General features: G+C 66.9%; 372 protein-coding genes, 13 tRNA genes, 1 other RNA gene and 3 pseudogenes. 156 read left to right on the top strand and 233 right to left on the bottom strand.

Annotated features, from left to right (window positions below):
- The 4 genes from ACTJI2_RS01945 to ACTJI2_RS01930 form a co-directional block, all read left to right on the top strand.
- Positions 1-2,416, top strand: a 2,416-nt coding sequence (locus ACTJI2_RS01945; protein ID WP_440840909.1) for a sensor domain-containing protein, incomplete at its 5' end; no start/stop codon positions are given.
- A 69-nt stretch (positions 2,417-2,485) separates the two neighbouring features.
- Complete coding sequence (locus ACTJI2_RS01940) at positions 2,486-3,256, top strand: SDR family NAD(P)-dependent oxidoreductase (RefSeq protein WP_440840908.1); 771 nt, start codon at positions 2,486-2,488, stop codon at positions 3,254-3,256.
- Between the two features lie 96 nt (positions 3,257-3,352).
- On the top strand, positions 3,353-3,919 hold the full coding sequence (gene yeiP / locus ACTJI2_RS01935) for an elongation factor P-like protein YeiP (protein ID WP_183637177.1): 567 nt from the start codon (positions 3,353-3,355) through the stop codon (positions 3,917-3,919).
- Positions 3,920-3,994: 75 nt separating this feature from the next.
- Positions 3,995-4,456 (top strand): N-acetyltransferase family protein, encoded by a 462-nt coding sequence (locus tag ACTJI2_RS01930; protein WP_440840907.1) that lies wholly within the window; start codon positions 3,995-3,997, stop codon positions 4,454-4,456.
- 2 nt (positions 4,457-4,458) lie between these two features.
- Here the strand turns inward: ACTJI2_RS01930 and ACTJI2_RS01925 are convergent, their stop codons facing one another.
- The 3 genes from ACTJI2_RS01925 to ACTJI2_RS01915 all read right to left on the bottom strand — a co-directional run bounded on the left by ACTJI2_RS01925 (position 4,459) and on the right by ACTJI2_RS01915 (position 8,274).
- Positions 4,459-6,351, bottom strand: a complete 1,893-nt coding sequence (locus ACTJI2_RS01925; protein ID WP_440840906.1) for a DUF7844 domain-containing protein — start codon at positions 6,349-6,351, stop codon at positions 4,459-4,461.
- Complete coding sequence (locus ACTJI2_RS01920) at positions 6,348-6,647, bottom strand: DUF2388 domain-containing protein (protein WP_183637183.1); 300 nt, start codon at positions 6,645-6,647, stop codon at positions 6,348-6,350. The genes ACTJI2_RS01925 and ACTJI2_RS01920 overlap by 4 nt, the downstream gene beginning before the upstream one ends.
- Positions 6,648-6,882: 235 nt before the next feature.
- A complete protein-coding gene (locus ACTJI2_RS01915; protein ID WP_440840905.1) occupies positions 6,883-8,274 on the bottom strand; it encodes an FAD-binding oxidoreductase in 1,392 nt (463 codons plus the stop codon).
- A 190-nt stretch (positions 8,275-8,464) separates the two neighbouring features.
- On the opposite strand from ACTJI2_RS01915, the gene serA reads away from it, so the two are divergent.
- Together serA and ACTJI2_RS01905 are read left to right on the top strand one after the other, a co-directional pair.
- The gene (serA, locus tag ACTJI2_RS01910) at positions 8,465-9,706 is read left to right on the top strand and encodes a phosphoglycerate dehydrogenase (RefSeq protein WP_183637189.1); all 1,242 of its coding nucleotides are present in this window, start codon (positions 8,465-8,467) and stop codon (positions 9,704-9,706) included.
- Between the two features lie 85 nt (positions 9,707-9,791).
- Positions 9,792-10,475, top strand: coding sequence for an HAD family hydrolase (locus tag ACTJI2_RS01905; protein ID WP_192198935.1), 684 nt, complete (start codon positions 9,792-9,794; stop codon positions 10,473-10,475).
- A gap of 89 nt (positions 10,476-10,564) precedes the next feature.
- Here ACTJI2_RS01905 and ACTJI2_RS01900 read toward each other — a convergent pair whose 3' ends face one another.
- A complete protein-coding gene (locus ACTJI2_RS01900; RefSeq protein ID WP_440840963.1) occupies positions 10,565-11,101 on the bottom strand; it encodes an NUDIX hydrolase in 537 nt (178 codons plus the stop codon).
- Between the two features lie 209 nt (positions 11,102-11,310).
- Between ACTJI2_RS01900 and ACTJI2_RS01895 the strand changes: the two genes are divergently transcribed.
- From ACTJI2_RS01895 to mtnC, 5 genes are all read left to right on the top strand, one after another.
- Entirely contained in the window at positions 11,311-12,783 is a 1,473-nt protein-coding gene (locus tag ACTJI2_RS01895; RefSeq protein WP_183637199.1) for an amino acid permease, read from the top strand.
- Positions 12,784-12,899: 116 nt separating this feature from the next.
- The gene (locus tag ACTJI2_RS01890) at positions 12,900-14,324 is read left to right on the top strand and encodes an amino acid permease (protein ID WP_192198933.1); all 1,425 of its coding nucleotides are present in this window, start codon (positions 12,900-12,902) and stop codon (positions 14,322-14,324) included.
- A 79-nt stretch (positions 14,325-14,403) separates the two neighbouring features.
- Positions 14,404-15,048, top strand: coding sequence for a methylthioribulose 1-phosphate dehydratase (locus ACTJI2_RS01885; RefSeq protein WP_141452472.1), 645 nt, complete (start codon positions 14,404-14,406; stop codon positions 15,046-15,048).
- Positions 15,049-15,149: 101 nt separating this feature from the next.
- On the top strand, positions 15,150-15,710 hold the full coding sequence (locus ACTJI2_RS01880; protein ID WP_183637206.1) for a 1,2-dihydroxy-3-keto-5-methylthiopentene dioxygenase: 561 nt from the start codon (positions 15,150-15,152) through the stop codon (positions 15,708-15,710).
- Positions 15,711-15,801: 91 nt separating this feature from the next.
- Positions 15,802-16,500 (top strand): acireductone synthase, encoded by a 699-nt coding sequence (gene mtnC, locus ACTJI2_RS01875; RefSeq protein WP_440840904.1) that lies wholly within the window; start codon positions 15,802-15,804, stop codon positions 16,498-16,500.
- Between the two features lie 164 nt (positions 16,501-16,664).
- Here the strand turns inward: mtnC and ACTJI2_RS01870 are convergent, their stop codons facing one another.
- The 11 genes from ACTJI2_RS01870 to ACTJI2_RS01820 all read right to left on the bottom strand — a co-directional run bounded on the left by ACTJI2_RS01870 (position 16,665) and on the right by ACTJI2_RS01820 (position 26,481).
- A complete protein-coding gene (locus tag ACTJI2_RS01870) occupies positions 16,665-17,249 on the bottom strand; it encodes a YdeI/OmpD-associated family protein (RefSeq protein WP_440840903.1) in 585 nt (194 codons plus the stop codon).
- 41 nt (positions 17,250-17,290) lie between these two features.
- Positions 17,291-18,952, bottom strand: coding sequence for a calcineurin-like phosphoesterase C-terminal domain-containing protein (locus ACTJI2_RS01865; protein ID WP_440840902.1), 1,662 nt, complete (start codon positions 18,950-18,952; stop codon positions 17,291-17,293).
- Positions 18,953-19,034: 82 nt separating this feature from the next.
- Positions 19,035-19,637 (bottom strand): bifunctional phosphoribosyl-AMP cyclohydrolase/phosphoribosyl-ATP diphosphatase HisIE, encoded by a 603-nt coding sequence (gene hisIE, locus ACTJI2_RS01860; RefSeq protein ID WP_440840901.1) that lies wholly within the window; start codon positions 19,635-19,637, stop codon positions 19,035-19,037.
- The gene (hisF, locus tag ACTJI2_RS01855; protein ID WP_440840900.1) at positions 19,627-20,403 is read right to left on the bottom strand and encodes an imidazole glycerol phosphate synthase subunit HisF; all 777 of its coding nucleotides are present in this window, start codon (positions 20,401-20,403) and stop codon (positions 19,627-19,629) included. Before hisF ends, hisIE begins: the two co-directional genes overlap by 11 nt.
- Positions 20,397-21,164 carry a 1-(5-phosphoribosyl)-5-[(5-phosphoribosylamino)methylideneamino]imidazole-4-carboxamide isomerase gene (gene hisA, locus ACTJI2_RS01850; RefSeq protein ID WP_440840899.1) on the bottom strand — a complete coding sequence of 256 codons (768 nt, stop codon included), beginning with the start codon at positions 21,162-21,164 and terminating at the stop codon, positions 20,397-20,399. The genes hisF and hisA overlap by 7 nt, the downstream gene beginning before the upstream one ends.
- Complete coding sequence (gene hisH, locus ACTJI2_RS01845) at positions 21,164-21,763, bottom strand: imidazole glycerol phosphate synthase subunit HisH (RefSeq protein ID WP_440840898.1); 600 nt, start codon at positions 21,761-21,763, stop codon at positions 21,164-21,166. Before hisH ends, hisA begins: the two co-directional genes overlap by 1 nt.
- A complete protein-coding gene (gene hisB, locus ACTJI2_RS01840) occupies positions 21,760-22,833 on the bottom strand; it encodes a bifunctional histidinol-phosphatase/imidazoleglycerol-phosphate dehydratase HisB (RefSeq protein WP_440840897.1) in 1,074 nt (357 codons plus the stop codon). Before hisB ends, hisH begins: the two co-directional genes overlap by 4 nt.
- On the bottom strand, positions 22,830-23,939 hold the full coding sequence (gene hisC, locus ACTJI2_RS01835) for a histidinol-phosphate transaminase (RefSeq protein WP_440840896.1): 1,110 nt from the start codon (positions 23,937-23,939) through the stop codon (positions 22,830-22,832). The genes hisB and hisC overlap by 4 nt, the downstream gene beginning before the upstream one ends.
- Complete coding sequence (gene hisD, locus ACTJI2_RS01830; RefSeq protein WP_440840895.1) at positions 23,936-25,228, bottom strand: histidinol dehydrogenase; 1,293 nt, start codon at positions 25,226-25,228, stop codon at positions 23,936-23,938. Before hisD ends, hisC begins: the two co-directional genes overlap by 4 nt.
- On the bottom strand, positions 25,225-26,139 hold the full coding sequence (gene hisG, locus ACTJI2_RS01825) for an ATP phosphoribosyltransferase (RefSeq protein ID WP_318289292.1): 915 nt from the start codon (positions 26,137-26,139) through the stop codon (positions 25,225-25,227). Before hisG ends, hisD begins: the two co-directional genes overlap by 4 nt.
- 9 nt (positions 26,140-26,148) lie before the next feature.
- Positions 26,149-26,481: a YerC/YecD family TrpR-related protein gene (locus tag ACTJI2_RS01820; protein WP_183637261.1), complete on the bottom strand. Its 333-nt coding sequence runs from the start codon at positions 26,479-26,481 to the stop codon at positions 26,149-26,151.
- Between the two features lie 185 nt (positions 26,482-26,666).
- Between ACTJI2_RS01820 and ACTJI2_RS01815 the strand changes: the two genes are divergently transcribed.
- On the top strand, positions 26,667-28,472 hold the full coding sequence (locus tag ACTJI2_RS01815) for a sensor domain-containing diguanylate cyclase (protein ID WP_440840894.1): 1,806 nt from the start codon (positions 26,667-26,669) through the stop codon (positions 28,470-28,472).
- Positions 28,473-28,928: 456 nt separating this feature from the next.
- Here the strand turns inward: ACTJI2_RS01815 and hisS are convergent, their stop codons facing one another.
- Positions 28,929-30,323, bottom strand: coding sequence for a histidine--tRNA ligase (gene hisS / locus ACTJI2_RS01810; RefSeq protein ID WP_440840893.1), 1,395 nt, complete (start codon positions 30,321-30,323; stop codon positions 28,929-28,931).
- Positions 30,324-30,449: 126 nt separating this feature from the next.
- On the opposite strand from hisS, the gene ACTJI2_RS01805 reads away from it, so the two are divergent.
- Positions 30,450-30,526, top strand: a tRNA-Pro gene (locus ACTJI2_RS01805).
- A gap of 133 nt (positions 30,527-30,659) precedes the next feature.
- Here ACTJI2_RS01805 and ACTJI2_RS01800 read toward each other — a convergent pair.
- Together ACTJI2_RS01800 and ACTJI2_RS01795 are read right to left on the bottom strand one after the other, a co-directional pair.
- Positions 30,660-31,592, bottom strand: a complete 933-nt coding sequence (locus ACTJI2_RS01800) for a hypothetical protein (RefSeq protein WP_183637270.1) — start codon at positions 31,590-31,592, stop codon at positions 30,660-30,662.
- The gene (locus ACTJI2_RS01795; protein ID WP_440840892.1) at positions 31,589-32,938 is read right to left on the bottom strand and encodes a glycosyltransferase family 2 protein; all 1,350 of its coding nucleotides are present in this window, start codon (positions 32,936-32,938) and stop codon (positions 31,589-31,591) included. The genes ACTJI2_RS01800 and ACTJI2_RS01795 overlap by 4 nt, the downstream gene beginning before the upstream one ends.
- Positions 32,939-33,563: 625 nt before the next feature.
- On the opposite strand from ACTJI2_RS01795, the gene pgaA reads away from it, so the two are divergent.
- The 5 genes from pgaA (at position 33,564) to ACTJI2_RS01770 (ending at position 40,554) form a co-directional block, all read left to right on the top strand.
- Positions 33,564-35,600: a poly-beta-1,6 N-acetyl-D-glucosamine export porin PgaA gene (gene pgaA, locus ACTJI2_RS01790; protein ID WP_440840890.1), complete on the top strand. Its 2,037-nt coding sequence runs from the start codon at positions 33,564-33,566 to the stop codon at positions 35,598-35,600.
- The gene (gene pgaB / locus ACTJI2_RS01785) at positions 35,600-37,471 is read left to right on the top strand and encodes a poly-beta-1,6-N-acetyl-D-glucosamine N-deacetylase PgaB (RefSeq protein WP_440840889.1); all 1,872 of its coding nucleotides are present in this window, start codon (positions 35,600-35,602) and stop codon (positions 37,469-37,471) included. Before pgaA ends, pgaB begins: the two co-directional genes overlap by 1 nt.
- Positions 37,472-37,473: 2 nt before the next feature.
- Positions 37,474-38,721: a poly-beta-1,6-N-acetyl-D-glucosamine synthase gene (pgaC, locus tag ACTJI2_RS01780; RefSeq protein WP_440840888.1), complete on the top strand. Its 1,248-nt coding sequence runs from the start codon at positions 37,474-37,476 to the stop codon at positions 38,719-38,721.
- Complete coding sequence (gene pgaD, locus ACTJI2_RS01775) at positions 38,718-39,185, top strand: poly-beta-1,6-N-acetyl-D-glucosamine biosynthesis protein PgaD (RefSeq protein WP_440840887.1); 468 nt, start codon at positions 38,718-38,720, stop codon at positions 39,183-39,185. Before pgaC ends, pgaD begins: the two co-directional genes overlap by 4 nt.
- An 85-nt stretch (positions 39,186-39,270) precedes the next feature.
- Positions 39,271-40,554, top strand: coding sequence for a CynX/NimT family MFS transporter (locus ACTJI2_RS01770; protein ID WP_440840886.1), 1,284 nt, complete (start codon positions 39,271-39,273; stop codon positions 40,552-40,554).
- A gap of 387 nt (positions 40,555-40,941) precedes the next feature.
- Here the strand turns inward: ACTJI2_RS01770 and ACTJI2_RS01765 are convergent, their stop codons facing one another.
- From ACTJI2_RS01765 to ACTJI2_RS01710, 12 genes and pseudogenes are all read right to left on the bottom strand, one after another.
- The gene (locus tag ACTJI2_RS01765; protein ID WP_440840885.1) at positions 40,942-42,201 is read right to left on the bottom strand and encodes a glutamate-5-semialdehyde dehydrogenase; all 1,260 of its coding nucleotides are present in this window, start codon (positions 42,199-42,201) and stop codon (positions 40,942-40,944) included.
- Positions 42,202-42,238: 37 nt separating this feature from the next.
- Complete coding sequence (gene proB, locus ACTJI2_RS01760; RefSeq protein ID WP_192198915.1) at positions 42,239-43,381, bottom strand: glutamate 5-kinase; 1,143 nt, start codon at positions 43,379-43,381, stop codon at positions 42,239-42,241.
- A gap of 22 nt (positions 43,382-43,403) precedes the next feature.
- Positions 43,404-43,656, bottom strand: a pseudogene (locus ACTJI2_RS01755) (YciI family protein).
- Positions 43,653-44,009 carry a cupin domain-containing protein gene (locus ACTJI2_RS01750; protein WP_440840884.1) on the bottom strand — a complete coding sequence of 119 codons (357 nt, stop codon included), beginning with the start codon at positions 44,007-44,009 and terminating at the stop codon, positions 43,653-43,655. Before ACTJI2_RS01750 ends, ACTJI2_RS01755 begins: the two are co-directional and overlap by 4 nt.
- 3 nt (positions 44,010-44,012) lie before the next feature.
- On the bottom strand, positions 44,013-45,311 hold the full coding sequence (gene argH, locus ACTJI2_RS01745) for an argininosuccinate lyase (RefSeq protein ID WP_440840883.1): 1,299 nt from the start codon (positions 45,309-45,311) through the stop codon (positions 44,013-44,015).
- Positions 45,308-46,279, bottom strand: a complete 972-nt coding sequence (gene argC / locus ACTJI2_RS01740; RefSeq protein ID WP_440840882.1) for an N-acetyl-gamma-glutamyl-phosphate reductase — start codon at positions 46,277-46,279, stop codon at positions 45,308-45,310. The genes argH and argC overlap by 4 nt, the downstream gene beginning before the upstream one ends.
- The gene (locus tag ACTJI2_RS01735; protein WP_440840881.1) at positions 46,276-46,893 is read right to left on the bottom strand and encodes a GNAT family N-acetyltransferase; all 618 of its coding nucleotides are present in this window, start codon (positions 46,891-46,893) and stop codon (positions 46,276-46,278) included. The genes argC and ACTJI2_RS01735 overlap by 4 nt, the downstream gene beginning before the upstream one ends.
- 1 nt (position 46,894) lies before the next feature.
- Positions 46,895-48,211 carry an acetylglutamate kinase gene (locus tag ACTJI2_RS01730; RefSeq protein ID WP_440840880.1) on the bottom strand — a complete coding sequence of 439 codons (1,317 nt, stop codon included), beginning with the start codon at positions 48,209-48,211 and terminating at the stop codon, positions 46,895-46,897.
- A gap of 18 nt (positions 48,212-48,229) precedes the next feature.
- Positions 48,230-49,315, bottom strand: coding sequence for an acetylornithine deacetylase (locus ACTJI2_RS01725; protein WP_440840878.1), 1,086 nt, complete (start codon positions 49,313-49,315; stop codon positions 48,230-48,232).
- 221 nt (positions 49,316-49,536) lie between these two features.
- The gene (locus tag ACTJI2_RS01720; protein WP_440840877.1) at positions 49,537-50,739 is read right to left on the bottom strand and encodes an argininosuccinate synthase; all 1,203 of its coding nucleotides are present in this window, start codon (positions 50,737-50,739) and stop codon (positions 49,537-49,539) included.
- Positions 50,740-50,869: 130 nt separating this feature from the next.
- Positions 50,870-51,871, bottom strand: a complete 1,002-nt coding sequence (locus ACTJI2_RS01715; protein ID WP_440840876.1) for an N-acetylornithine carbamoyltransferase — start codon at positions 51,869-51,871, stop codon at positions 50,870-50,872.
- 243 nt (positions 51,872-52,114) lie between these two features.
- Positions 52,115-52,603 (bottom strand): hypothetical protein, encoded by a 489-nt coding sequence (locus tag ACTJI2_RS01710; protein ID WP_440840962.1) that lies wholly within the window; start codon positions 52,601-52,603, stop codon positions 52,115-52,117.
- 180 nt (positions 52,604-52,783) lie between these two features.
- Here ACTJI2_RS01710 and cysS point away from each other — a divergent pair, with 180 nt between their 5' ends.
- The 3 genes from cysS (at position 52,784) to ACTJI2_RS01695 (ending at position 55,937) form a co-directional block, all read left to right on the top strand.
- The gene (gene cysS, locus ACTJI2_RS01705; RefSeq protein WP_440840875.1) at positions 52,784-54,163 is read left to right on the top strand and encodes a cysteine--tRNA ligase; all 1,380 of its coding nucleotides are present in this window, start codon (positions 52,784-52,786) and stop codon (positions 54,161-54,163) included.
- A 95-nt stretch (positions 54,164-54,258) separates the two neighbouring features.
- Positions 54,259-54,696, top strand: a complete 438-nt coding sequence (locus ACTJI2_RS01700; protein ID WP_440840874.1) for a SufE family protein — start codon at positions 54,259-54,261, stop codon at positions 54,694-54,696.
- A complete protein-coding gene (locus tag ACTJI2_RS01695) occupies positions 54,693-55,937 on the top strand; it encodes an MFS transporter (protein WP_440840873.1) in 1,245 nt (414 codons plus the stop codon). Before ACTJI2_RS01700 ends, ACTJI2_RS01695 begins: the two co-directional genes overlap by 4 nt.
- Positions 55,938-55,959: 22 nt before the next feature.
- Here the strand turns inward: ACTJI2_RS01695 and ACTJI2_RS01690 are convergent, their stop codons facing one another.
- From ACTJI2_RS01690 to dksA, 9 genes are all read right to left on the bottom strand, one after another.
- Entirely contained in the window at positions 55,960-56,916 is a 957-nt protein-coding gene (locus ACTJI2_RS01690) for a hypothetical protein (protein WP_440840871.1), read from the bottom strand.
- 50 nt (positions 56,917-56,966) lie between these two features.
- Positions 56,967-57,908 carry a hypothetical protein gene (locus ACTJI2_RS01685; RefSeq protein WP_440840870.1) on the bottom strand — a complete coding sequence of 314 codons (942 nt, stop codon included), beginning with the start codon at positions 57,906-57,908 and terminating at the stop codon, positions 56,967-56,969.
- 103 nt (positions 57,909-58,011) lie between these two features.
- Complete coding sequence (locus ACTJI2_RS01680) at positions 58,012-58,923, bottom strand: hypothetical protein (protein WP_440840868.1); 912 nt, start codon at positions 58,921-58,923, stop codon at positions 58,012-58,014.
- A gap of 159 nt (positions 58,924-59,082) precedes the next feature.
- Positions 59,083-59,661: a hypothetical protein gene (locus tag ACTJI2_RS01675; RefSeq protein ID WP_440840867.1), complete on the bottom strand. Its 579-nt coding sequence runs from the start codon at positions 59,659-59,661 to the stop codon at positions 59,083-59,085.
- A gap of 178 nt (positions 59,662-59,839) precedes the next feature.
- Positions 59,840-63,238 (bottom strand): TonB-dependent receptor domain-containing protein, encoded by a 3,399-nt coding sequence (locus tag ACTJI2_RS01670; protein WP_440840866.1) that lies wholly within the window; start codon positions 63,236-63,238, stop codon positions 59,840-59,842.
- 260 nt (positions 63,239-63,498) lie between these two features.
- Positions 63,499-64,566: a FecR family protein gene (locus tag ACTJI2_RS01665; RefSeq protein WP_440840864.1), complete on the bottom strand. Its 1,068-nt coding sequence runs from the start codon at positions 64,564-64,566 to the stop codon at positions 63,499-63,501.
- 43 nt (positions 64,567-64,609) lie between these two features.
- Complete coding sequence (locus ACTJI2_RS01660) at positions 64,610-65,269, bottom strand: RNA polymerase sigma factor (protein ID WP_440840862.1); 660 nt, start codon at positions 65,267-65,269, stop codon at positions 64,610-64,612.
- Positions 65,270-65,425: 156 nt separating this feature from the next.
- Positions 65,426-65,875, bottom strand: a complete 450-nt coding sequence (locus tag ACTJI2_RS01655; RefSeq protein ID WP_440840860.1) for a nucleoside deaminase — start codon at positions 65,873-65,875, stop codon at positions 65,426-65,428.
- Positions 65,876-65,955: 80 nt separating this feature from the next.
- Positions 65,956-66,996 (bottom strand): RNA polymerase-binding protein DksA, encoded by a 1,041-nt coding sequence (dksA, locus tag ACTJI2_RS01650; protein ID WP_440840859.1) that lies wholly within the window; start codon positions 66,994-66,996, stop codon positions 65,956-65,958.
- Positions 66,997-67,092: 96 nt separating this feature from the next.
- Between dksA and yidD the strand changes: the two genes are divergently transcribed.
- The 3 genes from yidD to ACTJI2_RS01635 all read left to right on the top strand — a co-directional run bounded on the left by yidD (position 67,093) and on the right by ACTJI2_RS01635 (position 69,584).
- Complete coding sequence (yidD, locus tag ACTJI2_RS01645) at positions 67,093-67,344, top strand: membrane protein insertion efficiency factor YidD (protein WP_141452428.1); 252 nt, start codon at positions 67,093-67,095, stop codon at positions 67,342-67,344.
- Positions 67,345-68,691: a dihydroorotase gene (locus ACTJI2_RS01640; RefSeq protein ID WP_192198899.1), complete on the top strand. Its 1,347-nt coding sequence runs from the start codon at positions 67,345-67,347 to the stop codon at positions 68,689-68,691.
- 65 nt (positions 68,692-68,756) lie between these two features.
- Positions 68,757-69,584: a M23 family metallopeptidase gene (locus tag ACTJI2_RS01635; protein ID WP_440840961.1), complete on the top strand. Its 828-nt coding sequence runs from the start codon at positions 68,757-68,759 to the stop codon at positions 69,582-69,584.
- Positions 69,585-69,832: 248 nt separating this feature from the next.
- Here the strand turns inward: ACTJI2_RS01635 and folE2 are convergent, their stop codons facing one another.
- The 6 genes from folE2 to efp form a co-directional block, all read right to left on the bottom strand.
- Positions 69,833-70,765, bottom strand: coding sequence for a GTP cyclohydrolase FolE2 (folE2, locus tag ACTJI2_RS01630; protein ID WP_183637352.1), 933 nt, complete (start codon positions 70,763-70,765; stop codon positions 69,833-69,835).
- A gap of 128 nt (positions 70,766-70,893) precedes the next feature.
- A complete protein-coding gene (locus ACTJI2_RS01625; protein WP_440840858.1) occupies positions 70,894-71,598 on the bottom strand; it encodes a phytoene/squalene synthase family protein in 705 nt (234 codons plus the stop codon).
- Positions 71,599-71,637: 39 nt separating this feature from the next.
- The gene (locus ACTJI2_RS01620; RefSeq protein ID WP_440840960.1) at positions 71,638-72,339 is read right to left on the bottom strand and encodes a phosphoglycolate phosphatase; all 702 of its coding nucleotides are present in this window, start codon (positions 72,337-72,339) and stop codon (positions 71,638-71,640) included.
- 5 nt (positions 72,340-72,344) lie between these two features.
- Positions 72,345-73,073, bottom strand: a complete 729-nt coding sequence (gene ubiG, locus ACTJI2_RS01615; protein ID WP_440840857.1) for a bifunctional 2-polyprenyl-6-hydroxyphenol methylase/3-demethylubiquinol 3-O-methyltransferase UbiG — start codon at positions 73,071-73,073, stop codon at positions 72,345-72,347.
- A gap of 75 nt (positions 73,074-73,148) precedes the next feature.
- Complete coding sequence (locus ACTJI2_RS01610; protein WP_440840856.1) at positions 73,149-74,492, bottom strand: TRZ/ATZ family hydrolase; 1,344 nt, start codon at positions 74,490-74,492, stop codon at positions 73,149-73,151.
- Between the two features lie 273 nt (positions 74,493-74,765).
- The gene (efp, locus tag ACTJI2_RS01605; protein WP_183637364.1) at positions 74,766-75,332 is read right to left on the bottom strand and encodes an elongation factor P; all 567 of its coding nucleotides are present in this window, start codon (positions 75,330-75,332) and stop codon (positions 74,766-74,768) included.
- A 103-nt stretch (positions 75,333-75,435) separates the two neighbouring features.
- Here efp and epmB point away from each other — a divergent pair, with 103 nt between their 5' ends.
- Both epmB and ACTJI2_RS01595 read left to right on the top strand, forming a co-directional pair.
- Entirely contained in the window at positions 75,436-76,455 is a 1,020-nt protein-coding gene (epmB, locus tag ACTJI2_RS01600) for an EF-P beta-lysylation protein EpmB (RefSeq protein WP_440840855.1), read from the top strand.
- A gap of 102 nt (positions 76,456-76,557) precedes the next feature.
- Positions 76,558-78,630, top strand: a complete 2,073-nt coding sequence (locus tag ACTJI2_RS01595) for an EAL domain-containing protein (RefSeq protein ID WP_440840854.1) — start codon at positions 76,558-76,560, stop codon at positions 78,628-78,630.
- Between the two features lie 206 nt (positions 78,631-78,836).
- Here ACTJI2_RS01595 and htpX read toward each other — a convergent pair whose 3' ends face one another.
- Positions 78,837-79,718: a protease HtpX gene (gene htpX, locus ACTJI2_RS01590; protein ID WP_183637370.1), complete on the bottom strand. Its 882-nt coding sequence runs from the start codon at positions 79,716-79,718 to the stop codon at positions 78,837-78,839.
- A gap of 112 nt (positions 79,719-79,830) precedes the next feature.
- Between htpX and gluQRS the strand changes: the two genes are divergently transcribed.
- The 5 genes from gluQRS (at position 79,831) to ACTJI2_RS01565 (ending at position 83,258) form a co-directional block, all read left to right on the top strand.
- Positions 79,831-80,754: a tRNA glutamyl-Q(34) synthetase GluQRS gene (gluQRS, locus tag ACTJI2_RS01585; protein ID WP_440840853.1), complete on the top strand. Its 924-nt coding sequence runs from the start codon at positions 79,831-79,833 to the stop codon at positions 80,752-80,754.
- Between the two features lie 50 nt (positions 80,755-80,804).
- Complete coding sequence (locus tag ACTJI2_RS01580; RefSeq protein ID WP_192198890.1) at positions 80,805-81,545, top strand: beta-ketoacyl-ACP reductase; 741 nt, start codon at positions 80,805-80,807, stop codon at positions 81,543-81,545.
- A 165-nt stretch (positions 81,546-81,710) separates the two neighbouring features.
- On the top strand, positions 81,711-82,217 hold the full coding sequence (phaR, locus tag ACTJI2_RS01575) for a polyhydroxyalkanoate synthesis repressor PhaR (RefSeq protein ID WP_141452414.1): 507 nt from the start codon (positions 81,711-81,713) through the stop codon (positions 82,215-82,217).
- Positions 82,218-82,293: 76 nt separating this feature from the next.
- Positions 82,294-83,034 (top strand): acetoacetyl-CoA reductase, encoded by a 741-nt coding sequence (gene phbB, locus ACTJI2_RS01570; protein ID WP_440840852.1) that lies wholly within the window; start codon positions 82,294-82,296, stop codon positions 83,032-83,034.
- A 53-nt stretch (positions 83,035-83,087) separates the two neighbouring features.
- Positions 83,088-83,258, top strand: coding sequence for a hypothetical protein (locus tag ACTJI2_RS01565; RefSeq protein WP_183637378.1), 171 nt, complete (start codon positions 83,088-83,090; stop codon positions 83,256-83,258).
- Between the two features lie 176 nt (positions 83,259-83,434).
- Here the strand turns inward: ACTJI2_RS01565 and ACTJI2_RS01560 are convergent, their stop codons facing one another.
- Genes ACTJI2_RS01560 through ACTJI2_RS01550 form a run of 3 tightly spaced genes read right to left on the bottom strand, consistent with a single transcriptional unit; the run spans position 83,435 to position 86,732 of the window.
- A complete protein-coding gene (locus ACTJI2_RS01560) occupies positions 83,435-83,959 on the bottom strand; it encodes an SRPBCC family protein (RefSeq protein WP_440840851.1) in 525 nt (174 codons plus the stop codon).
- Positions 83,956-84,870, bottom strand: coding sequence for a M48 family metallopeptidase (locus tag ACTJI2_RS01555; RefSeq protein ID WP_183637384.1), 915 nt, complete (start codon positions 84,868-84,870; stop codon positions 83,956-83,958). The genes ACTJI2_RS01560 and ACTJI2_RS01555 overlap by 4 nt, the downstream gene beginning before the upstream one ends.
- Positions 84,871-84,890: 20 nt before the next feature.
- Positions 84,891-86,732, bottom strand: a complete 1,842-nt coding sequence (locus ACTJI2_RS01550) for a formylglycine-generating enzyme family protein (RefSeq protein ID WP_440840850.1) — start codon at positions 86,730-86,732, stop codon at positions 84,891-84,893.
- Positions 86,733-86,819: 87 nt separating this feature from the next.
- On the opposite strand from ACTJI2_RS01550, the gene rnd reads away from it, so the two are divergent.
- A complete protein-coding gene (gene rnd / locus ACTJI2_RS01545) occupies positions 86,820-87,911 on the top strand; it encodes a ribonuclease D (RefSeq protein WP_440840849.1) in 1,092 nt (363 codons plus the stop codon).
- 125 nt (positions 87,912-88,036) lie between these two features.
- Positions 88,037-88,112, top strand: a tRNA-Ala gene (locus ACTJI2_RS01540).
- Between the two features lie 313 nt (positions 88,113-88,425).
- Here the strand turns inward: ACTJI2_RS01540 and ACTJI2_RS01535 are convergent.
- Together ACTJI2_RS01535 and ACTJI2_RS01530 are read right to left on the bottom strand one after the other, a co-directional pair.
- Positions 88,426-91,170 (bottom strand): TonB-dependent receptor, encoded by a 2,745-nt coding sequence (locus ACTJI2_RS01535; RefSeq protein ID WP_440840848.1) that lies wholly within the window; start codon positions 91,168-91,170, stop codon positions 88,426-88,428.
- Between the two features lie 277 nt (positions 91,171-91,447).
- Entirely contained in the window at positions 91,448-93,064 is a 1,617-nt protein-coding gene (locus tag ACTJI2_RS01530; protein WP_440840847.1) for an alpha-glucosidase family protein, read from the bottom strand.
- Positions 93,065-93,439: 375 nt separating this feature from the next.
- Between ACTJI2_RS01530 and ACTJI2_RS01525 the strand changes: the two genes are divergently transcribed.
- The gene (locus ACTJI2_RS01525) at positions 93,440-94,831 is read left to right on the top strand and encodes an MFS transporter (RefSeq protein ID WP_440840846.1); all 1,392 of its coding nucleotides are present in this window, start codon (positions 93,440-93,442) and stop codon (positions 94,829-94,831) included.
- Positions 94,831-96,504 (top strand): alpha-amylase family glycosyl hydrolase, encoded by a 1,674-nt coding sequence (locus ACTJI2_RS01520; RefSeq protein WP_440840845.1) that lies wholly within the window; start codon positions 94,831-94,833, stop codon positions 96,502-96,504. Before ACTJI2_RS01525 ends, ACTJI2_RS01520 begins: the two co-directional genes overlap by 1 nt.
- A 32-nt stretch (positions 96,505-96,536) precedes the next feature.
- On the opposite strand, the gene ACTJI2_RS01515 is transcribed toward ACTJI2_RS01520, so the two are convergent.
- The 8 genes from ACTJI2_RS01515 to ACTJI2_RS01480 form a co-directional block, all read right to left on the bottom strand.
- Complete coding sequence (locus ACTJI2_RS01515) at positions 96,537-97,604, bottom strand: LacI family DNA-binding transcriptional regulator (protein ID WP_183641097.1); 1,068 nt, start codon at positions 97,602-97,604, stop codon at positions 96,537-96,539.
- An 82-nt stretch (positions 97,605-97,686) separates the two neighbouring features.
- A complete protein-coding gene (locus ACTJI2_RS01510; protein WP_440840844.1) occupies positions 97,687-98,163 on the bottom strand; it encodes an OsmC family protein in 477 nt (158 codons plus the stop codon).
- A gap of 21 nt (positions 98,164-98,184) precedes the next feature.
- Entirely contained in the window at positions 98,185-98,898 is a 714-nt protein-coding gene (locus ACTJI2_RS01505) for a murein L,D-transpeptidase catalytic domain family protein (protein WP_183637407.1), read from the bottom strand.
- Between the two features lie 56 nt (positions 98,899-98,954).
- Positions 98,955-99,974, bottom strand: a complete 1,020-nt coding sequence (locus ACTJI2_RS01500; RefSeq protein ID WP_440840843.1) for a L,D-transpeptidase — start codon at positions 99,972-99,974, stop codon at positions 98,955-98,957.
- 5 nt (positions 99,975-99,979) lie between these two features.
- Positions 99,980-101,275: a threonine synthase gene (thrC, locus tag ACTJI2_RS01495; RefSeq protein ID WP_440840842.1), complete on the bottom strand. Its 1,296-nt coding sequence runs from the start codon at positions 101,273-101,275 to the stop codon at positions 99,980-99,982.
- A 116-nt stretch (positions 101,276-101,391) separates the two neighbouring features.
- Complete coding sequence (locus tag ACTJI2_RS01490) at positions 101,392-102,312, bottom strand: homoserine kinase (protein WP_183637416.1); 921 nt, start codon at positions 102,310-102,312, stop codon at positions 101,392-101,394.
- A 26-nt stretch (positions 102,313-102,338) separates the two neighbouring features.
- Positions 102,339-104,846 carry a bifunctional aspartate kinase/homoserine dehydrogenase I gene (gene thrA / locus ACTJI2_RS01485; RefSeq protein WP_440840841.1) on the bottom strand — a complete coding sequence of 836 codons (2,508 nt, stop codon included), beginning with the start codon at positions 104,844-104,846 and terminating at the stop codon, positions 102,339-102,341.
- Positions 104,847-105,196: 350 nt separating this feature from the next.
- The gene (locus tag ACTJI2_RS01480) at positions 105,197-107,323 is read right to left on the bottom strand and encodes a TonB-dependent receptor (protein ID WP_440840840.1); all 2,127 of its coding nucleotides are present in this window, start codon (positions 107,321-107,323) and stop codon (positions 105,197-105,199) included.
- A gap of 506 nt (positions 107,324-107,829) precedes the next feature.
- Between ACTJI2_RS01480 and ACTJI2_RS01475 the strand changes: the two genes are divergently transcribed.
- The 7 genes from ACTJI2_RS01475 (at position 107,830) to ACTJI2_RS01445 (ending at position 114,138) form a co-directional block, all read left to right on the top strand.
- Positions 107,830-107,906, top strand: a tRNA-Arg gene (locus ACTJI2_RS01475).
- Positions 107,907-108,319: 413 nt separating this feature from the next.
- Positions 108,320-109,852 (top strand): L-piperidine-6-carboxylate dehydrogenase, encoded by a 1,533-nt coding sequence (gene amaB, locus ACTJI2_RS01470; protein WP_192198880.1) that lies wholly within the window; start codon positions 108,320-108,322, stop codon positions 109,850-109,852.
- A 25-nt stretch (positions 109,853-109,877) separates the two neighbouring features.
- Positions 109,878-110,162 carry a DUF4190 domain-containing protein gene (locus ACTJI2_RS01465; RefSeq protein WP_141452397.1) on the top strand — a complete coding sequence of 95 codons (285 nt, stop codon included), beginning with the start codon at positions 109,878-109,880 and terminating at the stop codon, positions 110,160-110,162.
- 10 nt (positions 110,163-110,172) lie between these two features.
- Positions 110,173-110,943, top strand: a complete 771-nt coding sequence (locus tag ACTJI2_RS01460; protein ID WP_318287333.1) for a class I SAM-dependent methyltransferase — start codon at positions 110,173-110,175, stop codon at positions 110,941-110,943.
- A 3-nt stretch (positions 110,944-110,946) separates the two neighbouring features.
- Positions 110,947-112,002, top strand: a complete 1,056-nt coding sequence (locus tag ACTJI2_RS01455) for a quinone-dependent dihydroorotate dehydrogenase (RefSeq protein ID WP_183637429.1) — start codon at positions 110,947-110,949, stop codon at positions 112,000-112,002.
- Positions 111,999-113,039: a UDP-N-acetylmuramate dehydrogenase gene (gene murB / locus ACTJI2_RS01450; RefSeq protein WP_440840839.1), complete on the top strand. Its 1,041-nt coding sequence runs from the start codon at positions 111,999-112,001 to the stop codon at positions 113,037-113,039. Before ACTJI2_RS01455 ends, murB begins: the two co-directional genes overlap by 4 nt.
- Positions 113,040-113,229: 190 nt before the next feature.
- Positions 113,230-114,138: a DMT family transporter gene (locus ACTJI2_RS01445; RefSeq protein ID WP_183637433.1), complete on the top strand. Its 909-nt coding sequence runs from the start codon at positions 113,230-113,232 to the stop codon at positions 114,136-114,138.
- Between the two features lie 39 nt (positions 114,139-114,177).
- Here ACTJI2_RS01445 and ACTJI2_RS01440 read toward each other — a convergent pair whose 3' ends face one another.
- A complete protein-coding gene (locus tag ACTJI2_RS01440) occupies positions 114,178-116,880 on the bottom strand; it encodes a protein kinase domain-containing protein (protein ID WP_440840838.1) in 2,703 nt (900 codons plus the stop codon).
- 97 nt (positions 116,881-116,977) lie between these two features.
- Here ACTJI2_RS01440 and ACTJI2_RS01435 point away from each other — a divergent pair, with 97 nt between their 5' ends.
- The gene (locus tag ACTJI2_RS01435) at positions 116,978-117,865 is read left to right on the top strand and encodes a GGDEF domain-containing protein (protein WP_440840837.1); all 888 of its coding nucleotides are present in this window, start codon (positions 116,978-116,980) and stop codon (positions 117,863-117,865) included.
- A gap of 77 nt (positions 117,866-117,942) precedes the next feature.
- Here ACTJI2_RS01435 and ACTJI2_RS01430 read toward each other — a convergent pair whose 3' ends face one another.
- Positions 117,943-118,929 carry a DedA family protein/thiosulfate sulfurtransferase GlpE gene (locus tag ACTJI2_RS01430; protein ID WP_440840959.1) on the bottom strand — a complete coding sequence of 329 codons (987 nt, stop codon included), beginning with the start codon at positions 118,927-118,929 and terminating at the stop codon, positions 117,943-117,945.
- Between the two features lie 173 nt (positions 118,930-119,102).
- Here ACTJI2_RS01430 and ACTJI2_RS01425 point away from each other — a divergent pair, with 173 nt between their 5' ends.
- A complete protein-coding gene (locus ACTJI2_RS01425; RefSeq protein ID WP_440840836.1) occupies positions 119,103-119,453 on the top strand; it encodes a hypothetical protein in 351 nt (116 codons plus the stop codon).
- On the opposite strand, the gene ACTJI2_RS01420 is transcribed toward ACTJI2_RS01425, so the two are convergent.
- Complete coding sequence (locus ACTJI2_RS01420) at positions 119,438-120,121, bottom strand: phosphatase PAP2 family protein (RefSeq protein WP_328805150.1); 684 nt, start codon at positions 120,119-120,121, stop codon at positions 119,438-119,440. The two genes, ACTJI2_RS01425 and ACTJI2_RS01420, sit on opposite strands and share 16 nt — an antisense overlap.
- Positions 120,122-120,125: 4 nt before the next feature.
- A complete protein-coding gene (gene ispG / locus ACTJI2_RS01415) occupies positions 120,126-121,391 on the bottom strand; it encodes a flavodoxin-dependent (E)-4-hydroxy-3-methylbut-2-enyl-diphosphate synthase (protein WP_318287336.1) in 1,266 nt (421 codons plus the stop codon).
- Between the two features lie 124 nt (positions 121,392-121,515).
- On the opposite strand from ispG, the gene ACTJI2_RS01410 reads away from it, so the two are divergent.
- The 4 genes from ACTJI2_RS01410 to ACTJI2_RS01395 all read left to right on the top strand — a co-directional run bounded on the left by ACTJI2_RS01410 (position 121,516) and on the right by ACTJI2_RS01395 (position 126,734).
- The gene (locus tag ACTJI2_RS01410; RefSeq protein WP_440840835.1) at positions 121,516-122,739 is read left to right on the top strand and encodes an ATP-binding protein; all 1,224 of its coding nucleotides are present in this window, start codon (positions 121,516-121,518) and stop codon (positions 122,737-122,739) included.
- Positions 122,736-123,278 (top strand): response regulator transcription factor, encoded by a 543-nt coding sequence (locus ACTJI2_RS01405; RefSeq protein WP_141452386.1) that lies wholly within the window; start codon positions 122,736-122,738, stop codon positions 123,276-123,278. The genes ACTJI2_RS01410 and ACTJI2_RS01405 overlap by 4 nt, the downstream gene beginning before the upstream one ends.
- 187 nt (positions 123,279-123,465) lie before the next feature.
- Positions 123,466-124,791 carry an exodeoxyribonuclease VII large subunit gene (gene xseA / locus ACTJI2_RS01400; RefSeq protein ID WP_440840834.1) on the top strand — a complete coding sequence of 442 codons (1,326 nt, stop codon included), beginning with the start codon at positions 123,466-123,468 and terminating at the stop codon, positions 124,789-124,791.
- A 137-nt stretch (positions 124,792-124,928) separates the two neighbouring features.
- Positions 124,929-126,734 (top strand): vWA domain-containing protein, encoded by a 1,806-nt coding sequence (locus ACTJI2_RS01395; protein WP_440840833.1) that lies wholly within the window; start codon positions 124,929-124,931, stop codon positions 126,732-126,734.
- 64 nt (positions 126,735-126,798) lie between these two features.
- On the opposite strand, the gene ACTJI2_RS01390 is transcribed toward ACTJI2_RS01395, so the two are convergent.
- Positions 126,799-129,639: a bifunctional diguanylate cyclase/phosphodiesterase gene (locus ACTJI2_RS01390; protein WP_440840958.1), complete on the bottom strand. Its 2,841-nt coding sequence runs from the start codon at positions 129,637-129,639 to the stop codon at positions 126,799-126,801.
- A gap of 348 nt (positions 129,640-129,987) precedes the next feature.
- Here ACTJI2_RS01390 and ACTJI2_RS01385 point away from each other — a divergent pair, with 348 nt between their 5' ends.
- The 6 genes from ACTJI2_RS01385 (at position 129,988) to ACTJI2_RS01360 (ending at position 135,073) form a co-directional block, all read left to right on the top strand.
- Positions 129,988-130,506: an RNA polymerase sigma factor gene (locus tag ACTJI2_RS01385; protein WP_235996748.1), complete on the top strand. Its 519-nt coding sequence runs from the start codon at positions 129,988-129,990 to the stop codon at positions 130,504-130,506.
- A complete protein-coding gene (locus tag ACTJI2_RS01380; RefSeq protein ID WP_440840832.1) occupies positions 130,503-131,618 on the top strand; it encodes a hypothetical protein in 1,116 nt (371 codons plus the stop codon). The genes ACTJI2_RS01385 and ACTJI2_RS01380 overlap by 4 nt, the downstream gene beginning before the upstream one ends.
- Positions 131,615-132,211 carry an IMPACT family protein gene (locus ACTJI2_RS01375; protein WP_183637455.1) on the top strand — a complete coding sequence of 199 codons (597 nt, stop codon included), beginning with the start codon at positions 131,615-131,617 and terminating at the stop codon, positions 132,209-132,211. Before ACTJI2_RS01380 ends, ACTJI2_RS01375 begins: the two co-directional genes overlap by 4 nt.
- A 109-nt stretch (positions 132,212-132,320) precedes the next feature.
- A complete protein-coding gene (locus tag ACTJI2_RS01370; RefSeq protein ID WP_440840831.1) occupies positions 132,321-134,117 on the top strand; it encodes an ABC transporter transmembrane domain-containing protein in 1,797 nt (598 codons plus the stop codon).
- 67 nt (positions 134,118-134,184) lie between these two features.
- Positions 134,185-134,418: a hypothetical protein gene (locus ACTJI2_RS01365; RefSeq protein WP_183637461.1), complete on the top strand. Its 234-nt coding sequence runs from the start codon at positions 134,185-134,187 to the stop codon at positions 134,416-134,418.
- Positions 134,419-134,473: 55 nt separating this feature from the next.
- The gene (locus ACTJI2_RS01360; RefSeq protein WP_440840829.1) at positions 134,474-135,073 is read left to right on the top strand and encodes an HAD family hydrolase; all 600 of its coding nucleotides are present in this window, start codon (positions 134,474-134,476) and stop codon (positions 135,071-135,073) included.
- 64 nt (positions 135,074-135,137) lie between these two features.
- On the opposite strand, the gene ACTJI2_RS01355 is transcribed toward ACTJI2_RS01360, so the two are convergent.
- Positions 135,138-136,304 carry a fatty acid desaturase family protein gene (locus ACTJI2_RS01355; protein WP_440840828.1) on the bottom strand — a complete coding sequence of 389 codons (1,167 nt, stop codon included), beginning with the start codon at positions 136,302-136,304 and terminating at the stop codon, positions 135,138-135,140.
- Positions 136,304-137,410: a ferredoxin reductase gene (locus ACTJI2_RS01350; protein WP_440840827.1), complete on the bottom strand. Its 1,107-nt coding sequence runs from the start codon at positions 137,408-137,410 to the stop codon at positions 136,304-136,306. The genes ACTJI2_RS01355 and ACTJI2_RS01350 overlap by 1 nt, the downstream gene beginning before the upstream one ends.
- A gap of 108 nt (positions 137,411-137,518) precedes the next feature.
- Here ACTJI2_RS01350 and fabR point away from each other — a divergent pair, with 108 nt between their 5' ends.
- The gene (gene fabR, locus ACTJI2_RS01345; protein ID WP_183637473.1) at positions 137,519-138,163 is read left to right on the top strand and encodes an HTH-type transcriptional repressor FabR; all 645 of its coding nucleotides are present in this window, start codon (positions 137,519-137,521) and stop codon (positions 138,161-138,163) included.
- Between the two features lie 476 nt (positions 138,164-138,639).
- Here the strand turns inward: fabR and ACTJI2_RS01340 are convergent, their stop codons facing one another.
- From ACTJI2_RS01340 to ACTJI2_RS01290, 11 genes are all read right to left on the bottom strand, one after another.
- Positions 138,640-139,095 (bottom strand): REP-associated tyrosine transposase, encoded by a 456-nt coding sequence (locus ACTJI2_RS01340; RefSeq protein WP_440840825.1) that lies wholly within the window; start codon positions 139,093-139,095, stop codon positions 138,640-138,642.
- Between the two features lie 304 nt (positions 139,096-139,399).
- Positions 139,400-141,028, bottom strand: coding sequence for an acyl-CoA dehydrogenase family protein (locus ACTJI2_RS01335; RefSeq protein WP_440840824.1), 1,629 nt, complete (start codon positions 141,026-141,028; stop codon positions 139,400-139,402).
- A gap of 76 nt (positions 141,029-141,104) precedes the next feature.
- Complete coding sequence (locus ACTJI2_RS01330; RefSeq protein ID WP_440840822.1) at positions 141,105-142,331, bottom strand: FAD-dependent oxidoreductase; 1,227 nt, start codon at positions 142,329-142,331, stop codon at positions 141,105-141,107.
- A gap of 70 nt (positions 142,332-142,401) precedes the next feature.
- A complete protein-coding gene (locus tag ACTJI2_RS01325) occupies positions 142,402-142,608 on the bottom strand; it encodes a cold-shock protein (protein WP_141456387.1) in 207 nt (68 codons plus the stop codon).
- A 91-nt stretch (positions 142,609-142,699) separates the two neighbouring features.
- On the bottom strand, positions 142,700-143,446 hold the full coding sequence (locus ACTJI2_RS01320) for an S-methyl-5'-thioinosine phosphorylase (RefSeq protein WP_318287347.1): 747 nt from the start codon (positions 143,444-143,446) through the stop codon (positions 142,700-142,702).
- Complete coding sequence (locus ACTJI2_RS01315; protein WP_183637487.1) at positions 143,443-144,018, bottom strand: hypoxanthine-guanine phosphoribosyltransferase; 576 nt, start codon at positions 144,016-144,018, stop codon at positions 143,443-143,445. The genes ACTJI2_RS01320 and ACTJI2_RS01315 overlap by 4 nt, the downstream gene beginning before the upstream one ends.
- Entirely contained in the window at positions 144,018-145,022 is a 1,005-nt protein-coding gene (nagZ, locus tag ACTJI2_RS01310; protein ID WP_440840820.1) for a beta-N-acetylhexosaminidase, read from the bottom strand. The genes ACTJI2_RS01315 and nagZ overlap by 1 nt, the downstream gene beginning before the upstream one ends.
- Positions 145,023-145,032: 10 nt before the next feature.
- Positions 145,033-145,551: a CYTH domain-containing protein gene (locus tag ACTJI2_RS01305; protein WP_440840819.1), complete on the bottom strand. Its 519-nt coding sequence runs from the start codon at positions 145,549-145,551 to the stop codon at positions 145,033-145,035.
- A gap of 96 nt (positions 145,552-145,647) precedes the next feature.
- On the bottom strand, positions 145,648-147,012 hold the full coding sequence (gene rlmD / locus ACTJI2_RS01300) for a 23S rRNA (uracil(1939)-C(5))-methyltransferase RlmD (protein ID WP_440840818.1): 1,365 nt from the start codon (positions 147,010-147,012) through the stop codon (positions 145,648-145,650).
- A 268-nt stretch (positions 147,013-147,280) separates the two neighbouring features.
- Positions 147,281-147,913, bottom strand: coding sequence for a YdbL family protein (locus tag ACTJI2_RS01295; RefSeq protein ID WP_440840817.1), 633 nt, complete (start codon positions 147,911-147,913; stop codon positions 147,281-147,283).
- 19 nt (positions 147,914-147,932) lie between these two features.
- Entirely contained in the window at positions 147,933-149,942 is a 2,010-nt protein-coding gene (locus tag ACTJI2_RS01290; RefSeq protein WP_440840816.1) for a hypothetical protein, read from the bottom strand.
- A 27-nt stretch (positions 149,943-149,969) separates the two neighbouring features.
- On the opposite strand from ACTJI2_RS01290, the gene ACTJI2_RS01285 reads away from it, so the two are divergent.
- Positions 149,970-150,650, top strand: coding sequence for an Hpt domain-containing response regulator (locus ACTJI2_RS01285; protein WP_440840815.1), 681 nt, complete (start codon positions 149,970-149,972; stop codon positions 150,648-150,650).
- 18 nt (positions 150,651-150,668) lie between these two features.
- On the opposite strand, the gene recO is transcribed toward ACTJI2_RS01285, so the two are convergent.
- The 9 genes from recO to rpoE form a co-directional block, all read right to left on the bottom strand.
- Positions 150,669-151,400, bottom strand: coding sequence for a DNA repair protein RecO (gene recO / locus ACTJI2_RS01280; RefSeq protein WP_318287353.1), 732 nt, complete (start codon positions 151,398-151,400; stop codon positions 150,669-150,671).
- Between the two features lie 142 nt (positions 151,401-151,542).
- On the bottom strand, positions 151,543-152,466 hold the full coding sequence (gene era / locus ACTJI2_RS01275) for a GTPase Era (RefSeq protein ID WP_440840814.1): 924 nt from the start codon (positions 152,464-152,466) through the stop codon (positions 151,543-151,545).
- Complete coding sequence (rnc, locus tag ACTJI2_RS01270) at positions 152,463-153,140, bottom strand: ribonuclease III (protein WP_141456377.1); 678 nt, start codon at positions 153,138-153,140, stop codon at positions 152,463-152,465. The genes era and rnc overlap by 4 nt, the downstream gene beginning before the upstream one ends.
- 3 nt (positions 153,141-153,143) lie before the next feature.
- Positions 153,144-153,527 carry a DUF4845 domain-containing protein gene (locus ACTJI2_RS01265; RefSeq protein ID WP_141456376.1) on the bottom strand — a complete coding sequence of 128 codons (384 nt, stop codon included), beginning with the start codon at positions 153,525-153,527 and terminating at the stop codon, positions 153,144-153,146.
- 40 nt (positions 153,528-153,567) lie between these two features.
- A complete protein-coding gene (gene lepB / locus ACTJI2_RS01260) occupies positions 153,568-154,362 on the bottom strand; it encodes a signal peptidase I (protein ID WP_183637513.1) in 795 nt (264 codons plus the stop codon).
- A gap of 118 nt (positions 154,363-154,480) precedes the next feature.
- Positions 154,481-156,289 carry a translation elongation factor 4 gene (gene lepA / locus ACTJI2_RS01255; protein ID WP_183637515.1) on the bottom strand — a complete coding sequence of 603 codons (1,809 nt, stop codon included), beginning with the start codon at positions 156,287-156,289 and terminating at the stop codon, positions 154,481-154,483.
- Between the two features lie 139 nt (positions 156,290-156,428).
- Positions 156,429-157,955, bottom strand: coding sequence for a DegQ family serine endoprotease (locus ACTJI2_RS01250; protein ID WP_183637517.1), 1,527 nt, complete (start codon positions 157,953-157,955; stop codon positions 156,429-156,431).
- Positions 157,956-158,043: 88 nt separating this feature from the next.
- Entirely contained in the window at positions 158,044-158,982 is a 939-nt protein-coding gene (locus ACTJI2_RS01245) for an RseA family anti-sigma factor (protein WP_440840813.1), read from the bottom strand.
- Positions 158,979-159,599, bottom strand: coding sequence for an RNA polymerase sigma factor RpoE (gene rpoE / locus ACTJI2_RS01240; RefSeq protein ID WP_141456371.1), 621 nt, complete (start codon positions 159,597-159,599; stop codon positions 158,979-158,981). The genes ACTJI2_RS01245 and rpoE overlap by 4 nt, the downstream gene beginning before the upstream one ends.
- A gap of 331 nt (positions 159,600-159,930) precedes the next feature.
- Here rpoE and ACTJI2_RS01235 point away from each other — a divergent pair, with 331 nt between their 5' ends.
- From ACTJI2_RS01235 to ACTJI2_RS01225, 3 genes are all read left to right on the top strand, one after another.
- Positions 159,931-161,994: a 3-hydroxyacyl-CoA dehydrogenase NAD-binding domain-containing protein gene (locus ACTJI2_RS01235; protein ID WP_183637521.1), complete on the top strand. Its 2,064-nt coding sequence runs from the start codon at positions 159,931-159,933 to the stop codon at positions 161,992-161,994.
- 162 nt (positions 161,995-162,156) lie between these two features.
- Positions 162,157-162,975 carry an aminoglycoside phosphotransferase family protein gene (locus ACTJI2_RS01230; protein WP_440840812.1) on the top strand — a complete coding sequence of 273 codons (819 nt, stop codon included), beginning with the start codon at positions 162,157-162,159 and terminating at the stop codon, positions 162,973-162,975.
- Positions 162,976-163,286: 311 nt separating this feature from the next.
- Positions 163,287-163,958 (top strand): hypothetical protein, encoded by a 672-nt coding sequence (locus ACTJI2_RS01225; protein ID WP_440840811.1) that lies wholly within the window; start codon positions 163,287-163,289, stop codon positions 163,956-163,958.
- Between the two features lie 13 nt (positions 163,959-163,971).
- Here ACTJI2_RS01225 and ACTJI2_RS01220 read toward each other — a convergent pair whose 3' ends face one another.
- From ACTJI2_RS01220 to ACTJI2_RS01205, 4 genes are all read right to left on the bottom strand, one after another.
- On the bottom strand, positions 163,972-164,250 hold the full coding sequence (locus ACTJI2_RS01220; RefSeq protein ID WP_318287360.1) for a DUF6959 family protein: 279 nt from the start codon (positions 164,248-164,250) through the stop codon (positions 163,972-163,974).
- 46 nt (positions 164,251-164,296) lie between these two features.
- Entirely contained in the window at positions 164,297-164,932 is a 636-nt protein-coding gene (locus tag ACTJI2_RS01215; protein ID WP_440840810.1) for a hypothetical protein, read from the bottom strand.
- Positions 164,933-165,036: 104 nt separating this feature from the next.
- Positions 165,037-165,378, bottom strand: coding sequence for a hypothetical protein (locus tag ACTJI2_RS01210; protein ID WP_183637536.1), 342 nt, complete (start codon positions 165,376-165,378; stop codon positions 165,037-165,039).
- 8 nt (positions 165,379-165,386) lie between these two features.
- On the bottom strand, positions 165,387-165,656 hold the full coding sequence (locus ACTJI2_RS01205; protein ID WP_183637538.1) for a hypothetical protein: 270 nt from the start codon (positions 165,654-165,656) through the stop codon (positions 165,387-165,389).
- A gap of 204 nt (positions 165,657-165,860) precedes the next feature.
- On the opposite strand from ACTJI2_RS01205, the gene ACTJI2_RS01200 reads away from it, so the two are divergent.
- Both ACTJI2_RS01200 and ACTJI2_RS01195 read left to right on the top strand, forming a co-directional pair.
- Positions 165,861-167,039: a two-component system sensor histidine kinase NtrB gene (locus ACTJI2_RS01200; RefSeq protein ID WP_440840808.1), complete on the top strand. Its 1,179-nt coding sequence runs from the start codon at positions 165,861-165,863 to the stop codon at positions 167,037-167,039.
- Positions 167,008-167,358: a response regulator gene (locus tag ACTJI2_RS01195; protein ID WP_440840806.1), complete on the top strand. Its 351-nt coding sequence runs from the start codon at positions 167,008-167,010 to the stop codon at positions 167,356-167,358. The genes ACTJI2_RS01200 and ACTJI2_RS01195 overlap by 32 nt, the downstream gene beginning before the upstream one ends.
- Positions 167,359-167,453: 95 nt before the next feature.
- Here the strand turns inward: ACTJI2_RS01195 and ACTJI2_RS01190 are convergent, their stop codons facing one another.
- The 4 genes from ACTJI2_RS01190 to ACTJI2_RS01175 all read right to left on the bottom strand — a co-directional run bounded on the left by ACTJI2_RS01190 (position 167,454) and on the right by ACTJI2_RS01175 (position 170,843).
- Complete coding sequence (locus ACTJI2_RS01190; protein ID WP_440840805.1) at positions 167,454-167,990, bottom strand: hypothetical protein; 537 nt, start codon at positions 167,988-167,990, stop codon at positions 167,454-167,456.
- Position 167,991: 1 nt separating this feature from the next.
- Positions 167,992-168,618, bottom strand: coding sequence for a hypothetical protein (locus ACTJI2_RS01185; protein WP_440840804.1), 627 nt, complete (start codon positions 168,616-168,618; stop codon positions 167,992-167,994).
- Between the two features lie 92 nt (positions 168,619-168,710).
- Entirely contained in the window at positions 168,711-169,661 is a 951-nt protein-coding gene (locus ACTJI2_RS01180) for a transglutaminase family protein (protein WP_440840803.1), read from the bottom strand.
- Between the two features lie 243 nt (positions 169,662-169,904).
- The gene (locus tag ACTJI2_RS01175; RefSeq protein WP_440840802.1) at positions 169,905-170,843 is read right to left on the bottom strand and encodes a LysR substrate-binding domain-containing protein; all 939 of its coding nucleotides are present in this window, start codon (positions 170,841-170,843) and stop codon (positions 169,905-169,907) included.
- 129 nt (positions 170,844-170,972) lie between these two features.
- Here ACTJI2_RS01175 and ACTJI2_RS01170 point away from each other — a divergent pair, with 129 nt between their 5' ends.
- Both ACTJI2_RS01170 and ACTJI2_RS01165 read left to right on the top strand, forming a co-directional pair.
- Positions 170,973-171,365: a RidA family protein gene (locus ACTJI2_RS01170; RefSeq protein WP_192198846.1), complete on the top strand. Its 393-nt coding sequence runs from the start codon at positions 170,973-170,975 to the stop codon at positions 171,363-171,365.
- A 176-nt stretch (positions 171,366-171,541) separates the two neighbouring features.
- Positions 171,542-173,020, top strand: coding sequence for an FG-GAP repeat domain-containing protein (locus ACTJI2_RS01165; protein ID WP_440840801.1), 1,479 nt, complete (start codon positions 171,542-171,544; stop codon positions 173,018-173,020).
- A 202-nt stretch (positions 173,021-173,222) separates the two neighbouring features.
- On the opposite strand, the gene ACTJI2_RS01160 is transcribed toward ACTJI2_RS01165, so the two are convergent.
- The 6 genes from ACTJI2_RS01160 to ACTJI2_RS01135 form a co-directional block, all read right to left on the bottom strand.
- Positions 173,223-173,735: an HIT family protein gene (locus ACTJI2_RS01160; RefSeq protein WP_318287368.1), complete on the bottom strand. Its 513-nt coding sequence runs from the start codon at positions 173,733-173,735 to the stop codon at positions 173,223-173,225.
- 85 nt (positions 173,736-173,820) lie between these two features.
- On the bottom strand, positions 173,821-174,168 hold the full coding sequence (locus ACTJI2_RS01155; RefSeq protein WP_440840800.1) for a hypothetical protein: 348 nt from the start codon (positions 174,166-174,168) through the stop codon (positions 173,821-173,823).
- 107 nt (positions 174,169-174,275) lie between these two features.
- Positions 174,276-174,695: a hypothetical protein gene (locus tag ACTJI2_RS01150; RefSeq protein WP_183637565.1), complete on the bottom strand. Its 420-nt coding sequence runs from the start codon at positions 174,693-174,695 to the stop codon at positions 174,276-174,278.
- Between the two features lie 157 nt (positions 174,696-174,852).
- Positions 174,853-175,734 (bottom strand): nuclease-related domain-containing protein, encoded by an 882-nt coding sequence (locus ACTJI2_RS01145; RefSeq protein WP_440840799.1) that lies wholly within the window; start codon positions 175,732-175,734, stop codon positions 174,853-174,855.
- A 177-nt stretch (positions 175,735-175,911) separates the two neighbouring features.
- Positions 175,912-176,355, bottom strand: coding sequence for a fimbrial protein (locus ACTJI2_RS01140; RefSeq protein WP_440840798.1), 444 nt, complete (start codon positions 176,353-176,355; stop codon positions 175,912-175,914).
- Complete coding sequence (locus tag ACTJI2_RS01135) at positions 176,352-176,981, bottom strand: hypothetical protein (protein WP_440840797.1); 630 nt, start codon at positions 176,979-176,981, stop codon at positions 176,352-176,354. The genes ACTJI2_RS01140 and ACTJI2_RS01135 overlap by 4 nt, the downstream gene beginning before the upstream one ends.
- Positions 176,982-177,564: 583 nt before the next feature.
- On the opposite strand from ACTJI2_RS01135, the gene ACTJI2_RS01130 reads away from it, so the two are divergent.
- On the top strand, positions 177,565-177,756 hold the full coding sequence (locus tag ACTJI2_RS01130; protein WP_440840796.1) for a zinc-binding dehydrogenase: 192 nt from the start codon (positions 177,565-177,567) through the stop codon (positions 177,754-177,756).
- A 156-nt stretch (positions 177,757-177,912) separates the two neighbouring features.
- Here the strand turns inward: ACTJI2_RS01130 and ACTJI2_RS01125 are convergent, their stop codons facing one another.
- The 6 genes from ACTJI2_RS01125 to ACTJI2_RS01100 form a co-directional block, all read right to left on the bottom strand.
- Entirely contained in the window at positions 177,913-178,593 is a 681-nt protein-coding gene (locus ACTJI2_RS01125) for a hypothetical protein (protein WP_440840956.1), read from the bottom strand.
- A gap of 156 nt (positions 178,594-178,749) precedes the next feature.
- Positions 178,750-179,016, bottom strand: coding sequence for a hypothetical protein (locus ACTJI2_RS01120; protein ID WP_183637577.1), 267 nt, complete (start codon positions 179,014-179,016; stop codon positions 178,750-178,752).
- A gap of 361 nt (positions 179,017-179,377) precedes the next feature.
- The gene (locus ACTJI2_RS01115; RefSeq protein WP_440840795.1) at positions 179,378-180,271 is read right to left on the bottom strand and encodes an NAD(P)/FAD-dependent oxidoreductase; all 894 of its coding nucleotides are present in this window, start codon (positions 180,269-180,271) and stop codon (positions 179,378-179,380) included.
- A gap of 229 nt (positions 180,272-180,500) precedes the next feature.
- A complete protein-coding gene (locus tag ACTJI2_RS01110; protein WP_440840794.1) occupies positions 180,501-183,599 on the bottom strand; it encodes an efflux RND transporter permease subunit in 3,099 nt (1,032 codons plus the stop codon).
- Entirely contained in the window at positions 183,596-184,699 is a 1,104-nt protein-coding gene (locus tag ACTJI2_RS01105) for an efflux RND transporter periplasmic adaptor subunit (protein WP_440840793.1), read from the bottom strand. Before ACTJI2_RS01105 ends, ACTJI2_RS01110 begins: the two co-directional genes overlap by 4 nt.
- A 76-nt stretch (positions 184,700-184,775) precedes the next feature.
- A complete protein-coding gene (locus ACTJI2_RS01100; protein ID WP_183637589.1) occupies positions 184,776-185,393 on the bottom strand; it encodes a TetR/AcrR family transcriptional regulator in 618 nt (205 codons plus the stop codon).
- A 349-nt stretch (positions 185,394-185,742) separates the two neighbouring features.
- Between ACTJI2_RS01100 and ACTJI2_RS01095 the strand changes: the two genes are divergently transcribed.
- Complete coding sequence (locus tag ACTJI2_RS01095; protein WP_440840792.1) at positions 185,743-186,861, top strand: serine hydrolase domain-containing protein; 1,119 nt, start codon at positions 185,743-185,745, stop codon at positions 186,859-186,861.
- Positions 186,862-186,939: 78 nt separating this feature from the next.
- Here the strand turns inward: ACTJI2_RS01095 and ACTJI2_RS01090 are convergent, their stop codons facing one another.
- From ACTJI2_RS01090 to ACTJI2_RS01070, 5 genes are all read right to left on the bottom strand, one after another.
- The gene (locus ACTJI2_RS01090) at positions 186,940-187,113 is read right to left on the bottom strand and encodes a hypothetical protein (protein ID WP_440840791.1); all 174 of its coding nucleotides are present in this window, start codon (positions 187,111-187,113) and stop codon (positions 186,940-186,942) included.
- 50 nt (positions 187,114-187,163) lie between these two features.
- On the bottom strand, positions 187,164-187,805 hold the full coding sequence (locus ACTJI2_RS01085; protein WP_440840789.1) for a hypothetical protein: 642 nt from the start codon (positions 187,803-187,805) through the stop codon (positions 187,164-187,166).
- 260 nt (positions 187,806-188,065) lie between these two features.
- A complete protein-coding gene (locus ACTJI2_RS01080; RefSeq protein WP_440840788.1) occupies positions 188,066-188,782 on the bottom strand; it encodes a hypothetical protein in 717 nt (238 codons plus the stop codon).
- 146 nt (positions 188,783-188,928) lie between these two features.
- Positions 188,929-189,846 (bottom strand): hypothetical protein, encoded by a 918-nt coding sequence (locus ACTJI2_RS01075; protein ID WP_440840786.1) that lies wholly within the window; start codon positions 189,844-189,846, stop codon positions 188,929-188,931.
- Positions 189,847-190,415: 569 nt separating this feature from the next.
- Positions 190,416-190,595: a hypothetical protein gene (locus ACTJI2_RS01070; RefSeq protein ID WP_318287377.1), complete on the bottom strand. Its 180-nt coding sequence runs from the start codon at positions 190,593-190,595 to the stop codon at positions 190,416-190,418.
- A gap of 423 nt (positions 190,596-191,018) precedes the next feature.
- On the opposite strand from ACTJI2_RS01070, the gene ACTJI2_RS01065 reads away from it, so the two are divergent.
- From ACTJI2_RS01065 to ACTJI2_RS01055, 3 genes are all read left to right on the top strand, one after another.
- Entirely contained in the window at positions 191,019-192,752 is a 1,734-nt protein-coding gene (locus ACTJI2_RS01065) for a hypothetical protein (RefSeq protein ID WP_440840785.1), read from the top strand.
- A gap of 29 nt (positions 192,753-192,781) precedes the next feature.
- Entirely contained in the window at positions 192,782-193,510 is a 729-nt protein-coding gene (locus ACTJI2_RS01060) for a hypothetical protein (protein WP_318287379.1), read from the top strand.
- 95 nt (positions 193,511-193,605) lie between these two features.
- On the top strand, positions 193,606-193,875 hold the full coding sequence (locus ACTJI2_RS01055) for a hypothetical protein (protein ID WP_440840784.1): 270 nt from the start codon (positions 193,606-193,608) through the stop codon (positions 193,873-193,875).
- 135 nt (positions 193,876-194,010) lie between these two features.
- Here ACTJI2_RS01055 and ACTJI2_RS01050 read toward each other — a convergent pair whose 3' ends face one another.
- From ACTJI2_RS01050 to ACTJI2_RS00970, 17 genes are all read right to left on the bottom strand, one after another.
- Positions 194,011-194,445, bottom strand: coding sequence for a hypothetical protein (locus tag ACTJI2_RS01050; protein WP_440840783.1), 435 nt, complete (start codon positions 194,443-194,445; stop codon positions 194,011-194,013).
- A 579-nt stretch (positions 194,446-195,024) separates the two neighbouring features.
- The gene (locus ACTJI2_RS01045; RefSeq protein WP_440840782.1) at positions 195,025-195,705 is read right to left on the bottom strand and encodes an RHS repeat-associated core domain-containing protein; all 681 of its coding nucleotides are present in this window, start codon (positions 195,703-195,705) and stop codon (positions 195,025-195,027) included.
- A 350-nt stretch (positions 195,706-196,055) separates the two neighbouring features.
- The gene (locus ACTJI2_RS01040) at positions 196,056-196,712 is read right to left on the bottom strand and encodes a hypothetical protein (protein ID WP_440840781.1); all 657 of its coding nucleotides are present in this window, start codon (positions 196,710-196,712) and stop codon (positions 196,056-196,058) included.
- A 110-nt stretch (positions 196,713-196,822) separates the two neighbouring features.
- Positions 196,823-197,083: an XAC0095 family protein gene (locus tag ACTJI2_RS01035; protein ID WP_141456316.1), complete on the bottom strand. Its 261-nt coding sequence runs from the start codon at positions 197,081-197,083 to the stop codon at positions 196,823-196,825.
- Positions 197,084-197,371: 288 nt separating this feature from the next.
- Positions 197,372-199,885 (bottom strand): hypothetical protein, encoded by a 2,514-nt coding sequence (locus tag ACTJI2_RS01030; protein ID WP_440840780.1) that lies wholly within the window; start codon positions 199,883-199,885, stop codon positions 197,372-197,374.
- A gap of 33 nt (positions 199,886-199,918) precedes the next feature.
- Entirely contained in the window at positions 199,919-200,278 is a 360-nt protein-coding gene (locus ACTJI2_RS01025) for a PilZ domain-containing protein (protein WP_141456310.1), read from the bottom strand.
- Between the two features lie 25 nt (positions 200,279-200,303).
- Positions 200,304-201,266 (bottom strand): DNA polymerase III subunit delta', encoded by a 963-nt coding sequence (locus ACTJI2_RS01020; RefSeq protein WP_141456309.1) that lies wholly within the window; start codon positions 201,264-201,266, stop codon positions 200,304-200,306.
- An 18-nt stretch (positions 201,267-201,284) separates the two neighbouring features.
- On the bottom strand, positions 201,285-201,941 hold the full coding sequence (tmk, locus tag ACTJI2_RS01015) for a dTMP kinase (protein ID WP_440840778.1): 657 nt from the start codon (positions 201,939-201,941) through the stop codon (positions 201,285-201,287).
- Complete coding sequence (gene mltG / locus ACTJI2_RS01010; RefSeq protein WP_328805195.1) at positions 201,938-203,005, bottom strand: endolytic transglycosylase MltG; 1,068 nt, start codon at positions 203,003-203,005, stop codon at positions 201,938-201,940. Before mltG ends, tmk begins: the two co-directional genes overlap by 4 nt.
- Before the next feature lie 159 nt (positions 203,006-203,164).
- Positions 203,165-204,529, bottom strand: a complete 1,365-nt coding sequence (locus tag ACTJI2_RS01005; protein WP_440840777.1) for an aminodeoxychorismate synthase component I — start codon at positions 204,527-204,529, stop codon at positions 203,165-203,167.
- A 279-nt stretch (positions 204,530-204,808) separates the two neighbouring features.
- Positions 204,809-206,047 (bottom strand): beta-ketoacyl-ACP synthase II, encoded by a 1,239-nt coding sequence (gene fabF / locus ACTJI2_RS01000; RefSeq protein ID WP_183637631.1) that lies wholly within the window; start codon positions 206,045-206,047, stop codon positions 204,809-204,811.
- Positions 206,048-206,157: 110 nt separating this feature from the next.
- Positions 206,158-206,397 carry an acyl carrier protein gene (acpP, locus tag ACTJI2_RS00995; RefSeq protein WP_093297108.1) on the bottom strand — a complete coding sequence of 80 codons (240 nt, stop codon included), beginning with the start codon at positions 206,395-206,397 and terminating at the stop codon, positions 206,158-206,160.
- A gap of 147 nt (positions 206,398-206,544) precedes the next feature.
- Positions 206,545-207,288, bottom strand: a complete 744-nt coding sequence (gene fabG, locus ACTJI2_RS00990) for a 3-oxoacyl-ACP reductase FabG (protein ID WP_183637634.1) — start codon at positions 207,286-207,288, stop codon at positions 206,545-206,547.
- A 63-nt stretch (positions 207,289-207,351) separates the two neighbouring features.
- Positions 207,352-208,296: an ACP S-malonyltransferase gene (gene fabD, locus ACTJI2_RS00985; RefSeq protein WP_440840776.1), complete on the bottom strand. Its 945-nt coding sequence runs from the start codon at positions 208,294-208,296 to the stop codon at positions 207,352-207,354.
- Between the two features lie 361 nt (positions 208,297-208,657).
- A complete protein-coding gene (locus ACTJI2_RS00980; RefSeq protein WP_183637640.1) occupies positions 208,658-209,650 on the bottom strand; it encodes a beta-ketoacyl-ACP synthase III in 993 nt (330 codons plus the stop codon).
- A 93-nt stretch (positions 209,651-209,743) separates the two neighbouring features.
- Positions 209,744-209,938 carry a 50S ribosomal protein L32 gene (gene rpmF, locus ACTJI2_RS00975; RefSeq protein WP_097119893.1) on the bottom strand — a complete coding sequence of 65 codons (195 nt, stop codon included), beginning with the start codon at positions 209,936-209,938 and terminating at the stop codon, positions 209,744-209,746.
- A gap of 65 nt (positions 209,939-210,003) precedes the next feature.
- On the bottom strand, positions 210,004-210,510 hold the full coding sequence (locus ACTJI2_RS00970) for a YceD family protein (protein WP_183637643.1): 507 nt from the start codon (positions 210,508-210,510) through the stop codon (positions 210,004-210,006).
- Positions 210,511-210,633: 123 nt separating this feature from the next.
- Between ACTJI2_RS00970 and ACTJI2_RS00965 the strand changes: the two genes are divergently transcribed.
- Entirely contained in the window at positions 210,634-211,203 is a 570-nt protein-coding gene (locus tag ACTJI2_RS00965) for a Maf family protein (RefSeq protein ID WP_440840775.1), read from the top strand.
- Positions 211,204-211,254: 51 nt separating this feature from the next.
- Here the strand turns inward: ACTJI2_RS00965 and ACTJI2_RS00960 are convergent, their stop codons facing one another.
- A complete protein-coding gene (locus tag ACTJI2_RS00960) occupies positions 211,255-213,096 on the bottom strand; it encodes an ArnT family glycosyltransferase (RefSeq protein WP_440840774.1) in 1,842 nt (613 codons plus the stop codon).
- Between the two features lie 47 nt (positions 213,097-213,143).
- Here ACTJI2_RS00960 and ACTJI2_RS00955 point away from each other — a divergent pair, with 47 nt between their 5' ends.
- Genes ACTJI2_RS00955 through ACTJI2_RS00940 form a run of 4 tightly spaced genes read left to right on the top strand, consistent with a single transcriptional unit; the run spans position 213,144 to position 217,542 of the window.
- Positions 213,144-214,094: an AAA family ATPase gene (locus ACTJI2_RS00955; RefSeq protein WP_141456294.1), complete on the top strand. Its 951-nt coding sequence runs from the start codon at positions 213,144-213,146 to the stop codon at positions 214,092-214,094.
- A 16-nt stretch (positions 214,095-214,110) separates the two neighbouring features.
- Positions 214,111-215,058 (top strand): DUF58 domain-containing protein, encoded by a 948-nt coding sequence (locus tag ACTJI2_RS00950; RefSeq protein WP_425504703.1) that lies wholly within the window; start codon positions 214,111-214,113, stop codon positions 215,056-215,058.
- Positions 215,051-217,009 carry a transglutaminase TgpA family protein gene (locus ACTJI2_RS00945; protein WP_440840773.1) on the top strand — a complete coding sequence of 653 codons (1,959 nt, stop codon included), beginning with the start codon at positions 215,051-215,053 and terminating at the stop codon, positions 217,007-217,009. Before ACTJI2_RS00950 ends, ACTJI2_RS00945 begins: the two co-directional genes overlap by 8 nt.
- 11 nt (positions 217,010-217,020) lie before the next feature.
- Positions 217,021-217,542, top strand: a complete 522-nt coding sequence (locus tag ACTJI2_RS00940) for a Slp family lipoprotein (RefSeq protein ID WP_183637658.1) — start codon at positions 217,021-217,023, stop codon at positions 217,540-217,542.
- A 229-nt stretch (positions 217,543-217,771) separates the two neighbouring features.
- Here the strand turns inward: ACTJI2_RS00940 and ACTJI2_RS00935 are convergent, their stop codons facing one another.
- From ACTJI2_RS00935 to dnaX, 4 genes are all read right to left on the bottom strand, one after another.
- Positions 217,772-218,134: a histidine triad nucleotide-binding protein gene (locus tag ACTJI2_RS00935; protein WP_183637660.1), complete on the bottom strand. Its 363-nt coding sequence runs from the start codon at positions 218,132-218,134 to the stop codon at positions 217,772-217,774.
- A gap of 157 nt (positions 218,135-218,291) precedes the next feature.
- On the bottom strand, positions 218,292-218,888 hold the full coding sequence (gene recR / locus ACTJI2_RS00930) for a recombination mediator RecR (protein WP_440840772.1): 597 nt from the start codon (positions 218,886-218,888) through the stop codon (positions 218,292-218,294).
- 121 nt (positions 218,889-219,009) lie between these two features.
- The gene (locus ACTJI2_RS00925; RefSeq protein ID WP_440840771.1) at positions 219,010-219,330 is read right to left on the bottom strand and encodes a YbaB/EbfC family nucleoid-associated protein; all 321 of its coding nucleotides are present in this window, start codon (positions 219,328-219,330) and stop codon (positions 219,010-219,012) included.
- 6 nt (positions 219,331-219,336) lie between these two features.
- Positions 219,337-221,187, bottom strand: a complete 1,851-nt coding sequence (gene dnaX, locus ACTJI2_RS00920) for a DNA polymerase III subunit gamma/tau (protein WP_440840770.1) — start codon at positions 221,185-221,187, stop codon at positions 219,337-219,339.
- 98 nt (positions 221,188-221,285) lie between these two features.
- Between dnaX and ACTJI2_RS00915 the strand changes: the two genes are divergently transcribed.
- The 5 genes from ACTJI2_RS00915 (at position 221,286) to ffs (ending at position 223,593) form a co-directional block, all read left to right on the top strand.
- Complete coding sequence (locus ACTJI2_RS00915; protein WP_440840769.1) at positions 221,286-222,137, top strand: hypothetical protein; 852 nt, start codon at positions 221,286-221,288, stop codon at positions 222,135-222,137.
- Between the two features lie 82 nt (positions 222,138-222,219).
- A tRNA-Ser gene (locus ACTJI2_RS00910) sits at positions 222,220-222,312 on the top strand.
- Positions 222,313-222,575: 263 nt separating this feature from the next.
- A complete protein-coding gene (locus ACTJI2_RS00905) occupies positions 222,576-222,755 on the top strand; it encodes a hypothetical protein (RefSeq protein ID WP_318287394.1) in 180 nt (59 codons plus the stop codon).
- A gap of 196 nt (positions 222,756-222,951) precedes the next feature.
- A complete protein-coding gene (locus ACTJI2_RS00900; RefSeq protein WP_440840768.1) occupies positions 222,952-223,320 on the top strand; it encodes a hypothetical protein in 369 nt (122 codons plus the stop codon).
- 176 nt (positions 223,321-223,496) lie between these two features.
- Positions 223,497-223,593: signal recognition particle sRNA small type (gene ffs, locus ACTJI2_RS00895), an RNA gene on the top strand.
- A 90-nt stretch (positions 223,594-223,683) separates the two neighbouring features.
- On the opposite strand, the gene ACTJI2_RS00890 is transcribed toward ffs, so the two are convergent.
- From ACTJI2_RS00890 to ACTJI2_RS00860, 7 genes are all read right to left on the bottom strand, one after another.
- On the bottom strand, positions 223,684-224,697 hold the full coding sequence (locus ACTJI2_RS00890; protein ID WP_440840767.1) for a YncE family protein: 1,014 nt from the start codon (positions 224,695-224,697) through the stop codon (positions 223,684-223,686).
- Positions 224,698-224,704: 7 nt separating this feature from the next.
- On the bottom strand, positions 224,705-225,133 hold the full coding sequence (locus tag ACTJI2_RS00885) for a molybdenum cofactor biosynthesis protein MoaE (RefSeq protein WP_192198819.1): 429 nt from the start codon (positions 225,131-225,133) through the stop codon (positions 224,705-224,707).
- Between the two features lie 3 nt (positions 225,134-225,136).
- The gene (locus ACTJI2_RS00880) at positions 225,137-225,382 is read right to left on the bottom strand and encodes a MoaD/ThiS family protein (protein WP_440840766.1); all 246 of its coding nucleotides are present in this window, start codon (positions 225,380-225,382) and stop codon (positions 225,137-225,139) included.
- Positions 225,379-225,870, bottom strand: coding sequence for a cyclic pyranopterin monophosphate synthase MoaC (gene moaC / locus ACTJI2_RS00875; protein WP_440840765.1), 492 nt, complete (start codon positions 225,868-225,870; stop codon positions 225,379-225,381). Before moaC ends, ACTJI2_RS00880 begins: the two co-directional genes overlap by 4 nt.
- 62 nt (positions 225,871-225,932) lie before the next feature.
- Complete coding sequence (moaA, locus tag ACTJI2_RS00870) at positions 225,933-226,949, bottom strand: GTP 3',8-cyclase MoaA (protein WP_440840764.1); 1,017 nt, start codon at positions 226,947-226,949, stop codon at positions 225,933-225,935.
- On the bottom strand, positions 226,946-227,701 hold the full coding sequence (locus tag ACTJI2_RS00865) for an MBL fold metallo-hydrolase (protein WP_440840763.1): 756 nt from the start codon (positions 227,699-227,701) through the stop codon (positions 226,946-226,948). Before ACTJI2_RS00865 ends, moaA begins: the two co-directional genes overlap by 4 nt.
- Before the next feature lies 1 nt (position 227,702).
- On the bottom strand, positions 227,703-228,446 hold the full coding sequence (locus ACTJI2_RS00860; RefSeq protein ID WP_440840762.1) for a 3-deoxy-D-manno-octulosonic acid kinase: 744 nt from the start codon (positions 228,444-228,446) through the stop codon (positions 227,703-227,705).
- A gap of 28 nt (positions 228,447-228,474) precedes the next feature.
- Between ACTJI2_RS00860 and ACTJI2_RS00855 the strand changes: the two genes are divergently transcribed.
- Genes ACTJI2_RS00855 through ACTJI2_RS00845 form a run of 3 tightly spaced genes read left to right on the top strand, consistent with a single transcriptional unit; the run spans position 228,475 to position 231,189 of the window.
- The gene (locus ACTJI2_RS00855) at positions 228,475-229,521 is read left to right on the top strand and encodes a glycosyltransferase family 9 protein (protein WP_440840955.1); all 1,047 of its coding nucleotides are present in this window, start codon (positions 228,475-228,477) and stop codon (positions 229,519-229,521) included.
- Positions 229,518-230,090 carry a hypothetical protein gene (locus ACTJI2_RS00850; protein ID WP_440840761.1) on the top strand — a complete coding sequence of 191 codons (573 nt, stop codon included), beginning with the start codon at positions 229,518-229,520 and terminating at the stop codon, positions 230,088-230,090. The genes ACTJI2_RS00855 and ACTJI2_RS00850 overlap by 4 nt, the downstream gene beginning before the upstream one ends.
- Positions 230,091-230,124: 34 nt before the next feature.
- The gene (locus ACTJI2_RS00845) at positions 230,125-231,189 is read left to right on the top strand and encodes an NAD(P)H-dependent flavin oxidoreductase (RefSeq protein WP_440840760.1); all 1,065 of its coding nucleotides are present in this window, start codon (positions 230,125-230,127) and stop codon (positions 231,187-231,189) included.
- Positions 231,190-231,204: 15 nt separating this feature from the next.
- Here ACTJI2_RS00845 and ACTJI2_RS00840 read toward each other — a convergent pair whose 3' ends face one another.
- Complete coding sequence (locus ACTJI2_RS00840) at positions 231,205-231,612, bottom strand: DUF6165 family protein (protein ID WP_440840759.1); 408 nt, start codon at positions 231,610-231,612, stop codon at positions 231,205-231,207.
- 102 nt (positions 231,613-231,714) lie between these two features.
- Between ACTJI2_RS00840 and ACTJI2_RS00835 the strand changes: the two genes are divergently transcribed.
- A complete protein-coding gene (locus ACTJI2_RS00835) occupies positions 231,715-232,404 on the top strand; it encodes an SDR family NAD(P)-dependent oxidoreductase (RefSeq protein ID WP_440840758.1) in 690 nt (229 codons plus the stop codon).
- Positions 232,405-232,767: 363 nt separating this feature from the next.
- Here ACTJI2_RS00835 and ACTJI2_RS00830 read toward each other — a convergent pair.
- Positions 232,768-232,858 (bottom strand) — tRNA-Ser (locus ACTJI2_RS00830).
- Positions 232,859-233,072: 214 nt separating this feature from the next.
- On the opposite strand from ACTJI2_RS00830, the gene ACTJI2_RS00825 reads away from it, so the two are divergent.
- On the top strand, positions 233,073-233,777 hold the full coding sequence (locus ACTJI2_RS00825; RefSeq protein WP_141456270.1) for a PP2C family protein-serine/threonine phosphatase: 705 nt from the start codon (positions 233,073-233,075) through the stop codon (positions 233,775-233,777).
- Positions 233,778-233,875: 98 nt separating this feature from the next.
- Here the strand turns inward: ACTJI2_RS00825 and dnaQ are convergent, their stop codons facing one another.
- From dnaQ to ACTJI2_RS00805, 4 genes are read right to left on the bottom strand one after another with little or no spacing between them, the layout of a single operon-like run.
- Positions 233,876-234,616, bottom strand: coding sequence for a DNA polymerase III subunit epsilon (dnaQ, locus tag ACTJI2_RS00820; protein ID WP_183637700.1), 741 nt, complete (start codon positions 234,614-234,616; stop codon positions 233,876-233,878).
- 13 nt (positions 234,617-234,629) lie between these two features.
- Positions 234,630-235,163 (bottom strand): GNAT family N-acetyltransferase, encoded by a 534-nt coding sequence (locus ACTJI2_RS00815; RefSeq protein ID WP_440840757.1) that lies wholly within the window; start codon positions 235,161-235,163, stop codon positions 234,630-234,632.
- Positions 235,164-235,168: 5 nt separating this feature from the next.
- On the bottom strand, positions 235,169-235,621 hold the full coding sequence (gene rnhA, locus ACTJI2_RS00810) for a ribonuclease HI (protein ID WP_183637704.1): 453 nt from the start codon (positions 235,619-235,621) through the stop codon (positions 235,169-235,171).
- Between the two features lie 21 nt (positions 235,622-235,642).
- Positions 235,643-236,302: a hypothetical protein gene (locus ACTJI2_RS00805; protein ID WP_440840756.1), complete on the bottom strand. Its 660-nt coding sequence runs from the start codon at positions 236,300-236,302 to the stop codon at positions 235,643-235,645.
- A gap of 54 nt (positions 236,303-236,356) precedes the next feature.
- On the opposite strand from ACTJI2_RS00805, the gene gloB reads away from it, so the two are divergent.
- Positions 236,357-237,133, top strand: coding sequence for a hydroxyacylglutathione hydrolase (gene gloB, locus ACTJI2_RS00800; protein ID WP_440840755.1), 777 nt, complete (start codon positions 236,357-236,359; stop codon positions 237,131-237,133).
- The gene (locus ACTJI2_RS00795) at positions 237,130-238,359 is read left to right on the top strand and encodes a transglycosylase SLT domain-containing protein (RefSeq protein ID WP_440840754.1); all 1,230 of its coding nucleotides are present in this window, start codon (positions 237,130-237,132) and stop codon (positions 238,357-238,359) included. The genes gloB and ACTJI2_RS00795 overlap by 4 nt, the downstream gene beginning before the upstream one ends.
- Positions 238,360-238,491: 132 nt before the next feature.
- Here ACTJI2_RS00795 and ACTJI2_RS00790 read toward each other — a convergent pair whose 3' ends face one another.
- Both ACTJI2_RS00790 and ACTJI2_RS00785 read right to left on the bottom strand, forming a co-directional pair.
- The gene (locus tag ACTJI2_RS00790; protein WP_203323341.1) at positions 238,492-240,468 is read right to left on the bottom strand and encodes a peptidyl-prolyl cis-trans isomerase; all 1,977 of its coding nucleotides are present in this window, start codon (positions 240,466-240,468) and stop codon (positions 238,492-238,494) included.
- A 156-nt stretch (positions 240,469-240,624) separates the two neighbouring features.
- Positions 240,625-240,701 (bottom strand) — tRNA-Asp (locus ACTJI2_RS00785).
- Positions 240,702-241,376: 675 nt separating this feature from the next.
- On the opposite strand from ACTJI2_RS00785, the gene ACTJI2_RS00780 reads away from it, so the two are divergent.
- Entirely contained in the window at positions 241,377-242,378 is a 1,002-nt protein-coding gene (locus ACTJI2_RS00780; RefSeq protein WP_440840753.1) for a WG repeat-containing protein, read from the top strand.
- Between the two features lie 162 nt (positions 242,379-242,540).
- Here the strand turns inward: ACTJI2_RS00780 and ACTJI2_RS00775 are convergent.
- The 12 genes from ACTJI2_RS00775 to ACTJI2_RS00720 form a co-directional block, all read right to left on the bottom strand.
- Positions 242,541-242,617: transfer RNA gene (locus ACTJI2_RS00775), tRNA-Asp, on the bottom strand.
- A 27-nt stretch (positions 242,618-242,644) separates the two neighbouring features.
- Positions 242,645-242,719, bottom strand: a tRNA-Val gene (locus tag ACTJI2_RS00770).
- 38 nt (positions 242,720-242,757) lie between these two features.
- Complete coding sequence (locus ACTJI2_RS00765; protein ID WP_141456262.1) at positions 242,758-243,030, bottom strand: HU family DNA-binding protein; 273 nt, start codon at positions 243,028-243,030, stop codon at positions 242,758-242,760.
- Between the two features lie 221 nt (positions 243,031-243,251).
- Entirely contained in the window at positions 243,252-245,696 is a 2,445-nt protein-coding gene (gene lon / locus ACTJI2_RS00760) for an endopeptidase La (protein ID WP_183637718.1), read from the bottom strand.
- 136 nt (positions 245,697-245,832) lie between these two features.
- A complete protein-coding gene (gene clpX, locus ACTJI2_RS00755; RefSeq protein WP_183637721.1) occupies positions 245,833-247,116 on the bottom strand; it encodes an ATP-dependent Clp protease ATP-binding subunit ClpX in 1,284 nt (427 codons plus the stop codon).
- A 126-nt stretch (positions 247,117-247,242) separates the two neighbouring features.
- Positions 247,243-247,869, bottom strand: coding sequence for an ATP-dependent Clp endopeptidase proteolytic subunit ClpP (gene clpP, locus ACTJI2_RS00750; RefSeq protein WP_183637724.1), 627 nt, complete (start codon positions 247,867-247,869; stop codon positions 247,243-247,245).
- Positions 247,870-247,963: 94 nt separating this feature from the next.
- Positions 247,964-249,256: a trigger factor gene (gene tig, locus ACTJI2_RS00745; RefSeq protein WP_183637727.1), complete on the bottom strand. Its 1,293-nt coding sequence runs from the start codon at positions 249,254-249,256 to the stop codon at positions 247,964-247,966.
- A gap of 222 nt (positions 249,257-249,478) precedes the next feature.
- Positions 249,479-249,564: transfer RNA gene (locus tag ACTJI2_RS00740), tRNA-Leu, on the bottom strand.
- Between the two features lie 87 nt (positions 249,565-249,651).
- Positions 249,652-249,727 (bottom strand) — tRNA-Lys (locus tag ACTJI2_RS00735).
- A gap of 74 nt (positions 249,728-249,801) precedes the next feature.
- A tRNA-His gene (locus ACTJI2_RS00730) sits at positions 249,802-249,878 on the bottom strand.
- Positions 249,879-249,922: 44 nt separating this feature from the next.
- Positions 249,923-249,999 (bottom strand) — tRNA-Arg (locus ACTJI2_RS00725).
- 43 nt (positions 250,000-250,042) lie between these two features.
- Positions 250,043-250,119 (bottom strand) — tRNA-Pro (locus ACTJI2_RS00720).
- Between the two features lie 150 nt (positions 250,120-250,269).
- Here ACTJI2_RS00720 and ACTJI2_RS00715 point away from each other — a divergent pair.
- Complete coding sequence (locus tag ACTJI2_RS00715; RefSeq protein ID WP_249888265.1) at positions 250,270-251,034, top strand: Bax inhibitor-1/YccA family protein; 765 nt, start codon at positions 250,270-250,272, stop codon at positions 251,032-251,034.
- A gap of 78 nt (positions 251,035-251,112) precedes the next feature.
- On the opposite strand, the gene ACTJI2_RS00710 is transcribed toward ACTJI2_RS00715, so the two are convergent.
- The 4 genes from ACTJI2_RS00710 to grxC all read right to left on the bottom strand — a co-directional run bounded on the left by ACTJI2_RS00710 (position 251,113) and on the right by grxC (position 254,458).
- Positions 251,113-252,432, bottom strand: a complete 1,320-nt coding sequence (locus ACTJI2_RS00710) for a Na+/H+ antiporter NhaC family protein (RefSeq protein ID WP_440840752.1) — start codon at positions 252,430-252,432, stop codon at positions 251,113-251,115.
- A 153-nt stretch (positions 252,433-252,585) separates the two neighbouring features.
- Positions 252,586-253,593 carry an isocitrate dehydrogenase gene (locus tag ACTJI2_RS00705; RefSeq protein WP_203323553.1) on the bottom strand — a complete coding sequence of 336 codons (1,008 nt, stop codon included), beginning with the start codon at positions 253,591-253,593 and terminating at the stop codon, positions 252,586-252,588.
- A 194-nt stretch (positions 253,594-253,787) separates the two neighbouring features.
- Positions 253,788-254,177 carry a carboxymuconolactone decarboxylase family protein gene (locus ACTJI2_RS00700; RefSeq protein WP_183637738.1) on the bottom strand — a complete coding sequence of 130 codons (390 nt, stop codon included), beginning with the start codon at positions 254,175-254,177 and terminating at the stop codon, positions 253,788-253,790.
- Positions 254,174-254,458: a glutaredoxin 3 gene (grxC, locus tag ACTJI2_RS00695; RefSeq protein WP_221188916.1), complete on the bottom strand. Its 285-nt coding sequence runs from the start codon at positions 254,456-254,458 to the stop codon at positions 254,174-254,176. The genes ACTJI2_RS00700 and grxC overlap by 4 nt, the downstream gene beginning before the upstream one ends.
- A 199-nt stretch (positions 254,459-254,657) precedes the next feature.
- Between grxC and ACTJI2_RS00690 the strand changes: the two genes are divergently transcribed.
- From ACTJI2_RS00690 to ACTJI2_RS00650, 9 genes are all read left to right on the top strand, one after another.
- Positions 254,658-256,301 carry a M48 family metalloprotease gene (locus ACTJI2_RS00690; RefSeq protein WP_225562447.1) on the top strand — a complete coding sequence of 548 codons (1,644 nt, stop codon included), beginning with the start codon at positions 254,658-254,660 and terminating at the stop codon, positions 256,299-256,301.
- Positions 256,302-256,429: 128 nt separating this feature from the next.
- On the top strand, positions 256,430-257,119 hold the full coding sequence (gene phoB / locus ACTJI2_RS00685) for a phosphate regulon transcriptional regulator PhoB (RefSeq protein WP_141456251.1): 690 nt from the start codon (positions 256,430-256,432) through the stop codon (positions 257,117-257,119).
- 89 nt (positions 257,120-257,208) lie between these two features.
- Entirely contained in the window at positions 257,209-258,549 is a 1,341-nt protein-coding gene (gene phoR, locus ACTJI2_RS00680) for a phosphate regulon sensor histidine kinase PhoR (protein WP_183637744.1), read from the top strand.
- Positions 258,546-260,636 carry a polyphosphate kinase 1 gene (gene ppk1 / locus ACTJI2_RS00675; protein WP_183637747.1) on the top strand — a complete coding sequence of 697 codons (2,091 nt, stop codon included), beginning with the start codon at positions 258,546-258,548 and terminating at the stop codon, positions 260,634-260,636. The genes phoR and ppk1 overlap by 4 nt, the downstream gene beginning before the upstream one ends.
- A 71-nt stretch (positions 260,637-260,707) precedes the next feature.
- Complete coding sequence (gene ppx / locus ACTJI2_RS00670) at positions 260,708-262,237, top strand: exopolyphosphatase (RefSeq protein ID WP_183637750.1); 1,530 nt, start codon at positions 260,708-260,710, stop codon at positions 262,235-262,237.
- A gap of 175 nt (positions 262,238-262,412) precedes the next feature.
- On the top strand, positions 262,413-263,660 hold the full coding sequence (locus tag ACTJI2_RS00665; protein ID WP_183637753.1) for a sensor domain-containing phosphodiesterase: 1,248 nt from the start codon (positions 262,413-262,415) through the stop codon (positions 263,658-263,660).
- 75 nt (positions 263,661-263,735) lie between these two features.
- Complete coding sequence (locus ACTJI2_RS00660) at positions 263,736-264,707, top strand: aldo/keto reductase (RefSeq protein WP_440840750.1); 972 nt, start codon at positions 263,736-263,738, stop codon at positions 264,705-264,707.
- 394 nt (positions 264,708-265,101) lie between these two features.
- Positions 265,102-266,244, top strand: a complete 1,143-nt coding sequence (locus ACTJI2_RS00655; RefSeq protein ID WP_440840749.1) for a glycosyltransferase family 4 protein — start codon at positions 265,102-265,104, stop codon at positions 266,242-266,244.
- A complete protein-coding gene (locus ACTJI2_RS00650; protein ID WP_183637761.1) occupies positions 266,222-266,773 on the top strand; it encodes a phosphatase PAP2 family protein in 552 nt (183 codons plus the stop codon). The genes ACTJI2_RS00655 and ACTJI2_RS00650 overlap by 23 nt, the downstream gene beginning before the upstream one ends.
- A 79-nt stretch (positions 266,774-266,852) precedes the next feature.
- On the opposite strand, the gene ACTJI2_RS00645 is transcribed toward ACTJI2_RS00650, so the two are convergent.
- The 9 genes from ACTJI2_RS00645 to ACTJI2_RS00605 all read right to left on the bottom strand — a co-directional run bounded on the left by ACTJI2_RS00645 (position 266,853) and on the right by ACTJI2_RS00605 (position 275,307).
- The gene (locus tag ACTJI2_RS00645; RefSeq protein WP_221188957.1) at positions 266,853-268,424 is read right to left on the bottom strand and encodes a M28 family metallopeptidase; all 1,572 of its coding nucleotides are present in this window, start codon (positions 268,422-268,424) and stop codon (positions 266,853-266,855) included.
- 138 nt (positions 268,425-268,562) lie between these two features.
- Positions 268,563-269,447, bottom strand: coding sequence for a carbon-nitrogen hydrolase family protein (locus ACTJI2_RS00640; protein WP_440840748.1), 885 nt, complete (start codon positions 269,445-269,447; stop codon positions 268,563-268,565).
- Positions 269,444-270,049 (bottom strand): GNAT family N-acetyltransferase, encoded by a 606-nt coding sequence (locus ACTJI2_RS00635; RefSeq protein ID WP_192198801.1) that lies wholly within the window; start codon positions 270,047-270,049, stop codon positions 269,444-269,446. The genes ACTJI2_RS00640 and ACTJI2_RS00635 overlap by 4 nt, the downstream gene beginning before the upstream one ends.
- Before the next feature lie 39 nt (positions 270,050-270,088).
- On the bottom strand, positions 270,089-270,406 hold the full coding sequence (locus tag ACTJI2_RS00630) for a hypothetical protein (protein ID WP_318287422.1): 318 nt from the start codon (positions 270,404-270,406) through the stop codon (positions 270,089-270,091).
- A complete protein-coding gene (locus ACTJI2_RS00625) occupies positions 270,406-270,858 on the bottom strand; it encodes a hypothetical protein (RefSeq protein ID WP_183637774.1) in 453 nt (150 codons plus the stop codon). The genes ACTJI2_RS00630 and ACTJI2_RS00625 overlap by 1 nt, the downstream gene beginning before the upstream one ends.
- 9 nt (positions 270,859-270,867) lie before the next feature.
- Positions 270,868-272,247 (bottom strand): cell envelope integrity protein CreD, encoded by a 1,380-nt coding sequence (creD, locus tag ACTJI2_RS00620; protein ID WP_440840747.1) that lies wholly within the window; start codon positions 272,245-272,247, stop codon positions 270,868-270,870.
- A gap of 188 nt (positions 272,248-272,435) precedes the next feature.
- Positions 272,436-273,857: a two-component system sensor histidine kinase CreC gene (gene creC, locus ACTJI2_RS00615; RefSeq protein WP_440840746.1), complete on the bottom strand. Its 1,422-nt coding sequence runs from the start codon at positions 273,855-273,857 to the stop codon at positions 272,436-272,438.
- A gap of 2 nt (positions 273,858-273,859) precedes the next feature.
- A complete protein-coding gene (gene creB / locus ACTJI2_RS00610) occupies positions 273,860-274,546 on the bottom strand; it encodes a two-component system response regulator CreB (protein WP_440840745.1) in 687 nt (228 codons plus the stop codon).
- Positions 274,547-274,593: 47 nt separating this feature from the next.
- A complete protein-coding gene (locus ACTJI2_RS00605; RefSeq protein WP_440840744.1) occupies positions 274,594-275,307 on the bottom strand; it encodes an FMN-dependent NADH-azoreductase in 714 nt (237 codons plus the stop codon).
- A 97-nt stretch (positions 275,308-275,404) separates the two neighbouring features.
- Between ACTJI2_RS00605 and ACTJI2_RS00600 the strand changes: the two genes are divergently transcribed.
- From ACTJI2_RS00600 to mfd, 7 genes are all read left to right on the top strand, one after another.
- Positions 275,405-276,346, top strand: a complete 942-nt coding sequence (locus ACTJI2_RS00600) for a LysR substrate-binding domain-containing protein (protein ID WP_440840743.1) — start codon at positions 275,405-275,407, stop codon at positions 276,344-276,346.
- Positions 276,347-276,365: 19 nt separating this feature from the next.
- The gene (locus ACTJI2_RS00595; protein ID WP_203323566.1) at positions 276,366-277,250 is read left to right on the top strand and encodes a 23S rRNA (adenine(2030)-N(6))-methyltransferase RlmJ; all 885 of its coding nucleotides are present in this window, start codon (positions 276,366-276,368) and stop codon (positions 277,248-277,250) included.
- A 68-nt stretch (positions 277,251-277,318) separates the two neighbouring features.
- Positions 277,319-278,272, top strand: coding sequence for a DUF808 domain-containing protein (locus ACTJI2_RS00590; RefSeq protein ID WP_440840742.1), 954 nt, complete (start codon positions 277,319-277,321; stop codon positions 278,270-278,272).
- Between the two features lie 53 nt (positions 278,273-278,325).
- Complete coding sequence (locus ACTJI2_RS00585; protein WP_183637798.1) at positions 278,326-278,877, top strand: GNAT family N-acetyltransferase; 552 nt, start codon at positions 278,326-278,328, stop codon at positions 278,875-278,877.
- Positions 278,878-279,015: 138 nt separating this feature from the next.
- Entirely contained in the window at positions 279,016-280,065 is a 1,050-nt protein-coding gene (locus tag ACTJI2_RS00580; RefSeq protein WP_440840741.1) for a class I SAM-dependent methyltransferase, read from the top strand.
- A 16-nt stretch (positions 280,066-280,081) separates the two neighbouring features.
- Complete coding sequence (locus ACTJI2_RS00575) at positions 280,082-280,354, top strand: DUF4242 domain-containing protein (protein WP_440840739.1); 273 nt, start codon at positions 280,082-280,084, stop codon at positions 280,352-280,354.
- 122 nt (positions 280,355-280,476) lie between these two features.
- The gene (gene mfd, locus ACTJI2_RS00570; protein ID WP_440840738.1) at positions 280,477-283,962 is read left to right on the top strand and encodes a transcription-repair coupling factor; all 3,486 of its coding nucleotides are present in this window, start codon (positions 280,477-280,479) and stop codon (positions 283,960-283,962) included.
- A gap of 111 nt (positions 283,963-284,073) precedes the next feature.
- Here mfd and ACTJI2_RS00565 read toward each other — a convergent pair whose 3' ends face one another.
- Positions 284,074-285,633 (bottom strand): phospholipase D family protein, encoded by a 1,560-nt coding sequence (locus ACTJI2_RS00565; RefSeq protein ID WP_440840737.1) that lies wholly within the window; start codon positions 285,631-285,633, stop codon positions 284,074-284,076.
- Between the two features lie 157 nt (positions 285,634-285,790).
- Here ACTJI2_RS00565 and ACTJI2_RS00560 point away from each other — a divergent pair, with 157 nt between their 5' ends.
- From ACTJI2_RS00560 to aqpZ, 4 genes are all read left to right on the top strand, one after another.
- Entirely contained in the window at positions 285,791-286,312 is a 522-nt protein-coding gene (locus tag ACTJI2_RS00560) for a SixA phosphatase family protein (protein WP_440840736.1), read from the top strand.
- A 53-nt stretch (positions 286,313-286,365) separates the two neighbouring features.
- Complete coding sequence (gene nfi / locus ACTJI2_RS00555; protein WP_440840735.1) at positions 286,366-287,064, top strand: deoxyribonuclease V; 699 nt, start codon at positions 286,366-286,368, stop codon at positions 287,062-287,064.
- Between the two features lie 255 nt (positions 287,065-287,319).
- Positions 287,320-288,180: a pirin family protein gene (locus ACTJI2_RS00550; protein WP_440840734.1), complete on the top strand. Its 861-nt coding sequence runs from the start codon at positions 287,320-287,322 to the stop codon at positions 288,178-288,180.
- 124 nt (positions 288,181-288,304) lie between these two features.
- Entirely contained in the window at positions 288,305-289,021 is a 717-nt protein-coding gene (gene aqpZ, locus ACTJI2_RS00545; RefSeq protein ID WP_183637822.1) for an aquaporin Z, read from the top strand.
- 202 nt (positions 289,022-289,223) lie between these two features.
- Here aqpZ and ACTJI2_RS00540 read toward each other — a convergent pair whose 3' ends face one another.
- The 10 genes from ACTJI2_RS00540 to ACTJI2_RS00495 form a co-directional block, all read right to left on the bottom strand.
- Positions 289,224-290,084 (bottom strand): pirin family protein, encoded by an 861-nt coding sequence (locus ACTJI2_RS00540; protein WP_440840733.1) that lies wholly within the window; start codon positions 290,082-290,084, stop codon positions 289,224-289,226.
- A 260-nt stretch (positions 290,085-290,344) separates the two neighbouring features.
- On the bottom strand, positions 290,345-291,706 hold the full coding sequence (locus ACTJI2_RS00535) for an NAD-dependent succinate-semialdehyde dehydrogenase (RefSeq protein WP_440840732.1): 1,362 nt from the start codon (positions 291,704-291,706) through the stop codon (positions 290,345-290,347).
- A gap of 68 nt (positions 291,707-291,774) precedes the next feature.
- Complete coding sequence (locus ACTJI2_RS00530) at positions 291,775-292,617, bottom strand: ABC transporter permease subunit (RefSeq protein ID WP_183637831.1); 843 nt, start codon at positions 292,615-292,617, stop codon at positions 291,775-291,777.
- A complete protein-coding gene (locus ACTJI2_RS00525; protein WP_183637834.1) occupies positions 292,614-293,528 on the bottom strand; it encodes an ABC transporter permease subunit in 915 nt (304 codons plus the stop codon). The genes ACTJI2_RS00530 and ACTJI2_RS00525 overlap by 4 nt, the downstream gene beginning before the upstream one ends.
- Positions 293,525-294,673, bottom strand: coding sequence for an ABC transporter ATP-binding protein (locus ACTJI2_RS00520; protein WP_183637837.1), 1,149 nt, complete (start codon positions 294,671-294,673; stop codon positions 293,525-293,527). The genes ACTJI2_RS00525 and ACTJI2_RS00520 overlap by 4 nt, the downstream gene beginning before the upstream one ends.
- 97 nt (positions 294,674-294,770) lie before the next feature.
- Positions 294,771-295,907, bottom strand: a complete 1,137-nt coding sequence (locus ACTJI2_RS00515) for a polyamine ABC transporter substrate-binding protein (RefSeq protein ID WP_192199431.1) — start codon at positions 295,905-295,907, stop codon at positions 294,771-294,773.
- 160 nt (positions 295,908-296,067) lie between these two features.
- Positions 296,068-297,195: a polyamine ABC transporter substrate-binding protein gene (locus ACTJI2_RS00510; protein WP_183637843.1), complete on the bottom strand. Its 1,128-nt coding sequence runs from the start codon at positions 297,193-297,195 to the stop codon at positions 296,068-296,070.
- A 91-nt stretch (positions 297,196-297,286) separates the two neighbouring features.
- Positions 297,287-298,651, bottom strand: a complete 1,365-nt coding sequence (locus ACTJI2_RS00505) for an aspartate aminotransferase family protein (protein ID WP_183637845.1) — start codon at positions 298,649-298,651, stop codon at positions 297,287-297,289.
- Positions 298,652-299,396: 745 nt separating this feature from the next.
- The gene (locus ACTJI2_RS00500; protein ID WP_192199428.1) at positions 299,397-300,788 is read right to left on the bottom strand and encodes a glutamine synthetase family protein; all 1,392 of its coding nucleotides are present in this window, start codon (positions 300,786-300,788) and stop codon (positions 299,397-299,399) included.
- A gap of 43 nt (positions 300,789-300,831) precedes the next feature.
- Positions 300,832-301,611, bottom strand: coding sequence for a gamma-glutamyl-gamma-aminobutyrate hydrolase family protein (locus ACTJI2_RS00495; RefSeq protein ID WP_440840731.1), 780 nt, complete (start codon positions 301,609-301,611; stop codon positions 300,832-300,834).
- 209 nt (positions 301,612-301,820) lie between these two features.
- On the opposite strand from ACTJI2_RS00495, the gene ACTJI2_RS00490 reads away from it, so the two are divergent.
- The 3 genes from ACTJI2_RS00490 to ACTJI2_RS00480 all read left to right on the top strand — a co-directional run bounded on the left by ACTJI2_RS00490 (position 301,821) and on the right by ACTJI2_RS00480 (position 305,061).
- Positions 301,821-303,215, top strand: a complete 1,395-nt coding sequence (locus ACTJI2_RS00490) for a glutamine synthetase family protein (RefSeq protein WP_192199427.1) — start codon at positions 301,821-301,823, stop codon at positions 303,213-303,215.
- A complete protein-coding gene (locus ACTJI2_RS00485; RefSeq protein ID WP_440840730.1) occupies positions 303,212-304,501 on the top strand; it encodes an NAD(P)/FAD-dependent oxidoreductase in 1,290 nt (429 codons plus the stop codon). Before ACTJI2_RS00490 ends, ACTJI2_RS00485 begins: the two co-directional genes overlap by 4 nt.
- 98 nt (positions 304,502-304,599) lie before the next feature.
- Entirely contained in the window at positions 304,600-305,061 is a 462-nt protein-coding gene (locus tag ACTJI2_RS00480) for a bacteriohemerythrin (RefSeq protein WP_141456210.1), read from the top strand.
- Positions 305,062-305,242: 181 nt separating this feature from the next.
- On the opposite strand, the gene ACTJI2_RS00475 is transcribed toward ACTJI2_RS00480, so the two are convergent.
- Positions 305,243-306,526 (bottom strand): MFS transporter, encoded by a 1,284-nt coding sequence (locus ACTJI2_RS00475; protein WP_440840729.1) that lies wholly within the window; start codon positions 306,524-306,526, stop codon positions 305,243-305,245.
- Positions 306,527-306,830: 304 nt separating this feature from the next.
- Between ACTJI2_RS00475 and ACTJI2_RS00470 the strand changes: the two genes are divergently transcribed.
- A complete protein-coding gene (locus ACTJI2_RS00470) occupies positions 306,831-307,115 on the top strand; it encodes a hypothetical protein (protein ID WP_440840727.1) in 285 nt (94 codons plus the stop codon).
- A 146-nt stretch (positions 307,116-307,261) separates the two neighbouring features.
- Here ACTJI2_RS00470 and ACTJI2_RS00465 read toward each other — a convergent pair whose 3' ends face one another.
- Positions 307,262-308,764, bottom strand: coding sequence for an aldehyde dehydrogenase (locus ACTJI2_RS00465; RefSeq protein WP_440840726.1), 1,503 nt, complete (start codon positions 308,762-308,764; stop codon positions 307,262-307,264).
- Between the two features lie 59 nt (positions 308,765-308,823).
- Positions 308,824-309,372, bottom strand: coding sequence for a cupin domain-containing protein (locus tag ACTJI2_RS00460; protein WP_183637868.1), 549 nt, complete (start codon positions 309,370-309,372; stop codon positions 308,824-308,826).
- A 443-nt stretch (positions 309,373-309,815) separates the two neighbouring features.
- On the opposite strand from ACTJI2_RS00460, the gene ACTJI2_RS00455 reads away from it, so the two are divergent.
- The 3 genes from ACTJI2_RS00455 to ACTJI2_RS00445 all read left to right on the top strand — a co-directional run bounded on the left by ACTJI2_RS00455 (position 309,816) and on the right by ACTJI2_RS00445 (position 313,910).
- Positions 309,816-311,192: an aspartate aminotransferase family protein gene (locus ACTJI2_RS00455; protein ID WP_192199422.1), complete on the top strand. Its 1,377-nt coding sequence runs from the start codon at positions 309,816-309,818 to the stop codon at positions 311,190-311,192.
- Positions 311,193-311,278: 86 nt separating this feature from the next.
- The gene (ald, locus tag ACTJI2_RS00450; RefSeq protein ID WP_183637874.1) at positions 311,279-312,394 is read left to right on the top strand and encodes an alanine dehydrogenase; all 1,116 of its coding nucleotides are present in this window, start codon (positions 311,279-311,281) and stop codon (positions 312,392-312,394) included.
- Positions 312,395-312,416: 22 nt separating this feature from the next.
- Positions 312,417-313,910 (top strand): CoA-acylating methylmalonate-semialdehyde dehydrogenase, encoded by a 1,494-nt coding sequence (locus tag ACTJI2_RS00445; protein ID WP_440840725.1) that lies wholly within the window; start codon positions 312,417-312,419, stop codon positions 313,908-313,910.
- A gap of 109 nt (positions 313,911-314,019) precedes the next feature.
- Here the strand turns inward: ACTJI2_RS00445 and ACTJI2_RS00440 are convergent, their stop codons facing one another.
- Both ACTJI2_RS00440 and ACTJI2_RS00435 read right to left on the bottom strand, forming a co-directional pair.
- Positions 314,020-315,141: an efflux RND transporter periplasmic adaptor subunit gene (locus ACTJI2_RS00440; protein WP_440840724.1), complete on the bottom strand. Its 1,122-nt coding sequence runs from the start codon at positions 315,139-315,141 to the stop codon at positions 314,020-314,022.
- Entirely contained in the window at positions 315,138-318,365 is a 3,228-nt protein-coding gene (locus tag ACTJI2_RS00435) for an efflux RND transporter permease subunit (protein WP_203322922.1), read from the bottom strand. The genes ACTJI2_RS00440 and ACTJI2_RS00435 overlap by 4 nt, the downstream gene beginning before the upstream one ends.
- Positions 318,366-318,614: 249 nt before the next feature.
- Here ACTJI2_RS00435 and ACTJI2_RS00430 point away from each other — a divergent pair, with 249 nt between their 5' ends.
- Positions 318,615-319,550: an AraC family transcriptional regulator gene (locus ACTJI2_RS00430; protein ID WP_183637886.1), complete on the top strand. Its 936-nt coding sequence runs from the start codon at positions 318,615-318,617 to the stop codon at positions 319,548-319,550.
- A 4-nt stretch (positions 319,551-319,554) separates the two neighbouring features.
- Here the strand turns inward: ACTJI2_RS00430 and xth are convergent, their stop codons facing one another.
- Together xth and ACTJI2_RS00420 are read right to left on the bottom strand one after the other, a co-directional pair.
- A complete protein-coding gene (gene xth, locus ACTJI2_RS00425) occupies positions 319,555-320,376 on the bottom strand; it encodes an exodeoxyribonuclease III (RefSeq protein WP_225562523.1) in 822 nt (273 codons plus the stop codon).
- A complete protein-coding gene (locus ACTJI2_RS00420) occupies positions 320,373-320,753 on the bottom strand; it encodes a VOC family protein (protein WP_203322924.1) in 381 nt (126 codons plus the stop codon). Before ACTJI2_RS00420 ends, xth begins: the two co-directional genes overlap by 4 nt.
- 132 nt (positions 320,754-320,885) lie before the next feature.
- Here ACTJI2_RS00420 and ACTJI2_RS00415 point away from each other — a divergent pair, with 132 nt between their 5' ends.
- Positions 320,886-321,452: a cysteine hydrolase family protein gene (locus ACTJI2_RS00415; protein ID WP_225562522.1), complete on the top strand. Its 567-nt coding sequence runs from the start codon at positions 320,886-320,888 to the stop codon at positions 321,450-321,452.
- Between the two features lie 12 nt (positions 321,453-321,464).
- Here ACTJI2_RS00415 and ACTJI2_RS00410 read toward each other — a convergent pair whose 3' ends face one another.
- Positions 321,465-322,211 carry a metallophosphoesterase family protein gene (locus tag ACTJI2_RS00410; protein ID WP_318287445.1) on the bottom strand — a complete coding sequence of 249 codons (747 nt, stop codon included), beginning with the start codon at positions 322,209-322,211 and terminating at the stop codon, positions 321,465-321,467.
- A gap of 143 nt (positions 322,212-322,354) precedes the next feature.
- On the opposite strand from ACTJI2_RS00410, the gene ACTJI2_RS00405 reads away from it, so the two are divergent.
- The 3 genes from ACTJI2_RS00405 (at position 322,355) to ACTJI2_RS00395 (ending at position 323,877) form a co-directional block, all read left to right on the top strand.
- A complete protein-coding gene (locus ACTJI2_RS00405; protein ID WP_318287446.1) occupies positions 322,355-322,759 on the top strand; it encodes a VOC family protein in 405 nt (134 codons plus the stop codon).
- A gap of 171 nt (positions 322,760-322,930) precedes the next feature.
- On the top strand, positions 322,931-323,332 hold the full coding sequence (locus ACTJI2_RS00400) for a VOC family protein (RefSeq protein WP_192199417.1): 402 nt from the start codon (positions 322,931-322,933) through the stop codon (positions 323,330-323,332).
- The gene (locus ACTJI2_RS00395; protein ID WP_318287447.1) at positions 323,332-323,877 is read left to right on the top strand and encodes a dihydrofolate reductase family protein; all 546 of its coding nucleotides are present in this window, start codon (positions 323,332-323,334) and stop codon (positions 323,875-323,877) included. Before ACTJI2_RS00400 ends, ACTJI2_RS00395 begins: the two co-directional genes overlap by 1 nt.
- Before the next feature lie 103 nt (positions 323,878-323,980).
- On the opposite strand, the gene ACTJI2_RS00390 is transcribed toward ACTJI2_RS00395, so the two are convergent.
- From ACTJI2_RS00390 to ACTJI2_RS00365, 6 genes are all read right to left on the bottom strand, one after another.
- Positions 323,981-325,591 carry a PepSY-associated TM helix domain-containing protein gene (locus tag ACTJI2_RS00390; protein WP_440840723.1) on the bottom strand — a complete coding sequence of 537 codons (1,611 nt, stop codon included), beginning with the start codon at positions 325,589-325,591 and terminating at the stop codon, positions 323,981-323,983.
- A gap of 21 nt (positions 325,592-325,612) precedes the next feature.
- Positions 325,613-325,915 (bottom strand): hypothetical protein, encoded by a 303-nt coding sequence (locus tag ACTJI2_RS00385; RefSeq protein ID WP_440840722.1) that lies wholly within the window; start codon positions 325,913-325,915, stop codon positions 325,613-325,615.
- Entirely contained in the window at positions 325,912-326,199 is a 288-nt protein-coding gene (locus tag ACTJI2_RS00380; protein WP_183637908.1) for a hypothetical protein, read from the bottom strand. Before ACTJI2_RS00380 ends, ACTJI2_RS00385 begins: the two co-directional genes overlap by 4 nt.
- Complete coding sequence (locus tag ACTJI2_RS00375; protein WP_440840721.1) at positions 326,196-327,182, bottom strand: alpha/beta hydrolase-fold protein; 987 nt, start codon at positions 327,180-327,182, stop codon at positions 326,196-326,198. The genes ACTJI2_RS00380 and ACTJI2_RS00375 overlap by 4 nt, the downstream gene beginning before the upstream one ends.
- A 68-nt stretch (positions 327,183-327,250) precedes the next feature.
- Positions 327,251-329,470, bottom strand: coding sequence for a TonB-dependent siderophore receptor (locus tag ACTJI2_RS00370; RefSeq protein ID WP_440840720.1), 2,220 nt, complete (start codon positions 329,468-329,470; stop codon positions 327,251-327,253).
- A gap of 268 nt (positions 329,471-329,738) precedes the next feature.
- Complete coding sequence (locus ACTJI2_RS00365) at positions 329,739-330,374, bottom strand: DUF6348 family protein (protein WP_440840719.1); 636 nt, start codon at positions 330,372-330,374, stop codon at positions 329,739-329,741.
- Positions 330,375-330,762: 388 nt separating this feature from the next.
- On the opposite strand from ACTJI2_RS00365, the gene ACTJI2_RS00360 reads away from it, so the two are divergent.
- Positions 330,763-331,968 carry an acyltransferase family protein gene (locus tag ACTJI2_RS00360; protein WP_440840718.1) on the top strand — a complete coding sequence of 402 codons (1,206 nt, stop codon included), beginning with the start codon at positions 330,763-330,765 and terminating at the stop codon, positions 331,966-331,968.
- 72 nt (positions 331,969-332,040) lie between these two features.
- On the opposite strand, the gene ACTJI2_RS00355 is transcribed toward ACTJI2_RS00360, so the two are convergent.
- Entirely contained in the window at positions 332,041-332,661 is a 621-nt protein-coding gene (locus ACTJI2_RS00355) for a glutathione S-transferase family protein (protein ID WP_440840717.1), read from the bottom strand.
- 101 nt (positions 332,662-332,762) lie between these two features.
- Entirely contained in the window at positions 332,763-333,659 is an 897-nt protein-coding gene (locus tag ACTJI2_RS00350; RefSeq protein ID WP_203322935.1) for a LysR family transcriptional regulator ArgP, read from the bottom strand.
- Positions 333,660-333,763: 104 nt separating this feature from the next.
- Here ACTJI2_RS00350 and ACTJI2_RS00345 point away from each other — a divergent pair, with 104 nt between their 5' ends.
- A complete protein-coding gene (locus ACTJI2_RS00345; protein ID WP_440840716.1) occupies positions 333,764-334,381 on the top strand; it encodes a LysE/ArgO family amino acid transporter in 618 nt (205 codons plus the stop codon).
- Positions 334,382-334,400: 19 nt separating this feature from the next.
- On the opposite strand, the gene ACTJI2_RS00340 is transcribed toward ACTJI2_RS00345, so the two are convergent.
- From ACTJI2_RS00340 to ACTJI2_RS00325, 4 genes are all read right to left on the bottom strand, one after another.
- Entirely contained in the window at positions 334,401-335,816 is a 1,416-nt protein-coding gene (locus ACTJI2_RS00340) for a diguanylate cyclase (protein ID WP_440840715.1), read from the bottom strand.
- A gap of 280 nt (positions 335,817-336,096) precedes the next feature.
- Positions 336,097-336,447: a hypothetical protein gene (locus tag ACTJI2_RS00335; protein ID WP_440840714.1), complete on the bottom strand. Its 351-nt coding sequence runs from the start codon at positions 336,445-336,447 to the stop codon at positions 336,097-336,099.
- A gap of 224 nt (positions 336,448-336,671) precedes the next feature.
- Entirely contained in the window at positions 336,672-338,126 is a 1,455-nt protein-coding gene (locus ACTJI2_RS00330) for a serine hydrolase domain-containing protein (RefSeq protein WP_440840713.1), read from the bottom strand.
- Between the two features lie 100 nt (positions 338,127-338,226).
- Positions 338,227-339,162 carry a hypothetical protein gene (locus ACTJI2_RS00325; protein ID WP_440840712.1) on the bottom strand — a complete coding sequence of 312 codons (936 nt, stop codon included), beginning with the start codon at positions 339,160-339,162 and terminating at the stop codon, positions 338,227-338,229.
- A 65-nt stretch (positions 339,163-339,227) separates the two neighbouring features.
- On the opposite strand from ACTJI2_RS00325, the gene ACTJI2_RS00320 reads away from it, so the two are divergent.
- Complete coding sequence (locus ACTJI2_RS00320) at positions 339,228-340,022, top strand: winged helix-turn-helix domain-containing protein (protein WP_440840711.1); 795 nt, start codon at positions 339,228-339,230, stop codon at positions 340,020-340,022.
- A gap of 101 nt (positions 340,023-340,123) precedes the next feature.
- Here the strand turns inward: ACTJI2_RS00320 and ACTJI2_RS00315 are convergent, their stop codons facing one another.
- Complete coding sequence (locus tag ACTJI2_RS00315) at positions 340,124-340,543, bottom strand: hypothetical protein (protein ID WP_440840710.1); 420 nt, start codon at positions 340,541-340,543, stop codon at positions 340,124-340,126.
- A 95-nt stretch (positions 340,544-340,638) separates the two neighbouring features.
- The gene (gene arr, locus ACTJI2_RS00310) at positions 340,639-341,040 is read right to left on the bottom strand and encodes an NAD(+)--rifampin ADP-ribosyltransferase (RefSeq protein WP_440840709.1); all 402 of its coding nucleotides are present in this window, start codon (positions 341,038-341,040) and stop codon (positions 340,639-340,641) included.
- 321 nt (positions 341,041-341,361) lie between these two features.
- On the opposite strand from arr, the gene ACTJI2_RS00305 reads away from it, so the two are divergent.
- A complete protein-coding gene (locus ACTJI2_RS00305; RefSeq protein ID WP_440840708.1) occupies positions 341,362-341,844 on the top strand; it encodes a LuxR family transcriptional regulator in 483 nt (160 codons plus the stop codon).
- A gap of 37 nt (positions 341,845-341,881) precedes the next feature.
- On the opposite strand, the gene ACTJI2_RS00300 is transcribed toward ACTJI2_RS00305, so the two are convergent.
- The 5 genes from ACTJI2_RS00300 to ACTJI2_RS00280 form a co-directional block, all read right to left on the bottom strand.
- Complete coding sequence (locus ACTJI2_RS00300; RefSeq protein WP_440840707.1) at positions 341,882-343,453, bottom strand: serine hydrolase domain-containing protein; 1,572 nt, start codon at positions 343,451-343,453, stop codon at positions 341,882-341,884.
- Positions 343,454-343,595: 142 nt separating this feature from the next.
- Complete coding sequence (locus ACTJI2_RS00295) at positions 343,596-345,128, bottom strand: M56 family metallopeptidase (RefSeq protein ID WP_440840706.1); 1,533 nt, start codon at positions 345,126-345,128, stop codon at positions 343,596-343,598.
- Positions 345,125-345,517, bottom strand: coding sequence for a BlaI/MecI/CopY family transcriptional regulator (locus ACTJI2_RS00290; RefSeq protein WP_440840705.1), 393 nt, complete (start codon positions 345,515-345,517; stop codon positions 345,125-345,127). Before ACTJI2_RS00290 ends, ACTJI2_RS00295 begins: the two co-directional genes overlap by 4 nt.
- A gap of 98 nt (positions 345,518-345,615) precedes the next feature.
- Positions 345,616-346,020 carry a VOC family protein gene (locus ACTJI2_RS00285; protein ID WP_440840704.1) on the bottom strand — a complete coding sequence of 135 codons (405 nt, stop codon included), beginning with the start codon at positions 346,018-346,020 and terminating at the stop codon, positions 345,616-345,618.
- Between the two features lie 126 nt (positions 346,021-346,146).
- Complete coding sequence (locus ACTJI2_RS00280; RefSeq protein WP_440840703.1) at positions 346,147-346,539, bottom strand: GFA family protein; 393 nt, start codon at positions 346,537-346,539, stop codon at positions 346,147-346,149.
- A gap of 180 nt (positions 346,540-346,719) precedes the next feature.
- Here ACTJI2_RS00280 and ACTJI2_RS00275 point away from each other — a divergent pair, with 180 nt between their 5' ends.
- From ACTJI2_RS00275 to ACTJI2_RS00265, 3 genes are all read left to right on the top strand, one after another.
- A complete protein-coding gene (locus ACTJI2_RS00275) occupies positions 346,720-347,811 on the top strand; it encodes an alpha/beta hydrolase family protein (protein WP_440840702.1) in 1,092 nt (363 codons plus the stop codon).
- 42 nt (positions 347,812-347,853) lie between these two features.
- Entirely contained in the window at positions 347,854-348,264 is a 411-nt protein-coding gene (locus ACTJI2_RS00270; protein ID WP_440840701.1) for a Na+:solute symporter, read from the top strand.
- Positions 348,265-348,392: 128 nt separating this feature from the next.
- A complete protein-coding gene (locus ACTJI2_RS00265) occupies positions 348,393-348,875 on the top strand; it encodes a hypothetical protein (RefSeq protein ID WP_440840699.1) in 483 nt (160 codons plus the stop codon).
- Positions 348,876-348,992: 117 nt separating this feature from the next.
- On the opposite strand, the gene ACTJI2_RS00260 is transcribed toward ACTJI2_RS00265, so the two are convergent.
- Positions 348,993-349,862 (bottom strand): type II toxin-antitoxin system RelE/ParE family toxin, encoded by an 870-nt coding sequence (locus ACTJI2_RS00260; protein ID WP_440840697.1) that lies wholly within the window; start codon positions 349,860-349,862, stop codon positions 348,993-348,995.
- A gap of 263 nt (positions 349,863-350,125) precedes the next feature.
- Between ACTJI2_RS00260 and ACTJI2_RS00255 the strand changes: the two genes are divergently transcribed.
- Together ACTJI2_RS00255 and ACTJI2_RS00250 are read left to right on the top strand one after the other, a co-directional pair.
- Entirely contained in the window at positions 350,126-350,752 is a 627-nt protein-coding gene (locus ACTJI2_RS00255) for a DUF1294 domain-containing protein (RefSeq protein ID WP_440840696.1), read from the top strand.
- Positions 350,753-350,861: 109 nt separating this feature from the next.
- Entirely contained in the window at positions 350,862-351,578 is a 717-nt protein-coding gene (locus tag ACTJI2_RS00250; RefSeq protein ID WP_440840695.1) for a hypothetical protein, read from the top strand.
- A 178-nt stretch (positions 351,579-351,756) separates the two neighbouring features.
- On the opposite strand, the gene ACTJI2_RS00245 is transcribed toward ACTJI2_RS00250, so the two are convergent.
- Together ACTJI2_RS00245 and ACTJI2_RS00240 are read right to left on the bottom strand one after the other, a co-directional pair.
- The gene (locus tag ACTJI2_RS00245; RefSeq protein WP_440840693.1) at positions 351,757-352,653 is read right to left on the bottom strand and encodes an SDR family oxidoreductase; all 897 of its coding nucleotides are present in this window, start codon (positions 352,651-352,653) and stop codon (positions 351,757-351,759) included.
- A 26-nt stretch (positions 352,654-352,679) separates the two neighbouring features.
- Complete coding sequence (locus ACTJI2_RS00240; protein WP_440840692.1) at positions 352,680-353,423, bottom strand: SDR family oxidoreductase; 744 nt, start codon at positions 353,421-353,423, stop codon at positions 352,680-352,682.
- Between the two features lie 106 nt (positions 353,424-353,529).
- Here ACTJI2_RS00240 and ACTJI2_RS00235 point away from each other — a divergent pair, with 106 nt between their 5' ends.
- The 5 genes from ACTJI2_RS00235 (at position 353,530) to ACTJI2_RS00215 (ending at position 356,223) form a co-directional block, all read left to right on the top strand.
- A complete protein-coding gene (locus ACTJI2_RS00235) occupies positions 353,530-354,423 on the top strand; it encodes a LysR family transcriptional regulator (RefSeq protein ID WP_440840690.1) in 894 nt (297 codons plus the stop codon).
- A 110-nt stretch (positions 354,424-354,533) separates the two neighbouring features.
- Positions 354,534-354,830, top strand: a complete 297-nt coding sequence (locus ACTJI2_RS00230) for an autorepressor SdpR family transcription factor (protein WP_183637996.1) — start codon at positions 354,534-354,536, stop codon at positions 354,828-354,830.
- The gene (locus ACTJI2_RS00225; RefSeq protein WP_183637998.1) at positions 354,827-355,201 is read left to right on the top strand and encodes an ammonium transporter; all 375 of its coding nucleotides are present in this window, start codon (positions 354,827-354,829) and stop codon (positions 355,199-355,201) included. Before ACTJI2_RS00230 ends, ACTJI2_RS00225 begins: the two co-directional genes overlap by 4 nt.
- 46 nt (positions 355,202-355,247) lie before the next feature.
- Positions 355,248-355,613, top strand: coding sequence for a cupin domain-containing protein (locus ACTJI2_RS00220; RefSeq protein ID WP_440840689.1), 366 nt, complete (start codon positions 355,248-355,250; stop codon positions 355,611-355,613).
- Between the two features lie 115 nt (positions 355,614-355,728).
- Positions 355,729-356,223, top strand: coding sequence for an SRPBCC family protein (locus ACTJI2_RS00215; protein WP_440840688.1), 495 nt, complete (start codon positions 355,729-355,731; stop codon positions 356,221-356,223).
- Positions 356,224-356,262: 39 nt separating this feature from the next.
- On the opposite strand, the gene ACTJI2_RS00210 is transcribed toward ACTJI2_RS00215, so the two are convergent.
- From ACTJI2_RS00210 to ACTJI2_RS00200, 3 genes are read right to left on the bottom strand one after another with little or no spacing between them, the layout of a single operon-like run.
- Entirely contained in the window at positions 356,263-356,829 is a 567-nt protein-coding gene (locus ACTJI2_RS00210; protein ID WP_183638008.1) for a gluconate 2-dehydrogenase subunit 3 family protein, read from the bottom strand.
- Complete coding sequence (locus tag ACTJI2_RS00205; protein WP_440840687.1) at positions 356,826-358,508, bottom strand: GMC oxidoreductase; 1,683 nt, start codon at positions 358,506-358,508, stop codon at positions 356,826-356,828. Before ACTJI2_RS00205 ends, ACTJI2_RS00210 begins: the two co-directional genes overlap by 4 nt.
- Positions 358,509-358,510: 2 nt before the next feature.
- Positions 358,511-359,458 (bottom strand): 3-keto-disaccharide hydrolase, encoded by a 948-nt coding sequence (locus ACTJI2_RS00200; protein ID WP_440840685.1) that lies wholly within the window; start codon positions 359,456-359,458, stop codon positions 358,511-358,513.
- A gap of 409 nt (positions 359,459-359,867) precedes the next feature.
- Between ACTJI2_RS00200 and ACTJI2_RS00195 the strand changes: the two genes are divergently transcribed.
- Positions 359,868-360,194, top strand: coding sequence for a YciI family protein (locus ACTJI2_RS00195; RefSeq protein WP_440840684.1), 327 nt, complete (start codon positions 359,868-359,870; stop codon positions 360,192-360,194).
- A gap of 423 nt (positions 360,195-360,617) precedes the next feature.
- Here the strand turns inward: ACTJI2_RS00195 and ACTJI2_RS00190 are convergent, their stop codons facing one another.
- Positions 360,618-361,433 carry a S1 family peptidase gene (locus tag ACTJI2_RS00190; protein WP_440840683.1) on the bottom strand — a complete coding sequence of 272 codons (816 nt, stop codon included), beginning with the start codon at positions 361,431-361,433 and terminating at the stop codon, positions 360,618-360,620.
- 280 nt (positions 361,434-361,713) lie between these two features.
- Between ACTJI2_RS00190 and ACTJI2_RS00185 the strand changes: the two genes are divergently transcribed.
- From ACTJI2_RS00185 to ACTJI2_RS00175, 3 genes are read left to right on the top strand one after another with little or no spacing between them, the layout of a single operon-like run.
- The gene (locus tag ACTJI2_RS00185) at positions 361,714-362,859 is read left to right on the top strand and encodes an SPFH domain-containing protein (protein ID WP_440840681.1); all 1,146 of its coding nucleotides are present in this window, start codon (positions 361,714-361,716) and stop codon (positions 362,857-362,859) included.
- 21 nt (positions 362,860-362,880) lie between these two features.
- Positions 362,881-364,197, top strand: coding sequence for a TFIIB-type zinc ribbon-containing protein (locus ACTJI2_RS00180; RefSeq protein ID WP_440840680.1), 1,317 nt, complete (start codon positions 362,881-362,883; stop codon positions 364,195-364,197).
- Entirely contained in the window at positions 364,194-364,445 is a 252-nt protein-coding gene (locus ACTJI2_RS00175; RefSeq protein WP_318287478.1) for a hypothetical protein, read from the top strand. The genes ACTJI2_RS00180 and ACTJI2_RS00175 overlap by 4 nt, the downstream gene beginning before the upstream one ends.
- A gap of 59 nt (positions 364,446-364,504) precedes the next feature.
- Here the strand turns inward: ACTJI2_RS00175 and ACTJI2_RS00170 are convergent, their stop codons facing one another.
- Both ACTJI2_RS00170 and ACTJI2_RS00165 read right to left on the bottom strand, forming a co-directional pair.
- On the bottom strand, positions 364,505-364,828 hold the full coding sequence (locus ACTJI2_RS00170) for a hypothetical protein (RefSeq protein ID WP_318287479.1): 324 nt from the start codon (positions 364,826-364,828) through the stop codon (positions 364,505-364,507).
- A 635-nt stretch (positions 364,829-365,463) separates the two neighbouring features.
- Positions 365,464-366,297, bottom strand: a complete 834-nt coding sequence (locus ACTJI2_RS00165) for an alpha/beta fold hydrolase (RefSeq protein WP_440840678.1) — start codon at positions 366,295-366,297, stop codon at positions 365,464-365,466.
- Positions 366,298-366,499: 202 nt separating this feature from the next.
- Between ACTJI2_RS00165 and ACTJI2_RS00160 the strand changes: the two genes are divergently transcribed.
- Together ACTJI2_RS00160 and ACTJI2_RS00155 are read left to right on the top strand one after the other, a co-directional pair.
- Positions 366,500-366,940 (top strand): MerR family transcriptional regulator, encoded by a 441-nt coding sequence (locus ACTJI2_RS00160; protein WP_318287480.1) that lies wholly within the window; start codon positions 366,500-366,502, stop codon positions 366,938-366,940.
- A gap of 150 nt (positions 366,941-367,090) precedes the next feature.
- Positions 367,091-367,774: a type 1 glutamine amidotransferase domain-containing protein gene (locus ACTJI2_RS00155; RefSeq protein ID WP_318287481.1), complete on the top strand. Its 684-nt coding sequence runs from the start codon at positions 367,091-367,093 to the stop codon at positions 367,772-367,774.
- A 31-nt stretch (positions 367,775-367,805) separates the two neighbouring features.
- Here ACTJI2_RS00155 and ACTJI2_RS00150 read toward each other — a convergent pair whose 3' ends face one another.
- Positions 367,806-368,102 carry a hypothetical protein gene (locus tag ACTJI2_RS00150; protein WP_440840677.1) on the bottom strand — a complete coding sequence of 99 codons (297 nt, stop codon included), beginning with the start codon at positions 368,100-368,102 and terminating at the stop codon, positions 367,806-367,808.
- A gap of 186 nt (positions 368,103-368,288) precedes the next feature.
- Between ACTJI2_RS00150 and ACTJI2_RS00145 the strand changes: the two genes are divergently transcribed.
- From ACTJI2_RS00145 to ACTJI2_RS00130, 4 genes are read left to right on the top strand one after another with little or no spacing between them, the layout of a single operon-like run.
- Positions 368,289-368,951 carry a class I SAM-dependent methyltransferase gene (locus ACTJI2_RS00145; RefSeq protein ID WP_183638041.1) on the top strand — a complete coding sequence of 221 codons (663 nt, stop codon included), beginning with the start codon at positions 368,289-368,291 and terminating at the stop codon, positions 368,949-368,951.
- Entirely contained in the window at positions 368,948-369,268 is a 321-nt protein-coding gene (locus ACTJI2_RS00140) for a YkgJ family cysteine cluster protein (RefSeq protein ID WP_440840676.1), read from the top strand. The genes ACTJI2_RS00145 and ACTJI2_RS00140 overlap by 4 nt, the downstream gene beginning before the upstream one ends.
- A gap of 9 nt (positions 369,269-369,277) precedes the next feature.
- Complete coding sequence (locus ACTJI2_RS00135) at positions 369,278-369,544, top strand: hypothetical protein (protein ID WP_440840675.1); 267 nt, start codon at positions 369,278-369,280, stop codon at positions 369,542-369,544.
- Positions 369,545-369,562: 18 nt separating this feature from the next.
- A complete protein-coding gene (locus ACTJI2_RS00130) occupies positions 369,563-369,793 on the top strand; it encodes a hypothetical protein (RefSeq protein ID WP_440840674.1) in 231 nt (76 codons plus the stop codon).
- Between the two features lie 83 nt (positions 369,794-369,876).
- Here the strand turns inward: ACTJI2_RS00130 and ACTJI2_RS00125 are convergent, their stop codons facing one another.
- Positions 369,877-370,461 carry a hypothetical protein gene (locus ACTJI2_RS00125; protein WP_440840673.1) on the bottom strand — a complete coding sequence of 195 codons (585 nt, stop codon included), beginning with the start codon at positions 370,459-370,461 and terminating at the stop codon, positions 369,877-369,879.
- 51 nt (positions 370,462-370,512) lie between these two features.
- Here ACTJI2_RS00125 and ACTJI2_RS00120 point away from each other — a divergent pair, with 51 nt between their 5' ends.
- The 4 genes from ACTJI2_RS00120 (at position 370,513) to ACTJI2_RS00105 (ending at position 374,309) form a co-directional block, all read left to right on the top strand.
- Positions 370,513-370,914, top strand: coding sequence for a winged helix-turn-helix transcriptional regulator (locus ACTJI2_RS00120; protein ID WP_183638050.1), 402 nt, complete (start codon positions 370,513-370,515; stop codon positions 370,912-370,914).
- A gap of 259 nt (positions 370,915-371,173) precedes the next feature.
- Positions 371,174-373,042 carry an alpha/beta hydrolase family protein gene (locus ACTJI2_RS00115; RefSeq protein WP_318287483.1) on the top strand — a complete coding sequence of 623 codons (1,869 nt, stop codon included), beginning with the start codon at positions 371,174-371,176 and terminating at the stop codon, positions 373,040-373,042.
- Positions 373,039-373,569 (top strand): hypothetical protein, encoded by a 531-nt coding sequence (locus ACTJI2_RS00110; RefSeq protein WP_318287484.1) that lies wholly within the window; start codon positions 373,039-373,041, stop codon positions 373,567-373,569. The genes ACTJI2_RS00115 and ACTJI2_RS00110 overlap by 4 nt, the downstream gene beginning before the upstream one ends.
- Positions 373,570-373,727: 158 nt before the next feature.
- A complete protein-coding gene (locus ACTJI2_RS00105) occupies positions 373,728-374,309 on the top strand; it encodes a hypothetical protein (RefSeq protein ID WP_318287485.1) in 582 nt (193 codons plus the stop codon).
- A 94-nt stretch (positions 374,310-374,403) separates the two neighbouring features.
- On the opposite strand, the gene ACTJI2_RS00100 is transcribed toward ACTJI2_RS00105, so the two are convergent.
- The 5 genes from ACTJI2_RS00100 to ACTJI2_RS00080 form a co-directional block, all read right to left on the bottom strand.
- Positions 374,404-374,718, bottom strand: coding sequence for a hypothetical protein (locus ACTJI2_RS00100; protein WP_318287486.1), 315 nt, complete (start codon positions 374,716-374,718; stop codon positions 374,404-374,406).
- 146 nt (positions 374,719-374,864) lie between these two features.
- On the bottom strand, positions 374,865-375,233 hold the full coding sequence (locus ACTJI2_RS00095; protein ID WP_440840672.1) for a hypothetical protein: 369 nt from the start codon (positions 375,231-375,233) through the stop codon (positions 374,865-374,867).
- 78 nt (positions 375,234-375,311) lie between these two features.
- A complete protein-coding gene (locus ACTJI2_RS00090) occupies positions 375,312-375,749 on the bottom strand; it encodes a hypothetical protein (protein ID WP_440840670.1) in 438 nt (145 codons plus the stop codon).
- A gap of 20 nt (positions 375,750-375,769) precedes the next feature.
- Entirely contained in the window at positions 375,770-376,240 is a 471-nt protein-coding gene (locus tag ACTJI2_RS00085; RefSeq protein ID WP_440840669.1) for a YybH family protein, read from the bottom strand.
- A 193-nt stretch (positions 376,241-376,433) separates the two neighbouring features.
- A complete protein-coding gene (locus ACTJI2_RS00080) occupies positions 376,434-377,606 on the bottom strand; it encodes a serine hydrolase domain-containing protein (protein WP_440840668.1) in 1,173 nt (390 codons plus the stop codon).
- A gap of 271 nt (positions 377,607-377,877) precedes the next feature.
- Here ACTJI2_RS00080 and ACTJI2_RS00075 point away from each other — a divergent pair, with 271 nt between their 5' ends.
- Positions 377,878-378,099, top strand: a complete 222-nt coding sequence (locus tag ACTJI2_RS00075; RefSeq protein WP_440840667.1) for a SymE family type I addiction module toxin — start codon at positions 377,878-377,880, stop codon at positions 378,097-378,099.
- Between the two features lie 44 nt (positions 378,100-378,143).
- Here ACTJI2_RS00075 and rlmKL read toward each other — a convergent pair whose 3' ends face one another.
- The 4 genes from rlmKL to ACTJI2_RS00055 form a co-directional block, all read right to left on the bottom strand.
- Positions 378,144-380,276: a bifunctional 23S rRNA (guanine(2069)-N(7))-methyltransferase RlmK/23S rRNA (guanine(2445)-N(2))-methyltransferase RlmL gene (rlmKL, locus tag ACTJI2_RS00070; protein ID WP_440840666.1), complete on the bottom strand. Its 2,133-nt coding sequence runs from the start codon at positions 380,274-380,276 to the stop codon at positions 378,144-378,146.
- A gap of 106 nt (positions 380,277-380,382) precedes the next feature.
- Entirely contained in the window at positions 380,383-381,996 is a 1,614-nt protein-coding gene (locus ACTJI2_RS00065) for an ABC-F family ATP-binding cassette domain-containing protein (protein WP_440840665.1), read from the bottom strand.
- Positions 381,997-382,178: 182 nt separating this feature from the next.
- Entirely contained in the window at positions 382,179-382,721 is a 543-nt protein-coding gene (locus tag ACTJI2_RS00060; protein ID WP_440840664.1) for a hypothetical protein, read from the bottom strand.
- Positions 382,718-383,209, bottom strand: coding sequence for an MOSC domain-containing protein (locus ACTJI2_RS00055; protein ID WP_440840663.1), 492 nt, complete (start codon positions 383,207-383,209; stop codon positions 382,718-382,720). Before ACTJI2_RS00055 ends, ACTJI2_RS00060 begins: the two co-directional genes overlap by 4 nt.
- Before the next feature lie 86 nt (positions 383,210-383,295).
- Between ACTJI2_RS00055 and ACTJI2_RS00050 the strand changes: the two genes are divergently transcribed.
- The 5 genes from ACTJI2_RS00050 (at position 383,296) to ACTJI2_RS00030 (ending at position 388,440) form a co-directional block, all read left to right on the top strand.
- Positions 383,296-383,862 (top strand): N-acetylmuramoyl-L-alanine amidase, encoded by a 567-nt coding sequence (locus ACTJI2_RS00050; protein ID WP_440840661.1) that lies wholly within the window; start codon positions 383,296-383,298, stop codon positions 383,860-383,862.
- 211 nt (positions 383,863-384,073) lie between these two features.
- Entirely contained in the window at positions 384,074-384,988 is a 915-nt protein-coding gene (gene tesB, locus ACTJI2_RS00045; protein ID WP_318287498.1) for an acyl-CoA thioesterase II, read from the top strand.
- A 6-nt stretch (positions 384,989-384,994) separates the two neighbouring features.
- Entirely contained in the window at positions 384,995-385,519 is a 525-nt protein-coding gene (locus ACTJI2_RS00040; protein ID WP_440840659.1) for a pathogenicity-like protein, read from the top strand.
- A gap of 68 nt (positions 385,520-385,587) precedes the next feature.
- Positions 385,588-386,826 (top strand): RNA polymerase sigma factor, encoded by a 1,239-nt coding sequence (locus ACTJI2_RS00035; protein WP_440840657.1) that lies wholly within the window; start codon positions 385,588-385,590, stop codon positions 386,824-386,826.
- Positions 386,827-387,294: 468 nt separating this feature from the next.
- Positions 387,295-388,440, top strand: a complete 1,146-nt coding sequence (locus ACTJI2_RS00030) for an RNA polymerase sigma factor (protein WP_440840656.1) — start codon at positions 387,295-387,297, stop codon at positions 388,438-388,440.
- Between the two features lie 361 nt (positions 388,441-388,801).
- Here ACTJI2_RS00030 and ACTJI2_RS00025 read toward each other — a convergent pair.
- Both ACTJI2_RS00025 and ACTJI2_RS00020 read right to left on the bottom strand, forming a co-directional pair.
- Positions 388,802-388,876, bottom strand: a pseudogene (locus ACTJI2_RS00025) (hypothetical protein); the annotation flags it as partial.
- A 27-nt stretch (positions 388,877-388,903) separates the two neighbouring features.
- Positions 388,904-389,518: pseudogene (locus ACTJI2_RS00020) on the bottom strand (EF-hand domain-containing protein); the annotation flags it as partial.
- 146 nt (positions 389,519-389,664) lie between these two features.
- Here ACTJI2_RS00020 and ACTJI2_RS00015 point away from each other — a divergent pair.
- The 3 genes from ACTJI2_RS00015 to ACTJI2_RS00005 are packed head-to-tail and all read left to right on the top strand — an operon-like array spanning position 389,665 to position 392,249.
- Entirely contained in the window at positions 389,665-390,252 is a 588-nt protein-coding gene (locus tag ACTJI2_RS00015) for a phosphatase PAP2 family protein (protein WP_440840655.1), read from the top strand.
- The gene (locus ACTJI2_RS00010; RefSeq protein ID WP_183638119.1) at positions 390,252-390,989 is read left to right on the top strand and encodes an arginyltransferase; all 738 of its coding nucleotides are present in this window, start codon (positions 390,252-390,254) and stop codon (positions 390,987-390,989) included. Before ACTJI2_RS00015 ends, ACTJI2_RS00010 begins: the two co-directional genes overlap by 1 nt.
- A gap of 45 nt (positions 390,990-391,034) precedes the next feature.
- Positions 391,035-392,249: an endonuclease/exonuclease/phosphatase family protein gene (locus ACTJI2_RS00005; protein WP_440840653.1), complete on the top strand. Its 1,215-nt coding sequence runs from the start codon at positions 391,035-391,037 to the stop codon at positions 392,247-392,249.
- Positions 392,250-392,401: the final 152 nt, after the last annotated feature.

The following is a 392,401-nucleotide window of genomic DNA, read 5'->3' as shown; positions in this document are numbered from 1 at the left end:
CGCGGAAGCCGAACGCCAGCGCTACCGCAATCTTTTCGACGCCGTGCCCGATCCGGTCAGCATCATCGCCGAGGACGGGACGGTGATGGATCTCAATCGCGCCGGCATGCGCGCCTACCGCCGGCCGCGCGAGGAGATCGTCGGCAAGAACATCAACGTGCTCAACCCGGATCTGCCGCGCGATCACCTGATGCCGGTCTGGGAGACGCTCAACCGTGGTGACACCTATGTCATCGAGGTCACCAACATGCGCGGCGACGGTAGCCGCTTCCCGGTCGAAGTGCATTCGGCCAATATCAATTTCGACGGGCGCAAGAGCATCGTCGCGGTGGCACGCGACATCAGTACGCGGCGGGAAGCGGAGATGCGCTACCGCGAACTGATGGAAACCATCGACAAGGGCATCGTGGTGCAGGACCACGATCTGGGCCTGCAGTACTGCAACGGCGCGGCCATGCGCATCTTCGGCATCCGCGAGGACCAGCGCACGGCCGACGAGCTGGGCATCGAACACTGGCGCATCGTCGGGGCGGATGGTCGCGAGTTGCGCCGCGACGAACTGCCGGCGCAGCGCGCGCTGGATACCGGCCATGTCGTCGAGAGCGCGCTGCTGGGTATGTACCACCGCCAGCGCCGGCAGATGATCTGGTTGACGGTCACCTCGGTGCCGCAGTTCCTGCCCGGCGGCAACCGGCCGGCACAGGTGACTTCGCTGTTCAGCGACGTGACCGAGCTCAAGCGCGACAGCGCGCTGTTCGATCGCGCGCAGTCGCTGGCGCACATCGGCGGCTGGGAATGGGACATCGCCCGCGACCGCCTGTACCTGACCGAGGAAGCCATCCGCATCCTCGGTGCCGCCCTGCCCCCCGATACCCTTGATGCGCTGCTGGCCTGCCTGCGCGAGCCGGATCGGCGGCGCCTGCGTTGCATGGTGGAACGGGTCGCCACCGGTGGCGCCGGTTTCGATCTCGAGTTGCAGGGACGCCGCCACGACGGCCAGCCGTTCTGGATCCGGGTGATCGGCGACGCCGAGCCCGGCGACCCCGGCAACTCGCGGATCACCGGCACCCTGCAGGACATCTCCACCGACAAGCAGGCGGAAGAGACCCTGCGCATCCAGGCCCGCACCGATCCGCTCACCGGCCTGATGAACCGCGACGCGGTGCTGACCGAAATCGCCGAGCGCCTGGCCGATCCCGTCCATCCGCAGGCTTCGGTGCTGTACATCGATCTCGACCGCTTCAAGATGATCAACGACGTGCTGGGCCACAACGCCGGCGACGAGCTGCTGGTGCAGGCGGCCAACCGCATCCGCGACGCGGTGGGCGAGCACGGCATGATCGCGCGCTTCGGCGGCGACGAGTTCCTGGTGGTCTGCGATGCCGGCGGCGACCGTGCCCTGCCCGAGCGCCTCGCCGACGCCATCCTGCGGGCGTTCGCCGAAGCCTTCCGCTTCGACCAGGACGAATTTTCGATCACCGCCAGCATCGGCATCGCGCGTGCGCCCGACGATGGCCTGCGCCCGCAGCAATTGATCCAGAACGCCGACATCGCGATGTACGACAGCAAGCACCGCGCCCGCAACGGCTGGCAGGTGTTCTCGCCCGAACTGGCGCAGCGCCAGCAGGATCGCCTGCAGATCGAGACCCAGCTGCGGCGCGCGGTGGACAACCAGGAATTCCGGCTGGTCTACCAGCCGCAGGTGGATCTGCGCCAGGGCCGGATCGTCGCCGCCGAGGCGCTGATCCGCTGGCAGAACCACCAGCTCGGCGAACTGCGCCCGGACCTGTTCATCAGTCACGCCGAAACCACCGGCGACATCGTCAACATCGGCAGCTGGGTGCTGCGCGAGGCCTGCCGGCAGGTCGCCGAATGGCGCGATCAGGGCCTGGGCATCGTGCGGGTGGCGGTCAATGTCTCCTATCGCCAGTTCGTCGGCGAGGATCTGGCCGACAAGGTGCGCCGCCTGCTCGACGAGTTCCAGCTGCCGGGTTCGGCGCTGGAACTGGAGTTCACCGAACGCGTGCTGATTGAGGACGCGCCGTCCACCCTGCGCACCTTCGCCGGGCTCAAGGCGCTGGGCGTGGTGCTGACCATCGACGATTTCGGCGAAGGCTACAGCGCGCTCAATTACCTGCGCCGGCTGCCCATCCACGGGCTCAAGCTCAGCCAGCTGTTCACCGAGGGCGTGCCGAACAACCGTTCCGACGTGGCGGTCTGCCAGGCGGTTTCCGCGATCGCCCGCAGCCTGGGCCTGGGACTGGTCGCCGAGGGCGTGGAATCGGAGGCACAGCGCCAGTTCCTGCTGCAACTGGGCGTGCCGGTCGGCCAGGGCTTCCTGTTCGCCCCGGGCCTGTCGCCGGACGAGTTCGCCCGCCGCCTGGACCTGCCGTTGGACCGCGCCTCCAACGGCTGAGGGCGCACCGCTGCCGGGGCGACCGGTCATTCGCGTAAAATACGGGTCTTTCCGTCCCAGGTTTCCCGCATGCAAGTGTCCGCTACCCGCGCCGTCATCACCGGCGGCGTCTCCGGCCTCGGCTTCGCCGTGGCCCAGCATCTGGTCGCGCAGGGCGGCAAGGTCGCGCTGTTCGACGTCAACGACGACAAGGGCGCGGCCGCGGTCGCCGCGCTGGGCGAGGCCAATGCCCGCTACTTCCGCACCGACGTCACCGACGAGGCCGGTGTGGCCGCGAACATCGCCGCCGCCAGCGAATTCCTCGGCGGACTGAACACCGCCGTCAACTGCGCCGGCATCCTGGGCGCCGGTCGCGTGCTGGGCAAGGAAGCGCCGATGCCGCTGTCGACCTTCCAGACCACGGTGCTGGTCAACCTGGTGGGCAGTTTCAACGTGGCCAAGGCCGCCGCCAACCTGATGCAGCACAACGAAGCCGGCACCGACGGCGAACGCGGCGTGATCATCAACACCGCCAGCGTGGCCGCGTACGAAGGCCAGATCGGCCAGGCCGCCTACTCGGCCTCCAAGGGCGGCGTGGTCGGCATGACCCTGCCGATGGCGCGCGAGCTGTCGCGCTTCGGCATCCGGGTGATGACCATCGCTCCGGGCATCTTCTGGACCCCGATGGTCGATGGAATGCCCGAGGCCGTGCAGCAATCGCTCAGCGCATCGATCCCGTTCCCCTCGCGCCTGGGCAAGCCCGACGAATTCGCCAACCTGGTCGCCTACATCCTCGGCAACACCTATCTCAACGGCGAGACGATCCGCCTCGACGGCGCCGTCCGGCTGGCACCCAAGTAAGCCGGGATTGGGGATTCGGGATTGGAGATTCGCAGAAGCACTCCGCCGAAACCCATCCCGCTTTTCCCGAATCCCCAATCCCGAATTCCCAATCCCATGAAAGCATTCGACATCAAGAAAGGAAACGTCGTCGAGCACAACGGCGGCGTGTACCAGATCCGCGACATCGACCGCAGCTCGCCGCAGGGGCGTGGCGGCAACGTGCGCTTCCGCTTCACCATGTACAGCGTGCCGGGCGGCAACAAGCTGGACGCCAGCTTCGACGCCGACGACAACCTGACCGAAGTGGAACTGCTGCGCCGCCAGGCCACGTTCTCGTACAAGGACGGCGACGCCTTCGTGTTCCTCGACGACGAGGACTACACGCCGTACACGCTGGATGCGGACGTGCTGGGCGATGACGCCGGCTACATCACCGACGGCCTGGCCGGTTGCTACGTGCAGGTCATCGATGAACTGCCGGTGGCCCTGCAGTTGCCGCAGCACGTGGCCCTGGAAGTGGTGGAAACCCCGCCGGAACTGAAGGGCGGCACGGCCACCAAGCGTCCGAAGCCGGCCAAGTTGAGCACCGGCATCGAAATCATGGTGCCCGAGTACATCACCAACGGCGAACGCATCCTGGTCAACACCACCACCGGCGAATTCGGCGGCCGCGCCGACTGACGCCGCCCGCGGTTCCGGGGCGGGTCCGCGAGGGCCCGCCCTTTTTGTTTTTCATTCTTCAACCTGGAACGCGTCATGTCCGAGTCCCGCTTCCGTCTCGCCACCGCCGATGACATTGACACGCTTGTTCCGATCGTCCGCGAGTTCTACGCCGACGAGGACATTCCGTGGGACGAGGCGATGCTGCGCGATGCGCTCGACGCCCTGCTGCGCGATCCCGCCAACGGTCGCCTGCTGCTGATCGAACGCGGCGGCACGCTGGCCGGCTACATCGTGGTCGGCTTCTGCTTCAGCCTGGAGTTCGGCGGGCGCTACGGCTTGCTGGACGAGTTGTACGTCCTGCCCACCCAGCGCGGCGGCGGCCTGGGCAAGCTGGCCCTGGCCGAGGTGGAAGCGCTGTGCCGGCGCGAAGGCCTGCGCGCGGTACGGCTGGAAGTCAGCGACGACAACGAGCACGCCCACGGCATCTACCAGCGCAGTGGCTACGACGCGCATCCGCGCCGGCTGATGACCCGCTGGCTGGACGAGAACGCCTGAGATCAGTTCAGCTGCAGTCCGCCGGCCTGGCGATGCAGTTCGCGCAGGTGCGCGCCCAGCCATGCGATGTTGGCATCGACGGCCTCGCGATCGCGGGCCTGGGCCGGACTGAGCAGCGACCGGGCCTGCTGGTCCAGTTGCCGCTCCAGTTCGCGCAGGCGTTCGCGCCGGGCCGCGCTGCCGGCCTGGAGCGCTGTCCGTTCCTCCGCCTGCGGCAAGCCATAGCCGGCGCCTTCGAGCAGATCCGCGGGGCGGCTCATCCAGGCGGTTTCCCGCAGCAATGTCCGCAAGGTCCCGGCCGCCGCGCCCAGCTCATCGCCACCTGATTGCAGGTAGCGGCGCTTGAACGCCTCGCGGAACCGCGATTTCTGCTGCCGTCGCGCCGCCTGTTCGAGCACCAGCAACGCGGCGGCCGCCTTCAGATCGGCACGTTCCAGCCACGGACGCCGCTGTTGCGGGGACGTGGCCAGCCACTCCTCGACTTCGCGTTGCGGCAGGTCCGTCCGCGCGCGGGCGACCTCGAACAGGCCCTGGAAACGCTCGCGCAGTGAATCGAAGCGGTAACCCTCGCGCAGCGCCCGCGCCGGATCCGCCAGCACCGTCCCGTCGGCGATGCCGGCGCGTTGCAGTCGCCGCCCCAGCCCGGTCGGGGTGATGCCGCCCAGATCCGCCTCGCCAAGCCGGGGCGCGCCGTCGCGCAGCAGCTTGTAGGTTTCCACCGCGCAATTGTTGCCGAGGAAGAAGTAGTGGCCGTCATAGCTCCAGTGAAGCTGCGCGGCACGCTCGACCAGCGTCGCGATTTCCGAGCGCTCCAGCCGCAGCGGCACGGATTGCAGGCCGCGCAGCTCGATCTTGGTGTACTCGTCGATCACCTGATCCAGCGGCAGCACGAACAGGCGCGAGGGATAGCGGCCGGTCAGCCCACGCCAGCTGGAAATCTGCAGATCGCCCACGAAGGCGCGGAACGACAGCACCCGGTGGTGTTCCAGGTCCAGCCGGCAATCCGGGCCGCGCGGCCGCCCTGGCGCGCAGATCACCAGCCGCAGCATGCTGTGCCCCCAGCGGCTCATCATCGCGTCGTTGCCTTCGGCCAGCAGGTAATCCACCTGGTAGATCCGTTCCGGATCCAGCGTGCCCAGCCGTCCGCCGGTCGCCGACGCCGCATCCGCACCTGCGCCCACGTCGCCCGCATCGACGTAGGCGAATCCATCCGCGCACGCCGCACTCGCGACCGCGGGTGCTCCCCAGCGCTGCGTGAAGTAGCGGTACTGCGCCGGTCTTCGGCAGGCGTAGTCGGCATCCAGCAGGAAATGCTCCAGGTTCACCGCGACATATTCGCGGGGACTGTGCAATTCGTAAGGATCCGGGCTGCGTTCGCGGAAATCGTTGCCGCGCCGGCGCCCCATCAACCGGGTCAGGCCCGGCGTTGCGCGGATCTGCCAGCCGGCCAGATCCAGCAGGCGCGGATCCCGCGACATCGCGCCGCTCGCGGAGCGATCGAGAAAATGTCCCAGTTCGTGCAGCAGCGCGGCCAGCGCCGGACGTCCGTCGCCCTCGCCCACTGCGGGCGAGGCCATGAGCCCAGCCAGCAGGTTCCGGTTGAGCAGCAGGCGATTATCGGTGGCGCGGCCATGCACCTGCGCGTCCAGGCGCGGGCTCCACTGCACGCGGATGTCACGATCCAGCGTCGCGCGCATCGCCGGTGTCAGTCGCGCGACCGCCTCGGCCAGCAGTCGTTCGCTGGCGGCGATTTCATCGGGTTGGAGACCGGCGGAATCCAGCCGCAGGCGCGGCGACGCCTGCGCGTGCCCGGCGACGCAGGCGAGCGCCGCCAGCAGGGCCAGGGCGCGGAAGCCCGCGCCGGCGCGGCGCGGGTTCCGGCCGCCCGGGTTCACAGCGCCAGGATGGCCTGCGCCAGGGCCATGTCGCTGGCCTCGCGCGCGTTCGTGTCGCGTTCGCGCAGGTGCCGCAGCGCGGCTTCCAGGCGCGCGCCGCGGATGCGGCCTTCGCTGGCCACGAAGCTGGCGGCGTCGTCGCGGGCCTGCAGCACCACCTTGTCGTCGCCGGAGGAACTGCCCGACGAGGCGGAGGAACCGGCCGAGGAGGCGCCGGCGGAGGAACCGGCGAAGCTGCCGGCGAAAGCGGGAATCGAAAGGACCAGCAGCGCGCTGGCGACAAGCAGGCGTTTCATGCGCGGAAAGACACTCGAATCAGGGGTTGGCAAAGACTACCGCAAATCTCCCGAATCGCCTGAATCCCTCCTTGTAGGAGCGACGTCAGTCGCGACCGTGCAAGGTCGGGGCAAGCGCGGTCGGCACTCAAGCGGGAAGGTTCCGGTCAAGGTCCATGTGGACCGACCCCGGCTTGGGGTGCCGGCCCGGGCGGCACGGTCGCGACTGACGTCGCTCCTACAAAAGCAGGTTCCGTCAGTCCGGGTCGAACAGCTTGCCGGGGTTCATCAGCCCGTTCGGATCCAGCACCCGCTTGATCCCGCGCATCACCGCGATTTCCGCGGCGCCGCGCGTGCTGTTCAGGTAGGGCTTCTTGACCAGGCCGATGCCGTGCTCGGCGGAAATGCTGCCGCCGTGCCGTTGCAGCGATGCCGCCAGCAGCTTGGTCACGTGTTCGCACTGGCGGACGAATTCGGCATCGTCCAGGCCATCGGGCTTGAGCACGTTGATGTGCAGGTTGCCGTCGCCGATGTGGCCGAACCAGACCACCTCGAAATCCGGGTAGGCGTCGCCCAGCAGCGCCTGGGTCTCGGCCAGGAACGCCGGCATCGCCGAAATCCGCACCGACACGTCGTTCTTGTACGGCTTGTAGCGCGCCAGCGCCTCGGTGATGCCCTCGCGCAGGCGCCACAGCTGGGCGGCCTGGGCGTCGCTCTGGCTGATCACCCCGTCGCTGACCCAGCCCTGCTCCAGGCAGGCTTCGAACGCGGCCATCGCCGCCGCTTCCTTCGCCTCGTCGCCGATCGCGAATTCGGTGACCACGTAATAGGGATGGACTTCCGCGAACGGCGGCTGCGCGCCGTGCGCCAGCACGTGCTCGAGCGCCCGATCGGTGAAGAACTCGAAGGCTTCCAGTTGCAGGCGCGCGCGGAACTCGGCGAACACCCGCATCAGCACCTCGAACGAGGGCAGCGCCAGCAGCATCACGTTGGTCGGCGGCGGCGGGTCGGTCAGCCGCAGGGTGGCCTCGACCACGAGGCCCAGGGTGCCCTCCGAGCCGATGACGAGCTGGCGCAAGTCGTAGCCGCTGGAGTTCTTGATCAGCCCGCGATTGAGATCCAGCAGTTCGCCGGTGCCGGTCACCAGCTTGAGGCCGGCGATCCATTCGCGGGTGTTGCCGTAACGGATGACCCGGATGCCGCCGGCGTTGGTGGCGATGTTGCCGCCGATCGAACAGGAACCGCGCGCGGCGAAATCGACCGGGTAGACCAGTCCGTGTTCGCGGGCAACGTTATGCACGGCCTCCAGCGCCATGCCCGGCTGCACCGTCAGGGTCCGATCGACCGCGTCGAAGGCCAGCACCTTGTTCATCCGCTCCAGGCTGAGCACCAGTTCGCCGTTGGCCGCCACCGCGCCGCCGGACAGGCCGGTGCGGCCGCCGGACGGCACCACCGCCACGCCGTTTTCGTTGGCCCAGCGCACGATGGCCTGCACTTCCTCCACCGTGGCCGGCAGCGCGATCGCCAGCGGCGCCGGCGTCCAGCGGCGGGTCCAGTCGCGGCCGTAATGTTCCAGCTCGGCGGCTTCGGTGGTCAGGCGCAACTCGGGCACGGCCTGCTGCAGCGCCTGCAAACGCGGATCGGTCATTGATTCGTACGGACGGACGGCATCGGGGGAACGCCAGCGTGCCAGCGATGCTGCGGCGCGTCCAGACGGCGCGCCGGTTGCAGCCGAAACCATTTGGGAACCAGCGTTCCGGGGCATGTGGCGATGCAGCAAAGGCGCGCCGCTTCTGGCATAGTGGAAAGCCCTTCCCCGCCACCTCGCGCCCGCCGCAATGTCGACCAAGAAGACCTCCTATCCGAAGCAGGACATCCGCGTGCTGTTGCTGGAGGGAGTGAGCCAGACCGCCGTGGAAACCTTCCGCGCCGCCGGATACACGCAGATCGATTTCCACGACAAGTCGCTGCCGGAGGACGAGCTCAAGCGGCGCATCGCCGAGGCCCACATCATCGGCATCCGTTCGCGCACCCACCTGACCGGGGACGTGCTGTCGCATGCGCGCCGGCTGATTGCGGTGGGCTGCTTCTGCATCGGCACCAACCAGGTGGATCTGGAAGCGGCCGAGCTGGCCGGCATCCCGGTGTTCAACGCGCCCTATTCCAATACCCGCAGCGTGGCCGAGCTGGTGATCGCGCAGGCGATCATGCTGATGCGCGGCATCCCGCAGAAGAACGCCGAATGCCACCGCGGCGGCTGGTCCAAGTCGGCCGCCGGCAGCCACGAGGCGCGCGGCAAGACGCTCGGCATCATCGGCTATGGCCATATCGGCACCCAGGTCGGCGTGCTGGCCGAGGCGATCGGCATGAACGTGATCTTCCACGACATCGAAACCAAGCTCTCGCTGGGCAACGCGCGCTCTGCCACCAGCCTGGACGATCTGCTTGCGCGCAGCGACGTGGTGACCCTGCACGTGCCGGAGACCGCCGCGACCCAGGGCATGTTCGGCGCCACGCAGATCGCGAAGATGAAACACGGCGCACACCTGATCAACGCCTCGCGCGGCACCGTGGTCGACATCGATGCGCTGACCGCGGCATTGAAGTCCGGCGCGGTCGGCGGCGCGGCGGTGGACGTCTTCCCGGTCGAACCCAAGGGCAATGCGGAGGCCTTTGAATCGCCGCTGCGCGGTATCGACAACGTGATCCTGACCCCGCACGTCGGCGGCAGCACGCTGGAAGCGCAGGACAATATCGGCGTGGAAGTGGCGGCCAAGCTGGTGCGCTACAGCGACAACGGATCGACCCTGTCGGCGGTCAACTTCCCCGAGGTCACGTTGCCCGGCCACGACGGCAGTCGCCGGATCCTGCACATCCACCGCAATGTGCCGGGCGTGCTGTCGCAGATCAACGAAATCTTCAGCAAGCACAACGTCAACATCGACGGCCAGTTCCTGCGCACCGATCCCAAGGTCGGCTACGTGGTGATCGACGTCACCGCGACCGAGGAGCAGAGCGCCGAGTTGAAGGATGCGCTGTCGGCGATTCCCGGCACCTTGCGGACACGCATCCTGTACTGAGTTCACCCCGCGGGCGGCCATTGGCCGCCCGCACCGTTTTGAAGCGGCCATTGGCCGCCCGTATCGTTCTCGTAGGAGATGGACCATGGCCCGCGCGGATACCGCATTCCTGTTCGATCTCGATGGCACGCTGGTGGACAGCGTCTACCAGCACGTGCTGGCCTGGAAGGAAGCCCTCGATCGCGAGGGCGTGGATCTGTCGGTGTGGCGGATTCATCGCAAGATCGGCATGAGCGGCGGCCTGTTCACCCACATCCTGCTGCGCGAGACCGGCCTGGACATCACCGAGGATCGGCTGGATCGCCTGCGCCGCTGGCACGCCGAGGCGTATTCGCGGCAGTCGGAACAGCGTGCCGTGCAGCCGCTGCCGGGGGCGCGCGAACTGCTGGCATTCCTGACCGAACAGGGCATCCCCTGGGGCATCGCCACCAGCGGCCGGATGGAGACCGCCGCGCACAACCTGCACGCACTGGGGGTGGATCCGGCGCAGGTGCCGGTGATCACCCGCGATCTGGTGCGCCATGCCAAACCGGATCCGGATCTGTTCATCGCCGCCGCCGATCGGCTGGGCGTGGACATCACCCGCTCGCTGGTGATCGGCGACAGCATCTGGGACATGCTGGCCGCCCAGCGCGCCCGCGCGCTTGGCGTGGGCCTGCTGTCCGGTGGCTACGGCCAGGAGGAACTGGAGCGCTCGGGCGCGTTCCGTGTCTACGAGGATCCGGCCGATCTGCTGCGGCATATCGACGAGGTGGTGGCGCGCAGCTGAGTGCGGGGCCTTCCGCCACCGATGTCTCCCGGCAAAACCATCGGCCGCGCGTCCAGGCCGCGACGCGCGGTTCAATCGTCAAAGGTCGATCAAGACCCAGCCTGCGCCTGGGCGGCGAGCCACTTGCGGGCCATCCGGCTTAGCGATTCGTCGGGCTCGTCGGCGATCGGCGCGATTTCGCGCCAGGCCAGGTCCAGCGATTCCTCGCTGACCACGTAGCGTTCGTCCGCGCCGGCGCGAATCACGTAGCGGACGTCGTAGTGCCAGTGTCCCGGCACGTCCTTGCGTTCCGGAATCCAGTGCCGGTCCAGATCGAAGATGGCGGTGTCGTCGAGCTGCAGGTCCGGCAAGCCGGATTCCTCCTCGGCTTCCTTCAGCGCGACCAGGCCCATGTCGGTGTCGCCGTCGGCATGGCCGCCCAGTTGCAGCCAGCGCGCCAGCTTGCGGTGGTGGGTCAGCAGGGTGCGCCGGCCGTCGGCGCTGACCAGCCAGGCGCCGCCGGTGAAATGCCCCTCCAGGCGTTCGCGCAGGAACGGATTGCGCGAATCCGCCAGCAGTTCGAGGAAGTCCTCCACGACCGCGGCCTCCTCGGGCCAGCGCGCCCGATAGACCTGCAATTGTTCCATCAACGGTGATTCAAACACGCGCCTGCCCTGTTCAGTTATGCGGAGAATGATGCTCGCCGCCATTATCCCTCCCCGTGCTGCATCCGCGCTTGTGATCCCCGGCTCGCTTTGGCAAGGTACGGCGCTTCCGTGCGGGTGACCCACACACCCGTGACCGCCAAATGACAGGCACCGGCCAAGACCGGTCGCCAACTCCGGGGAAGTCGCGAATGCTCAAATCTTTGTTCAGGGTCAAGCCGGTCGAACCGGCCGGCCATGTGGATGCCGGTGAACCCTTCGAAGGCAGCCTCGATGGCGAGGCCACCCTCAAACGGACCCTGACAGCGAAGCACCTGACCATGCTGGGCGTCGGTGCGGTCATCGGCGCGGGCATCTTCGTGCTCACCGGCCAGGCGGCGGCCAACCATGCCGGTCCGGCCATCATGCTGAGCTTCGTGCTGGCCGGTTTCGCCTGCGCCCTGGCCGGCCTGTGCTATGCCGAATTCGCCGCGCTGATGCCGGTGTCGGGCAGCGCCTATTCCTACTCCTATGCCACCCTGGGCGAATTCGTCGCCTGGTTCATCGGCTGGTGCCTGGTGCTGGAGTACCTGTTCGCCTCCTCCACCGTCGCGGTGGGCTGGTCGGGCTACCTGGTCAGCTTCATCACCACCACGCTGCACCTGCCTTTCCCGATGCAGCTCACCCAGGCGCCGATCGACTGGAACGGCACCGACTTCGTTTCCACCGGCAGCCTGTTCAACCTGCCGGCGATCCTGATCGTCGCCGCCATCAGCGGCCTGTGCTACGTCGGCATCACCCAGTCCGCGTTCGTCAATGCGATCGTGGTGGCGATCAAGGTCACCGTCATCTGCCTGTTCGTCGGGTTCGGCCTGCAGCACATCGATCCGGCCAACTGGACCCCGTTCATTCCGCCGAACGAAGGCCCGGGCAAGTTCGGCTTCGAGGGCGTGACCCGCGCCGCGGCGATCGTGTTCTTCGCCTACATCGGTTTCGACGCGGTCTCCACCGCCGCCGGCGAGGCCAAGAACCCGCAGCGCGACATGCCGATCGGCATTCTCGGCTCGCTGGCGATCTGCACGGTCATCTACATCGTGGTGTGCGCGGTGCTGACCGGCATGACCCACTACAGCCTGCTGGGCACGCCCAAGCCGGTGGCGACCGCGCTGGAAGCGTTCCCGGATCTGTCGTGGCTGAAGACCGCGGTGGAAATCGGCGCCATCGCCGGCCTGTCCTCGGTGATCCTGGTGATGCTGATGGCGCAGCCGCGCATCTTCTACAGCATGTCCAAGGACGGCCTGATGCCGAAGCTGTTCGGCAAGGTCCATCCCAAGTTCCGCACGCCCTACGTCGGCACGATCATCGTCGGCGTGCTCGCCGCCATCCTGGCCGGCCTGATGCCGCTCAACGTGCTGGGCGAGTTGGTGTCGATGGGCACCCTGCTGGCCTTTGCCACCGTCTGCATCGGCGTGCTGGTACTACGCTATACCCGCCCCGAACTGCCGCGCCCGTTCCGCGTGCCGCTGGCGAACATCATCTGCCCCGTGGGCGCGCTCGCCTGCCTGTATCTGTTCTGGCAGCCCTTCGTGGAGCACTGGCCGATCTTCGTCGGCTGGACCGTGTTCGGCCTGCTGATCTATTTCAGCTACGGCTACCACCACAGCAAACTGCGGCAGAAGGCCTGAGGGCCCGAACGGGCCGGCGCACGGCGCCGGCCTTTTTCATTGCATGCATCATGACGGTGGCCGGGATATCGCCCGTCCATACGTCTTGATGAAGAACGACGATTGGAAGTGGATTGATGTTCGGACAACTCTGGGCCACCAAGCACCCCCATGCCAGCCATAGCGACGCCGAAGGCCTGAGCCTGCGCCGCACCCTCGGACCGTGGGGCCTGACCGCGCTGGGCATCGGCGCGGTGATCGGCGGCGGCATCTTCGTCATCACCGGCCAGGCGGCGGCCAACCACGCCGGCCCGGCGATCATGCTGAGCTTCGTGCTGGCGGCGATTTGCTGCACCTTCTGCGCGCTGGCCTATGCCGAGTTCGCGGCGATGGTGCCGGTGTCCGGCAGCGCCTACACCTACACCTACGCCACCCTCGGCGAACTGGCGGCCTGGTTCATCGGCTGGATGCTGGTACTGGAATACGGCGTCTCGGCCTCGGCGGTCGCGGTCAGCTGGACCGGCTATTTCCTCAGCCTGCTGGAACACTTCGACATCCACCTGCCCGCGGCGCTGGTCAGCGCGCCGCTGGACGCCAAGCTGCAACCGACCGGCGCCATCGCCAACCTGCCCGCCGCCGCCATCGTGCTGCTGCTGACCTGGCTGTGCTACGTCGGCATCCGCAAGTCCTCGGCGATGAACATGGCGATGGTGCTGCTCAAGAGCGGCCTGATCGTGCTGGTCATCGTGGTTGGCTGGAAGTACGTGGATCCGGCCAACTGGCAGCCCTTCATCCCGGCCAATGAAGGCCCCGGCAAGTTCGGCTGGGAAGGCGTGCTGCGTGGCGCCTCGATGGTGTTCTTCGCCTACATCGGCTTCGAGGCGGTTTCGGTGGCGGCGCAGGAGTCGCATCGTCCGCAACGCGACATGCCGGTCGGCATGCTGCTGTCGCTGGCCATCTGCACGGTGCTGTACATCGCGATGGCCGCGGTCATGACCGGACTGGTGCCCTACACCCTGCTGGGCACCGACGAACCGGTGGTCACCGCGGTGGCCGCGCATCCGCAACTGGGCTGGCTGCGCGTGGTGGTGGAAATCGGCGCGCTGGTCGGCCTGTCCTCGGTGGTGCTGGTGATGATCATCGGCCAGCCGCGCATCTTCATGATCATGGCCCGCGACGGCCTGCTGCCGCCGGTGTTCACCAGGATCCATCCCGAGTACCGCACCCCACACATCAACACCGTCATCACCGGCATCGGCATCGCCCTGCTGGCGGCGCTGTTCCCGCTGGACGTGCTGGGCGAGCTGACCTCGATGGGTACGCTGATCGCCTTCGCCGCGGTCTGCCTGGGCGTGCTGATCCTGCGCCGGACCCAGCCCGACCTGCCGCGCCCGTTCCGGATTCCGGCCGCTTGGCTGATCTGCACCCTGGGCATCCTGTGCTGCCTGGCGCTGCTGTCGGCGATGACCGCGCACAACTGGTTCCTGATGGCGGTCTGGACGGCGGTCGGTTTCGCGATCTACTTCCTGTACGGTCACCGCCACAGCAAGCTGCGGCGCTGAACCACGCCACCGGGCCGCGCCTGCGGCCCGTCCTCGCGCCGTCCCGCCCAGCCGGGGCGGCAGGCGCTAAAATGGCGCCATGAACGCCCCCCTGCCCTATGACGCCGGACGCCTGAGCGAACTGGCGAAGCTGTTGATCAGCAACATCCGTGAGCTGTCGCAGGCCGGCTGGACGCCGGCCACCAGCAGCAACTTCTCGCACCGGCTGGACGATCGCCACGCCGCCATCACCGTGTCCGGGCGCGACAAGGGGCGGCTGGAGGAAGCCGACATCATGGTGGTGGACTTCGACGGCAAGGCGGTCGGCAGCGACCACCGTCCCTCCGCCGAGACCCTGCTGCACACCCAGTTGTATCGCCGCTTCCCCGAGATCGGCTGCGTGCTGCACACCCATTCGCCGGTGCAGACCATCGCCTCGCGGCTGTACGCCGGCGCCGGCCACATCCGGCTGGAAGGCTACGAGCTGCTCAAGGCGTTCCACGGCAATACCACCCACGAGACCGAAATCCAGGTGCCGGTGTTCAGCAACACCCAGGACATGCCGACCCTGGCCGCCCAGGTCGACGCGTTGCTGGACCGGCAGCCGCTGTGGGGCTACCTGATCGACGGCCACGGCCTGTACGCCTGGGGCCGCGACATGGCCGAGGCTCGCCGCCACCTGGAAGCCTTCGAGTTCCTGTTCCACTGCGAACTGGAGCTGCGCAAGCTGGGTTGCCGGCGCTGAGCCGCTGATAACCCCGTGCCACGCCGCGCGCCTGCGCGGTAACTGGACCGGAACCAGGTGCCTGCTACCCTTGTATTCCCCACGCGTCGAGCCATATCGCCATGAGCCGCCTCCGCATCTTCCATGAAAGCGACCCGGTCACCCCCGAGTTCGCCAGCTACGATCCCGATTTCATCGCCACCGAGCTGCAGAAGGTCGGCGTGACCTTCGAGCGCTGGAAAGCCAACAAGGCGATCCAGCCGGGCGCCGCGCCGGAGGACGTGATGGACGCCTACCGCGCCGACATCGACCGGCTGGTCAGCGAACGCGGGTTCAAGACGGTGGACGTGGTCAGCATCGCGCCGGACAACCCCAAGCGCGAGGAAATGCGCGCCAAGTTCCTCGACGAGCATTACCACAAGGAAGACGAAGTGCGCTTCTTCGTCGCCGGCTCGGGCCTGTTCACCCTGCACGTGGACGACAAGGTCTACGAGGTGGAGTGCGTCCAGGACGATCTGATCGCCGTGCCGGACAGCACCCTGCACTGGTTCGACATGGGGCCGGAACCGCATTTCGTCGCGATCCGTTTCTTCACCGAACCGGATGGCTGGGTCGGCCATTTCACCGGCACCACCATCGCCCAGCAGTTCCCGCGCTACAACGGCCCGACCCGGCCCGAGTAAGCCCGTCCCGCCTCCCGCGACGCGGTGGCATACCCGCCGCCGGGCGCCGCCGTTCCCAACTCATTCCCCATTCCCGAAATCCACCCGCCCCATGCTCCGCGCCATCCTCACCGATATCGAAGGCACCACCAGCAGCATCTCCTTCGTCAAGGACGTGCTGTTTCCCTACGCCCGCCGCGCCCTGCCCGGCTTCGTCCGCGAACACGGCCAGGAACCGGAGGTGCGCCGCTGGCTGGATGCGGTCGCCACCGAACACGGCGCGATCTGCAGTGACGATGTCATCGTCGAGACCCTGCAGGGCTGGATCGATCAGGATCGCAAGCACACCGCGCTGAAGGCGCTGCAGGGCATGATCTGGGACGCGGGCTACCGCGACGCCGACTTCACCGCGCACATCTACCCGGATGCGGCGCCGGCGCTCGCCCGGTGGTACGAGCAGGGCTATCCGCTGTACGTGTATTCCTCCGGCTCGGTGCCGGCGCAGAAGCTGTTCTTCGGCCATAGCGACGCCGGCGACCTGACCCCGATGATTTCGGGTTGGTTCGACACCGAAATCGGCGGCAAGCGCGAAGCGGACAGCTATCGCCGCATCGCCGAGCGGATTGGCGCGCCGGCCGGCGAAATCCTGTTCCTGTCCGACGTGGTCGAGGAATTGGACGCGGCCCGTGAAGCCGGCATGCGCACCCAGTTGATCGATCGCCTGCAGGACTATCCGCAGCCGCGCCTGGACGGCGCCGCGAACGGCCATCCGCGCGCGGTCGGCTTCGACGGTATCGAACTGCCGCACTGAATCTTGTTGCGAGCGATTCGCATTTCCTCATCCGGCGGCGACAACGGCTAGACTGCGTGCCGTTGCCAGCCAGCCCGCGCTCGCCAGCACGTCCCGCCAGCCAGCATTCGCCAGCCAGCCGGGAACCGAAAACGCCCCCGCCGGGGCGTTTTTCATTTGCGCCGCTATTTCGCGTGGATCTTCTCGCCGCGCGCCAGCATCGCGACCAGTTTTTCGATGCGGGCCGCCCGGGTTTCCGCCTTCTTCGCCGTGTGCACGCGCCAGCAGACCGCGTAGCGGTTGGTCCGGTCCAGGGTTTCGAAGAAGCGCGCGGCCTTCGGCGACTTCACCAGCGCCGCCGCCAGTTCCGCCGGCACCTCCATCACCGCCGCGCTTGCGTAGGCCGCAGCCCAGCGTCCGTCGGCGCGCGCCAGTTCGATTTCACGCAGGCCGCCCTCGCGCATCCGGCCCGAGGCGATCAGTGCCTCGGCCTTGCCGACGTTGATTTTCGACCACAGGCTGCGCGGGCGTCGCGGGGTGAACCGTTGCAGGAAACTCTGTTCGTCGAACGTGCGGCGCTGACCGTCGATCCAGCCATGGCACAGCGCCACCTCCAGGGCCTCGGCATAGCTCACGGAGACCACGCCCGCGTCCTTCTTGGCGATCCTCAGCCACAAGCCCGGAGTATCCGTATTCGCGGCGAGCCATTTTTCCCAGGCCGCGGCGTTGCGGAACAGCTTGATCGGAAGGTCGAGCGCATCGTTGGCCATCGGCATGCTCCTGTCGGGTTTTCGCCTGTCCCAGCGTGCCGCTATTCGGCCGCCTGCTGCAGCCGATAGGTGGTGGACGTGGCCTGCTCGCCCCGCCACCGATCGAATGCCCGCACGTCGATGCGATGCTCGCCCGCTGCCAGATCCGTCGGCAGCGCGCCGCGCCAGAGGTGGGTGGAGGTGTCGGCTTCCGGCGAACGATCGTAGCCACGCAACGCGATCGCGGTGTCGTCCGCGATGTTCTCCGCCAGCAGCGCCGGATCGGCCTGCAGTACACGCCGCATCGGTTTCCATTCACCGCCGTCGATGCGGTACTCGACCCGCGTATCGGCTTCACCCATGTAGACGTTGGCGTATACGCCGTAGGCCGGATAGGCGCCCTGTCGCAACACCTTCGGCGCATGCAGGCCGATCGCCGGATCACCGGCCGCGCGCGCCACGTGGTAGCGCAGCGCATAGTCGCCGTCCGGCTGGATCGTCAGCCACGCGTAGCCGTTGGGAGTGCCGTCGCTCATGGTCGTGTCGGGGATGCCCTGCGCATCCTTCACCCCCGACCAGAACGCGCCGCAGGTGGCGCCGACGTTGTACTCGTGCAGCGGCTGCGCGCCCTGCCAGCCGGTGTCCGCGCCATGACGGTAGTGGCGCTGGTTGTGGGTGTGCGCGCTGATCAGCAGCACCTGCGTATGTTCCCGCAGCAGGGTGAACAGGCGTTCGCGGTCGGCACGGCGGAAAGTCTCCACACCCGGGAGGGGATCGAAGAACGGGATGTGCGCGGCAATCACCACCCGGCGTTCCTTCGGCAGGGTCGCCAGATACTGCCGGAGGAAATCGAACTGCTCTTCGCGCAGCCCGCCAAAGTAGGCCGGTTTCTGGCCCGGGCGATAGACCACGTCGTCCAGCACGACGAAGCTGGCCTGCGGCTCCTCCCACGCATAGGTGTCCGGACCGTAGACGTTGCGGAAACTCAGCAGCGAGTCCTCGTCGGCCTGCGCGTCGAAATCCAGATCGTGGTTTCCGGCCACGTGCAGCCAGGGCACGCCCAGTTTCGCCGTCACCTGGTTCATGGCCGGATACAGGCTCAAATCATCATTGACGATATCGCCCACGCTCAGTCCCAGGCGGGCGCCGTGCCGGCCGACCAACGGCGCCACGATGTCGCGCGCGTAGTAATCCACGTCGGTCCGCGTCTTGGGTTGCGGGTCGCCGAACACCAGCATCTCCAGACTGGCGCCGCTCCCGCGCCGCACAGCGGGCAACAGGCCGAAATCCACCTGGGCCGGGACGGCGGCGGCCGGAATGCCGCCGTACTTCAGCGCGGGCGACCCCTGCGGGAACAGATGCTGCCAGAACCGGGGCAAGCCGTCGGCGCCGGTCGGCACGGCGTACGCCGGCGGCTTTATCACGAAGACGGTGGCGCGCTCGCGTCCGGGTAGCCGGTAGCCTCCCCGCGCGTCGCTGACGGCGACATCGCGGCCGTTGGAGACCTTCACTCCGGCCAGGCCCTGTTCGTGCGGATCGCGGCGGCCATTGCCGTTGGCATCCAGGTAGATCACCCCGGTCACTTCGGCCAACGCCTGTCCGGTGGCCGCGGCCGCCGCCTGCGTGGCCGCGGTGGCGTCCTCTGCCCGCGACGACGCGGACGCATCCGCAATGGCCAACAACGACAGGACGACGAGCGGCAGCCATACCACGCGCTGGGTCATATCCACGGATTCCGGCGACGCCCCTCGGGCAACCCGCCGATTATCGTGCGGCAGCGGCGTACCTCGCCACCGCGATGCAGGTTCAGGCGGAATGGCGGGCCGCGAGCAACGCCTCGACGTCGGCCAGACCCAGCCCGCGGCTGCGCAACAGCACCAGCAGGTGATACAGCAGGTCCGCGCTTTCGCCGAGCAGCGCCGCCTCGTCCTGCGCCACGGCAGCCAACGCCGTCTCCACGCCTTCCTCGCCGACCTTCTGCGCAATCCGGCGCACACCTTCCTCGAACAGCCGGGTGGTATAGCTGCCCGCCGGGCGCTCGCGCTCGCGGCGCGCCACCAGCGCGTCCAATTCGGCCAGGAACGAGCCCGGCGCCTCCGCGAAGCAACTGGCGCGCTGGAGGTGGCAAGTCGGCCCGTGCGGCACCGCCTGGACCAGCAGGGTGTCGTTGTCGCAATCGGCCTCGATGGCCCGTACTTCCAGCACGTGGCCGGAACTCTCCCCCTTGGTCCACAGGCGCTGCTTGCTGCGGCTGTAGAAGGTCACCCGGCCGCTGGCCAGGGTCGCCTCCAGGGCTTCGCGGTTCATGTAACCGAGCATCAACACGCGGCGGGTCGAGGCATCCTGCACGATCACCGGCAGCAGGCCGTCGCCCTTGTTCCAATCCAGTTGTTCCGGTTCAAGCGACATCACGCACCTCGATGCACTGCCCGCGCAGGTAGGTCTTCAGACCCGGAATGGCGATCCGGCCACTGTGGAACACGCTGGCAGCGAGCGCGCCATCGACATCGGCACGCTGGAATACCTCGGCAAAATGTTCGGGTTCCCCGGCACCGCCGGAAGCCACCAGCGGCACCGCGCACAGCGCGCGCACGGCGGTCAATTGCTCGATGTCGTAGCCGCGCCGCACGCCGTCGCTGTCCATGCAGTTGAGCACGATTTCGCCCGCGCCCAGCCGCTGCGCTTCGACCACCCAGTCCAGCGTACGCACCGGCAGCGCGCGGGTGCGTGCCGGATCGCCGGTGTACTGGCGCACCCGCCATTCGCCGTCGGCCTCGCGCACCGAATCAATACCGACCACCACGCATTGCACCCCGAAGGCCTTTGCCAGCTCGCCAATCAGCGCGGGACGTTCCAGCGCCGGCGTGTTGATCGAAATCTTGTCCGCGCCGGCGTGCAGCACACGCCGCGCGGTATCCACGTCGCGGATGCCGCCTGCCACGCAGAACGGAATGTCGAGCAGGCGCGAGACCCGCTCCACCCATGCGTAATCCACCGAGCGCCCTTCCGGACTGGCGCCGATGTCGTAGAACACCAGTTCGTCGGCGCCGGCATCTCGGTAGCGCAATGCCAGCTCGGTGATGTCGCCCATGTCGACGTGATCGCGGAAACGCACGCCCTTGACCACGCGGCCGTCGCGCACGTCCAGGCACGGGATGATGCGCCGGCTCAGCATGACAACGCCTCGGCCACGCTGAAGCGGCCTTCCAGCAGCGCGCGCCCCAGCACGATGCCGGCACAGCCCTGCGCGCGCGCGGCGGCGATATCGTCCAGCGCGCGCACGCCGCCGGACGCCTGCACGCGCAGACGCGGCGCAACCGCGCCCAGATGCCGGTACAGATCGAGGTTGGGGCCGGACAGCATGCCGTCGCGGGCGATATCGGTGCTCAGCGCGTGGACCAGTCCGCCGGCCTCGAAGCGGACCGCCAGTTCATCCAGGGTCACGCCGGCGTCCTCGGTCCAGCCGTGCACCGGCAATCGCCAGACGCCGGCGGCGTCCTGGCGCGTGTCCAGCGCCACGGTGATGCGCTCGGCGCCGAACTCGGCCAACCAGGCCAGCACCGCCTCCGGTTCGCGCACGGCCAGCGACCCGATCACCACCCGCGCCGCACCGGCATCGAGCAGACGCGCGACATCCTCGCGCGAGCGCACGCCGCCGCCGGTCTGGACCCGCAGCCCGGTGGTGGTGGCGATATCGCGCAGCAGCGGTGCCAGGGTGTAGCCGCCGGCGCGGGCGGCATCCAGATCCACCAGATGCAGCCAGCGCGCGCCCTGTTCCGCATAGCCGCGGATGATCGCCAGCGGGTCGTCGCCATAGCGGGTCTCGCGCGCATAGTCGCCCTGCGCCAGCCGCACGACCCGACCGTCGCGGATGTCGATGGCCGGATAGGCCTGGAAGTCCTGTTGCGCGCGCGCGCCTGCCGATACCGCGACCATCATTGCAATCCCGTTTCGATGAAGTTCCGGATCAGCCGCGCACCGACCTCGGCCGAGCGCTCCGGATGGAACTGCGCACCGGCCACGCGGCCACGCTGCACCACCGCCGCGAACAGCTGGCCATGCTCGGTGCTCATCAGGCAATCCGCACCGACCGGCGCGGCGTAGCTGTGCACGAAATAGGCATGGCCGCCCTCCAGGCCGGTGGTCAGACCGGACCCGCGCTGCGTACGCAGCGTGTTCCAGCCCATGTGCGGGACCCGGATGCCGGGACCCGGCGACAATCGCGCCACCCGCCCCGGCAACAGGCCCAGGCAGGGCGTGTCGTCTTCTTCCGAATGTTCGAACAACAGCTGCATTCCGACGCAGACCCCCAGCAACGGGCGTTCCAGTTGTCGCAGCACTTCGATCAGTCCCTGCTCGCGCAGCCGTGCCATCACCGTGGCCGCGGTGCTCACGCCAGGCAGGATGACCCGGTCCGCGGCGCGGATGACCGCCGCATCCGCGGTGAGCGTGGCGGCCACGCCCAGGCGCTCCAGCGCGTAGCGGACCGAACCGATGTTGGCGCCACCGGCATCCACCAACGCCACCTGCATCACAACGCTCCCTTGGTCGAGGGCAGTTCCGCGCCTTCGCGCCGGATCGCCTGGCGCAACGCGCGCGCCAGCGCCTTGAAGCAGGCTTCGATTTTGTGGTGGTCGTTGTCGCCGCGAACGCTCAGGTTGAGGTTGAGGCCGGAGGCGTCGCACAGCGAGCGGAAGAAATGCGGCACCAGTTCGGTGGGCAGATCGCCGACCCGCTCGCGGCGGAATTCACCGTCGAACACGAAGTACGGCCGGCCGCTGAAATCCAGCGCCGCGCTGGCCAGGGTTTCGTCCATCGGCAGGGTGAAGCCGTAGCGGCCGATGCCGCGCTTGTCGCCCAGCGCCTGCTTCAGCGCCTGTCCCAGCGCCAGGCCGGTGTCCTCCACCGTGTGGTGCTCGTCGATGTGCAGATCGCCCTCGGTGTCGATGCGCAGGGCGAAACCGCCGTGCTTGCCGATCTGTTCCAGCATGTGGTCGAAGAACGGCAGTCCCGTGCGGATGACCGGCTCGGCCACCCGATCCAGATCCACCTCCACGCGGATACGGGTTTCCTTCGTATTGCGCTGGACATCTGCCCGGCGCGGCGCATCGGCCAGTTCATGCGCGATCGACGGCCAGTCCCAGTCGCCACCGAACTGCGAGGTCTTCAGCTGGAAACCGCGGATGCGCAGGTTGTCGGCGAACTGGATATCGGTGGGCCGGTCGCCGACCATCGCCGAGCGCGCCCAGTCGATCTCGCGATCCTGGAGATAGTGCAGGACCAGCCCGATGCCGGGCTTGCGGGTCGGACGGTTCTCTTCCGGCCAGCTCGGGTCGACCAGCACTTCGCGGAAACGGATGCCCTGGCTTTCGAAGATCTGCAGCATGAGACCGTTCGGACCATCGAACGACGCCTGCGGATAGCCTTCGCTGCCCAATCCGTCCTGGTTGCTGACGATGACGAACTGGTAGCCGGCGTCGCGCAGCTTCAGCAACGCCGGAATGCAGTCGCGCACGAACCGGATCTTCTCGTAGGCGTCGATCTGGAAATCGGCCGGTTCCTCAATGAGGGTGCCATCGCGATCGATGAACAGGATCGGAGTCATGCCGCCGCCTCCCGCACGGCCAGTGCCGCCAGCACCCGTTCGTTCTGCTCCGGACTGCCGATGCTGATCCGCAGCGCGTCGCCCAGTTGCGGCGCGGTGCGCTGGTCGCGCACCACCACGCCGTTGGACAGCAGCGCGGTGAACGCGCGGTCGGCATCGTCGAACCGCACCAACAGGTAGTTGCCCTGCGAGGGGTAGACGCGACGCACGCCGGGAAGCGCCGCCAGCGCGCTCCGCATCCGCTCGCGTTCACGCCGCACCCGTTCCACCCGCTGCCGGGTCTGCGCCAGCGCCGCCGGCGCCAGGCCGGCGAGCGCGAGTTCCGCGCAGGGCGCAGGCACCGGATACGGCGCCTGGCAGGCACGCAGCACGGCGATCAGTTCCTCCGCGGCGATCGCCACGCCGATTCGCGCGGCCGCCAGCGCGTGCGCCTTGGACAGCGTGCGCAACACCACCAGATTGGGGAACCGCGCAATCAAGTTGCTGGCCGAGGGAACATCGGAGAACTCCACATAGGCCTCGTCGACCACCAGCAGCGCACGACCGGCCAGGCGCCCGGCCAGGTCCGCGATTTCCTCCCGCGTGCAGGCGCGTCCGGTGGGATTGGTCGGCGAGCACAGGAACACCAGCTTGGCGCCGTTCGCCAGCGCGGCGGCGGCCAGTCCATCCAAATCCGGCTCGAAGCCCTGCTCGGTATCGCGCAGCGGCACATCGATGAGCGGTGCGTTCTGCAATCGCGCGGACACCGCGTACATGCCGAAGACCGGCGAGCTGATCACCACCCCGTCGCGTTCCGGCACGCACAGCGCGCGCACCAGCAGATCGATGGCCTCGTCGCTGCCGCGGCCGATAAGCAACTGCTCCGGGGCACAGCCATACAGGTCAGCCAGCGCCGCGCGCAAGGCCGCTGGTTGCGGTTCCGGATAGCGCTGGCAAGTCGCACCCGCGTCGGCGGGGTTGGACCAGGCCGACTCGTTGGCGTTGAGCCAGACATCCCCGCGCAAGGCTTCGGTGCGGGCCGATTTGTAGCCACCGAAACCGCGCAGGTCGGGCCTGACCAGACTCAGCACTCCGGCATTTGCCGCCTTGTTGTCGGGCGTATTCATGCCGCCTCCAGCCGCAGCGCGACCGCGTTGGCATGCGCGTCAAGTCCCTCGGCGCGCGCCAGGGTCAATGCGCACGCGCCGATGCGGCTGATGCCCGCGCGGCTGGCCGCCTGCACGCTGACGAAATTCTGGAAGCTGGCCACGCTCACGCCGCTGTAGGCGCGCGCGGCGCCGCTGGTCGGCAGCACGTGGTTGGTACCGCTGCAATAGTCGCCCAGCGCTTCGGGCGTGTAATCGCCCAGGAACACCGATCCGGCCGCTTCCACCCGCTCCAGCCAGGCGCGCGGGTCGCGCAGGGCCAGGATCAGGTGCTCGGGCGCGTATTCGTTGCTGATCGAAAACGCATCGTCCAGCCGCTCCACTTCGATCAAGCGCGAGGCGGACAGCGCCTGGCGCGCGATCGCCGCGCGCGGCAACGCCGCGAGCTGGCGTTCCAGTTCCGCCGCGACGCGGTCGATGAGCGAAGGTGCGTCCGACAGCAGCAGCACCTGCGAATCCGGGCCATGCTCAGCCTGCGACAGCAGATCCGCCGCGACGAACGCGGGATCCGCACCGGCATCGGCGATCACCAGCACTTCCGACGGCCCGGCCGGCATGTCGATGGCAGCCATGCCGGCCTGCGCGACCTGTTGCTTGGCCTCGGTCACGTAACTGTTGCCCGGCCCGAACAGCTTGTCGCAGCGGGGCACGCTGGCGGTGCCGAACGCCATCGCCGCGATCGCCTGCGCGCCGCCCAACTTGAACACGCGGGTCACGCCGGTCATCCGCGCGGCCACCAGCACGGCGGGATCGGCGCTGCCGTCGGCGCGCGGCGGCGTGCACAGCACCACCTCGCGGCAACCGGCCAGGTGCGCCGGCACACCCAGCATCAATGCGGTGGAAGGCAACGGCGCACTGCCGGCTGGGACGTACAGTCCCACCCGCGCAATCGGCCGGATCATCCGTTCGCAAAGCACGCCGGGTGCGGTTTCGACCGCGTACGGCTGGGCCATGCCCGCGCGGTGGAAGGCTTCGATGCGGGCGACCGCCTCCTCCATCGCCTGCTTCAGCGCCGGCGCCACCGCCGCTTCGGCGGCGGCGAACTCCGCCGCGGGCACTTCGAAATCGTCCAGCGCCACACCGTCGAAACGGCTGGTGAATTCGCGCAGCGCCGGGTCGCCGAGCTGGCGCACTTCCGCCAGCACCGCGGCGACCGCGTCGCGGGTGCGCTGGGCCACCACCTGCACCGGACGGCGCAGGGCGGCGCGGCGTTGTTCGTCATCGAGGCAGGACCAGATCAAGCGATTCATGCCAGCGACCTCTCGACCGAAAGCACCATCAATCCCTGCGCGCCGGCGCGTTCCAGTTCTTCCAGCCGCTGCCAGGTGATGGCGCCGTGGCACATGGTCTGCAGCGACAGCGGACCTTCGCCGGAACCGGGCAGTTGGACCAGCGGTTCCGCATCCGGCAGCAGGCGCGAAAGTTCGGCGACGGTGTCGCGGTTGGCGCGGAACATCAGCAGCTTGCTGTCCTTGAGCTTGAGCACGCCGTCGACCCGGCGCAGCAGCATCGCCGCCAGTCCCGCGCGCTCGTCCTCGAACTCGCGGACCGGACCGGCCAACACGGCCTCGCTGTCCAGCAGGGTTTCCACCGGCTTGAGCTGGTTGGCCGCCAGGGTCGCGCCGCTGGAAACCAGATCGCAGATCAGGTCGGCGGTGCCCAGGCGCGGGGCGATTTCCACCGAACCCGACAACTCCACCACGCCCGCTTCCACGCCCTGGCGCCGCAGCCAGTCCGACAGGATCGCCGGATAGCTGGTGGCGATGCGCAGGCCCTGCAGTTGCGCCGCGCCCTGCCATTCCCAATTGTCCGGCACCGCCAGCATCAGCCGGCACTGGCCGAAGCCGAGCGGACGCAGTTCCCGGTAGGCCGCCGGCAGGCCGATGCGCGCGCGTTCGCCGGCCTGTTCATCCAGTTCGTTGCGACCGACCACGCCGAAGTCGCACACGCCGTCGGCAATCAGGCCCGGAATGTCGTCGTCGCGCACCAGCAGCAGGTCGATCGGCAGCGATTCGCCGTAGCAGAACAGCTTGTCGCGGCTTTCGCGCCAACTCAGTCCGCAGGCGGCGAGCAGCGCGCGCGCGGGTTCGGCCAGGCGGCCACTTTTCTGGATGGCGATGCGCAGGCGGTCGCGCGTCGCGGGTACAACCCTGGGACTCATGGGAGGAACTCAGTGGGAGGCGCCGTTGGCGCGCGGTTGCTGCTGCTGGAACGCGGTGGCGTAGCCGCCGGTGCCCCGTTCGAGGGTGCGGGCGACCCGCCCGATGGTGGTCACGCTGACCTGGGTCAGCTCGTGGATTTCCCGGTAAGGCACGCCCTTGAGCAGCAGCGGCACCACCCGCCAGCGGTCGGCCATGGCCTCCAACTCGGCCGGCGTGCACAGGTCTTCCAGGAACGCCCGCACCTGCCCGGCTTCGCCCAGGCTGGCCAGCGCCTGGGAAAGCGCCTGCAGGGAGGCGCTTTCGGCGCGGTCATCGTCGGGAATGGCGGGGCGGCGCTTCATGGGGAGTCAGTGGGGTCCAGGAAATCAGGGACCGGCGACCGGCCCAATCAATGTACTAATGCGTTAATACATTAGTTGAGCCTCCAGGCCCCGTCAAGTCCGCCCCCTCCCGGCGTCCCCCGGTCCCACGGTTAAACTGGCGGCCGGTCCGCCGGCCCGGCGGGTGCTCTGGATCGGGGACGGGAATGAGGGAAGCCATCCGCGGACTTCGCTGGCTGCTGGCCGCGCTGATGCTGTTCTGCGCGCCCGCACAGGCGCAGGCACCACTGGTGATGTCAGGCGATGCGGCCACCCATGCCCTGGCTCCCCATACGACCTATTTCCACGACAGCGATGGCCGGGCCGATATCCGGGCGATCGAGACCAGCCTGCGGGCGGGACGCTTCCGGCCATTGCCAGGCGACGATGCATCCTTCGGTTTCCAGCCCGGCGCCTACTGGTTCCACGTCAGCCTGCTCAATCGCAACCTGCAGGAACCGCGCTGGCTGCTGGTCCAGCAGTACGCGCTGAGCGATCGGCTGGACGTGTACGTGCGCTACCCCGACGGCCAGTTGTTCCACCAGGCCGGTGGCGATCACCTGCATTTCGAGCAGCGCAGCGTGCGCTACCGGCATCCGAACTTCCAGCTTGACCTGCCGCCCGGACAGCCGGCGGATCTGTTCGTCCGGGTGGAAAGCCAGAGCTCGATGCAGGTGCCGCTGGCCCTGTACACGCCAACCGCCTTCGCCGAACTCTCGCGCGACGCACAGTTCGCGATGGGCGTGTACTACGGCATCCTGCTGGCGCTGTTCACCTACAACCTGGTGTTGTGGCTGACCCTGCGCGACGCCAGCTACTTCTGGTACATGTTCCATATCAGCGCGTTCGGGCTGGTGCTGTTCACCTTGTACGGATTGGGCTTCGAGTACCTGTGGCCGCATTCACCGTGGCTGGCGGACAAGGCCGTACCGCTTTCGATCTGCTTGGCGCAGATCGGCATGCAACAGTTCGCACGCAATTTCCTAGGCCTGGCCCGGCGCTGGCCGCTGGGTGACCGCATCGGCCTGGGCATGATCGCGCTGTTCGTGGTGCTGGGCGTCGCCACCACCTGGATTCCCATCCGGCTATCCACCCAGTTGGCGGTGGTCGCGGTGATCCTGAGCGTGGCCTGGATCGCGGTCGAGGCGGTGGTTGCCATGCGCAGCGGCTACAAGCCGGCCAAGCTGTTCCTGCTGGCCTGGTCGATGTTCCTGGCGGGCATCGCGATGGTCGCGATGGTCGCCTTCGGCGCGCTGCCCAAGAACTTCGTCACCGAGTACAGCGTGCAGATCGGTTCGGCCCTGGAAATGCTGCTGCTGTCGGTCGCGCTGGGCTACCGCTACGCCTCGCTGCGCAACGAGAACGAGCGGATCGTGCGCGAATCGCGCGACCAGCTGGAAATCAAGGTCGAACAACGCACAGGCGAGTTGCGCAGCGCGCTGGAGCAACTGGAAGCCGCGCACCTGCGCCTGCGCGAGTTCAGCCAGTTGGATGGGCTGACCGAACTCTACAATCGCACCCACTTCCGCGAAGCCTTCGAACACCTGCTCTCGCAGGCGCGCAACAGCCAGCAGCCCATCTCGCTGCTGATGATCGATCTGGACCACTTCAAGCGCATCAACGATACCTACGGCCACCTGGTCGGCGACGACTGCCTGCGCTGGACTTCCAACACCATGGCCGAAACGCTGCGGCCTTACGGCGCGCTGGTCGCGCGCTTCGGTGGCGAGGAATTCATCGCCGCCCTGCCCGACATGGATCTGGACGAGGCCAGCAATGTGGCCGAGGAACTGCGCCAGCGCCTGCGCGATCGGCCCTGCCGCAGCGGGGATCTGGACATTCCCATCTCCGCCAGCATCGGCGTGCATTGCGTGGACATCGACAAGAACAGCATCGATTCCGCCCTGCAGGTCGCCGACCAGGCACTCTATACCGCCAAGGCCGAAGGCCGCGATTGCGTGCGCACGCTGTAGAGCCGGGCTTGCCCGGTCCCGCGGACTCAACCACGCGCGAAAAGCAGCGGAGCAAGCTCCGCTCTACCCACGTAGAGCCGAGCTCGCTCGGCTCCGCGGACTCAACCACGCGCGAAAAGCGGCGGAGCAAGCTCCGCTCTACCCACGTAGAGCCGAGCTCGCTCGGCTCCGCGGACTCAAACCAGGCGCGAAAAGCAGCGGAGCAAGCTCCGCTCTACCCACGTAGAGTCGAGCTCGCTCGGCTCCGCGGACTCAAACCATGTGCGAAAAGCAGCGGAGCAAGCTCCGCTCTACCCACGTAGAGCCGAGCTTGCTCGGCTGCGCAGACTCAAACGACGTGCGAAAAGCAGCGGAGCAAGCTCTGCTCTACCACGTAGAGCCGAGCTTGCTCGGCTCCGCGGACTCAAACCACGTGCGAAAAGCAGCGGAGCGAGCTCCGCTCTACCTCGCGTGCTTTCAGCGGCCCGCGAGCGCGCGGGCCTGCTCCAGTTCCACCTTCAGGCTGCTGGCCAGTTCCTCGCGCTTGACCTCGAACTGCTGTTCGCGGACCAGATCCTTCACCGTGACCATGCCGCGGGCGCGTTCGTCTTCGCCGGCCAGTACCACAAACCGGATGCCCGCGCGCGAGGCGTACTGGAACTGCTTGGCCAGCTTGCGCGCTTCCATCTGCACTTCGGTATTGATGCCGGCGGCACGCAGGCGGCGGGCGATGTCCAGCGAATCGGCCAGCGCGCCATCGTCCATCAGCGCCACCATCGCCTGCACGCTGCTCTCGTCGCTGCCGGCGATCAGGCCGGCCTCGCGCAACTGCCAGAACAGGCGGGTCAGGCCGATGGAGATGCCCACGCCGGGCAACTTCGACTTGGTGTAGTGGCTGGCCAGATCCTCGTAGCGGCCGCCCGAGCAGATCGAACCGATCTGGGCGTAGTCGTCCAACTGGGTCTCGTAGACGGTGCCGGTGTAGTAATCCAGGCCGCGTGCAATCGAGAAGTTGAGGCAATAGTCGCTCTCGGGAACGCCCAGCGCATGTACCAGTTCCAGCACTTCGCGCAGCTCGGCCACGCCCTGGGCCAGTGTCTCGTTGCCCTGCCCCAGCGCTTCCAGGCGGGCCAATGCGTCGGCATGGCTGGTCGAGCGCACGGCGACGAATTCGAGAATCCGCGCGACCGCTTCGGCCGGCACGTTGAAATCCGGACCTTGCAGGGTCTCGCGCACATAGTCGGCGCCGCGCTTGTCGAGCTTGTCGACCTCGCGCAGCACCAGTGCCTGGCGTTCGCCATCGGCGATGCCCTGGGCTTCGAAGAAGCCGCGCATCAGCTTGCGGTTGTTGAGCTGGATGGTGAACTTGCCGATGCCCAGATCACTGAAGACCGCGTGGATGACCGCCAGGATCTCGGCGTCGAAGCGGATGCTGAGCGCGTCCTTGCCGATGACGTCGATATCGCACTGGTAGAACTCGCGGAACCGGCCGCGCTGGGCGCGCTCGCCCCGGTACACCCGCTGGATCTGGTAGCGCCGGAACGGGAAGGTCAGTTCGTGCTCGTGCTCGGCCACGTAGCGGGCCAGCGGCACGGTCAGGTCGAAGCGCATCGCCAGTTCCGGCAGGCCCTCGGCGGAACCCGCCTCGGTCTTGGCCAGCGCGCCGGTGGACTGCACAAAATAGACCTGGCGCTCGGTCTCGCCGCCGGACTTGGTCAGCAGGGTCTCCGAGAGCTCGAACACCGGTGTTTCCACCGGCAGGAACCCGAAGCGCTCGTAGTTGCGGCGGATGGTGTCCAGCATGCGCTGGAACGCGATCTGCTCGCGCGGCAGCAGTTCCATCACTCCTGGCGGCGTGCGTGGCTTGATCAAGCGAAAACTCCGGGGGGACGAGCGTTATCGAGGGCCGTCATTCTAAGACTGAACGGCGCGCCGGGGGCAGGCATGCAAAAAACTGTTGCCGTCCGTCGACGTCCTGAATAGAATAGCCGGCTCACACGGGGTGTAGCTCAGTCTGGTAGAGCGCTACGTTCGGGACGTAGAGGTCGCAGGTTCGAATCCTGTCTCCCCGACCAATCGATAGGTCGCAATCAAGCCTGGAAAACGAATGTTTTTCGGGTTTTTTTGTGCCCGAAGACCCGAAGTCCCCCGTTCCACGGGGCCGAAGGCCGGCAGGCACCTCGCCGGCCGGCAAGACCTTCCCGGATCTCAGAACACCACGAACGCCTGCAATCGCACGTAGCGGTAGGCATAGCTGCCGGTGCCGGTGTCGGTCAGTACCGGGGTATCGGTGTAGCCGGCGTCCAGGCGCAGCCAGGCGTCCTTCCAGCGCGGGGTCTCCACGCCGAACTCGGCCAGGCGGGCGCGCTTCCAGCCCTCCTCGGAACTGCGCTGGCGGCCCCAGCCGGCGCGTGCGCTCCACTGGTAGCCGCCGATGTGGCGGCGCCAAGCCAGCACGCCGAGCGCTTCGCCGTACCAGGGCGGCGAATAGTAGTCGGCTTCGAAGGCTTCGCTGTTGCGGTAGTAGCGGGTGCGCAGTTGCGCGCTCAGGCCGTACTCCGGCGCGAACGCATAGACCAGATTGCCGCGCAGGTGGGTGCGCAGGTTGTCGCCGGTGCCGAAGTCCTGCACGCCGGCGACCAGGCTGGCGGACCAGCGATCGCTGAAGGGCATGTCGATGGCCGCGCCGGCGAAGGTCTGCACCCAGCCCTCGCGCACGCCGCGTCGGGTTTCCAGGACTTCGCGCTCGACGAAGATTTCCTTCCGCCAGGGATCGGTGCTGTGGATCGAGGCGCGGCCCAGCAGGTCGTCGCCGTTGCTGCCGATGTCGCCGTCCCAGCGCCAGTCCTTGCCCAGGCTGCCGGCGCCACTCAGGTAGGCGCGGTTCTCGGATTCGGACCAGTCGCGTCCGGAGAAGCGCGCGCGTTCGACCTTCACGCCCCACCAGTGCTCGATATCGCGGTGCTGGATGTCCCAGCCCAGTGCCAGCTTGCGGGTTTCGTTGTCGTCCGCATCGGAGCCCATCCAGAAGTCCGTCCGCAGCGCCGGGCGCGCGGCCGGCGCATCCTCGGCGGCATGGGCGGACAACACGGGAATCGCCAGCGCCCATCCCAGGGCGGCGGCGACGGCACACTTTCTCATTTGGTCCCCCAGGTCTTGCGCAGGCGCAGGATTTCGGCGGCATACCCCAGGACGCAGACCGGCTGCAGGATCATGGTGTAGGCCAGGGTGTAGAACAGGAATCCGCTGATGTTGCGGCGCACGCGCAGATCCTGGCTTTTGAACATCTTCGACTGCACGCGGAAGATGATCAGGTTCCACAGCGCCGCCAGCGGCAGTACCAGCAGCGTCATGATACCGGCGATCCAGTAATAGCCGAACAGCGCCAGGATCAAGCCGGGGATGAAGGCCAGCGTGTAGACCAGATCCAGCGGCAGGAACAGCAGGTTCCACCAGATGAACAAGGTGGTCATGCGCGGCTTGAACAGCAGGCTGCCGTGGCGAGCGAAAGCTTCCATCAGGCCACGTGACCAGCGCTGGCGCTGCTTGGAGAACTGGCCGAGCTTCTCCGGCACGCGGGTGAACAGGCAGGCTTCCTCGCAGTATCCGATGCGCGCGCCGGTCTTCAGCAGCGCCCACGACAGCACGATGTCCTCGCCCACGCACTCCGGCCAGCCGCCGGCCTGTTCGAGCGACTCGCGGGTGTACAGCGAGAACGCGCCCTGCGCGACCAGCGTGCCGTGATACATGCTCTGCATGCGCTTGACCGCGGCGATGCCGTGGAAGTAATCCCATTCCTGGCTGCGGGTCAGCCAGTTCTCGCGCGAGTTGCGCACCAGCACCGCGCCGGCCACCGCCACGGTGCCGGCCGGATCCGACAGGAACCGTTCCACCAGCTTGCGCAGCGCGTCCGGACGCAGATAGGAATCACCGTCGACGGTGACCACCAGCGCCTGCCGGGTTTCCGTCAGGCCGCGGTTGAGGGCCTTGGACTTGCCGCCGTTCTTCGGCTGGTTCAGCACGCGGATGCGCAGGCCGGGGCGCGCCTGGTCGGCCGCGGTCGCGCGGGCGATCGCGGCGCTGTCGTCGATGGAACCATCGTCGATCACGACCACTTCGATTTCACCCGGGTAATCCTGGCGCGACAGGCTGGTGAGGGTGTCGGCGATGTTCTCCGCCTCGTTGTAGCAGGCGACCAGTACGCAGACATCGGGCAGGCGTTCGAACCTGCGCAGGCGCGGACGGCGGTCGGCCAGGATGGAGCCGATCAGGAACGCGTTCATGAAGCCCGGCACGTAGGCGATGAACATGATCACGACCAGCGCCAGGGCGAAGCCCACATGGGCGGACAATTCATGCAGCCAGGGCTGGGACAGCTTGACGCTCAATCCGGCCCACGCCAGCGCGACGGCCAGCACCAGCACGTACTTGAGGCGGATCGGCACATAGAAGCGACGGAATTCCGGCACAGGAACCGGCGCGGGCACGGGCGGCTCCGGCGGCCGGGTACGGGCACCGTCCCACGGAGGGGCGTCTGAAGGCGAATGGGCGTCGTACATGGCGGCGTGGACACGGAGCGGATGTGCCTGTCATTGAGCAATTCGCGTGCCAACCCGGCGGGCCGGGCAATGTGACCTCTCATCGCCTCTCCGAGCCTTCGTTACAGTTTCGTGATTCAAATCACCGTTTTGTGACGCACAGGGTCACTTTTGGTCCTGCCCACCTGATGGCTCCGAAGGCCGCATTTCCGGTGCTCAGGCCCGCGCGCCCCGGGAGTTCCGCTTTTCGGGATGCTTTCGAGCCTCACGCGGAACCTGTCACGTATCGCTCACAAACCCCCACCCCGACTCGTGTTTTCGGCGGGAAACCGGGCAAGCAAGGCCGATTGATCGTGATTTTTAGTGATTTACATCACATAAATTTATGGATTATTAACAGAATCGTCCCGTTTGGGCGCCCTTTGGGTACCGCTTCCTAGACTTGGCAGGATTTGTGCGACTCATCACAAATCCAAGGACCACCAGCACGGTCTCCCCCGGGGGACCCAACTGTTAGCGACAGGGGCGGAACGTTTTGAAAAGAACCACATTGTCTTGGGCGCTTGCATGCGCCATGGGTGCGACCGGCCTGCCGGCTCTGGCAGCGGCACCCGCCACCACTCCCACCTTCCCGCCGGCCGGCGCCGGCAACAATCCGGGGCACGAGGCCTCGCTCGCGCAGGCCGCCCGCCTGCGCGACGAGTCGCGCTGGCTGGACGCCCTGGCGATATTCGAACGCCTGCAGGCCCAGCGCCCGGACGATCCTGAACTGTACCGCCTGCGTACCCTGACCCTGGGCGATGTCGGCAACAGCTACCAGGCCTGGGCGATGTACCGCGCCCGCCCCGAGCTGTTCGATGCCGCGCAGCGCGAGCAGTTCGAAGCCAACTACCTGGCCCGGTTGATCCTGTGGTCGCAGGCCTACCCGGAAAACGAGCGCAACCGCCTGGCCGAGGCGCGTGTGGCCGACAGCGCCATCGAGGAATATCTGCGACGGAGTCCGGCGAACGATCCAACCTTGCCGACGCGCATCCGTTATGACCGGCTGATCCTGCTGTCGAAGCTGGGACGCCACCAGCAGGTGGTCGACGAATACCAGGCCTTGAACGACACCGCCGGACTCGCGGTGCCCGCCTACGCGCTACCCGCGGTGGGCGATTCGTTCATGGCGCTCAAGCGTCCGTTCGAGGCCGCGCCGGTGCTGGAAGCCGCGCTCAAGGCCGATCCGGACAACAGCGACGTGCGCATGCAACTGGCCTACGCCTATCTGGAAAGCGAGCGGCCCACCACCGCCATCCGCGGCCTGGAAGCCTATCGCGAGACCCAGCCGGCCTGGCTGTACGCGCCGGGCGCGCGCCAGGGCAGCCAGAACTGGCGCCGCGCCGACACGGACAGCACGCTGGCGATGCTGCGCGCCTTCTCCGAGGACCTGCCCAGCGCCGAACGCGACATCACCGCCATGCTGGGCATCGCGCCCAACAACGCCGGCATGCAGACCTCGCTCGGCCAGGTCTACATGATGCGCGGCTGGCCGGAGCGGGCGCTGGAGCGCTTCCGCATGGCCTCCACGCTGGATGAACGCGACGTCAATGCGCGCGTCGGCCAGGTCGAGGCGCTGGTCACCCTGCGCCGCGACGACCAGGCCCGCGATCTGCACGATCTGCTGGTCAGGGAATACGGCGACCAGCCGAACGTGCAGCGCATGGACGAACTCTGGCGCAATCATCGCGGCTGGCAATGGCGCGCCTACGTGGCCGGCGCGCGCAGCAACGGCGGCAGCGGCAATACGCCGTTCGGCAACCGCGACGGCGAATATGGCGTGGAAGTGCAATCGCCGCTGTTCGATGACCGCTGGCGCCTGACCGCCGTGGCCGACGACCGCTGGGCGGACTTCGATCGGGATCGCATCCATCATCGCCGGCAGGGCGTCGGCGTGCGCTACGCCTACGATCGCCTGGACACCCACCTGGGCGTCTACCACGCCAGTGACCGCGTCGGCGGCACCGGCGTGTCGCTGGACGTGGGCTGGCGCTTCAGCGATACCCTCGACGGCCAGCTTTCGCTGCGCCGGAATGACGCCGACGCCTCGCTGCAGGCGCGTGACGCCGGCATCACCGCCGACAGCGCCGCGATCAACCTGGTGTACGAGCGCAACGAGCGCACCGAATTCCGTGGGGGGCTCACCCATTGGCGTTACGAGGACGGCAACCGCCGCACCGCGCTCAACCTCAATGCCGAACAGCGCCTGTGGACCCGTCCCTACTTCCTGCTCGACGGCCTAGCCGGTCTCTACGGCAGCCGCGGCAGCCGCCGGGACACGCCGTACTTCAATCCCTCGCGTGACGGCTCGCTGGAACTGGGCCTGCGCGCGGATCACCTGGTGTGGCGCGAATACGAGCGCCATTTCCGCCATCGCCTCACCGCCACCGCCGGCCGCTACTGGCAGGAAGGCTTCGGCACCAGCTGGGTGCCGGCGCTGCGCTACGAGCACGAATGGAAATTCGCGCTCGGCCGGGTGCTGACCTACGGGGTCAGCTGGTCGCGCCCGGTCTACGACGGGGTCCGTGAAGAACGCTTCGGCTTCGATGCCGAACTGCGGTGGGGAGAATGATGATGAAGTCCGTACGTCCAACCTGGTTGCTGCTGGCCCTGTGCGCACTGGCGCTGTTCGCGCCGATGCTCGCCGCGCGCGCCGCCGAGCCGCTGCTGGTGCTCAGCTATCACGACATCCGCGACGATGTCGCCAAGAAAGGCGACGCCGACGCCTACGCGGTCAGCACCCAGAACTTCGCCGCGCACCTGGACTGGCTGGCCGGGCACGGCTACCACCCGGTTTCGCTGTCGCAGGTGGTGGAAGCCTCCCGCGGCGGCAAGCCGCTGCCGGCCAAGCCGGTCCTGCTGACCTTCGATGACGGCCTGCGCAGCCTGTATACGCATGCCTTCCCGCTGCTGCGCGCCTACAACTACCCGGCGCTGGCGGCGGTGATCACCGGCTGGGTCGACATGCCCGCCGGCCAGGAGATCGACTACGGTCCGCGCATGTTCACCCGCGACGACTTCGTCACCTGGGATCAACTGCGGGAGATGCAAGCCAGCGGGCTGGTCGAAATCGCCAGCCACACCAACGCCCTGCACAAGGGCGTGCAGTCCAACCCGCAGGGCAACCAGACCCCGGCCGCGATCACCCGCATCTACGATCCGGCAGCCGGACGTTATGAAACCGAAGCCGCGTACCGCGAGCGCGTGCGCTCGGATCTGGCGACCAGCAGCGATCTGATCCGCCGGCACCTGGGCCAGGCGCCGCGCGCCATCGTGTGGCCCTACGCGGCCTACAGCAGCGTGAGCAACGATATCGCCGAATCGCTGGGCATGCCGGTGTCCTTCGATCTGGAAGGCCCCAGCACGCCGGTGACCGCGGATCTGCACGGCCTGGCGCGCCTGCTGGTGATGGACAACCCGACCGTCACCGAGCTGGCCTACGAGTTCCGCCACGATCCGGAGGCCGAAGGCATCCGCGCCCTGCAGATCGACCTGGACGCGGTCTACGACCCGGACCCGCAACAGCAGGCACGCAACCTGGACCTGCTGATCGAGCGCGTCAACCGCATCGGCCCCTCGCATGTGTTCCTGCAGGCCTTCGCCGACCCGGACGGCGACGGTGCCGCCGACGCGCTGTACTTCCCCAACCGCTTCATGCCGGTGCGCGCGGATCTGTACAACCGGGTCGCTTGGCAGCTGTACACCCGCGCCCACGTCAAGGTGTTTGCCTGGCTGCCGGTGATGGCCTACAAGCTGCCGCAGCAGGCGCCGGGCATGGCCATCGCCAGCCGCGAGGCCGACGGCATCCCGCGGCTGGACTTCACCCGGCCGGACGTGCGCCGGACCATCGCCGGCATCTACGAGGACCTGGCAGTCGCCTCGTACATGGAAGGACTCCTGTTCCATGACGACGCCTACCTGCGCGACACCGAACTGGCCACGCTCGCTCCCGGCAACACCGAGGCGCGCACGCAGGCGCTGATCGACTTCACCCTGGAACTGAGGAACGCCGCCGAGCGCTGGCGTCCCAAGCTCAAGACCGTGCGCAACATGTACGCGCGCCCCGTGCTGGAACCGCAGAGCCAGGCCTGGTTCGCGCAGCGGCTGGATCTGTTCAACCGCGCCTACGACCACACCGCGCTGATGGCGATGCCGTGGATGGAAGGCAGCCGGCGTCCGGAGAAGTGGCTGGACGAACTGGTGGCGGCGGTACGCAAGCAGGACCCGCAACTGTCGCAGACCCTGTTCGAACTGCAGACCGTCGACTGGAATACCCGCAAGCCGATTCCCGGCCCGCGCATCAATGCCCTCATCCGTCGCCTGCAGGCCCAGGGCGTTCGCCATCTGGGCTGGTATCCGGATGACTTCATCGCCGACCTGCCGCGCATGCCCGATGCCCGTGCCGGTATCTCCGCCCGTGGCTTCCCGTACGAGGAGCGCTGATCATGGACAAGATCCTCGCCGTCCTTTTTGAATTCGCCTTCCTGTATCCGATCATCATGTCGTTCTTCTGGATGTCGGGTGGGTTGTACTACTACTTCCGTCGCGAGCGCCACGCGCGCCAGCGCACCGATCCGCCGCCGCTGGCCGCCTTCCCGAAGGTTTCGATCCTCATCCCCTGCCACAACGAGGGTGACAACGCGGAGGAAACCATCGGCAGCGCGCTGCTGCAGAAGTATCCCGACTTCGAGGTCATCGCGATCAACGACGGCAGCCGCGACAACACCGCCGACGTACTCAATGCCATGGCCGAGCGCCACGACCGGCTGCGGGTGATCCACCTGGATCGCAACCTGGGCAAGGCCAACGCGCTGCGCATGGGCGCGCTCGCCGCGCAGTCCGAATACCTGGTCTGCATCGACGGCGACGCGCTGCTGGACGAATACGCCGCGCACTGGATGGTCTGGCACCTGACCTCCGGCCCGCGCGTGGGCGCGGTCACCGGCAACCCGCGCATCCGCAACCGCTCGACCCTGCTGGGCCGGCTGCAGGTCGGCGAGTTCTCCTCGATCATCGGCATGATCAAGCGCGCCCAGCGCGTGTATGGACGCATCTTCACCGTCTCCGGCGTGATCAGCGCGTTCCGCCGCACCGCCCTGCACCGTATCGGCTACTGGGCCGATGACATGGTGACCGAGGACATCGACATCAGCTGGCGCCTGCAACTGGATCACTGGGACATCCGCTACGAGCCGAACGCGCTGTGCTTCATCCTGATGCCGGAGACCCTGAAGGGCCTGTGGCGGCAGCGCCTGCGCTGGGCGCAGGGTGGCGTGGAAGTGCTGCTGCGCCACGGTCGCGACTTCCTCAGCTGGCGCAAGCGGCGGATGTGGGGCGTCCTGCTCGAGTACCTGCTCAGTGTGCTGTGGGCCTACACCATGCTGCTGATCATCGTGCTTTGGGCGCTGGGCAAGTTCATCGCCCTGCCGCCGGCACTGTACGTGCACACCATCCTGCCCTCGTGGCACGGCGTGATCCTGGCGATGGTGTGCATGGCGCAGTTCGCCAGCAGCATCATCATCGACCGCCGTTACGAAACCCAGGTCGGCCGCAATTACTTCTGGATGATCTGGTACCCGATGGCGTACTGGCTGCTGAGCCTGTTCACCACCGTGGTCGCGCTTCCCAAGACTTTGTTGAAACGGCGCGGCAAGCGCGCCACGTGGGTCAGTCCTGATCGAGGTATCCGATGAAATACGATTCCCGCCTCATCCGCAAACCGTATGCCCAGCCGCGCCTGAAGCGCGCGGCGTGGGGCTTTGTCACCGCCGCCTTCTGGGGGCTCTACATCTACCTATGGCTGCCACTGGTCACCCTGATCCTGTGGCTGCTGGGCGTGCGCACGGCGTTCTTCGAGCTGTACACGCGCCAGCACCAGGTGGAGCCGTTCCTGATCGTCGCCATCCCGGTGATGGCCGCGATCTGCGCGCTCGCGCTGATCGGCTGGGCCGAGTACAACCGCTGGCGCTTCGCCTCCCAGGATCGACGCAGCCCGCAGGAGGACGTGGGCGTGGATGAAGTGGCCGAACGCCTGGGCGCGAACCTGGCGCTGGCAAACCAGCTGGGCCAGTCCAAGATCACCCTGCTGCACATGAACGATCACGCGATCCCCGTATCGATGAGCCGACCGGCGCTGAGCGCCAACACCGGCGGCTGATCGCGAGCCTTGCACGGGATTGTCGGGACGGTGTGTCGCCTTGGCGGCACACCGTCGCCAGCGTGCATCGGCGATAATGCGGCCGATGAAATCCCCGCAACACGCCTCCCCCTCGACTTCCCCCTCCCCGCCGGGTTCCTCCGTTCCGCTATGGTCCGGACGCGGCCTGATCCTGGCCGGCATCGTGCTGTCCGCGTTCAACCTGCGCACGGCGGTGACCTCGCTGACGCCGCTGCTGGACCAGTTGGGCCACCTGTTCGGTTTCGGCGCCACCATGACTGGCGTATTCGGCATGTTGCCGACCGCCGCGTTCGCGCTGTTCGGCGTGCTCACGCCCGGCATCGCCCACCGCATCGGCCTGGAACGCACCGCGCTGCTGGCGATGGCGCTGGCCGCCGTCGGCCTGCTGCTGCGCAGCCTGGCCGGTGGCAGCGGCGCGCTGCTTGCCGCCTCGGCGGTGGCGCTGGCCGGCATGGGCATCGGCAATATCGTGCTGCCGCCGCTCGTGAAGCGCTACTTTGCCGACCGTGTGGGCACGGTCAGCACCCTCTACATCACCGTCCTGCAAGCCGGCACCATCCTGCCGGCCTTGCTGGCCGTGCCGGTGATGGCGGCCAGCAACTGGCAGATTTCGCTGGGTCTGTGGTCACTGTTCGCGGTGGCCGCGGCGCTGCCGTGGATCGGCGTGCTGTGGGTCGAACGGCGCCACGACACGCCGATGGCGCAAATGCATGACCAGGCCGTCACCGGCGGCGACGAGGCACCGGAACTGTCCGCGCCCGCCGCACGCGGCCGGGTCTGGCGATCGCCGGTCGCCTGGGGCATGGCGCTGATGTTCGGCATGACCTCGCTGGTGACGTATTCGATGTTCACCTGGTTGCCGAAGTTGCTGATCGAGGCCGGCGGCAGCGAAGCGCTGGGCGGCACCATGGTCGGCCTGTTTTCCGCGCTCGGCCTGGTCGCATCGTTGACGATGCCGGCGCTGGCGGTGCGGATGCGCAATCCCTATACAGTCGTGCTCGCGTGCGCGGCATTCTACGCGGTCGCCTTTTCCGGCCTGCTGTGGGCACCGATGGCCGCGCCGGCCCTGTGGGTGGCGCTGCTGGGCATGGGACCCAGCACCTTCCCGCTGGCACTGACGATGATCAACCTGCGCACGCGCACACCGGCCGGATCCGCGTCGCTGTCTGGCTTCATGCAGGGCGTGGGCTATTCGCTGTCCTGCTTGGGACCGCTGATGTTCGGCCTGCTGCACGAGCATACCCACGGCTGGTCGTGGCCGTTCGGTTTCCTGGTGCTGTGCATCGGCGTGCTGCTGGTGGGTGGCTACCTGGCCTGCAAGCCGCGGTTCCTGGAGGATACATGGTGAGGGGCGGAGTTGGGGAATCGGATTCGGGATTGGTAGAAGCGTAGAGCCGAGCTTGCTCGGCTGCTCTTCCGTCCGAAGCCCACGAAGCGGAGCAAGCTCCGCTCTACCCGGTGAGAGGCCGGGATGGTGAACGCGTAGAGCCGAGCTTGCTCGGCTGCTCTTTCCATCCGAAACCGACGGAGCGGAGCGAGCTCCGCTCTACCCGGTGAGAGGCCGGGATGGTGAACGCGTAGAGCCGAGCTTGCTCGGCTGCGCCTTCCATCCGAAACCGACGAAGCGGAGCGAGCTCCGCTCTACCCGGTGGAGGCCGGGATGGTGAACGCGTAGAGCCGAGCTTGCTCGGCTGCTCTTTCCATCCGAAACCGACGTAGCGGAGCGAGCTCCGCTCTACAGCAGGTCGGGGTGGCGGACCTGGCCTTCGCCGTGGACGACGAAGCGTTCGACCGTCAGCGACTCGGCGCCCATCGGGCCGTAAGCGTGCAGGCGGGTGGTCGAGATGCCGATTTCCGCGCCCAGTCCCAGTTCGCCACCGTCGCTGAAGCGTGACGAGGCGTTGACCATCACCACCGCCGAACGCAGCGCCTGCACGAACCGGTCCGCGTTGCCCGCGTCGTTGGTGGCGATCACCTCGGTGTGATCGGAACCGAACCGGCGGATATGCGCGATGGCCTGTTCCAAATCGTCCACCACCCGCACCGCGAGAATCAGATCGAGGAATTCGACCGCGTAGTCGTCCTCGGTCGCCGCCGCCGCTTCCGGCATCCAGTTCCGCGCCGTCTCATCTGCACGCAGTTGCACACCGCGGCCACGCAGCGCCTCCTCCGCCAGCGGCAGGAAGGTCTCCGCGATGTCACGATGCACCAGCAGGGTCTCCAGCGCATTGCACACGCCCGGCCGGGAAGCCTTGCCGTCGAGCAGCAGGCGCAGGGCCAGTTGCGGATCCGCGCTGGCGTCCACGAACAGATGGCAGACGCCCTTGTAATGCTTGATCACCGGCACCCGCGCGTGTTCGGCGACGAACCGGATCAGCCCTTCGCCACCGCGCGGGATCGCCAGATCGATGACGTCGTTGAGTTGCAGCAGTTCAACCATGGTCTCCCGCCGCAGATCCTCGACCAGGGTCAGCGCCGCCTCCGGCAGTCCCTGCGCACGCAGCGCGCGGCGCAGCGCCGCCGCGATGGCAGTGTTGGAATGGATCGCCTCCGAGCCACCGCGCAGGATCACCCCGTTGCCGGCCTTCAGGCACAACGCGGCCGCGTCCGCGGTGACGTTGGGGCGCGCTTCGTAGATCATCGCCACCACGCCGAGCGGCACGCGTACGCGCCGGATGCGGATCCCGTTGGGGCGGATTTCCTCGCGGGTCACCTGCCCGACCGGATCCGGCAGATCCGCCACTTCGCGCACGGCGGATGCGATCCCGGCCAGGCGCTTGTCGTCGAGCTTCAGCCGATCCAGCATCGCGCCGGTGATGCCCTTGGCGGCGGCGGCTTCCATGTCGCGCGCGTTGGCGGCCAGGATCGCCTCGCGGTCGGCCTCCAGCGCGTCGGCCATCGCCCGCAGCAGCGTGTTCTTGGCGTCGCTGGATAGCTGCGCGATGGACTGCGCGGCGTCGCGGCATTGCAGGGCCTGTTGCTGGATGGTGCTCATCGTGTTCGGTCCCGTTGCTGGTATTCGTATGGCCGGCTCAGAGCACGACCAGATCATCGCGGTGCACGACGTTCTCGCCGTAGCTGTAGCCGAGTATGGCCTCGATCTCGCGCGAGTGCCGGCGGGCGATGCGGCGGATGTCGATGGCCGAGTACTGGCTCACGCCGCGCGCGATGCACTGGTCACCGCCCTCGCGCAGGCGCACCTCGACCATGTCGCCGCGACGGAAATCGCCCTCGGCGCCGACCACGCCCCCCGGCAGCAGCGAAGCACCGCGCTCGCGCACCGCGCCGGCCGCGCCGGCATCGACCAGGATCGCGCCGGTTTCCACCGGTACGTTGCGCAGCCAGTACTTGCGCGCGGCAAGGCGGTTCTGGGCCGGTCGGAAGCGGGTGCCGTGCAGGCGCCCGGCCGCCAGCGCGGACAGGGTCTCGGCGCGGGTACCGTTGAACAGGAAGGTTTCGATGCCGGCCGCCGCCGCCTTGGCCGCGGCTTCGAGCTTGGTGTGCATGCCGCCGGTGCCGACCCCGCTGCCGGCGCCACCGGCCATGGCGAAGAATTCGGGCGTCAACGCTTCCACGTCGAGTATGGGCCTCGCATCCGCATGCGTGCGCGGGTTGGCCGAATAGAAACCGTCGATGTCGGTGGCGATGAACAGCGCATCCGCATCGACCAGCGCCGCCACCACCGCGGCCAGGTTGTCGTTGTCGCCCAGCTTCAGTTCGTCCACCGACACGGTGTCGTTCTCGTTGATGACCGGCAACGCGCCCAGCGCCAGCAGTTCCTGCAAGGTGGCGCGGGCGTTGAGATAGCGCCGGCGGTTGCGCAAATCGTCATGGGTGAGCAGCACCTGCGCGACCGGACGCTCGAAGAAGCGCTGCCACAGGCCAATCAGCTGCGCCTGCCCGAGCGCGGCCAGCGCCTGCCGTTCCGCCATCGCGACGCCCGCGGCCGGCTTGCGATGCAGCAGCCCGCGTCCGGCGGCGACCGCGCCGGAGGACACGATCACCATTTCGCGTCCGGCCAGCAAGCTGGAGGACACGAACTGCGCAAGATTGAGCGCATGCCTCGGGCTCAGCCCCTCGCCTTCGTTGGCCAGCAGGCTGCTGCCGACCTTCAACACCGCGCGCTTCCACGTCGGCAGGGTCTGCGCAGCGAACGGAATGGCGGCGTGGCTCATGTCGGACTCGGTGGCGGCTTCTTCAACGGGTGTTCCATTCGTACACGGTCAGCAGCGAACTGCCGGTGACCGCCAGCGGATCGCGCGCGGCGATGGCGCGTGCCTCATCGAGCGAACCGACGCCCGCCAGCAGATAGGCGCCGCCGCTGCGATCGCTGAAACCGCCGGTCATTTCCAGCAGGCCCGCCTCGCGCAGGCCATCCAGGAACGCATGGTGCGGCGNNNNCGCGGAAGTCCGGCGTGCGCATCGCCATCACCAGGTAGCGGGTCTTCATGCATGATTCTCCGGTGCGGGATGGCGGTCGCCGTGCGCACGCGGAGACGAAATCACCAGGAAGCGCGCATCCGTGCCGCCACGGTTGCGCATCCGGTGCGCCTGCCCCGGCGCGACGTGCAGCCCCTGCCCGGCCTGGAGCAGGGAAACGGCACCTTCCACTTCCAGTTCGGCCTGCCCATCCAGCACATAGAAGAACTGGCGCGCCTGGGCGTGGAAGTGCCTGACTTCCGCCGTACCCGGCGGCATCCGCTCCTCGATCACGCTCAGGCCCGCATCCTTGAGCAGATGCCAGCCATCGCAGCCCTGGCCCCACGCGTAGTGTTCGGCATTGGCGCGACTGACCGGCGACATGAGTCAACCCTCCAATGCGACCAGGCGCCGGCGCAGGGTATCCAGCCGCAGGTCGGCGGCGGCGCCCGGCGACACCCGTGCATCCAGGCTGCCTTCCGGGGTACGTCCCTGCCCGGCCGTGTCCGCCGCCGCGGCAGCGGCCTTGTAGGCCTCGCGGAAGGGTATGCCCGCCACCGCGGCTTCCACCGCCACGTCGGTCGCGTACATGCCCGAATCGATCGCCGCGCGCAGCCGGTCCTCGCGCCATTCCAGGTTGGCCAGCAACGCCGGCAACAGTTCCAGCGCCGGCAGCCCGCGGCCGAAGCCGTGGAAGATCGCGCCCTTGCTGGCCTGCAGATCGCGGTGGTAACCGGACGGCAGCGACAGCAACTGTTCGATCTCGGTGCGCGCCGCCGCCACGCTGGCGTGGGTGGCGCGCATCAGTTCGATCACGTCGGGATTGCGCTTGTTCGGCATGATCGAACTGCCGGTGGTGTACTGCGAGGGCAGCGCGACGAAACCGAATTCGGCGCTGGTGAACAGCGACAGATCCCAGGCGATGCGGCGCAGGTCCAGGGTCGCGGCGCCGAGCGCTTCCAGCGCGGCCATCTCGAACTTTCCGCGCGAGAGTTGCGCGTAGATGGGGCTGACCTGCATCCGCTCGAAGCCGAGCGCCGCGGTGGTGTGTTCGCGATCCAGCTTCAGGTTGACGCCGTAGCCGGCCGCGGTACCCAGCGGATTGGCATCGACCAGTTTGAGGGTATCGCCGGCACGGATGGCGTTGTCGATGAACGCCTCGGTCCAGCCGGCCCACCACATGCCCGCCGACGACACCACCGCCCGCTGGATATGGGTGTAGCCGGGCAGCGGCAGCGATTGCTCGGCCACCGCGCGGTCCAGGGCGACCTTGGCCACCTCGCGGCACAGCGCCGCCGTGCGCGCCAGCTTTTCCTTCAGCCACAGGCGGGTGGCGACCAGGATCTGGTCGTTGCGGCTGCGGCCGGTGTGGATCTTGCGGCCGGCGTCGCCCAGACGCTCGGTCAGCCTCGCCTCGATGGCGGAATGGCCGTCCTCGTAGCGCTCGTCCAGCACGAAGCGGCCTGTACTGAAATCCTCGGCCAGTGCAGCCAGCTCGCGCTTCAGCCCGGCCAGTTCATCCGCCGACAGGATGCCGATATGTTGCAGCCCCTCCGCATGCGCGGTACTGGCCTGGATGTCGTGCAGGAAGAATTCGCGATCCAGCAACACATCGTCGCCGGCCAGGAACCGCTGGATTTCCGCGTCGACCGTGACGCCGGGCTTCTGCCACAACAGGTCGCTCATGCCCTGCCCTCCTCGTGATGGAATGCGTCAACCGGAATGCTCTCCAGCTCGTCGAAGCCGAAGGCGCGGTTGAGGTTCTGCATTGCCTGGGTCGCCGCGCCCTTCAGCAGGTTGTCCAGGGTCGCCACCACCACCATGCGCTTGCCGCCCGGTGCCAAGGTGAATCCACCGATTTCCACACCATGCCGGCCGGCGATGCGACTCACCCACGGCGCGTCGTCGGTGACGCGGATCAGCGGTTCGCCGGCATAGCGCTGCCCGTACAGATCGCGCATATCATCCCGCTTGACCGCCTGTTGCAGATACAGGTTGACCGTCATGGTGATGCCGCGAAAATGCGGTGCCACGTGCGGCATGAACTCCACCGGCACGCCCAGGTGCCGGCTGACCTCGCGTTCGTGCATGTGATCGGTCAGCGCGTACGGCATCAGGTTGTCGCGCAGCAGCTCGACATTGTTCTTGTCCGACGGCGTGGTGCCGGCGCCGGAGTAGCCGGAAACGCCAAAGCACTGGGGGGGGCCTGCCAATTGGTCCAGCACCGGCGCGATCGCCAGTTGCATCGCGGTGGCATAGCAGCCGGGGTTGCTGATGCGTTTCTGCCCGGCATAGGCGTCGCGCGTCAGTTCCGGCAGGCCGTAGTACCAGTCGGAGTTGAAGCGATAATCGGCGGACAGGTCCACCACCACCGTCTCCGGCGCCTGCGTATCGATGGCGGCGACCAGTTCGGCCGCCTTGCCGTTGGGCAGCGCCAGGATCACGGCGTCGGCGCCCCTGCCGCCGACCTGTTCATGGTTGAGGTTTTCGTAGCGCAGTCCGCCGGCGAAATCGGCGATGTGGTCGCTGACTTTCTGTCCGTCCAGCTCGCGCGAGGACACGAACGCCAGTTCCAGTTGCGGATGGCGGGCAATCAGTTTGATCAGTTCGGCGCCGGTATGTCCGCGCGCGCCGACGATGCCGACGGTTTTCATCGGGAGGACTCATGCTGGGCCAGGCGCGAAAGCAGGTTGCGCTTCACCGCCGGCCATTCGTTGTCGAGGATGGAGAAAATGACGGTATCGCGCGGGCTGCCATCGGCATGACGCCGATGGTTGCGCAGCACGCCGTCCTGTTTCGCGCCCAGGCGGGCGATGGCCGCGCGCGAGCGCTGGTTGAACCAGCTGGTCTCGAACACCACGCTGATGCAGCCCAGCGTTTCGAACGCATGGGTCAAGAGCAGGAGTTTGGCTTCGGTATTGAGACCGGTACGCTGCACCCGCGGCGCGTACCAGGTGTAGCCGATGCTGACGCGCGGCACCGTGGGTTCCAGATCATAGAAGCGCGTGCTGCCGACGATGTCGCCGGCGGCATCCCGCACCACGAACGGCAGGATCCTGCCCTGCGCCTGGGTGGCGAACACGCCGTCCAGGTAGGTGTCGACCTCGGCCGCGCGCGGCACATTGGTGTACCAGAGCGCGGCCAGGGCATCGCCTTCCAGTGCCGCGCGCAGGCCGTCCGCGTGTGCGCGCTGCAGCGGCTCCAGGCGTGCGTGGCGTCCTTCCAGCCGGGGAACCTGCTGCCAGAGGCCAGTCGTGTCCGTCGTCATCTCAATCCACCAGGGTCGGCTGGCGCGTGCGGCAATGGGCTACGCAACGCTCGATGTCGTCGAAGCTGTCGATGCCGTACCAGAACACCTTCCACTTCTCCTGCTTGTAGCAGCCGTCGGACTCGGCGTAGTAGAAGATGTTGACCGGGTTGTTGTGGCGCGAACGCCAGAACAGCTGCGGGTTTTCCTCGCGCATCACGTGCCAGACCGCACGCCCGAGGCCTTCGCCCTGCGCGTCGTCGAGCACCGCGAACTTGTCCAGGTAGGCGAAGCCGTCATCGTGGGTCAGGATCAGCGCGGTGCGATAGTTCTCGCTGATGTAGACGCGATGCGGCGCGGTGCGCTCGAAATAGTCCGGCAGCAGGCGCCGCCCGAAACTCGATTCGATCAGTTCGCGTAGGCGCTGCCGATCCACGCCTTCCCAGGAATCGAAGCGCAGCACCCGTTCGCCGCGCCGCACCAGCGTGCCGGAGCCGCGATGGGTGAACAGTTCCTTGGCCAGTTCCGCCGGCTTGGTGATCGACACCGACGAGGTCAGCGGCAACTTGTCCAGCAGGTCCTTGATCTGCTCGATCTTCACCCGCATGCCGCCGTTGATCCACGGCTGCGCCATCAGCTCGTCGTACTCGGTGGACAGGTTGATCGAGTCGATGACCTTGCCGTCGGCGCCCAGCAGGCCACCGGTGCCGGTCAGGAAGATGATCTTGTAGGGTTGCAGCACCTGCACCAGTTCGTTGGCGGCGAAATCGGCGTTGATGTTGAGGATCTGCCCGCCGACGGTCTCGCCCATGCTGGCGATGACCGGAATCGACCCGGCGTGCAGGCTGGCCTCGATCGGCGCCAGGTTGATGCGGGTGACGTCGCCGACCAGGCCGTAGGTCGGCTGGTCCTTGTATTCGGCCTCGAACACGCCGGACACGATCGAGGTCGCCCGCGCGCCGCCTTGCTGCAGGGCCTCCACCAGCGCCAGGTTCTGCTGCAGGAACACCTTGCGCACGATCGCCAGCACTTCCGGCGTGGTCACGCGCAGGCCGTTGACGGTCTGCTTGACGATGCCGGCGGCGTTCATCTCCTCGTCCAGCTGCGGGCCGGCGCCGTGCACGACGATCGGGGTCAGGCCGACTTCCTGCAGGAAGGTCAGCGAGGAGGTCAGCGCCTCCAGGTCGTCGCGCAGCACCGCGCCACCGACCTTGACCACGGCGAAGCGCTTGGCGTCCAGCTGCGAGAAGCGCTTGACGTACTGCGAAATCTCCTTCGCGCTGGCCATGCTGGAGAGCAGCCGGATGATGGTCTGCCGGGTTTGCTTGTTCGATTCCATCGTTTCTGCGGGTCTCGGTTATGCGGTGAAAATCCGCTGCACGGTGGCGGCGTAGTGTTGAAGCTGGTCGAGCGCGACCCATTCGTCGGCGGTATGCGCCTGGGCGATGTCGCCCGGGCCATACACCAGCGCGGTCAGGCCGGCCTGCGAGAACAGCGAGGCCTCGGTCCAGAAGTCCACCGCGTTGCCGACCGGCAAGCCGAGTTCGTCGGCTAGATCGCGCGCGGCCAGGCGTCGCTCCTCGGCACGGGCGACGTCGCCTGAAGGCAGCGACGGACCGCGGAACGTCTCCTCGTACTCGGCCAGCGCGTCGAGGTTGGCGAACGCGCGGAACTGCGCGTGCAGCGCGTCCATGTCCTGCGACGGCAGCGGCCGGAAGCCGAACCGCACTTCGGCGCTGGGCGCGATCATATTGGCCTTGATGCCGCCCTCGACCCGGCCGATGTTGAAGCGCAGTCCGGTCAGTCCACCAAAGCGCAAGTGGTGCTGGGCCTGCACGTGATCCAGCGCGGTGGTGCCCCAACGCATCGCGTTGTGCAGCGCGCTCAGCGACAATGCGTTCTCGGCCGAAGCGTGCCCGGCCTGGCCCTTGAACGCCATCCGCACCGCGCTGATGCCGCGATGCGCCAGCACCGCGTGGCCCTGGGTGGGCTCGGCGATGATGGCTTCGCTGAAACCATGATCGCGGGCGAGGAACGCCGCGATGCAGCGCGGGTCGTTGGCTTCCTCGTCGCTGGAGAACAGGAACGCGGCGTCGCCCGAGGTGACCTGCGCGGCGGCGATCAGGCCGGCGGCGGCGCCCTTGATGTCGCAGGCACCCAGGCCGATGGCGCGGTCGCCCTCGACCCGCAGCTTCAGCGGATCGGCGGTCCACGCCGGCGACGAAGGCACCGTGTCCAGGTGCACGTTGAACACCCGCTTCGGCTGCCCGCGCACGGCGAACAGCGACACCGCGCCGGCACCATGGTCGATCACCTCGACATTGAAGTCCGGCAGCTGCGCGCGGATGTAGTCGAAGATGCCGCCGGTGGTGATGGCGCGCGGCGGATTGCGGGTGTCGTGGGACACCAGCTGTTCGAGATGCTGAAGAACCTGGTCAAGCATGGGGAATCGCTCTGCAACGGGTCATGGTTCTGGATTCGGAAGAGATGCCTCTTCCACTACGGCATCGGCCCCGGGCCGTCATCCCGGCGAAGTCCGGGATCCATCTTGCGGTTGCCTCTTCGCCTGGTGACGAGGAGCCAATGGATTCCAGCATGCGCTGGAATGACGGGACGGGTTTTCTTGGAGTGGACAGGATCGGGGGATTCCGGATGGTCAGCGGATCAGCGGTTGATTTCGGCCCACAGCGTGCTGCTCATGCCGAACAGCTTGATGAAGCCTTCCGCCTCCTCCACGCCCCAGTCGGCCGACTGGGCGTAGGTCGCGCCCTTTGCATTGAGCAGGTGCGGCGACTTCACCGCCACCGCATCGACGCGGGCGCCGCGGGTTTCCAGCACGACCTCGCCATTGACGGTTGCCTGCGAGGACGTCAGGAAGGCTTCCAGGTCGGTCTTGATCGGATCGTGGAAGAAGCCTTCGTACACCACCTCCACCCACTTGCGCGCCACTTCCGGCTTGAAGCGGTTCTGCTGCTTGGTCAGCACCGCCTCCTCCAGCGCGCGGTGCGCCGCGAGCAGGGCGATCAGGCCCGGTGCTTCGTACACGATGCGTCCCTTCAGGCCGATGGTGGTGTCGCCGGTGTACATGCCACGACCCACGCCATACGGGGCAAACAGCGCGTTCAACTTCGCCAGCAGTTGGGCGCCGTCCAGCGCCTGGCCGTCCAGGCTCACCGCTTCGCCCTGCTTGAAGCCGACGGTCACGCGCAGGACCTGCTCCGGCCACTCGCTGCGCGGCGCGCACCAGCCGCGCGCACCTTCGCCCGGGGCTTCCCACTTGTCGATCTCGCCGCCGGACAGGGTCACGCCCAGCAGGTTCTCGTTGATGGTGTAGCTCTTCTGCTTGGCGCGCACGCCGAACCCGCGCTCTTCCAGGTACTGCTGCTCGTAGGCGCGGGTCTGGGTGTGCTCTTTCTGGATTTCGCGGATCGGCGCGACGATGCGGTAGTCGCCCGACGCCTTGACCGCCAGGTCGAAGCGGACCTGATCGTTGCCCATGCCGGTGCAGCCGTGGGCAATCGCGTTGGTGCCAAGTTCGGCGGCGCGCTTGAGCGCGGCATCGACGATCAGGTAACGGTCGGAGACCAGCAGCGGATACTGGCCCTGGTAGCCCTCGCCCGCCCACACGAACGGCTTGACGAAGCCGTTCCAGATCGCCGGGCCGCCGTCGACGGTGACGTGGCTGGCCGCGCCCAGTTCGGCGGCACGCTGTTCGATATAGGCGCGTTCCTCGGCATCCACGCCGCCGGTGTCGGCGAACACGGTATGCACGGCCCAGCCGCGCTCCTGCAGATAGGGAATGCAGAAGCTGGTGTCGAGGCCGCCGGAGAAGGCGAGGACGATGTCTTTGCTGGTCGAAGCGGTCATTTCAGGTCTCTCGTGTTTTTTTACCCCCTCCCCGCTTGCGGGGGAGGGATGGGGTGGGGGCACGGGACGGGCGGTTCGCCCCCATCCCGGCCTTCCCCCGCAAGCGGGGGAAGGAGCGAATCTTCCGTCTTTACTTGATCAGCGCGGCCATGATCGCCTTCTGCACATGCAGGCGGTTCTCGGCCTCGTCGATGGCGATGCACTGCGGCGAATCCATCACCGCGTCGGTGGCCTTGACGTTGCGGCGCAGCGGCAGGCAATGCGAGAACACGCCGTTGTTGGTCAGCGCCATCTTGGCCTCGTCGACGATGAAGTGCTTGTACTGGTCGCGGATGGGTTTTTCCGGCTCCCAGTTGCCGAAGAACGGCAGCGCGCCCCAGCTCTTGGCGTAGACCACGTCGGCGCCGCGGTAGGCGCTTTCGATGTCGTGGCTGACGGCCAGCGAGCCGCCGCTCTCGGCCACGTTCTGCTCGGCCCAACCCATGTAGCGCTCGTCCAGGATGTAGTCCGGGGTCGGGCACAGCAGGGTCACGTCCATGCCCAGCCGGGTGGCGATGGTCAGCGCCGAGTTGGCCACCGCGGTGTTCAGCGGCTTGGGATGATAGGTCCAGGTCAGCACGTACTTCTTGCCGCGCAGATCGGTGGTGCCGAAGTGTTCCTGCAGTGCCAACGCGTGCGCCAGTTCCTGGCAGGGATGGGTGATCGTCTCCATGTTGATCACCGGTACCGGCGAATACTTGGCAAACGACTTCAGCACGATGTCCTCGCGGTCATGGGCCCAGTCGATGAACTTCGGGAACGCGCGCACGCCGATCAGGTCGACATAGCGGCCCAGCACCTTCGCCACCTCGGCGATGTGTTCCTCGGTGTCGCCGTCCATCACCGTGCCCAGGTTGAACTCGATCGGCCACGCGTCCTTGCCCGGCTGCAGGACCACGGCATGCCCGCCCAACTGGAAGGCGCCCAGCTCGAAACTGGTGCGGGTGCGCATGGACGGATTGAAGAACACCAGCGCGATCGATTTGCCTTTCAGCGCGTCGCCCAGCTTGTCCTGCTTGTATCGCGCCGCCTGCGCCAGCAAGGCGTCCAGCTCGGCGCGGCTCCAGTCCTGCGTGTTCAAGAAGTGCTTCATCAAGGCATCCTGGTTCGGGAATGTTGCGGAAATTCGGGGGCGGAAAACGAAAAAACCCAGCCTCTGGCTGGGTTCCGTCAAGACAGGCGAAAACGTCCGGGCGACCCAGCTAGGAGCAGGATTCCGGTCGACGCGCACGCGAGGTCATGCCCGAGGCCTGGCGGGCCGCGCTGTCAGCATGGGCGTGGGCGTTCATCTTCATAGGGGGCGAATCCTCGCACGTGCTGCGGCGCAGCGCAAGGCTCAGGGCGCGGGGGCCTCGACCGGGGGCACGGCCGGCACGTAGGGCATCACCGAAATCCGGATCCGGAGCCGGTTGCCCGGATCCTCGGCCAGGCGGGAACGGTATTTGGTGCCCTTGTAGACGTAGTCCACGTCGTAGGCGATGGGACGGCGGAACTCGCGCTCGACCGGCACGCTGCGGCAGCTGAGCCGGGCCGGTTCGGTGGACTGGCCGGCCTGCGCCTCGGCTTCCTGCGCCTTGGCCTCGTCGTCGCCGGAGAACACGCCCTTGATGGAGTCCAGGAACCGCGCCCAGCGGCTCTGTTCCCGGGTCGGATGGACCGTGGTGGTCGGCAGCGTGGGCAGCTCGTCGCAGACTTCCTCGGTCCGGCTGGCCCGCAGGGTCTGGTAGACCGGCTCGACGTTGAGCACCTGGGCGTAGTCCAGCCGCACGTTCTCCGCCTGGACCACGCGCTCCTGCGCCATCGCACCCATGGCGATCGGCAACATCAGCAGTGGCAGCAAGCAATGACGGAAACGACCCATGCGACCCGTTGGTGGAAATCCCTGCGCACTAGTGTAGGCGACCAGGCTGGAGAGGGGCTGAACCATCCCCTCCTGCGCCCGTCCGGCGGCCGGCCGGACCCCGCCAGGCTGTAGAATCACCGTGCTTCCCCACGCCGCAGCCTGATGAGCCTTCGCCTCCACAACAACCTCACCCGCCGGGTCGAGGACTTCGTCCCCCTCGATCCCGCCTGCCCCACCCTGTATGTGTGCGGGCCCACGGTCTACAACTACGTCCACATCGGCAACGCCCGCGGCCCGGTGGTGTTCGGGGTGCTGGCGGCGCTGCTGCGCCGACGCCATGGCGCGCTGCGCTACGCCCGCAACATCACCGACGTGGACGACAAGATCAACGCGGCGGCCTTGGAACAGGGCGTGCCGATCAGTGCCATCACCGACCGTTTCGCCGCCGCCTACCGCCAGGACATGGCGCGACTGGGCGTCGCCCCGCCGGACATCGAGCCCGAGGCGACCGCCCACATTCCGCAGATCATCGCGATGATCCAGGACCTGATCGCCGGCGGGCACGCTTACGCGGCCGAGGGCCACGTACTGTTCGCGGTGGCCTCGTTCCCGGACTACGGCAAGCTCTCGCGCCGGGATCCGGAGGAAATGCTGGCCGGCGCGCGCGTGGACGTGGCGCCGTACAAGCGTGATCCCGGCGATTTCGTGTTGTGGAAGCCCTCCAGCGACGAACTGCCGGGCTGGGAATCCCCCTGGGGCCGCGGCCGGCCCGGCTGGCACATCGAATGCTCGGCGATGGCGGCGGCCCATCTGGGCCAGACCATCGACATCCACGCCGGCGGCGTGGACCTGCAATTCCCGCACCACGAGAACGAAATCGCGCAGAGCGAATGCGCCCACGGCGGCAAGACCTTCGCCCGGTTCTGGCTGCACAACGGCATGCTCAACTTCGGCGGCGCCAAGATGAGCAAGTCGTTGGGCAACATCGAACGCGTGCACGACCTGCTGGAACAGCACCCGCCCGAGGCGCTGCGCTACGCCCTGCTGTCGGCGCATTACCGGCAACCGCTGGACTGGTCGGACGCGCTGATCGAGCAGTCGGTGCGAACCCTGGATCGCCTGTACGGCACGCTGCGGGATCTGCACGACGCCGATGCGCCGGCTTCCGCCGCCAACTCGATTCCCGCCGCCATCGAGGAAGCGCTGGACGACGACCTCAACACGCCGCTGGCGCTGGCCGAACTGGCCCGCATCGCCGCCGAGGCCCGCAAGGCCGCCACCGCCGACGACCGCGCGCGGCTGAAGGCGGAACTGCTGGGCGCCGGTTTCGCGCTGGGGCTGCTGCAGCAGGCGCCGGCCGGATGGTTCGCGCGCGGTGCCTCCAACGACGACGACGTGCGCATCCAGGGCCTGATCGAGGAACGCGCCGCCGCCAAGCAGGCGCGCGACTTCGCCCGCTCCGACGCCATCCGCGATCAGCTCGCCAGCGAAGGCATCCTGCTGGAAGATACCCCGCAGGGCGTCCGCTGGAAGCGGGCCTGAGCCCTCCCCTCCGCCCCGGCGCCGGATCGCGCCGGGACAGGCGGCCGATGAGCGCCGCCGCCTCCCTTCCCCGGAAGGGCGCATTCCGAATCGCCATGACCGACACCGTCTTCCCGCTCGAACCCACCGCCGCCGAGGCCCAGCACGCCATCAAGGACGAATTCGCGTTCTTCGGCGATTGGGCCGAGCGCTATCAGTACCTGATCGATCTGGGCCGCAAGCTGCCGCCGTTCCCGGAGGAGTGGAAGACCGAGGAACATCGCCTGCTCGGCTGCCAGTCGCTGGTCTGGATCGTGCCGCAGGGTGACGCCAGCCGGCTGGATTTCCGGGCCGTCAGCGATTCTGCGATCGTCTCCGGGCTGATCTTCCTGGCGTTGCGGGTCTACTCTGGCCGTCCGGCCAGCGAAATCCTCGCCACCGAAGCGGACTACATCGCCGACATCGGCCTGGCCAAGCATCTCTCGCCGACCCGCAGCAACGGACTGGCCTCGCTGCTGGCCTTCATCCGCGAGACCGCCGCGGCGGCCCGGTGAGCGCGGCCAATAGCTCCTCTCCGGTCAGGGCGCTGCTGCGCAACCGCGCGTTCACCACGGTCCTGGCCTACCGCATCCTGGCGCTGCTGTCCTACCAGACCGTCGCGGTGACGGTCGGCTGGCACATCTATGAACTCACCCGCAATCCGTTCTCGCTCGGCCTGATCGGCCTGGCCGAAGTACTGCCGTTCTTCTGCGTGGCGCCGTTCGCCGGCTATCTGGTCGACCACCTGCCGCGACGCAAGCTGGGCGTGGCGGCCTGCGCGGCGTTGACGCTGACCGCGGTGATCCTCGTGCTTGCGGCGGCGGGATGGTTGCCGACCACGCGGCTGTGGCCGATCTACGCCGCCATCGCGCTGACCGGGATGGCGCGTTCGTTCCTCAGTCCGATCTACAACGCGCTGTTCGCGAAGGTGCTGGCACGCGAGGACTTCGTCCGCGGCGCCGGCCTGGGCACGGTGATCTTCCAGGCGGCGATGGTGACCGGTCCGGCCATCGGCGGTCTTCTGGTGGGATTCGGCGGCAACGCGCTGTCCTATGCCGTGGCGGCGGTGCTGGCGGTGCTGGCCGGCGGCGTGCTGGCACGTCTGCGGGTGGAGGAACCCGGCCCGCCGGCAACCAGCCTGCCGATCTTCGCCAGCATCGCCCAGGGCGCGCGCTTCGTCTGGGGCAACCAGATCATGCTGGGCGCGATGGCGCTGGACATGTTCTCGGTACTGCTGGGTGGCGTGGTGGCGATGCTGCCGGCCTTCATCCACGACATTCTCCGCTACGGTCCCGAAGGCCTGGGCATCCTGCGCGCGGCGCCAGCGCTGGGTTCGGTGTGCGTGGGCGTGTGGCTGGCGCGGCATCCGTTGCAGCAGCACGCCGGCCGGGTACTGCTGTTCGCGGTGGCGGGCTTCGGCCTGTGCGTGATCGCGTTCGGGCTGTCCCGCAGTTTCTGGCTGTCGGCGCTGATCCTGCTGGCCTATGGCATGTGCGACGGCGTGTCGGTGGTGGTGCGTTCGACCATCCTGCAGCTGTCGACGCCGGACGAGATGCGCGGGCGGGTGTCTTCGATCAACGGCATCTTCATCAGTTCGTCCAACGAGTTGGGGGCGTTCTACGCCGGCACGATGGCGCGGCTGCTGGGATTGATTCCGGCGGTACTGCTGGGCGGCGGCGCGATCCTGGTGGTGGTCGCCGCCACCGCGTGGCGGGCACCGCGGCTGCGCCGGCTCGATTTGAACGATCTGCACTGAGCGCAGGGTTTCTCATCCGCGATCAGAAGCTGCACGCCTCCCAGCCTGGCGGCGTCGAAGTCGTCGAGCTGCCGCTGAACTTGTCTTCGAACGTGCCCTGCGCCCAGCGGTCGGCATCGTAGCGCTGTTCCGGCGACAGGCTGGCGGCAATCGCGGCGATCTGCCGATCGAGTTGGGCCACGCGATGAGGTTCCGCCCCCAGCCGGTACAGCTTGAGATAGCGATAGTGCTGCGCCGGATCGGGGCCGAGCATGCCGGCCAGCAGTCCTTCGGCACCCGGTTCATAGGCGCGTTGCAGGAGATCCACCACGCGCCAGTCGCCCGCCGCCAGACCGGCGTCGATCATCGCCGTGGCATCGCGGCGATAGCCCTGCAGCACGCCGGGATGCTCGATCAGGCCACGCACGTCGTAGAGCGGCCCCCGGCCTAGATAGCACGCGCGTGCGTCGGCATCGCCCAGCCGCGCCGCCTGGGCGATGTTGGGCACCAGGGTCGCGAGCATCTTGTCGTCCGCGCCGGCGCACATTTCCCGGTTCCTGCCCGCGGTCTGCTGGCGCATGTCCATCGCGTCCAGCAGCACCTGGTAGGTCCGCAGTTGCGCCGCGCTCATGCCATCGGTCTTGCGATCCAGCAGCGCCTGGGTGGTGCCCGCGTTGCGCCACTCGTTGGCACGCAGGCGACTGCAGCGGTCGAGGTCGCGGACCAGCCGGCGCGCGGCGTCGAGATCGCCGGCGTTCGCGCGTGCCTGCAAATCGCTGAAGGTCGCGCCGAGCGATGCGGAGACCGGCGGCAGGACGCCGCCCTTCGCAGGTGTTGCCGGTGCGGCGTCCGCGCCGCCGGCACCGTCTCCAGCCGAGCGCGTTTGCGCGGCGCGCGGCGCGGTTTCCGGCGTCGGCAAGGCGCTCCAGCGGCCGAGCGCGTAGACGCCCGCGACCGCCACCAGCGCGGTGCAGGCCATGATTGCGTGTTTCCACTTCATTGTCCGGATCGTCCCACGGTCAAATCCTCGTCGATGCACATCCGTTCCCCTCACTCATGCGGGAACACGCAGGGATCCCGGTCTAGTCCCGGTGCGCCGGCCGAAGGACGGCCGCCGAAGTCGCGCCGGAACGTGGTGTCGGCCCAGGTTTCGGCCTCGGCGCGCTGCTGCGGCGACAGCCGCGCGGCGGCCACTGCCAGTTGCTGGTCCAGCACCGCGATGTCGCCGGCTCCCGCGCCCAGCCGGTAGAGCTTGAGATAACGGAAGTGTTGCGCGGGATCGGCGTCCAGCGCGCCGCCCAGCAAGCCCTCCGCACCAGGCTGCAAGGCGGTTCGCAGGACATTCACCATCGCCCAGTCACCGGCGGCCAGGCCGGCCTCGACCATTCCCGGAACGCTGGCGCGATAGGTATCGATCCATTCGGGATGCCTGGCGAGCGCGCGCATGTCCAACCCGGGGCCCATCGCCAGGTAGCAAGCGCGCGCGTAGGGTTCTCCCAGTTGCGCGGCCTGGCGCAGGCTCGGTACCAGCGAGTCCAGGGTCGCCGCATCGGCGCCGTCGCAAAGCTCGCTCATCCGTCGCGCGTTCTGCCGGCGCGATTCGATTCCATCCAGTTGCGCCCGGTAATTCTCCAACTGCGCGGCGCTCATGCCGCGGGTCTGCGTGTCGAGCAACTCGCCGGCCAGCACGGCATTGCTCCAGGCCGCCGAGCGCAGGCGATGGCACAGGTCCAGGTTGCGATACAGGCGCGTCGACGCCGCCAGATCGCCGCCGTCGGCGGCGGTCTGCAGTTCGGCGAAATAACCCCGTGCGCGAGATTCGTTCCGCAGGCTCGCCTGCGCGGACCCGGCTCGACTCGCCGGTACGGCCGGCGCGGGAGATTCCGTGTCGCCGCGCGGTGCGGAGGGCTGCGACCGCCCCAGCCAGTACGCACCCGCGAGCGCGGCCATGACGACCACGATCAGCGGGATGACGAGACGGTTGCCGCGCATGGTTCAGCAGGATACGCGCAAGGCGGCCTTCCCTGGCCACCCCGCGCCGCCCGTCCCTGGCCCTGGCATCCTGCCCCGCCGTTTCACCTCGGCGTGCATCCGTCTATTGCTCGCTCCCCAGCACGAACGCCGACGCGGCAATGGCGGCGTCGCTGTTGAGCACTGCGGTGTTCTTGCCCGCGGCGGAAGGCAACCCGACCTTCAGGTTGACCGCACCCGTGACCAGCGATTGCAGGATGGGCGTGAGGATCGGCAGCCCCAGTGCGATGTTGCCGCAGCCGGTGGCCGCGGGCACCGCGAAACTGTTGTCGACGAAGGTGGCATCGGTCACCTGCAGGTAGCCGATGAAATTCTCCTCGTCGGTGATGATGGTCTCGACCGTGCCGGGATTGCCCGCGATCGGCTGGTTCGGCGGCGGCGGCTGGGTGGTACCGGTCTGCAGCTTGATGATGATCGGGTTCTGCGGCGAACCGATGTAGCAGTTGTTGCCCAGGAACGGATTCTGCAGGTGCACGCGCACCGCCAGCTGCGCCGCGGTGGGGTCGCTTCCGTCGGTCGGCGGGAACAGCGCGTTGCCGAAATTGGTCTGCGCCAACGCGACCGGCTCCATGGTGGCGGTGACGTCGTTGACCGTGGCCACGACCGCCCAGAACGCGGTCCACAACGGGCCGGGCCAGTCAGGCGCCGGGTTCATGATGCCCAGCAGGCCACCCGGCACCTTGGCCGGTGGCGCCGAAAGCGTCGGTGCGCCCACCGCCTGGTACAGCGGCGACGGCCCCAGGTTCTCCACCCCGCCCTGCAGCACGATGGGCTTGTCGATCGGCAAGGTGGTGTTGCCGATGACGAACACGCCCGAGTCGGTGGTGTTGATCACGCAGGAACCCACGCTGGGATTCGTGTACGGACAATACTTGAACATCGCATACGGACCGGATGGCGTACCCGCGATGGCCGCGGGCATGGCGGCCATCGCCGCCAATCCCGCGAGGACAACGGACAACGACGTCTTCAACATGACGGACTCCTGCATGTGCGTTCCGGACGCGCGTCCGGGTCGGTAACGGGATGGATGAAGTGCCCAGGGGGCTGCCTCGATGCGTGTGACCGTGGCGGGAGGGGCTCGCCACGGACGGCATCGCCCCTGGGCAGCCCCCTGGCTTTGAACAGGCTCAGATCACGGGATGACCCGTGCCACTGGCCAACCGGTGGTGCGCAGATGGGTGGGTGCCGTCGAAGCAACGGCGCAGCCACCGAGCGTTCCACTGAACTGGATGCTCGCGGGTGTGGTGGACGAACCGTTGGTCATCGCCACGTTGGGCAACGGCGCGCGTCCGGCGGCGCTCGGGCAGTTCGCGTTAAGCGGCGCGGGGATGAACACGTTCACGCCACCCACATTGGTCGTCGTGCTGGCGGTATCGCCGATGGTGAGGGTACCGCCGGTACCGCTGGTGGCGGTGATGCTGACCTTCCACGGCAGCCCACGCGGCACGATAGCCGCGCACGCGGCGCTGCCACCGAAGCTGACCGCGGTGATGCTGGCGACGCCGCCACTCACCACAACAGTGAAATCCGCGGACGAACACGGGAGCGAGTTGCCGAAATACGAGGCCGTCGTGGTTCCCACGAAATGGGTGGTGCCATCACCCCAACTGCTGCCGTTCCAGACCTGGAACGTGGCGGCGGATGCCGATGCGGCGCCGAACATCGCAACGGCGGACACGGCTGCAAGCAAGCTTACCTTGAACTTTGACATGGTGCCTTTCTCCGATGGAGGGTTGCTGGTGTATTTGAATGCGGATGCACCCAAATGGCTTTTTCGTGTTCGAAGCAGAGAGGTCATCCGAGGTGGACGCCATCCATGGCGTCCTCGGAAACATCGCTTGCTGTTGTCTGGTTTGTCTCGACCCGCTATCCGCGGACCGTTCGGTCGGTCAGAAGAATCCCTTGCGGATGGACAGCCCGATGATCCGGGGATCCTGGATGAAGACATTGGAAGTCAGGCCGGTGTCGTCGCTGTTGAGGAAGGTGCCGGTGATGGCCTCCTCATCCAGCGCGTTTTTCACGTACAGCTGCACGGTCAGATCGGTGGCCGGCTTGTACCAGGTCAGCGACAGGTTGACGTTGCCCCATTCCTTGAGCCGATCGATCCGGTCCTGGTAGATGCGCGCCCAGCTCTTGCCCTGGTAGTAGAGATCCGCGCGCAGGGTCAGCTCGCTGTCCGCCAGCAGGAAGGTGTACTGCGGGCTCAGGCTGACCGTAATGTGCGGTGCGTTCGGCAGTTCATTTCCACCGACGTTCTTGGCGAAGCCTGCGCCACCGTTGGGCGCGTCGGTTTCCGGGTTGTAATAGGCGCCATTCAACAGATAGGCGTACGGCCCGGGGCCGCCATTGAAACCGCGGTCCGCCGTGAACCCACCCATCGCCGTGTAGTAGTTGACGGTGCAGAAGCTGTTGAGGAAGCCAGCATTGCTGTACATCTGGTTGAACGGATCGGCGAAATAGTTCTCCAGCGCCATCGATACCAGCGCGGTCGGCGCGATGCAGTTCGACGCCAGTTGCATCCATGGACGCACGGTGGTCCATTCGGGATTTCCCGCGGTCCGATCCATCACGTCGATCGAGTACTGGTTGGCGCCGATACGGCTGCGCAGCAGGCCCACGTTGCCGCTGATCTGGAAGGCGTCGGTCGGCTTCCATACCAGTTCGAACTCCGCGCCCCAGGTGCGCGCATCGAAATTCTCGTTGAGGGTGGCGCGGTCCTGGATCTGCGAGACCTGGTAGTCCTTGTAGTCGTTGTAGAACGCAGTGGCGTTGAACATCAGCTGGCCGCCGGCCATCACGTTCTTGGTACCGATCTCGAACGCGTTGACGTACTCGGGCCGGAACTCGGGGTTGCGCTGTTCGAAGCTGAGCGCCTCCGGATTGGCTCCCACGCCTGGTGAATTGGTGCCGCCGGCCTTGTAGCCGCGCGATATCGATGCATAGACCAGCGTGCTGTCGGTGAAGGACAGGTCCGGCGACCAATCCAGCACCAGGCGTCCGGTCGGCTCGGTCCAGGTTTGCCGGATGTCCGGGCCGGCGGGATAGCCATATCCGGTGTACCCGCCGAACAGCGACGAGTTGCCGCCCACGGTGGAATCGCCCAGCAGCGTCTGGCTCGCGTACGGCGTGGTGATCTTGCGATCCCGGGTGAGCCGCACACCGGCGGTCAGTCGCAGCGTATCGGACAGCTGCCAGTAGCCTTCACCGAAGATCGCCGCCGACCGCGTCTTGGCGACGTTGCGGCTACGGAAGTAATTGTGTCCCTGCCCATTGATGGAGCGCAGCGGATTGGGGTCGATATACACGCAGGGCACGTCGATGCCCTGATTCGGATCGAACCGTGTCGCGGTTCCCGCGGGACAATTCCCTGGCGCCGTGCCGCTGCCGTTGCCGTTGAAGAACAGCTGCGCCAGCGCGCTGAACATGTTGCTGAATACGTAGTAGCTTTCGTCAACCTCGTATTCCAGGTAGTTGGCGCCCACGCTGAAATTGAACTTGCCGTCGAACGCCGATTGCAGGCGGAATTCCTGCGACCACTGCGTGCTGTAGGAATCGACCAGGTCGACGTTCAGCAGCCGGTTCGAGCAACCCAGCTGCGGGTCGCAAAAGATGCCGCCCGGCGTGGCCGGATAGGCCGGCCCCAGGGTGAAGTCCGGCAGGAACTGCAGGGCATCGTTGCTGTCGTTGAAGATCGGATTGGACTGGAATCTTCCGTAGTCCTGGGTGGAGTAGTAGCGGTCACGCGTGTACAGCGTCTGCGATACCAGATTCAGCTGATCGGTCAGGCCGAAATCGAGGTTGATCTGCACGACGTCGTTCTTCGCCTCGAAACGGGGGTCGTAGGTGGTGGCGATTTCGCGCAGGTCGGTCGATTGCCGCAGCCCGGCGTAAGGGTCCACGCCGAGCGGAAGCAGCGGCAATCCGCCGATCGGGAATCCGTTCTCGTCCACCAGCAGGCCCAGGATCACCGGCGACGCGCCCAGGATGTAGGGCAGGCTCGCGGCATTGGGCACACCGAACGCGTCGTTGCCGTAAAGCGAGCCGTCCTTGCAGGACTGGCTGAGATAGTTGCGGGCATTGCCGAAGACCGGCTCGTAGCCGCCGATCGTGGCGGGCCCTGGATCGTTGTGGCAGATCTGCTTGCCGGTGCGGGCGCGCATGTCGTCTTCCTGGAAATGCTCCCAGGCCACGCTGGCACTGAAGCGTTCGCTGGGCCGGAACGTCGCCGACAACCGCGTGGTCATCAGGTCACGGTCATTGACATCCCTGTCGGTGACCGTGTTGTGATCGTATCCATCGCGCTTGGTGTACTGCGCGGCCACGCGGAAAGCGAAGGTCTCGCTCAACGGGACGTTGATCATCGCGTTGACCCGGCGCGATTCGTAGTTGCCGAGCTCGGTCTTGACGCTGGCGTCGAAGGCTTCCGGATCGGCCAGGTTCGGGATCATGTTGACCACGCCGGCGGTGGCGTTGCGCCCGTACAGCGTCCCCTGCGGACCGCGCAGCACTTCCACCCGCTCCACGTCCAGGTATTCCTGCTCGAACAGGCGGTTGCGGATCATCGGCGTGCTGTTGAAGCTGACCGCGACCGCCGGGTCGGTGGTCACCGACAGCGCCTGCGTGCCGATGCCGCGGATCTGGAAGTTGTAGCTGGCGAAATTGGTCTTGGAGAAGGTGACGTTCGGCGTCGCCGTGACCAGATCGCCACCGGTCTCGATCTTGCGATCATTGAGATCGTCGCCACTGAAGGCGCTGATGGCGATGGGAACCTTCTGGATGTTCTCCACCTTCTTCTGCGCGGTGACCACCAGGGTATCCAGCGTGGTCTCGTTGCGCGCTTCAGCAGTTCTTGTCGCGGTTTCGCTTGCAGTCTGCTGGGCCACGGTCCCGGAGGTCGTCGCCGACTGCAGGGCGGCGACCTCCTGTCCGTTTCCCTGCGGCCCGCCCGGCTTGTCCTTCTTCGCCGCCGCTTCGCGGGCGGCCTGCGCGGGATCCCTGATCAGGATCGCCCCCGAAGGGCTGACGGTATAGGTCAGTCCGGTGCCTTCGAGCAATTCTTCCAGTGCCTGTGTCGGCGCCTTGCTGCCCACCACCGCGCGTCCGCTTCTTCCGACCGCAAGTTCGGGCGAATACAACAGTTGCTTGCCGCTCTGGCGCGCATAGTCGGACAAGGCCGCACTGAGGGTCTGCTGGGGTATCTCGAAACGCGCGGGCGGGTCGGTGCCGTCTCGCGCCTGCGCCGCGAGTATCGGCGACAGCGCCAGTACCAGGGCACAAGGCCTGAGCACGTGCTTTGCGAATCGAGACGAACGAACTCCCATGCTTCCTCCCCGAGTTTTTTTGTCACGCGGCCACGTCGTGATGGCGACGTACTTCCGTACAGACGCGCTCCCGCGCAAAACCCGAACCGTGATCGGAAAAAAAAGATCACGACTGGAATACTGGACCCGCGGGATCTGTTTTGCGACGCAACAAGAATCGCCGGGCGGAGGCCCGCGTCAGTCCGGGATCATTCCGCGCGCGCCATGGCGCGGGGATGTGCGCGCGCTCACCGGGAGCGCGATTCGAGCACCACGCGATCGTCTTCGCGCGGATCGCGCTGGATGGGGAAGTAATTCGTCAACGCCTCGACGAACGTATGCGTATCGCCGGCATTGAACGCGCCGCTGATCTTCAGCGAAGCGAGCTGTGGATCGCCCAGCACCACCTTTCTCCGCGAATAGCGGTTCACTTCGGCAATCGCGGCGTCCAATCGCTCGTTGTCGAATACGATCTGGCCGGTGCGCCAGCTGACCACGCGCCCCACGTCGGCCACCCGCACCACCGGCCGGGATCCGTCGGTGGCGACGAACTGCTGGCCCGGATGCAATTCCGCCAGCGTCGCCGCATTGGCCGGCGATGGTGCGACGCCCTGCGCCGGCGCGACACCCACGCGACCTTCCAGCAAGGTGACTTCGAACAGGCGCTCCCCGACCCGCACGTCGAACTCGGTGCCCAGCGCGGTCACCCGCTTTCCATCCGCGGTGACCACGAACGGGCGCGAACGATCCTTGGCGACCTTGAACAGGGCCTGCCCACGTTCAAGGGTCACCGCGCGGACGTCAGCGCGGTAATGCACCGACAGCCGGCTGTCGGTGTTGAGGGTGACCACCGAACCGTCGTCCATCGTCACCACGCTGCGCTGGCCCACGCCGGTCTGGTAGACATTGCCGGCCAGGGTGTCGCCCGCGCCGGAGAACAACCCGCGGGTGGCCTCCGGCCTCAGCGCGATGACACCCACGCCGGTCAGCAACAGCAGCGAGGCAGCAATCGACAGCCGCCGCCATCGCCGCGAGGAGCGCAACCTGCCTTCGGCCACGCGTGCCAGCGTCTCGCGGCGCAACGACTGCATTTCCGGTGAATCCGACAGCGTGCGTACCCAGTGATTCGCGGCCTGGATGCGCCGCCAGGCCGCCGCGTTCTCCGGCGACCGCGCATGCCAGGCATCGAAGCCCTCGCGCAGGCGCGGCTGGTCGGGTGCATCGCGCAGGATCTCGCTCCAGCGCGCGGCCGCCTCGTCGGCGCTGTCCGCCGCGAAGTCCATCGCCCAGGTCGTTGGAGGAGTCCGCGAGTTCATGGGTGCGTTTCGCCAGTCTCTGTCGTGTGCCTGTCCGGCGGGGTCATGCGCCCTCCGGCATCCCGCCCAGCGCGCCGCCCAACCGGGCCAGCGCCTTGGCCATGTGTTTCTCGGCGGCCCGGACGGAGATGCCCAGCATGACCGAGATTTCAGTGTATTTGCGCTTTTCCATGGTCCTCAGCACGAAAACGTCGCGGGTCCGTTCGGGCAGGCTCCGCAGGACGGCGGTCATCACCCGGACCGCCTCCTCCCCCAGTAAGACGCGCTCCGGCGAAATATCCGTAGCGGGCTGGTGAAGATCCTCGTCGAACGACTCCTGGACATCCATCGCCCGGACCTTGCGCCGACGTGCCCAGTCGCGCAGGACGTTGGCCGCCACCTGGAACACGTACTGCTCCACATGCTCGATGGCGCCGCCGCGGGCGCGCCGCAGCAGGTGCAGGAACACTTCCTGGGTCAGGTCGTCAACCTCGCTGGCATCCCGGACCCGCTTGGCGAAGAAACCGCGCAACGGCGCGCGATAGCGCAGCGAAATGGTGTTCAGCAGGTCGTCGCGCCCGTCGCTGCCCTCGTCGATGCGAGGGGAACCCTGGGCGAAAGGCGATGGTTCGGACACCGGCATCCCCTGTCTGGCGATCGTCCTGAGAAAAGGAAATCCGACCTCCATCCGGCGGGTGCCCGCGGGCGGGCCGGCACGGCGCATACGGTCGGGTACGTGCGCCAGACTAGGCACACGCCGGGGGCCGCGCACGTTGCAACGCAATATCCGGTCGGCTGGCAGGCCCCGCCGCGGCACCGCGATTTCCCATCCAGGAGCGGCCCAGTTGGAAGTTGGCGGCGGAGCCGAGCGAGCTCGGCTCTACGTGTGCCATTCCCGGTACAGGCCGTCCTCGCCGGCCGGCCGCAGCCGTGCCAGCCGCAAGGTGGCGTGCGCATCCGGCGGCAGCGCCATCTCGGCGTACACGGCGGCGGTGGACAGGCCGTACGGCGCGCCGTCTTCGTTCGAATAGGCGAACCACGCCTCGCCGATGCCACACAGGTGCATGGCGGCCAGGCACATCGGGCACGGGTGGCCGCTGGCGTAGATCACGCAGCCGTCCAGGCGCGGCGTGCCCAGGCGTGCGCCGGCCTGGCGGATGGCCAGCAGTTCGGCGTGCGCGGTGGGATCGTGGTCGCGATGGATGCCGTTGGCGGCGCGGGCGACGACTTCGCCGTCCCGCACCAGCACCGCGCCGAACGGACGGCCTCCGTCGGCGATGTTGGCCCTGGCGAGCGCGATTGCCTCGCGCATGAACTGCTCGTGATCCATGCCGCCTCCTGTCGCGGGTCGCGGAAAAAGCGAACCCCGCCTGAGCGGGGTTCACGGGGATGGCAACGAGGAGCGCGGAATCAGTCGCCCTGCTGCTTCTGCATGTGTTCCCAGCGCTCCTGCGCATCAATGGTGCGCTCGGCGGTCAGGCGCGCCTCCAGGCGCTCCAGGCCGATTTCCTCGCCGGTGTCGACGCAGTAGCCGTAGTCGCCGGCATCCACGCGCTTGAGCGTGCTGTCGATCTTGCCGATCAGCTTGCGGTAGCGATCGCGGGTACGCAGTTCCAGCGAGTTCTCGGTTTCGCGGGTGGCGCGCTCGGCTTCGTCGCCGATGTCGCGGACCTCGTCCTTCAGGTTCTCGATGGTCTGCTTGGATTCCTCGACCAGATCCGCACGCCACTGCAGCAGGCGCTGGCGGAAATATTCGAGCTGGAGCGGACTCATGTACTCCTCGTCCACGGCCGGCTTGTAGCCATGGGGAACGATCGGTCGACCGGTGGCGTCATCGGTCTTGTAGGGCACCACTTTGAATTTTTCCCGGACGACGGGAGCCTGCGGCTTGGCGGCCACGGCCACGGCCACCTTGCCGGTGGAACGGGGAGCGATGGCAGGCTTGCTGGTCACGGGGGCGGAATTGGTTGTCTTGCTGGTCGGTTTCGGTGCGGGCACTGGCTTTGCGGGGGATGGAGCCTTGGCCACCGGAGCCGGCGCGGGCTTGGCCTCCTGCCGAGGTGCGGCGGGAGCGGTCGAGCGCGGTGCGGGGGCCTTCGGGGGAGCAGTCTTGGCCGGAGCCGGCTTGGGGGCGGGCTTCGGTGCGGGTTTGGTCTTCGGTGCTGCGACGGGAGCGGTCTTCTTGGCCACAGCCTTCTTCGCCACCGGCTTGGCGGCCGGTTTTGCCTTGGCGGGCGCGGGCTTGGGCGCCGCCTTCCTGGCCGCCGGCTTTGCGGCCGGCTTCTTGGCCACGGCTTTCTTGGCGACGGGCTTGGGCGCCGCCTTCTTGGCCACCGGCTTGGCGGCCGGTTTCTTGGCGACAGCCTTCTTCACGACAGGCTTCTTGGCGACGGGCTTGGCGGTTTTCTTGGCGGCCTTGGCGGCCTTCTTTGCAGGTTTCTTAGCAGCCACGAACAGCGCTTCCTTGTTCTTCCCGAGCATCGGGAAAGCGCGACTTTATAGCCTACCCGGCGGGCAGCGGCAACCCAACACGGTTATCATCCGGACATGATCGGCCGGGTACTCATTGCTGTCCTGCGGGTGTACAAGCGCTTCATCAGCCCGCTGCTGGGTCCGCGCTGCCGTTTCGTGCCATCGTGTTCGGAATACGCGATGGAAGCGATCGCCCGGTTCGGTCCGATGAAAGGCAGCTGGCTCGCCGCCCGCCGCATCGGCCGCTGCCATCCCCTGCATCCCGGCGGCCACGACCCGGTGCCGCCCGCCGGTGAAACCTCCGCCCCCTGCACAGGAAAGCACTGAATGCCCTCCACCCTCATCGTCAATGCCCGGATGGCCAGCGAAGGCCGCGAATTCGAAGGCGACCTGCGCATCGAGAACGGTCGCATCGCCCGCATCGGCAGCGGCCTGTCCGCCGGGGCGGATGAAAAGGTCGTCGACGCCGCCGGCCGCTGGCTGCTGCCGGGCATGATCGACGACCAGGTCCACTTCCGCGAGCCTGGCATGCCGCACAAGGGCGATATCGCCACCGAATCGGCCGCCGCGGTGGCCGGTGGCCTGACCAGTTTCATGGACATGCCCAACACGGTGCCGCCGACCCTCGATTCGGCTGCGCTGGAAGCCAAGTACCAGCGGGCGGCGGGCCGGGCCTGGGGCAACTACGGCTTCTACCTGGGCGCCAGCAACGACAACCTGGAGGCCATCCGCGCGCTCGACCCGAAGACCGCGCCGGGCATCAAGGTGTTCATGGGCGCCTCGACCGGCAACATGCTGGTGGACAACCCGGAGACCCTGGACGCCATCTTCCGCGAGGCGCCGACCCCGATCATCACGCACTGCGAGGACACGCCGACCATCGATGCCAACATGGCCGCGTTCCAGGCCCGCTACGGCGATGCGCTGACCGCCGAGCACCACCCGGACATCCGCAGCCGCGAAGCCTGCATCAAGTCGACCCGGCTGGCGCTGGAACTGGCCCGCCGCCACGACACCCGCCTGCACGTGCTGCACATCTCCACCGCCGACGAACTGGCCCTGTTCACGCCCGGCCCCCTGATCGACGCGTCCGGCAAGCGCAAGCGGATCACCGCCGAGACCTGCATCCATTTCCTGCGCTTCGACCGCGCCGACTACGCGCGGCTGGGCAACTTCATCAAGTGCAACCCGGCGATCAAGGACGCCAGCGATCGCGAGGCGCTGATCAAGGCGCTGGCCGACGATGTCATCGACGTGCTGGCGACCGACCACGCCCCGCACACGCTGGAGGAGAAGTCCAAGCCCTACGCGCAGGCGCCGTCCGGCCTGCCGCTGGTCCAGTACGCGCTGGTGGCGGCGCTGGAACTGGTCCACGAGGGCCGCGCCACGATGACCGAGATCGTGCAGAAGGTGTCACACGCCCCGGCGCAGCTGTTCGACGTGCACGAGCGCGGCTTCCTGCGCGAAGGCTATTGGGCGGATCTGGTACTGGTGGACGACGCCGAGTTCACCGTGCGCCGCGAGGACGTGCTGTCCAAGTGCGGCTGGTCGCCGTTCGAGGGCACCACCTTCCGTTCGCGCATCGGCGCGACCTGGGTCAACGGCCGGCTGGTCTGGAACGGCGAGCATCTGGTCGGCACGCCCAACGGCCAGCGGCTGGAGTTCGATCGGTGACGCGCCTGGCCGGCGCGGCCTGCGCGCTGGGCCTGGTCTTGCTGTTCTCCCCCGCCCGTCCTGCGCTGGCGCAGGAGGTGCTGTCCGAGGGTACCTACGGCCCCGCGTCCGCCGGTGCGCAGGACGAGCGCGTGGTGTTTCCCCCGCAGGTCTCGCAGGGCGCGCTGGTGTTCGGCAAGGTGCCGCCCGGCAGCCAGGTGCGTTATGCCAACCGCGCGTTGCGCACCAGCGGCTATGGCACGGTGGTGTTCGGGGTCGGCCGCGATGAAGCGGGCCCGCTGGGTATCGAGGTGACGACGCCCTCCGGGCGCCGGGAAACCGCGCGCATCACGGTGACGCCGCGCGACTGGCCGGTGGAGCGGGTCAACGGCGTGCCGCCGAAGACGGTCAATCCGCCACCGGCGATCGCCGAGCGGATCCGGCGCGAGCAGGCGCAGGTCACCGCCGCGCGCGCGCGCGACGACGATCGCACCGATTTCGCCCAGTCCTTCATCTGGCCGGTGCAGGGCCGCATCAGCGGCCGCTTCGGCAACGCGCGCGTCTACAACGGACAACCCGGTTCCGGCCATTCGGGCATGGACATCGCCGCACCCAATGGCACGCCGGTCAAGGCGCCTGCGGCGGGCGTGGTGACCTTCGCCGGCCCGGATCTGTACCTGACCGGCGGCACCCTGTTGCTGGATCACGGCTACGGGGTCAGCTCCAATTTCCTGCACCTGTCACGCATCGACGTGAAGGTGGGCGATCGCGTCGAGCAGGGCCAGGTCATCGGCGCGGTCGGCGCCACCGGACGCGCCACCGGCCCGCACCTGCACTGGGGCATGAACTGGTTCGACGTGCGCATCGATCCGCTGCTGGTGCTGGAGCGCGCGCAGGCGGCTGCAACGAAGTGATTGTGGGTTCACCGGCTTTCGCGACTCACGTCGCTCCCACAAGAATTCCCCTTGTAGGAGCGACGTAAGTCGCGAGCTTTTCGGTCCGATTGCGATGGAGTAATGGCAAGCGAGGCAGGCAGGCGTCGCCGATGACAGGTACGGGCAACACGCAGGTTACGGTCGCGACTGACGTCGCTCCTACAGGGGAAGCTTTTTGTGGGAGCGACGTGAGTCGCGAGCTTTTCCCGATTTGCGCGAGAGACGGCTCAGCCGTTGCTGCCGCTGACGCGGGCGACCGCGTCGTGCGGGTGCAGGCTTTCGAAATGGGCGACGGTGGCGTCGTAGCGCGCCACGTGCGGATCCTGCGAGAGCGCGGCGGCCACGCGGCGCGCGGCATCCTCGCAGAACATCAGGTTCTCCGCGTTCAGGCGCGCGAAAGCCTGTTCGTCGACCCGCTTGACCGCGGTCTGCACCGGCGTGCCCAGGGCGGCCTCGATCGCGTCGATCAACGCCACCAGCGGCAGTTCCTCGAACTGCGGACGCAATTCGACGCGCACGCTGGCGCGGCTGCGCTGGGCGTGCGGCGTCGCCGCCAGTCCGCGCTCGGAAGACAGCCAGTCGCGGACCACGCCGACCGACAGCGGGTGCGCGGCGGCGAAGTCCTCGGCGAACCGCTCGGCGTTGGCCTGGCGCGACAGCGCCGCCGAGGCCGGGCAGGTGCTGGAGTATTCGACCGAGAACGACAGCGCCAGGTGCAGGTGACCGTCGACCAGGGTGGCGTCGATCTCGACCGGATAGCGCTTCCAGCCCGAGTACTCGCTTTCCAGCGCACGCCGGCGCAACAGCGCGTCATAGCGCAGGCGGATGCGGGCCTGGTTCGCCAGCCCCTGCTGCGAAGCCACGCCTTCCTGCAACAGGTGGCGCAACCCGGCCGGGGTGATGGCCTCGCGCGACAGGCCGTCCTGCAGGTGCAGGTACAGGCGCGACATGTGGATGCCGCGGGCGTCCGGATTGGTCAGGTTGACGAACACGTCGATGTTCGCCGGCACCTGCAATTGCCCACCCTCGCCATCGCCGATGCGCACCGGCAGGGCGATGCCTTCCATGCCCACCCAGTCCAGCGCGCGTGCCAACGGCACGCTCTGGTGGGCGACGTCGGGAAGATCGGCGCGTGGCGCCACGGGAGGGACGGAGGCCATGTCGGTACGGGGGGAGAAAACAGGCCCGCATTGTACCCCCAGCCCCGAATCGCCAGATGAAACAGTCCGTTACGGCGAATCCGCATGCCTATCGCAGCGATGGATCGCGTCCATCGCGGGCTTCCCGCTCAGCCGCGTGCGGCGTTCCAGGCGCCCAGCAGCAGGCGCAGGCGGGACGGCAGCGCGGTGGCCTCCCCTGCCCTGGCGAACCGGCGCAGGCGGGCGTGGGCGAAGGCGTCGACGATGCGCCGCTCCCGGCTTGCGCCGGATGCCGCCGGCCAGCGCCGGTCCAGCGTGCGCGCCCAGTCACGCAGCCGCGTGCGATCGTCGTTGCCCGCGGCCGACCGCGGCAGCGCCGCGGTCGCGGTGTCGGCCAAGCGGGTCGCCAGGGTCCGGGCAATCACCGCCGCTGCACCCGGTGTCCCGCCCAGGACCGCGGCTTCCGTCGCGGCCACCGCCGCGCCGTAAACCCGCAGTTGGGCGAAGGCGTCGTCGCCGTCGGCGGCGGCATCGCGCGCCGCGATCAGCGCGGGCAGCGCATCGGCCAGTTCCGCCCACGGCGCAGGCACCGGCTCCAGCCGCCGCCCCAACGGATGACGCGAGCGGCGATCCGCCCAACTACGCAATTCCTCGCCCCACCAGGCCAACTTGGCATCGGCCGGCAACGGATCGCCTGCGATATTGAGGATGTCGTCGAATTCCTGGAGCAGCGAGAACCACGCTTCGGCCAGCGCGCGTCGTTCCGGCGCGACGAAGATCTCGGCGACCTGCCATTCCGGCCAGCGCTGGCGCCATTTGTCGAGGAAGCTTTCGAGGGCGGAGGAATCGGACACGGGAACGGGAACGTGCTGGAAGTCGGTCGTGAAGATGGCTCAGGCGCCGACCGCGGTCGGCCAGGCGTCCGGTTCGAGCAGTTCGGCGGGCTGGTCGCACATCCGTTCGGCCTGCCAGCTTTCGGGATCGTCGCCATCGAGACGGTAGCCCCACAGCGCCGCGATCGACGGCATGCCTGCCGCGCGCGCCGCGACGATGTCGCGTTCGTCGTCTCCAACGTAGACACAGTCGCCGCAAGCCACGCCCAGCCGCTCGGCGGCCACCTGCAACGGCAGCGGATGCGGCTTGCGCTCGGCCAGGGTGTCGCCGCCGATCAGCACCGCGCAGCGTTCCTGCCAGCCTTCGGCCGGCAGCACGTCGCGGGCGAGGTACTCGGGCTTGTTGGTGACGATGCCCCAGCGCGTGCCGGCGGCTTCCAGCGCGGCCAGCATCGCTTCCACGCCTTCGAACGGATGGCTGTGGCGGCCCAGTTCCTCCTGGTAGATCACCAGGAATTCCGGCACCAGCGCGTCGCGCGCGGCGACGTCCATATCCGGGAACGCCGCGCCCACCATCGCCCGCGATCCCTTGGACACGTGTGGACGCAGGTCGGCCAGGGTTACCGGCGCGCGGCCGCGTGCGGCGAGCATGCGGTTGGCGGTGGCGACGAAATCCGGCGCGCTGTCCAGCAGCGTGCCGTCGAGATCGAACAGGGCCACCGCAGGGAATCCGGGGCCGGTCTTGGGGGCGTCGCCATCCATCCGGCTCATGCCGCCTTCACCGCGCAGGCCAGGTAATTGACGTCGGTGCGGCGCGCCAGCCGCGCGCGCTGCCGCCACGGCTCGTAGGCCAGGCCGCTGACGTCCTCCAGCTGCAGGCCGGACTGGCGCAGCCAGGCGGCCAGTTCGGACGGCTTGATGAAGTCCTGGTAGTGATGGGTGCCGGTGGGCAGCAGGCGGGCGACGTATTCGGCGCCCACGATGGCCAGGGCGAACGCGGCCGGGGTGCGGTTGAGGGTGGACAGGAACAGCCGGCCGCCGGGTTTCAGCAGGCGCGCGCACGCCTCGATGATCGCCGCCGGATCCGGCACGTGCTCCAGCATTTCCATGCAGGTGACCACGTCGAAGCTGCCGGGACGCTCCTCGGCCAGCGATTCGACCGGACGCAGCTGGTAGTCGACCTGCACGCCGGACTCGAGCTTGTGCAGGCGCGCCACCTTGATCAGTTCCGGCGCCAGGTCGATCGCGGTGACCTGCGCGCCGGCCTTGGCCAGCGCTTCGCTGAGCAGGCCACCGCCGCAGCCGACGTCCAGCGCCTGCGCGCCGGCCAGCGACGCGCGCTGGCGCACGTAGTCCAGGCGCACCGGATTGAGCGCGTGCAGTGCCTTCTGCGGCCCCTGCTCGTCCCACCAGCGATTGGCGAGCGCGCCGAACTTGTCCAGTTCGGCCTGATCGAAGTTGTCGCCGGAGGGCGCGGATGAAGCGGTGGAGGTCATGGGGTCACCTCGGCAGGAGCCGGTGGCCGCATCGGCGTGCGGACACCTGGCAGGGGAATCGGTAGGGAACGGACATCATCCGCCATGCAGCAGACGGATGCGCTCGCGCCATTGGCGCGCGTTGGCGATCAGGCCGGCCGTGTCCATGTCGACCAGTTCGCGCTGCACCAGCCGCGGCTGGCCGGCGATCCAGACGTCGCTGACCTGGTGGCGGCCGGTGGCGTAGATGAGCTGGGAAACGACGTGGTGCAGCGGCTGGGTGTCCAGCGCACCCAGATCCACGCAGATCAGGTCGGCCTGCTTGCCCGGCTCGATCGAACCGATGCGATCGCCATAGCCCAGCGCGCGCGCGCCGCCGAGAGTGGCCGCATGCAGCGCGGTCGCGGCGTCCAGGGCGGTGGCGTCGTTCGCGACCGCCTTGGCCAGCTGCGCCGCCGTGCGGGTCTCGCTGAACATGTCCAGATCGTTGTTGCTGGCGCAGCCGTCGGTGCCGATGGCCAGGTTGACGCCCGCGCGTTGCAACGCGCAGGCCGGGCAGAAACCGGAGGCCAGCTTGAGGTTGGATTCCGGGCAATGCACCACCGACACGCCACGCTCGGCGCACAGGTGGATCTCGGCCTCGGTCAGTTGGGTCATGTGCACCGCGATCAGGCGGTCGTTGACCAGGCCCAGGCGATCCAGGCGCGCCAGTGGACGCTGGCCATACTGCTTCAGCGAATCGGCGATTTCCTGCGCGGTCTCGTGGGTGTGCAGGTGCACCGGCACGTCGAGCTGGTCCGAGAGCATGCGCACGCGCTCGAAGTTGGCGTCGCTGACCGTATACGGTGCGTGCGGCGCGAACGCGGTGTCGACCAGCGAATCGCCGCGCCATTGATCATGGACCTCGCCCGCGCGGTCGAAATATTCGTCGCTGGTCTTGGCCCAGGCGGTCGGGAAATCGATCACCGGCAGGCCGACCCGCGCGCGGAAGCCGTGGCGCTTGTAGACCGCGGCCTGCACATCGGGGAAGAAGTAGTTTTCGTTGGCACAGGTGGTGCCGCCGCGCAGCATCTCGGCGATCGCCAGGGTGGTACCGTCGGCGACGAATTCCGGGCCGATCACCGCCGCTTCCACCGGCCAGATGTGCTTGTGCAGCCACTCCATGAGAGGCAGATCATCGGCGATGCCGCGCAGCAGCGTCATCGGATTGTGGGTATGCGCGTTGACCAGACCGGGCAGCAGCGCCGCATCCGGTCGCGACACCACCCGCTCCGGCACGAAGCGTTGGCGCGCATCGGCAATTGGCAGGATGGCGAGGATGTCGCCGCCCTTCACCGCCACCGCATGGTCTTCCAGCACCACCCCATGCGGCATCACCGGGATGACGAAACCGGCCTCAATGAGGAGATCGCAAGCTTCGGGGCGGGTGTCGTGGGTCATGCGTCCTCGTATCCGTGGTTCCGCGGGGAGCCGGAATCAGGCAAGCGATTCACGGCGTCGGTGCTTCCGGTCGGAGGAGGCTCGGCTCGCATCGGTGCGCTCACCTCGCCGCCACCGGGAATCTCTCGTCGTCCCGGCGGAAACCGGGATCCATCTTGATGTTGCCTGTGCTTCGGGCTTTCAAACGCAAAAGCAACCGCAAGCAAAATCGAGCCCGGCCTTCGCCGGAATGGCGCAACGGCAGGCGCGCCCGCGTGCGGGCGCGCCGTCGCGTCACTTCACGCGGCTGACGTAGTCGCCGGTGCGGGTGTCGACCTTGATGATTTCTTCCTGGCCGACGAACAGCGGCACGCGCACGACCGCGCCGGTCTCCAGGGTCGCCGGCTTGCCGCCGCCGCCGGAGGTGTCGCCACGGACGCCCGGGTCGGTCTCGACGATCTTCAGCTCGACGAAGTTCGGTGGGGTGACCTGGATCGGGGTGCCGTTGAACAGGGTCACCACGCACTCTTCCTCGCCCTTCAGCCACTTCTCGGCGCCGGCCATGCCTGCCTTGTCGGCCTGGACCTGCTCGAAGGTTTCCTGCTGCATGAAGTGCCAGTACTCCCCATCCGAATACAGGTACTGCATGTCGGTATCCACCACGTCGGCGGCCTCGACCGAGTCCGTGCTCTTCATGGTGATTTCCTGCACGCGGCCGGTGCGGATCTGGCGGTACTTCACGCGGGTGAAGGCCTGGCCCTTGCCCGGCTTGACGTATTCGGTGTCGGTGATGATGGACGGTTCGTTGTTGACCAGGATCTTCATCCCGTTCTTGACGTCGTTCATGCCGTAACTGGCCATGGGGTACTCCTTGGGGTAAGACAAACCCGCCGCGGGAGGCGGCTGGCCGGATAGAATGGGGAACCCGCCGGGACCGGCGGGCGTTTTGTTTTCAGACCCGCACATGATAACCGCAGCCCCCCTCCCCATGCAGCCCGCCCCCCTGCCCCGCGCCCGCTGGCAGGAAGCCTGGCGCGACGCCGTGCGCGACCCGCATGAGCTGCTGGCGATGCTGGGACTGGAAGACCTGGCCGGCCGCCTGTCGGAAGGCGCCGCCGCCCAGTTCCCGCTGCGGGTGCCGCGCGGCTTTGTCGCCCGCATGGTCCCGGGCGACGCGAACGACCCGCTACTGCGCCAGGTGCTGCCGCTGGACGAGGAAATGCGGCCGGTGCCGGGCTTCGGCCTGGACGCGGTCGGCGACGCGGCCGCCCGGACCGCCACCGGGGTCCTGCAGAAGTACCGGGGCCGCGCCCTGCTGGTCGCGACCGGCAGCTGCGCGGTGCATTGCCGCTACTGCTTCCGCCGGCATTTCCCCTATGCCGAGGAAACCGCCGCCCGCGACGGCTGGCGCGAGGCCGTGGACGCCATCCGCGCCGATGAGGGCATCGAGGAGGTCCTGCTCTCCGGTGGCGACCCGCTGTCGCTGGCCACGCCCAAGCTGGCCGAACTGACCGACGCGCTCGCCGGTATCCCGCATCTTCGCCGCCTGCGCATCCACAGCCGCCTGCCGGTGGTGCTGCCGGAACGGGTCGACGACGGCCTGGTCCGCTGGCTGGCGGGGCTGCCCTGGCCGGTCGCGTTCGTCATCCACGCCAACCACGCCAACGAGTTCGATGCCGGCGTCGACGCCGCCCTGGGCCGCCTGCGCGGGGCCGGCGCGCAACTGCTCAACCAGGCCGTGCTGTTGCGCGGGGTCAACGACAGCGTGGACGCGCTGGCCGCCCTGGGCGAGCGCAGTTTCGCCGCCGGCGTCCTGCCCTATTACCTGCACCAGTTGGACCGGGTCGCGGGCGTGGCCCATTTCGAGGTTCCCGACGAACAGGCCCTGGCCCTGCACGCCGGCCTGCGCGCCCGCCTGTCCGGCTACCTGGTGCCGCGGCTGGTCCGCGAGATCCCGGGCGACACCGGCAAGCGGCCGCTCTGAGCCGGCCGCGATGGAGCGACCGTCCCGCCTTTTTGCGACGCCGGCATTGGACGCTTCCGGCCCCTTCGTGTATTAAACGCGCTCCCAAGGCGGAACCGCTGCATGCAGATCGGCAAAGACTCCACCCTCCGTTTGATGATCGTCGATGACAGCGGCGAGGACGCCGAGGCGATTGTCAGTACGTTGCGGAATGGAGGCATCGCCGTGCGGCCGCTGCGCCCGCTGGACGCCGACGAACTGGCGCAGATGGTGGCCGCGCAACCCATGGATCTGGTGCTGGCCGCCCGTTCGGCCCGGGGAATTCCGCTGGCCGGGGTCCTGTCCACGGTAGATGCCAGCGGCAAGGACATCCCCGTCATCGTGCTGGCCGACGGCATCAGCGAAGCCGACTGGCTGAGCGATCAGTCCGGCGGAGCACGCGGCATGGTGCTGCGCGGCCGTCCCGAACACCTGCTGCACGTCCTGCGCAGCGAATGGTCGGATCTGGAGACGCGCCGCGCGGTCCGCCGGCTGGACGTGCAATTGCGCGAAATCGAGCGCCGCTGCGACGCGCTCATCTCCTCCTCGCGCGACCCGATCGCCTACATCCACGAAGGCATGCACATCCGCGCCAACGAGGCGTACCTGGAAATGCTCGGCTTCGAGTCCTTCGACGAGGTCGAGGGCCTGTCGCTGCTGGATCTGGTGGCGCCGCAGTACGTCAACGATTTCAAGCAACTGCTCAAGAACCTGAGCAAGGGCGAGCCGCCGCCGCCGCGCTTCGAGCTGGAGGCGCGCAGCCTGGACGGCGACCAGTTCCCCGCCACGCTCGAGTTCGCCACCGCCACCTACGAGGGCGAACCTTGCGTGCAGGTGGTGTTCCGCCGCCGCGAGGAATTCGATCCGGAGCTGGCGCGCGAGGTCGAGGATCTGCGCCAGCGCGACGTGGTCACCGGCCTGTTCAACCGCCCGACCTTCCTGCAGGCGCTGGAGGAAGCGGTCAGCCAGGTCGCGCGCGGCGAGCATTATTCGCTGCTGCTGCTGGAGCCCGACCACTACCAGCGCCTGCTGCAGGACATCGGCATCGACTCGGCCGACGCCCTGATCGCGGCGATGGCGCAACGCCTGGCCGAGAAGCTGGACAGCCGCACCACTGCCGCCCGCTTCGGCGAGCGCACCTTCGCGGTGCTGCTCAAGGGCAATCATGCGCAGACGTCGGCCTTGGCCGAGACCCTGCGCGCGGCCTTCGCCTCGCACGTGTTCAACGCCGGCGATCGCTCCACCGCGGTCACCGCCAGCATCGGCGGCGTCCAGATCGGCGAGAAGATCGCCAGCGTCGGCCTGGTGCTCACCCGCGCCACCGACAGCCTGCAGACCGCGACCAGCCTGGGGGGAAACCGTATCGAGATCTTCGATCCCGGCGCGGTCGACCGGGCCGAGGAAGAGCGGGTGCAGAACTGGATCGCGCGCCTGCAGGACGCGCTGGCCAACGATCATTTCCTGCTGTACTACCAGCCGGTGGTCAGCCTGCAGGGCGAGGCCGGCGAACTCTACGAAGCGCTGCTGCGCCTGGATTCCAACGGCGAAACGGTGATGCCGCCCGTGTTCATGGGAATCGCCGAGGAACACGGCCTGCTCGATGCGATCGACCGCTGGGTGGTCAACCGTGCCATCGAGGTGCTGGGCGAACGCCGCCGCAAGGGCTACCTGACCCGCCTGCTGGTCAAGGTCAGCCCCACCTCGTTCGGTGACGAACGCCTGCTGCAACTCATCGCCAAACAGCTGGCGGCGCACGACGTGCCCGGCGACTGCCTGTGGCTGGAAGCCTCCGAGGCCAAGGTGTTCACCCACCTGCGCCAGGCCCAGACGTTCCAGTCCGGCGCGTCGAAGCTGGGCTGCAAGGTCGGCCTGGAACATTTCGGCGCCGGCCTGGACTCGTTCCAGTTGCTGGCCCATTTCCAGCCGGCGTTCCTGAAGATCGATCGCGTGTTCAGCACCGACCTGGCGAAGACCCCGGAACACCAGTTGAAGATCCGCGAGATCGCCGAGCGCGCGCAGTCGCAGGGCATCCTGACCATTGCCGATCACGTCGCCGACGCGGCCACGATGAGCTTCCTGTTCACTTCGATGGTGGACTATGTCGAAGGTGAGTTCCTGGCGCCGCCAGGACCGCAGATGAGCTACGACTTCTCGTGATGCCTGCACGGGGCAGGCCTTCCAGCCTCCCCGTCACGCCCGACGTTCTGCCGTAGAGCGGAGCTTGCTCCGCTGCCCTTGCCTTGGTTTTCCGCTTCCCGNCAAAAGCAAAGGCCAGAGCGAAGGCAGCGGAGCAAGCTCCGCTCTACGGAACGGAAAAAAGAAACCCGCCTTGCGGCGGGTTTCGCGTGCTCCTGCGAGTCGTCTCAGGCAAAGGTGCCCTGTGCAGCCCGCAGCGCGGCAATGCGCTCCTCCAGCGGCGGATGGCTCAGGAACAGGCGCTTCAAGCCCTGGCCGATGCCGCCGGCGATGCCGAACGCCTCCACCTGCGCCGGCAGCGTGCTCTGCGCATGCTGCGCGTTCAGGCGCTCCAGCGCGGCGATCATCTTGTGGCGACCGGCCAGATTGGCGCCGCCGGCGTCAGCGCGGAACTCGCGTCGGCGCGAGAACCACATCGCGATCATCGTGGCGAACAGGCCGAACACCACTTCCAGCACCATCACGATGATGTAATAACCGAAACCACGGCCCTCGCCCTCGCGATTGCCCGACAGGAAACTGTCGACGATGCCGCCGACCACGCGCGCCAGCACGATCACGAAGGTGTTCAGCACGCCTTGCAGCAACGCCATCGTCACCATGTCGCCGTTGGCGACGTGGCTGACTTCGTGGCCGAGCACGGCTTCGGCTTCGTCGCGATTCATCGCCCGCAGCAGGCCGGTGGACACCGCCACCAGCGCGTTGTTGCGGTTGGCGCCGGTGGCGAAGGCGTTGATTTCCGGCGCGTCGTAGATCGCCACCTGCGGCATGCCGATGCCGGCGCCCTGGGCCTGGCGCTGCACGGTGGCCAGCAGCCACTGCTCGGCTTCGTTGCGCGGCTGCTCGATCACCTGCGCGCCGGTCGCGCGCAGGGCCATGGTCTTGGACAGCAGCAGCGAGATCAGCGATCCGCCGAAGCCGAAGATGGCGGCCATCACCAGCAGCCCAGACATCTGGTTCGGATTGACCCCGAGTATCGACATGACGACGCTCGCCAGGACGAGCACGGCCAGGTTGGTGGCGAGGAACAGGGCGATACGGCTGAACACGGGAGACTCCGCAGGCTTTCAGTGTGAAATGTTGAGCGAATCTGCGGCCGTGCGCGGTTGAATTCAAGCACGTTCCTGACCGACGATTCAGCTTTGGAAACGCACCGCACGCATGTCCGCACGCCCTGAATCCGCGCGCCCCTACCGGGGCCGCTTCGCGCCCTCGCCCACCGGCCCGCTGCACTTTGGCTCCCTGCTGGCCGCGCTGGGCAGTTGGCTGCTGGCACGCCATGCCGGCGGCGAATGGTGGGTGCGGGTGGAGGATCTGGATCCGCCTCGCGAAGTCGCCGGCGCCGCCGATCTCCAATTGGCCACGCTGGCCGCATTCGGCCTGGTTTCCGACGGCCCGGTGGTGCGGCAGAGCGAACGCGGCGTCCTGTACCAGGCCGCGCTGGACGAACTGCTGGAGCGGGGCCAGGCATTCTTCTGCCATTGCAGCCGCAGCGAGCTGGCCGCGGCCGGCGGCATCCACCATCGCTGCGTGGCGGCCGAAGCGCGCGCGCATCCGGCGGTCCGGCTGCGGGTCGGACCCGGCACCGTGACCGGGTTCGAGGACGGCCTGCAAGGCCACTTCGAACAGGATGTCCATGCCGAAGCCGGCGACGTGGTGCTGCGCCGGGCCGACGGCTACTGGGCCTATCAGTTGGCCGTGGTGGTGGACGATGCTGCCCAGGGCTTCACCGACATCGTGCGCGGCGCCGATCTGCTGGATTCCACGCCCCGGCAGATCCATCTGCAGCGTGCCCTTGGCTTGCCGACGCCACGCTACCTGCACTTGCCGCTGGTTGTGGACGGGGAAGGCCAGAAGCTGTCCAAATCGATGGCCGCGCTGCCGATCGACGCCACCGATCCCCTGCCCGCGCTGCGCGTCGCCTGGGCCGCGCTCGGACAGCCGGCGGATCGCCTGCCGGCCAGTGGCGGGGTGACCGGACTGCTGCGGACGGCGGCCGATGAGTTCGTTCCGGAACGCCTTCCCCGCCAGGCGTGCATCCCATTCGCTGCGCCGCACAACGCGCCTGACGCGCACGCTGTCTAGAATCCGGAGCAACCGCCTTTTGCGGGCGGTCCCCACAGGAGAAGCCCCACATGAGTTCTCGCGTCGCGCTGGTCACCGGCGGCACCGGCGGCATCGGAACCGCCATCTGCAAGAAGTTGGCCGGCATGGGCCATCGCGTAGCCACCAATTACCGCAACGAGGAAAAGGCCAAGGCCTGGCAGCAGCAGATGAAGGCCGACGGCTACGATGTCGCGCTGTTCCCCGGCGACGTCACTTCCGCCGAGGAAGCCGAATCCCTCGTGCGCAAGGTCGAGGCCGAACTCGGCCCGGTGGAAATCCTGATCAACAACGCCGGCATCACCCGCGACACCACCTTCCACCGCATGAGTTCACTGCAGTGGAACGAGGTCATCAACACCAACCTCAATTCGGTGTTCAACATGACCCGCCCGGTGATCGAGGGCATGCGCGATCGCAAGTGGGGCCGGATCATCCAGATCAGTTCCATCAACGGCCTCAAGGGCCAGTACGGACAGGCCAACTACGCCGCCGCCAAGGCCGGCATGCACGGCTTCACCATTTCGCTGGCCCGCGAGAACGCCAAGCTCGGCATCACCGTCAACACGGTGTCGCCGGGCTACGTCGCCACCGACATGGTGATGGCGGTGCCGGAGGAAGTGCGCGCCAAGATCGCCGCGGACATCCCGACCGGCCGCCTGGGCAACCCGGACGAGATCGCCTATGCGGTGGCGTTCCTGGTCGCCGACGAGGCCGGCTGGATCACCGGTTCCAACCTGGACATCAACGGCGGCCACCACATGGGTTGGTGACCGGTTCCGGCGCCCGCCACGATCCAAAAATGCTGCGGGTCCGGCCCGCAGCATTTTTTTTGCCCGGCGTTGTTCCTGAACAGGGCACCCCTGACCTGCGGCCTGTTGCAAGGGCTGCTGCGCTGCGTCATGCTGCCCGGCACTGCGTTTTAGAGTGATTGCTTCATGGCTGCGATCCGCATCATCAAGAAGTACCCGAACCGCCGTCTCTACGACACCGAGATTTCCAGTTACATCACCATCGAGGACGTCCGCCAGCTGATCGTCGATGGCGAGGACTTCGAGGTCCGCGACGCCAAGAGCGGCGAGGACCTGACCCGCACCGTCCTGCTGCAGATCATCAGCGAGCAGGAACAGGATGGCGAACCGGTGCTGTCCACCCAGCTGCTGAGCCAGATCATCCGCTTCTACGGCGATTCGCTGCAGGGCTTCATGGGCAACTACCTGGAGCGCAGCATGCAGATCTTCATGGAGCAGCAGCAGCAGTTCCGCAGCCAGATGGGCAACCTGCTGGGACAGACGCCCTGGACCATGATGAACCAGCTGACCGAGCGCAACCTGGAGCTGTGGCAGGAATTCCAGCGCAACCTCAGCGGCGGCGGCTTGGGCCGTCCGGCCACCGCCAAGCCGAAGGAAGCCCCGCGCGAGACGCCGAAGACCCGCGCCCGCTGAATCCCGTTTCCGTGAACGAGCCCGCGCCCCGTGGCGCGGGCTTTTTCATGCCATCCGATTTCCGAGGATCCCCTCCATGAGCAAACGCGTCGCGGTCGTCACCGGCGGCATCGGCGGTCTGGGCACCGCCATCTGCAAGCAATTGGCCGGCGCCGGCCATACCGTCATCGCTGCCGACCTGCCCGCCGACGATGCGCACCGGGCATCCTTCGCCGACGCCACCGTCGGACTGGACGTCCATTTCATGCCGTTGGACGTCAGCGACTTTTCCGCCTGCGGCGCGTTCGTGCGCGATGTGCAGGACGCGCACGGCGGGCTGGACATCCTGGTCAACAACGCCGGCATCACCCGCGACTCCACCCTGCGCAAGATGGACGAGTCGCAGTGGGAAGCGGTCATCGACGTCAACCTGGGCAGCGTGTTCAACCTCTCGCGCCACGCCATCGACGGCATGCAGGCGCGCGGCTTCGGCCGGGTCATCAACATCAGCTCGGTCAGCGGCCAGACCGGCAACTTCGGCCAGACCAACTACGCCGCCGCCAAGGCCGGCCTGCACGGGTTCACCATGTCGCTGGCGCGCGAAGTCGCGGCCAAGGGCATCACTGTCAACAGCGTGTCGCCCGGCTACATCGAAACGCCGATGACCCGCGCGATGCCGGAGGACGTGCGGTCGCGCACCATCGCCTCGGTCCCGGTCGGCCGGATCGGTGCGCCGGAGGACATCGCCCGCGCGGTGGCGTTCCTTGCCGACGATGCGTCCGGCTACATCACCGGCGCCAACCTGCCGGTCAACGGCGGCCTCTTCATGAGCTTCTGAGCCGCGGCTATGCTGCGCATTCCATTGCACGATCGCACAACCAAGGAAACCGGATGAAACTCACTCCTCCCACTTTCGGCGTCTGGCTCATCGCACTGCTGCTCGGCAGCGGCGGCATCGCCGCGCGTTTCGGCTACATCCCGGTGCTGGCGCCGCATGCGTTCTGGCTGGTGGTGGCGGGATTCGGGTTGCTGGTGGCGGCGACGGTTTTCAGCAAGCTCTGAGGTAGAGCGGAGCTTGCTCCGCTGCCTTGGTTTTGGTTTCTCATGCGTCATCGGTATCGGACGCTGAAGCACAAGCTGTCGAAGGCGGGAAACGAAGGCAGACAACGTTGCAACATCCCACAAAAGCAGCGGAGCAAGCTCCGCTCTACGCGCGGTTCCGATTCCTCGGCGAGCGTTTACCCGCCCTTGCGCAGGTACTCCGCCAATCCACCCAGTTGCTGTGCCTGCACCCGGTCCACCACCGGGGCCAGCGTGCGCAGGTCGTCCGGCGTGTAACCGCCGGCGCGATACCACAGCGTGATACGGGTGCCGCCGTTCTCCTCGGCCAGGCGCCATTCCATCGCCCCCGACAATCCCATTCCCTGCAGCGGTCCAAGACCGCCGGTCAGGCGCAGGAGCTTGCCTGGCTCGGCGAACACCACCGTCATGTGCCGGGCCTGGCGCAGGCCGTCGATTTCGCAGAAGCAGCCGCCGGCGCGCGGCTCCAGGCTCAGGCGTGAGGCGTCACCCCACCAGGTGTGATCCTTCGGCCACCACTGCCCGATCTCGGCCAATCCCTTCCATGCCGCTTTCGGCGTCACCGGCACCCATTGACTGTTCTCGACGGTGAAGCCATTGGCGGCCTGGTCCTTGACCGCCGCCTGCGCCGATACCGCCAGTCCGCCGGCCAGCAGCATCGCCGCCCACCGGCGCGCGATCATTGCGCCGCCGCCTCTTTGCAGTACCGGTTGCGGTATTCCATCGCCTTGGGCATCAGCGCGGTCAGGTTCTGGATGCGGGTGCCGGGGTTGGGATGGGTGGAGGAGAACTCGGGCGGCGCCTGTCCACCGCTGGCCTCGCTCATGCGCTCCCACAGCGGCACCGCTTCCTGCGGATTGAAGCAGGCCGCGGCGGCGAGCATCAGCCCGACTTCGTCGGCCTGGGTTTCATGCGTGCGCGCGTAAGGCAACAGGTAGCCGTAGCCCATCGCCGCCATCACCATCTGCTGCTGTTGCGGATCCATGCCGCTCATCGCGCCGGCCATCTGGCCGATCTGGGTCAGTTTCTGCTGGGACATGCGCTGGGCGCCATGACGCAACAGGGCATGCGCGATCTCGTGGCCCATCACCACCGCCACCGCATCGGCATTCTTGGCGACCGGGATCAGCCCGGTGTAGACGGCCATCTTGCCGCCGGGCAGGCAGAACGCATTGGCCTGGTCTGACTGGATGACGTTGACATCCCAGTCGAAGGTGCGCCAGTTGCCACTGGCCTGGGTGCCCCGCTCCTGGGCGATGGCCGCTTCGACTTCGGGGATCTTTTCGATCAGGCGCTGCGCGATGGCGCGCACCTGCTGGGCAATCTGCGAATCGGGATCGACCGGGCGTTCCTGCGAGAGGATTTCCTGGTAGGCCTGCAGGCCCAGCGCCTTTTCCTCCTCCACGCTGATCGAGCTGTCGATCAGCACCTTCTCGCCGGTGTAGGGGTCCACGACGCGGTTGGAGAACCAGTAGAACGCAGCATAGCCCGCGAACCCCAGCAGGATCAGCCAGCGCACGTTGCCGAACAGGCCGCGCCGCCGGGGCGCGCCACCCTGTTCGTACTGTCCCTGCCCGAACGGATCGTTCCTCATCGCCTTCTCCCAGTTGCCGGCTAGATGCCACGCACCACGCGGAAGCCCACCCGCGCATTAGTCATATCCGAATCCGAGGAGGAACGCCATGCCGCCCGTGCCTGCACCGGCGCGCTGGCCCAGGAGCCGCCCCGCACCACCCGCGAACGGCAACCGGGATTGAACCAGGCGGCGCCGTCGGCCGGCGCCCGCCGGTAGCTGGCGTGCCAGCAATCGGCCACCCACTCGCTGGTGTTGCCGCCCATGTCGTGCAGCCCCCAGGCATTGGGCCGGAAGCTGCCCACCGGCGCCGGTCCCCAGTAACCGTCGCCGTAGCCGACGAAGGCGTTGTTCCAATGGCGGCCGCTGGGCGAGGCGTCGTTGCCGCCGGTCAGGTTCTCCACCTTGGCCGGTGGCACCCCGTTGCCCCAGGGGTAGCGGCCCTGCACGCCCGCGCGCAGGGCGTACTCGAACTCCGCCTCGCTGGGCAGGCGATAGCCATGCCCGGTCTGGCGGGTCAACCAGTCGGCGTAGGCCTCGGCGTCGTAGACGCTGACGTGCAGCACCGGCATGTCCTCGCGCGCCGGCGCCCCGCTATGGTCGGATTGCCAGTCCACGCCGCTGCGGCGGACGAAGTTGCCGCTCCGCTCGTCGTAGACGATGGAATGCCCGCGCCGGGTCGCGCGCGGGCGATAGCTGGTCGCCTGCACGAAGCGACGGAATTCGCCGACCGTCACCGCATTGCGCGCCATCGCGAAACCGCGGTCGAAGCGGACATAGTGGGCCGGTTTTTCCGCATCGGCGGAGCCCAGTTCGTTGTCGTCCGCGCCCATGCGGAACGCACCGTGCGGCACGATCACCATTTCCGGCCCGCGGCCGCCGTTGCCGAGCGCGTCGGTGAAGGCCTGGCCGGGACGGAAGAGCCCGTAGTGGGTGGCCAGTTCGATCCGCTGGCGGAAATCGGCCGCGACCGGATCGCCGGGCGGTGCGATGCGCAGCACTTCCGCGAGCTTTTCGCGCGCGGCCTTCAGGCCCAGCGGCGACTGCAGATCCTGCACGCCCGATTCGCGCAGCCCGGCGATGCGCACCGTGCGGATCGCTTCGACCCGCTGGCGCGCGTCGGCGACCGTCACGGACTCGTCGCCGCCGCGAACCTTGCCCGCATGCGCCAGCCAGTTGCGCGCGCCGTCGAAATCGCCGGCCAGCGCCGCATCCTCTGCGCGCCGGATCAGCGCGCTCTCCACCGCCGCCACGCCCTGCAACGCACGTGCCTGGCCCGGTTTCCACTTCAGCACTTCGCGAAAGCCCGCCAGCGCGCCGCCACCCTGCTCGCCCAACCGCCCACCGTTGAGCGCGCGCTCGCTGGCCAGGTTGAGACGGGTCAACTGTTCGACTTCATCCACCCGCGACAGATAGGCCAGCACGGCCTCGTCGTCCGGATCGATGGCACGCGCCACGGCGGCGATCTGGGCCGCCTCGCGCGCGTCCTCGTCGCGGTCCTCGGCGGTTTTCAGCACCCGTTCGCCGCGTTCGAGCAGGCGATCCAGGGCCTGGTCCAGACCCTTGCGGGCCACGGCGTCCTCCGGGTCGAGCCGGCGGATGGCCAGGTAGAGCGGAATCGCATCGTCGGGACCGGCATACAGGCGTCCTTCTTCCAGCGCCCGCGCCGCGCGCCTGCGCGCATCGGCGACGCCCTCCTGCGCCAGCAGGACCACCGGAGGCTGCCAGTTGAGGGCGGCGTTGACGCTGTCGTCACCGGTGACGGTAATCCGGGGCATGCGCACATCGGCCGCATCGCCGCGTGCATTGCGCGACGCCGCGGGCTCGCGCGAGCAACCGCACAGCACCAGACCGGTCAGCACCAGCAGGCCAAACGCGCGCAAACCGCCCTCCACACTCACCGAAATCCGTCCCGCGACGGTAGGCTATTGTCTCCCGACTCGGCAACCAATGCATTCAGCGGAGATTTCGTGCCCCATTGGATTCAAACCCCGGACGCCCTCGCCGCGTTCTTCGCCACGCCCCCGGCCCGCATCGGCCTGGACACGGAGTTCGTCCGCGAGCGCACCTTCTGGCCCCAGCTGGCGCTGGTCCAGATGGCCGTGGGCGAGGAAATCCTCCTGATCGATCCGCTGCAACCCGGCATGCCGCAGGCGCTGGCGACGATCCTCGGCGATACCCGCATTCTCAAGGTCATGCACAGCGCCAGCGAGGACCTGGTCGCCCTGGGCTACACCTGCGGCGCCGTGCCGCAACCGCTGTTCGACACCCAGATCGCCGCCGCCCTGGCCGGCGTCGCCGCCGGCATCGGCTACCAGAAGCTGGTCGAACAGATCACCGGCGTCGCCCTGGCCAAGGGTGAAACTCGGTCGGACTGGCTGCGCCGTCCACTCAGCGAATCGCAACTCAAGTACGCCGCCGACGACGTGCATTACCTGTTCGCGCTGCACGACGATCTCGCCGCCCGGCTGCATGAAAGCGGACGCAGCGAATGGCTGGTCGAGGACAGCCGGCGCCTGCTGGAAAACGCGACCCAGGAAGAAGGCGATCGCTGGCCGCACCTGGCCATGCGCAGCGCGCAGTTCCTGGATGCGCCCGCCCAGCATCGCCTGCTGCGGTTGCTGCGCTGGCGCGATGCCGCCGCCCGTCGCAGCGACAAGCCACGCAGTTGGATTCTGGACAATGAAATGGCGGTGGCGCTGGCACGCACGCCGCCGGCCGATCGCGCCGCGCTGGGTCGCTGGCTGGACGCCCAGCCCAAGGCGCCACGCAAGCTGGCCGACGCACTCTGGGAGGGCTTGTCCACTCCGCTGGCGGACGAGGCCGAAGCACCGCTGGCCCGCGCCGCCACCGATCGCGACAAGGCCGCGCTGCGCAAGCTGCAGGACGCGGTGGCCCGCCGCAGCGCGGAACTGGGCCTGCCCGACGGCGTGCTGGCCTCGCGTCGCTACCTGGAAGTCCTGCTGGAATCCGGACAATGGCCCGGCGCCCTGTCCGGCTGGCGCCGGGCCGAGCTGGAACCGCTGCTTGAGCGCGACGAAGCCGCCACCACGGCCGGATGAGGCACCCGACGCGGCGCGGTTCCACAGCCTGATGCGGCTGCAGGCGGCAATCGCCCGCGACTTGGGCTGAATCCCCTCCCGGTTGGCAACCGGAGCGCGAGGCGCTAGACTTGTCTCACCCTCGTGGGGGGGTAGCTCAGCTGGGAGAGCGCGTCGTTCGCAATGACGAGGTCGTGGGTTCGATCCCCATCCTCTCCACCAAAATATCGGAAGGGCCAGGCGCGAGCCTGGCCCTTTCTTTTTGCGCCCTTCGTTCGCGCGTCGATGTTCGCGCCTGCCGCTTGCCAACCTGCCGCTCACGACGCGGCCGTTCCGCTTGTCCACAACCGGTGTGGATGAAATCTGCACAAAGATGTGGATAACCCGCGCGCGCCCAGTCCCCGCAAGGCTGTCAAGGTGGTTGGCGAAAATTTGACCACACCTGTCCCAATGAAACCGGGTCGTTTCGGCACCGCACAAAAAGAAACTGCCGGCTTGCGCCGGCAGTCTCCGTTTCCCTCGATGCGCGCCGGCATCAGAACCGGTAGTTCACACCGAACAGGTAGGTGCGGCCCCACTCGATGTATTCCAGCGGCCGGTCCTTGCTGCCGGCGTAGGTCTGGTACGGCGAGTTGGTCAGGTTGCTGACCTGGAACAGGATGCTCAGGCCGGACAGCGCGCTGCCGTCACCGAAGTTGTAGGCGACCTGCGCGTCGGTGATGTCCTCGCCCACCACGTAGCGCAGCGAGCGGTCACCATCGAAGTTGCCGATTTCGCCGATGAAGTCGGAACGGCGACGCTGGCTGACCCGCGCCTCGAAACCATTGCGCTCGTAGTACGCGGTCAGGTTGTACACGCGCTTGGACAGGCCCGGCAGCATGATGTTCTGGCTGCCCACGCTGCTCTGCGCGTTCGGCGGCGGCGGGATGGTGATGTCGCTGTCGTTGAAGCCGGCGCTGGCGATGATGCCGAAGCCCTGCAGCGCATCGCTGAACAGATCCAGCGGCAGCGAGGCGGTCAGCTCCAGGCCCTTCAGGGTGCCGCCCGTGCCGTTGTACGGCGCGGTGAAAGGGCCGGTGGTCAGGGTCGGCGGCTCGTTCGGGCCGGGCACGTAGTCCACCAGGAAATCGGTGAAGTCGTAGCCGTAGCGCTTCTCGGTGAAGATGTAGGTGCGCAGATCCTTGTAGAAGAACGCGGCCGAGACATACGCCTTGGTGCCGAAGTACTTCTCGTAGGACAGATCGAACGCGTAGGCGCGCCACGGATCCAGGTTCGGATTGCCGCCGCTCGCGCCCGGCTCGCCGGTGGCGGTGTTGACGCCGAACTCCAGCGAGGAGCGCAGCTCGTCCACGCGCGGACGCGCCACCTGCTTGGCCAGGCCCACGCGCAGGGTCTGCTCGTTCGGGAAGGAGAATGCCAGGTTCAGGCTGGGCAGCACGTCGGTATAGCTCTTGCCGCCGTCGAGCGGCTGGATGTTGCTGCCGGCCGGCTGGGTGCTGTCCCAGTAGCGCGCCTGCGAGGCCTGGTCGACGTGCTGGACCTGCACGCCGATGTTGCCGCGTACCGGCACCCCACCCCATTCGGTATCGATGTTGGCGCGGACGAACGCGGTGGAGATTTCCTCGTCCACGTCCCACGCCTTCGGAATCAGGTAGGACAGGTTGTCGACCGGGTTGAACACCATGTAGCGCGCGACCGCGGCCGGCACGTTCCAGGACGGGATGTAACCGACGCCGGCGAAGTTCAGATCCACCAGGCCGTACTGCAGATCCGAACCGATCGCGGTGACGCCCTGCGCACCGAGGTTGATGTTGCCTTCGGGCTGGCGCTTGAACTTGTGGCGATCGGCGTAGTTCACGCCCACGTCGAGATCGGAGAACCAGCCCCATGATTCGGGCAGCGGCAGCGATGCCGCCAGCTTGATGGCCTTCAGTTCATCCTCGACCTTCGGGGTCTTGCCGTAGCCGGAGCCATAGATGGTGTTGGTCAGGAACAGCGTTTCGGGATTGGAATAATCCAGGCCCGGGTTGAGCTGGGAGAAGTTGTTCTGGCGATAGGCCAGCGCGATCGAATCCAGTTGCGGCGCCGGCAGCAACTGGGTGTTGTTCTCGAGATTGATCTCGTCGCGCTTGGTCTTGGAATAGCTGATATCCGCGACCAGGCGAACCTGCCCCACGTTGAATTCGTTGTTCCAGCCGAACGCGTTGATCTCGTCCTCGCGGTAGTTGTACATGCCGCGGACCAGCGGGTACACGTTGTTGGCGGTGCCACCGGTGAAGGTATTGTTGCCGTTGATGACCGGGTTGGTGACGTTCAACCGCCCGTAGCCGCCGTTGTAATCCCCGATATGCACTTCGAACTGGTTCGCCGTGTTGACCTGTTCGGCCTCGGAGTGGAACAGGTCCAGCGTGCTGGTCCAGGCATTGGACGGGCGGAACTGCAGGGTCGCCATCACGCCATCGCGCTTGGTCTCGCCGGTACGGCGCAGCGCCTTGATGCCGTCCGAATAGAACGTGCCGGCCGGCACGCCCGGACGCCAGTTGTCTCCAATCGCCTGCCACGGCTCGTACAGGCCGACCTGATTTTCCTGGATCGGGGTCTTGGAGTGCGAATAGCCAATCGCGAAACCGAAGCGACGATCCTTGGACTGGGTGATGTAGCTGGCGTTGATGCGTTCGCCATAGGCCGACGCGTCCGCCGCCTTGCCCAGCGAGTTGCGCTGGCCACGGAAACCGATCGCACCGACCGGCTCGTCGAAACTCAGCGGGCGCACGGTCTGCATGTCCAGCGTGCCGGACAGGCCCTGCCCGACCAGCCCCGCGTCGGGTGTCTTGTAGACGGTGACGCCGCTCATCAACTCGGACGGATACTGGTCGAACTCGACGCTGCGGTTGTCGCCGGTGCTGACCATCTCGCGACCGTTGAGCAGCGTGGTGGAGAAGTCGGGCGACAGGCCGCGCACGCTGATCACCTGGGCACGGCCGGCGACACGCTGCGCGGCCAGACCGGGCAGGCGCGCCAGCGACTCGGCGATGCTGATGTCGGGCAGCTTGCCGATGTCCTCGGCGGAGATCGCCTCGACGATCGAGGTGGAATCGCGCTTGACCGAGATCGCTTCCTCGATGCCGCGGCGGATGCCGGTGACGGTGACCGTATCGAGCTCGGTGGCCTCGGCTTGCGGATCCTGGCCGGTGGTGGTCTGGGCCTGTACGCCGGTCGCGGCCAGTGCGATGGCGGAAGCCAGCGCCGCGCTCAGCAGATTGCGCTTGTGTTGCAACATGTTCCCCTCTCCAAGGACGTTGTATGCGATGAACCGGATGCGTCGCGGGCGATCGTCCGGGTCTGGCGCGCCGACGCGGTGATCGCACCGGAACGTGCGGCAATGGTAGTGGCCGGAAAGCCCGCACAAATCGGCCTGCATACGTATTCATCGCGTTTTCCGACGCGTGTAACCGGGGTTCCATGGAATGGCGCGGGAACGACGCATGCGTGCGCGAACGCCGCTCACCTGAATGAGCGGCGCCGTGGATCTCGCGGGGAAATCGGATTTGTCCTTGTCAGTCGATGCGCGCGTAGAACACGCCGCGCGCGGGCAGCGCGATCCGGCCCTGCGCCAGCTGGCCCGGGATCACGCCCGGTCCATCGATGGGCCGCACCGCAAGACCATCCGGCAAGGACCAGTGCACGGGCTGCGCGGACAGATTGAACACCGCCAGCAGCGACTGTCCTTCGCCGTCGCGACGGAAAGCGAGCACCGGTTCCGGTGCATCCAGGAAGGTGATGGAACCGGCCGTCAACGCCGGTTGCCCGCGGCGCCACGCCAGGAAGGCGCGCACCCGGTTGAGCACGGATGACGGATCGGCTTCCTGCGCGGCGACACTGATCGCGCGATGCCCGGCGGGAATCGGCAACCACGGCCGGCCATCGCTGAAACCGGCGCTTTCCTGCGTGGTCCAGGGCATCGGCGTGCGGCAGCCATCGCGCCCCTTGAAATTCGGCCAGAAGGTCTTGCCGTAGGGGTCCTGGAGATCCGCATAGGGCACATCGGCTTCCGGCAGTCCAAGTTCCTCGCCCTGGTACAGGCACACCGAACCGCGCAGCGAACACACCAGCGCCACCAGTTGGGCCGCCAGTCCTGGCGAGGCATCGCCCTGCCCCCAGCGCGTCACCGCCCGCTGCACGTCGTGGTTGGACACCGCCCAGCAGGGCCAGCCCTCGGTCATCGCCGCTTCCAGCCGCTCGACCGTTCCGCGGATGTAGCCGGCACTGTGGTCGTCGGTCAACAGTTCGAAGCTGTAGCCCATGTGGAGCCTGTGCTCGCTGACGTACTCGGCGGTTGTCGCCAGCGAATCCTCCGACGAAATCTCGCCCAGAGCGGCCACGTCCGGATAGCGGTCCATCAGCGCGCGCAGTTCCTCCAGGAACGCGACGTTCTCCGGCTGGGTATTGTTGTAGTAGTGATACTGGTAGGCGTAGGGATTGTCGGCGCTGAAACCACGCCCCACCCGCTTCTCCTTGGGCTTGGGTGGGTTGTCGCGCAGTTGACGATCGTGGAAGCAGAAATTGATCGCATCCAGGCGCAGGCCGTCCACGCCCTTGTCCAGCCAGAACTTCACGTTGTCCAGGGTCGCGGCGCGCACGTCGGGATTGTGGAAATTCAAATCCGGCTGCGCGGCCAGGAAGTTGTGCAGGTAGTACTGCTCGCGGCGCGGTTCCCAGCGCCAGGCCACGCCGCCGAACAGCGACATCCAGTTGTTGGGGGCGGTGCCGTCTTCCTTCGGGTCGGCCCAGACATACCAGTCGGCCTTGGGATTGTCGCGACTCTCGCGGCTTTCCTTGAACCAGGCGTGCTCGGCCGAGCAGTGGCTCAGCACCTGGTCGATCATCACCTTGATGCCGAGCGAGTGCGCCTTGTCCAGCAGGCGATCGAAGTCGGCCAGCGTGCCGAACAGCGGATCCACGTCGCGATAATCTGCGATGTCGTAGCCGAAATCGGCCATCGGCGACTTGAAGAACGGCGAAATCCAGATCGCGTCCACGCCCAGCCGGGCGATGTAGTCCAACCGATCGACGATGCCGGGCAGATCGCCCACGCCGTCGCCATCGGTGTCCAGGAAGCTGCGTGGATAGATCTGGTAGATCACCGCGCCACGCCACCAATGCTTGTTGTCCATCGCTTCCCCGGAACTCGTGGTTTCGGCGTGCCGGCCGGTCACGCAACGGGCGCCACTATTCCACGTCCGCGCATCGGCGTTGCGCCGGCACGCGCCGGGACCGGCATGAATACGTATGCATGGATGCACCGCGGCGGACCTCTACCGGGCGAGCCCGCTCGCGGAAAGACTGCTCTTTCATACGCACCAGGCCGCTGAAAACAAGCTGTTTCCTGCAACTTCCTAGCGCACGCGTCGCGCCATCCGGAAGTCTCCGCCAGCGCCATTTCCTGTTTGCAGTGCAGCATGGAACCGGCGGGCGATGCTGCAAGAATCGCCGCACCAGAAACGCACGCCGCCGGCGATGCGACCACCGTTGCCGCACAGGAATCCCGCATGACCCCGAAGCCGCGCCTGTCCTTCTGGCAGATCTGGAACATGTCGTTCGGCTTCCTCGGCATCCAGTTCGGATTTGCCCTGCAGGGCGGTTTCATGTCGCGCATCTTCCAGACCCTGGGCGCGGAGAAGGATTCGCTGCCGCTGCTCTGGATCGCCGCGCCGCTGACCGGCCTGCTGGTGCAGCCGGTGATCGGCTACTTCAGCGACCGCACCTGGCATCCGCGGCTGGGCCGGCGCCGGCCCTACTTCCTCGCCGGCGCGATCCTCAGTTCGATCGCGCTGGTGTTCATGCCGCACTCGCCTGCCCTGTGGGTGGCGGCGGGCCTGCTGTGGGTGCTGGATGCCTCGATCAACGTCAGCATGGAGCCGTTCCGCGCGCTGGTGGCCGACAAGCTGCCGGACAGCCAGCGCTCCTACGGCTTCGTCCTGCAGACCCTGATCATCGGCATCGGCACCTGGCTGGCCAGCAACCTGCCGTGGCTGGTGGCCCACCTGGGCGTTCCCAACGAGGCCGGTCCGGGCGTGGTGCCGCCATCGGTGAAGATCGCCTTCGCGATCGGCGCGTTCGTGTTCCTCGCCAGCATCCTGGTCACGGTACTGAGCACACGGGAATATCCGCCTGAGGACGAAGCAGGGTTCCGGGCCAATCGAAACGCCCAGGGAGGACTGGTCGCCGAAGTCGTGCACCACGTGATCCACATGCCGGCGCAGATGCGCCGCCTCGGCGCGGTCCAGTTCTTCAGCTGGCTGGCCTTCTTCGCGATGTGGAGCATGGCCACGCCCGGCCTGACCGAGCATGTGTTCAAGGCACCGGCACCGGATCCGGCCGCGTTCGACATGGCCGTCCCCGCGCAGGCCGCCGCCTTCCAGAGCGCCAACGCCGCGTTCCAGGACGCGGCCGACCTGGTCGGTTCCTACATGGGTTATTACGGCCTGTCGTCGATGCTGGTGGCGCTGCTGCTGTCGCTGTATGCCGCGCGCCTGCCGCTGAACCGCAGGGCGGTCCATGCCGGCTCGCTGGTCCTGGGCGGCCTGGGCTTCCTGTCGATGTGGTTCGTGCCGCAGCCGGGCTGGCTGATCCTGTCCTTCGCGCTGGTCGGCGTGGCCTGGGCCAGCATCCTGTCGATGCCCTATGCGCTGCTGTCCAGCCACGTGCCGGCGGACCGGATGGGCATCTACATGGGCATCTTCAACATGTTCATCGTGATCCCGCAGATCGTCGCGGCCACCCTGCTGGGTCCGGTGCTGCGTGCGTTCTTCGGCAACCAGCCGATCTTCGCGCTGGTGATCAGCGGCGCGAGCCTGCTGCTGGCGGCGCTGTCGCTGCTGCGCGTGCAGGAACACGCCGCTCCGGCGGACTCCGCCTCCTTTTCTCCCCAGGTGCATTGATGCGACATCCCGCATGCGCGCTGCTGGCGGCGCTGCTGCCCGCCCTGTCGTTTTCCGGCGCGGTCCGCGCGGACGATTTCCACGGCACCACCGAACCCTTCGCCCGCGAGGCGGTGTACTTCGTACTGACCGACCGGTTCGTCAACGGCGATCCCGGCAACGATCACCGCGACCAGGGCGGCGCCCATCGCAGCTTCGACCTGCCGACACCGGGCGCGCCGGCCGGCGAGTCCGACAACGTCGGCTACCTGGGTGGCGATTTCAAGGGCGTGCTGGACAACGCCGGCTACATCCGCGACCTCGGCTTCACTTCGGTGTGGGTCACGCCGATCGTCGACAATCCCGACGAGGCGTTCACCGGCGGCGATGCGGTGATCTGGAACGGCGCCTTCACCGATCGCGGCAAGACCGGCTATCACGGCTACTGGGGCATCAACTTCTATCGGCTGGATGAACATCTTCCGAGCCCGGGCCTGGATTTCGCCGGCTTTACCCGCGCGATGAAAGATCAGCAACTGGACGTGGTGCTGGACATCGTCGCCAACCACGGCTCGCCGTCCTACACCATGCCCACGCCGCAGGCGCAGTACGGCAGGCTGTGGGACCGCGACGGCCGGCTGGTCGCCGATCACCAGAACCTGCGACCGGAAGATCTGGATCCGGCCGGCAATCCGCTGCATGCCTTCTACAACACCGGTGGCGGCCTGGCCCAGTTGTCCGACTTCGACCAGGACAATCCCGCCGTGCTCGACTATCTGGTGGGCGCCTACGAACAGTGGATCGATCAGGGCGCGGCCGCATTCCGGGTCGACACCATCGCCTGGATGCCACACGGGTTCTGGAAACGGTTCGCCGACCGCATCCGCGCCAAACGGCCCGGGTTCTTCATGTTCGGCGAGAACTTCAACTACGACGCCGCCAGCATCGCCGGGCATACCTGGCGTCGCAACGGCGGCTACAGCGTGCTCGACTTCCCGCTGAAGGCGAAGCTGACGGAAGTGTTCGAAAAGCCTGGCAGCGATTTCGCCGAACTGGGCAAGGCGCTGTACCTGGAGGACGGTCCGTACGCCAACCCGTACGATCTGATGACCTTCTACGACAACCACGACATGGCGCGCATGAACGCCGCCGACAGCGGTTTCATCGATGCGCACAACTGGCTGTTCACCGCGCGCGGCATCCCGGTGATCTACTACGGCTCGGAAACCGGCTTCATGCGCGGGCGCGCTGAACACGCGGGCAACCGCAACTACTTCGGCCAGGAACGCATCGACGCCGCACCGGCACATGCCATCCATGCCGCGCTGAAACGCATCGCCACGCTGCGCCGCGATTCGATCGCCTTGCAACGCGGCCTGCAGTTGAACGTGACGCTCAAGGGCGATGAGGCCGTGTTCTACCGTGTCTACTATCACGGCGGCCAGCGCCAGACCGCGCTGGTGCTGCTGAACAAGGCGGACCGGCCGGCGACGATGAAGGTGGGCGACTACCTGCAACCCGGCGAATGGCGCGACGCGTTTACCGGCGCTCGCCAGCAGGTAGGGGAAGCACTGCGCGCCGAGGTGCCCGCCCACGGCGTCCGCGTGTTCTTCCACGATGGCGCCATCACCCGCGCCGACACCCGCCAGCGCCTGCGCGAACTGATGCAGCGCAAGACACCGAAAGCGGATTGACGGCCGCGTGGCGCGCGCGAAGCCGCTGGTGATCAGGCGCCGGTGGATCCGCGCAGGATCACCCGCGCGGGAATCGACTGGCTTTCCACCGCCTCGCCATTGATCAGCCGGAGCAGGCTGTCGACCAGGATCTGGCCCGCGCGCTTGGTGTCCTGCTGCACGGTCGACAGGCCCGGGGTGACGAAGGCGGCCAGCGGGATGTCGTCGAAACCGGCCACCGCCACGTCCTGCGGAATCCGTCGACCGTGTTCGTGAAGCGCCTTCATCGCGCCGATCGCGATCAGGTCGCTGGCGGCGAAGATGGCATCGAAACGGACCTTGCGCCTGAGCAGTTCCTGCACCGCCTCGTAGCCGGACTGCTCGCTGGTCACCGCGTCCACCTGCAATGACGGCTGCGAGGGACTGCCGGCGGCCTGCAGCGCCTGCGCGTAACCGCGATAGCGCTCGAAGAACTCCGGGTAGTGGTTGGAGGCATGGCCGAGGAAGGCGATGTCGTGCCGCCCCTGCCCGATCAAGTGCACGGTGATGTCGTGGCCGCCCTGGAAGTTGTCGCAGCCAATCGAGACGCCGGGCTGTCCGGGCAGCACCGCGCCCCAGCGCACGAAATGGGTGCCCTGCTGGACCAGTTGCTCCAGCCGCGACTGCGCTTCCAGGTAATCGCCATAGCCCAGCAGGATCAGGCCATCGGCCTTGTTGCTGTCCTCGTAGTCGGCCTGCCAGTTGGTCGACAGCTGCTGGAACGAGATCAGCAGGTCGTAGGACTGCAGCGCGCAGGCGCGGGTGATCGAGCCCAGCATCGACAGGAAGAACGGATTGATTTGGGAATCGTCGGGGGTCGGGTCCTCGAAGAACAGCAGCGCGATGGTGCCGGAGTGCTGGCGGCGCAGGTTGGAGGCGTTCTTGTCGACCTTGTAGTTCAGTTCCGCGGCGATCGCCTGGATGCGTTTGCGGGTTTCCTCGTTGACCATCGGGCTGCCGCGCAACGCGCGCGACACGGTCGGCTGCGACACGCCCGCCAAATGGGCGATGTCCAGCGACGTGGCCTTGCCTTTGATGGGAGCGATCACGAGGGACGGGGCATGTTCGGCATACCCCCGCATCATGCCACGTGGCCGCGCCGGCAGCAGCGCAGGCCGGCGGATAAGCGTTCGCGGCGGGTTCCGGCCGATGCGCCGGCGGTGTTCAGGCGCCGACCGGCACCTCGATGCCGTGCAACTGCACGCCATCGGCATCGCGGACGCTGACCGAAACCTCCACGCCCTGGCGGACGCTCTCGGTCACCGTGCAGAAGTTCTCGAACTGGGCCAGCAACCGTTCCAGCGACTGATACGCCTCGGCCGCCTCGGCCAACTGGATGTCCACCTGCACGTGGCCGACCCGCAACCGGCCCTGTTCATTGCGCGCCAGTTCGGTGGTCGCGGTGGTCACCAGCGGTCCCGGCTGGTTCTTGAACTTGCGCATCGCGAACAACAGGCTGGCCGACAGGCAGTTGGCAATCGCGGTGGTCAGCATCAGCGTCGGGCTGGGACCGGCGCCCTGGCCCAGCGGTTCGGCTTCATCGGTCAGCAATTCGGGAATGGCGGTGCCGTCGAAACGGACCCGGAACTGGAAATCCTGCTCCTGGTGCAGGGTGACGGTCAGGCGCGGGTTCTCGCTCATCGAAAGGGCTCCGGAAGGACATCAGGGTTGGGCGCGCGCGGCGGTGGTGCCGGCCGTGCCGCCTTCGCAGGCCGCGCCGAGCAACTGAGAATGACGCAGCCAGTCCTGGTCGGGATAGTAGGCAAATACGAACGAACCGTTGCGGATGGTGTCGATCAGCGGCCGCGCCACCGCCGTGCGCACCGCCGGGCAGCCCAGGCTGCGGCCCAGCCTCCCCTGCTGGCGGATCAGGGTTTCGCTGACATAGGGCGCGCCGTGGATGACGATGGCGCGTTCGCGCGCGCGGTCGTTGATGCCCGGTTCCAGCCCTTCCAGGCGCAGCGAATAGCCATTGCCGCCCACGTAGGCTTCCTGGGTGCGGAAGGCGCCCAGGCTGGACATGTAGCTGCCGTTTTCATTGGAGAAGCGACTGGCCAGGTTTTCGCCGGTGTTGCGGCCATGCGCCACCCACTCCTCGAACAGCAGGCGCTGCCGCGCCAGATCGAACACCCACAGGCGCGGCTGGGTGGACGGGCGCGAATAGTCGATCACGCTCAGGGTTGGCGGCAGCGCGGTGCCGCGCAGTGCGCAGGACATCGCCTGGGTGGCGAGCGAAAGCACCTTGCGATCCAGTTTCGGCGCGGTGCGCGCGAGCTGGTCGACCAGGCCCGTGGCGGGTGCGTTCTGCGCGTGCCCCGGCAAGGCGACGCTGGCGAGCAGGCTGGCGAGGGAAAGCAGGCGGAAACGGGGCGGCATACGGAACCACGGGGCAACGGAGGAAAGTAGCGAGCGCCGTTCCGCTGGCCATCGCGTCAGGGCTGGATGGGGCCGCCGGGATCCGATTCCAAGACGGGCTCGGCCGGCTGTTCGGCCGGCGTTGCGCGCACCCCGGGCAGATCCGAGACCAGCACGGTGGTACCGGGCTGCAGGATGCCATACAGGCGGCGCGAGAACGCCTCCGGTACCCAGAAGGATTGGCCCAGCGCCTGCAACGTGGGCATCGCCGCGCCATCCTCGCCCAGCACCCGGTGGGCGACCCAGCGGTGCTGGTGACGCTGCGGATCCAGCAGGCTGGGAATGTCTTCCATCTCCGTGGTCATCACGAACAGCACGGTGCCGTTCAGTTCCAGATCGCCGACCCGCTGCAGCGGCGCCGACCCGATCAGGACGCCGTCGCGCAGCACCGATACCCGCCGGTCGTACAGGCTGACCAGGATGCTGACCGGTCCCCGCGGCGCCGCCGCCTCGTCCCAATAGACCTCGAACTCGCCCAACGGCGCCGCCACCGCCTGGCCGCTGCGGGTGACCGGCGCCAGTACCGCCGGGTGCACCACGCTGGCCGGAGCGGCCTTGGCGTTGGCCACCACCACGGTGTCGCCGCGCTGGGTGATGCCGAACAGTTGTTCTGCGAACGCCTGCGGCAGGCGCACGCAGCCATGCGAGGCCGGATAACCGGGCAGATGCCCCCCATGCAGGGCGATGCCGTCCCAGGTCAGCCGCTGCATGTAAGGCATCGGCGCGTTGTTGTAGAGGTTGGAGCGGTGATCCTTGTTCTTCTGCAGGATGGTGAACACGCCGGTCGGCGTGTCCTTGCCTGGCTTGCCGGAGCTGATCGTGGACACGCCAATCGCGATGCCGTTGCGATACACGTAGGCGCGCTGCTCGTCCAGGCTGACCACCAGCACCACCGGGCCTTCCGGCGCGACCTGCGGCGCCCAGATGTATTCGCCCGGCTTCAGCCGGCTGGCATCCTGCGCGGTCTGGGCGCTGGCGGTGGTGGCCAGGCCGAGGGCGACGCCCAGGGCCAGGGAGATGACGAGGCTTTTCTTCATGCCGCTCAGGATAGGGCCGCCAACCGATCGCGCAAGGCGTCGTAATCCGCCGGCATCGGATCGGCGTGGGCCGGCCGCGCCAGCAGATTCGCCAACGCCGATGGGACTTCGACCGGTCGGCCGATCAACGGCTCGACGATGCTTTCGAACTTGGCCGGATGCGCGGTCGCGGCGACCGCCCAGTGCCCGCCCTCGCCCGCCGCGCGCAATTGCTCCAGCACGTTCACCGCGGTGGCGGTATGCGGGCAGAACACTTCGCCGAAATCGGCATGCCGGCGCGCGATGGTTTCGCGAATCGCGGCATCGCCCACGCTGCGCGCGGTGAATGCGGCGCGCAATGTGGCGTCATCGTCACGATAAAGCCAGCGCAACCGCTCGAAATTGCTTGGCGCGCCAACGTCCATCGCGTTGGCGATCGTCGCCACGCTTGCCTGCGGTGCGTAGTCGCCGCCGCCGAAGTAATCCGGCAATACCCGGTTGGCGTTGGTCGCCAGCACGATCCGGCCCAGCGGCACGCCCAGCGCGCGCGCCAGGATCGCGGCCAGCGCGTTGCCGAGGTTGCCGGTCGGAATCACCAGGTTGAGCGATTCGCCGGTTGACGCCTGATGGCGCAGCGCCGCGTCGGCGTAGTAGCTCATCTGCGGCAGCAGCCGGCCCAGGCTGATGCTGTTGGCCGAACTCAGCGGCACTCGCGCCTGCAACGCGCCGTCGTTGAGGGCGCGCTTCACCAACGCCTGGCAATCGTCGAACGCGCCGGCCACCCGCAGCGCGCTGACGTTGTCGCCGAAACATCCCAGTTGATGCGCCTGCCGTGGCGAGACCCGTCCGTCCGGATACAGCACCACCACCCGCAGGCCGGGCTGGCGATGGAACGAGGCGGCGACCGCGGCACCGGTGTCGCCCGAGGTCGCCACCAGGATGGTCAGCGGCTGCGCGCCGTCTTGCCGCAGCCGGACCAGGCAGGCGGCCAGGAAGCGCGCGCCGAAATCCTTGAACGCGGCGGTCGGGCCATGAAACAGCTCCAGCACGTGATCGCCCGGGGTGGCCAGCGGCTTCAGCGGCGCGGGGAAATCGAAAGCTTCGCGGCAGATCGCCGGCAGCTCCGGCTCCAGCGCATCGCCTTCGAAAAATGGCGCCAGCAACCCGGTCGCGGTATCGGCCAGGTTCGCACCGGCGCGCAGCGTGCGCGACGCCGGCAGTCGCATGGGCACATACAGGCCGCCATCGGGCGCCAGGCCCGCGGCAATCGCCGCGCTCAGGCTGGCAGGTTCGGAAGCATCGCGGGTGGAGATGAAATTCATCGTTTTTCCGTAGGGGAAGAGATTGCCGGTGGCCCAAGTGGCCGACCGCGTGTTGGCGGTGATCGCGGGCGGCGGCGGCTTAACACCGGCCGCGCCGTCAGCGAAAGATCCGCGCGCTACAGCAACCGCGCCGCCGGCGCCGCGATCGGCGACACCCAGGCCTGGCTGTCGAAACCCGCGGCCGCGAACGCCGCCTGGATGCCTGGCGCCGCCGCTTCGGCCCGGGCGCGGGACTCGAACCAGGCGAATACGCTGGGTCCGGCGCCGGAAATGCTGGCGCCCATCGCACCGGCCGCCAGCGCCGCCGCCTTGGCCGCGTCGAAACCGCCGATCAGCGGCGCGCGGCGCGGTTCGATCAGCACGTCGTTGAGCCCTTCGCGCACCAGCGTCGCATCGCCGCGCTGGCAGCCGGCCAGCAGCAGCGCCAGATGCGCGCTCTGGGCGACGAATTCCTTCAGTTCGTAGGCGCCGGCCAGTGCCGCACGCGCGCGCCGGGTTTCCAGCACCGCGTCCGGATGCACCAGCACGCAATGCCACGCCTCGGGCACCGGAATCGGCACCAGCCGATCCGCGGTCGACAGCACCAGACCACCCAGCAGCATCGGCCCGAGGTTGTCGCCATGACGCCCGCCGCTGGCGACGGCTTCGCCGACCAGCGCATGCGGATACAGCGCCTCGCGCGAGAGCGGCCGTGGCAGCAGCGCGTTGGCGGCCACCAACGCGGCCACGCACGATGCGGCCGAACCACCCATGCCGGATCCCAGCGGGATGCCCTTTTCGATCTCGATTTCGAAACCGAAGCCGGGATGTTCCGCCTCCAGCAGCGAAATCAGCGCCGCGCCGGCGGTATTGCCGGGCGCGTCGCGCGGCAGATCCACGGTGGCGCCGCGGATGTCGGCGATGCGCACTTCCGGCGCGGCGATGCGCCGTACGTGCACGGTATCGCCCGCGCCTTCGATCACGTGGCCCAGGATGTCGAATCCCACCCCCACGTTGCCCACCGAAGCCGGCGAGAACGCGCTCGCCGTGTCGGTCATTGCCGTTGCTCCCACCTGTTCCTCCTTCACAGCCTGGCTCCCTGTCCGGCGGCCACCCGCAGCAGATCGGCGAACACGCCGGCCGCGGTCACTTCCGGACCGGCGCCCGGCCCCTGCACGATAAGCGGATTGTCGCAGTAACGCCGGGTGGTGAACTGCACGATGTTGTCGGTCAGTCGCAGGTTGGCGAACGCGTGCGCCGCCGGCAACGCGACCAGCCCGACCCGCGCCCGGCCCTCGCCGTCCAGCCGGGCGACATAGCGCAGCACCTGCCCGGCGGCCTTCGCCTGCGCCAGGCGCTGGGCGAACGCGGCGTCCACTTCCGGCAGCCGGGCCATGAAATCCTCCACGCTGGCGTTGCGCAGCGCTTCCGGCACCAGGCTCTCGATCGCCACGTCCTCCAGCGCCAGCGAGCGCCCGGCCTCGCGCGCCAGGATCACCAGCTTGCGGCCGACGTCGGTGCCGGACAGGTCGTCGCGTGGATCCGGCTCGGTATAGCCCAGCCCGCGCGCCTCGGTGACCAGTTGCGAGAACGGCACGCTGCCGTCGTACTTGTTGAACAGCCACGCCAGGGTGCCGGAGAAGATGCCTTCGACCGACACCACCGCATCGCCGGTATCGAGCAGATCGCGCAGGGTGGAGATCACCGGCAGGCCGGCGCCGACCGTGGCTTCGTAGCGGAAGCGCGCGCCGCTGGCGGCGGTGGCTTCGCGGATGGCCTCGTAGCGGGCCAGCGGGCCGGCGCCGGCCTGCTTGTTCGGGGTGACCACGTGGATGCCGGCGGCCAGCCAGTTGGCGTAGCGTTCGGCCACTTCCGGGCTGGCGCTGCAATCCACGATCACCGCGTGCGGCAGGTGCGCCGACAGCAGATGGGCGGTGAAGCGATCCAGATCGGCCTCCTGCGTGCCGGCCTCGAAGCGTTCGCGCCAGTCGGCACCGATGCCGCGCTCGTCCAGCAGCATCTTGCGGCTGGAGGCAATCGCGCGCAGGCGCAGATCCAGGTTGGCCTTGCCCAGCAATTGCGGCTGGGCCGCGCGCAATTGTTCGATCAGGGTGGCGCCGACGTTGCCCGGGCCGATCACGCCGACCGAGAAGGTCTGCGGCGACAGCCAGAAGCCCGCGTGCGCGGCGCGCAAGGCCTTGGTCGCGTCGGCGCTGTCGATGGCCACCGAGATGTTGCGTTCCGACGAGCCCTGGGCGATCGCCAGGATGTTGACCCGCGCCCGTCCCAGCGCCTCGAACAGGCGCGCGGCCACGCCGGGCTGGCCGGCCATGCCGTCACCGACCGCGGCCAGCACGCTGACCCCGTCGGTGCGCTGCACGCGCTGGACCTGGCCGATGGTCAGTTCATGGGCGAACGCATTGAGCAGCGCGTTCTGCGCCCGTTGCGCCTCGGCGCTCCTGACCACGCAGCAGATCGAATGCTCCGAGGACCCCTGCGAAATCATCACCACCGACACCCGCGCGTCGCGCAATGCGGCGAACACGCGCTCGGCGGTGCCCGGCACGCCGATCAGGCCGGTGCCTTCCAGGTTCAGCACCGCCAGATCCGGGCTCAGGGTCAGGCCCTTCACCGGGCCGTGCGCGTCGCTGGCGGCGGTGATGCGGGTGCCCGGATGCTCGGGATGGAAGGTGTTGCGGATGACGATCGGCAGGCCACGCTCGATGGCCGGCGACATCGTCTGCGGATGCACGACCTTGGCGCCGAAATAGGCCAGTTCGCAGGCTTCGTCGTAGCTGAGCGCGCTGAGCTGCACGGCCTCCGGCACCACCCGCGGATCCGCCGACAACACGCCGTCCACGTCGGTCCAGATGTGCAGTTCGTCGGCGTTGAACAGGGCCGCGAAAATCGCACCGCTGTAGTCGCTGCCGTTGCGGCCCAGCGTGGTGATGCGGCCGGAGCGATCGCGGGCGACGAAACCGGTGACCACCAGCCGCCGCTGCGGGTGTCCGGCGCGCCAGTCCGACAATCGCTGCGCGCTCTGCAGCCAATCCACGTCCACGCCCAGATCGCCGCGGTCCACCACCAGCACGTCGCGCGCATCCAGCACCGCGCAATCCTCGCCGCGCCCCCGCAGGTACTCGCCCAGCAGATGCGCGGAAAACACTTCGCCCAGGCCCTGCACCCGATCCAGCACCTCGCGCGGCAACTCGCCGATCACCGCCAGCGCGCCGAGGATTTCGGCCAGTTCGTCGAAGCGCGCGTCCATCCATTCCAGGGTGGGACCCGCGTCCTCGGCCAGCAGCGCGACCGCCGCGCCGCGGTGGCGCGCGCGCAGTTCGTGCCAGCGATCGCGCCATTCGGCCAGATTGCCGGACGCCAGTTCGGCCAGGACGATGAGCGCATCGGTGACGCCCTTCATCGCCGAGACCACGGTGATCTGCTGGACCTCCTCGCGCGCCAGCAGCAACTGGGCGACATGGCGATAGCGTTCCGCGTCGGCCACGGAAGTGCCGCCGAACTTGTGCACGACCGTGGCGGACTGCGGCGTTTTGGACGGAAGCTGGGGTGGAGCGGCGACGCTGGACGACATGGACGGAACCTCGATAGGAGGCCCGGTACACGGATCAGGCTTTGGGCTCCCCCGCATCCTGATTCGGGTGCGGGGCCGTGATTTGCGAATTACGCGAACACAACCAGCCGCACCCTGCTAATCGGGGTGGTAATGGTGGTGGTAGTGGTGGCGGCCGAGGCAGCCCCGGTGCACGCGAAACGCCCCGCCGGCGACGGGGCCGGGCGTGCGGAATCGACGGTGGACGGGGCGTTCGGGCGCATGTCCGTAGAGGACACGAAGAGCGGGCGGGCTGTCAAGTGCTGCGTTGCATCAATGACGTCGACAGCCCTGCCCGTCCCCCTCCCGGCCCGGCCGGGAGGGGTGTTCCGTCAATAGTTGTAACGGAACTCGACGCCGAAGGTCCTCGGCCGCAGCCGGGTCGCCGCGCCGGTCATGCTGCGGGCGTCGGTGGCACCGTCCTCGTCGGTGAGGTTCTCGCCGAACAGGTAGGCGGACCAGCCACTGGGCGATTCCAGCCCGACCCGCGCGGCCAGCCGGGTGATCGCATCGCCGCCTTCGGTGCCGGCAGTGGCCGAGGTCTCGCGCCGCGAGTGGTACATCAGGTCGCTGCGGGCGATGCCCTTGAGCGAATCGCCGACCGGCCAGTTGTAGGCCACCCCGCCGCTGAACGTGGTCCTGGGCACGTTGAACACCGGGGTGCCCTTGTGGAACTGGGTGCCTTCCAGGTCCTCCTTGTAGACCGCGTCGATCACGCTGCCGCCGAAGTTGAACGCCCACGAACGGTTCGGCATCCAGGTGATCCCCAGTTCCACGCCTTTCTGGGTGGAGCCGGCGGAATTGAGGATGCCGCTGTACAGGCCGTCGGCCAGCGACATGTAGACCGGCACGTCCTTCCAGTCGCTGTAGAACACCGCGGTCTCCAGCAACAGCCGTCCCTCGTCGAACACGGCCTTGTAGCCCAGCTCGTAGCTCCAGATCGCATCCGGCTTGGTGCCGACCGGCAGATCGATTCCGGCCTGCTCGGCCAGTTCGATCGAGGTAATCGGCTGCAGTTGGCCGGACCGGTAACCACTGGCCGCGCTCGCGTAGAGGGTTGAATTTTCGTTCAGCGCGTAGGACAGGCTGAAGCGCGGACTGGTGTTGGTGAAGGTCTTCTGCAGCGTATTGCGCGTGGTGTCGCTGACATCCATCGAATCGACCTTGTCCTCGAAGTAGCGGACGCCGGCGGTCGCGGCCCATTTTTCGTTGATGTGCCAGGTAGCCTCACCGAACAGCGAGAACGAGTCATTGGTCTGCGAGGACCGGGTCGGCGACAGACCGGTCATGGCGGACGAATCCCGGCGTATCGCCTTGCGCAGGTAGTAGCCCATCGTCCAGTCCACCGCGCGGTCGCCGGTCGAGGACCAGCGCAGTTCATGGGTGCGCACGCCGATGTCGACCGTGCCCGCATAGGCCGTTGTCGGGTTGATCATGCCGCTCAGCCCGCGCCACAGGCTGCCGTTCGAGAACACGTACAGCAGTTGCGAATCGTCGAAGGCATAGCTGGCGGTCAGGCTGCCGGAATCCCATTCGTTGCGCACGTCGTAGTAGGAATCCACGCTCATGTCGTCGTAGGCCGCCTCGAATCCGCCCGGCGAATGCGCCTTGAACTTCCAGTACGAAAGATCGAGGTTGAAGCGCTCGTTCGGCGCGAAGCGCAGCTTGGCGCGGCCGGTCCTGATGCGCTGTTCGTTGATGTTCTCCTCGCCGGTCTGGCGGTTTCTCAGCCAGCCCGAAAGGGACTCGTCGGTGACGCCGAAGCGCATCGCCAGGGTGTCGTCCACCAGCGGCACGTTCACCATTGCCTTGACACCCCAGCCGTCGGTGCCGCCCTCGGTGTTGCTGTACGAGGTTTCCACGCCCGCGCGGAAGCTGTTGAACTCGGGCTTGCGGGTGATGACCCGCACCGTGCCGCCCATGGATCCCTCGCCGAACAGGGTGCCCTGCGGCCCCTTGAGGATCTCGATGCGCTCGATGTCGAACGAGCGGGTTTCCGGATACCAGGGCACGGTCACGCCGTTGAACGGCACTTCGTCGAGGTAGTAGCCGTTCTCGTTGCTGCCCTGGCGCGCGGACGCGCCGCGGATCTGGATGTAGGTGAACGCGCCGCCGGCATCGTACGCCGCCGCGCCGGGTGAGAACGAAATCGCGTCGCCGACGTTGTCGATGCCCATCGCATCGATCTGTTCGCCGGTGATCGCGGTCACCGCGATCGGCACGTCCAGGTTGCGTTCGTCGCGCTTGCGCGCGGTGACCGTCACGGAGCCGAGATCCACGGCCTGCTCGTCGGCGGCCCGGGCAACGCCCGCTTGCGCGTCAACAGGCGTGGGCGGGTTGTCGGCCGCCTGGGCCAGCGCCGATGGCGGCGCGATGGCGATCGCCAGTGCGACGGCGATGCGGGTAAGCGCCGGTCCATGGCGAAGCGTTCCTGATGGCGGATGGCAAAGGGATACCACGGCGACTCTCTCCTGGAATATCGAATGTAGAAACGGAACGCGTCCGGAGCCGCTCACGAATCCCGGGCTCCGTCGCATGGCGGGTGCGTTTCCTGCGCTGTCAGCGCTGCCCCGTCTTCAATATTCTTTTTGTCATGCATTCGACATCTAGTCGGCGATGACGGGATTGCGCACGGAATTCGGCACAATTCGATGTGGTCAATTTTTGTCCAGGCACGACTTCGCCTCGCAGCGAATTTTCGTTCGCTGCGAGGCGGAAAAGCCGCTCCCGCACTTCGCATTCGCGCGAGGAAACGTCGCGACACTGGATGAGGAAGAAATGACATCCGGACATCCACGACACGGATGGTCGTGCCCGGCGTGCGTCCCATCTCCTCCCGTCGGGGAGTCGCTCGGCATTGAGACGAAGCTGGGCGTCATTTCTGAAATGCCCGCCGGCGCGGCGCGGCCACGCCATGCCGGGGCCGGTCGCCCCATCCGCCCCTTCATGCGAGAATGCCGGCCATGGCCCCGTAGCTCAGCTGGATAGAGCGTCCCCCTCCTAAGGGGAAGGTCGTGCGTTCGAATCGCGCCGGGGCCGCCATCTTTCAAGCACTTAGCGGCGCCCTTCCGGCCCTGCCGGGGCGAGCCGCAGCGATGCCGGCAGTTCGCGCGGTCGCGGCGCCCACGGGCAGGAAACCCCTCCCGCCACCCCACTCGATGCCACCGCCGCGAAGACATCGATCCCGGCGGGTCATGCCCGGGTCCGGGGCGAGGTAGCCGCTCCGCCATGCGCCACCGGTCCGCATCGCGACACCATCGATGCGCCGTCACGCTCGGCGAATCGCCGAAATCCGGGTTGCCGGAAGCCCGCAGACTCGGCGAATCGAACAAGCCGCTCAGCACATCCACGGAAGGCCCGGATCCAGGCGGGCCGACGGGATCGCTCTGCTAAAATCGGCGGCCCGCCGGCGCAGGTCGCGCCGCGCCTTTTTCGAATCTTTTCTGGAGCGCTCCATGCCCGCAGACATCCTCAAGGCACTCGGCCTTGGCAAGACCAACTCCGGCACCTACCTGGGCCGCGGCGAGTGGTCGACGACCACCGACGCCGGCCTGTTGCAGTCGATCAATCCGACCACCAACGAGGTGATTGCCGAGGTCCATGCCAGCAGCCAGGCCGACTACGAAACCGTGGTCGCGCGGGCGCAGGAAGCCTTCAAGGTCTGGCGCACCACCCCGGCCCCGCGCCGCGGCGAAGCCGTGCGCCTGTGCGGCGAGGCGCTGCGCAAGCACAAGGACGCGCTGGGCTCGCTGGTCGCGCTGGAAATGGGCAAGAGCAAGCCCGAGGGCGATGGCGAAGTGCAGGAAATGATCGACATCGCCGACTTCGCGGTCGGCCAGAGCCGCATGCTGTACGGCTACACCATGCACTCCGAGCGTCCCGGCCACCGGATGTACGAGCAGTACCAGCCGCTGGGCCTGGTCGGCATCATCAGCGCGTTCAACTTCCCGGTCGCGGTGTGGTCGTGGAACTCGTTCCTGGCCGCGATCTGCGGCGACGTATGCATCTGGAAGCCGTCCAACAAGACCCCGCTGACCGCGATCGCGTCGATGAAGATCTGCAATGACGCGCTGAAGGCCGGCGGCTTCCCGGACATCTTCTTCCTGATCAACGACGCCGGCATCGAGCTGGCCCAGCAGTTCGTCGACGACAAGCGCATCCCGCTGATCAGCTTCACCGGTTCGACCCAGGTCGGCCGCACCGTCGGCGAGCGCGTGGCCCGCCGCATGGGCCGCAGCCTGCTGGAACTGGGCGGCAACAACGCGATCATCCTGGACGAAACCGCCGACCTGAAGCTGGCGATCCCGGGCATCGTGTTCGGCGCGGTCGGCACCGCCGGCCAGCGCTGCACCACCACCCGCCGCCTGATCGTGCACGAATCCATCTACGACACCGTGCTGTCCACCCTCATCAAGGCCTACAAGCAGGTCGAGGGCAAGATCGGCGATCCCACCGACCCGGCCAACCTGATGGGACCGCTCAACAGCCAGGGCGCGGTGCAGCAGTTCCTCGCTTCGGTCGAGAAGGCCAAGGCCAGCGGCGGCAAGGTCGAGACCGGCGGCACCGCGATCGATCGCCCCGGCAACTTCGTCCTGCCGACCATCGTCACCGGCCTGAAGAACTCCGACGAGGTGGTCCAGCACGAGACCTTCGCGCCGATCCTGTACGTGATGAAGTACAAGACCCTGGACGAGGCCATCGACATGCAGAACGGCGTGCCGCAGGGCCTGTCCTCGTCGATCTTCACCCAGAACCTGAAGGCGGCCGAGCAGTTCCTGTCGGCGGCCGGCTCGGACTGCGGCATCGCCAACGTCAACATCGGCACCAGCGGCGCCGAGATCGGCGGCGCGTTCGGCGGCGAGAAGGAAACCGGCGGCGGCCGCGAATCCGGTTCGGATGCGTGGAAGGTCTACATGCGCCGCCAGACCAACACCATCAACTATTCCGACTCGCTGCCGCTGGCGCAGGGTATAAAGTTCGACCTCTGAGCCCCGAGAAAGGAAAAGGACGCCGATGAACGCACCCGCCCGCCAGACCAGCACCCTGGCCATCATCAGCCTGATCGCCGGCATCCTCGGCTGGAGCCTGCTGCCCTTCCTGGGCAGCATCGGCGCGATCATCACCGGCCACATGGCGCGGGCCGAAATCCGTCGCGAGCCGCAGCGCCTGGACGGCGACGGGTTCGCGGTGGCCGGGCTGATCCTGGGCTGGCTGTCGGTCGTCCTGTGGATCATCGGCATCCTGGTGTTCGTGCTGTTCTTCGGCGGCCTGGTGTGGCTGGGCACGCTGAGCCAGTGAGCCGGGCCCGGTGACCGGCGCCGGCGACAGCGCACTACGCTTCAGCAACCGGGTCGCGGACTATGTCCGCTACCGGCCCGGCTACCCGGACGCCCTGTTCGACTGGCTGCACCGCGAACAGGGCGTGCCACCCGGCGCGCGGGTTGCAGACATCGGCGCCGGCACCGGTATCGCCACCCGCGCCTGGCTACGGCGCGGCCACCCGGTGATCGCGGTGGAACCCAATGCCGCCATGCGCGAGGCGCTGGTGGCGGATCTGGCCGGCGAGCCCGGCCTGGGCACGACCGACGGCAGCGCCGAGGCTACCGGACTGGAGCCGGCCAGCATCGATCTGGTATCCAGCGCCCAGGCCTTCCATTGGTTCGAACCGGATGCGACCCGCCGCGAATGGGCGCGCATCCTGCGCCCCGACGGCCTGGCCTGCGTGTTCTGGAACAGCCGCCTCCCCGACGCCTCGCCGTTCCTGCGCGACTACGAGGCCCTGCTGCACGCCCACGGCGAGGACTATGCGCGGGTTGCCGAACGCCACCCCGACGACGACGCCATGCAGGCCTGGTTCGGGCCGGGTTTCCGCGCGATGGCGCGCTTCCCGCATGCCCAGCCGCTGGATTTCGACGCCCTGTACGGCCGCCTGCGCTCCTCCTCCTCCACACCCCCGCCCGGGGATCCCCGGCACGAGCCGATGCGGGCGGAATTGCGCCGGGTATTCGATACGCACGCCGAACAGGGCATGATCCACTTCGACTACCTGACCCGTGTGTTCGTGGGCACCCTGCACTGATCCATGTACAAACTCGCTCGCCCCTTCCTGTTCGGCTTTGACGCCGAACGCGCCCACGGCCTCGGACTGAAGGCCATCGAGACGGCTTACCGGACCGGCACGATCCCGCTGCTGGCGCGGCCGCCGCAGCCGTTGCCGACCAAGCTGCTGGGGCTGACCTTCCCCAACCCGGTCGGCCTGGCCGCCGGCCTGGACAAGAACGGCGCCCACGTCGAGGCGCTGTTCGGGCTGGGCTTTGGCTTCGTAGAGGTGGGCACGGTCACGCCGCGCCCGCAGCCGGGCAACCCGAAACCGCGCATGTTCCGGCTGCCCGCGCATCAGGCGGTGATCAACCGGCTGGGTTTCAACAACGAAGGCGTCGACGCGCTGGTGCGCAATATCGAGCGGATCCGCCGCCGCAGCGGCGTGCTCGGCATCAATATCGGCAAGAACAAGGACACCTCCAACGAACGCGCCGCCTCGGACTACCTGTATTGCCTGGAACGGGTCTATCCGCTGGCCGACTACATCACCGTCAACATCTCATCGCCCAACACCGCCGGCCTGCGCGAACTGCAGGAGGAGCAGGCACTGCGCCAGTTGATCGGCAGCCTGCGCGAGGCGCAGGAGGATCTGGCCGCACAACACGGCCGGCGGGTGCCGATGCTGGTCAAGGTCGCGCCGGACCTGTCCGACGACGACATCGACGCGGTGGCACGCGTGCTCGGCGATCTGGGCGTGGACGGCGTCATCGCCACCAACACCACCGTCTCGCGCATCAGCGTGCAGGACGATCCGCTGGCCCACGAGACCGGCGGCCTGTCCGGCGCGCCGCTGATGGGACAGTCGACCCTGGTGCTGCGCCGGCTGCGCACCCGCCTGCCGGACCGGATTCCGCTGATTGGCGTGGGCGGCATCCTCTCGGGCGCCGATGCGGTGGCCAAGATGGCCGCGGGCGCTTCGCTGGTGCAGGTCTATTCCGGCATGGTCTATCGCGGGCCGGAACTCATCGGCGAGTGCGTCGATGCCATCCGCCGCCGCCGCGAGGCACCCAGCCGTGGCGCGGTGGCGCCGGAATGAGTCTTCCCTGGCGCCTGATCCGCGACGCCTCGCTGCGCAATCGCAACACCTTCGGGGTGGAAGCGCGCGCGCCCTGGCTGATCGAACTGGACGACACCGCCGCGCTGCCGGAACTGCTGGCGCGGCCGGAAATCGCCGAGACATCCCTGCTGGTGCTGGGCGGCGGCAGCAACCTGTTGTTCGCCGGCGACGCCGAGGGACCGGTGCTGGCGCTGACCGCCGCCGCGACCCGCGTGCTGTCCCAGGACGCCACCCACGCGCGCGTGCGCACCGAAGCGGGCGTGCCCTGGCACGCGCTGGTGATGTGGTCGCTGCAACAGGGGCTGTGCGGGCTGGAAAACCTCGCGCTGATTCCCGGCACCGCCGGCGCCGCGCCGATCCAGAACATCGGCGCCTATGGCGTGGAAGTCGGCGAATTCATCCACGCGGTGGAAGCCTGGGATCGCCACGAAGGCGTCCTGCGCCGGCTGGACCGCGGCGCCTGCGCGTTCGGTTATCGCGACAGCGTGTTCAAGCACCAGCCGGACCGCTACATCGTCACCGCGGTGGAGCTGGACCTGCTGCGCGCGCCCGCGCTGCGGCTGGACTACGCCGGCCTCGGCGAGGAACTGGCGACGATGGGCATCGCCCGGCCGGATGCGCGCGACGTCGCCGAAGCAGTGATCGCGATCCGCAGCCGCAAGCTGCCGGACCCGGTGGTGATCGGCAACGCCGGCAGCTTCTTCAAGAATCCGATCGTGCCGGCGGCATTGGCCGAAACCCTGCAGGCCGCGCATCCTGGCCTGCCGGTGTTCCGCGGCGACGCGCCGGACACCCGCAAGATTTCCGCCGCCTGGATGATCGACGCCTGCGGCTGGAAGGGCCACCGCGACGGCGATGCCGGCGTGGCCGCCTCGCACGCGCTGGTCCTGGTCAACCATGGCGGCGCCACCGGCGCCCAGTTGCTCGCCCTCGCCCGCCGCATCGCCGACTCGGTCGCCACGCGGTTCGGCGTCGCCATCGAACCCGAGCCCCGCATCATCGGAGCGCGCTGGTAGCCATGCGCGTCACCGCTCCCGCCCCGCGTCGTTCCCGCCCGCTCCCCCGGAGCGCGCGGAGCGGAGGGCGGGGCGGGATCCGCGCGTGGCGTCCAAACCGCGTCGCCGCGCGATGGCTGTGTTTCCTTCGTCGTTTTCTCCCGCGCATGCCGGCATTCGGCCCGGCGTGCCCCGCCTTCGTGGAAGCCTGATGCCCGCCATTCCCGTCCACTTCCGCGCCGCAGCGCTGATGCTGGCCAGCACGATGTTCTTCGCGATGATGGTGGTCGCGATCCGGCTGGCCTCGGCCAGCCTGCACACCTTCGAGATTGCGTTCTTCCGCAATTTCTTCGGCCTGCTGGCGGCGCTGCCGCTGCTGGTCAAGCACGGGCCGGGGCTGCTGAAGACCCAGCATTTCCCGCGCTACCTGTTCCGCTGCGTGATCGGTATCTGCTCGATGCTGGCCGGCTTCTGGGCCATCGGCCACCTGCCGTTGGCGCAGGCGGTGTCGCTGTCCTACTCCACCCCGCTGTTCGTCACCCTGGCCGCGGCGGCCATGCTCAACGAAAAGGTCCGCGCCCGCCGCTGGACCGCGGTGGTGCTGGGTTTCCTGGGCGTACTGATCATCGTGCGTCCCGGCACCGCCGAGTTCAGCATGGACGCCATGATCGCGGTGCTGGCAGCGGTGATGAGCGCGCTGGTGGCGATCCAGATCAAGCAGTTGTCGCAGACCGAGCCGGCCGATCGCATCGTCCTCTACACCACCCTGCTGTGGGTTCCGATGTCGCTGGTACCCGCGCTGAGCGTGTGGGAATGGCCGCAGGGCATCACCTGGCTGTGGGTGATCGCCGCCGGCGTGATGGGCACCGGCGGGCACATGCTGTGGACCCGTGCGCTGAAGCTGGGCGAGGTTTCCGCGCTCACGCCGATCAGCTTCATGCAGCTGCCGGTCGTGGCGGTGTTCGGCTGGTGGCTGTTCGACGAAAGCCTGGATCGCTGGACCCTGCTGGGCGCGGCGATCATTTTCGGCGCCAACGCCTACATCGCCCATCGCGAGGCGGTGCTGTCGCGCAAGGCCGCCTCCGAGGCGGCCAGTTCGGCGGCCAAGCCGGGCGAGTGAGGCGCGTCCGCGACGACGCGACGCGCATGCTCTCCCGCCTTACTTGAATCCTGTCGGCGGGCGCCCTTCGCGGATGGCATCGGCCAGCGCGGCCAGCGGTTCGCTCAGGGTATCGGGGCTGGCCGCCAGCAGCGGCTCCAGGTATTGCCGGCGCAGCGCCTGCGCCTGTTCGCGGTGGCCAAAGCCCGCTTCGGCGGTGGCCAGCGTCCAGATCGCATGCAGCGTTTCCGGGTGTTGTTCCCCGAGCAGGCGACTGCGGACCTCGACCACTTCGCGATAGGACGCCAGCGCCAGCGGCGCATCGCCCAGCGTGCGCGCCGCATCGCCACGGATCAGCAAGGCGCGCTGGGCCTGTGGGTGCTTCATTCCCAGCACATCGCGCGCCAGTGGCAGTCCGTCGCGCAGCAGCGCCAGGCTCTGCTGCGGATGGCCGTCGCGCAGCAGGGTGCCGGCATGGTTGATCAGGATCGACAGGGTGTCCGGATGATTGGCGCCCAACAAGCGGGTCCGTTGCTCCAGCACCTGCCGCTCCAGCGGCAGCGCGGCGGCGTAGTCGTCCAGCCGCGCGTAGGTCGTGGCCAGGTTCAGCCGCGCGCGGATGGTCTGCGGGTGCAGCGGCCCGAGCACGCGCTCGCGCCCGGCCAGCACCGCCTTCATCATCGGCAACGCTTCCTCGGCGGCGTTGGAGTCCGCCAGCATGCTGGCCAGCGTGCCGCGCGCATGCAGCGTCAGCGGATGATCGTTGCCGAGCCGGCGGGTCTGTATCGCCAGCAGTTCGCGCTGCAACTTGACCGCGCCTTCCTTCTCGCCGGTGATCATCCGCATCACCGCCAGGTTGCCGGTGGCCGCCAGGGTGTCCTTGTGTTCGGCGCCCTGCACCGCCACCCGCAACGGCAGCAGCTTTTCCATGTTCGCCCGCGCATCGGCCATCTCGCCGACCGCGCGTTGCATGTCGGCCAGCGCGTTGAGGGCATCCATCGCCGCGGGATCGCGATCGCCCGCCTGCTTCGCCAACCGCTCGTGCAGCGACTGCAGCAGGGTCTTGGCCCGTTCGCGCTCGCCGCGCGCGGACAGCAGGCTGGCCTGGGCGATCTCCAGTCCGGCGCGGGTGGGATCGTTCAACGGCAGCGGCCGCGCCAGCGGTTGCGCGCGTTCGATGATGGCCGCGGCGGCGTCCACCTCGGCCGCGCCGAGCAGCGCTTCTGCCTGCTCCAGGCGCGCGGCCAGCGTCGTCCGGTCGGCTTCGCCGGACTGGCCGGCGCGGTAGTCGGCGACCTTGCCGAATTCCCGCGCGGCCTGCGGACTCATGCCCAGGGCCGCATAGACGCGTGCGACCGATTCACGCAGGTTGGCGGCCAGCGCCGGCTGCCGGGCGAAGTCGCGATCAATGGCGGCCTCGGCGCTGGCCAGCAGATCACGATCGATCATGCCGCGTGCCAGATCGGCGGTGTTGATCCCGGCCAGCAGTTGTTCCAGCGAGGCGCGGACGGATGGATCGGCTGCGGCGATCTGGTCGCGCATGCCGCCGGCCAGGCCGCCCCCCATGGCCTCGATGTCGATGCCTTCCAGCATCGATTGCTGGAACGCGGCTACCTTCTCCAGTTCCGCGCTGCGCTGCTCGGCAATCGTCCGTTGCGCACGCGCCTGCATCAGGCCATACACCGACACCGCAAGACCACCCAGCAGCGCCAGCCCGACCACCGCCGCGGCCACCAGCGCGGTGCGGTGGCGGGCGAAGAAGCGCGACCAGCGGTAGCGGCGGGTCGGCGGCACCGCCGCCAGCGGCGCGCCCTCCAGGAACCGCTGCAGTTCCGCGGCCAGTTCGGCGACCGATGCATAGCGTGCATTGCGATCATGGGCCATCGCCTTGGCGACCACCCAGTCCAGTTCCTCGCGCAATGCGCGCCGCAGGCGGTGGATATCGCCCGCCGGCGTGGCCGCGGTCGACTGCGCGGCGAGTTGCTCGGACGGCAGGCGCAGGACGCCGCCATCGGCGGTGCCGCCGTCGCGCACGCCGGGTCGGCTGCCGGTCAGCAGTTCGTGCAGCAGCACGCCCAGCGAGTAGACGTCGCTGCGCGTATCGAGCGTGGCAAGGTCGCCCTCGGCCTGTTCCGGGCTCATGTAGTCCGGGGTGCCGGCGCGCTCCTGCATGCCGGCCAGCGCGCGCGAGGTGGCGGTGGCGATGCCGAAGTCGATGATCTTGGGCGCGGCGCGGCCGTCGATGCGGTCGACCAGGATATTGCCGGGTTTCAGATCCCGGTGGATCACGCCCTTGTGATGGGCGTGCTGGACGCCTTCGCAGATGCGGATGAACAATGCCAGCCGTTCGCGCAGATCCAGTCCCTCCTCCGCGCAGAACACGGTGACCGGCCGCCCCTCGCTGAACTCCATGGCGAAGAACGGCACGCCGTCGTCGGTGGCGCCGGCGTCGTAGATCTGGGCGATGGCCGGATGCCGCATCTGTGCCAGCAGTTGCCGTTCGATCTCGAAATAGGCCAGGTGGCGAGCTTCCACGCGATGGCCGCGCAACAGTTTCAGCGCCACGGTCCGGCGCACCGGTTCCAGTTGTTCCGCCCGGTACACCTCGCCCATGCCGCCACGTCCGAGCAGGCCCTCAAGCCGGTAGCGTCCCAGCCGCGCGCCCGGCGCGAAGGTCTGCCCGTCCGCGGGCATGTGCCCGGACAGGCGCGTCGCCAGAAGCTCGGTGGCTTCCGGGTCCGCCGATGGCGGTGCTGGATTCATGGCACATCCCCCTGGAGTGCCTCCATGGTAGCGGAAGCGCCGGCAGTCGCCACGCGGACCCGCTACACTCAACGCCTTCCCTCCCCGCGGCCGCAGCATGGCGCCCGATCACGAGACCACCCAGCGCACGATCCTGAGCGACGGACCGCGTCCGTCCGGCTCGCGCTCGGCCTGCGTGGTGGTGATCCAGGGCGAGGGCCTGGGCCGGCGCGCCGACATCGACGCGCAACCGGTGGTGGTCGGACGTTCGCGCGAGGCCGACCTGCACATCCCTCACCGCAGCGTGTCGCGCCTGCATTGCCGGATCTGGCGCGAAGGCGACGAATACCGCGTGTGCGATCTGGACGCGACCAATCCCACCCGCCTCAATGACCAGCCAATCCACGAGGCGACGCTGACCGATGGCGATCACCTGACCCTGGGCGAGTGCATCCTGAAGTTCATCAGCCACGCCAGCGTCGAGGCGCACTACCACGAGGAGATCTACCAGCTCGCCACCCACGACGCGCTGACCGATCTCTACAACCGCCGCCACTTCATCGAGGCGGTCGAGCGCGAAATCGCCCGCGCGATGCGCCACCAGCGTCCGCTGGCGATGTGCATCATCGACGTCGATCTGTTCAAGCCCATCAACGACCGCTACGGGCACATCTCCGGTGACAACGTGCTGCGCCAGATCGCCGGCATCCTGCGCAGGCACGTGCGCAACGACGATGCCGCCGCGCGCATCGGCGGCGAAGAGTTCGCGGTGCTGCTGCCCGAATGCGACGGCGACGCCGCGTTCGGTTTCGCCGAGCGCCTGCGCCAGGCGGTGGCCGAGGCGGTGTTCAAGCCCGGCGGCGACGAACAGTCGATCACCGTCAGCATCGGCATTGCCGCGCTCACCCCCAGCCGCGACACCTGCAGCCGGATGATGGCCGCGGCCGACGCCGCGCTGTACCGGGCCAAGAGCGAAGGCCGCAACCGGGTCTGCATCCAGTATTGAGTTTTCGGGGTATTGGTTTTTCGCGGGACGCTGAGGTCAAGAGCTCGCGCCGGGGACGGCGCTCCTACCCTGTCCCGTCATCCCGTCATCCCCAATCTCGAATCCCCAATCCCGAACGTCCCCTCGCCGCCGATCGGCGCGACCGGCAATCCCGCCGCACGCCAGGCGTCGATGCCACCGCGCAGCGGAACCGCGTCGAGATAACCACGCCGACGCAGTTGGCCGGCCAGCCAGGCCGCGGACACTTCGTCCGGGCAGGCGCAGTAGATGACAACCCTGCGATCACGCGGCACGGTCGCCATGATGTCATCCAGCCTGCGCTCATCGGCGAAGACCGCGCCGGGAATGATGAAGGGATCGACATCGCGGAAACCCGGCGCGCGGATGTCCAGGATTGCCGGTGCCTGCCCCGCGCGCACCAGCGCGTCCAGCGCGGCCGGTTCGATGCGCGCGGCTTCCAGCATCCGGAACAGCGCGCGCCGGCGCCACCAGCGATAGCCGACGTACAGGACCAGCCCCGCCGCCACCAGCGCCAGCGCGCCGACGCCCAGTTGCGACAGCGCCAGCAGCACGCCTTCCACCTGGCGGGAGAAGATCACGCCCAGCGCCAGGCCCACCGTCGCCCACAGCGCCGCGCCCAGCCCGTCATAGCGCAGGAACCGCGGCAGGCCCGCCTGCATCGCGCCGGCCAGCGGCACCGCGACCATCGACAGGCCGGGCACGAACTTGGCCACCGCCAGCACGCGGATGCCGAAGCGGCCGTAGACGCGTTCGGTCTGCTTCATGCAACTGTCGCGCGACAGCGACAGCCGGCACAGCGATTGCAGGGTGCGGCTGCCGTAGCGTCGGCCGGCAAAGAACCACGCGGCGTCGCCCAGCAGGCTGGCCGAGACGGAGACCGCCAGCACGCCGAGCAGCGCCGGCCATGCCGGATCCGCGTGCAGGGCGATGCCCGCCCCCACCACGATCAGGGTCGGCATCGCCGGCACCGGCAAGCCCAGCGACAGCGCCAGCACGTTGACGAACACCAGTCCGACGCCGAACCGCTCGACCAGCTCCTGCATATCGGTATCCATCCGCGCCACGCGGTATTTGCACAGGCCGCCATCCTCCCGCCGCGCGCGGACAACCACAAGCCGGGCGGATCGCAACAATCCGTTACGTTCTGCGCCCGCCGGCTTGCGACGCCACCAGCGGTTCTCCTAGTCTGGAGGCGGTCAGCAGGGAGGGAGCGCCGATGACCACCCGATTCGCGAGCGTCACCCCCATGGTGCCGGCCGGGCCGTCACTGGCCGAAGCGCTGGATTTCTACGTCGGCCGGATGGGTTTCCAGGCGCTCTGGCAGGAAGGCGACATGGCCGGCATCGAACGCGACGGCATCGGCTTCCACCTGGTCCGCAACAACGAACCGCTGTGGGCGCGCAATGCCAGCTTCAGCATCGGGGTGGCCGGACTGGACGCGCTGTACGCGGAGTACCGCGATCTGCCCGCGCAGATCGGGCCACTGGAAATGAAGTCATGGGGCCGGCGCGAGTTCCACCTGATCGTGCCGCCAGGGGTGTGCTTCCAGTTCTACGAGTTCGCCTGAGCGACGCGCTTCCAGGGTCCGCCGTTGCGGTACAGCACGATATACAGGCCGGCCACCCAGGCCATGCCCGCGGCCCAGCCGCCAAGGATGTCCGAGGGGTAATGCACGCCCAGGTAGACCCGGGACAGGCCGACCAGCAGGACGAAGGCGAGCGCGGCCAGCGCCGCCGGCCAGCGCCAACGGGTACGCCAGGCCAGCAGGAACACCACCATCGCCAGGGTCATCGACCCCATCGCGTGCCCGCTCGGGAAACTGAAGGTGTGCTCGGGCGCGATCGAATCCCACAGCGACGGCCGGTCGCGCTGGAAGAACTGCTTGGTCGCCAGGTTCAGCAGCGCCGAACCGATGAACGAGGACGCCGCGAACAACGCCTCGCGCCAGCGCCGCCAGGCCAGCAGGCCCAGCACGATAGCGATGTCGACCGGTATCACCCCGTACTGGTAGCCGGCCGCCGAAATCCCGACGAAGAAGCGATCCAGCGCCGGCGAGGCCAGTGCGTGCATCCGCCACAGCAGCGGATCGTCGAAGAAGAAGTTCTCCAGTTCGTGGACTTCGTCGGCCAGTTCCACGAACAGCCACAGCGGCGCCAGCACACCGGCGAACAGCAGCAGCATCCGCAGGCCGCGCTCGCGCAACAATCCGAGCAGGGCGTTCAGCCCCTGGGCCAGGACCTCAGACGGCGCCACGCGCGTACTTGCGTTCGACGTAGCCGTCGATCAGGGCGATGAACTCCTGGGCGATGTTCTCGCCGCGCAGGGTCACCGCCTTCTCGCCGTCGATGAACACCGGCGCGGCCGGAGCCTCGCCGGTGCCCGGGAGGGAAATTCCGATGTTGGCGTGGCGCGATTCACCGGGACCGTTCACCACGCAGCCCATCACCGCCAGGGTCATGTTCTCCGCGCCGGGGTGGCTGATCTTCCATTCCGGCATCTTGCCGCGCACATGGTTCTGCACCACCTTGGCGAGTTCCTGGAAGAACTCCGACGTGGTGCGGCCACAGCCCGGGCAGGCGGTGACCATCGGCGTGAAGGCGCGCTGGCCGGTGGTCTGCAGCAGTTCCTGCGCGACGATCACTTCCTGCGTGCGCGGCTGACCCGGCTCGGGCGTGAGCGAAATGCGGATGGTGTCGCCGATGCCCTCCTGCAGCAGCACCGACAGCGCCGCCGCCGAGGCGACGATGCCCTTGCTGCCGATGCCGGCTTCGGTCAGGCCCAGGTGCAGGGCGAACTCCGAGCGCTGCGACATGTCGCGATACACCGCAATCAGTTCCTGCACGCCGCTGACCTTGGCCGACAGCACGATGCGATCGCGCGGCAGGCCCAGCTCCACCGCGCGCTCGGCCGAATCCACCGCCGAGCGGATCAGCGCTTCGCGCAGCACCCGGCCGGCGTCCCACGGCTGCTCGCGCTGGTGGTTCTCGTCCATCAGCTGCGCGGCCAGCGCCTGGTCCAGCGATCCCCAGTTGGCGCCGATCCGCACCGGCTTGCCGTAGCGGATGGCGAATTCGATCAACTGGGCGAACTGGGTGTCCTTCTTCTTGCCGAAGCCGACGTTGCCCGGATTGATGCGGTACTTGGCCAGCGCCTCGGCGCAAGCGGGTTCGCCGGCCAGCAATTGGTGGCCGTTGTAGTGGAAATCGCCGATCAGCGGCACCGTAATCCCCATCATCTCCAGCTTCTCGCGGATGCGCGGGATGGCGGCGGCGGATTCGGGATTGTTGACGGTCAGCCGGACCATTTCCGAACCGGCGCGCCAGAGCTCGGCCACCTGGCGTACGCTGCCGGCGATATCGGCGGTGTCGGTGTTGGTCATCGACTGCACCACCACCGGTTGCCCGCCACCGACCTTCACTCCGCCGATGTCGACGGCATGGGTGATGCGGCGGGGCCAGGCGGCGGCGTTGGCGGGGGGCGTGGGGCGGCTGACGGCGTCGTGCATGACGCCCATTTTAGACCGGGAACCGGGTCGGGCAGCGCCCGCCGGCACGCTGCCGTTCACCCGACGCGCTCCTGACCGCCGTCCACCGGATGGCCGCGCTTGCGGCATCGTCTAGCATGTCGGCATGCCGATCTCCTCTCCCAGCTTCCTGCGGACCCTGTGCAACCTGCGCTGGGTCGCCATCATCGGCCAGGCCGTGGCCGTCCTGGTCGCCACCGAGCTGATGCACATACCGCTGCCGGTCGCGCCGCTGTGGGGCGGCATCGGCCTGCTGGCCGCGTTCAACGTCTACGCCACCTGGCGCAGCCACCGGCTGGCGCCGGATTCGGCCGGGGTGGCGTTCCTGCACATGCTGGTCGACGTGGCGGTGCTGGCCTGGCTGGTGGGCTGGAGCGGCGGCATCACCAACCCGTTCAGCCCGATGTTCCTGTTGCTGATCGCGGTGGCCGCGCTGGCCCTGCCGCTGCGCTGGGTGCTGGCCACCGCCGCCGCCTCGCTGGTGGGCTATGCGCTGATGGCGGTGTTCGGCCGGCCGTTGCCAGCCTTCCACGGCAATGCGTTCAACCTGCACCTGTGGGGCATGGCGGTGAACTTCCTGCTGTCGGTCGGCGTGGTGCTGTACTTCTCCACCCGCCTGGTGGCCGCGCTGCGCCAGCGCGAACGCGAACTGGCGGTGCTGCGCGAACGCTTCGCCCGCAACGAAGGCATTGTCGCCCTGGCCACCCACGCCGCGGCGGTCGCGCACGAACTCAACACCCCGCTGGCGACGATGACCCTGCTGAGCGAGGAGATCGCCGAGCAGTGCGACGACGAGGCCATCCGCGAAGATGCCACCACCCTGCGCGAACTGGTGGACATCTGCCGCGACCGCGTGCGCGAGCTGGCCGCCTCCGCCGAGATGGGCCGCAACACCGGCGCGGACCTGGAGCGTGTCATCCACCGCTGGCAACTGGTGCGTCCGACCATCGAACTGCAACGCGAGGGCGAACTGCCGCCGCGGCTGCGGGTGGATCCCTCGATCGGCCACCTGTTGCAGGCACTGCTCAACAACGCCGCCGACGCCAGCCAGCAGGCCGGTTCCACCCGGGTGGAACTGCGCCTGCGCTGCGATGGCGGCGAACTGATCGGCGAAGTGCGCGACGAGGGCGACGGCTTCCAGGACACCCTGCGCTTCCAATCCGATACCCTGTTCCGCAGCAGCAAGCCCGACGGCATGGGCGTGGGTCTGGCGCTTTCGCACGCGACGGTCGAACGCCTGGGCGGTTCGCTGACCCTGCAGACCGCCTCGCCACGCGGCGTGCGGGTCAGGTTCCGCCTGCCGTTGCGCGGCACCAAGGATTTCCCATGAACGGCCTGTTGATCGACGACGACGAACTGTACGCCCGCACCCTCCAGCGCAGCCTGGCGCGGCGCGGCATCGAGACCCGCATCGCCCTGGATCCCCGCGAGGCGCTGCGCCTGGCACGTGAGCAGGCGCCCGACTTCGCCCTGGTCGATCTGAAGCTGGGCGAATCGTCCGGCCTGACCCTGATCGAACCCCTGCGCGCATTGCGTCCGGACATGCGGATCCTGCTGGTGACCGGCTACGCCAGCGTGGCCACGGCGGTGGAGTCGATCAAGCGCGGCGCCGACGACTATCTGCCCAAGCCGGCCTCGTTGTCATCGATCCTGCGCGCGCTCGGCATCGAGCAGAAGAGCGAGCCGCTGGAGCCCGAGGAAACCATGACCCCGCTACACCGGCTGGAGTGGGAGCATATCCAGCAGGCGCTGGCGGAGACGGATGGCAATATTTCCGCCGCCGCGCGTCTGTTGGGCATGCACCGGCGATCTTTGCAGCGCAAGCTGCTGAAACGCCCCGGCCCCGAACGCCGACAGGTCGACGAGTAGAGCGGAGCTTGCTCCGCTGCCGTGGCGTTTGCTTTTGCCTTTCGCTTTCATCCGGAATGGTTATCGGGCGCCAGCGCGCGAAACTGGTGGCGCACAAGGTGAAAGACAAGAACCGGCCACCGCAGCGGAGCAAGCTCCGCTCTACGCCGGGTTTATGAAACCGCGCTGCTGCGCTACGGTATGCCCCATGCAAGACCCTGTCCGCGACGTCCTCACCCCCAGCCAGCTCAACACCCTGGCCCGCGACCTCCTCGAAGGCGCGTTCCCGCTGATCTGGGTGGAAGGCGAACTCGGCAATGTCACCCGTCCCGCCTCCGGACACCTGTACTTCACCCTCAAGGACGCTCGCGCGCAGGTCCGCTGCGCGATGTTCAAACCCAAGAGCCAGTGGCTGCGCTTCGTTCCGCGCGAAGGGCTGCGGGTGCTCGCGCGCGGCCGGTTGACCCTGTACGAAGCACGCGGCGACTACCAATTGGTCATCGACCATCTGGAAGAAGCCGGCGAAGGCGCGCTGCGGCGGGCGTTCGAAGCACTGAAGGCCAGGCTCGCGGCCGAGGGGCTGTTCGATGAAGGCCGAAAACGCGCCCTGCCCGCGCACCCGCGCCGGCTGGCGGTCATCACCTCGCCCAGCGGCGCGGCGGTGCGCGACGTGCTGAGCGTGCTGGGCCGGCGCTTTCCGTTGCTGGAAGTGGACATCCTGCCGGTGCAGGTCCAGGGCGAGGCCGCGCCCGCGCAGATCGTATCGATGCTCCGGCGCGCCGCCGACAGTGGTCGCTACGACACGGTCCTGGTGACCCGCGGCGGGGGTTCGCTGGAGGACCTGTGGGCCTTCAACGACGAACAGTTGGCGCGCGCGATCGCTGCATCCCCCGTACCGGTGGTGTCCGCGGTCGGCCACGAGACCGACTTCACCCTGGCCGACTTCGCCGCCGACCTGCGCGCGCCCACGCCGTCGGTCGCGGCCGAACTGCTGGTGCCGGACGTCCGCGATCTCGCGACCCGCCTGCGCACCTTGCAGCGACGCCTGCACGATCTGCAGCGCCACCACCTGCGCCAGGCCATGCAACGCGCCGATCGCGCGGCGCTGCGCCTGAACGCGCTGCGCCCGCAGGCACGACTGGCGCTGATCCGCCGCCGCCAGGACGAGGCGATGCGGCGCCTGCAGGCACTGTGGCGCGAACGTTCCGAACAGAAGCGCGCACGATTGCGCCATGCCGCGGCCGTCCTGCGCGCCGCGCAACCGCAGCGCCAACTGGCGCAACTGCGCTCGCGGCTGGAAGCGCTGCGCGTCCGCCCGCAGGCCGCGGTGGCCCGCCAGTTGCAGCGCGACGCCCTGCGGTTGCGCGGACTGGCCCGTTCGCTGGAAGCGGTGAGTCCGCTGGCGACGGTGGCACGCGGTTACGCCATCGTCACCCGCGACGGTGCGCTGGTGCGCTCGGTCGCGCAGGTACAGTCGGGCGATACCGTGCAGGCCCGCCTGGCCGATGGTGATCTGAAACTGCGCGTCGAGTAGCGCGCCTGGTCCGCCCCGGCGTTGGCCGGGCCGGCCTTGGGTCTGCCCACCCGCTTTCTTCCCGTCCCGCCAACCGGCCTCAACCCCGTTTTTCTTCCGCGTGCGTTTGACCTTCCCGACCCATCGGGAGAATCGCCATGCGCCACGCTCGTCCCAGCCCCACCCTGCTCGCCGTCGCCCTGCTCGCCGCCTGCCAGTCGCAGCCGGTGGCGGAGTCCCCGTCGTCTACCTCCTCCAGCCCCGGTAACGCCGACATCACCGCGAACCTGGCCGAGCCCGAAGCGTCTGCCGCCGCAGACGCGGCGGCCACCAGCGCCACCCTGGACACGGTCCGGGTCCGTCAACAGGCCGGTGCCCGGCCGCGAATCGAGTACGGTCGCCCCCTACCCAGCGCGGCCGCCGCGCCTCCCCCGCCCGCCGCGATGAAAATGAGTGCCGGCTACGTGGCGTTGCGAAGCCCCGGGCTCGTCTCCTCGCCGGAACCGGCCAACACCGAACGCTACGCCGCGCGCGACGACAACCCCGTCCACCGCGCCAGCGAGCAGCCGGTGTCGACCTTCTCCATCGACGTGGACACCGGCAGCTACAGCAACGTGCGGCGGATGCTGCGCGACGGCGTCCGTCCTCCCGCCGACGCGGTGCGCGCGGAGGAGTTCATCAACTACTTCGACTATCACCATCCGGCGCCGGCCAACCGCGACACCCCGTTCCGGGTGACCACCGAACTCGCCGCCGCGCCCTGGAACGGCAAGCGCCAGATCCTGATGGTCGGCATCAAGGGCTACGACGTGCCCAAGGCGACCCTGCCGCCCGCCAACCTGGTGTTCCTGATCGACACCTCCGGCTCGATGGATTCGCCGGACAAGCTGCCGTTGCTGAAGCAGGCGTTCGCGCAACTGGTGCCGCAGCTGCGCGCGCAGGATCGCGTGTCGGTGGTGGTCTATGCCGGCTCCGCGGGACTGGTGCTGCCGCCTACCCCGGGCGACCGCCACGACGAGATCCTCGGCGCGCTGGACCGCCTGCAGGCCGGCGGTTCGACCAACGGCGGCGACGGCATCCGGCTGGCCTACGCGATGGCCAAGCAGGCGTTCGTGAAGGACGGCGTCAACCGGGTGATCCTGGCCACCGACGGCGATTTCAACGTCGGTACCGTGGATCAGGACGCGCTGGAGACGCTGGTCGGGGACCAGCGCAAATCCGGCGTCGCGCTGACCACCCTGGGCTTCGGCCAGGGCAACTACAACGATGCCATGGCCGAGCGGCTGGCCGACGTGGGCGACGGCAACCACGCCTACATCGATACCCTGCAGGAGGCGCGCAAGGTGCTGGTGGAGGAAATGCAGTCCACCCTGCTGACCATCGCCCGCGACGTGAAGATCCAGATCGAATTCAATCCGGCCCACGTCTCCGAGTATCGCCTGATCGGTTACGAAAACCGCCTGCTCAAGCGCGAGGACTTCGCCAATGACAAGGTCGACGCCGGCGATATCGGCGCGGGCCACGAAGTCACCGCGCTGTACGAGATCACACCCGCCGGTTCCGGCGCCGATCGCCTGCCGCCGCTGCGCTATGGCCAGGCCGGTTCCGCAGCCGCATCGCGCGGCGTGGCCGGCGGCGAGATCGCCCACCTGCAACTGCGCTACAAACCGCCGGGCCAGGAGACCAGCCGCCTGATCGCGACGCCAATCCGGGCCGATGCCCTCAGCCGGAAACCCAGCGAAGGCTTCCGCTTCGCCACCGCGGTGGCGGCGTACGCCGATCTGCTGCGCGGCGGGCAGCACATCGACAACTGGAGCTGGGCCCAGGTGCTGGCCGCCGCGCGCGGTGCCGAAGGTTCGGATCGGTTCGGCCTTCGCCGCGAATTCACCGGCATGGTGGAACAAGCGCGGCAACTCGCCACGGCGCAGGCGACGGACACCCCCGCCATCGCCGCCGGCGAATAGGTAAAAACATTCCTTCGGTAGGAGCGCCGTCCCGGCGCGAGCTTCCCCCGGGACGGCGAAACGTTCAGCGCGCGCCCATGTGCGCGGCGGGCCGTCCCAGCAGGTAGCCCTGGCCGAAGTTGCAGCCCAGTTCCAGCAAGGCGCCGCGCTGCTCCTCGGTCTCGATGCCTTCGGCGATGGTGTCGATGCCCAGGGTGCTGGCCAACGCGAGGATGGCGCGGACCAGGCCGGGACTCTCGGGCCGGGTTTCGTCGCCGATGCCGGCCACGAAGCTGCGATCGATTTTCAGTACCGAGATCGGAAAACGGTGCAGGTACGACAGCGCCGAGAAACCGGTGCCGAAGTCGTCGAGCTGCGCCAGGATGCCGTGCTCGCGCAGCGTGCTGAGGATGCGCAGGGTGCGCGGCGCGTCGTCGAGCAGCGCCACCTCCGTGATTTCCACCCGCAACCGCGCCGGATCCGCGCCCTGGGCCTCGAACAACGCCAGCAGGCGGTCGGCGAAGTCCGGCGAGCGGAAATGCCGTGGCGACACATTGACCGACACGTAGCCCTCGCCGCCGCGCGCAATCTGGTTCACCACCTGTTCGTAGATCAGCCAGTCGACCTGTTCGATCAGTCCGCTGTCCTCGCCCAGGCTGATGAACTCGGCCGGCGCCAGCAAGCCGCGCCGCTCGTGCTGCCAGCGCAGCAGCGCCTCGTAGCCGACCACCTCGCCGTCATCCAGCCGCAGGATCGGCTGGTAGTACGGCACGAAATCGCGGTTGTTGATCGCGCGCCGCAGGTCCGCCTGCAGATCCAGGCTGTGCATCGCCGCCTCGCGCATGGCCTCGTCGAACATCGCGCAGCGATCACGCCCCTGCTCCTTGGCCCGGTACATCGCCGCGTCGGCGTCGCGCAGCAGTTCCTCGCCATTGCGGTAGCGCGGGTGCCAGACCGCGATGCCCAGGCTTGCCGAGGGATACAGCTCGCGCCCGGCCACCCACATCGGCCGGCTCAGCACGGCCAGCAGCCGCTGCGCCAGCTCGCGGATGTTTTCCTCGCCGTCGGCGTATTCCATCAGGATGGCGAACTCGTCGCCGCCCAGGCGCGAGACCACGTCGCTGCCGCGCACGGTCATGGTGATGCGGCGCGCCACCTCGATCAGCAATTCGTCGCCGGCCGCGTGGCCGATGCTGTCGTTGACCAACTTGAAACGATCCAGATCCAGGAACAGCACCGCGAACGCCTGGCCGTCGCCATGCCGGGCACGCTCGATGGCCGCGGACAGCCGGTCCAGCAGATGCGGGCGATTGGGCAGTCCGGTCAGCGCGTCGTGGGTGGCCTGGTAGGTCAGGCGCTGTTCGGCGCGCAGGCGTTCGTTGATCTGGGCGCGCAGCTGGGTGTTGGCGTCGGCCAGCTCGCGGGTACGTTCCTCCACCCGCCGTTCCAGCTCGGCGTGCGCGGCGCGCAGGTTCTCCTGTGCCCGCTGCCGGCCCAGGCCGTTGCCGATGTTGTGGGCGACGAAGTTCAGCAGGCTCTGGTCGTGCTGGGTGAACTTCACCTCCGGCGAGTAACTCTGCACCACCACCACGCCCTGCACGTCGTCGCCCTGGAACAGCGGCACGCCCAACCAACTGTGTGCCGGCGGCCCGTGCTGGACGACCTTGCCCTCCCCGCTGAGCTGGCCGATGACTACGCGATCGGCCAATAGCGGCTTCCCGGTCTCGATGACGTACTCGGTCAGGCCGTTGCCGATCCGGCGCGAGCGCCGCAGCGGGTCGCGCTCGTCGATCGAGTACGGGAAGGTCAGGGTCTGCCTGTCCTCGCTGAGCAGCGCGATGTAGAAATTGCGTGCGTCGATCAGCTCGTCCACCACCGCGTGCACGTCGGCGTAGAAGCGCTCCAGGCTTTCGGAAGTGATGGCGAGGTCGGCGATCCGGAACAGCGCGCTCTGCAGTTTCTCCGCGCGCTTGCGCTCGATGATTTCGGCTTGCAACTCGCGGTTGGCGCGCTGCAGTTCGTGGGTGCGCGCTTCCACCCGGTGTTCCAGGTCCGCGTGCGCATGCTTGCGATCCAGTGCGGTGAGGATGTGCTGGGCCACGTAGCCCAGCAGCGCGCGATCCTCGTCGGCGTAGCTGGCCGGAGTGTCGTAGCTCTGCACCACGATGGCGCCGCACACGCGATCGTCGCGGCGCATCGGCACGCCCAGCCAGTCCAGGCTGTCCGGGCCATGGCTGGGATCGCGGATGACCCCCAGTTTCTGCCGGATCACCGCCGAAGGTCCGCGCAACGGCTGGCCGTGGCGCAGCAGCGCGAAGGTCATGCTGTTGGCCATTTCCTCTTCGGTGAACTCGCGCTCCGGCTCGGCGACGTAGGCGTCCTTCTGATCGGCGAAATACAGGAAGCGGATGGTCCGGCGCTGGTCGTCGTAGGAAACGATGTAGCAGTTCTCCGCGTACATCAGCGAATTCACCACCGCGTGGATGCGGCGGAGCATCTCGCTCATCTCCAGCCCGGTGCCGGCCAGATCGGCGATTTCGTACAGCGCCTGCTGCAGGCGCTTGGATTTTTCCAGCGAAACGATCCGGGCATGCGCGCGCGCCGTGTCCAGGGTCGCGCCGATCATCGCCTTGGCCAGCCGGCACCAGGAGTCACGCCTCGCCTCGGGCACCGGTTGCGGCAATGCCACCGCCAACGCCATCCGCGCGTTGCCGTCCGCGTTTTCCCAGGCCAGCAGCCAGCCATCCTCCGGGTCGACCGGCGAACCCTCGCCCAGCGCGTGTTCGGCGCGCCGGCGCAGGCCAGCGGAGGCTTCGGCCGTGGCGACGCCGCCCGCGCCCAGCGCCCAGTCGCGCCAGCTGATCGCCAGTTCGGCGCCTGGCGGCAGGCCTTCCAGCAGCACGCCCAGGATCCGTTCGGGTGCCACCGCCTCTCCTTCGCCGGGCAAGGTGCCGACACGCTCGTTCTGGCTGGGCACCCCGGTTCCGGACAGCATTGGCTTCAAATGAAAGTTCCCCGTGCCGAGCATAACGCCAATGCGGTCCGTGAACGGCAACCCGCGCCACAAACTCCGTGCGAACCCCGCAATGGCCGTCCATCCGTTTTCACGGACATGCATTTCGTTCCGGTCCCCGCCCTGCTTTTCGATGCGCCCCGCCCTGCGCCGGATGCGTTTTCGTTCAGCAACCTGACGCTCGGCCGCTTCCCGGAAAAGCGCGAAGCCCTTACGCTGATCGCAGTGAACGACGCCGCCGAACCCGCCGATGAAGCATTGATGCTGGCCTATGCCGCCGGCGATGCATCGGCTTTCGAGCGGCTCTACGCCCGCCACCGGGGACCGCTGTACCGGTTCCTGCTGCGCAATCTGCGCGACGGCGCGTTGGCGGACGAGTTTTTCCAGGATGTGTGGCAGCGGGTCATCAGCGCGCGCCAGGGCTGGAAACCGGAGGCGGCCTTCACCACCTGGCTGTTCCGGATCGCCCACAATCGCCTGAACGACCATTGGCGGGCCGCCCGCCATCGCCCGCCGGCCCCCGAGGACGCGGACGAGCGCACCGCGCGGGTGCCGGATCCGGACACGCCCGAGCGGCAGCTCTCCGAGTTCGAGCAGCGGCGGCGGCTGCAGATGGCGTTGTCCGAACTTCCCGAGGACCAGCGCCAGGTGGTGCAGTTGCGACTGGAACAGGAACTGAGCCTGGAGGAAATCGGCGACATCACCGGCGTGGGTCGGGAAACCGTCAAATCGCGGCTGCGCTACGCGATGGACAAGTTGCGCGCGAGACTGAACGAATGAACCGCCGTCCCCCCGAACCGTTGAATGCCGAAGAACGCCAGCTGGCCGATCAGCTGGCGCGGCTGGGGCCGCACGGCGAGCCCTCGCCCGCCCTCGATGCCCGCATCCTGGCGGCCGCGCACGACGCGGTGGTGGCCCGTCCGGCCGCGCGGCGCAAACCGCGCTGGCCCGTGGCGATGGGCCTGGCCGCCAGCGCCCTGCTCGCGGTGGGCATCGCCTGGCAGCTTCGGCCGGTCGACGAAATCCCCTCGGCGGAGCAGACCGCGCTGCCCGAGGCTCGCCTCGTGATCGCCGACGAACCCCAGGCGGCGGACGCCGCGGCCGCCGCGCCGGCAGACGACCCGCCCGCATCCGCCCGGCAAGCCGCCCCGCCGGCACCGGCCTCGGTCGCGCAGCCACCCACGGTGGCCAAGCCGATGGCCATGCCCCGTCGCGCCCCGGCCGAACGCGTGGCCACGCGTGAAGCCACCCCGCCCGCCAGACGGCAGGCTCCCGCTCCGCAAGCCGCGGCCGAGCCGGCATCCGCACCCACCGTCGAATACGGCCGCCCGCTGGCCGCGCCGCCCGCGCCCCCTCCGCCTGTCGCCGCGACAGCCCGCGCCGATGCCACCGCCCTGGACAGCGTCGCCATGCCACCCGCGTCCGTGCAGGCCTATGGAAATGCCAGCAGCGCCGACCGCCCGGGCTTCGTCGCCGATCCGGAAACCACCGCGGCGATTGCCGCCAGTCGCGAAAAGGCGCGCGCCGAACAGGCCCGCGATGCCGCCGACGCGGCCGAGGCCGCCCGTGGCGGCGCGGAGGCGCGCGTGCGGCGCGGACTCGTCGCGCCCAAGCCCGCCACCCAGCCCGCGCCGCCCCCACCCGCGATCACCACCTCGGCCCCGGTCGCGCCGGCCCCCGCCAGCGCCACCCGCAACGCGCTCAAGCGCACCGACCTGCAGTTGCCGGTCATCGAAGACACCAAGCTGCCGCCGGAAGACTGGCTGGAACGCATCCGCCTGCGCCGGGACCTGGGCGATCGCGCCAGCGCGACCGACAGCCTGATGCGCTTCAAGCAGAACCATCCCTTCCAGAAGGTTCCCGACGATCTGAAGGAACTGCTGGGCGAATGAGCCACACCCTGGCCGCCCAGGCCTCGCACCTGCTGGAGGTCAAGCACAGCCGGTTCCTGGTCGCCGCCGCGCCGGTGACCAGCCCGGAGGATGCGTTGGCGTTCCTGGCCGACGTCGCCGACCCCGCCGCCACCCACAACTGCTGGGCCTACCGGATCGGCGCCGAGTACCGCTCCAGCGACGACGGCGAACCCGCCGGCACCGCGGGACGCCCCATCCTGGCCGCGATCGACGGCCAGGGCTACGACCAGTTGATGGTGGTGGTGACCCGTTGGTACGGCGGCATCAAGCTGGGCGCCGGTGGCCTGGTCCGCGCGTACGGTGGCGCGGCCGCCGAATGCCTGCGGCTGGCCGAACGCAGGCCGCTGATCGTGATGCGGACGCTGGAACTGGCCGCGCCGTTCGAGGACCTGGGGGCCGTGCATGCCGCCCTGGCCGGATTCGGCGCGGAGAAACTGGACGAATCCTTCGACGAACACGGTGCCCGCCTGCGCCTGCGCCTGCCGGCCGAACAGGGGGACGCCTTGAAAATCCACCTGCGCGACGCCACCCGTAACCGGGTGCGCTGGTCCGGGCCGGAGCCGGATGCCTGATCGGGATGCCTGATCCGGAAGACACCGGTCACGGGCGAATCCAATCCGGAAGAATTGTGGAAGCGGCCCGGCGCCGGACCGCTTCCACAGCGTTTCCTATGGAACCTTCATGAGTGCTGCCCAAGCGCCGGCCGACGCCGGCACCGACGATGCCCGCGCGGCCCGCCCCAAGGCCAAGCTGGGCAGCCTGCGCGCGTTGTGGCCCTTCATCCGCCAGCACGCCGGCCTGTTCACCGCCTGGCTGGTCGCCCTCGCGGTCGCTTCGGCGGCCACCCTGAGCCTGCCGACCGCCTTCAGGCAGATGATCGACCAGGGCTTCGGCGCCGGCGGTGCCGGCATCAACCAGGCCTTCGGCGCGATGTTCGTGGTGGTGGTGGTGCTGGCACTGGCCAGCGCGGCACGCTTCTATTTCGTCTCGCTGCTGGGCGAGAAGGTGGTGGCGGATCTGCGCCAGCGCCTGTATGCGCACCTGATCGGCCTGGATGCGGAATTCCATGATCGCACCCGCAGCGGCGAACTGCTCTCGCGCCTGTCCGCCGACAGCGAACTGCTGCGCAGCGTGGTCGCCAGCAGCATGTCGGTGGCCCTGCGCAGCAGCGTGACCGTGATCGGCAGCCTGGTGATGCTGTTCGTCACCAGCCCGCGCCTGGCCGGATTCGCGCTGCTGGGCATCCCGCTGGCGGTGCTGCCGATCGTGCTGGGCTCGCGCCGGCTGGGCAAAGCCTCGCGCGCCAGCCAGGACCGGGTGGCCGATGCCAACACGCTGGCCAGCGAAACCCTGGGCGCGGTGCGCACCGTGCAGTCGCACGCGCGTGAAAGCTACGAACGCGGCCGCTTCGACGCCGCGCTGTCGGTGGCGGTGGACACTTCGCGCCGGCGCATCCGCGCCCAGGCCTGGGTGACCGCGGCGGCCATCACCCTGATCTTCGGCACCATCGTGCTGGTCTTGTGGATGGGCGCGCACGACGTGGCCGAGGGCGCGATGACCGCCGGCACGCTGGCCCAGTTCGTCCTCTACGCCCTGATCGGCGGTGGTTCGGTCGGCGCGCTGGCGGAAGTCTGGAACGAGCTGCAGCGCGCGGCCGGCGGCATGGGCCGCATCGCCGAACTGTTCGAGGAAACGCCGCGCATCGCCGCGCCCGCGCGGCCGCGTGCGCTGCCCGAGCCGCTGCATGGCGAGATCCGTTTCGAGCAGGTGGTGTTCCACTACCCGTCGCGCCCGGACCTGCCCGCGCTCGATGGCTTCGACCTGACGGTGAAGCCCGGCGAGACGGTCGCGCTGGTCGGTCCGTCGGGCGCCGGCAAGAGCACCGTGTTCTCCATGCTGCTGCGCTTCCATGACGTGCAGTCCGGCGCGATCCGCGTGGACGGCGTCGATGTGCGCGAGCTGGATCCGACCGGCCTGCGCGAACGGATCGCGCTGGTTCCCCAGCAACCGACCATCTTCGCCGCCAGCGCGGCCGACAACATCCGCTACGGTCGACTCGACGCCAGCGACGAGCAGGTACGCGCCGCCGCCGAGGCGGCCGAGGCCGACGATTTCCTGCGCGAGCTTCCCGACGGCTTCGACAGCCAATTGGGCGAACGCGGCGCGCGCCTGTCCGGCGGCCAGCAGCAGCGCATCGCGATTGCGCGCGCATTGCTGAAGGACGCGCCTATCCTGTTGCTGGACGAGGCCACCAGCGCGCTCGACGCGCAGAGCGAACGCGCCGTGCAGCATGCGCTGGAACGACTCATGCAGGGCCGCACCACCCTGGTCATCGCCCATCGCCTGGCCACCGTGCTCAAGGCCGATCGCATCGTGGTGATGGATCGCGGCCGCATCGTCGCGCAAGGCACGCACGAGGAACTGCTGGCACAGGATGGCCTGTACGCGGAACTGGCGCGCCTGCAGTTCCTCGACTGAGGATGCCATCGGTCTGCGCCCCGGTTAACATCCCGGTTCCACCGGATTCCATTGCGAAGGACCTGCCATGACCGACTGCAGCTGCGAACATCCCCTCAACGATTCCCAGTACATGGAACGGGGCGGACAGCACCTCAAGAGTTGCCCGCGCTGTTCCAGCCAGGCGGGTCGGCATGTCTTCCATCCGGTCGGCCACTTCGGCATGCGCACGATGGCCGATGGCCAGGAAATCGTGCAGTCCTGGTGTCCGGCCTGCCGCTCCAACTCCACCCCGGAAAAGCCCGTCTACGCGTGCCGTTGATCACGCACGGCAGTCGAACGGCGTCGGACATGTCCACTCCCGGGCACAGGCGGCGATGAACCTGGCCCTGTTCGATTTCGACGGCACCCTCACGGTCCGCGAAATGATGCCGGACTTCATGCGCGCCGCGGTTCCGCCGGTGCGCTTGGCCGTGGGCCAGGTGGTGCTGGCACCGATGGTGCTCGGTTATCGCGCCGGCTGGGTGTCGGGCCACCGGGTGCGCGCGACCATCGTGGATTTCGGTTTCCGCCGGGTCGCCGAAAGCCGCCTGCGCGACGCCGGCAAGGCGTTTGCCGATCAGGTATTGCCCGGCGTGCTGCGCGCGGACGCAATGGAACGCCTGCACTGGCACCGCGATCGCGGCGACACCGTGGTGGTGGTGTCCGGCGGCCTGGAGGTCTACCTGTCGCACTGGTGCCAGGCACAGGGACTGGAACTGCTCTGTTCGCAGTTGGAAAGCCGCGACGGCCGGATGACCGGGCGCTATCGCGGCGCGCAGTGCGTGGGCGAGGAAAAGGCGCGTCGCATCCGCGAACGCTACGACCTGTCACGCTACGAGCGCATCCACGCCTACGGCGACACCCACGAGGATCACGCCATGCTCGGCCTGGCGCACGAGGCGTGGTACCGCGGCCAGCCCTGGCGTCGCGACTGACGGTATCCGGAAAGGGCTCGGCGGCCCCGTTGCAACGCTTTTGTTCGACTGAACCGGTGACGGATCACGCCGCTTCCGGCGCGGGCTCCGGCTCCGGCAACACCAGCGGCACCTTGATGCGGGCGCGGCTCGGGAACGCATGCCGCAGGATCCGCCAGGCCACCTGGCCGAACTGGCGTGGCAGCGAGCCGGTGTTGTAGTGCTGGCCATAACGCGCGCAGATTTCGCGCACTTCCACCGCCATTTCCGCGTAGCGGTTGGCCGGGATATCGGGGTAGAAATGGTGTTCGATCTGGTGGCTCAGGTTGCCCGACATCACGTTCATCCACCGGCCGCCGCCAATGTTGGAGGAACCGCGCAGCTGGCGCAGGTACCAGTGGCCACGCGATTCGTTTTTGATGCATTCCTTCGGGAAGGTCTCGGCATCGGCGGTGAAATGTCCACAGAAGATGATCACGTAGGTCCATACGTTGCGCATGCCGTTGGCAACCAGGTTGCCCAGCAGCACCGGCAGGAAGAACGGGCCCGCCAGGGCCGGGAACACCAGGTAGTCCTTGATCAACTGGCGCGACATCTTGCGCAGCACCGGACGCGCCTTGCGTCGCAGCTGCGCGCCGGTCATCTTGCCGTGCCACCAGCGGCCCAGCTTGAGATCCTGGATGGCCACGCCCCACTGGAAATACAGCGCGAAGACGATCGCGACGAGCGGCTGCACCAGGTAGAACGGCTTCCACTTCTGCTCGGGAAAGATCCGCAGCAGGCCGTAACCGATGTCGTCGTCCAGGCCGCGGATGTTGGTGTAGGTGTGATGGCGGAAGTTGTGCGTATGCCGCCAGTTCTCGCTGGTGGCGACGATGTCCCACTCGTAGGTCCGGCCGTTGATCTGCGGGTCGCCCATCCAGTCGTACTGGCCGTGGATGACGTTGTGGCCCAGTTCCATGTTCTCCAGGATCTTGGCCCCGCCCAGCAGCAGCGCGCCGAGGATCCAGGTGGGCCAGAACAACCACGCCCAGGCCTGTCCCGCCACCAGCAGGCCGCCCAGCAGGGCGGAAGCGAACAGCAGCGTGCGCGCGGCCACCTCGGTATAGCGGACCCCGGCGATGATGCGGCGGATGTAGCGTGCGTCGCGCTCGCCCACCGTGGCCACCGTGCGTGCGCGCAGCGCGTCCAGTTCTTCGCCGAAGCGATCCAGTTCGGTGGGGGTCAGGGCCCGGTTGCGTGCAGCGCTCATCAGAGATCCAGTTCCAGATCGGTCACGGCGCTGTTGATGCACAGCTTCAGCGCCTGGGTGGGTTCCTGCGCCAGCGCGCCGCTGGGCAGATGACGGGTGGCGCCGGTGGCCTTGCCGCAGGCGCAGGTGTTGCAGATGCCCATGCGGCAGCCGGATTCGGGTTTCAGCCCGGCCTCCTCCAGTGCCACCAGCAGCGATTGGCCGCGCGCCACCTGCAGGCGGCGGCCACTGCGGGTCAGATGGACTTCGACTTCGCCGCTGTCTTCGATGGCATTCGGCGGCGGGCTGAACGCCTCGGCCTGGAAGCCGGCGACGCGGCCTTCCAGCAACCGCCGCGCGGTCTCGACGAAACCGCCGGGACCGCAGGCCATCGCCCGCCGTCCGGCCAGCGCGGGAATCCGCGCGTCCAGCCAATCGCCATCAATGCGGCCGGCCTGCTCGTCGGCCTCCCGCGCGGCCTCGCCGGTCAGGCCGAGATGCACGCGGAAACGCGGATGGCGGATCGCCAATGCACGCAGCTCATCCAGGAAGCACAGCTCCTCGCGGGTGCGCGCCCAGTAAGCGAGATCCAGATCCACCGGCATGCCTTGGGCCGCCAGTTGCCGGGTCAGCGCCATCAGCGGGGTGATGCCGCTGCCGGCCGCGAGAAACAGCCAGCCGCCCTCGGGGTGCGCCGGCAGGCACAGCTCGCCGAACGCCGGACCCAGTTCGAACACTTCGCCCGCCCGGGCCTGGCCGTACAGATACTGGCTGACCCGCCCCGCCTCGATCGCCTTGACGGTGATCGCCAGCAGGCCGTCCGCGCGCGGCGGTTCGGTCAGGCTGTAGCTGCGGGTATGGCGGACGCCGCCGATGTCCACGCCCAGGTTGACGTGCTGTCCCGGCCGGAATCCGGCCCAGTGCCGGTTGGGCCTGAGCCAGAGTGTCACCGCGCCCTTCGCGGCGTCCTCGCGGGCCACCAGGCGCGCGCGCGGGCGGTCCCAGGTCCAGTTGCGGTTGAGCCTGCCGGCCCAGAAATCGAAGATATCGGGCGCGACCAGCGGGCTGATCAGCCGCCGCAGCGCACCCGATGGGCGGCGGGCGGCGGGAAGGACACGGGCGTTCATGGGGGCACTATACCGGTGTCAATACAGTCGTGTATACAACCGTATATTAATTCTTGCCGCTATGATGCCGGCCAGTCCCTTTCCATTCAGCCCCGTACGCTTCCATCCATGTCCACCTCCCTCCTCCCGCACGACGACCACGGCCCCGGCCGCAAGGCGACGATCTCCCGGGAGGACCTGCTGGCGGCGGCGCTGAAGCTGCTCGGACCGCACCGCAGCGTCTCCACCCTCAGCCTGCGCGAGGTCGCGCGCGAGGCCGGCATCGCCCCGAACAGCTTCTACCGGCAGTTCCGCGACATGGACGAACTGGCGGTGGCGTTGATCGACGTGGCCGGCAGTTCGCTGCGCAAGATCATCGGCGAGGCCCGCCAGCGCGCGGCCAGCAGTGATCGCAGCGTGGTGCGCAGTTCGGTGGAAGCCTTCATCGAACAGTTGCGCGCCGACGACAAGCTGCTGCACGTGCTGCTGCGCGAGGGCACGGTCGGTTCCGACGCCTTCAAGCAGGCGGTGGACCGTGAACTGGAATTCTTCGAGGAAGAACTGCGCATCGACCTGATCCGGCTGGCGATCCGCGACAACGCACCGCTGCACGAGCCGGCGCTCGTCTCCAAGGCCATCACCCGCCTGGTGTTCGCGATGGGCGCCACCGCGATGGATCTGCCGCCGGAGAAGGACCCGGAACTGATCGATCAGGTCTCGCAGATGGTGCGCATGATCATCACCGGCTCACGCGCCCTGGCCGCCGGCCGCTGACCCCGCCGCTCAGGGCGCGGCTCAGGGGACTATTCGGATCGGCGTGCCGACCGGCACCCGCTCGACGATGTGCTGGAACTGCGCGCACACGGCCCACGACACCCTTACCTCCCCGGCACGCCAGCTCACCCTGTCTGCGACTGGTCCGCCTTCGACTAGCAAAAGCTCGCGCCGGGGACGGCGCTCCTACCCCTTGTTCCCCACTTCGCGGTAGGAGCGGCCTCCGGCCGCGAGCTCTTCGTTTTGCCGAACCATCCGCCAAAAAAGCCCGCGCCGGGACGGCGCTCCTACCCCCTTGCCCCTCATCACACGGTAGGAGCGGCCTCCGGCCGCGCGCTCTTCCGCTTTGCCGAACCACCCGCCAAAAGCTCGCGCCGGGGACGGCGCTCCTACCCCTTGTTCCCCACCTCGCGGTAGGAGCGGCCTCCGGCCGCGCGCTCCTCCGCTTTGCCGCGGCATCCACCAAGCCCCCGCTCTCAGACCGGCCAGCGGCACCACCAATGGGGATAGTCCCTGAAATCCTCCACCAGCCGTGCACGCATCGGGTTTTGCAGGCAATACGATATGGCCTGATGCAGGGCTTCCTCGGTCTGGAGAGCACTGTCGTGATAGCCCGCCTGCCAGAGCCGCCCCTGTCGGGAAAGCACGCGATTCAGGGCATGAGCCGTGTAGCCTTTGTAGCCGTGCATCAATCCGGCCAATGTTCCGGTTCGTAGCTGCACGACCATGTGGACGTGATCCGGCATCACCATGATTGCTCCGAGTTCAATTCTGTTGCGTGTCTCCAGCCATCGTGCCGCATCAATGACGAGCTTCGCCGCCTCTGATTTCCTAAGCCACGGTTGCCGCCGATGGCAGCAGATGGTCAGCAGGTAGTAGGACGAAGGAACGGAAGCTCGTCCATGTCGCAAGCGACAGGCAGCAGGTGACATGCGGATGATTCATATCCAGGAATGTCCGCCTCATTCAAACGACATTATTGGTAATTGGATATCGGACAACACCGCCTTCCCGTCTCGGAAGATTCCGGTAGGAGCGGCCTCCGGTCGCGAGCTCTTCCGCTTTGCCGAACCATCGCGCAAAAAGCTCGCGCCGGGGACGGCGCTCCTACCCCCCTTGCCCCTCACCACGCGGTAGGAGCGGCCTCCGGCCGCGAGCTCTTCCGCCTTGCCGAACCATCGCGCGAAAAGCTCGCGCCGGGGACGGCGCTCCTACCGGATGGTGATGAATTGGCGTCTACGCGGGTAGCGCGCGGGCCAGCAGCGTGTCGGCGGCGGCGATCCCGGGCTGGCTTCCGAAGGCCCATCCGTGCCCCTGGTCCACCAGCCGGCCGCCGATGAAGGCGCTGGCGGCGGGACTGCCGGCGCGCAACAACACGCTCGCCTGCAGGGCCACTGCCAGCCGTTCGGTCAGATTGCGCGCGCCAGCCTCGGCGGCATGCGGCAGATCCATCATCAACCTTGCCACGAAGCTGTCGAAAGCCGGCTCCCTGCCCGCCACGGATTCCAGTTCGGTCGCCAGCGCCGCGCGGGTGTCCGGCTCGCGCGCCAGCGCGCGCAGGACGTCCAGGCACTGGATGTTGCCGCTGCCTTCCCAGATGGAATTGAGCGGCGCCTGCCGGTACAGCCGCGGCAGGATGGATTCCTCCACGTAGCCCGCGCCCCCCAGGCACTCCTGCGCCTCGTTGACGAAGGCGGGCGTGCGCTTGCAGATCCAGTATTTGCCGATGGCGGTGGCAATGCGGGCGAAAGCCGCCTCGCCCGCATCGCGCGGCGCGCGGTCGACGGCGCGCGCCACCCGCAGCGCGAAAGCCGTGGCCGCCTCGGATTCGATCGCCAGATCCGCCAGCACGTTCGCCATCAGCGGATGGTCGACAAGCGCCTTGCCGAAGGTGCGACGGTGACGCGCATGGTGCAGCGCCTGCGCCAGCGCCATGCGCATTTCCGCCGCCGAGCCGAGCATGCAGTCGAGCCGGGTGAGCATCACCATCTCGATGATGGTCGCCACGCCGCGTCCTTCCTCGCCCACCCGCCAGGCCAATGCGTTGCGGAATTCCACTTCGCTGGAGGCGTTGGACCAGTCGCCCAGCTTGTCCTTCAACCGCATCAGCGCGAAGCCGTTGCGTTCGCCATCGGGCAGGCGACGCGGCATCAGCAAACAGGTCAGCCCGCCCGGTGCCTGCGCCAGCACCAGGAAGCCATCGCACATCGGCGCGGAGAAGAACCACTTGTGCCCGACCAGCCGGTAGCCCTCGCCGTGCGGCGTCGCGGTGGTGGTATTGGCGCGCACGTCCGAGCCACCCTGCTTCTCGGTCATGCCCATGCCCAGGGTGATGCCGGCCTTGTCGGCCAGCGGCAGATCGCGCGGGTCGTACAGCGGCGCGGCGGCCGCGTCCGCCCAGGCCGCCAGCGCCGGTTCGCGCCGCAGCACCGGCACCGCCGCATGGGTCATGGTCAACGGACAACTGGTGCCGGCGTCGGCCTGATGATGCAGGTGGCTCAGCGCGGCACGCGCCACATGCGCACCCGGTTGCGGGTCATGCCAGGACAGGCCGGCCACGCCATGCGTCTTGGCCGCCTCCATCAGCCGGTGATAGGCCGGATGGAATTCCACCGCGTCGATGCGATGACCGAAGCGATCATGCGTGCGCAGGCGCGGGCGATCGCGGTTGGCGTCGAAACCGATGCGGTACAGCTCGTCGCCCGCCAGCGCGCCATACGCGGCCAGCCGCGCCGCGAACGCCGCACCGCCTTCGCGGTCGACCGCCTCGCGCAGGGCGATGTCGTCGGCCCACAGATCGCGCGGCTCGAACGCGGGTGGCTGGTTCTCGACCCGATGGGTTTCGAAGGGCGGCAATCCGTTCATCGCGTGGACTCCATCACGGCATGCGTCTGGATTCTCCCCCAAAAGCGCGCCGGATGTGGGCGTCGGGCCCGCCGGTTCAGCCCAGGCCGGCGAGCGCCCGCAGGAACGCCGGCTGCAGCGGAAGCTTGCCGAACACGCCGTGCTGGGTACCGCTGAGCACGCGCAGCATGTGCCGGCTTCCCCACGGCAGGCGTCCCAGGGGCAGGAACGCGACATCGCGCGCGTGCGCGATCCAGTCGTGCTCGGACTGGAAGATCGGCGTCAGCCAGCGGCTCCAGAACTGGTAGATGCGCACGTGGGCTTCGCGCTCGCGCTGGTAGCGCGCCAGCGCGGCCTCGATTTCGGTTTCCGCGCGCAGCGCGTCACGCAGCGCCAACGCATCCATCAGCGCCATGTTCACACCCTGCCCGAGCTGCGGGCTCATCGAATGGGCCGCGTCACCGGCCATCACCAGCCGGCCACGCGACCAGCGGGTCAGCGCGGCATCGCGGTAGCTTGCGCGCGCCAGTTGCACCGGCTCCACCAATCCCGCCAGTTGCGGTTCGATCCCGGGCCAGATTGCCGCCACTTCGCGCCGCCAACCGTCGATGCCCTGGCCGTGCCACTGCTCGAACGTGGCGGTCGGCAGGCTCCAGAAGAAACTCAGCCTTGGCGTGCCGTCATCCGGCCGCGTGCCCACCGGCAGCATGCCGATCATCTTGCGCGCGGCGACATAGCGCTGGCGCAGCTCGTCCGGCCATGGCCATTCCCCCTGCGGCACCAGGCACCACAGCGCGCCCCAGGGATACGGCGCATCCAGCCTGACCGCGCCGGTGTGCCGGCGCAGCCGCGAGGCCGAACCATCGGCGGCGATGATCAGATCGTAGGGGCCATGACGGGCGCCGGTGTGATCGCGCAGCCAGCGCGTGTCCTCTTCGACCTCCTCGATGGACACGCCCTGGCGCACTTCGGTCCGTCCCGGCCAGGCATCGGCCAGCAGCGCGAACAGCGCGCCGCGTTGCATGCCCAGGCCGAACAATCCCGCGTCCAGCCGCGCATAGCGCATGTCCATCACCGCGCGACCGCACGGCGTCTCCCCGTACAACCGGCGCACGCGCCGTCCGTGCGCCAGCGCGGCCTCCAGCAATCCCAGCTCCCACAGCACCTGCAGGCCGGTCGGCTGCAGCAGGAATCCCGCTCCCACCGGCCCCAACTGCGGTGCGCGTTCGAACACCTCCACCGCATGTCCGTCGCGCGACAGCAGCAGGGCCAGGGCCTGGCCGGCGGTGCCGTATCCGACGATGGCGATGTGTTGTTTCCGCATCCGTGTGGTCTCCCTTACCTCATAAAAAACCCCGCCGAAGCGGGGTTCGAGAAATCTCGCAGCGTTGCAATCAGTCGGACGGCGTGACGCTGCCGGCCTGTGCGCCCTTCGGGCCCTGGGTCACTTCATAGGTCACCCGCTGGCCTTCTTTCAGGCTGCGGAAGCCCTTGGAGTTGATCGCTGAGTGATGCACGAAGACATCGGCGCTGCCATCTTCTGGCGCGATGAATCCGAAGCCCTTGGCATCGTTGAACCATTTCACGGTACCGTACGGCATAGCGCTTGCGTTTCCTTTGTAAGGTGCGGGTGGTTGACGTGCGGCGACAACCGCACCCGCCGAGTATGCAAAGGCTTTGCCGCGTTGACAATCACCCGCGCGCGAGTTCGCCAATCAGTTCCGGCAGTCCCGACGAGGCCGCTTCAACGTTGGCCAGCACTTCGGCCATCGTGATCTCCTCGCCGGTGCCGCAACCGGCGGCCCAGTTGGCGACGATTGCCAGGCAGGCGTAATCCAGCCCCAATTCACGCGCCAAGCCGGCTTCCGGCATGCCGGTCATGCCCACCAGATCGCAACCGTCGCGACGCATCCGCGCGATCTCCGCCTTGGTTTCCAGGCGCGGTCCCTGGGTGGCGCCATAGCAGCCGCCATCCACAAGTTTGACGCCGGTCACGCGCGCGGCCGCGACGATCTTGTGCCGCAGCAAAGGCGTATAGGGTTCGCCGAAATCCACATGCAGCACTTCGCTGCCGGGCTCCTCGCAGATCGTGGAGATGCGACCCCAGGTGTAATCGATGATCTGATCCGGGCAGGCCAGCACGCGCGGGCCGAACCGTTCGGTAATGCCGCCGACCGTATTGAGCGCCAGCACCCGGGTGGCGCCGATGTCCTTCAGCGCGGCCAGGTTGGCGCGGTAGTTCACCTGGTGCGGCGGCACCGAATGGCCTTCGCCATGGCGGGCCAGGAACGCCACCTTCTGCCCCAGCAGGTGACCGATGCGGATCGGCCCGGACGGTTTGCCGAAGCGGGTATCCACTTCGCGCGTTTCGACATCGGCCAGCGCGGCCAGGCGATAAACACCGGTGCCGCCGATCACGGCCAGCGCGATGCCGCTCATGCCTCTTCCTTCAGCGCGTAGATGGCCGGCAGGTTGCGACCCTGCTCGTAGTAGTCCATGCCGAAACCGAACACGTAGCGATCGGCGACTTCCACGCCCATGTAGTCGGCCTGCACGCCTTCGACGCAGCGGTCGTGGCGCTTGACGCTGAGCGCGGCGATGCGCACGTCGGTGGCGCCCTGCTCCAGGCACCACTGGCGCACCGCCAACAGGGTATGGCCTTCGTCGAGGATGTCGTCGACCAGCAGCACGCGGCGGCCGTACAGCGCGGTGGCCGGACGATGCTTCCACACCAGTTCGCCGCCGGCGGTCTCGCCGCGATAGCGGGTGGCGTGCAGATAGTCGAATTCCAGGTCCAACCCGCGCGCGCCCAGTTCCAGCGCCAACTGGCCGGAGAACGGCAGCGCGCCATGCATGATGGTCAGGTACACCGGCACCTCGCCGGCGTAGTCGCGCGCGATCGGTTCGGCCATGCGCGCGATCGCCTGGTCGAGGGTGGCGCGGTCCACCAGCAGATCCGCATTGGCCAGTGCATCGGCCAGCGGCGGCCGCGTCGTTCCCAGTTTGCTCATCACACCACTCCTGTATTGCCGAGCACGCGCGCCTGCGCCTGCCCATAACGTTGATCGGCCAGCAGGCCGTCCCAGCCCAGCGCGCCGCGGCCAATCAGGCCCAGCAGCGCCGCGGTGTTCAGGGCGCGCCCTTCCACCGCCTTGAGCGATTCCTCCACCAGCTTCGGCGAACACACCAGCACCACGTCGCAGCCCGCGTCCAGGTGCAGGTCGATACGCGCCTTCACGCCGCCGGCGGAGAACGCCGCGGCCATGCCGATGTCGTCGGAGAACACCACGCCGCGGAAACCCATTTCCGCGCGCAGGATGTCCTGGATCCAGCGCGGCGAATAGCCGGCCGGCTCCGGCGCCACCGCCGGGTATTTCACGTGCGCCATCATCACCGCGTCCGCGCCGGCCTCGATGCCGGCCACGAACGGCAGCAGATCCTGCCCGCGCAGTTCCTCCAGCGTGCGCGGATCAGCCGCGTCGTCGAAGTGCGTGTCTTCCAGCACCGTGCCGTGGCCGGGGAAATGCTTGAGGGTGGCCGGCATGCCGACGCTGTGCATGCCCTGCACGTAGGCGCGGGTGAACGCGGCGACCACCGTCGGATCCGCGTCGAACGCGCGATCACCGATGGCACGGTTGCCGCGCGCCAGATCCACCACCGGAGCAAAGCTCAGGTCGATGCCGCTGGCGCGGATCTCGCTGGCCATCAGCCAGGCGTGTTCCTGCGCCAGTTGCAGGGCGCCCTGCGGGTCCTCTGCGTAGCGCTTGCCGAAGCCTTCCAGCGGCGGCAGCGCGCTGTAGCCCTCGCGGAAGCGCTGCACGCGGCCACCTTCCTGGTCCACGCAGATCAGCTGCGGGTGCGGCGCCGCGTCGCGGATGGCGGCGGACAGTTCGGTGACCTGCGCGCGCGAGGCGAAGTTGCGGGTGAACAGGATGACGCCGGCGACGGCGTCGTGCTGCAGCCAGTCGCGCTCCTGGGCGCTGAGTTCGGTGCCGGCGATGCCGATGACGAGCATGGTGGAATCCTCAGGGAAGGTCGCTGGCGTCGCGTTCGGCCGCGGACCACTGCGAGTACGGGCGCGACGCCAGGGCCAGATTGTAATAGCGCAGGCTGTCGGTGACCTGCCTGCCGATCCAGTCCGGTTTCACGAAGGCTTCATCGGCGCTGGCCAGTTCAATCTCGGCCACCACCAGGCCGGCGTTCTCGCCCAGGAACTCGTCCACCTCCCACAGGTGCCCGGCATGGCGGACATGGTGGCGGCGCTTGTCGATCAGCCCGCCCACGCACAGGTCCAGCAGCGCGCGCGCCTCCTGCACCGGGATCAGGTAGTCGAACTCCTGGCGGGTATGGCCGAGCTCGCGCGACTTGAGGTTGAGATAAGCCTCGTCGCCCTGGATGCGCACGCGCACCGACGCCTTCTGCCGGCCCTCGTCCATCGCCGCCATATCGTTGATGTAGCCCTGCGCCATCGGCACCACCTCGTGCGCCGCCTCGCGCCAGCCGTCACCGGTGACCAGGAATTTGCGTTCGATTTCTACAGGCATGGGATGGAGCCGTGAATGGGGAATGGAGAATCGGGAATCGTTGAAGCAGGAGCGGGGAGCAAGCGCATTGGCTTTCGATTCCCCATTCCCGATTCCCTATTCCCGTCGTTCAAACAACGCAATCGATTCGACGTGGGCGGTGTGGGGGAACATGTCCATCACACCGGCCGCCTTCAGTTCGTAGCCTTGTTCGTTGACCAGGAAGCCGGCGTCGCGGGCCAGCGAGCCGGGGTGGCAGCTGACGTAGACGATACGGTTGAATTGTTTCAGCGGCAGCTGTTGCAGCACTTCGATGGCGCCCGAGCGCGGCGGGTCCAGCAGCAGCTTGTCGAAGCCCTGCCGCATCCAGCTCGTGCCGCGCTGATCCTGGGTCAGGTCGGCGGCATGGAACTGCGCGTTCGCCAGTCCGTTGCGCTGCGCGTTCTCGCGCGCCCGCGCCACCAGGCCGGCATCGCCTTCCACGCCCACCACCTCGCCGATCAGCCGGGCCATCGGCAGGGTGAAGTTGCCCAGGCCGCAGAACAGATCCAGCACCCGATCCCGCGGTTGCGGATCCAGCAACTCGAAGGTCCGCGCGATCATCTTCTGGTTCAGCCCGGCGTTGACCTGGATGAAGTCCAGCGGACGGAACGCCAATTCGACGTTCCACTGCGGCAGCACGAAGGCCAGCGCCGGCGCTTCCGGCCACAGCGGATGCACGCTGTCCACGCCGCCCGGTTGCAGGAAGATGGCGAACGAATGCTGCTGCCCGAACGCGACCAGCGCGGCGCGATCGGCATCGCCCAGCGGCTTCAGATGCCGGAACACCAGGGCGATACCGCCGAACTCCGCGGTGGCGTCGCCGGCGATGAATTCGATCTGCGGAATGTCGGCGCGCGCGTCCAGGCCATCGACCAGCGCCGCCAGCGCGGTGATGCGTCCGCCGATCTCGGGGATGACGGTATGGCATTCGGACAGATCGGCGACGAAGCGCGGATCCTGCTCACGGAATCCAACCAGGGTCTTGTTCTTCTTGTCGACCCGGCGCACCGAGAAGCGGCCCTTGCGCCGATAGCCCCAGCTCGCATGCACCAGTGGCGCCAGCACGCTGCCCGGAGCGACATGGCCGATGCGCTCCAGATTTTCCATCAGCACCCGTTGCTTGGCGTGGATCTGCTTGTCCTCGTCCAGGTGCTGGAGCACGCAGCCGCCGCAGGTACCGAAATGGGCGCAGCGCGGCGCGACCCGATCCGGCGATGCCTGCAGCACCTCCAGCGTGCGCGCTTCGTCGAAATGGCGGTTCTTGGCGGTCTGCTCGGCCATCACCCGCTCGCCCGGCAGCGCGCCGGCCACGAACACGGCCTTGCCGCTCTCGCCCGGCGCGGCGGGCCGGCGGGCGACGCCCCGACCGTCGTGGGTCAGGTCGAGGATCTGGGCTTCAAAAGGGGTCTTGTCGATGCGGGGGGAACGGCTGCGGGCCACGTGGCGAAAGCTGCGTGCGGACTACGGGGCGCCATTGTCGCATGAGCGGGGCGAGCCTCTCCCGACTCCCCGCCAAAAGCAAATCCCCCGACGCCCGCAGCGCGGCCGCCCGCCCCCTTTTTCAAAGGGGGCTAGAAAGCAATCTCCCAGCTCCGATGCGTTCGAGATGCTCAAGAAAACCTGGCTTTTGCCTCCCCTTGGCCAGCCATTCGGCTGTTGAAGCGCAAAAGGGAGACCGAGCGGGATTTGCTCCTCAGCCTCCGGCGTCCTATTTCTGCTTCCACCCGCCCGCATCCTGGTACCACCAGCCCCCCCGGGCGCTGGCGATCCACTGCTGGGCGAAGGTCTGGCGGATCTGCGCTTCCCACTCCGGATGACCGTTGGCCACCGCGATCTCGCGATATACGGCCTTGCGGTCGCGATTGTCGTCGGCCACCGCCTGGGTGATCGCCACCCGGTCCTTGAGTGCCAGCTTGCCGGCGTCGCGCACTTCGATCATGCCGTCGCGGGTCAGTCCGAGCGCACCGGCATCGAAACCGGCCTGCAACTGGTTGCGGAAGCGGGTGGCCATGCGACCCTGGATGGCCTGGATGGCCGGGGTCTTGATGTTGATGTCCGCGCTTTCCTGCGCGTGCGCGCTGGCAATGCCGATCAGCGACAGCCAATCGAAACCGCGGCGCGAGACCGGCATCAGCGATGCGCTGCCGCCCGGGGTGGTCGGCACGCTGGAATCGGGCTTGGCCTCCGGCGTGGCGGGTGACTTGGCGTCGTCGCCGATCACCTTCTCGACGAACTCGCGCGCGGCCTCCTTGGCTTCGGCGGCCGGGAAATAGACGTTGATGGTGACGCATGCGGTCAGCAGCAGCGCGGCGGCGACAGAGGTTCCCAACCAACGATGCATGTGTGTCTCTCCTGGATGGCTACTGGAATACCGGTTTGCTTTCGCCGCGGGTCACGTCGCCCAGGCGCTTGACCAGGGTCGGCCAGTCGACCTGGTGGTTGTAGCCCACCACGGTCAGGCGCGGCAGTCCCTGGCCTTCGACAATGATAAAACCGGTTCCGGCTGAACCCAGCCCGTCCATCCGGCAGACCTCCTCGGACAGGCGGCAACGGATGCCGATGCGGCGATAGCCGAAGTCGTCGAACAGTTTGAGCGCCTGCGCCTGCAGGCTGCTGCCCAGACCCTGGCCGCCGCCCACGCTGGACAGATCCTGCACGGCGCGCTGGCTGATCCGCTGGCGCCCGCGCCACTGCGGATCGGTATGCAGGTCGGCGTCGAACCCCTGCGGACTCCAATCCACCAGGCGCAGATCACGAATGTGGCCATCCAGCGCGCCGGTGATCTCGCCGAAGCCGAACACGCCGGTGAGCGCCTGCAGATCCAGATCATCCAGCGCGATGTCCGCCGACAGCGTGGGCGCGGTGCCGAACGGACGTTCCATCGACAGGCCGGAAACTTCCACGCTGCCGCCGAACATGTGCGCGGTCAGGGCGCCGTCGAAGTCGAGGCGATCCTCGGCATAGCGCACGCGTGGAATGCGTCCGCTGAGGTTGCCCTGGAACGCGGGCCAGTGCATCGCCGTGGCGAGCTGGCCGATGTCCAGGTCCTTCACGCTCAGGCCGAAGTCGAACGACAGCCCGCCCGACGCCCGCGGCGGATGCAGGTTCAGGGCTTCGAAGGTCAGGCCACCGCCCAGCGCCGGCACGGTGACCGCTTCGCGCAACGCGAGTGCCCCGTCGCCGCTGCGCAATGGGAACTCGGCGGCGCCAAACGGCAGTCCGTGCAGGGCGCCGCCGCTCCAGCGCAGGACACTGTCGCGCCGGTTGCCGCCGGACAGCACCGGATTACCCTGCACGCCCAGCAGGCGGAAACGATCGCGACCATCGATCAGATCGACATCGCGCAGCTCCATCTCTGCCTCGCGCAGCGCGCCGGCGTGCAGATCCACCCGCGCCACCAACGCCCCGCCCATGCGCAGATCCGACAGGCCGGCCAGGCCCAGCCAGCCGGACAGGTAGCGCGCCTGCAACGGTGCCAGGTCGTCACTGCGCATCCGCAGCGCGGCATCGCTCAGGTTCAAGGCGGGATCCAGGCTCAGGCCGCCGGTCACTTGCAGGGCCGCGCCGTCGTCCCAGGCCAGCGTCGGCAATTCCCAGCGCCCGTCCGGCCAGCGCCGCGCGGCCACGTTCACCCCCACCGGCGTATCCGGCAAGGCGATGTAGGCGTTGCCCGCGAGCAGTTCGCCGCCACGCAGCTCGCCGTCCAGGGTGACCAGCCTCTGCCGCGGAAACTGCCGGTAGTCGATCCGCAAGGCGGCCGACAGGCCTTCGGCGGCGATGCTGCCGTCCGGCGTGTCGAGCGAGAGTCCGCCGAGCCGGAGCGGCCCTGAGACCTGCAATGGACCGCGTTCGGGCACCCGCAGGTCCAGCCTGCCATCCAGGCGCCCGTCTTTCAGGCGCGCATCCGCCCAGCCCTGCGCGACCAGCGCCTGCGCCCAGCTCACGGGCACCTGCACCAGATTGATCCGGGTGAGATCCGGCGCGGCCGCGTTGCGCTCCATCGCCAGCGACGCGGGACCGCCGGCCAGCCGGGCATGGGTATGGGTCAGGTCGATGGCCACGTCCAGCCGCAGCGGCGAACCGCCGGCCTGGGTCACCCGTCCGTCGCACCGCCACCGTTCCCCGGCCTCGCGCCGCAACGGACAGCTCCAATGAACGTCGTGCCAGCGATAGCCCAGATCGTCCGCCCGCAGGCCACGTGCCCGCAGGGACAGCTCGCCGGTGTCGGCGGCCGCCGGCCAGGCCAGGCGCACGTGCACGTCCTCCAGCACCGCCACCGGCGTGCTCACCCGCGCGATATGCACGCTGGCGACGCGGGCCTGCGCCGGGAGCAGCGGTGTCAACCCGATCAGCACCAGCAGCGTTAACATGCGAACGCACATGGGGGCAGCATAACGATGTCCGGGGACGAAGGAATGAAGCCACGCCTGCTGCTGGTCGAGGACGACCCGATCAGCCACGCCTTCATGCTGGCCGCACTGCAGGCGCTGCCCGCCCAGGTCGACAGCGCCGATTCGGTCGCCGACGCCCTGCGGCGGGAAGATCAACACGATCTCTGGCTCATCGACGCGAACCTGCCCGACGGCAGCGGCGCGCAGCTGCTCGATGGCCTGCGCCGGCTGCATGCGCGCACGGTGGCGCTGGCCCATACCGCCGATCCTTCCTCCGAGCGGCGCGAATCCCTGCTCGCGGCCGGCTTCGCGACGGTGCTTGTCAAGCCGCTGTCCGCGGCGGACCTGCAAGCGGCCGTGCGTCGGCATCTGCCGGCGGGTGCGTCGACCGCGCACGACTGGGACGAGTCGGCCGCGCTGAAGGCGCTCAATGGCAACCGGGAACACGTGGCGACCTTGCGTCGACTGTTCCTGGACGAGTTGCCCGCCAGCGTCGGCGCAGTCGAACAGTCCTTCCGCGATGGCAACCAGGAAGCCCTGCGCGCCGTCCTGCACAAGCTGCGCGCCAGCTGTGGCTTCGTTGGCGCCAGCCGCCTGGCGACGGCCGCGCAGCGACTGCATCACGCGCCCGGTTCGCTGGAAGCGCTGATGGATTTCCGCGCCGCGGCCGAGTCGCTCCGTGACTGATGCAGTGCTTTCCGCGCCTCAAGCGCGCGGCTTCAGCCGGCCCAGTTCGCTGATCAGTTCCCAGGACTTGAGGCCGCGCGGCCCCAGGTGGTGCGCCAGGACGCCGCGCAGGGCCAGCCGCAGGCTGGCCAGATCCTCGGCCGGAGGCGCCTGGTTGGCCGCCAGCGCCAGCAGCGCGCGGCCGGTCGCGGCGGCGCTGCGATCGCTGTGTCCGCGATCGCTGAGCAACCGGCGCGGTCCCTGTTCCGGATCCAGTTGGTAACGCGCCGCCGGATCGATCGCGCGGCCGTCGCTGTCATGTTCCAGGGAGAAGCCGAACCCCAGTGCGTCCAGCAAATCCCGTTCGAACCGCCGCAACGTCCACGCCAGCGGCTGGCCGCCGCGAACCCGTTCGCGCGCGGCGGCATAGGCATGGAACAGGTCCGGCAGCGGATCGTGGCGGGGCGCCAGCCGCAGCACCAGTTCATTGAGATAGAAGCCCGCCAGCATCGCGTCGCCGCCCAGCCTCGGCGCGGTGTCCAGCGCCTCGGCGGCCACCAGCCGGGCCAGTTCACCGCGCAATTCGGCATCCAGGCGGATGTATTGCAACGGTTGCAGCGCGGCGCGCAGCGCCTGCTTCTTCGGTCCGGTCACGCCGCGCGCCACCAGTCCCAGCCGGCCACGGTCCTCGCTCAGCACTTCCACCAGCAGGCTGGTCTCGCGCCAGGGCCGCGCATGCAGGACGAACGCATGTTCGCCGGTGAGGTGCATTCAGCGGGAATCGGGAATGGGGAATCGGGAATCGAAAGCCGTGTCGCATCGTCTGCCGACATCTGCGGCATCCGAGGTAACAGCGAGAAGGGGAACCGGATGGAGCCGGACGATTCCCGACTCCCGATTCTCCATTCCCGGCTTACTCATAACCGAACGCCTTGAGGGCGGTTTCGTCGTCGGACCAGCCTTCGCGCACGCGTACCCAGGTTTCTAGGAAGACCTTGCGGCCGAACAGGTGTTCCATCTGCATGCGCGCCTTGCTGCCGATTTCCTTCAGCCGCGCGCCGCCTTTGCCGATGACGATCGCCTTCTGGCTTTCGCGCTCGACCCACACCACCGCGCCGATGCGCAGCAGTTCGCCCTGCTTGGGCGAGGTTTCCTCGGTGAAGCGTTCGATTTCCACGGTGGTGGCGTATGGGAGTTCCGCGCCGAGCTGGCGCATCAGCTGCTCGCGGATCAGTTCGCCGGCCAGGAAGCGTTCGCTGCGATCGGTGATTTCGTCCTCGCCGAACATCGGCGGCGCTTCCGGCAGCAGCGCCAGCACGTCCTTCACCAGTGCTTCCAGGCCATTGCGCTTGAGCGCGGAGATCGGATGCACGGCGGCGAACTTGCGTCCCTCGGAAACCTGCGCCAGGAACGGCAGCAGCGCGCTCTTCTCGCGCAGTCGGTCCACCTTGTTGATCACCAGCACCACCGGGATGCCGGCGTCGCTGAGCACGTTGTAGGCCAGGGTGTCCTCGTCTTCCCAGCGGCCGGCCTCGATCACCAGCAGGCCCGCGTCCACGCCTTCCAGCGCGCCGCGCGCGGCGCGGTTCATCACCCGGCTCATCGCCGAGGCGGAAAACTTGCCCTGCTGCTTGTGCAACCCGGGCGTGTCGACCAGCACGATCTGCCCGGCCGGGTAGGTCGCGATGCCGAGCAGGCGATGGCGGGTGGTCTGCGGACGGCTGGAGACGATGCTGACCTTGGCGCCCACCAGCGCGTTGGTCAGGGTGGACTTGCCCACGTTGGGGCGGCCAATCACGGCAACGCTGCCGCTGTGCGTTTGGGGGGTGTCGCTCATTCGACGGTGTTCCGTTTGGTCTCTGCCAGTTGATCCAGCAGCGCCGCGGCGGCGGCCTGCTCGGCGATGCGCCGTGAGGTGCCCTCGCCCTCGGCCGACAGTGGTGGTTCCTGGATGCTGCAACGGGCCACGAACTGCTTGGCGTGGTCGTCGCCGCTCTCGGACACCAGTTCGTACAGCGGCAACGGCCGCTGGCGCGCCTGCAGCCATTCCTGCAGGCGGGTCTTGGCATCCTTTTCGGGTTTGCCGACGGGCAGCGCGGCCAGCGAATCCTCGAACCACGGCAGCACCACCGCCCGGCACGCCTCGAAACCGGCGTCCAGGTAGATGGCGGCCACCAGCGCTTCCAGCGCGTCGGCGAGGATCGAGTCGCGACGATGTCCGCCGGACTTCATTTCTCCCGGCCCCATCGTCAACCGCGCGCCCAGTTCCATCCGCCGGGCGATGGTGGCCAGCGACGCCTCGCGCACCAGTTCGGCGCGCGCGCGGGTCAACGCGCCTTCATCGGCCTTGGGCCAGCGCTGGAACAGCGCCTCGGCGACCAGCAGGTTGACGATGCCGTCGCCGAGGAATTCCAGCCGTTCGTTGTGCGGCGCCCCGGCGCTGCGATGGGTCAGGGCCTGCCCCAGCAAACCCTGATTGACGAACTCATGCGTGAGCCGGAGTACGCTCAAACCTTATTCCGACCCGCCGCGGCGGGTCAGTTCCTCGGTGGTGTCGAACTTGCCGACCACGTCGAGGTTGCCGACCATCGAGCGGCGCACTTCGTAATTGACCTTCATCAGCCAGCCGCCGTCGGTGCGTTCGAAGTTGACGTTGGCCGGCTTGACGTTCTCGGTGTAGTCGATCGCCAGGTGGCGGAAGAACTTGTCCTGGATGCGCTGCGGATCCATGTCGGCGATGCCGGGTTCGGCGGCCAGGCCGCGCATCGCGGTCCGTACCGAGTAGTACTCCTGGTACATCGGGAACAGCTTCATGGCGATGAACGCGGCGAACCCCACCACCGCGAGCACGACCAGGAAGCCAATCAAGGTGATGCCACTCTGATGCTTGTGATTCATTGCCAGTCCCCCGTTGAACACGTCCTGGATGATGTTGCCGTCACTGGATGCGGTTGCCGATCCGGGACGGTTCGAAGCTCCCCTTGCAGAACCAGTCCTCGCAGTTCAGCCAGATCAAGAAGGCCTTGCCGCGCAGGTTCTCTTCCGGCAGGAAGTGGGTCTGGGTCCACAGCCGGCCGTCCTCGCTATTATCACGATTGTCGCCCATCACGAAATAGTGGCCCGGCGGCACGATCCACTCGCCCTCGCCGGTGGCGCGCTCCAGCACTTCCAGCACCTTGTGCGGGCGGCCCGGGAGCTGTTCCTCCAGCAGGGTCGCGCTCTCGGCGCCCATCGGCAGGCCACGGCCGGCGTAGGTGCCCAGGGTCTGGTAGGCCAGCGGCTGGCCATTGATGGAAACCGTGTTGCCCTGGAAGCCGATGCGGTCGCCCGGCAGGCCGATCACGCGCTTGATCCAGTTGTTCTCGGGGTCGTGCGGTGGCTTGAACACCACCACGTCGCCGCGCTTGGGTTCGCCGATGGCGACGAACTTGCGGTTGTTGATCGGCAGGCGCAGGCCATAGGCGAACTTGTTGACCAGGATGAAGTCGCCGATCAGCAGGTTCGGCATCATCGAGCTGGACGGGATCTTGTACGGCTCGGCGACGAAGCTGCGCAGCACCAGCACGATCGCCAGCACCGGGAAGAACGCCCGCGAGTAGTCCACCAACACCGGTTCCTCGTCCAGCAACCCGCCGCGCGCGGCACGGCGCTTGGCGAAGAACAGCTTGTCGAGCAGCCAGATAACGCCGGTGAGCAGCGTCAACACGACCAGGATAGTTTCGAACCAGACCATACGTTTTCCTAGAACCGGGAATGGAGAATCGGGAGTCGGGAATGGGGTTTCCGGCCAACGGCCAAGCGCTTCACAGCCGCCATGCCGATTCCCGATTCCCGATTCCCCATTCCCACCATTATTTGTTGTCGACCTGCAGTACCGCCAGGAAGGCTTCCTGCGGGATTTCCACCCGGCCGACCTGCTTCATCCGCTTCTTGCCTTCCTTCTGCTTCTCCAGCAACTTCTTCTTGCGGGTGATGTCGCCACCATAGCATTTGGCCAACACGTTCTTGCGCATGGCCTTGACCGTGCTGCGGGCGATGATCTGCGAGCCCACCGCGGCCTGGATGGCCACGTCGAACATCTGCCGCGGAATCAGTTCGCGCATCTTCTCGGTCAGTTCGCGGCCGCGGCGATCGGCCTGGCCACGGTGGACAATGAGCGACAGCGCGTCGACCTTGTCGCCGTTGATCAGGGTGTCCACCCGCACGAACGGACCGGCCTGGAAGCGCAGGAAGTGGTAGTCCAGCGAAGCGTAACCGCGACTCACCGACTTGAGCTTGTCGAAGAAATCCAGCACCACTTCGGCCATGGGCAGCTCATAGCTGATCTGCACCTGGCTGCCCATGTAGGTGATGCCGATCTGGCTGCCACGCTTCTCCTCGCACAGCGTGATCACGCTGCCCACGTAGTCCGGCGGGGTCAGGATGTTGGCCCGGATGATCGGTTCGCGGATCTCCTCGATCTGGTTCACCGGCGGCAGCTTGGCCGGGTTGTCCAGCGGCATCACCGTGTCATCGGTCTTCAGGATTTCGTACACCACCGTCGGCGCGGTGCTGATCAGGTTCAGGTCGTACTCGCGCTCCAGGCGCTCCTGCACGATCTCCATGTGCAGCATGCCCAGGAAGCCGCAGCGGAAACCGAAGCCCATCGCCTCGGAGCTTTCCGGCTCGAAGCGCAGCGCCGCATCGTTCAGGCGCAACTTCTCCAGCGCCTCGCGCAGCGCCGGGTAGTCCTCGGCGTCGACCGGGAACAGGCCGGCGAACACGCGCGGCTGCATTTCCTGGAAGCCCGGCAGCGGCTTGGGCGCCGGGTCGCTGGCCAGGGTCAGGGTGTCGCCGACCGGCGCGCCGTGCACGTCCTTGATGGACGCGGTGATCCAGCCCACCTCGCCCGCGCCCAGCTTCGACAGCACCTTGCGCTTGGGGGTGAACACGCCGACGCTGTCGACCTGGTGGGTACGGCCGGTCGACATCACCAGGATCTTGCTGCCCGGAACGATGTCGCCCTGCATGACCCGCACCAGCGAGACCACGCCCAGGTAGTTGTCGAACCAGGAATCGATGATCAGCGCCTGCAGCTTGTCGGTGTCGCGCGGCTGCGGCGGCGGAATGCGCTGGACGATGGCTTCCAGCACCAGATCCACGTTCAGGCCGGTCTTGGCGCTGACCGGCACCGCGTCCTCGGCGTCGATGCCGATGACCGCCTCGATCTCGCTCTTGGCACGCTCGATGTCGGCCGTGGGCAGGTCGATCTTGTTCAGCACCGGCACCACTTCCAGCCCCTGCTCCACCGCGGTGTAGCAATTGGCGACCGACTGCGCTTCCACGCCCTGGGCGGCATCGACCACCAGCAGCGCGCCCTCGCAGGCCGCCAGCGAACGCGAGACTTCATAACTGAAGTCGACGTGGCCGGGGGTGTCGATGAAGTTCAGGAAATAGGTCTGCCCGTCCTTGGCCTTGTACGGCAGGGATACGGACTGTGCCTTGATGGTGATGCCGCGCTCGCGCTCGATTGGATTGGAGTCGAGCACCTGCGCTTCCATTTCGCGGGCCTGGAGGCCGCCGCAAAGCTGGATGATGCGATCGGCCAGAGTCGACTTGCCGTGGTCGACGTGCGCGATGATGGAGAAATTGCGGATGTTCCGCATGGAATCAGAGGACATGTGGGGGCGGCGGCCACGGCCGTCGTCAGGATAACGGGGCATTATCGCATGGCCGGAGGCAATCCCTACCTGTGCCCCACAAACATGAACGCCCGCCGGGACCTCCGGCGGGCGTCCGAAAGCAGCCGTGGAAGCAGGCTTACGGCTTGGCGTCGTCGGCGGTCACCGCCAGGAAGCGCGTCACGCCGCCCTGCCGGACCAGCAACATCACGGTCTGACCCGCCTTGACGTCCTTGAGCTGGCCGTTGAGCGCGGCGGCCGAACCGACCGGCGTGCGCCCGACCTGCAGCACCACCATGCCCGGTGCCAACCCGGCTTCACGGGCCGCGCTGCCATTGATTCGCGAGATCAACACGCCCTCGCCCGCCTTCAGGCCCATCTGCTTGCGGGCATTCGCGTCCAGATCCTGGCCGACGATACCCAGCGGATTGTTGCCGGAGGTCTGGGCCGGCTTGCCCGGGACGGCCGGCAGGCCACTGGCGGAAGCCGATTCCTCGCTGAGCTCGGTCAGGGTCACACTCAGGTCCTTGGGCTTGCCATCACGGATCACCGTGATGGTGGCCTTGGTGCCCGGGGTCAGCGCGCCCACCAGTGGCGGCAGATCCGAGGAATCGTTGATACGCGCACCGTTGAAGCCGGTGATGATGTCGCCAGGCACCAGGCCGGCCTTCGCCGCCGGGCTGTCCTCCAGTACCTGATTGACCAGGGCACCGCGGGTATCGGCAGCCCCCATGCCACGTGCCTTTTCCGTCGTCAGCGGCTCGACGACCACGCCCAACTGCCCACGGCTGACCTTGCCGGTCGCCTTCAGCTGGTCCACCGCGCCCATCGCCAGATCGATCGGAATCGCGAAGCTGATGCCCATGTAGCCGCCGGAGGCGGAGAAGATCTGCGAGTTGATGCCGACCACTTCACCGCGGGTGTTGAGCAACGGCCCACCGGAGTTTCCCTGGTTGATCGCCACGTCGGTCTGGATGAAGGGCACGTAGCGCTGTTCCTGGCCGCCGGTGCTGCGACCGACCGCGCTGACCACGCCGGCAGTGACCGAATGGTCCAGGCCGAACGGCGATCCGATCGCCACCACCCACTGGCCCGGCTTGAGCGTCCTGGAATCACCCAGGCGCACCACCGGCAGGCCCTTGGCCTCGATTTTCAGCAGCGCCACGTCGTACTGCTGGTCGCTGCCGATCACCTTGGCGGTGAACTCGCGGCGATCCGGCAGCTTCACCTTCACTTCGTCGGCGCCGTCGATCACGTGGTGGTTGGTCAGCACGTAGCCGTCGGCGGAAATGATGAAACCCGAACCGGCGGAGACGCCGCGCGGGCCACGGCCGCGATCCCCCGGGCCCGGCATCTGGAAGCCCGGCGGCAGCATGCGGCGGAAGAATTCGGGAATCTCGTCCTCGCCCATCGCCTCGCCGGCGTCGGCGGTCCGGCGGCTGCCGATCTGGGCTTCGATGTTGACCACGCCGGGACCGACCTGTTCGACCAGGTTGGTGAAATCCGGCAGGCCGCTCACCAGTTGCGGCGCGGACGATTGCGCCACCGCGGGCACCGACGCGGCGACCGGCGTCGCCGGCGCGGGATCGGCCGGGCGCGCGCAGGCGGCCAGCGGCACGGTGAGGATCAGCAGGGACAACACGTTGGAACGGGCACTCAGACTCATCGAATGCGGGCCTCGATTGCGGATGACGGTTCTTGGGGTGGGAAACCCGGCGCGGTCCCGCGCCGGGGAATGACGGTGCGGCCGCGATTCAGCGCTGCGGCGCGCGAGCCGGTTCGACCGGCGGTACCGACGAGGCCTCGGTGGAAGGCTCGAACGGATAGAACGTACGGGCGCCCGCGTCGCTGGAGAAACCAGCGTTGAAGGCGCCGCTGGCCGGGTACTGCGACAGCGTCGAGCGCGGCCACGGCCGGGCCTGCGGGGCGGCTGGTCCCGGCGAGAACGGATCGCCATTGCGGGCGATCGCGCTCGCCGGGGACGCGGATGCCGGCAGGACAGGTGCGTTGTTGGCGACGGCGGGCACCGCGACCGGCGGCGTGGCGCGGGCCACGGCCCGGACCGGCTCGCGCATCACCCGGCCCGCGGCGCTGCGGGCCGCCTGCTGGGTGCGGGTGGCGCTGCGGCGGGAAGCGGCATCGGCACGACGCGGCACGCTGGCCACGGCCACCGCGGCGGTCGCCGCCGAAGCCAGGGCCTGTTCGGCCGCTCCGGCGCCATCGGCCAGGGTGCCGGTATCGGCGACGGTGGCGGGAACACCCGCGTCTTCGGCCGGCGCGGCTGGCACCGCGGCCACCGACGGTGCGGCGGAAGCGGCGTCCTCCTGCGGGGCCTGCTGGCGAACCATGAACAAGGCGACCAGTGCGACCGAGGCGGCCAATGCACCGCCGCCCCAGCGTGCCAGCCGGCCGCGCGGCGCGCCGGTCGCTTCCTGGTTGGCGGCCGGTTGGCGGGCCTCGGCGGCCACGGCCAGCGCCACCCGGGCGGCGAAACCTTCCGGTGCCGGCACCTGGGCCTGGCCACGCAGCACGTCGCCGCACAGCTGCCAGCGTTCCCAGCAAGCGTTCAGTTCGCCGTCGTGCTGCAGGCGGCGCAGCAGGAAACGGGCTTCATCGGGCGACAACTCGCCGTCCATCAACGCCGAAAGCTGCTGGCGGTTGTGGATGTCCAGTTTGTCGAGTTCTACTGTCATGGGCGGCTACGCTCCCGGGTGGCACTTTCTGTATCGAGCAAGGGTCGCAACTCGGCATCGATGGCTTCACGCGCACGGAAAATGCGGGAACGCACGGTGCCGATGGGGCAATCCATCTTCTGCGCGATTTCCTCATAGCTCAGACCTTCCACCTCGCGCAGGGTGATGGCGGTCCTCAATTCCTCGGGCAGCGCGTCCACGGCCTTCATGACCGTGCGCTCCAGTTCCTGGCGCATCAATTCGCGTTCGGGGGTATCCGTGTCGCGAAGGCGACTGCCGGCGTCGTACTGCTCGGCGTCGGCGGCGTCGACGTCATCCGTCGGCGGCCTGCGGTTGTGCGCTACAAGGTGGTTCTTGGCGGTATTCACTGCAATCCGATGAAGCCACGTATAGAACTGGGCATCGCCGCGGAAGTTCCCCAGCGCGCGATAAGCGCGCAGGAAGGTTTCCTGGGCCACGTCCTGGCATTCGCTCCAGTCATGGATGTAGCGCCCGATCAGGGCCACCACCCGATGCTGGTACTTGCGCACCAGCAGATCGAAGGCTGCGCTGTCGCCGCGCTGCACCCGCTTGACCAGTTCGAGGTCCAACTCCTGTGTTGAATCGGTTCCGGCCATGCCGGGCTGCACTCCTGTGAGCTCGGCCATCAGCCGGGCAATGTGACCGCATCCGCGGAAAAAAGTTCACGGGTGGGTCGCGGGCCTGACCGGCCCCGTTTCCCATCCCGCCGGCGCTCCGGGCCGGGCCATCGCGCGGCTCCGGGCAACAACGCCCGGAACCGGCATGCCAGCCGGGAAAAACCGGCGGGATATCAAGAATTTAACCGCCGGCGCGGGATCATTTCCCCGGCCGTCGATCAACCCCTCTCCCGGATATGCGGATTTGACGCGGGTTAAACAACCTCGGGATGATAGCGGTCTTGTCCATACGTAAACGGATGGTCCGATCATGGCCGCAAACTTCGATGGGCTTCGATTCAGTCACTGGCAGACCGAACTGCGCAGCGACGGCATCGTCGTCCTCAGCTTCGACCGCCAGGGTGCCAGCGTCAACGCGTTCTCCCAGGACGCGTTGATCGAGCTGTCCGATCTGCTCGAACGCCTCGCCATCGACCCGCCCAAGGGGTTGGTGCTGCGCTCGGCCAAGAGCTCCGGTTTCATCGCCGGCGCGGACCTGAAGGAGTTCCAGGAATTCGATCGCCGCGGCACCGTCAACGACGCCATCCGTCGCGGCCAGACCGTGTTCCAGAAGCTGGCCGAACTGCCCTGCCCGACCGTCTCGGCCATCCACGGCTTCTGCATGGGCGGCGGCACCGAGATTTCGCTGGCCTGCCGCTATCGCGTGGCCTCCAGTGACGCGTCCACCCGCATCGGCCTGCCGGAGGTGAAGCTGGGCATCTTCCCGGGCTGGGGCGGCAGCGCGCGCCTGCCGCGGCTGATCGGCTCGCCCAAGGCGATGGACATGATGCTCACCGGCCGCACGCTGTCGGCCAGCGCCGCCCGCGCGATGGGCCTGGTGGACAAGGTGGTGGAGCCGGCGGTATTGCTGGACACCGCCATCGGCCTGATCCAGAACGGCGTGCAGCGTCCGTTCCAGCAGCGCTTCCTGGGCTGGATCAGCAACACCTGGATCGCGCGCAAGATCCTGGCGCCGCAGATGACCAAGCAGGTCGCCCGCAAGGCGCCGCGCGCGCACTACCCCGCGCCCTACGCGCTCATCAACACCTGGCAGCAATCCGGCGGCAAGGGCATCCAGGGCCGTCTGGACGCCGAGCGCAAGGCGGTGGTCAAGCTTGCATCCACTCCGACCGCGCGCAACCTGGTAAGGATTTTCTTCCTGACCGAGCGGCTCAAGGGCCTGGGTGGCAAGGACCACGGCATCCAGCGCGTGCACGTGGTCGGCGCCGGCGTGATGGGCGGCGACATCGCCGCGTGGTCGGCCTACAAGGGTTTCGAAGTCACCCTGCAGGATCGCGAGCAGCGCTTCATCGACGGCGCGATGACCCGCGCGCAGGAACTGTTCGCCAAGCGGGTGAAGGACGAAGCCAAGCGTCCGGCGGTGGCCGCGCGGCTGAAGAGCGACCTGGCCGGCGACGGCGTGCCGGAAGCGGATCTGGTGATCGAGGCGATCATCGAGAACCCGGAAGCCAAGCGCGATCTGTACCAGTCGGTCGAGCCGCGCCTGAAACCCGACGCGCTGCTGACCACCAACACCTCGTCCATTCCGTTGACCGAGCTGCGCGAGCACATCCAGCGACCGGCGCAGTTCGCCGGCCTGCACTACTTCAATCCGGTCGCGTTGATGCCGCTGGTGGAAATCATCCGCCACGACGCGATGGCGCCGGAGACCGAAAAGCGCCTGGCGGCGTTCTGCAAGGCCATCGACAAGCTGCCGGTGCCGGTCGCCGGCACGCCCGGCTTCCTGGTCAACCGCGTGCTGTTCCCGTACATGCTGGAAGCGGCCAACGCGTATGCCGAAGGCATTCCCGGCCCGGTCATCGACAAGGCGGCGGTGAAGTTCGGCATGCCGATGGGACCGATCGAACTGATCGACACCGTCGGCCTGGACGTGGCCGCCGGCGTAGGCATGGAACTGGCTCCGTTCCTCGGCCTCACGGTTCCCGCCGCCCTGGGCAACGTGGAATCCGGCAAGCGCGGCAAGAAGGACGGCCAGGGTCTGTACAAGTGGGAGAACGGCAAGCCGGTCAAGCCGGAGGTGCCGCAGGACTACAAGGCGCCGGAGGATCTGGAGGACCGCCTGATCCTGCCGCTGCTCAATGAAGCGGTGGCCTGCCTGCACGATGGCGTGGTGTCCGACGGCGATCTGCTGGATGCCGGCGTGATCTTCGGCACCGGTTTCGCGCCGTTCCGTGGCGGCCCCATCCAGTACATCCGCAGCACCGGCGCCGACACGCTGCTGGCCAGGCTCAAGGCCCTGCAAGCGCGCCACGGCGACCGCTTCGCCCCGCGTCCCGGCTGGGATTCGGAAGCGCTGCGGCAACCGGCCGCGTGACTCAAAAGAAAAGGCCGCGATGCGGCCTTTTTCTTTTCCGATCCCCCTTGTAGGNGGCTTTGGAATTGCCGGAAGTTCGACCGCTCCGTCTCCATGGCGAAAACGGTCGCGACTGACGTCGCTCCTACAGGCAGCATGCGGTGGCGGCTATGATCCGCCCGCATGAACCCACCCTCCTTCAATTGGCAGCCGCTGCTCGATCAATGGCAGCTCACCGTTGATGGCGACGCCTTCGCCACGCCCGGCAGCCAATTGCTGCCGGTGCGCTGGCAGGGCCGCCCCGCCATGCTCAAGCGCGCACTGACGCGGGAGGAAAAATCCGGCGGCGCATTGCTGCGCTGGTGGAACGGCGACGGCGCCGCACACGTCTATGCGCATGAAGGCGACACCCTGCTGATGGAACGCGCCACCGGCACGCGTGATCTGTTCGCGATGGCGCTGGACGGCCGGGACGATGAAGCCAGCCGCATCCTCTGCGCCACCCTCGCCCGCCTGCATGCGCCACGCGCCGCTCCGCCGCCTGCGCACCTGGTACCGCTGCGTCCGTGGTTTCGTTCGCTGGAAGCCGTGGCCGGAATCGATGCCCGCTTCGCGCGTTGCTGGACCATGGCGCTGGGGCTGCTGAACGATCCGCAGGATCCAGTGGTCCTGCACGGCGACATGCATCACCGCAACGTGTTGGACTTCGACGAGCGCGGCTGGCTCGCCATCGATCCCAAATGCGTCACCGGTGAACGCGGCTTCGACTACGCCAACCTGCTGACCAATCCGGACCTGCCCACCGTCACCCGGCCCGAACGCTTCCATCGTCAATTCGATGTGATTGCCGAGGCTGCGCGGTTGGAGCCGCAACGCCTGCTGCGTTGGGTGGTCGCCTTCGCCGGCCTGTCGGCGGCATGGTTCCTGGAGGATGAGGACGAACAGGGCATCGCCTCGGACTTCGCCGTCGCCGATCTGGCGCAAGCGATGCTGGACGGTTGAGAGGCATCCGTCTGCGGGTTTCGCGGGACGGGTGAAATATCCGCGGCCTGCCGGGTCACACCAGTCCGTGCTCGGCTTTCACAGGGTGGCGAGCGAGCCAGGACGGCAGGGCGAAGGAGCGCCCCCATCCGCCCTTCGGGCACCTTCCCCCGCAGCGCGGGGGAAGGGACTTTTACAGGCATCAGTGGCCTGCGCATCAGACCACTATCAACAGAAAAGACGCATGCATAAAACGGAGGCCAGCCCTCGCCCGGCGCTCCGATTCGGGTACGCTTGCGCCGTTCGTTCCCGTCCCCGTTCCGGGAGTCCGCATGTTCGATACCCCTCGGCACCGTCGCATCGCCGCTGTCGTCGCCTTGATTTACGTCGCCGTGCAATCGTTCCAGTGGTACGTGTTCGGGCATCTGCCGGGAGCCGGCGATCCCGTGCAGCAACTGTTGCAGGGGCCACATCCGCTCAACCTGGCGCGCGCGACCAGCATGCTGCTGTCGTTCTTCGGGCTGGCCTATCTGTTCCTGGTGGCCTGCGGTATCGCCTGGCGGCGCAATCCTGCACTGGCGGTGTTGGCGTTCCTCGGCTTCTTCGTGTTCTGCCTGCTGGAAGTCCAGTTGCGCGCGGTGGAGCTGTTCCATGTCTACCTGGCCCTGCCGGAGCAATACCGGGCCACCACCGACACGGCCGAACACGCACGCATCCTGGCCGCGCAGGGCAGCTTCCAGTCGGTGCAGTACGCGCTGTACTTCCCGCTGGGCCTGTCGTGGCTGCTGGGCAGCGTGCTGGCATGCCTCGCGCTGGGCCGCGACCGCATGCACTGGCTGGCGCTGTGGGCCTTCGGCCTGAATGCCGTGCGACTGTTCCTGCGGATGATCGACAGCTACCTCATCGGACCGAAGTTCGACGCGCTCTACGGCACACTCTACCTGCCGCTGGTCTATCTGAGCTTCGTGCCGCTGGCGATCTGGCTGTGGCGCCAGAAGTCATAGCGACGCTTCCCTTTCACAGAGATTCGGGAAATGGCATCGCCATGCCGTGCTCACCCAGCACGGTCTTGTAGTGATCCAGATAGGCCAGCAACGTATCGCGCAAGTCGGTGAGTTCATCCTGTGCTTCCGATGGAAGCACGCCACGCGCGGCCTCGCACGCCGCATCGGCACACTGGAACATCATGAACAATGCATCGCCCTGCACCAGCACGCCGGGATGCTTGCGACCGTGATGGCGCAGCACGACCGCGTTGGTGCGGTCGGAATAGATTTCCACGCGTTCCTCGTACATTCCCCCTCCCAAGGTCCTGTCGTTCCGGGCGCCCGTGTTGCGCCATTCAACATCCCATCGGCACCGCAAACACCAGTCGCGTCACCGGTTTCCAGCGACCGTCCACACGCGCTTCCACCTGGATTCTGATTTCGCTGATGGTCGAATACATCGGCGAGTCGGCCGGTGACTTGATGTCCTTGATGAGGCCCAGCCAATGCTCCGTGGTCTCCTGCGTGTCGCTCCCACCGGCCAATGCCTTGCGGGCGGCGACGCGGATTTCATCGGGAGTGGCCCGGGGAACGCATCCGGATTCCTCGTCGGTCGGTGTTGGCACGGTGAAACGGCGCCCGTCGGCGCTGCTGGCGACATGCCATTCCGATACGCAATGGCGGAAGTCGATCAGGTCCACATGCGGACCTTCTCCGCTGATGCCCAGGCTGGTTTCAAACTGCACGCGCACGCGGTACTCGCCACCCGGTCCGCCCCTGGGCGTCAGATTCAGGGTACCGCCGTAGATTTCATCGCCCGGTTCCAGGCTTTCTTCGATGCGCGCGCCGGGTGCGTCCCAGGTATAGGCGCCGGCGGACAGCTCGGGCGCGTTGAGGGTGATGCGGTCCAGCGACTGCACCGAAGCCGTGCCGCACAGGCCGGCCAGCAACCAGGCCACTCCCATGATCCATTGGTCCAACTTCCCTGTCATCGCCCGTCCCCCGCCGGTCGCGGCACTTTAGCCGAGCTGGAACGGGCGGACAATCCGCAGCAGCGGCGGCCTTTTCAGGGTGAACAGCCTTGGCGGGCGACGCTTCAGCGCCAGCTGTTCTTCCGGCTCGGCGGCGGCGGCTGGCTTTCGTCGAGGACGGGCACCAGCTTTCCCAGGCCAACACGGCTGAAATCCCCGGTACCGTGGAAATCGAGCTGGCCGAAGCTCTTCGCGTTCAGTGCGTCGCTGCCCAGAAACACTTCCTCGCCAACGACCAGCGGTCGGACCGTGCTGCACACCGTCTGCGGAATCCGCAGCACGCTGATGCCGGCCTGCTTCCACGCCACATCGGGGAGAATCCGGCGGACCACGGAACTGTCCACCCACACATCCACCGTATCGTTCGTGATCGAACGGCACTTCCCGATTCCAATGTCGAACGCCATGCAACCTCCTACTGGGCCGTACTTCTGAGAGTGAACAAATAGCCGCGCGCCATGAGCAGATCCCGCATCCGGGCTTCCGCGCCGTGCCGGTCGAACGTCTCGCCCACCCAGAGTCCATAGCTCGGGCGTCCCGGGTGCTCGCCGCCGCGCGCCTGCCGCGTCACGTTGATATCCAGCGAACCGCAGGCAGTCGCCCACATGACCCGCAACTCGTCCGGACCGACGGACTGCGCGGCGCCCACATGCAGGACAAACACCTGACGACGACCTCGGGACACGATGCATCCTTGGCCACAAGGCCATGAGTGTGTGCCGAAAGGAAGTGTGGTCGCCTTGGATGGATGGCGAGAATGAGCTGCCGCTCAGCAAGTCCTACACATATACGCTCTCGGGACGGGTCCTGCAAGAATCGAGGGGCCGAACTCACTCCTTTTTAACAAACAGCATCCTAGTTTTCAGGCATGGGGCCACGAGACATTCACATGCTCAGACTCAGCCAACCCAAGACACTGGAGGACGAATCCAGGCAGTTGTCTTTGCTCATCAAGAGCGTCACGGACTACGCCATCTACATGCTCGATCCCGAAGGCTACATCTGCTCCTGGAATCCGGGCGGCCAGCGCATCAAGGGTTATTCCGCGCGGGAAATCATCGGCGAGCATTTCTCCCGCTTCTACACGCCCGAGGACATCGCCGCCGAGGTTCCGCGCAACAATCTCCGCGCCGCCGCCGAACACGGCGGCCTCTCCGCCGAAGGCTGGCGCGTGCGCAAGGACGGCAGCCGGTTCCTGGCCAGCATCGTCATCGAACCCATCTGGGAGGATGGCGATTTGATCGGATTCGCCAAGGTCACGCGCGACGTGACCGAGCGGTATTCGGCGCAGAAGCGACTGGAGGAAGCGCGCGACGCCCTGCTCCAGGCGCAGAAGATGGAGGCCATCGGCAAGCTCACCCTCGGGCTGGCGCACGACTTCAACAACCTGCTCACGGTCATCCTCAACAGCCTGGACGTGATCGCGGCCAGGACGGTCGGCAACGACAACATCGCCTCGCCGCTGAAGGCCGCCATCCGCGCCTGCGACCGTGGCGCCCTGCTCACCCGCCAATTGCTGACCTTCGGACGCGGGCAGAACCTGCTTTCACAACCTACCCACCTGAGCGAACTCATTCGCAAGTCGGCCGACCTGTTCGAGCGTGCCTGCGCGGATCAGGTCAGCCTGCGCTTCGAGCTGTCCGCCCAACTCCCGCCCGTGCTGGTGGATCGGGCCCAACTGGAAGCCGCCATCCTCAATCTCGTCTGCAACAGCCGGGATGCCCTGTCCGGAAGCGGGAACATCGTCGTGAGGACATCCACCGGCCTGGTGAACAATCCCTTGCAGCCCGACAGCGAGCCCTCGCTGCACGTCTGCGCCGAGGTCAGCGATGACGGGCCCGGCATCCCCGTCGAGCTGCAAGCCAAGGTATTCGACCCCTTCTTCACAACCAAGGAGGTAGGAAAGGGGAGCGGCCTCGGACTCAGCCAGGTGTTCGGCCTGGCCACCCAGTCCGGCGGATTTGTCCAACTCGCCAGCAGTCCCGATCAAGGCGCCACGTTCCGCATCTGGTTGCCCGCAGGCATGGAGAAAGACGATGGAGAAGCTTCGCAGGATCCTGTTCGTTGAAGACGAACCCGATATCGCGGAAGTCGTGGCAGACGCCCTGTCTTCCGAAGGATTCGAAGTGTGCGTGGCCATCAATGGCCGCGCCGCGCTGGAACTGCTCCAGACCGGCATCCCGTTCGACTCGGTCATCACCGACGTGAGCATGCCGGACGGCGTCTCGGGCATCGATGTGGCCCACGAGGCCGCGCGGCTCAATCCCGCCGCGAAAATCATCGTCGCCTCCGGCCATCAGCTGGGGCATCTGCCGCAACTGCCGGAACGGTTCGAGTTCATTCCCAAGCCGTATCGGTTGGCGGGAATTCTGCATGCAATCAATTGACCAAACAGAGTTAGTCGTATAGTCCCAGAGGACAATCAACTGAAACTTTGCCCGTGGCATGGCGCGAATCGAAAATATCATTCACTGCTTCGGCACTACCTGGAAACGCACACCTTTTCGCCCAAAACAAGATGGTCTTGTGCCCCGCCAAGGGGCGGTGCCATCGCAATCGGCCAGACACAGACCTCAATTGATTGGGACAGAGCCCCAACGAACTCATGCGGAATCGGGCTGATTGCAATCCCCATGAAGATCCTGCCAGGGTTCCGATTCTTGTCACTTCCACAATCGATACACCCGGAGGCGATGGCTCTGCCGTCCGAATATCTCCACTGGATCGGATGGATATTTTTTCTCTGTTCCACATTCGCCTTGATGATCGAATGAAATGCCACCTCGACCTTGTTCTCGAGCTGCACGACGAGCATCGAATCCCGGCTTTCAATTTCGTACAAGGAGCGAACTTCATGAGGAAGGTACGGAGCGCGCGATGCGACATCGACGCAGAATACCGGCGTGCAGGCCAAGGGGTGCCTTACAGGCGGGGGCGTTGCCTGCACGCCTGCGAGCACACTCGAAGCGATCGCAACAATTGCAAGTGCATTGACCAGAGGGGAGCGACGAAACGGCATCCTACTTCCCTAGTTTCATAATTTTGTCGAGATCTTGCTTGCTACCTAGGCCATTATTCGCATCCTTCATGAAAGAAGTTTCGTGCGCACGCAAGATATTTCCTGACGTATTCGCCATTATTTGATCGGGACCAAAACCCTTCTTGTATCCAGCAAATTCCCTTGCGCCCGTTAGAGGATTCTTGGTCTCAAGATAGCCATCCGACTTCCGTGGATCACCCAGGCCTGGGACGAAATGGAGCGTGTCATGCAGAGTCGCACCCGCAACATCAGGGCGCATCGAGTCGATATGGGCTACGGAACCGTTGAACCCCGGTATGACACCCTCGCCTTTTGGAGTACGCAAATTTTGTCCTGGTGAAACATCCATCACATTCCCTAAAGGGTAGATATTCTTCGATAGGGGAATTATCTGGAACTTCGTTCCATCCTCAGTGACCAGTTTGCTTGCCGCCTTTACCTGACCTGCGATGAAATCTGGCGTTGCACCCGCTCCCTGATAGTAAACCGGAATCACCACCGTGTTGCCGTTTTGATAGGCAATCCTTCCGTCCGGATCAGTAAATCGATAAGGACTATTATTCGCATACCAATAGCGATTGAAATTAGTCCCGGTGATTGGGTTCACTTGTACCGGATCAACGGAAAGGAACCGCGCCCGCGCATTCCATGGAAATGCGCACAAGACGATAGCAGGAAGTGTCGGAAAGCATCTAACCATTACTGTTCCCTCCTGGCCTTTTCATTCTCAATCGACTTCATGTAATCCGCATCTTGCTCTTCCGTCCCAGGTGTCCAGCCCAATGCCTCGGCCTTGCCGAACCAGGCCAGATTCTCCTGGCTCAAGCGCTGGTAGTCCGCCAACTCTGCGGCGGGAATCTTCGCCGCATCCGGATAACGACGCACATAGCGCTCCTGCAACTGGAAGTAGTAGGCATTTGCCTTCCATACCAGCGCCACCGGGTCTTTCGGGTTCGCGGACAGGGCCATGTCGGTGACGGCCATCAGGTCGTCCGCCTGTTGGCCGGCACCGTAGTGCTCCATCAGCGAGCTGGCGATGACGCCCACGCCCTCACGGGGCGACAGGGGGCGTAGATAGATCCCATTCTGAATCGCCTTTTCGGAGATGCCGGTCTCGCGTTCGTAGCTGCTGTCGTACTTGAATCCCCCAGCCGTGGCCTCGACGTTGAGCCAGGCCTGTTGGGATTCATCGGCGAACTTCACCAGCACATGATTGGGTGCCGTCGCCAACGCGATAGGCAAGCCCAGGCGTTGGCCCAGAATAGCGAACAGGATGGGCATGGAGACGCAATTTCCCTTGCGCGTCGCCAGATAGACGGCCAGTTGCTTGTTCTTCGGGTTATGGCCCAAAGGATCGCCCAAGTCGTACGTGAACGGTTTTTCCTGGTTCCACGTGCCGGGCTCATATAGTGTCCGGAGCAATGCATCGAGCACCTGCCGCGGGGTCGCATTGGCCGGCACTTGGCTACGCACCGCCCGTTCCCAGCCGTCCAGTTCACGCATCACGGCGTCGGTGTCTGTTGCCGGTTCGATCAGCCTGTCCACTACCAGTTTGGCGTCGGCGTAGTCGATGCGCTCATCCTGCAGGGCGAATTGCGCGCGCAGGGATTCCAGGTCGTTCCCTGCCCACACCGGAAACATCCATGCCATCGCACACACGGCCAGACTCCACGCAAATCCCTTGCCACAGACTGAAATTCTCATACGTTCCCTGTCTCCCCAAGTCCCGGCATCCTAGCGCCGTGCGGAAACCCGTGTCCATTCGCATGCGCCAGGACAAACAAGTCCAACCGTCGTCATCCCCGCACCGGCGGCCGGCCGTCCTGGGCGGTCGAACAGCCTTGATAGGCAAGGTGCCCGCCAAGCCAAAACGAAGGCAGCGGTAAACCTGCCTCAGGGTGGCGCCGGCGCCCTCGGCGGCTCGATGGCCGGCGCATGCCGCGCCATCAGTTCCACCACCCAGTCGATGAATATGCGCAGCTTGCGGCTGACGTGCCGGCTGGGCGGGAACGCCAGATACAACGGCATCGCGTCGAGTTGCCAGTCCTCGAACAGCCGCACCAACTCGCCGCGCGCCGTCGGTCCGTTGGCCATGTATTGCGGCAGCCAAATCACCCCCAGGCCGGCCACCCCGGCGGCCAGATAGGCATTGCCGTCATCCACCGACAATACGTGGCGTCCCTGCACGCGCACCTCTTCCCCGTCCCGGCGCAGCGGGGACATCAAGGCACTGCGGATGCGCGAGCTGCGGTAGCCGACGATGCGGTGCCGGCCGTCTTCCAGTGCCTGCGGATGCGCCGGCGTGCCGTTGCGCGCGAGGTAGGCCGGTGCGGCATAGACGCCGAGCGGCAGATCGGCGAAATGACGGGCTCGCAGGGACGGGTCGGCGAGTTCGCCGCCGCGCACCACGCAGTCCACGTTCTCGTCGATCAAATCCACCTTGCGATCGCTCGCGCCCAGATCGAGTTGGATATCCGGATAGCGCGCGTGGAAATCCGGTAGCGCCGGCACCAGCACCAGACTGGCCAGCGGTGCGGGCACGTCCACGCGCAGGCGCCCGCGCGGCGATGCGGAAGCAGCGGACAGACTGGTCTCGGCGTCGTCCAGGTCGCCCAGCAGGCGCACCACCCGCTCGTAGTACGCGGCGCCGTCGGCGGTGACGTTGACCTTGCGCGTGGTGCGGTTCAGCAGCTTCACCCGCAGATGGGTTTCCAGTTGCTGCACCAGTTGGGTGACGCGGGTCTTGCTGGACTGCAAGGTCTCGGCCGCCTTGGTAAAACTGCCGGTTTCCACCACGCGGACGAAGGCCTGCATCGCATCGAGACGGTCCATGGGGGTTCCGGACGTTGGGATTGTTTGGATTCTACAAACAGTGATCCCGCGTTCGGCATGTTTATCGCTCCGGGGCGGCTACCTAGAGTGAGCGGCAGAAACCGGGCGCCGCCCCATCAGGAGATTTCCATGAGTACCCGTGATGTCGTCTTTCCCCCGGGCCGCCGTGCCCTGTACGAGCGCAACCGCTATTCCCCGGCGGTGCGTTCCAACGGTTTCCTGTTCGTGTCCGGGCAGGTCGGCAGCCGCGAGGACGGCTCGCCGGAGCCGGATTTCGAGGCGCAGGTCCGACTGGCGTTCGCCAATCTGGAAGCAACCCTGAAGGCCGGTGGCTGCGGGCTGGACGACATCGTCGACGTGATCACTTTCCATACCGATCCGGAGCACCAGTTCGACACCGTCATGCAGATCAAGAACGAAGTCTTTCCAGAAACGCCCTATCCCAACTGGACCGCGGTCGGCGTCAACTGGCTGGCGGGCTTCGATTTCGAGATCAAGGTGATTGCAAGGGTTTCCGGCTGAACCTGAGAGGATTCGATAGTTTCTCCGGGTCACTCGCGAACATCCGACAGCGGCCGAGTCATGCGAGCGCCGGGACGGCGGCAGCGCAGGTCCCGGAACTGGAAAGAGCGAGGACAGCCATGGAGGCCGCCGCCTCATCACCCACTGATATACTCCGCTCGGGAGATAGGGGGAGAATGGACGTGCGCAAGCGATCGGGTGTGGTGCTGGTGATGGTGGCCGGCGGTATATGCGCTGGCTTGCTCTGGGCTTCGCAGAGTTTGGCCGACTTCATTCGCCGGCCCTCCTCACGGTCCGATATTCCGGCTGGCGCGCTGTCCGACACGCGCGCTGGCAGGCGACTGGCCGTTGCTCGCCAGCCGCTCGCCGGCCGCCAGCCGCTTTTTGCTTACCGTTCCTCCAGCGCATGGACCAGCACTAGGGCAGGCGCGCACCGCCAGGCAGGCACCGCCTTCCCGTCGATGTCACCGGTGTCCCTGAAGCAACAGGGCTACTCGATGTCTGCGCCTGAGTTCCTCTCGGATCCAGCGACCGCCCGGGCGAACTCCATTGCCGTGGGCGACGTTTCCGGCGACGGAAGGGACGACCTCGTGTTCCTATCCCAGTACCCCGCACAAGACCCGGCGAATTACCGTACGGACATTTACGCCGCCTACCAGCGCGTCGATGGTCGCCTCGATGCGGCCGTCAAGATCGGGGAGACGGGCAACAATCTCGCATACCAGCTCCTGGTGGCCGATATGGACCGGGACGGTGTAGGGGACATTGTTACCGCCACCCTGGGTGGGGTAAAGGTGCTCCGGTCGAATGCGGATGGCACCTTTACGTCGAGTACCGCGGTGGCCGGTGACCCTTACGACTTGGTGGTGACCGACGTAGATCGCGACGGTCACCTCGATGTCCTCGTCGACTCGAGCAACACATCAGCAACCGTCGTCCATGGCGACGGCCATGGCGGAATCGCGCGCACCTCGACGCTGCCCTTGCCCTCCTCCGCGGTTCGCACGACAGGCGACGTCACTGGCGACGGCCTGGATGATCTCATTCTTGCCACAATCTTCAACAGGCCGCTGCAGGAATTTCATGTTTACCGGGCACTGGCATCAGGAGGCTACGCAGCGCCGGTGGTGATCTATCGGCCAAACGGCTCCAACCACGCAGGGTCACTCGCGGTCGGCGATTTCAACTCTGATGGTCGCGGCGACCTGGCGTGGGAGGAAGCGAAAGACTACGCAGATCTGCACCTGTATTTCCAGGATCCGCAAGGTAATCTCCCACTATCGAGTGTCGACATCCCCAGGAACAGAGGTAGCGGATCGCTGCTCGCCACCGACCTCGACCGCGATGGCCGGACCGATTTGGCGATCGCTCACACCGGATGGAGCTACGTCGGATATTACCTTCAGGCAGGTACTGGCTTCACACCCGAGACCCTCATTGATGCCTACCAATTTCATGGTCGGCTCAACTACTTCGCAACAGGCGACCTCAACCATGATGGGTGTGGCGATCTGGCTATCTCCCGATGGAGTCAGTCGCCGGTGCTGTTATTTGGCCAAGGATGCGGTGTCCGTCAGGCTGTTGCCGATTGCCGTCTGCCTCCAATGATGGCTGCACAGGCGGCTAGCTTGGTATCTCCACTCGTACGGCGTTAGTGCGGGGGCAACGTCGGAGAAGACATTTGCCTCTGAAACTCCCTGCCTTCCTGGACTTTCTGGTCGAGAAGCGCGACGCGCCCGCCGCCTGAGCGGGCCACGGACGCCTCGGCAGAACTCATGTCGGCGTTGGGGAAGGACCATGTCCAATGCCCGTGCTGGCCTTTCCTTCCTGCGAGACGAACTCCGGCAGCAAATCCGGTTACCCAGGCAGATTCGCGCGAATCAGGCGCGCGGTTTCCGCCAGTTGGGTAGTAGGAACGCGAACCCTGGCCAGACGCTGCGCATCCCCGCTCGGATCGTGCGGCGTCCCCCGTTGACGTCCGGCGCCATCGAAGGTCGCGAGTTGGGGCGGTCCGATGCCCCAGTCGCTGCCTTTCTGCCGGGGCACGACATGGAAATGGAAGTGCGGTGTTTCCTGTCCGCTGTAGACCCCGTTGTTCTGGAACGTCAGTATTCCAAGGGGCTGATATGTCCTGACCAGCGCCTCCGCGAGCCGCTTGGCCGACACCAGTACTTCCTCGCATTCCTGGCGGGAAAGATCGAGCAGCGTGGCGACATGCCGGCGCGTGATGACGCAACACTGGCCGACTTCGAATTGCCACGGATTGATCACGGTGAGCGTATGTTCGCCCTCATCGATGACCGCCCATCTGTCTTCGCGTCCCGCCGTTTCACAAAGATCGCAGGGGTCTCTTATGGGGAGTTCTATCAATCGCCCTCTCCTATCATTTCTTTAGCTCGACGAGACGGCGGCTGCATCCCGCCAGAAAGGAAATCCAGTTCGAGTTGATACATCCTCACTCGGCTGAAATGGATTCAGCTGGGCCTGCTACTTCGCCGGTTCGGGTATCCACCCTCCAGGTGCCTACGATATGACCATCGATTGCATACGTGACAATGAAGAGGTGGGTACTGTCGACAACACCAGGCCCAAAAGGACGTTTGGCCGACCAGGTCCGCTCTTCCGTGTCATGCCACCATTGATCCGCCTCATCCATCTTCCTGACCTCGTCAGCACGATGTTGCATGACAAGGCGAATCGCTTCTGCATGAGGCGACTCTTCCGCCCCCGCCGTATCCGCCGCATGCAAATGGGGCGCCGAAAACAGGCAAACAAGCACGAATAAGGTTTGCGCAATTTTCATGTTCGATCCGGCGATTCGCTGATTCAACGACACTAGTTCATTTTGAAATCGTTGGGTTCAGCCAACAAGCGACACGTGGCGGCCCCAGTGGCATGAACGCTCAGCCGTCAGAGCTCGTCGAGCACCGAATCCCTATACTTGAACGAGTTCAGGATCCACGCCTGCCCAGGACGATAGAACACAAACTGCCAGACGATGGCGTGCTTCTCGAACTTTTGAAGATAGACGTACTTGAGCACCGAATCGCCGGCCCGGCTTTCGGAGATGAACTCATATCCGATGCTCTTTCCGAACCTCGCCTCCATGACGGGAACCTGGAGCATGGCCTGACTGGCCAGCGCATCAAGTTCCACCTTGGGAATGACGGTATAGACGGCACCGATCTGATCGAATCCGCCTTTCAGATTACCTGTCGCGACTTCCTTCATTACCGAATCGGAGAACGCCTTGGTCTCGCTCTCTGATTTGAAATCACGCGCATGCAGGGTGAAGGGAAGCAGGAATAGTAGAAAAAACAAGCGCGACATTACGTCTCCTGATGGCAAATGCTGATAAATGGCCGTTCGAGTACGGCTAAGCGACATATCCGAAATAGACCCCGTCGCGCCCCTTGGTACGGCAGGATCTTAGGTCCGCCAAGCCCGACTAACAAGCCAATGGGGTTGCCTCCAGAGGCTGTACCCGTCAGCCCTGTCCCGGATAACGCTTTGTCAGCTCGTTGAGAACCCGCTTGCGCAAGGCTTCCGGGAGCGGATCGCCAAAGGCAGGCAGGAGCATGAAGCGGGGATTGACCGGATTGCAGACCACGACGTCCTCCCGTCCTCCCCGTCCTTCCACGAACCAGCCCGGCAGCGACAGCACGGGCACGACCTTCACCGGTTCCCCCAGCGCGTCCGTCAACGCCTTCTGCAACCATCTCGCCTGCCCCTTGGCCTGGTCCAGGGGCTTGGTTTCAACATGTTCCGGAAACCGCAGGGTCTTGCCGTCATAGCGCACCCTGGCGTTCTCCTTTCCACCCTGTTCCGGCTTCATCCGCGACTTGGATTCCACCGCAAACACCGCATGCGGCGAGATGACCACGTGATCGATGTTGAACTTGTCAGCCGGAATGTCGTGCAGGACGTAGCATCCCTCGCCGATCAGCGGGGTCAGGCACTGTGCGGTGGCCAGCTCGGCTTCGAGTCCCTGCCGCAGCTTGCGGACCGACTGCCCATTGACGATCACCTTGCGGATGATCCACGCCAGCATCGCCACGGCCGCCAGCCCCAGGATGGCGTCGCCCCAGCCGAAGCGGATTTTCGACCAGTCGAGCTTGCCCAGCCTTGCCAGCATCCAGCCGGACAGGAAGAGGGGTCCCAGCGCGACCGCCATGCCCATGGCTTCGTAGAAATCATCCGTGGCCTTGTCCAGCGAACGGCGCAGTTGTTCTCCGGCCTGATGATGCAGGGAGATGGTGAGCGGAGAGCGACGGTTGTCGCGCGCCAGCACACGACGCCAGAACAGGACCGTACCCAGTACCAGAAACACCGGCAGTGCCACCGCGACCGGCAATAACCATATGTGCATCCCTTCCCCCTTGTGCTACTTCCCGGCACCGATGGTGGCGAACTTGTGCTCTTGTTGCAACCGAACGAGCGCCCGGAACGCCAATGCAAGCCGTGTCACTTGCCGTATCCTTCCCTTTGGATCAGCATCAAATGACACACTTTCCCTTGCAGGCTTTCCGCCCCCTCGCGTCGGACATCACTTGTAATAGACATCAATCGTCGCGCCGGTACTGAAGGGACCGAGGGTGGGTTTGTCAGTCAGCCATTTGAGCTGGGCGAAGAACTTCTTCGCCACCACCATGTCACCGGTGCGAGGAATCAGGTCAAACTCCTGATTGAAGGGAACGGCGCTTTCGTCTTCCGCACGCCGCAGGGTGATGCCCACCGACGGGTTGTCGTTCGGCACCAGCACATGATTGCCGGGCTGAATGGTGCCGTTGAGGGGTTTCATCAGGGCAGTCAGCGCGTACACGCTGGTGCAGGGTTTCCTGGCGGTGATGCTGAAAGGCACGACCTTGGCGGTCTTGTCCCGCTCGGCGTACATCGAATGGATGCCACCAAACCGAATGGTTCCGGGTTCGATGGACAGGGTGGAGGCGCAGGCAACGTAGTGCAGCTTGTCCAGGCCGGTCACGATCATGCGCAGGTTCCGGTCTGGCTCGTTGTTGAGCGCCTGCGCGCATCCAGTTGGAAGATGGGATACTCACCGCGTATGCCGGTCAGCGGGCCATCCTGACCACTGCCGGGTCCTGAGCGCTTTGCCAGAAAGAAGTTGAAGGTCAACGTGAACTTGACCATGAACCGGGTGCCGCCACATCCCCGGCCCTGCGTTCCCCAGCAAGCGGGGACGACAGCATCGAGCTTGATCTTGCAGTTTCCTCCCCCCTGTCCCCCGCCGATGGCGGAACAGCGCTTGTCGCCCGGACCGCTACCATCGGCAGGACCTACCAGTCCGATCCCTATTTCCACATCCCTCCCCAATTTGCTCAAATTCGGGTCGTCGGGACTCATGTAGAAGTAGACGTTCTCGACACCGGCATCGCGATCATGAAAGCAGGTGATGACGAAGGTATAGGTGGGCGATCGCCACAAGACCGTGCCCGCAGGCAGCACTCTGGGTACTGCGACCGTGGTACCGATGTCCTGCTTGTGGGTGACAGTCCCTCCACCTGTCGGGGGCCGATCTTTTACGCAGACCATCGCATGGCTCTCATGCGCCAACACACACAGCGAAGCTGCCAGCAGGATTCGGACAATGTAATCCATGGTGCTCCTATGAACTCCCTGCATGACGCATGGCCACGCTCGAATGACGATCTCCACGGGGAGACAGACAGGCATGCCTCGGCGACCAGAGACTGCCAAACGCATACCGCACGAACGGGAAAGAGCGCTCGGTCTCCCGGGACGGGCTCCCATGAAAGCTAGCGATGCTAACTTTCGTTGCCATCGATTCTTGAAGAAACCGAATGGCGATTTCTTTAGGAATCGTCTTAAAAAAAACGCGAACTGACCCGCGACACGTTCGCGCAATCGATCGCGCTCGCACGCATTGGATTGCCGCAATAGAGAAGCCTATGGCCGGGATGCCCTGCTGAACGCATGGTTGGCGAGATGGCTGTTCGTCAGCCCACGGGTTGGCCGCTGGCCTTGGCTGTTCGATGCGAACCCTGGATTGCCGCCCTACGGAGCAAAGCTCGGTCAGAACGACTCACCGGACCGCTTTCCGCGCGAAGTTCCCCTCTTCGCGTCGTCTTGGGTGGTTAGTGACTCAAGAATCCGCCCGCGGCACCTCTCCAGGATCTCGTCCGCCAGGGGTGAGTCATCCGGGCAGGCGCGCGACAGGAGAATGCCTCCGCATGGGCGTGCCGATGGTCAACAACTGCGGACACTCTCCGCGCTCCATGATGCTGGCGCGCTGCGTCCGATCCTCGGCCGCACGTTCGGGTTCGACGAGACACTCGAGGCGATCGCCTACGTGGAACGGGGCCGGGCAAAGGGCAAGGTTGTCATCGCGATGCCACCCGCAGGCGCCGCCTGACAATCCGTTCGAGCCTTGCGGCGCGGTTTGATCATGGCACCGGATGTGCCGCATTGATTGGAGCGGCCATTCAAACCAGCATCGACTGCCGGGCGACAGATGCCGGAGTCGAGGACGCATGCTCCGCGCACCCCAGGCAATACGCCTACGCGTCCGTCACTTGTTGGCGCGCCGCGAGCGTTTTCCGTCGTTGCCACGCGCCGTCGGGCGACTTTGCGCGAACTCCGGGAAGGTCTCCGCCATCGACGCCTTGTCCGGCAGGATGTAGAACACCCCGCCCCGCTCGAACGTCGGCTGGATGACCTGCTCGTAAAACTCGGGCGAGACGTTGATGCAGCCATGCGTGACGCGGTTGTCGTCCGGCGATGGCGATGCCAGGCGTTCGGGGCGCTTCTCGGCCGGGACGCCGGTCGCGGTCGGGTGGATGGAGACCGCGGATTCGTAGTCCACCCACAGCACGCGCCCCGCGTCGATGGAGGGGCCGAAGCCGCCCACAAAGCGCCCGGCCGGCGTCGTGCGATCCCGGCCCGGAATTTCGCGAAGCGCGAGGCCGGCGATGCCTGGGGCCGTGTGATCGCCGATGGCCGAGCCAAAGAGTCCGGGCGCCGCGCCGCGAAGCCGGCCGTCACCGCCGAACACCAGGATCTGTGCGGCGGCCTTGTCCAGGACCGCGAACGGATAGCCCAGGTTGTCCTTGCTTGCGACCACCCAGCCCGCGAGCTCAATCACCGTATCGGACACTTCCTGTCCTCGCGGCAGTTGGTCGACGGCGGATACCGGTTGCGCGGTGGCATCCTTCGCGGTGGCCACGCCGACACTCGCGAGCGCCAGCGTCAGCGCCAGCGCGCCAGTGGCGGTCCGGATCGCAGGGTGAAGATAAGTACGGATGGGACGGTTCCTCAAAACGAAGACTGGATGAAGAAAGGAGACCGGCGGCCAGCAAGGCCGCCGGGTCCCGGGTTCAAACCGTTCGTCACAAATGATGCAGAACGATCAACCGCGCGGCGAGCGGCGCGGCGCGCTTTCGAGCCGCTGCAGGCGGCCTTCCATCTGATCCAACCGCTGGTTGGCCTGCTGCGCGGACTGATTGGCGGATTCGGCGCTCTGAGCCGCGCCCTGCACCTTCGTGTCGAGCTGATCGAGACGCGAGTTGATCGTCGCGAACTCGTCCTTGTAGGTGGCGCAGGCGCCAAGGCTCAGGGCGACGATCGCCACGCCGAGCGTACGTGCAATTTTCAGATGCTTCTGGGTCATGAACATTCCAACCTCCTTCGTCTGGGAGCTCGAAATATAGCGGTCTTTTTGCCGGAGTCATCAGCAGCCTTCAGCCGACATTGGCGTATGTAGATGGGCTGTGAAGATGCGGCAATCCGCGGGCGTTGCAGCCTGGATCCCTTCATCTCCATCAAAACCCGCGGCCTCCATGCGTCCGCGCGGTCGACAGGGTCTCCCCCGCGCCGTTACCGCACCCCTGCGCGTAATGCCGGCTTCGGATCGATAGCGGGCATTTTGAAGGACGTTGCCCGCTCTCCGCAGCCAATGCCGGAAGTGACATCGACGGCCACTGGCAAGGACGCGGACAAGGTCTGCCGGATGTCCCGCACTGGTTGGAGCCGGCCATTCAAACCAGCATCGACTGCTGGGCGAAGATACCCGCCATCGCGCCCTGCGATGATGCCGTGGTGACCGAGGGCATGAGGGGGTTGGCGAGGTCGCCGGCGGCGTAGATGCCGGGCATGCTGGTTTCGCGGCGCTCGTCGACCTTCAGAACGAGGCCAAGGGGCGTATCGACCGTGGCCAGGCCCAATGATTCATGCAGGCTTGCGGACGGCTTGTTGCGCGGGTGCGCGAACAGGATGTCGACCGCGACATCGGGACCGGTATCGAGCTTGATGATGGCGTTATGGTCCCCGTGACGGGCGATCCCGGTGATCCGGCCAGCGACGACAGGAATGCGGCGACGCGCCAGATCGGCCCGGACGTCGGGCGCAATGTCGTGACCGTCGGCGAAGAGCGTCAACCTGTCGGTCCAATCGTGGAACAGCCTGACATGATTGTGCGACTGCGGACCGGACCAGACGAGGCCCCAATGCTGGTCGGCGACTTCAAAGCCGTCGCAATAGGGGCAAGGCACAATGGCTGTCCCCCAACCTTCCGCAAAGCCCGGAACATCAGGCATCTGGTCAACGACGCCATAGCTCAGGATCAGGCGGCGCGCCCCAAGGCTTTCGCCGTCCCCGGTGAGAACGGTGAAATCATCGATGGCGCCGGAGATGCTGTCGGCCCGGGCATTGACCAGCCTGACGGTGGGATAGCGCGCCAGCTGCCGCCGCGCTTCGGCCAGGATGTCCAGCGGTGGCTTGTGATCGTGGCCGAGCAGGCCATGCGAGTGGCCCGCGAAGCGATTGCGCGGCAGACCCGTATCGAGAACGGTCACCTTGCGGCGGGCACGGCCGAGTTGCAGGGCGGCGGCGAGACCGGCAAAGCTGCCGCCGATGATGATGACGTCATCCATGGTGATGGGCTCCGCGTTGTGGGTGGAAGGGTTGGGCTGGGGCCAGGCGCGCATTGTCCAGCGATACGCGCTCGAAGGGCCCGGAACTGGAACCTCGGCCAGAAGCAGCGCCATGCATGTGCGGCAGAGGCGGCCCGGAAAGAGCCCGATGAAACAGGCTCAGCGTCGCGTCGGCGCTCGTCCCGTCAAACGGTGCAAAAGGATCGGCATTCATGCGTCGGACCACGCTTCAGTGTGCAGGGGCAAGCACGGGTTGGGCCGTTTCATCGGGTGAAGACGGTTTTATCTTGAACCAGATGGCATACATCGCCGGCAGGAAGACCAGTGTGAGGACGGTTCCCGCCAGCGTTCCCCCGATCAACGTGTATGCCAGCGTCCCCCAGAACACGGAGTGCGTCAGCGGTATGAAGGCCAGAATCGCGGCCAGCGCGGTCAGGATGACAGGCCGCGTCCGCTGCACGGTCGCTTCAACAACGGCATCGAAAGGACCCAGGCCTTCCTGCGCGTTATGGTGGATCTGGCCGATCAATATCAGGGTGTTACGCATCAGGATGCCTGACAGCGCGATCAGTCCGACCAGTGCGTTGATGCCAAATGGCTGCTGGAAGACCAGCAGGGTCGGCACCACACCGATGAGCCCCAGTGGGCTGGTGGCGAACACCATGACCATCGCGGCGATGGAGCGAACCTGCAGGATGATGACAAGCAACGTGAGCGCGATCATGATCGGGAACAGCGGGAGCATCGCCGCCGTGGCCTTGCCGGACTCTTCGATCGCACCGGCCTGCTCGATGCGGTAGCCCGCCGGGAGCCGCTCGATCAGCGGCTGCAGATCCTTCAGCACCGCCGTGGAGACATCTGGCGGCTGCAGGCCTTCGGCGATATCGCCGCGGACGGTGATGGTGGGCGTGCGGTCGCGTCGGCGCAGGATGGGATCTTCCATGCGCACCTCCACGGTCCCCACCTGGGAGAGCGGGATACGTTGACCAGCACTTCCGACCAACGTGAAGTCCGCGATCTTCTGCGGATCCAGACGCGTATCGCCCGCCGCGCGACCTACCACCTGCACGGAGCGGATGTCTTCGCGTACGTCCGTGAGCGGCGCACCGCTGAGCAGGAACTGCAATTGCGTCGCCACCGAGCTCGAGGTCAGGCCCACGGCGTTGAGGCGGTCCTGATCCAGTGCAAAGTGCAGCGTGGGCACGCGGGGGCCCCAGTCGGAGTTGACCGTTCGCATCATCGGGTTCGCCCGCATGACGTTGCCGACCTCCCCGGCGATCTCGCGCAGTTTTTCCGTGTCCGGCCCCATGATCCGATAAGCCACCGGGAACGGGGATGGCGGACCGAACACGATTTGGGTGACACGCACCTGCGCTTCGGGCGCCAGTCCGTCGGCGATCGCCTCGCGCAGCCGGAATTTCAATGCTTCCCGCTCCTTGTCATCGCCTGCCAGCACCACAATCTTGGCGAACGACGGATCCGGCAGTTCCGGAGCCATCGCCAGGAAGAAGCGAGGAGCGCCCTGCCCGACGTAGGTCGTCACAATGCGCGCCTCTTCCTGCCTGGCGAGCCAGGCTTCGACTTTGGCCGCGGCGGCGCTGGTCTGCTGGATGGACGTGCCGTAGGGCATCTGCACCTCGACCAGCACCTCCGGTCGATCGGAGGTGGGAAAGAACTGCTTCTTGACCGCGCCCATGCCAACGACGGCCAGCGCGAACAGCCCCACCACCGCGCCGGCGACCCACCATTTGCGCGCGATCACCCGCGCCAGCAGTTCCCGGAAGCGATTGTAGTTGCGGGTGTCGTAGATGGCCTGATGTCCGCCCTCCACCTTCTTGATGTCCGGCAGCAGCTTCACGCCCAGGTAGGGAGTGAACACCACGGCCACCACCCAGGACACGATGAGCGCGATGCCGACAATCCAGAACATGTTGCCGGTGTATTCACCCGCGGTGGATCGCGCGAAACCGTTGGGCATGAATCCGATGGCGGTGACCAGCGTTCCGGATAGCATCGGCGCGGCCGTATGGCTCCAGGCATAGGCCGAGGCGGCCACGCGGCTGTAGCCTTCTTCCATCTTCACCACCATCATCTCGATGGCGATGATGGCGTCGTCCACCAGCAGCCCCAATGCCAGGATGAGCGAGCCCAGCGTGATGCGATCGAAATTCTTGCCCGTGGCCGCCATGATGACGAACACCGCGGCCAGGGTCAGGGGTACGGCCGCGGCCACCACCATGCCTACCCGCCAGCCCATGCTGAGGAAGCACACCAGCATCACCACAAGCAGCGCGACGAAGAATTTGACCATGAACTCGTCGACCGCCGAACTGATGTTCACGGCCTGGTCGGTGACTTTGGCAAGCGACATGCCCAAAGGCAGTTGCGCATTGATCTTGCTGACTTCCGATTCCAGCGCCTTGCCGAGATCCAGCCCGTTCCAGTCATCGCGCATGACGACGCCCAACAGGAGCGCGGGCTCGCCGTTGTTGCGAACGAGGAAGGTGGCCGGATCCTCATAGCCACGATCGACGGTGGCCACGTCGGAGAGCTTCAACGTGCGTCCGCGTGCCACGATCGGCGTCTGGCGGATCTTCTCCAGGCTATCGAAGGCGCCCTCCACGCGCACGAACACCTGCGGCCCACGGGTCTCGATGGACCCGGCTGGCGTCAGCACGTTCTGGCTGTTGAGTGCGGTGAAAATGTCCTGCGGGCTGACGCCTACCGTCGCCAGCCGATCGTGCGAAAAGGATACAAAGATGCGCTCAGGCTGCTCGCCGATGATGTTGACCTTCTTGACCCCGGGCACATGCAGCAACTGTTGGCGCAGCATTTCGGCGTCACGCACCAGCAGTCGTTGCGGTTCCCCTTTCGCCTTGAGCGCGAAGAGCGCGAAGGTCACGTCAGCGTATTCGTCATTGAGAATCGGCCCGATAACGCCAGCGGGCAACCTCTTTGCCTCGTCTCCCAGTTTCTTGCGGGCCTGATAGAACTCGTCCTGCACCTGGGAGGGTGGCGTTGCGTCGCGCAATGACACCATCGTGAAGGCCAGGCCTGGCCGCGTGTAGGTCTCGGAGCGGTCGTACCACCGCAGTTCCTGCAGCCGCTTTTCCAATGGTTCGGCCACCAGGTCCTGCATCTCTTGCGCCGTCGCTCCCGGCCATGCAGTGACGACCGTCATCTGTTTGATCGTGAACGGAGGGTCCTCGGCACGGCCCAGTTGGAAGAACGCAAGGACGCCCGCCACCGAGATCAAGAACAGGAGGAAGACGGTTACGGAGCGCTCGCGAACCGCGAGCGACGAAAGATTGAAGCGCTCCTCACTCATCGCTGAGCTCCGGAGCGTGTTTCCTTGCCTTCGCCCAGCGGCTTGACGATCTGGCCGTTCTTGATCAGGTGCGCACCGAGCGAAACAACCCTCTCGCCCGACTTCAGGCTGCCTTTGACCTGCGCCATGTCGTCCGAAAGTCCCATTACCTGCACGGGGCGCCAGACGGCTTTGACGGGCGTGCCCTCCAGCGCCCAGACACCGGTCCCCTTCCCTGCGTCGAACAGCGCGCCAATCGGGACCTGAAGTGCGGCCGTGACGGGCAGGCCATCGGCGATTTCGAGCGTGACGGTGGCGCCCAGAGGGGCCTCCGCGAGCGCGCCATCCAGGACATACCTGGCCTCGTAGGTGCGTGTCAGCGGATCCGCCGCGTCAGAGAGCTGCCTGAGCCTGGCGGGCACCGGGTTCCGGCGATCGCCGTACAGCCTGGCCTGGCCTACCGAGCCCAGTGCCGGGCGCAAGGTCTCGGGAAGCTGCACGATGGCTTCGCGCTCTCCGGTTCGCGCAAGTCGCACGACGGGCTGGCCGGCGCTCACCACCTGGCCGGGTTCGGCCAGCGTTTCCATCACTGTGCCGTCAGCATCGGCGAGAAGCTCCGCGTAGCGATTGGCGTTGCTGGCCACCTGTGCCTGGGCTCTGGCGGCGCTGAGCTGGGCGCGCGCCGCATCGGCCGCGGCCTTGCTCTGATCGTACGAAGAGGCGGAGATGGCGCCCGTGCCAAGCAGGGCGCGATACCTGGCCTCATCGGCGATCGCCTGTCTGGCTTGGGCTTGCGCGGCCACGACCGCCTGCTGTTGCGCCTGCGCCGACAACTGAAGGTCAGCTGGGTCGATGCGCATCAGGATCTGCCCGCGCCGGACCTTTTGCCCCGCATCCACCAGCCGCTGCGACACCTTGCCTGGAACACGGAATCCGAGGTCGCTCTGGACTCTCGCCGCCACCGTTCCTGTAAATGCGCGAGCTCGCGCGCCATCCCCCACCACCGTCGCCGTGCGTACGAAAGGCGCCTTTGTTCTGGGGTCAGACGGTGCTTCGGCGCCGCATCCCACCAGAAAAGCCAGGAGAGCAATAGTTAATGAATTTTTAACAAAATGACGCATGGGGAGTCCCGTCGGTCCAATCTGGACGGGACTCTGAACCTAGTGACTAAAATAGTCAATAGTCACAACGAACTTCCTAAGGAGACAGGCTCCGCAACACGAGGCTGCAGAGCAGCATGGGCGCTTGCCCGCTGTAGTCGAGGCTATGCGGCAACAAAAGTGGATTCAAATACGGACGCAATACCAGATAGACGGCATTGGTGGTTTCATCCAGCGGCGTCTTGCGCTCGAAATCGCCCGAGTCCCGGCCCTGCTGGAGGATTTCCTGAAGCAGCGCGCGTAGTCTCTCCTCGTATCCCAACACGGATTGCCACCGCTCGGCGGCGGCCGACTGCGCTATTTCGTAGAGCTTTCGGTCCTGGGAGAAGAGTCGCTGGTGCGCCTCCGTGGAAGCCTTGAAAAACTTCCTTAGCCGCTCTGCGGGCTGCTCCACGCCATCAATGGCCTGATGGATTTCCTGTTCGAGTTCCGCCAGGCAGTTGGCGCAGATCATCTCGCCAATGGCCTGCTTCGACTCGAAGAATTTGTAGACGTAGGCCTTTGAGAAGCCGATTGCCTTGGCCAGATCGGAAACGGTGGTCTTCTCGTAGCCGTAGTGGCTGAAGTGCTCAGTCGCCGCCACGACAATCTGGTCGCGAATGTCATGAGTAGCCGGCCCGCGGCTGGCGCCAGTTGGAGCGCTCAGGGTATTCATGCGCCCAGCTTACCGGGGCCACCATGAATCATCAACTTATGTCCGTTGGGGTTATTAGTCACACAGGACTTGGCGGACTGAACAGGCACGGTTCATGAGCGCCTTGCCAGAACCATTCAGCCGGCAAGCCGGTGGAGACCCCAAACCGGCTTTCCGCCAGATCAACAATCACGAGCTCCCGGATCTTCCACGCGATGCTGCAAGGCAGGTCGGTTGGGACATGCCTCGTTGCCCGGAACGTCCGACAACACCCATCCCAACCGGAATCCCGGGCTGGCCGTGCACAGGCCGATAAACCCTCGAGGCCGGGGTGGCATCCAATGGCAGTCTTTCCCAGCATCCCGCGCTCATGCCGTCATCCGTCATCGGAGCTCCACCCCGCGTCCTGACAGCTCTCGCGGTTGCCCTGCTCACCCTGCTCCTGCCCGGCCAGGTGCGTGCGGAATGCGGAAAGTGCAAGGACATCGCGGAGAAATTCGCTCGCGAGGAAGGTTTCAATGGCACGGTGCTGGTCACGCGGAATGGCCGGGAGATTTATAGCGGCGCCTTTGGCACAGCGGACGCGGAAGCCGGGACGCCGATGACGCCGCGGACGCGCTTCGAGGCCGGTTCGATTTCCAAGTGGGTCGCGGCCATCGTGACGATGCGGCTGGTGGAACAGGGCCGGCTGGCGCTGGACGCGCCGATTACCACCTACCTTCCGGACTACCGGGCCGATACCGGCCACAGGCTCACGCTGCGCTGGCTGATGAGCCATTCCAGCGGCGTGCCCAATCAGTGGGACGCGGCGGCCAAGGCCGACCCGACGCTCAAGCAGCAGTCGCTGGACAACGCCACGGCGGTACGCACCTACGCCAGCGGCGATCTGGCGTTCGAGCCGGGGACCGACTGGGACTACTCGCATTCGAACTGGCTGATCGTCAAGGCGATTGTCGAACGCGTCAGCGGACAACCCTATGCCGCGCTGGTGCGCACCGTGCTGAGCTTCCCGTTGGGACTGCGCGACAGCGGCATCTTCGTCGGCGACTCGGTCCACGTCACCGGCATGGCCGCGGGCTATGCCGCGTTGCAACCGGTCGTGACACCCCGGCAAAACCCGGTGCCCGACTTCATGATGCTGGCCGGCGGTTATTACACCAGTGTCGGCGACCTGCAGCGGCTGATGGACGGGGTCTTCAACCATCGCGTCCTGTCGCCCGCCAGCGTCGCCACGTTGATGGACGTGGTCCGCCCCGCGCAAAACTACGCACTGGGCGGCCGGGTCAAGACGTTGCCGGTGGCGGGAAAGCCGCGCGCGGTGGCGTGGGAGTACGGCTCCAATGGCGCGTTCCGCGTGCTCGCCTGGCGTGTGCTGGAAGACGGTCACAGCGTGATCCTGGCCAACAACACCAGCTTCGACCATATGCGCATCGGCGATCTGGCGACTGCGCTGCTGGATGCCAGTTACGGGGAACCGGCTTCGCCGTGATGAAGGGTTCGCGGTGTCCACGCTGCTACGGCACGGCCGGAACGCCCCCGCCCGCTACAGACGAGGAAGGGATCTCCGTCAACGGCGTTGCAGGCGACGCCGCGACTTCTCTATCAAGGCCGCTGCCAGTGCACAGACAGCGCCTGCCCAGCAGCGCAGCGAATCGATTTCGCCTTCCGGTGTGGCCATGATTCCCTGATAGAGGTTCCAGCCGCCGGAAGCGACAAATATCAATGCCGCCATCGTCTTCAATTGCGTGGTACGCCGTAGCCTATCCACGGTCGGCGAACACCTTCCATCCCCTACCGCCCTTTCCCATCCGCCGCCGTCCTATCCACGCTCGACTTGAAGTACGAATAAGCCGTCATCACCGTCGCGACGTCCATGCCCGGGTGTTGGTCGAGAAATGCATCGCGGAAGCTGTCGGCGCGTGGGTCTCCCAATTCCCTTGCCAACTGGAAGGATGCAGCGATGGCCTCCGGCTGGCCGCCCAGCGTTCCGGAAGACGCGATCCTGCCGGCGAGGTAGGCGGCAAAGGGGCTGCGGGTGTCGTGCAGCAGGTTGGCAACCATGGGCGTGGCGCCCACGAACTGCCGGAACAGTTCCTGGTCATCCGGCGTGTTCTCGAATCCACGCATCGTCAGGACGGGTGCCACCCGTTCGCTGACGCGGTCGATATGGAACATCCGTGCTTTCTGGTTGCCCGCTGTCGCCAGACGTTCCAGTTCGGCATCCGGAGTGTCGCGGGCCGCCAGCCATTCCTCCGGCATGGGAAATCCCCGCGCGGTCAGTTCCCGCTGCTCCTGCTCGCTGGCGAAGGCGAGTGCGCCGTAATACCTGCCGTTGACGGCCTCCAGATAGGCACGGTCCCGCTCCGGCAGCTTTGCCAGTCGGGCCTCCCAAGAGGCGGCGGCTTCCAGGCTTGTCTGGCCTGGATATCGCATCGTGGTGGGAACGTCTATCCACAAGCTTTGGCCGGCTGTGCCGGCCGCCGCAACGGGTAACCCGGCCGTCGGGGACTGCGGAATCTCATGGGACTGGGACGCCGGGGGCTCTTTCGATGTGCAGGCTGCGAGCCCAACGGAGAGCAAGATGCCAGCCGCCACGATCTTGCGATCATTTTCCATAGTGCTTCTGGACGCCAGTTACGAGGAACCGGCGTCGCGGTGATGGATGCATGGTCATCTCGATCGGCTCCCTCCCCTCATGGGCGCGGGTAGTTGCGTCCCCGCCCGTAGGTCGTGAAGAGCCGGAACGCCTCCTTGTCGGCGAGCAGGTTTTCAGGCGGCGAAAGCATGCCGAATTGGTAGGCGTATCGGTCCGCCGCGCGGGAGTCACCGGCCAGATAGGCCGCGCGCAGATATGCAGCGCTAGTGATCAGGTTTGCCAATTCCTCCGTACGACGATACAGATCAGACAACAAGTGAAATGCGTAGACATTCCCCTGGGCTGCTCCCTGCCAAAGCAGGCCAATCGCCGTCCTCGCCTCACCGTCCAGCGCCAGGCTCATCGCATACAGCGACTGGACTACCTTGCTGCCGGTCCGCTGGTACTCTTCCCGATAGTCCGCCGTGGACCGCATGCGAAGATCCTGAATCTGTTTGACCGTGGGGTAGCCGTGCGCCAACAGCCATTGGGCCTCTTTCGGCGTGGCGGCCACGTTGGGATTGCGCTCGCAATTCCCCGTTTCAGGAGGGCACTGGTAACGCCGGAAAACATCAGGGGGTTCCGCGGGTATCGAGGCGCTCACCATTCGCGGTACCGCTTCCGACGGAGTGGGCGTTCCCTGCACGAATCCCTGATCCAGCGAAGCGTTCGCTTGGCCTGCCCGTTCGCCATCCTCACGAGCGGAAAACCAGTAGCCGGCACCGAGAATCAATGCCACTACGACCAGCGCCATGACCGCCTTGTTGCTCGCCATTTCGTCACCTCTTCCCAAAGGATTTCCGCACATCGGGCTTTTGAAGCTCCGCCGCCAGCATCCAGAACCACGATCGCAGCCCTCCGCCTCCATCCTCCAAGAGCCCTGTGGGCCCGTTCCAACCGCCACCGCACGACGCGATTGAACTAGCGACGCGGCGCCTGGCTTGATTTCCCCAACGTATTCAGAGGATGGAAGGCGCCAGGGGAGTACTTCACCAGAGGGCTGGGTGGTAACAGTCGATCCTCGCAGCCAAGCGAACTCCAGAGCGCATCCAGCGGATGCTGGCCGCCGGTGTACGCCGTCTGCCAAGACCGTCGCCCGAACCGGGATTCAATTCGCTTCATCGCGAAGTAGCCCGCCACGTACTTCCAGTCGACCTCTGTCCAGCGCGGGTAGCCTTTCCGGAACTGGAGGTATTTGGCATCGTCGAACCCAAGGGTTGTGGACATGTAGAACTCCGCCGGCCACTCGATGTAGCTCCCCCAGACGACATACCGTCTTTCTCCTGAAGAAAGCGATAGAAACAGCCCCTTCAACTCATTGCACGGAAGCCTCCCCTCATGACCCGACAACGCATTTGCGATGAGCCTGAAGAAGCGTGTGGTGTTTTCCGTTGAAAGCCCCTCCATGTCCAAGGAGATGCTTTCCACTGCATCCAGACGCATGTTCGATTGGGTGGAAAGCTGGACCAACGCATGAAAGGCTTCATGGACGGTAATTGCGGTCATCTGCTCGCTGTCTGATACATACCCGTCAGGCATTACGACATGGACGGATCCGCAGCCTTCAAACATGTAGATGCGATCCCTGTTGCTCACGGAGTAGACGCTTCCGTCCTCACAGGTGATCTGCGCGTCACCATCCAGAAACCACACGATCGCCTTGCTTCCCCCATTCCCCAACCATGCGTGGCGATCCAGGTCAACCTCAACCCTGTTCCCATGCACGACAGGCTTACCCCCATTGCAGTTATTGCCCAGCAGTACGAGCAACATCAGAAGTACCGCAGCGCGCAAGGCGCGCTGCGGGCGGGTTTCACTTCCGGGCAGGAAATGAAACACGGTCAAACATCAGGCAAGTTCTTCGGTGGAATCCACCCTGACTGATACGCCACTGAAGTCCGCCGCCCCGGTAAGGGCGCCACAAGTGGTTGCTATCGTGACGGACTGGGAAACACCGGTTCCACTACCACCCGCCCCGAGATTCGCCGACGTTCCCATCGTGATGGTGACCGCGGTACTTGCCGGCAGATTGTTGCTTCTGCATATGTTCCGGGCCGCGGACACGCTATCCGTCCCTCCGGCAACAAGAGACACTTCGTCAATCATCAATTCCCGCATGACAGCTCTCCTTTCATGGATTTCATGTAGGCCCTGGATCGAGGGCCATCTCAGCTACTTTCGCGAAGGAAGGCCGGTTACCGTCGCCATCTTGTCGTCGGGACGACGGCTCGACCGCGGACAGATGAGCATGCGTAGAGCATCCCGCCCATAGGAAGAGTCCGAGATTCTGGCGACATGCGTGTACTTTGGCTCAGAGGAACGTGGCCAACCGACCCGATGCGTCCCTCAAGCCCGTTATGGAGCGGACTGACCGGCCCACGCGTTGGCGCGGCCAGTCCGGGGGTGCGTTAGCGCTGTTTGCCGTCCAGGAAGATGTGGTGGGCGGTGTTGAGGATGCGGCGCAGATGGCGGGCGTGGTCGTAGAGGAGTTCGGTGACCGGGAGGACGTGGACGGGGATGCGGATGGTGTCGTCCTGGGCGCTGCGGGGGGCGATGAGGACGGCGGCCAGTTGGAACTGTTCGGCCATGCGCCGGAGCTGGCGTTGGCTGTTCTTGGCGGTCAGGTAGCCGCGCCCGACCTACTTAGCACCGTCGTGCCTCAACGCGGTGATATGCAAGTGTCCTTGTGACGGGTGTACGCTCTGTCCATAGGATTGATTCCGGCAGGAGACCCAGATCGCAAAAATCAAGCGTCAAGGATGATAGTTTCCATACTGCCGCGAGCGGACCTGTTCATGTGATTTTTGGTTGGGGACAAACCCTGCAAAGACCATGGGCTGGGAGTGACCATCGGGAGCAAAGAGGTGACGCAGGACTCGAACGAGACTTCCGAGCCCCGACAACAGCCCGTGGCAATAGAGCATGCCGCTCAACCTTTCTCTCGTTTCAATACTCGGCTCATTAAAGAAACAAGAACACGTCGGGCGCATAACACACTACAGGAGTAGCGAATGAAGAATTGGATAGTTCTGCTTGCAGCAATACTTACACCCCCCGCGGCCAACGCTCAAAGCATTACCACGGACTTCACCGAACGATTCATTCGCCAGCGCAGCATCATCGAAGCGCTGGGAACGAATCCCTTTGGAGAGAAGATAGGCCTATATGTGGGAAATATCGAATTCGTCCAAACGGACATAGATCTCCCTGGAAACAACTCTTTATCTGTTTCGCTCGGGAGAAGATTTGTTCCATATACCGGATACGGAAGCGATGATTCCTTCCGGGATTGGGCGCTCGATATTCCTCATATCCATGGAATATTTTCCACGAAGTACGGATGGACAGTTTCTTACGGTGGACCATCCACGGAACGCTGCAGCAAGTACTTCACTCCAATGGATGGAGATGTATCGGACGGATCCTTATCCAAAAGCGAAACCTTTTGGAATGGAACACATGTGTATCTGCCAGGGTCCGGCGATCAGGAGATACTCAGGAGGGGGCTTTCGACCCCCTATCCATCTGGCGAGGGTAATTATCCGCTCACAACGGCAGATGGATCCGTCTTTCGATGCACGAGCTCCCTGGCCAACGGCTCTGAAGGCAGCGGAGAAGGTTTTGTGATGGCCAGGCCGGATGGAACCACGATCCGGTTTGACCATATGGTATCGAGATATGCCCTCGCTCAAGAGAACTCCAATGGAGGCGTCCTGTCGCTAAAGGAATACCGAATGCTACCGACGATAGTCAGTGATCGCTTCGGAAATACCGTCACCTATACCTGGTCAGGCCCGCGCTTGGTGAGCATAGTCGCCAGTGATGGGAGGCGGATTGACACCATCGGCCACCCTATCACCAGTGCCACGGATGGCATGAGAACGTGGACGTATGAGTATGCCAATGACAGTTCTCATGGTGGCCGTACGATTTTGAATAGGGTTATTTTGCCGGATGCTTCTGCCTGGAAGTTTTCCCTTGGCAGCTTCTATTTTGCAAACCCGCCTGTCTATACAGGAATTAATTGCGACGAGGACGGGCCAGGACTTGGCTTGAGTGGCGCGAGTGTCGGGACGATTGTTCATCCGAGTGGCCTCGCAGGTGAATTTACTATTGCCGCCACCGCTCACGGAAGATCCTGGGTCCCGATGAATTGCAGGGACACGTATCCAGGACCATCCCATCCGCTCGGTGGTTACGCATATCAACCGAGAATATTCGGCAATTGGTCCATCACAAAGAGGAAGCTGACTGGACCTGGATTGCCCACACAGGGGCAGGTTTGGACATACGCATATGGCCCGACAAATCACTGCTGGTCCTGGGCCGAACCATGGGGAACTCGAGTTTGCAACTCTAACTCTCCATCGACAAAGACTGTCGATGTCACGGCACCTGACGGTGCTGTTACGCGATACACCTTTGGCAATCGATTCGAAGAGAACGAAGGCAAACTATTGCGGACCGATGAGGGCTGGAATGGAAGCGGTGCTCTGCGTACTGTCGTGAACACTTATGCAATGCCCGATGCCGGACCATATCCAGATTATATTGGTTACAGCGTGCAACCACGAGGCGACGGCTCCATGAGCACTCGCCATACGCCTTTAAGAGCAACCGCCATCACACAGCAGCAGCGCGTGTTTACCTGGCAAGTGGCGAATGATTGCACCGGAATTCCGTTTTGCTTTGATACGTATGCTCGGCCAACAAAAGTACTAAAGGTCAGTGCACCGGCGCCATAGTCACGAAAGCAACGAAGGAGAAGCCTGTCATGAGACGACTTGCGCCCCTCGCGGGACTGCTTCCACTCCTGTTCGCAGCAGGACATGCCAACGCCCGCTTCTTGTCCGTGGATCCGGTTCAGGCCAATCCACAAAACGGCCAGAACTTCAACCGCTATCACTATGGCAACAACAACCCCTACAGATTCACCGATCCAGATGGGCGGCGGGCAACGGTGAGGGACGGCCAGATACTCATCCAGCCAGAGAATGCAAACGTACCTGCGATTCCCATACCAAACAACGTCGGAGCATCTGGTGTTGGGCCAGACAAGATATTCTTCCACGACTACCTGGTTTCGACACCATCCAGCTCAAACAACCCAACTGCCGTTGGTCAGGCTTTTGCGAATAACCCAACGCCAGGCGTTGGCGATAGCGCATCCCCACAAGGGACATTGAACAATGTTGGCCACATACCTATGCAATTGGATTTTGGCGTGAATATGGTGAGATCGTTTACCGTCGCCTCTCCAGACCCGAGCAGGTTCACGGATATCACCGTCAACTACACCGTCAAAGGAGCCCACGTCCTGGAAGAGGGATTCGTGATGCAGTTCGGTCAAATCCTCCCATCCGGGCAGATTAGCAACATCACCTACGGAGAGGGCAACGCTTTCATACAGGGCAACTGGAATAAGGCACTGTGGGGTCCAACATTACGTCAAACCTGGGAACAAAACCATAAAGAGGTCAATGAGGCGGTGAAAGGAAAATGACCGCATCGGGCCGATCCACTACCTTATGGATAGCATTCGCCATCCTGGCGATCGTGGCACTAGTCGCCAGTTGGTTTGTTTTCGAAGTCAGATACATGTGGTTCGTTGACGTCGAGAACTTCCGATTTCTTCGCGTCGGATTTCTTGTCGGCATTGGGCTGATCATTGTCAGCTGGGCAGCGTATCCCTCGCGCCTGTTCGTGGCAGCGACAGGTACTTCACTTTTCCTGTTCCCGCCCATCCTGCGAAGCAGCCAGTACGTCCCGGTCGATGGCGCCTTCCTTGTCTGGATATGTGGGGCGGTAGCACTCCTGCTTGCAGCCACGGAACTCGATATCAGGGCGAGGCGTTTGGCTCGGTCCTGAGCGGTCTCGCATCTCTCCAACCAGGATACGCAGCCTTTCCAATGATTGGGCGGACCGCCACCGCCGCCGCGTTGGCGCAGCCAGTCCACGGCTGCTTCAGCGATTTGCCGTCGAGGGAGATGCGGCGGGCGGTGCTTAGGATTTCGTGCAGTAGTACGGATGAACCGAGAAGGCGAGCGAGTGCCCGGCATCAGAGGCGATAGCCGCGGGATCGCCGAACGCTGCATAAGGCAAGGTGCCGTGTACTTCCTGACCGGGTTCCAGACGTACTTCACTGCATCCGCCGGGGCAGTACGCGCTACCGGTGGGCAGCAAGGCTTTCTCTCCGCTGGACGTAGTCAGCACGGCACCGTCAAATCCAGACGGCAGGCCATCCTTGTCCGGCCAGGCTTCCTTCGATAAGCAAAGTGCCGCCACCGCCCGGGACGTCCAGGTAATGTCGAACCGACCTTGCGCCGTGTTATCGACAATGGTCAGGTCATAGTCGGACGGTGAAGCCCAACGGATGGGAACCGAAGTCGCGCAAGCCGTAATGGCCGCCAACGCCAGCATGGCAAGATACCGGTTCACTGTGCATGATCCTTCAAATGAGCCGGGGTGATCAGGCGCTGCAGACCAGGCAACGTCATAGCGCTAAGCCATCCCTCATCTACGAGCCAGGTTCAATGAAAACCTCTATCCCTGCCCCGATGCGAAGCGCGTACCCACCACTCCAGAAAGTCGATGGAACGTCGTCCACCAACCATATGTTGGTCACGGGCAATGCCAATCGCATGGCCTCCGCCGTCGTACTTGGTAGGTACTCGGCATGCAATTCCCAGCAAACCTCTTCGTTCGGGCCGTTCGTCAGCAAACTTCCGGAATAAGCAGATTTCGCCGCTCTCAAAACCAGCCTTTCCCCGCCGCGGCAAGGAAGACTGGACTTTTTGACATGAATGGTCATGGTCCCTTCGGGACCACTTACCACCATGTCGGCCATCTCTTTTTGCGTATCGATTACGGAATTCGTTCTGACTACATGTCTGGATGCCGGGTCCAGCTCAAGACATATCGCGGGACCGCAGTAATTCGGCGAATGGGCTGGCGTCGTTGCTCTTCCGCCCACAGGAAGCAAACCCACACCGATCACGATGGACAGCAGAATTGTCCTCATTTTTCCGTTACCTTCTTGGTAGTCCTATTCGCCTTGGCTTCGTCCAACTGGGAATCCTTGAGTGTTCTCCCGCTCCTCCCGGCCATTACGTTGGTCCGGTAAAACCCAGGCTTTGGTGCAGTTGTTCTGTTCCCATTCGCATCCCTTGGCCCTTCGATGTAGGCGTCATCGATACCAGCAAAATGAAGCACCTCATGGGTAGCAACTTTAACAAGGTCCTGAATTTCCGAGTTTACATGCCCCCGGTTCCCACCCAGCCTGTTGACGCACCCAGCGTCAGGACAGCCACCATTCCCCGGGCTCAGGTTCAACTGATTTACGCCTCGTCCGCGAGAGCCCACCATCTGCACGTCGATCTTTACGTCTGAACGAGGGAAGGAGAGGCTCTCGACTGAACTCTCGATCTCCGAGGCCAATGGAGCGGTCGCCCCTTCCCCCGTCATTAGAACCTTGATGACAAGTGTACTGGTTCCATCCTTATGCGTTATCCACGTTGCATCCCTGCCGTCGGGATCCGTGAATTTGTACGGATTATTGTTCGCATACCAGTAGCGATTGAAATTTTGTCCCGGACGCTGATTTGCCTGAACAGGGTCAACCGAGAGAAATCGTGCGGACGCATCCGGCGCGACCCCACCCAGTACGGCTGCCAACAGCCCCACCAACACCGTCCTCATCAATACTCCCTTTTTCCCGCTTGCTCGATGAGCTTTCCCCTTAGGACCTAAACACATGTCTGTTGATTCGGTAAATTTCCCATGGCTCATCCTGGGCGCGTCACTCGTTTAATCATCGGGTTCCGTCGAAGCATCCGCGGGCGCTCGACCAAGCGCTGGATGGCTGAAAAATCTCGTAATCGCCAGACATTCAACACTCTGACGCCAACGAAAATCGTCGAGAGCCGTGTCGCTGTCCATCGGAAGATTCCGATTCCTACACGGGGCCAATCGAACTCCGAAAGAACCGCTTGCACCGTCGTCTTGACGGCCAGTCCGAGGCTGCCAGCAACGTCTATCGGATCAAGCGATCATTCCTGCAACGCTTTCAGCGCGTTGCGTACCCGCTCCGTCGCGCGGTCCCGCTTCTGCCCTTCCGGGCTGCGGGTCGCCTGGCGCAGTGCGTCCACCAGGTCAACCAGCTTGCCGCTGCGACTGTTTTCTTCTGGCGACCAGGTTTCTCCACAGCGGCCCGATGCGGTGAAAAACACGTAGTTCACGCCGTCCAGCCCATAGGCAGGCGTCGCGCGGGCATTCTCCACATCCTCTGACAGGGTCATGACCACTTCGGACATCAGGTCAGGAGGCAGTGCGACCTTGCGCGGCGGTTGCTTCGACGGTGCTGGCCAGCCGGTGCCACGCTCCCGGGGAAACCTTGGCAAGGCCATGAACCGAACCTCATTTCCAGAGATCGCGATCAGATCCGGCGGGTCGAACGACGGATAGATGGCAACGATGAAATCAACCGGTGCTCCCACCCTGTGCCGAAAATCATCAAGCGCATTGCCCATGCCCCTGCATGGCCAAAGGCTATTCGCATACTTGGCCTCCCACTTGGCTTGCCGATGTTTCTCGTACGTGGCACGTCCGGCGTTGTAGACCAGGAAAAGCGCCAACACCAATGCGCCGATGCCAGCCAGGGTCAGGATGTGTTTCCAGCGAAGTGTTCCGCGACGTTCCGTGTCCATGGGATGCCGGCACTGGGGATTGGCGAGACTCTAGCCAAGCCCTGCTCATGGAGCAATCGTCGGAGCGGACTGACCGGCCCACGCGTTGGCGCGGCCAGTCCGGGGGTGCTTTAGCGCTGTTTGCCGTCCAGGAAGATGTGGTGGGCGGTGTTGAGGATGCGGCGCAGGTGGCGGGCGTGGTCGTAGAGGAGTTCGGTGACCGGGAGGACGTGGACGGGGATGCGGATGGTGTCGTCCTGGGCGCTGCGGGGGGCGATGAGGACGGCGGCCAGTTGGAACTGTTCGGCCATGCGCCGGAGCTGGCGTTGGCTGTCCTCGGTGATCAGGTAGCCGCGATCGGGCCTGGGGGTGGCGGGCTTCTTTCCGTTCATGCAAACACTCCTTCTGCTCTCCACGCACGGGATGTGCGTGGTTGTCGGGAGGTTAGAAGCCGCGTACAGAACGGTGGGCGTATTCCCCTGGCGGGTGTTGTATTAGCCACCCTCCCGACGCAGAGCTTTGCGTCGGTCCGTATTGTGACACGCAATACGGAAAAGCCACCGCGTTTCGGTGGTGGCTTGCCGCTGTACTGGAGCTTCTAAACTCCGAGGAAGGAGTCTGCTACAGGGTGTGGTTGGAGTCGACTAACATTGAAACAAGTTAGCCTGAATGTGAAAATTTCATCCCCTGACATTTCGGCCTTTTTCTTCTAGAAATTTCAACCTAGAAATAAGCCGCTCCGTTTCGATCCATGCTCGGCCACTTCTCGGCTGGCTGGTCAAAGACTGTTTGAGGTAATCAATTCGCTTCCTGGCTAAATTCAGGAGCGCTGGCTTTGCCTTTAGGTACGCCCATGCAAGTTGTATTGCACAGCGATCCCTATCGATGCCCAACCTGTCAGCCCGAGCGATAGAAACCTCACATTGCCGGTAGAGACCAAGTCGCGACTCAATAATCCCACGCGTCAACCAAACCTCGCCCTCATCAGGTAGCAGCTCGGTTGCCCGCTGCGCTTTTAGCAACGCCGCTTCATAGTCACGTATATCGTGGAACAAAAAGTAGGCAAACCTATCAAATAACCAACCATTGTCTTGATCGGTAACAACGGCCTGCTGATACAGCCTAAGCGCCTCAGGAAGGTCTCCTTCCCTTCTTGCTTGGTATGCCGCCTTCGCTGCAGGCACTCTAAAAGCTGACGCAATTCGGTCACCAGTTATCGTCTGAATAGCACGCATGTACTTTGCGTACTGATATCTTACCGAGCTGATTTCATCTGCGGACGGACTTTGACGACCATCAATTTCGACAAACTTTCCTTTAGAGAACTCTAGGAAACTGGACGAGAAGCTGACCTCGAATCCACCGCCGCTTCGCACGACCGACGCGATACCACTCGACTCCTCAAGGGCTTCCTCCGCACTCTGCAATGAAACAGCGGCGGCCTCAGCACAAAGAGCGAGTGATTTAGCATCATGAACATCCGCCACGTTGACGAGCAACAGGAGCAATCTTTTTATGCTCTTTGAATAGCGAGCCCACGCATCGGCAAATAGAAAGTCCCCCAAATCCTGACGCAACATCGAAGTGACACGCGCCTTCGCCTGCGATACTCCGCCTGTAGCTTTATCCGACAACGCTTGGCAAAACGCTTCAAGAACTATTGGCCTACATTCGAGATCGTTAACAAGAGTAAGAAGATCTTTATCCTCGACCTTTCCGAAAAATTTTATACCCAGCTTCAACGCACGCTGCTTGATGAACGAAACAGCCTCCAGCGGCTTTAGCGCCGCAACAGGTATCGGAGCAGCCTCCATCACCTCACGACGTCTAGAAGTAACTATCACTCGACCGACCCGGCGACCAATTTCCTTTATCTCTCGACCGAGATCTTCAACATCCTTATCCGTCGTTATTAGTGTTTCAGAGTTGTCAATGACAATGAGGTGATCGCCGCGACCAAGGCTAAGCTCATTTCGCATTACCTGCTGCATAAACATAGCGGCCTTGGCAACGTCCATTTTGTAGAAATCACTTTCCGGATATTTTCCGACAAGGAGAACATACAGGTTCGCCAACAGCCCCAACAGGTAGGGCTGCCCAGACTTAATAAGTTCTAGTCCATTCAGTCCCCATTGCCATTTCTTTGCCGTATAAAACGTGACTAACTTTGGCTTCCAGCTAGCCGAAATATCCGGATCTTCTTCGAGCACTCTATGTATGAACTCGAGAACAAGAGTTGTCTTCCCAACCCCACCGTCTCCGAATATCAAACAAACCCTAGAATCTTCATCGTCAAACCAGTCGGCGAGCATGGTCTGCTCGTGCGTTCTCCCCGCGAAAGAATCCGTCGTCCTTTCCGGAAAATAAAAATATGGGGACCACGAATTATTCCAGATCTCGAGTTTAGGAACAGATGATTCTGTTACCTTCATGAATGCGTTATCCGCTTCAAATCTTGCTGACTTCTTCAGCCCTTTGGCATCGTGATACTGCACTTCAACGCGAAGTCTGTTTCGCGGCGCGCTCGATATCTTTCTTATTAGCAACGGAAATCCAGAAATCAACCTTAGGAACTTAAGACGAATCGTCATTCCTTCCGGCCCTATCTCAAGATCCGTATCTGTCACCGCGCGCGGCATATACGCTTCAAGAACTTCGACGACGACCTTGAGGCAATCTATCTCCGCCTCACGGTTATATCCACCGACCAACCCATGTCCTTCCGCGCCATCATTACGAAGACGAACGAGACCTCGCAGTAAGCCAGACACAGTCAAGTCGCCTTCGGGGCAGATTTCTCTGCAAGGCCTACCATCTGCTACTGGTGCAAAGAGATCTCTTGACACTCCCAGCCAGCCCAACTTTTCGCAGATAATTACTATTGATTCAAGTGAATCAATAAGAGTTCCATCTGTAGGCTCCAAAATTGATTTGTAGCTTTCAGCCGGAAACACCACCGCGTCACTACTTGGTCGAGAGCAGGCCCACTCGAAAAGCCCATACACTGCCTGCTGTAAAATGAGACGTACACTAGAAACCAAGTGAAGCCTGAGATCCCCTTCACTGGCGATACCCTCGGTTCTAGTTACAATCGCTTTTAACTTTGCTAGCACGACGGCGTCCTTTTTGTCTGGCACAACAGTTTCCCAGCCCGATACTGACCGTACCTGGCGACTCTCTTTTTTTTGCCCCATCGCTCCTCCCTAAGCGAATACCCGCTTCCCTTACTACATCGTATGCGTCGGCTTGTCCGCGTTCAGCGTGCCGGCCAGGATGGTCTCGATGCGGTTCTTGATGGCTTCGCCATCGCTGTTGTCGGGGAATTGCACGCCGATGCCGGCGGTGCGGGCGCCCTGGGCGCCGGCGGGGGTCACCCACACCACTTTGCCGGCGACGGGCAGGCGTTCGGTGGATTCGGGGAGGGTGAGCAGGAGGAAGACTTCGTCGCCCAGGAAGTAGCGCTTGGGCGTGGGGACGAAGATGCCGCCGCCCTTCATGAAGGGCATGTAGGCGTTGTAGAGGGCGGCCTTGTCCTTGACGGCGAGCGACAGGATGCCCTGGCGACCGGTGGCGGCGGGTGTGTTCATCGGTGTCCCCTTGCTCCTTGTGACGTCAGCCGCGTGCGGCGCGGGTGGGGCGCGGTTCGCCCATCTGTCGCGTCCACAGCAGCAGCAGTTCGGCCACCGCCAGATCCCCCCGGACGGTGGTACGCAGCAAATCCCTTGTCCGGTTGGCGGCGTCGAACCACGCGGCCAGCTTGGTCAATCGGGCGGTGTCGGTCAAGCCGGCGTCGCTGGCGCGGGCCAGGGCCAGATCGGCGGCGTGGCGCAGGCGGGCGTCGGCCAGCTCGTCGTTGGCCCACTTCTGCGCGGTTTCCACCACGCCCAGCTGGCCGCGGGCGAGCTTGTCCAGGTCGCTGGCGACCTGCTTGCGCAGGGCCAGGCCGTCCTCGCGCAGCCACTGGTCGGCCAGGCCGGGATGGCCGCGGGCGGCGTCCAGGGCTTCCTGCGCGGCGGCGGCGGTGTGGCCCTGCCCTTGCAGCCACTCCAGTGCCTCGGCGCGCGGCGGCAGGCGGAATTCCAGCCGCTGGCAGCGGCTGCGGATGGTGGCCGGCAGGCGCGCGGGTTGGGCGCTGAGCAGCCACAGGTAGCGGCCGGGCGCGGGTTCTTCCAGGGTCTTGAGCAGGGCGTTGCAGGCCGAGCGGTTGATGGCGTCGGCCGGGTCGATGAGGGCGACCTGGGCGCTGCCGTATTGCGGGGTGAGCGCGAGCTTCTGCGAGAGGTCGCGAATCTGGTCGATGACAATCTCGGTGCGCAGCTTGGTGCCATCCTTGGTCAAGCCAAAGGACACCACCTGCAAATCCGGATGGGTGCCAGCGGCCATCAGCGCGGCGGCGCGTTGGGCCTGCGCGGCATTGCCACCGGACAACACATGCAAGGCCAGCCGTTCGGCGACGGCGCGCTTGCCCAGTCCGGCCGGTCCGCAGATGAGCAGGCCGTGGCCCATGCGGCCACCGTCCAGGGCGGCGACGGCGTGGTCGTAGGCGCGTTGCTGCCAGGGCGAGAACTCGGTCATTCCGGGGTCACTTCCACATCATTCCAGGGTTTCGAGGGTTTCCAGCCATTGCCAGAGGGCGTCGCGCACGGCGGCGCCGACCTGGGCCGGGGTCTGGCTGGCGTCGATCAGGCGGAAGCGCTGCGGTTCCTCGACGGCGCGCTGGCGGAAGCCCTGGCGCACGCGTTCGAAGAAGTCGTCCTGTTCGCTTTCGATGCGATCGGGCCAGAGATCGCGGCCGGCGGCGCGGGCGCGGCCTTCGCGCACGTCCAGATCCAGCAGCAGGGTCAGGCCGGGCTTGATGCCGACGGCCTGGCGTTCCAGTTCGGCAATCCAGCGCGCGTCCAGGCCGCGGCCGGCGCCCTGGTAGGCGTAGCTGGAATCGGTGAAGCGATCGCTGACGACGAAGGCGCCGCGTTGCAGCGCCGGGCGGATGACCTGGCGCACGTGCTGGGCGCGGGCGGCGAACACCAGCAGCAGTTCGGTATCGGCGTGCAGCGGTTCGTCACGCGGGTTGAGGACGAGTTCGCGGATGCGCTCGGCCAGCGGGGTGCCGCCGGGTTCGCGGGTGAGCACGACTTCGTGGCCGCGCGCCTGCAACAGATCGCGCAGGGCGGTGATGGCGCTGGTCTTGCCGGCGCCCTCGCCGCCTTCCAGGCTGATGAAGTGCGGGTGGCTGAGGACAGACTGGGTCATGGTTGCGCCGCCTTGTCGAGGGTCTCCCGGCGGGTGACGAGGTAACGGGCGACGGCGGCGTTGTGCTGGTCCAGCGAGGCGGAGAACACGTGCTTGCCGCTGCCATCGCCGACGGCGACGAAGTACAGCGCGTCGCCGGCTTCGGGCTTGACCGCCGCGCGCAGGGCGTCCACGCCGGGCATGGCGATGGGCGTGGGCGGCAGGCCGGCGCGGGTGTAGGTGTTGTAGGGCGTGTCGGCCAGCAGGTCGCGCTTGCGGATGTTGCCGTCGTAGCCGCTGCCCAGGCCATAGATGACGGTGGGATCGGTCTGCAGGCGCATGCCGATTTTCAGGCGGCGGGCGAACACGCCGGCGATGGCCGGGCGCTCGGAGGCGATGCCGGTTTCCTTTTCGACGATGGAGGCCAGGATGAGCGCTTCCTCCGGCGAGGCCAGCGGCGCCTGCGGGTCGCGTTCGGCCCAGGCGCTGGCGAGCGCCTTGTCCATGGCGTCATAGGCGCGCTTGAGTACGTCGAGGTCGGTTTCGCGGCGGGTGTAGACGTAGGTCTCGGGCAGGAAGCGGCCTTCGGGGTGCTGGCCGGCGTGGCCGAGCGCCTTCATCAGCGCGGCGTCGTCGAGCTGGGCGGTTTCCTGCTTGAGCGGGGTGGCGGCTTTCAGCGCGTTGCGCAGTTGGCGGATGTTCCAGCCTTCCACGATGGTGAAGCGGTATTGCACGGTCTTGCCGTCGCGCATGCGGGTAAGCAGGTCGCGCGGGGTGGTGCCGGGTTGCAGAGCGTATTCGCCGACCTTGAGCTTGCCGGCGGCGTCGAGTTCGCGGGCGAGCAGTTGCCATTCGATGTTCTGGCCGTCGGTCACGCCCTGGTCGCGCAGCTTGCGCAGGACGGTGCCGAAGGCGTCGCCGCTGGCGACTTCGATGACCTGATCGCCCTTGAGGCCGGTGAGCGGTTCATCGGCGAAGCCGTGGTAGCGCTGGTACAGCCAGGCGCCGCCGGCGGCCGCGGCCAGCAGCAGCAGAATCAGGACGATGACGATGTTGCGGCAGCCGCTTTTGCAACCTGAAGCCACGTAGGTCTCGGAGTGGGACGGAAGCTGGGGAGGATAACCGCTCGGTGTTAAGGGGGCGATGGGTTGACAGGTGGGGGTGGGGGCGTGGGGAAAAGCGTGCCCCCATCCGCCCTTCGGGCACCTTCCCCGGCTGGCGGGGGAAGGGACTTTCGTTTGGGATCAGGTTTCGAGGGCTTTGAGGACGCCGCGGGCCTTGGCGCGGGTTTCGTCGAGTTCGCGGTCGGGGATGGAGTCGGCGACGATGCCGGCGCCGGTGCGGAAGCGGACTTCGGTGCCACCGGCGCGCGGGAGGACTTCGGCGCTGCGGATGAGGATGTTGAGGTCCAGGTCGCCGTCGCGGTTGAGCCAGCCGAAGGCGCCGGTGTAGGCGCCGCGGGCGACCTGTTCGAGTTCGGCGATGATCTGCATGCAGCGCACCTTGGGGCAGCCGGTGATGGTGCCGCCGGGAAAGGTGGCGCGGATGACCTGGCCGGGCGTGGCGTCGGGTTTTAGGTGGCCGCGCACGTTGCTGACGATGTGGTGGACGTGGGCGTAGCTTTCGACCGTCATCAGTTCGTCGACCTGCACGCTGCCGGGCAGGCAGACGCGGCCCAGGTCGTTGCGTTCCAGATCGATGAGCATGACGTGTTCGGCGCGTTCCTTGGGATGGCCGACGAGTTCGCGGATGCGGGCGGCGTCATCGTCGCCGGGAAAGCGCGGGCGGGTGCCAGCGATGGGGCGGGTTTCGACCACGTCGCCGCGCACGGAGACGAGGCGTTCGGGCGAGGAGCTGACCACGGCCCAGCCCTGCCCTGCGAACAGGCCGGCGAACGGCGCGGGATTGGCGGTGCGCAGGCGCGCGTACAGCGTTGAAGGTTCCAGGGTGTCGTCGAACCACGCCTTCCAGGCGCGCGAGAGGTTGACCTGGAAGACGTCGCCGGCGGCGAGGTAGTCGAGGATGCGGACGACGCCGTCGGTGAAGCGTTCGGGGGCGTCCTCGTCGATGCGCAGCGGCGGATGCCAGGCGGGCAATGCCGGTGCGGGTGACGCGAGGTCGGCGGCGATGCGTTCGAGCAATGCGGCGTGGCCCTGTTCGGCGATCGCCACGCAGTCGCCGGTGCCGCGATCACGCAGGATCGCGGCGGGGCAACGCAGGGCGACGGCGATGGGCATGCGCGCGTCGTCATCGCGCGGGGGCAGTTGCAGGACGGGTTCGACTTCGCCGGCCAGTTCGTAGGCCAGCAGCAAGGCCCAGCCACCACGGAACGGCCAGCGCGGTTCCTCGCGATCGATGCGCGCGGCTTGCCAGTGGGCGTCGAGGGTGTCGAGGAAATTGGCGTCCTGCGGCGCGCCATGCAAGTCGCGCACGCGGCCGTCGTGATGCAGGGTGAAGCCCTCGCCTTCGGCGGCCATCAGCAACAGGTCCCAGCGTCCCTGCACGGTGCCGGAGGCGACCGATTCCAGCAGCACCGGATAGCGCGCTGGATCGCGCCGGTGCAGGGCCAGCAGATCGGTGTCGGGGAACAGCGCGCGGGTTTCGATCATCGTCTTGCGGGGGCGCGGGGAAGCAATGCGCATTGTGCCGGATGTGGTGGGGGTTCTGGCATTGCGGGGTTGCCCCCATCCGCCCTTCGGGCACCTTCCCCCGCAAGCGGGGGAAGGGTGATGTATCAATTTTCCCGCGAGCTCAAACGAAAGTCCCTTCCCCCGCAACGCGGGGGAAGGTGCCCGACAGGGCGGATGGGGGCGCTTTTCCTGCGAGACAAACAAAAACCCCTCGCCTTCCAGCGAGGGGTTTCGTATATCGCGCAACATCACCCGGCGTCAGATCCGCTTGAACACCAGCGTGCCGTTCGTTCCGCCGAAGCCGAAACCATTGGACACCGCGATGTCAATTTTCTTCTCGCGCGCGGTGTGCGGGACGTAGTCCAGGTCGCAGCCTTCGCTCGGGTTGTCCAGGTTGATGGTCGGCGGAATGATGCCGTGGTGGATCGCCAGCACGGAGAAGATGGCTTCCGCGCCGCCGGCGGCGCCCAGCAGGTGGCCGGTCATCGACTTGGTGGAGCTGACCATGATCTTGTACGCGTGGTCGCCCAGCGCGCGCTTGATGGCCAGGGTTTCGGCGAGGTCGCCCTGCGGGGTGGAGGTGCCGTGCGCGTTGAGGTATTCGACCTGTTCGGCGGTGATGCCGGCGTCCTTCATGGCCGCGACCAGGCAGCGGGCCGGGCCTTCGCCGTTTTCGCTGGGGGCGGTCATGTGGTGGGCGTCGGAGCTGGCGCCGAAGCCGGCCAGTTCCGCGTAGATGCGCGCGCCGCGCGCCTTGGCGTGTTCGTACTCTTCCAGGATCAGCACGCCGGCGCCGTCGCCCAGCACGAAGCCGTCGCGATCGCGATCCCACGGGCGCGAAGCGCGGGTGGGGTCGTCATTGCGGGTGGACATGGCCTTCATGGTGCAGAAGCCGGCCATGGAGGTCGGCGAGGAGCCGAGTTCGGCGCCGCCGGCGACCATCACGTCGGCATCGCCGTACTGGATGGCGCGCATGGCCACGCCGATGGAGTGGTTGGAGGTGGCGCAGGCCGAGACGACCGAGAAACTCGGGCCCTTGATGCCCTTCAGGATCGACAGCTGGCCGGGCAGCATGTTGATGATGGTGCTGGGCACGTAGAACGGCGAGACCTTGCGCGGGCCGCCTTCGTGCAGCTTGATGGTCTGTTCCTCGATGCCGTGGATGCCGCCGATGCCCGAGCCGATGATGGCGCCGATGCGCTCGCCGTTGGCTTCGGTGATTTCCAGTCCGGAATCATCCAGCGCCATGAACGAGGCGGCGATGCCGTAGTGGATGAACGGATCCATCTTCTTCGCGTCCTTGGCGGAGACGAAGGTGGTGGGATCGAAGTTGCGGATTTCACCCGCGATCTGGGTGGTGTAGGCCGAAACATCGAACGAGGTGACCGGACCGATGCCGGAACGGCCGTTGACGATGCCATCCCAGCTGGTGGCCATGTCGTTGCCCAGCGGCGACACCAAACCCATTCCCGTAATGACGACGCGACGCCGGCTCATAACACGCTCCTCAAATGCATTTGTTTCGGTACGCCCGTTTTGCTTGCCGGGCGGTGCAACCCCGGACACGCGCGGGGNGGCCCCGACACGAAGACTTCAGAACGCCGGGCTTACGCCTTGACGTGGGCCTTGACGTAGTCGATGGCCTGCTGCACCGAAGTGATCTTTTCGGCTTCTTCGTCCGGAATTTCGCACTCGAACTCTTCTTCCAGCGCCATCACCAGTTCAACGGTGTCCAGCGAGTCGGCGCCCAGGTCATCGACGAACGATGCGCTGTTGGTGACTTCTTCTTCCTTCACGCCGAGTTGTTCGACGACGATTTTCTTGACGCGTTCTTCGATGCTGCTCATTGGATATCGCTCCAGACGGAGATTGGGTGACTAGTTGATATTGCCACGCTTGGCGATGGCAAACCGGGGGATAGTGTAGTGGAAACCGGCGGCGGCGGGCAGATGCCCGGATCCGTCACCAAATCAACCACTTACCGCTATTTTTTGTTACGGCATGTACATGCCGCCGTTGACGTGCAAGGTCTCGCCGGTGATGTAGCCGGCCGAGGGGCCGGCCAGGAACGCGACCGCGCGGGCGATGTCGGCCGGTTCGCCGAAGCGTCCGAGCGCGATCTGGCCGAGCATGGCGTTCTTGGCGTCTTCCGGCAGCGACTTGGTCATGTCGGTGTCGATGAAGCCGGGCGCGACCACATTGACGGTGACGCCGCGGCTGCCGATTTCCTTGGCCAGCGACTTGGAGAAGGCGATGATGCCGGCCTTGGCGGCGGCGTAGTTGGCCTGCCCCGCGTTGCCGGTGACGCCGATGACCGAGGCGATGTTGACGATGCGGCCCTTGCGCGCCTTCATCATGCCGCGCATCACCGCCTTGGAGGTGCGGTAGACGCTGGTGAGGTTGGTGTCGAGGATGGCCTGCCAGTCCTCGTCCTTCATGCGCATGAGCAGGTTGTCGCGGGTGATGCCGGCGTTGTTGACCAGGATCGAGACCGGACCGAACTGCTTGGCGATGTCCTCGATCAGCGCCTCGACGGCGGCCGCGTCGGTGACGTTGAGTTCGCGGCCGTGGCCGCCGCGCTCGGCCAGGCGCTCGCCGATGGCTTGCGCGCCGCCGGCGGTGGTGGCGGTGCCGATGACGGTCGCGCCCTGGGCGGCGAGCTCATCGGCGATGGCCGCGCCGATGCCGCGGCTGGCGCCGGTGACGAGGGCGATTTCGCCTTGCAGGGGTTTGCTCATTGCGGGGTCCTCGGAATCAGGGGCGCGCGCGGTGCGCGCGCCGGAAGGATGGGTCGGCGGGGCTCAGGCGGCCCAGTCCGCCAGCGCGGCCTGGAAGTCGCCAACGCCGCCGATGGCGCGCGCGTCCAGCGCCTTGTCGATGCGCTTGACCAGGCCGGTCAGCACCTTGCCGGGGCCGCATTCGGCCACCCGGACGACGCCCTGCCCGGCCAGCGCCTGCACGCATTCGGTCCAGCGCACCGGCAGGTAGAGCTGGCGCACCAGCGCATCGCGCAGGCCGTCCAGATCCGCATGCACCCGCGCGTCGACATTCTGCACCACCGGCAGCGCCGGGGTATGCCAGCTCAGTCCGGCCATGACCTCGGCCAGGCGGTTGGCGGCTTCGCGCATCAAAGGGGTGTGCGAGGGCACGCTGACGGCCAGCTTGACCACCTTGCGCACGCCGCGCTCGCCCAGCAGGGCGATGGCGCGTTCCACGGCTTCGGTGTCGCCGCCGATCACGATCTGTCCGGGCGAGTTGTAGTTGGCCGGCACGACCACGCGCGAGTTGGAGGCCTGTTCGCAGACTTCGGCGACCACGGCATCCTCGGCGCCGAGCACGGCGGCCATCGCGCCGACGCCTTCGGGCGCGGCTTCCTGCATCAGCTGGCCGCGCAGGCGCACCAGGTGCGCGCCATCGCGCAGCGACAGCGCGCCGGCGGCGACCAGCGCGGTGTATTCACCCAGGCTGTGGCCGGCGAGCACGGCCGGTTGGGCACCGTCCTGCTGCTGCCACGCGCGCCACACCGCCACGCCCGCGGCGAGCAGCGCCGGCTGGGTGTATTCGGTGCGGTTGAGCATTTCTTCCGGGCCGCCCTGCGAGAGCGCCCACAGATCCACGCCGGCGCCATCGGAGGCCTCGGCGAACGCTTCGCGCACGATCGGATGCAGCTCCGACAGTTCGGCCAGCATGCCGAGCGACTGCGAGCCCTGGCCGGGGAAAACGAATGCGAGCGGGGTGGAGGTCACGCGGGGGTCCGGTGAAAAAAAACGAGCGGGGATGATACGTGCGAAAGCGCCGGATTGTCTGTACCCAGGCGTATTGCGCGCCCCGCCCCGCGCCTCCGGAACCGCCCCCACCCACACGCCTCCCTGTGGGAGCGACGTCAGTCGCGAGCTTCCTGCGCGAGCCCTGCGCACCCAATGACGTCACTCGATGACGGCCACCTCGCCCGCTTGTAACGATGGCGAATTCGCGGATGCGACACACGCGCGACAGGGTGCGAGATGACGCGGTGTTTCCGCGCACGGCGACTTGCCTCTCCCCGAAAACAAAAGGCGCTCCGAAGAGCGCCCCTTGCGATATCGCGGATGAGAACGTCGCCTGCGATCAGTAACGCAGCAGCGCCGAGCCCCAGGTGAAACCGCCGCCGAAGGCTTCCAGCAGCACCAGCTGGCCGCGCTGCACGCGACCGGAGCGAATCGCTTCGTCCAGCGCCAGCGGCACCGAGCCGGAGGAGGTGTTGCCGTGCTTGTCGACGGTGACGATGACGTTGTCCATCGACATCTCCAGGCGCTTGGCGGTCGCCTCGATGATGCGCAGGTTGGCCTGGTGCGGAATCAGCCAGTCCAGATCGTGCTTGTCCAGGCCGTTGGCTTCCAGGGTTTCGTCCACGACCGAGTCCAGCGCCTTGACGGCGTACTTGAACACGTCGTTGCCCTTCATGTGGATGCGGCTGCCGTTGTTCGGCGCATTGTTGTCGAAACCGGCGGACACGCCGACCGGGTTCCACAGCAGTTCCTTCTTGCTGCCGTCGGCATGCAGGTGGGTGCTGAGGATGCCGGTTTCGGTGTCGGCCTTGAGCACGGCGGCGCCGGCGCCATCGCCGAACAGTACGCAGGTGGTGCGCTCGGTCCAGTCGACGATGCGGCTGAGGGTTTCGGTGCCGATGACCAGGGCGGTCTTGACGTCACCGGAACGGATGAACTTGTCGGCCACGCTCAGGGCGTACAGGAAGCCCGAGCAGGCGGCGTTGACGTCCATCGCGGCGCAGCCTTCGGCGCCCAGGCGGGCCTGGATGAGGCAGGCGGTGGACGGGAAAATCAGATCGGGGGTGGTGGTGCCCACCACGATCATGTCGATCTCGGAGGCCTCGACGCCCGCGGCTTCCAGCGCGCGCAGGGCGGCCTGGTAGCCGAGATCGCCCGCGGTCTGGCCTTCCGCGGCGATGTGGCGCTCGCGGATGCCGGTGCGGGTCTGAATCCATTCGTCGCTGGTGTCGACCAGCTTGGCCAGGTCGTCGTTGGTCAGGACCTTCTCAGGCAGGTAGCTGCCGGTTCCGGCGATACGCGCGTAAATACGCCCGTTGGATTGCTGGCTCATGCCTGCTCCCGTTGCTGGCCCGCAACGGGGCCCTGGATACCACGACGATGATGGCGGGCGCGTCCGCGATTAAGCGGACGCGCCGGGAGCGCATCAATCTTCTTCGACGGCCGAGGTCTTGGTCGCGATGACCTTCTTGCCGCGGTAGTAGCCGTCGGCGGTCACGTGGTGACGCAGGTGGGTCTCACCGGAGGTCGGATCGGTGGACAGCTGCTTGGCGGTCAGGGCGTCGTGCGAACGGCGCTGACCACGGCGGGACGGGGTGACTCGGGATTTCTGCACAGCCATGGGATTGCTCCAGCTATAAACCTTGAAATGAATCTGCGATTCGTATTGCCAGACCGCCGAAGCGGCTAGTTCTTTTTCAGCGAGGCCAGCGCCGCGAACGGGTTGGCCTTTGCCAATTCTTCTTCCTGCGCCGGCCAGTCACGTTCCACCGCGTCCGATTCCGGATTGACCGGAACCACCGGAACGGCGAGGACCAGTTCGTCCTCCACCAGATCCGCCGGGTGCAGCATGCCGTCCTCCGGCACCAGCAGCGCTTCGTAGTCCGGGGGCAACGCGGCCTCGTCGGCCTCGTCGCGCACCAGGCCCAGCCGCTGCACGAGACTGACCGGAAGCAGGAATCGTTGCAGGCTGCGCTGGCACACCAGCGGCAACTGCGCCTCGATCCTCAACTCCACGTAAGGCACCCGCAGCGCGTCTTGATCGAATTCGATCGTGTAGCGTGCTTCGCCATCGGTATCGTTCAGCAGACCCTGCAAGCGCGTCATGGACGACAGCGGCAGGCGACCTTCAAAACTGCGCCGTGCCGCGACCATGCGCCAAGCATCCAACATCTCGGGCGTATTCGCGGACATAAGCCGCTGAATGTTAAGGACTGCGCGCCGAGCTGTCAAACCTGGTCAATCGTCACAGGATAAGGGATTGCCGGACGCGGCCCCGCTCGGCAGACTGCCCGCCCCTCCTCCAGGCCCGCCACGATGCCCCTGCTGCTCGCCTCGACCTCCCGTTACCGCCGCGAACTGCTGGAACGGCTGCGTTTGCCCTTCCATGTGGCCCGCCCGGACGTGGATGAGACGACCGGCCCGGACGAGGCGCCGGCGGCCCTGGCGGCCCGGCTGGCCAGTCTCAAGGCCGCTGCGATTGCCGCCCACCACCCCGAGGCCTGGGTGATCGGGGCCGACCAGGTGGCCGAGGTGGACGGCCAGGCCATCGGCAAGCCCGGCCACCGCGAGGCGGCCATCGCCCAGCTGACCGCGATGTCCGGCCGGGCCATCCGTTTCCACACCGCGCTGTGCCTGCTGCGGGACCAGAACCGGCATGAGGCCAGCGACGTGACCACGGTACGGTTCCGCCAGCTGTCGGCGGAGGAAATCGAACGCTATGTGGACGCCGAGCAGCCGTTCGACTGCGCCGGCAGTTTCAAGAGCGAGGGACTGGGCATCACCCTGTTCGAGGCCATCGACTCGCAGGATCCGACCGCCTTGATCGGCCTGCCGCTGATCGCGCTGTCGCGCCTGCTGCGCGAGGCGGGGTTCCAGTTGCCCTGACCGGGTTCCCCTTGTAGAGCGGGCCTTGGCCCGCTCTCGCAATCCGCCCAGTCAAGGCTCGATATCGATCGGCTGCTCTTCCCAGTCCTCGACGCTGCCGTCGTTGCCGTGCAGGCGCAGGCCGAGCCAATGGCGTCCCGGTGACAGGGCCGACGCATCCACGTCCGCGCGGAACCCGACTCGCGGGTGCTGCGGATCGTTGGAGATGCGCCAGAACGCGGCCACGCCCGGCTCGGACCTGCCGTATTCGGCCTTGGCCACCGGTTTGCCGTCGATCAGCACTTCGACGCCCTTCAGGCCCACGCCTTCCTTGAACGCCCAGCCCTGCACGGGGAAGCGCGAGGACACGCCGGCGCGCGACACCGGTGCGTCGATCCAGGCCATCGCCGGCGCCACGCAGGCGCCCTTCGCTTTTTCCTTCGGCAAGGCGAACAACAGGAAACGCTGGTGGCCGTGATCGATGTTGACCACGCGCGGCGGCGGCAGCGGCCCGACCTGCCCGCACAGCGTGTGGTAGTAGTCCAGCAGATGCTTGTACTGCACGTCGCCCTGGCCGATCACCAGCAACACCGGCGTGTCGCGGGTGCCGTCGTCCTGCAGTTTCCAGAGCTGCAACTGCGGCGCGCGGCCATGCTTGCGGTTGAGCGGATGATCGAGCACGCGGATGTCCGGATCGTCGAGCGCGAAGCCCAGTTCCGCGCCGACCTTGAAGCTGCCGGCCAGCAGCGTGGTGTCGGCCGGCAGGCGCGCGCGTTCCTCGCGTACGGCGCGGGCCAGGTGCGACCAGCCGGCGAAGTTGTAGGGGTAGTACTTTTCGGCGGCGAAGCGCTCGCGCCATGACGGCACCGAGGCCACCAGGTAATAGGCCAGCATCGCCACCATGCCCACGCCGGCCAGTATCCACAGCGCGCGCCGCCAGAATCGCGGCCAGCCGGCGATCAGCGCGGGCACCGCCAGGATCAGCGCCAGGTAGCCGGGCAACGGCCAGTGGAAACTCACCCGCTCGACGTCGGCAAAGAAACCCAGCGCGAAGAAGCCCAGCGTGGAGGCCATGCCGAGCAGGCCGAAGTAGCGCCATTGCGAGGGCACGTCGGCGGTCCCGCGGCTGGCGCGGAAGCCCGCGATCATCAATGCGGCGAACAGCAGCGGCGTGACCATCAACGCCTGGATGATCACGAACCAGGCGCCGGTGGGCTGGAACGACCACGGATGGCGATCGACCAACTGGAAGCGCAGACCGGCGTCGGCATATTCCAGATTCCATGCCAGCAGCGGCGCCCACGCGGCGACGCCGACCGCCAGCGCGATCCAGATGCGCGGGTCGCGCAGGATGCGGCGTCCTTCCGGCAGGCACAGCAGGGCGACGAAACCCACGCCGATCACGCCGAGGAAGCGGTAATGGCTCAGCGCGCCGATGGCCAGTCCGAGCGCGAGTTCGGCGGCGGAGGTGGCGTCGATCTCGCGCAGCAGGCGCGCACCCGCATCCAGGCACAGCACCGCCGCCAGCGCCATCGGCACGTCCGGCAGGGCCAGCAGGCCCAGCGTGCCCGACAGCGGCATCAGCACGGTCAGGGTGCCGGCCTGCCAGCCGGCGGCCTCGTCGAACCAGCGGCGCGTGATGTGGGCGATGAGCCAGGGAATGAGCGCGGCCATGATCAGGAACGGCGCGCGCAGGGCCAGGCGGTGCTGACCGCCCAGTTCGGTGCCCAGCCGGGTCAGCCAGGCGGTCAGGCCGGGCAGATCCGAGTAGGCGGCGGCCAGGTGGCGGCCTTCCTGCCAATAGAACGCCTCGTCGACGAACAGCGGCAGGCGGGCCGCGATCACGACCTTGATCACGGATGCGATCAGCCAGACCGCCAGAAAGGTTTTCCTTGCGCTTGCCACGTCCTGCATGCCGCTACACTTCCTCTTCATCCCAACGGTCAGGTCCCGAGCACGCGATGCCCACCACGCCCACGCCGCCTATGCTATCCGATGCCCTTCGCGATGCCCTCAAGCGCGCGCAGGAACAAGTCAATGCACTGGTGCTGGGCAAGGCGTACGAGGTGCGGCTGGCGTTCGTGGCGCTGCTGTCCGACGGCCACCTGTTGATCGAGGACCTGCCGGGCCTGGGCAAGACCACGTTGGCGCACGCGTTGGCGGCCACGCTCGGATTGGGCTTCCAGCGCGTGCAGTTCACTTCGGATCTGTTGCCGGCCGACGTGCTGGGCGTGTCGGTCTACGACGGCGCGGCGCGGCAGTTCCAGTTCCATCCCGGCCCGGTGTTCACCCAGGTGCTGCTGGCCGATGAAATCAACCGCGCGCCGCCGCGCACGCAAAGCGCGCTGCTGGAAGCGATGGCCGAGCACCAGGTGACGCTGGACGGCGTGACCCATGGATTGCCGGATCCGTTCTTCGTGATCGCCACCCAGAATCCGGTGGATCTGTCGGGCACCTATCCCCTGCCCGACTCGCAGCTGGATCGTTTCCTGCTGCGGCTGGCGCTGGGCTATCCCGGCGCGGATGCCGAACGCGCGCTGCTGGCCGGCGAGGATCGGCGCGCGCTGATCGCGCAGACCCTGCCGGTGCTGAGTTCGGACGACGTGCTGGCGCTGCGCGCGGCGGTGAACCAGGTGCACGCCAGCGACGCGCTGATCGTCTACGTGCAGGCGCTGCTGGCGCGCAGCCGCCATCATCCGGGCGTGCGCGTGGGCCTGTCGCCGCGCGCGGGCATCGCGCTGCTGCGCGCGGCACGCGCGCATGCGCTGCTGCTCGGCCGCGCGCATGTGCTGCCGGAAGACATCCAGGCGCTGTTCGGCGTGGTGGCCGCGCACCGGCTGGTCGCCGAGGCGGAAGCCGATTCGACCGCCGCGCTGGCCAAGGCGATCCTGCACGCGGTGGCGGTGGACTGAGTCGATGGCGGACACGCTGCGGCAACGGTTGCGCCGGCGCCTGTCGCGGTTCGCGCGGCCGCGCCAGTCCGAGCCCCTGCCGGCCCGGCTGGACCGCCGCCGGGTGTATGTACTGCCCACGCGTTTCGGGTTGTTCTATGCGGTGCTGGTGACCGCCATGCTGGTCGGCGCGCTCAACTACAACAACAACCCGGCACTGCTGCTGGCGCTGTTGCTGGCCTCGGCCGGGCTGGCCAGCCTGATCGCCGCGCACCTGCAACTGTCCGGCCTGCAGCTGGACGCGGTGTCCGCCGAACCGGTGCCGGCCGGGCAACCGCTGCGGGTGCAGGTGGCGCTGTCCACGCGCGATCAGCGCGAGCGTCGCGGATTGCGGCTGTCGTGCCTGGAGATCGCCGGCGGCGTGCCGGTGATCACCGGCGACGCGGTGGTGGCGGAACTGATCCTGCCCACGACCCGCCGCGGCTGGCTGGATCCGGAGCGGCTGGAGATCTGGACCACGCAACCGCTTGGCCTGGCGCGCGCCTGGGCCTGGTTCTGGCCGCGCCAGTGGCTGCTGGTGTATCCGTCGCCGGAACCGAACGGTCCTCCCCTGCCCGACTCGGAGGGTGGCGGCAGCCGCGCCCGACGCCAGGCCAGCGGCGACGACGTGCATCATCTGCGCGCCTACCGCGCCGGGGATCCGTTGCGCGCGATTGCCTGGAAGCCCTCCGCGCGGCGCGAGCACCTGCTGGTGCGCGAGTTCGAGCAGCCGGTGGGCCTGGAAGTGGATCTGGCCTGGTCGGCGCTGGCCGCGCTGCCGGGCGAACAACGCATCCGCCGACTCGCCCACTGGGTGGATCTGGCCGAACGCGAGGGCCGCCGCTACCGGCTTCGCTTGCCCGGCGACGTCGCGCTGGGGCCCTCGCGCGGCCCCGCGCACCGGCATGCCTGCCTGCGCGCATTGGCGTTGTTGCCGCATGGATAAGTCCGCCGCGCCCCGCGCCAGCACGCTGGACGCCGGCAGTCGCCTGTGGGCGTTGCTTGCGACCGGACTGTGCCTGCTGGCGCTGCTGATCCAGTTGCCGGCCGGAGTGGCGGCCGGCATCGGCGCGCTGGCGGTGGCGACCACCGCGCTGTCCTGGCGGCGCGCGCTGCCCGGCCCGCTGCGGCTGCTGCTGGCGCTGCTGATCATCGGCGCGGTGCTGGCGGTGATGGGCATGCGCTTCGGCCGCGATACCGGCTGCGCGCTGCTGGCGGCGATGCTGGCGCTGAAGCCGGCGGAGACGGTGAGCCTGCGCGATGCGCGCAGCCTGCTGGGATTCGCGCTGTTCGCGCCGTTCTCGGCGTTCCTGCTGGACCAGGGACCGCTCACCCTGCTGCTGGCCGCGCTCGGCGTGGCCGCGGGCCTGCTGGCGCTGTCGCAACTGGCCGACGCGGAAGCCGATGCGCCGATGCCGCGCGTGTCCCTGCGCCAGCGCCTGTGGCGGGTGGGCCGGTTGCTGCTGATCGGATTGCCGCTGATGCTGGCGACGTTCTGGTTCTTCCCGCGTTTTCCTTCCCCGCTTTGGGGCGTGCCCGAGCGCGCACTGGCCCAGCCGGGATTGTCCGATCGGATGTCGCCGGGCGGCTGGCTGGACCTGATGGCCGACGACAACCCGGCCCTGCGCGTGCAGTTCTTCGGCGCGGTGCCGAAGCCGGAGGAGATGTACTGGCGCGGACTGGTGCTGTGGGACTACGACGGTCGCGAGTGGACGCGCTCGCCGTGGATCGCGACCTTGCCGGCGGCGCCGGCGGCGCCGGCGGAGTCGGCCCAGGCACCGCGCTGGGACTACGAGATGATGGTGGAGCCGACCGAGCAGCGCTGGCTGGTGGCGCTGGATCTGCCGGTGTCCACGCCCGCCGATGCGCAACTGGATCGGGATCGGGCGCTGGTGGCCACTCAGCCCATGAATGGCGTTACCCGTTGGCGCGTGGCTTCGGCGCCACCGTCGCGCTTCGATACCCGGCTGCCCACGCCGCTGCGCGAGCGCGCGCTGGCGTTGCCGGCTGGCCTGAATCCGCGGACCCACGCGCTGGCGGCGCGGTGGCGGCGCGAAGCCGGTGGCGACGATCTGGCCATCGTGCGCCGCGCGCTGGAATGGATCCGGCGCGACTTCGGCTACACCCTGGATACGCCGCTGCCCGGACGCGACGCGGTCGACGAGTTCCTGTTCGACCAGCAGCGCGGGTACTGCGAGCATTTCAGTTCCTCGTTCACCACGCTGATGCGCGCCTCGGGCATTCCGGCGCGGGTCGTGGTGGGTTACGCCGGCGGCTATCGCAACCGTTTCGGCGACTACTGGATCGTGCGCAAGATGGATGCGCATGCCTGGAGCGAGGTGTGGCTGCCGCAACGCGGCTGGGTGCGGGTGGATCCCACCGCCGCGGTGGCGCCGGAGCGGATCTTCGACACGCTGGAAGATCGCCTGGGCGCGGACACCGGCGCGGTGTTCCAGCGCAATCCGCTGTTCGACGCGGGCGACTGGCTGCGGCGCGGCTGGAACGATCTGGTGCTGGGTTTCGACGCCCGCCGCCAGCAGCACATGCTCAGGGCGCTGGGTCTTCCTCCGCTGGACGGCGGCCGGCTGGGCGCGTTGTTCGCGCTGGCCGCGCTGCTTGCCGTGGGTGCGATGGCCTGGTTGCTGGCCCGCGGCGAACGCGAGCGCGATCCCTTGCTGCGGGCCTGGCACGCGCTGGGCGCGCGCTACGCGCGGATCGGACTGGGCCGCCAGCCCCACGAGCCGGCGCTGGACTGGGCGCGGCGGGTCGCCGCCAGCCATCCGGCCGCCGGCGCGGTGCTGGTGCCGCTCAGCCAACGTTTCGCCGAGGCGCGCTACGCTGCCGCCGTGAGCGACATTCCCGCGCTGGTTCGCGACCTGCGCCGCCATCGGCCCTGAAGGAGATTTCCATGAAACTTCGTCACCTCATGCTAGCCGGCGCCGTCGCGGCCCTCGCCGCCTGCGCCACCGCCCCGCAACCACTGCAAGGCACCTTCACCCCGGTCACGCCGCGCGATGCCGTCGCCGGCGCGCAAGTGGGTTCGCAGGTGCGCTGGGGCGGCCGCATCATCGAAACCAAGCCAGGCCAGGACAGCACCTGCTTCCAGCTGGTCTCGCGTCCGCTGAACGCCACCGGCCGGCCGATGGAATCGGCGCCGGACGCGACCGACGGCCGCTTCCTCGCCTGCCGCTCCGGCTTCTACGATCCGGCCGTGTTCGCGCCGGGCCGCGAAGTGACTTTCGTCGGCCGCATCAACAGCTACGAGAACACCCGCATCGGCGAGTACGACTACCGCCTGCCGAGGGTGGACGCCGACGTGGTCTACCTGTGGCCGGAAGTCCGCGAAGTCGAAGTGCGTCCGTCGCCGTTCTATGACCCGTTCTGGGGTCCCTACTGGGGACCGCGCTGGGGTTATTGGGGCTGGTGGTGATCGCCCCCGTGGCCTGAGGATTGGCCGGATGCAAAAACGCCGCTCATCGAGCGGCGTTTTTCTTTGGTCGTGTCCTACATCACTGGACTGCCCCTTTTCTCGTCATTCCAGCGAATGACGGAATCCATTTTCCCGGGAGGGGGAGCCACGCCGAGTGTCCGGGCGTCGCGCGGACATGGATTCCAGCTTGCGCTGGAATGACGGCTTGCGGTGGGCACCGCGTGGGAGATCAGCGACCGGGGACGCCGAAGTGGCCCAGCGGGGCGCCGGCCAGCAGGTGCAGATGCAGGTGGAACACGGTCTGCCCGGCGTGTTCGCGGCAGTTCATCACCACCCGGTAGCCGTCCTGGGCGAAGCCTTCGCGGCGCGCGTATTCGGCCGCCGCCAGCACCAGCTTGCCGACCAGCGCGGCCTGTTCCGGCAGCAGGTCGTCCATGGTGGGAATCAGCACGTGCCTGGGAATGAACAGCACGTGCACCGGCGCCTGCGGTGCGATGTCCTTGAAACCGAGCACCTCATCGTCTTCGTAGACGATGGTGGCGGGAATCTCGCGGCGGAGGATCTTGCCGAACAGGGTGTCGTTCTGGGTCATGGCGCGGTCCGGGATGGGGTGGGTGCAAGCATAGTGCCTGGCGGTCGACATCGATGCATTGTGGGAGCGACGTGAGTCGCGATTGCGGTGAAGCGGACGAAACCGACCAGAGCTATCGCGACTTACGTCGCTCCCACAAGACAGGGCGGGAAATGCTTCAGTGCATCTCGCTGCGCGAGCCGAAGGCGTGCGAAAGGGTGCCGCGATCCACGTATTCCAGTTCGCCGCCCAGCGGTACGCCGTGGGCCAGGCGGCTCGGCTTGACGTTGTGCTGGCGCGCCAGCTGCGCGAGGTAGTGCGCGGTGGCCTCGCCTTCCACGGTGGGATTGGTGGCGATGATCAGCTCGCTGATCTCGCCCTGCTTCAGGCGTTCGCCAAGCTGTTCCAGGCCCAGTTCGCGCGGGCCGATGCCGTCCAGCGGCGACAGCCGGCCCTGCAGGATGAAGTACACCCCGCGATAGCCGGTGGCCTGCTCGATGGCGAGTCGATCGGCGGGCGATTCCACCGCGCACAGCAGGTGTCGATCGCGGCTGCCGCTGGCGCAGATCGCGCAGATCTCGCCCTCGGTGAAATCGCGGCACTGGCTGCAATGCCCGATCCGCTCCAGCGCCACGGACAGGGTCTCGGCCAGGTGCTTGCCGCCCTCGCGTTCGCGCTCCAGCAGGTGGTAGGCCATGCGCTGGGCGGTCTTCTGGCCCACGCCCGGCAGCACGCGCAGGGATTCGATCAGTTGTTCGAGCAGGGACTGGGACATGGACGTGCGAAGGAAAAGAAGCCGCCCGGCGCGGCGGGCGGCATGGCATGCATCCGTCGGAAGCGGTTCACGCGCGGCGGGCGTTCATCGAAACCCGTCGGCACGTCGTCCATCCGTGGGCTCAGAACGGCAGCTTCATGCCCGGCGGCATCGGCATGCCGGCGGTCAGCGCGCCCATGCGCGACTTGGATTCGACGTCGATCTTGTTGGAGGCGTCGTTGAAGGCGGCGGCCACCAGATCCTCCAGCATTTCCTGGTCACCGAGCAGCGACGGATCGATGCGGACCTTGCGGCACTCCTTGGCGCCGGTGAGGGTCACGCTGACCATGCCGCCGCCGGCGTTGCCGGTGATTTCCAGCTTGGCGATCTCTTCCTGGGCGCGTTGCAGGTTTTCCTGCATCTTCTGCGCCTGCTGCATGAGTTGGGCGATGTTTCCACGCATGTGTGCTTACTCTTCGAATGGACGGATGGAATCCGGTACGACCTTCGCGCCGTGTTGCTCGATCAGGCGCTGCACGTCCGGGTGGTTCATGAAATCCTGCTCGGCGGCTATCTGCTGTTCGCCGCGTTCACGGTCGGTGCGCTGGCGCAGCGTTTCCGAGCCCGCCGGCGCGGCCTGGAACACGATCTTCGGCGCGGTGCCGTAGCGCTGGGCGATGGCGTCGCCGAGATCGCGGACGGAACGCTCCGAGCGCAGGTAGTCGAAGCCCGGATCCAGCGACAGCTGCAGCACGCCGCTGTCGTAGCCGACGAACGCCGCGTTCTCGACCAGTTGGCGGGTGGCGCCCTTCAGTTCGCTGTTGCTGGCGAAGTGCATCCATACATCGGCGTTGGTGATGCCGATGTCGGAGGAAAAGGCGAAGTCGCGATCGGCGGGATGGGCTTCCTGCTTCGGCGCCGATGTCGGGGTTGCGGCGACCGGGGCCGGTGCCGATGGTGGCGGTGCCATCGCCTGGGAAGGCGCAATCGCCGCCGGCGCGGAAGACACGGCGCGCGGCGGTTCGACCGGCCACGGCGGCGTGTCGTCATCGGCGGCCGGCGCGGGCATCGGCGCGGCAGCGGGTCGCGGTGTGGCGGCGGGGGCTGCCTGGTCGGCCACCGCGCGCACGGGCGCGGTTTCCGAAGGTTTGGAAGCGGCGCTCGTCGTCGCGGCGGGCATCGACGCCGCTTGCCGCGTCGTCGGCACGGCTTCGCCCTTGCCCTTGCCCTCGCCCGTCGCGGGCGCCGGGCGGAACGCCAGCATGCGCAGCACGCTCATTTCGAAACCGGCGCGGGCGCTGGGCGCCAGCGGCAGATCGCGACGTCCGCCGAGGGCCATCTGGTACCACAGCTGCACCACTTCCGGCCGCAGTTGCGATGCGAATCTATCCGCATCCACGCCCTCGCCGTCCTGGCCGGCGCCGGGCACCAATTGGCGCACCTGGATGCGATGCAGCGCTTCGGCGAGCGCTTCCAGCACGCCATCCCAGTCGGGCGAGAAATCGGCCAGCGCGGCGACCACCTGCAACAGGCGTTCGCCATCACCTTCGACCAGCGCCTCCAGCATCGCGCCGACCTGAGTGCGATCGACCGTGCCGAGCATGGTGCGCACGCCCTCGTCGCGCAGCGCGCCGCCGGCATAGGCGATGGCCTGATCCAGCAGCGACAGGCCGTCGCGCAGGCTGCCGTCGGCGGCCTTGGCGATCTGGCGGATCGCGCCGTCGTCGGCCTCGATGCCTTCGGCACCCAGGATCTTGGCGATCTGGCCGGCGATCTGCGGCTCTTCCAGCCGCTTGAGGTTGAACTGCAGGCAGCGCGACAGCACCGTCACCGGCAGCTTCTGCGGATCGGTGGTGGCGAGCAGGAACTTGACGTGTTCCGGCGGCTCTTCCAGCGTCTTCAGCAGCGCGTTGAACGCCGCCTTCGACAGCATGTGCACTTCGTCGATCAGGTAGACCTTGAACTTGCCGCGCGAGGGCATGTATTGCGCGTTCTCGATCACCTCGCGGACGTCGTCCACGCCGGTGTTGGACGCGGCGTCGATTTCCAGCAGATCGATGTAGCGGCCGGCGTCGATGTCCAGGCAGGCCGCACACTGGCCGCAGGGATCGGCACTGGTGCCCTTCTCGCAATTCAGCGACTTGGCGAAGATGCGGGCGATCGTGGTCTTGCCGACGCCACGGGTACCGGTGAACAGGAAGGCGTGATGGACGCGGCCGGTGTCCAGCGCGTTGCTGAGCGCGCGGACCACGTGTTCCTGCCCCACCAGTTCGGCGAAGCGCTTCGGACGCCACTTGCGGGCGAGGACGAGATAGCTCATCGGTGGATTTTGCCACACCCGGTCGCGGTCAAGGCCGGAACCGATGGATACACTGCCGGCCAGGACGGACGCCGGACGCGTCCATGACAGGGATCCGCATGTTCCATCGTTTTCGGGCCGTTCCAGCCGCCTGCTGCCTGCTGTTCACCGCCTTTTCGGCCAGCGCCGCCGCGCCGGCGGTCCGCAGCGAGGTCAAGGGCCTGCATATCGCCGCCCGCGACGCGCTGCCCGCGCCACGCGAGCCGCAGGTGCTGGAGGAAGGCCATTTCTGCCGGATGCAGGTCACCGAACCGAAGACCACGGCCGGCCGCGCCGTCGCCGCGCGCGGCTGGTACGTCACCAGCGAGGTCCAGGCCGGCGGGTATACCAGCGTGGGCGCCTTCAGCCGCGGGGGCGAAGGCACCAGCGGAACCTGCCTGATCGCCGACGGCAACGTGTTCGTGTTCCGCGGCCCGGCGCTGGCGGCCATCGTGTATGGCGATCCGGCCGAGGACGAATATGTGGGCGGGCCGATTGGTGGCGTCGCCGGGACGACGTTGCCGGATCGGGTCCGGATCACCGACCGGACGCCCCCCAACCTGGCCCAGGCCGACCTCCGCTTCAGCGCGGACGCCATTGAAGTGGTGGCGGTGGCTGAACGGGAAACATTCTGCGGCAACCTGGTGATTCCCAATCTCCGTGGCATGGATATCCCGAAAGCCCGGAAGATCCTGGCCAAGGCGGGCTGGCGCCCGGCTCCGCCAGCGGCGACGGACGAGGAAGACCGCTTCGACGCCGCCGCGGGTTATCGCGCCAAGGGCCTGACCGAATTCGAGACCTGCTCCGGCACCGGCTATGGCTTCTGCGCGGTGAACTATGAACGTGCCGACGGCGCGCAACTGCACGTGACCACGCTCGGCGACGAGCCGCCCACCGTCTCCGCCTACGACGTCCAGTGCGAGGCCCGGTGAACCCTCCGGATGTTTTTGCCCTGCCCGGGGAAATTCCGTAGAATGCCCGACTCCCCGCGGACCGGCCGGTCCCTGGGGACCCGGAGAGGTGTCCGAGTGGTTGAAGGAGCACGCCTGGAAAGTGTGTAAGCGTCTAAACCGCGCTTCGGGGGTTCGAATCCCCCTCTCTCCGCCAGATTTCAGAAACCCCTGAGCAATCAGGGGTTTTTTATTGGGCGCATGGAAGAAAGGAAATCCGGTGCGTCTGGTTTGTGCCATCGCGTTGAACGTTCTGATGTCTCGGAACAATCCTATTCCCCACTCATCTTTCAAAGGACTAGGTTCCGCCCATGGGTGTTCTATTGCGGCCGTTCAGGGCATTCAACCGAGTCACTCCTGCCACGCCTGCCAGATACCCATCCTCCGGCACGGGGGTCGTGCCGTTACGGGAGAAATGTCATGAGAGTATTGTCAGCGGAAGAGGTTGCCGTGGTCGGTGGTGGCCTGCGGCAGGTGTTTTGGGGCTTCATCTCCAATCTGATCTACGACGCAGCCAGAGGCATCGCCGACATGGACCATGATGCTTCGTCGTTCCAATCCGGCGAAGCCACGCTGGTGTCCAATACCTACGGCGCCTGATGACGTTCTGGAAAGTAAACAGCACCCGGCCAAGCCGGGTGCTGTTTCGTCCTGTCCCGTGGCGGTCGACAGCATGATGGGTTGGCATCGGCGTATTGCATGCACGGATTGCGCTTCTCTCAGCGCTCGCCAGTTATTGACGCTTCCTCCCCTGCTCGCCTTGCTCACCCTCACATTGGCGGCAGGAGCAGCGTTGGTGTTGCAGTATCTGGGCATTTCTCCAGTCGACACGTCATTGGCAAACAACAAACTCGCCGGTTGGGATTGGCCGGGAATCGTGCTGTTCTCGCCATTGCTGGAAACCCTGCTGCTCGGTGGTGCGTTCAAACTGATGGCATCTCGCCTCGACCGACGGCTTGCCGCCCTGTTGGCGGCCCTGCTGCTTGCGGGCATGCACGAATGGTACGCGGGCGGCTGGGGATGGGTGGTCCTGGCGCCGCTCTGCGTGTTTACCGCCCCTTTTGCGCTGATCCGGCGTTTCCGCGATGCCGCGTTGCTGGGAGGGTTGACCCATGCCTTCCACAACTTCTATGCCTGCATCCTGATTTCCTGGATTCCCGCCTAACGGGAATCCTTGCCTACGCGAGTGGCGCATGGGACAATGCGCGACTTGCTGGTCCTCCCGCTCTTTTGGCGCAACCTTCTGAATTGGTTGTGGTTTTGAGTCGAGCGAGCCGCTTTTGCGCAGCTCGATAGGATGGATTCGGCACGCCGCCGAAAGGCGCGCTGTCTATGGTGACCCCGTCGGTCCCTCGCGACGCTAGGTTGAAAACCCCGCCAGGGCCGGAAGGCAGCAACGGTATCGACTGATGCGGGCGCCGAGGTCAACCGGCGGGGTCATCGCCTTTTCCGACCCTGTAGCGCCGAGCTTGTCTCGACGGCGGAAGGTCACCGGCATTCGGACCGTTCAAGCGGAGCGAGCTCCGCTCTACGGGAACAGGACCACCGCGCCGGGTTCGCGGCCGGTGACCCAGTAATCGATGACCTGCCATTTCTGGGTGTCCACCACGGCGATGCGATCACCGCCACTGAGCGCGATGTAGGCGCGCGGTTTCACCGGATCGACGGTGATGCCGATCGGCAGTGCACCTCGGCCCAGGGCGGTGTCGCGAATGTCCATGCCTTCGCGCGTCAGCGGCACGCGGGTCAGCGCGAGCTTGGTGCGGGCGTCGAAGACCTGGAGTTCGGCGTTGCGGGCGTTGACCACGCAGGCATGGCGCCCATCGGAGGTGAACGCCACGCGCAACGGAAAGCCGCGACTGGACATGCGTCGCCGCACCGCCAGCGTGTTGGGATCGTGCACGGTCACGGTGCCCTCGTCGCGATTGGCGACCCACAGTTCCAGGCCATCCGGGCGCAGGGCGATGCCTTCGGCGCCCTTGCCCGCCGGTCGCTCCAGCAGGAGCTTGCCCGCCACCAGATCGACGCGGCTGACCGTGCCGCGTCCCAGCTTGCTGACGTAGGCATGGCGACGATCCGCGCTGACGGCCAGCATGTGGCCGATGCCGTCGCCGATATCGATGGCGCGGGTCACCTTGCCTTCGTCCACGTCCACCAGCAGCAGGCTGGCGCTGCCCTCGGCAGTGACCACCACGCGCCCGGCGTCCAGGAAACGGATGCCGTGCGGCGCGCCGTGGGTACCCAGATCGATGGTGCGGGTTGGGCGGCCCGCGTGCAGGTCCAGCACCGACAGCGTGCTGCCGGATACTTCGCTGCCGTAGTTGCTGACCACCGCGGTGCGGCCGTCCGGCGAGATCGCGATTTCATGCGGGGAATCGCCGGTGCGGTATTCCCCGCGCTTGCGACCGTCCTGCGCGGACAGTCGCCAGACGCTGTCGGCGGACTGGTTGCTGACCAGCAGATCCGCGCACCATCCGGACAACGGCGCGCACAGCGCCAACCACAACAGCAAACGTCCCTGTTCCCTGTTCCGCGTAAGCATCCTTTCCTCAATCCGTTGTTGGTGTCGGGTGCAACCAGCCGGCATCGCCGGCCACATAGCGTTCGTGCTTCCAGATCGGCACGCGCGATTTCACTTCGTCGATGATCCAGCGGCAGGCGGCGAAGGCCGCGTCGCGATGGCCGGCATTCACTCCGACCCAGACCGCGAGGTCGCCGATGGCCAGTTCGCCGATCCGGTGCACGCAGCGCGCGTCGTGGATGGCGAACCGTTCGCAGGCTTCGGCCAGGATCCGCTCGCCTTCCTTCTCCGCCAGTTCCACATAGGCTTCATAACGCAAACCGTTCACGGCGCGGCCATCGTTGTGGTTGCGCACCCAGCCTTCGAAGGCGGCGAACGCGCCAGCGCGCTCGTCCAGCAACGCCGAGCGCAGCGGCGCCGGATCGAATGGAATGTCGCTCAGGGCAAAACGCGGCATGGCTCAGCCTCCGCTCACCGGCGGAATGAACGCGACCTCGCTACCTTCGCGCGGTGCGTCCTCCCAACGGGCGAAATCCCCGTCCACCGCCACGCGCAGGTGGGCGACGGGCAGACGAAAGCCGTGGCGCGCCTGCAACTCGGCGTAGACGCCGCGCAGATCCGGCGCGCCGGTGATCAGGGTTTCCTCGGCCACGCCGGCGGCATCGCGCAGGCTGGCGAAGTAACGCACGATCAGCCGCCGGTTCATGCCAGCGTCCCCACGTCGCGCTTGCCGCCGCGCTTGCCGAGCAGGCGCGCCGGTCCCAGCACGATGGCGTGCGACAGCGCCTTGCACATGTCGTACACGGTCAGCGCGGCCACGGTGGCGCCGGTCAACGCCTCCATCTCCACGCCGGTGCGATGGATGGTGCGCACCGTGCAGCGGATGTCCAGGCTGCGCTCGTCATGCCAGTCGATGGCGATGCGGCAGCCGTCGATGGGCAGCGGATGACAGAACGGAATCAGTTCGTGCGTGCGCTTGACCGCCATGGTGCCGGCGATGATGGCGGTATCGACGATGCCGCCCTTGGCGCTGCGCAGGCCATTGGCGCGTAGTTGCTGCGCGACGGCGGCCGGGAACTTCACCCGGCATTCCGCGCTCGCCTCGCGCGCGGTCGCCGGCTTGGCGGACACGTCCACCATCGCCGGGCGTCCGGCGGCGTCGAGGTGCGTCAGCGCGGGGGTCGGTTTCTTCATGGGTCGACATGCGGTCCAGGCCGCACATGGTAGCGTCCGGCGCGGGCGGCGCACATCCGGGATCAGCCGCCGATCAGGTACATCTCGACCGGCCGGCCATGGCGGGCGCCGGTCTGGCCGCGCTGCTCGCTGTAGCGGTCCTCGCGCGAGCGCCACAGCGAGGCCACGTGCGTCGTCAGCTCGTGCTCGCCCCGTGCCAGTGCCGGGCGCAGGTCGGCGCCGTCGCTGGCGAACAGGCAGGTATACAGGTGGCCATCGGCCGACACCCGCGCCCGGTGGCAGTCACCGCAGAACGGCGCGCTGACCGAGCTGACGAAACCGATTTCGCCCTGGCCATCGTCGAAGGCGTGTCGCTCGGCCACCTCGCCCCGGTAGTTGGCCTGCACCGGATGCAGCGGCCAGCGCGCGGCGATGCGATCGCGCAGTTCCGCCGACGGCACCATCTGGTCGCGCCGCCAGCCGTTGCGGGTGCCCACGTCCATGTACTCGATGAAGCGCACCACGTGGCCGCTGCCGCGGAAGTGTTCCAGCAGCGGCAGCACCTGCCGCTCGTTGAGGCCGCGCTGGACCACGCAGTTGATCTTGAGCCGCTCGAAACCCGCGGCCACCGCCGCGTCGATGCCGGCCAGCACGTCCTGCACGCGGCCGCGGCCGCCGGACATGGCCGCGAACACGTCCGGATCCAGCGCATCCAGGCTGACGGTCAGGCGACGCAGGCCGGCCTGCTTCAATGCCGCCGCCTGCGCGCGCAGCAGCGTGCCGTTGGTGGTCAGCGCCACGTCGTCCAGGCCCGGCAGGCGGGTCAGGCGGGCGACCAGATCCGGCAGGCCCTTGCGCAGCAGCGGCTCGCCGCCGGTGAGGCGCAGCTTGGTGACGCCCAGCGAAATGAAGGCACGCACCAGCGTTTCGATCTGGTCGAAGGACAACCGCGAGGCGGCGTCCAGCCCATAGTCGTCCGGCACCCGATCGGCCGGCATGCAATAGCCGCAGCGGAAGTTGCACGCTTCGATCACCGACAGGCGCAGGTCGCGCAACGGCCGGCCCAGGCGGTCTTCGGGCGGTGGCGGGATCGCGTTCACGGTGTTTCCATCCCGTCGCGCGGCGGCTTCAACGACAGCGCCTGCCCGGGTTCGGCGACCTGATGGCCACGCGCGCGCATCGCCGCGCCGTCGGCGGCGCTGGCGTAGTGGTACAGCACGCAGCGCGCCAGCAACGCCGGCGGGTACTCGCGTTCCAGATCCTCGATCCCGCTGTGCGAGGGATTGCCGTGCAGCGCGCAGTCGTGCGCGATCACTTCATCGGCATCGGCGAAGCGCGCCAGCATCTCCGGAATCGGCCGGGTGTCGCCGGTCCACACCAGGCTGCCGGGCAGGCGCAGGCCGAACGCGGTCTCCGGCCAGTGGTGGCGCACCGGAAATGCCTCCAGCCGCACCCCCTCGTGCCAGAACGCGCCGCCGACCGGAATCAGCTGGAACGCGTCCCAGAAATTGGCGCCGCCCTCGGCCAGCACGTTGGGATACTCGCCCACCCGCTGGTGCAGCAGTGGCACCACCGGCGCGGGCACGTACAGGCGTACGCGGCCCCGGCGCGAAGGCTCGAAATAGTGACCGACGAACAGGCGCTCGAAGCCGGCCACATGATCCAGGTGCACATGGGTCACGAACAGCGCCTGCGGCCATTCGCCGTAGTGTTCGAGGAACGCGGTCAGGCCTTCGCCGCCGCAGTCGACGGTCAGCCAGGGGCGGCCGTCGCGCTCGATCGTGGCCATCGCCGACCCCAGCGCCACCGCCGTCGCACTGCCCACGCCATGGAAGCGCAGCCGCCAGTCCATCTCAGAAACCCCGTGACCAGGCCTGATCATAGGCCCGGCGCAGGCGGGCGAAGTCCTGGCGCACGTCCTCGCCGGACCGCGATCCGCGCAGCTTCAGCAACGAGCGCAGCAGGCGCGCCAGGTTCTGTTCGCGCCAGCCGGTGGCCGGAATGCGCAGGCGGCCGCGATCGAAGTCGATCAGCCAGCCCTTGCCCTGCTCGTCGAACAGGATGTTGTGGGCGTTGAGGTCGGCATGCTGGAGCCCGGCCCGGTGGAAGCGGGCAATCAGCCGGCCGGCCTCTTCCCAGGGTGCGCGCAGTTCCTGCGCGAGGGCGGCCAGCGAGGTCACCCCGGCCAGCCGCTCCATCAGCAGGGCGGCGCGGTAGAACATGCCTTCGTGGACGTATTGGGCCGCGACCGGCTGCGGCACCGGCAGGCCGCGCGCCAGCAGCGCGCGCATCAGCCGGAACTCGGCGAAACTGCGGGTCTTGTCCGGGCCTCGCCACAGGTAGCGGTCCCGGCTGGCGCGCGCGGCCAGGCCGCCGCGCAGGTAGCGCCGCAGCACGCACTGGCTGGACGGCGCTTCGATGAACCAGGCCCCGCCGCGCCCGCCATCGCCGACCGGTTGGGCGCGATCGCCCCACTTCTCCGGCACGAACCAGTCCGGATTGGCTTGCCGCAGGTGCTGGCGGTCGAACAGAATCGCACCGTATCCGCGGCCTTCGCGGAACGGCGTCAGGGATTCCGTGGCGTCGAAACTGACCATCCAGCGAGTCTAACAACTCTTGTCCGCCATCCCCCAATCGATCTGCCTGCTGCGCCTGTCGGCGCTCGGCGACGTGACCCACGTGGTGCCGCTGGTGCGCACCCTGCAGCGGCACTGGCCGCGGACCCGCCTGCACTGGGTCATCGACAAGGCCGGGCACAAGCTGCTGGACGGCCTGGAGGGCGTGACCTTCCACACCTACGACAAGCGCAGCGGCCTGGCCGGCATGCGCGCCCTGCGCCGGGAGCTGCCGGCCGGCGGCTTCGACGTGTTGCTGCAGATGCAGGTGGCCCTGCGCGCCAACGTGCTGTCGGCCTTCATCCCGGCCCGGCGTCGCATCGGCTACGACCACGCGCGCTCGAAGGACCTGCATGGCCTCTTCATCAACGAACGCATCCCGGATCGGCCCGGCATCCATGTGCTGGACGCGATCGGCAGCTTCTGCGAACCGCTGGGCCTGAAACAGGACCAGGTGATCTGGGACCTGCCCTATCCGCAGGAAGCACGCGACTGGGCCGCCGCGCAGTGGCCGCGGGACGGCGCCCCGGTGCTGATGATTTCCCCGTGCTCCAGCCACGTGCGCCGCAACTGGCACGCGGACCGCTACGCCGCGCTCGCCGATCACGCCGCCGGCCATGGCTGGCGCGTGGTCCTGTGCGGTGGCCGCAGCGATCTGGAGCGCAGCACCACCGACACGATTCTCGCCGCGATGCGCGCGCCGGCCCTGGACCTGGTCGGCAAGGACACGCTGAAGCAGTTGCCCGCGCTGCTGGAGCGCGCCGACCTGCTGGTCACGCCGGACTCCGGCCCGATGCATATCGCCAACGCGGTCGGTACCAAGGTGCTGGGCCTGCACGCGGCCAGCAATCCGCGCCGCAGCGGCCCCTATTCGGATATCCGCTACTGCGTGGACCGCTATGACGCCGCCGCGCGCAAATACCTGGGCAAACCTGCCGACGCGTTGAGGTGGGGCACCAAGATCGAGTTCGACGAGGTGATGGATCTGGTCACCGTCGAAGATGCGATCGCGGCGTTCGAGCGGTATCGGGCCGATACGTTGGTGGACAAGCCTTGACCGGGCCGTCCCTCCCGCTCGACCAGGACATCGAGTGGCGGGTGGGACGCAACCTGCTGGTGTTCCAGCGGATCGAACTGAACCTGAAGTTTTATTTGGCCCAAAGCCAAGTTTCGGGAGCCTTGGACGATCTGCCGGTGGAAGCCCGTTTACAAGTCGAGGTCGCCATGAAGCAGACGCTGGGGCAAGCTACGCGCCAGCTTGTCCAGCGAGAAGTGGAAGGGGACAGCAATGCATCCCTGCCGGAGAACAATTTCCGTTTCAGTGCGCGCTACACCTATTCCGACACCGAGGCAAGGCAACAGGCCCACGAAGCGTTCGACCGCATCGTGAAGATGCGCAACGAGCTTATCCATGAATTCCTCGTCAAGTTTCCCCTTGCCCAGCGCGATGAGGACACGGAGGTGACTGCCTACCTGGACGCCCAGTACAAGAGCGCCTGCGCCGTGCTTTCGGATACCCGGGCTCGGCTGCAAGAATTTTATGAACTCCGCAAATCGTTCGCGGAGTACCTCGCCTCTCCCACACTCGCACGGATAATCGCCGCAGATGGCGCGTCCGGCGAGTAAGCTGTTTGAACGCCTGCTGCCAGTTCATCCGCCCATGTCGCTCGCCACCTTGCTTGGAACCGAACTACCGCTGTTGCAGGCGCCGATGGCCGGCGTGCAGGGCAGCCGGCTGGCCGTCGCGGTGAGCCAGGCCGGCGGTCTCGGCGCCCTGCCCTGCGCGATGCTGTCAGCGGACGCCGTCCGCGCGGAAGTCGCGGCCATCCGCGCGCAGACCGAAGCGCCATTCAATCTCAATTTCTTCTGCCATGCGCCGCCGCAACCGGATCCGGCGCGTGAAGCCGCCTGGCGGCTCAGACTCACCGCCGACTACGCCCGCTTCGGCCTGGATCCGGATGCCTTTCCGGCCGGCGCGGGACGGCGGCCTTTCGATGCCGATCTGCTGGCGCTGGTGCGCGAACTGCACCCGCCCGTGATCAGCTTCCATTTCGGCCTGCCGGATGAGGCGCTGCTCGCGCCGCTGCGCGAATGGGGCTGCAAGTTGCTGGCCTCGGCCACCACGGTGGAGGAAGCGCGCTGGCTGGAGGCGCGCGGCGTCGATGCAATCATCGCGCAGGGACTGGAAGCCGGCGGGCACCGCGGCCTGTTCCTCACCGACGACCTCACCACCCAGTCCGGCACCTTCACCCTCTTGCCGCAGGTGGCCGCGGCGGTACGCTGTCCGGTGATTGCCGCCGGCGGCATCGCCGACGCGGCCGGCGTGGCGGCGGCGATGGCGCTAGGGGCGGCCGGCGTGCAGATCGGCACCGCGTTCCTGTTGTGTCCCGAGGCCGATACCGGTCCGCTGCACCGCGCGGCCCTGCAAAGCCCGGCGGCAGCGCACACCGCGCTGACCAACGTGTTCACCGGACGTCCCGCGCGCGGCATCGTCAACCACGCGATGCGCACGCTGGGGCCGATGGCGACTGACGCGCCCGCGTTTCCGCTCGCAAGCGCGGCCACGGCGCCCTTGCGGCAAGCGGCCGAGGCGCGTGGCAGCGGCGACTATTCGCCGCTGTGGGCCGGCCAGAACGTGTCCGGCGCGCAGGCGATACCCGCGGCGCAAATGGTGTGGGATCTGGCACGGGGATTCGGCACGCAGGAACCGACCTGCCTGGTGTAGTCCCGCGTGCGGTGATTACGGCACCGCGCCGGTCTTGTAGTCCTGGTAGGACTTCTCTTCCACGTAGCTGGAGCCCAGCGCCAGGTTGATGTCCTTCTTGATGCGCGCGCGTTCGTCGTTCTCGAAGTAGACGCTGCGCGCCAGCCGGACGAATTCTTCATCGAACGCCTGCACCTTCTCCTTGACGCGGATGTCGTCCTCGATCACCCACAGGCGCTCGTTGACCGCCTTGAGCTGGGCGCGCAGTTCACTGATGTTGTTGACCGCCGCCGGATGCGCCATCCAGGTCTTTTCCAGTGCGCTCAGTTCGTTGCGCACGTTGGCCAGCTTGGCCGGGTCGCTCATCCGCTCGGACTTGATCTGCAGGATGGCGATCTTGTCGAGCAGTTCGCCGAAGGAAACAGGGACGAGGATTTCGGACATGGCGCGGCACCGCGAAAACGGGACGGCCAGTGTACCGGATGGCGGATACGCGCCCGCTCGCACGGCGCTAACATGGTCGCTTTCCGCATCGGGATGTCCTCCATGAATTCATCGGCCCAACGGGTTGTCGTCACCGGCGCTTTCGGCGCGCTTGGCCGGGTGGTGGTGCAATCGCTGGTCGCTTCGGGCGCGACGGTGGCGGCGCTGGATCACGCGCCCGCTCCCGCCGAAACCACCGCCGGCGTGCATGCCTTCGGCGGCATCGACCTGGCCGATGCCGAGGCGGCAAAAACCGCGCTGGAGCAGGCCAGGCAGGCGCTCGGCGGCATCGACGCGCTGGTGAACATCGCCGGCGGCTTCCGCTGGGAAACCCTGGCCGAGGGCAGCCTGGACACCTGGGACCGGCTCTACCGGCTGAACCTGCGCACGGCCGTGGCCGCCAGCCAGGCCGCGCTGCCGTTCCTGCTCGCCGCCGGCGGCGGCCGCATCATCAACATCGGCGCGGCCGGCGCGGTCAAGGCCGGTACCGGGATGGGCGCCTACGCGGCCTCCAAGGCCGGCGTGGCGCGCCTCACCGAGGCGATGGCGGAGGAATTCAAGGATCGCGGCATCACCGTCAACGCGCTGCTGCCCAGCATCATCAACACCCCTGCCAACCGCGCCGACATGCCGGACGCCGACACCTCGCGCTGGGTGACCCCGGAACAACTGGCGGGCGTGGTCCGGTTCCTGCTGTCCGAACCGGCCGCCGCGATCACCGGCGCGCTGATTCCGGTGACTGGTCGGGTCTGAGAAGTTCCCGAAACGCAAGAGCCCCCTTGCGGGGGCCTTGTAACGTGCGGAGAGGGGGATTCACTCGGCACTGCGTGCCTCGCCCTGCGGGCGGCTTCGCCGTGCGGAACGGCTGCGCCGTTCTGTCGAACCCGTCGGGGCTCTCTCCAGATCCCCTCACTCCGCCAGATACGCAAAAGCCCCCTTGCGGGGGCCTTGTAACGTGCGGAGAGGGGGATTCACTCGGCACTGCGTGCCTCGCCCTGCGGGCGGCTTCGCCGTGCAGAACGGCTGCGCCGTTCTGTCGAACCTGTCGGGGTTCTCTCCAGATCCCCTCACTCCGCCAGATACGCAAAAGCCCCCTTGCGGGGGCCCTTGCGTATCTGGCGGAGAGGGGGGGATTCGAACCCCCGATACGCTATTAACGTATGCCTGATTTCGAGTCAGGTACATTCAACCACTCTGCCACCTCTCCGGTGGTCCCCGGCGCGCGGCCGGGGGCGTGAATGATACGGGTCGGACCCTCCGCCGACAAGCCGAAGCTGAAGATTCCGGCCGGATTCGTCGTTTCCCACTGAACGAAAACTCTCCCGGGCTCGCTTTTGCTTGCCCGCTGTCCGTTTCGCCCGGATCATTCCGTATCAACCAGCAGGGAACTTCCCTCCCCCGCTCCCACCATCAGGACATCAATGATCGAATTCGGGCACATCACCCACGTAGGCCTCAGAAGGGAGCTGAACGAGGACACCTACTACGGCGACAGCGAGCTGGGACTGTGGCTGGTGGCCGATGGCATGGGGGGGCACGCCTGCGGCGAGGTGGCCAGCGCGCTGGCGCGCGAGACCATCGTGCGCGAGATCCGCGATGGCACGCCGCTGCACCAGGCCATCCGCATCGCCGACGAGGAAATCATCCGCACCTCCCGGCGCCGCAACGACACCCTGCCGATGGGCACCACGGTGGTCGCCGCGCGGGTCCAGGGCAACCGTTTCGAGGTGGCGTGGGTCGGCGACAGCCGCGCCTACCTGTGGCGCGACGGCCAGTTGGCCCAATTGAGCCAGGACCACAGCTACGTGCAGGAACTGATCGCACAGGGTTCGCTGACCAGCGAACAGGCACGCTCGCATCCGCACCGCAACGTGGTGACCCAGGCGCTGGGCGTGACCGACCCGACCCACCTCAACGTGGAAACCCTCACCGGCGAACTGCGTCCGGGCATGCAGTTGCTCCTGTGCAGCGACGGGCTGACCGAGGAAGTGGACGATCGCAGCATCGCGGACACCCTGAGGCTGTCCGACTGCAGCGCGCAGGAATGCGTGGATTGCCTGATCGCCGCGGCCCTCGATGGCGGCGGTTCGGACAACGTCACCGCCATCCTGGTGCGCTGCCACTGACGTAGAGCGGAGCTTGCTCCGCTTGCCGCCGGATCTCCGCCCCGGTTCGCCGAGCAAGCTCGGCGCTACGAGGTATGTTGCCTGCTCCGCCCTGAGATTCAGGCGATGGCGGTTTCGGCCATGGCCGGGGTGTCGAGTTCGTCCCACAACGCCTTGCCGGCTTTCTTGCGCAGTTTTTCCAGGCGCGCCTCGTGCGCGGCCTGTTCCGCCTCGCCGATCTGCACGCGCGGGCGCGGGCCGGCGGCCAGGCCGCTGAAATCGGCCGCCACCACCGCCGCGCCGGAACTCGGTTCGTCCAGGCCGGCAAAGCCGATTTCCCGCTGGCCGGCGGTCAGCGCGAGGTAGACATCGCAGAGCAGCTGGGCGTCGAGCAGCGCGCCGTGCAACTGGCGATGGGTGTTGTCCACGCCCAGCCGCTTGCACAGCGCGTCCAGCGAATTGCGCTGTCCCGGGAAGCGTTGGCGCGCCAGCAGCAGCGAGTCCTCCACGGTCACCCGATCCTGCAGGCGCCCGTAGTGCTCGCCCAGCAACGACAGTTCGTAGTCGAGGAAGCCCACGTCGAACGCGGCGTTGTGGATGATCAGTTCCGCGCCGTCGATGAAGGCGAGGAACTCGTCGGCGATCTGCGCGAACAGCGGCTTGTCCGACAGGAAATCCAGGCTCAGGCCGGTGACCTCCGCCGCGCCCTGCTCGAACTCGCGCTGCGGATGGATGTACTGGTGGTAGGTGCGGCCGGTGGGCCGGCGTTCGAGCAGTTCGACGCAACCGATTTCCACGATGCGGTTGCCCTTCTTCCATTCCAGGCCGGTGGTTTCGGTGTCGAGGATGATCTGTCGCATGCGTCTGTCTTGCCTATTGCTTGTCTGATTGCCAGGCGAACAACTTCAGTTCGATGTCGTCCGCCACCAGCCGGACCATTTCACGGTACCCGAAATCCAGGCCCCGCAGGGTCCGGATCGAGGCCGCATTGTCCGGGTCCACCACCGCCAGCACAGTGGCGATGCCCTGTTCGCGCGCCGCAGCGAGCACTGCCCGCGCGGCCTCGGCCACGTAACCATGGCCACGAAAACGCGGCAGCAGGGCGTAACCGAGATCGGGATGCGCCAGCGGCGGCCGCTTGATCAACCCGCACATGCCCACCGCCGCGCCGTCCTCGCGCCGTTCCACCCGATACAGGCCGAAACCGTTGAGCCGGTAGCTCGCCACCGGTCCGTCGCGCAGGTAGTCGACTGCCTGCGCCAGCGAATGCACGCCGCGGTCGCCGATGTAGCGGAGGAAATCCGGGTCGTTGAGCAGTTCCAGCACGAAGGCGGTATCGCCGGGTGCATGCTCGGACAGCTCGAACAGGCGCAGGCGCTCGGTTTCGAGCACGGGTGAAAGATTCATGCCGCTTACTTTACCGCGCCGCCGTCTCGGAACCTGAGCGCCTGCATGCGCGCCAGCTGATCGACGCGTTCGTTGTCCGGGTCCCCGTTGTGGCCCTTCACCCAGTGCCATTCGATGCGATGGCGCCGGGTCGCCTCGTGCAGGCGCTCCCACAGATCACGATTCTTGACCGGGTCGCCGGCGGCGGTCTTCCAGTTGCGCCGCACCCAGTTGGGCATCCATTCGGTGATGCCCTGGCGCACGTACTGGGAATCGATGTACAGCGCGACCGCGCATCCCTCGGTGAGGGTCTCCAGCGCCACGATCGCCGCCATCAGCTCCATCCGGTTGTTGGTGGTCTGGGCTTCGCCCCCGGAAAGTTCGCGCTCCTTCTTCTGGTAGCGCAACAGGGCGGCCCAGCCCCCGGGCCCGGGATTGCCCAGGCAGGAGCCGTCGGTATGGATGGAAATCTGCTTCATTGCTTCCTGTGCGTTGTGGGTTCAGGCGTGCGCCGCGCCGGTGTTCCAGCGACGCCGGGCCGGCGCGGGCGGAATCAGGGCGGCGACGCGTTTTTCGGCTTCCAGCACGCAGACCGCGCGGAACCGGTTGAAGGAAAGGTGCGGCGCCATCGCGGTGCCGCGCAGCAGCGGCCCCTGGTAGCCGGCTCCGGCGGCGAGCGGGTGCAGGCCGGCCTGGCGAAGCGCGCTCTGCCAGCTGGCGGCATCGCGGACCCGCAGGGCGGCACCGCGCCAGCGCCACCGGTACGGGCTGAGGGGGTTGAGCGTGTACAGGCGCAGGCGTCCGCCGGGGGCGAGCACGCGCGCGCACTCGCCCAGCAGATCCGTCGCCGAACCGGCCTCCGGCACGTGCTGGACGACGATGCTGCCGAAGGCCTCGCTGGGCAGCGGCAAGGGCAGTTCGCAGCGCAGATCGCCGCTGAAGCCCTCCGGATGCCGCCACAGCCACAACTGCCGGCTGAAGCCGTGGAGCACGACCGGCGGGCGCGCCGGGGCCGGGGAGAGCCACAGCGCCGGCTGGGCTGGCCGCAGCGTCAGCCATTGGCCGGCGGCGACGGTCTCGGCTGCCAGCAGGGCCTGCCCGCGCCCGGCATCGAACCATGCCAGGGCATCGGGTTGACGGCTGAACTCGAAGGCAGGCATGTTCGGGATTGTAGTGGACGACCCTTCCAGCGTCCCTCCCCAAAACCATCGCCCATGCGCCTGACCGCCCTGCCCGCCTTCGACGACAACTACATCTGGGCGCTGGCCGACGACGACGGCGATGCGCTGATCGTGGACCCCGGGGACGCCGCGCCGGTCCTGGCCGCCGCCGACCAGGGCCTGTGGCCCGCGGCGGTCCTGCTGACCCATCACCACAACGACCATATCGGCGGCGTGGCGGCGCTGCGCGCCCGCTGGCCGACCCTGCCGGTCTACGCGCCGGAGGACGAGCGGATTCCGTTCGACTGTGTGCGGGTGGGCGATGGCGCCCGCGTGGCGCTGAAGAACTGGCGCCTGGAGGTGCTGGCCGTGCCCGGCCATACCCGCAGCCACATCGCCTATCTGGGCGGAGGCCAGGACCAGGATCACCTGTTCTGCGGCGACACCTTGTTCAGCCTGGGCTGTGGGCGCATGTTCGAAGGTACGCCGTCCCAGATGCTGGGGTCGCTGGACCGCCTGGCCGCCCTGCCCGGCTCGACCGCGGTCTGCTGCGGCCACGAGTACACCCTGGCCAACGCCGCATTCGCCCGCGCGGTGGATCTCGCCAACGAGGCCCTGCGTCGCAGAACCGAGGAAGTCCACGCCATGCGCCAAGCCGGCCGTCCGACCCTGCCGTCGACCCTGGCCCAGGAAACCGCGACCAACCCGTTCCTGCGGGTGGACAGCGAGGCCGTGCGCGCGGCCGTGGCGCACCGGCTGGGGCGCGCGCCCATCGACCGGGTCGAGACCTTCGCCGAACTGCGGCGCTGGAAGGACCAGTTCCGCGCATGAACCGGCGCGGCCCGCTTCCTGGCCTGCGAGCCGGCCTGCTCGCGCTGGCCTGCAGCGCCGGCCTGGGCCTGGCACTGCCGCCGGCACAGGCGAGCCAGCCTTCGGCCCCCCCCATCGAACTGGTCACGGTGCCTCCCAGCCAGCAGGAAAGCGGGCTGGAGATCTACCAGCGGTTCCGCGACGGCCTGGCCGAACCGCAATGCGATGCCGCCGCCACCGGCCCGCGCTGGAAGAAGCACTTCGCCCACGCGCCGAGCCAACTGGTCAAATCGGACGACGTGCTACCGCTGTTCGGTTATGTCGTGGACGCGCTGCGCGAGGCGCACCTGCCCACCGAGTTCGCACTCATCCCCTTCGTGGAAAGCGGCTACAAGCCCGGCGCGCGCAACGCCAGCGGTCCCGCGGGCCTGTGGCAGTTCATCGGCATCACCGCACGGAACCATGGTGTGCCGGTGCGCGAAAGCTACGACGGCCGGCTCTCGCCGGTGGATTCCACCCAGGCCGCGGTGCGTTACCTCAAGACCCTCCATGGCATGTTCGGCGGCGATTGGCGGCTGGCGGTGATGGCCTACAACGCCGGCGAGTACCGGGTGCTGCAGTCGATGCGCCGCGCCGGCATGAATGCGCAGAACGCCCGCCCGGCCGAGCTGCCCGGGTTGTCCAGCATCACCTACGCCTACGTCGAAAAGCTGCATGCGTTGGCCTGCATCTTCGAACAGGCCGACGATCGCGGCGAATGGCTGAAACGGCTGGACCGTCCAGTGCCTCGCCTGTCAGCGCACGCCTTGCCCCGCGATGCCGCCAGTCTGGAGCGCTGGGCGGAGGCCAACGGTCACGACAGCGCCCTGCTCAAGCGCCTGAATCCGGCCTTGGGCAAGGGTGTCCCGCGCCTGGACAAGCCGGTCAGGATTCTCGCTCCCGATTCCCGGGGCATCGTGGCGGCATCCTCGACCCGGCTTGCCGACGCGCCGGTCGAAGCGGAGTCCGGACCGGATCCGTCCGCCGCCGGCATCGGCGCCGCCGCAAGCGCTTCGCCGCCGTCGCGGGACACCAGCGTCGCCAGCGCATCCCGGCGCTCGCACACCGTTCGTGCCGGCGAATCCGCCTGGACCATCGCGCGGCGGTACGGCCTCAGGCCGCAGCAGTTGCTATCGCGCAATGGGCTGAAGTCCGACGCCATCCTGCGCCCGGGCATGGTGCTGGCGCTGGACGAAAGCCAGCCCTGACGACAGGACGGCTCTCGGTCCTTCCGGATCGAGGTCATGCCGGCTCCGCGCCGATGCCGTGTGGCGCAAAAGACCCGATAAAAAAGCCCGGCGTTTGCCGGGCTTTTTCGTTCACCGCGTCGGTCGAACGCCTTACAGGCGATCTTCCATCACGGTGACCTTGTACTGCTTGCGCATGGTGTCGATGAAACCCTGGGTGGCGACGCCGCCGCCCAGTTGGATCAGCTGCTGCTTCATGCCATCGCGCTGCTCGGCCGGCACCTGCGCGGCATCGCCGTCGGTGACCTTGGTGACCGCGAACACGGCGAACGCGCCACCGCCCAGCGCGACCTTGCCGGTCGACGCCTTGCCCGCGGCCGGACGCGGCACCGCGAAGATCGCCTCGTTGCCTTCCGCGGTCGGCACCGGCATGCCGCGCGGCATGCCCGGCATTTCGTTGAACTGGAGCTTGTCGGCGGTGGCAATCGCCTGCAGCGTCTCGCCCTTGGCGATGCGCGCCAGCACCGCGTCGGCGGTGGCGGCGGTGGCCTTCTCCTGGCGATCGGCGCGGATCGCGGCGATCACCGCGTCACGGACCTGGGCCAGCGGCTGCGGCTGCTCCGGCGTGTGGCCGACCACGCGGATCACCACGCTGTGGCTGGGCGCGATCTCGATCGGATCGCTGACCGTGCCATCCTGCACCAGCGCCTCGGAGAACGCGCTGCGCAGCACCGCCGGGTTGGCGGCGATGCCGCTGGCGTTGGCGCGCGAGAACGGCCCGATCTTCTGCACCGGCAGGCCAACGGCCTTCGCGGCCGGCTCCAGCGCGGTGGGGTTCTTCAGCACTTCGTTGACGAGTTTGCCGGCCAGTTCGTTGTAGGCCCGCTCGGCGTCGGCGGTGGCCTGCTCGCGGGCGAGTTCGTCGCGGACCTCCTCGAAGCTCTTGCCCTGGCCCGGCTTGATCTCGTTTAGCTTCAGCACGTGATAGCCGAAGTCGCTCTTGACCGGGCCACGGATCTCGCCGGCCTGCATGGCGAACGCGGCGTCCTCGAACGGCTTGACCATCGATCCGTCGCGCGCGAACGCCGGCAGCAGGCCACCGGTGTCCTTGGAACCCGGATCTTCCGAATTGGCCTTGGCCAGCGCGGCGAAGTCGGCGCCCTGCCTGGCCTGCGCGGCCAGCGCGGCGGCCTTGTCCTCGGCCTTCTTCAAGGTGGCGGCGTCGGCACCGGCCGGCGCGCCGATCAGGATGTGCGATACCACGCGCTGTTCCGGCGCCACGAAGCGGTTCTTCTCGGTTTCATAGCGCTTGCGCAGGGTCGCCTCGTCCGGCGCCACGGCACCCGGCAGGGTCGCGCCGTTGACCTCGACATACTCCAGCGAGACCGTTTCCGGCTGGCGGTACTCGGCCTTGTGGCCGTCATACCACTTCTGGATATCGGCGTCGGACACCGGCGCGGTATCCGGTGCGGCCGGCGGCACCAGCGCCAGGCCCACGTCGCGGGTCTGCGCCAGCAGCTTGAACAACCGCTCCAGTTCGCCCTTGGTGACGAAATCGGAGGTGCCGATGCCTTCGGGCATCACCATCATCTTCAGGCGCTCGCGTTCCTGCTCCTGGAACTTCAGCGGCGACAGCGCCGGCACCTGCGAAGCCAGCACCAGCTGGTAGCGTTCGGCATTGAATTTGCCGTCGACCTGGAAGGCCGGTTCGGCGGCGATGGCCTGGTTGACGGCGGCATCGCCGATCACCACGCCCGCACGTTCGGAAGCCAACGCCAGCACGCGCTGGTTGATCAGCTGCTCGAGGATCTTGAGCTTGTTTTCCTTGCTCTCGAACTCGCGCGCATCGAAATTCTCACCCAGCATCTGGCGCTGCTGCTGGCGCGCGGCCTCGAAGGTCGTACGGAATTCGTCGACCGTGATTTCCTTGCGCTGCCAGAGCCTGGACACCGGCCACCAGTTCGGCGCGGACTTCCACCAGGTGGGTGGCGCCTCGACGGTCGCGACATCATTGGCCGTGCCGCCGGTCATGTATTCGTTCACGCCGACAAAGGCGAACGGAATGATCAGCAGGCCCAGGATGAGGGTGGCGATCCACCCGGATGTCTTATCGCGGAGTTTTTGCAGCATCGATGCGTGGCTCGATTTCAGTAGCCGCGCAGTTTACCGCGCTTCGCGGTGGTTCGCCGCAACCCGGCCGCACCGCCCGGGCCCGTTCATCCACGGACGCCGGCAGCGGTCCCCGGAAAAGCAGAAAGCCCGCTTTCGCGGGCTTTCCGGGATAACTGGCGGAGTGGACGGGACTCGAACCCGCGACCTCCGGCGTGACAGGCCAGCATTCTAACCGACTGAACTACCACTCCGCGCTGAGTTGACCATTGTACGGGGCTTCCGGAAATTGTGCCAGACCGGTCGAACAGATTTTTCAGGTTCGGCCCTCTGTCGGCACCGTACCCAGGGAACCGCACCTCTCCCTGCCCGCGGTAGCCAGAAGTCTACGAGAGCCCCATCGCTTGCTACCGCCGCGCCTCCGGCGGCCTGGCCGGAATGACCAAGCAACGGCGGTCGCGGGGCCCCCGGCGCGCGTTCGGCGTCATCCCTGCCGCATCCTTTCCAGTGAAAGGTCGGCCAGACCTGTTTCGTCCGGAGCGGGTTGTTCCCTGTCCCGCCGGGACTCGTCCACCGTGGCGCACCTCCCTCTCGACGACCTGCTGCGCCCGCGCCCGCCCCCACGGCAGCCACGCGGCAGCAGCCGCGCAGAGCATTCGCTTCCATAAATCGGTCCCCTATGGCGGTGCCAGATGCCTCCCGGCCGCAACCGAATCGGAGCGGATTCGCTCGCCGCCCTTTCTTCCCGCATGGGCAAGAGATGCCTCGACACGAGCGACCGTCATTCGTCGATCTTGAGAACGAACAATGCAAACGGGCCCCGGAGTCATCCCGATAGAATCGACCTCTGTTCGCACTGCCATTGCTCTTGTGTCATGCCGCCCTCCCGCCCGCTTCGGCTCCTCACCTGGCTACTCCTGCCCATCTCGATGATCGCCTCCGGTCGTTCCGCCGATGGCGCCGCCGAGACCGGACATCCGGTGAACGCCGCGACTTCCTTCATCCCCTATCTCCATGCCGACGGCCGGTTCGGTTTTGTCGATGCTCATGAGCAGACCCCGTTCGCGAAAACCTTCGAGGATGCGCAGCCATTCACCGAAGACCGGGCCGCGGTGAAATCGGGCGGGAAATGGGGCTATATCGATCTCCGGGGCCGTTGGATCGTGCATCCGCGTTTCACCGAAGCCAGGCCATTCAGGGACGGCGTGGCCTGGGGCGCCATCGTCAAACCGTCCACCCGAAGCGGATTCATCGATTTGAATCCGTTTCATTCCGCGGGAAGCCGGAAGTGTTATCTCATCTCTCCGGACGGCCACACACGCCCCTGCGGCGGTGACTATCCGGATCGGTATGACGTGGCGTCCAGCCGTTTCCGGGAGCCGTCGTCGGATTCCCGGGAGCTTCGCGTGGTACGCGCCCCGGACCGCAAGAGCGTCGGTGTGCTCGGTACCGATGGCCGGCAAATCGTCCCGTTCGGCATCTATGACGATCTCCGATATCAATACGACAATTTTTTCGTGGTTCATCGCGTCGTCGGCGGCTGGGGCATCCTGGATGCGGCGCGCAACGTGGAGGTCGTGACCGCGGATCGGCCAAGCTTCGAGTACCTGAAATATACCTCTCCCGATCTGCCGCTCCGCCTGCTGGTCGTGCGACGGGACGACAACACCCGCTGCCTCCTCGATCACGCGGGGGCGGAACTCCATTGCGGCCTGAGCGAGGTTTCGCCTTGGGGAGAGAGTCTGATCGCCGCCAGCAACGGGCAAAAGCAATGGGGAGCTCTCGATACGCACGGACAACGGGTCATCCCGTTCCGCTATGACTCGGAATTCCGTTTCCGCGATGGCCTTGCGCGCGTGCGTCTCGATGGGGATGAGTTCTACATCGACCTTCAGGGTCGCGAGTACCGCGCATCGTCCGCGCCGGACTGACGGAAATTCAAGCGAGGCGCCATCCACGACGACGCGTTGGTCCGCGGGGCGCTACGCGACATCCGCATCGCTCCGGACGCTGGAAGCAACCACCATCGCCATCTTTCGCGCGACCGACAGGCAACAAAAAACCCCTGACTTCTCAGGGGTTTTTCATGTTCGTGGCGGAGTGGACGGGACTCGAACCCGCGACCTCCGGCGTGACAGGCCAGCATTCTAACCGACTGAACTACCACTCCGCGGAAACTTAAACAGTTGGTCCGGTTTGGTGGGTGCTGAGGGTTTCGAACCCCCGACCCTCGCCTTGTAAGGGCGACGCTCTACCGCTGAGCTAAGCACCCGTTCAACCGACCGGACTCACTCGGCAGCAGCGAGTCGATTAGTTTACGGCATCCTTCAGGGCTTTGCCAGCCTTGAAGGCGGGATTCTTGGAAGCCTTGATCTTGATGGTGTCGCCGGTCTTCGGGTTGCGGCCGGTACGGGCGGCGCGCTTGCGCACCTGGAAGGTGCCGAAGCCCACGAGGGTCACGCTGTCGCCCTTCTTCAGGGCCTTGGTGATGCTGGAAATCACGGCGTCGACGGCACGTCCAGCTTCAGCCTTGGACATTTCGGCTTCGTCGGCGACGGCATCAACCAATTCGGTTTTGTTCATGTAGAAACTCCTTTTGCGGAACAACCGCGGAATGTGTAACCGGAATGCGCGGGAATCTGATCGTCACGCGCTTCCGGTCGTCTTCCACGAACACGACGAGAACGATGCTCATCGTGTTTGCGGGTGACGCCGTTATACCAGCGGGTATACAGGCACGCAAGCCGAAAACCCAATAATGACGCGGGTTTTGCGGGTTTTTTACCTTCCGTGTATGCCGCGATTCAGTGCTTGACGTCGGGCTGCACGGGCGCCTTGCGGCGGGCCGGCACGCGCCGCGGCTTGCCCCCCTCGGTCGGCGCCGCAGTGGGCGCCAGCGGCCGTTCCAGCGCGAGATCCAGCACCTCATCGATCCAGCGGACCGGCACGATCTTCATGCCCTGGGTGACGTTGGCGGGAATGTCGGCGAGGTCCTTGCGGTTCTCTTCCGGGATGATCACGGTGGTGATGCCGCCGCGCAGCGCCGCCAGCAGTTTTTCCTTCAGGCCACCAATGGCGGACACGCGCCCGCGCAGGGTGATCTCGCCGGTCATTGCCACGTCGGCACGCACCGGCGTGCGGGTCAGCGTGGACACCAGCGCGGTCACCATCGCGGCACCGGCGCTGGGACCATCCTTCGGCGTCGCGCCGTCGGGCACGTGCAGGTGGACGTCGTGCTTCTGCAGGTACTCGGCATCGATGCCCAGTGCGGTGGCGCGCGCGCGCACCACCGACATCGCGGCGGCCGCGGATTCCTTCATCACGTCGCCCAGCTGGCCGGTCAGGGTCAACAGGCCCTTGCCCGGCACCAGCGCGACTTCGATCTGCAGCAGATCGCCGCCCACTTCGGTCCAGGCCAGCCCGGTGACCAGGCCAATCTCGTTCTGCTCCTCGGCGCGACCGAAATCGAAGCGGCGCACGCCGGAATACTTGTCCAGGTTCTTCGAACTGACCTGCACCAGCGCGCCCTTTTTCTTCTTCTTGGCCGGCTGCGGGCCGGCCAGCGCGATTTCCTTGACCACCTTGCGGCAGATCTTGGCGATTTCGCGTTCCAGGTTGCGCACGCCGGATTCGCGCGTGTAGTAACGCACCAGGTCGCGGATGGCGTCCTCGGCGATCGTGAGCTCTTCCGGCTTCAGGCCGTTGGCCTTGATCTGCTTGGGCAGCAGGTAGCGCAGGGCGATGTTGAGCTTCTCATCCTCGGTATAGCCCGGGATGCGGATGACTTCCATGCGATCCAGCAATGGGCCTGGGATGTTGAGCGAGTTGGAGGTCGCGACGAACATCACTTCGGACAGGTCCAGATCCACTTCCAGGTAGTGATCGTTGAAGGCGCTGTTCTGCTCCGGATCCAGCACTTCCAGCAGCGCCGACGAGGGATCGCCGCGGAAGTCCATCGACATCTTGTCGATTTCGTCCAGCACGAACAGCGGATTCTTGCTGCCGGTCTTGTTGAGGTTCTGCACGATGCGGCCCGGCATCGAACCCACGTAGGTGCGGCGGTGGCCCCGGATCTCGGCCTCGTCGCGCACGCCGCCCAGCGACATGCGCACGAACTTGCGGTTGGTCGCCTTGGCGATGGACTGGCCCAGCGAGGTCTTGCCCACGCCCGGCGGTCCCACCAGGCACAGGATCGGGCCGCGCATCTTCTGCACGCGCGACTGCACGGCGAGATATTCGAGGATCCGTTCCTTCACCTTGTCCAGGCCGTAATGGTCGGCGTCCAGGGTTTCCTGCGCGACCTTCAGGTCCTTGCGGACCTTGCTGCGCTTCTTCCACGGCACGCCCAGCAGCCAGTCCAGGTAATTGCGCACGACCGCCGCCTCGGCGGACATCGGCGACATCTGCTTGAGCTTGTTGAGTTCGTTCTTGGCCTTGGTCTCGACCGCCTTGGGCATGCCGGCCTCGGCGATCTTGCGGGCCAGTTCCTCCTGCTCGTTCGGCGCGTCGTCGAGCTCGCCCAGTTCCTTCTGGATCGCCTTCATCTGCTCGTTGAGGTAGTACTCGCGCTGGCTCTTCTCCATCTGCGACTTGACCCGGCCGCGGATGCGCTTTTCCAGCTGCTGCACGTCGATTTCGCCGTCGACGAAACCGACCAGCAATTCCAGCCGTTCGCCGATGCCGATGGTTTCCAGCAGGCGCTGCTTGTCGCTCAGGCGCACGCCCAGATGGGCGGCGATGGTGTCGGCCAGGCGACCGGGTTCATCGATACCGGCCAGCGTCTGCAGCAGTTCCGGCGGCAGCTTGCGGTTGGTCTTGACGTACTGTTCGAACAGGCCCATCAGCGAACGCGCCACCGCTTCGATTTCACGCGGCTCGCGGCCTTCGGTGGATTCGATTTCCTCGCCTTCGCCGTACAGCGAACCGTCGCGCTCGACGACATTGGAAACCTTCACGCGGGAGACGCCCTCGACCAGCACCTTGATGGTGCCGTCGGGGAGCTTCAGCAATTGCAGGACCTGGGCCAGGGTGCCGATGCTGTAGAGATCGGCGGCCACGGGATCGTCGGTCTCGGCCGACTTCTGGGCCAGCAGCAGGATGCGCTTGTCCGCTTCCATGGCCTGCTCCAGCGCGCGCATGGACTTGTCGCGGCCGACGAACAGGGGAATGACCATGTGCGGGAACACCACTACGTCGCGTAGCGGCAGGACCGGCAGGTCGAGAATTTCGGTGGGGGTACGGCGGGGCATGGGGGCTCCAGCGGATGCGGAATTACGGAGGCCAAAAAGCCAATGGCCCCGTTATGGGGCCATTGTCGGGAGGATGCAAGTGCAACCTCTAAATGTCAATTGAATCAAATACTTGCACCGAATGCTCGGCCTCGCTTCATTCCGCGGCGGCGACCTTCTGGGCCGGCGGATTCTGGTAGATCAGGTACGGCTCGGACTTGTGTTCGATGACCGATTCGTCCACCACCACCTTGCTGACGTTTTCCAGCGACGGCAGGTCGTACATGGTGTCCAGCAGGACCGACTCGACGATGGTGCGCAGGCCGCGCGCGCCGGTCTTGCGCTTGAGTGCCTTGCGGGCAATCGCCGACAGCGCGTCCGGACGGAACTCCAGTTCCACGCCTTCCATGTCGAACAGCTTCTTGAACTGCTTGGTGATGGCGTTCTTGGGCTCGGTGAGGATCTTGACCAGGGCCGGCTCGTCCAGTTCCTCCAGGGTCGCGACCACCGGCAGGCGGCCGACGAACTCGGGGATCAGGCCGAACTTGATCAGATCTTCCGGCTCGACCTCGGACAACAGCTTGCCGGTCTCGGTCTTGCGCTCGGCGCTGCGGACCTTGGCGCCGAAGCCAATCCCGCTGGCCTCGGTGGAGCGCTGCTGGATGATCTTGTCCAGGCCGGCGAACGCGCCGCCGCAGATGAACAGGATGTTCTTGGTGTCCACCTGCAGGAATTCCTGCTGCGGGTGCTTGCGGCCGCCCTGCGGCGGCACGCTGGCGACGGTGCCTTCGATCAGCTTCAGCAGCGCCTGCTGCACGCCTTCGCCGGACACGTCGCGGGTGATCGACGGGTTTTCGCTCTTGCGCGAAATCTTGTCGATTTCATCGATGTAGACGATGCCCTGCTGCGCCTTCTCGACATCGTAGTCGCACTTCTGCAGCAGCTTCTGGATGATGTTTTCCACGTCCTCGCCCACGTAACCGGCTTCGGTCAGGGTGGTGGCGTCGGCGATGGTGAACGGCACGTTGAGCAGGCGGGCCAGCGTCTCGGCCAGCAGGGTCTTGCCGGAACCGGTCGGGCCGGCCAGCAGGATGTTCGACTTGGCCAGTTCGACGTCGTCGTTCTTCTGCCGGCTCTCGATGCGCTTGTAGTGGTTGTAGACCGCCACCGCCAGGGTGCGCTTGGCACGCTGCTGGCCGATCACGTACTGATCCAGGACTTCCAGGATCTCGCGCGGCTTGGGCAGGTGGCTGCGGGCGGACTGCGCCTTCTCCTCGAGTTCCTCGCGGATGATGTCGTTGCACAGCTCGACGCATTCATCGCAGATGAACACGCTGGGGCCCGCGATCAACTTGCGGACTTCATGCTGGCTCTTGCCGCAGAACGAGCAATACAGGATCTTGCTGCTGTCGCCGGTACGGCCCTGACGGTCTTCGCTCATGCTTCGATTACTCGGTCACCCTGCCCGCTAGGCGGACTCGGTCGGAGAATAGCACACGGCCCCGGCCTGTCAGCCGGGTCCGCGGAGGGGGTGGCAGGCGCGGCAAACAGGGTCCGCGCCCGGGGTTCACGCCGGCTGGATGGTCTCTTCAGGACGGCGTTCCAGCACCTGGTCGACCAGGCCATAGGCCTGCGCGTCGGAGGCGCTCTTGAAATTGTCGCGCTCGGTGTCGCGCTCGATGGTTTCCAGGGCCTGGCCGGTGTGCTTGGCCAGGATCTGGTTCAGGCGCGAACGCAGGGTCAGGATTTCACGGGCATGGATGTCGATGTCCGTGGCCTGGCCCTGGAAGCCGCCCAGCGGCTGGTGGATCATCACCCGCGAGTTGGGCAGCGCATAGCGCTTGCCCTTGGCGCCGGCGGCCAGCAGCAGCGCGCCCATGCTGGCGGCCTGGCCGATGCAGACGGTGCTGACGTCCGGCTTGATGTACTGCATGGTGTCGTAGATCGCCATGCCGGCGGTGACCACGCCACCGGGCGAGTTGATGTACAGGCTGATGTCCTTCTCGGGGTTCTCGGCCTCGAGGAACAGCATCTGCGCCACGATCACGTTGGCCACCTGGTCGTCCACGCCGCCGACCAGGAAGATCATGCGTTCCTTGAGCAGGCGCGAATAGATGTCGTAGGCGCGCTCGCCGCGGCTGGTCTGTTCGACCACCATCGGCACCAGGTTCAAGGCTTTGGTTTCAATGCTCATCGGCTTTTTCGCGCCCAAATTGTCGTGGAGGGGTCCGGCCTAGGATAGCCGGACCGGGACGGGCTGGGGTCTCATCGACCCCGGCGAACCGCCGTTAGTTCCGGATGGCTTCCTGGAAGCTCAGCGACTGCTCCGTGTGCTGGGCGCGCTCGGCGATCCAGTCGATCACCTGCTCTTCCATCACCCGCGACTGCAGTCCCCCCATCAACTGGGGATCGTTGCGGTACAACTCAATGACCTGCTCCGGTTCCTCGTAGGTGGAGGCGATCAGGCGCAGGGTCTCGTTCAGGCGCTTGGGATCCAGGCGCAGCTGGTTGCGGCGGGCGACCTCGCCCACCAGCAGGCCGACCAGGACGCGCTTGCGGGCCGCATCCATGAAGCCCTCATGGGCGTTCGGCGGGATCTGCACCTGCTGGCCGTTGCGGGCGGCCTGATCGGCGGTCTGCTGGACCATCGCGCGGGCCTCGTTCTCGACCAGGCGCGGCGGCATTTCCACGTGCGCCCAGGCGGCAATCAGCTGCTCGCCGACTTCCCGGCGCAGGCGGCCCATCAGGGCACCCTTGAGCTCGCGCTCCAGGTTGCTGCGGATGTCGCGGCGGAACTGTTCGGCGTCACCGCTCTTCACGCCGAAGCTGCGGATGAAGTCCTTGTCGACCGCCGGCAGCACCGACTCGGCCACTTCGGTGACCTTCACGTAGACGTCGACCTGGCGGCCCGCCAGCTGCGGCACGCGCCAGTCGGCGGGGAACTGCACCTGGATCGTCTTCTCCTCGCCGGCGGCCAGGCCGATCAGGCCCTTCTCGATATCGGCGAACATCACGCCCGAGCCGATCAGGGTGGCGCCCTTTTCCGCGCCCTCGGCGGGCAGGCGTTCGTCACCGGCCTGCGACCAGGTTTCCAGTTCGACGCGATCGCCGTCCTTCGCACCGCGCTGCACCACTTCGAAGGTGCGGCGCTGCAGGCGCAGGTTCTCGACCATCTGGTCGATGTCGGCGTCGGCCACTTCGGCGGTGTGGCGGATGACGTTGAGCTTGGTCACGTCGATCTCGCCGAAATCCGGCACCACTTCGAAGGTCGCGATGAAATCCAGCTCACCCTCGCCGTTCTTCTCGATGCGGGGATTGCCGGCCAGTTGCAGATCGTTGTCGCGCACGGCGTTGTTGAAGGTCTCGCGCAGCAGGCCGTCGAGGGCCTCGGCGCGGACCTGCTGGCCGAAGCGCTGCTCGATCACCTTGGTGGGCACCTTGCCGGGACGGAAACCCTTGATGCGGGCGGTGCGCGCGATTTCGCGCAGGCGGCCACCGATGTGGGTATCCAGACGCTCAGCCGGCAGGCTGAAGGTCATGCGGCGTTCGAGGTTGCCGACCGATTCGACCGAAACTTGCATACTCACTGGCTCCTGCTGCCCGGGTCCCATGCCCGGGCATGATGTTGATGAATTCGGGTCGCCCGCGGACACGCGACGTGCCGACCGGCGGAACGGAATAGTTTCGCCTATTCCGGGCTTTCCTGCCAACCGCAGGCGCCGGGGAAGGGAATTTCGAGGCAATCCGGGGAAATGGCCGGGGCCCCGGATTCCGGGCCGGTCCCGGAAACGTCCGGAAGGACGTGGTGCGAAAGGAGGGACTCGAACCCTCACGGGGGTTACCCGCTGGAACCTAAATCCAGTGCGTCTACCAATTCCGCCACTTTCGCAGGTGCGCCGGCATTCTACCCAGCCGGGAAGGCCGACGGAGCATCCCGGAAAAGAAAACGCCCGACCTCGCGGTCGGGCGTTCTGTTTGGTGGGCCGTCAAGGATTCGAACCTTGGACCTATTGATTAAGAGTCAACTGCTCTACCAACTGAGCTAACGGCCCCAAAAACTGGACGCGTAGTGTAACCGCATCTTCTTTTTCTTACAAACCCCCGCTTGCGCGAAAGCCTTGCTTGGTGGGGTGGCTGAGGGGACTCGAACCCCCGACATCTGGAATCACAATCCAGTACTCTAACCAACTGAGCTACAGCCACCACTGAAACTTTTTTCTACCGCTTTGTCCGCCGCTTGCGCCGGATGGCGCGCCCGACAGGACTCGAACCTGTAACCGCCGGCTTAGAAGGCCGGTGCTCTATCCGGTTGAGCTACGGGCGCCCGGACCGGATTGTCGCATCCCTGTCGTCGGGACGAGCCAGACTGGTCGGGGTAGAGGGATTCGAACCCCCGACCCTCTGCTCCCAAAGCAGATGCGCTACCAGACTGCGCTATACCCCGACGAGGGCCCCGGCATCGGCGCCAGGCAGCGTCGACAAGGCCGTCTATTGTCGGAATCTGCCGGCTTCCTGTCAAACGCCGCGTCCGGTCACGGGCATCGGCTATGCTCCGCGGCTGGGGACAGAAGTCCGAATCAACCATGAGGGAACCATGATGCGCAGCGGCAATCCGGCTCTTAAGGAGTCCACCTTCCTCGACCTGGGCAGCGGCGCGGTGGTTTCGCGCGATGCCGGCGCGATGACCCTGAACGGCACGGTCAACCGGACCGGCATCCTGCTGCTGCTGTGCGTGCTGACCGCCACCTACACCTGGAACACGGCGCTCACCCCGACCGGCGAACTCGCGCCCGGGGCGATGCTGTACATCCTGGGAGGGCTCATCGGCGGCTTCGTGCTGGCGATGGTCACCATCTTCAAGAAGACCTGGGCGCCGGTCACCGCGCCGCTGTACGCATTGGCCGAAGGCCTGTTCCTCGGCGCCATCTCGGCGATGTACGAGGTCAAGTTCAACGGCATCGTGCTGCAGGCGGTGCTGCTGACCTTCGGTACCCTGTTCGCGTTGCTGATGGCTTACCGCTCGGGCTGGATCAAGGCCACCGAGAACTTCAAGCTGGGCGTGGTCGCGGCCACCGGCGGCATCGCGCTGATCTACCTGGCCACGATCGTGCTGGGCTTCTTCAACATCAACATTCCCTACATCCACGACTCGGGTCTTATCGGCATCGCCTTCAGCCTGTTCGTGGTGGTGGTCGCGGCGCTGAACCTGGTGCTGGATTTCGATTTCATCGAGACCGGCGTGGAGCAGAACGCACCCAAGTATATGGAGTGGTACGCGGCGTTCGGCCTGATGGTCACCCTGATCTGGCTGTACATCGAGTTCCTGCGCCTGCTGTCCAAGCTGCAGTCGCGCAACTGAATCTCCAGGCCGGTAAAACAAGAAACGGGGCGCAAGGCGCCCCGTTTTTTTTTTGCTGCCCAGGATGCGACGCGCCGCTCAGCCGGTACCCGCCACGGCAGTTGAGCGGCGCGCGGGAAGCAGCATGAACACCACGGCCGCCGCGACCAGCAGCCAGCAATAGTGGACGCTGCCGGCCAGCGCCAGCGGCGAAACGGCCGCCAGCGACGATGCCAGCAGAATCTGCGCGCCATAAGGAAGCACGCCCTGCACCACGCAGGCGAAGATGTCGAGCAGACTGGCCGAACGACGCGGCGTGATGCCGTGGCGCTCGGCGATGTCCTTGGCGAGACTGCCGGTGATGAGGATCGCCACGGTGTTGTTGGCGGTCAGGACATCGGTCCCGGCGGAGAGCGCGGCGATGCTGAATTCGCCGGAGCGCCGCCCGGTATGGCCGCGGGCGAAACGGGCAATCGTCCGCGCCAGCCAGTCCAGGCCCCCGCTCGCCTTCATCAGCGCCCCCAGTCCTCCGATCAGGATCGAAAGCAGGGTCACCTCCACCATGCTCTCGAATCCGGCGTAGATGTCTCCGGCAAGATCGACCGGCGTGTAGTCGCCGGCAAAGACGAAGCCGAAAACGCCGGAAAGCGCCAGGCCGATCGCCAGCACCACCACCACGTCCAGTCCAATCAGGGCGAGCACCAGCACCAGTACATAGGGCAGCACCAGCCAGGGCGACGCGCCGCCGGGCGCCTCCACCGGCGCCCCCTCTCCCAGGAACGCCAGCAGCACCGCGGTGGCCAGGGCGGCGGGTAACGCAATCTTGAAGTTCTCGCGGAACTTGTCGCGCATCTCCGCGCCCTGGCTGCGGGTCGCCGCGATCGTGGTATCCGAGATCACCGACAGGTTGTCGCCGAACATCGCACCACCGATGACCGCACCGACGACCAGCGTGCGATCCAGGCCGGCGGCGTCGGCGACGCCCAGCGCGATCGGCACAACGGCGGCGATCGTGCCCATCGACGTCCCGATGGCCAGCGACACGAATGAAGCCACCAGGAACAATCCGGGCAGGATCAGCGACGGCGGCAGCGCGCCCAGTCCCAGCGCAACCACCGCATCCACCGCGCCAATGGCCTTGGACACGGTGGCGAACGCGCCGGCCAGCAGGAAGATCAGGCACATCAGCATCACGTTGGCATCGCCCATGCCGCCCAGCAGCGTCGGCGAGGCCGCCACGCCGCGTCGATGGGCCAGCCACGCCCCCAGCGCCAGCGCCGGCAGGATCGCCACCGGCGCGCGCAACTGGTAGAAGCCCATGGCGTCGCCCTGGAACGTGTAGTAAAGGCCGGCGCCGAAGAACAGGGCCAGGAACAGCAGCAGCGGGGTCAGCGCGAGCGCGCTGGGGCGGACGGTCATCGTGGGCGGCGGAGGTGTGCGGGAAACCGGCGATTGTCCGGCTTGCCACGGCCCGGTCCAAGCCCCGCGGGCGGGACGAATGCAAACAAAAACGGGACGCTGGGCGTCCCGTTTCCGTGTTTCAGGCCGGTAAAACCCGGCGCCGCCGGGACATCAGACCCGGCTGGCGATCGCCTTGGCGAAGGACATAGTGGTGCCCTCGCCGCCCAGATCCGGGGTCAGCGAATCCTTGGCTTCCAGGGTGGCGATGATCGCCGCGCGCAGGCGTTCGGCCTTGTCCGGCTGGCCGAGGTGGTCGAGCATCTGCGCCGCGCCCAGCAGGAGCGCGCACGGATTGGCGATGCCCTTGCCGGCGATGTCCGGGGCCGAGCCGTGGACCGCCTCGAAGATGGCCGCGTCGACGCCGATGTTGGCGCCCGGGGCCAGGCCCAGGCCGCCGACCAGGCCGGCGCACAGGTCGGAGATGATGTCGCCGAACAGGTTGGTGGTGACGATGATGTCGAACTGCTCCGGACGCATCACCAGCTGCATGCAGGTGTTGTCCACGATCATCTCGTTGCACTGGATGTCCGGGTACTGCGCGGCCACTTCGCGCGCGACCTTCAGGAACAGGCCCGAGGTGGTCTTGAGGATGTTGGCCTTGTGCACCACGGTGACCTTCTTGCGGCCGGTCTTGCGGGCCAGGTCGAAGGCGTAGCGGACGATGCGCTCGGAACCCTTGCGGGTGATCTTCTGGGTCAGCAGCGCGGTTTCGCCGTCCTCGGAGATGGACTGGCCTTCACCGATGTAGGCGCCTTCCGTGTTCTCGCGGACCGTGATCAGATCCACGCCGGAGGGGAAGCGCGACTTGGTGTTGGGGAACGACTTGGCCGGGCGGACATTCGCGTACAGGTCGAAATGGCGGCGCAGGGCCACGTTGATCGAGCTGAAGCCCTCGCCCACCGGCGTGGTCAGCGGGCTCTTCAGGGCCACGCCGTTCTTGCGGATCGATTCCAGGGTCGCCTGCGGCAGCAGGTCGCCGTGCTTTTCCAGCGCGACCATGCCGGCATCGGCTTCCTCGTAGCTCAGGCCCACTTTCAGGGCTTCGAGCACGTGCAGGGTCGCGTCCATGATCTCCGGGCCGATACCGTCGCCGCGGATGACCGTAATCGTCTGGGTCATTTGCTTGGGATTCCGAACAGGGGCGCCGTGCGGGCCGGGAACCGGGATGCAGGCGCGGAGGGGGTTTCAAGTCCGGCAATTATGCCTGAACCCCCTGTACGGTCCCAAATCGACCATCGTCGGAGGAGCGGAGAACCGGCCTTGTCGCGCCGGTTCCGGCCAAGGCCGGCGCCGGCGCGGGGCCGATTCGCGGGTCAATCGTGGCCGTGCGCCGAAGGCGCGTCGGCCGCGCCGGCCTCCAGCTGATCCAGGAAGTCCACCGCCCTGCGCAGGTGCGGGATGACGATGGAGCCGCCCACCACCAGCCCGACCGAGAAGGTCTCGAAAAACTCGTCGCGGCTGACGCCGGCGTCCTTGCACTGGGCCACGTGGTAGCTGATGCAGTCGTCGCAACGCAGCACCATCGACGCCACCAGCCCGAGCAGTTCCTTGGTCTTCACATCCAGCGCGCCGGGCTGGTAGGTCTGGGTATCCAGGGCGAAGAAGCGGCGGACCACCTGGTTCGGTTCGGCCAGGATGCGCTCGTTCATGCGCTGGCGGAATTCGGTGAATTCGCGCAGACGGTCCTTTTCACCGCCGCTCATGCGCCCTCTCCGGCCAGCAGCGGCTCCAGCTTGCCGGCCCGATGCAGGGCGATCATGTCGTCGTAGCCGCCGACGTGGGTCTCACCGATGAAGATCTGCGGCACGCTGGTGCGGCGCGCGCGGGCGATCATGCGTTCGCGCTCGTCCGGCTCCAGGTCGATGCGGACTTCCTTCCAGCTCTGGCCCTTGCTCTTGAGGAAGTTCTTCGCGGCCACGCAGTAAGGGCAGATCGCGGTCGTGTAGAGGGTGATGGCGGGGCCGCCGGTCTCGGTGTCGCTCAAGGAATCCTCCTGAATGGAACAACGCGTTCAAAGTCGGGTCTGAGGGCAATATGGGTGGCCGATGGCGCGCTTTCCAGCCGGCCGAGTGGAACAGTGCGGGCCGTGGGTCCGGTTAACCGCATGTTCACTCGCTGCCGGCGGCAAAGCGTCATCCTGCCGCTCGCAAGCCTGCCGCCATTGTCCGACAACGGAGTTCCGTTTGCGCCTTCCGCTGCTTTCCACCGCCCTCACCGTGCTCCTGGCCGCGCCTCTGGCGCAAGGGCAGGACGTGCGCCTGCCGGACATCGGTTCCTCCGCCGGCGAGGTGTTGAGCCCGGCGCGCCAGGCGGAGTACGGCGGAATGATGCTGCGCGAGCTGCGCAACTACGGCTACCTGCTGGAAGACCCGCTGCTGGACGACTGGCTGCAGAAGGTCGGCACCCGCCTGGGCGCGGAAAGCGACTCGCCGCGCCAGAGCTATACGTTCTTCCTGATGAAGGACCGGCAGATCAATGCGTTCGCCACGCTGGGCGGCTACATCGGCACCAACGCGGGCCTGATCCTGACCGCCGAGCGCGAGGACGAAGTCGCCGCGGTGCTGTCCCACGAAATCGCCCACGTCACCCAGCAGCACGTGCTGCGCGGGGTCGAGCGGGCCGAGCGCGATCAGATTCCGATCCTGCTCGGGATGCTGGGCGCGATCGTGCTGGCGCAGAGCGCCGGCGGCAACTCCAGCGGCGACGCCTCGATGGCGGCGGTCGCCAGCGGCATGGGCCTGATGCAGCAACGCCAGATCGACTACACCCGTTCCAACGAATCCGAGGCCGATCGGCTGGGCATCCGCACCCTGTCGCGCGCCGGCTACGACGTGGACGCCATGGCCGGCTTCTTCGCCCGCATGGCCCAGGCCACCCGCGCCAACCGCGGCACCGGCCGCGAGGCGTACCCGGACTACCTGATGACCCACCCGGTCACCACCACCCGGATCAGCGAGGCCAAGGAACGCGCCGAGCAGATGCGCAAGGACAACCTGACCCTGATCACCCGGGTTCCGGGCGGCGGCGAGCGGGTCGAACAGTTCGATCCCAAGCGCGTGGTCGCACCGGAAAAGGACAGCGACAATCCGCTGCTGCCCCTGTCCGTGCGCCTGCCGGGCGACCTGTTCAGCCGTGGCCCCACCGGTGACTTCGACTGGGCCCGGGAACGCCTGCGGGTGCTCAGCGCGACCACCGCCGACGGCGCCGCCCGCGACTACGAGACCATCCGCCGGGAATCCGGCAAGGGCCTGGACGATGCCCAGCGTTATGGCCTGGCCCTGGCCCACCTGGGATCGGGACGACCGGAGGTGGCATTGACCGAGCTGGCCCCGCTGCTGGCCGAGCATCCGGGCAACCTGTGGCTGGAACTGGCGACCGCCGAGGCTGAATCCCGCGCGGGCCGCACCGCGGCGGCCAACCAACGGCTCGCCCGCCTGCTCCAGCAGATGCCGAACAACCGCCCCATCGCGCTGACTTTCGCCCGCGTCCTCAACGAGCAGGGGGGCGCCGAAGCTGGCCGGCACGCCCAGGCGGTGCTGCGTCCGCTGCTGTCCCGGGCCGGCAACGACCCGGTGTTCCAGCAGGAATTCGGCCGGGCCAACGAGCTGGCCGGCGACCCGGTCCGCGCCGGCGAGGCCTTCGCCGAGGCGGCCTTCCTCAATGGACGGCCCGAACAGGCGCTCATCCAGTTGCAGAATCTCAAGAAGCGCAGCGACCTGGACTACTACGCCCGCGCCCGCATTGACGCCCGCATCTCCGTCATCACCCCGCAGGTGCTGGAACTGCGGCGCCAGGGCGTGCGCGACCCGGACATCGAACGCCGCTAGCCCGGCCGCCGGGGCTCCCGGCGGCGACCAGCGGCCCCGACTGTCATATGACGGGCGCGCGGCATGTCATGTTTCCGTCATAAAATTGTCGTCTACTGGTGCGGTACCCCACAGACGACGGTAATCGCGTGCAGAAGCACATCCTGATCGTTGACGACGAGCCGGCCATCCGCGACATGGTCGCCTTCGCCCTGCGCAAGGGCGATTACGAACCCGTGCATGCGGGTGATGCCCGCGAAGCCCAGAACGCCATCGCCGACCGGGTGCCGGACCTCATCCTGCTGGACTGGATGCTGCCCGGCACCAGCGGCCTGGAGCTGGCGCGCCGCTGGCGCAAGGACGCGATGACCCGCGACGTCCCCATCATCATGCTCACCGCCCGCGGCGAGGAGAATGATCGGGTCGGCGGCCTGGAAGCCGGCGTCGACGACTACGTGGTCAAGCCGTTCTCGGCACGCGAACTGCTGGCGCGCATCCGGGCGGTCATGCGCCGCTCCCGCGAGGACGACGAGGACGGCAGCGTCGGCATCGGCCCGCTGCGCATAGACGGCGCCGCCCACCGGGTGTTCGCCGGCGATACCCCGGTGCCGATCGGCCCGACCGAGTATCGACTGCTGCATTTCTTCATGACCCACCCCGAGCGGGTCTATTCGCGCACGCAGCTGCTCGACCATGTCTGGGGCGGCAGCGTGTACGTGGAGGAGCGCACGGTGGACGTGCACATCCGCCGCCTGCGCAAGACCCTGGAACCGCACGGCCTGGAGAACATGGTGCAGACCGTGCGTGGTTCCGGCTACCGGTTCTCGGCGTCGGTCTAGGCGCGGGATTCGGCATTGGGGATTCGGGATTCGATGTTTCCCCCGCCTGCTCCCGCTGGCTGTCATAAATAACTGCCTACAATCGGTCCATGCCCCAATACATACGCTCCGCCTGGTTCAAGACGCTCGGTCAACTGGCGGGTGTGCTGGCCCTGGCGGTGGTCATTGGATTGCTGATTGGCCACGTCTGGCCGGTCGTCACCCTGGCCGCGCTGGGCGTGGTGGCCTGGCATTACTGGCGATTGCGCAAGGTGCTGGTGCGGCTGACCGCGCGCCAGCGACTGGAGCCCGCGCGCGGCAATGGCGTCTGGAACGAACTGGATCGGCTGCTGTTCCGCGGCCATGCGGAAATGCGCGCGCGCAAGCGCCGGCTGCTGGACATGCTGCGTGCCTACCGCGCCGCCGCCGCGGCGTTGCCGGACGCGGTGGTGGTGGTGGAACGCAACAACCAGCGCGTGCAATGGTTCAACAAGGCCGCCACCAGCCTGCTGGGGCTGCAGTATCCGACCGACATCGGCGCGCCGATCGGCGATCGCCTGCAACCGCTGCCGATGTCGCACTGGCTGGCCGCCGGCCGCAATGCCGAGCCGATGCTGGATGCCGCCTCGCCGGTGGATCCGCAATTGCGCCTCAACCTGCGCCTGATTCCCTATTCCGACCAGTACTGGCTGCTGGTCGCGCGCGACGTCAGCAAGATGCTGCGGCTGGAACAGATGCGCCGCGACTTCGTCGCCAACGTCTCCCATGAATTGCGCACGCCGCTGACCGTGGTCCACGGCTATCTCGACATGCTGGACCCGCAGGACTTCCCGGAATGGGCGCCGATGCTGGCGGAAATGCAGAAACAGTCCCAGCGCATGACCCAATTGGTCGAGGATCTGCTGACCCTGTCGCGGCTGGAAGCGCAGGACAGCCTGCCGGACGAAAGCGTGGCGATGGCGCCGATGCTGGCGACCCTGCGCCGCGAGGCCGAGGCGCTCAGCCACAAGCGCCACATCGTGGTGGTGGAAGACGAAGCCGGCGTGGACCTGTGGGGATCGAACAAGGAGCTGCACAGCGCGTTCTCCAACCTGGTCAGCAACGCCGTCCGCTACACCCCGGCCGGCGGCACCATCACCGTGCGCTTCGTGCGCGAGGGCGACGGTGCCATGCTGAGCGTGCGCGACACCGGCTACGGCATTCCGGCCGCGCACCTGCCGCGCATCACCGAGCGTTTCTACCGCGTGTCCACCAGCCGCTCGCGCGAAAGCGGCGGCACCGGCCTGGGCCTGTCGATCGTCAAGCACGTGCTGAACCTGCACCAGGCGCGGCTGGACATCCAGAGCGAGGTCGGCCACGGTAGCGTGTTCTCGGTGCACTTCGGCGGCGAGCGCGTGCATCCGCGCGCTCCCGCCCCCTCCCCTTCCCTGCCCCACGGCCAGATCGCATGAACGCCGCCATCGACACGACGCCAGACCATCTGAGCAACGAAGACGCCCTGCGCGATCCCTCGCTCTACCTCAATCGCGAACTGTCGCAACTGGATTTCAACTTCCGCGTGCTGGCGCAGGCGCAGGATCCGCAAGTGCCGCTGCTGGAGCGGCTGCGCTTCCTGTGCATCTCGTGCACCAACCTGGACGAATTCTTCGAGATCCGCGCGGCCACCGTCCGCCATGCGCAGGACTTCGGCCTGCCGCCGGGCGCCGACGGGATGAGCCCCACCGTCGCGCTCAACCGCATCCACGATCGCGCCGCGGAACTGGTGGATGCGCAGTACAAGTGCTGGAACGAGGTGCTGCGGCCGGCGCTGAACGAAGCCGGCGTGCGGGTGTTCGGACGCGGCGCCTGGAGCGCGCGGCAGACGCGCTGGCTGCGCGCCTATTTCCGCAACGAGATCATGCCGGTGCTGTCGCCGCTGGGCCTGGACCCGGCGCACCCGTTCCCGAAGATCCTCAACAAGTCCCTCAACATCGTGGTCGTGCTGAAGGGCAAGGACGCGTTCGGTCGTGCCGGCCACCTGGCGATCGTGCGCGCGCCGCGCTCGCTGCCGCGCATCATCCACCTGCCCTCGCGCGTGTCCGGCGGCGAGAACGACTTCGTGCTGCTGTCCTCGGTGCTGTCGGCGTTCGTCGACGAACTGTTCCCGGGCATGGAGGTCAAGGGCTCCTATCAGTTCCGCGTCACCCGCAACTCCGAAGTGGTTGTCGACGAGGAGGAAGTGGAGAACCTGGCGCTGGCGCTGCGCGACGAACTGATCGGTCGCGGCTACCGGCCGGCGGTACGGCTGGAAATCGCCCAGGACTGCCCGAAACCGATCATCCGCACCCTGCTGCAGAATTTCGCCCTGCCCGACAACGCGGTCTACCTGATCGACGGGCCGGTCAATCTCAACCGGGTCATCCAGGTGTACGACCTGGTGCAGCGCCCGGAACTCAAGTACCCCGTCTTCACCCCGCGCACCCTGCGCGACAGCGATGCCATCTTCGACAAGGTCGATGACGGCGACGTGCTGCTGCACCATCCCTTCGACGCGTTCACCCCGGTGCTGGAGCTGCTGAAGCAGGCGGCGGTGGATCCGAACGTACTGGCGATCAAGCAGACCCTGTACCGCACCGGCAAGGACTCGGCGATCGTCGATGCGCTGGTACAGGCGGCGCGCAACGGCAAGGACGTCACCGTGGTGGTGGAACTGCGCGCGCGCTTCGACGAGGACGCCAACCTGGGCGTGGCCGATCGCCTGCAGGAAGCCGGCGTGCAGGTGGTGTATGGCGTGGTCGGCTACAAGACCCACGCCAAGATGCTGCTGATCGTGCGCCGCGAGGGCAAGAAACTGCGCCGTTATGTGCACCTGGGCACCGGCAACTACCACAGCGGCACCGCCCGCGCCTACACCGACCTGGGCTTGATCACCGCCGACGCCGACATCGGCAACGACGTGCACCTGCTGTTCCAGCAGTTGTCGGGCCTGGCCCCGTCGACCAAGCTCAAGCGCCTGCTGCAATCCCCGTTCACCCTGCATGCCGGGCTCATCCGCAAGATCGAGCGCGAGGCGAAGCTGGCCAAGGCCGGCAAGCCGGCCCGCATCATCGCCAAGATCAACGCGCTCAACGAGCCGCGCCTGATCCGCGCGCTGTACGCGGCCTCGCAGGCGGGCGTGCGCATCGACCTGATCGTGCGTGGCGCCTGCGCCCTGCGGCCAGGCGTGCCGGGGATTTCCGAGAACATCCACGTGCGCTCGATTGTCGGACGCTTCCTGGAACACAGCCGGGTCTACTGGTTCGGCAACGACGGCAACCCCGAGCTTTACTGCGCCAGCGCGGACTGGCTGGAGCGCAACCTGCTGCACCGGGTCGAGACCTGCTTCCCGATCCTGGATCCGGAGCTGGCCAGGCGGGTGTTCCGCGACGGTCTGCAGAACTATCTGGACGACAACCAGAACGCCTGGGCGCTGGACGCCGACGGCAATTACCGCAAGGTCGCGCCGGCCGAGGGCGAAGCACCGCATTCGGCGCAGGCGACCCTGCTGGCCGGGGTCTGAGGGCGATGCAAGTGCCTGAAATGGCAGGGGCCGCGTTGCCAAGTCGCGGTCTCTGCCTCTAGGCTTTTCCGATGCCGCCCGTCTCCGCCCACGTCTCGCCGCCTCCCCATGACGGCGAACAGCTTGCCGCCATCGATCTCGGTTCCAACAGCTTCCACATGATCGTGGCGCGCTACACGCTGGGACAGCTGCGCGTGGTCGATCGCCTGCGCGAGACCGTGCGCATGGCCGACGGCCTGGACGGCAAGGGCGGACTGTCGCAGGCCGCGCGCGAACGCGCGCTAGACTGCCTGTCGCGCTTCGGCCAGCGCATCCGCGACATCCCGGCCAGCCGGGTACGCGCGCTGGCCACCAACACGGTCCGCCAGCTGGCCGATCCGCAGTCCTTCCTGGTTCCCGCCGAAGCCGCCCTGGGCAAGCCGATCGAAGTGGTGTCCGGCCGCGAGGAGGCGCGCCTGATCTACCTGGGCGTGGCGCACGCGCAGCCGCCCAAGGCGGGGCAACTGCGCCTGGTCATCGACATCGGCGGAGGTTCCACCGAGTTCATCATCGGTCGCGGGATGGATACCCTGGAACGCGAAAGCCTGCAGGCCGGCTGCATCGCCAGCACCCGGCGCTTCTTCCCCGGCGGCAAGCTGTCCAAGAAGCGCTGGAAGGAAGCCCTCACCGAAATCGCCGCCGAGTTCCAGCAGTTCGCCGGCCAGTACCGCTCGCTGGGCTGGCAGGAGGCGATCGGCTCCTCCGGCACCAACAAGGCGATCGGCGAAATCTGCGCGGCGATGAAACTGACCAAGGGCGCGGTCACCGCCGAGGCCCTGCCGCAGGTCCGCGATCGCCTGCTGCAGGCCGAGCGCATCGACGCCATCGATCTGCCCGGTCTGTCCAGCGACCGCCGCCCGATCATCGCCGGCGGCGTGCTGGTGCTGGAGGCCGCCTTCGAGGCGCTGGGCCTGCAGCGGCTGATGGTCAGCAAGGCGGCCATGCGCGAAGGCATCCTGTACGACATGCTGGGCCGCGGCAGCGACAACGATCCGCGCGACATGTCGGCGGCCGCGCTGACCCAGCGCTACGGCATCGACGAAATCCAGGCCGCGCGGGTGGAAGCCACCGCGCTGCGCCTGCACGAGCAGGTCGCCGGTGCCTGGAAGCTGGACGATGACGACGCCCGCATGCTCGGCTGGGCCGCGCGCCTGCACGAGATCGGCCTGGTCATCGCCCACAGCCAGTACCACGCGCACGGCGCCTACGTGCTGGAGAATTCTGACATCGCCGGCTTCTCCCGGCAGGAACAGCAGGTCCTGGCGGCGCTGGTGCGCACGCACCGCCGCAACATTCCCAAGACCGCGTTCGACGCCCTGCCCGACCGCCTGCTGCTGTCGGCCAAGCGCAAGGCCGCGCTGCTGCGGCTGGCGGTGCTGCTGCATCGCGCGCACGAGGCCGCGCCGATTCCCCGCCTCGAACTCACCGCAGAGGGCGACGAACTCCGGCTGGTGGTGGACCGCCGCTGGATCGAAGCCCGGCCGCTGCTGAAGTCGGACCTGGTCGGCGAGCCCGAGGACATGCAGGGCCTGGGCATCACCTTCAAGCCCTTCGTCGCCTGAGCCGGGGCGCCCGGCCGCTGCAAACCGCAAACACCCGCGCTAGACTCCGCCCGGGAAACCGTCGAGGCCATGCCGGGCGGCGCCGGATCGGACAGGGGACCGATCCCGCCTCGCCATAACCGCCCTGCGCCCGTGTCCATCGATCGTTTCCCGCCCTTGCCTTCAGGAGGAAGTCATGCGGAACGACGCTCCCTGGAATGCCATCCTGGCCCAAGGCGGGCCCGGTGCGCTGGCCATCGGCCACAACGTCGATCGCGTGCTCGACGCGGTGCGTACCCATCTGGGCATGGACGTGGCCTTCATTTCCGAGTTCGGTGGCCACTACCGGACCTTCCGCCACGTGGCGGGCTCGATTGAACCGATGCCGATCCGTCCCGGCGACAGCAGCCCGCTCGATGAAGGCTACTGCCTGCGCGTGGTCGAGGGCCGCATCCCGCAGTTGATACCGGATACCGCCGCGGTGCCGGCGCTGGCCGCGATTCCGGAGACCGCGCTGGTTCCCATCGGCGCGCACATCAGCGTCCCCATCCGCCTGCGCGACGGCCGCGTCTACGGCACCTTCTGCTGTTTCAGCCTGCGCCCGCACCTGTCGCTTGGCGAACGCGACCTGCACATGATGCGCGCCTTCGCGGATCTGCTTGCCTACCAGATCGACGGCGATCTGGACGCCGTGCGCCTGCACCAGGAAAAGGTCGAGCGGATCACCTCGGTGCTCGAGATGGGCCAGCCCAGCATCGTCTACCAGCCGATCTACCATCTGGCCGGGGAGCGCATCATCGGCATCGAATGCCTGTCCCGGTTCGACATCAACCCGCCACGGCCACCGGACCTGTGGTTCAACGAGGCGCGTGAAATCGGCCTGGGCGTGCGGATGGAACTCAACGCGATCCTCACCGCGCTCGACGGCCTGCGCCACGTCCCCGGCGACTTCTACGTATCGGTCAACGTCTCGCCGCAGACGCTCATCAGCGGCGAGATCGCCGGTTACCTGGACGAACTGCCGCCGCACCGGCTGGTGCTGGAAATCACCGAACACGATTACGTGGAAGACTACGCAGTGTTGCGCGAACGGCTGGCGCCGCTGCGCCGGCAGGGTGTGCGCGTCGCGGTCGACGATGCGGGGGCCGGCTACGCGAGCATGCGCCACGTGCTGGCCACCAGCCCGGACATCATCAAGCTGGACATGACCCTGACCCGCAGCATCGACACCGATTCGCCACGCCGCGCACTGGCCGCGGCGCTGATCGCCTTCGCCCGCGAAACCCACAGCGGCATCGTCGCCGAAGGCGTGGAGACGGCGGAAGAACTGGCCGCGTTGCGCGCCCTGGGCGTGCCGGACGCCCAGGGCTATTTCCTGTCGCGGCCGCTGTCATTGCCGGCGCTGCTGGCGTTGCTGGATCCACCGGGCAAGCGGGTCCACTGACGCCGCCGTACCCATATCCCGCCGGAGCGGCGCGCCGCTCTGGCATGATCCGGCGTCCTGACCGGAATCCATCCCATGCGGCGCCAACCGATTCCCCACACCGACCTGCGCGCCTCGCGCATCGCCTGCGGCTGCATGCAGCTGAGCCGCGCCTGGGACGACACCGATCCCACCGCGGAAGAACGACGGCAGGCCGCGCAGCTCATCGAGACCGCGCTGGAACAGGGCATCAACCTGTTCGACCATGCCGACATCTATGCGCGCGGCAAGTCGGAGCGGTTGTTCGGCGACTGGCTGGCGGCCTCGCCCTCGCGCCGCGACGAACTGATCCTGCAATCCAAGTGCGGCATCCGCTTCGCCCATGATCCGCAACCGGATTCGCCGGGTCGCTACGATTTCAGCCATGCGCACCTGGTCGCATCCGTCGAGGGCAGCCTGCGCCGGCTGCGCACCGACTACCTGGACCTGTTGTTGCTGCACCGGCCGGATCCGTTGGGCGTACCGGAAGAAGTCGCCCGTGCCTTCGACGATCTGCATCGCAGCGGCAAGGTGCGGCATTTCGGCGTCAGCAACCACACCGCCAGCCAGATCGCGTTGCTGCGGGCGCATGTCGATCGGCCGCTGGTCGCCAACCAGGTCGAAATCAGCCTGCTGCACCATCACCTGATCAACGAGGGCGTGATCGCCGCCACCCGCGGCACCGCCTACACCGCCTCGGCCGGCACGCTGGACGAATGCAGGCGCCAGGGCATCCTGCTGCAGGCCTGGTCGCCGCTGGCCGGTGGCCGGCTCTCGCACCCGGAAACCGCCGAGCCCGCGCTGCGTCCGACCGCCGAAGCCGTCGCCCTGGTCGCCGCCCGCCACGACGTTTCGCCCGAAGCCATCCTGCTGGCCTGGCTGCTGCGCCACCCCGCCGGCATCCAACCCGTCATCGGCACCACCCGCCCCGATCGCCTGGCCGCGGCCTGCGCCGCCGATGGCATCGAACTGAGCCGCGAGGAGTGGTATGCGCTGTTCACCGCGGCGCGGGGCGGGCCGGTGCCTTGAGGGCGGGGATTCGGGATTCGGGATTCGGGATTCGGGATTGGGGATTCGGGATTCGGGATTCGGGATTGGGGATTGGGGATTGGGGGAGCTTCTGCTTTTGCCTCCCCCTTTGAAACGCTTCTCAACAGCCGAATGGCTGGTCAAAAGGGGGATTGAGGGGGATTTGCTTTTTGCGCCAAGAGCAAATCCCCCGTCACCTGCTTCGCAGGTGCCTGCCCCCTTTTTCAAAGGGGGCTTAGCTGAGCGGTTACTCGATATGTGAACTCCGCCTTGGCTCCTCGAAGGCATCTTTCCCGGAAATCCAATCCCATTTCCTCCTGTCACGCGAACGCCATGTAACTGCAATGCGGGTTTCATGGCCGGTCTCCACCATGCGCAAAACGTGGAGTTGCGCATGCGGTACGCCATCGTCACCGAAACCTATCCGCCCGAGGTCAACGGCGTTGCCCTGACCGTGCAGGGGCTGGAACAGGGTCTGCGCGCGCGCGGGCACCGGGTCTCGCTGGTGCGGCCGCGGCAGGAAGGCGACCCGCGCGAACTCGATGACACCACCCTGGTGCGCGGCGCGGCGCTGCCCCGCTACCCCGGATTGAAATTCGGCCTGCCGGCGGCGCGTCGCCTGGCCCGGCTGTGGAGCGAATCGGCACCGGATGCGATCTACGTGGCCACGGAAGGCCCGCTGGGCTGGTCGGCGCTGCGCGCGGCGCGGCGGCTGGGCATTCCGGTCGCGACCGGCTTCCACACCCGCTTCGACGAATACATGCGCGACTACGGCGCGGCGTTCCTGCAACAGACCGCGATGCGCTGGATGCGGCGCTTCCACAACGGCGCCGACGCCACCCTGGTGCCGACCCGCGAGCTGCAGGAATTCCTGACCGCGCAGGGCTTCGCCCGGGTGGTGCGGCTGGCGCGCGCGGTCGACACCTCGCAGTTCTCACCGGCGCACCGGGATGACGGCCTGCGCGCCGAATGGGGCGCGGGCGCGGACACGCCGGTGGCGATCTACGTGGGCCGCATCGCCGCGGAAAAGAACCTCACCCTGGCCGTGCAGGCGTTCCGCGCGATCCAGCGCGACCGCCCCGACGCGCGTTTCGTCTGGGTCGGCGACGGTCCGGCGCGCGAGCGGTTGGCGGCGGCCAATCCCGATTTCGTGTTCTGCGGGGTGCAACGCGGCGCGGCATTGTCGCGGCATTTCGCCAGCGGCGATCTGTTCCTGTTCCCCAGCCATAGCGAAACCTTCGGCAACGTAACCCTGGAAGCGATGGCCAGCGGCGTGCCGACCGTGGCCTTCGACTACGGCGCCGCGCGCGAGCACCTGCGCAGCGGCGTGCACGGCTTCGCGGTGAGCGACGACGACGCGTTCGTGGCCGCGGCCGCGCAGTTGGGATCCGATGAAGCGCTGCGCCGGCGCCTGGGCGCCGATGCCAGCGAGGCCGTGCGCGTACTGCGCCCGGAACAGGTCGCCACCGATTTCGACAACCTGCTGGCCGGTCTGGCCGCGCAAAGGAGGCCGCATGAGAACGTCGCTACCGCGTAACGCGCTCCGGGGCCGCGACGCAGGCTGGTGCCTGCGCGCCAACCGCTGGGGCGAATGGCAGGGCGTGCGCCGCTTCTTCGCGGTGATCAGCCGCCTGGGCGACGGCGTGTTCTGGTACGTGCTGATGGGCGCACTGATCGTCGCGGACGGGCTGGACGGCCTGGCCGCGTCGGCGCACCTGGCGGCCACCGGCGTGATCGCGCTGACCCTGTACAAGCTGCTCAAGCGCTGGACCCGGCGCCCGCGCCCGTTCGCCTCGGACGTGCGGATCCGCGCCTGGATCGCGCCGCTGGACGAATTCAGCTTCCCGTCCGGGCATACGCTGCATGCGGTCGCCTTCACCGTGGTCGCGCTGGCCCATTATCCAGCGCTGGCGGTGCTGTTGATTCCGTTCGCGGCCTGCGTGGCGGTATCGCGGGTGGTGCTGGGCCTGCACTATCCCAGCGACGTGCTGGCCGCCACCGTGATCGGTTCGGCCCTGGCCGGGTTGTCGCTGTGGCTGGTGCCGGGCGTGTCGCTGTTCGCCTGAGCGAACCGGAAAAACGGCTGGGAAAAAAGAAGGCCGGATTCCTGCGAATCCGGCCTTCTTCACATCACGAGGATGATGCTCAGTTTTCCAGCAGCGGCTTGCGCGGCAGTTTCTGCTCGCGCATCGCGGCGTGGTAGGCGAACGAGGCCAGGATCGCCGCCGCCTGCTTCAGATCTTCCGGGGCGGCGTGATCGTAGGTATCCAGATCGCTGTGGTGGACGTTGCTGAAATAGTCCAGGCCGTCCTGCACGAACTGGAAGCCCGGCAGGCCGACGCGATCGAACGAGACGTGATCGGTGCTGCCAGTGTTGCGCACGGTCACGATGGTGGCGCCGACATCGTTGAACGGCTTCAGCCAGGCTTCGAAGATCGGCATCGCCGCCTGGTTTTCCTGCGCGTAGATGCCGCGGATCTTGCCGGAGCCGTTGTCCAGGTTGAAGTAGGCCGAGAACTTGTCGTAGTCGCGCTTGCGCTGGAGCGGGCCAGTGCGCTCCTGGAAGTAGCGCGGCAGCTTCTTCTGTTCCGGATCGGTGGCTTCCGGGTAATCGGCGAAATGCTTGGCCACGTAGGCCGCCGAACCGATCAGGCCCTGCTCCTCGCCGCTCCACAGCGCCACCCGGATGGTGCGGCGCGGCTTGGCGCCCACCGCCTTGAGGATGCGCATGGCTTCCATCATCACCGCCACGCCGGCGGCGTTGTCGGCCGCGCCGGTGCCGGCGTGCCAGGAGTCCATGTGCGCGCCGATCATCACGATCTCGTCGGCCTTGCCGCTGCCCGGGATCTCGGCAATCGTGTTGTAGCCGGGATCATTGGTCTCGCTGGTGAACTGCGCGTCCACGTTGATGCGCAGGCGCACGTCCTGCTTGCGCTCGATCGCGCGCAGCAGCGGGTTGTAGTGCTCGGCCGCCACCGCCAGTTCCGGAATGCCGGCCGGCTCGCCGGCACGACGCGAACCGCCGCCGCCGACCCGGATGATGCCGTTGTCCCAGCCGCTGATGCTCAGCGCGGCCAGCGCGCCTTCCTCGGTCAGGAAACGGTTGGTCGCCTGCACCAGATCCTGGCGCTGCCGGTACTCGGCCAGTCGCTTGCCACGATCGGCCGGATTGGTGTCCTTGGGCACGCTGAAGGACAGCAGCTCGGTCAGGCCGGCTTCGTCGTAGCGGCGCGAATCCGGCTCGGTGCCGGGCTTGTACTCGCGGGCTTCGCTGAGCAGGACGATCTTGCCTTTCAGCTTGCCCTTGTACTTGTCCAGGTCCGCCTTGGTCTTGAGGGTGACGACCACCGCCTCGCCTTCGACCGGGCCCTGCGTGCCGGGCGTCCAGGCCTTGGGCACCGCGCGCAGCGAGGTCACCCGCGGCGCCAGCAGTTCCACGCTCGCCGAGCGATAGGTCCAGCCGCGGCCGAAGTCGTCGAACGCCTCGTCATGGACATTGGACAGACCCCACTCGGTGAACTTGCCGCGCGACCAGGCATTGGCCTGCGCCATGCCCGGCGAGTTGGTCAGGCGCGGCCCGATTTCCTCGGTCAGGTGGCCGAAGGTCGCCATCACCTGCGACCGGTGGAATGCCTCCTGGCGGATGCGGTTGACCATGTCCAGGTCCACCGGCTCATTCGCCTGCGCCATTCCGGCCAGGCCCAGGCACAACGCCATCACGCTCCGCTTCAACACGCCCCTGCTCTCCCCGGGTTCGTCCCCGAATGTGCACAAAGGATCGAGTCTGCCCCGGCCAAAGGTCATGGTCCCCCTGCCATGAGTCATGGTCGGGCGGAGAGCCAGCGAGAGCCGGGCTCAGCGGAACGGTTCGCGGCGGGCGCGCTGCAGTGCGGGAATGCCCTGTCCGGTCCAGTCGCGATCGTTGGCGACCTGCGCCTGGCCGCGGCTGGCATCCAGCGCGTCGAAATCGAGATCGGCGATGGCCCAGACCTCGTCGCCACGGGTCTGCGCCAGCACGCCGTCGGCGGGGAAACCGCGATCCATCGGCGCGAACAGGGCCGCCTCGCCAGTATTCACGTCCAGCGCCGGACTCCATTCGGCGATGCCGGCGGTAACCGCCTGGGCCACGAAGAAACGGTTCTCCAGCGCGCGCGCCAGGCAACCGACCCGCACGCGGGTGGCGCCTGCCTCTGTGTCGGTGCAACTGGGCACCACCAGCAGGCGTGCGCCGGCGTCGTACTGCGCGCGCACCGGCAGCGGGAACTCGCTGTCGTAGCAGACCGCGACGCCGGCCCGCACGCCCTCGACATCGAACACATTCAGTGCGTCGCCGCCCTCGATCACGCCGGTGGCCTTCTCGAAACCGGTGAGCTGCAGTTTGTCCTGCCAACCGTGGCGGCCATCGGGCGTGAACCAGTAGCTGCGATTGCGGTAGCGCCGTTCGCCCACGGCGAGCAGGAACGAGCCGGCCACCACATGCAGGCGCAGTTCCGTCGCCAGCTTCGGAAACAAGCTCATCCAGTCCGCGTGCAGCGCCTGGGTCGCCGCCAGCGAGGCTTCCAGATCACCGCGGATGTCCGCCGCGAAGGTCGCGGCCAGTTCCAGCGACAGGTATTCGGGCAGCACCGCCACCTTCGCGCCCTGTGCGGCCGCATCACCCAGCAATCGCCCCAGTCGTTCGGCGAAGGCGGCGAAGTCGCGCGGCGCCTGGATCGGATACTTGGCCACGGCCACCTTCATGGCGCGGCCTCCAGCGGACGCAGCCAGAACGTCAGCGCATGCGGGATTTCGCCGCGACCGATTTCGTCCCACGCCAGCTGCATGGTCATCCCCTCCCTGCGCCGGTAGCCGCGCTTGTGCCAGAACGCGTCGTTGCCGCGATGTTCCGCCGGCCGACGCGGATCCATCGGGTCGCGATCCACCGCGCAGAACCCGGTCCAGCGGAATCCGCCCAGCGCGCGCGCATGCGCCTCCCGCCGATCGAAGAAGGCATGGCCGATGCCACGACCGCGATGCTCCGGCAACAGCACCGATTCGCCGAAATAGAACACCTCGTCCGGCGGGATCTCCGATGCCAGGAACGGCTGGCGGAAAGCTTCGCCGTCATCCAGCAGCGGCAGCCCGGTGGACGCGCCGATCACCCGCTCCCCGTCCAGCGCCAGCACGAACACGCTGCGCGGCGACGCCGCGTAGGCCGCCAGGTAGTCGCGCTCGTAGTCGAAATCACCCTCGTACAGATAGGGCCAGTCGCGGAACACGGCCACGCGCAGGCGCGCCACGTCGGCCAGCCACGGTCCGATGTCCGGTCCACGGAATACACGGATGTCGAAGCGGGAATCCATCCGCGAACTTTACCGCAGCCCCGGCATGGCGACGCGCGGTCACGGCGTGGGATCCTCGCCGGTCCCACCCGGTGGCGGCTCGATACCCGCGCGGGCGACCCCGCGCCCCGCCGCCACCGCCACGCCCGCAAGCAGGCCGCCCACGATCAGCATCGCCTGCGCGGCCATCACCATCAGCACGCCAAGGCCTTCGCCCGGGCCCCCGTCGTGACCCGGCTGCGATGACGCATGGCAGTGCTGCAACCACAGCAGCGAGAACAGCAATTGCGGGAGCAGGAACAGTACGCCGTACAAGCGCCATGAAATCACCGCCGCCATGACGTAGAACAGCAGGACCAGGACCGTTCCCACCAACATCACCGGCATCGTTCGCCGCCTCCCGCCGGCAGGCAGCGGCGATCATCCCAGTCATAGACCACGATTCCGGATTCGGGCAACACCCACAGGCGTGCGCGGCCATCCCGCGAGCAGGTCATGAAGCGACGGGCGCGCGGTGGCTCGCCCGCCGCCTGCCACGGTCCCCAGGCAATGGGGACGGCATGCCGCGAAAGGCCTTCCCTGGCCTGCGTCGCGTCCTGCAGCAACACCATCGGCCGGCGGCGCAGCGCGTTGCGCGTCTCCGCCGCCAACCGGAACCCCAGCCAGCCCCGGTGCACGTGCCGCAGCGGCAGCAGCAGCGTGGCGAGCGCGCGTTCGCTGATACCGGCTGGCTTGCCGTCACCGCCGTCGAGGGCGATGACGGCCTCGGTGTGCAGGCAGGCGGGCAACACGCGGCACGCGCGGCGATGCAATGTCTGCGGGTCCAGCATGGGCGTGCCTCAGCGCAACCCGTTGCCCAGGTCGTACCAGTCGACCTTGCGCGTGATCCACATGATCCCCGCCAGGATGCCGAACAGCAGCAGCGTGCCCATCAGCAGCGCGTTGGTCTCCGACAGCAGCAGCATGTACAGCACCCCGTACAGCGCGGTCAGCATCGTCGCGAACCCGGCCGCGCGCAGCCAACTGCGCAGCACGCCGGACAGGTAGAAGAACTGCAGGCCGATGCACGCCACCGCCGACACCAGGTACGCCTTCCAGAATGCGATGTGTTCGGACAGGCTGAGCAGCAGCAGGAAGAAGATCGCCAGCGCCAGGCCCACCAGCAGGTACTGCAGCGGGTGGATCGGCAGGCGCTTGATCAGTTCGAACAGGGCGAACCCGACGAAGGTCAGCACCACGAACAGGATGCCGTACTTGCTGGCGCGATCGGCCTGGGTATAGATGTCCACCGGATCGACCAGGTGGATGTCGGCGCTGTCGATGCGGGTCAGCGAGGGACCTTCCGAGGATGCGTCGATGGCGACCTGGCCGGTCAGCGGCATGCGTCGGGTGAAATCGCCTTCGGCGCTGGCCAGTTGCGCCTGCGCGTTGCTGGCCAGCGAGGAGATTTCCCAGTTGGCGGTGAAGCCGCTGGCCTCGACGGTGCGCTGGGTCGGCAGGAAGCGACCGCCGAACAGCGGATGCGGCCATTCCGAATGGACATCGATGCGGTTGCTGTCGGCGATCGGGCTGATGCCCAGCGATTCGGTGCCGGCCAGGCCGAAGTCCAGTTGCACGTTGCTGGCCGGCAGGAGCACCCCGCCCTCGCCGCCCAGCACCGCGTGGACGCCGCTCATCCGCGCGGACATCGCGCCGGTGCCGCCCTCGAAGGCGAGCGTACGTCCGTCGACCTTGACGACCGGCGTCCCCACCAGTCCGCGCACATCGCTCAAGCCCATCACCAGGATGGGCTTGCCATAGGTGCGGCCGTCCGTCTGCTCCAGCACCAGCGACTCGAAGTGCGCGCTCATGCGCGCCGACCACTGGTAGGTGCGCACGTCATACAGGCCGATGCGCCGCAGCGCCGGCTTCAGCCCGCCGCCCGCCTGCAGCGTCTTGGGCGTCTGCAGCACGTAGCCACGCACGGCTTCCTGGCGAATTTCCGGCTTGCCTTCGGCGTTGACCACCGTGGTGTTGCTGGTCTTCTGCCACGGCACCACCCGCAACGGCCCGATCACCTGCTGCGGACCGGCCATGCTCTCGGCGATGCGCTCGACCGCCTGCGCCTGGTAGCGTTCGCGATCGCTGATCACGCCGCGCACCATCAGCAGGGGAATCATCAACAGCAGCACCAGACCGCCCACGGTCAGGAACCGCAACAACAGCTTCAACGACTTCATGTCTTCGCCCATCCGGGTGTGGAGATGGACAAAGCCTGGCGCCGGCCGGTGGGCGGGCGTGGAAGCGGATTTGAAGTCTGTGTGAAGTGTGTGGCCGGCGCCTTCTCCCTTTTGTGGGAGCGACGTGAGTCGCGAAACCCGGCTTGGTCGAATCGCGACTTACGTCGCTCCCACAAGATAGGGTTCGATCAGGCCGCGGGCAGGGTCAGCACGGCTTCGGCGCCACCGTCGGGATGGTTGCGCAGGACGATGTCGCCGCCATGCAGGCGCGCGACTTCGCGCACGAACGGCAGGCCCAGGCCGGAACTGCGCAGGCCGCTGCCCGGACGGGCCAGCGAATAGAAGCGTTCGAAGATGCGTTCGCGCGCATAGTCGGGAATGCCCGGTCCGTGATCGCGCACGCTCAGCTGGACGCGATCGCCGGCGGTCTCGGCGGCCAGCACCACCTCCGCGCCGGACGGCGAGAACGCGATGGCGTTGTCGAGCAGGTTGCTCAGTGCCTGCCGGAGCAGGAAGGGATCACCACTCAGGCGCAGGCCCGGGGCGCCTCGCACGCGCAGATCCAGGCCGGTGGCGCGCATCTCCGCGGCCTCGCGCACGGCCTCCAGCAATTCGTCCGCCGTCATCGTCTGGCGCTTCTGCAGCCAGCCGTGCTGTTCCACCTCGGCCAGCGCCAGCAGCTTGTCGATGGTCTCGGTCAGGCGCTGCTCCTGGGTCTGGATATTGCGGGCGAAGCGCTGCCGTTCGGTTTCCGGCAGCGGTTCCTGCAACAGCTCGGCCGCGCCCCGGATCGCCGCCAGCGGACTCTTCATCTCATGGGTCAGCGACTGCACGTACTGCTCGACGTAGGCCTTGCCCTCCAGCTTGCGCCGCATCGCCTCCAGCGCGCGGCCCAGATCGCCAATTTCGTCGTGACGCGGCTTGGGCGGCGGGACCGGCTCGCCGGCGGCCACCGCCTGCGCGTAGCGGTTCAGGCGGCGGATGCCGCTCACCAGCCACCAGGTGATCAGCATGCCGATCAGCGCGGACAGACCGATCAGCCAGGCGCCGCGGCGCATGATGCTGCGCTGGCTGGCGGTGATGAAGGGATCGATGGTGTGGTTGGGCTGCGCCACGGTCAGCACGCCGATCAGCCGGTCGCCGTCGCGGATGGGCGCGGCCACGTGCATCACCGTGCGCTCCGGATCATCGGGCGTCTCCGGGCTGGAGCGCGCGCCGTATTCGCCGCGCAGGGTCAGGTAGACGTCGTTCCAGCGCGAGTTGTCGCGGCCGAGGTCGCGGCCCTGCGAGTCGTAGACCACGATGCCGCGCGCGTCGGTGACGGTCACCCGGTATTCGATGTGGCGCTTGGGGAAACTCCAGATGCGTGCGCGCAGATCACGTCCCGCGGCTTCGGACATCTTGGCCGCGAAGTCGCCGTCGGCGATGCGGCCGGCCTTCAGATCGTCGGCGGCCATCACCGCCAGCAGGTTGGCGGTATCCACGAGGGTGGATTCCATCGCCTGGCGCACGCCCGGCTTGACCTCGTTGACGAACACCCGCATCACGAAGAACGCGGCCAGTCCGACAATCAGGAAGAAGGCGAGGAACAGGCGGGCGCCCAGGCGCATGATCAGAGCTCGATGGCGTAGCCGAGACCACGATGGGTGCGGATCGGATCCGGCTCCGCGCCGGCCGCGCGCAGCTTGCCGCGCAGCGTCTTGATGTGGGTATCGACGGTGCGGTCCATGCTCTCGGCGTCGCTGTCCCAGCCGCGATCCATCAATTGCGCGCGGCTGAGGATCGCGCCGGGCCGCTGCAGCAGCGCCGCCAGCAGGGCGTATTCGTAGCGGGTCAGATCCAGCGGGCGATCCTGGTAATGGATCCGGTGCCCGTCGCGATCGATGGCGAAACCGCCCAGGCGGATCCAGCCCGCATCCGGCGTGGCCGGCGCGGCCGGATGCAACCGGCGCAGCCGCGCGCGCACCCGCGCCACCAGTTCGCGCGGCGAGAACGGCTTGGCCACATAGTCGTCCGCGCCAAGTTCGAGCCCCAGCACCCGGTCGATCTCGTCGTTGCGCGCGGTCAGGAAGATCACCGGCACGTCGCTGAAGGCGCGCAATTCACGGCAGACGTCGAAGCCGCTGGCGTCGGGCAGGCCGACGTCCAGCACCACCACGTCCACGCCACCGGCGCGCACCCGCGGCACGACCTCGCGCGCGAGCTGGCAATGCTCGGTTTCCAGTCCCTCGCTGCGCAGCGCATACAACACGGTGTCGGCGATGGCGGCTTCGTCTTCGGCAATCAGGATCAGCGGCATGCGGCACAGCATAGTCGGCCCCCGCGCGGGCCGCCACGCGCCCTGCCTCAGCCTGTCGCCACCCGGACCGGGGATGCGCCGGCGCCATCGGCCATTTCCGCAATCAGGCGTGGCACCAGCGCATCCAGTTCGGCTTCGGCCGCCGCCAGCGAACCGGCCAGGCGCGCGTCGGCGAATTCGTCGTACTCCACCGCGATGCGGTCCACCCGATCGATGCCCAGGTACGCCAGCGGCACGGCGATGCCGTCCTCCACATGGTTCAGATGCGCCAGGCGTCCGCCCGGGTCATAGCCGAAATCGCCGCGCGCGCCCAGCAGGACCAGTCGCCGGCCCTGCCCGGCCAGCATCGGCCAGTACGGCTCCCCGGCCCGACTGCGGTCGAAGCCGAACGTGCGCCCGACCCGCACCACGTTGTCGATCCACGCCTTGAGCTGGGCCGGCATGCCGAAGTTGTACATCGGCGCGGCGATCACGATCAGTTCGCTGGCGATCAGTTCGTCCACGAGGTCATCGCTCTCGCGCAGGGCCTCGCGCATCCGCTCGTCGCGCTGCTCCGGCCGGGTGAACGCCGCGCGTACCCAGTCGCCGGTCACCGGCGCGGGCGGATGCAGGCCCACGTCGCGATGCGCCACCCGGTCGTGCGGACGCCGCGCGTTCCAGCGACGGAGGAATCCGGCACTGAGGCGGCGGGTGTGCGAGCCATGCGCCTGCTGGTCCGAGCGGCCCGCGCGGGCACTGGAGTCGATGCACAGGATGTTCATTTTTATTCATCTTTGGCAGCGCACCGGAACAGGTGCATGATGCGCATTTTCCCGGGGACCAACCCTCAGAAAAAACGATATTTGCGAACCCTCATAGATGAATGAAATTCATCCCATAGCCCGACTACCGTCCCTGAACGCGCTGCGCGTGTTCGAAGCCGCCGCACGGCATTTGAGCTTCCGGCGGGCCGCCGAGGAACTGGTGCTCACCCCCACCGCCGTCAGCCACCAGATCCGTCTGCTGGAAGACCGGCTGGGCCTGCCACTGTTCACCCGCCAGGCCCGGCGGGTGGCGCTCACCGAGGCCGGCCAGCGGCTGTATCCGGTGCTGCGCGACAGCTTCGACAACATCGGCCAGACCCTGGCGGCGCTGCGCGCGCCCTCGCCGCGCCTGGCGGTCACGGTTTCGGCCACCCGTGGCTTCGCCGCGCAATGGCTGCTGCCGCGGCTGCCGGCATTCGCCGATGCGCATCCGGACATCGATCTGCACCTGCACGCCTCCGACGCGCCGGTGGATCTGCTCGCCGGCCAGGTCGATCTGGCCTTGCGCTACGGCCGGACGCCGCCGCCCGGCCTGCACGCGGACCATCTGCTTGCGTGCCGCTTCGCGCCGGTGTGCAGTCCGCGCCTGGACCTGCACGATCCGGCGCGGCTGTCCTCGTTCCCGCGCCTGCGCTTCGAGTGGCGGCAGCGCGATCGCGCCACGCCCGATTGGCCGCTGTGGTTCCGCAAGGCCGGAGTGGCCGCCGGCGACGCGCCGGAACGGATGTTCTCCGACGAGTCGCATGCGATCGTCGCCGCGATCTCGGGCCAGGGCGTGCTGCTGGCGAACCTGGCGCTGGTGGCCGGCGAACTGCGCGACGGCACCCTGGTGCAACCCTTCGGTCCGGTGCTGGAAGGCCATCCGATCCGGGTGCTTTGGCCGCCACGACACGCGGGCAACGACGCGGTGGCGCGCGTGCGCGCCTGGCTGCGGGAACAGGCCGAAGCGTCACCGGGTACCGGTAACCCCGCCGATGCTTTCCCGGCGACGGATTGAATCCCGGCATACTTCACCGATGAACTATCGCCACGCCTTCCACGCCGGCAATCACGCCGACGTCCTCAAGCACGTCCTGCTGCTGGCCCTGCTGGATGCACTCAAGCGCAAGGACACGCCGTTCTTCGTGCTGGACACGCATGCCGGCCGCGGGCGCTACCTGCTGGGCGCCAGCGAGAGCCGCAAGACCGCCGAGGCCGATGGCGGCATCGTCCGCCTGTTCGACAGCGCCCGCCTGCCCGCGCCGGTGGAGGACTACCTGCGCGCGGTGCAGGCCGACAACCCGGTGGGCGCGCTGGTGGCCTATCCGGGTTCGCCGTTGCTCGCGGCGCAGGCGATGCGCGCGCAGGACCGGCTGGCCGCCTGCGAACTGCAACCCGAGGAAGCGGCCGAACTGAAGGCGCTGTTCGCCCACGACCCGCGGGTGGCGGTGCATGCGCGAGACGGCTATGCGGCGATGCGCGCCCTGCTGCCGCCACGGCTCGGCGAAACCCGCTTCGCCCGCGGGCTGGTGCTGATCGATCCGCCCTACGAGGCGCAGGACGCGGAGTATCCGCAGATCCTCGATGCCGTGCGCGAAGGCCTGCAACGCTGGCCCGCCGCGACCTACGCGGTGTGGTATCCGATCAAGCAGCGGCGCAGCCTGTTGCCGTTCTTCCGCAAGGTGGCCGCCCTGCCGGCCAAGTCGGCGCTGGTGGCCGAATTGCAGGTCCGCCCGGACGATTCGCCGCTGCGGCTCAACGGCAGCGGCATGCTGGTGATCAATCCGCCCTGGCAGTTCGACGCCGCCATCGCGCCGGTGCTGCCCGCCCTGCAGACCGCGCTGGGCGAAACCGGCGCCGGCAGCCGGCTGGAGTGGATCAAGCGCGAAACCGCCGCCGCGCCCGGCAAACGTCCGGGCTAGGCGCGCCCGCCACGATCCCGTCGGGAGGCTGTGCGAGAATCGCCGCTCCCCTCCTCGCGCATCCCTCCATGGCCGGATCCAGCCTGTTCGCCCTCATCGACGACATCGCCACCCTGCTGGACGACGTCTCGGCGATGACCAAGATCGCCACCAAGAAGACCGCCGGCGTGCTTGGCGACGATCTGGCGCTCAACGCCCAGCAGGTCTCCGGCATCAAGGCCGACCGCGAACTGCCGGTGGTATGGGCGGTGGCCAAGGGATCGATGGTCAACAAGGCAATCCTGGTACCGACCGCGCTGGCGATCAGCGCACTGGAAACCTGGCTGCACGGACGCGGGATCAACATCCCGCTGATCACCCCGCTGCTGATGCTCGGCGGCGCCTTCCTCTGCTACGAGGGCGTCGAGAAGCTGGCGCACAAGTTCCTGCACGGCAAGGGCGAGGACGAACAGGAGCACGCCGAACGCGTGCGCGCGGTGCAGGACGAACAGGTCGACATGGTCGCCTTCGAGCAGCAGCGCATCCGTGGCGCGGTCCGCACCGATTTCATCCTGTCGGCGGAGATCATCGTCATCTCGCTCGGCACCCTGGCCGGGCGCACCTTCATCGAACAGTTGCTCACGCTGGTCGCCATCGCCCTGATCATGACCGTGGGCGTGTACGGACTGGTCGGCGGCATCGTCAAGCTCGACGACGCCGGCCTGGCGCTGAACCGCGACGAGCGCGCGGGCGGCTGGCCGCGCTTCAAGCGCGCCCTGGGCCGCGGCATCCTGCACAGCGCGCCCTACCTGATGAAATTCCTGTCCATCGCCGGCACGGCCGCGATGTTCCTGGTCGGCGGCGGCATCCTGGTGCACGGCATCGGCGCCCTCCACCACTTCATCGAGCCGTACGCGCAGGGCGCGCTCGGCGGATTGCTGTCGATGCTGTTCAACGCCGGCGTCGGCATCGTCGCCGGTGCCCTGATCGTGGCGGTCACGGTGCTGATCGGGCGGCTGCGCGGGAAACGCCACGCTGCCTGAACCGCTGTTCAGGCGCCTCGCCTGCCTGGGGGATTTCGTGCGAGCATGATCACATGACCGCGCCGAAACGACTGCCCCCCTGGCATGAACACTTCCGCCTGCCCAGCGGGCGCGAGTTGCTGATCCGCCCGATCCGACCCGAGGACGCCGGTCCCATCCAGGGCGCCTTCACCCTGCTCGGACCGGACGAAATCCGCCAGCGCTTCCTGTACGCCCTGCGCGAACTGACCCCGGAAATGGCCCAGCGCCTGAGCCAGCCGGATCCGCAGACCGAGTTCGCGCTGGTCGCCGCCGAATCGCTGCCGCCGGGCGAAGCGCTGGTCGGCGCGGTGGCGCGCGCGTCTGTGGTCAACCGCACCCGCGAGGCCGAGTTCGCCATCCTGGTCAGCCATTTCATCGCCGGCCAGGGCCTGGGTCGCCACCTGATGCGCCGGCTGGTGAAGTGGGCGCGTTCGAAGAAGCTGGACCGGCTCTACGGCGACGTCCTGGACAGCAACCTGCCGATGCTGCAACTGGCCCAGTCGCTGGGCTTCAAGCAGGTCCGCGAAGCCGACTCCGCGCCGGGCCTGGTGCGGGTGGTGCTGGACCTCAACGAAGTCGCCTGATCCGGAAGCTGATCCGGAAGCCCCGCGCGGACCACTTTCCGACCGGCGGACGGCCGTCCTCCACCCACATCGCCGTCATCATGACTGTCAGGGGAGGCCTGCGGCAGGCATTGTCGCGCGCGGTCGGAGGGCTCCCCGATGGGCATCGACGAAACCCGGCTCAACACCTTCCTCGGCAAGGCGGTCGAGGACCTCGGCGCGGCGATCAGCGCCACCCTGATCCTGGCAGGCGATCGGCTGGGCCTGTACAAGGCGCTGGCGGAGGGGCCGCTCACGCCCGCGGCGCTGGCCGAGCGCACCGGCACCCACGAACGCTACCTGCGCGAATGGCTGGCCAACCAGGCCGCCGGCGGCTATGTCACCTACGATCCCGGCAGCGGCGAATACCGGCTGGAGCCCGAACAGGCGCTGTGCCTGGCCGACCCGGCCAGTCCGGTGGATCTGGCGGGCGCGTACTACATCATCGAGGCGGTCTTCCACGCGCTGGATCGCACCGTGGACAACTTCCGCACCGGCGCGGGGCTGGAATGGGGCGATCACCACGCCTGCCTGTTCCATGGCACCGAACGGTTCTTCCGCGCCGGCTACAACGCCCACCTGCTCGGCGAATGGCTGCCCGCGCTGGACGGCGTGGTCGCCAAGCTCACCGCCGGCGCGCAGGTCGCCGATGTCGGCTGCGGCCACGGCGCCAGCACCCTGCTGATGGCCCGCGCCTACCCGCGCTCGCGCTTCGTCGGTTACGACTACCATCCCGAATCGATCCGGGTGGCCGGCGAACGCGCGCGCGAGGCCGGGCTGGAGAACGCGCGCTTCGAGGTCGCCGACGCCACCGGCTACGGCGAGCGCGACTTCGATCTGATCGCCTTCTTCGACTGCCTGCACGACATGGCCGATCCGGTCGGCGCGGCGCGCCATGCCCGACAGGCGCTGAAGCCGGACGGGCACTGCCTGCTGGTGGAACCGTTCGCCGGCGACAACGTCGAGGACAACCTCAATCCGGTCGGCCGGGTCTACTACGGTGCTTCCTCGCAGATCTGCGTACCGGTGTCCCTGGCCCGCCACGGCCCCGCGCTGGGCGCGCAGGCCGGCGAGGCGCGCCTGCGCGCGGTGATGGAAGCCGGCGGCTTCGGCCGCTTCCGGCGCGCGGCGCAGACCCCGTTCAACCTGGTGTTCGAAGCACGCCCCTGAACCACGGGAGATTCCCATGCCACGCTATGTGATCGAACGCGATCTGCCCGGCGCCGGCCTGTTGCCGGCGGAGGAACTGCGCGCCATCTCGCGCAAATCCTGCGAAGTGCTGGAGGAACTGGGCCCACAGGTGCAGTGGATGCAAAGCTACGTCACCGCCGACAAGGTGTACTGCATCTACGTGGCACCCAACGAGGACCTGATCCGCGAACACGCGCGGATGGGCGGTTTTCCCGCCAACCGCATCGCCGAAGTCCATGCGGTGATCGATCCGGTCACCGCCGAATGACGGCCATGATGGCGGTGCCGGTGCCGGCGTTTACCCGGGCGGCAGCGGCGGCGCGGTAGACTGGCGGTCCCTTGCGCTGGTGGCGGACGACGCCTCCGGCGCTGCCGCTGTTTTGTGCTCCGATGACCACCGATCCGAATTCCGCCTCCTCCACGCCCGTTCCTCCCCTGCCCCGCGGCGCCCAGTCGCGCGCCTGGTGGCGCGCACCGGCCTCGCCATCCGCGCTGGCCTGGTTCCTGGCCCGCGCGGCGCTCGCCCACGACGGCCCGATCGTGGCCATCGCCCGCGACAACCACCAGGCACACCAGTTGGAAGGCGACCTGCGCACGCTCCTGGGCGAACAGGGACGCCCGGATCTGCCGGTGCTGCCTTTCCCGGACTGGGAAACGCTGTCCTACGATCGCTTCAGCCCGCATCCGGACATCGTTTCCCAGCGCCTGGCCGCGCTGCACCGCCTGCCCGCGCTGAAGCGCGGCATCGTGGTGGTGCCGGTGCAGACGCTGATGCAGCGCCTGCCGCCGCTGCGCCACGTGGTCGGCGGCAGCTTCGACTACCGGGTCGGACAGGTGCTGGACTTCGACGCCGAGAAGCGCCGGCTGGAAACGGCCAGCTACCGGCACGTGCCGCAGGTGCTGGATCCGGGTGACTTCGCCGTGCGCGGCGGCCTGCTCGATGTATATCCGATGGGCGCCGACGCGCCGCTGCGCATCGAGTTGCTGGACGACACCATCGATTCGATCCGCCAGTTCGATCCGGAAAGCCAGCGTTCGCTGGAAAGGACCGATGCGGTGCAGTTGCTGCCCGGCCGCGAGGTACCGCTGGACGACGCCTCGCTGGCGCGTGCGATGAACCTGCTGCGCGACCGCTTCGACGTCGACACCCGCCGCAGCGCGCTCTACCAGGATCTGAAATCCGGGCTGGCGCCGGCCGGCGTGGAGTACTACCTGCCGTTGTTCTTCGAGCAGACCGCCACCCTGTTCGACTACCTGGGCGAACGTGCCCTGCCGCTGCTGGCCGATGGCGCCAGCGCCGCCGCCGACGCGTTCTGGATGCAGACGCAGGGCCGCTACGAGCAGCGCCGCCACGACATCGAGCGCCCGCTGCTGCCGCCGGAAGAGCTGTACCTGCCGCCGGACAACCTGCGCGAACGCCTCAACCAGTCATCGCGCATCGAAGTCTGCGGAACGGATCACCCGCGCCATGCCGAAGCCGCGCCGCTGGGCGACCAGCCTTCGCCGACGCTGCCGCTGGCGCAGAAGGATCAGGCGCCGGGCCAGGCGCTGCGTTCGTTCCTGGATCACTATCCGGGCCGGGTGCTGATCGCCGCCGACTCCGCCGGTCGCCGCGAGGCGCTGCTGGAAGTGTTGCAATCGGCCGAACTGAAACCGGCGGTGCTGCACGACCTGCCCGCCTTCCTCGCCGACGGTGCCCGCTTCGGCATCGCGGTCGCGCCGCTGGAAGACGGCTTCGCCCTGGATGCGCCCGCCGTGGCGGTGCTCACCGAACGCCAGTTGTTCCCGGAACGCGCCACCCAGCCGTATCGCCGCAAGCGTACCGGCCGCGAGCCGGACAGCATCATCCGCGACCTGGGCGAGCTGAGCGAAGGCGCGCCGATCGTCCACGAGGATCACGGCGTCGGCCGTTATCGCGGGCTGGTGGTGCTGGAAGCCGGCGGCCTGCCCGGCGAGTACCTGGAAATCGAATACGCCAAGGGCGATCGCCTGTACGTGCCGGTCGCCCAATTGCACCTGATCAGCCGCTACTCCGGCGCCTCGGTGGAAACCGCGCCGCTGCATTCGCTGGGTGGCGAGGCGTGGACCAAGGCCAAGAAGAAGGCCGCCGAGAAGGTCCGCGACGTGGCCGCCGAACTGCTGGAAATCCAGGCCCGCCGGCAGGCCCGCGCCGGCTTGGCGCTGCCAGTGGACCGGGCGATGTACGAACCGTTCGCCGCCGCCTTCCCGTTCGAGGAAACCCCGGACCAGCACGCCGCCATCGAGGCGGTGCTGCGCGATCTGGGCAGCAGCCAGCCGATGGATCGGGTGGTCTGCGGCGACGTCGGCTTCGGCAAGACCGAGGTGGCGGTGCGCGCGGCCTTCGCCGCCGCCAGCGCCGGCAAGCAGGTGGCGGTGCTGGTGCCGACCACGCTGCTGGCCGAGCAGCACTACCGCAACTTCCGCGATCGCTTCGCCGACTGGCCGCTGCGAGTGGAAGTTCTCTCGCGCTTCAAGACCGCCAAGGAGATCAAGGCCGAGCTGGAGAAGCTGGCCGAGGGCAAGCTGGACGTGATCGTCGGTACCCACCGGCTGCTGCAACCGGACGTGAAGTTCAAGGATCTGGGCCTGGTCATCGTCGACGAGGAACAGCGTTTCGGCGTGCGCCAGAAGGAGGCGCTGAAGGCGCTGCGCGCCAACGTCCACCTGCTGACCCTGACCGCCACGCCCATTCCGCGCACGCTCAACATGGCGATGGCGGGACTGCGCGATCTGTCGATCATCGCCACCCCGCCGGCCAACCGCATGGCGGTGCAGACCTTCATCACGCCGTGGGACGGCACCCTGCTGCGCGAAGCCTTCCAGCGCGAGCTCTCGCGCGGCGGCCAGGTGTACTTCCTGCACAACGACGTGGAAACCATCGGCCGCATGCAGCGCGATCTGCAGGAACTGGTGCCGGAGGCGCGCATCGGCGTCGCCCACGGACAGATGCCCGAACGCGAACTGGAACAGGTGATGCTGGGCTTCCAGAAGCAACGCTTCAATGTGCTGCTGTGCACGACGATCATCGAGTCCGGCATCGACATTCCCAACGCCAACACCATCGTCATCCATCGCGCCGATCGCTTCGGCCTGGCTCAGTTGCACCAGCTGCGTGGCCGCGTCGGCCGTTCGCACCATCGCAGCTATGCCTACCTGGTGGTGCCGGACAAGCGCAGCATGACCGCCGACGCCGAGCGCCGGCTGGACGCGATCGCGGCGATGGACGAACTGGGCGCCGGCTTCCTGCTGGCCACCCACGATCTGGAAATCCGCGGCGCCGGCGAACTGCTGGGCGAGGACCAGAGCGGACAGATGGCCGAGATCGGTTTCAGCCTGTACACCGAACTGCTGGAGCGCGCGGTGCGCTCGATCCGCCAGGGCAAGCTGCCGGATGCGGACCTGGGCCAGGAGGCGCGCGGCGCCGAGGTCGAACTGCATGTGCCGGCGCTGATTCCGGACGACTACCTGCCCGACGTGCATACCCGCCTGACCCTGTACAAACGCATCAGCAGCGCGCGCGACCGCGACGAGTTGCGCGACCTGCAGGTGGAGATGGTCGATCGCTTCGGCCTGCTGCCGGATCCGGTGAAGTACCTGTTCGCCGCCGCCGAATTGAAACTCGACGCCACCGCGCTGGGTATCCGCAAGCTGGATCTGGGCGATGCCGGCGGGCGCATCGTGTTCGAGGCCAAACCGAACATCGATCCGATGTCGGTCATCCAGCTGATCCAGAAACAGCCGCGCATCTACAGCATGGATGGCCCGGACAAACTGCGCATCAAGCTGCCGATGGCGGAGGCCGCCGACCGCTTCAGCGCCGCCAAGGGCCTGTTGACCACGCTCAAGGTGGCCTGACGGCCGGAATGGCGCCTTGTAGGAGCCACGTCAGTCGCGACCGTTTCTGATCGATTGCCCCAAAAATCGGTCGCGACTGACGTCGCTCCTACAGTTGGAATCACGAATTCATTACAACTGCGATTCGATCGGTAGCCATTCCAGCACCTTGACGGTGCCGCGCCGCCACAGGCCGACGCCGGGTTCGTGGTCCCAGGTCCGCGGCGGGGTCACCGAACCGTCGTCCCAGCGCAGCTTGCCGTCGGCGAGCCGCAATTGGTAGCTGTGCGCGGGCGAGGTCTTGTCACGGTAGCGCTGGGCCAGTTCGGCGGCGGTGTCGGCGTCCTCGAAGAACACGCCCATCTCGGTATTGAGGCTGACCGAGCGCGGATCCAGGTTGAATGAACCGACGAAGCCGGAAGCGCCGTCGACCACGAATGCCTTGGTGTGCAGGCTCGCGCCGCTGGACCCGAACAGGCTGCTGTCCTCCTGCGCGCCGCGCGGCATCAGCTCGTACAGCTTCACTCCCTCGCGCAGCAGCGGCACCCGATAAGGCGCATAGCCGCTGTGCACGGCGGTCACGTCGGTGGCCGCCAGCGAATTGGTCAGCACGCCCACCTCCACGCCGCGCCGGCGCAGCCCCGCCAGCCACGTCACGCCGTCACGGCCGGGCACGAAGTACGGTGAGATCAGCCAGACCCGTTCGCGCGCCCCGGAGACCGCCGGCACCAGCCGGTTGATCAGCCAGCCGTCGCCGCCGTTGCCCTCGCCTTTCTCCGGCGGATCGGAATGCACCTGGGTCGACGCGGGCCAGTGCAGCGGCATCTGCCCCTCGACGAAGGCGCGCACGCCGGGGGAATTCTCCACCCGCTTCAGATACGGCGCGGCGCGGCGCGATCGCTGCGCCTTGTCCACGTCGGCGCGCAGTTCCGCCAGCGCGTTTTCGTCCGCGCGCGCCAGCGCATGCAGCGGAATCACCGAGCCGCTGTTCCAGAACGCGTCGAAAATCGCTTCGGTCTGGCGCACCGCCGGTCCCAGCAGGGCCGCGTCCAGGTCCAGGAAATTGGTATCGGTGGCCGCGTCGAAATACTCGTCGCCGATATTGCGCCCCCCCACCACCGCAATCCGCCCATCGGCGATCCACGCCTTGTTGTGCATGCGCCGGTTGAGGCTGACGCCGCGCAGCAGCATTTCCATGCCGCGTCCGAGGAAGCCGGCCCGGTTGCGCGACGGATTGAACATCCGCACTTCGATGTTGGGATGCTGGTCCAGCGCCACCAGCAGCGAATCGCGGCCATGCGCGTTCATGTCATCCAGCAGCAGGCGCACGCGCACGCCGCGGTCGGCGGCGCGCAGCAGTTCGCGATCGAGCAGTTGTCCGGTGAGGTCGTCGTGCCAGATGTAGTACTGCAGATCCAGGCTGCGCCCCGCCGCCTGTGCGGTCAGCGCGCGGATCGCGAAGGCGTCCAGGTTGTCCGACACCAGGCCAAGCCCGCTCCGATCCGGATGCGCTTCGGTCAGCGGTGCGATGGCGCGATCCAGCGCGGTGGCGTTGGCGGCGATCGGCACGGCCTGCGTCGCCGGTCCGTGCACGCGCGCGGCGAACCGGCCGTAGCTGTAGAGCGACACCAGGCTGGCGATGACCAGCGTCAGCAGGATCAGGCCCAGCAGGCGAAGCTTGCGTGCCATCATGGGCTCCTCGGCGACATGCATCGATTCTACCGGGTGTGTCCTGACGGATGTGTTGGCGCCTCCCCGGCGGCCGGCCTCGCCGGTTCGCTGCCGCCAGCGCAGGACCGCCCGCCAGGACGCCTGCGATATGCTGCGCGCGTCTTCGCCGGAGTTCTCCATGACGATCCCGCTGAACCGCTTCCTGTGCCTTCTGCTCGCGGCGGCCGCGTTGGCCCTGTCCGGCTGCGCCAGCACGCCGTCTTCCGACGGCACCACCTTCGTGGTGGTCCGGCATGCCGAGAAGGCCACCGACGATCCGGAGGATCCGCAACTGTCGGAGATTGGCCTGCGCCGCGCGCAGCGGCTGGCCGAGGTCCTGGCCGACGCGCCCGTGGTCGCGATCTACGCGACCGAGTTCAAACGTACCCGCCAGACCGCCCAGCCCACCGCGGATCGCCGGCATATTCCCGTCAACGCCTACTTTTCGCGCGGACCCGCCGCCGAAAGCGCCGCTCGCTGGCGCCGCGATCACGATCACGGCACGGTGCTGATCGTTGGCCACAGCAATACCGTGCCGGATCTGGTGACCGCCCTCTCCGGCCAGCCGGCCGCGCCGATGCCGGACACCGAGTACGACCGCCTGACCCGCATCCACGTCGGCGCGGATGGCCGCGTGCGGGTCGAGATCGCGCGCTACTGACCGCGCGCGCCGTCTGCACGGAGCGCACGGACGGCATCGGTTACCCTGCATCGATGAACGACGCGACCAACGTGTTCGGCGCGTGGGACGGCAGCGCCCGCCACGCCCGCCTGCTGCAGAAGGATCTCGCCCGCCAGGTCCGCCTGCGCGACGACTTTGATCCACCGCGTCACCTGGCGGGTTTCGATGTCGGTTTCGAGGAAGGCGGCGCAACCACGCGGGCGGCGGTGGTGCTGCTGGACGCGCGCGATCTGCAACCGATCGAGACCCATGTCGCGCGCGTACCGACCTCGATGCCCTACGTGCCGGGCCTGCTCAGTTTCCGCGAACTGCCGGCGTTGGTCGCGGCGCTGGCGATGCTGCGGCAGGCTCCGGATCTGGTGATGATCGACGGCCAGGGCATCGCCCATCCGCGCAGGCTCGGCATCGCCGCGCATTTCGGCGTGGCGACCGGCCTGCCCAGCATCGGAGTGGCGAAGAAACCGCTGTGCGGCCGCTTCGATCCGCCCGGCGATCGCGGCGGCGACCACACCCCCCTGCTCGATGGCGGCGAACAGATCGGCTGGGCGCTGCGCAGCAAGCCGCGTTGCCTGCCGCTGATCGTCTCGCCCGGCCACCGCGTCTCGATGGCCGGTGCGCTCGACTGGACCCTGCACTGCCTGCGTGGCTACCGCCTGCCGGAACCCACGCGCCTGGCCGACCGGCTGGCGTCGCGGCGCGGCGACGTCCCGCTCGCCCCCGCCTCGCGATAGCCAGGGTGGTAGGAGCGGCCTCCGGCCGCGAGCTTTTCCGCTGAATTCGCGGGGGACACGTTCATGCCGTTCGTCCCCCTCTCATGGCGAACGAAGAGCTCGCGGCCGGAGGCCGCTCCTACCCCACCTGCCGGTCGGGGACGGCGATGGACGCGGGGCGATGCGCGCATCGCGGAAACAATCCGTTGCCGCCGCCGGCCCTGCGCGCGTCATGACGCTGTGCCATCCTGCGCGCAGCCACCCACGGAGGACGCCATGACCCTCATCATTCCCCCCCGCACCCACGATCTGGGCGGATTCCAGGTCCGTCGCGCGGTGCCCAGCCTGCAGGCGCGCAGCGTCGGCCCGTTCGTGTTCGTGGACCACATGGGTCCGGCGACCTTCGACGAGGGCCGCGGCGTGGACGTGCGCCCGCACCCGCACATCGGCCTGGCCACGGTGACCTTCCTGTGGAGCGGCGCGATCAATCACAAGGACACATTGGGTTCGGAGCAGGTCATCCTGCCCGGCGACGTCAACTGGATGACCGCCGGCCGCGGCATCGCCCATTCCGAGCGCACGCCTTCCGACGTGCGCGCGCATCCGCATCCGCTGCACGGCATGCAGACCTGGGTCGCGCTGCCGAAAGCCTACGAGGAGGTCGCGCCCGAATTCCACCACCACAAGGCCGACACCCTGCCGCAGCGACGCCATGACGGCACCTGGCTGCGGGTGATCGCCGGCCGCGCCTATGGCGAGGAATCGCCGGTGCGGGTGTTCGCCGACACCTTCAACGTGGCGCTGGATCTGGAGCCCGACGCCGAGCACACCATCGATGGCGGTCATGCCGAGCGTGCGCTGTACGTGCTGGAGGGCGACGCGCAGCTCGACGGCGCCGACATTCCCGACAAGCACCTGGTGGTGCTGGATCCTGGCACCCGGCCGGTGCTGCGCGCGAAGACACCGGTGAAGGCGCTGCTGCTTGGCGGCGAACCGCTCGACGCGCATCGGCACATCTGGTGGAACTTCGTCTCCAGTTCGAAGGAGCGGATCGAACAGGCCAAGGAGGATTGGCGCGAAGGAAAATTCGGCCAGGTGCCCGGCGAGACCGAGTTCATTCCCTTGCCCGATCATTAATCAAGAGTGATGGTTGTCACACTTTTTTGAGTCACCCAAGGCATACTGGTGCCGCACCCGCGCGATCCTCGTGCGCGTGCGGCCCGTCGGACGACGGTTCCATCCATTCCTTGGGGGATTACAGATGAGTCTTGGAAAGAAACTCGCGGCGGAGTTCCTGGGTACTTTCTGGCTGGTGCTGGGCGGTTGCGGAAGCGCCGTGCTGGCGGCCAAGTTCGGCGGTGACGCCAATCCACTCGGCATCGGATTCCTCGGCGTGGCGCTGGCCTTCGGCCTGACCGTGCTGACCGGCGCCTATGCGTTCGGCCACATCTCCGGCGGCCATTTCAATCCGGCGGTGAGTTTCGGCCTGTGGGCCGGTGGCCGCTTTTCGATCAAGGAGCTGGTGCCCTATATCGTGGCCCAGGTGCTGGGCGGCATCGCGGCCGGATTCATCCTGCTCCAGATCGCCGGCGGCGCCAGCGGGTTCGCGATTGATCCGAATGCAGCCGGCGCGTTCGCCAGCAACGGCTATGGCGCGATGTCGCCGGGCGGTTATTCGGTGGCGGCGGCGTTCCTGACCGAAGTGGTGCTGACCGCGTTCTTCCTGATCGTCATCATGGGTTCCACCCATGGCCGCGCCCCGGCGGGTTTCGCGCCGATCGCGATCGGCCTGGCCCTGACCCTGATCCACCTGATCAGCATTCCGGTCACCAACACCTCGGTGAATCCGGCCCGCTCCACCGGCGTGGCGCTGTTTGCCGGCCCGACCGCTATCAGCCAGTTGTGGCTGTTCTGGCTGGCGCCGATCCTCGGCGGCCTGCTCGGCGGCGTGATCTACAAGGCGATTGGCAAGGACTGATTTCGCCGTATCCGGCACGAAAAAAGCCGGGCATTGCCCGGCTTTTTTCTTGTCCCTTACCTGCCTCACCTGTAGGAGCGACGTCAGTCGCGACCGTATCCTTCTCGGTGTACGCAGATATTCAAGGACTCGCGACGCGCAATCCTCGCACGGTCGAGAAGACGGTCGCGACTGACGTCGCTCCTACAAGGGGGCAGGTTGATCAGAACCGTCCTTCCTGGAAGTCGACGAAGGCCTGCATGATTTCCTGCTTGCTGTTCATCACGAACGGGCCATGCCGCACCACCGGTTCGCGCAGCGGACGCCCGGCCACCAGGATGGCGCGGGCCGGCTGGTTGCCGGCGCGCAGGCTGAGTCCACTGCCACCGCCGAGCACGCCCATCTCATGGGTTTCCAGTGCGCGCGCATCCTCGCCCTCGCCCACCGTCAGCGCGCCCTCGAACGCATACACGAACGCGTTGTGGCCTTCGGGCAGTACGTAGTCCCACGCCTTGCCGGCGTCGAGCGCGATGTCGAGATAGACCGGATCGGTGGCCGGTTGCGAGATCGGACCTTCCACGTCGCCGACCCGGCCGGCGATCACCTTGATGCCCACGCCCGGTCCGGGCGAGGCGGTCGGGATGCGTTCTGGCGCGAATTCCTGGTACTTCGGCGCGGTCATCTTCTCGCGCGCCGGCAGGTTCACCCACAGTTGGAAACCGCGCATGCGCCCGGATTCCTGCTCCGGCATTTCCGAATGCACCAGGCCGCGACCGGCGGTCATCCACTGCACCGAGCCCGGCGTCAGCAGGCCCTCGTTGCCTTGGTTGTCGCGATGGCGCATGCGTCCGTCGAGCATGTAGGTGACGGTCTCGAAGCCGCGATGCGGATGTTCCGGGAAGCCGGCGAGGTAGTCCTCGGCGCGATCGGTGCCGAACTCGTCCAGCAGCAGGAACGGATCCAGATCCGGCAGGTCCGGGCCGCCGATGACGCGGGTCAGCTTGACGCCGGCGCCATCGGAGGTGGCGCGACCGCGCACCTTGCGCAGGACGCGGGCGGGATGGATATCGACGGGGGTGTTCATGGTGACCTCCTGGGCAATGCCGGAAAGATGGCAGCGCGGCACCGGTTTCGGAATGCCGGCACCCGTAACCATCTGTTCCAGCCATGGAGCCGGAGGTCTTCCGGAACCACCGGGACAGGAAAAACAACCCGCCAGGCAGGAGCGGCCTCCGGCCGCGAGCTTTTTCCCGCCACACCAGGCGAACGAACCGCGCGTGCGGATGTCGCGCCGAAAGATCGCGGCCGAAGGCCGCTCCTACCGTTCGCCGGGTGGTGTGGACGTCAGGCCACGTAGACGGACTTGATGTTCATGAACTCGTGGATGCCGTGCTCGGCCAGTTCACGCCCGAAGCCCGAACGCTTGGTGCCGCCGAACGGCAGGCGCACGTCGCTGCGCACGATCGCGTTGACGAAGGCCGCGCCGACCTGCAACTGGCGCGCCACCCGATCGCCGCGATCGGCATTGCCGGTCCAGACGCTGCCTCCCAGGCCGAACGTGGTGTCGTTGGCGACCCGTACCGCTTCGGCCTCGTCGCGCACCCGCAGGATGCTGGCGACCGGACCGAACAGTTCTTCCTCGTAGGCGGGCATGCCGGGCTTCACTCCATCCAGGATCGAAGCGGGGTAACCGGCGTGCGAGGCATCCGGCTCGCAACCCAGCAGGGCCTTCGCACCCCTGGCGATGCTCGCCTGCACCTGGCGATGCAGTTCGTCGCGCAGATCCTGGCGTGCCATCGGCGCCAGCGTGGTCGCGTCGTCCTGCGGGTCGCCCAGGCGCAGTTTCGCCGCCGCTTCGCTGAAGCGCTGCACGAAGCGATCGGCGATCGCCTCGACCACGATGAAGCGCTTGGCGGCGATGCAGGTCTGCCCCGCATTGCCGAAGCGGGACGCAATCGCGCCGGCCACGGTCTTGTCCAGGTCCGCGTCCTCCAGCACCACGAAAGCATCGCTGCCGCCCAGCTCCATCACGCACTTCTTGAGCTGCTGGCCGGCGTTTCCCGCCACCGAGCGGCCCGCGCGCTCGCTGCCGGTCAGGGTCACCGCGGCGACGCGCGGATCCCGGATGACCTCGGCGGCCTGGTCGTTGTCGATATGCAGCACGCCGAACACGCCAGCCGGAACGCCCGCGCCGTGCAGCGCGTCGGCGATGACGTCGGCGCAGCCCGGCACATTGCTGGCGTGCTTGAGCACGGCGACATTGCCCGCCATCAGCGCCGGCGCCAGGAACCGGAACACCTGCCAGATCGGGAAGTTCCACGGCATCACCGCGAACACGCAGCCAATCGGTTCGTAACGCACGTAACTGCGGCTGCCATCGGTGTTGATCGGCTCGTCCCTCAGGTAATCGGCCGCATGGTTGGCGTAGTAGTCGCAGGCGCCGGCGCACTTGTCGATTTCGGCCAGGGCCTCCTTGCGCAGCTTGCCCATTTCGGCGGTCATCACCCGCTGGATGTCGTCGCGACGGCGGCGCAGTTCCGAGCCGACCCGGCGCAGCAGTTCGCCACGCTCGGCCAGCGGACGCGCCGACCAGGCACGGAAGGCCGGCTGCGAGGCCGCCAGCACGGCCTCGACCGCGGCGGCGTCCATCAGCGGTTGGGAACGGTCGACCTTGCCGGTCGCGGGATTGACGATGTCTACCTTCATGACGATCTCTGGGTTCTCGGGCAGGTGCCCATTCTGGCGCCCGCCGCGTTAGCGCCGGGTGGGCCCGGTCAGCCGTTTTCCTGCAACGCCAGTTGCATGTCGCGCTGGCGGCGCTTCTCCTCGCGGTACATCAGCCACCAGCCGGCCAAGGCCGCGAGCGAGACGATCGCGATCATCAGCGTCGCCAGCGCGTTGATCTTGGGACTCAGGCCCAGGCGCACGGAGGAGAACACCTTCATCGGCAGGGTGGTCGAACTGGGGCCGGCGACGAAGCTGGCGATCACCACGTCGTCCAGCGACAGGGTGAATGCCAGCAACCAGCCCGACACCAGCGCCGGCGCGATGATCGGCAGGGTGATCAGGAAGAACACCTTGAGCCGGTTCGCGCCCAGGTCCATCGCCGCCTCCTCCAGCGACTTGTCCAGTTCGGACAGGCGCGAGGAGATCACCACGGTGACGAAGGAGACGGTCAGGGTGACGTGGGCGATCCAGATCGCGATGACGCCCTTGGACGGCAGGCCCAGCAGTTCGCCCATCGAGACCAGCATCAGCAGGATCGACAGGCCGATGATCACTTCCGGCATCACCAGCGGCGCGGTGATCAGCGCGCCGAACAGGGTCTTGCCGGGGAAGCGCCGCATCCGGGTCATCACCAGCGCCGCCAGCGTGCCCAGCACCATCGCCGCGGTCGCGGTCCAGAACGCGATCTTCAGGCTGATCCAGGCCGCCTGCAGCATCTGTTGATCGCGGAACAGCTCGCCGTACCACTTCACCGAAAATCCCGACCAGACCGTGGCCAGGCGCGACTCGTTGAACGAGTACACCATCAGGATCAGGATCGGCAGGTACAGGAAGGCGAAACCGAAACCCAGCACCAGCCAGGTCAGGCTGCGTTGGCGCAGGCGGCTCATGTCAGCCTCCCTTCCAGCTCGCGCTGCTGCACCCGGTTGAAGATCAGGATCGGGATCATCAGCAGGATCAGCATGACGATCGCCACCGCCGAGGCCGCCGGCCAGTCACGGTTGTTGAAGAACTCGTTCCACAGCACCCGGCCGATCATCAGCGTGTCCGGACCGCCCAGCAGTTCGGGGATGACGAATTCGCCCACCGCCGGAATCATCACCAGCATGCAGCCGGCGATGATGCCGGCGCGCGACAGCGGCAGGGTGATGGTGAAGAACGCCTTCCACGGCTTGGCGCCCAGATCGTAGGCCGCTTCCAGCAGGCGCTGGTCGTGCTTGACCAGGTTGGTGTAAAGCGGCAGCACCATGAACGGCAGGTAGGCGTAGACGATGCCGATGTAGGCGGCCATCGGCGTGTACAGGATCTGCAAGGGCTCGCTGATGATGCCCAGCTTCATCAGCAGGTTGTTGAGCAGGCCGTTGTTCTTGAGGATGCCGATCCAGGCGTAGATGCGGATCAGGAACGAGGTCCAGGACGGCAGCACCACCAGCATCATCGCGATGTTGCGGCTGGAGGGTGGCAGGCGCGCGATCACGTAGGCGATGGGATAGCCGATCAGCAGCGCGAAGAAGGTCGAGATGGCCGCGATCTGGATCGAGCTCAGGTAGGCCTGGATGTACTGGGAATCAGTGAACAGCGCCGCGTAGTTGCCCAGGTTGAGCTTGAGCGAGAGCGCCTCGTCCACGTATTCCAGGATCGGCGTGTACGGCGGCATGGCGATGGCCAGCCGCGAGAACGAGATCTTCAGGACGATCAGGAAGGGAATGGCGAAGAACAGCAACAGCCACAGGTAAGGGACCGAGATCACCGCCCAGCGCGGGCCCGGCGTGGCTTTCTTGATCAGGTCGCGGAGTTTCATGAGGTCAGCACCACCCCGTCGTTGTCGCCCCACCACACCCAGACCTCGTCGTTCCAGGTCAGGCCTTCGCTGGCCCAGCGCTGCACGTTGGCGAAGTTGGCCATGAACTTGTAGCCGCCCGGCAGGCGCACGTGATAGACCGAATGGCTGCCGAAGTAGGCGATGTCCTCGATCACGCCCTTGGCCTTGTTGTACTCCTGCGCCGGTTCCGCCTTGCCGATGCCCAGCTTCTCCGGGCGAACGGCGAACGAGACTTCCTGGCCCTCGAAGCCGGAGATGCCATGGCCCACGTAGACCGGCACCGGCAGTTGCGGGCTGCGGATGGTGACGTAGTCGGACTCGTCCTCCTCCACCACGCCATCGATCAGGTTGACCGAGCCGATGAACTCGGCGGCGAAGCGGCTGGTCGGTTGTTCGTAGATTTCGTCCGGCGTGCCGACCTGGCGGATCCAGCCCTGATCCATCAGGGCGATGCGGGTGGCCATGGTCATGGCCTCTTCCTGGTCGTGGGTGACCATCACGCAGGTCACCCCGGATTTCTCGATGATGTTGACCAGTTCCAGTTGCATCTGCGAGCGCAGCTTCTTGTCCAGCGCGCCCATCGGCTCATCCAGCAGTAGCAGCTTCGGCCCCTTGGCCAGCGAACGCGCCAACGCCACGCGCTGTTGCTGGCCGCCGGAGAGCTGGTGCGGTTTGCGTCTGGCCAGCTTGCCCAGCTGCACCAGCGCCAGCATTTCCTCGACCCGCTTCTTGATGGCCTCCCTGGACAGGCCGTCCTGCTTCAGGCCGAAGGCGATGTTCTGCTCCACGGTCATGTGCGGGAACAGCGCGTAGGACTGGAACATCATGTTGAGCGGCCGCTCGTAGGGCGGCAGGTCGTTGAGCAGTTGCCCGTCCAGGTAGATCTTGCCGGCCGTGGGCTTCTCGAACCCGGCCAGGCAGCGCAGCAAGGTGGACTTGCCGCTGCCGGAACCGCCCAGCAGGGCGAAGATTTCGCCCTTGCGGATGGTCAGGTTGGTATCGTCCACGGCGACGAAGCCGTCGAATTCCTTGCGCACGTCGACGATGCGCAGGTAGGCATCGACACCGGCCTTGGCGGTCGCGGTGTCCTTGCCGTTGCCGGGAGGTGGGTTGTCAGCCGCCATCGGGTTCCCCTGTACCGCGCCGTGCATGCGGCGCCGGTATTTTCTTGGAAATGGAAACGCTCCGGGGCGGGCGTCGTCGCCCGCCCCTTCGCATGGGTTACTTGCCGGTCTTCAGTTCCGTCCAGATCCGGGTGTACTGGCGATCCACTTCCGGCGGGAGCACCGCGAAGGTGAACAGCTTGGCTTCCACTTCCGGTGGCGGATACACGGTCGGATCCTCGACGATCGCCTTGTCCATCAGCGCCTTGGCCTTGGGAATGGCGTTGGGGTAATGGATGAAGTTGGAATTGTTGGCCATCACCTGCGGATCCAGCAGGTAGTTGATGAAGGCGTAGGCGTTGTCCACGTGCTTGGCGTCCTTGGGGATGGCCAGCATGTCGAACCACTGCGGCGCGCCTTCCTTCGGGATGGCATAGGCGATCTTGATGCCGTTGCCGGCTTCCTCGGCGCGATCGCGCGCCTGAATGATGTCGCCGGACCAGCCCACCACCAGGCAGGTGTCGCCGTTGGCCATCGCGTCGATGTACTGCGAGGAGTGGAAGTTGGTGATGTAGGGGCGTACCGACTTCAGCAGCGCGGCGGCCTTGTCGATGACCTTGGGATCGAAGCTGTTGGGATCCTCGCCCAGGTAGTTCAGCGCCATCGGGATGATTTCCGACGGGGTGTCCAGCAGGGTCACGCCGCAGTCCTTGAGCTTGGACACGTTCTCCGGCTTGAACACGATATCCAGGCTGTTGGCGATGTCGGTGTTGCCGAACGCCGCCTTGACCTTGTCGATGTTGTAGCCGATGCCGGTGGTGCCCCACATGTACGGAATGGCGTACTGGTTGCCGGGATCCTGCCGCTCGATGCGCTTCATCAGCTCCGGGTCGAGGTTGGCGTAGTTGGGAATCCTGCTCTTGTCCAGCGGCATGAACACGCCCGCCTGGATCTGCCGGCCGAGGAAATTCAGGGTCGGCACCACGATGTCGTAGCCGCTGGAGCCGGCCAGCAGCTTGGTCTCGACCACCTCGTTGCTGTCGAACACGTCGTAGGTGACCTTGATCCCGCTCTGTTTCTCGAAATTCGGGATGGTGTCCTCGGCGATGTAGTCCGACCAGTTGTAGACGTTCACTTCCTTGGCCCCTTCGGCCTTGGCGGTGCCGGCCGCCCCCTTGTCGGCATCGGGCTTGCCGCCGCAGGCGGCCAGGGTGGTACAGAGGAGGACAGCGGTGGCCAGGATTCGCAGTTTCATCAAGCTCTCTCCAGAGTTGCGCCAGGCATGGCAGTGATGAGTGGTGCGTTCTTGCGGTTTGACTGCGGGCATTCCGGGGAATGCCCTGTTCGTGCCCGGGACCGAGGCCCCGGCAATCCCCCCCAAAGACCAGGGCCGCGCGAGGCGGCCCTGCTCCGGTTTACTTGCCCGTCTTCAGTTCCGTCCAGATCCGGGTGTACTGGCGGTCCACTTCCGGCGGCAGCACCGCGAAGGTGAACAGCTTGGCGTCGACCTCCGCCGGCGGATAGATGGTCGGATCGTTGGCGATCGACGGCTCGATCATCGGCTTGGACGCCGGCACCGCGTTCGGATAGGTCACGAAATTGGTGTTGGCCGCCGCCACCTTCGGGTCCAGCATGTTGTTGATGAAGGCATAGGCGTTGTCCACGTGCTTGGCATCCTTGGGAATGGCCATCATGTCGAACCACTGCGGCGCGCCTTCCTTCGGAATCGAGTAGCCGATGTGCACGCCGTTCTCCGCCTCGTCGGCGCGATCGCGTGCCTGGATGACGTCGCCCGACCAGCCCACCACCAGGCACACGTCGCCGTTGGCCAGGTCGTTGATGTAGGACGAGGAATGGAAGTTGCGGATGTAGGGACGGATGCCCTTCAGCAGCGCCGCGGCCTTGTCGATGACCTTGGGATCGAAGCTGTGCGGATCCTCGCCCAGGTAGTTCAGTGCGATCGGGATGAGCTCGGACGGGGTATCCAGCACGGTCACGCCGCAGTCCTTGAGCTTGGACAGGTTCTCCGGCTTGAACACCAGGTCCCAGCTGCCGGTGACGTCGGTGTTGCCGAACGCGGCCTTGACCTTGTCCTCGTTGTAGCCGATGCCGCTGGTGCCCCACAGGTACGGCACCGCGTACTGGTTGCCCGGATCCTGCAGGGCGATGCGCTCCAGCAACTTGGGATCGACGTTCTTCAGGTTCGGGATCTTCGACTTGTCCAGCGGCAGGAACACGCCGGCCTGGATCTGCCGGCCGAGGAAGCTCAGCGAGGGCACCACCACGTCGTAGCCGCTGGAACCGGCCAGCAGCTTGGTCTCGACCATCTCGTCGCTGTCGAACACGTCATAGGTGACCTTGATCCCGGTCTGCTTCTCGAAGTTCGGGATGGTGTCCTCGGCGATGTAGTCCGACCAGTTGTAGACGTTGACGACCTTCTCGTCGGCCGCCTTGGCCGCCTTCTTTTCCCCGTCCCCGCCGCCACCACAGGCCGCCAGGGCACTGGCCGCGGCCAGCGCAATCGTCAATGCTCGGAACTTCATGGGGCTTCTCCTGGAAGCAGAAAGGTGATGGCGGACATGATACGCCCCGCCACCCGCCTGGGAACCCGTTGACGGGCCGGCGTTCCCACCGTCAGCGGCCCAGCGCCTGGGCGGTGTCGTCCAACGCCTTCCAGGCCTTGTCGAACAGTTCGTCGACCTGATCGCGGGTGATCACCAGCGGCGGCGACAGCAACATCGCATCCCAGGTGGCGCGCAGGATCAGGCCGCGCTTGAGGGCGAAGTCGCGGCACATCACCCCGACCGAACCGCGATCCGGGAAGAACCCGCGCCCGCCCTTGTCCGGCACCAGTTCCAGCGCCCCGACCAGGCCGGCGATGCGCGCCTGCCCGACCAGCCGGTGTTCGCCCAGCTCGGCCCAGCGCTGCGCCAGGTAAGGCGCGATCTCGCTCTTGGCCCGTTCGACGATCTTTTCTTCCTGCAGGATGCGGATGTTCTCCAGCGCCACCGCCGCGCACACCGGATGGCCGGAATAGGTGGCGCCATGCGCCAGCTCGCCGCCCTGCGCCTTGAGCACGTTCGCCACGCGGTCGTTGAACATCGCCGCGCCCAGCGGGATGTAGCCGGAGGTGATGCCCTTGGCCACCGGCATGATGTCCGGCTGGAAGCCGAAGTATTGCGAGCCGAACCATTCGCCCGTGCGGCCGAAGCCGCAGATGACCTCGTCGGCGATCAGCAGCACGTCGTACTTGCGGCAGATGCGTTCGATTTCCGGCCAGTAGGTGCGCGGCGGGATGTACACGCCGATGGCGCCCATGATCGGTTCGCCGATGAAGGCGGCGACCCGTTCCGGCCCCAGCTCCAGGATCTTGTCTTCCAGCCGGCGCGCCGCGACCCGACCGTACTCGTCCTCGGACAGCTCGCCGCCGTCGGCGAACCAGAACGGCGGATCGATGTGGTGGATGTCCGGAATCGGCAGCCCGCCCTGCTTGTGCATGCCCTTCATGCCGCCCAGGCTGGCACCGGCCATGGTGGTGCCGTGGTAGCCGTCGTGGCGACCGATGAAGATGTTCTTGCGCGGCTGGTCCTGCACCGCCCAGAAGTGCCGCACCAGCCGCAGAATGGTGTCGTTGGCCTCGGAACCGGAATTGACGAAGAAGGAATGGTTGATGTCGCCCGGCGCCAGTTCGGCCAGCTTGGCCGCCAGTTCGATGGTCGGCTCGGTGGTGCACTGGAAGAAGCTGTTGTAGTACGCCAGTTGCGTCATCTGTTTCGACGCGACCTCGCCCAGTTCCTTGCGCCCGTAGCCGATGTTGACGCACCACAGGCCGGCGAAGGCATCGAGCAGTTGGTTGCCTTCGGCGTCCCATACATAACAGCCCTCGCCGCGGGTAAGGATGCGGGTGCCTTTCTTGGCCAGGGCGGCGTTGTCGTTGAAGGGATGCAGGTGGTGTTCGGCGTCGAGTTTCTGGAGGGTGCGGATGTCGAGGTGTTCCATGGGGACTCCGGGATGACGTTCTTTATGGCTTGTTGTCTACGCTGGACTCGAACTGAAGCGCTCAGGGCGCTTGCGCGTGATGGTGTCGTCGGTGCTCACCGATGGCGCGCTCGCCGCGAGGCCCTACTTTCTTTGCTTGTGCAAAGAAAGTAGGCAAAGAAACACACCCCTGGCGGCGTGCCCTGCGCTTCGCTCCGGGTCCGCAATCGGTCCGGGAATTTTCGGAAGGGGCATCCTGCCCCTGCCGAAAACGGCGCACGTCCTGTGCGCCGCCCTGCGGGTTTACCCGGCCCGCTTGCCACGCCTTAAAGGGGGCCCGAAAGGCAAAAACATGAGCAATGGCAACAACAGAGTCGCTATGAGCTCGCGGCCGGAGGCCGCTCCTACCCAGGGTGGCCACAGGATGTGCCGTGGCTGTGGCTCTTGCCCTTGCTCCCGGGGCCCCATCCGCAGCGGTGGCGCCGGTGGGCAAACCCGAAGGGCGCCGCGCACGACGCGCGGCGTTTTGGGTAGGCACAGGGATGTGCCTTCCCAAAATTCCCATCGGGGACACGGACCCCGGCCGCGTAGCGGCTGGGGCGCGAGGGCCGGGGAGTGCTTTCTTTTGGTTACTTTTCTTTGCACAAGCAAAGAAAAGTGACGCCCTGCGGCAAGCGCGCCATGGCCGGCGGCCGACACCACCCACGCGCGCCAGCGCCCGACACCCCATCCCACGATGGCCCAAAAGATCTCGCACCATGAACACTCAGACGTTCAACAACAGGAATTCCCGCTCCCACGAACTGATCACGCGGAAGAAGGTCTCGTACTCCTTGCGCTTCACCGACACGTACGCCCGCACGAACCGTGGCCCCAGCATCTCCTGCAGCGGCTTGCACGCTTCCAACCCGTCCAACGCCTCGCCCAGCGAACGCGGCAGGTCGTAGCCGATTTCCTTGGCGCTGCCGGCGGTCGGCGCGGTCGGCTTGAGCTTCTCGCGGATGCCCAGCAGGCCGCAGGCCAGGGTCGCGGCCATCGCCAGGTAGGGATTGGCGTCGGAACCGGCGAAGCGGCTTTCGACCCGCATGTTCTCCGGAGTGTCCATCGGCACGCGCAGGCCGCAGGTACGGTTGTCGTAGCCCCACTGCACGTTGCTGGGCGAGACTTCGCCGAACATCAGCCGGCGGTAGGAATTGACGTTGGGCGCGAAGAACGCCATCGCCATCGGCACGTACTTCTGCAGGCCGGCTAGGTAGTGCCCGAACACCGGACTGAACTTGCCCGGATCCTTGCCGGTGAACACGTTGTGGCCCTTCTTCGCGTCCACCACGCTCTGGTGGATGTGCATCGCGCTGCCGGGCTCGTTCTCCATCGGCTTGGCCAGGAAGGTGGCGTAGACGCCGTGCCGCATCGCCGCCTCGCGCATGGTGCGCTTGAACAGGAACACCTGGTCGGCCAGCGCCATCGCCCCGGCGTGGGTGAAATTGACTTCCAGCTGGGCCGCGCCGGATTCGTGGATCAGCGTGTCCACGTCCAGTTCCATCGCCTCGCAATAGTCGTACATCAGGTCGAGGATCGGATCGAACTCGTTGACCGCATCGATCGAGTACGACTGGCGCGCGGTCTCCGGGCGCCCGGAGCGGCCGGCCGGCGGCAGCAGCGGGAAATCCGGGTCGGTGTTCTTCTGCACCAGGAAGAATTCAAGCTCCGGCGCAACCACCGGTCGCAGGCCGGCCTTTTCGTACTCGGCCAGCACCCGCCGCAGCACGTTGCGCGGCGCCAGTTCGTGCGGCTGTCCGGCCTTGGTGTAGCAGTCGTGGATGATCTGCGCGGTGGGATCGGCCGCCCACGGCACCATCCGCACCGTGTCCGGATCCGGGCGCAGCATCATGTCCGAGTCCGACGGCGAGGTCAGTTCGTAATAGTCGTCCGGATAATCACCGGTGACAGTGGTGGCGAAGATGCCTTCCGGCAGGCGGGTGCCGTAGTCGTGCGAGAACTTGTCGGCGGGAATGATCTTGCCGCGCGCGTTGCCGGTGATGTCCGGCACCAGGCATTCGACCTCGGTGATGCGGCGTTCCTTCAGCCAGCGCCGCAGCGCGCTCTCTTCGGCCTGCTGCGGCGTGGTCTGTTTTCGGGAGTTCTTTTTCTGGCTCATGGGAATACGGTTCGGAGAGGGGAACGGGAAGGACGCAATCGCTTCACGCCGCGCGGGGCGGCGGGCGTTCCCGCGCGCGTCGTTCGGCGCGCTCCCGGCAGGCGGCTCCGAACGCCTGGAAGATCGACAGGTAGAACGGGTTTTCGGCGACCCGCCATTCCGGATGCCACTGCACGCCGAGCAGGAAACCCGGGCCGGCGTGTCGGAAAGCTTCGATCAGCCCGTCCGGCGCGGTGGCTTCCACGATCAGATCACGGCCGAGCCGGCGCACGCCCTGTCCATGCAGCGAATTGACCTTCACCCGTTCCACACCGGCCCAGTGCGCCAGCAGGCCGTCCGGCGCCAGCGCGACGTCGTGCGCGGGGCCGTACTGGACGTCGAGCGGATCGTCCGGGCGTTCGCGGTGATCCATGAAGCCCGGTTGCTCGTGCACTTTCTGGTACAGGGTGCCGCCCAGGGCGACGTTGACTTCCTGGAAGCCGCGGCAGATCGCCAGCAGCGGCACGCCCATGTCCATCGCCAGCGGAATCAACGCCAGGTTGGTGGCGTCGCGGCGCGGATCCAGCAGGTTGCCTTCGTAGCTGGATTCGTCGCTGTAGTGATGCGGTTCGATGTTGCTGACCGAGCCCGTCAGCAGGATGCCGTCGACGCCGCGCAGGAACTCGCGCAGCGGCAACGCCGGGGCCAGGGTGGGCAGCAGCACCGGCATCGCGCCGGCGCCGTCGACCACCGCGCGGATGTACTTCTCCCCGACCGCGAGGAAGGGATGCGCGCCGATTTGTTTGTGATCGGTCGGCAGGCCGACCAGCGGCTGGCTGGTCATGCAGGGGGCTCGGGATGGCTTGGAGCCACCTTAGCCCGGCCGTTTTATTTTTACAACACAGGGGGCGAATCAGCGCCCGTGCGCCCCGTAATGGTGCGCAGCAGCACCGGTTTCGGGCGTTTTCGGGGGACGACGCCGCGAGTGTCGTTGAGTATTCTTGACAACGCATCTCCTCTGCTAAGCTGCCTCCGGCCTTCCGGAGCGCCTGCATGAACCTCCCTTCCCACCCCGAATCGACTACCGTCCCGGGCCTTCCCGAAGACGACGCCGCCACCCTGCGCGGCATCGACGGCTGCGAACTGATCGACCTCATCCTTCCCGACATGAACGGCCTGCTGCGCGGCAAGCGCATCACCCGCGACGCGCTGGACAAGGTCTACGCCGACGGGGTGTGCCTGCCGATGTCGCTGATCGCCACCGACATCACCGGCAACACGGTGGAGGAGACCGGACTGGGCTACGACATCGGCGACGAGGATCGCATCTGCCGGCCGGTGCCGGGTTCGCTGCGATCCGTGCCATGGGCACCGCGGCCGATGGCGCAGCTGCTGCTGGCGATGGAGGACGCGGCCGGCGGCCTGTTCGAGGCCAATCCGCGCGAGGTGCTGCGGCGCGTGCTGGCGCGCTACGCCGCGCGCGGGCTCACGCCGGTGGTGGCGGTGGAACTGGAGTTCTACCTGTTCGAACAGCGCCCGGACGCCGACGGCCGTCCGGTGGCGTCGCGCAATCCGGCCACCGGCGCGCCCAACCGCAGCACGCAGGTCTACTACATGGAAGACCTCAACGATTACCGCGGCTTCACCGACGCGGTCGCCGCCGCCTGCCGCGCCCAGCGCATTCCCGCCGACACCGCCGTCGCCGAATACGCACCGGGCCAGTTCGAGATCAACCTCAAGCACCGCGACGACGCGTTGCTGGCCTGCGACGACGCCATCTACCTGAAGCGCGCGATCAAGGCGATCGCCCAGCAGCAGGGCGCGCTAGCCAGCTTCATGGCCAAGCCACTGGTCGATCAGGCCGGCAGCGGCATGCACATCCACGTCAGCGTGCTGGATGGCGAGGGCCGCAACGTGTTCGCCTCGCCGGTCGGACAGCCGGCCGACGCACTGCGGCATGCCATCGGCGGCCTGCAGCGCAGCGCCGCCGACTGCCTGCTGCTGTTCGCCCCCAACGCCAACAGCTACCGGCGCTTCGTGCTCAACGCATTCGTGCCGCTCAATACCTGCTGGGGCTACAACAACCGCACCGTCGCCATGCGCATCCCGCACGGCGGCGAGGCCAACACACGGGTCGAACATCGCATCGCCGGCGCCGACGCCAACGTCTACCTGGTCACCGCCGCGGTGCTGGCGGGGATGCTGCACGGCATCGAGAACGGCTTCGACCCCGGCCCGCCGATCATCGGCAACGCCTACGAGCAGACCGAGAACCTGACCCCGTTCTGGCGCGACACCATCGACGATTTCCTCGCCAGCGGGTTCGTCGCCGAATGGTTCGGTACGTCGTTCCGGCACATCTACGGCCAGCAGAAGCTCAAGGAGATGCGCAGCTTCAATACCCAGGTCACCGACCTGGAGTACGACTGGTACCTGCGGTCGGTATGAGCCGGCGCGACACCGCCGCCTATCCGCCGTCCTGGTACGCGGCCAGCGCCGCGCCGCTGCCGCCGCAGCCGCGGCTGGAGGGCGAACTGCAGGCCGACGTGTGCATCCTCGGCGCGGGCTATACCGGCCTGTCGGCGGCGCTGGAGCTGGCCGAGGCCGGTTATCGCGTGATCGTGCTGGAAGCCGAGCGGATCGGCTGGGGCGCCAGTGGCCGCAACGGCGGCCAGGCGATCGTCGGCTATGGTTGCGAGCAGGACACCCTGGAACGACTGGTCGGGCGCGCCGACGCGCGCCGCCTGTTCGATTTCTCGCGCGAGGGCATGGCGCTGATGCGGGATCGCATCCATCGCCACGCCATCGCCTGCGACTGGCGCGACGGGCACGCCAGCGTGCCCATCAAACCGCGCCAGGAACAGGCGCTGAAGCGCTGGCAGGCGCACATGGCCGAGCACTATGACTACCCGATGGAATGGTGGGACCGCGAACAACTGCGCGCGCAACTGGCCAGCGATCGCTATCTCGGCGCCATCTACGATCCGCTCAGCGGCCATCTGCATCCGCTCGAATACGCCTTCGGGCTGGCCCGCGCGGCGCTGGCGGCGGGCGTGCGCATCTTCGAGCATTCGCGGGTCGTCCGGCTGGAACGTGGCGCCGCGCCGGTCCTGCATACCGACGCCGGGCGGGTCCGCTGCGAGTTCGCCGTGCTGGCCGGCAATGCCTGGCTGCGCGGCGTCGCGCCGGAACTGGAATCGCGGATCATGCCGGTCGGCACCTACATCGGCGCCACCGCGCCGCTGGGCGAGGCACGCGCCCGCGCCCTGATCCGCAATGACATGGCGGTGGCGGACGTGAACTGGGCGCTGGACTATTTCCGCCTGAGCCGCGATCACCGCCTGCTGTTCGGCGGCCGCGCCAGCTATTCCACCCTGCCCCCGCCCAACCTGCGCGGGACCATGGCGCGACGGATGCGGCGGGTCTTCCCGCAATTGGCCGATGTCGACATCGAGTACGTCTGGGGCGGCTACGTCGACATCTCGCTCAACCGCGCCCCGCACTGGGGCCGGCTGGCACCCAATGTCTATTTCGCCCAGGGATTCAGTGGCCACGGGGTGGCGTCCACCGGCCTGGCGGGCAAGGTCATCGCCGACGCCATCCGTGGCCAGGCCGAACGCCTGGACGCCTTCGCCCGTATCCCGCACCGCCCGTTCCCCGGCGGCCGCCTGCTGCGCACGCCGATGCTGGTGGCGGCGATGGCCTGGTACAAGCTGCGCGATGCGCTCTGGTAGGGATTTCCCGCCGGTTTGATCGGAATCAATGCCCGGTGGACGGGTCCTTCCTAGAGTATTTCCAGGCACGCACACCCCGGCGTGCGGGAAGTACCGACATGGCCCTACTCGTCTGGCAGGACGACCTCAACACCGGCGTGGACGTGATCGACGCCCAGCACCGCCGCATCGTCGAGATGATCAACCGCCTGCACATCGCCAACCGTTCGATGGAACGGATCGCGGTGGCCGAGGTGATCGAGGAACTGGTCGACTACACCCTCTCCCACTTCGCCTTCGAGGAAGAGCTGATGGAAGAGGCCGGCTATCCGTTCTCGGCCGCGCACAAGCGCGTGCACCAATTGTTCGCCAAACGCGTGGGCGAATACCGGATGCGCTTCGAGGCCGGCGACGACATCGGCGACGAGCTGCGTTCCATGCTCGCCCGCTGGCTGTACAACCACATCCGCAGCGACGACAAGGACTATGCCGACGCGGTGAAACACCACCTCAACCTGTTCGCCCGCGAGCACCAGGAAGGCGGCTGGCTGGGCCGTACCCTCAAGCGACTGTTCCGGTGAGGCGGCGTTTGCTCCGCTGACCGGCCAGCGGCTTCGGACGCAGCCCGCCGAGCAAGCTCGGCGCTACAAGCCCGCCTTGCTCCGCTGCGCCACCAACACGTTCGGACGCATTCCGCCGAGCAAGCTCGGCGTTACACGCCGGCCTCGCTCCGCTGCGCCATGCCCGGCCAAGCCACGCCCCTCAACGAGAACGCGGCATCAGCCAAAGCGCCAGCAAGGTGAGCACCGCGGCACCACACAGGTAATACCCCACGTAGGCCAGGCCGAACTGTTCGGCCAGCTTGGTCGCCACGTAGGGCGCCAGCGACGCGCCGAAGATACCGGCCAGGTTGAAGGCCAGCGACGCGCCGGTATAGCGCACCTCGGTGGGAAACATCTCCGCCAGGATGGTGCCGCACGGGCCGTAGGTCAGGCCCATGATGCCCAGGCCCAGGGCCAGGAACAGCAGTACGCCGCCGGCACTGCCGGAGGAGAACAGCGGCGCGAACGCCAGCCCGAACGCGAAGATCGCGACGCTGGCGAGCATCATCGCCCGCCGCCGTCCGCTTCGGTCCGCATACAGTGCGGCCACCGGAATGCCGATGGCGAAGAACAGCACGCCGACCATCTGCAGCAACAGGAACTGCTCGCGCGAGTAGCCCAACCGCGAGGTGCCCCAGCTCAGCGCGAACACGGTCATCAGGTAGAACAGCACGAAGGTCGCCATCGCCGCGAAGGTACCGGCCAACAGCGCGCGTGGATGCTGCTTCAACACGGTGATCATCGGCAGGCGCACGCGCTCGTCGCGGTCCAGGGTCTTCTGGAAATCCGGTGTCTCGGTGATGCGCAGGCGTACCCACAGGCCGACGATCACCAACGCCGCGCTGGCCAGGAACGGGATGCGCCAGCCCCAGGCGAGGAACTGCGCGTCGGTCATCAATTCGGTCAGCAGCAGGAAGATGCCGGTCGAGCACAGGAAGCCAATCGGCGCGCCCAGTTGCGGGAACATGCCGTACCAGGCGCGCTTGCCCGGCGGCGCGTTCTCGGTGGCCAGCAGCACCGCGCCGCCCCATTCGCCGCCCAGCCCCAGGCCCTGGCCGAACCGGCACAGCGCCAATAGCAGCGGCGCGAAGATGCCGATGCTGGCGTAGGTCGGCAGCAGTCCGATGGCGACGGTGGACAGGCCCATCGTCAGCAGCGCGGCCACCAGCGTCGCCTTGCGGCCGATCCGGTCTCCGTAGTGGCCGAATATCGCCGAACCGACCGGTCGGGCGAAGAACGCCAGTGCGAAGGTCGCCAGCGATTGCAGCGTCGCCGCTCCGGCGTCGCCCTCGGGGAAGAACAGTTTCGGGAACACCAGCACCGCGGCGGTGGCGTAGATGTAGAAATCGAAAAACTCGATGGTGGTGCCGATGAGGCTGGCAAACAGGACGCGGCGGGGCGAGTTGCCCGGCAAGGCGGGATCGGCAACGGCGGTGGCGGTCATGGAGGCGTGAAAGGGGGTGACGGCCCGATTCTGGCAGATCCGGGTGGGGAGCAAAGGCGAATCCCCCTCAATCCCCCTTTTACAAAGGGGGAGGATCTGCGGTTCGATTGGCTTGCCTCTGGCGCAAAAGGCGAATCCTCCCCGGTCCCCTTTGCCGCTTTTGCCCCCTTTGAAAAAGGGGGCGGGCGCCTGCGAAGCAGGCGACGGGGGAATCGCTCTTGGCGCCATCCCACCGGGCCAGCAACATTCCTTCCCCGCATTCATGCGATCCTCGTCGCGTTCCCCTTCATGCAGGAGCCCGACCATGGATGAGGACCTGGACACCCTTTCGCGCGACGAACTGATCGCCGAAGTACGCCGCCTGCGCGCCGGCATCCGCGAGCACCGCGACAGCACCGGCCACGACCTGTGCTGGCACCATCCGGCGCTGTGGGGCCTGCTGCCGGAGAAAAGCGATCCGCAGCCGGAGGTCCCCGACTGGCCGCAGTTCCTGCGCGGCTGCATCCGCTACCGGCAATCGCTGGATCGGCAGCTTCCCGACGCCCCGCGCACGAATCGCCCGTTCACCCCTGACGATACGGACCTGTAGGAGCGACGTAAGTCGCGACCGTAGTCCCGATACACTTCCTTGTGGAAGCGACGTGAGTCGTGAAGACTCGCAGCGTTCCACGAAGTCCCTTGTATGGGGAGCAAAAGCGGTCGCGACTTACGTCGCTCCTACAAGGGTGCCCGGCATCAATCCGCCAGATTGATCCAGGTCGCTTTGATCTCGGTGTACTTGTCGAAGGCGTGCAGCGATTTGTCGCGGCCGTTGCCGGACTGCTTGTAGCCGCCAAACGGTGCGGTCATGTCGCCACCGTCCCAATAGTTCACCCACACGCTGCCGGCGCGCAGCTTGCGGGCGACGCGGTGGGCGCGGGCGATGTCGCGGGTCCAGACGCCGGCGGCCAGGCCGTATTCGGTGTCGTTGGCCATGCGCAGCGCCTGCTCCTCGTTGTCGAAGGCGATCACCGATAGCACCGGGCCGAAGATTTCCTCGCGCGAGATGGCGTGCTCGTGGGCCACGCCGTCGAATACCGTCGGCTCGATGTAGCAGCCGCCGGACACCACCTCGGCGCGCCCGCCGCCCAGCACCAGCCTGGCGCCTTCGGCCACGCCCTTCTCGATATAGCCGAGCACGCGGTTGGTCTGGCTCTCGTCCACCATCGCGCCCATCGGCGCACCGGGGTCCAGCGGATGGCGCGGCTGCATCTTCCGTCCCGCCTCGACCACGCGGGCGACGAACTCGTCCTTGATCGCGCGCTCCACCAGCAGGCGCGAGGCGGCGGTGCAGACTTCGCCCTGGTTGTAGAAGATGCCGCCGGCCGCGGCCTCGGCCGCCTTGTCCAGATCCGGCGCGTCGGCGAACACGAGGTTCGGGCTCTTGCCGCCGCACTCCATGTAGGCGCGTTTCATGTTCGACAGGCCGGCGCACTGCAACAGGCGCTTGCCAACCGCGGTGGAGCCGGTGAACACCAGCCCGTCCACGTCCATGTGCAGCGCCAACGGTTCGCCCGCTTCCTTGCCGAAACCGGGCACCACATTGAATACGCCGGCGGGAATGCCCGCCTCCATCGCCAGTTCGGCCAGCCGGATCGCGCTCAGTGGCGACTTCTCCGAAGGCTTCAGCACGATCGAGTTGCCGGTCGCCAGCGCGGGCGCGAATTTCCACGCCGCCATCAGCATCGGGAAATTCCACGGCACGATCGCGCCGACCACGCCCAGCGGCTCGCGGGTCACCAGGCCCAGTTCGTCCGGGCCGGTCGCGGCGATTTCGCCGTACACCTTGTCCAGCGCCTCGCCGGTCCAGCTCACGCAGCGGATCGTCGCGGCCACGTCCACCTGGCGCGCATCGGTGACCGGCTTGCCCATGTCCAGCGACTCCAGCAGCGCCAGTTCATCGCCGTGCGTTTCGATCAGCCGGGCGAATTTCAGCAGCACCTTCTTGCGGTGGGTCGGTTTCGCGTTGGCCCAGGCGCCGGTCTCGAAGCTGCGGCGCGCCGCCGCCACCGCGCGATCGATATCCTCGCTTCCGCCCTCGGCCACCTTCGCCAGCACCCGCCCGTCGATCGGACTGACGCAGTCGAAGGTCTTGCCGCTGGCCGCGTCCACGTAACGGCCGTCGATGAAGGCCTGGCTGCGGATGGACAACCCGGCGGCCATCGCCAGCCAGTCTTCGCGGGTGCGGGGTGCATTCATCGTCGGCTCCTGGGGGAAGGGGGTGCGATACCGTCGCCGCGCGGGCGACGGCGATGGAATCAGAACGTGGCGGGCGTGTTCGCGCTGACGATCACCGCATCGCCCTCGCCCACGTTGCGGAAACGGTGCGGCACCCGGCTCTCGAAGTAGTACGCCTCGCCGGGGCCGAGCACGCGGACCTGGTCGCCGACGGTCACCTCGACCTGTCCGGCGATGATCACCCCGCCCTCTTCGCCGTCGTGGCGCAGCATGGTCTCGCCGGTGTCGGTGCCGGCCGGCATCACCTCGCGCAGGATGCACATCTGCCGCTGCGGGCGGTGCTGCCCGACCAGGAAGTAGTGCACGCCATTGCTGCCCACGTCCGGCAGATCCTCCACGCCGTAGAACGGGTTGTCCGGCAGGCCGGCTTCCAGGTCCAGGGTGAAGAAATCGGCCAGCGAGATCGGAATGCCGTCCAGCACCTTCTTCAGCGAGCTGACCGAGGGGCTGACCTTGTTCTGTTCGATCAGCGAGATGGTGCTGTTGGTGACGCCCACGCGCTTGGCCAGCTCGCGCTGGCTGAGGTGCTTGGATTTGCGGACCAGTTGCAGGCGGGCGCCGATGTCCATTTCCCGTGGGCGTACCGGTGGCGGATGTTGCGGATACTTTACACCTGGTGAGAAGGGCGTCAATTTGATTGGCCGCACGCGCTTTTGCCTTTGCTCCTGCCTTTCGGTCCCCCGTGAAGCCGGCAGGCCGGGCGGGCGAATACCCCGAAGGGGCGGCGCGCAGGACGCGCGCCGTTTCGGGCAGGCACAGGGATGTGCCTTCCCGAAATGCCCGCCTGGACTGCGAACCCGGCCCGCGCAGCGGGTCGGGCGGCGCCTGAGGGGGTGTGCTTTCTTTGGTTACTTTCTTTGCACAAGCAAAGAAAGTGACTCGCGCCCGCAGGCGCGAAAGCCGTTGCCTTTGCTTCAAGGGCTCCCGAACCGCCATCGGGGCTACCAACGGCAGTTGTAAAGTTTATTCAACGCGGTAAGCTGCGGCCCTACCCCCGCAGCCAGGAGCCGCCATGAGCGCCGACGCCCCCTCCTCCTCCCGCGCACTGGCGGATTTCTACGAGACCCAGGCCCTGCAGGCGCCGGAATCGCTCAATGCGTTCTGGATGCCGTTCACCGCCAACAAGCAATTCAAGGCGGCGCCACGCCTGCTCGCCAGCGCCTCCGGCATGCATTACCGCTCGGTCGATGGCCGCGAGATTCTCGATGCCACTTCGGGTCTGTGGTGCTGCAACGCCGGCCACGCGCGGCCGCGCATCGTCGAGGCGGTGAAGAAGCAGATTGAGACGCTTGATTTCGCGCCCAATTTCTCGATGAGCTCGCCGCTGCCGTTCGTGCTGGCCGAGCGGCTGGCGGAGCTCACGCCGGGCGATCTCAACCATGTCTTCTACACCAACTCCGGATCCGAGTCAGTCGACAGCGCGCTGAAGATCGCGCTGGCCTACCACCGTGCGCGCGGCGAGGGCCAGCGCACCCGCCTGATCGGCCGCGAGAAGGCCTATCACGGCGTTGGTTTCGGCGGCATCTCGGTCGGCGGCCTGCCGAACAACCGCAAGTGGTTCGGCAGCCTGCTGCCGGGCGTGGATCACCTGCGCCATACGCTGGACCTGGAGCGCAACGCGTTCTCGCGCGGACTGCCGCCGTCCGGCATCGAACTGGCCGAGGATCTGGAGCGGATGGTCGCCTTGCACGACGCCTCCACCATCGCCGCGGTGATCATCGAACCGATCTCCGGCTCGGCCGGGGTGATCATCCCGCCGGATGGCTACCTGCGCCGGATCCGCGAGATCTGCGACAAGTACGGCATCCTGCTGATCTTCGACGAGGTCATCACCGGCTTCGGCCGCCTGGGCCGCGCATTCGGCGCGCAGCGCTTCGACGTCACTCCCGACATCATCACCGCCGCCAAGGGCCTGACCAACGGCTGCGTACCGATGGGCGCCGTGTTCGTCTCGGAGAAGATCCACGACGTATTCACCCACGGTCCGGACAACGCCATCGACCTGTTCCATGGCTATACCTATTCCGGCCATCCGCTGGCCTGCGCCGCCGCGCTGGCGACGCTGGACACCTATGCGGAAGAGAACCTGTTCGAGCGCTCGCTGGAACTGGGCGACTACTGGGAAGACGCCATCCACGGCCTGCGCGGACTGCCCAACATCGCCGACATCCGCAACTTCGGCCTGGTCGGCGCCATCGAGATGGTGCCGCGGGCCGGCGCGCCGGGCGCCCGCGCCTACGACGTGTTCAACCGCGCCTTCCACGAGGGCAACCTGCTGACCCGGGTCACCGGCGACGTCATCGCGCTGTCGCCGCCGCTCATCGCCGAGCGCGGCCACATCGATCGCATCTTCGCCACCCTGGCCGATATCATCCGCACCACTGCCTGATCCCCTGCTCCAGTTCCCAGTTCCCGCTTCCCGACCACGCCCCGGCGCTCCCCACGCGCATCCATCCTCACGCAACGGAGAGAAACATGCTGATCGGCGTTCCCAAGGAAATAAAGAACCATGAGTACCGCATCGGCCTGACCCCGGCCGGTGCGCGCGAACTGATCGCCCATGGCCATCAGGTGATGGTGCAGAAGGACGGCGGCAAGGCGATCGGCCTGACCGACGAACAGTATGCGAAAGCGGGAGCGGAAATCGTCTCCGGCGCCGAGGAAATCTTCCGCCGCGCCGACATGATCATCAAGGTCAAGGAGCCGCAGCCGGTGGAGTGCGCAATGCTGCGGTCCGGCCAGGTCCTCTACACCTACCTGCACCTGGCACCGGATCCGGAACAGACCAAGGCGCTGGTCGCGTCCGGCGTCACCGCGATCGCCTACGAGACCGTCACCGACCACCGCGGCGGCCTGCCGCTGCTGGCGCCGATGAGCGAAGTGGCCGGGCGCATGTCGATTCAGGCCGGCGCGCACGCGCTGGAAAAGGCGCAGGGCGGATCCGGCATCCTGCTCGGCGGGGTACCGGGGGTGAAACCGGCGGAAGTGCTGGTCATCGGTGGCGGCGTGGTCGGATTGAACGCCGCGCGCATGGCGATGGGGCTGGGCGCGCACGTGACCATTCTGGATCGCTCCATCGATCGCCTGAAGTACATCGACGAGTTGTACGGCGATCGCCTGACCACCATCTACTCCACCCACGACGCGATCGAGGAGCGCCTGCCGTACACCGACCTGGTGATCGGCGCGGTGCTGATTCCCGGCGCGGCCGCGCCCAAGCTGGTATCGCGCTCGCAGCTGAAGCTGATGCGTCCGGGTTCGGTGCTGGTGGACGTGGCCATCGACCAGGGCGGCTGCTTCGAGACCAGCCATCCCACCACCCACCAGGATCCGACCTACGAAGTGGATGGCGTCATCCACTACTGCGTCGCCAACATGCCCGGCGGCGTCGCCCGCACCTCCACCTTCGCCCTGACCAACGCCACCCTGCCCTTCGCCGTGCAGCTGGCGAACAAGGGCGCGCGGCGCGCGTTGCTGGACGATCCCCACCTGCTCAACGGCCTGAACGTGTACGCCGGCACGGTGACGTACAAGGCGGTGGCCGAGGATCTCGGCTATCCCTATGTGCCGGCGGCGCAGGCGCTGGGCTGATCCGCTTCCCAAGACATCCCTCATGACCGAACTCCTGCACCATTTCATCAACGGACAGCCGGCGGCCGGCACCAGCGGCCGCCATGGCGAGGTCTTCGATCCGGCCAGCGGACAGGTGTCGGCGCACGTGCCGCTGGCATCGGCGGCGGAAGTCGGCGCCGCGGTCCAGGCCGCGCAGGCGGTGTTCCCGGCCTGGAGCGCGGTCACCCCGCTCAACCGCGCGCGGGTGATGTTCCGGTTCAAGGAACTGCTGGAACGCCACGCCGACGAACTGGCGCTGCGCATCACCTACGAACACGGGAAAGTGCTGTCGGACGCGCGCGGCGAAGTGACCCGCGGACTGGAAGTGGTGGAGTTCGCCTGCGGCATTCCGCATCTGCTCAAGGGCGAGCATTCGATGAACGTCGGCCGCGACGTGGATTCCTGGAGCGAGTACGCGCCACTGGGCGTGGTCGCCGGCATCACCCCGTTCAATTTCCCGGCGATGGTGCCGCTGTGGATGTTCCCGGTGGCGCTGGCCTGCGGCAACACCTTCGTACTCAAGCCATCCGAACGGGATCCGTCCGCCTCGCTGATGCTGGCCGAACTGCTGCGCCAGGCCGGCTTGCCGGATGGCGCGTTCAACGTGGTACACGGAGACAAGGAAGCCGTCGATGCGCTGCTGGACGATCCGCGCGTGCAGGCGGTGAGTTTCGTCGGTTCCACCCCCATCGCCGAATACATTTACGCGCGCGGCAGCGCCAACGGCAAGCGGGTACAGGCACTGGGCGGCGCCAAGAACCACATGGTGGTGATGCCCGACGCCGACTTCGATGGCGCCGCCGCCGCCCTGCTGGGTGCCGGCTACGGATCCGCCGGCGAACGCTGCATGGCGATCTCGGTGGCGGTGTGCGTAGGCGATCACACCGCCGATGCGTTGATCGAACGGCTGGCGCCGAAGGTCGCCGCGCTGAAGATTGGCCCGGGCGCCCAGGACACCGAGATGGGGCCGCTGGTCACCGGCGCGCACCGCGACAAGGTGCGCGGCTACGTCGATCTGGGCGTGGCCGAGGGCGCCACGCTGGTGGTGGACGGACGCGGGGTGGCGGTGGAAGGCGCCGGCAACGGCTTCTTCCTCGGCGGCTGCCTGTTCGACCACGTCACCCCCGACATGCGCATCTACCGCGAGGAGATCTTCGGTCCGGTGCTGTGCGTGGTGCGGGTACCGGATCTGGACACCGCGCTGCGGCTGGTCAACGAACACGAGTACGGCAATGGCGTGGCGGTGTTCACCCGCGACGGCGGCGCGGCGCGCGAATTCGCCCACCAGGTGCAGGCCGGCATGGTCGGCATCAACGTGCCGATCCCGGTGCCGATGGCCTTCCACAGCTTCGGCGGCTGGAAGCGCTCGCTGTTCGGCCCGCTGCACGTGCACGGCCCGGACGGCGTGCGCTTCTACACCCGCCTGAAGACCATCACCGCCCGCTGGCCCGAAGAACCCCGCCACGCCGAATTCGTCATGCCGACGATGAAGTGAGTGCGCGTTCCTGCCCGTCCCTGTAGGAGCGACGTAAGTCGCGACCGGATGGCTTCCGTGCTCCGAAACCTTGGNTCGCGACTTACGTCGCTCCTACAGGGGGTGAGGGCTACTTCTTCACGACATTGGCCTTGGCGGTGACCTTCTGGCCGGCGGTCAGCATGGCGTTCGGGGCGAGGACGACCTGCTCGCCGGGTTTCAGGCCGGAGAGCACTTCGGCTTCGTTGCCCAGGTTGCGGCCCAGCACGACCTTGCGGAACTGCAGCAGCGCGTCGCCGCCGACCACCGCTACCTGCGCGCCGCCGGCGTCCTGCGTCACCGCCGACACGGGCACCAGCACCGCCGGCACCGCGCGCGGCACCTTCAGGCCAATTTCGCCCAGCATGCCAGCGGGAATCCGGCCCTCCGGATTGGGCAGCCGAAGTTCGATACGCATCGCGCCGACGCTGCTGGAAATGTTCTGCGCGCTGCGCACCACTTCGACCTCGAACGCCTGATCGGCCAGTTCCAGGAAACGCATCTGCCCGGCCATGCCCGGACGCACCTGCAAGGCCGCGTTCTGCGGCACGTCGACCACGATGCGCAGCGGATCCAGCGCGTTGACCTCGAACATCGGCAGGGTCGCCGAGGCCGAATCACCGACCACGCGATCACCGCGTTCGACATTGCGCGCCACCACCACGCCGTCGAACGGCGCACGCACCACCTGGAAGCCCTGGCGCTCGCGGGCACTGGACAGGCGCGCCTGCGCCGCCGAGGTGGCCGCGCGCGCGGCGCTCAGGCTTGCCAGGCGCTCGCTGTGCAGTTCCTTGGAGATGGCGCCGGATCCGACCAGCACGTCGGCGCGATCGAAGTTGGCCTTCGCCAGCGCCTGGTTGGCCTGCGCCAGCTCCAGATCCGCGGCGGCCTCGCGCACGGCCTGATCGACTTCCGGCGTCGCAATCGTCGCCAGGACCTGACCAGCCTTGACGTGATCGCCCAGATCCACCCGGCGCTCGCTGACGAAACCGGTGGCGCGCGCATACAGCTTGGCCGACTCGCCGGCTTCGGCGCGCGCCGGCAGCCTCAACTCGGATTGCGGGTCCGCGGCCTTGGCCGGAGTGGTCAACACGTCCGGCACGGCGGTTGCGGGCTGGGTGGCGGCGGAGCTGCGGCCGCAGCCGCTGAGGGTGGCGATGCCGGCCACGACGGCGGCGGCCAGCAACAGGCCGGTAACGGGAACGGTCTTCATGGGGAGACTCCTGCACCGGCGGCGTCGCCGGTGGCGGTGGGGGAGGAAACATCGGAGACGTCGATGGCCCGCGCGGCTTCGGCGCGTCGCTTCTGCCGGCGGCCGACCACGGCCAGGATCGAAGGCACCAGCACCAGCGTGGCCGGGGTGCCGAACAGCAGGCCGCCAATCACCGCGCGGCCCAGCGGCGCGTTCTGCTCGCCGCCGTCGCCCAGTCCGATCGCCATCGGGATGATGCCCAGCACCATCGCGCTGGCGGTCATCAGCACCGGGCGCAGGCGCACGGCGGCGGATTCGTACGCGGCCAGTTCCGGATCGTGGCCGTCGGCGATCAGGCCACGCGCGAAGCTGGTCACCAGCACGCTGTTGGCGGTGGACACGCCGATCACCATCATCAGGCCCATCAGCGCGGGCACGCTCAGCGGCGTGCCGGTGACGAACAGACCGATCGCCGCGCCGGCGATCGCGACCGGCAGGCCGGACATCGCCACCAGCGGCTGGATCCACGACTGGAAGTTGATCACCAGCACCAGGAATACCAGTACCGCCGACATCAGCAGCCCGCCGGCCAGTTCGCCATAGGCGTTCTGCATCTCGCCGGCCTGGCCGGTGATCTCGATCCGGTTGCCCGGCTTCATCCGCGCCTGCACGTCGGCGGTGATGCGGGTCAGGCGCGAGTACACCGACCCCAGGTCAGTGCCCTGAACGTTCGCCAGCACGCTGACGGTCGGGGCAAGCGTGGTGCGGGCGATGCTGGCCGGCACGTTGCGCGGCGTGACGGTGGCGATATTGCGCAGCAGGACCGCCTGCCCTTCCCCGCCGATGCGCAGCGGCATGTTCAGCAGGGTCTCGGCGTCGGGCAGGCTGGCCGGCGGCGCCTGCACCTGCACGGTGTAGGCGATCGCGTTGACTGTGTCGGTCCAGTACACCGGCGTGACCGTGCCGGAGGTGCCGAGCACCGACAGCACCGCGCGGCTGGCCTGCTGCGCGTCCAGGCCCAGCTGGGCGGCGCGGGTGCGATCGATGTGCACGCGGTACTCGGGCAGGTCCAGGATCTGCCGCAGCGCCACGTCGACCGCGCCCGGCTCCTGGCGCAGGCGGCTTTCCACTTCCCGCGCCAGCGCCAGGTTGCCGGGCACGTCGCGCCCGATCAGGCGCACCTCGAAGGCGGCGGCGGCCGAGCCGGCCAGGGTCCGGCTGGTGGCGTCCGGCGGACGCTCGAATACCTTCACGTCGGGGAAGCGCTCGGCCATGCGCTGGCGGATCTGGGCCAGGTAGTCGCGGGTCGGCGCATGTGGCGAGCGCAGCTGCAGCATCAGCTCGGCCTCGAACGATCCGACCACCGCGCTGTCCACCAGCGACAGGTTGATCGCGTCCGGCACGCCGATCTGTTCGTACACGGTCTGCAATTCCCCGGCCGGGATGATCCGGCGGATCTCGCGCTGGATTTCGGTCAGCCGCTGGGTGGTCTGCTCCAGCCGCGTGCCCGAGGGCATGCGCACCTGCAGGCGCAGCTGGCCGGCATCGACCTGCGGGAAGTACTCGCGTCCCAGCAGCGCGCCGGCGCCCACGCCCACCGCGATCACCAGCAGCGCGGCGATCGCCAGCACGCCACCGTGATGGCCCAGCCGCACCAGCAGCGCGTGATGGCGGTCGCGCAGCGCGTCCAGGGTGTGCTCGACCCTGTGGTTGATGCCCAGCAGCAGTTTTTCCGGCGCCCAGCGCGGGTTTTCGCGGCTGCGGATGTCGGCCGGCAGCAGCAGGTAGCACAACACCGGGATCAAGGTGCGCGAGAGCAGGAACGAGGCAATCATCGCGAAGATCACCGCCAGCGCCAGCGGGGTGAACACCCACGCCGACAGGCCGGTCATCAGCAGGATCGGCGTCAGCACGATGCAGATGGAGACCGTGGAGACGAATTCGGGGAACACCACCTCGCGGGCGCTGTCCAGGATCGCCGTGCGCACGTCCTTGCCCAGGGCGATGTTGCGGTTGGTGTTCTCCACGTCCACCACCGCGTTGTCGACCAGGATGCCGATCGCCAGCGCCAGGCCGCCGAGGGTCATCACGTTGAAGGTGTAGCCCAGCAGGTCCAGCATCGCCACGCTGGCCAGCAGCGCCAGCGGGATGGCCGACAGCACGATCAGGCTGGAACGCCAGGAGCCGATGAACACCAGCACCACGAGTGCCACCAGCAGGCCGACCAGCACCGCCTCGTGCTGGATGGAGGCGATGGCATTGTCGACGAACACCGACTGATCGAAGATCGGCGCGATGCGCATGCCCGGCGGCGCCGAGGCCTCGATTTCCGGCAGCCGCTCGCGCACCGCGCGCACGATTTCCACCGCCGAGGCGCCGCCCAGCTTGATCAGCGCCACCGACACCGCGCTGGAGCCGTCCATCCGCGCCACGTTGGTCTGCAACGCACCGCCGTCACGCACCGAGGCGACGTCGCGCACGTACAGCACGACGCCGTTGCGGGTGGCGACCGGCAGGTCGAGGAATTCCTGCACCGAAGCCGGACTGGCGTCGAGCGAGATCTGCAGTTCGCGCGCACCCTCGCGGATGGAACCGGACGGCAGGGTCGGGCTGCCGCGCTCCAGCGCGCCGGTGATGTCGGAAGGCGTCAGGCCGTAGGTCTGCAACGCGGAGGGATTCAGGTCCACCATCACCTGGCGCGCGGCGCCGCCGTAGGGCAGCGTCATGCGGATGCCGGGAATGGTCTGGATCTGCGAGCGCAGTTGCAGGCGCGCGTAGTCGTACAGCTGCGCCTCGGTCAGCGAGTCCGACGACAGCACCAGTTGCAGCACCGGCGTGCTGGACACGTTGTTGCGCACCACCAGCGGCGGCGAGGTGCCCGGCGGCATGCGCCGCAGGATGGTCTGCGACACCGCGGTGATCTGGCCCAGCGCGCGGTCCAGGCTGACGTTGGGCTGGAAATCGATGCGGATGATGCTGGCGCCGTTGATGGTTTCCGAGCGCACTTCCTTCAGGTCATCCACGGTGTTGAGGATGGCCGCCTCGGAGAAGGTGGTGATCTTGGCGGCCATGTCCGCGGCCGACAGGCCGTTGTAGGTCCAGACCAGGTTGATGGACGGAATGCCGACCTCGGGCAGGATGTCGGTCGGCATGCGCCGGGCCGACAGGGTGCCAAACAGCAGGATCAGGATGGCGAGCACCCCGATGGTATAGCGACGGTTGAGCGCGTACTGGACGATCCACATGGGGCGTGCTTCCAACGGCGGGGGAAGCCGGTACGCGGGCGGTGCCGCTGGCGAGCGGGCACCGACCCGCGTCGCGAGGCGCGCGGGCGCCTCATCCGGTGGGGGGCCTTTACGTTAGTCGGCTCATCGGCGCACTGGTTAGTACATTGCTGTCCAATGCTTGCCTATTTCTGCAAAACCGCCGCCCGGGCTTTGCACCGCCGCGCCGGGTTCCGAATAATCGGCCTACCCCCACCCCCACGCATCGCCATGAGCGCCAATACTTCCGCGGATACCCTCGCCCAGCGCGCGACCTGCGCGGCGAAGGCCGAACTGGCGGATCGGATTGCCCAATTGGCAACCTCCGACGGCAGCCACGCCACCGTCATCCCGCAACTGCACCTGATGCGGCGCAATTCGCCGACGCCGTGCATTCCCACGGTCTACGAACCGCGCCTGTGCATCGTCGCCCAGGGCAGCAAGGAATCGACCCTGGCCGGGCAGACCTACCGCTATGACCCGCTCAACTACCTGGTGGTGTCGGTGACCCTGCCGATGATCGGCCAGGTCATCGAAGCCACACCGGAGAAGCCCTACCTGTCGCTGCGCCTGGACATCGACCCGGCGGTGATCGCCTCGCTGATGCTGGACGCCGGCCCGCAGCCCACGTCCAACCGCCTGGACCCCGGACTCTATGCCGCCAAGGTGACGACCCCGTTACTGGATGCGGTACTGCGGCTGATGCGCCTGCTCGACACCCCGGCGGATCTGCCGGTGCTGGCGCCGCTGGCGATCCGCGAGATCTTCTACCGCGTGCTGGTCGGCGACCTCGGCCACAGCCTGCGCGAGATCGCCGCCGCCGACACCCGCTCGCACCGCATCTCGCGCGCGGTCGCGCACCTGCGCCAACGCTTCCTGCATCCGCTCAACATCGAGGAACTGGCGCAGTCCGTGCACATGAGCACCTCGTCGCTGCATCACCAGTTCAAGGCGGTCACCACGCTCTCGCCGCTGCAATTCCAGAAACAGCTGCGCCTGCACGAGGCGCGCCGGCTGATGCTGGCCGACGGCATCGACGCGGTCGCCGCCGCGCATCGGGTCGGCTACGAAAGCCCGTCGCAGTTCAGCCGCGAATACAAGCGCCTGTTCGGCGCGCCGCCGCGTTCGGAGATCGGGCAGGTCCGCTTCAACGCGCGCCAAGTCTGAGGTTTCAGGCGCCGGCCTTTTTCCGCAGTTTGGCGGGCCGGGTCATCCGGATCCAGGTCGGCGCGTGATCGCTGGGCTTGGGCAGCCCGCGCACCCAGCGGTCCACGCCCGCCTCCTTCAGGCGCATGGCGGCCGGCGGATTCAGCAGCAGGTGATCGATGCGCAGTCCGGCGTCGCGCTCCCAGTGCTGGCGGAAATAGTCCCAGAACGTATAGACGCGCTTCTCCGGATGCCGCTCGCGAAGCGCGTCGACCCAGCCCGTCTCCAGCAGCTTCGCGTAGCGCTCCCGGCTTTCCGGTTGCAGCAACGCGTCCTTTCGCCAGGAACGCGGGTTGTAGATGTCCTCGTCGGTGGGCACCACGTTGTAGTCGCCGGCCATCACCACCGGCTGTTCCAGCGCGTACAGCTTGCGCGCGTGGCGGATGAAGCGATCGAACCACTTGAGCTTGTAGTCGAACTTCGGTCCCGGTTGTGGATTTCCATTGGGCAGGTACAGGCAGGCCACGCGCAGGTCGAAGGCATCGACTTCCAGATAGCGCGCGTGGCTGTCGCCGGGATCGCCCGGCAGGCTGCGGCGCACCTCCGTGGACGCTTCGCCGCGGGTCAGCACCGCCACGCCATTCCAGGAGCGCTGGCCCACCCAGCGCGCGTGATAACCCTCCGCTTCCAGTTCCGCGCGTGGGAAGCCTTCGTCCACCGCCTTTAGTTCCTGCAGGCAGGCCACGTCTGGTGTCTCCCGCCGCAGCCATGCGATCAGATGCGGCAGGCGGGTGCGGATGCCGTTGACGTTGAATGTCGCCACGGCCAGCGTGCGTCGCCGGTTCATGGCCATCGATGGCCTTCTTTCGGCAGGTCGTCGCGCTGCTGGCGCAGCACGCAGAAGCGGTGTCCGGTCGGCGCCTGCATCACCCACCAGTCCCGGACCTGCGCGACCCGCCGCGCGCCGAGCGCTTCCAGCCGGCGCACTTCCGCTTCCACATCGGTCGATTCGATGTCCAGGTGGACGCGGCTGGGATGCCGGACCGCCTGCAACAGGATGCCCGGCTGGCCGGGCGCGGTGTCGAGCTGTCGATAATGGCCATCGTTCGGATCCGGCAGGCGCCGCCATGGCTGGCCCAGCGCGCCGGACCAGAACCCGGCCGCGGCATCCAGTTCCGGCTGCCGGCAATCGATGACCAGTTGTGCCAGGCGGCTGCGGTGCATGCCCTACTCTCCATGCGGGTGTGCTTCCAACCTAGGGTCGGCACCATCACGGACGGGTGAAAAGCGCGCGCCTTCACGTGCCGCTGGCATCGCCCGAACGATGCTGCGGGCAGATGCCACCGGAGACACCGCTTGGTTTCGCGCCTTTCCACTCCGCCTGCGCCCGCCGCGCTGCTGATCATCGACATGATCAACTTGTTCGACTTTCCGGGCGGTGCGGCCCTGGCGCGCCAGGCCCGGCCGCTGGCGCGTCGCCTGCAGGCGCTCAAGCAGCGCTTCCACCAGGCTGGCGCGCCGGTCGTCTACGTCAACGACAATTTCATGCACTGGCAGGCCGACTTCAAGGAACTCGTCGCGATCTGCGCGCATCCGCGCGCGCCCGGCGCCGAAATCGCCGAACGCCTGCGCCCGGGACCCGAGGACTACTACGTCCTCAAGCCCAAGCATTCGGCCTTCCTGTGCACCCCATTGGCGCTTTTGCTGGCGAAACTGGGCGTGCGCCGGCTGGTGCTCACCGGCATCGCCGCCGACGCCTGCATCCTGGCGACCGCGATGGATGCGCACGCGCGCGAATACGCGCTGGAAATTCCCCGTGACGGCGTGGCCTCGCGCACCCCGCGCCTGCGTGATCTCGCGCTGGCGACCCTGCAGGGAGCCGCAGGCATCGGCATCAGCCGGGTGTCGCGCGTCCGGCCCTGAGAGCGGGCCACATCACTCCGGGACGTAGCCGGTCAGCAGCGCTCGCTCCCATTCCGGTCGCCCGCGTTTGCGCGCCAGCCGGGCCATCGCGAGGTGGTCATAGGGCAAGGCGATGTGCTCCACCTGCCAACCATGCGCGCCCTTCTCCAGGATCGCGTAGCGCGCGTCCGGTGAACCGTTTTCGACCACATAGGGCACAGGATGATCGTCGCGATACGCCTGCAGGCCGACGCTGCCGGGATTGAACAGCAGTTGCCCGGCCGGCGTACGCAGCGCGCGCGGCACATGGGTGTGCCCGCACGCAATGACGGGAGCGGTTTCGCCCGCCAGGCGCCGAACCACTTCCTCCGCCGAGGCCATCCGCGTCCCCGGCCCCACCACCGTTTCCAGCAGGTGTTCGCAATCGCTGCGCGGGGTTCCGTGGCACAGCAACAACTCGTCGTCCACGCGCACGCAGGACTCCAGCGAGCGCAACCAGTCCAGTTCCGCCTCGCCCAGTTGCGAAGCCGCGTGGCGATCCGATTCCCCGCCTCGTCCGTTCCGCAGCAGTTCCAGGATCTGGCGCTCATGGTTGCCGGCCAGCGACAGCCAGCCGGAATCCATCAGGAAGCGGGCGGTCTCGCGCGGCAGCAGCGGCCCGGACAGGTTGTCGCCCAGGTTGACCACCCGCGCCACGTCACGGCGGCGGATGTCCGCCGCCACCGCCTCCAGTGCGGCGAGGTTGCCATGGATGTCGGAGACGACGGCGATGCGGGCCATGCGGACACCAGCGTGTCGGGAGGCCGGTGAATCTAGCAGAATGCTGCGCCGCGGACGGTGCGATACTGCGACGCCACCGTCCGCGGACCGGTCCCGCTCGTCCGCCGCCGGGAACACGGACATGACCGCCGCTGGAGAACATCATGAGCATCGAAGTGCGTGGCGTGTGCGCCTTGCTGCAGGTTTTCGACATGCCGACCTCGGTCCGCTTCTATCGCGACGTGCTGGGGTTCGAGATCGTCCAGACCTCGGCACGCGAGGGCGACCGGTTCGACTGGGGATTGCTGCGGCTGGGCGAGGCGGAGCTGATGCTGAACACGGCATACGAGGCGGATGACCGGCCGGCATCGCCGGATCCCGCACGCCTGTCGCAGCATCGCGACGTCTGCCTCTACTTCGGTTGCCCCGATCCGGACGCGGCCTACCGGCAGTTGCGGGAGCGCGGTGTCGACGTGGAGCCCCCCAAGGTGGCGCCGTATGGGATGAAGCAGTTGTACGTCAGCGATCCGGATGGCTTCCTGCTGTGTTTCCAGTGGTCGGCGGAATAAGCCGTCCCTGTTGCCGCAGCCATGATCGGCATCGCCCGGCGGTTGTCCTGATCGTCGACATTCGATCATCGTGCACTCGGCAGATGATCGATGCCGTCCAAACTGTCCATTCACCGGCAACGCTGATACTGTTTCCGCCCACAAAAAATCACCGTTCCCGGAAGAGGTTCCATGTTCAGCCACGTTACCGTCGGTGTCAGCGATCTGGATGCCGCGGCCGCGTTCTACGACGCGATCCTGTTGCCGCTGGGTTTGCGGCAGCGTGAAGTGATACCGGATGGTGGCCCCGCGGCCCGCTGCTGGATCAAGCCGGGCCAGGCATTGCCCCGGTTCTATGCCTATCAACCGTTCGATCGGCAGCCCGCCAGCGCAGGCAACGGCAGCATGCTGGCATTCCTCGCCGGTGATGAGCAGCAGGTGCGGCAGGCTTATGCCGCCGGCCTGCTGGCGGGTGGCAGAAGTGAAGGCGAGCCCGGTGAGCGCCCGCACTACGGCAAAGGCTATTTCGGCGCCTACCTGCGCGATCCCGATGGCAACAAGATCCATCTGGTCCATCGTGGGGATCTGGCGTGATGAAGTGTTCGGTCTACATCGCCACCAGCGTGGACGGCTACATTGCCGGAGCGGATGGCGATATCGATTGGCTGCTGCGCCCCGAATACGCCGTCTCCCTGCTCAACGGGCTCAGCTACGAAGCCTTCATCGCCGATGTCGACGTCCTGGTGATGGGACGTCATACCTACGACAAGGTCCGCACCTTACCAGAGTGGCCCTATGGCGCCCTGCCGGTCGTCGTGCTGTCGTCGCGACCGCCTGACACCTCCGCCGGCCAGCCCGCCGACGTGCGATGGATGAGCGGTTCACCGGAAGAAATCACCCGGCGACTGGCCGAAGAAGGATGCCGCCATCTATATATCGACGGCGGCAACACCGTGCAACGCTTCCTGCGGGCCAGACTGATCGATGAGCTGACCATCACCCGCGTCCCACTGCTGCTGGGCAATGGCATACCGCTGTTCGGTGCCGATGTCCCCGAACAAAACCTGCGCCTGATCGCGGCAACGCATTCCGAAAATGGTTTCGTCCAGGAACGCTACGCCGTTCAGCACCCGCGGTAGCGCGCCGTCCTCCAGCGCTTTGCGCGGCGCAAGGCAATGGAGGTTCCCTTTCTTCGCATCGCCTTGCCGTAGTGGCCCCGGACATGCCTGTCGCGCGGAATGGCTACTCCGATGCGAGAGGTTCCGGTGATGCCACCAGGGCGCCAGCGTCCGGCCCGGCCCACACGCTGTCACGCGGACCGAAGCGCGCGCGCCGTCGTGCATGCAGCGCCATCAGCATCAGCGCGCCGGCTCCCAGCAACGCGATGCCATCCACCCATGGCAGAACGCCCGGCGGGAACCACGCGCCCCCCAGATGCCAACGACCGGCCAGACTGCTGAGCGGAATCAGCAGGGTGGTCGCCGCGGCGAACAGCGCCAGTTCCGACGACGCGCGACCGGCGCCACGCAGGAACGCCCATCCGATCGTCCCCAGGAACACCGCGTAGTAGACGATGCGATGCCACAGCGCCGGATCCTCGACGCGCCCCGGCATCCATTTGGCCGCGGCGAGCGTGGCGGAGATGCCGGCCACGCAACCCAGCGCCACGCCCACGGTCAGGCAGGCCATCACCCGGCTCGAACGGCGCTGCGCGACGATGCCCTGGCCACGTTCCTTCCTGCGCCGCGACTCCAGCCAAAGCACGTTGCCGGTGTAGAACAGCATCGCCCCGGCCAGGCCCAGCAGGAAATAGGCCCAACGCACGGGCAGGCCACCGAAGTTGCCGAAGTGCAGGCTGAAGAAGCTGGCGATCGCGGTTTCGTAGCCCGCATGGCGCCCGGGAATGTCGTCGCGGTGCAGTTCACCGGTATAGGGATTGGCGCCGACCAGGGTGGAGACGCGGCCACGGATCGGATGGCGCGGATCCACGCCCTCCAGCCGCACCTGGGTCACCCCGCCACGGCTCTGGTAGTTCACCGCCAGCACCTCGAAGCCCGGCGCCTGCAACCGCGCCTGCCTTACCAGCTCGGCCGGCGCCAGTACCTGTGCGCCGGGTGGCCGTTCCGGAGGCGGCTCCCTGCCCCATTCGATCGCGGTCGGATACACCGCCCGTTCCTGCAGATCGTAGAACTGGTCGTGGAAGGCGAACACCACGGCGGTGAGCGCCATCACGATGTGGAATGGCAGACTCAGGATACCCAGCGCGTTGTGCGCGTCCAGCCACATGCGCTTGAGGTTGTGGCCAATGCGCAGCGCGAACAGATCCTTGACCAGGGTCGGCAGCAGGACGATCACGCCGGACACCAGCGCCATGCAGTACAGCAGCGCGATGACGCCCATGATCGGCATCGCCACTTCGTGCGGGAACGGCAGGCCGACCTGCTGGTGCAGGACGTCGATCCATTCGGCGACTTCGGCCTTCTCCAGCGCCTGGGTCCGCAGATGGCCGTCGCCATCCAGCGACGCGGCGAAGCTGGCGACCTCGCCACGGCGCTCGCCTCGCACGTGCCACAGCATCCGCGCCGGCATGTCCGGGGTGGGCGTGACGCGGATTTCGTAGTCGCGCGCGGCTTCCGGATGTGCGGCGACAGTGGCGGCGACGAGTTCGGGCGCCCTTTCCAGCGGCACGGCGGGCGCGAGTTGGCTCGGTGGACTGGCCCAGCGCTCGATCGGTTTTTCGAACATGGTCAGCGCGCCGGCATAGAACGCGATGAACAGGCACAGCCCACTGAGGACGCCCACCCAGATATGGACGTCCTTGTAGACCTTGATGATGTCGTTGCGGATGCGCATGCGAAAAACCGGTGGAAGGAGTCAGCCCAGCAGCCCGCGGCTGGCATGCAGCAGGCCGAACGCCAGCGCGTTGGCCAGTGACAGCCACAGCCACGCGCGCAACGGGGTGCGGAACAGGAACACGAAACCCAGCACGACCGCCCAGATAGGCGCCATCAGCCACATGTTGAATTGCAGCTTGCCCGGCCCGCCGGCGATGCCGCCCGGTCCCCACCAGGCAAACAGGCCCGACAGCGCCAGCGCCAAACCGAAGCCCAGCAGCAGGCCCGCGCAACTCTTGCCCAGCCAATGCCGGCTCTGCAGTTTCGGCGCGGCCCGGCTCATCGCGCCGCCCTCTTGCGGTTGCGCGCGCGCCATGCGCCGAGGAACGGCATCAGCGACCACACCAGCATCAGCAGGGTCAGCCAGGTGAACGTGGCGGCGAGCGCGCCCAGCAATTGCAACAGCGCCAGCAGCGAGATCAGCAGGCACAGGCCGCCCGGCCAGCCGCGCGCACGCGCCGGCCACGGCCCGGCGGCGCGCCACGCCTGTTGCGGCGAGGCCAGGTAAAGCAGCGCGGCACCGGCGATGCCGGTACCCGCGGCCAGTGCGATCAGGATGGGATTCATGGCGGTGCAATGCCTGCGAACGCGGGCAGGAACAATGGCAATGACGCGCCCAGCGTCTGTCCGTGCGAAAGACCCGGCAGCGGGACGTAGCGCGCTTCCACGCCACGCGCCCGTTGCCGTTCCACCAGATCCTTCGCCGCGCCCGGTGGTACCGCGTCGCGTGCGCGCCGCATCGGGGCGTGATCCGGTCGGTCGGCGTTTGCGGGTCGGGGTTCGGCTTCGGTGGCCCCCACCCCGGCCCTCCCCCGCAGGCGGGGGAGGGAGTCATTGGGCATCCCGTTTTCGCCCCTTCCCCCGCTTGCGGGGGAAGGCTGGGATGGGGGCGCTTTTCCCGAAGCGACATCAGCGCCGTTCTCACCCGCCGCCAACCACAACGTCACCGCCGTGGCGGATGCAGCATTGCCGGCCTCCTTCAACAGATAACCCTCCCCCCACCACAACGAAGGATCCACCGCCGCATAGGTGGCAAACGCACCCGGCCGCGAGAACAGCGCATGCAACACGAACACGCCGCCGTAGGAATGTCCCCAGATCGCCTGCCGCGCATCGTCCAGTGGCACCACCTGGCGCACGCGCTCGCGCGCGGCGCCGGTGAGGAGGTCGAGGAAACCGTCGGCGCCACCGTTGCGCCGCCCCAACGGATCGACCTGCGCGGCCTCCCCGCCAGGCAAGCGCGGGGTGTAATCATGCGCGCGCGCCGCGCTGTCGATGCGCAGATCGTTGTCGTGGGCGACGAACACCAGCAGCGGCGGCGAAGGTGCCTTCGCCAATGCCTGCAACAGGGTTGCCGGCGTCTCCATCAGCGCCGCGTTGCCGTCCAGCAGCCAGACCGCCGGATAGCCCGTCGCGGGTGGCGGCGCCAGCGGAATCGCGAGGTTGAACCGGTATCCCTGCCCGCCTGCTTCGGCCGGCAGGATGACGCGTTCGAAGCGGTATCCCGGCGCGCCCGTATCGGCGACGGTGGTGCCAACGCGGCGGCTCAAGTCCGGCTGCGCGACGACAGGTGCCGCCGTGGCCAGCAACGCCGCCGCGATGAGGACAAGCAGCGCCCTCACCAGCTGAACCTCGCCGTCGCCGTCACCGTGCGGCCGCTGCCGTAGTAACAGGAAGAGATGCCACCGCAGGTCGACACGTACAGTTTGTCCGACAGGTTGCTGACGTTAAGGCTGAACTGCGTATGCACGCCACCGAGATCGCCCAGGTCGTAGCGCAGGGCCGCATCGAACAGCGTGTAGGCGGGAATCCGGTACACGTTGGCGCTGTCGCCGTAGCTTTCGCCGTTGTAGCGCACGCCCGCCGCCAAGCTCAGTCCGCCCAGCGCACCGCCCTGGAAGGTGTAATCCGCCCACAGCGAAGCGGTGTAGTCCGGCACCATCGCGATCTGCTTGCCCTGGTAGAGATCGCTGCGGGTCATTTCCGAGTCCATCCGGGTCGCCGCGCCGATCACGCTGAAGCCTTCCAGCGGGGTGATGCGGCCTTCCAGTTCGATGCCGCGCACGCGGCCCTCGCCATCCTGGATGGAACAGCGATCCTGGCCGGTGGCACCGCAGTTGCTGTGCGCGGTATCCGGATCCTGGGTCAGCACGTTCTGCTGGCGCAGGTCGTACACCGACAACGTCACCAGGCCATCGAAACCGGCGGGCTGGTACTTCAGGCCCGCCTCCCACTGTTTTCCGGTGATCGGATCGAACGGCGTGCGGGTGAAACTCTGCAACACGCTGGTGGTGGACGGCTGGAACGACTCGGCGTAGCTCACGTACGGCGTGAGTCCGTTGTCGAACAGGTACACCACGCCGGCGCGGCCGGTGAACGCCTCGGCGTCCAGCTGCGTGCGCGTCCACGGACCGGTAACCCCGGTGGCCACGGTGTGGGTGGCGGTCGCGGTGTCGTCCTTGGTCCAGTCGTAGCGGCCACCAAGAGTGAAGCGCCAGTTGTCCAGCGCGATCTGGTCCTGCAGGTACACGCCGGTCTGGCGGTTGATGCCACGCGACAGGCTGATGCTGCGGGTGACCGGGACGTAACCGGTGTAGACCGGACGGAAGATGTTGATCGGCGCGGGATTGGTCATCGCTCCACGCTGGGCGTCCCAATCGGCCTTCTGCCAGTCCATGCCCAGCAGCAGCGTGTGCGAGGCCGCGCCGGTGTCGAACTTGCCCTGCAGACGGGTATCGACGGTATCACCATCCGAGTCGCCCGTGCCCCAGGTCGCGCGCCGGTTCTGGGTACGGCCATCGGGATTGAGGCCCCCACTGGTGACCACCGTGCGGAACAGCGAGTCCACATGCGTGCGCCGCGCGCTCTGGCTCACCGTCCAGTTCGCGTTGAAGGCGTGCTCGAACAGCCAGCCGGCGGTCCAGATGGTGCGATCAAAGGTGTTCCAGTCCGGTTCGCCGATGAAGGTGGTGTTCTTCATCCGGCCATAGCGGGTCGGTCGCAGGGTGCCGTCCATCGGCAGGAACTGGTAGGTCGATCCACCATCGTCCTTCTGGTACAGGCCCAGCAGGGTCAAGCGGGTGCGCTCGGCGATCTGCCAGCTGTAGCTCGGCGCGAGGAAGCCATGCTTCTGTTCGGTGTGCTTGATCTGTGTGTCGCCGTCGCGATACAGGCCGACCAGGCGGAACAGATGCGCATCGCCCTGCTTGCCCGCACCGACGTCGAACGCCGCGCTGGCCTGGCCGTGACCATCCACGCCGATGCGCAGCTGCTGCTCCGCGTCCGGCCGCGGGGTCTTGCTGACCTGGTTGACCATGCCGCCCGGGGCGACCTGCCCGTACATCACGGCGGACGGTCCCTTCAGCACTTCCACCCGTTCCAGGTTCCAGCTGTCGAACATGGTCCGGTTCCACTGCCCGCCCTGCGGCGCGCGCATGCCGTCGAGGGTGACGTTGTTGCTCCAGCTGCCGGCATCGAAGCCGCGGATGCGGAAATCGTCGACGCGGTTGTCGATACCGGTGCTTTCCAGGCTGACACCGGCCACGTAGCGCATGGCGTCGTTGAGGTTCTGCACGCCGCGCGCATCCAGTTCCTCGCGCGCGATCACCGACACCGACTGCGGCGTCTCGGCGATGGTGGTATCGGTCTTGGTCGCGCCTTGCGCGTGGGAAGTGGTCCGGTAGGCGTTGACCCGGACGGTATCGAGCGTGGTGGGCGCGGGGGCGTCCGCCTCACCCGCCGACGGCAACGTGGTCTGCGCCGTGGCGGCGCCGGACAATGCCAGAAGCGAGGCGAGGGAGAGGGAAAGCGGGGTGCGCGCGAAAGCGCGCCGTTGCATGCTGGACACGGAACCAACCTGGAATGAAGAGGGTTGGCTGACTGCGTCCGCAGCGGCTATTGGGGCAATTCTACCTTGATGAGAATGATTCGCAATTGATTTGAATCAAGCCGGCGCTCGGTTGTGGCGGGAAAGCCTGTCCCCCGTCGTCCCGGCGAACGCCGGGCCCCATTTTTTCGCGCGAGTGGGAACCACTGGAATACCGCGGCATCACGCAAAGAACGATTCCAGCGTTCGCAGGAATGACGAGGACTGGGATTTGGCCCCCTCAGACCGCCCGCAGCATCAGGAACAGGCGGACGCTGTAGTACCCGTCCTGCGCCGCCCAACCCGCTGACGCCAATGCCTGTTCGCCCACATCCCACGGCTCGCTTTCGCGCAAGGCCTCAACGGTGAACGCACCATTGAGATTGCAGAAGAAAAACCGGAACCAGTGCGTATGCCCCGCCAACGGCTCGGCGCGGATGGCAGCTTCCAGCCGCGCGAACAGCCCGTCAGGTATCGGCGGCTGCATGCCCGCCGAACCACGCGTGCCGAAGTTGCCGATGTGCGCGGCGTAGTCCCTGTCGCCAATCGACCAGGTCTCCACCGTCACCTGCTCCTCGTCCGCCTGCCCCCACAACGCCGACAGCAACACATGAAAGGAATTGCGGGTGAAATTGGCCAATCCGTCATTGAGCCCATCCTCGCCCTCGCCGATACCGGCGAAGTTCTCCTCGACGATGGTCTTGTCCGGCAGCACCACGTGCACGTCCAGTCGTCCGGTCGTTTCGCCTGGATGCCAGACCGCGCGCATCGCCGGCAGCTCGCCGTTCGGCGCGATCCAGTCGCCCTCCACCACATGGGCGATGCCATGGCCGTCGAACAGTTGGGACAGCGCTTCGGTAACGGTGGAGATAATCATCAAGGCTTCACTTCATTTCCAGCCGCCATCATCGCGGCTACCACCCGTTCCGCCAAGCACTCCCAGAACTCCCTTCCCCCGCTTGCGGGGGAAGGTGCCCGAAGGGCGGATGGGGGCACGCGATGCCGTGAAGCGGAGCTCCACCGATACCGGCACACCCTCCACGGACAGGCTCGGGCTGAACATCGGAGCGCCGTGATTTTTTCCGTCCCGGCGCGAATCACGGTCGTACCTTCATCCGGAATCGCCTCCATGCCATCCGTCGTCCACCCGCCGGACCGCTGATCCGCCCAGCGGCCGCGTGCCGCGTCATTCCCTGTTTCCACGCGTGCTCCTGCCGTCCCACGGCGGGCCGGGGACGCGCATGTCCCGAAAAAGGAACCCTGCCATGTCGTCCCCCTCACTTCCCGCCTCTCTCGCCGACGGCGAGCGCCTGCATGGCCTGGACGCAGTGCGCGGACTCGCGCTGCTGCTGGGCCTGGTGGTCCACGCCAGCATGGCTTTCATGCCGGGCGCGAAGGCGTTCTGGATCGCCCACGATCCGGATCCTTCCGCCTGGATCGGCCTGGGCTTCTACATCCCGCACATGTTCCGGATGGTGCTGTTCTTCCTGCTGGCCGGCTTCTTCGGCCGGCTGGCTTGCGAACGATTGGGAACCGGCGGTTTCATCCGCGATCGCGGCAGGCGCATCACCCTGGTCCTGCTGGCCGGCTGGCCGCTGGTGATGACCGGCATCGTGTCGGCGCTGGCGCTGGGCGCGATGCTGGACAACGGCGGCACCCTGCCGCCGTCGCCGCCTCCGCCACCGCTCACCCCGGAGACGTTTCCGCTGACCCATTTGTGGTTCCTGTATGTGCTGACGCTTTGTTACGCGGTGCTGCTGGCGCTGCGCGCCGTCATCGGCCGCCTGCCGTTCTCGCCGGTCCTGCTGCGATGGGGCGACGCGGTCGCCCGCGTGCTGGCATCCCGCGCCGGACCGGCGTTGCTGGCCCTGCCGCTGGCGATCGCATTGGCGACCACGGCGAAGTGGTACGCGTTCTTCGGCATTCCCACTCCGGATCAATCGCTGTATCCCCCGCTGGCCGCGTGCGTCGCCTTCGGCAGCGCATTCCTGTTCGGCTGGTGGCTGCATCGCGGGCGCGATCTGCTGCCCGGACTGGCGCGACACTGGCGAACGCAGCTCGTCATCGCGGCGGCATGCACGCTGTTCTGCGTGGCACTACTGGGAGGCCAGGTGGTGCTGGTCCCCGCCGCGCGGGAGCCGCGCACCTGGCTATACGCGGCGCTCTACGCGCTGGGCGCGTGGAGCTGGACCTTCGGCCTCACCGGCGCGGCGCTGCGGGCATTCGCGCAGGCACATCCCTTCCGTCGCTATCTGGCCGACGCGTCCTACTGGATCTACCTGGCACACATCCCGGTGGTGATGGCCCTGCAGGTGCTGATCGTGCGCGTGCCCGGCCCGGCCGGCTTGAAGTTCATCGCCGTCCTGCTGATCGCGCTGGCATTGCTGCTGGGCAGCTACGGGCTGTTCGTCCGCACCACCCGGCTGGGCGGCTGGATCAACGGGCGTCGGCATCCGCGCCGCTGGTCGTGACGGGTAATTCGTGGACGAATCCGCCCCACACTGTCGCGGGATGCCGGTTTCCTCGCGCGCTCCGTTGGCGCGTCAGGTCAACGCGGTCATCACCGCGGCCCGATAGGCGGGCCGTGCCTTCAGACGCTCATACCAGGCGGACAGATGCTGCGTCGCCGCGCGCTCAATCGGCATCTCGAACCACGCGTAGATGAAGCTGCCCAGCGGGATATCGCCCATGCCGAAACGTTCGCCGGAAAGGTAGGGCTGTCCGGCCAGCGCCTGTTCGGGGATCCGCAGCAGTTCGTCGATTTCGTGGATGGCGGCATGGATGGCATTCCAGTCCTGCTGCTCGGGCGGGGTACGCAGGACACCCCAGAACACGGTGCGGAACGGCCCGGCGAAGGTGGAGGTGGTCCAATCCATCCATTTGTCCGCGACCGCCCGCGCCATCGGATCCGTCGCATACAGATCCGCGGTGCCGTACCGCGCCATCAGGTAGCGGACGATGGCGTTGGATTCCCAAAGGACGAAATCGCCATCCTCGATCATCGGCACCCGGCCATTGGGATTTTTCCGCCGGTACTCCGGACCATCCACAACGCCGAACGCGCCGCCGGCATTGATGGATTCATGGGCCAGGCCCAGTTCCCGCGCCGCCCACAACACCTTGCGGACGTTGGAGGAATTGATGCGGCCCCAGATCTTCAGCATGTCGCGGGTTCCTTCGGCAGAGATGGGCGGCGGATGTCCGACGCCCGGTTTGTCGGGCACGCAGTATAGCGACGGCCTGATGATCTCTTCGTTCTGTTTCGTCAGCCGCGCAGTGTTTCCGCCGCCACTTCGCGCAGTGCATCGCTGATTTGCCTGAGCGTGGTGGACCGCACCGCCGCGTGCTGCCAGTACAGCGGCACGTCGATCCAGCGTGACGGGTCGATATTGACGATCGCCTTCGCTTTCAACGCGGGCGCGGCCATGGAGGCCGGTGCCAGACACCAGCCCAGGCCGAGCGCGGCGGCGTCCACGAAACCTGTGGACGTGGGAAGGTAATGCGTGGGCGGGGCGATGCGCGCGCGGGTGATGCGGCGGACGAAGCGCGCCTGCAGCTCGTCCTTGCGGTTGTAGACCACCATCGGCGCCCGCGCGAGCGAGGCGGCGTCCACGCCCGACGGGAAATGCCGCGCGGCAAAGTCTGGCGAGGCGATCGCGCAGTAGCGCATGGTGCCCAGCGGATGCACATTGCAGCCCTGCAGCGCGCGTGCTTCGGCGGTGACGGCGCCCAGTACGGTGCCGTCGCGCAGCAGTTCCAGGGTGTGATCCTGATCGTCCACGCGCACATCGAACAGGTAGCCGTGGCGCTGGTGCAGGCGTGCCAGCGCGACGATGAACCAGGTTTCCAGCGAATCGTCGTTCACCGCGATGGCGATCGAGCGCGTGGCTGGCGCCGCGCTGGTCTCGGGCAGGAAGTCCGCCAGCGCCTCGGCTTCCAGCGCCTGCATCGGCCGGACGCGCCGCAGCAGTTTTTCCCCGGCGGGCGTGGGCCGGCATGGCGCCTGGCGCACGACGATTACCTGGCCGAGGCGGTCCTCCAGCGCCTTGATCCGCTGCGAGATGGCCGAAGGCGTGACCGAGAGGCGGCGTGCCGCGGCTTCGAAGCTGCCTTCTTCCAGTACGGCGGCGAAGGCGGCCAGTTGGGGATGGATGAGGTCCATGGGCGATGGCCTTGATTAGATTTGCTTCATTACGTGGAGTAAAAACAGTTTGCCTTAATCCAGCGGGCGCGACAGGCTCCCCTCCCTCCCAAGGGAACACCACCATGCTGTTTGCCCCCGCCTCCGCCGGATTCGTCGCCGGCGCCGGCCTGATCATGGCCATCGGCGCGCAGAACGCTTTCGTGCTGCGCCAGGGCCTGCAACGCCGGCACGTCGGCCTGGTCGTGCTGACCTGCATGTTCGGCGACATCCTGCTGATCGCCTGTGGCGTGGCCGGCATCGGCGCGCTGGCGCGGCAGTGGCCGGCGTTGCTGGAAGCGCTCCGCTACGGCGGCGCGGCGTTCCTGGGCGTCTACGGATGGCTGGCCGCGCGGCGCGCCTGGCACGGCACAGGCTCACTCTCGCCTTCGACCGGCGGGGAAGCCGACGGGCGCCGGGTGTGGCTGGCCTGTCTGGCCTTCACCTTCCTCAATCCACATGTCTACCTGGACACGATGGTGCTGCTGGGCAGCCTGTCCACCCGCTATGCGGGTTCGGCGCGGATCGCGTTCGCGGTGGGTGCCTGCCTCGCCAGCGCGGCGTGGTTCTCGACCCTCGGCTACGGCGCACGCCTGTTGCTGCCGGTGTTCCGCAATCCGATGGCCTGGCGGGTGCTGGATGCGCTGATGGCGGTGTTCATGGCCGCGCTGTGCCTGTTGTTGTTGCTGCGGCCGCTGAACTGAGTTCCGGCTTGCGAACCCGCTATCGCGCGCCCCGCTCCCGCACCCGGTTCCGTCCCTCGGCCTTGGCCTGGTAGAGCGCCTCGTCCGCTTCGGTCAGCACTTCATGCGCGCGTCCCCCCTGCACCGCCGCGATGAATCCAACACCGATGCTTACCGTGACCCGCCCTTCCGGCGTGGGGGACGGCAGCGCCAGTTGTTCGATGGCCTCACGCATGGCCGTGGCGACATTCAGCGCGCCGGCCCGGCTGATCGACGGCAGCAGCGCGGCGAACTCCTCGCCGCCATAGCGCGCCACCGTATCGGACGACCGCGACGCGCAGCCCGCCAGCGCATGCGCGACCGCCTGGAGGATGCGATCCCCTTCCGGATGCCCGTAAGTGTCGTTGAGCTGCTTGAAATGGTCGATGTCGATAAGCAGCAGCGCCAGCGAATCGCCCGAGCGCATCGAGCGCCGCCACTCGCGCTCCATGGTTTCCTCGAAGTGGCGGCGATTGGGAATCCGGGTCAGTCCGTCGATGCGCGAGAGCGCGTCGAAGTAGTCGCGCTCCTCGTAGGTCTGGATTTGCAGGAGAACCCCGCGGATGCCTGCACCCAGCGTCGCCAGCACGAAGCCCACGATGCCCAGCAGGGGCTGCGCCTGCACCACCAGCGCGGAAATCAGCATCAGCGTCAGCGGCAGGAACAGATGGCTGCCGGCCCGTACCAGGTGGCTGCGGCGTGGCGGATAGATGCGGACGGGCTCCGCCGCCGTGACCTTCCACGCCAGCACCGCCAGCCACAGGAAGGGAAGCGGGATGATCAGATCGGCCCAGTGGCCGAAATCGACATCGGCGAAGAAGTGGTTGATCGCCACCGCGACCAACAGGTAGGCGACCGCGAAACATGACAAGGCGCGAAAGAATGCGCGCGTGCGGGATGCGGTGGCAGTCACCAGCCGGGTCACCGCGAATACGGCGATGAACAGGTTCTCCAGGTCCAGCATCATCCGCAGGTCCAGGAAACCCGGGCTGCCGATGTCCTGGTCCGCCGCCAGCGTCGCCGTGCGCATCGCGTACAGCACGCCCAGCGCGAGCGCCAGCACCGCGTCGATCAGCCGCAGGTACCAGGCTTCCCTGCCGACGCTGGCAATCGCGAACGTCAGCGGCACCCCGTAGAGCACGTACAGCAGCAGGCTCGCGGTGCCGGCGGCCGGGCTGCCGGTACGGACCTGCCACATCGCCATGAACATGCCCGACGTCCACAGCAGCATGGCGAACCCGACGGCCGCCCAGTTCTGGTCCCACCGGCGCGTTCGCCGCATCCGCACCGCGCAACTGGCCGCCGCGATCGCCGGCGCGGCCACCAGGAAGGGAAACGACGCCATCGGCGCCGCGGCCGACAGGCCGATCGCGCAGGCATGCGCCGCGACATACAGCAACATGATCAGGTAGGCCATGTCGGCTCCGGTGTCCTTTCTCCACCCGTCATCGCCACTAAAAATTGATCTTCGTGATGCCGGGGTCAAGAGGGGGCGCCGGCAAGCGGACCGGAGCGCCATGTCGTTCAGGTCCACGGGGAAATGACGCTATCCGGATTCCCCTTCGGGCGCCAAGCGTAATGCTGCCCGTCATTCCTCCCCTTGCTCCTGCTGCCGCCAAGGGCACCTGGCACGCATCGGGCCGTCCGGGGATATCAATGATGTTCTTCCGCCATATCGAAAGGCGGCGCCCCGTGGTCTACCCACCCTCGCTGCCGCCTGCCCCTCCACCGGCCACGATATGCGAACGCACTTCTTTCAGGGAAGAGAAAAACGGATTCGGCTCCATGAGCACGATCTCGTCGAGTGCCTCGGCAAGATCCGCATGATGATCCGGCGACGCCTTGATCAGGCGATAGCTGCCATTTCCGACCCAGAACAGTCCCTGCACGTTCGGCACAATGAACTCGGGCTCAAGCGGCGTCCCATCTACGTCCCAGAAGACCCAGACGCCGGCCTCCACATCGAGCCCTTCGCACCGCGCAACGGCTTCCGCCTCGCTGGCGAAAACGAACAGGCAGCGTTCTTCCGTTTCAGCAACGAATATCACGACTTGCGCCAGAACACAGGCGAGCGCGCTTCGTAGCTGGCGCGTTTCGCCTCGGAAAGTTCAATCATCCGTGGGAGCTCCTGTAGTCCCGCACTCCGTATTGCCACCGTGTTTTCCTAGAACAGGACAACAGCCGACGACGCGGAATACTACGTCAGTCGAATTCATGCGTCTTCTGGAAGGAACGCGCATCCCGCACACGACTTGCGCTCCCTGGCTCCGTGCTATCGCGGCGGCGGCTCACCCGCTGGCACCGCGAGTCGCCGCGCCTTGTCGCGCAGTGCGTCCGCCTTGTCCATCTCGCCTTTAGCCGCGTGGGCCTCCGCCAGGCTGTCCCAGACGTTGGCGGACGCGGGAAACAGGACCGTATTCAGTTCGAACACGCGCAATGCCGCGTCCACGCCCAGGTTCTCGCGCACGGCGTAGCCGGTGATGTTGACGAGCCGTTCCAGTTCAGCGGCGTCGAGGACGCCGCCTGCGCGAATCGTCCGGGCCTGCGCCTGCACATCGCCTTCGACGGGGGCCTGCAACGCATACGTCACCAGCCTCTCCGACAACGCCTCCGCCGTGAACCGTTCCGGCGCCGTCGCCGCCATCGCGCTGTCCACCAGCACGCGCGACCAGACATTCCGGGCACTGCCATTGGTCAGATAGGCGAAGACATGGACGTCATCATCCAGCGAATCCTTGAACACGATGCGGACCCGCACGCGGGTGCCACCGTCATGGCCGACCTGCCGGTAGCCGTCGCTCTCGCCGTACTCCCAGCCGGCGGCGAACCAGCCGCGCTTTCCGCCGGACAGCGTGCGCGGCTGCCAGAGGCGGCGCAGTGTCGCCTTGCCCACCAATTCACCCGAGGTCATCGCCCGCAGGAAACGGCCCAGGTCGTCCAGCGTCAGATACAGGCCGGCATGGCCGTAGGCATAGGCGGGCCAGGCCAGATCCTGTTCCTGTTGCAGGCGACCTTCCTTGCCGGTGTAACTGGTCACCATGCCTCGAGGAGGCAATCCGGCCGGACCCAGCCAGGTGTGGCGCATGCCGAGTCTGCCGAGGATGCGCGCCTCCACGATCCGCGGATACGGCTTCCGGTAGCGGGCTTCCAGCAGCGCGGCCAGCACCAGATAGTTGGTCTGCGTATAGCGCGTGTCGGTGCCGGGAGCGAACTGCATCGGCCTGTCCGCCAGCGAGGTGAACACACCCGCCAGATCCGGGGCGAACACCGTGTCCGCCGCCGCGCCCGCACCGTTCCGGTTGTCGAAATACTCCGGCACGCCCGAGGTGTGATCGAGGAAATCCCGCACGGCAATGGTCCGCCAGGTCACCGGCAGTCCGGGCAGGTAGGCGCTCGCCGGCGTATTCAGATCCACCTGCCCCTTCTCGACCAGTTGCATGATCAGCGTGCTGGTGAACAGCTTGGCCAGTGAATAGGCGGGAAAGACATCGCCGCTCGCGACCCGTCGGCGCGTTTCCACGTCGGCCTCGCCGTCCACGCCCTGGAACACCACCTTGCCATCACGCGCGACCAGCAATGCCTGGCCGGCGATGCCGTAGCGCTCGCGGTTGAGCGTCATTTGCCGTTCCAGTGAACGGGAAAGCGCGTCATCGTCGCGCGCGAGGGCGGCACCCGGCAACACGGCAACCAGCACGATCAGCACCGCCATCAACCTTTTGCACTTCATTCCGTCGCTCCTGTTGCCGGGCCCCCACCCAACCTCCCCCGCAGGCGGGGGAGGGGCAGTTTTTTGCTTGCCTTGTGATGCATGCGATCTGGCCAGGCGCTCACTGGACAAAGAAGGCGGTGCGCGCCACGCCCGCATTGTTGCTCGTCCCCATCCAGGCGCGCACTTCCAGCTCATGCAACCCGGGCTGGTCGGCGGGAATGTCCGCGCCGAACAAGCCGCTGTCCGGATCGAACCGGAGCGGGTAGCGGCGCGACGTGGCGCCGTCGACCGTCACATGGAGTTCGACCTCGGTGTCGGCCACGCGCCACGGCCCCTGAGCGGAAATCGTGCAGCCGCACAGCATCGTGACCCCCACCCGCACCGGCACGTTCGTACCGGTCTTGATCCACTGGTAGGCGACCGGGCTGGCCAGATCGACAATCAGGCCCGGCAATTCCAGCAGCCAGCCATCGCCCGCAGTGATGTGCCGCCCCGGCAGGATCCACTGGGTGCTGGTGGCGGTCGTGATGGCCTGCGGTTGGCTGAGCGGCCCGGTCACGCTCGCGGTGACCCGGCGCGGGCGGTCCAGATCGAGGGTCGTCCGGAACAGCGCTGAATCGGCGGTGGAAACTTTGCCGCCCGGTTTTCTTCCCGCGTCCATGATGAGCCGGGTGTCGCCGGTGCTGCCCGATGTCTGGCCCCGGACCAGGATCTCGCCGGTGTCCGCATCGCTCAGGACCACCCGCACCGGCGCGGTATAGCCGCCGAGGAACTTGGCGTCCCGCGCCAGTACCCGGACTTCCACGTCCGTCCGCTCCGCATGGGCCGGACCGGCCATGCCGGCACAGACGAGAAGAAGGCACCACGCAACACGGATGGGAAAATGCATGAACAGGCTCCAGGGGAATGTGGAAAGAAGACAGCGACGACCGGCCAATATCACCGGCAGGCCTGCCGTCAGGGCGGACTCGCGGGGGGAAACCCTTCCCGACCGGATGCCGGCGTCGCGGTCCGGAAAAGCCTGGAGCCATCTGGCAGAATCGGCCACTGACATGTCGTGACATCGGCTGACATGTCGTCACCGCAAGGCTTTCGGGCCACGGGAATCAGGAGAAAGCGATGCTGTGCTTCGATGACGTCCGGCTGGACACCACCGCCTTGCAGGCGTTCCGGAACGACGTTCCGCTGGATGCGCCGCCGCAGGTGGTGGAAGTTCTGGCCTACCTGATCGAGCACCGGGATCGGATTGTTCCCCGCAACGAACTGCTCGAACGGTTCTGGCCACGTGCCGGTACCGGCGGCGACGCCGCCCTCAACACCTGCGTCCGCCGCATCCGCACTCTGCTGGAAGACGATGCCGAAGCCCCGCGTTACATCCAGACCCGACCTCGCGCGGGCTATCGCTTCATCGCCACGCTGGCCGGCGAAGTCGATGCGGCGGGACCACCGCCGCCGACCGCGCGTACCCCGAACCGGTGGCCGCTGGCCGGCGGCCTGCTCGCCGTGGCGCTGGGCATCGGCGGCGCGCTCTGGGCGCACGCGGCGCTCTCCCCGCCCCGGCATCGCATCGCCATCGAACCGGTGCAGGGTCTGTGTGAATACGTGCTGTTCCCGAAATTCAATGCCGGCCTGCGCGAAAGCCTGACCGCGCGGCTCAGCCACCACCTGCCTGCGGGCTACAGCGTGGCCGCCGACAGCCGGGAAGCGGATCTGCACGCGCGCGTCAGCGTCCGGCAGACGCCCCGGCGGACCGTCGTGGTGCTGACCCTGGTCGACAAGCGGGACGGGCGCCTGCTGTGGTCGGACGAATTCACCGGCGACACGGACATGGACGACTACGTGCCCTTGCAGCGCTCGCTGGCCGAACGCATGGCGGCGGGACTGACCGGCGCGCTGGAAAACAAGCGCTCGTGACCGCAACGATGCGGCCGTGATGGCGCATCGCGACTCCGGCGGCGGATGGGCGGCTCCCTGAGGTCACCGGGAGCGACGACTCAGTACCCGCTTCGCCCGCATCATTGCCCGACCATTCGATACTCCCCGGGCGCGCCGAGGATGGCCTGGAACGTCCGCGCCTCCCGCGAGTACGTATGCGTGGTGCCGATGGTCAGCGTGCTGTTGGTCAGCGCGATCGCCTTGCCCCCGGGGTCGCACGACCAGAATCCGGTCGAAACCTCGGCGAACGGCACGCGCGCCGCCACCCGGGCAGGTTGTCCGGCTTCGGGCAAGCTCATCCATTCGATCCATACCCGGCAACTGACGTGCTCGAAACCGACGCTTTCGACCACGACGCGGTAGGTTCCCTCCCGGGCGTCGGCTTTCCAATGTCCGCCGCTGATGGTCGTCGCGGGCGTGGTTGCTTCATCGGGCCAGGCCACGGCCGTGGGCGCGGCGAGCAGGAGGATCGCATACAGCATCGCGGTGGACGTCTTCATGATTGACCCGTGCGATCCCGGGATGCGGCCGATGGAACGTCATTACAGCGCCCGGCGCGCCTCGGCACAACGACGGCACCGAAGCGGCACGCGGTTCACTCCTCGATCGCCTCAATGCCCTGCTGGCGCAGGCTCTCCAGATGCGCACGCATCTCCGCCAGCTGCTCGGGGGCATGCCCCTCCCACGCCGCGACCTCGCCGATGACGCGGAAGGGATGCGAAGAACGGTATGAGCGGGTGGGATTGCCGGGAAACCGCTTGTCGGTGAGGTTGGGGTCGTCTTCGATCGGACCGGTCGGCGCCACGAGGTAGATCCTGCCCGGTCCGTCCCCCACCGCCAGTTCCGCGCCCCAGATCGCCGCGTCCAGGGTGGCGGACAGGTAGACGAACCGGGACGGTCGGCGACTGCCGTAGTTGGAGGTGCGCCCCGGCGCGATCAAATCACCCGCCTTCAGGTCGGCCTTGGTGCCGTGGTAATAGGTTTGCGAATCCGCCATCGCCTTGTTCCGGTGTCCTGCCGTTTCGACAGGGGGGCGATGCTGACGCATGGGCGGGGCCTTGCCGCAAGTCCCCGCCGTTATATAAATTTGTGGCGGGAGGCGCGTGGCGTCTCCCGTTTTCGTTTTCACCGCCTTGGTTTGGCCCGGTTCTCACTGGGCGACCGGAAAAACCGTCCGGAGGCCGTTCCCGGCCTTCCCGAAGCAGACTCGACCGTGGTCTCGGGCAGAATGGCGCAATCTGCCAATTACATTCACCCGGGCCGGCGGTACGCTTGCTTCCTTGCGCCCGTACCTCATCCCTCCCCTTCGGAGATTCCCATGAAGACGATGTTCGCCATCCTGCTGACCGCGGTCGCACTGCACGCCGCGCCAGTCCTCGCCGACTCACCGGTATCGTCTCCCTTGACCGGAAAGTGGGCGATCGACGTCGCCAAGCTGCCGATGCCTCCAGAAGCGCGGCCGAAGAGCGTGACCTTGGAGTTCAGCACCCAGGCCGACGGCAAGTGGAACACGCAGGTCAAGATCGTCAATCCGGATGGCAGCACGATGCACTCCGATGCCACGCTGCCCCTGGACGGTACGCCGGGTCCGGTCACCGGCGACTACTGGGCCGACGTGTCGGCGATGAAGATGCCCGCTCCCAACGTGCTGGTGCTGCAACTGGCGTACAAGGGCACGCCCTCCTCCACCCGCATCTACACCGTCACCGGGGACGGCAAGACGCTGACCGAAACCAAGGCCTTCTTCAGCAAGGAAGGCAGCCCGATGCTGCAGACCACGACGTTCAGTCGCATTCCCTGACAGCCTGGCCGGCGGTGGAGAATCAATATCCGCCGCCCTACCGGGTCGGGCTTGCACCCGCGTCCGGCGACATCGGCGGCGTTGCCTGCCGCCGGTAGTACGCGCGAGCGGTGGGAGTTTCCACGCTCAGCGCCCGCACGATGCCATGCGCGTCGCGATGGAAGCGCAGTTCCGCGTCGTAGCGCGCGGCCAGGAAGCGCACCGGCGTCAGCGGCAGCAGCGGCGATGATTCCTCCGGCTCGTCGGCCAGGCCGACCGTGAAGGCGCCATCGGCCCGCTTGACTTCCAGCGCGTCGAATTCGAACCGGTCGGCCAATTCACCACGCAGGTCCATCGGAACAGCCGCATCCAGCCGATAGGTGCCGGCGTAACCGGCGTAGGCCGGCGCGCCGGTATCCAGCGCGATCGTGCGGACCAGCGGCTTCACGCCGTGCCCCAGCGCATCCGACAGCGCATTGCGGATTTCACCGCGCAGTCCCTTGCTGTTCTTGCCATTGGTCAGGATGACGAAGCCATCGCCGGAGTCGAGATAGCCCTCGAACCCGGCGTGGTAGCTGTCGTTGTCGCCATTGTGGAAGAACCGGCGCGTCGTGCCGGTACCGGACAGTTCCGGGCCCAGCCCGCGCGTGCCCGGTGAAACCTCGCTCATCATCTGTATCGCCGTGTCACGCGGCAGGAAGTCGCTCCGGCCCTGATAACTCTTGATCAGCGCGCCGACGAATGCGCCCAGCTCGTTGGCGCTGGTCCACAGGCCCGAGGCGGCCTGCTCCGGAAACGCTTCCCAGCCACGCGGCAATGCGGTTGGCCGGCCCTGTTCGTCGTGTGCCTTGGCGATGTTGCCGCGCCGCGCCGGCAGCGGATTCTCGAAGGTGCTGCGGCGCATGCCGATGCGTTCGAAGACCTGCACCCGCGCCGCTTCGACGAACGACGTGCCGGTCACGTCTTCGATGACCTGCTGCTCGACCATGACACCGCCGCCGGAATAATCGCTCTCCGTACCCGGTTCGCGCTTCAGGCGGACCGGATCGTTCTTGGCGGGCGGGGTGCCGTCGAGGGTCTGCACCAGCGTGGGCAGCTTCTCGCCGGGCAGATAGTCCTGGAATCCGTGCACGGTCAGCCCGGAGGTATGCGACAGCAGCATGCGCATCGTCACCGTGGGATTGCGGATGCCTGGGGCTTCCGGGATCCGCCACGACGTCATGTAGCGATTGACGTCGCGATCCAGATCGATCCTGTCCTGCGCGACCAGTTGCAGCGACGTCGCCGCCGCGACCACCTTGCTGACCGAACCCACCGAGAACAGCGTGTCCGCATCCACCGCATCCGGGGTGCCGGCTTCGCGCACACCGAAGCCGGCGGCGTAAACCACCTCGCCATTCCTCAGCACCGCCACGGCCACACCGGGCACCTTGTAGTGCGCCATGCGCTCCTGCAATGACCAATGCGGTACGGGTTCGCCCGCCTTGAGCAGACTGGGGCGCAGGCCCTGCGCCAGCGCGGTTTTCAGCGGCGCGGTATCGCCATCGGCCGGCGCCTGCGCGCCCGCCATGCCCATCACGCCTGCCAGCATCAGCGCCGACAGCATGCGGACCGATTTCCTGTTCTTCATCTGCAATCCTCGGTTGATGCGTTGATGCGTGTTGTCGCGCGGGGCTTCAAGCACGGCGCCGCCCGCGTTGCCGCGCGTTTCGCGGCGACGGCGGCTTTTTCTGCATCCATCGGGTGCCCTCCCGCCCGATGTCGCGCGTTCTTCAACCTCCGGCTTTCGCGCCCTGCTCCAGCAGATAGGCACGCACCGCTGGATCGCGGGTCTGGTTCAGCGGTGTGCGCCAGCGTCCCAGCCAGCCGTCGGCTTCCACGCCCAGATTGACGTCGGCACCGCGTTCGACCAGATAGCGGACGGTCGGAAGATGGCCGGCGCGGGCGGCATTGATCAGCGGTGTTTCGTCGTAGGTCACCACGCGGTTGACGTCGGCACCGGCAGCGACCAGGCGCTCCACGATCGGCTGCGCGCCCAGGCCCGAAGCCACGATCAACGGATTGCCTTCGCCGAGCGAGGCCCGGTTCGGATCCGCACCGAGTTCCAGCAGCGCATCAACGGTCCCCACATCCCGCGAGCGGACCGCCTGGATCAGCGCCGTGCCTTCGTTGAGCACGCGCGCATCCACGTCGGCGCCGCTACGGACGAGTTCGCGCACCGTCGCCCGATCCCCGTCGCGGGCGGCGGCGAGCAAGGCAATGATCTGTGCGTCGGGTTTGGCGGCACCTCTCCCGGGCACGTCCAGGCGCGGCGTGGCCGCCACCGCCAGGCCCGTGCACACCGTCAGCAGGGCGACACTGAGCACCATCGCGCCACCGCGCCGGGCGAGGTCGGCACCCGCATCTTCCCGGATCAGCCCATCGATGCGCTGCGCAAGATGGCCGCGATGTTCGACCATGCCCACCGCGAGCCATTCGCGCTGCTCGCCCAGATCCAGCATGGCCTCGGCGCTGGCCAGCAGCGAATCGGCGTAATCGGTCGGCGCATCGCAATCCCGCGCGGCGCGCGCATCGCAGGCCATTTCCCGCGCCAGTTCCAGGCGTGCATTGATCGCGCGCAGGAACGGATTCCACCAGAACAAGGCCAGCAGGCCGCGCAAAGCGGCGGCGAGCCAGAGATCGCCACGCCGGATGTGCGCGATCTCGTGCCGCAACACGTCGCGCAGCGCGTCCACCGGCAGGCTCTCCACCAGGCCGCACGGAACCAGAATGCGTGGACGAAGCAGCCCGACGACCATCGGCCCGTCGGCGGCGGTGCTGGCGATGCGCGCGTTCCGGGGCAGGGCCACGCCCAGCGTCGCTTCCAGCGCGGGCGCGGGCTGTGCCACGCGGCGCAGGCGGCGCGTTTCCCGCCATCCCTCGAATAATCGCATCCACTGCCATAGCAGGCCGAGCCCCCACGCCAACACCAGCACCGTGGAGAAGGAACGCGGAACTTCCAGGTACATCGTGCCAGGATGCTGTCCCGCCTCGTACACCGCCTCATCCGCGCGCGCGCCTTCTCCCGGCAGCACGACGACGTGCTCGGGTTCGGTGACCCGCGCCGGCAGCGTGGTCGTCCAGTCCGGCAGGAACGATGCGAACGGCAACGCCACCGCCAGCGCGAACACCCCCAGCAGCAGCCATGAGCGGCGTTCGGCACCCAGCGCGCGCAGGCGCATCAGCCACACCGCGACGCCGAACAGCACGATGCTCAACAGCAGGTGCCGGACCGCGAAAGCCAGCACCATCTCGATGATGTTCATTTGCGTCCCCTGGCCCTGGCCTGGTCGACCTTGTCTTGGAGTGCCTTGATTTCCTTGCGGCCGATGCCTTGGTCCTGCAGCAGATGCTGGGCCAACAGGTTCGGCGACCCTTCGAAGAACTGCGACAGCAGATGGTCCAATGCCTGCTGGCGGGCTTCTTCCCGGGTAATCACGGCCCGGTAGATGAAAGCTCGTCCTTCCTGGCGATAGCTGACGAAGCCCTTCTTGCCGAGGATGTTGAACATCGTCAGCACCGTCGTATAGGCCACGGGCTTGTGTTTGGACAATTCGTCGGCGACCTCGCGGACGGAAGCCTCGTCACGCTCCCACAACACTTCGAGGATCGCCTGTTCGGATTTGGTCAGCGTGGGCGAAGCGGGTCTGGCCATACCGAATCTACTTGTTAATTAGTTGACGGATGGAATCACGGCCCGGAACGGCTGTCAACTAGTTAATTCGTAGATTCCATTGCCCGGCGTCGGGACGGTCAGGCGCCCTTGTTCTTCTCGTCCCAGGGCATGGGTTCCCACAGTTCGACCTTGTTGCCGTCCGGATCCATGATCCAGGCAAACTTGCCGTTCTCGTGCGACTCCGGGCCGCCGACGATTCGCACCTCCGCCGCGCGCAGCTGCGCAAGCAACTCATCGAGGTTGTCGACCCGGTAATTGATCATGAAGGACGATTCGCTGGGGCTGAACCACTGGCTGTCCCGCTGGGCGAGATGCCATACCGTCAGTCCGCCATCCTCGGCCTTGTCGTCCGGCCAGCGCAGGACGGCGCCGCCCCAGGACTCCAACGGCATGCCCAGTTGTTTCTGATACCAGGCGGCCAGCGCAGCGCTGTCGCCCTTGCACTTCAGGAAGACGCCGCCGATACCGGTAATCCTTGCCATCTTCGCCCCAGCCCGTTGAGTTGCGATGCCGAAAGCCGGCCCGTGCTAGCGAATGCTCGATGCGCCGCTGCCGGGAGTCAAGGTGGTCATCGCCAGGGGCATCCTCCAGGTGTCGCAACGCATTGCTCATGCCTCCCCACGTCCCCCTTCCTCGCGATCCCGCTCGTATCGTTTCCCCAACGGGAACGCCGGCAACCATGCCTCCCGGCGGACGGTCCAGCATTCATAGGTCGGTACCAGCTGATCGGGGGCGTCCATCGCCCCCAGATGCACTTCGACTTCACCACCACTGCGGGCAAACACCGAAGAACCGCAACGCGGACAGAAATGGCGCCCGGCGTAGTCGCGGGTTTCGCCCTCGATGGTCACCACCTCCTGCGGGAACATCGCCGCCGCAAAGAACAGCGCGCCATGATGCTTGCGGCAATCCAGGCAATGGCAGATGCCGACCCGATAGGGACGTCCCGACGCCACCAACCTGACGTCGCCACACAGGCAGCCGGCAGTGAATCGCTCCATGGGCGCATTTCCTCGCATCGGTGGACTCGTCCTTGTACAAGATTCGGTGTTCAATCCACGTGCCTGGCGCCCAGCCCTCCCAGGGCAGCACGATCCGCCACGCTTTTCCGCATTTGCCGTGTAGTGAAACCGGCCAGACCGATGTTATGTTCGCCCGGCCGCCAATCCAGGATGGACGCCATGCCCGCAGTTGCACGACTCGCTCTCCTTCTCGGCATCTCCCTGTTCGCACCGCACGCGCTCGCCGGGGCGCCGGCTTCGGAAACCGGCGAACTCCAGGGCGCCCCGTGGCGCATCGATGTTCCGGACAACTGGAACGGCGAACTCATCATGCTGGCGCATGGATTCGAACCCGTCGGAACGCCACGCCCGTCCGCCTGGCCCGCGAACGAGGCCACGCCCGCGCTGCTCGGCGCCGGCTACGCCGTGGCGCAAAGCGGTTACCGCACCCAGGGCTGGGCGGTCGCCGACGCGGTCGCGGATACCGAACGCCTGCGCCAGCATTTCATCGCCGGGCATCCGGACACCCGGCGCACCTGGATTCTCGGCTACTCGATGGGTGGCGCAATCGCGATCGCCAGCCTGGAACGGCAATCCGACCATTACGACGGCGGGGTCGCGCTGTGCGGCGCCACCCTCCCCGGCGACACGCTGGCCGGCGACCTGCTGACCACGCTGGTGGCCTTCGACTACTTCTTCCCGAAGGCGGAAGGATTGCCCATGGACGGCCTGGCCTCGCCAGCGGCGGCCGCGCTTCCCCAGATGCAGCTCCACCAGGGCATCGCGGCGGCGCTGCAAACGCAGCCGGAAACGGCGCAACGACTGGCCACCCGCATGGAAGTGACACCCGAGGAACTCGCGGGCGTGATCAGCCTGCATGCGCTGGTGTTCCATGACATGGCCAGGCGATACGGTGGCATGCCGGTCGGAAACCAGGACACGGTCTATGCCGGATTCGGCGATGACGCGGCCTTCAACGCCGGCGTGAAGCGCTACCCGGCGGATCCGGCGGTCAGCGCCAGATTCGCCGACGAACTGGCGTTGACCGGCGCGCTGAAGCGACCGCTGGTGATCCAGTTCAATCATCGCGATCCGACCATCGTGCCGCGCATGCAGAACGTCTATCCGCAACTGGCGGCCAAGGCGGGTGCGACGCCACTCCCGACGGTGCTGCCGGCGGCGGGCGAAGGACACTGCGGCTTCTCCGACGAGCAGACCGTCGCCGCGTTGAAAGTGCTCGCCGGAAAGGCCGATGCGATACCCGCGCCCTGACCTCCCACCGACGGCCCGCGCCGTTCCCGGCGCCGGCGGCTGATGATCGTTTCCCGCAACACGGCCCGCTTGCTCGGCGTCAGCGCGGTGGCCGCCGTGCTCGCGCAACAGGCGTTCAACAGTTTTTCCTGCTACGACCACTCATTGCTCGACTACCTGCGTGCGGTGGGCGTCTTCCTGCTGGTCCCGCTGCTTCCCGCGCTGGTGTCCCTGTTGACCGCCAATCCGTTGCGCGCGGTGGGCGCATGCCTGCTGCTTTCGCCCTGGTTGTGGTTCGCCTACTACACCGACTGCGTCGCCCCCTACGCCGGCGGCGGGGCATCCCTGATCTACGTGGCCGTGCTGTTGTGGGGGACGCCATGCGCGCTGTTGGGCGCATTGATGACCGGCCCGATACTGCGGCTCGCGGGCGTGAAGGTCGCCGTGACCGGCCGCCGCGACGACGAACGGTGACCTGGGGCGTCGCACCCGCGCGTTTTCCCCAGCGACGGCAGCGATAGCGGCCGTTCCCGCGCGCGTCGGCCCGTTCCATCCCGCCGCGAGCGCGCGGTCCGCGTACATCCCGCCACATGGAGCGTGTCATGCCACAGATCACCCGCATCGAACTGCACCTGGAAACCGGCGAGCAAAGCGACGCCGGTACCGACGGAGATGTCTATCTCGGCCTGTGCGGTCGCGAGTTCTACATCGATTCGACGAAAGACGATTTCGAAAGAGATTCGTCGCGAACCTACATCTTCGGTGACAAGAACAGCGATCGGAACGTCCAGCACCCGGATCTCAACGATCCCAATTCGCACTATCTGAGGACCGAGAATATGGAGAAATTCCCGGTCTACATCCGCTTCCAGCCTCATGCGGGGAATCCGCGCGCCGATCGTTGGCAACTGGAACGCGCGGACGTCTATCTGAATGGCTCCGAGGTATACGACTGGACCACGTTCGGCATTGTCCGGGGGGTTGGCATCTGGCTGGGCATACATGCCGGGCTGGTGGTACACATGGCCAGGCACATCGATCCGGTGCCGCCCAAGCCGCCGCTCAAGGGCGAACCGGCCTCCTGACTTTTTCGCGTTTCAGCTGGGGAGGCGACGGGCTTGGCCCTCCCTTTCATGCCAACGACGCGGACACCGCGATCCGCGACACCCGGAGCGTGACTCATGGCCACGCTCCGGAACCTCTCACCGATAAGGCCCCGGTCCGTTCCAGACCAGTTCGCCCTGCTTGTAGACCTGCATCATGTTGACGGCCTGGCGGGCGTCGCCGATGGCTTTCATTTCCGGTGCGTCCGGATCCAGCGCGCGGCATTTTCCCGAGCCGCGCTTCAGCGCGATCTCCAGCGAGCAGACCATGTAGTAGCGTGTTCCCGGCAGCGGCAGGAACAGTTCCTTCATGCCCTGGTCGGCCCAGGAGCGCAACTGGACTTCGTTGCGCACGTCGTAATAGACCAGATAACCGCCCAGTTCCATGCTGGGTCCGTTGGCCGTCATGTCGCGGCCGCGTCCGTTGCGAATGGCGGGGCTGTTGGTCATCCCGGCGTTCTCCGGCGCGGCGTCTTCCGTGATCAAGCCCGGCGGCCGTCCCGTCCAGGTCTCGGGACGGCGGCGTGCCGATGAGGGCGTGCTGGGCGACTGGGGTTGCGACTGGCTCGGACGCGAGACCGTGCTGGGGGTACGTCGCGCGGTCCTGCTGTCCGACGGCACCCGCGCTTCGGGCGGCACCGGATCGTCGGCCCGATCAACCAGTCTGGACGGGATACGCGACGCCGCGAGCGGGGGCGGGATGGGCTCGGGTGGCCGCGAAGGCGGCGGACTGGGCGGTGCCTCCACGGGCTGTTCGGATTGATCGGGTTCACCGATGAAATCCACCCGGACCCGGCTGCCCCCCGCCGCGCTCTGGGGGGCCGTCACCGTGGGTTTGGAGGAATACAGCAGGATGAACAGCATCAACAGATGCAGCAGCGCGCTGAACAGCGCGGCGATCCAGGACTGCGAGCGTTCGACCCTGGGATCGGCTACCCAGGTCTCCACGCGCTTCGAGGCGTTGCTCATGCCGCCAGGGGTGCGTGGGGGATACGGGCCATCATGGGGGAGATCGACAGTACGCGGCGTGGTGAGTTCCGCATGGTAACGCGTCGGGGCGCGGCTTCCGATCCGGAACTTATACCGGTTCCCCACTTTCCCGGTGGAGTCCCGCGCCGCTTCCATCCCGCCCGATGGGCCGGCGCCCGCGTGGCTTGTGAGCCCGTCCCCGGAAACATAGGATCGCCCGCATCAGGGGATGGCGCGCCAATGGCTCCCCACGGACAAATCGCATGGCCGGAGCTTCCATGAGGTTCGCAGGACGCATCACCGACTGGAACGGCGAACGGGGCTTCGGTTTTGTCGTCCCCCACGGAGGCGGCGAGCGGGCCTTCGTTCATGTCAGCGAGTTCCAGCGAGGTTCGCGACCGCCGATGGTCGGCGATCTGATCTCGTACGAAACCAGAAAGGACGCCAAAGGTCGATTGAACGCAAAGGCCATCCGCTTCGCCGGCCAGAAGATTGAAGCCCCCGGAAAACATCAACGCATTCCACGACTGGGCACCGCCCTGGCGTTCTTCCTGCTGTTGGCGATTTTCACTCTTTTTGGCAAGGTCCCCGGCACGGTTTCGCTAGCCTACCTGGCCGCCAGTCTGGTTTCCTACGTCTTGTATTGCCTCGACAAGGCCGCCGCGGAAAGGGCCTATCGCCGGATTCCGGAGTCGACTCTCCATCTCGTCGACTTTCTGTTCGGTTGGCCGGGCGGGCTGATCGCGCAGCAACAATGCCGGCACAAGATCGCGAAGGATTCGTTCCAGCGCGTTTTCTGGCTGACCGTCTTCCTGAACCTCGCAGGTGCGTACGGGCTGGTCGCGAGCGGCATCGCCCAGCGGCTTTCCAGCGCCTTCCCCGGGGTCTGACAAGGCGCGCATCCGGGGCCATCCAACGGCGCGACACGGTGCCTCCCCCGGCATCACGACACCGTCCACCAGGCAGCGACACAGCATGAAACCGACTCGAAGATTCAACTTGTACGTCGCTACCCAACTGGACTTTCCAACGGTACGAAGCGGGCGGGTCATCGATCGGTTGAATCGCATCGACAAGGCGGAGTGCCTTCTGTTCACCGCCGCGCTGGAAAGCGGCTCCCTGCACGCGATGCCTAAACTGCGCGAGGTTCACCTGACCTTGCTGGCGTCGGACAGGGAGGAGGTGGCGGAAGCGCCATCGGAGCGTCGTGGTTCCGCTCGCGTCACGATCCGATTCGATGCGACGTCCGTGCTGGAAGCCACCGATGCCGACATCGCCTGGCGACTCTACCGGGCCGGCCTGCGGGGCCTGCTGGCGATAATCGATCACAAAATCCCCGATCACGTATCGCGAGCCGCGCTTGGCTCGCTCCATGCATCGATTCCGCTTTCCCGGGCGTCCCCCTTCCCGCCCGCCACGAAGGAACAATGGGCGCTTTTCCAGGAGTATTCCATTCACTCGGAAGGGAAGAAATCAGGAAGTCTCGCCATCGAGCTTGCCGCACCGGAAGGCAGCCCTTCGGACTACGACTTCCAGCCCGTCTTCGACCACCTGACCGCCACGCTCGCCGACCGGAAACTCGGCACATGGGTGGGAGACAGCGGGAACGACATCGAATTCAAATCGAAGGATCTGAGCGCCGCCCGGATCTTGGTGGAAGACCTGCTCGCAACCAGCTTCGCGGGTACTTTCAAGATCAGTCTGCTACGCGACTAGCGTCTTGCCATTCCAGCCGACCCCACTCCGAATCCCGGCGGCTTCGGGCCTTGCCACCGGTTGATGGCAGACTGCCTGTTCATCCCCGCAAGGGATTGGGCCAGGCAATGCCCGGCCCGAAGCGATTTCAGGCTTCGCGGCTTGGGACGTTCCGCAGGAAATCCTGACGACGCGTCGCTCAGCGCAATACCGGCCTGAGCAGATCCTCCATGCCGAGATTCCGGTACATCTCGCGGCGCACGCGGTCACCCACGGCGTTGACCGTTTCCGCGCCGTCCTGCGAGGGATCTACGTGCACGCGGAAGGGGCGTTGCCCGTGCGGCAGGTCGACCACGCGGGCGATGGCCGCCGCCACGTCGTCCACGTTGGCGTCGGCGGGTTCCAGCGCCTTCAGTCCTTCCAGGATCCGCTCGGGCACGCCGGCATAGGGACCGGTGTCGTACTCGGCCGCACGCGCCGCGTCGGCCGGCTTGCCCGAATGGGCGAAGTGGTTGGTGCCGGCGGTATAGGCGCCCGGTACCACGATGGTGGTTTCGATGCCCCAGCGGGACAGTTCGGTCGAGTAGGACACCGCCAGCGAGTCCATCGCCGCCTTGGCGGCGAAGTACGGCGCCAGATAGGGCGGCGTGCCGCCGCGCGTGCTGCTGGAACCCACCCACACCAGCAGTCCCCTGCCCTGCGCGCGCAGGTGCGGCAGCGCCGCGCGGTTGACCCGCTGCGTCCCGACCACATTGACGTCATAGAGTTGCAGGTATTGCTCGGGCGAGAACGCTTCGGCCGGTCCCAGCACCATGTGGCCGGCGTTGTGCACCACCCCGTCGAGGCGGCCGGCATCGGCCAGGATGGCACGCACGGCGGCGTCGGCCGAAGCGTCGGACTGCACGTCCAGTTCCAGCGTGCGCAGGTCCACGCCTTTCTCGCGCGCGTACCGCGCCGCCGCTTCCACCTGCGGCGCGTTGCGCCCGGCGGTGTCGCGCATGCTGGCGTACACCGTGTGTCCCCGGTCCGCCAGATGGCGGGCGGTCAGGGCGCCGAAGCCGGACGAAGCGCCGGTCACCAGGATGATCTTGTTCATTGCGAAGTCTCCGGAAGGAAAAGGGCTCAGACCATGCCGCCGTTGGCGCGGATGACCTGGCCGTTGATCCAGCCGCCCTGCGGGCCGGCGAGGAAGGCCACGACCGCGGCGATGTCCGCCGGCGTACCCAGACGCTCGAGCGGATTCATCTTCGCCAGGCGTTCGATCAGTTCCGGCGACTTGCCTTCCAGGAACAGATCGGTCGCGGTCGGCCCCGGCGCGACGGCATTGACCGTGATCGCGCGCCCGCGCAGTTCCTTGGACAGGATCGCCGTCATGGTTTCCACCGCCGCCTTGGTCGCGGCGTATACGCCGTAGGTTTCCAGCTTGGTACCGACCAGGCTGGTGGACAGGTTGACGATGCGGCCGCCGTCGCGCAGGCGGCGCGCCGCTTCGCGCATGCCGTTGAAGCTGCCCTTGAGGTTGATGGCGATCAGCCGGTCGAACGCGGCATCGTCCACCTGTGCAAGAGTGGCCTGTTCCAGGATGCCGGCGTTGTTGATCAGCGCATCGACGCCGCCGTAGCGGGCCTCGGCCGCATCGAACAGACGCTGCACCGCGACCGGATCGCTGACGTCGGCCTGCAGGGCGATGGCTTCCGCGCCTCCGGCGACGAGGCGGCTCGCCAGCGCCTCGGCGTCGTCGCGCCGGCCGGCGTAGTTGATGACCACCGCATGGCCATCGGCGGCCAGGCGTTCGGAAATGGCGGCGCCGATGCCGCGGGAACCGCCGGTGACGATGGCGACCGGACAGGAGGTTTGCGTGTTCATGGAGGGGGCTCGTTGGACCGCCCGATTGGCGGTGGAGCTACCTTATTGGCGGAGCTGTTCCGGATAATCTGGCAATATCCGCCAACACTATTCGGGAATCCGGACAATGGACCGCTTCGACGCCCTGCGGGTCTTCGTCAGGATCGTGGAACGCCGCAGCTTCACCCGCGCCGCGGAGGATCTGGCGCTGCCCCGCGCCACCGTGACCGACGCCATCAAGGCGCTGGAATCGCGCCTGGGCGTGCGCCTGCTGCAACGGACCACCCGCCAGGTCAGCCTCACCCTGGAAGGGGAAATCTTCTACGCCCGCTGCCTGCGCCTGATCGCCGACATGGAGGACGCGGAAGGCGCCTTCCGTGATACGCCCCCGAAAGGCCCTCTGCGCATCGAAGTGCATGGCACCCTCGCCCGCCATCTGCTGTTTCCACGGCTTCCGGCGTTCCTGGAGGCTTATCCCGACATCGAACTGGATGTCAGCGAAGGCGACCGCTACGTGGACCTGGTGCGCGAAGGCGTCGACTGCGCGGTGCGCGTCGGCGAACTGCGCGACAGCGATCTCGTCGCGCGCCGCCTGACCCTGCTGCCCGAAGCCACCGCCGCCTCGCCGGCCTACTGCGAGCGGCACGGCATGCCGACGGACGTGGATACCCTGGAAACCGGCGGCCACGTGATGGTCGGCTTCAAGTCGACCGCCATCGGCGCGCTGTTGCCGCTGGAGTTCCAGCAGGAAGGACGCGTCCGCCACCTCACCCTGCCCACCCGCGTGCGGGTCAGCGGCGCCGAATCCTACGTGGGCGCGGCCTTCGCCGGATTCGGCATCATCCAGGCGCCGCGCTACCGGCTGGACGGCTATTTCGCCACCGGCGCGCTGGTGCCGCTGCTCGAACGTTTCCCGCCGCTGCCCAGCCCGGTCAATATCGTCTACGCGCGCACCCGCCTGCCGTCGCCACGGCTGCGGGCGTTCATCGATTGGGCGAGCGGGGTTTTCGACGCGGGCTGACTCCGCGCCCGAACGCGGAGGCGGCGCCGGCCGAGCGCCATCCCGAACCAGTCGTCGGCTTCCCGGTCTTTCCACTTGACACAATTAGATATTTAGCTAATTGTCGCAACATGAGCCAGGTATTCAGAGCCCTTTCCGATCCCACCCGCCGCCGGGTTCTGCAACTCCTCCGGCAGGGGCCGCTGAGCGCGGGCGAGCTCAGCGACCAGTTCGATGTCTCCAAGCCCACCATGTCGGCGCATTTCGCCGTGTTGAAGGAAGCCGATCTGGTCCACGCGGAAAAGGCCGGCAAATCCGTGATCTACCACCTGAAGCTCTCGGTGCTCGAGGAAGCGCTGCTGGGCTTCGTCCATTCGTTCGGCGTCGGCGCCGGGTCGCCGAAGTCCAAGAAGGAGACGGCACGATGAACAAAGAACTGATTTCGGATCTCGCGTGGGGCGTCGGCATCGTGCTGCTCGCACTCGGCGCCACCTACGCGCGCAAGCTCGGCTACATCGATGGCGAAACCGTCACCCGTCTGGTCATGGGCGCCATCGGCCTGATGGTCGCCTGGTTCGGCAATCGCATGCCCAAACGCTTCGTTCCGGAGGCCTGGGCGCGCCGGGTCACGCGGGTCGGCGGTTGGTCCCTCGCCCTGAGCGGCCTCGTCTACGCCGGACTCTGGGCATTCGCCCCGATCCAGGTCGCGGCGGCGGGCGGTTCGCTGGCCGTGTTGCTGGGAATAGCCGTGACCATCGGCTATTGCCTGTCGCTGCGTGGCAAGACGAAAGCGTCCTAGCCGATACGGCAGAATCGGGGTCCAACTGTCAGGAAGTCAGGTGCATATGTCGGATACCGCAATCAACCTGCGGGACAAGCTGGCCCGGTTCTCGGACCACTGGTCGCCGCGCGTCGTCGCCGAGATGAACGACTACCAGTTCAAGCTCGCCAAGGTGCAGGGCGAATTCGTCTGGCACGCCCACGCGGACACGGACGAAGTGTTCATCGTCCTGGACGGTGAAATGACGATCGAGTTCCGGGACAAGGCCGTGCCTCTCGCCGCCGGGGAGATGTACGTCGTCCCCAAGGGCGTCGAACATCGTCCGGTCGCCCCACAGGAGTGCTGCATCATGCTGGTGGAGCCGCGTGGCGTGGTCAACACGGGGGATGCGGGGGGCGCGTATACCGCGCGGAATGATGTGTGGGTTTAGTGCACGCGCGTTATTCGGGCAAGCGCACTTTATTTCGTGGAGGCGACCCTGCGTCGTCGAAACCTTTGCTTCACGCGACCACGGGTAGCGTGCTCTCCAACATTCAGGAGGCCTCATGGACAAGTCACCATCAGGCGGAAAGGCCATAGCGAGAACCGGCATGCTCATCCGCAAACCCGTAGCAGAAGTATTCGCCGCCTTCATCGATCCCCGCATCACCACCCGATTCTGGTTCACCAGGAGCAGCGGTCCGCTCGAAGCGGGCAAGCCGGTGACCTGGGAATGGGAAATGTACGAAGCATCGACCCACGTCGTACCGAAGGTTGTCGAGCCCGAACAACGCATCGTCATCGAGTGGGACGGTTACACCGGACGTACGAACGTGGAATGGGAGTTCGTGCCCATGGGGCCGGACGCCACGTTCGTCGGCATCACGGAATCCGGCTGGACCGGAACCAACGAGGAGTTGCTGGAACATGCGACCAACGCCACGCAGGGCTTCACCTGGACGCTGGCGGGCCTCAAGGCATGGCTGGAACACGGCGTGGAACTGAACCTGATTGCGGATCGTTTCCCCAACGGACCCGAGGATCCCTATCCCACCCGCTAGCCTGCGGATGGTCGCTCCGCTATCCGCAAAAAACCTTCATCACGCCCACGCCGGCTGCCCCGGCTCCAGCGGCACGCAGCCGTCGTAGCGTCCGGGCACCGGGATATAGCGCAGGGCCTGGGTGAGGCCGACTTCGGAATTGAAATAGGTCTGCAACGCAAGCGCGCGCACGCTGTTGAACCAGTGTTTGTCCCCGGCCTTCTGTGCCGCCGCATCCAGCTCCGTGAGCAGGCGTTCGCGTTCCGCAACGGGCAGCGAGGCGAAACTGCCGCCGCGCTCGCGGCAGGCGGCGCGGAGTTCCTGCAAGCCCGTGGCGACACGCTGCTGCGTTTCGGGGCTCTCGCAGTCGGCCAGCATCAGCACCATCATCGCGCCGACGCCGGCGGCCCTGGCACCGGGAGATGCAGGCGTCGTCGGCAGCAACGTATCCGCGATGTCCTCCAGCAAGGTCCGGTCGTCCTGCGCCGGGGACGGCGTCGCGGGAGCGGCCTCGGTGTCGCCGGGCATGCCGGCACCCAGCAACAAGCCGGTCGCAGCCAGCGCACTGCCGGCCAGCGCGGTCTTCAACGCCTCGCGGCGGGTGATCTTTTGCTTGGCATCGCTCACAGGTTCTGCCTCCCCAATTCCTCGACGGCGCGGTTCACCGCGCGCGCGGTCAACGCCATGTAGAGCAGCGACGGCGACTGGTTGCCGGTGGAGGTCATGCAGGCGCCGTCGGTGACGAAGACGTTCGGGCACGTGTGCAGCTGGTTCCATTGGTTGAGCATCGACGTGGCCGGATCGCGCCCCATCCGGCAACCGCCCATCTCGTGGATGTCGCGTCCGGGATACCACTGGGTATCCGCGGTTTCGATGTCACGGCAACCGGCGACTTCCATCATCTCCTTCGCCTGCTCGCGCCAGTCGCGGACCATCTTTTCGTCGTTGTCGTCGTACTCCACCGACGTCACCAGTTGCGGGATGCCCCAGGCATCCTTGAGCGTATCGTGCAGGCGGACGTGGTTGCTTTCCTTGGGAACGGTCTCGCCCTGCATGTACATGTAGACCTTCCACTGTCCCGGTCGTGCCTGCGCATCCTTGTAGACACCGCCCATGCGCGCGGACGAAGGCGCGCCACGCTCGCGGAAGGCGCCGGTGAAGGTGGTGTAACCGCCGACGAAATCCATCTCGTGCCGCTTGAGATTGCGGAAGTTGGGGATGATGCACTCCGAAGGACGGCGTCCGTAGTAGTAGCCGTCCTCGAACCCGTCGATCAGACCGCCGCCGTTGGCACGATAGCTCTGGAAGGCCACGTACTTGCCGAGCAGGCCATTGTCGTTGCCCAGTCCGTGCGGAAAGCGCGCGGAGGTCGAGTTCAGCAGGATCAGTACGGAGTTCAGCGCGGATGCATTCACGAACACGATGCGCGCGCGGTATTCGGTGATCTCCCCGGTATGCGCATCGACCACCCGCACGCCCGCCGCGCGACCCTTGCGCTCGTCGTGGATGATCGAGTGCACCACCGCATCGGGCCGGATGGTCAGGTTGCCGGTCTTCGCCGCCCACGGCAGCGTGGACGAGTTGGAACTGAAGTAGGCGCCATAGGGGCAGCCGCGCCAGCACATGTTGCGCGACATGCAGGGGCCGCGCCCCTGATCCAGGTGGATCTGCTCGGGCTTGGTCAGGTGCGCCCAGCGTCCCTGCACCACGTAGCGATCGCCATAGTGTCTGCGGATGCGTTCGCTGTAGGCCTTCTCGACGCAGTTGAAATCGAACGGCGGCTGGAACTCGCCATCAGGCATCGAATCCAGGCCGTCCAGGTTGCCGGACACGCCGATGAATTTCTCCACGTGTGAATACCACGGCGCGATGTCGTCATAGCCGATCGGCCAGCCGATGCCGTAGCCGTCACGTTCCGGCGCTTCGAAGTCATAGCGGCTCCAGCGCTGGCAGGCGCGTCCCCACATGATCGACTTGCCGCCGACCTGATAACCGCGAATCCAGTCGAACGGCTTTTCCTGCACGTAGGGATGATCGGCGTCTTTGGTGAAGAAGTGCAGCACATCCTCGGCGGCGATCCGGGAAGCCACCGGGTTCTCTTCCCGGTACTTGCGCGTCAGCGCCCCGCCATGTGGCAGCTCCCACGGCGACAGCCACGCGGTCGGATAGTCCTTGATGTGCTCGACGTTGCGGCCGCGTTCCAGCACCAGCGTCTTCAAGCCCTTCTCGCACAGCTCCTTGGCGGCCCAGCCGCCGGAGATCCCGGAACCGATGACAATGGCGTCGTAGGTATTGTCGTCGGCCATGCTCACAACGCCGGGGTCAGGGTGATGTTGCGGAACTCGACGGGGCCATGGTCGCCTTGGAGCATCAGCGGACCCGGCGCACCTTCGTCGCTGTCCAGCGCGCCGCCGGTGATGCCGGGAATCTCGCGATCGCAGATTACGGTCTTGCCGTTGACCGCGACGGTGACCTTGCGCCCGACCAGGGTGATGTCCAGCGACTGCCATTCGCCCGGCTTCGCGGAAGCATCCTCGCTGGGCGCCAGGAAGCCATAGATGGCGCCGAGACTGTCGCTGGCCGGCTCGCCGAAGGTGTCGGCGATCTGCACCTCATGGCGTCCGCGCAGGTACACGCCGCTGTTGCTGCCCTTGGGAAAACGCAATTCCACATGCAGCTTGAAATCGGTGAAGCGCTGTTCGCTGACCAGGTTGGCGCCGGCCTTGGCGTTGCGCAGCACACCGTCTTGCACGGACCATTGCGACGACTGGCCGATCGCACGCCAGCCTTCCAGCCCCTTGCCGCCGAGCAGACGGATCGGCTGTCCCCAGCGCGGCGGTTCCGCGCGCTGCAACGACGGCGCGCTCACCGCGCTCCAGTCGTGGCGTTTGCCGTCCGGCAGTTGCATCGTCCCGGAGAGCTTGCCGTCTTTCAGGCGTCCCTGGAACGACAGATCACCGCTGCCTCCCTCCCATTGCGGAGGAATGGCGAAGCGCATTTCGCCGTTGTCCGTTTCCACCCGCGCGATCGGTCGCGCGCTGCCGGCCGCGCCGACGAACTGTCCGACCAGCGCACTCGCGCCGGAGCGGCGGATTTCCAGCCAGGAAGGCACGTCGCCGGTGGGCGTATGCACGGTGATGTCCCAGCGTCCGGCCAGTTCGTCGGTGGGGTTCTGCGAAGCCGTCGCGGAGACGATGGGCAGGCTCGCGAGCAGACCAAGCGCGAGCAGTGCTGGCGGGGTTCGGCGTGCGGCCATGGCGTTCCCGTTTGCTGGCAGAGGCGACCGACTTTAAATGACAGCGCTGGACAACGCTACGTGCCAGGCCGGACATTTCCACGAATCCAGTGCTGGAGAAGGTATCGGATTGGCATCGGATTTCCCTTCGCAACGCGCCGTCGGAAAGTGGTCTTTCATTTTGTGCGGTGCGAGAAAATCCGTATCCGGCAGGAGGCACGCCCTGTTCAGGTAAAGGAAGCTTCGTCCGTCAGGGTCCTGCCGGGACCTCGACGCCTTGATGCGACATCGATTCGGGCATCATGCAATCTCCCTCTCGCCAGGCATAACGGTCCGGAATGGGAGCGACCGGCTCTCTCCGGGAGGCGGAAGGCAGCGGAGCAAGCTCCGCTCTACGCGGCGTTGTTTCCCCAGACAAGACGAGGGCACCATGGCGATGTACCTGATTTCCTTTCCCAGCGCGGCGATGGTCGTGCCCGATGACGAAATGCAGGCGGTGGGCCGTGACGCCAATGCCGTGATCGACGAGGCCAAGGCCGCCGGCGTCTACCTCTTTGCCGGCGGCATCGAGGAAAGCGTGTCCCCCGTGCTCGTTTCGGCCAACGGCACCTTCGCCGAGGGAGGCTACTCCTGGGCGCCCCCGCTTACCGGCGGCTTCACCGTGTTGGAACTGCCTTCGCGCGAGGAAGCCATCGCATGGGCCGCACGTATCGCGAAGGCTTGTCGCTGCGGTCAGGAGTTGCGGGTCATTGTTTGAACCGCGATCTTGAAGCCACCAGAGAAAGTGCGTACCAACCGATACGCCCCAGGGTAGATTCGATGTCTGATTCTGATCAGGATCTGGAAAAGCGACTAATGGCAGCCGCAGTCTTTGAGTTGCGGGTGCTTCTTGCGTCTTATATTGGCGGTGACCAACCGCCCTCCATCCGTGCCCCGGCCGAGTTTGCGTATGCCCTCCACAACCAGGCCCTTGCGATTCTGGAAGGGAAACCTGTCGATGTCCCGGCAGCCCTCAGGTCGTTGGAACGTTTGACCCCCCTCCTAGGTGAGAGGTATCTGAGTCATTTCCATCGCGTTGTGTTCGCAGATTCGGACACACCATAAGCACACACGGAATGATGTTCCGACCAGCGAACTTTGCTCGTTCGCCCATCCATCTGGGTGAACCCTCAGGCTACGCCTACGGTTGCCCCGACATCACGCCTTCAATCCACTCGCGGTAATGGCTCACGCGGACATTGCAGCTGATCTGCCCGTAGCGTCCCGGCCGTGCCGTCATGACGTGGCCGTGGACGAATTTCCAGGACGCCAGTCCGGCCAACGCCCGTTGGCCCTCGTTCTGGATCAGCACCGGGCCGCCGCTGTCCCCGTTGCCCAGTATGCCCTCCAGGGGCAGGGCCGCCGGCGGTTCGTCGAATTCGTAGCAGAACCAGCGGTCATGCGCGCTGCTGACTTTGTTGAACGCGCGGCGAAGCTCCGTCCGATGGGGACTTTCCGGAGCGTAACCGCTCGCGCCCGTGCCCGTCGCGCCCTTCCCCACGATCTCTACAATCTGGCCGAACTCCTTGCCGTCCTTGTAGAGCGCGACGGGAGCGACGTCCTCTACAGGCTGTTTCAGCTTGATCAGGGCGACGTCGTCGGAATTGGCAAGGAACACCACGATCAACATCGCCTCTCCGGTGGCCGTGGCCTGCTCGATCAGGTCATGCGGCACCGTCTTGTAGCCGGGATGGGTGACGACGCGTTCAACGCTTCTGGATACGCCGTTGACAACGACCTGCTCAAGTTTTGAATCCGCGGGAATCGTGTGCGCCGCCGTGATGACCCACTGCGGAGCAATCAATACCCCGTGCCCTTCGCCCGGCATGTCGACGAGCGCGGGAAGCTCGGAGGCCGGAATCCGGTACTTCGCATCATCGACGTCATGCCGGATGACGATGGCGGTCGCCGCCGATGACATCATGAGGAGCGCTGCGAGCAACAAGGTTCGGGTCATGTGCGGGGCCGGAGCGGGAGTGCGTTTCTGGTGAAGCGGCAAGATACTTGAATCCGTTCCCGCACGCCTGCCCGGCATCTACCCACGACGCACGACGGGGCTTCGCGCAGCCCCCGGGGAGAACCCGAGTCCCGTGCACAGGACTTTCGGTCCTTGCATGACAAGCGGCGGATCGGTGGCTTCGACCTGCCGCCCCGCAACCTTTCCCGACCCACCGCACTGGTATAGTGCGGCGAGCATAGGGGCACGGTGCCCGTCCACGAACAGAAGGGAGTTGGTCATGGGTCTTGTACAGGCGGTGGCAGGCGCGGTTGGCGGTGTTCTGGCCGACCAGTGGAAGGATTTCTACACCGTGCCGGAAGGATTGCCGGCGACGGCGGCGCTGTTCGCGGCGGTTCCGCGCGGGACCAATGCCGGACGGGGTTCGAACACCCGCGGCTCCTCCAACATCATCACCAACGGGTCGAAGATCGTCGTGCCCGAGGGCTACGGACTGCTGCTGTTCCAGGACGGCGCGGTGACCGGCTTCGTCGCCGAACCGGGTGGCTATGAATGGCGCTCGGACGACGTGAACTCGCAGTCGATCTTCGCCGGCGACGGCCTGGTGAGCCCGCTGATCAAGCAAAGCTGGGAGCGCTTCAAGTTCGGCGGCCAGCCGGGTTCCCAGCAGGCCGCGTTCTTCGTTTCGCTGAAGGAACTGCCCGACAACCGCTTCGGCACCCAGTCGGAAATCTACTGGGACGACGGCTTCCTCAATACCCAGGTCGGCGCGGTGACGCGCGGTTCCTACACGCTGAAGATCACCGACCCCATCCTGTTCGTGAAGAATTTCGTGCCGGCGCGCTACCTGCAGCCGGGCGAGGTATTCGATTTCACCGACATGGACAACGCCGCCGCCAGCCAGTTGTTCAATGAAGTGGTGGGTTCGCTGGCGCCGGCCTTCAGCCTGTACACGAACGATCCGGCCAAGGGCAATCGCATCACCAAGCTGCAGCAGGACTCGCTGGGCTTCGCCAAAAGCCTGTCGGACGCGGTCGAGCAGGGCTACCAGTGGAGCTCGCAACGCGGGCTGGCGATCGTCAAGACCGCCATCGTTTCGATCGAGTACGACGCCAACACCCGCGAACTGCTCAAGACCGTGCAGCGCGCCGACGCGCTGTCCGGCGGACGCGGCAACTCCAACCTGCAGGCCAGCGTGGCGCAGGGCATCCAGTCGGCCGGCGAGAACGGCGGCGCCGCCGGGCTGGTCGGACTGGGCATGGCGACCGGCATGGTCGGCGGTGTCGGCAGCCTGCAGCAGCCGGTGGCCGCGCCCGCGGCCGAAGACCCGGTGGCCCGGTTGAAGAAGGCCAAGGAGATGCTGGACCTCGGCCTCATCACCCAGGCCGACTACGACGCGCTCAAGGCCAAGGCATTGGGTCTGTAAGCGAGCAGGCGTTCCGCATCCATGTCCGATCCCAAGACCCCGCCGCCGTTGCCGGCGGCGCCCGTGACCGGCCCCGGCTCGCCGCGGGACGTGCCGCCCCTGCCCGGCCAGTTCCCGGTCGATCCGGCCACCCTGCCCGGCGCCATCCGCGATGAGCTGGAGGCGCCTGATCCGGTGGCGCTGGACACGGCATCGGCCGAACTCCGGGACGGCCTGAACCGCTGTCCGAAATGCGGCGCCACCGATGTCCGCCTCAGGCTCGGCACCGACGTGCTGGTCTGCCAGTACTGCCGCCATGAATGGCACGGCGCGCGCGTGGAAGAGGAATTCGGGCTGGGCGAAGGCCTCGACCAACTGCGCGGCACCGTCATCGCCTCGGGCGCGCGGGACATCGAGGCCGACGCGTCCAGCCTGATGAGCTTCAAATGCACCGGCTGCGGCGCCGAGGTCACCGTCAATACCGAAACCACGATGACGGCGCGCTGCCACTGGTGCCGTCACGTGTTCGGCGTCAACGAACAGGTCGCCAACGGCGCGGTGCCCGATGCCGTGCTGCCGTTCCACATCGGCAAGGAGGATGCGGTCGCGCGCATCCGCCAGTTCGTGGACAAACGCCGCCTGTTCGCGCTGAAGGCGTTCAAGGAACAGTTCACGCCCGAGAATGTCGTCGGCGTCTACCTGCCCTACATGATCGTTGACGGCAACGCGAGCGCCGCCGTCACCGGCAAGGGTGAAATCAAGACCCGCGAATACACGCGCGGCAGCGGCGACAAGAAGAAGACCTACTACGACGCCGACGTGTACCAGGTCAGCCGCGCGGTGGATTTCACCGTGGACGACCTGCCGCTGGAATCCTCGTCCGATCGCGGCAACCTGGACACCCGCGTCAACACCAACAACATCATCAATACCATCCTGCCGTTCGACACCAAGAACGCGCTGAAGTGGAACGCCTCGTACCTGCTGGGTTTCACCTCGGAGAAGCGCAACCTGGACGTCGAACGGATGCGACCGAGGCTGGAAGACCAGCTGCTGTCGATCGCGCGCGCGCAGGTCGAAAGCTCCGTGCGCCGCTACGACCGCGGCGTGCGCTGGGAGCGCGAGCAGCTCGAAGTCCACGGCACCCGCTGGGTGTCGATGTACCTGCCGGTCTGGCTGTACTCCTATCACCAGCCCGGCCGCAACGGCGGCATGCTGCACTACATCGCGGTGAACGGCCGTACCGGCGAAACCATGGGCAGCGTGCCCGTGCAGCAATGGAAACTGCTGCTGGCCGCGCTGGCCACCGGCACTTTCATCGAATCCCTGGTCCTTTGGTTCCTGGTGGTGGCGTCATGAGCGACGACGGCGGACTCTGGTTGCTGGCGGCCGGCCCGGTCGGCGCGACGGCGCTCTATTGGGCCCTGTACCGGTATTACCGCAACACCGACAAGTCACACGCCTTCGAGCGCGAGACCACGATCGAGGCCAAGCCGGTGACCGGCTCGGACTCGAAGGTCGATACCGTGACCGGTACGCAGGAGACCCGTATCCGTGGCGACAATGTGCGTGACTATCGGGCGCGGGTGCAGCGGGATGATCAGTAAAGACGACGTCTGCATATACGTGGATGTCGGTGCCAGATCGCAAGCGAGAAAGGAGATTGTCAGCCTGTGCTCGGGAAACGTCGTAGCGCCGCATCGACTTCGTTGTCGAAATTGGGCTGCCGCGCAATAGATTCGCGAACTGACTCAGCCATGACCTGATCCGGATCAAGCCAAGACAACTCGACAAGTTTTACCAACGTCTCAGCTGGCGGGTTCTGCCTTAGCCACCATTGGAAGACGCCATTGCGATCATGCTCGGACGCCTCTTCATGACCAGGCGCATAAGATGCCGATTGCTCGTTCACGAAGGCACAGGGAAGCATGTCCCACGCCTCCCACTCCGCTGGGAACTCCATCAATTCCAAATAGCGTCTTAGCTCCATGCTGCTCTCAGTTTTCAGGCGGGCGGGGCATTTTCCCGTTCGATGGATGCAGACTCATCCGGCCATGTCCGAAATGGACGGTCAGCCAGCCATGACGATTAAAACCAGTAGTCACGCATGGTAGACAAGAAGCCGACATCGATTGGGTAGCCGGACGCGGACCCGATGACGGAATCAATGCCGCACTGAGGGCAGAGCGCAGTGACACCAACCGATAACTCGTTTTCATCGGCCGTGCTCTCTGGCCAGTCAATCCAGCACTCAATTGCCGATGGAGAAAAAATCTCCATACAGTAGAAGCACCCACAGAGAGCACTTTTCTCAATCTCACCGCGGTGATTGGCGCATTTCGCGTGTGCTGCAATGACGTTGGAAACAGCGGGCACCATCAAATGCAACTCCCTGACAGTCAATTCACCGGACGAAATTCATGAATATTTTTCGTGGTTCACCGTACACGACCCCACTTAATAGCGATACTAAGTCCATGGGTTTTGGGCTACAAGCTGGCATACTTACAGAATTGGAAACACTGCTTACTCATTTGCCACTGTTCCGGAGCCGAACGGTCCCCTCGCAGTTTCGACACACGCCCCGCCTTCAATGCGGGGCGTGTGCTTTCGTACCGACGTCGCTCAACCTTCCTGCAGAAACGCCAGCAGATCCGCGTTGACCTGGTCGGCATGGGTGGTGGGAAGGCCATGCGGCCCGCCCTTGTAGGTGTTGAGCCGGCCGTTCTTCACCAGCTTCGCCGACAGCACGCCCGAGTCATCGTAGGGCACGACCTGATCGTCGTCGCCGTGGATCACCAGCACCGGGATGGAAATGCCTTTCAAATCCTCGGTGAAGTCGGTCTGCGAAAACGCGACGATGCCGTCATAGTGGGCCTTGGCGCCGCCCATCATGCCCTGCCGCCACCAGTTCCAGATCACCGCTTCCGACGGCTTGGCGCCGGGGCGGTTGTAACCATAGAAGGGACCGGCGGGAACGTCGTAGTAGAACTGCGCACGATTCGCCGCGACCTGCGCCTGGAAGTTGTCGAATACCTCCTTTGGCGTCCCGCCCGGATTGCTCTCGGTCTTGACCATCAGCGGCGGCACGGCACTGATGAGCACGGCCTTGGACACCTTGTCCTGGCCGTGCCGCGCGATGTAGCGCACCACCTGGCCCCCGCCGGTCGAGTGCCCGACATGCATCGCCCCGCGGGTGCCGAGCTTCTCGACCACCGCCGCCACGTCGTCGGCGTAGTGATCCATGTCGTGCCCGTCCCAGACCTGGCTGGATCGGCCATGCCCGCGCCGGTCATGCGCGACCACCCGGAAACCCTTGTTCAGGAAGAACATCATTTGCGCATCCCAGTCATCGCAACTGAGCGGCCAGCCATGATGGAAATGGATGACCTGCGCATCGCGCGGGCCCCAGTCCTTGTAGAAGATCTCGACGCCGTCTTTCGTCGTTACGTATCCCATGGGTCTTCTCCTGAGCAGTGGTTGGGAGGGGAGTCGCCAGTTGCGAAACGAATGTCCCGGACGCGGTTTGCATGCGCATGACACGCCGGGACGGAGCCGGCCCGGCATCCAACCGCGAGCCACTCCGAAGCATGCCGTCCGGAGCGTTGCGCCACTGTATGTTTAAAGTAAGCTTCAAGGTCAATGGTTCCGGATGGACGGCATGAAGATTGGCGAACTGGCGAAACTGACGGGCCTTTCCGCCTCGCGCATCCGGTTCTACGAGAGCGCCGGCCTGCTCCAGGCGGTGGCCCGCAAGGCCAACGGCTATCGCGATTACCCGGTCGAGACGGCTGCGGTGCTGGAAATCATCGACAGCGCCCAGCGCGCCGGTTTCTCGCTGGAACAGATCCGCCACCTGCTGCCGCTCGGCAATGGCCGTTGGGACCACGACGAACTGCGGAGGGCGCTAAAGGCCAGGATCGTCGAAATCGACGTCTTGATGAAACGTCTGAAGCAGAGCAAGGCGCAGCTGTTGGTCGCCATCGAAAGCATCGAGGATCGACCGGACGGCATCGACTGCGCGGACAACCGGATGCGGGTACTCGACCGGCTGCGCGGCCAGGGCGTGGTGTCATCGCCTCGCAAGGCGCGCGAAACCTGAGACGATGCTTCCCCGGCTTGACCTTCAACCGGGGTTGAATCCTAGTGTGAGGACCGGGCTCCCGGAATGATGCGTCGCCGGCATCGTTCCTGTCCCGACCGCTGAACGCACTCGATTGCCCCTGATGCTCCTGTGCCGGCCCTATCACCCATGACCCGCCGCATCCTCCATGTTGTCAGCAACGTTGGGCACTTCGACGACCCGTCCCATCCGACCGGCCTGTGGCTGTCCGAACTGACGCATGCCTATGACCTGTTCGAAGCGAAGGGTTTCGAACAGCGGATCATGAGTCCCCGGGGTGGCGTGTCGCCGCTGGAACCGCGGGCGCTGAAGTGGCCGCTGCTGGACGCCTCCGCCAAGGCATGGCTGGAGAACCGGAACAGGATGGCGCTGCTGGCGGACACGGCCCGTCCCGAGGACATCGACCCGGCGGACTTCGACGCCATCTATTTCACCGGCGGACACGCCGTGATGTGGGACTTCCCGGACAGCGCCGGACTCCAGCGCATCACCCGCGCAATCTTCGAGCGCGGAGGCGTCGTCTCCGCCGTGTGCCACGGTTACTGTGGCCTATTGAATACGAAGCTGTCCGATGGTTCGCTGCTGGTTTCCGGACGCAGGATCACGGGTTTTTCCTGGCGCGAGGAAATCCTGGCCGGCGTTGCCAGGGACATGCCCTACAACGCCGAGCTAGAGATGAAGCTACGCGGCGCGAGATACGAGAAGGCGTTGCTCCCGTTTGTCCCGAAAGCGGTCGTCGACGGCCGTCTGGTGACGGGGCAGAACCCGGCATCGGCCAAGGTGACGGCGACGCGGGTGATCGAACTGCTTTGATCACCCAACATCGGAAGCGGCCACCCCCGCCCTACTCCGCATCCCCGATGCGCGTATCGACCGCAATCCAGTTGGTTTCCCAGTTGCGTCCGCCGTCGTCCGAATAAGCCTGCTCGAATCGCACCGAATTCGGCGTGATATCCGAGATGACGAAGCGGACGAGGATGGCTTTACCCTCGTGGTCTTCCTGACCACAGAAATCGCAGCGGTCGTTGCGAAAGCCGCCTTGGACCAGTGGTGCAGCCTGTCCCGGCTGCGGAGCGGCAGGATTCGGTCCCTGCGGGCCGCCATCGCCGGAAAGACCGGCAGGGCGGACCGATGACCGCATGGACGGCCGTGTAGACCTCGGGGCTACCGTCCGTCTTGCTCCCTGGTCCGCTTCAGGTTCGCGCACGTCTTATGGCGTACGATGGCGCGCAACATCGTGCGTCCCGTCCGACCGTCCCACCGTCGCTCGCTGCGCTTTTCTTCACGCGTCACCGTCCTTCCGGCAGACGCACCTCCTGGAGTGCCCATGACGGGCTACCAAGTCCGCGAGACCCGCCACGCCGTGGGTGGTCACGTCTATCGCCTGCGCGTATTGAGCGACAAGCAGCAATTCGCCGACCCCGACGGTCATGGTGCGCGCATCGGCATTTCATCGGCGCAGTGGAGTCTGTTCGGGCAGCTTTGGCCTGCGGGCCGCCTGCTGGCCCAGGCAATGCAGCGTTTTGACATCGCCGGCAAGCGCATCCTGGAGATCGGCTGCGGTATCGGCCTGGCCAGTCTGGTGCTGCAGAAGCGCGGCGCCAACGTGGTCGCATCGGACATGCATCCGCTGGCGGAGGTGTTCCTGGCTTACAACGCCGCGCTGAATTGCCTGCCGGCGCTCAACTACCGGCAGCTCCGCTGGGATACCCCGCTGCCGTCGCTGGGTCGCTTCGATGCGATCGTCGCCAGCGATGTCCTGTACGAGCGCGACAGTGCGGACGTACTGAGCGCCGTGATCGAACGCCATGCGGAACCCCGTGCGGAGGTGCTGATCACCGATCCCGGGCGCGGCAACAGTGCGCGCTTCAGCCACATGCTGGCGGCGCAGGGGTTCGGGGTGGACGCCACGCCCTGTCCGATGGACGACCGCGACGCCCCTCCGCATCGCGGCCGGCTGCTGCACTACCGGCGGGGACTGGCCGCATGAGCGCCATCCCTGCTTCCGAATTGCCGCTGTGCGCGAGTTGCGATGCCGTGTGCTGCCGCCTGACGGTCGTGTTGCAGCCGGAAGACCGTATTCCCGCGCATCTGACCGAGCACACGCCGGCCGGCCTGACGGTGATGGCGCGCGATGCGGAAGGTTGGTGCGTGGCCATCGACGCGGCACGCATGTGTTGTTCCATCTACGACACACGACCCGAAGTGTGTCGCCGCTTCGTCATGTTGGGACCCTACTGCCGCGCGGTGCGCACCGAATATCTGGACAGCACCTCGCGTGGCATCCCCCTGACGCTGTACTCATAGGAGAGCCGCATGTCCCGTCCCCGCAAGCAGATACCGAACGCCGCGACTTCGCCGAAAGGCCACCGTGAAGTCAGCCGGATGTTCGCGCGCTACCCGGGCAGCAGCGACCGCGTCCCCCTCACGCACGAAACCCTGGCGGCCGACCTGGTCGCCTTCCACCGCGACGGCGGGACCATCGAAGTACTGGGCACGACGTACACGCGGAGCAAGCCAGGCCAGGACGGCAAGCCCATCCCGTCCGCTGACGGCAGCCCCGCCGCCAAACACCGACGCTGAGCGAACAGGAGTATCTCCTTGCCCGTTACCCCCAACTACGCCTTCGAGAAGCGCCAGCGCGAACTGGCCAAGAAAAAAAAGCTGGAAGAGAAGAAGAGCCGCAAACGCGATGCGGCTGCGTCCATGCCCGACACACCTCCACCCGATGCGGCGGCGTCCGGTACTGGAAGCGACGTGGATCCGGAGCGCATGCCCGTGACGGCGTCGCCGCCGGAGCAGCCACGCATCCATCGCAAGCGTTCCCCTTGACCCGATCGCTACCGCGTTCCCATCACCGCCCAGGTTCTGGAATGCATTGCCGAAGCGGGTCTTGAGGGTGTGATTCCGCCGCTCTACTTCGCATCCCCGATGCGCGTATCGACCGCAATCCAGTTCGTTTCCCAGTTGCGTCCGCCGTCGTCCGAGTAGGCTTGTTCGAATCGCGCCGAATCGGGGGTGATGTCGGAGATGACGAAGCGGACGAGGATCGCCTTGCCGTCGAGGTCTTCCTGGCCGTAGAACTCGCCGCGGCCATTGCGGAAGCTGCCGTGGACCGGACGGGTCAGGGTGCCGCTGCGGGCGCCGGCGTAGTGCAGGCTCCACTGCCCGGCCTGCGGGTTGTACAGGCGCAGGCTGACGCCTTCGATGGCTCCCGCCGGGCCCGCCACGCGCAGTTCGACCAGGTTGGCGCGTCCGTCCAGCACTTTCCGGACGACGCTGGTGCCGGCGTACTCCACCCACTCCTGCGAGCCGGACAACGGCTTGGCCAGCCGCCGCAGTTCGGTCTTCCAGGTGCCGATTTCCCAATCGAAGTCGTGCTGGCCGTCGCCCGGCGCGGCGGCGGGAGCGGCCTGCGGTGGCTGTGCCGGCGCGTTCATCGCCAGCAATGCCATGGCCAGGCAGGTGCAGCCGAGCCAGCTTCGCGCGGGGTTTTGCATCGTCTCGTCCCGTCTCCCATGATGCGCGCAGGATAGGAACGCGAGGCCAGCATGAACAAGAAGGTACCTGCGGGTAACCATGCCCGGCCCAATCCGCTCGAAGGCTGCCCGCTGGCGGCCGCCTTCGCGGCCATCGGCGGCAAGTGGAAACTGACGATCCTCTACTGGCTGGCGCACGGCGAACTGCACTTCGCCGGCCTGCAACACCGCGTCACCCCGATCTCGAACAAGGTGCTCGCCGAACAATTGCGGGAACTCGAAGCCGATGGCCTGGTCGATCGCACTCCCACCGGCAGCGTGCCTGCGCCGGTGATTTACCAGCTGACGGCATACGGCAGGACCCTGTTGCCGATCGTCGAGGGGGTGCGGGTGTGGGGGGAAGGCCATTTGCGGCGAGCAGCGGCTGAACCACGATCAGACAGCATGGGATGTGGTGCAGCGGTCCCTGGTTGAAAGCACAACAAACGCGAGCAACAAAATAAAGCACGAATGGACCGATGCGGCGGGCATCTGTCCCAAGCGAAACGTCCTGAGGGGTTGGAAGCCCGATCCCACCCCGGCTAGACTTGCCATGGGGAACATCCAGGCATCCGGGGCAAAGGGAATTCAGAACATGGGGAAGGTTCCATCCACGGTACGCCTTGCTGCTGCCGTGATTTGTTTCGCTTGCGCAGCTCATTCCGGGTCCATACGGGCAGATGAGCCTACCGGTATGTCGCCGGCCTGGCTGGCCTTCCTCAAGCGCCCGACCATCGAGAATGTCCAGATATCGCCGGACGGAACGCGTCTGGCGGTCGCGGAGCGCGCGGATGACCGCACCTTCGTCACCATCCGCGAAACCAAGACGCTGACGTTGCTGACGCGCTTCAATCCAGGCGATGGTGGCGAGATCCATACGCTGCGCTGGCTGGATGATACGCGCTTTCTGGTATCGGCCAACGCGGTGATGGCGCGATACAATCTCGCGATCAACAAGCCGGTCATGGCAATCGTCCAGAGTGACGGCAAGGGTCGCTACATGGTGCCCGCCAACTTCCTGGCCACCATCGACGGCGATCCGGATCATCTGCTGGTCACGCAATGCACCAACTGGGGTGAAGGTGGCTGCTTCGACGCCGTGCACAAGGTGGAGATCGGACACACCAACCGCATCGGCGATGCCATCATCACCGCACCCGATCGCGACTCGGTGCTCTTCCCCGACCGGCGGGGCAACGTGCGATTCGCCACCTCCGTCGACGACAAGGCGGATACCAAGCTCCATGCACACATCGGCGAGGACAAGGGCTGGACGCTAGTCAATGACAGCAAGGAGAGTGGTGTCGACGTCTGGGCCATCGGCGTGGACCGTGACGGCGCCTCTGGTTTCCTGCAGGCGGAAAGGTCCAGCGGTCCGGACGTCATCGAGCGTTACGACTTCGCGACCGGCAAACGTACCGAGGTATATCGCCATGCGACTTCCGACCCCATCCGCTACATCCTCGCGTTCGACAAGTTGACCCCCATCGGGGCGTACTACGGCGCGACCCGGCCGCAGGCGGTGATCTGGAATGCCGCGCATCCCGACGCGCAGGCCATCGCCTCGATCATCGCGGCCTTCCCCGGACGTATCGTCAGTATCACCAGTACCTCCGCCGATGCCGGCAAGGCCATCGTCAGCACCGTTGGCGATCGCGACCCCGGCACCTGGTACCTGTATGACCGCGCGACCCAGAAGGCATCGCTGCTTGCACGCGCGAAATCATGGCTGACGGAAACAAGCCTCCCGAAGAACCGGGAAGTCGTTCTCACCGCGCGCGACGGCATCACGCTCCATGGCATCCTCACCCTGCCCCCCCAGGCGCCGGAGACCGGCTTGCCGATGGTCGTCGTGCCCCATGGGGGGCCGCATGGCGTGTACGACTCGGCCATGTATGACAGCGAAGCCGCGCTGCTCGCCAGCCAGGGCTATGCGGTTCTGCGGGTGAATTTCCGGGGCTCCGGCGGTTACGGCCGGCAATTCCAGCAGAGCGGCTGGATGCAATGGGGCCGCGCCATGCAGGACGACATCACCGACGCCACGAAATGGGCCATCGCCGAAGGCATCGCCGCACCGGACCGCATCTGCATCTCCGGCTGGAGTTACGGCGGCTACGCGGCGCTGATGGGCGCGGTTCGCGAGCCGTCGCTGTACCGCTGCGTCGTCGGTGGCGCGGGCCCCTACGATCTCGCCAAGCTGTACAAGTGGGGCAATATCCGCCGCAGCGATTACGGCCTGGAATACCTGGCGAAAGTGGTGGGGAAGGACCAGAAGGTGCTCGCGGAGCGCTCCCCGGTGGGTAACGCGGCCGCGGTCAAGGTGCCGGTGCTGATCGTGCACGGCAAGCTGGATGCCCGCGTCGACATCGCCCACGCCAGGCGCATGACCAAGGCGTTGCGCCAGGCAGGTGTCGAGGTGGAGTCCCACGAGTATACGAATGCGGGACACGGGTTGATGCTCGATGCCGACAAGGTCGATTTCTATACGCGGCTGCTCGCCTTCCTCGCGAAACACACGCAGGCGCGTACGGGCGCGGGTGCCCGTACCGCGGACGCGCAATGAGCGCCGAAGCCCGGATGAGGAAATGGCTATGGATGATGGGGATCACCCAGGTGCTGCTGATTGCAGTCCTGGCGACACTCTGGAGTTCGATGCCAGCAGCGGTACCCGCCGCTGATTCGGACCCTGCCCCCATCTGCTTCAACCGCGTGCCTGGCTCGGACAAACCCTGTCTCACCAGCTTCACCCGACTGGCGACCGCGCCGGGCGAGGTCGCCGGACGCAGAATCATCATCACCGGGTATCTCGCCATGCGCTACGGCATCCCGACGCTCTATGCCAGTCAACAGGACTATGAGAATGACATCGCGGTCAACGCCCTGGCCATCGAGGGCGACCACCCGACGCTGGAGCAATTGGTCCAGCAGTTTCCTTACCAGTATGTCGTCATGGAAGGCGTCTTTCGCGAGAACGAACAGAATCTGGCATGGTTGGGGCGACTGACTCCGCCCTTCAAGGTGTCCAAGCCCATCACACCGCTAAGACAGACACACGAGGATGTGCTGGTGCCGGTCGAATTCATGAAGTAGCCGCGCGCGACAGGTCGGCCCTGATCTTGGCTCAAGATGGCGCCAATGCCAGCCAGCCTCAGGAACCGCGTTCAGAGCGTGGTCTCGTCAGGCAAGTAGAGTACTCTTCCTATTTTTTGCCGACCCCATTCTTTACTCGCCCGACAGATTTCATACATATGAAGCTTACCGCGCTAGCCACCTTGTTGTTGTCGAGCACTCTGGTTGCGGATGTCAGCAGCACTGCCCCCGAGGCACCGCCCACCGGATTGTTTTCCACCCCTTACATGACGGTGAGCAGCCCTGCGGGAGGAAATTGGCGGATGCAAAGCGAATCCGATTTCGAGGTGCGGTTTTCCCGTGGCGAGGCGATCAATTCCTTTGTTGCGGCCGTCGCGCTGTTCCGAATGGGACCCGCCAACTCGCCCGAGGAGTATGAGGAGCTGATTAGAAGGTCATCCGCGAGCGACACCGACCCTCAGATGCCTGACCGGTATGAACTGCTGGAACAATCCATCAAGTATTCAAGCGAGCGAGCGTACCCATGCGTACGCTACCGGGCCACTTCAAAGGACCGGGGAGCCAAAGGCGCAAATGGACCGCTACTGTTGGAGCTGGATGGCCTGTATTGCCGCCATCCAGCGGATGAATCCGTAGGCGTATCCATCCTGTATTCGCACCGTGGCCTGACGCGCCACGCGCACCTGAAAACCGACGCGGATGAGTTCATTCAGAACGTCGTCCTGCATGGATCCGAATAGCCTCATGCGTCACCCAGATGCCCCTCTTTCCAGCCACTCTGGAACAGGAAAAGCACGTCCTGTTCCGCAATGACAGTGCTTTGAACCCGGTCTTTTACCAGAACCGCTGTCCCTTTCGCGGTTTTGCGATCAGCTGCCAATCGTCCTCATAAACCACTGAACCCGGTTCCGAAGTCCTGAGTACTTCGACATGGTGGCCATGGCGGTCAAGCAGGTATTTGAGGTGCCACATGCGTCGAATGGCGTCCTCCGCCGCTGGTTTGAACCAGGAGATCGCTCGGCGATGCTCTGGCCGCTCCAGCACCTTGGGCACGAACAGTTCCTCGTTGAACCAGGACAACGCTTCGCGCAATTCTAGATGCTCGTCCGAGGTCAGATCACCTTCATCGCGCAAGGTATGTGCAGCCACCAAGATTCCGCTGGCATAGCCAGAGTCTCGGTCCATTGCAAGCGTGGCGAATCGAATGAGCATTGGTGATGTCCAAGAATCCGGCTGTCTGAACAAAAATCCCGCGAATCGGCCCTTCCGAAAGGAGCATTGGTAAAGAATTTTTCCTATGGCATCTCGAAGCGCTGCCTGTAGCGATGGATCTCGACGAGCCTACCGTCGTTGAAAGTCAGGCGGACCGAATTGAAGAACTTGCCCGCCCCATCAAGAAGTACGTCCCATTGGTCGTGCGCTTGCAGTTGTTCTATCCGCACCTGCGAAGGAGCGATGCTGAAGTGGTCCCCGGCTCTCGGGCCATAGCTGATATACACGACTGCGTGAGGATGGTCATTGAGGATTCTGGCCGCCGCAAGCGCCTCCTGCTTGGATGCCCCGATGGTGAATCCGTAGACCGTGCCGGAGACAACCGTTTCATCGAGATGGGTGGCCCAGAGATAAGCCGCGTATCCGGCGAATGCCAGGATGGGGGCGAGCACCGCGAGAGCCAGGACTCGCCTCCATCGCTGCATGGATCCACGGTGTCCAGGGCCAGCCATCAATAACCTCTCCGGCATCTATCGCGCATCACGTGGCCCCTCGGGTTCTTTCTGGCGAGTGGTCAGCTCGACCACTTCGCTGATAATAAATTCCGGCATTCCGTCTCCGGCTGGGAGGAGCGTTCCTCGCGCGACCAGATGATATGAAAAAATCTGGTCTTTCATGGCGCCCCGGAAGACCTGGCTCAAGAATTCCTCTCCCCCGATGGCATCCAGTTCATCACTTCCTTTTTTCCGCCTGAGATAGGTTTCCACCATCGCTCCCTTGCACTCAACGCCTTCGAGGTAAGAGGAATGGCGTGCATCGGTGGTAAACGTGCCCGAAATCAATGCGTCTCTCAGGGGGCCTCTGTCGGTCATTCTTATCGCCTTGCAGACATCCATTGGCGTGTCCTTCTTGGTAGCGCATCCACACAGAAGCAACAGGGTGGCCACGATGGAAAGGGGATAGCTCATTGAATTTCCGTCGGGAGGGACTAGTTTCTTTGCTTCGGCGGTGCGTTCTGATTGTCCATGTCCGAGAAGATCAGCCACGGCTGGCCGGGGGTGCGGCGGAGTGTGAGGGTGAACTTGCCGGTGTCGCCGGGTCCATCGCCGTAGCCGTAGGCGCCGACGATGTAGCCGGTCGTGGCTTCGGTGTGAAAGGCGAGCGCGCGTAGCCGCAGCGGGCCGCCTCCTCCGCCTTCATAGGTAGCCTGGATGGCCTTGCGTCCGCGGACAGGCGGACGATTGCTTTGCAGGATGAAGCCATCCTCCGCGAACAGCGCCGCGAGGGCCGCCGCGTCACCCGCGCGCCAGGCGCGCTCGTAGTCGCGGAGTATCCGGTCCAGTTCGGGTGGCAGTGCGATGCTGGGAACCCTTGTGGGTTCTGGAATATCTTGTGAAAAAGCCGGTCCCACAACCAGCATCAGGGCGAAGGCGACAACAGCAAGAAAAGGACGGCTCATAGGTCTCAACCCAATTGAAGTTCGGTAGTTGGAACAACGGAATGGAGCCTCAATAGGCGGATCAGCATCACAGCGTCAGAAAATCCACACCGCCCCTGTTCTTGCAACCGGGCCAATCCCCTCTGTCGAGTGGATGTCATTTCGGCCAGAAACACTAGCCAAGCCGGGGCGCAAAATGCGACCGGGACAGGCTCTAACCAGAGACGTTTTCTCGCGCAGCGATTCGCTCAACCAGTGTATTGATCGCTGCCTCCATGGCGCCCGCAGTTTGGGCGCCGCTTTGGTTGGTGATCACGAAAATTCCCAAATCGTACTTCGGCAGGATGTAGATGTAGCACTGCGAGCGGGGCACGCCGCCATGATGGGCGTAGTAAACACCCTTCAAGCGGTCGCCGGCGACGATGTTCCAGAAATAGCCGATGCTGAACTCGTAATCGAATTTCACAAGCGTACGATGCGACTCCTTCACCACGGGCCCGTCGGCCAACTGGAATTCAAGGTACTTCACCATCTCCGGGACAGTCGCCTTCACGTTTCCGGATGCGCCCCAGGGCAACTGGGGCATCGGCGTTGTCGGTACCGCGTTGTCGCTGTGATAGCCGATCGCAAGTCGGGGAATTTCGGCATCGCTCAGTCTGATTCCGAGGTCCGTCATCGCCGCGGAATCGCGAAAGAATCCGCGTAACAGAGACTCGTAGTCGCTCTTGTATACCGTTTCCAGAATATGCGCCGTCAACTCGGTTCCGGCACTGGAGTAGGCGTAGTCTTTTCCGGGCGCCTCGTGAATCTCGACAGCGTGCAGGTCCCTGAAGAAATCAGCCTTGTCGTAGCGCGCATAGATGGCATTGAGCTCTTGGGGCGTACGCTGATCGGTGAAGTCCGCGAGTACCGTGTTCGCGCGTTCCGGCAACATGTTCGGCAGCCCGCTCGTATGCGACAGCAGGTGACGGATGCGAATGGGATCGCCCTTGTACTGCAGGTTCGGATAGTCCCCTTGCAGATACCTCCGAACATCATCATCCAAACCAAGCCTGCGCTCCAGGACGGCATTGGCCATCAGGGTTCCCGCCAGGGTCTTGCTCAGCGAACCGATTTCGTAGAGGGTCGCATCGGTCGGAGGGCCCGGCCTGCCAGCTTCCATGTCGCCGCGATGACGGATGAATTGCTGGCCCCGATATACGACTGCGATCGAGGTCGAGTGCAGCAATGGCTGCTCTATCAGTGTTGCGGCGACCTCATCGATGTCCGCTCCTAGATCCTGCGCAGGCACATGCTCGCCCTTGCAACCCGCAGCCAAGAGCGCGGCGGACAATACGAAGTAGTTGAACCACGGCCTGTTTCGAACAATCCTCGAGATCGCTTGCATGCGTCAGTGCTTGAAGGGCCGTGAAAAGGATTCCCAAGATAGCCGATTGCCGGCGCCAGCGCCTGCATCTGTTCTCGCAGAAGCCGACCCAGGCGCCAACCAGAAGACGGGTGTGGAAGTCCGCTTCGGGGCATAAGCCGTCAACCGACAAACAGCGTCATGGTCTTCAGCCTTTGAGGGACTAGTTTAGTCCTCTGTGCTCAACACACCTCCCCCGCTAGCGGTGTCCGCGTCCGTCCTCGCGGTTTTCCGATATCGACCGGAGGCCAACATGGCAGGCAACAAATCCCACCGCCCCTTCCCGCGTGAGCGCCAACTCAAAACCGGCTACGCCTATTACCCACACACCGGCAAGGGCCGCCCCACCCCGCCCTTCCCCTCGCTGCGCCTGCAAGGCCGCTGGCTGGAACAGGCCGGCTTTTCAATTGGCCAGACCATCCGGATACGCATACGCGCCGGCCGTCTGGTGCTGGAGCCGGTGAAGTCGGATTAGTGGGTATGGCCGCCGCCCCGATCTGCGGGGCGGCGGTATCCGGCTCAGAAGCGGGTGAGCTTCCAGCAGCGGTGGATGCGGGCGTTGCGCTCGAAATCCGGGGGGATGGTCTGCGGGGTGATGTCCTCGCAGCGGGCGAAGGCGGCGATTTCGTTTTCGTCCAGGCGGAAGCGGCGGAAGTTGTTGCTGAAGTACAGCACGCCGTTGGGCGCCAGTCGGGCGACCGCCGCGCGCAGCAGGCGCACGTGTTCCTTCTGGATGTCGAAGTCGTCGGCGCGGGCGGAGTTGGAGAAGGTGGGCGGGTCGCAGAAGATCAGGTCGTATTCGCCCTGCTCGGCTTCCAGCCAGCGCACGGCGTCGGCCTGCACGAGGCGGTGGTGGGCGCCGCCGAAGTTATTGCCGGCCAGATTGCGCCCGCACCATTCCAGGTAGGTGCCGGACAGGTCCACGCTGGTGGTGGTGGCCGCGCCGCCGACGGCGGCCTGCACGCTGGCGACACCGGTGTAGCTGAAAAGGTTGAGGAAGCGCTTGCCGCGCGCTTCCTGGGCCATGCGCCGGCGCAGCGGGCGGTGATCCAGGAACAGGCCGGTGTCGAGGTAGTCGAACAGGTTGACCTGCAGGCGGGCGTTGTTTTCCCGCACCCACAGGGTCTGATCCTTTTGATCGAAGCGGCCGTACTTGCTGCCGCCCTTGCCACGTGCGCGCGACTTGATCGCCACCCGCTCCGGCGGCACGGCGAAGACTTCGCGCGCGGCGGCCAGCAGTTCGCTGAAACGGCGGCGCACGTCGGTTTCCGGGATGCTGGCCGGGGCGGCGTATTCCTGGATGTGCAGGTAGGTGCCGCCGTCGTTCTCGGCTTCGTACACGTCGATGGCGGCGGCGTATTCGGGCAGGTCGGCGTCGTAGGCGCGGTAGCAGGTGACGTCCTCGCGGGCGCGCCAGCTCTTGAGCTTCTTGAGGTTCTTGCGGATGCGGTTGGCGACCATCTGCGCGCTTTCGCTGAGCGGGCGCGGTTCGCTGCGCTCGCGGGCGGGCGCGGCGACGGTATCGCAGACGATCAGGGCGCACTCGATGGCGCCGTTGAACACCTGGTACTTCTTCTGCGCGCGCAGGCCGGTGGCGTGGGCCAGATCGGCGTTGCCGCACAGCAGGCTGGCACGCCAGCCGGGCACGGCGCGCTGCAGCGCGTCACCGAGCATGCGATACAGCGCCGCATCGGCGGCCAAGCGTTCGTCGTAGGGCGGATTGCAGACCACCAGGCCGCTACCTTCGCCGGGAGCTTCCAGCTGGGCGACGTCGCGGGTCTGGAATTGAATCTGTCCGGCCAGGCCCGCCAGGGTCGCGTTCTCGTTGGCGGCACGGATGGCGCGTGAATCCAGATCGCTGCCGAAGAAACGCGGTTGCAGCGCGCGACGGCCCTCGGTCTCGCGGGCGACGGCGTCGGCGAACAGATCGCGCCAGGCCTGCGTGTCGAAGCCCAGCCAGCGCGTCGGCAGCGCGTTGCCGTGGCGTTGCAGGCCGGGGGCGACGTCGGCCGCCATCAGCGCGCCTTCAATCAGCAAGGTGCCGCTACCGCACATGGGATCCAGCAGCGCGCCACCGGCGTGGTACAGCGCCGGCCAGCTGCCGCGCATCAGCACGCCGGCGGCGAGGTTTTCCTTCAACGGCGCCTCGTTCTGCTCGCGGCGCCAGCCGCGGCGGTGCATCGGACCACCGCCGAGGTCAATCGACAGCGTGGCGCGGCCCTTGCGCAGCGACAGGTTGATGCGCACGTCCGGCTGTTCGACATCCACCGAGGGACGTTCCAGTCCCTGCTGGCGCAGGCGATCCACCACCGCGTCCTTGATCCGCTGGGCGGCATAGCGCGCGTGGGTGATGGTCTGGCCGGAGACGTGCGCGTCCACCGCGAGGGTGAGTTCCGGACGCAGGTGGTTTTCCCAGGCGATGGCGGCGGCACCGTCGTAGAGCGCCTGCTCGTCCGGGCAGTCGTAGTCGGCGATGGGCCACAGCACGCGGCTGGCCAGGCGCGACCACAGCACGGCGCGCTGGGCGTCGCCCAGTTCGCCTTCGACGTTGACGCCGGCGATGGTGGCGGTGGCGCGATGGGCGCCCAGCGCCGTCAGCTCGTCGGCGAGCAGGTACTCCAGGCCCTTGGCGCAGGAAACAAAGAACTTCAAGTGGACTCCGGAACTCGGGACGACGGGGCGCGGACGGGCGCGGTTTTGCCGGGCAATTTTGCCGGATCGGGGCTGGAAACACACGGAAAACCGGCCCCGCGCGCGCTCAGGCGAGCGACAGGGCCCAGCTTTCCCGCAACAGGTGCAGGCGGTGGGTCAGGTCCAGCCGCTCCAGCAGGGCCTCGTCGTGGGAGACCACGGCCAGCGCGCCGCGGTACTGGCGCAGCATGCTTTCCAGCGCCTCCAGCCCGGCCAGATCCAGATGGTTGCCGGGTTCGTCCAGCAACAGCAGACCGGCCGGCTGCGCGGCGTACATCACGCAGGCCAGCGCGGCCTTGAGGCGCTCGCCGCCGCTGAGTTTCGCGCTGGGGCCGTCGATGTGGCCGGCGTCCAGCCCGAGCAGCGCCAGCCGGGTGCGCAGCGCGGCCTCGCCGGCATCCGGGTTGGCCTCGCGCAGCTGCGCCAGCACGCTGGCGTCGGGATCCAGCCCGGCCAGGCGCTGATCCAGCCATGCCACCGGCACGTGCGCGCGGCGGCGCCCGGACAGCGGCGGCACCTGCCCGGCCAGCACCTTGAGCAGCGTGGATTTTCCGCTGCCGTTGGCGCCGGTGATGCCGATGCGCTGGCGGCCGGTGATCGACAGGTTCACGCCGTGGGCGGTGGCGGGCACGAACGGCAGCACCGCGTCTTCCAGGCGCAGGGCGATGCGGTCCTGCGCGGAAGTCGCATCGGGCGCGAACAGGGCCAGTTCCACCGTCGGCTCCTGCCTGCGCGCGGCCTCGCGCAACTGCGCGCCGAGTTGTTCGCGCGCGGCCTGCTGGCGGGCGGCGAAGCGGCCGGCGCTATCCTCGCTGCGATCCTTGCGCAGGCCCATCAGGATCGGCGCCTGGTTGGCGTCGCGCGCGTCGCGGTTGCCGCGTGCCTGCCGACGCTGCTGGCGTTCGCGCTGTTCGCGCAGCGCGCGTTCCTGGCGCTGCACGGCGGCTTTGGTCTGTTCGAGCTCGCGTTGCGCCTGCGCCTGTTCCTCGTCCTTGCGCGCGGCGTAGAAACCGTAGCCGCCACCGTAGGTCCGCAGGCCGTGCGGCGACAGTTCCTCGATACGGGCGAAGGTGTCGAGCAGGCGGCGGTCGTGGCTGATCACCAGCAGGCCGTTCTGCCATTGCGCGAGTTGCGCGTGCAGGCGCTGGCGTTGCGGCGCGTCGAGGTGGTTGCTGGGCTCGTCGAGAATCAGGAAGTCGGCCTCGGACAGGAAGGCGCCGGCCAGCGCCACGCGCATCGCCTCGCCGCCGCTGAGGGTGTCGGCGGCGCGATCCGGCGCGAGACCCGGCAGGCCCTGCGCGTCCAATGCCTGCGCGAGTTGCTGGCGGATGTCCCAGCGATCGCCCAATGCATCGAAATCGCGCACGTCGGCGCTGCCGGCCTCGATGCGCGCGAGCGCGTCCAGCGGGCCATCGACACCGGCGAGCGAGGCGACGGTGGCGCCGGGCGGCACGCGGATCTGTTGCGGCAGGTAGTGCACGCGGCCGCTGGCGGCGCGCTTGCCGGCGGTCGGTTCGACCTCTCCGGCCAGCAGGCGCGCAAGCACGCTCTTGCCGACGCCATTGCGCCCCACCAGCCCGGTCGGACGGCCGTCCAGGTGCAGGTCGAGATCGGAGAAAAGGATCCTGCCGTCGGGCAGGGACAGCGACGCGCGGTCGAGCGTCAGGAAAGGATTCGTCATGCGGATTCCATGTGATGCCACAAGAACTCCCTCGGCGCGGGGCCGGCGGGAACCTGGGCCGTCTGAAGCGACGGCGGCATCAATGGCGCATGGGCGTGGACACCTGGGACGAATCGAGGCCGCGATTCTAGCGGCAGTCGCGCGCCCGCGGCCAGACGCGGGCTGAACGCGGTGCGGAGGAGTTACAGCGAGGCCAGCAGTTGGCCGAAGGCGTCGGCGGAAGCTTCGACGTGCGAAGACAGGCGATGCGCGTCGTCGACCATCAGCAGGCGCGCGCGGCGGGCGTGGGCCCAGTCGACGACAAGCTGCGCGGGAATCAGTTCGTCATCCCAGCCGTGGATGACCGAAATCGGCACGGGCGCGGCGTCCAGTCCCGGCAGCGGCCCCATGGTGGTCGGCGGCGCCATCAGGAACAGGCCGCGCACCGGCACGTCCAGCGAGATGCGGCCGGCGATGTAGGCGCCGAGGCTGGAACCGGCGAGCACCAGCGGGCCGCGGCTGGCGGCGGCGAGCGCGAGGCCGCGCAGGCGCTCCAGCCGCGCGGGCACGTCGCCGAGCGAGCTGATGTCGCGGCGGGCGTCCAGATCGGTGTAGTCGGGGCGTTCGTGGGTCCAGCCCAGACGCTCGGCGACGTCCGCCAGCGCGGTGACCTTGGTGGCGTCGGGGCCGCTTTCGAAACCGTGCGAGAGGATGCAGTGGCCACGAAGCCGGGAGGGCTGGCTCACAGCGCCTCCACGCGATCGCCGATGCGGAACAAGCCGCCTTCCAGGATGCGCGCGCACAGGCCGCCGTGGCCACGCATGGCGTTGTAGCCGCCGGGGCCGAGCGCGTCTTCCATGCGCGAACAGGGATCGCATTCGTCGGTGCCTTCCAACACCACATCGCCGATGCGGAAGCGGCGCTCCTTCAGCGCGATCAGCGGAATGCCGGAGACCACCACATTCCGTCGCAGCAGCGCCGGTTGCAGATCCGCACGCGCGGCCAGCGCGGCGATGGCCGGCAGGTGTTCGGCCTGGATGAGGGTGATGCCGCGCTTGCCGCTGCCGCCGGCATAGCGATCGCCGACCAGGCCGATGCCGGTGACGGCCTCGACCTGCTGCACCGGCACCATCACCACGTCGCGGGCGGGACGCAGGCCAATCCATTCGACCTGGCCGGCGCGCGGCAGGCGGGCCATCAACTGGGCAAGCGGGGAATCGGGAGACAGGGGCATGGGGGGCATCCCGCCGCGACGGCCGCGGCGCAGGCGGCCAGTTTACTTGAGCCGCGCGCCGGTATCGGCCTGCTAGCATGCCCGGCATGTCCGACGCGCCCGCCATCCACTCCGCTCCCCTGCCCTATGAAACCCGGCTGGAGCCGCGCCCGCTAGCGCAGGTGGATCTGGTGGTGATCCATTGCACCGAGCTGCCGGATCTGGCGACGGCGCGGCAATTTGGCGAGGAAATCCTGTATCCGGGGTCGGGCACCGGCAACAGTGGGCACTTCTACATCGATCGCGACGGCAACGTGCACCAGTACGTGGCGCTGGATCGGGTGGCGCACCATGTGCGCGGTTACAACCCGCGGGCGATCGGGATCGAACTGGTGAACATCGGGCGCTATCCGCATTGGCTGGCGAGTGATCATCAGCGGATGGAGGAGTCGTATACCGCGGCGCAGATCGAGGCATTGATTGCGCTGCTGCGCTGGCTGCCTTCGCAGCTGCCGGCGTTGCGGTGGATTGCCGGGCATGAGGATCTGGATCGGACGACGGAGCCGGCGAGCGATGATCCGGCCGTGCAAGTGCAGCGGAAGCTGGATCCGGGGCCGATGTTTCCGTGGGAACGGGTGATGGCGGCGGTGGGGCTGGCGCGGTTGAAGCCCTGACGGAATTTCCATGTAGGAGCGANCGCTCCTACAGGGCGTGGGTTTCCCGCCAAAAGCAAATCCCCCTCGGTCCCCCTTCTGCGAAGGGGGAGGCAAGAGCGGGGTTGTCGCTGGTCCGAGGCTCCAATCTCGAATCCCCAATCCCCAATCCCGGCCCTAAAGCCCCGCCCCGTATAATCCCCAGCCTCCCGCACCCGCCCTGCGAGCCGCCGTGTCTTCCAATCCTGAACCCGTCGTCAGCGAACTCATCGACCTGCTCTCGCTGGAGCGGCTGGAGGACAACCTGTTCCGGGGCCAGAGCCGCGATATCGGCACCAAGTACGTGTTCGGCGGGCAGGTGCTGGGACAGGCGCTGTCGGCCGCGCAGGCGACGGTGGAGGGTGAAGGCGAGCGCCGCGCGCATTCGCTGCATGCCTACTTCCTGCGCGCCGGCAACATCGAGGCGCCGATTGTCTACGAGGTGGATCGCACGCGCGATGGCGGCAGTTTCTCGGTGCGCCGGGTCACGGCGATCCAGCATGGGCGGGTGATCTTCTTCTGCGCGGCCTCGTTCCAGGGCGAGGAAGCCGGCGCGGAACACCAGTTGTCGATGCCCGAGGTGCCGCAGCCCGAGGACGTGACGCCGGCGCCGCCGGTGCCGGCCGAGGTGATGGCGACGCTGCCGATCAAGGTGCAGCGCTGGCTGTCGCGGCGCGGGCCGTTCGAGTTCCGCCACGTGTATCCGCGCGACGAACTGAATCCGCCCAAGCGGCCGCCGTTCCAGCAGGTGTGGTTCCGGCTGAGCGAGAAAGTGGGTGATTCGCCGGAACTGCATCGCGCGCTGCTGGCCTATGCCTCCGATTTCCAGTTGCTGGGCACGGCGACCTATCCGCACGGCATCAGCTATTACCAGCCGAACGTGCAGATGGCCTCGCTGGATCACGCGCTGTGGTTCCACCGCCCGTTCCGCGCCGACGACTGGCTGCTGTATTCAATCGACAGCCCCAGCGCGCAGGGTTCGCGCGGGCTGGCGCGCGGGCAGATCTTCGATCGCCATGGCCGGCTGGTCGCCAGCACCGCCCAGGAAGGCCTGATCCGGGTGGTGCCCGACGCCCACGCTGCGGCGGCCGTGCCGGCGAAGGACTGATCGACGATGCGCCAGATTTTCACCAGCCAGCGTCTGGAAACCGTCGAGGGTGTGGCCAAGCTGCTGCGCGACGCCGGCATCGAGGTCCACATCAGCAACGAGCGCTCGTATCGCGGCAAGCGCGGCAGCCAGTTCCGCTATACCGAACCGGTGCCGAAGGGCCTGCAGCCGGCGGTGTGGGTGCGGCATCCGGAAGACCAGCCGCGCGCGCGCCAGATCCTGCGCGACGCCGGGCTGCTGGAAACCACCCGCCCCGGCGCGGGTCCGGCGCCGCTGACCTTCACCAGCACCCAGGACGATCCGCCGAAGCGCAACTCCTGGGCCTGGCGCATCCGCCTGATCCTGCTGGGCCTGATTGCGGTGGCGGCGGTGTTCACGGTGCTGCGCCACCGCGCGCCGCGCCCGGCCGCACCCGCTCCGGCGCCGGCCACGGCACCCGCCACGCCCACGCAGCCGGCACCCGCGCCCGCCGACGAGACCGAGGAAGACGACGCGGTGCGGGTACAGGTGAAGCCGGCCTCCGAAGGCTGATCCGGCCCGGTCACATTTTTCGGGCGGTCTCGTCCCGGGGACCAGGAACCCAAGGAAGCCTCGCCCGGATGAATGCCCAGACCCTCGACCTGATGCTGCAGCACGAGTTGCCCGCCGCCGCGCGCGGCAATCAGGATGCCTATGGCCGCATCGTCAGCGCCTGCCAGAACACGGTCACCGCGATCGCCTACGCCATCACCCGCGACGTGCAGGCCAGCGAGGACATCGCGCAGGAAGCCTTCCTGCGCGCCTGGCAGCGGCTGGACCGCCTGAAGAACAGCGCCAGCTTCCTGCCCTGGCTGCGCCAGATCACCCGCAACCTGGCGCGCGACTACCTGCGCACCCAGCACCACAAGCCGATGTCGGGCGAAGCGGCGGAACTGGCGATCACCCTGACCGCCGATCCCTCGCCCTCGCCAGCCGAACGCCTGCTGCGCACCGAGGAGGAAATCGCCGCCGCCGACATCATTTCGTCGCTGCCGGAGGACGCCCGCGAAACCCTGCTGCTGTTCTATCGCGAAGGGCAGAGCTCGCTGCAGGTGGCCGAGTTGCTGGGCCTGAGCGACGCGGCGGTGCGCAAGCGCCTGTCGCGTGCGCGCGGCATCGTGCGCGAGGAAATGCTGAAGCGTTTCGGCGAGTTCGCCCGCTCCACCGCGCCCGGCGCGGCCTTCACCGTGCTGGTGGTCAGCGGACTGATGGGTGCGGCGCCGGTCGCCAGCGCCGCCATCGCCATCGGCGCCGGCGCGGTCGGCGTGGGTTCGGCCAGCGCCGGCAAGCTGGGCGCCAGCGGGCTGGGCATTTCGTCGCTGTCCGGCGGCACCGCGATGGGCACGCTGATGGGCGCCTACGACACGCTGGCCCACGGCGGCGTCACCGCCGGTTTCTCGCTGGGCGCGGTGATTGGCGGCGTGGTCGGTGGTGCGCTGGGCACGTACTTCGGTGGCCGCCTGCTGCTGAGTTTTGCCGATACCGAGACCGAGCGCGCGCAGTTGCGCCGCTTCATCCGCATGAACACCGCTACCGCGGCGGCGGTCGGTGTCAGCATCATGGCCGCCGCCACGCTCAGCCGCAGTTGGTTGCCGATGACGCTGGCGGCGGCGATCGGCATGGCCGTCATCAACTACCAGTGCCTGGTGCCGCTGCGCCGGATGATGAAGCCCATGGTGGCGCGCGATATCGCCCGGCGTGGACACAAACGCGGCGCGTGGCTCTACGAGAGCATGTACGGCGCGACCGGCGTGGTGCTTGCCTCGGTGCTGGCATTGGGCGGGATGATCGTGTCGATGAAGGTGTCGGGGCGGTTTTGAGTTTTCTGGGGCGTTGCAGGTTTCCGGAGGCTTCGGTTTTTTCCAGTCGCCGCCGCTTCCGTGCCCGTCATCCCAGCGAACGCTGAAGAATCTTGCCCCCATCCCAACCTTCCCCCGCACGCGGGGGAAGGGGCGGAGCAGGCATCAGCTCCTTCAGCAAAATGGCAGCGTACGGATACCGCTCCCTCCCCCGCTTGCGGGGGAGGGCTGGGGTGGGGGCCAACGCCGCAGCCCGCTCCCGTACCGCTTCCCGCGAACCTGGATGCATCCGGAGTGGATTCCAGCTTGCGCTGGCATGACGGCACGAGTGTTTCCGGATTGCCCTGCCCCGTCATCCAGGCGAACGCTGGAACCTTGCCCCCATCCCAACCTTCCCCCGCACGCGGGGGAAGGGGCGGAAAAGGCGCCGGGTCACATCGCGTCTCCCCGGGCGTCTGTGCTTCCATAGCCGCCTGGAGCCGACCGCCGATGACCGCCGCCACGCTGGAACTGACCCTGCGCCATGAATTTCCCGCCGCCCAGCGGGGCGACCGCGATGCCTACGGGCGGATCATCGGTGCGTGCCAGAACACCGTCACCGCGATCGCCTACGCGATCACCCGCGACGTGCACGCCAGCGAGGACATCGCCCAGGAAGCCTTCCTGAAGGCCTGGAAGCACCTGGGCAGCCTGAAGAACCCGGACAGCCTGCTGCCGTGGCTGCGCCAGATCACCCGCAACCTGGCTCGCGACCACCTGCGCGCCGGGCAGCACCGGCCGATGACCGGCGAAGTGGCCGACATCGCCATCGAACTGGCCACCGACACCGCGCCAACCCCGGCGGAAATGGTGCTGCAAACCGAGCAGGAACGGGTGGCCGCCGACGTCATCGCCGCGCTGCCGGAAGACAGCCGCGAAGTGTTGTTGCTGTACTACCGCGAGAGCCAGAGTTCGCAGCAGGTCGCGCAGTTGCTGGGACTGACCGACGCGGCGGTGCGCAAGCGCCTGTCGCGGGCGCGTGGCTACGTGCGCGAGGAATTGATGAAGCACTTCGGCGAGTTCGCCCGCAGCAGCGCGCCGGGCGCGGCGTTCGCCAGCATCGTGCTGGGCGCGCTGGCGGTGGGCGCGCCGCCGACCGCCGCCGCGGCGGTGCTGGGCACCGGTTCGGCGCTGGCCGGCAAGGGCCTGCTGAAGGTGCTGGGCGCGTCGTTCGGCGCGGTGGCCGTCGGCCTGGTTGGCGGCATCGGCTCGGTCTGGTTCGGCATCCGCAAGCAGTTGCGGGATCCGCTGGATGCGCGGGAACGGCGGGCGCTGATTGCCTACGGCACGGTCAACACGGCGATGATCCTGGCATTCCTGGCCGGCGCCCTCGCATTGCAGAAGGTACCGGGCTGGATTCCGCACCTGCTGCTCACCGCCGCCTATTGCGGCGGCATCATGTGGTCGTGCAGCCGCTGGCTGCCGCGCATCCTGGCGCGCCGGCGCGCGCGCGACATGCAACTGGACCCGGTGACCGAAACCGCCGACGCGGCACGCCGGCGCAAGTGGCAGATCATCGGGGTGACCGTGGGACTGGTGCTGGGGTTCGGCGGTCTGTTGTATGGGTTGGTTGCGAGTGGGCGGTTGGTGTTCTGAGCGGACGGCCGTTGGCGCCTCATTCGTCCACAAGCGGGCGAGCCTGGTGCCATGCGGCTCGGGACGTTTGGGGATGGATTCTGCCCGTACGCGATGTTTCCGGCCGTTTGATACCCCGTCGCGACTGACGTCGCTCCTACAACGGATTTGCGTGTAGGAGCGACGTAAGTCGCGACCGTGGTCGATGCCGGTTGAAGGACACTCTGCCGGGGATGGATGGCCGGGCGCCCGAAGATTTCCGGCCTTTGTCGCGACTGACGTCGCTCCTACAAATAATCCAGCAACTGCCAGGGAGCAGTCGCGAATGCGACACCGGCCGCGCGTGGCGGCCGGTGTGCGGTGGAACAGTGGCTTGTGCGGCTCAGCGCGGCGAACGCCGCTTCAGTTCGTCCTGGCTGAGGAAGCCGTCCTTGTTCGCGTCGAGCTGATCGAAGCGCTCGGCCAGGCGCGACTTGCCCTTGGCTTCGTCGCGGCTGATGCGGCCGTCCTTGTTGGCGTCGGCGGCCGTGAAGCGCTCAGCGCCACGCGCCTGCATGCGCTGCTGGAACTGCGCGCGCCGGTTGGCATCGGCGGTGTCGATCTCGGCGCGGGTCAGCTTGCCGTCCTTGTCGGTGTCGGCGCCGGCGAACCATTCGTCACGGCGCTGTTTGCCGCGCAGTTCGCGATCTTTGGCGTCGACATAGCCGTCGCCATTCGCATCCATCCTGGCGAAATGCTCGGCGAAGCGCGGCTGCTTGCCGGCCTCGGCCTTGCTGATGCGGCCGTCGCCGTCGGTGTCCAGTTGCTTCATCATGCCGCCTTGACCACGACGGTGGCCGCCGCCGTCCATGCCGTGTCGGCGATGCGGGCGTTCCTCGGCACTGAGCTTGCCGTCCTTGTTCTTGTCGAGCGTGTCGAAACGCTCGGCCAGGCGCGGATGCGCGGCGGCTTCGGCGCGATCCACGACGCCGTCGCCGTTCTTGTCCAGGGCCGGGCGCGAGGCGCCTGCGGCCGGCGCGGACTGGGTGGCGGCGAAGGCGGTGCCGGCGGCGAGCGCGGTCAGCACGGCCACCAGGAGCAGGGTCTTGTTGCGGGTCATGTTCGGGTTCTCCTGATCACGCGGCGCGGTTGCGCCACTGACCGGGAAAACGCCCGGCGGCCGCCACGGTTGACGCGGCGACGAACGGATTCAGCTTCCAGCCGGTCGCATGCGCCGCGACGACGGCCGCGCAGTATGCTGGCCGCATGGTCCACGCCTTCGCCCGCGCCATTTCCATTCTCGGACACCCGATGCTGGTGCTGCCGGTGGCGGCGCTGTTGCTGGCCACGCGCACCCTGGGCGCGCGCGAGGCGGCGTGGATGGCGTTGGGCTTCGCCGGGTTCGCCGCACTGGTGATGGGCTGGTCGGGATGGCAGGTGCGGCGTGGCCGCTGGCAGCACGTGGACGCGAGCCGGCACGAGGAACGCCGGACCTTGAACCGCTTCCTGCTGGTCGCGCTGACGCTGGCGGCGGTGCTGGGCTGGGTCGCCGGCCAGCCGTTGCAGCTGGCGCTGGGACTGATCCTGGCGGCGGCGCTGATCGCGGTGGCGATGCTGGGCGCGCGGTGGTGCAAGCTGTCGCTGCACATGGCCTTCGTCATCTATGCGGCGATCCTGCTGTCGCAGCTCCATCCGGCCTGGGGCATCGTCGGGTTGGCGTTCGCCGCGTTGGTGGCGTGGTCGCGGCTGAAACTGCGCCGGCACGTGCCGCGCGATCTGGTCGCCGGCGCGTTGGCCGGCGCGACGGCGGGCGGCCTGTTCGTCTGGCTCGCCCCGAAACTGGCGGGGGCGTGATGGGCAACAATCCTCCGCAGCCGGCCGAAGACCTGCGCCTGTTCCATACCGGCGAACATCCCTGCGGCTACTGGCCGGATCGCAACGCGCGCGATCTGGTGCTGGACCCGCGCGACCCGCGCCTGCCGATGTTCTATCCGAACGCGCTGGCGTGGGGTTTCCGCCGATCCGGCGACATCGTCTACCGACCGCATTGCCTGGGCTGCCAGGCATGCGTGGCGGTGCGGATTCCGGTGGAACGGTTCCAGCCGGATCGCAGCCAGCGCCGCTGCGCGCGGCAGAATCCGGACGTGGACGTGCGGGTAATGGTGGCCGAGCGCAGCGAGGAGCACGTCGCGCTGTACCAGCGCTACCTGACCGCACGGCATCCGCTGGGCGGCATGGACGATCACGGCGCGGTCGAGTTCGAGCAGTTCCTGATCGGCAGCTGGGCCAACAGCCGCTTCCTGGAACTGCGCGAACACGGACGGCTGCTGGCGGTGGCGGTCACCGACGTGTTGCCGGAAGCGCTGTCGGCGGTCTACACCTTCTACGATCCGGATCTGGCCGCGCGCGGGCTGGGCACGTTGGCGATCCTGCGCCAGATCGCCTGGGCGCGCCGCGAGGGCCTGCCGCACCTGTACCTGGGCTACTGGATCCACGGCCATCGCAAGATGGACTACAAGCGCCGCTTCCAGCCGCTGGAAGCCTACGACGGCCGCGGATGGCGGGACTTCCAGCCGCCGCCGGATCCGTAACCGCGCTGTCATCGGCGGCGCTGGCGCCCATGTCAGAATGGCGGCATGCGAACCTTCCTCCTGCCCGCCTGCCTGCTTTCCCTGCTCACTGCCTGCGTGAACGTCAACGTGCACGGTGATCCCGCCGCTACCCTCGCCGACAGCCCCGCGCGCCTACGCGTGGCCACCTACAACACCTCGCTGTACTCGGACGAAGCCGGCGGCGTGATCCGCGAACTGGAAGGCGACAGCGCGCATGCGCGCAAGATCGCCGCGGTGCTGCAGAAGGTGCGGCCGGATCTGGTGCTGCTCAACGAATTCGATTACGACGAGGCACATCGCGCGGCGGATCTGTTCCAGCAGCGTTATCTGGAAGTGGCCCAACCCGGCGGCGGCGAAGCGCTGCGCTATCCCTACCGCTACCTCGCGCCGGTCAACACCGGCGTACCCAGCGGGCTGGATCTGGACGACAACGGCGAGGCCGGCGGCGAAGGCCGCGCGCGCGGCAACGATGCCTGGGGCTACGGCCTGCATCCGGGCCAGTACGGGATGCTGGTGCTGTCGAAGCATCCCATCGATGCCGCGCAGGTGCGCACCTTCCAGTTGCTGCGCTGGAGCGCCCTGCCCGGCGCGGCGCGTCCGATCGATCCGGCCACCGGCAAATCCTGGTATCGCGACGAGGTGTGGTCCAAGCTGCGGCTGTCGTCGAAGTCGCACTGGGACGTGCCGGTGCGACTGCCCTCCGGCGTGGTGCATTTCCTGGTCTCGCATCCGACCCCGCCGGTATTCGACGGTCCGGAGGATCGCAATGGTGCGCGCAACCACGACGAGCTGCGCCTGTGGCACGAATACATCAGCGCGGGCGACAAGCCTTGGCTGTGCGATGACGCGGGCGTCTGCGGCGGGCTGGCGCAGGAGGCGCGCTTCATCATCGCCGGTGATCTCAACAACGATCCCGTCGATGGCGACGGCCGCCACGAGGCGATCCTGGAATTGCTGGAACATCCGCGGGTGATGCGCCATGCCACCCCGCAGAGCCGCGGTGGCGCCGAGACCGCCGAAGCCTACGCCGCCAAGGGCATCGCCCGTCGCGGCGCGCCCGGCCACGTCACCGGCGATTTCGGTCCGAAGGCCGGCGCGATGCGGCTGGACTACGTCCTGCCCTCGACCGGCTTCGCCTACGAGGGCGGCGGCGTGTTCTGGCCCGCGAAAGCGGAAGCCGACGCCGCCATCGCCGACGGCAGCGACCACCATCTGGTGTGGGCGGATTTGAAGCCCTGAGGGCTGATCATTTACCTGTAGGAGCGACGTAAGTCGCGACCGCAATCCAACCGATTGAGATAGAGCGCGACACACGGGGATGGTTGCTCGCACGCCCCAGCTGTTCCCGGCCCATTGATTTTCCCGTCGCGACTCACGTCGCTCCTACAGAG

It is taken from the genome of Pseudoxanthomonas sp. 22568, assembly GCF_052044485.1.
GTDB lineage: Bacteria > Pseudomonadota > Gammaproteobacteria > Xanthomonadales > Xanthomonadaceae > Pseudoxanthomonas_A > Pseudoxanthomonas_A beigongshangi.
Note: the sequence above shows the minus strand (reverse complement) of the source record. Positions and strands in the feature narration are given on the sequence as shown.

Bases quoted from the DNA above. Each gene is read 5' to 3' on its own strand.
- ACTJI2_RS01940 (WP_440840908.1), top strand. From the start codon at position 2,486: ATGCAAGTGTCCGCTACCCGCGCCGTCATCACCGGCGGCGTCTCCGGC.
- yeiP (WP_183637177.1), top strand. From the start codon at position 3,353: ATGAAAGCATTCGACATCAAGAAAGGAAACGTCGTCGAGCACAACGGC.
- ACTJI2_RS01930 (WP_440840907.1), top strand. From the start codon at position 3,995: ATGTCCGAGTCCCGCTTCCGTCTCGCCACCGCCGATGACATTGACACG.
- ACTJI2_RS01920 (WP_183637183.1), bottom strand. From the start codon at position 6,647: ATGAAACGCCTGCTTGTCGCCAGCGCGCTGCTGGTCCTTTCGATTCCC.
- ACTJI2_RS01915 (WP_440840905.1), bottom strand. From the start codon at position 8,274: ATGACCGATCCGCGTTTGCAGGCGCTGCAGCAGGCCGTGCCCGAGTTG.
- serA (WP_183637189.1), top strand. From the start codon at position 8,465: ATGTCGACCAAGAAGACCTCCTATCCGAAGCAGGACATCCGCGTGCTG.
- ACTJI2_RS01905 (WP_192198935.1), top strand. From the start codon at position 9,792: ATGGCCCGCGCGGATACCGCATTCCTGTTCGATCTCGATGGCACGCTG.
- ACTJI2_RS01900 (WP_440840963.1), bottom strand. From the start codon at position 11,101: ATGGAACAATTGCAGGTCTATCGGGCGCGCTGGCCCGAGGAGGCCGCG.
- ACTJI2_RS01895 (WP_183637199.1), top strand. From the start codon at position 11,311: ATGCTCAAATCTTTGTTCAGGGTCAAGCCGGTCGAACCGGCCGGCCAT.
- ACTJI2_RS01890 (WP_192198933.1), top strand. From the start codon at position 12,900: ATGTTCGGACAACTCTGGGCCACCAAGCACCCCCATGCCAGCCATAGC.
- ACTJI2_RS01885 (WP_141452472.1), top strand. From the start codon at position 14,404: ATGAACGCCCCCCTGCCCTATGACGCCGGACGCCTGAGCGAACTGGCG.
- ACTJI2_RS01880 (WP_183637206.1), top strand. From the start codon at position 15,150: ATGAGCCGCCTCCGCATCTTCCATGAAAGCGACCCGGTCACCCCCGAG.
- mtnC (WP_440840904.1), top strand. From the start codon at position 15,802: ATGCTCCGCGCCATCCTCACCGATATCGAAGGCACCACCAGCAGCATC.
- ACTJI2_RS01870 (WP_440840903.1), bottom strand. From the start codon at position 17,249: ATGGCCAACGATGCGCTCGACCTTCCGATCAAGCTGTTCCGCAACGCC.
- ACTJI2_RS01865 (WP_440840902.1), bottom strand. From the start codon at position 18,952: ATGACCCAGCGCGTGGTATGGCTGCCGCTCGTCGTCCTGTCGTTGTTG.
- hisIE (WP_440840901.1), bottom strand. From the start codon at position 19,637: ATGTCGCTTGAACCGGAACAACTGGATTGGAACAAGGGCGACGGCCTG.
- hisF (WP_440840900.1), bottom strand. From the start codon at position 20,403: ATGCTGAGCCGGCGCATCATCCCGTGCCTGGACGTGCGCGACGGCCGC.
- hisA (WP_440840899.1), bottom strand. From the start codon at position 21,164: ATGGTCGCGGTATCGGCAGGCGCGCGCGCGCAACAGGACTTCCAGGCC.
- hisB (WP_440840897.1), bottom strand. From the start codon at position 22,833: ATGACTCCGATCCTGTTCATCGATCGCGATGGCACCCTCATTGAGGAA.
- hisC (WP_440840896.1), bottom strand. From the start codon at position 23,939: ATGAATACGCCCGACAACAAGGCGGCAAATGCCGGAGTGCTGAGTCTG.
- hisD (WP_440840895.1), bottom strand. From the start codon at position 25,228: ATGAATCGCTTGATCTGGTCCTGCCTCGATGACGAACAACGCCGCGCC.
- hisG (WP_318289292.1), bottom strand. From the start codon at position 26,139: ATGAGTCCCAGGGTTGTACCCGCGACGCGCGACCGCCTGCGCATCGCC.
- ACTJI2_RS01820 (WP_183637261.1), bottom strand. From the start codon at position 26,481: ATGAAGCGCCGCCCCGCCATTCCCGACGATGACCGCGCCGAAAGCGCC.
- ACTJI2_RS01815 (WP_440840894.1), top strand. From the start codon at position 26,667: ATGAGGGAAGCCATCCGCGGACTTCGCTGGCTGCTGGCCGCGCTGATG.
- ACTJI2_RS01800 (WP_183637270.1), bottom strand. From the start codon at position 31,592: ATGAGAAAGTGTGCCGTCGCCGCCGCCCTGGGATGGGCGCTGGCGATT.
- pgaA (WP_440840890.1), top strand. From the start codon at position 33,564: ATGGGTGCGACCGGCCTGCCGGCTCTGGCAGCGGCACCCGCCACCACT.
- pgaB (WP_440840889.1), top strand. From the start codon at position 35,600: ATGATGAAGTCCGTACGTCCAACCTGGTTGCTGCTGGCCCTGTGCGCA.
- pgaC (WP_440840888.1), top strand. From the start codon at position 37,474: ATGGACAAGATCCTCGCCGTCCTTTTTGAATTCGCCTTCCTGTATCCG.
- pgaD (WP_440840887.1), top strand. From the start codon at position 38,718: ATGAAATACGATTCCCGCCTCATCCGCAAACCGTATGCCCAGCCGCGC.
- ACTJI2_RS01770 (WP_440840886.1), top strand. From the start codon at position 39,271: ATGAAATCCCCGCAACACGCCTCCCCCTCGACTTCCCCCTCCCCGCCG.
- ACTJI2_RS01765 (WP_440840885.1), bottom strand. From the start codon at position 42,201: ATGAGCACCATCCAGCAACAGGCCCTGCAATGCCGCGACGCCGCGCAG.
- proB (WP_192198915.1), bottom strand. From the start codon at position 43,381: ATGAGCCACGCCGCCATTCCGTTCGCTGCGCAGACCCTGCCGACGTGG.
- ACTJI2_RS01750 (WP_440840884.1), bottom strand. From the start codon at position 44,009: ATGTCGCCGGTCAGTCGCGCCAATGCCGAACACTACGCGTGGGGCCAG.
- argH (WP_440840883.1), bottom strand. From the start codon at position 45,311: ATGAGCGACCTGTTGTGGCAGAAGCCCGGCGTCACGGTCGACGCGGAA.
- argC (WP_440840882.1), bottom strand. From the start codon at position 46,279: ATGAAAACCGTCGGCATCGTCGGCGCGCGCGGACATACCGGCGCCGAA.
- ACTJI2_RS01735 (WP_440840881.1), bottom strand. From the start codon at position 46,893: ATGACGACGGACACGACTGGCCTCTGGCAGCAGGTTCCCCGGCTGGAA.
- ACTJI2_RS01730 (WP_440840880.1), bottom strand. From the start codon at position 48,211: ATGGAATCGAACAAGCAAACCCGGCAGACCATCATCCGGCTGCTCTCC.
- ACTJI2_RS01725 (WP_440840878.1), bottom strand. From the start codon at position 49,315: ATGCTTGACCAGGTTCTTCAGCATCTCGAACAGCTGGTGTCCCACGAC.
- ACTJI2_RS01720 (WP_440840877.1), bottom strand. From the start codon at position 50,739: ATGACCGCTTCGACCAGCAAAGACATCGTCCTCGCCTTCTCCGGCGGC.
- ACTJI2_RS01715 (WP_440840876.1), bottom strand. From the start codon at position 51,871: ATGAAGCACTTCTTGAACACGCAGGACTGGAGCCGCGCCGAGCTGGAC.
- ACTJI2_RS01710 (WP_440840962.1), bottom strand. From the start codon at position 52,603: ATGTTGCCGATCGCCATGGGTGCGATGGCGCAGGAGCGCGTGGTCCAG.
- cysS (WP_440840875.1), top strand. From the start codon at position 52,784: ATGAGCCTTCGCCTCCACAACAACCTCACCCGCCGGGTCGAGGACTTC.
- ACTJI2_RS01700 (WP_440840874.1), top strand. From the start codon at position 54,259: ATGACCGACACCGTCTTCCCGCTCGAACCCACCGCCGCCGAGGCCCAG.
- ACTJI2_RS01690 (WP_440840871.1), bottom strand. From the start codon at position 56,916: ATGAAGTGGAAACACGCAATCATGGCCTGCACCGCGCTGGTGGCGGTC.
- ACTJI2_RS01685 (WP_440840870.1), bottom strand. From the start codon at position 57,908: ATGCGCGGCAACCGTCTCGTCATCCCGCTGATCGTGGTCGTCATGGCC.
- ACTJI2_RS01680 (WP_440840868.1), bottom strand. From the start codon at position 58,923: ATGTTGAAGACGTCGTTGTCCGTTGTCCTCGCGGGATTGGCGGCGATG.
- ACTJI2_RS01675 (WP_440840867.1), bottom strand. From the start codon at position 59,661: ATGTCAAAGTTCAAGGTAAGCTTGCTTGCAGCCGTGTCCGCCGTTGCG.
- ACTJI2_RS01665 (WP_440840864.1), bottom strand. From the start codon at position 64,566: ATGAACTCGCGGACTCCTCCAACGACCTGGGCGATGGACTTCGCGGCG.
- ACTJI2_RS01660 (WP_440840862.1), bottom strand. From the start codon at position 65,269: ATGCGCCGTGCCGGCCCGCCCGCGGGCACCCGCCGGATGGAGGTCGGA.
- ACTJI2_RS01655 (WP_440840860.1), bottom strand. From the start codon at position 65,875: ATGGATCACGAGCAGTTCATGCGCGAGGCAATCGCGCTCGCCAGGGCC.
- yidD (WP_141452428.1), top strand. From the start codon at position 67,093: ATGATCGGCCGGGTACTCATTGCTGTCCTGCGGGTGTACAAGCGCTTC.
- ACTJI2_RS01640 (WP_192198899.1), top strand. From the start codon at position 67,345: ATGCCCTCCACCCTCATCGTCAATGCCCGGATGGCCAGCGAAGGCCGC.
- folE2 (WP_183637352.1), bottom strand. From the start codon at position 70,765: ATGGCCTCCGTCCCTCCCGTGGCGCCACGCGCCGATCTTCCCGACGTC.
- ACTJI2_RS01620 (WP_440840960.1), bottom strand. From the start codon at position 72,339: ATGGATGGCGACGCCCCCAAGACCGGCCCCGGATTCCCTGCGGTGGCC.
- ubiG (WP_440840857.1), bottom strand. From the start codon at position 73,073: ATGACCTCCACCGCTTCATCCGCGCCCTCCGGCGACAACTTCGATCAG.
- ACTJI2_RS01610 (WP_440840856.1), bottom strand. From the start codon at position 74,492: ATGACCCACGACACCCGCCCCGAAGCTTGCGATCTCCTCATTGAGGCC.
- efp (WP_183637364.1), bottom strand. From the start codon at position 75,332: ATGGCCAGTTACGGCATGAACGACGTCAAGAACGGGATGAAGATCCTG.
- epmB (WP_440840855.1), top strand. From the start codon at position 75,436: ATGATAACCGCAGCCCCCCTCCCCATGCAGCCCGCCCCCCTGCCCCGC.
- ACTJI2_RS01595 (WP_440840854.1), top strand. From the start codon at position 76,558: ATGCAGATCGGCAAAGACTCCACCCTCCGTTTGATGATCGTCGATGAC.
- gluQRS (WP_440840853.1), top strand. From the start codon at position 79,831: ATGTCCGCACGCCCTGAATCCGCGCGCCCCTACCGGGGCCGCTTCGCG.
- ACTJI2_RS01580 (WP_192198890.1), top strand. From the start codon at position 80,805: ATGAGTTCTCGCGTCGCGCTGGTCACCGGCGGCACCGGCGGCATCGGA.
- phaR (WP_141452414.1), top strand. From the start codon at position 81,711: ATGGCTGCGATCCGCATCATCAAGAAGTACCCGAACCGCCGTCTCTAC.
- phbB (WP_440840852.1), top strand. From the start codon at position 82,294: ATGAGCAAACGCGTCGCGGTCGTCACCGGCGGCATCGGCGGTCTGGGC.
- ACTJI2_RS01565 (WP_183637378.1), top strand. From the start codon at position 83,088: ATGAAACTCACTCCTCCCACTTTCGGCGTCTGGCTCATCGCACTGCTG.
- ACTJI2_RS01560 (WP_440840851.1), bottom strand. From the start codon at position 83,959: ATGATCGCGCGCCGGTGGGCGGCGATGCTGCTGGCCGGCGGACTGGCG.
- ACTJI2_RS01555 (WP_183637384.1), bottom strand. From the start codon at position 84,870: ATGAGGAACGATCCGTTCGGGCAGGGACAGTACGAACAGGGTGGCGCG.
- ACTJI2_RS01535 (WP_440840848.1), bottom strand. From the start codon at position 91,170: ATGTTGCAACACAAGCGCAATCTGCTGAGCGCGGCGCTGGCTTCCGCC.
- ACTJI2_RS01530 (WP_440840847.1), bottom strand. From the start codon at position 93,064: ATGGACAACAAGCATTGGTGGCGTGGCGCGGTGATCTACCAGATCTAT.
- ACTJI2_RS01525 (WP_440840846.1), top strand. From the start codon at position 93,440: ATGACCCCGAAGCCGCGCCTGTCCTTCTGGCAGATCTGGAACATGTCG.
- ACTJI2_RS01520 (WP_440840845.1), top strand. From the start codon at position 94,831: ATGCGACATCCCGCATGCGCGCTGCTGGCGGCGCTGCTGCCCGCCCTG.
- ACTJI2_RS01515 (WP_183641097.1), bottom strand. From the start codon at position 97,604: ATGCGGGGGTATGCCGAACATGCCCCGTCCCTCGTGATCGCTCCCATC.
- ACTJI2_RS01510 (WP_440840844.1), bottom strand. From the start codon at position 98,163: ATGAGCGAGAACCCGCGCCTGACCGTCACCCTGCACCAGGAGCAGGAT.
- ACTJI2_RS01505 (WP_183637407.1), bottom strand. From the start codon at position 98,898: ATGCCGCCCCGTTTCCGCCTGCTTTCCCTCGCCAGCCTGCTCGCCAGC.
- ACTJI2_RS01500 (WP_440840843.1), bottom strand. From the start codon at position 99,974: ATGAAGAAAAGCCTCGTCATCTCCCTGGCCCTGGGCGTCGCCCTCGGC.
- thrC (WP_440840842.1), bottom strand. From the start codon at position 101,275: ATGAATTTCATCTCCACCCGCGATGCTTCCGAACCTGCCAGCCTGAGC.
- ACTJI2_RS01490 (WP_183637416.1), bottom strand. From the start codon at position 102,312: ATGACCGACACGGCGAGCGCGTTCTCGCCGGCTTCGGTGGGCAACGTG.
- thrA (WP_440840841.1), bottom strand. From the start codon at position 104,846: ATGTCGTCCAGCGTCGCCGCTCCACCCCAGCTTCCGTCCAAAACGCCG.
- amaB (WP_192198880.1), top strand. From the start codon at position 108,320: ATGCCCGCAGACATCCTCAAGGCACTCGGCCTTGGCAAGACCAACTCC.
- ACTJI2_RS01465 (WP_141452397.1), top strand. From the start codon at position 109,878: ATGAACGCACCCGCCCGCCAGACCAGCACCCTGGCCATCATCAGCCTG.
- ACTJI2_RS01455 (WP_183637429.1), top strand. From the start codon at position 110,947: ATGTACAAACTCGCTCGCCCCTTCCTGTTCGGCTTTGACGCCGAACGC.
- murB (WP_440840839.1), top strand. From the start codon at position 111,999: ATGAGTCTTCCCTGGCGCCTGATCCGCGACGCCTCGCTGCGCAATCGC.
- ACTJI2_RS01445 (WP_183637433.1), top strand. From the start codon at position 113,230: ATGCCCGCCATTCCCGTCCACTTCCGCGCCGCAGCGCTGATGCTGGCC.
- ACTJI2_RS01440 (WP_440840838.1), bottom strand. From the start codon at position 116,880: ATGAATCCAGCACCGCCATCGGCGGACCCGGAAGCCACCGAGCTTCTG.
- ACTJI2_RS01435 (WP_440840837.1), top strand. From the start codon at position 116,978: ATGGCGCCCGATCACGAGACCACCCAGCGCACGATCCTGAGCGACGGA.
- ACTJI2_RS01430 (WP_440840959.1), bottom strand. From the start codon at position 118,929: ATGCAGGAGCTGGTCGAGCGGTTCGGCGTCGGACTGGTGTTCGTCAAC.
- ACTJI2_RS01425 (WP_440840836.1), top strand. From the start codon at position 119,103: ATGACCACCCGATTCGCGAGCGTCACCCCCATGGTGCCGGCCGGGCCG.
- ispG (WP_318287336.1), bottom strand. From the start codon at position 121,391: ATGCACGACGCCGTCAGCCGCCCCACGCCCCCCGCCAACGCCGCCGCC.
- ACTJI2_RS01410 (WP_440840835.1), top strand. From the start codon at position 121,516: ATGCCGATCTCCTCTCCCAGCTTCCTGCGGACCCTGTGCAACCTGCGC.
- ACTJI2_RS01405 (WP_141452386.1), top strand. From the start codon at position 122,736: ATGAACGGCCTGTTGATCGACGACGACGAACTGTACGCCCGCACCCTC.
- xseA (WP_440840834.1), top strand. From the start codon at position 123,466: ATGCAAGACCCTGTCCGCGACGTCCTCACCCCCAGCCAGCTCAACACC.
- ACTJI2_RS01395 (WP_440840833.1), top strand. From the start codon at position 124,929: ATGCGCCACGCTCGTCCCAGCCCCACCCTGCTCGCCGTCGCCCTGCTC.
- ACTJI2_RS01385 (WP_235996748.1), top strand. From the start codon at position 129,988: ATGCTGGCCTATGCCGCCGGCGATGCATCGGCTTTCGAGCGGCTCTAC.
- ACTJI2_RS01380 (WP_440840832.1), top strand. From the start codon at position 130,503: ATGAACCGCCGTCCCCCCGAACCGTTGAATGCCGAAGAACGCCAGCTG.
- ACTJI2_RS01375 (WP_183637455.1), top strand. From the start codon at position 131,615: ATGAGCCACACCCTGGCCGCCCAGGCCTCGCACCTGCTGGAGGTCAAG.
- ACTJI2_RS01370 (WP_440840831.1), top strand. From the start codon at position 132,321: ATGAGTGCTGCCCAAGCGCCGGCCGACGCCGGCACCGACGATGCCCGC.
- ACTJI2_RS01365 (WP_183637461.1), top strand. From the start codon at position 134,185: ATGACCGACTGCAGCTGCGAACATCCCCTCAACGATTCCCAGTACATG.
- ACTJI2_RS01360 (WP_440840829.1), top strand. From the start codon at position 134,474: ATGAACCTGGCCCTGTTCGATTTCGACGGCACCCTCACGGTCCGCGAA.
- ACTJI2_RS01355 (WP_440840828.1), bottom strand. From the start codon at position 136,304: ATGAGCGCTGCACGCAACCGGGCCCTGACCCCCACCGAACTGGATCGC.
- ACTJI2_RS01350 (WP_440840827.1), bottom strand. From the start codon at position 137,410: ATGAACGCCCGTGTCCTTCCCGCCGCCCGCCGCCCATCGGGTGCGCTG.
- fabR (WP_183637473.1), top strand. From the start codon at position 137,519: ATGTCCACCTCCCTCCTCCCGCACGACGACCACGGCCCCGGCCGCAAG.
- ACTJI2_RS01340 (WP_440840825.1), bottom strand. From the start codon at position 139,095: ATGTCACCTGCTGCCTGTCGCTTGCGACATGGACGAGCTTCCGTTCCT.
- ACTJI2_RS01335 (WP_440840824.1), bottom strand. From the start codon at position 141,028: ATGAACGGATTGCCGCCCTTCGAAACCCATCGGGTCGAGAACCAGCCA.
- ACTJI2_RS01330 (WP_440840822.1), bottom strand. From the start codon at position 142,331: ATGCGGAAACAACACATCGCCATCGTCGGATACGGCACCGCCGGCCAG.
- ACTJI2_RS01325 (WP_141456387.1), bottom strand. From the start codon at position 142,608: ATGCCGTACGGTACCGTGAAATGGTTCAACGATGCCAAGGGCTTCGGA.
- ACTJI2_RS01320 (WP_318287347.1), bottom strand. From the start codon at position 143,446: ATGAGCGGCATCGCGCTGGCCGTGATCGGCGGCACCGGTGTTTATCGC.
- ACTJI2_RS01315 (WP_183637487.1), bottom strand. From the start codon at position 144,018: ATGAGCAAACTGGGAACGACGCGGCCGCCGCTGGCCGATGCACTGGCC.
- nagZ (WP_440840820.1), bottom strand. From the start codon at position 145,022: ATGCTCGTCATCGGCATCGCCGGCACCGAACTCAGCGCCCAGGAGCGC.
- ACTJI2_RS01305 (WP_440840819.1), bottom strand. From the start codon at position 145,551: ATGCCTGTAGAAATCGAACGCAAATTCCTGGTCACCGGTGACGGCTGG.
- ACTJI2_RS01295 (WP_440840817.1), bottom strand. From the start codon at position 147,913: ATGCATCGTTGGTTGGGAACCTCTGTCGCCGCCGCGCTGCTGCTGACC.
- ACTJI2_RS01290 (WP_440840816.1), bottom strand. From the start codon at position 149,942: ATGTTAACGCTGCTGGTGCTGATCGGGTTGACACCGCTGCTCCCGGCG.
- ACTJI2_RS01285 (WP_440840815.1), top strand. From the start codon at position 149,970: ATGTCCGGGGACGAAGGAATGAAGCCACGCCTGCTGCTGGTCGAGGAC.
- recO (WP_318287353.1), bottom strand. From the start codon at position 151,400: ATGCACCTCACCGGCGAACATGCGTTCGTCCTGCATGCGCGGCCCTGG.
- era (WP_440840814.1), bottom strand. From the start codon at position 152,466: ATGAGCGACACCCCCCAAACGCACAGCGGCAGCGTTGCCGTGATTGGC.
- ACTJI2_RS01265 (WP_141456376.1), bottom strand. From the start codon at position 153,527: ATGAATCACAAGCATCAGAGTGGCATCACCTTGATTGGCTTCCTGGTC.
- lepB (WP_183637513.1), bottom strand. From the start codon at position 154,362: ATGGTCTGGTTCGAAACTATCCTGGTCGTGTTGACGCTGCTCACCGGC.
- lepA (WP_183637515.1), bottom strand. From the start codon at position 156,289: ATGTCCTCTGATTCCATGCGGAACATCCGCAATTTCTCCATCATCGCG.
- ACTJI2_RS01250 (WP_183637517.1), bottom strand. From the start codon at position 157,955: ATGAGTCTGAGTGCCCGTTCCAACGTGTTGTCCCTGCTGATCCTCACC.
- ACTJI2_RS01245 (WP_440840813.1), bottom strand. From the start codon at position 158,982: ATGACAGTAGAACTCGACAAACTGGACATCCACAACCGCCAGCAGCTT.
- rpoE (WP_141456371.1), bottom strand. From the start codon at position 159,599: ATGGCCGGAACCGATTCAACACAGGAGTTGGACCTCGAACTGGTCAAG.
- ACTJI2_RS01235 (WP_183637521.1), top strand. From the start codon at position 159,931: ATGGCCGCAAACTTCGATGGGCTTCGATTCAGTCACTGGCAGACCGAA.
- ACTJI2_RS01230 (WP_440840812.1), top strand. From the start codon at position 162,157: ATGAACCCACCCTCCTTCAATTGGCAGCCGCTGCTCGATCAATGGCAG.
- ACTJI2_RS01225 (WP_440840811.1), top strand. From the start codon at position 163,287: ATGTTCGATACCCCTCGGCACCGTCGCATCGCCGCTGTCGTCGCCTTG.
- ACTJI2_RS01220 (WP_318287360.1), bottom strand. From the start codon at position 164,250: ATGTACGAGGAACGCGTGGAAATCTATTCCGACCGCACCAACGCGGTC.
- ACTJI2_RS01215 (WP_440840810.1), bottom strand. From the start codon at position 164,932: ATGACAGGGAAGTTGGACCAATGGATCATGGGAGTGGCCTGGTTGCTG.
- ACTJI2_RS01210 (WP_183637536.1), bottom strand. From the start codon at position 165,378: ATGGCGTTCGACATTGGAATCGGGAAGTGCCGTTCGATCACGAACGAT.
- ACTJI2_RS01200 (WP_440840808.1), top strand. From the start codon at position 165,861: ATGCTCAGACTCAGCCAACCCAAGACACTGGAGGACGAATCCAGGCAG.
- ACTJI2_RS01195 (WP_440840806.1), top strand. From the start codon at position 167,008: ATGGAGAAGCTTCGCAGGATCCTGTTCGTTGAAGACGAACCCGATATC.
- ACTJI2_RS01190 (WP_440840805.1), bottom strand. From the start codon at position 167,990: ATGCCGTTTCGTCGCTCCCCTCTGGTCAATGCACTTGCAATTGTTGCG.
- ACTJI2_RS01180 (WP_440840803.1), bottom strand. From the start codon at position 169,661: ATGGCATGGATGTTTCCGGTGTGGGCAGGGAACGACCTGGAATCCCTG.
- ACTJI2_RS01175 (WP_440840802.1), bottom strand. From the start codon at position 170,843: ATGGACCGTCTCGATGCGATGCAGGCCTTCGTCCGCGTGGTGGAAACC.
- ACTJI2_RS01170 (WP_192198846.1), top strand. From the start codon at position 170,973: ATGAGTACCCGTGATGTCGTCTTTCCCCCGGGCCGCCGTGCCCTGTAC.
- ACTJI2_RS01165 (WP_440840801.1), top strand. From the start codon at position 171,542: ATGGACGTGCGCAAGCGATCGGGTGTGGTGCTGGTGATGGTGGCCGGC.
- ACTJI2_RS01155 (WP_440840800.1), bottom strand. From the start codon at position 174,168: ATGAAAATTGCGCAAACCTTATTCGTGCTTGTTTGCCTGTTTTCGGCG.
- ACTJI2_RS01150 (WP_183637565.1), bottom strand. From the start codon at position 174,695: ATGTCGCGCTTGTTTTTTCTACTATTCCTGCTTCCCTTCACCCTGCAT.
- ACTJI2_RS01145 (WP_440840799.1), bottom strand. From the start codon at position 175,734: ATGCACATATGGTTATTGCCGGTCGCGGTGGCACTGCCGGTGTTTCTG.
- ACTJI2_RS01140 (WP_440840798.1), bottom strand. From the start codon at position 176,355: ATGATCGTGACCGGCCTGGACAAGCTGCACTACGTTGCCTGCGCCTCC.
- ACTJI2_RS01135 (WP_440840797.1), bottom strand. From the start codon at position 176,981: ATGGATTACATTGTCCGAATCCTGCTGGCAGCTTCGCTGTGTGTGTTG.
- ACTJI2_RS01130 (WP_440840796.1), top strand. From the start codon at position 177,565: ATGCCTCCGCATGGGCGTGCCGATGGTCAACAACTGCGGACACTCTCC.
- ACTJI2_RS01120 (WP_183637577.1), bottom strand. From the start codon at position 179,016: ATGTTCATGACCCAGAAGCATCTGAAAATTGCACGTACGCTCGGCGTG.
- ACTJI2_RS01115 (WP_440840795.1), bottom strand. From the start codon at position 180,271: ATGGATGACGTCATCATCATCGGCGGCAGCTTTGCCGGTCTCGCCGCC.
- ACTJI2_RS01110 (WP_440840794.1), bottom strand. From the start codon at position 183,599: ATGAGTGAGGAGCGCTTCAATCTTTCGTCGCTCGCGGTTCGCGAGCGC.
- ACTJI2_RS01105 (WP_440840793.1), bottom strand. From the start codon at position 184,699: ATGCGTCATTTTGTTAAAAATTCATTAACTATTGCTCTCCTGGCTTTT.
- ACTJI2_RS01100 (WP_183637589.1), bottom strand. From the start codon at position 185,393: ATGAATACCCTGAGCGCTCCAACTGGCGCCAGCCGCGGGCCGGCTACT.
- ACTJI2_RS01095 (WP_440840792.1), top strand. From the start codon at position 185,743: ATGCCGTCATCCGTCATCGGAGCTCCACCCCGCGTCCTGACAGCTCTC.
- ACTJI2_RS01085 (WP_440840789.1), bottom strand. From the start codon at position 187,805: ATGCGATATCCAGGCCAGACAAGCCTGGAAGCCGCCGCCTCTTGGGAG.
- ACTJI2_RS01080 (WP_440840788.1), bottom strand. From the start codon at position 188,782: ATGGCGAGCAACAAGGCGGTCATGGCGCTGGTCGTAGTGGCATTGATT.
- ACTJI2_RS01070 (WP_318287377.1), bottom strand. From the start codon at position 190,595: ATGGCCGAACAGTTCCAACTGGCCGCCGTCCTCATCGCCCCCCGCAGC.
- ACTJI2_RS01065 (WP_440840785.1), top strand. From the start codon at position 191,019: ATGAAGAATTGGATAGTTCTGCTTGCAGCAATACTTACACCCCCCGCG.
- ACTJI2_RS01060 (WP_318287379.1), top strand. From the start codon at position 192,782: ATGAGACGACTTGCGCCCCTCGCGGGACTGCTTCCACTCCTGTTCGCA.
- ACTJI2_RS01055 (WP_440840784.1), top strand. From the start codon at position 193,606: ATGTGGTTCGTTGACGTCGAGAACTTCCGATTTCTTCGCGTCGGATTT.
- ACTJI2_RS01045 (WP_440840782.1), bottom strand. From the start codon at position 195,705: ATGAGGACGGTGTTGGTGGGGCTGTTGGCAGCCGTACTGGGTGGGGTC.
- ACTJI2_RS01040 (WP_440840781.1), bottom strand. From the start codon at position 196,712: ATGGACACGGAACGTCGCGGAACACTTCGCTGGAAACACATCCTGACC.
- ACTJI2_RS01035 (WP_141456316.1), bottom strand. From the start codon at position 197,083: ATGAACGGAAAGAAGCCCGCCACCCCCAGGCCCGATCGCGGCTACCTG.
- ACTJI2_RS01030 (WP_440840780.1), bottom strand. From the start codon at position 199,885: ATGGGGCAAAAAAAAGAGAGTCGCCAGGTACGGTCAGTATCGGGCTGG.
- ACTJI2_RS01025 (WP_141456310.1), bottom strand. From the start codon at position 200,278: ATGAACACACCCGCCGCCACCGGTCGCCAGGGCATCCTGTCGCTCGCC.
- ACTJI2_RS01020 (WP_141456309.1), bottom strand. From the start codon at position 201,266: ATGACCGAGTTCTCGCCCTGGCAGCAACGCGCCTACGACCACGCCGTC.
- tmk (WP_440840778.1), bottom strand. From the start codon at position 201,941: ATGACCCAGTCTGTCCTCAGCCACCCGCACTTCATCAGCCTGGAAGGC.
- ACTJI2_RS01005 (WP_440840777.1), bottom strand. From the start codon at position 204,529: ATGATCGAAACCCGCGCGCTGTTCCCCGACACCGATCTGCTGGCCCTG.
- fabF (WP_183637631.1), bottom strand. From the start codon at position 206,047: ATGAGCCGGCGTCGCGTCGTCATTACGGGAATGGGTTTGGTGTCGCCG.
- acpP (WP_093297108.1), bottom strand. From the start codon at position 206,397: ATGAGCAGCATCGAAGAACGCGTCAAGAAAATCGTCGTCGAACAACTC.
- fabG (WP_183637634.1), bottom strand. From the start codon at position 207,288: ATGAGCAAACCCCTGCAAGGCGAAATCGCCCTCGTCACCGGCGCCAGC.
- ACTJI2_RS00980 (WP_183637640.1), bottom strand. From the start codon at position 209,650: ATGAGCCAGCAATCCAACGGGCGTATTTACGCGCGTATCGCCGGAACC.
- rpmF (WP_097119893.1), bottom strand. From the start codon at position 209,938: ATGGCTGTGCAGAAATCCCGAGTCACCCCGTCCCGCCGTGGTCAGCGC.
- ACTJI2_RS00970 (WP_183637643.1), bottom strand. From the start codon at position 210,510: ATGTCCGCGAATACGCCCGAGATGTTGGATGCTTGGCGCATGGTCGCG.
- ACTJI2_RS00965 (WP_440840775.1), top strand. From the start codon at position 210,634: ATGCCCCTGCTGCTCGCCTCGACCTCCCGTTACCGCCGCGAACTGCTG.
- ACTJI2_RS00960 (WP_440840774.1), bottom strand. From the start codon at position 213,096: ATGCAGGACGTGGCAAGCGCAAGGAAAACCTTTCTGGCGGTCTGGCTG.
- ACTJI2_RS00955 (WP_141456294.1), top strand. From the start codon at position 213,144: ATGCCCACCACGCCCACGCCGCCTATGCTATCCGATGCCCTTCGCGAT.
- ACTJI2_RS00945 (WP_440840773.1), top strand. From the start codon at position 215,051: ATGGATAAGTCCGCCGCGCCCCGCGCCAGCACGCTGGACGCCGGCAGT.
- ACTJI2_RS00940 (WP_183637658.1), top strand. From the start codon at position 217,021: ATGAAACTTCGTCACCTCATGCTAGCCGGCGCCGTCGCGGCCCTCGCC.
- ACTJI2_RS00935 (WP_183637660.1), bottom strand. From the start codon at position 218,134: ATGACCCAGAACGACACCCTGTTCGGCAAGATCCTCCGCCGCGAGATT.
- recR (WP_440840772.1), bottom strand. From the start codon at position 218,888: ATGTCCCAGTCCCTGCTCGAACAACTGATCGAATCCCTGCGCGTGCTG.
- ACTJI2_RS00925 (WP_440840771.1), bottom strand. From the start codon at position 219,330: ATGCGTGGAAACATCGCCCAACTCATGCAGCAGGCGCAGAAGATGCAG.
- dnaX (WP_440840770.1), bottom strand. From the start codon at position 221,187: ATGAGCTATCTCGTCCTCGCCCGCAAGTGGCGTCCGAAGCGCTTCGCC.
- ACTJI2_RS00915 (WP_440840769.1), top strand. From the start codon at position 221,286: ATGTTCCATCGTTTTCGGGCCGTTCCAGCCGCCTGCTGCCTGCTGTTC.
- ACTJI2_RS00905 (WP_318287394.1), top strand. From the start codon at position 222,576: ATGAGAGTATTGTCAGCGGAAGAGGTTGCCGTGGTCGGTGGTGGCCTG.
- ACTJI2_RS00890 (WP_440840767.1), bottom strand. From the start codon at position 224,697: ATGCTTACGCGGAACAGGGAACAGGGACGTTTGCTGTTGTGGTTGGCG.
- ACTJI2_RS00885 (WP_192198819.1), bottom strand. From the start codon at position 225,133: ATGCCGCGTTTTGCCCTGAGCGACATTCCATTCGATCCGGCGCCGCTG.
- ACTJI2_RS00880 (WP_440840766.1), bottom strand. From the start codon at position 225,382: ATGAACCGGCGGCTGATCGTGCGTTACTTCGCCAGCCTGCGCGATGCC.
- moaC (WP_440840765.1), bottom strand. From the start codon at position 225,870: ATGAAGAAACCGACCCCCGCGCTGACGCACCTCGACGCCGCCGGACGC.
- ACTJI2_RS00865 (WP_440840763.1), bottom strand. From the start codon at position 227,701: ATGGACTGGCGGCTGCGCTTCCATGGCGTGGGCAGTGCGACGGCGGTG.
- ACTJI2_RS00860 (WP_440840762.1), bottom strand. From the start codon at position 228,446: ATGGTCAGTTTCGACGCCACGGAATCCCTGACGCCGTTCCGCGAAGGC.
- ACTJI2_RS00845 (WP_440840760.1), top strand. From the start codon at position 230,125: ATGTCGCTCGCCACCTTGCTTGGAACCGAACTACCGCTGTTGCAGGCG.
- ACTJI2_RS00840 (WP_440840759.1), bottom strand. From the start codon at position 231,612: ATGTCCGAAATCCTCGTCCCTGTTTCCTTCGGCGAACTGCTCGACAAG.
- ACTJI2_RS00835 (WP_440840758.1), top strand. From the start codon at position 231,715: ATGAATTCATCGGCCCAACGGGTTGTCGTCACCGGCGCTTTCGGCGCG.
- ACTJI2_RS00825 (WP_141456270.1), top strand. From the start codon at position 233,073: ATGATCGAATTCGGGCACATCACCCACGTAGGCCTCAGAAGGGAGCTG.
- dnaQ (WP_183637700.1), bottom strand. From the start codon at position 234,616: ATGCGACAGATCATCCTCGACACCGAAACCACCGGCCTGGAATGGAAG.
- ACTJI2_RS00815 (WP_440840757.1), bottom strand. From the start codon at position 235,163: ATGAATCTTTCACCCGTGCTCGAAACCGAGCGCCTGCGCCTGTTCGAG.
- rnhA (WP_183637704.1), bottom strand. From the start codon at position 235,621: ATGAAGCAGATTTCCATCCATACCGACGGCTCCTGCCTGGGCAATCCC.
- ACTJI2_RS00805 (WP_440840756.1), bottom strand. From the start codon at position 236,302: ATGCCTGCCTTCGAGTTCAGCCGTCAACCCGATGCCCTGGCATGGTTC.
- gloB (WP_440840755.1), top strand. From the start codon at position 236,357: ATGCGCCTGACCGCCCTGCCCGCCTTCGACGACAACTACATCTGGGCG.
- ACTJI2_RS00795 (WP_440840754.1), top strand. From the start codon at position 237,130: ATGAACCGGCGCGGCCCGCTTCCTGGCCTGCGAGCCGGCCTGCTCGCG.
- ACTJI2_RS00790 (WP_203323341.1), bottom strand. From the start codon at position 240,468: ATGCTGCAAAAACTCCGCGATAAGACATCCGGGTGGATCGCCACCCTC.
- ACTJI2_RS00780 (WP_440840753.1), top strand. From the start codon at position 241,377: ATGATCGCCTCCGGTCGTTCCGCCGATGGCGCCGCCGAGACCGGACAT.
- ACTJI2_RS00765 (WP_141456262.1), bottom strand. From the start codon at position 243,030: ATGAACAAAACCGAATTGGTTGATGCCGTCGCCGACGAAGCCGAAATG.
- lon (WP_183637718.1), bottom strand. From the start codon at position 245,696: ATGCCCCGCCGTACCCCCACCGAAATTCTCGACCTGCCGGTCCTGCCG.
- clpX (WP_183637721.1), bottom strand. From the start codon at position 247,116: ATGAGCGAAGACCGTCAGGGCCGTACCGGCGACAGCAGCAAGATCCTG.
- clpP (WP_183637724.1), bottom strand. From the start codon at position 247,869: ATGAGCATTGAAACCAAAGCCTTGAACCTGGTGCCGATGGTGGTCGAA.
- tig (WP_183637727.1), bottom strand. From the start codon at position 249,256: ATGCAAGTTTCGGTCGAATCGGTCGGCAACCTCGAACGCCGCATGACC.
- ACTJI2_RS00715 (WP_249888265.1), top strand. From the start codon at position 250,270: ATGATGCGCAGCGGCAATCCGGCTCTTAAGGAGTCCACCTTCCTCGAC.
- ACTJI2_RS00710 (WP_440840752.1), bottom strand. From the start codon at position 252,432: ATGACCGTCCGCCCCAGCGCGCTCGCGCTGACCCCGCTGCTGCTGTTC.
- ACTJI2_RS00705 (WP_203323553.1), bottom strand. From the start codon at position 253,593: ATGACCCAGACGATTACGGTCATCCGCGGCGACGGTATCGGCCCGGAG.
- ACTJI2_RS00700 (WP_183637738.1), bottom strand. From the start codon at position 254,177: ATGAGCGGCGGTGAAAAGGACCGTCTGCGCGAATTCACCGAATTCCGC.
- phoR (WP_183637744.1), top strand. From the start codon at position 257,209: ATGCCCCAATACATACGCTCCGCCTGGTTCAAGACGCTCGGTCAACTG.
- ppk1 (WP_183637747.1), top strand. From the start codon at position 258,546: ATGAACGCCGCCATCGACACGACGCCAGACCATCTGAGCAACGAAGAC.
- ppx (WP_183637750.1), top strand. From the start codon at position 260,708: ATGCCGCCCGTCTCCGCCCACGTCTCGCCGCCTCCCCATGACGGCGAA.
- ACTJI2_RS00665 (WP_183637753.1), top strand. From the start codon at position 262,413: ATGCGGAACGACGCTCCCTGGAATGCCATCCTGGCCCAAGGCGGGCCC.
- ACTJI2_RS00660 (WP_440840750.1), top strand. From the start codon at position 263,736: ATGCGGCGCCAACCGATTCCCCACACCGACCTGCGCGCCTCGCGCATC.
- ACTJI2_RS00655 (WP_440840749.1), top strand. From the start codon at position 265,102: ATGCGGTACGCCATCGTCACCGAAACCTATCCGCCCGAGGTCAACGGC.
- ACTJI2_RS00650 (WP_183637761.1), top strand. From the start codon at position 266,222: ATGAGAACGTCGCTACCGCGTAACGCGCTCCGGGGCCGCGACGCAGGC.
- ACTJI2_RS00645 (WP_221188957.1), bottom strand. From the start codon at position 268,424: ATGGCGTTGTGCCTGGGCCTGGCCGGAATGGCGCAGGCGAATGAGCCG.
- ACTJI2_RS00640 (WP_440840748.1), bottom strand. From the start codon at position 269,447: ATGAAGGTGGCCGTGGCCAAGTATCCGATCCAGGCGCCGCGCGACTTC.
- ACTJI2_RS00635 (WP_192198801.1), bottom strand. From the start codon at position 270,049: ATGGATTCCCGCTTCGACATCCGTGTATTCCGTGGACCGGACATCGGA.
- ACTJI2_RS00630 (WP_318287422.1), bottom strand. From the start codon at position 270,406: ATGTTGGTGGGAACGGTCCTGGTCCTGCTGTTCTACGTCATGGCGGCG.
- ACTJI2_RS00625 (WP_183637774.1), bottom strand. From the start codon at position 270,858: ATGCTGGACCCGCAGACATTGCATCGCCGCGCGTGCCGCGTGTTGCCC.
- creD (WP_440840747.1), bottom strand. From the start codon at position 272,247: ATGAAGTCGTTGAAGCTGTTGTTGCGGTTCCTGACCGTGGGCGGTCTG.
- creC (WP_440840746.1), bottom strand. From the start codon at position 273,857: ATGCGCCTGGGCGCCCGCCTGTTCCTCGCCTTCTTCCTGATTGTCGGA.
- creB (WP_440840745.1), bottom strand. From the start codon at position 274,546: ATGCCGCTGATCCTGATTGCCGAAGACGAAGCCGCCATCGCCGACACC.
- ACTJI2_RS00605 (WP_440840744.1), bottom strand. From the start codon at position 275,307: ATGAACATCCTGTGCATCGACTCCAGTGCCCGCGCGGGCCGCTCGGAC.
- ACTJI2_RS00600 (WP_440840743.1), top strand. From the start codon at position 275,405: ATGAATGAAATTCATCCCATAGCCCGACTACCGTCCCTGAACGCGCTG.
- ACTJI2_RS00595 (WP_203323566.1), top strand. From the start codon at position 276,366: ATGAACTATCGCCACGCCTTCCACGCCGGCAATCACGCCGACGTCCTC.
- ACTJI2_RS00590 (WP_440840742.1), top strand. From the start codon at position 277,319: ATGGCCGGATCCAGCCTGTTCGCCCTCATCGACGACATCGCCACCCTG.
- ACTJI2_RS00585 (WP_183637798.1), top strand. From the start codon at position 278,326: ATGACCGCGCCGAAACGACTGCCCCCCTGGCATGAACACTTCCGCCTG.
- ACTJI2_RS00580 (WP_440840741.1), top strand. From the start codon at position 279,016: ATGGGCATCGACGAAACCCGGCTCAACACCTTCCTCGGCAAGGCGGTC.
- ACTJI2_RS00575 (WP_440840739.1), top strand. From the start codon at position 280,082: ATGCCACGCTATGTGATCGAACGCGATCTGCCCGGCGCCGGCCTGTTG.
- mfd (WP_440840738.1), top strand. From the start codon at position 280,477: ATGACCACCGATCCGAATTCCGCCTCCTCCACGCCCGTTCCTCCCCTG.
- ACTJI2_RS00565 (WP_440840737.1), bottom strand. From the start codon at position 285,633: ATGATGGCACGCAAGCTTCGCCTGCTGGGCCTGATCCTGCTGACGCTG.
- ACTJI2_RS00560 (WP_440840736.1), top strand. From the start codon at position 285,791: ATGACGATCCCGCTGAACCGCTTCCTGTGCCTTCTGCTCGCGGCGGCC.
- nfi (WP_440840735.1), top strand. From the start codon at position 286,366: ATGAACGACGCGACCAACGTGTTCGGCGCGTGGGACGGCAGCGCCCGC.
- ACTJI2_RS00550 (WP_440840734.1), top strand. From the start codon at position 287,320: ATGACCCTCATCATTCCCCCCCGCACCCACGATCTGGGCGGATTCCAG.
- aqpZ (WP_183637822.1), top strand. From the start codon at position 288,305: ATGAGTCTTGGAAAGAAACTCGCGGCGGAGTTCCTGGGTACTTTCTGG.
- ACTJI2_RS00540 (WP_440840733.1), bottom strand. From the start codon at position 290,084: ATGAACACCCCCGTCGATATCCATCCCGCCCGCGTCCTGCGCAAGGTG.
- ACTJI2_RS00535 (WP_440840732.1), bottom strand. From the start codon at position 291,706: ATGAAGGTAGACATCGTCAATCCCGCGACCGGCAAGGTCGACCGTTCC.
- ACTJI2_RS00530 (WP_183637831.1), bottom strand. From the start codon at position 292,617: ATGAGCCGCCTGCGCCAACGCAGCCTGACCTGGCTGGTGCTGGGTTTC.
- ACTJI2_RS00525 (WP_183637834.1), bottom strand. From the start codon at position 293,528: ATGAAACTCCGCGACCTGATCAAGAAAGCCACGCCGGGCCCGCGCTGG.
- ACTJI2_RS00520 (WP_183637837.1), bottom strand. From the start codon at position 294,673: ATGGCGGCTGACAACCCACCTCCCGGCAACGGCAAGGACACCGCGACC.
- ACTJI2_RS00515 (WP_192199431.1), bottom strand. From the start codon at position 295,907: ATGAAACTGCGAATCCTGGCCACCGCTGTCCTCCTCTGTACCACCCTG.
- ACTJI2_RS00510 (WP_183637843.1), bottom strand. From the start codon at position 297,195: ATGAAGTTCCGAGCATTGACGATTGCGCTGGCCGCGGCCAGTGCCCTG.
- ACTJI2_RS00505 (WP_183637845.1), bottom strand. From the start codon at position 298,651: ATGGAACACCTCGACATCCGCACCCTCCAGAAACTCGACGCCGAACAC.
- ACTJI2_RS00500 (WP_192199428.1), bottom strand. From the start codon at position 300,788: ATGAGCCAGAAAAAGAACTCCCGAAAACAGACCACGCCGCAGCAGGCC.
- ACTJI2_RS00495 (WP_440840731.1), bottom strand. From the start codon at position 301,611: ATGACCAGCCAGCCGCTGGTCGGCCTGCCGACCGATCACAAACAAATC.
- ACTJI2_RS00490 (WP_192199427.1), top strand. From the start codon at position 301,821: ATGAACCTCCCTTCCCACCCCGAATCGACTACCGTCCCGGGCCTTCCC.
- ACTJI2_RS00485 (WP_440840730.1), top strand. From the start codon at position 303,212: ATGAGCCGGCGCGACACCGCCGCCTATCCGCCGTCCTGGTACGCGGCC.
- ACTJI2_RS00480 (WP_141456210.1), top strand. From the start codon at position 304,600: ATGGCCCTACTCGTCTGGCAGGACGACCTCAACACCGGCGTGGACGTG.
- ACTJI2_RS00475 (WP_440840729.1), bottom strand. From the start codon at position 306,526: ATGACCGCCACCGCCGTTGCCGATCCCGCCTTGCCGGGCAACTCGCCC.
- ACTJI2_RS00470 (WP_440840727.1), top strand. From the start codon at position 306,831: ATGGATGAGGACCTGGACACCCTTTCGCGCGACGAACTGATCGCCGAA.
- ACTJI2_RS00465 (WP_440840726.1), bottom strand. From the start codon at position 308,764: ATGAATGCACCCCGCACCCGCGAAGACTGGCTGGCGATGGCCGCCGGG.
- ACTJI2_RS00460 (WP_183637868.1), bottom strand. From the start codon at position 309,372: ATGGACATCGGCGCCCGCCTGCAACTGGTCCGCAAATCCAAGCACCTC.
- ACTJI2_RS00455 (WP_192199422.1), top strand. From the start codon at position 309,816: ATGAGCGCCGACGCCCCCTCCTCCTCCCGCGCACTGGCGGATTTCTAC.
- ald (WP_183637874.1), top strand. From the start codon at position 311,279: ATGCTGATCGGCGTTCCCAAGGAAATAAAGAACCATGAGTACCGCATC.
- ACTJI2_RS00445 (WP_440840725.1), top strand. From the start codon at position 312,417: ATGACCGAACTCCTGCACCATTTCATCAACGGACAGCCGGCGGCCGGC.
- ACTJI2_RS00440 (WP_440840724.1), bottom strand. From the start codon at position 315,141: ATGAAGACCGTTCCCGTTACCGGCCTGTTGCTGGCCGCCGCCGTCGTG.
- ACTJI2_RS00435 (WP_203322922.1), bottom strand. From the start codon at position 318,365: ATGTGGATCGTCCAGTACGCGCTCAACCGTCGCTATACCATCGGGGTG.
- ACTJI2_RS00430 (WP_183637886.1), top strand. From the start codon at position 318,615: ATGAGCGCCAATACTTCCGCGGATACCCTCGCCCAGCGCGCGACCTGC.
- xth (WP_225562523.1), bottom strand. From the start codon at position 320,376: ATGAACCGGCGACGCACGCTGGCCGTGGCGACATTCAACGTCAACGGC.
- ACTJI2_RS00420 (WP_203322924.1), bottom strand. From the start codon at position 320,753: ATGCACCGCAGCCGCCTGGCACAACTGGTCATCGATTGCCGGCAGCCG.
- ACTJI2_RS00410 (WP_318287445.1), bottom strand. From the start codon at position 322,211: ATGGCCCGCATCGCCGTCGTCTCCGACATCCATGGCAACCTCGCCGCA.
- ACTJI2_RS00405 (WP_318287446.1), top strand. From the start codon at position 322,355: ATGAGCATCGAAGTGCGTGGCGTGTGCGCCTTGCTGCAGGTTTTCGAC.
- ACTJI2_RS00400 (WP_192199417.1), top strand. From the start codon at position 322,931: ATGTTCAGCCACGTTACCGTCGGTGTCAGCGATCTGGATGCCGCGGCC.
- ACTJI2_RS00395 (WP_318287447.1), top strand. From the start codon at position 323,332: ATGAAGTGTTCGGTCTACATCGCCACCAGCGTGGACGGCTACATTGCC.
- ACTJI2_RS00390 (WP_440840723.1), bottom strand. From the start codon at position 325,591: ATGCGCATCCGCAACGACATCATCAAGGTCTACAAGGACGTCCATATC.
- ACTJI2_RS00385 (WP_440840722.1), bottom strand. From the start codon at position 325,915: ATGAGCCGGGCCGCGCCGAAACTGCAGAGCCGGCATTGGCTGGGCAAG.
- ACTJI2_RS00380 (WP_183637908.1), bottom strand. From the start codon at position 326,199: ATGAATCCCATCCTGATCGCACTGGCCGCGGGTACCGGCATCGCCGGT.
- ACTJI2_RS00370 (WP_440840720.1), bottom strand. From the start codon at position 329,470: ATGCAACGGCGCGCTTTCGCGCGCACCCCGCTTTCCCTCTCCCTCGCC.
- ACTJI2_RS00365 (WP_440840719.1), bottom strand. From the start codon at position 330,374: ATGATTATCTCCACCGTTACCGAAGCGCTGTCCCAACTGTTCGACGGC.
- ACTJI2_RS00360 (WP_440840718.1), top strand. From the start codon at position 330,763: ATGTCGTCCCCCTCACTTCCCGCCTCTCTCGCCGACGGCGAGCGCCTG.
- ACTJI2_RS00355 (WP_440840717.1), bottom strand. From the start codon at position 332,661: ATGCTGAAGATCTGGGGCCGCATCAATTCCTCCAACGTCCGCAAGGTG.
- ACTJI2_RS00350 (WP_203322935.1), bottom strand. From the start codon at position 333,659: ATGGACCTCATCCATCCCCAACTGGCCGCCTTCGCCGCCGTACTGGAA.
- ACTJI2_RS00345 (WP_440840716.1), top strand. From the start codon at position 333,764: ATGCTGTTTGCCCCCGCCTCCGCCGGATTCGTCGCCGGCGCCGGCCTG.
- ACTJI2_RS00340 (WP_440840715.1), bottom strand. From the start codon at position 335,816: ATGGCCTACCTGATCATGTTGCTGTATGTCGCGGCGCATGCCTGCGCG.
- ACTJI2_RS00330 (WP_440840713.1), bottom strand. From the start codon at position 338,126: ATGAAGTGCAAAAGGTTGATGGCGGTGCTGATCGTGCTGGTTGCCGTG.
- ACTJI2_RS00325 (WP_440840712.1), bottom strand. From the start codon at position 339,162: ATGTCAGTGGCCGATTCTGCCAGATGGCTCCAGGCTTTTCCGGACCGC.
- ACTJI2_RS00320 (WP_440840711.1), top strand. From the start codon at position 339,228: ATGCTGTGCTTCGATGACGTCCGGCTGGACACCACCGCCTTGCAGGCG.
- ACTJI2_RS00315 (WP_440840710.1), bottom strand. From the start codon at position 340,543: ATGAAGACGTCCACCGCGATGCTGTATGCGATCCTCCTGCTCGCCGCG.
- arr (WP_440840709.1), bottom strand. From the start codon at position 341,040: ATGGCGGATTCGCAAACCTATTACCACGGCACCAAGGCCGACCTGAAG.
- ACTJI2_RS00305 (WP_440840708.1), top strand. From the start codon at position 341,362: ATGAAGACGATGTTCGCCATCCTGCTGACCGCGGTCGCACTGCACGCC.
- ACTJI2_RS00300 (WP_440840707.1), bottom strand. From the start codon at position 343,453: ATGAAGAACAGGAAATCGGTCCGCATGCTGTCGGCGCTGATGCTGGCA.
- ACTJI2_RS00295 (WP_440840706.1), bottom strand. From the start codon at position 345,128: ATGAACATCATCGAGATGGTGCTGGCTTTCGCGGTCCGGCACCTGCTG.
- ACTJI2_RS00290 (WP_440840705.1), bottom strand. From the start codon at position 345,517: ATGGCCAGACCCGCTTCGCCCACGCTGACCAAATCCGAACAGGCGATC.
- ACTJI2_RS00285 (WP_440840704.1), bottom strand. From the start codon at position 346,020: ATGGCAAGGATTACCGGTATCGGCGGCGTCTTCCTGAAGTGCAAGGGC.
- ACTJI2_RS00280 (WP_440840703.1), bottom strand. From the start codon at position 346,539: ATGGAGCGATTCACTGCCGGCTGCCTGTGTGGCGACGTCAGGTTGGTG.
- ACTJI2_RS00275 (WP_440840702.1), top strand. From the start codon at position 346,720: ATGCCCGCAGTTGCACGACTCGCTCTCCTTCTCGGCATCTCCCTGTTC.
- ACTJI2_RS00270 (WP_440840701.1), top strand. From the start codon at position 347,854: ATGATCGTTTCCCGCAACACGGCCCGCTTGCTCGGCGTCAGCGCGGTG.
- ACTJI2_RS00265 (WP_440840699.1), top strand. From the start codon at position 348,393: ATGCCACAGATCACCCGCATCGAACTGCACCTGGAAACCGGCGAGCAA.
- ACTJI2_RS00260 (WP_440840697.1), bottom strand. From the start codon at position 349,862: ATGAGCAACGCCTCGAAGCGCGTGGAGACCTGGGTAGCCGATCCCAGG.
- ACTJI2_RS00255 (WP_440840696.1), top strand. From the start codon at position 350,126: ATGGCCGGAGCTTCCATGAGGTTCGCAGGACGCATCACCGACTGGAAC.
- ACTJI2_RS00245 (WP_440840693.1), bottom strand. From the start codon at position 352,653: ATGAACAAGATCATCCTGGTGACCGGCGCTTCGTCCGGCTTCGGCGCC.
- ACTJI2_RS00240 (WP_440840692.1), bottom strand. From the start codon at position 353,423: ATGAACACGCAAACCTCCTGTCCGGTCGCCATCGTCACCGGCGGTTCC.
- ACTJI2_RS00235 (WP_440840690.1), top strand. From the start codon at position 353,530: ATGGACCGCTTCGACGCCCTGCGGGTCTTCGTCAGGATCGTGGAACGC.
- ACTJI2_RS00230 (WP_183637996.1), top strand. From the start codon at position 354,534: ATGAGCCAGGTATTCAGAGCCCTTTCCGATCCCACCCGCCGCCGGGTT.
- ACTJI2_RS00225 (WP_183637998.1), top strand. From the start codon at position 354,827: ATGAACAAAGAACTGATTTCGGATCTCGCGTGGGGCGTCGGCATCGTG.
- ACTJI2_RS00220 (WP_440840689.1), top strand. From the start codon at position 355,248: ATGTCGGATACCGCAATCAACCTGCGGGACAAGCTGGCCCGGTTCTCG.
- ACTJI2_RS00215 (WP_440840688.1), top strand. From the start codon at position 355,729: ATGGACAAGTCACCATCAGGCGGAAAGGCCATAGCGAGAACCGGCATG.
- ACTJI2_RS00205 (WP_440840687.1), bottom strand. From the start codon at position 358,508: ATGGCCGACGACAATACCTACGACGCCATTGTCATCGGTTCCGGGATC.
- ACTJI2_RS00200 (WP_440840685.1), bottom strand. From the start codon at position 359,458: ATGGCCGCACGCCGAACCCCGCCAGCACTGCTCGCGCTTGGTCTGCTC.
- ACTJI2_RS00195 (WP_440840684.1), top strand. From the start codon at position 359,868: ATGGCGATGTACCTGATTTCCTTTCCCAGCGCGGCGATGGTCGTGCCC.
- ACTJI2_RS00190 (WP_440840683.1), bottom strand. From the start codon at position 361,433: ATGACCCGAACCTTGTTGCTCGCAGCGCTCCTCATGATGTCATCGGCG.
- ACTJI2_RS00185 (WP_440840681.1), top strand. From the start codon at position 361,714: ATGGGTCTTGTACAGGCGGTGGCAGGCGCGGTTGGCGGTGTTCTGGCC.
- ACTJI2_RS00180 (WP_440840680.1), top strand. From the start codon at position 362,881: ATGTCCGATCCCAAGACCCCGCCGCCGTTGCCGGCGGCGCCCGTGACC.
- ACTJI2_RS00175 (WP_318287478.1), top strand. From the start codon at position 364,194: ATGAGCGACGACGGCGGACTCTGGTTGCTGGCGGCCGGCCCGGTCGGC.
- ACTJI2_RS00170 (WP_318287479.1), bottom strand. From the start codon at position 364,828: ATGGAGCTAAGACGCTATTTGGAATTGATGGAGTTCCCAGCGGAGTGG.
- ACTJI2_RS00165 (WP_440840678.1), bottom strand. From the start codon at position 366,297: ATGGGATACGTAACGACGAAAGACGGCGTCGAGATCTTCTACAAGGAC.
- ACTJI2_RS00160 (WP_318287480.1), top strand. From the start codon at position 366,500: ATGAAGATTGGCGAACTGGCGAAACTGACGGGCCTTTCCGCCTCGCGC.
- ACTJI2_RS00155 (WP_318287481.1), top strand. From the start codon at position 367,091: ATGACCCGCCGCATCCTCCATGTTGTCAGCAACGTTGGGCACTTCGAC.
- ACTJI2_RS00150 (WP_440840677.1), bottom strand. From the start codon at position 368,102: ATGCGGTCATCGGTCCGCCCTGCCGGTCTTTCCGGCGATGGCGGCCCG.
- ACTJI2_RS00145 (WP_183638041.1), top strand. From the start codon at position 368,289: ATGACGGGCTACCAAGTCCGCGAGACCCGCCACGCCGTGGGTGGTCAC.
- ACTJI2_RS00140 (WP_440840676.1), top strand. From the start codon at position 368,948: ATGAGCGCCATCCCTGCTTCCGAATTGCCGCTGTGCGCGAGTTGCGAT.
- ACTJI2_RS00135 (WP_440840675.1), top strand. From the start codon at position 369,278: ATGTCCCGTCCCCGCAAGCAGATACCGAACGCCGCGACTTCGCCGAAA.
- ACTJI2_RS00125 (WP_440840673.1), bottom strand. From the start codon at position 370,461: ATGCAAAACCCCGCGCGAAGCTGGCTCGGCTGCACCTGCCTGGCCATG.
- ACTJI2_RS00120 (WP_183638050.1), top strand. From the start codon at position 370,513: ATGAACAAGAAGGTACCTGCGGGTAACCATGCCCGGCCCAATCCGCTC.
- ACTJI2_RS00115 (WP_318287483.1), top strand. From the start codon at position 371,174: ATGTCGCCGGCCTGGCTGGCCTTCCTCAAGCGCCCGACCATCGAGAAT.
- ACTJI2_RS00110 (WP_318287484.1), top strand. From the start codon at position 373,039: ATGAGCGCCGAAGCCCGGATGAGGAAATGGCTATGGATGATGGGGATC.
- ACTJI2_RS00105 (WP_318287485.1), top strand. From the start codon at position 373,728: ATGAAGCTTACCGCGCTAGCCACCTTGTTGTTGTCGAGCACTCTGGTT.
- ACTJI2_RS00090 (WP_440840670.1), bottom strand. From the start codon at position 375,749: ATGAGCTATCCCCTTTCCATCGTGGCCACCCTGTTGCTTCTGTGTGGA.
- ACTJI2_RS00085 (WP_440840669.1), bottom strand. From the start codon at position 376,240: ATGAGCCGTCCTTTTCTTGCTGTTGTCGCCTTCGCCCTGATGCTGGTT.
- ACTJI2_RS00080 (WP_440840668.1), bottom strand. From the start codon at position 377,606: ATGCAAGCGATCTCGAGGATTGTTCGAAACAGGCCGTGGTTCAACTAC.
- ACTJI2_RS00075 (WP_440840667.1), top strand. From the start codon at position 377,878: ATGGCAGGCAACAAATCCCACCGCCCCTTCCCGCGTGAGCGCCAACTC.
- ACTJI2_RS00065 (WP_440840665.1), bottom strand. From the start codon at position 381,996: ATGACGAATCCTTTCCTGACGCTCGACCGCGCGTCGCTGTCCCTGCCC.
- ACTJI2_RS00055 (WP_440840663.1), bottom strand. From the start codon at position 383,209: ATGCCCCTGTCTCCCGATTCCCCGCTTGCCCAGTTGATGGCCCGCCTG.
- ACTJI2_RS00050 (WP_440840661.1), top strand. From the start codon at position 383,296: ATGTCCGACGCGCCCGCCATCCACTCCGCTCCCCTGCCCTATGAAACC.
- ACTJI2_RS00040 (WP_440840659.1), top strand. From the start codon at position 384,995: ATGCGCCAGATTTTCACCAGCCAGCGTCTGGAAACCGTCGAGGGTGTG.
- ACTJI2_RS00035 (WP_440840657.1), top strand. From the start codon at position 385,588: ATGAATGCCCAGACCCTCGACCTGATGCTGCAGCACGAGTTGCCCGCC.
- ACTJI2_RS00030 (WP_440840656.1), top strand. From the start codon at position 387,295: ATGACCGCCGCCACGCTGGAACTGACCCTGCGCCATGAATTTCCCGCC.
- ACTJI2_RS00015 (WP_440840655.1), top strand. From the start codon at position 389,665: ATGGTCCACGCCTTCGCCCGCGCCATTTCCATTCTCGGACACCCGATG.
- ACTJI2_RS00010 (WP_183638119.1), top strand. From the start codon at position 390,252: ATGGGCAACAATCCTCCGCAGCCGGCCGAAGACCTGCGCCTGTTCCAT.
- ACTJI2_RS00005 (WP_440840653.1), top strand. From the start codon at position 391,035: ATGCGAACCTTCCTCCTGCCCGCCTGCCTGCTTTCCCTGCTCACTGCC.